Raw genomic sequence first — 366,885 nt, forward strand, 5'->3', positions numbered from 1 at the left:
GCGACGCCGAGCAGTGCGGGCAGCCCCGTGCCGTCGGGCAGTACGTGCCCGAGCGCGTCGGCGAGCCCGTTGTCGACCACCGCGCGCACGACGACGCCGAGCGCCAGCACGAACGCCAGGAAGGACGGCGCCGCGGCCCGCACCACCGCCGACGGGGTCGCCTTCCGCCGCAGCAGCGCCCGTACGGCGAGCACGAGCGCGCCCGCCAGCGCCGCCCACGCCGGCTCGACGCCGAAGGCGGAGGTCACCACGAACCCCGCGAGCGTGCACGCCACGGTGACGAGCGCGAACAGCGGAAGCTCCGGCCGCCCGGCGGTACGGCCCGGGGGCGCCGCGGCCGCCAGGTCGCGGACGAAGAAGCGGCGGAAGACCACGTACTCGGCACCGATCGCGACCAGCCACGGCATCGCCATCAGCGCCGCGAACCGGGTGAAGCTCAGTCCGCTCGCCGCGAACGCCAGCAGGTTGGTCAGATTGGAGACCGGCAGCAGCAGCGACGCCGTGTTCGACAGATGAGTGCAGGCGTACACGTGCGGCTTGGGGCGTACGCCGGTGCGCGCGGCCGTGGCGAACACCACCGGTGTCAGCAGCACGATCGTCGCGTCCAGGCTGAGTACGGCGGTGATCGCCGAGGCCAGTGCGAACACCGCCGTCAGCAGCCGCACCGGGCGGCCCCCCGCCCGGCGGGCCATCCACGCCCCGCACGCCTGGAACAGCCCCTCCACGTCGCAGAAGTGAGCCAGCACCAGGACGGCCGCCAGGAACCCCACCACGGGCCCCAGCCGCTCGGCCTCCTCCCGGGCGTGGTCCAGGGAGATCGCGCCGGTGGCGATCGCGATGCCGGCGGCCGGGACCGCCATGACCGCCTCGGGCAGGCCGAAGGGGCGGACGACGGCCCAGGCGAGCACGGCGACGAGCAGGACGACGGACAGGCTCTCGGCGAGCAGGGTGTTCAGGACTCGGTCCTCCGGACGCGATCAGGTGGTGCGCGCCCATCAAAGCAAACGAGCGGGGGAGAGGCGCCCTCAGGCGCCCGTCCCCGGGCCGAGGGGTGGGAGGTCAGGCGCCCGTCCCCGGGCTGAAGACCGTCAGGAACACCGAGGAGGCGTTGCCGCCCACCGGCACCCGGCCTCCCGTCCAGGTGACGGTGAGATGGTTGCGCTCGTCCGGCGGGGTGACGATCAGCGCGGCGGGCGTCGCCGTCCTCGCGCCGCTGATCTCGGGGTTGGAGAAGCTCAGTCCCGCCCAGGCGCTGCGGCCGGGCTTCAGGGTGACCGTCGTCGGGCTGCCTTCCGAGCGCTTGGGGTCCGGGCCGAGCTGCCGTCCGGAGGCGTCCACGAAGGCGGCCCCGGGGTAGCCGTGCAGGGTGCAGGTCCGGCCGGAGGCGTTGGTGAGGACGATCGGGAAGTTCTCCTGACCGGCGCCCGGGTTGTTGCGGCCCACCGACGCCCGCAGTTCGGAGGTGTGACAGCGGGTGCTCGCGGCGGCGGTGGCCTTGCCGGTGCCGGTGCTCTTTCCCGCGCCCGTCCGGGTGGCGGAAGGGCCGGTGGCGGCGGCGGTGGCCGTCCTGCCCGTGCCGGCGCCGGCGGTCGGCTCGGCGCCGGCAGTCGGTGCCGTGGAGGTCGTGGGGGCACCGGTCGCCGGCGCGGCGGTGCCCGACACCTTCTGCGGAGAGCCCGTCGCGCCGCCGTCGTTGCCGCAGGCGGTCAACAGGCCCAGCGCGGCGGCCGCGCTCGCGAGCAGGGCCACCCGGTGGCGAGTCGGGGACGTGTGCGCCATGTTCCACACTCCTGGAGGTTCGCCGCACGCGTCCGCCGCGTGCGTCCGGCGCCTCGTGCGCCGTCATGAGTGTCCGATGCCGGGACCGAGCGAAAGGTTCGCGGTCCGCCGTGATTTTTCCCGAACATGGCCGGGTTCTCCCGTACGCGGGCGGGTGATCCCGTGGGCGGTCAGGTGACCCGGAGGGAGCGGAGTATGCGGTCGGTCGGGTCGGCGCCGTCGTGCCGGCGGATCTGCACGTACACCTGGGGCCGTGCCGCGCCGCCGGCCGGGACGAGCGCGCCCTCCGTGATCCCGCCCCCGCCGCCGCAGCGGCTCCACCGGCGGACGCGGCCGTGCCAGTGCGCGCCGGCCCAGGCGCGGTCGCCGTCGTAGTGGCAGCCGGGGTGGGACAGCGCGCCGATCCGGGCCGTGACGTCGCCGCTCTGGCTCAGGCCGACGAACACGCCGTCCACGGGAGACCCGGCGTCCTGCCACCGCGCCAGGTCGTCGGCGACGGCGAGCCCCGGCTCGTGTCCGGCGCGCAGCCCGAGCGCCGCCGGATCCCAGCCGGAGTCCCGCAGCTGGCGCGCCCAGGCGCCGGGCACCTGGACCGCGATCCGGCCGGTGGCGTCCCGCACCCGTACGTCGTGCGGTGCCGCGGGCGGCTGGACCGTCAGGGCGAACATGACCACTGCGGCGGCGACCACCGCGAGGGCGGCGGCCACGGCGGCGAGCGCGATCACCGCCTCCCGGCGCCGGCGGGGACCGGCGGCCGCAGGCCCTGACGCGGCCGGCTCGGCCCTCTCGGCCGCCGCCGTCTGGGCCGTCTCCTCCGGCTCCTTCGCCTCCTCAACCCCCGCCGGTCGCTCCGTCGGCTCGGGCAGCTCCGCCAGTTCCTCCAGCCTCTCCGCGAACGCCTGTGCGGTGGGCCAGCGTCGTTCGCGGTCCGGTTCCAGGGCGCGCAGCACGGCCTGCCGGACAGCGGCGTCCAGGCCCGGCCGCAGCCGCTCCGGCCGCTCGACCCTGCCGGGGGCGCCGGGGACCGCGCCGGTGAGTAGCCGGTAGCCGACCGCGCCCAGGCCGTAGACGTCGGCGCGCGCGTCGATGCCGGCGCCCGGCTCGGCCTGCTCCGGCGGACGGTACCCGGCCGAACCCGCGGCCTGGGTCAGACCCGACGCCTGCGCCAGGCTCTTGGCCAGCCCGAGGTCGGCGAGCAGCACCCGCCGGCTGCCGTCCGGGGCCGTGCGCAGCAGGATGTTGCTCGGCTTGACGTCCCGGTGCACGATGCCCGCCTCGTGCAGGGCGTGCGCACAGCGGGCTGCCAGGGCGGTCAGCCGCAGCGCCTCGCGGACGGGGAGGGGTCCGGCGGCCGCCCGTTCGGCGAGGGTGCCGGCGTCGGCGTACTCCATGACGAAGTACGGCCTTCCGTCCGGCAGTTCCCCGATGTCGTAGACCTGCACCACCCGGTCCGAGCCGGCCCTGCGCAGCAACCGCGCCTCGGCCAGGAACCGTTCGCGGATGTCGAGCCGGTGCGCCCAGTTCTCGGCGAGGACCTTGACGGCCACCGGGGCTTCGAGCACATCGTCGTGGGCGAGCCACACCGTGCCGAACGCGCCGGTGCCCAGGCGCCGTTCGAGACGGTAGCGGCCGATCCGCTCGAGGGACTGCATGGCACTATCATGCCCGCCCCGAGATCGACTCCGAGGGAGACCCGTCGTGCTGAACGCGGCGCTGACCGAAGACCTCGCCCGCCGGGCCGCCGCGGGCGACGGGGCCGCGCTGGAGGAGCTGCTGCGGGAGGTGCGCCCCGAAGTGCTGCGGCGCTGCGGGCGCTTCCTGCCCTGCCGCGAGGACGCGGAGGAGGCGGCGCAGGACGTTCTGCTGCGGATCGCGCGGAAGATCACCGGTTTCGAGGGCCGCAGCCGCTTCAGCACCTGGCTCCACACGGTCGTCGCCAACTGCTGCCGGCAGAAGTACCGCGAGCTCAGGCGCCGGGCCGCCGAGCAGCCCGCCGACGTCGAGCCCGCGCAGCAGGCCGACCCGCGCACCACGAGCGTGATCGCCGGGTCCCGGGTCGACCTGCTGGAGGCGCTGGACCGGCTGGAGCGGGAGCATCCGCATCTGGTGGCGCCGCTGGTGTACCGGGACATCTGCCGGCTGGAGTACGCCGAGGCCGCCGAGCGGATCGGCGTTCCGCTGGGCACGTTCAAGTCGCGGCTGCACGAGGCCCGACGCCAGGTCAGGCCCTGGCTGACGGACGCCTCCTGACCGCCCGCCCACAGGAACCTCGTACGGCTCAGCCCTCGTCGAGCAGGGCCAGCTCCGCCCAGATGGTCTTGCCCTCGGTGGTGTGCCTGCTGCCCCAGCGCCGGGTGAGCCGGGCGACCAGCAGCAGACCGCGGCCGCCCTCGTCCCAGGTCTTGGCGCGCCGCAGGTGCGGGGCGGTGTGGCTGGTGTCGGACACCTCGCAGATGATGCGGTCGTCGTCGTGGAGCAGCCGCAGCCGGATCGGCGGGGTGCCGTACCGGATGGCGTTGGTGACCAGCTCGCTCACCACCAGCTCGGTGGTGAACACCGCCTCGCTCGGGTCCCACACGCCGAGCTGCGTGACGGCCTCCCGGCGGATCGGCGCGACCGGGGCGGGGGTCGGCCGGGACCTCCCAGGTCGCCACCTCGGACGCCGCCAGGCCCCTGGTCCGGGCGAGCAGCAGGGCCACGTCGTCCGAGGAGCCGCCCGGCGGCAGCAGCGCGTGCAGCACCCGGTCGCAGGTCTCGTCCAGCGCCGTGCACAGCGCACGCCGGCCCGCCTCGGCGTCCCGGCCGCCGCTCTCGATCAGCCCGTCGGTGCAGAAGGAGAGCAGGGTGCCCTCCCGCAGCTCGAACTCCGCCGACTCGAACGGCAGTCCGCCCAGGCCCAGCGCCGGGCCCTCCGGCCTCCGACACCCCGACGGTGATCACCTTCGATGCGGTGCGCGGCTCGCGCCTCCGGCTCACCCTGACGAGCCGGTACCCGGGCGAGCCGCGGGGCGCGGTCCGCATCAGCCGCCTGGAGGTGCCGGCCGGCTGAGCGCGACGCCGGCGTCCGGGCGCGGCCGACGTCGTGGTCTTCGCTCCGGAGGCGGCGCGGGCCCGGCCCGCGCCGCCTCCGGCCGGGGTCGGACCCCGTGCTCCCGGACCCGGCCGGAGCGGGTTCCAGGCAGGCCCCGGTACCATCCCTCCACGGCTGTGACCTGCTGATATTTACGGCCGAATCCCCTCGCGGTACCTTGAGGCCATGCCAGCCCTGAATGTGGAGTTCAGCGACCGCGAGCTGGAGGATCTGCGGCAGATCGCCAAGGAGCGCGGTACGTCGATGAAGGCGCTCGTGCGCGAGGCGGCGGCGGCCGACATAGCCCGGCACCGGGCCCTGCAGGAGGGCGCCGAGGCCTTTCGTAAGTTCTTCGCGGCCCACGCCGAGGAGTTCGCGGCCGCCTTTCCCGAGGACGAGCAGCCCAGCAGCGGCGAGGGGCGGGCCGCCTGACCGATGACTCCAGTCATCCATATCGACGTGCCCTGGCTGCTCCAGCGCCATGAGGAAGTCCTGCCCGACCAGCCCACGGTGAACGACTTCTCGGCACTGGTGGCCGCAGTGGCCCGCCACCGTGTCGACCCGCCCCGCCTCGGCGTGGACTCCGACCCCGCCTGGCGGGCCGCCGCGCTCCTGCACACCCTCGCTCTGCTCAAGCCGCTTCCCTCGGCCAACGCCCGCTTCGCCTGCGCGACGGCGGTGGCGTACATGTTCGTCAGCGGAGTGGGCATCGATCCGCCCTACGGCGCCCTCGTCGACCTCGCACGCGACCTGATGTCCGGGAAGTCCGACGTCTACGGCGCCGCCGACCGGTTGCGCTCCTGGCAGATCTGACACAGCGTCCCCCGTGGCCGCCGACCGAGGGCGGGAGGAACAAGGTCGGCGGCCTTCGCGCGCGGAAGAGCCGCCGTTCCGCGCCGGGCCTGATCCGAGGGGCCGACTCCAGTGGACTCCTCGGACCGGCGGGCCGGGAGCGTGCGTGACGCGCCGGCGCGTGCGCGGTTTTCACACGGGGCGCACGCCAGAGGCGCGAGCCGGCGCACGGGACAGGGGACACGCTGTGTCCCGACTTTCCGTCAAAGAGGCCGATGCCGCCCCGGGTGCCTTGTTGGCCGTCGTCCCGGTGTGGAAGGGTGAGCCACCTTGTGGGGGGCAACGGCCGTTTCCGCAGAGACAGTTGGGGGATTCGAGCCGATTCGCCGCCGGGCGGAGCCTGCCCCTCGCGCCCACACCTCCTGGTTACGCACCAAAGGAATCCGCTCCGTGCCCACCCCCCACCCCCCGCTTCCTCCCTACCCGCCGCCGGACGAGGTCCCCGAGGAATCCGACGAGTTGCTCGCCGCCCGGCTCAGAGGCAGTACGGACGACGAGGTCGCGCACTGCGTCGCCCTGCTGATCGCACGCCACTGGCAGCCCGTCCACGACTACGCCGTCATCTGCCTCGCCTCCTCCGCGCCCATCGCCGCCATGGTCACCTCCGCCGCCTTCCACCACACCCTCGACCGGCTGACGCTGGGCGAACCGGGCACGGCGCTGCGCCCCCGGCTGCTCCTCTGCGTCCGCGACACCGTGCGGCAGTGGGCCGCCGAGGACCGCGTGTCCGATGTGCTGCCCGCACTGCGCAAACCCGCCGGCGGCCGCGGTATGCGCGCGGCCGTGTCCCTGACGCCGGAGAACCGCCGGCTCGCCCAGCGCTCCTTCGAGAACCTCCCCGCGGTCGCCCGCTGCCTGTTGTGGCACACCGAGGTGGAGGCCGAGCCGCTCTCCGCCCCGGCCGCCCTGCTCGGGATGGACGGCGACACCGCCTCGTTCGCCCTGGAGCAGGCGCGGGAGCAGTTCCGCGAGGGCTGCGTCCGCGCCCACCGGGAACTCGCGCCGACCGACGACTGCCGCTTCTACAACCGCCTGCTGGACGTGCCGATCCGGCGCGGCGGCGCCCTGCTCCCGGACGTCCAGCGGCACTTGGCCGAGTGCCCCTACTGCCGGGACGCGGCGGAACAGCTCGGCCAGGTGGAGCGCGGAACGGGCGCCCTGCTCGCCGAGGCCGTGCTCGGCTGGGGCGCCCGCCGCTATCTGGACTCCCGCCCCGGCCGGACCCCGCACCGGGCGCGGACCAGGGGGGCCGCCAGGCACGGCGCCGGCCGGCCGCCCGGCGCCAGCCGCCACCGGGTGCTGCCCCGCTTCCCGGCCGCCGCGCGGCTCCTGCCCGCCGGTCCGCGGTCGTCCCGGGCGCTGCGCACCGGCGTCGGGCTGGCCTCGGCCGGACTGCTGGCCACCGTGCTCGGCGTCACCCTGTGGTCGCACGGCGACGGCGGCGCCCCGGCCCCGGGGGCGACCGGCGCACGGGGCACGGCACCCGGCCCCGGTTCCCCGACCCCGACCGCCGGTTCCCCGGGGCGGCCCGGCACGGCGGGGCTGCCCACCGCCGCCCGGCAGACGCGGCTGCGCAATGCCGCCGCCGGCCTGTGCCTCGACATCCGGGGCGAGCCGAAGGCCGGGGCGGACGTCCGGCTCGCCACGTGCTCCCCGGCGTGGACCCAGCTGTGGTCGCTGGAGAACGACGGGCTGCTGCGCAGCTTCGCCGATCCCGGCCTGTGCCTGGACTCGCATGCGGACGCGGGTGTCGTCATCCTGGGCACCTGCGCGGACGCGGACGCGCGGCGCGGCCCCGACGTGCGCTACGACCTCACCGTGCGGGGCGAGTTGCTCGCCCGGTGGGACGAGCGGCTCGCGCTCGCCCCCACCACCCGCATACCGGGCGCCGACATCGTCGTCAAGGTCCGCGACGGCTCCGACGACCAGCGCTGGCTGACCGACTCGCCGTCGGCGAGCCCCGGTTCGCTGTCGATCGCGGGTACGGGCGCGCCGCCCGCCCACCCGGTGGAACTCTCCCGCACCACCACATGAACGGCCGTGGCCGCCTCCCGTCTCACAGGAGGCGGCCACGCGGAACCCGGCCGGCGGTCAGACGGCGTCCTCGACCAGGTCGCCGGGGCCCACAGTGGCCGGTCCCGCGTGCCCCGCGAGGGCGAGGGTGAGGTCGAACTCCGCGAGCAGGCAGCGGATCACGTGCTCCACGCCCGCCCGGCCGTCGAGGCCGAGGCCGTACACGTACGGCCGCCCCAGCAGCACGGCGGACGCACCGAGGGCGAGCGCCTTGAAGACGTCGTCGCCGGTGCGGACGCCGCTGTCGAACAGGACGGTCAGCCGGTCGCCGACCGCCCGCGCCACCCGGGGCAGCGCGTCGGCCGCCGCGACCGAACCGGCCACCTGGCGGCCGCCGTGGTTGGAGACGACCACCCCGTCCATCCCGGCGTCGGCGGCGAGACGGGCGTCGTCCGGGTGCAGGATGCCCTTGAGGACAATCGGCCCGTCCCAGTTCTCACGCAGGAACGCCAGGTCGGGCCAGGTCTTGCCGGGGTCGGCGAACATGCCGACGAAGTGCATCACCGCCGCGTTCGGGTCCTCGTGCACCGGCTTGGCCAGACCTGCCTGGAAGGCCGGGTCGGAGAAGTAGTTGGCGGTGCCCACGCCGTGCAGGAACGGCAGGTACGCCTGGTCGAGGTCGCGCGGCCGCCACGCCAGCAGCGGCGTGTCCAGCGTGACGACCAGGACGGAGAAGCCCGAGGCCTTCGCCCGGTTCAGGAAACTCCGCGTCACCTCGCGGTCCTTGGCCCAGTAGAGCTGGAACCACCGCTCGGCGTCGCCCATCGCCTCCGCGACCTGCTCCATCGGCGTGCTGGACGCCGAGGACAGGATGTACGGCACGCCCTGCGCGGCGGCGGCCCGCGCGGCCGCCGGCTCCGCCTCCGGATGCATGATCGACAGCACCCCGACCGGGGCCAGCGCCAGCGGCGCGGGCAGGTCACGTCCCAGCACCCGCACCGACAGGTCGCGTTCGTGTACGTCCCGCAGCATCCGCGGGACGATCCGGCGCCGGTCCAGGGCCGCCCGGTTGGCGCGCGCCGTGCTGCCGCTGCCCGCGCTGCCCGCGACGTAGCCGACCGGACCGGGGCCGAGCCGCTGCTCGGTCAGCTCCTCCAGACGGGTCAGATCGGTGGGCAGCCGCGGTACGGCGCCCGTCATCCCGTTGAGATAGATCTCGTACTGGAAGTCCGCCCAGTGCCGCGCCATCCGTCCGTCCCGCCTCTCGTCGCTGAGCCCGCGTAGCACTCGACGATACTGGCGGGTAAAAGTCGTCCGAAGTCAGCCCCCTGCCGCCGCGAGGAGGATCGCGGCCAGCTCGCGCGGCCGGGAGAACATCGGCCAGTGGCCGGTGTCCAGCTTTGCCAGCTCCCACCGCTCGCCGGTGAGCAGCGCGGCCACGGCGGGCGGCGGTTCGGAGCCGTCCAGCAGGCACTTGACGTAGGTGGCCGGCAGCTCGCCGAGCGGACGGCTCAGCACGGCGGGCTCGGTGAGGGTGCCGCCCGGGTGGGGCGTGCCCTCGGTGACGATGCGGTCGATCTGCGGGCCGGTCAGTTCCTGTCCCGCGTAGTCCTCCGGGGCGAGGGGCGGCCAGACGCCGTCGTGCGCCGCGAGCGCCTGCCGGACGTGCTCGCTCGGGAAGCTCGCGAGGAACGACGTCCCGTCGACCGGGACGTTGGCGTCGACGAACACCACGCGCCGGAGCCGGTCGCCGATCCGCTCGGCCGCCTGGCCCACCGGGATTCCGGAGTAGCTGTGCCCGACCAGCACCACGTCCCGCAGATCGAGGCGCTCGACGTGGTCGACGATGTCCCGCACATGGGTCTGCTGTCCGGCCGGCGCGCCCTTCTTCTCGGCCAGGCCGGTGAGGGTGAGGGGATGCGCGCCGTGCCCCGCCTCGCGCAAGGCGGGGACGACCTCGTCCCACGCCCACCCGCCGAGCCACGCGCCTGCCACCAGTACGAAGTCAGTCATGGCCCCAACGTAGCGGCCGGGTACGACAACGGGGCCCCGCGGCGGACGGGTTGTCCATGGGCGAGTGCTCGGCGGCTGGGCCCCACGGCCGTGCGCGGGTCCGGTATACGGCCGACGACGGTGATCTCCTGGCGCTCCGCCGTCTCGCCCACATGAACACAAGGGGTCGCGAAGCGGTCCGCCGAGAACGCAACCGGAATGTTTCAGGACGATTAACGAACGTAAGGAATCAAGCCATCCGACCTGATTCGGCGATCCAAGGCCCCGCAGATTGGGGGTTGGAACGTTCGGACTCTGTGACTTCACGCCACTGCTTCAACACACAAGGTTACTGAAACCCATGCCTTCGATGTGAGTTTCGGCGGCGGACTCGGCAGACTCCGGGGCGCCGGTCAGGCACCGACCGTGTCGGCTCCGGTATCTCTCATCGAAGAAATCTCGAGCGGAAGGAAGCACACAATGCGGAACACCGCGCGCTGGGCAGCGACTCTCGGCCTGACGGCCACCGCCGTCTGCGGACCCCTCGCCGGGGCCGCGCTCGCCACCCCGTCCAGCGCCCCCGCCTCGCTCTACGCCCCCTCGGCCCTGGTGCTCACCGTGGGCCACGGCGAGAGCGCGGCGGCCGCGACCCCCGAGCGTGCCGTCACCCTGGGCTGCGCCCCCACGTCCTCCGGCACCCATCCGGCGCCGGCCCTGGCCTGCGCGGAACTGCGCGCCGCCGGCGGGGACTTCGACGCCCTGACGGTCAAGCGGGACGTGCTGTGCACCAAGGAGTACAACCCGGTGGTCGTCACGGCCGCCGGCGTCTGGCAGGGCAAGCGCGTCTCCTACGAGCGCACCTTCGCCAACACGTGCGTGAAGGACGCCGCCATGTCGAGCGTCTTCGCGTTCTAGGGACCGGGATCGCGCCGTCCCCGTGAAACAACTGAAGGGTCCCGTAGCTGGGGAGTGCGAGCCCCTGTCGCGGGGACCACGGCGATCTCGCACCAGGGGTCGGCCGGGCGGAGTGGGGCCGCCCGCCGACCCCTGGTATCACCTTCGCTCCGTGTTCCGCCGGTCCGCCGGCCGGACGCGGAGCGTTCTCGTTCCCGCGGGCTCAGGCCCGGTCGCGGTGGCTGGTGTCGCACCACGGGTAGCGGCGGCTGCGGCGGCAGGTGCACAGGGCGACCCGGAAGCGGTCGGAGGAGACGGTGGTGCCGTCCTCCAGTTCGACCTCTACGGGGCCGTCCACGAGGATCGGCCCGCGCCGCCGCATGGTGACCCGGCGGGGCGGGTCCGGACGGGGGCCGTCAGAGGGGGCGTTCGGCACGGATGACCACCAACTCTTCCTTCTCGTCGGCCGCGGAGAGCAGACCGCGCTCCCGCAGCCAGCCCCGCCGGGCCCGCAGGACGGGCCCGAGGGCGATCCACCGGCGGCGCACCACGGAGGCCTTGAGCCCTGCCGCACGCAGCCGGTCCAGGGTGTGGCCGGGCCCGCTCAGCGCGGAATGGACGATCAGCAGGACGCCTCCGGGCCGCAGCAGGGCGGGCGCGTCCCGGCAGAGCCGGTCCAGCACCAGCCGCCCGTCGTGCCCCGCGTCCCAGGCACGGGACCTGCCCCGCGGCTCGCCTCGCGCGGCGGGCGCCGGCACATAGGGCGGGTTGGCGAGGATGACGTCGAAGGATCCGCCGCGCACCGGACCGAAGAGGTTGCCGCGCCGGATGTGGACCGGCAGGCGGGCCAGCCACGCGTTGAGCCGCGCCGTCCACACCGCCCGGCGGGAGACGTCGACGGCGGTCACCTCGGCGCCCCGCCGGGCGGCCTCGAGTGCCAGCGAGCCGCTGCCGGTGCCCACGTCGAGCACCCGCGCGCCGGGCGGGAGGGTTTCGCCGGCCAGCGCCTCGGCCAGCAGGGCGGTGTCGTCCTGAGGGGCGTAGACGCCCGGGAGTACCAGTGGATGCACAGGACACGGGTACCCAGACAATCAGGAGATATGGGTCATGGAGGCCGGGAGTGGGGTGCGCAGCGAGGACCGGCCCGCCCGCCAGTCGGCGAGCAGCCGGGCGGCGAAGCGGCCCTCCAGGTGTTCGGTCGCGTCGATGCCGAAGGCGATGTCGGCCGCCAGATGCGGCTCCTCGGCCAGCAGCCCGCCGATGACGTCGTGGCGAACCACCTGCTCGTGCACCGCGTCCGCCTCGACGTGCTCGTCGTAGAAGAACTCCGCGGCCGGGCCGGCGCCGGTGCGGCGCATCGCCTCGGCCAGCCGCCGCGAGCCGGGGGAGGAGGTGATCTCCACCGCGGCGAAGTGGCCGACCAGGGCGCCCCGCAGCTCCCGGTGCAGCCCGAACAGGGACATCATGTTCACGATGGCCAGCAGTTCCGCCGAGGCCGCGTCCAGGTGGCGGCCGTACGCCGTGTCCAGGTCCAGGTCGGTCATCAGGTCCGCGAACAGGCGGGCGTGCACCCGGTCCGGACGGCCGCCGCCGAACTCGTCGTACTCCACCGCCGCCATCGCCGCCTTGGCCCGTCCCCACAGCCGCGGCAGCACCCAGGCGTGCGGGTCGGCCTCCTTGAGGTGGTACAGGGAGCGCTGGGCCGCGTACTCGCGCAGCTGCCACAGCTCGCCCTCGTCCCGCAGGTAGTGGGAGACGCCCGTGCCCTCGACCGGTTCGACGAGGAGCGCGGCGAGCGCGTCGTCGAGACTGGCGTGCGCGGGCGTGTCGGCGCGCAGGGCGGACAGGAAGCGGTGTTCCAGCGCCGCCCGCACCCGCAGCAGGTCCGGGTCCCATTCGCGCTCCGGGGCGACGCCCGCGAACCCGCGGTAGTGCAGCTCGTAGCAGAGGTACAGGGCGAGCTGCAGGTCGTCACCGTAGGCGTCCGCGCCGCCGGTCTCCTCGGCGCCGGGCAGCGGCCCGCGACCGAGCAGATACGCGATGACGGCGGCGGAGATCGGACCCCGCGCGGGAGGCAGCTCGGGTCCTCGGCGATCGTGGTTCATGGGGCTCGGGTACCCGGGAGGGGCGGGTGACACCCGGGGCTGGGTGAGACGGGGCGTGCGGTGCTTCGGGCATGGGTGCCCGTGGCCGTGCGGGGCGCTGGTGGCGTCGGGGCCGGTCGGGGCCGGTCGGGGCCGGTCGGGGCCGGGGCTCCCCGACCCGGCATGGCGCCGCCCCCCCGGCATGGGGTCGAGCCCCCGGCGCAGGGCGGGTCCCCGGTGTGGGGCCCCCGGAGTGGGTCGAGCGCCCGGCATGGGATCGCCCCCCGGCATGGGATCGAGTCCCCGGCATGGGATCGAGTCCCCGGCATGGGTCCGAGCCCCCCGGCAAGGGGGCGGGTGCCGGTGGCCGTGCGGGGCGCTGGTGGCGTCGGGGACGGTCGAGGCCCGGGTCGGGCCGGTCGGGGCGGGGGCTCCCCGGCGCGTCCCCTCTCAGTTCGTGGCGGTCGCGACGCGCAGGGGGAGCGGGTCGGGCGGGCCGACCTCCTCGCTGCGGCGGGACATCTCCGCCCACCAGGCGGGGCCGTCCTCGATGTGCCGCAGCAGCACCCCCTCGCGGATGGCCCAGGGACAGATGGTGACCGCGGAGATGCCGGTGAGCTTCATCGCCGTGTGCGCGACCACCGCGCCGGCCAGGCTCTGCGCGGCGCGCGGCGCGGAGATGCCCGGGAGCGCGGCGCGGGCGGCGGCGGGCAGGGCGGCCAGCCGGTCGATCGCCTCTTTGAGGTCCGCCCGGCGCAACGGACGCTCCACGAAGGGTCCGTAACGTCCGGGCGCGGCCCCGCACAGCCGCCCGAGCTGCTGGAAGGTGCGCGAGGTCGCCACCGCGGTGCGCGGCCCCTCCCAGCGGATCCGGGCGGCCGCGTCCCGCAGTTGATGCCGGACCTCGCGCCGCAGCGCCTTCAGCCGCTCCGGGGACGGCGGGTCCTCGGGCGTGAGGAACTGATGGGTCAGCCGCCCCGCGCCCAGCGGCAGCGAGGCCACGAAGTCCGGCAACCGGCCACGGCCGAAGGCGACTTCGAGTGAACCGCCGCCGATGTCCAGCAGGGCGAGCGGACCCGACCGCCACCCCATCCAGCGCCGCGCCCCGAGGAACGTGAGCTCGGCCTCGACCTCTCCGGGCAGCGTGCACAGCGCGACCCCGGTCCGCGTCCGGACCGCCCGCAGCACCTCCAGCCGGTTCGGCGCGCCGCGCACCACGGCGGTGGCGAAGGCCAGCGGACCGGACGCGCCCCACCGGGACGCCGTCGCGCTCGCCTCGGCGACCGCCTCGACCAGCCGCTCCACGGCCTCCTCCGGGATGCGCTCCCCGGGTCTGACCTGTTCCGACAGCCGCAGACGCCACTTGGCGGTGTGGACGGGCAACGGCACCCCGCCCTCCGCGTCCGCCACCATCAGCCGGACGGTGTTCGACCCCACATCCACCACGCTTGTCCGCATGGGCCGGTGGGTACCCAGTCCAGCGGTCTCGTACGCCGCTCCGGGGCGGACGAGGCTGTCTTCGCGCCGCCACCCCACCGCGTCGGGCCCAGACCGACGACTCCGGGGCGGCGGGGCGCGTCGGCCGGCGGGTGCCCGCGGCGCCCTGACGCGCGCCGCGGGTGTCGTAGCTCCGGGCGTCGCCGCCCTACAAGCCTGGTGGCAGTGCCGAGTACGGCCGCGGTGGCGCGCTCGTGGCCGGGGGGCCCGGCTGGTACGAGGCGAGCGACCGGCCCATCACACCCTCGAGTTCGCGATGTATGTGCAGGGCCGCGTCACGGACTCGGGCGGGCACGTCGCCGCGCTCGGCGACCAGCCGGTGGTAGATGGGGGCGTCTTGGAACACGTTGCCTGGACCTTCCTGTCTGTGCTGTGTCTGCGTTGTGTCTGCGGTTTTCACGCCGTATGGCAGCGGGTGCCCACTGTAAGGGCAGACGCGGACATCGCCCACCGCGACCGGGAGTTGACGGACCGTCGCCCCTCCGCTCCGTCCTCCTCCCGTCTGGATTCGCCGCGTGACCGAGCCCTCCCACCTCGCCGCCGTCCGGGAGTCCTACGGCACCGTCGCCGTCGACCACGCCCGACACGCCCCCGCCCCGGCCGAACCGGACCCGCTGTCCCGCGCGATGCTGTCCGCGTTCGCCGAACTCGTGCGGGGCCGCCGGCAAGAAGGCGGTCGCGGATCCGGGCCGCGGCCCCGGCAGGGTGACGGCGCAGCCGGCCGGACTCGGGGTGCGGGCCTTCGCCGTCGACGTCACGCTCACGCCAGCTGGCGGCGGACCAGTTCGTGGAGGCGCCCGCCGGTGTCGGCGAGCAGTTCGGCCGGCGCCCCCTGCTGGGCGACCTTGCCGTCCTCCATCACGATGACCCGGTCGGCGTCCAGCACCGTCGACAGGCGGTGCGCGATGACGATCCGCGTCGCGTTGAGCTTGCGGGTGCTCTCGATCACCGTTCGCTGCGTGTCGTTGTCCAGGGCGCTGGTCGCCTCGTCGAAGAAGAGGATCCGCGGGCGCCGCACCAGGGCCTGGGCGATCATCAGGCGCTGCCGCTGCCCGCCGGAGACCGCCCCGCTGCCCGCGACGATGGTGTGCAGCCCCATCGGCATCCGCTTGATGTCCTCGGCGAGCCCCGCCATCTCCGCCGCCGCCATGGCCTCCTCCGGCGTGCACGGCTCGGTGCCCCGGATGACGTCCAGGATCGAGCCGTTGAACGGCTGGGCGTGCTGGAGGACCACCCCGCACTGCCGCCGCACCGCCGACTGGTCGAGGGCCGCGAGGTCCTGACCGTCGTACAGCACACCGCCGGACACCGGACGGTCGAAGCCGATCAGCAGCCGCAGCAGGGTGGACTTGCCGCAGCCGCTCGGGCCGACGATCGCCACGAACTCGCCCGGCCGCACCTCGAACGACACGTCGTCCAGCACCAGCGGCCCGTCGTCGGCGTACCGGAACGACAGCCGGCGCGCCTCGATCGCGCCGGACAGCGGGCCGGGCCGGGTGCTCGCCTCCCGCACCTCCGGCACCGCGTCCAGCACCGGCTTGATCTCCTCGTACAGCGGCAGCGCGGCCACGGCCGAGACGAAGGCTCCGGTCAGCTGGGTGACGGAGGTCAGCAGCATGGTCACCGAGGTGTTGAAGGTGAGGAACGCGGCCGCCGACATCGACCCGCGCGCCGGGCCCGCCAGCAGCATGAACATCAGCAGGGTGCACACCGGCAGGTAGACCGCGCCCATCACCGTGGTGAGGTTCTTGATGCGGCCCACCTTCTGCTGCAGCTCACGGCTGCGCGCGAACTCCGACGCCCAGGCCGCGTACGCGTAGTTCTCGGCCGCCGCCACCCGCAGCTTCGGCAGCCCGCGCAGTGTCTGGAACGCCCGGTTGTTCAGCTTGTTGCCGAGCACCACCAGCCTCCGCTGCCAGCGCACCTGCCACAGCCCGAGGCCCAGGAACACGGCGGCGATGACGACGAGCATGCCGATCGCCGCCAGCGCCATGGACGCGCTGAACCAGAACAGCAGGACCAGGTTCATCACGCCCACGGTCACCGACTGGGCGACGACCGGGCCGACGCCCGCCAGCAGACGGCGGATCGCGCTGATGCCCATGGCCGCGCTCGCCAGCTCGCCCGTGGAGCGCTCGGTGAAGAACTTCGTCGGCAGCCGCAACAGCCGGTCCCAGACCGCCGGTTGCAGGGTGGCCTCGATCCGGCCCTCCAGCCGCAGGATGGTCAGGTTCTCCAGAAGCATGAATGCCGCCGCCACCACGCTGCTGATCATCACCGCCAGGCAGACCTGCACGATGAGCCCCTGCTGGGCCTTCGGCACGTACTGCCCCAGCACCTTTCCGGTGGCCACCGGCACCAGGGCGCCGATGGCGACCGTCACCAGGCCGCTGAGCAGGAGGTTGAGCACGTCGCTGCCGGTGCCGCGCAGGGTGAACCGCAGCAGCCCGGCCGGGCCGAGCCCGCGATCGGGCAGCGGGCGGTAGAACATCACGGCACGCGGTTCGAACTCCTCCGCGTTCGCCTTCTCGATCGGGGTCTCCCGGCCGGTGGCCGGATGCACCGCGACGTACCCGCCGCGCCGCCACAGCAGGGCGACCGGCGCGCCCGACAGCGCCCGGTGTCCCACCAGGGGGCCCACGTTCTCCCGCCACCAGCGGCCGTACAGGCGTACGGCACGGGTGCGCACCCGGGAGGCCAGGGCGACCGTTTCGACGGGATCGAGACGGTCGCTCTCCGTGCCGCTCTGCGCGGGTTCGGCGAGGGTGATCCCGGCCGCGCGCGCGACCAGCTTGCAGGCGGCGTAGGTGGCGTCGGCGTCGGCGGCCGTGGTCCGCTGCGCCGAGGAGCGGCCGATGGACGCCAGCAGGGTCCGGTCGGCCTGCGCGCGGACCGCCTCACCGGCCTTGATGCCCTCCGCCGTGCGGTTCTCGTGGGTGCGCTCCAGCTGCTCGATCCAGCGGTCCAGCGCGGTCAGCAGCCGGTACTGCTGGTCGACCATGCTCTGCCACAGCGCCGGGTCCATCAGCAGGTCCGCGGCCGCCTCGGCGCCGTACAGCGCCCCGTACTGGACACTGCCCGGCGGCACCTGCATCCAGAAGACGTCGTCGTCGGTGGGCGCGGCCGCCCGCTCCTCGGCCATGGGCGCCTGGAACAGGACGGACAGGCTGCGGCCGACGCCGAGCGCGACGGCGTACTCCAGCGGGCTGGTCGCCGGCGGCACGTACTGCGGGTTGCCGTACTCGTCGTACGACCAGGTCTGCGTGTTCGCCGGCTGGTACAGCTCGCGCAGCTCGACGCGGCGCACCACGCAGTCCCGCAGGGGGCGCGCGATGAGCGTGTGCTGCGGGCCGGCGACCGGGCCGAGCAGCAGCGAGCCCGCCTCCAGCCGGCCCAGGTGGTGCCAGTGGCCCTGCTGCACCTCGTCGACCGCGAACAGGTCCACCGCGCCGGCCGCGACCAGCCACAGCACCTGCGGGCCCTCCAGGTCGAGCCGGTTGAACCCGGCGCAGTCGACCGGCGTGCCCAGGGACCCGAGCGCGCCCAGAACCACGTCGCCCTGGTGACCCTCGTGAAGGGACGTCATCTCATCGCTCCCTGACCAGCGCGGCGTACGCTCCGCCGCGCGCCACCAGCTCCTCGTGCCGCCCGCGTTCGACGACCGTGCCGTGCTGGAGCACGACGATCTCGTCGCTGTCGCGCACGGTGCTGAGCCGGTGCGCGATCACCACGCAGGCGCAGCCGCGCCGCCGCAGGTTGTCCATCACCAGCTGCTCGGTCTCGGCGTCCAGGGCGCTGGTCACCTCGTCGAGCACGAGGATGCTCGGCCGGCGCACCAGCGCCCGGGCGATCTCCAGGCGCTGGCGCTGCCCGCCGGAGAAGTTGCGGCCGTCCTGCTCGACCCGGCTGTGGATGCCGCCGGGCCGTCGCACGACCACGTCGTACAGTGCCGCGTCCCTGAGCGCCTCCGTCACCGCGTCGTCCGGGATGGAGGGGTCCCACAGCGCCACGTTGTCGCGGACCGTGCCCTCGAACAGGAACACCTCCTGGTCGACGAAGGACACCGAGGCCGCGAGCGCGCCGCGCGGGATGTCCTCCAGCCGCTGCCCGTCGATGCGGATCACGCCCTCCCAGGGCGAGTACAGGCCCGAGATGAGGCGGGACACCGTGGACTTGCCGCTGCCGGAGCCGCCGACCAGGGCCACCTGCTGCCCCGGCCCCACGATCAGGTCGAAACCGGTGAGCAGCGGCTTGTCCAGGGGGCTGTAACCGAAGGTGATGTTCTCCAGCTCCACATGGCCGTGCAGCCGGCGGGTGGACTCGCCGGTGCCCGCGCGGGCGTAGAGCGGGTCCGCCTGGAAGTTCTCCACGTCCTTGAGCCGGGCCACGTCCGCCGCGAAGTCCTGGATGCGTCCGGCGACGCCGTTGAGGCGGGTGAGGGGCGCGGTGAACCGGGTCACCAGCGCCTGGAAGGCGACCAGCAGACCGACCGAGATGTGGCCCTCGACCGCGCGCATCCCGCCGATCCACAGAATCAGCGCGCTGTTGAGCGTCGCCAGGGTCGGCGCGACCACGCCCAGCCAGGCGCTCGGCACGCCGAGGCGCTGCTGCTCCTCCAACGTGGTGGCGTGCTGCCCCGCCCACTTGCGGAAATAGCCGTCCTCGCCGCCGGTCGCCTTCATCGTCTCGATCAGCTGAAGACCGGTGTAGGCGGTGTTGGTGAGCCGGGCGGTGTCGGCGCGCAGCTTCGCCGTCCGCGTCGCGCGCAGCCGTACGACGACCCGCATCGCCACGACGTTGAGCAGCGCGACGCCGATGCCGACGAACGTCAGCTGCGGGTCGTAGGTGTAGAGCAGGATCGCGTACAGCACCACCACGACCGCGTCCACACCCGCCGCCGCGAGGTCGCGGGCCAGGGTCTCGGCCACCTGGTCGTTGGACTGCAGACGCTGCACCAGGTCGGCGGGGCTGCGCTGGGCGAAGAACGTCACCGGCAGACGCAGCAGATGGCGCAGGAAGCGGGCGCTGGAGAGGGTGGAGGAGATGATCCGGCCATGGAGCAGGTTCGCCTGCTGCAGCCACGTCAGCACCACCGTGAGCAGCACACACGCGCCCATCGACGCGAACAGCACGCCCAGCAGAGAGGTCTGCCCGCCGATCAGGAACATGTCGATGTAGGTGCGGCTGAGCGCGGGCACCGCCGCGCCGACCGCCACCAGCAGCAGGCTCGACAGCACGGCGGCGGGCATCGTGCCCGCGGTGCCGCGCAGCCGGGCCGGCATGGCGCCGAGGACCCCGGGCTTGCGGCCCCCGCGCTCGAAGTCCCGGCCCGGCTCCATCACCAGCACCACGCCGGTGAAGCTGCTGTCGAAGTCCTCCATGGGGACGAAACGGCGGCCCTTGGCGGGGTCGTTGATGTAGACCCCGCGCCGGCCCAGCCGGCGGCCCATGCCGTCGTAGACGACGTAGTGGTTGAACTCCCAGAACAGGACGGCCGGTGCCTTCACCTCGGCGAGGGCGGCGGTGTCCATCTGCATGCCCTTGGCGGTCAGGCCGTAACTGCGGGCCGCCTTGAGCAGGTTGCTGGCGCGCGAGCCGTCCCGCGAGACGCCGCAGGCGATGCGCAGCTCCTCCAGCGGGACATGGCGGCCGTAGTGGCCGAGCACCATCGCGAGCGAGGCGGCGCCGCACTCCACGGCCTCCATCTGGAGCACCGTGGGGGTGCGGACGGTCTTCCCCCGCCCCTTGGGGACCGGGCGGCGCTTGGGCGGGGCGGCCCGCCGGCGGCCGCGGGTTTCCTGGGCGGTGGTCACGGCAGCAGCCAATCGAGCGGACGCTGGTCGGCCAGGCGGATGGAGGCCGTGGCCAGGGTCATGGAGTCCAGCCGGTAAGGGGGGCCGTCCGCGGAGGACCAGCGGTAGCCGCTCTTCGTGGCGGACGACGGATCGAGCCGGACGAGGACGGCGACCGGACGGCCCTCCCTCGTGAACTGCTCGCCCAGCTGGGCGTCGCCGAGGAACGCGGCGATCCGCTGGGCCGACTCGGCGGTGCGGTCGACCGACTTCACATGGCCGCGCAGCACTCCGTACCGCTGTGTCGGCACCGAGGCGACGGTCAGGTCGACGGAGGCGTGGGCGGGGATGGCGGCGGCGTTCTCGGCGGGGACGTACACGGTCGCGTACAGCGGGTCCGAGGCGTGGGCGACCTTCTCGACGGCGGCGATGTTCGCGCCGGTCTGGACGATCTGGCCGATGGTGGCGGCGAGCGCGGTGACCCTGCCCGCGGCGACCGTGCGGACCACCTGGTCGCCCTGGCCCGTACGGACCTTCACCACGGGCGCGCCCGCGGGCAGCCGTTGGCCCTCCTCGGCGAGGACCGCGGTGACCTGGCCGGCGACCGGGCTCTGCAGGAGGTAACTGCCCTGCCCGTGCGTGAGGATGGCCTGCGCGCCGACCGTGGAGGCCACGGATCCCGTCACGGCCCAGACGGAGGCGGCGGCCATGGCGACCAGCGCGACGGACAGCACGAGCCACCCCTGGGGGCGGGCGAGCCGCACCGGAAGGTCGAGTTCCTCCGGCGACTGGAGCTTGGCGAGGGCCTGTTGGCGGAACTGCACGGAACTTCCCTCACCTGTGGGACGTGCGGGACGGATCTTTTACGGCACCCGAGAATCCCGGAACCGGCATACGGCTCCGGGACTCAACGGCAACGAGACGCGATCAGAGACCGGCGACCAGGTTGGCGGCGGGGGCCACGTTCAGGCCGGTGACACCCTGGACGGTGCCGATGGTCGTGTCGGCCAGGCCGGAGACCGGGGCGACGCTGTCCACCACGCCGGTGGCGGTGCCCAGGGCGTTCAGGGCCAGACCGCCGGAGACGTTGTCGAGCTCGGCGTCGGAGATCTCGACGGTCTCGACCTGGGGGGTGGAGTTCATGATGGAACTTCCCTTCGTATGGATATCTCTCACAAGGGGGAGCGGCCCCATCTGGGGACAGACGGACGCCGCCTCCGCGGGTACCGCGGGCCCGTTCCCCGAGCCCGTTGCGATTCCCGCGATGTGAGGGATCAAAGCACGCGGCGACGCGTCGCCTCCAATCAACCAGCCTTCTCACCTGCGGACTTGTTGCCGGGCGGCGGTCATCCGTGAGGGTGTCGGCACGACTTGTCGGCGACTTCTTCACACGCGGCACCGCATCGGCGCGCCCGGATACTTGCGAGTACGGCGGCGAATCCGGCACTCCGCGCCAAAGGACTCGCCGGGGGCGCGCGGTTGTGCAGATCCGACGAGTCCGGTGACTTCGTTGAGTATTCAATGTGCAGATTCGCTGAAGCCGGGATTCCGTGCCCCGTGGACGACGGAGAGAGATCGTTCGGTCGCGGAGCGTGTCAGCCGAGCAGGGCGTACACCGTGCTCGCCCGCGCCGCGAGCGCACCGGCGCCCTCGTCCGTGAGCGTGATGTCCGCGAACGCCATCCGGCGGCCCAGCTTGGTCAGGACCGCTTCGATCAGGACATCCGAGCCGGTCACCGCCCGCTGGAACGACGTCGACTGCTGCACCGTCGTCATCGGCACGTAGCCGCCGCGCGCGGCCGCGACCGCGATCACGGTCGCCGTGTCGGCGGCGGCCATCAGCGCCTGCCCGGAAAGCGCCCCGCCCTCGCGGGCCAGCCGCGCCGACCAGGGCAGTCGCAGGATCGCGCGGTCCGGGCCCAACGTCTCCACGCGCAGGCCGAGTTCGAGGACCCAGGGGGCGAAGTTGTCGTCGAGGATCTTGCCGGCTTCGGCGGTGGTCATCGTCATGAGGGGGATTGTCCCCGGCACCGCAGGGCCAGGCGCGGGAGTTGGCCGATTCGGCCTGCCACGGGAGGGGCCGGCGAGCGGAGTTGAACGCCCCGCGTGCCCCGTGCGTACCAACAGCCATCCAGGCGCCCCCCAGCAGCTGCCGAACGGCGGCACAGACCCCGTCCCTTGGAGGTCGAGAAGTTTGAGTCACAAGCGAATTCCGAAGCGCAAGGCCGCGATAGCGGCAGGCAGCGTGGCGGCGCTCGGAGCGGCGGCTCTGCTGCTCCCCAACGCCAACGCCTCCCAGGACGGCGCGGCGGACAACGCCACCCCCAGGACGCTCAAGGCGGCGGACGCCTCGGACCTCGCCTCGCAGCTCGCCAAAGCGCTCGGCGACTCCATCGCCGGGTCCTACTACGACGCCGGCAAGCAGCAACTCGTCGTCAACGTGGTGAGCGGCGACAAGAACGTGATCGTCCAGGCGAAGAAGGCCGGTGCCGCCGTCCGCCAGGTGCAGAACACCACCGCCGAACTCAAGTCCGCCGCACGGACCCTGAAGGCGAAGGCCACCATCCCCGGTACGGCCTGGGCCGTCGACCCGCGCACGAACAAGGTCGTCGTCACCGCCGACAAGACCGTCACCGGCGCCAAGTGGGACAGACTGCAGTCCACCGTCCAGGGCCTCGGCTCCGGGACGGCGACCCTGAAGAAGTCCGCCGGGGCCTTCAAGACCTTCGTCTCGGGCGGCGACGCCATCTTCGCCCAGACACAGGGCGGCGGGGTCCGCTGCTCGCTCGGCTTCAACGTCACCGCGAGCGACGGCAGTCCCGCGTTCCTGACGGCCGGTCACTGCGGCGTCGCGGCCAAGCAGTGGTCCGACTCCCAGAACGGCCAGCCGATCGCCACGGTGGACCAGGCCACCTTCCCCGGCAGCGACTTCTCCCTCGTCAAGTACGACGACCCCGCCACCCAGGCCCCGAGCGAGGTCAACGTCGGCAACGGGCAGACCGTGCAGATCGCGAAGGCGGCCGACGCCACCGTCGGCCAGCAGGTGTTCCGGATGGGCAGCACCACCGGCCTGCACAACGGCTCGGTCACCGGTCTCGACGCCACCGTCAACTTCCAGAGCGAGACCAACCCGGGCGGCGTCGACACCGTCAACGGGCTGATCCAGACCGACGTCTGCGCCGAGGCCGGCGACAGCGGCGGCTCCCTGTTCACCCAGGACGGCAGCGCGGTCGGCCTCACCTCGGGCGGCAGCGGCGACTGCACCGCGGGTGGCGAGACCTTCTTCCAGCCGGTCACCGCCGCCCTGCAGGCGACGGGAGCGACACTCGGCGCGGGCAACGGCGCGGGCGCGGGCGGCCAGGCCGGTGGAGGCCAGCAGGCGGGCGGAGGCCAGCAGGCCGGTGGAGGCCAGCAGGCCGGTGGAGACCAGTCCGGAACGGCCGCCCCGGGCGACCAGTCGGGCACGGCCAACCCCGGTGACCAGTCGGGCACGGCCGCCCCGGGCGACCAGTCGGGGACGGCCAACCCCGGTGACCAGTCGGGCACGGCCAACCCCGGCGACCAGTCCGGGACGGCGAACCCCGGTGACCAGTCGGGCGCGGTGAACCCGGGCGACCAGTCCGGCGCCGGCGACGGCTCCGGGATCGCCCAGAGCCAGTGACCGGCAGCCCGGCCCGCTGATCGCCGGGCGAGCCGCCCCGGCGCCACGCACCCCCCCACAGGCCACTGACCGGCCTGCCCAGCGGTTCCGGTCGGCCAGTGGACCGGTCCGGCCCTCCGGCGGGAGGGTCGGACCGTTCGCGTGTCACCGCCGTTGCGCGCCGCCCGCCGCCCGCCGCCCGCCGCCCGCCGCCGTCCCGCCCCAGTCGTCGGCCCCAGGCGGTCACCCCGCGCGCGCCCGCAGCAGCAGCAGCGCCACGTCGTCGACCCGCTCCCGCTCCGCCGCGCCGTGCAGGACCAGGAGATCGGCCAGCTCGTCCAGGGGCGCGTCCCCGGCCTCGGCGAGCCGCTGCCCCAGTTCCACGAGCGAGTCCTCGATGTCGGTACCCGGCGACTCGACCAGCCCGTCGGTGTAGAGGGCGAGCACCGAGCCGGGGGCGAAGTCGACCAGCGTCGTCGGATACGTGGCCCACGCGTCGATGCCCAGCAGCGGGCCCACCGCCAGGTCCAGCACGCGCACCCGGCCGTCCGGCCGCCGGATCAGCGGTGGGGGATGTCCCGCGCGGGACATCACGGCGCACCCGTTCGCCGGATCGAGCCGCAGGTACAGGCAGCTGGCGAACAGGTCCACGCCGAGGTCGATCAGCAGCCGGTTGGTGCTGCGCATGACCTCCTGCGGTTCCTGCCCCACCGTCGTGTACGCCCGGACCGCAGTGCGGATCTGCCCCATCAGCCCGGCCGCGGTCACGTTGTGCCCCTGCACGTCCCCGATCACGGCGGCCGCCAGCTGCCGCCTCGGCACCAGGTCGTAGAAGTCGCCGCCGATGTCCATGCCCTGCGTCGCGGGCAGATAGCGCGCGGCCGCCTCGATGCCCGGCAGCCGCGGCAGCGAGTGGGGCAGCAGCGCCTGCTGGAGACCGTGCGCCAGCCGGTGCTTGGCGTCGTACAGCCGGGCCCGCTCCAGCGCCTGCGCGATCAGCCCGCCCAGGCTCGTCAGCACGGCCCGCTCGTCCGCCGGGAACGGATGCGGCTCGGCGTACGCGAGCACACAGGTGCCGACCGGGCGGCCCGAGGCGATGAGCGGCAGGTAGGCCCAGGCCTCGAAGCCGTCCGGCGTCGCGTGCCGCGCCGGATACAGCCGCTCCAACTGCTGCAGGGAGTCGAAGAAGGCGGGCACCCCGGTGCTCAGTACGTGCGCGCCCGGTGTCGGCGCGGTCAGCGGCATGCCGTGGAACCGCTCGACGGTGTGCGGATCCTCGTACCCGCGGTGCCCCAGCACGTGCAGCCGCCCGGACTGCGAACCGAGGATCACCAGGGCCTGGCTGCCGACCGCCGGGGCGATCTCGTCCGCGACCAGCTGGACCACGTCCTGCACCCCGACCGCCTCGGTCAGCGCGCCCGCCAGGCTCAGCACATGCGAGATGGTCACCAGGCTGGAGGGCCCGTCGCCGGGCTCGGGCGTGGACCGGCCCATCTCCGCCACCGCCCGGGCCCGGCTGATCCGCACGCTCAGGCCCGTGGTGCTCGGATACAGGCGGAACGACAGCCAGTCGCCGGGCGGGCGCAGCGCCACGAAGGAGGTGACGTGCTGGCTGATCAGCGCGGCCCGGTAACGGTCCTCGTACATCGGGTCGTTCAGCCACGGCACCGACGTCCACAGCCGGGTGCCGAGCAGTTCCCGGATGGGCAGGCCGAGCAGGTCGGCGGCCGCCGCGTTCAGGTAGGAGATCCGGCCGTGCAGATCGAGCGAGGCGAGACCGTAGGGCAGTCGCGCCACCATGCGCGCCGCCTCCACCGTGCCGAGCGTGCCGGCCACCCCGCCGGCCGGGGGCGCGGCGAGCAGATCGGGCTCCGGGCCCACCGGGCGCCGCTCCGCGGCGGCCCGCTCCAGCCGCAGCGCCAGCCGGTCGCAGGCAGCGGTCAGATGCTCGCGCTCCCAGTCGGACAGCACGGGAGGGTGCGATGCCGGCCAGGTGACGTATGCGGCGCCGTACACGGTGGTCCGCGTGGCCACCGGCAGGGCGGCGAGCGCGAACGGGTAGGGCAGGACCACCGCGATCCGCGGATAGCGCCGGGCCATCTCCTCCTCGCCGCCGACCCAGACCAGCCGCCGCTCGCGCACCGCCTGGGCGACCGGGATCGGGGCGCTCAGCCCCACCCGCTCCCAGGGCGCGGCGAACGCCCGCGGCATTCCCCCCGCCACCGCCATCTCCAGCACCGGCCGGTCCGGTGACAGCAGGTACACGGCACCGGAATGCGCGTGGACCTCGTCCAGCATGGAGGCCAGGGCCAGGGAGAGCAGTGGCCGGTCGACCCCGGGGCCACCGGCCGCCGGTCCCGGTCCGGGCGTCCGACCGTGGGACACGCCGACCACCTCCTCGCACGGCCGCGCGACGGATCCCCGGGTCAAGGCTCCCCCTGTGCGGTGCCCGGCGCACGGCGAGCGGTCCCGCACCGGTTGCGTACCGGACGGACCGGTTCCGACAGGTTGGCGCGCAGGAGTACCGCGGCGCGGTCGAGGCGGCCGGGTACCCCCTCGCCCCCGCCCCATGCCCCCACACTCGAAGCACGGGGCGGGACGCCGGCGCCCCGCGTGCGCCCCCACGCACCCTGATGGCCGGATCTTCGCGCCCGGGGGCGGTGGGAGCCCCCAACAATTGGGCACGCGCTCAACACCATCGAGGAATCCACCACCGAGTAGGACCGCCGACGAGGAAAAGCGCCACCGAGGAAACCGCGTACGGCTAGCTGAGGGGGGCGGCAGTGATCCGGGTACTTCTGGTGCACGACGCGTGTCTGGTGAGATCGGTGCTGGCGGAGTGGCTCCGAAGAGAGCCCGGCCTCGGGGTGTACGACTCCCCGTGGCGCACCGCGCCGGGGCGGGTGCGCACCGTGCGGCCGGACGTCTGCGCGGTCGACCTCGACTGCTCCGATACCTACGGGTTGCCACCGCTGGGCGAGCTGTGCCCGCGCGGACCGGGCGCGCCGCCGCCGAGATTACTCGTGCTGGCGACGGCCGGCCGCCCCGGTCTGCTGAAGCGGGCCATCGAGGCCGGAACCCTCGGCTACGTCGACAAGGCGAGTCCGCCGGACCGGCTGGTACGCGGCATACGGCACGTCGCCGCGGGAGAGCGTTTCGTCGACGACTCCCTGGGCTTCGGCTTCCTCAAGGCCGCCGAGATGCCCCTCACCAGGCGCGAGCTGAGCGTGCTGTCACTGGCCGCCGAGGGCGCCTCCGTCGCGGAGATCGCGGGAAGCCTGCACCTGTCCCACGGGACCGTGCGCAACTACATGGCGGCCATCACCCGCAAGACCGGCGCCCGCAATCGCATCGACGCCATCCGCATCTCGCAGGGCGAGGGGTGGCTGTGACGCCGGACCGGCCCAGCCGCCTGCCAGATCGCGATAGAGCGCGGAGCCGCGCAGCAACTCCTCGTGCGTGCCGTACGCCGTCTCCCGGCCGTCCATGACCAGGATCCGGTCCGCTCGGCGGGCGGAGCTGATGCGGTGCGCCACGACCACCAGGGTGCCGCCGGGCCGTGCGGCGAAGGCGCGCTCCGCGCGGGCCTCCGCGTCAGGGTCCAGATGACAGGTCGCCTCGTCCAGCAGGGCGAGCGGGGCGGGCGACAGGTAGGCGCGGGTCAGCGCGATCAGCTGGCGTTCCCCGGCGGACAGCGCCGCCGGATCCACCGGCGCCCGCGGCCCGCCGAGCGCGCGCAGCAGCGGGGCGAGCCCGACGGCCTCCGCGGCGGCGCGCAGTTCCGGCTCCGGTACGGGGTCGGGGCGCAGGAGGGCGAGATTCTCGGCGAGGGTGCCGGTGACGACGTAGGCCTCCTGCGGAATCAGCACACGCCGCTCCACGGCCCGGCGGTCCCGCGCGGGCAGCCCGCACACCTGGATCTCGCCGCGCGCGGGCACCAGCAACCCGGCCACCAGCGCGGTGAGCGTCGACTTGCCGATCCCGCTCGGCCCGACCACCGCCAGGTGGGCCCCGTGCGGCAGGACGAGGTCGAGATCGCGGAGGACGGGGTCGCTGTGAGGGCCGTAGGCGAAGCTCACGGAGCTGAGAGTCAGAGCGGCCGAGGGGGACGGAGGCGGGGATGGGGGAGGAGAGGGAGAAGGGGCTGGGGAGGGCCGGGGGAACGCCGGTTCCTCACCGGGCGTCTCCGCCTTCGCCGGTTCCTCCCCCGGCTCCTCCGGTGGCGTCAGACGGCGCAGGACCACCGTGAGGCGGGAGCCGCTGGTGCCGAGGCCGTGGACGAGGTTCTGGAGGGCGGGCAGGAGCGCCTGGGTGACGTAGGCGAGGGCGCCGACCAGGGCGCCCGGGCTGACGTCATGGGCCAGGAGCCACGGCGCGGCCGCGAGCAGCAGGACGACCGGCAGGTGGCCACCGAGCGCGAGGGAGGCCACCCGGGCGACGCCCCACCGGGCCAGGGAATCCGCCGCGCGCCGTTCGGCGTCGACGCACTCGCCGACGTCGGCGGCGACCCTGGCCTCCGCACCGGCCGCCGTGACGTCCCGCAGGCCCGGACAGACCGCGCCCAGCCGCTCGGCGAGCGCCTCGTCGGCTGCGAGATACGCCTCCTGGCGCCGCGCCAGCGGCCGCAGGGTCACCGCGAACAGTCCCACCCCGGCGACCAGCGGGGGCACGACCACCAGCAGGAGCAGGGGCGCCAGCGAGAACAGGCCGAGGAGGGCGCCCGCGGCGGTGAACACGAAGGAACGCGAGACCATCACCAGCCCGGCGAAGGTGTCGCGGGCGATCTCCACCTGCTGGGTGAGCCCGGACAGGGCGCCGCTGTCCGCCTCCCGCACCCCGCGCGCGACCACCCGCCGCACCAGCCGGTCCCTGAGCGGCTCCACCAGGGCCGCGACCGCCCGGTACACCCGCCCCGTCCCGTACGCGCCGACCAGCACCCCCACCCCGGCGACCGCCAGCCACCCGAGCCCGGCCCGCGCCCGCCCGGCCAGGAACCCCGCGTCCAGGGCGCGCGCCAGCGCATGGCCGAGCAGAAAGGCCTGCCCCGCCTCCAGCAGCGACCATCCCCCCAGCCGCACGACGTCCCGCCCCCACCCCCGCGGAAACCCCGGCCCCCACCGTCCCGGCGTCACGACACCACCGCCTGCGGCGTGCCACCCGTGCCCGGACGGCCCCCGCCCGGCCCCTCCTCCGCACCGTCCCCGACTCCGAACACCCGCCGGTAGCCGGCGTCCCGCCACAGTTCCGCGTGCGGGGCCACCGCGCGCACCCGCCCCTCGTCCAGCCAGGCCACGGCGTCCGCGTGTGCGGCCGTCGCGGCGCGGTGGGCGATGAGGAGGCGGGTGGTGGCGGTGGTGTCCGTGGTGAGGGCGCGGGTGATGTGGTGCTCCGTGACCGTGTCCAGGCTTGAGAGGGCGTCGTCGAGGACGAGCAGACGGCCGCCATGGGCGAAGGCGCGGGCCAGGCCGAGGCGCTGTGCCTCGCCGCCGGAGCGGGGCGCGTCGGCGCAGGCGGTGGCGTAGCCGTCGGGCAGGCGGCGTACGAAGGCGTCCGCGCAGGCCGTGCGCGCGGCCTGCCGGACGCGCTCGGGGGAGGGCGTGACCAGGCCGAAGCCGATCGCGTCCTCGACGGTCGTGCCCAGCAGGGCGGGCCGTGCGAAGGCGTGACCGACCGCGCGCCGCAGGTCGTCGTGGGTCAGCTCGCGCAGCGGCACCCCGTCGAGCAGCACCTCTCCCGTGTCCGGGTCGGCCAGCCGTCCCGCCACGGCGGCCAGCAGCGACTTGCCGGAGCCGGACCGGCCGACCACGGCGAGCGTGGTGCCGCCGGGCACGACCAGGTCCACGCCGTCGAGGACGGTCCGGCCGCCGCGCCGGGCGGTCACCGCGCGCAGTTCCAGCCGCCCGGTGCCGGGCGGCAGCCGCCGGGTGCCGTGACCGGGCGCGGGCTCGGCCAGCACCTCGCCGAGGCGTCCGGCCGCGGCCCGGGCGCGCACCAGCGACGCGAGCTGCCCGACCAGCACGCCGACGCCGGTCGCGAGCACCGCGTACCGGGACGCGGCGAGCACCTCGCCCACCGTCAGCCGGTGCCGGGTCAGCAGCAGGCCCGCCACGGCGACGACGCCCAGGTGCAGCAGCGGCCCCACGGCGACGGTCTGCGCGGCGGCCCGTCCCTGGGCGCGCCACATGAGGTGACCGGCCCGGGACAGTTCGGGCAGGGGCCGCAGGATCCGCGCCGTCTCCCGGTCCTCCGTGCCCGCCGCCCTGATCGTGCGGGCGCCCCCGACGGCCTCCGCGAGCGCCGACGCGAGGTGCCCCTGGACCTGCTGGTAACGGGCGACGCAGTCCGAGGAGTCGCGGGCGAAGACCCGCAGCACCAGGACGAGGACCGGGGCACCGGCCAGCAGGACGACCGCGAGCAGGGGATCGATCAGGCCGAGCGCGACCACGCCGCCCACCGGGCCGGCGAGGGCGGCGAGGCAGGCGGCGAGCGCCGTCGGCGCCGTCCCGGCCTGGGTGGCACTGCCGACGAGCCGGGCGACCAGCTCGCCGGGGCCGAAACGGGCGGTGGCCCGTGGGCCCAGCGCCAGGACGTGACCGGTGAGCCGCCGGCGCAGCCGGGCGGTGGTACGGGCGTTGGTGGTGCCGTCGAGCACGGTCTCGGTGCCCTCCAGCACGGCGAGCAGCAGGACGAGCCCGGCGGAGCAGAGGATCCAGCGGGCGGCCGGCGCGTGGGCGAGCAGCAGGTCCAGGGTCCGCCCGAGCACGGCCGGCAGCAGCAGCCCGGCGCCGGTCGCGGCGGTACCGGCCACACAGAGGACGGCACAACGCGCCCCACCGCACCGCACCGCCAACCGGAGCACGTCCCGCGCCCGGGACACGACGCCCTCGGCCTCGGTTCGGGCCTCGGTTCCGGCTTCGGTTCCGGCTTCGGTTCGGGCCTCGGGCCCGGCGGCTCCGGCCCCGGCGGTCCCGGCCCCGGCGGTCCCGGCCACCCCCGCGGCGCCGTTCCCGGCGACCCCGGCCCCGGCCCCCCCGCCCTCATCAGCGTCTCCGTCTCCGCCCCGGCCCCCGGAGAAGTCGTCGATCATGCGACTGCGCCCTCGCATCCTGCCGTGATGGCGAGGCCCCGGACGGCCCCTCCCCGTGCAGGGGAGGAAGCCGCCCGGGGCCGTGGACTCGCGGTGTCGGTCAGAGACAGAGCGTGACGCTCGCCGCGCTGAGGCAGGAGAGCAGGCTGAGCGTGCTGGCCCCACCGCCTCCGGTGTGCTCGTCGGACTCCATCGTCTGCAGGTCGAGCAGTGCCATGTCATGTCCTTTTCGTTGATGGGACGGGTCCCTCGTCGGGGACGGGGGTTGGGTCACGGCTCCGTCAGTTCGCGGGGCCGCGTTCGTGGGGCCGCCGGGGCGGCGTGAGGAACGGCAGTCCGGCGGCGCTCTCGCCGTCCAGGGCCGCCGCGAGCGCGAGCAGGCACCCTGCCGTTCCGGTGGCGAGGTCCATGGAAAGCCGCATCATCTGGTGTCCGGGGAAGGCCAGTTGGCCCTCGTACGCCATCGCGTACCAGCCGAGCGCGCCCACCTGTTCGGCGAGCCGCCGCCCGGTCGGGCCCGGCGTGGTCGTCCGGCTGAGGTGCAGGATCATCCCGGCGCGGCCCTGGAACAGGCCGGGCTGCGCGTAGAAGCGGGAGGTGGCGGCGGTGAGGATGTCGGCACGGGCCCGCTCGAACCGCTCGTCGTCCGCGTGCGCGAGGAAGTCGTCGAGGACCAGGCCCACCCCCGCGCTTCCGTCGCCCAGGTAGGGCAGCGTCCGCCAGCCCTCGTCGACCGCCAGGCCGCCGCCGTTGGGCTGGACGACGCAGCGGTCCAGGTCCCGGCGCAGCGCGGCGGCGGCCGCCTCGAGCAGCTCGCGCTCGCCGGTCCGCTCGTACTGCCGCAGCAGGAACAGCGCGGGCCCACTGGCGCCCCGCAGCAGCCCGGCCCGCCGGCGCGGGGTGTCCGTGGCGGGCTCGGCGAGCCGCTCCACCAGGAGGTGCGCGGCCTCGGCGGCCCGTTCCCGCAGCTCCTCCTCGCCGGTCGTGCGGGCCAGCTCGCCGAGGACCAGCCCCACCCCGGCCAGCCCGCCGTGCAGGTCGGAGGAGAGCCGCTGCCAGCGCTCTCGGAGGATCCCGTCGGCCAGGTCGAGCGCGCGCTGCCGGTGCCCGAGCCGGTCGAGGACGTGGGCGACGCCCGCGAGACCGTCGTACAGGCCGAGCGGGGTCCCGACCGGTGGCGGGGCGGTACGGGCGAGGAGCCAGCGTTCGCCCTCCTCGTACCGGTCGGCGCCCGTCTCGGCCAGCGCGTACAGCACCCCGGCCGCGCCGTGCGCGAGCCCCAGTCCGCCGCCGTCGGAGAACTGCGCGATGTCGCCGGGGAAGAGCCGGTCGTCGCGCTCGGGGGTGGCCGAGGCGAGGATCGCCTTGACCATCGAGTCGCGGCTGTAGGGCCAGTCGGCCGGATCGACGAGCGAGGCGGCGGCCGGGACCGGTGCGCCCCCGGCGGTCCCGGCTCCCACCGGCCGCGCCGCCTCGCGCGTGATCTCCGCGACCGCCTCGTCGAGGAAGTCCCGCGGCACGTCGGGGAACTGCCCGGCGATCACGTCCGCCAGATGCGCGGCCTTGCCGCGGTCGACCACGAACAGGGTGGTCACCGGCAGGAACAGGGCGAGCCGCAGACAGGCCAGCGCGTACCGGTCGACGTCGGCGCCGCGGCGGTCCGGCGGAGCGAAGAAGCCGGGGTGGGCCACGACCTGCCTGCCGTCTTCCGAGGCCGGTGCCGCGGCCTCGAAGTCGATCAGGACGACCGACTCCTCGTCGGGCGCGACCATGATGTTGAAGACGTGCAGGTCGTTGAAGACGATCCCGCGGGCGTGCACCGCCTCGACCGCCCGCTCCACCGCCCGGTGGATGCGCAGCGCCCATTCCGTGTAGGCGGCCACCGCCCCCGGCTCGGGGTCCGCGGTGAGCAGCGGGTGCTTTTCGGCGAAGAAGGAGTTCAGCGGGCGTCCCTCGACGAAGTCCATGACCAGGAACCGGTGGTCGCCCAGGGTGAACCAGTCCCGCACCTCCGGTACGACCCGGGTCCCGGCGACCCGCTCCAGCGCCTGCCGCTCCCGCTCCAGCCGGGTGATCGCGTCCGCGCCGTCGGCCGCCAGGCCCGCGTGCGGCCGCCCCTCCTTGAGGACGACCTTGCGCCCGTCGCGGGTGTCGGTGCCCGCGTAGACCCCGCCGCCGTTGGAGAAGTGCAGGGCCTTCTCGATGCGGTACGGCAGCTCGCCGACCGTCGTGGTGTTGCGGGCCGCCAGATGGGGCTCCAGGAAGGACGGCAGGGTCACCCAGTCGGGGACCTGGAAGGACGGCGCCCGCCGGTCCGGCACGGCGCGGCCCGTCCCGTCGCGCACCGCCGGCACCAGCGTGCCGCGCTCGTCGACGACGAAGGCACGGGCGAAGGCGCCGTAGCGGACGTAGAGCGGGCCGGCGCCCCACCGCAGGTCGGTCAGGATGTACGGCCCCTCGAAACCCTCCAGCAGCGCGCCCAGCTCGCGCAGCACGAGATGGAGCTGCTCCTCGTCGGCCGGGTAGACCGTGACGAACTTGCCGCTGGTGTCGCGGGCGGCGTACTTGGTGTTCCGCAGGTGCAGCAGATGCGGTCCGGGGACGAACTTGAAGGGGATGCGACGGGGCACGCAGTAGTCCCAGACGATCGCGGCGATCCGCTCGGCGTTCGCCCGGGTGGCCGAGGCGTGGATCTTCCAGCCCTGCGCCGGCCCCGGTGCCGGCCGTCCGTCGGCGCCGAGCGGGGTCAGGTTCAGCCAGTCGCCGATCCGGGCCGCCTCCCACCCCTCGGGTACCGCGCGCCGGGCCGCGGCGTACGCCGGTGCCGCCTCCGGCGCGCCCGCCGACAGCCGGTCGGGCGCGTCGTAGAAGTGCCGGTCGGTGAGCGCGTACACCTCGTAGCGCTGGTCCATGACGGTCCCCCTCCCTGATCGGCACCGAGCCTTCCAGCCGGGCCGGCCGGGCCGACAGTCACGCCTGTCACGAGACCACCGTGCGGAACGCACGGGTCAAGAAATGTTCGGCCGGTTTCGAGCGGTGTCTCCTCGGCATGTCCACAGAACCGTCACAGGGGCTGCGCGGGCGGCCGATACGCGCTGTAATGGCCAACGTGGTCAGTGAGGGCGCTACGGCACGCAGAACGCGAAGTCCGCGGGTCGAACTTGCCCTTAAAGCGATCACAACCGATCCCGCCTCCCGCGACCGGCTCCGCCGTGTCCTGGAGCAGGCCCTGGTCTTCACCGGCTCCGCGTTCGCCGCCGTCTACGCCTTCGGCGGCGACGAGGGCGAGCTGCTGTGCCTGACCGAGTCCGCCGGCGTGCCGCGGAGCCTGTACGGGCTGCGCGACTCCTATCCACTGGAGGGCCGGTCCCCGGCGGCCGAGGCCCGTCGCACCGGGCGGCCCGTGTGGCTCGGCCCCGAGGAACTCGCCGAGTGCGCCGACGCCCGGCGGATGCCGGCCGGGGACGTCTTCCTGGCGGTGCTGCCCCTGCGCGAGCAGGGCAGCGGCATCCTGCTGGCCGTCACCGAGAGCCCCGGCGGCTTCGACTCCGAGGACCGCGTGTGCCTGGAGCTGATCGCCGAGGCGGTCGCCTGCCCGTCCCCCGTCGAGGCCGCCCGCGCCGGCGAGCTCCCGGCCGGCGCGTTCAGCCTGGCGATGGACTCCGGCCGGGTCGAGGTCGGCGACGACATCCTCGGCCTGTTCGGGCTCGGCCGCACCGACTTCGACGGCAAGGTCGAGACGCTGCTGGCGCTGACCGTGCCCGAGGACCTGCCCTCTCTGATGTCCGTCGTCGAGGCGGACCACATGTCGATCGGCGAGCGGGAGCTGGAGTTCCGCGTCCTGCAGCCCACCGGCCCCCCGAAGTGGCTGCGGCTGCGCGGCCGGCTGCTGGCCGGGGGAGAGGGCCGCCCGGCCCGCCTGGTCGGCACCGTCGCCGACGCCTCCACCCTGCGTCCCGGGGTCACCGATGTCGCCCGCGTCCAGCGGCTCGCCGCCGCCCTGGCCACCGCCGGAACCGTGAAGGACGTCAGCCAGGCCGTGGTCTCCGCGCTGCGCAAGCCGCTGCAGGCCGACCGGATCGCCCTCGCCGAACTGGAGAACGACCGTCTCGTCGTCACCGTCCTCGACCCGCCCGAACCGGAGTCCTGGCCGCAGCTGTGGCGCCTGGAGTGGCGCACCGAGTGGCCCGACGCGCCGGTGCGCGCCATGCCCACCCTCGCCTCAGCCCTGCGGGAGGGCCGCGCCCAGATCTGGCCCGCCGGCACCGAACTGGAGCCCGCCCTCGCCGACGTCGGTCCCGGCGGCCTGGCCGTGCTGCCGCTGCCCGGCGGCAGCCGGATGGTCGGCGCCTGCCTGATCGGCTGGGACGCCCCGCACGAGTTCGGTCCCGACGAGCGGGCCCTGCTGACCGCCTCGGCGACCCTGGCGGGACAGGCCCTGATGCGGGCCCACGCCTTCGACGCCGAGCACGAACTGGTCGGGATGCTGCAGCGCACCCTGCTGCCGCGCCGGCTGCCCAGGCTGCCCGGCGCGGAGGCGGTGGCCCGCTACCTGCCCGCCACGGCCGGCCTGGAGGTCGGCGGCGACTGGTACGACGTCATCCCGCTGGCCGACAACCACGTCGCCCTCGTCATCGGCGACGTGCAGGGCCACAGCACGGGAGCCGCCACGCTGATGGGCCAGATGCGCACCGCGCTGCGCGCCTACGCCGCCGAGGGACATCCCCCGGACGTCGTGGTCTCGCTCGCCAACCGCCTCCTGGTGGAGATGGAGACGGACCTGTTCGCGACCTGCGCCTACGTCGACGTCGACATGGAGGCGGGTTCCGCCTGGTGCGTCCGCGCCGGCCATCTGCCCCCCGTGTTGCGCCACCTCGACGGCAGCGTGGAGGTCGTGGAGTCGGAGGGCGGGCCCCCGCTCGGGGTGCTGACGCAGGCCGACTTCCCGATGACCCCGCTGCGGCTCCAGCCCGGCACCGTGCTCGCGCTGACCACGGACGGTCTGGTGGAGGCCGCCGGTACCGACATCGACGACGGCGTGGACCGCCTCGCCCACGGCCTCGCCGCCTCCGACCCCGCCCACCTCGGACTGATGGCCGACGCCCTGCTCGGGAACGCCGGCCGCAACGACGACATCGCGCTCCTGCTCATGCGCTACGACGGCCTGGCCGTGCACCCGCTGCGGGAGAGCTGGACGGTGTGGCGGGTGCCCGAGGCGGTCCGGCACGCCCGCCGCTTCACCCGGCGTACCCTGCGCGCCTGGGGGGTCACCCAGGAGACCGACGCCGTGCTCCTCGTCGTCTCCGAACTCGTCACCAACGCCCTCGTGCACACCGACGGCCAGGTCCGCATGGACCTCAGCCTGGTCAACCAGCGGCTGCGCGTCGCCGTCGCCGACGGTTCGCCCCGCTCCCCGGTCAAGCCGACCAGCATCGGCTGGGAGGCCACCGGCGGCCGCGGCATCCTCCTCGTCGAGGCCGTCTCGGCGGCCTGGGGGACGCTGCCGGTCAGCGGCGGCAAACAGGTGTGGAGCGAACTCGTGCTGGGGGAGTGAGACGTCCCCCGGGCACGTCCCCCGGGCCGGGGGACGAGAGGGCGGGTGTCCCGCGTCCCGCCACACGGGTGCGCCGCGCACCGGTCCCGGCAGGTCGCAGCCGCCGCCCGCCCCCGGGGTGCTTAGGGTCCTGGGCTGTGTCACACACCTTCGAAGAGCTCGTGGAGAAGCAGCGCGCGGCCGGCCAGGCGCACGCCAGGGTCGTCGAGCTGCGGGAGAACTACGGGCCGCCCGCGCACGCGCGGTGGACCGGGACGCAGACCGAGACCTACGAGACCGCGTGGCGGGCCTGGCGCGACCTGGCCCGCGACCTGCAGGCCGCGGTGAACGAGTTCGCGAGCGTCGAGGGAAGGCCGCGGACCGAGGTCGAGGCGGACGTCGAACGGGCCGCCGGAACCGGCGGGGCCGGACTGCAGCACCCGCCGGACGGCTCGTGACCCGCCCGCGGCACGTTCGCCGGCCGCTGCGGTGCCCGGCCACCGTGCCCGGATTCGACACGCTCGCCCGGGTTTGACATGCCCGATTCCGGTTACGCGGAGAGTTCAGGGCGACGGCGGTTCGACGCAGAACCACCGGACGGTACCCGACACAGACAGAAGGAAGATGAGGCGTCGTGACCGCGCGCACCAGTGACAAGCCCGTCATACCGCACTCCGAGACGGGATGGGCGACCGCCCGCCGGCTGCGGAAGAGGGGCGTGCGCACCTGCATGCCGGCGGTCGAGGACCGTCCCGCCCGGCAGGTGGACCGCAGCCGACCGGAGTGGAACATCGTCCGCGGCGAGGACTGACCCGCACCCTCGGGGGCAGCCGGCCGCGAGGTGCACGGCAGTGCCGGAGCATCGGTCCATGAACATCCTCGTCACCGGCGCCGGCTTCATCGGTTCCGCATACGTCCGTACGCTGCTCGCCACCACCGCCCCCGACGCGCCGCACGTCACCGTGCTGGACAAGCTCACCTGCGCCGGGACGCCGACCAACCTCGAACTCGGCCACCCGAGACTGGAGTTCGTCCACGGCCGCGTGGTCCTCGACGCCTGCGGCGCCGACTGGGACCGGGTCGAGTACGTGGAGGACCGCAAGGGCCACGACCTGCGCTACAGCGTCGACTGGAGCAGGGCCCGCGACGAACTGGGCTACCGTCCGCGCCGCGACTTCACCGCGGGCCTCGCCGAGACCGTCGCCTGGTACCGCGACAACCGGACCTGGTGGGAACCGCTGAAGCGGCGCGCCGGACTGCCCGTGCCGGGCACGGCCTGAGGCGGCCGCCGCCCCCCTTTCACTCCCCGTCAGCCGTGGGTCTTCTCCAGGAGTGCGAGGAGTTCAGCGGTCGTGCCCGTCTCGCCCAGCCGCGGGAAGATCCGCTCCACACTGCCGCGGTGCGCCTCGGCGTCGAGGTCGGTCATGGCGTCGGTGGCCAGGGTGACGTGGTAGCCGTGCTCGTGAGCGGCGCGCGCGGTGGACTCCACGCCGATGCTGGTGGCGACGCCGGTCAGCACGATCTGCGTCACCCCGCGACGGCGGAGCTGCACATCGAGGTCGGTGCCGTGGAACGCGCCCCAGTTGTGCTTGGTGACGGTGATGTCGCCCGCGTGGCCCGCCAGTTCGGGGACGAGCACGTCCCAGCCGGCCGGACGGGACCCGCCGCGGGGCGTCTCGGTGCGGCCCGGCGGGACGTCGCCGAAGTCGGCGGCGAAGGAGACCCGGACCAGGACGACGGGCAGATCGCGGGCGCGGAAGGCGTCGGCGAGCTCCACCGTGCGGGCGACCACCTCGGCGCCCGGCAGGGGAGCGGTGGGCGCGCCGACGATGCCGGCCTGAAGGTCGATCACCACCAGGGCGGTACGCGGGTCGAGGGCGGTCAGTGCCATGGGTCAGGCCTTTCGGGGGGTGAGGGTGCGAAGGGAACGGTCGGGCAGGACGCTCACCAGGAGCAGCACCGACCCGGCGAGCATGAACAGCGCCAGACCGTGCAGCCCGGCCGTGTCGGCGCGGTGCGGGAAGAACGCCGCGGTGGCGGCCGAGGCCCCCAGCGCGCCGAGGTACATGAAGGTACGCAGCAGCCCGGCGGACGAGGCGATGCGCGCCGGATCCGCCTGCCGGTACAGCGCGTTCTGGTTCGCCAGGCCGATCAGCCCCTGCGGGACGCCCATCACGGCCCCGGCGGCGAGCAGCACCGGGACGGGACTGCGGGCGCCGACCAGCAGCAGGGCGAGGCAGGCGGCGATCTGCACGGCCGCGCCGGCGAGCAGCTTGGCCCGCACCGCCTCGCGGCGTCCGGTGAGAGCGGAGACGGTGAGCGCACTCGCCGACAGCGGCAGCAGCACCAGCCCGGCGGTGGACGCGCTCAGCCCGCGCCCCTGCTCCAGCCACTGCGTGTAGCCGTACATGAAGGCGTACGAGGTGGTGTAGCCGAGCAGTTGGCGCACATAGGTGGCCAGCAGCGGCACCCTGCCGCCGAGCACGCGCAGGTCGACGAACGGCTCCGCCGTGCGCAGCTCCCGCGCGGCGAAGGCCCCGGCGGCGACCGCGCAGAGCAGGGGCAGGTACCAGTGCGCCGGCCGCGGCTCCATCAGGAACAGCATCAGCGACACCAGCAGCACCGCGAACAGGGCCATGCCCGGCAGGTCCACCGGGCGGCGCGGGCCCGCCGTGCTCCTCTCCCGCGGCAGCCGCAGCGCGCCGAGGACCAGACAGGCCGCCGACAGCGGCAGGTTCACGGTGAAGACGGCGCGCCAGCCGGCGGCGCCGATCAGCAGCCCGCCGAGCGCCGGCCCCACCACGGCCACCGTCTGGTTGGCGACGGCGAGCGCGGTCAGCACACCGGCCGGGCCGTCCCGCCCGGTCCGCTCGGCCTCGCGCCGGGTGAGCTGCATGGACGCCGGATACGCCGCCGATGTCCCGAACCCGAGCAGCACCCGAGCGCCGATCAGCGCGCCCAGCGACGGAGCGAGCGCGCCCAGCAGTCCCGCCACCCCGACCAGCGCCGTACCGGCGAGGTAGAGCCGGCGGGGACCGTACATGTCCACCAGCCGCCCGGCCACGGGCTGGCCCACGGCGGTGGCCAGGTAGAGCGCCGTCACCAGCCAGACCGTCGTGGCCGGGGGAGCGCCGAAGGCGACGCCGATGGGCACGAGCGCCACGGCGATCATCGAGGAGTTGACCGGGTTCAGGACCGAACCCAGGACCATCGGGGCGATCAGCCGGCGGTCGAACCCGGCCGGCGCGGCGGCCCGCCCGGTGCGCTCGCCGCCGGACACGGTGCCGGTGCGCCTCGGTATCACTGCCGGGTCAGCCGTTCCAGCAGGGCGAACGCCTCGAGGAGCGTCTGCCGCTCGTCCTCGGTGTACCGGTCCGCCAGGGCCCGGGCCAGCCACTCCTCGCGCACCTGCCGGTCGTCCTCGATGCGCTCGCGGCCGGACTCGGTCAGGGCGACGAGCTGGCGCCGCCCGTCGGCGGGGTCGGGGCTGCGCCGGATGAGCCCGTGCTGTTCGAGCGCCGCGAGGATGGTGGCCATCGACTGCGGACGCACGCCCTCGGCGGAGGCCAGGGCGCTGGCCGTGGCGGCGCCGTGCTTGCCGACCAGGGTCAGCGCCGACACCTGCGACGGGGTGAGGTCCTCGTCCCGCGCCACCTCACGGATCCGGCGCCGCAGCCGGCTGAACACGACCCGCAGATCGCGCGCGGCCCGGGCGGCGGAGGCGGAGATGCCGTCGGGCACCTCGGCGAGAGCGGAGTCGGGGTCGCGGTCCATGGCGCCACGCTAGAACCGTCAGTCGAAACTGTCCAGTTTCAACTGAACAGTTCGGACTGGTAATCATGCCGGTGATCGTGGATCCGCCGCGCGGGGGCCCGGCAGTACGCTGCCCCCGTGCGACTGCTCCTGATGTCCGACACCCATCTGCCCCGGCGCTCCGGGGGGGAGCTGCCCGCTCCCCTCCTCGCCGAACTGCCGCGCGCCGACGTGGTGTTCCACGCCGGGGACTGGGTCGATGTCGCCACCCTCGACCTGCTGGAGAGCCGCGGCCGCCGACTGGTCGGCGTGTACGGCAACAACGACGGGCCCGAGCTGCGCGCCCGCCTTCCCGAGGTGGCGTACGCCGAACTGGGCGGTCTGCGGTTCGGCGTGGTCCACGAGACCGGCCCCGCGCAGGGCCGCGAGGCCCGCTGTGCCGCCCGCTTCCCGGACCTCGACGTACTGGTCTTCGGCCACAGCCACATCCCGTGGGACACCACCGCCCCCTCCGGACTGCGCCTGCTCAACCCGGGCTCCCCGACGGACCGCCGCCGCCAGCCGTACTGCACCTATCTGACGGCCACCGTGGCCGACGGCACCCTGGCCGACGTGGAGCTGCACCGGCTGCCGCCGCGCCGGGACAGGTCCTGATCCCGTTTCGGCACTCCGTGCCCCGGGCACCCGGAACGATCGAACAGCCGCGATGCCCCGGCGACCGCGACGGCCTTCCCGACCGCCGGGCCGCCGGCATCGAAGCCGCGAAACCGCTAGGTGGGTGTGAGCCATGCAGCACGACGCATTCATCGGCCAGGTGCAGGCCCGGGCCCGGCTCGACAGCCGAGGCGCGGCCGAACGGGTCACCCGGGCCAGTCTGGAAACCCTCGGGGAGCGGGTGCCGTCCCCCGTCGCCGAGAAGGCCGCGGCCCAGCTCCCGCACGAGATCGGCGAGCATCTGCGCCGGGTGGCCCACGCGCCCGACCACCGGCCGAGCGGCGAGCACATGACCCAGCACGACTTCTTCGCCCGCGTCGCCGAACGCGCCGGCGCCAAGTACCCCAAGGCCATCTTCGAGGCCCGCTGCGTGATCGAGATCGCCAACGAGGCCACGCACGGCGCCTTCGCCCACGACATCCGCCCCTCGCTCGACAGCGACCTCGAACGCATCCTGTTCGAGATCGGCGACCAGCGGAGCTGAGCCTCCAGGCTCGGTGATCGGGGCTTTCGGGGTGCCCACGGTGGGGTGCCCACGGAGGGGGTGCCCACAGAGAAGGGCGGCCCGTTTTGCGGGGCCGCCCCGGGGTCACTCTTCCCTTTCTCGATCTCTCGAGGAGAGCCGAGCCGCTCCGTGCGTGGAAGCGGCCCGGACGCTGCGAGTGTGCGCTGTCACGGACCTCCTTCCAGAGGAGATGAGCTGCACATGTGCTGCGGAGGCCATGCATGCCTCATCCGTTGCTGCCGCGCGTACCCGTCTCCGCGCACTCCACACCGTCCCTTTCGGTAAACCCCTGGCAAAGTCCGCGTTGCGTGGTTCAACGGCGCCGGAGCCGCCGTACGCCCGCGATCGCCAGGACCACCACGGCCACCGCCCCGGCAACCACGGCGGCGCGCTTGGCGACGGGCACCCCGGCCGTGCGCAGCAGGTCGAGCGGTTCCGCCTCCGGCTCCGTCGTCCGCCGCCCGGGCGCCGTCATACCCGGCGCGCCCTCCTCGGCGGCCTCCTCGGCGGTCTCCCCGGCGGGCGCCTCCGGCGTCGCCTCGGTGAGCCTCCGCGACAGGCACTGCGCGAACTGGCCCACCAGCCGGTCACCGACCTCCGCCAGCACCCCGCGCCCGAACTGCGCCGGACGGCCGGTCACCGTCAGATCGGTCCGCACCGACACCGCCGTACCGCCGTCCCTCTCCTCCAGCGTGCTCGTCACGGTGGCCCGGGCGGTGCCCGGCCCACGGGTCTCCCGCCCGTTCGCCAGCAGCACGATGCGGCGGTCCGCCTCGTCCTGCTCCTCGAACACGACGGTCCCCTTGTACGTCACCGTCACCGGGCCGACCTTGACCTTCACCGAGCCGTTCACGGTCTTGCCGTCGTACGACTCCACGGTGGCGCCCGGCAGACACGGGGCGATGCCCTCGATGTCGAGGAGCGCCCGCCAGGCGTCGTCGACCGGCACGGGGACGGTGAACTCGTGGTGCAGCTCCATGTCTTCCTCCTCAGGCGGAACCGGCCGCGTGGATGGCTCCGGAGGTCGCGGTCAGCGGCACCCCGCTGCCGCCCCAGCGCAGCGCTACGATCTCGGCGGCGACGGACACGGCCACCTCCTCCGGGGTACGGGCCCCGAGGTCGAGCCCGAGCGGGGAACGCAGCCGGGACAGTTCGGTCTCGTCGAGACCGGCCTCGACCAGCCGTTTCCTGCGGTCGTCGTGGGTGCGGCGGCTGCCCATCGCCCCGATGTACGCGGCCGGCCGGCGCAGCGCCTCCTCCAGCAGCGGCACGTCGAACTTGGGGTCGTGGGTGAGGACGCAGATCACCGTCCGCTCGTCGGTCTCCGTGCCTCGCAGGTACCGGTGCGGCCAGTCCGCGACCACCTCGACGCCCTCGGGGAACCGCTTCGGCGTGGCGAACACCGGGCGGGCGTCGCAGACCGTGACCCGGTAGCCGAGGAAGGCGCCGATCCGGGCCACCGCGGCCGCGTAGTCGATCGCGCCGAACACCAGCATCCGCGGCGGCGGGGCGAACGAGTGCAGGAACACGCTGACGGAGTCCTCCCGCCGCTCCCCGTGCGGCCCGTAGTGCCGCAGGCCGGTGGCGCCGAGCGCGAGCTCGCCGCGCGCGTCGGCGGTGACCGCCACGTCCAGTCCGGGGTCCCCGAGCGAGCCCGCCACCGCCTCGGGCCACACCGCGAGGGCCGCCCCGCGCCGCGCGGGCCCGTCGACGACCGTGGCCACGGTCACCGGCTCGCCCGCGCCGACCGAGGCCGCGAGCGCGCCGAACGCGGGGTCCGTCTCGGGCGTCACGGGCCGGACCAGCACGGTGATCTCACCGCCGCAGGTGAGCCCGACCGCGAACGCGTCCTCGTCGCTGTAGCCGAAGGTCGCGAGGCGGGCCTCCGACCCGGCCACGACCTCCTGGGCGAGGTCGAAGACCGCCCCCTCCACACAGCCGCCGGACACACTGCCGACGACCTCGTCGTCCGGCCCCACGGCCATGGCCGCCCCGGGTCCGCGCGGCGCGCTGCGGCTGACCGACACGACGGTGGCCAGACCGAACGGCACGCGCGCCGCGTACCAGCGCTCCAGCACCGGAAGAAGATCACGCACGCTCTGCTCCTCTCCTCTCCCACGGCCCCCGGGCCCCGGCTGCCCCGCCGGGCGGGGCTTCGCCGACGGCAGCCCCCGCCTGACTCCCGCCGCCTCTGCCGGGCGGGGCCTCGCTCCCGGTCTCCGCCTGGCTCCCCGTTCCGGCGGTTCCCGTCTGGCTTCCGGCTCCTCTGCCGGGCGGGACCTCGCTGACGGTGATCCCCCTCTCGCTCCCCGCCCTGGCGGCCGTCGTCCCGCTCCCCGCTCCGGTGGTCCCCGCCCAACTCCCCGCTCCGGCGGCCGGGTCGTCGCCGCGCACCACCGCCGCCAGGTGCTCCAGCGCGGCCAGACTGTGGCCCTCCACGAAGGCGTCCACGCTCGGCAGGGCCGCCGCCATCCCGGCGGCGAGCGGTGCGTAACCGGGCCGGGCCTTGCGGGGGTTGGCCCAGATCACCCGGTACGCCAGCCGGTGCAGGCGCCGCATCTGGGCGGCGAGCAGCTCTGGGTCGCCGCGCTCCCAGCCGTCGGACAGCAGCACCACGACCGCGCCGCGCGCCATGCCCCGCTGTCCCCAGCGGTCGAGGAACTCCCGCAGCAGCTCCCCGAGGCGGGTACCCCCGCGCCAGTCCGGCACCGCCTCGGCGACCGCGGCCATCGCCAGGTCCGGGTCACGGTGCGACAGTTCCCGGGTCACCCGGGTGAGCCGCGTGCCGATGGTGAACACCTCCGCCCGGCCGCCCCGGGCGGCCGCGTGCGCGAACCGCAGCAACGCGTCCGCGTACGGTGCCATGGAGCCGCTGATGTCGACGAGCAGCACCACCCGGCGCGGCCGCTCGGCCCGTGCCTGCCGCCGCAGCCGCGCGGGCTCACCGCCGCGCCGCAGCAACTCCCGCACGGTGCGGTGCGGATCGACGTCGCCGCGCCGGGACGGGCGCCGCCGCGCGGTGCGCCGCGGCCGCCCGCGCAGCGCGAACGCGGCGAGCAGCCGCCGTACCTGCGCGCGCTCGGCGTCGTCGAGGCCGGCCACGTCCCGGTGCCGGAGCACCTCCGCGGACCCGGCCAGCGTCGCGGTGGGCGGCCCCTGCCGGGTTCCGTCCGGAGGTCCGGTACGGGCTCCGGCGGGAGCGTCCCGCAACACCGGCCGCAGCCGGGGCGGGGGAGCGGAGCGCGGGGCCCGGGCCGTGGCCTCCCCGGCGCCGAAGTACGCGGCGAACACCCGCTCGTACCGCTCCAGGTCGTCCCGGTCGCCGCAGAGCGTCAGCCGGCCCGCCCAGTACACGTCCGACCGTGCCGAGGGCCCCAGGACGTCCACCGCCCGCAGGAAGGCGTGCGCCCGCTCCGCGCTCGCCGCCACACCGGCCGCCCGCAGCGCCCGCGCGAACCCGAGCAGCGCGGCGTCCGCACCTGGCGGCCCCGCAGTCCCACCGTCCGGCCGGACGCTCCCGGACCCTTGGCCGCCGGGCGGGGCCCCCGCCGGTACGGCGCGTTCGCGGTCGGCGTCCGGCACGGTCGTCACGCTCCCCGGGCCTCGAGGACGGCGGTGAAGTCCAGGGTGCGGGCCCGTTCCGCGTCCTCGCGGTACTTCAGGATCGAGCCGAGGGTGGCGACCGCCAGCTCCGCGTCCACCTCGTCCGCGCCGAGCGCGTCCAGGGCGCGGGCCCAGTCGATCGTCTCGGCCACCCCCGGAGGCTTGACCAGGTCCTCGGCGCGCAGGGCCTGCACCAGGGCCGTCACCTGTTCCGCCAGCCGCGCGGACACCTCCGGCAACCGCCGTCGTACGATGGCCAGTTCGCGGGCGAAGCCGGGGTGGTCGAACCAGTGGTAGAGGCAGCGCCGCTTCAGCGCGTCGTGCACCTCACGGGTCCGGTTCGACGTCAGGACGACCACCGGCGGCACCTCGGCCCGCAGCGTGCCCAGCTCCGGAATGGTCACCTGGAACTCCGACAGCACCTCCAGCAGGAACGCCTCGAACTCGTCGTCCGCGCGGTCGATCTCGTCGACGAGCAGCACCGACGGCTGTGTCTGCAACGCCCGCAGCAGCGGCCGTGCCACCAGGAACCGCCGGTCGTACAGCTCCCGTTCGAGGCGGTCGGCGTCCTTGACCCCGGCAGCCTCGGCGGCCCGCAGATGCAGCAGCTGGCGCGGGAAGTCCCAGTCGTACAGCGCCTGCGAGGCGTCGATGCCCTCGTGGCACTGCAGCCGGATCAGCGGGGCGTGCAGGGCCTCGGCGAGGGCGGAGGCGAGCGCGGTCTTGCCGACGCCCGCGTCGCCCTCGCAGAAGATCGGCCGGTGCAGCCGCAGCGCCAGGAAGCAGGCGATCGCCAGCCCCTCGTCGACGAGGTACCCCGTCTCCTCCAGGCGGGCCCGCACCTGCTCCGGGCTGTCCATGGGCACGATCGGCGCTCACCCCATTCCGGCTGCGGCCAGCACGGCCCGCCTGGTCAGGACCCGCGCCAGATGCGCCCGGTACTCCGGCGAGGCCGAGGCGTCGCGTGACGGCCGGGTGCCCTCGGCCGCGGACTCTGCCGCCCGCGCCACGTCCCCGGGATCGCCGGCACCGGTCAGCGCGTCCTCGGCCGCGGCGGCCCGCAGCGGGGTCGCCCCCATGTTGGTGAGCCCCAGGCGCGCCTCGGCGACCCGCCCGTTCTCGCGCCGCACCAGTGCTGCCACGCCGACGATCGCCCAGGACTGGGCCACCCGGTGGAACTTCTCGTAGTGGAAGCCCCAGCCGTCCGTCTTCGGCACCCGCACCTCCACGAGGAGCTCGTCGGGCGCGAGCGAGGACTGGAGGTAGTCGACGAAGAACTCGCGCGCCGGGATCGTGCGCCGTCCGCCCGGCCCGACGGCGACCAGTTCGCCGTCCAGGGCCAGCAGCACCGCGGGCAGGTCACCGGCGGGATCGGCGTGCGCGAGGGAGCCGCCGAGGGTTCCCCGGTGCCGTACGGCCGGGTCGGCCACCGTCCCGGTCGCCGCCGCCAGCAGCCCCGCGTACCGCCGCACCAGCGGGTCGCGCACCACGTCGTGGTGGGTGGTCAGCGCCCCGACGACGAGCGTGCCGCCCTCTTCGCGGACACCGCGCAGCTCCGGGATCCGCCCGACGTCGACGACGAGTTCCGGGAAGGCCAGCCGCAGCCTGAGCAGCGGCAGCAGGCTCTGCCCGCCGGCCAGCACCTTCGCCTCCTCGCCCGCGCCGGCGAGCGCGCGCACCGCCTCGTCGACGGTCGCCGGCCGGGTGTAGTCGAATGCCGGTGGAATCATGCCGAGGCCTCCTTCCGCGCCGAGCGCACCGCCTCCCACACCCGTTCGGGTGTGCAGGGCATCCGGACGTCGTGGACCCCCAGCGGACGCAGCGCGTCCACCACCGCGTTGACCACGGCCGGCGTCGAGGCGATCGTGCCCGCCTCGCCGACCCCCTTGGCCCCCAGCGGGTTGGAGACGGCGGGCGTCTCCGTCCGGTCCGTCACGAAGTCGGGCAGGTCCGGCGCCCCCGGCACGAGGTAGTCGGCCATCGAGCCGGACACCAGGTTGCCCTCGTCGTCGTACACGGCCTCCTCGTACAGCGCCTGCGCGATGCCCTGCGCGAGCCCGCCGTGCACCTGGCCCTCCACGATCAGCGGGTTGATCACCCGGCCGACGTCGTCGACGCAGACGTAGGACCGGATCCGGGTGAAGCCGGTCTCGGTGTCCACCTCGACCGCGCACAGGTGGGTGCCGTGCGGATAGGAGAAGTTCTCCGGGTCGAGCAGGTACTCGGCGTTGATGGTGGGCTCCATGCCCTCGGGCACGTCGTGCGAGAGGAAGGTCTCGAAGGCGACCTCCTGGATGGTCTTGCGCGCCTCGGGGGATCCCTTGACGGAGAACACGCCGTCAGCGAAGTCCAGATCGCCCTCGCTCGCCTCGAGCAGGTGGGCGGCGACCCTGCGTGCCTTCTCCACCACCTTCTCCGCGGCCCGGTGCACGGCCGCCCCGCCGACGACCAGCGACCGCGAGCCGTAGGTGTCCATGCCCTGGGGCGCGGTCAGCGTGTCGCCGTGCACCACCTCGACGTCGTCGAACGGCACGCCGAGCACGTCGGACGCGATCTGGCTCCAGCAGGTCACATGGCCCTGCCCGTGCGGGCTGGTGCCGGTGACCACCTCGACCTTGCCGGTCGGCAGCATCCGGATGCTCGCCGCCTCCCAGCCGCCCGCCGCGTACCTGAGGTCCCGCAGCACCCGGCTCGGCGCCAGGCCGCACATCTCCGTGAAGGTCGACACGCCGATGCCGAGCCGGACCCGGTCGCCCCGTTCGTTCCGCTTGTGCTGCTCGGCGCGGAGGTCGTCGTAGCCGAACAGGGCGAGGGCCCTGTCGGTCGCGGCCGCGTAGTCGCCGCTGTCGTAGGTGAGGCCCGCGACCGTGGTGTACGGGAACTCCTCGTGCCCGATCCAGTTCCGGCGCCGCAGCTCCACCGGGTCCACACCGAGCTCGGCCGCCAGCTCGTCCATGATCCGTTCGATCGCGAACGTCGCCTCCGGGCGTCCGGCGCCGCGGTAGGCGTCGGTGGGGGTCCGGGTGGTGAACACGCCGGTGCAGGTGAAGTCGTAGGCGTCCATCTTGTAGATCCCCGGGTACATGAACGCGCCCAGGATCGGGATGCCGGGGGTGACCAGCATCAGGTAGGCGCCCATGTCGGCCAGCAGGTCCACCTTCAGGCCGAGGAGCCGGCCGTCCCGGGTGGCGGCCACCTCGACGTCCTGGATCATGCCGCGGCCGTGATGGGTCGCCAGGTAGCCCTCGGAGCGCGACTCGGTCCATTTCACCGGCCGGCCCAGGCGCCGCGCGACGGCGAGGGCGAGGGCCTCCTCGCCGTACACCTGGAGCTTGGAGCCGAAGCCGCCGCCCACGTCCGGGGCGATCACGCGGAGCTTGTGCTCGGGGACGCCGGTGACGGCGGAGAGCATGATCCGCAGGATGTGCGGGATCTGGGTCGACGAGTACACCGTGTACTCGCCCGAGGCGGGGAGCGGGGTGACGACGACCGCACGGGGCTCCATCGCGTTGGGGATCAGGCGCTGCTGGTGGAAGCGGCGCCGGACGACGACGTCGGCGCGCTCCCTCACCGCCGCGTAGTCCTCGCCCGACTTCAGCGGCCAGACGTAGCAGCGGTTGGTGCCCTGGCCGGAGTGGACCAGCGGGGCGTCGTCGGCGAGCGCGGCCTCCAGGTCCAGGACCGGGGGCAGCGGCTCGTAGTCGACCTCGATCGCCTCCAGCGCGTCGGCGGCCGCGTACCGGTCCCGGGCCACCACGACCGCCACCGGGTCACCTGCGTGGCGCACCTCGTCGAGGGCGATCGGCGGGTGGTCCGGCAGCACGATGTCCTCGGTGACGGGCCAACCGCAGGGCAGCGAGGCGAGGCCGTCGGCGAGGTCGCGGCCGCTGAAGGCCGCCACCACGCCGGGGCGTTCGAGCGCCGGGGAGACGTCGACACGCTCGACGCGGGCGTGCGCCATGGGGCTGCGGAGGACGGCGAGGTGCAGCAGCCCGGTGACGGTGATGTTGTCGGTCCAGTTGGTCTGACCGGTGATCAGACGGGCGTCCTCCTTGCGGAGCCGGGACCGGCCCACCTCGCGTCCGACGGCCCGGTCGGTCATGCCGTGACCTCCTCGGACGGCGCGGCGGCGTCCTTCGGGGCGGCACCGTTCTCCGCCGCGGCGGCGAGCACCGCGCGGACGATGTTCTGGTAGCCGGTGCAGCGGCACAGATTGCCCTCGAGGGCCTGGCGCACCTCGTCCGAGGTGGGGTGGGGGTTCTCGCGCAGCAGATCGCGCGCGGCCATGATCATCCCGGGGGTGCAGTACCCGCACTGCAGGGCGTGCCGCTCGTGGAAGGCGCGCTGCAACGGGGTCCACTCGCCGTCCCGGGCCAGCCCCTGGACGGTGGTCACCTCGCCGCCGTCCGCCTGTACGGCCAGCACCGAGCAGCTCTTGACGCTCGCGCCGTCCAGCTCGACGGTGCACGCCCCGCAGCTGGAGGTGTCGCAGCCGATCGGGGTGCCGGTCAGGCCGAGGCGGTCGCGCAGGTAGTGGACCAGGAGGAGGCGGGGTTCCACGTCGTCCTCGTAGGCCGCGCCGTCCACCTTCACCGAGATACGGGTCATGTGCCCTCCCTGAGACCGTGCGGGCAGAAGCGAGGGATATCAGCTACCTTGCGTGATGCAAGTCACTCTATGGCCGCTCCCGAGGGGCGGCGAGTGCTGTGACACGCTTTTGTTGAGCGTTAATCCATTGCCGCCGGCGTCGGGTACACCCCGCCTCTCCGCCCCGCTGGGCACCCCGCGACCGGGTTTCGTCGACGGTCGTCACGCCGCCGGCCGTCCGGATGCCGCCGGCCGCCCGGGACACGGTCCCCGAGCGGCCGCGCAGCGATCTCAGCCCGAGGACGGGCCCGTCCAGTCCGACCGCACGTGCCCCAGCCGCACGCGCTGCGGATGGTCGCCGACCGCGACGGACGTGACCTTCCGCCCGGTCGCGAAGTCCACGGCCGTGACCCGGTCGGCGCCACTCTCGGAGACGACGCAGTCCCTGCCGTCGCCGCTGACCGTGGCCCAGTAGGGCTTGGACGCGGGGACGAGCGGGCCTTCCTGGAGGGTGGCGCGGTCGACCACCGTGGCGTAGTCGTCCATGGTGCCCGCGACACACAGCTTCGTGCCCGCGGGGTTCATCGAGAGGCCGTGGTGGCGCGAGTCGTTGACCCAGGTGGTGCGGTCCTCGCTGGTGGCAGGGTTCTTCGGCAGGGTCTTCAGCCGCGTGATCCGGTCGCCGGCGACGTCGTACTCCAGGAAGCCGTTGAAGAACGAGACCTGGAAGTAGAGCTTGGACTCGTCGGGGGAGAAGACCGCCGGGCGGACCGCGTCGGAGAAGTCCCCGAGGCCGAAGGCGTTCAGCCGCTCCCGCATGTCGATGGTCCTGACCTTCTTGTACGTCGTCGCGTCCACGACCGTGATGTGCCGGTCGCCCTTGGTCCAGTCCCAGGCCGGGTCGTCGAGGGCGGTGTTGACGTCCCCGATGGACATGTTCCAGATGTACTTGCCGTCCCTGGTGAAGATGTTCTCGTGCGGCTTGTCGCCGGTCGCGAACGAGCCGAGCTGCCTGCCGGTACCGATGTCCAGCACGTGCACGGTGTTCGCGGTGGAGGCGGAGACCGCCACGCGGGTGCCGTCGGGGGAGACGGCCATGTGGTCCGCACGGTAACCGGACACCGCGAAACGCCAGTTGATCCGTCCCGTGGCCAGGTCGATCGAGACCACGTCGGCGAAGCTCGGCCGGGAGACCACCACGGACGTCCCGTCCGGAGTGGAGTACATGTCGTCCACGAACTGGTCGTGTCCCTCGCCGACGCTGTCGCGGATGCCCAGGAAGTAGATCCACTTGATCGGGTCGGCGTGGATCTCCGCCATCCGCGCGTCCTTGTCGGGGACGACATCGATCCGGCCGACCTTCGCGAAGTCGCCTGTGGAGCCGATGACGTCCGCCGTGCCGTCCCAGTTGTTGCCGACGAACAGCACCTCGCGCAGGGCGGCGGAGCCGGTCGCGGTGTCGGCGGCGGTCGTGGCGGTGGCGGCGGTCGTGGCGGTGGCGGCGACGGTCAGGGCGAGGGCGGCGGCCACGGAGCAAAGGTGCCTGGGTCCGAAGGCAGGCATGACTGCTCTCTCCTCTGTGAGGGGGGTCCCCGCGCGGGCATCGTGGGGGCAGGCCCGCGCGGGCCGGAAATCTGAACACACGTGCTTTCACAGTGAACTTACTGCAAAGTAAGGAAGGGGGCCGCCTTCTCCACAAGACTGCGTACACGACAAAATTGGCCGTCGGCCGGCGGAGGGAGGGGACGTGACGGGCAGACTGAGAGCGCCGACCGGCCGCTACGGCGGCAGGTCCGCCGCCGAGCGACAGGCCGAGCGGCGGCAGCGCTTCCTCGCCGCCGCGCTGCGGCTGTTCGGGGACACCCCCGGCTTCCGCTCCACGACCGTCGCGGCCCTCAGCGAGGCCGCCGGGCTGTCCACCCGCCAGTTCTACGAGGAGTTCCGCACTCTGGAGGACGTCCTCGCCGCCCTCCACCTCCAGGTCAACGACTGGGCCGAGCAGGCCGTCCTGGACGCGCTCGCCGACGCCGGGGACCTGCCGCTGCCCGAACGGGCCGCCGCCCTATTCCACGCCTACGCCGCGAGCGTCACCGCCGACCCGCGCCGGATCCGCATCACCTTCGTCGAGATCATCGGCGTCAGCCCCCGCCTGGAGGAACAGCGCCTGGCCCGCCGGTCCCGCTGGGTGGACCTCATCTGCGCCGAGGCGCGGGCCGCCGCCGCCCGGGGGGACGCCGCGCCCCGGGACTACCGCCTCGCCGCCACGGCCTTCATCGGCAGCGTCAACGGCCTGCTCCACGACTGGAGCGCCGGGTGGGTGGACGCGACCCTGGACGAGGTCGTCGACGAACTGGTCCGGCAACTGCTGGGCATCCTGAGACCGGCGGACCAGGGCGAGCCCGGGGCGTAGCGGCAGGCCGCCGCCCGCTCGGCCCGGGTCGCCGGACAGGTCCCGGCCCGCGAGCCGGTCGAGCGCCGGGCGGCTCACCTGTGCCGGGCGTGCCGTGTCGGCAGCGGCCGTGGGACGCGTCGTCGCCGAAGGTGCCGGCGCGGCAGTGCCCCGCGGAGCACGGCACTGCGGCGGAGACCAGTCGCCGTGCCGCCGAGGCCCTGCGCCGTCGCCGGAGCGCCGGGCGCGGCCGGCCCAGCGCCGCGCGGGCCGAATAGGTCCAGGTCAGCCGGGAACCGACCTGGACCCTCGCCGCTCTCATCCCTATTCGTCCCATGCCTGGATCATGATCTGCTCGGCGATCTTGCCGTCGCGCAGCGAGATCATGGACTCGGCGAGGACACGGACCCCGTCCGCGTACTCGCAGGACTCCACGTACGCGGCCCGGTCGCCCTGGACGACGCACTGTTCGAGCCTGTGCGTCATGTCCCGGCTGTACACGTCGTCGAGCATCGCCCCGATCTCCTCGCGGCCGTGCAGGATCTTGGGGTGACTGGGCTGGGCGCTGTGGTCCACGATGCGGATCTCCGCGTCGTCCGCGTAGAGCGACAGCAGCGTGGACGCCGTCTGTCCTTCGATGCCCCGGCGCAGTGCCTCGGTGCCGAAGGCGGGGTTTGCCGTGGTTGCCATGCTGACCTCCTACGGGGGCACGGCCCGGCGGGTGGCGGGCCGGGGCGCGCCTCACCTTCGAGGCTCCTCCGCCCCGGCGGGCCCGGCAAGCGCAACCGGGCCGCTCGGCCCGACGGGCGAGCGGCGGCGCGTGTGCCCGGGCGGGCACGCGCCGCCGTCGCGCAGGACATGATCTGCGCTCGACGTGTCGTCGCCGTCGGCCCTCCCGCGCCCCTCCACCCGCTCGGCTCGCTCGGCCCCAGGATTTTCCCGCATCGGGCGGGCACGCCCTCCACACCCCGGCGCGAAACGGACGTACGAACCAGGCGCGCCCACCGAGCCGTTGGCGCCCGACCGCGGGCCCACGCCGGCCGCGCCGACCGCGGGCCCACGCCGGCCGCGCCGGTCCGCTCCCGTTACGTTCCGCCCCGCGCCGGTCCGCGGCCGTTCCGCCCCGCGACCGTTCCGCCGCGCGGCCGTTCCGGGCCGCCCGAGCCCGTATGGCCCGGCCCGACCCAAGCCCGTACGGCCCGGCCCGCCCCGCGCCCGTACCGCTCGGCCCGCCCCGCGCCACACCCCCCGCCCCCGAGGCCTTCCACCCCGTTACGGATCAGTTACGCGTAGGGTCGGAGGGACGGACAACGGTCGACGGAAGGACCAGCACCATGGCGCAGGAAGTGCGCGGCGTGATCGCACCCGGGAAGAACGAGCCCGTGCGGGTCGAGACGATCGTCGTGCCGGACCCGGGACCCGGCGAGGCCGTGGTCCGTGTCCAGGCCTGCGGCGTCTGCCACACCGACCTGCACTACAAGCAGGGGGGCATCAACGACGAGTTCCCCTTCCTGCTCGGCCACGAGGCCGCCGGCGTGGTGGAGTCGGTGGGCGAGGGCGTCGACGAGGTCGCTCCCGGTGACTTCGTGATCCTCAACTGGCGTGCCGTGTGCGGGAAGTGCCGCGCCTGTCTGCGCGGACGGCCCTGGTACTGCTTCGACACCCACAACGCCCGGCAGAAGATGACCCTGACCGACGGCACCGAACTCTCCCCGGCCCTCGGCATCGGCGCCTTCGCCGAGAAGACGCTCGTCGCGGCCGGCCAGTGCACCAAGGTCGACCCGGCGGTCTCCCCGGCCGCGGCCGGGCTGCTCGGCTGCGGAGTGATGGCCGGCCTCGGCGCCGCGATCAACACCGGGAACGTCGGCCGCGGCGACTCGGTCGCCGTCATCGGCTGCGGCGGCGTCGGCGACGCGGCCGTCGCGGGGGCCTACCTGGCCGGTGCCGCGAAGGTCATCGCGGTCGACATCGACGACCGCAAGCTGCAGACCGCCCGCACGATGGGCGCCACCCACACCGTCAACTCCCGCGAGACCGACCCGGTCGAGGCGATCCGCGAGCTGACCGGCGGCTTCGGCGCCGACGTCGTCATCGACGCCGTCGGCCGCCCGGAGACGTACCAGCAGGCGTTCTACGCCCGCGACCTGGCCGGCACGGTCGTCCTGGTCGGCGTGCCCACCCCGGAGATGAAGCTCGAGATGCCCCTGCTGGACATCTTCGGCCGGGGCGGCGCGCTGAAGTCCTCCTGGTACGGCGACTGCCTGCCCTCGCGGGACTTCCCGATGCTGGTCGACCTGCATCTGCAAGGGCGGCTGCCGCTGGACAAGTTCGTCAGCGAGACCATCCAGCTCGACGAGGTGGAGAAGGCCTTCGAGCGGATGCACCACGGAGACGTGCTGCGCTCGGTGGTGGTGTTCTGATGACCGCCCGAATCGAACGCCTCGTCACCTCGGGCCAGTTCACCCTGGACGGCGGCACCTGGGACGTGGACAACAACGTCTGGATCGTCGGCGACGACCACGAGGCGGTCGTCATCGACGCCGCCCACGACGCCGAGGCCATCGCCGCCGCCGTCGGCGACCGGCGGCTGACCGCCATCGTGTGCACCCACGCCCACAACGACCACGTCAACGCCGCCCCCGCGCTCGCGGACCTGACCGGCGCGACGATCTGGCTGCACCCCGACGACCTGGGCCTGTGGAAGATGACCCACCCGGACCGGGACCCCGACGAGCACCTGGCCGACGGCCAGGTGATCGAGGCGGCGGGCGCCGACCTGACCGTCATCCACACCCCCGGCCACGCGCCGGGCGCGGTCTGCCTGTACGACCCGGGGCTCGCCACCGTCTTCACCGGCGACACCCTCTTCCAGGGCGGCCCGGGCGCCACCGGTCGCTCCTACTCCCACTTCCCGACGATCATCGACTCGATCCGCGACCGCCTCCTGACCCTGCCGCCCGAGACGAAGGTCCTCACCGGCCACGGCGACTCGACCACGATCGGCGCGGAGGCCCCGCACCTGGAGGAGTGGATCGCCCGCGGGCACTGACATCCGGGCGGCGCGGCCGACGGCGCCGAGAAGGCGACGAGGATGTCCGGCTTCCACGGCACCCGCGACGACGGCATCGACGCGATGACGACATCGACGGGACGCGCACGTGAGGCCGGACATGTCGGGGCCACTGGAAGGCAAGGTCGCGCTGGTCGCGTGTGCGACACGGGGGCGCGGGGCGGGGGATCGCCGTGGAACCCGGCGCGGCCGGCGCCACCCGCCGGCCGGCCGACGCGACCGGTTGCCGGTGACCCTCACACCGGCGGCGCGGACGGCAGCGGCCACCGCGCCGAGTGGCCCGGCGGCAGCGCCAGATCCGTGCGTACGGCCGTGTAGTAGCCCTCGCGCGCGGCGCGCTGCCGCTCCAGCAGCGTCCGCCAGGCCTCCGGGTCCCGCCGTCCCTCGCGCACGAACCGCTCCATCTCCATGACCGCGACAACCCACTCCCGGGCCTTCTCCACCACCTCCGGACTGCCCAGCATGATCAGGGCCTCCCCGGACGGGTCCCGGGCGACGGCCGCCCCGGCCAGCGACGGCTCCGCCTCCGCGAGGGACAGCGGATGCGGATTCGGGTCGTTGCCCAGGTGGGCGGCGACCCGGTAGGTCAGCGTGACCGACTGCTTCAGCGAGCGCGCGTAGTCGGCGTACACCGCGAGCCGCCGCTCGTCCCAGCGCGCCGCCTGCTCCCGCCGGAACCGGGCCCGGTCGCCCCGCACGACGGCGAGATACGAACCGAGGGCGCCGATCACGACGCCTATGAGCGCGGGGAGTTGCTGGAGGAATGCGGACATGGGCGCACGCTATCCGCCCGGCCGATCGTTCCGGCACCGGGTTTCGGCGGACGGCTCACCGCAGGGTCCGCACCGGCCGGCGCGGTGAGGGCACCTTCACACGGCCGCCGCCGCGTGCCACCGTTCTTGTCACCGTTTCGTCTCAGGGCGGCCGGCCCTACAACCACCGCCGCCCGGCGGTTGTCCAGCAATCGGAGAGCAGTGGGCCGCACGAAGGGGGATCCGGAACATGAGGGGCATGTCCAGGCGGGGAGTCGTCGCGCTCGGCGTCACGGGGCTCGTCGCGCCGCTCGGTCTGGCGCTCGGCGCCGCGCCGGCGCAGGCCGCGAGCTGCACGACGCGGACCGGGCCGTACCAGAAGCAGGTGGAGAAGTTCCTCGGCCGGCCGGTCGACGGCCGTCAGTCGGCCGCGGACTGCAAGGCCATCCAGGCGTTCCAGACCAAGCACGGCATCACGCCGAACATCGGCTACGCCGGGCCCGTCACCTGGGGCGTGATGGACCTGATGAACAAACAGAAGGCGGTCGGCAGCAACCCGAACAAGGACGGCAAGTGCCCGGTCAACAAGGGCCGTATCGCCTGCGTCAACCTCACCCTCCAGCTCAGCTGGATCCAGGACGGCAGCCGGCTCGTGTACGGGCCCGTGCCGGTGCGCACCGGCCGTGACGGGTACGAGACCCGCACCGGTCTGAAGAAGATCTACTGGCGGGACATCGACCACGTGTCGATGATCTACCACGTGCCGATGCCCTACAGCCAGTTCTTCGACGGCGGTCAGGCCTTCCACTCCGTCGGCCTGAGCATGTGGAACCCGCCGGGCTCGCACGGCTGCGTCAACATGACGACGACGGACGCCAAGAAGTACTGGTCGCTGCTGAAGCAGGGCGACGACGTCTTCGTCTACGGCCGCAAGCCGGGCACCTGACGGAAAGCCGGACGTGACGTGTTCCTCACACGCGTCGGGAGGCGAACTCGCGTTTTCTTCCCGGCGGATGGACGTGATGAGGGACACGGTCCGAAATGTCCGTATGGCTAGCACTTATTCACAGCGCCCTCACGTCGATCGGCATATGCTTCACAACATGTCCACCACTGTTGAACCCGTCTCCGAGCGATCGGCCGCGGAGGTCAACGAGGAGATCCGGGCCCTGTGGCTCCGGTCGGGCGGGACACTGACCACCGAGCAGCGCGAGGAGTACCAGCGGCTCGTGCTGGAGTGGGCTGAGGCCGCTCCAGACCCGGTCAGGGCGGCCTGAGCGCCACCGCCGGCAACGGACCACACCCTCCGGGGCACCCGTGAGCGCACGGGTGCCCGTTCCACATCCTCCTCGGCCGCCCGTCCCACGGCGCCCGTCCCGGGGCCCTCGGCCGCCCGCCACGGCGCCGCGTCCCGCGTCCCGCGGCCCTCGGCCGCCCGTCCCGCGGCCCGGCTGTGCGTCCCGCTCAGCCCCAGGTCGCCGAGTAGTACCGCTGGTAGGCCTTGCGGTCCTGTTCCGCGCGGATGTAGCGCGTGGCGACCAGCGCGATCAGACTGCCCGCGATGACCAGCAGCCCCGGGCCGACGTTGCGCGGGTCGGTCAGCCGGGACACCAGCGTGGAGCCGTTCGCGCCGCCCGCCACCGGCGCCGAGGACCCCGGCGAGACGGCACCGGGCGCGATGGCGCTGTGGGTGGCCGACGCGGACGGAGCCGCGGAGGGCGCCGCACCCCCGCCCTGGGGCGCCGACACGATCAGCCGCACACCGAGCGCGGACAGCGCCTTGGTCACCGGCTGGAAGAACGTCGTACCGCCCGTCTTGCAGTCGCCGCTGCCGCCCGAGGTCACCCCCAGCGCGACGCCCTCGGAGAACAGCGGCCCGCCGCTGTCGCCCGGCTCGGCGCACACCGTGGTCTGGATCAGTCCGGTGACGGTGCCCTCCGGGTAGTTCACCGTCGCGTTCAGCCCCGTCACCTGGCCGTCGCGCAGCCCGCTCGTGCTGCCGCTGCGGAACACCCGCTGCCCCACGGCCGGATCGGCCGCGCCGGTGATCCGCACGCCCTTGCCGCCGCCGATCGCCACGACGTCGGCGCCGTCACCGGCGCGGCCGGAGGCGTACTGCACCAGGGAGAAGTCGCTGCCGGGGAAGGAACCGGCGACCGTCCGGCCCAGTTGCTGGTTGCCCTGGTTGTCGGCGAACCAGGTCGACCCGGTGGGCCCGCAGTGCCCTGCCGTCAGGATGAAGTCGCCGCGTCCGTCGGTGACGTTGAATCCCGCCGAGCAGCGGCCGCTGGTCGACAAAATGGGCTGTGCCCCGTTGAGCCGGGTGGTGAACCTGCCCTGGGCGCGCTCCATGTGCACGAAGGTGCCCAGGCGGCCGGCGACGCGGGTGAGCCGGGCCCAGTCGCCGGCGGAGACGGAGCTGTCGCCCTGGACGACGACCCGGTTGGTCCGGTAGTCCAGCGCCCACGCCGTGCCGGCCACCCGGGGCGCGGCCCGCAGGCCGGCCGCCGCCGCCTTCAGCTCGTTCATGCTGTGCCGGACGACCTTCGGCTCGGCCCCCGTCCGCCGCACCTCGGCGGCGGCCCCCTCGTCGGTGACGGCGACGACCGGGCGGCCGTCGGCGCCGATCCAGCTGCCCGCCGTACGTGCGGTGCCGAGCCGTGACGCCAGGCCCGCGCCCATGCCGGCGGCCGACGGCGTGGCGGCCCGGAGCGGGACGGCGGACGTGCCGGGAGCCTCACTGGCCATCGCGGCCTGCGTGACCATCGCTCCTCCCAGAAGCAGTCCCGCGACGGCCGTCAGCCGTGTCACTCGCCGGACGACCCGTCGTCGTGCGTGCCTCATGCGTGGCTCCCGAACCCCGAACACACGGTTGCAACACCGCCGGGACGCTCCGGTCGTTGAGCGCCCTCCTCTCCATACGGGGCGCGGGACACGGGCGTTCAGCACCCCGGCGAGATCCGGAAGAGAGGCCCTAGACTGCGCGTATGAACGACACCGTGGTGGAGCGGCTCGGGGCCGGCAAGTACGTGCTGATCACCAGCTACCGCAAGAACGGCACCCCGGTCGCCACCCCGGTGTGGGTGGTCAGGGACGGCTGCGCGCTCGGCGTGTGGACGGCCGCCGACTCCTGGAAGGTCAAGCGGATCCGCAACCGGCCCGATGTGCTGGTCGGCCCGTGCGACGTGCGCGGCAACCCGACCGGCGACCAGCTCCCGGCGACCGCGGAGATCTGCGACCCGGCGACCAGCGCCCGCTACCGCGGCCTGGTCGCCCGCAAGTACGGCCTGCTCGGCCGGCTCACCCTGCTCGGCAGCCGGTTGCGCCGGGGCGAGCAGGGCTCGGTCGGCATCCGGGTGGTCCCGAAGGCCACCACCTGACGGCACGTCAAGAGCGATCACGTTCGGGCAAGTCGGCCGCGCGGCCCCGCGAGGGAGCCGCGCGGCCTTCCGGTCCGGCCCGCGAGACCGCCACGGCCGAGCGGACCGGCTACGACGCGTCGAGCACCGTGCCGGTCAGTTCCGGCCCTCCGTCCTGCGGCCGGCCCTCGTCGTCGGTCAGCCGGAAGCGGACCGACTCGGCGGGCTCCGTGACCCGGTCCCTCACCGTCGGCACCGTGACCTCCGCGCTGAGCCGGCCCGCCGGGACGGACGCCCACAGGGACAGGCCCTTCACCCGGGACAGGGGCCGCTCCGGGTCGGGTGACGCGCCGGTGCTCTCCCGGAGCCACCGCGGATCGACGTCCTTGGTGGACAACTCCGGCCCCCGCTCAACCGGTTGTACGGCGAACAGCGCGGACATCTCCGTGTCGGCGGCCGCGGACAGGGTCAGCCGCCACTTCAGCGGCTGTCCCTCGGTGACCCGGCCGGCGAGCGGGGTGACCGTGAACGTGGGCCTCGGGTCGTCGTTCCCGACCGTCACCCCGCCCCGGTAGGAGCCGATCACGGAGGTGTGCACCGCCTTCACCAGCACGTCGTGGGACACGTCCTGCCCGAACCGGGTGTTGCCCTCCACCTTCACCGGTACGTCGATGTCGTGGCCGCCCGGCCGCACGGTCACCAGCCGGTCCGTGGTCCCGCCGGTCGCGGGGTCCACGACGTACAGGCGCACCTGCCCGCTGCCGTGCCCGGAGACCCGTACCGGCACCCGGTAGGTGCGCACGCCCGAGTCGCCCTCCTCGACGGTCAGCCGCCCGATGTCGATCCGGGGCAGCACGGCCGCGCGAACCGCGGGGGTGCCGGGGCGCCGGCCCCAGGCGTCGATCAGCCAGGCGCGGCCGGAGCGGGTGCGCGGGGTCAGTTCGAGAGCCGTGACCCGGCGCAGGTCGAGACCGGCGCGGGTGGCGGGGGTGAGCGGGACGCGCACTTCGCGTGCCCAGTAGGACGCGGTCCGCTCGGTGCCGGGCAGTCCGTCGACGCGGACCCGGCCGAGCGTCGCACGGCGTCCGGAGGCGTCGGTGACGGACACGTCCAGCCGGGTGCCGGAGGTGTTCGGCGGCACGATCACGCGCAGCGCCAGGCCCTCGGCGCCGCCGAGGGAGACCGGGGCGGCGGGCCGCACCCGCACCGGGCTCCCGGCGGCGGACCAGCGCAGCGCCACCGCGCGGCGGCCGGTCTCCCGGGCGGTCTCCCACGGCGCGAAGTGGGGGGACACCCCCCTCGCGCCGGGGCCGAGGCAGGCGACGGACGGGCTGGGGTCGACCGCCGAGCACAGCCGGCCGCCGGTCACCGACACCGGGCCGTCCGGCAGGAAGGCGCCGGTGCGGCCGGCGCCGACGGCATGGGTGAGCACCCGGGCCGGGTCCGCGGACGGCGCCCGCACGCCCGAGCCGTCGAGCAGCGGGCGCACCCGGTCGTCACCGGCGACGAACAGCCTGGCCGCGGCGGCGATGTAGGTGGCGCCGGCCCGGTGCTGCCGGTCCGCGGTCAGCCGGGTGCGGGTGCCCGGCGAGCACACCGGGTCGCGGTGGCCGGGGTCGTTCCAGAAGTCGTCGTCGGCGGGCGCCTGCGCCGTGCCAGGAGTCCACTCGGTGTTGAAGAAGTTGTGGTTGGCGCCGACGACGTAGACGGCGCTGTGCAGCGCGGCCCCCCGGCTGACGCCTCGGGTCCCGTCGACGTAGAGCTCGCCCTGCAGGTCGGAGACGTCTCCGTCGCAGCCCGGCAGAATCGTGGCCGACGGCACGTCGGCGACGGGATTCTGGCCGAAGGCCGTCGGTCCGATGAGGACCGTGCCGCGGATGTGCCAGCTGACCGGGCCGTGGTAGCCGTCCTGGCCGGCGGGCGGCGGGTAGAGGCTGTCCATGGCGGCGCGGTTGACGCCCTCGCCGCCGCGGGAGTGCCCGACCAGCAGCACCCGGGAGAGGTCGGCCCGGGGCGCGTCGCGTACGACGTCCGGCGCCGAGGCCGGACGGGCGGCCCAGCCGGCCCAGCGGGCCAGGTGCAGGCGCACCAGCGAGGAGCGGGCCTGCGCCCCGCCGTCCTCCGCCGCCCAGTCCTGGCCGTTGATGCCGTCGGCCGCGATCGACACCGTCACATAGCCCTGCGAGGCCAGCAGCCTCTGGTCCCGCAGATAGCCCCGGTGGCTGGGGATCGGCCTGGTCCCGGACGGGCAGGGCCAGTCGCCGGTGACGGCGCCGTGCGGCTTGTAGCAGGTGGCGTGGCGGCCGTGCAGGAACAGTGCCAGCGGCCGGCGGCCGGTGGCACCCCGGGGAGCGACCACCACGGCCCGCATCTCGACCGGCGCCGGAAGGCCGGGCAGCCGGACGGAGTCGAGGTGGTACTCGCCGGTGGCGGTGCGATAGGGGCCCGGCCTGCCCGGGTCGACGCCGTTCGCCGGGAGGGGCGCGGGAGGGGCGGCCGCGGCCACGGAGTTCCGGCCCGGCGCGGGCGCAGTGGCGCCCGGCCCGTCCAACCGCCTTCCGGACGCGCGTACTTGCAGTCCGCTCAGGCTGCCGGCGCGCGCCCGGTCCAGAGCGAGCCGGAACGTGTGCCCGTCCCGGCCGGGCTGCGGCCGGCCGAGCAGCCGGCCGCCCGCGTAGAACTCGACACGCGCGTCACCCATGGGCACCGAGGTGCCCGACCGCCACACCAACTGCCGGGCGGCTCCCTCGCCGGTGACGCGCCAGCCCGGTGGAAGCCCGCCGTCGCCGTCCCCGTCGGCCGCGACCGCCGACGCCCGCGGGGCTGAGGGCGGTGGAGCGGCCTGCGCCGACACGGGCGCGGCTGAGAGCAGGGCGAGCACCGCCACGGCGGTCACGCCTGTGCGCCGGACACGGATCAATGGTTCCTCCTGGCAACCGATGCGCGGGCGCCCCGGCGGTCCCGGGGGCCTCTCGCGCTCCGGAGGACGGGAGGCGAGGGCGGCGGGTTGCCTGCGTGGAGCGGAGCAGTGAAGCTCAACGGCGCTATCCAGCCGCCGAGTTGGGGCCACTCCCACCCAGGAGCGGCCTGGGCGGCGGGGCCCGTTCCGACGGTCCCCGGCCGGCCTGGCTCTTGGGCCATCGGCCGTGAGGAAAGGCGTGTTGAACGGTCGTCGCCCGCGTGGCAGTGGTCGGGCGCGGGTGCGCGCTCGGCTAGGCTGCGGTTCCCGTGGACATGACGGGGCTGGTGCGGGTGAAAACGATCGGGGCCGGGGGCCGGAGGATCGGCGGGTGGCTCACCGGACATGCCGGCCGGTGCCTGGCCGTCTCGCTGACGGCGCACGTCCTGGCCGTCGTCACGCATCCGACCGAGCCGCTGGACCTGCGCGTCTACCACGGGGCCGCGCCGCACGTGCTCTCCGGCGGCCTGTACGACTTCGCGGTGCACACCGGGCCGCCCATCCCGCTGCTGCCGTTCACCTACCCGCCGTTCGCCGCGCTGGTGTTCCTTCCGCTGTCCCGCCTGCCCTGGACGGCGACGGTCGTGCTCTGGCAGGCGCTCTCGGTCGCCGCTCTGCTGGTGATCGTGGGGTGCGCGTTCCGGCTGCTCCCCGCGCGCCCCGACGGCCGGGGCAGGGCGCGTGTCCTGCTGTGGACCGCCGTGGGGCTGTGGCTGGAACCGGTGCGCCACACCCTGGACCAGGGGCAGGTGAACCTGCTGCTGGGCGCCGTGGTGCTGGCCGGTCTGGCGTCCCCCGAGGGAGCGGGGCGCCGGGGAGCGGGACCCGGGTCGGGAGATGCCGAGGGAGGAGCCTCCGGGGCAGGAGCGGCCGGGGCAGGGGAGTCCACGCGGGGAGCGGTGTGGCGGGGCGCGGCCGTGGGTCTGGCGGCGGCGGTGAAACTGACCCCGGCCGTGGGCGGGTTGTACCTGCTGGCGACCCGGCAGTGGCGGGCGGCGCTGTGGGCCGTCGTCGCCGGCGGCGCGGCCACGGCGGTGGCCTGGGGCGTAGCACCGGAGGAGTCGGCGCGTTACTGGTCGGTGCTCGTGACGCGGACCCAGCGCGTCGGCCCGCTCTGGTCGGTGCGCAACCAGTCCCTGCGCGGGGCGGTCGCCCGGCTGGTCGGCCAGGACGGGGCCGTCGTCGCCCCGGTCTGGTGGACGGCGCTCGCCCTGGCGACCGGGGCGGCCGCCTGGGCGCTGTGGGCGGCGGTGCGGCGAGGCGATCGGCTCGGCATCCTGGTCGCCGTGGAGTTGTACGGGCTGCTGGTCTGCCCCGTCTCCTGGAGCCACCACTGGATCTGGTGCCTGCCCGCCATGATCTGGCTGGCCCACGGTCCGCTCCGGCGGCGCCCGTTCGCCCGGCTCACGCTCGCCGTCTGGGCACTCGCGGCCGGGGCCCGTCTCGTCCCGCTGCTCATCCGGGCGGAGGACCACCTGGCGCACCCCAGCCCCTACCCGGCACTGCTCGCCTGGCCCGGTTGCGTCTACGCCGTGTGCACCCTGCTGACCTTCCTGGCCCTCGCCGTCGGCCCCGCTGGGGGCCAGGCGCGCTCCGGCGCGTCCGGGGCGGGGCGGCCGGGGGAGCGGACGGGACGGCCGGCGGCGGAGGCTCAGCGGGCCGCGTCGTCCCCGCCGGTGAGGTGACGGACCGCGGCAGTCCGTCAGGTCTCCGTCCGTGAGACCCGTCCGTCAGGCTCGTTTCTCAGGTCCAGGCTCGGTACTCGTCCAGCAGCTGGAAGACCGGCTCGCCGCGCACGGGGTCCTTCGCCGTGGACAGCCGGACCCGGTCGCCGCTGTGGATGCCGATGGGCGGGCCCATCACACGCCCCCGGACGACGAAGCCCTCGGCCATCTCGATCAGCGACACATTGCGCGCGGCCGGGGTGTTGCGATGCACCACCGTCGAGTGACGGACGGTGCCGCTGCCCTCGCTGCGCTCCGTGCGCAGTTCGCTGCCCCGGCAGACCGGACACAGCAGCCGGTGGTACATGGCGCTGCCGCACCAGGCGCAGCGCTGGAAGTAGAGGGCCTCCGGCTCGCGGGCCCCGGGGTCGAGAAGGCCCGTGGCGGAGCCGGTTGCCAAATGAGCGACGTTTCCTGATTGGTGGTACACGCTGGTCAGCTCCCTGCGCTCGGCCGGAATCCCGCGTGCCGGGTCGCCCGCGCACGCCTGTGCGCGGCCGCCCGTGCCACCGTGCACGGAGCACAGGGTATGGCACTCAGTGCCACTCGTAAAGGCACTGCGTACCCTCAATCTGCGGAACCGGGGCTCAGCTCCGGCCGAGTGCCGACTCGATCTCCTGCACGACCCGCCACAGCGGCGCCCCCCGCCGCGAGACGACCACGACCACGTCCTCCCCCTCCTCCTCGGCGCGGTGGCCGCCCGCGGGGGCGGCGGGCGCGTCGCCGAAGGCGGACTGCACGTATCCGAGCGCGTGGTCCACGGCGTCGCCTTCGTCGCCCTGCCCGTCGGAACGCAGCCAGGAACGCAGCGCGTTGTTGTGCGCGGCGACCACGGCGGCCGCGATCACGTCCGCCCGCAGCGTCCCGTCGCGCCGTCCGGCGAACCGGGTGCGCAGGTAGTCGGCGAGCGCGCGCTCGTAGCGCCACACCACCGACAGCTCGTACGCCCGCAGCCCGGGCACCTGCTTGGTGAGCCGGTAGCGCTGCACGGAGAACGTCGGGTTCTCGGCGTACATCCGCAGCACCAGCCGGGCGGCGTCGCAGACCCGCTGCACCGGCTCGTCCTCGTCGCCGCCGGCGGCCAGGAACGCCGTCATGTCGGCCAGGCACCGCTCGTGGTCGGGGAAGACCACGTCCTCCTTCGAGGGGAAGTAGCGGAAGAAGGACCGCCGCCCGACCTCGGCGAGCGCCACGATGTCGTCGATGGTGGTCTGCTCGTACCCGCGCTCCAGGAACAGCCGGAACGCCGCCGCCACCAGGGCGTCCCGCATGGGCGGCTTCGCGGCGGCCGCCTCCGTCTTCTCGCCGCGACGGGCGGCCGCGCTGCTGGAGCTCATGGACGGGAACGTAGCATCCGGCCGGGCAGGAATGGCACTCAGTGCGCTCCACGGAGGGAACTGAGTGCTCACACGGGGGTGCCGAGCAGGGGAAGTAACCTTTCTCCGCCCGCCCCCCTGCCCCGCCCCGGACCCCCGCCCGAGCGCAGGCTCGGACCCCCGCCCCAGGAGCCCCGTATGCCGTCCGCCCGACCCCGCCTCCTCTACGTCACCGACCTGGCGTACCCGGCCCGCGGGCGCCGCTACTGCGACGAGGACATCCACCTGACCTCGCGCCTGCGCGAGGACTTCGACCTGGCCCTGTGCCATCCGCGCGAGGCGGCCGCGCTGATGGATGCCTTCGACGCCGTCGTGGTCCGCAACAGCGGGCCCGTCCTGGAGTACCAGGCGGCCCACGAGGACTTCCGGGCGCGGGCGCTGGCCCGGGGGACCCGGGTCTACAACCCGCTCACCGGCAAGGCGGACATGGCGGGCAAGCAGTACCTGCTCGACCTGACCGCCGCGGGATTCCCGGTCATCCCCACCGTCGACCGGCTCGACGACCTGCACCGGCTGCCCGCCGCGGACCGCTACGTGGTCAAGCCGAGGCTGGGCGCCGACTCCATAGGACTCAGGACCGTCCCCGCCGACGTGCTGCCCGGCCTGGTCGACGGCGGCGTCCTCGTCCAGCCGCACATCGACTTCGTCTACGAGGTCTCGTTCTACTTCGTCGACGACGACCTCCAGTACGCCCTGTACGCGCCGGACCCCGCGCGGCGCTGGGACCTGCGGCCGTACCGGCCCACCCGCGAGGACCTGGAGTTCGCCCGCCGCTTCGTCGACTGGAACGCGCTCGGCCACGGCATCCAGCGGGTGGACGCCTGCCGCGCGCCGGGCGGTGGACTGCTCCTGGTGGAGCTGGAGGACCTCAACCCGTACCTGTCCCTGGACGCCCTCGACGACCCGGGCAGGGACGCGTTCGTCACCGCGATGAGGACTTCCCTGCACCGCTTCCTCGCCGCCGCCGGCTGAACCGGCCGGCCGTGTGAACCCGCGGGGCGGCGGCCACGTATCACTCCTCGGGATGGGGTCCGTGCGCAGGGACGGAAGGAGTGCAGTGTGTCGACACCGCGCGGAGACGGGCAGCCGCACGGCGGGCCGCCCCTCGAACCGGTCCGCGTCATACGGCCCCGGCGGACCGACGCCCTCGCGGAGCTCATGCGGGAGTTCCAGGAACGCCGAACCGGGAACCCCGCCGGCGAGGGCGTCCGACCCGGGGGCGGCGGAGGGGAGCACGGCCGGAGCGGAGACGGGAGCGTCGAGGACGCCGCCGTCGTCGTCGAGGACGCCACGGAGGAGCTGCCGCCGGTACCGGCCGACGGACCCGCGCCCCGCGGCGCGCCGCGCACCCGCCCGATCGCCGGGGAGACCGGCTGGTTCACCCGGGACAGCGGCCAAGCCGCCCGGGACTCAGGAGGCCCAGCCGCCCGGGACACAGCCCCGAGCGCCCGCGGCTCCGGCCCGGTCTCTCGTGACACCGGCCCGGGCGCACGGGGCACCAGCCCGGTCACGCCGAAGACGGCGGTCTCCGCCGGGCGGGACGCGGGCCCCGGTGCGCCGGGGCGTGGACTGCGCCGGGCCGCCGTCGTGGTCGCCGTCGCCGCGGCCGCCCTGACCGGCTTCGGTTGCGCCCTGCTGCTGCCCGGCAGGGGCGGGGCCGCCGGTGCCGCAGCGGCACCGGCTCCGCACCCGTCCGCGAGCGCCTCCACCGCCCCCGCTCCCGTCCCCACGGTGGCGACCGGCCCGAACCGTGGGACCGACCCCGACGGGCCCGGGACGCTGCGCGAGGGCGACAGCGGCCCGGAGGTCGCCGAGCTGCAGGAGCGCCTGCTGCGCATCCCGGACGTGTACCGCGACGGCTCCACCGGCGGCACCTACGACGCCGTGCTCAGGGCGGCCGTGGCCCGCTTCCAGCTCTGGTACGGCATCAGCGGCGACGAGACCGGCGTCTACGGCGACGACACCCGCCGGTCGCTGGAGTCCCGTACGGCGCTTGACGACGGGTGAGGAGGGCACACGCCGACGTGAAGAGGTGAGCCGGCGCGCCGCGCGCGGACGTACGGGCGTACGCGGGGCGGCGGCACACGGCGTACGGCGGTACGGAACGGCAGGAGCACGGCGGACATGGCAGGCATGGACACATTCACCCAACGGCTGGACCCCGACATGTACCTGGTCACGGCCGCGGCCGACGGGGAGCGGGCCGGCTGCCTGGTCGGCTTCGCCGCCCAGTGCTCCATCCGGCCCACACGGTTCATGGTGTGGCTCTCCAAGGCCAACCGGACCTTCCGGGTGGCCGAGCGGGCCGACCGTCTCGGCGTGCACCTGCTGACCCGGGAACAGCACGCGCTGGCCGCCCTGTTCGGCGGCCGCACCGCCGACGACGGAGTGGACAAGTTCGCCGAGGCCGACTGGACGCGGGCGGGGAGCGGTGCCGTCGTCCTGCCGGACACGCCGGCGTGGTTCGTCGGCCGGGTGGTGCGCCGCCTCGACGCGGGGGACCACGTGGGGTTCGAGCTCGACCCGGTGGAGTCGGGCGGCCGGGCGGACCTCGGCGGCCCGTCGCTGCGGCTCTCGGACTGCCTCGACATCACTCCGGGCCACCCGGCGGACTGACCCCCGAAGGCCCGAGCGGCCTGCTCGGCGGGCCTGACCGGGCAGACTCGGCCGACCAGGCGGGCTAGGCCGGTTCCGTCGGCACCCGGACGTCCACCACGCAGACGTCGTCGCGCCGCTCGCCCGCCAGCATCGAGCCCAGCAGCGGACCGAGGGAGCCGAACCCGTCCGCGCGGTGCGCGGCGGCCGACCGGGCGAGCCGGTCCAGACCCAGTTCGATGCCCTCGCCGGGTCTTTCGACCAGGCCATCGGTGTAGAACAGCAGCCGGTCGCCGGGCTCCAGGAGGTACTCCGCCTCCTCGTAGACGGGAGACCGGGTGGCTCCCAGCAGCATCCCGCGCGGGCGCTCCAGGAAGCGGGGCTCGCCCCCGCGCAGCAGCAGCGGCGGCGGGTGACCCGCCTGGGCCCACATCAGACGCCGCTCGCGGGGGTCGTAGCGGGCCAGCACCATCGTGGCGGTGCCGTGCTGGTCGCGGGAGTGCAGCAGCAGGGTGTTGAGCCGGGCGAGCGCCCCGGTCAGCGAGGAACCCGTGATGATCATGCCCTTGGCGGTGAAGCGCAGCTGGGCCATGGTGGCCACCGCGTCGAGTCCGTGCCCGGCGACGTCACCGACCACGAACAGGGCGTCCTCGTTGGGAAGTTCGATCGCGCTGAACCAGTCGCCGCCGACTTGGAGCCCGGACTGGGCGGGCAGATAGGCGACGTCCACCAGCAGCCCGGCCAGTTGCACCGGCCGCCGCGGCAGGGGCAGCAGCGCGTGCTGGAGCCGGCCGGCCAGGGTCCGCTCGGCGCGCAGCACCCCGTGCTGGGCCAGGATCGCCCGCTCGCTCTCGACCAGGGCCAGCTCCGCGCTGCGCTGCGCGGTCAGGTCCTGCACGAAGCCGTGGACCTGGACGGGCGTACCCGAGGCGTCCGGCACCGACTCGGCGACGGCCCGCAGATGGCGCACCCCGCTCGCCGTCCTGATCCGGAACGAGACGTCGAACGGCTTGCCCTCGGAGCTGAGCTCGCGCACGGCGCGGGCGAGCACGGGGCCGTCCTCGGGCAGCGCGAGGTCCGGCAGTTCGCCCAGCCGGACCGGTCCGCGCGCCGGGTCGCGGTCGAACAGGGCGAAGACCTGGGACGACCAGGCCGCCTCCTGGGTGACCAGGTTCCAGGTGGTCCAGCCGAGCCGGCCGAGCCGCTGCAGGTCGGCCAGGCGCAGTTCCTGCCGGTCCGAGGAGTCGTGCCGCAGCCAGGTCACCATCAGACCGTGTCCCAGGCGGGCGGCGCGCACCGAGTACGTGGACAACTCCTGGCGGCCCGCCACGAGTTCCTGCTGCGCGAACGGCTCGCCCACATACGGCTCCCCGGTGGCGAGCGTGCTCTGCCAGCCCTGCCACAGCGGCTCCTCGGCCACGGTCGGCCAGCACTCCAGGACCCGCAGGCCGACCAGCTCGCGTCCGCCGCGGCCGATCACGTCGAGGGTGCCGGAGGTGGCCGCGGCGATCCGGTAGTCCTCGACGTCCCCCGAGGCCGACCGCAGCGGGGTCAGCAGTACGGTCATGCCGGGAAGGGCGTCGAACAGGGGCTGCACGGTGTCCTCGGCGCCTTCCTCGCCGCGCTCCGGGCGGCCGTCGAAGGCGCGCAGCCGGCCCGCGCACAGCCGGACGACGCCGCTCAGCAGTTCCCGGGTGCGCGGGGCGAACGGCCCGTCGCGGCCGCGCAGCACACCGATGACCACGTCCGCCGTGCCGCCGCTCAACACGGGCAGCCAGGCGCGCGAGCGCCACCGGTCCGAGGCGTCATCGATCAGGGAGTACCGCTTGCGGTCCTCGGCGACGTCCTCCAGCCAGCGCGCCTCGCGGGCGGTGAGGGCGTCCAGCGCGGCGATCCCGCTCAGCGGGGGAACGCGGCGCCACTGCCGGGCCATCGTGTCGCCGATGCCGGCGTGGCCGATCAGCTCCAGCCCGCCGCCGGTCAGCCGCCGGTAGATCATCACCGCGTCGGCGCCCACGGGCGCGGCGAGCTGCTCCCGCAGGCACCGGGCCAGGTCCTGAGGGGTTTCGACCCGGACCAGGTCCCGGCCGAGACCGGCGAGGACGGCGGCGTCGGCGGCCCGGTCCGCGGTGGTCGTCCGGTCGCGCGCGGGAAGCGGCCCGGCGGACGGCTCCGCGCCGGCGGCAGCGGAATCGGGAACCGCGGAAGCGGCGGCGGAGGGCGGCGGGGCGGTCTCCCCGGGGACGTGGGCCGAGGGGGGAACCAGGGCGCCCAGCGTGAGCCAGCACTCTTCCATCAGCGTGCGGTGCGCCGCCTGGGCCCGTTGGAGCAGCTCCTCGTGCGCGGACTCCGGGGAGCAGCCGGTCAGCGCCATCAGCGCGCCCTTGGCACGCTCCACGACGGCCGAGGTGGCCGCCAGGTTCTGCAGCCGGTCCATCTCGGCCCGCTGCCGGGCCACGACCTTGGCCAACGCCATCATGTCGGGTACGGCGCCGGACTCCCCGGGGCGGGCGGGCTCGCTGCTCACGCGATGAGCATCGCACATGCCACCCGGTCCGATCACAGGGTCGTACGTCCGGATTCTCGCCGGGACCCTCCGTTTCCCCGGTCGGGCCGCCGCGGACGGGCGGCGGCTGTGCGGCCGGGTGCCGCGGGGGCGTCCCGGTCGGCGACCCCGCGATGTCTCAGCGGTGTCCCGGTCTCAGCGGTGGCGGCGGTGTCTCAGCGGGTGGTGCCGCGCTCCACCAGCGCCTCGGTCACCGCCCGCACGCTGCGCGCGATGTGCTGCAACTGCATGACCTCCGCCGCGTACAGCTTGATCGTGTGCTCGATGACCGACTCGGGCATGCCCAGCCGGGGCAGGTCGGCGCGCGCGGTCTGCAGGGCGGTCCGGGCCACCCGTATCTCCTGCTGGACCTGGAGGTGGGCGTGACGGGCGAGCAGCACGGGGTGGCGGATCAGCGCGGGGTAGCTGGCGTAGCGCGCGGGCACCAGTTCGCGCAGCCACTTGGCCGCCGAGCGCTCCCAGTCGTAGGTACCGGGCGTCTTGACCTGGCAGGGCCAGTCCGTGCTGATGCGCGAGGTCGTCAGGGGCATGATCTTCGCTTCCGGGTGTGCGGCGTCGTGAAGGGTGGTCCGACGAGGGTGAGGCGGCCCCGGCCTAGGGGATGACCGGGGCCGCCGCGATGGGCGCTCGCGCAGGCGAGGCCCGATCGAACATCCCGTGCGCCGACGCGGGTAGGAGACGGCGGCGCGGGATGCCCGTGCGGGAGCCCGGGAGGCGGACGGTGCCCGTGCGGGGGGTGGTGCGGGGTGCGCATGGGCGGTCCGTCGGCTTTCTCGGGCGTGCGGGTGGTGAGTCATGGGGTGCGGAACGTGCCCGGAGTGAGCCGGGGAGCGATCCGTGAGCAGTATTTATATATGCCGATCGCTTTGCAAGACGTATGAAAACATTCATGCCTGCTTTGAATGCATGACTCCCGTCCCTGCACTACGGGAGGTACGGACCGGGGAGCGGCCGTGCTCAGTCCTTGAGGAAGAACTGGTGCTGGTCGGCGATCTGCTCGTAGTCCTCCAGGCGGCCCTGGGTCCGCTCGGGGTCGGCGTCGGTCATCGCCTGCAGCAGCGCCGCGCACATCATGTTGGAGGCCGCGTAGGAGTCGAACACCAGGCGGGAGCCGGTGCCGGTGGCGAAGGTGACGTCGGCCTCGTCGGCCACCGGGCCGAGCGCCAGATCGGTGATCAGGGCGACCTTCAGTCCGGCGCTGCGCGCCACCCGGACCGCCGTGAGCGTCTCGTGCGCGTGCCGGGGCATGGAGAACGCCAGCACCCAGGTGCCCCCGGCCTCCCGGGACTGCAGCAGCGCGTCGTAGGCGACGCTGCCGCCGAGCGTCACCAGCCGCACGTCCGGGTGGATGCGCCGGGCGGCGTACGCGAAGTACTCGGCGAGCGACACCGAGATGCGCAGCCCCAGCACCGTCAACGGGGTGGAGGCGGACAGCTTGCGGCCGATGTCGATCACGCGGTCGGGGTCGGCGAAGTCGCGGCGCAGGTTCTCCAGGTTGGCGATCTCGGCGTCCACGGCGGCCTGGAGCTCGTTGCTCCGGTCCTCCTCCGGCGCGCCCGGACCGCCCGCGAGGGTGCGCAGGGCGATGGACTGGAGCTTCTCGCGCAGCGCGGGGTAGCCGGTGAAGCCCATCGCGGCGGCGAAGCGCGTCACCGACGGCTGGCTGACGCCGACCCGTTCCGCGAGGTCCGTGATGGACAGGAACGCCGCCTCGGCGATGTTCTCGATGAGGTACTGGGCGATGCGGCGCTGGCCGGGAGACAGGTGCGGTCCGTCGAAGAGTGCCCTGAGCTGGGACGTCGGCGCGGCCTCCGCCTCGGGAACCGTCTTGCCCGAAGTGATCGCGGATGCCTGTGCACGGGCCTGCTGCGGCGATGACACCGAAGCGCCTCCTTTGTCTCCCACAGGGGTTCAACATAGCTCACTCACCGTTGTGACCAGGGCTTGTACGGGGGCATCGGGCCGACGGCCGGGGGCGCCGCCGGGCGTGCGGAGGCAGACCGCCGGGCGGCCGGAGGGATAGGCGTGTGCCGTGCGGGCACCCGCCCGGTCCGACCCCGACGACTTTCGGCAGGTGGACATCCTCATGAGCACCCTGAGCGCGCTGGAACAGGCCCTGGAGAACCGGTGGGGGGCGCTCTGGGCGCGGATCGCCGGCAAGGAGCCGGTGGAGCTCCTCGACGCGCTGCGCCGCGAGTGCGACGCCCAAGCCGTCGTGTGCAGCGACCAACTGGTCATGGTGCCCAACGCCTTCGACGTCGAGCTCGCCGACACGGTGCACGACGAGCTGATCCGCCGCGGCAGCCGCGTCGGACAGGTGCTCACCGACAGTCTCGCCCGGCACGCCGAACGACGCGGCTACGCGTGGGCCGGCCCGCTGACGGTCCACATCGTCCGCTCCGGGCACGTGCCCAACGGCCGCTACCGGGTGGCCAGCCGGGTCATGCAGCACGTCAGCGCCGCGGGGTTCCAGCAGCAGCCGAACCCGGCCTGAGCGGCGCCCGGCCTGAGCGGCGCCCGGCCGCGGGCCGGGGTCGGCGGGTCAGCGCCGGTACAGCGTGATCGAGTGGCCCACCTCGTCGACCGGCCGGCTGCTGTCGATCAGCGCGGCCAGCCGTCCCGTCGCCTTGGCCGCCGCCGAGTCGGACACCACGAGCAGGCCGCGCACCCGCCGCGGGGGCACCTTGCGCGGGTCGGCCGCGTGGATGCCGTAGTACGCCGGGACGCCGCTGCCCTTGTACACCAGCCAGATCCGCTCGCCCGGATACCGGGTGCGCAGTCGGTCGGCCAGTCGGCCCAGGTCCTGCCCCCAGTCGACGTTGGCGTCGTGCAGCAGCTCGTGGGTCCGGGCCGGACCGCCGAACGCCTCGTTGGCGTACGGCAGGTAGTACGGATACGTCCGCAGGGAACTGACCGCGACGAACGCCACCAGCGCCCCGGCCGCGCCCCGCACCCACCCGCGCCGCACCACGGCCACGCAGGCCGCGGCCACCGCCAGGAACATCGGCAGGAACAGGGCGTACCGGGTGCCGAAGTCCCGGGAGGACTGCATCGCCGCGGCCAGCAGCACGGCCGGGGGCACGAGCACGTACGGCGCCGCCGGCCGCAGCCGCCGCACCGCGACCAGCAGGGCGGCCCCGGCCGCCCACAGGGCGACCATGCCGAGCGGGGTCTTCACCGCCAGCGCCACCGGCAGGTAGTACCAGCGCGCGCCCGTGTACACCTGCCCGAACAGGAAGCCCTGCCACGGACGGCCCTCCAGCCCGAACTGGATCCGCATGCCGTCGCGGTAGGCCTCGGGCAGGGGCAGCAGACCGGTCAGCGTCCCGCGCAGCCCGTGCACGGCGGGCACCGGCTCCCCGGACGTCCAGCGCAGCCGCGGGTCCACGACCAGGTACGCGGCCCAGACGACGGCGATCGCGGCCGCGGCCGTGACGGCGGCCCAGCCGGTGCCCAGCGCGAGCGCCCTGGCCCGCGCGGCGCGGCCGGCCGGGCGCCGGGCCGCCCACACCGACAGCACGGCGAGCGCCCCCACCACCGGTGCCGCGGGCAGCGCGCTCATCTTGGTCGCCAGGGCCGCGCCGAGCGCCGCACCGGCGGGCGGCAGATACAGCCGGGGCCGGCGGCGGCCCCGCCACAGCAGCCACACCGAGGTGAGCACGAAGCCGGCCGCGGGCACGTCCAGCGTGGCCAGGGAGCCGTGCGCGATCAGGTCGGGCGAGAAGGCGTACAGGGCCAGGGCCGCGAGGCCGCCCGCGGTGCCCGCGAGGTCCCGGGCGAACGCGAACGCCACCAGCCCGAAGAGCAGCGTCAGCACGATCACCGGCAGCCGGGCCCACCGCATCAGCCGCCACGGGTCGTTGCCGGACTCGTACAGCAGGTGCCGCCCGAGCCGCCCCTGGTCGCCGGTGAACGACGGATCGACGTGCGGATCGGCGACCGCGACCCCGGCGGCGATCAGCAGCTTGCCCAGCGGCGGGTGTTCGGGGTTGTAGGCCAGGCTGTGCTCGCGCAGGTAGACGGCCGCCGTGCCCACGTACACCGGCTCGTCGATGGTGGGTGTCTGCTCGGCGGCGGCGGTGACCATGGCGGCGGTCATCTGGGCGAGCAGCAGCACCACGACGAGCGGCACCAGCCATCGCCGGTGCCGCCGCAGCCGCCCGCCCCACGGTCCCGCCGCGTCGTGCCCGTTGCTCGGCTCCCCGGCCCGCGACTCGTCGTTCCCCGGCCTTCCGGACGCCTGCTCCCCGGCTCCCGGCTCCCGGGGCACGGTGCCGGGGCCGGGGGTCGGGACCGTGTGCTGTTCGCGCGTCATCATCCGCCCCGCGGCGCCGTCCCGCGGAGGTGAGGCGGCAGCGAGCGGGAGCCCCGTCGTGCCCGCCCCGCCGTCGTTCCGGCTCCCCCGCGCGGGCGGCACCGCTGCACGAGTCGTACCGGCGGACCCTCCGCCGTGCCCAGGGGTACGGCTCGCGGGCGCGGGGAGTTCAGCGACGGCCGGGCGCGGCGGGCGGGTTCGGCACCGGGACGGGCACGACGGTTCCGGGCACGACCAGGTCCGCCCGGTTCCGGGTGGCGGCGATCAGGTCGGCGTTGCGCTGGTCGGTGCCCAGCACCCAGGCGACCGCCTCCTCGTGGCCCTTGCCGAACTCCTCGTGCCGGGCGACGAGACGGCGGATTCGCTCCGGCTCGTCCAGTTCGCAGAACCACACCTCGTCCAGCCGGGCCCGGACCCGCGCCCAGGGGCCGGTGCCCAGCAGCAGGTAGTTGCCCTCGGTCACCACCAGACGGGCCGACGGCGGCACGGGGATCGCGCCCGCCAGCGGCTGCTCCAGGACCCGTTCGAAGCCGGGCGCGTACACCGTCTCGCCGTCGTGCTCCTCCCGCAGACGTCCGAGCAGCGCCGCGTAACCGGCCGCGTCGAAGGTGTCCGGCGCCCCCTTGCGGTCCCGGCGGCCGAGCCGGACCAGCTCGGCGTCGGCGAGGTGGAAACCGTCCATCGGGACGTGCGCCGCCCATGGCTCCCCGGATCCGTTCAGCGCCCGCACCAGATGCGCGGCCAGGGTCGACTTGCCCGCGCCGGGACTGCCCGTGATGCCGAGCAGCGCGCGGTGCCCGCCCCGCGCCAGACGGCGGGCGCGGGCGAGGAGTTCGTCGAAGGTCGGCGGCACACCGGACAGTGTGTCACCCGGGCGGTGGCATCGAATGCTCCCATGTGGCACTCGACACTCTCTCGACACCGCCGCACGGGGAAAGGTGCCTGTATGACAGAGCTCGGTCTGCCCGAAGAAATCGTGGCCTGCCTCTTCGACCTCGACGGGGTCGTCACCAAGACGGCCGTGGTGCACGCGGCTGCCTGGAAGGAGACGTTCGACGCGTTCCTGCGCGAGCGGGACGGCGCGCACTTCACGCCGTTCGACCCGGTCGCCGACTACGACGAGTACGTCGACGGACGGCCGCGCGCCGACGGGGTGCGCACCTTCCTGGCCTCCCGCAGCATCGAACTGCCCGAGGGCTCCCCGGACGACCCGCCGGACGCGGCGACCGTGAACGGCGTCGGCAACCGCAAGAACGAACTGCTGCTGCGCAGGATCCGCACCGAGGGCGTGGAGGCGTACGACGGCACGCTGCGCTACATCGACGCGGTCCGCGCCAAGGGCCTGCGCACGGCGATCGTCTCCTCCAGCGCCAACACCCTCGACGTGCTGCGCTCGATCGACGCCGAGCACCTCTTCGACGTCCGCATCGACGGCGTGGTGGCCCGCGAGCGGAAGCTGCCCGGCAAGCCCCGCCCCGACACCTTCGAGGCCGCCGCCCGGGACCTCGGCGTCGGCGTCGGGCAGGCCGCCGTCTTCGAGGACGCGCTGGCCGGCATGGAGGCGGGCCGCGCGGGCCGCTTCGGATACGTCGTCGGCGTCGACCGCGTCGGCCAGCGCGACGCCCTCTACGCGCACGGCGCGAGCGTCGTCGTGAAGGACCTCGCCGACCTCCTCGACGGCCGGGGAGGCGCCGCGTGATCACCCACCGCTCGTACGCCGTCGAGCCCTGGACCGTGCGCGAGACCGAACTCAGCCTGGACGTCCTGGCCCAGAGCGAGTCCGTCTTCGCCCTGTCCAACGGCCATGTCGGCTGGCGCGGCAACCTCGACGAGGGCGAACCGCACGGCTTGCCCGGCTCCTACCTCAACGGCGTGCACGAGGTGCACCCGCTGCCGTATGCGGAGGCCGGTTACGGCTACCCGGAGTCGGGCCAGACCGTCATCAACGTCACCAACGGCAAGATCCTGCGGCTGCTCGTCGACGACGAGCCCTTCGACCTGCGCTACGGCCGTCTCGTCTCCCACGAGCGCACCCTGGACCTGCGCACCGGCCTCATGGAGCGCGTCTGCGAGTGGGTCTCCCCGGCCGGCTCCACGGTCCGGGTGCGCTCCACCCGGCTGGTCTCGCTCACCCAGCGGGCCGTGGCCGCGGTGGCGTACGAGGTGGAGGCCGTGGGCAGCCAGGCCCGCGTGGTGATCCAGTCGGAGCTGGTCGCCAACGAGCAGCTTCCGGAGGCGGACGGCGACCCGCGGGCGGCGATGGCGCTGCAGGCGTGCCTGGAGCCGGAGGAGGACTTCTCCTCCGGCAACCGGCTGCGCCTGGTCCACCGCACCCGGAACAGCGGTCTGCGGGTGGCGGTGGCCGCCGACCACGTCGTCACCGGCCCCGAGCGCACGACGGCCGGCAGCGAGAGCCACCCGGACATCGCCCGGATGACGGTCACCTCGGTCCTGGAGCCGGGGCAGCGGCTGCGGGTGGAGAAGTTCGTCGCGCACGGCTGGTCCGGCGTCCGCTCCCTGCCCGCGATGAGCGACCAGGTCGACGCGGCGCTCGCGGCCGCCGCGCACAGCGGCTGGACGGGCCTGGTGGACGCGCAGCGGGCGTACCTGGACGACTTCTGGGCGCGCTCCGACGTCGAGGTGGACGGCGACGAGGAGATCCAGCAGGCCGTCCGGTTCGCCCTCTTCCACGTGCTCCAGGGCGGCGCCCGGGCCGAGCAGCGGGCGATCCCCGCCAAGGGGCTGACCGGTTCCGGCTACGACGGGCACGCGTTCTGGGACACCGAGATGTTCGTGCTGCCCGTGCTCACCTACACCTCGCCGGACGCCGTGGCCGAGGCGCTGCGCTGGCGGCAGAGCACCCTGCCGGCCGCCCGGGAGCGCGCGGCCCAGCTCGGGCTGCGCGGCGCCTCGTTCCCCTGGCGGACCATCGAGGGGCAGGAGGGGTCCGCGTACTGGCCCGCCGGCACGGCCGCCTTCCACGTGAACGCCGACATCGCGCACGCGGTGGTGCGGTACGTGGCGGCCACCCGCGACGAGGACTTCGAGCGGGACACGGGACTGGAGCTGCTGGTGGAGACGGCCCGCCTGTGGCGGTCGCTCGGCCACCACGACCATCACGGCGCCTTCCACATCGACGGTGTCACCGGCCCCGACGAGTACAGCGCCGTCGCCGACGACAACACCTACACCAACCTCATGGCCCGGGCGAACCTGCTGGCCGCCGCCGACGTCGTGGAACGCCACCCGAAGCACGCCGAACGGCTCGGCGCCGACGACGAGGAGGCCGCCGCCTGGCGGGACGCCGCCGAGGCCATGCACCTGCCGTACAACGACGAGCTGCGGGTGCACGAGCAGCACGCGGGCTTCACCCGCTACCAGCGCTGGGACTTCGCCGGGACCCGTCCCGACCAGTACCCGCTGCTGCTGCACTTCCCCTACTTCGACCTCTACCGCAAGCAGGTCGTCAAGCAGGCGGACCTGGTGCTGGCGATGTACACCTGCGGGAACGAGTTCGACGAGGAGCACATCGCCCGCAACTTCGCCTACTACGAGCCGCTGACCGTGCGGGACTCCTCGCTGTCGGCCTGCGTCCAGGCGGTCATCGCCGCTCAGGCGGGCCATCTGCGCCTCGCCTACGACTACGCGGCCGAGGCGGCGCTGATGGACCTGGAGGACCTGGAGCACAACACGCGCGACGGGCTGCACATCGCCTCGCTGGCCGGCACCTGGATGGCGCTCGTGGCGGGCTTCGGCGGAACCCGCCGGGCGGGCGACGCGCTGGAGTTCGCGCCCCGGCTGCCGGAGAAGTTCAGCCGCCTGGCCTTCTCGCTGCTCTTCCGCGGCCGGCGGCTGCGCGTGGAGATCGGCCAGGAGAGCGCGACGTACCGCCTGCTCGCGGGACCGGCGCTGACCATCCGGCACCACGGCACTCCGGTCACGGTGCGTCCGGACGCCCCCACGGCATGCCCGGTGCCCCCGCCGCGCCACCTCCCGGCGCCCGAGCAGCCCCCGAACCGCCGCCCGAACGTGCGCTGAGCCGCGCCGCGCCCGCCCCGGCCGTCCTGGTGGGGCGGGCGTCGCGGGCCGGGACTCGTCCGATCGGACCGTCCGCGGGCGACCGGCCGGCAGTCCTTCGCGCGACGACCGCAGCGGTGCGGAGTTGCTCGGCACGTCCGCCCCGGCCTCCGTCGCGTCAACCGACCGATCCGTCGCCATCCGGCGGCGCGTCCGGGCGGCACCGGCGGAGCGCCTTGATACGAACTGACATTTCATGCAAATATTGTCAGCATGTTGGAGGACGAGCGGCTCAAGCTGATCCTGGACGCGGCGTACACGTGCTTCACCCGGCACGGGGTCAGGCGCACGACCATGGACGACATCGCCCGCGAGGCGGGTATGTCCCGCCCCGGGGTCTACCAGTACGTACGCAACAAGGAGGACGCGTTCCGGCGCCTGGCTGCGCGTCTGCTCGCCGACGCGCTGGCCGGGGCCCACGGCGCGGTCGACGCCGGGGGAGACCTGTGCACCCGCCTGACCGCGGTGCTGGAGGCGAAACTGGGGCTGGCGGTACGGCTGTGGCGTGACAGTCCCGCCCACGCGGCCGAGCTGCTGGGCGCCGATACCCGGATCTCGGCCGAGCAGGTAGAGGCGTACAACACCGCCATGCGTGATCTGGTCGCCGCTGCCGTCGCCGCCGACCACCCGGACACGGACGCCACCGAAGTGGCCGAACTCCTGCTGGCCTTCACACGCGGCCTGGAGGCCGACCTCTCCGACCCCGATGTTCCGGCCCGGCGTCTGCGCCACGGAGTGGCACTGATCGTGGCCGGCCTCAACCGCACGAAGAACCACCCTCACACACCCCACAAGGAACCGTCATGACCACCTCCGTACTGATCACCGGAACCTCCTCGGGCATCGGTCGTGCCACCGCCCTGCGCCTGGCCCGCCGCCCGGAGCTGACCGTCTACGCCACCGCCCGCCGCCCCGAGACCCTGGCCGATCTGGCCGCCGCGGGAGCCCGCGTCCTCGAACTGGACGTGACCGACGAGGCGTCCATGGCCCGTGCCGTGGCGGCCGTGGAGGCGGAGCACGGCTCCGTGGGCGTCCTCGTCAACAACGCCGGCTACGGCGAGTACGGCACCATCGAGGAGACCGGCCTGGACGGCGTGCGCCGTCAGTTCGAGACCAACGTCTTCGGCCTCGCCCGGATGACCCAGCTCGTCCTGCCGGGCATGCGCCGCGCGTCCCGGGGGCGGATCGTCAACGTCGGGTCCATGGGCGGGCGGATCGTCTTCCCGGTCGGCGGCTACTACCACGCCAGCAAGTACGCCGTGGAGGCCCTCACCGATGCCCTGCGCTTCGAAGCCGCGCCCTTCGGTGTCAAGGTCAGCCTGATCGAGCCCGGTCTGATCCGCACCTCCTTCGGCGACACAGCGGCCCGCACCCTGTCCGGCTCCGCCGCCCCGGCCGGCCCCTACGCCGCGCTGAACACCGCAGCCGACCAGCAGATGGCGCAGTCCTACCGCTCGACGATCCTTTCCGCGCCGCCCGAGACCGTCGCCAAGGCCATCGAGCACGCCGCCACCGCCGCCCGGCCGAGGACCCGCTACGTGGTCACGCCCGCGGCGAAGGCTCTCGTTCACACCCGGCGCCTGCTGGGCGCCCGCGTCTTCGACGCCCTGCTGCGTGCGCAGTTCAAAGGCGCCGCGTGAACACCAGAGCCTCTCGTTCGGCGGTGCGCACCGAACCCCGCTCGGGCACCTCGGAAGGCACCGTCGCCCGGAGCCGGCCCGATCCGCAAGAAGGGCCCTAGGCGAGGACGTTCGTCAGCAGGCGCAGCAGGTCGTCCGTGGCGTCGGCGGCGCCGAGGGCCGGGAGGAGGCCGAGGGCGAGGACGGCGGCCGCGACGGACCACAGGTGCGGGGGCGGGGCGGACTGGAGGGCAGCGATACGGCGGGTGACGGCCCGGTCGGTGAAGCCCAGCGCGCACGACGGCTTCGCCTGCCCGGCGGTGAGCGCCGCCCGGGCCAGCGCGCGGGCGGTGGCGGTGCGGTCGCCCACCGCGTCCGCGGCCCGCTCGTCCGCCCAGCGCTCGACGAGGAACGCGACCGTGGTGCGTACCGGTGTGAGCAGCGGGTTGGCGCGGGCGGCCAGGGTCGCGGCGGTCATCAGCGGTGCGTGCCGGTGGTTCAGATGGGCGCGCTCGTGGGCGAGCAGAACTCGCCGCTCGACCGGGTCCAGCGCGCCGAGCATCGCGGAGGTGACCAGGATCCGGCCCGGGGTGCCGGGGACGGCGAACGCCTGCGGCACCGGCGAGGCGACGACGATCAGTTCGGTGTCCCCGGGCTGCGCGGCGCACAGCCGGCGCAGCGCCCGGCGGGTGCCGTACTCGGCGCGGACCGCGCGCCACAGCCGGTGGGCCACCACGGCCAGGGCCAGGCAGGCGGCGACGCCGACGGCCTCCGGCACCGGCGCGGCGAGCCGCTGCCCATGCGCCCGGGCGTGCGCGACCACGGGCGGCGCGTCGTCGAGCAGGGTGGCCGCGAGCAGGACGAGGGACCAGACGGTCGCCGCGGCCGTCACCGCCGAGGCGGCGGTCAGCACCCGCGCGGCGAGCGCGGGCGCCACCCGCCGTCCGACCACGGGGCTGATCGCGGCGAGCAGCAGGGACAGCAGCAGCGGGACGTAGACGTCGAGCCTCATGCCGCGCCTCCGTTGAGCAGCTCGCGCAGCGCCCGCTCCTCCTCCGGGCTCAGCCCGGTGACGAACTGCTGGAGGGCGGCGATCGGATCGGGGCCGCGGTCCAGGGCCTCGTGCATCGCCTGGGCGGTCAGCTCCGCCGCGTTCTTCGCCGGCCGGTATGCGCCGCGCCGGCCGTCGACCTCGCGCAGCACCAGGCCCTTGTCGAAGAGCCGCTTCAGGATGGTGTGCACGGTGTTGTAGGCCAGGTTTCCGCCGATTTCCGACTGGATCTCGACCGGTGTCAGCGGCCGGTCGGTGGCCCACAGTGCCGCGAGGACCTCGCTCTCCAGCTCTCCCGAGCTGCGTCGTTCCGTCCTGCCGTGAGGCACCGTGCCAGCCATGCCCTCAACCTTACAGCGCGTAGGGGTGTCAGGCGGGTGGCGGTATCGCGCCTGCGTGCCCGACCGACGCGGGTTACTTTGTCCGTGATCTTTCCGGAAATCCCGCCCGACTCCCGCTCACGGTCCGGCAGACTGTGGCGTCGACAGAACCCTACATCGTGTAGGGGCGAGAGAGGGAGATGACCGACATCAGCCACGTCATACTCACCGGGCCCCGCCGCTCCGGACCCGGAGGCGCGTCGCGCCGGGTCCCGCGACTGCGCGGCGACGGCCTCCTCGCCACGGTCGCGGCGGCCTTCACTCTCGCCCAACTCCTCCTCGTCCGGCCGCCCATGGGCCTCGGCTGGGACGAGACCGTCTACGTCAGCCAGGTCAGCCCGCATGCCCCGGCGGCCTTCTTCAGCGCCCCGCGCGCCCGCGGCGTCTCGCTGCTCGTGGCGCCCGTCGCCGCGTGGTCCACGTCCACCTCGCTGCTGCGCGTCTACCTCGCCCTGCTGTCCGGCCTCGCCCTGTACCTGGCCCTGCGGGTGTGGCGTGACCTGTTCCCCTCGCGCGTCCTCGCCCTCGCCGGGGCCCTGTTCGCCTCCCTGTGGGTGACGCTCTTCTACGGCCCGCAGGCCATGCCCAACTACTGGGTCGCCGTCGGCGCCCTCGTCTGCGCCGGCTGCTTCCTGCGCGCCCGGGCCCGCCCCGGCGACCGCGCCGCGCTGTGGGGCCTGGCCGCGGGGACGGCACTCATGGCGTGGATGCGCCCCATGGACGCGGTGTGGGTGATCCTTCCGCTGCTCGTCCTCGCCGCGGTGCGGCGGCACGGGCGGCCCCTCCTCGCGCTGCTCGCCGGACTGGCCGCCGGGTCCGCCGAGTGGGTGGTCGAGGCCTACGTCTCGTACGGCGGCCTGCTCCAGCGGCTGTCCGACGGCTCGGCCATCCAGGGCGGCCTGGGCTGGCACCTCGCCGTCGCCGACCAGTTACGCAGCCTGGACGGACGGACCCTGTGCCGCCCGTGCACCGGCCCCCTGCCCGAACCCGTGCTCGTCGGCTGGTGGTTCGTCCTGCCGCTCCTCGCCCTCCTGGGCCTCGTGGTCGCCCGGCGCGCCCGGCGGACCGCCCCCACGCTCGTTGCGCTGGCCTGCGCCGCCACGGCCGCCTTCCCGTACCTGTTCCTGATCGGCTACGCGGCCCCCCGCTTCCTGCTGCCCGCCTACGCCCTGCTGGCGATACCGGTCGCCGACGCACTCGTCCACCTCGTCACGGCGCCGGGCCAGGCCTGGCGGCCGGTGGCCGTGACCCTGGTCGCCCTCGCGCTCGCCGGGCATCTGGCCGTCCAGTACGCCGTCCTCGCCCACACCGTGGACCGCACGACCGCCGACCGCCGCGCCTGGGACCGCACCGTCGCCGAACTGCACCGCCTCGGGGTGCGTCCGCCCTGCGCGCTCACCGGCGAGGAGGCCGTGCCCCTCGCCTTCTACGCCGGCTGCTCCTCCGTGGACACCGGGGGCCACAACGCCAACATCACCCGGGACGGCCTCGTGCGCACCGCGCAGCGCATCCCCGTCGCCGTCCTCACGCTCCCGGGCGACCGGCCACCGGCCTACGCCCGCTCCTGGCCCGTCCACCGGTCCGGCGCCCTGCGCCTGTACGTCGCACCGAGTGCGCACCGGGCCGCGGACTCCTGAGCCACCGGTCCCGTCCGCCGTCCCTGGGCCCTGACGGCTCCCGCCGGCCCGGTGGCGACGCGGTGCGTCACGCCCCGGGTGGGCGGCCCGGACCGTCGCCGGGGTCCGGCGGGGTGCCCTCCTCCAGCGGCGCTCCGGACGCCGGCCCCAGGCCGGCCACGAGGCGGGAGGGCAGCCACCGGGCCGCCGCGCCCAGGCACGCGCCGAGCCAGCCGAGGGCGAACAGCCAGCCCCCGGCCACGTCGGTGAACCAGTGCACGCCGAGATACACCCGGGTCAGCCCCACCAGCACGGCCCAGCACCCCGCGACCAGGCAGAGCGCCGTGCGTCCGCGGGGGGCGCGCAGGCAGACCGCCACGATCACCAGCCCGGCGGCCAGCGCCGACGTGGTGGTGTGCCCGGACGGGAACGCCCAGCCCGAGGCGTGCGTGGCCCAGTCCTGCCGCGGCGGCCGGGGACGGGCGGCCAGCTCCATCACGCCGTAGCGCAAGGCCTGGCCCGCGGCGAGGCAGGCGGCACCCAGGCCCGCGGTGAGCACCCGCTGCCGGGGCGTGCGCCCGAGGAGGAGCCCGGCCAGTGCCACGAGCGCGTAGGGGACGACCCCGGTCCCGGTGGCGGTCAGCACCCGGGCCGCGGCCACGGCCACCACCGGGCGGTGGGCCACGGACCAGGACAGCAGCCCGGAGTCCACGGCCGGCGGAGCGCCGGAACCGGCGACGAACAGGCCGAGCACGGTGAACGCCGCCCACGCGCCGAGCCCGACGCTGCCCGCGAGGTCGGCGGTCTCCCTGCGCCTCATCCGGTCACCCTGCGCCTCGTACGGCGGCCTTCCCGGCGACGGGCGCGCCCAGCAGCGGCCGCAGCGGGGTCGCGGCGATCCACCGGGCCGGCGCGTCCGGCCGTCGTCGCAGCGCCCGCATCGCGACGAGGGCCGCGACGGAGCCGAGCAGCAGCCCGGCCAGCACGTCGTGCGGATAGTGCGCGCCGACCCAGACCCGGGACACGGCCATCGCGGCGGCTGCCGCGGCCGCCACGGCGCCGAGCCGGCGGGAGACGAAGAGGAGGGCCACCGCGGCGGCCGCGGCGATCGCCGCGTGGTTGCTGGGGAAGGACCAGTCCGTGCGGGCCGGGCAGGCTTCCAGCGTCACCAGGCGCAGGGTGCGGCAGGGGCGCACCTCCCGCACCCCGAGCTTCACCAGTGAGTTCACCGCGTAGGCGGCGACCACGACGACCGGCACCACCAGCGCCGTCAGCGCGGCCTCGGGGCTCACCCGGCGCGCCCGCCACCAGCCCACGAGCATCAGCACCGCGAACACGGCCAGCCCGTACGCCGACCACGCCGAGACCGTGTCGTCGAGCCAGGCGGGGGAGTGGCGGGCCAGGTCCACCACGTCGGTGTAGGCGGAACCGTCGAGCGAGGCGGCCGTGAGTGCCGGCCTCATCCGCGCGCCTCCCCGGCCTTCGCGGCCCGGCGGGAGCGGAGCACCTCGACGGCCAGCGGGATCAGCGACACGAGCACGATCAGCGCGATCACGGGGAGCAGGTACTTGTCGACGTTCGGGATCGACGAGCCCAGCGCGTATCCCGCGAGGACGAGGCCGACGCTCCAGACGAGACCGCCCACGACCTGCCACAGCGTGAAGGTGCGGGCGGGCACGCCGAGGGCGCCGGCCATCGGGTTGAGCACCGTGCGCACCACCGGCACGAAGCGGGCCAGCACGATCGCCTTGGCGTGTCCGTAGCGGTCCAGCAGCTCCTCGGCGCGCCGCGCCCCCTCGTGAAGGCGCTGCGAGCGGCTGCGGGCGAGCAGCGCGCCGCCCGCCCGGCGGCCCAGCAGATAGCCGCACTGAGAGCCGGCCAGCGCGCCCACCACCGCCGCGACCAGCAGCGGAGCCAGCGCCAGCCGCACCCCCCGGTCGGCCCCGCCGGTGCACAGCAGCCCCGCCGTGAACAGCAGCGAGTCGCCCGGCAGGAAGAAGCCGATCAGCAGCCCGGTCTCGGCGAACATGACCACGCCGACGCCCAGCACGCCGAAGGCGGCCAGCAGGGACTGGGCGTCGAGCACATTGACGGCGAGCTGCGACGACAGGTGCGGGGGTGGGATCATCGGCGCGCCCTTTCGCTGCGGATGTCTACACTTCTGTAGACCGTCTACTGAACTGTAGACGATAGCGGGTCCCGTATCGTTCCCGTGATCGGCGCGGCCGTGCGCGGCGCGTTCGACCCCGCGTCGGCGGAGCGCGCGGACCGGCGCGGACTCGGCCCGCCACCCCGGCGGCTCCGACCGCGTCCGCGTCCCCGCCTCGCGCATGTCCCGCACCGGCCGCCCGTCACGGCCCGAGCCCCGCCTCCCTGCGCACCCGCTCCAGCTGCTTGACCGGATCGCCGGTGTACGACCACGGGGTGCGGCTGGCCCGGCGGCCGAGCAGCCGCAGCACCCCGGTGGTGATGTCGGCGACGCCCGCGTAACAGGCGGCGTGCGCCAGGTAGTTGAGGTCGCGCAGCTCGACGGGGGTCACCGCGGAGTCCCCGCGGCCCAGCACCCAGCGCTCCCAGGTGCGCCGTACGTCGCTGACGGCCCCGTCGTGGTCCCAGTGCTGCCCGGAGCCCACGGCGGAGCGCCGGCCCTTCGCGCAGTCCAGCACGTACCGGAACTCCTCGACCCGCGCGTACTGGACCAGCACCGGCAGCGCACAGCCGGGCGGCGCGGCTCCGGCGGCCTCGCGGGCGAAGTCGTACATCATGCCGTGCGTGCCGTGCCAGCGCGCGGAGTAGTAGTGGAGCACCTGCAGGTGGCCCTCGACGCTGAAGGGGTCGCGCCGGTGCACCTCGTCCCACCAGCGGGCCAGATCCCCCCGCCGGACACCTGCCGGGTGCAGCCGGGCGACGGAGATCAGTGAGATCCACGGCGTGGGGTCCGCCGGGTACGCCTCGGCGGCCTGCAGACAGGCCAGCACCGCGGCGTCGATGCGGCCCCGCTCGATGGGCACGCCCCGGCCCGCCGCGATGGCCAGGTGGAAGGCCCGCGCCGTCTCCGTCGCCGCCCGCAGCACCAGCGCGTCGGCGCCGCGCGGCTCGGCGGCCAGCCAGGACTCCACGGTCGAACTGCTCGCGCACGCCTGCGCCAGCAGCCGGATCCGGTGGCCCCGCAGGGCCCAGTCGGCGCCGGTGTCCCGCAGCAGGTCCCGCACCCCCTGCCAGCGGCCGATGACGATGTCGTGGCGGGCGGAAGTGAGGGGCGCGTCCCCGCAGTCGGGGTCGAAGTCGGGTGCGTGGCGGTCTCGCGCCATCGGGATCTCCCTCAGAAGTCGGTGGGGAGACCCTCGTACAGCCGGACCTGCTCGCCCGGATGCCCGCGGTCGGGGACGTAGTCGAACGTGACGGCGCGGGCGGCGTCCAGCTTGGCCGGGCGGTAGTAGTCGCTGCCCTGCCGCCAGTACCACAGCATCGGCACCAGCCCGGCCGCGAGCCCGCCGAGCCCGATCGCCACGGCGGCCGGGCTCAGCTCGCCCAGCGACTCGACGAAGACCCAGAACATGAAGAGAGCGCCCAGCAGCGGCCACAGACCGCCGAGGACGAAGTGGGCCGCCGACTTGAGCAGCATCCTGCGGTAGGCGACGACGACCGCGAGACCCGCCAGTCCGTAGTACACGGCGATCTGCAGGCCGATGGCCGAGATGGCGGCGGAGAGGATGTCGCCCACCGTGCCCAGCGCGTTGGACGCGATGAACATCGCCAGCGCCACCGCGCCGACCACGGCGATGGCCACCCACGGGGTGTTCCAGGTGCGGTGCACCCGGCCCAGCGCGGACGGCATGGTCCGGTCCCTGCCCATCGCGAACAGCGAGCGCGTGACCTGGATGAGCGTCGTCTCCAGGGTGGCGATGGTGGACAGCATCACGGAGACGGTGAGCAGCTTGCCGCCCCAGCCCGGCCAGACCTCCTCGCCGAGCACGGCCAGCACGTTGGCGTCGTTGCCCTGGATCTGCCGCGACGTCAGGATGACGTTCACCGCGATGGTGAACACCTCGAACAGCAGGAACACGATGCCCACGCCGATCAGTCCGGCGAGCCCGGTCGTACGGCGGCTGTTGCGGGTCTCCTCGCTGAGGTTGCTGGTGACGTCCCAGCCCCAGTAGTAGAACGCGGCGATCAGCGCCCCCGAGGCGAACCCGGCCACCCCGTCGAAGTGGCTGAAGCCCAGCCAGGACCAGTCGAAGGCACGGGCGTTGTCGGTGTGGAAGAGGGCGAGCACGGCGAACAGCGCGAGGAGGACCAGTTCCACGCCGGACATCAGCAGCTGCGCCCGCACGGTGAGCCGGGCGCCGCCGAGCACCACGAGCAGCATCACCAGGAACCAGGCCGCTCCGACGACGGTCGACAGGGCCGTGTCGTCGGCGAGTTCGGGAGCGAAGAGGGCCAGCGTCATCGACCCGGCCGGCAGCGACCCGGCCACCATGAAGATGGTCGCGGAGATCACCAGCGCCCAGCCGCTGACGAAGCCGAGGAAGGGGTGCAGGGTCCGCCCCACCCAGGAGTAGCTGGCGCCCGCGTTGACGTCGATGCGGCTGAGGTAGCTGAAGGCCAGCGCGATGCCCAGCATGGGTATCGCGCAGTACAGCAGTGCCGCCGGACTGGCCAGTCCCACCGCCCCGACCAGGACCGCGCTGGTCGCCGCCAGCGAGTACGCCGGGGCACTGCCCGCCACGGCCATCACCACGGTGTCGAACGTGCCGAGGGCGTCGGCCTGCAACCCTCTGCCGCTGCTCTTGCTCATGGATGCGCTGCTTTCCGTCGTGCACGACGCCAGGGGTGGGGCGCCCGGGCGCCGTAAGGGGGGTGGGGGGTGGCCGGCGCGGGTCCGCCCGGAGGATGGCCCCGGGCCGGGCAGCCGGAGAAACAAGGGGGGTGGCCCGTTCGGCCGCCGCGTCGCCGGACGGTCACACCGTGTGTGGCAGTGATGATAGCCGTGCTGGTTGCCCGTTCAAGATTGACCGGAGGGTAATTCTCCGCTCGCTGTCCGAAGTTCAACCAGTGTCCCTGCCACGCGCTTTGATTGGGACCGGCCCACCGGGAAACGCGGACCACGACGTCCCGCGGGAGCCGCTCGAGCGGAGCCCGCGGAGGCGGGACACGGAGAAGCCGAGGAGAAGGAGAGGCCCGTGAGCACGGATCCGATGGCCGACGACGCCTACCAGCCCACCGGGAGCAACGAGGAGCAGCAGGACGCCGCGCCGCTGGATCTGGAGGACGCGCTCGACGAGCGGTCCTACGACGACCTCCTCGACGAGGGCTACTCCCCGCCCGAGAAGCCGCTCGGCGTCACCAAGTACGGCACGACGGCCGCCGAGCAGCACGCGGGCGAGACGCTCGACCAGCGCCTGGCACAGGAGGTGCCCGACGCCGGGGAGCCGGAGGGCGACGGCGTGGGCGACCTGCCCGGCGGCGAGGGCGAGCCGGTCGACCCGGAGGCGGGGGAAGAGCGCTCCGGCCGCCTGGTGGCCCCGGACGAGGGCGCGCACGCCGACACCGAGGGCGAGGAGATCGCCACCGACGTGGGTATCGACGCGGGCGCGGCCGGGGCCGAGGAGGCCGCCGTCCACATCGTCCGTGACGACATGTTGCCGCTGGACGAGGACCCCCTGCCGCCGGACGTCACCCGGCCCTGACCTGGCGGCCGTCGTCCGGTCGTGACCCCGGCGGACGGCGTCCGGCCGTGAGGCCGGCGGACGTCACCCGGCCGTGGGCCCCGCGGGGGGATCCGCCCGTGGGCCCTGCGGAGGGACCCGGCTTCGGCCCCCGCCGAGCCCGGCCGCCTCAGCCGTCCAGCCGGTCGATCTGGCGGAGCCGGTTCGTGGCGTCCAGGGCGGCGACCTTGTAGGACTCCGCGAGGGTCGGGTAGTTGAACACCGCGTTGACCAGGTAGTCGACGGTGCCGCCGCAGCCCATCACGGTCTGCCCGATGTGGATCAGCTCGGTCGCGCCGGTGCCGAAGCAGTGCACTCCCAGCAGGGTCCGGTCCTCGGGCGAGACCAGCAGCTTCAGCATGCCGTGCGAGTCGCCGATGATCTGCCCGCGGGCCAGTTCGCGGTAGCGGGAGATCCCGACCTCGAACGGGACGCGGTCCTCGGTGAGTTGGTCCTCCGTCCGCCCGACGAAGCTGATCTCCGGAATCGTGTAGATGCCGATCGGCTGGAGCCGGTGCATCCGCCCGACGGGCTCCCCGCAGGCGTGGTAAGCCGCCGCGCGCCCCTGCTCCATCGAGGTCGCCGCCAGCGCGGGGAAGCCGATGACGTCGCCCACCGCGTAGATGTGCGGCACCTCGGTGCGGTAGTGCTCGTCCACCGCGATACGGCCCCGCGCGTCGGCAGTCAACCCGGCCTTGCGCAGGTCCAGTTCGTCGGTGAGCCCCTGCCGGCCCGCCGAGTACATCACGGTGTCGGCGGGTATCTTCTTGCCGCTCTCCAGCACGGTCAGCGTGCCGCCCGGATGGCGCTCGACCGCGGCGACGGTCTCCCCGAACCGGAACGTCACGGCGAGATCCCGCAGGTGGTAGCGGAGCGACTCCACGACCTCGGCGTCGCACATGTCCAGCATCCCCGCGCGCTTCTCGACCACCGTCACCCTGCTGCCGAGCGCGGCGAACATGGAGGCGTACTCCATGCCGATCACCCCGGCGCCGACGATGACCATCGACCGGGGGACTCCTTCGAGGGTGAGCACGTTGTCGGAGTCCATGATGGTCCGCCCGTCGAACTCCACGCTGTCCGGCCGCGCCGGGCGCGTGCCGGTGGCGACGACGATGTGCTCGGCGCTCAACCGCCGCTCGTCGCCGGTCACTTCGCGCAGGGCGACGGTGTGGTCGTCGACGAAGCGGCCGGTTCCGGCGAACAGGGACACATGGTTGCGGGAGAGCTGGCTGCGGATGACGTCGACCTCGCGGCCGACCACGTGCCGGGTGCGCGCGGTCAGGTCGGCGACGGTGATGTCCTCCTTGAGCCGGTAGCTCTGCCCGTACAAGTCGCGCTGGGTGAGCCCGGTGAGGTACAGCACCGCCTCGCGCAGCGTCTTGGACGGGATGGTGCCGGTGTGGATGGAGACCCCGCCGACCATGTCGGGGCGGTCGACGACGGCGACCCGGCGGCCCAGCTTGGCCGCGGCGATGGCGGCCTTCTGGCCGCCCGGTCCGGATCCGATCACGAGCATGTCGAAGTCGGGCACCCTTGGGAGTCTGACAGCACGAGGGCACCCTCGGGAAGGGACCGGAGCAGGACTCCGGCCCCGGATCCGCCCCGGAACGGGACTCCGGTCCGGATCCGCCCCCCGCCCCCGCCCCGGCGGGCGGGGGCACCGCCCCGGTTCCTAAGGCAGCAGCTTGTCGAGGGCCGCCGGTCCTTCCGCCTCCAGCTTGCGCTTGGCCCACTCGAGGTTCTTGGGAGTGATGTCCCGGCCGGTCGCCAGCACCAGGTCCTCCGGTGAGACTTCGGTGCCGGTTCGGGCGTGGAGCAGGTTGTCCGGGGTGGCACGGTCCCCGGGCCGGCGGGATGCATCGGGCTGTGACGTCGACATGTCTCTCCTCCTCGGGCCCGGGTCCTGTCGGGGCCGGACTGCCGCAGTGGCGCCGTGCCGCGGGACCGGGGCTTTCTCCACCATTGCCCGCCCGGCCGCGCCCTGCATCCGGAAGCGGCACGAAGGGCCGCCGTGGTGACCCACCGCACGCGACCGGCTCCACTGCGCGGACCCCGGCCGGGCCTGTGGCAGGGGTACCTCTGCTTCGCTCCCGGAAACCCCCGGACGCCGCCGCCCCACCTAAGCTGGAGACAGCCCGCGGGCGCCAGGCAGCCCGCGCGTTCCCGGACAGGGAGGCCGCCGCCATGGCCGAGACCCCGGACCGACAGGCCGTCCCGGACACCTTCACGAGCACCCCCCGCTACGTGCCGATCGCCGAACACGGTCTGATCGGCGACCTGCGCAGCGTCGCCCTCGTCGGCAGCAACGGCACGATCGACTGGTACTGCTGCCCCTCCTTCGACGACCCCAGCGTCTTCGCCGCGATCCTGGACGCAGAGCGGGGCGGCCGCTTCGAACTCGGCGCCGCCGAAGGAGCGCGGACCAAGCAGTTCTACTTCCCCGACACCAACGTGCTGATCACCCGCTTCTTCACCGAGGACGGCGTCGGCGAGGTGCAGGACTTCATGCCGGTCACCGGGCACCCGGCCGGCTCCGCCGAGTCCGACCGGCACCGGCTCATCCGGCGCGTGCTGTGCGTGCGCGGCACACTGCCGTTCCGGGCCCGGGTGGCCCCCCGCTTCAACTACGGCCTCGACCCGCACACCGTCCGCATGGTCGGCTGCACCGCCCTGTTCGAGTCCGCGGACCGGGCCCTCGCCCTGACCGCCACCGTGCCCGTTGAGGCCCACGGCCCGGACGTGCTGGCCGACTTCAAGCTCGCCGAGGGCGAGTCCGCCGTCTTCGCCCTCGACCAGGTCGGCGGTGAGACCACACCGCGCCGGTGCGCCTGCGCCGAGGCCGAGGAGCAGTTCGCGGCCACGGTCTCCTACTGGCGGAACTGGCTGTCCGCCTCCCGCTACCGCGGCCGCTGGCGGGAGATGGTCCACCGCTCCGCCCTCACCCTGAAGCTGCTCACCTACGCGCCCACCGGCGCCATCGTCGCCGCGCCCACCACCAGCCTGCCCGAGCAGATCGGCGGCGAGCGGAACTGGGACTACCGCTACGTCTGGGTCCGGGACGCCGCCTTCTGCGTCTACGCGCTGCTGCGGCTCGGCTTCTCGGGCGAGGCCGAGGCGTTCATGCGCTTCCTCACCCGGCACATCAGCCCGGGCGACGGCAGGGCGGCGGGACCGCTGCAGATCATGTACGGCATCGACGGCCGCACCGAGCTCCCCGAACGCGAACTGGGCCATCTGGAGGGGCATCAGGGCTCCGCCCCGGTCCGGGTCGGCAACGCCGCCGCCGACCAGCTCCAGCTCGACATCTACGGCGCCCTGGTCGACTCCGTCTACCTCTACGACAAGTGGGCGCAGCCCATCTCCAGCGACCAGTGGGACGACGTGAGCGCGCTGGTGGACTGGGTCTGCGACCACTGGGACCAGCCCGACGAGGGCGTGTGGGAGACCCGCGGCGGCCGCCGCAACTTCCTGTACTCGCGCCTGATGTGCTGGGTGGCCATCGAACGCGCCATCCGGTTGGCCAACCGCCGCGGGCTCCCCGCCGACCTGCCCCGCTGGCGGCAGTGCCGCGACACCATCTACCGCCGCATCATGGACCGCGGCTGGTCCGCCGAGCGGCGCGCCTTCGTCCAGTACGAGGACGGCGACGTGCTGGACGCGGCCGTGCTGATGATGCCGCTGGCGAAGTTCATCGCCCCCACCGACCCGAAGTGGCTCTCCACCCTGGACGCGCTGACCGAGGACCTGGTCTCCGACTCCCTCGTCTACCGCTACGACCCGCAGGCCGGCTCCGACGGGCTGCGCGGCGACGAGGGAACCTTCTCCATCTGCTCCTTCTGGTACGTCGAGGCCCTCACCCGGGCCGGCCGGCTGGACGATGCGCGGCTGGCCTTCGAGAAGATGCTCACCTACGCGAACCATCTCGGCCTGTACGCCGAGGAGATCGGCTGCACCGGCGAGCAACAGGGCAACTTCCCGCAGGCCTTCACCCACCTGTCCCTGATCAGCGCCGCCTACAACCTCGACCGCGCCCTCGGCTGACCGGGCAGGCGCGCGTCAGCCGATGTGGTACCTGTCCCCGTACGCCTGCCGGTCCAGCGGCGGGGGCAGGTCGAGGTCGCGCCGGTTCAGGAAGACCCGCTGTCCGGTGTCGACCCTGCTGGTGTCGCGGTGGGCCGCCTCCTGCTTGATGGCCCGCACCCGCGCGTCCAGGAACGCGTTGAGATACGTCACCTCGCCGCTGCCCCGGGCGGGCGGCCCCGCGGTGCGCAGCGCCCGCGCGCGGATGGCCTGGAAGCCGGTCGGGTCGTCGCCGTCCCCGTGTGTCGCGATCGCGTCGTAGTACGTGAACCGCCCGAGCGCGCGCAGCCCGCCCGCCTTGCCCTGCCGGTCCGTGCCTCAGGGCAGGGGCTGCTCGGACCAGATGACCTTGCCGGTCGCGGTGTAGCGGGTACCCCAGCGCTCGGAGAGCTGCGCGACGAGGAACAGCCCGCGCCCGCCCTCGTCCGTGGTGGCCGCGTAGCGCAGGTGCGGCGAGGTGTCGCTGGAGTCGAAGACCTCGCAGATGAGGGACCGGTCCCGCAGCACGCGGACGCGGAGGGGCGCACTGCCGTAGCGGATCGCGTTGGTGACGAGCTCGCTGAGGATCAGCTCCGTGGCGAACGTGAGCTCGTCCAGGCCCCACTCCGCCAGTCGGCGCGTCACCGCCGCGCGGATCTCGCCGACGGCCGCCGGGTCCGCCGGGACGGGCCATTCGGCCACCCGCTCGGCGCCCAGGGCCCGGGTGCGCGCCACTATCAGCGCGATGTCGTCGCCCGCCCGGGACGGCAGCCGGCCGTCGAGCACCGACCGGCACGTCTCCTCCGGCGACGCACCCGCCGTCTCCAGGGCCGCCCGCAGCTCCTCCAGGCCGGTGTCGACGTCCCGCTCCCGGTCCTCGATCAGCCCGTCCGTGTAGAGCACCAGCCGACTGCCCTCGTCCAGCGCGAGCTCCGCCGTCTCGAACGGCAGACCGCCCAGGCCCAGCGGGGGACCGGCGGGCACCTCGGGGAAGCCGACGCTGCCGTCCGGCCGGATCACGGCCGGCGGCGGATGCCCGGCCCGGGCCAGCACGCACGTCCGGGAGACCGGATCGTAGACCGCGTACAGACAGGTCGCGCCGGTGACCGGGGCGGTGCCGCCGGCCTCGGTCTCGTCCTGGTCGATCCGGGCCACCAGCTCGTCCAGCAGCCCCAGCAGCTCGTCGGGCGGCAGGTCCAGCGCGGAGAAGTTGTGCACCGCCGTCCGCAGCCGCCCCATGGTCGCCGCGGCGTGCAGCCCGTGGCCCACCACGTCCCCGACGACGAGCGCGACCCGCGCGCCCGACAGGGGCAGCACGTCGAACCAGTCCCCGCCCACCCCGGCCTGCGCGGGCAGGTACCGGGAGGCGAGGTCGAGGGCGCTCTGCTCGGGCAGGCTGCGCGGCAGCAGGCTGCGCTGCAGGGTCACGGCCATGCCGTGCTCGCGCGTGTAGCGGCGGGCGTTGTCGATGGAGACGGCGGCCCGGGCGACCAGCTCCTCCGCGAGGGCCAGCTCCTCGGTGTCGAACGGCTCGGCCTTCTCGGAGCGCCAGAAGTCGACCACCCCCAGCACCTGGGCGCCGGCCCGGACGGGCACGGTGATCAGCGAGTGGATGCCGTACGCCACCACCCGCTCGGCCCGCTCCGGGTCCTGGGCCCGCCAGCCCGGGGCGGCCTCCAGCCGGGGCTCCAGGACCGGGCGGCCGGTGCGCAGGCTGTGCGCCTGCGGCGACGAGGCGACGAAGCGGATCTGCTCGCCCCGCGGGAACAGGGGAGCGTCCTCGCGGACCCCGCTGGAGGCGGTCCGGCGCAGCGCGGAGGCCGGATCGGGGTCCTCGCCGTCCAGCACCGGTTCGTACAGGTCCACGGTGGCGTAGTCGGCGAACCGCGGCACGGACACCTCCGCCAGCTCCTCGGCGGTCCGGACCACGTCCAGGGTGGTACCGACGCCCATCCCGGCGTCGTAGAGCAGGGTGAGGCGCTCCCGGGCCTCCTCCGCCCGCCCGGACAGGGCGCGCAGCTCGGTGGAGTCGCGCAGGGTGGCCACGGTGCCCGACGGGCCGCCCTCCAGGTCCGTGGACCGCTGGTTGATCGCCAGCAGCCGGTCGCCGACCAGGTGCACCTCGTCGGTGGCGACCCGCCCGGAGGCCAGCAGGTCCGCGGTCTCCGGGTCGAGGCCGAGATCCAGGACGTGGCGCCGCTCGGCGTCCCGGGGCAGGCCGAGCAGGCGGTGCGCCTCGTCGTTGGCGAGCAGCAGGTCGCCCTCGTCGCTGACGATGATCACCCCCTCCCGGACCGAGTGCAGCACCGCGTCGTGGTGCTCGTACATCCGGGTCATCTCGCGAGGTCCGAGCCCGTGGGTCTGGCGCAGCAGCCGCCTGCTCACCAGTGCCGTGCCCGCCGTGGCCAGCGCGAGACCGGCGGCCGCGGCACCGAGGACGACCGGCAGCTGCCGGTTCGCCACACCGCCGACGTTCGAGGTGGTGATCCCGGCCGACACCAGGCCCACCACCGTGCCGTCGGGCGCCTTGACCGGCACGACGGCCTGCACCAGCCGTCCGATGGTCCCGTCGACCTCCTCGACCACGACGCCGCCCGCCAGCGCGGGCCGGATGGTGCCGACGAACTTCTTGCCGATGCGGTCCGGCTTGGGGTGCGTGTAGCGGATCCCGGCGGTGTTCATCACGACGACGAAGTCGACCCCGGTCGCCCGGCGGACGGCCTCGGCCCGCGGTTGCAGGACGGCCGTCGGATCCGGCGCGGTGAGCGCCGCCCGGGTCCCCGGGGCGTCGGCGAACGCCTGCGCGACGGCGAGGGACCGGTTGCGGGCCTCCTGGGCGCTGTCGTGCCGCACCTGGAGCACCAGTGCGACCACCGCCGCCACGACCAGCAGCAGTACGACGACGACCTGGAGCACGAACACCTGTCCGGCGACGCTCCGCCCGCCCAGGGCGGCCCTCAGTCCGGTGGGCGGGGGCCCGGGCGTCCCGCCCCCGTCCGGCCGCTCCGGCGCTCGCCGAGCGGGGCCGGGCGCCGTACGGGCGCGCCGACCGCCGTGAGGAGGGGCCGACCGCGTGCCGGTGCGACCCGGGAGCCGGACCATGTGCCATGTCTACACTGCCGGGCCGCGCCGGGCGAGGGTCGGGGACAGGGTGGGAAGGGACGGGGGCACGTGCGCGGGCACTTCCGGGGGCACGTCCGGGGGCACGTGCGGAGCGGGCGCCGGGGGGCGCGTCCGGGGCAGGCGCTGGGGGCGCGTCCGGGGCGTCGGGGGCGCTCAGTTCGCCGGCCGGGGAGCGGGGCGGCGCATCGCCAGCAGGAGGGCGATGTCGTCGGGCCGGTCGGCGGTGTGCCGGGCCGTCGCGGTGAGCCGGTCGGCCACGCTCGTCAGGGACTGCCCGTCCACCCGGGCGGCCATCGCCCCGGCCTCCGCCAGCGCCACGCGCAGCGCCTCGACACCGAGGTCGATGTCGAGGCCGAGCCGTTCGACGAGCCCGTCGGTGTACAGGGCCAGGACGGCGCCGCGCTCCACGCGCAGTTCCGTCACGGGGTAGTGGGCGAGCCGGTCCACCCCGAGGAGGACACCGCCCGCCACGTCGCAGACCTCCGTACGCCCGTCGCGATGGCGCAGCAGCGGCAGCGGGTGCCCCGCCCGGGCCACCCGGACCACCCCCGTGGCGGGATCCAGCCGGAGGTAGCAGCAGCTCGCGAACTGGCCCGGGTCGAGATCGATCAGCAGCCGGTTGGTGCCGCTCATCACCTCGTCCGGCGGATGACCCCCGAGCGTGAACGCCCGCACCGCGCTGCGCAGCTGGCCCATGGTGGCCGCCGCCTGCACCCCGTGGCCCTGGACGTCCCCGATGACCAGCGCCAGACCGTCCCCGGTGGCCAGGACGTCGTACCAGTCCCCGCCCACCTCCATGCCCTCGGTGCCCGGCAGATAGCATCCGGCCGTCTCCACCTCCGGGTGCTCCGGCAGGAGCCGGGGCAGCAGCGCCTGCTGGAGTCCGCGGGCCAGGGCGGACTCGGTGTCGTAGCGCTGGGCCTTCTCCATGGCGTGCGCGATCAGCCCGGCGAGCGCGGTGAGGACCGTACGCTCGTCGCCGCTGAAGCAGTGCGGGTGGTCGAAACCGAGGATGCAGGAGCCGACCGGACGGCCCGAGGCGATCAGCGGCAGGAAGGCCCGGGAACCCTCCGCCGCGTCCAGCGGGATGCCCGGGTAGGTGGCCGCGAGCTGTGCCATGGAGTCGAAGAAGAGGGGGCGCCCGTTGGTGAGCGTCTCCACCCCTGGCAGGTGCACGTCCAGGCCCACGCCCTCGAACGGGACCAGGAAGCCCTTCGGGAAGCCCGTTTCCCAGGCCAGATAGAGGTGCCTTTCCTGCAACAGGTAGATGGCGAGCCGGTTCCCGCCGAACGCGGGCAGCAGCTCCTGCATGACCACGGCCGACACCTGACGGGCGGTGACGGCCTCGGACAGCGCGATGGCCAGCACGATCGGGCGGTACAGGTGGGCCGCCGAGTCGGCGCGGGGTGCCGGTGCGCCGGCCGCGGTGGACACGCGGGCCGCCGGGGTGACGGCGGTGGTGTCCGCGATCCGCGGTGGGGTGGGCACGGCGTCGAGCTCGGAGGACGTGCCCGCCACGTGGTCGGCGGGGCGGACGGTGCAGGTGAGCAGGTCGGGGCCCGGGTGCACGGACAGCGCCAGCCAGTGGCTCTCGCGGCGCTCCGGGGACGGTGCCCGGCTGTCGGCGGGGGGGCCGGCGGACGTGGAAGTGCACCGGGTCCGGCGCCAGCAGCGCCGCGCGCAGGTGGTCCTCGCAGATCGGCTGGTCCAGCCAGGGCACGACCTCCCACAGCGGCCGGCCGACGAAGGCGTGGCGCGAGGGGCCCAGAAGCTGCGCGGCGCGCGGATTGGCGTAGACGACGAGGCCCAGCCGGTCCAGGCAGAAGACCCCGTCCGGCAGCAGATCGGCCGCCGCGTCCCCCAGGGGGCCGGGCCCCGGGTCCCGTACGGTGCCGCTGACCTGCCGGACCCCGGGCGGGGCGGCCGCGGGGGAGGACCAGAGCTCGATCAGCCGCAGCGCGCCGTCGCCGGTCCGCACGGGCAGCGGCAGCGCGGGCGGGCGGCCCGCCGCCGTGTCCCACAGCGCGGTCAGCACATGTCGGCCGTCGTCCGCCCTCACGGCGCCGGCCAGGGCGTGACCGGTGGCGGGACACGTGGCGCCGGTCGTGCCCAGCAGCGCGCCGCAGCGGTCGTCGGACGTGACGGCGTCCGTCGCCGGATCCCACGAGAACCGCCCGACCCGCCCTTCGAAGGCGCGCGTCGCCGGGGGGCGCAGGCACAGCGGCTCGGCGTCCCAGGCGACTTCCGCCCCTCGTCGCTCGCGTGCCGCCAGCGCGGCGCCCAGATCGCGGGCAAGTCGTCCGAGCCGGTCCGCGGCGGCCTCCACCGCGGAGGCGTCCGGGGCCGAGGGCCGCAGGACGGTGAGGACGCCGTAGGTCGTCGAGGCGCCGACGACGGGTACGTACAGAGAGCCGAACTGGAACGGCAGTCCGGCGGCGAACTGCGGGTAGCGGCGCATGGTCTCGGTGGCGTTCGGGAGGATCACCGGCACAGCGAGGCGGTAGGCGTCGGTGACGGGGGAGCGCGCGTCCACGTGCAGCCGCCACCAGGGCTGGAAGAGGCGGCCCGGCAGCCCCGCGAGCGTGGCCAGCCGCAGCAGGCCGGGTGTCGCGGACCGCAGGTGGACGCCGCCCACGTGGCCGCCGGCCGCGCCGATCGCCTCCGTCGAGACGCCGGCCAGCAGCGCGGCCAGCCGTACGGCCGTCCGGTCCGCTTCCTCGGCTCTGCCCGTCATCGGTCCTACCCCTGCTCCGCCACGAGGACGACACAGCAAGAATGCGTCAGGAGGCACTCGGAGCGCACCCGGCGTCGAGCCGGAGCGCGTCCCGAAACGCACCCGGAGTACGTCCGAAGCGCGCCCGCGTCACGTCCTGAGCGCGCCCGAAGCGCGCCCGCGTCACGTCCCGTGCGCCCCCGAAGCGCCACGCGGCCGGGGCGACGGCCCCGGTCGCCCCGCGCCCGTCAGGGCTTCTTCGGTGCGTCGCCGCGGATGTTCTGGGCGACGTCGCGCAGCTTGATGTTGTGGTGCTGCGAGATACGGCGCAGCACGGCGAAGGCGTCGTCCTCGCTGAGCCGGTGGCGCTCCCGCAGGATGCCCATGGCCTCGCCGATGGCGTGCCGGGTCTCCAGCGCGTGCTCCAGCTGGTCCACGGTCCGGGCGCCGGCCAGCGCCACGGCGGCGTGCGAGGCGAGCAGCCAGCCGGCCGTCTCGCTGTCCGGGGTGAACACGCCGGGCCGCCGGGAGTAGAGGTCCAGCGCGCCGAAGTCCTCGTCGCGGGTGTAGAGCAGGAACCCCATCATGCTGCCGATGCCCAGGCCCCGGGCGGCGGGCGCGTACCGGGGCCAGCCCGGCGCGTCGCGCATGTCGGCGATACGGAAGGAACGGTCGCCGTTGGTGGTGCGGGCCGCGTCGAAACAGGGCCCCTCGCCCAGCTCTCCCTGGAGCCGGTCGGACTCCTCGACCATGTCCCCGTGCGTGGCGAGCGACACGGCACGTCCCTTGCGCAGGGCCAGGACGCCCGCGGCGTCGCACCCGTCGATCAGCTCCACCGCCGCCGAGACGATCTCGTCCAGCGTCGCCTGCGGCGATTCCTGGGCGAGCAGGCGCCGGGACAGCTCGGCCATCTGCTCGGCGAACCCACGCCAGTCCATCCGCGCCACCCTTCTCCCAGCCGGGCGGACCCACATGGGAGTGCCGCCGCCCGAAGATCCCCTGGATGGGCAGCCTACATACCGCGGGCGCGGGATCGGACACGCCGACGCCCCGGCCGTGGAAGCCGGGGCGTCGGGAAGGCCCGCAGGGCCTGCGGGAGCGGGGGATCAGGCGCCCCACGTGCCCTGGCTGACCGCGCAGTTCCAGCCGGAGCCGTGCAGGGTGAACTTCAGCTTGTAGCTGTGGGTGTTCAGCAGGTGCGTACGGACCTTGAAGCCAAGGCTCGCCTTGCCCTTGAACGTCGAGGTGTAGACCGAGACGGTCTGCGACGTACGGTGGGTGATCTTGCCGCCCTTGGGCGTCGCCGTGCCGAAGCGCAGGTTCTTCACGTTGGTGACCGTGAAGGTGACCTTCTTGAAGCTCTTGTCGGTCTTGCTCTTGATGCCGAAGTACAGGCCCCCGTTGGTCACCCAGCCGTTGTGATCCACGTAGAACCGGGACGGGTAGACGATGTTGATCGGGCAGCCGGAGCTCTGCGGCGCGGCGGTCGCCGCGGAGGCGGCCCCGGCCAGACCGAGCTGGGCGGCGGTGACGACCCCGGCCGCGGCCAGGGCCGCGACGGTCGTGCGGGTGCGGTTCACTGCGGTGATACCTCTTCCCCCTGTGGCCCGTTGGGGCCGGAACGACATGACACGCGGCGCCCCTTGGGGGACGCCGCATGTCTGTGACGCCGTATTTCTTAGCACGCGGACCGACATGGACGGACAACGGCAGGGACGACTGGGTGACTTGGTGACAGAATCGGGACATCCGGCAGGCAACCTGCGTACTCTCGCGCCCCGTTCTCCCCACGACCCGTTCGCGGGGGTGCGCCCACGCGCACGCGCGGCCGAGCGGTGGGCGCGGTACGTTGCCGTCATGTACGCCACGACCGTCGCACGGCGCGTGCAGGCGCCTCCCGCCGCCGTGTACCGGGCGCTCCTCGACCCGGACGCGGTGGCCGCCTGGCGCGTCCCCGCCGGCATGACCGCCCGGGTGCACGAGTTCGACCCGCGCGAGGGCGGCAGGTTCCGGGTGTCCCTCACCTACGACGATCCCGGGCGACCCGGGAAGTCGGGTGCCCGCACGGACACCTACCGGGGTCACTTCGCGCGGCTCGTCCCGGACGAGCTCGTCGTCGAGGTGATCGAGTTCGAGACCGGTGAGGAGGCGCTGGGCGGCGCGATGACGATGACGACGTCCCTCACCGCGGTGGACGGCGGGTCGGACGCCGGGTCGGAGGTCGGGGCCGGCGGCGGGACGGATGTCGTGATCCGGCACGAGGGCGTCCCCGACGCCGTGCCGCGCGAGGACAACGAACGGGGCACACGCATGGCCCTGGACAACCTGGCCCGGCTGGTGGAGAGCACCTAGCGGGGACGGCCCGGGCGGACGGCACGGAGGCGTGACGCGGGCGTACGGCACCGGTGCACGACGGGGTCGTAGGACACCGGGCGGGTGGGACTGGCGGGCGGGACCGGCGAACGGGGACCGCGGGCCGTCCCGGCGGACGACCGGGGGCCGGCCGCCGGGGCGGGCGAAGGGGTCAGGAGGTGGCGCTCCGGGCCGCCGCCACCGCCCGGTCGGCGTAGCCGCGTCCGAACAGCACCGTGTGGACCAGCAGCGGGAAGAGCTGGTGCAGCCCGATCCGGTCCCGCCAGCCGTCGGCGAGCGGCGCCGCGTCCTGGTAGCCGTCCAGCACCTGGTCCAGATGGGGGCAGCCGAACAGGTGGAGCATCGCCAGGTCGGTCTCCCGGTGCCCGCCGTGCGCGGCCGGGTCGATCAGCCAGACCTCTCCGTCGGCGCCCCACAGCACATTGCCGTTCCACAGGTCGCCGTGCAGCCGAGCAGGTGGCTCGGTGGGGCCGGCCAGACCCCGCAGGCGCTCCAGCGCACGCTCGATCACAGCCGCCTCGGCGGGACGCAGGGTGCCGTCGTCCACGGACCGGCGCAGATACGGCAGCACCCGGTGCTCGGCGTACCAGCCCGGCCAGTCGTCACCGGGGGCGTTGCGCAGCGGGGCCAGGCCGATGTACGCCTCCTCGGGTCCGCCGGGCGGCGGCGCCCCGAACGCCGGTGCCCCCGCGGCGTGCAGGGCGGCCAGGTCGCGGCCGAAACGGGTCGCGGCGCCCGCGCTCGGCGGGCCGGTCGGGACCAGGTCGGTCACCAGCCGGAGCCGGTCGTGTCCGTGCACGGCGGGGATCCGGACCGCGCCCGCCTCGGCGAGCCAGTGCAGCCCCGCGGCCTCGGCCCGTACGGCGCCGGGTTCGGGACCGCGTTTGACCATGACCATCCGGCCGTCGTCCAGCGTCACCTCGGTGAGCGCCGCGGACAGCCGCCGCTCACCGGTCACGGGGCGTCCGGTGAGGCGGGCGGCCGCGGGCCCCGGTCCCTCGTCGGCGGCGGCCGCCGGGCCGGCGGTCATGTCGCGAGCCGCCCGCGCACCCAGGTGAGCAGGCCGGGCACCGCGGCCTCGATCATGGCCAGCACCTCCTCGAACCCCTCCGGGCCGCCGTAGTACGGGTCCGGCACGTCGAGGTCGCCGGTCGCGTCCGGGTCGAAGGAGCGCAGCAGGCGCACCCGGGACGGGTCGTCCACCAAGCGGCGCAGGGCCTTGTCGTGCCCCCGGTCCAGGGCCAGGAACAGGTCGGCGTCCAGGTGCTCGGAGCCGACCTGCGCGGCGATGTGCTCGACCGGATAGCCGTGCCGGAGCAGCGCCTCACCGGCCCGCTCGTCGATGGCCTCCCCGGCATGCCAGGGCCCGATCCCGGCGCTGGTGACCCGCACCACCTCGTCCAGGCCGGTACGGCGCAGATGCTCCACGAACACCAGTGCGGCCGACGGGGACCGGCAGATGTTGCCGCTGCAGACGAAACAGATGTGCACGGGCCCCAGGGTACGAGCCCTGCCGGGGTGCTGCGGTGGTGCTCACGCACGGGCCCCGCGCCCGGCCGGGACAGGCCCGTGCCCTGCGCCCCGTCCAGGGCCCCACGCCACGCCACGCCGACCGGCCACGGCCCCGCGCCCGCCCATGCCTTGCGCCCGACCCCACCCAAGGGTGGAGAAACCGGGCCCATGAAATCCACCCGGTTCTCCGCTCAGGGGTTGATCACCGCGGCGGCCGCCGTCCCTAGCCTCGCAACATGAACACGATTCGGACGATCGCCGCGCCCCGCACCACGAACCCCGCCCCGGGCGTCCGCCCCGGCCGCCGCCGATCCGGCCGCACCCGCCCCGGCCGCCTGGGCCTCCTGCTGGACCTGGGCCTGTCGCCCGGCGTCTTCTACGGGGCGCAGGCACTCGGGACGGGAGTCACCGCCTCGCTCCTTGCCGCCACCGCCGCCGCGGGCGCCCGGCTCGCGTGGACCACGGCCCGTACCCGGCGGATCGACGGCCTGAACGCGCTCATGCTCAGCACCTACGCCCTGATGCTGCTCATCGCCCTCGTCGCCCGGGACGAGCGGATCCTGCTCGCCCGCGACCCGGCCGGCAGCGGCCTGGCCGGCCTGGTCTTCCTGGCCAGTTGCGCGACCCCGACCCCCGCACTCGCCCACCTCGCCCGACGGTTCCGTCCGCGCGCCGGAACCGACTGCCACCACGCTCACGCCGTGTTACGCCGGCAGACCGCTGTCTGGGGCATAGCCCTCACCGCCGAGGCGGCCGCCCGGTTCGTCCTGCTCTTCACCCTCCCGACCGAGGTGGTGCCAGGACTGTCGACGGCTCTCGAACTCGCCGTGGTGGCACCGCTGTTCCTCTGGACGACGTGGGATCGCCGTCGCCTTCGCTCAGCGGCGCCGGCCGCGCCCACCGGCGACGCCGCCGAGCCGCCGTCCGACGGCCGGTGGGACCGGTGAGGCCAGTGAGACCTGTGGGACCGTGAGGGTCCGGCCAAGGGGAGGCCCGTTCCCGGCGCTTCCCGGCCGGGACGGGCCGGCGGAACCGGACTCGGCCTCGTTCATGGGCGGGCCGCCGGTCAGGCCGGCGTGCGCAGGGTCCGCTTGGCGAGTTCGTAGGCGGGCAGCATCTGTTCGTGCTCCTCGGTGTCCAGGCCCCCGAGGTGCAGGACGACCGGCCCCTCCGTGGTGGTCACGGCGAGAGCGCGCTCCTTCTTCGTCTCGTCCAGCAGCCGGCTGGTGAAGACGTACTCGACCTCGACGCCGCTCACCCGGGCCGTCCGGAACGGGCGGTACCTCTCCCGGCTCGTGTCACCCTCGGCCGTCACGAAGGCCTTCAGGACCGCGCGGGCGTCCGTGTCGGCCGGTTCGCCGGTCCAGACGCGGAGGAAGCCGATGTTGCCGGCCGGCTTGGCGTCGATCTCGCACACGGCGGTCAGCGGGCCCTGGCGGAGCAGAGCGTCGGCGGCCTCCTCGGAGACCGAGGGGCCGTCCGGGCCGCCGTCGGCCGCGCTTCCCGGCGCGCCTGAGTCGACTGCCTCGGCCTTCCAGTCCTCGGCGATGTCGAAGGTGACCGGAAGCTCGCAGGCCGTGCCCGGGGCGCCGATGGTGCCGCCGGACGCGGCGGCGGCCGTGCCGTGCGCGCCGGGTGCCGTGGTCGCCGACGCGCGTGCCGTCTGCCGTGTGCTCTTCTCCGCCGCACCGGAGCAGCCCGTCAGGGCCCCGCCCAGCACCAGGGCGGGGACCAGTCCCCGCCACATCGTTCCCGTCCCGACCCGCACCGCGTCTCTCCCCTCGCCGCAGGCGGATCACTGTAATGGAGGCCCCTGCCCATGCCGTCGCCCGTGCTGTGCTGTGGCCGAAGCCACATTCTGGAAGAGACCTGGGCCATGCCGCCGCCCTCGGTGGGCGGGCTACCTTTCCAGGCGGCCCCCCTTCCCTGCGACAGTGCGATCGGTCCGGCACGTGCCCGAAGAACTCTCCCCTCTCATCGCGGCGACCGCCCAGTGGCTGACCGGCGCCTACCCGGCGTCCGGCGGAGCCCTGGCCAACGTCCTGTGCGAAATGCAGGCGCGCCAGGCCGTCACGGTCGCGGCGTGGCTGCGCTACCCGACGCCGATGGACGCCGCGCTGGTCGGCATGGCCGGGCCCGGTGGCTCGGGCCGCCTGGACTGGATCACGGGCGCGGACGGCGTCCAGGGCGGCGACCCGGACTCCTCCGCGTGGCGCTCCTGGGTGGACGAGGTGGTGGCCAGTTGGGCCGCCTGTCTGCTCACCGACCGGGAGCTGGCCGGCCGGGCGGTGGCCGCCGTGGTCGCGGGCGAGCACGTCACGGGTGCGCCGGCCGAGTTCCGGCGCCTGGTCACGCCGGACGAGAACGACCGCCGGGCGGCCGCGCTGCTGCGCCACCCCGACCTCGTGGGCCCGGTGGCCGCCCTGCACCGCGCCCAGCTCCGGGACCGCCTGGAGCAGGGCCCGGCCCAGGCCGCCTGACGTTCCACGCGCCCGGCGGCCGCGACGGCCCCGTCCGCCTCCGCCGAAAGACGGGTTCTCCGTCCTCGCCGGTCCCGTCACACGGCCAACTCGCCCATCGCCTCCCGCGCCGCCTTCAGGGCCATGGCCCGGTCGTCCGGGACGAGGCCGATGCGGGTGCGGCGGTCGAGGAGGTCGGCCTCGTCGAGGGCGCCCTCGTGTCGTACGGCCCAGACGAGTTCGGCGCGGGTGACGGGGTGACCCTCCAGGACCGGTTCGCGCAGGTCCGGGTTCTCGGCGCCCAGGGCGTGGACGGCCGGGGCCTCGCCGCCGTAGCGCCGGATCAGGTGCCGGGGGGCGGGGAGCGCGGCGAGGCGGTGCGCGGGCGCGGCGCCGACCAGGGGGACGGAGGCGGTGGGGGAGGGGCCCGCCTCGAGACGATGGGTGGCGACGGCGGAGTCGACGGCGTCCTCGGCCATCCGCCGGTAGGTGGTCAGCTTGCCGCCGACTACGGTCGTCACGCCGTCCGGCGAGGTGAGCACCGCGTGCCTGCGGGAGATGTCGGCGGTCCTGGGCGCGGCGCCGGAGCCCGTCGCCGGCGTGGTGTCCAGGAGCGGACGGAGTCCGGCGAAGGCCCCGACCACGTCGTCGCGGTGGACCGGCACGTCCAGGGCGGTGCCCAGCACGTCGAGCAGGAAGCCGATGTCGGTCTCGGGGACCTCCGGGACGTCGGGGATGTCGCCGTCGACGGGTTCGTCGGTGAGGCCGACGTAGACCCGGCCGTCGCCCTGCGGCAGGACGAGGACGAAGCGGTTCGTCTCCCCGGGGACCGGGACGTGCAGTCCGGCGGGCAACGGGCCGAGCCGCTCGGACCGCAGGACCAGGTGGGTGCCGCGGGAGGGCCGGATCCGGATGCCGTCCACCAGGCCGCCCGCCCACACCCCGGCGGCGTTGATCACGGCACGGGCGCGGATCTCGCCCTCCTCGCCGGTGAGTTCGTCGCGTATCCGGGCGCCGGAGCCGGTGAGTTCCAGGACCCGCACCCGGGTCAGGATCCGTGCGCCGCGCGCCGCGGCGGTCCGGGCGATCGCGGTGACCAGGCGGGCGTCGTCGGTGAGGCGGCCGTCCCAGGACAGCAGGCCCCCGCGGAGCCCGGTCGGCCGCAGCGCGGGAGCCAGGTGGCGGGTCTCCACGGCCGACAGCCTGCGCGGCGCGGGCAGGGTGGCGCGGGCCGTGCGAGCCGCCAGACGCAGCCCGTCCCCGGCGCGGAAGCCGGCCCAGGCCAGGGCGCCCTGACCGCGGGAGACCAGCGGCGTCAGCGGCAGGACGAACGGCTGGGCCCGGACCAGATGCGGAGCCGTGCGCTCCATCAGCACCCCGCGCTCGACCGCGCTCTCGTGGGCGACGTCGAGCTGCGCCGAGGCGAGGTAGCGCAGCCCGCCGTGGACGAGCTTGGAGCTCCAGCGGGAGGTGCCGAAGGCCAGGTCGTGCGCGTCGACGGCGGCGACGGTCAGCCCGCGGGCCGCCGCGTCGAGGGCGACTCCGGCGCCCGTCGCGCCGAGGCCGACGACCAGGACGTCCACGGCCGGGCCACCGACGGTGCGGGCCAGTTCCCGGGCGCGCCGGGCCGCGGTCAGGGAGGAGCCGGGGGCCGGGTCCGCCGCGCCGACCGGGCTGGTGCTGGAGGTCATGGCGTCAGGGTCCTCTCCAGGATGGTGCGCAGTTCCCCGAGGAAGGCCTCGGAGGTCAGGTCGGGGTCGTCCGCCTCCGTCATGGTGCGCAGCGACAGGGTGAAGGACTGGACGACCAGAAGCAGGGCGCGGGCCTGCCGCTCGGCAGGGCCCGGACGGACCGAGCCGTCGGCGTGGCCCTCGCGCAGGGCGTCGGCGAGCAGGCCGAGAAGGGCCTCCTGGCTGGCGCCGCGCCGGTCCAGCACGTAGGGGAGGAGCAGCTCGGGGTCCACGTCGACGATCTTGCGGAAGAGCGGATGGGCGCGGAACGCCTCCACTCCCGCCACGAGGCCGTCGACGATCAGCGTGCGGGTGTCCGTCCCCGGCCGGCGCTCCGGCATGGACCGGGTCGCCACATCGACCCACTCCCGGGTCATCAGGTCCCCGACCAGGGACCGCACGTCGGGCCAGCGCCGGTAGAGCGTCATCCGGGAGACGCCCGCGCGGCGGGCCACGTCGGTCAGCGTGGTGCGGCGGACCCCGACGGCCAGGACGCAGTCGCGCACGGCGTCGAGTACGGGATCGCTGTCCGAACCGTTGTGACGAATAGGCGTCATGTGTCACAGTGTAACGCGCCCCGGGTGCCGCAGGGCAAGGCGCGGCACGCCGGGGCGGAGCACGGCACGACTCGACACGACCGGTGAGGACAACCCCATGGACATGCTGTGGAGCGGCTGGGGCGACCCGGCCAAGGCCGCACCGCTGCCCGACACGGTGATCGGGCTGCTGCGCGACCTGCTCGGGGTCAAGCCCTGCGACGCCCCACCGGCCGGCCTGGAAGACATCGCCGTATCCGAGTCGCCGCTCGACGCCGCCGCGCGCCGGGCCCTGCTCGACGCCGTCGGAGACGAGGCGCACGTCCGTACCGACGCGGAGTCCCGGATCCGGCACACCCGCGGCAAGTCCACCCCCGACCTGCTGCGCATCCGCCGCGGCGACGTCGACGACGTCCCGGCCGCCGTGGTGCTCCCCGCGGGCCACGACGACGTGCTCGCCGTCCTGAAGGCATGCGCCGAACACGGCCTGGCCCTAGTCCCGTTCGGCGGCGGCACCTCCGTGGTCGGCGGACTCGCCCCCGAACGGCGGCGCCCGTTCGTCGCCCTGGACCTGCGCCGGATGGACGGCCTGCTCGCGCTCGACCCCGTCTCCCGCACCGCCACCCTGCAACCCGGCCTGCGCGCCCCGCAGGCCGAGGCACTGCTGGCCGAACACGGCTTCACCCTCGGCCACTTCCCGCAGTCGTACGAGTGGGCGACCATCGGCGGGTTCGCCGCCGCCCGCTCCAGCGGACAGGCGTCCGCCGGATACGGCCGCTTCGACGAGATGGTGCTCGGTCTCACCCTCGCCACCCCCGAGGGCACGCTCGACATCGGCCGCGCCCCCCGCTCGGCGGCCGGCCCCGACCTGCGCCAGCTCGTCCTGGGCTCAGAGGGGGCGTTCGGTGTCATCACGTCGGTGACCGTGCGCCTGCGTCCGCTGCCGCACACCCGGGTCTACGAGGGCTGGCACTTCGCCTCGTTCGAGGAGGGAACCGCCGCTCTGCGCCGCCTCGCCCAGGACGGACCGCGGCCGACCGTGCTGCGCCTGTCCGACGAGACCGAGACGCTGATCGGCCTCGCCCAGCCCGACGCCATCGGCTCCGCGGACGCGCCGCGGACCGCCGGATGCATGGCGATCGCCGGTTACGTGGGCACCGTGGAGGACACCACCCACCGCAGGGAGCACGCCGCGGCCGTCCTGCGCGAGTGCGGCGGCCGGTACGTCGGCGAGGAGCCCGGCGACCGCTGGGCGCACGGCCGTTACTCGGCGCCGTATCTGCGCGACTCGCTCCTCGACGCGGGCGCGTTCGCCGAGACGCTGGAGACCGCGGCCTTCTGGTCCCGGATCCCCGAGCTGTACGCCGCCGTCCGCACCGCGCTCACCACGGCCCTCACCGAGGCCGGCACCCCGCCCCTGGTGATGTGCCACATCTCCCACGTCTACGAGAACGGCGCCTCGCTGTACTTCACCGTCGTCTCGGCCCAGGGCGACGACCCCGTGGCCCACTGGACGCCCGCCAAGCACGCCGCGAACGAGGCGATCCTCGCGGCGGGCGGCACCATCAGCCACCACCACGGCGTGGGCACCGACCACCGCGACTGGTACGTCCGGGAGGCCGGACCGCTCGGCATCGAGGCCCTGCGGGCCGTCAAGCGACGGCTGGACCCAGAGGGCCTGCTCAACCCCGGGGTCCTGCTGCCCCTCGACTGACACGCGCCTGTCACACTGCCGCCACCGTCGGACCGTTTCACGGTTCGACCGCTCGACCGAACACCGAACCGCTCAAGCGCCCGACCGCTGGACCTCTTCATCGCTTCGTCGTTTCATCGACAAGGCGTCGCACCGTCCCCAGCCCGCTGCCCGCCGTCCCCCGGCTCCCGCCACCGACCCGCACCGCCCCGGAGGCCCACCGATGCGACAGTTCACCGCCATCGTCAACCCCACCGCGGGCGGATCCAGTGGCGCCGCGGCGCTGCTGCGAGTGGGACGGCTGCTCCGGGAGGCGGGGGCGGAGCTGGAGACCGAGTACAGCCGCAGCCTCGCCCATGCGCAGGAACTCGCCCGGGAGGCCGGAGCGCGGCAACGTGTGGTCCTCGCCGTGGGCGGCGACGGCATCGCCGGTGGCATCGGCGGCGCGCTCAGCGGCACCGGCGCGCTCCTCGGCCTGGTCCCGGCCGGCCGCGGCAACGACTTCGCCCGCGCCCTCGAACTCCCCGCCGACCCGGCCGCGCTGGCCCGGATCCTGCTCGACGGGTCCCCGCGTCTGGTCGACACCGTCGAGGTGGAGTCGGCGGTCCACCCGCGGACCGTCGTGCTCGGCAGCGTCTACGCGGGCGTCGACGCGCTCGCCAACCTCCACGCGAACCGGGCCCGGCTGCTGCGCGGTGCCGCCTCCTACTACGCGGGCGGGCTGCGGGCCGTCGCGAGCTGGCGGGCGGCGGACTACCGCGTCACCGTCGACGGGGTGGAGCACGATCACCGCGGCTACACCGTGGTGATCGCCAACTCCCCCTACTACGGCTCCGGCCGCATGATCGCCCCCGGTGCCCGGGTCGACGACGGCGTGCTCGACGTGGTCCTCATCCGCGAGGCGCCGCGCCTCCTGTTCTTCGCTCTGATGAACGAACTCAAGACGGGCGCGCACGTAGAGCGGCCCGAGGTGCGGATCCTGCGGGGCAAGGAGATCAGCGTCACGGCCGACCGCGCGGTGCCCTACGGCGCCGACGGCGAGGTCGACGCCGCCCTGCCCGTGACGGCCCGGGTGCTCCCCGGCGCGCTCGCCGTCCTGTGCTGAGCCGGAGCCGCTAGTGTCCGGCCCAGGAGCAGCCCCAGGCCGACATGCCCTGGATCCGGGCCAGCCGCCTGGCGACGTGGATCTGCTCGCGGCGGGTGGCCAGGTCGGCCCGGCGGGCGAACCGCAGGCCGCCGGCCGCCACCCAGCTGGACTGGCGGAACTGCAGCCCGCCGAAGTACCCGTTGCCGGTGTTGGCCCTCCAGTTGCCCCCGGACTCGCACGCCGCGATGGCGTCCCAGTTGGCGCGGAGGCCGGCGGAGGGGAGGGCGGTCGCGGCCGAACCGGAGGCCAGGGCTGCGGCGGTGGTCAGGGAGAGCAGCGCCGCGCGCAGTCCGCGACCCGGTGCAAGGAGGCGCGCGGTCCCGTCGATGTTCTGCTGACTGATCATGCGCAGACTGTTACATCAGATAAACAGAAAGTATCTGAGCGACGCGCCGTCAGTACCCCACGGCCCAGGGGGGCCTGGCGTTTCGCGTGCGGCAAGCCCGGCCGGAACAAGTCCAGATGGAGGAAGTGGCGCGGCGCGGGCAGGCGAAACGCCGTCACGGTCCTTCCCGGTACCGGACGAACCGGCGAACATGCCGCGTCATGGACATCCTGCTCGTCGCCAGCGCGTTCAACAGCCTGTCCCAGCGCCTGTACGCCGAACTGTCGGACCACGGCCACCGGGTGGAGGTCGTGCTCGCCTCGCACGGCGCGGACGCCGTGCGTGCCGCCCTCCGCGAGACGCGCCCGGAACTCGTCGTCGCGCCGATGCTGAGGACGGCGCTGCCCGAGGACGTGTGGCGGCAGCACACCTGTCTCGTGGTGCACCCGGGACCGCCGGGCGACCGCGGCCCGTCCTCGCTGGACTGGGCGATCGCCGAGGAGGCGCCGCGCTGGGGCGTGACGGTCCTGCAGGCCGAGGCGGGCCTGGACGCGGGCGACATCTGGGCGGCGCAGCCCTTCGACATGGCCCCGGCCGGGAAGAGCGACCTGTACCGCAACGAGGTGTCCGACGCCGCCGTCGGCGCCGTACTGCTGGCCGTACGGAGGTACGCCGAGGGCTCCTTCAAGCCGCAGCCGCAGAGCGATCCCGCGATCCGCGTGGTGTGGCGCGACGCGCTGCGCCAGGAGCGGCGGCGCATCGACTGGGACAACGACACCACCGCCACCGTGCTGCGCAAGCTCCGCGGGGCCGACTCCCGGCCCGGGGTCCTCGACGAACTCCTCGGCCGCGAGGTCTTCCTGCACGGCGGCCACCCCGAGGACCGGCTGCGCGGACGCCCCGGCGAACTGCTCGCCACCCGGGCGGGAGCGGTGTGCCGGGCCACGCGCGACGGTGCCGTGTGGATTCCGGAACTCCGGCCGCGCAAGGACTCCGGCGATCCCGCGCCCTTCAAGCGCCCGGCGGTCTCCGTCCTCGGCCCGCTCTCCGTCCCGGAGGCGGCCGTCCCGTTCGAACTGCCCCCCGGGCGGCGCACCTGGACCGACGTCCGCTACCGGCAGCACGGAGACGCCGGCTTCGTCACCTTCACCTTCCCCGGCGGGGCGATGAGCACCGACCAGTGCCACCGGCTGCTCGCCGCCTACCACCACGCCCTCGCCCGCCCCACCAAGGTGCTGGTGCTCGGCGGGACCCGCGACTTCTTCTCCAATGGCATCCACCTGAACGTCATCGAGGCCGCCGCGGACCCGGTCGCGGAGTCGTGGGCCAACCTGAACGCGATGAACGACCTGGTCGAGGCCGTGCTGCGGACCACCGACCGGCTGGTGGTCGCCGCGCTCGGCGGCAATGCGGCCGCGGGCGGCGTCATGCTCGCCCTCGCCGCCGACGAGGTGTGGTGCCGCACGGGCACCGTCCTGAACCCGCACTACCGCAGAATGGGCCTGTACGGCTCGGAGTTCTGGACCTACAGCCTGCCCCGCCGGGCCGGCGCGGGGACGGCCGGGCGGCTGACGGCCGAGGCCCTGCCGGTGAGCGCCACGGCCGCGGCCCGGCTCGGACTGGTGGACCGTCAGGTGCCCACCCCGGCGGCCGGGTTCGCCGCCGAGATCGACCGCATCGCGACCCGGCTCGCCCGGTCCCCGGACCTGGACCGGCGGATCGCGGCCAAGGCGGCGGCACGCGACCGCGACGAGGCGCACCGCCCGCTCGCGGAGTACCGCCGCGCCGAACTCGCCCGTATGCACGAGATCTTCTTCGACCCCGATGCCCCCTATCACGCGCTGCGCTCGGCCTTCGTCCGCAGGACCCCGGGCGGCTCGGCCCGTCCGCTGTCCCCGACCTGCACCGCGTCCGCCGGCACCGCGCCCGCCGGCACCGCGCCCGCCGGCACCGCGCCCGCCGGCACCGCGTCCGCCGGCATCACGCCCACCGGGAACTGCCGATGACCGCCGCGCGCCCCGCCCGCCTGCTGGTGGCGGGCGTCGGCAACATCTTCCTCGCGGACGACGCCTTCGGCCCCGAGGTGATGCGGGCCCTGCGGGAACGCCCGCTGCCAACCGCCGTGCGGGCCCGCGACTTCGGCATCCGGGGCCTGGACCTGGCGTACGAACTGCTGGACGGCTACGACGTCGCCGTCCTCGTCGACACCGCGGCCCGCGGCCACCGGCCCGGCACCCTGACCCTGGTCGAGCCCGAACCACCCGACGGCACGGCGTCCGGGGCCCCGCCGGAGGCGCACGGCATGGACCCGGCCAAGGTGCTGGCGCTGGCCGCGCACCTGGGCGACGGCCCGCTGCCCAGGGTCCTCGTCCTGGCCTGCGAGCCGCAGGTGCTGCCGCGCGACGACGAGGACATCGTGCCCGGGATCAGCGCACCGGTCCGGGAGGCCGTCGGGCGGGCCGTGACGGCGCTGCACACCCTGGTCCCGCTGCTCCTCGCCGACCCGGCGGCCACACCGGCGTTGGGCCGCCCGGAGGAATCGGACCGCCCGCACACGGCTGCGCTGCCGCACCTCGCGGCCGACGGCGCCGAAGATCGGTGACGGACCCGGGTCCGCCCGCCGCGCGGCGGGCGGACCCGGGCCCGTCCCTCCCGAGCCGACCCGAGGAGCAGCGCCCATGTGCCGGTCCGACGTCAAGCAGGCGGTCCTCGCCAAGAACGACGACCTGGCCGCGGCCCTGCGCCGTGACCTGGCCCGGCAGGGCGTCGCCGTGGTCAACCTGCTCTCCAGCCCGGGCAGCGGCAAGACCGAGCTGCTCGGCCGGGTGCTGGCCCGCGCGGTCGAGCGGGGCGTCCCGGTGGCCGCGCTGACCGCGGACCTGGCCACGGAGAACGACGCCGTCCGGCTGGCCCGTTCGGGGGCGCCGGTGCAGCAGCTGCTCACCGACGGGCTGTGCCATCTGGAGGCCCGGCAGGTCCGCCGCCGGCTGGCGGGCTGGCTCCCGGCGGACACGTCGGTGCTGTTCGTGGAGAACGTGGGCAACCTCGTCTGCCCGGCGTCGTACGACCTCGGCGAGACCCTGCGGATCGTGCTGATGGCGGTGACCGAGGGCGAGGACAAGCCGCTGAAGTACCCCACCGCGTTCGGCTCCGCCCACCTGGTCGTCATCACCAAGACGGACCTCGCCGGGGCGGCCGGTTTCGACGAGGGCGCCTTCCGCGCCCATGTGCACCGCGTCAACCCGGGGGTGGAGATCGTGCGGTCGTGCGCCCGCACCGGCGAGGGCGTGGACGTCGTCCTGGAACGGGCGCTCGCCGCCCGCGACGGCGCCCCGCCGCACCGCCCGCCGCTCGCACCCCACCCGCACGGCCACCACCACGGCGGCCACGACGACGCCGACGGCCACGAGCACGGCGGCGACCCCGGCGACGGCCACGGCGAGGGGCACGGCCACAGCCACGCCCACGATCACGCGAGCCCCGGCACCGAGGCCCGGAGCGGCCACCCCGAACACCCCGACCCGGCGTCCACACAGACCTCATGACCGCACCCGCCACCGGGCCGGTACGCCGTCGGCTCACCGTGCGCGGCACGGTGCAGGGTGTCGGCTTCCGGCCCTACGTGCACCGCCTGGCCGCCGACCTCGCACTGGCCGGGTTCGTGAGCAACACCGCGAGCGGGGTGGTGATCGAGGTCGAGGGACCCCCGGACGGCGTCGCACGGTTCTGCGACCGGCTGGCCGCGCAGCCGCCGCCGCTGGCCGCCGTCACCGGCATCGGACTGGAGGACGTACCCGCCACCGGCGCGACCGGCTCCTTCACCATCCGCCCCTCCGAGCACTCCCCGGGGCGGACGCAGCTCCCGCCCGACACCGCCACCTGCGCCGACTGCCTGCGCGAACTGGCCGATCCGGCCGACCGCCGCCACCGGCACCCGTTCATCACCTGCACCCACTGCGGCCCCCGCTTCACCATCGCCACCGCGATGCCGTACGACCGCGCGGTCACCACCATGGCCGGCTTCCCGATGTGCCCCGACTGCGCCCGGGAGTACGGCGATCCCGCCGACCGCCGCTTCCACGCCCAGCCCGTGGCCTGCCCCGACTGCGGGCCCCGGCTGCGCCTGATGACCGCCCGGGACGACGGCGACGGCGGCGGTGCGGGCCGCGCGGCCCGGGACGCGGCCGCCCTGACGGCCGCCCGGGCGCTGCTCGCCGCGGGGCGAATCGTCGCCGTCAAGGGTGTCGGCGGCTACCACCTGGCCTGCGACGCCACCGACCCGCGGGCCGTCGCCACCCTGCGCGGCCGCAAGGAGCGCGGCGGCAAGGCCTTCGCGGTGATGTGCGCCGACCTCGCCACCGCGGAGCGGATCGCGGTCCTGACCGGTGCGGAGCGGGCCGCGCTGACCGGTCCCCGGCGCCCCGTCGTCCTGCTGCGCCGGCGCACCGGCGCGGACTGCCTCCGACTGGCCGACGAGGTGTGCCCGGGCAGCCCGCACGTCGGCGTGATGCTGCCCTACACCCCCGTGCACACCCTGCTGTTCGGGCTGCCCGGCGATCCCCCCGGCCCCCGTGTGCTGGTCATGACCAGCGGCAACCGTTCCGGCGAGCCCATCGTCACGGACGACGGCGAGGCGCTGACCCGGCTGGCCGGACTCGCAGACGCCTGGCTCGCCCACGACCGCCCCATCGCCTCGCCGTGCGACGACTCGCTGCTGCGGGTCCGCCCCGACGGCACCGAGCAGGTGCTGCGCCGCTCCCGCGGGTACGTGCCCCGCCCGCTGCGCCTGGCGGTCCCGGTGCGTGCCGCGCTCGCGATGGGCGGCGACCTGAAGAACGCCCCGTGCGTCGGCGAGGGCGACCACGCCTGGTTCGGGCCGCACATCGGCGACATGGGCGACCTGACCGCGCTTCAGGCCGCTGGGCGAGTCGAGCGGCAGCTGCTGCGGCTGACCGGGATCACCCCCGCGCTGGTCGCCGCCGACCGGCACCCCGGCTACCACTCGTCCCGCCTGGCCCGCCGCCGGGCCGCCGAACTCCGGGCGCCGGAACCCCTGTTCGTGCAGCACCACCACGCGCACATCGCCTCGGCGATGGCCGAGCACGGCCTCGACGGCACCACCCCCGTGATCGGCGTCGCCTTCGACGGCACCGGCTACGGCGACGACGGCACCGTGTGGGGCGGCGAGGTGCTGCTCGCCGACTACGCGGGCTACCGGCGTTTCGCCCGCCTGACCCCGGCCCCGCTGCCGGGCGGGGACGCCGGAGTGGCCAACCCGTGCCGGCTGGCGCTGGCCCGGCTGTGGGCGGCCGGCCTGCCGTGGGAGCCCCACCTGCCCAGCGTCACCGCCTGCTCCCGTGAGGAATTGACCGTTCTGGAACGGCAGTTGAAGCGCCAGGTGGCATGCGTGCCGACCTCCAGCATGGGCCGGCTCTTCGACGCCGTGTCGTCCCTGGCGGGCGTGTGCCACCGCGCGGGGTACGAGGCGCAGGCCGCGCTCGAACTGGAGGCCGCGGCCACCCACGCCTGGGAGCGGGAGAGCGCGGCGTACGCCTTCGGGTTCACCCCCGGGCCCGGCCCCCTGGAGTGCGACCCCGCGCCGCTGCTGCGGGCCCTCCTGACCGATCTGCGGCGCGGCACCCCGGCGCCGGTGCTCGCGGCCCGCTTCCACCGGGGCGTCGCACGGGCCGTCACGGAGATCTGCCGGCGCGCCCGTACGGCCACCGGCCTCGGCACCGTCGCCCTCAGCGGCGGCGTCTTCGCCAACGGCCTGCTGGAGGAGGAGTGCACCGCGCTGCTGGCGGCGGACGGCTTCGCCGTGCTGCGCCACGGCGAGGTCCCGCCGAACGACGGCGGGCTGGCGCTCGGGCAGCTCCTGGTCGCGGCCCACCGGCCACCGGGCCGCCGGCCGCCCCCGCGAGCCGCCCGGTGAGGGGCGACCGCCCCGGCCCCCGCACGAGGAGGCCGGCCGACGACGGGACGGCCGGAGAACCGGCGACCGCACACAGCGACGATACGGAGTGACCCATGTGCTTGGCAGTGCCCGGCAAAGTCGTGGCCATCGACGACAGCGCCGACCCGCTCACCGGTCTGATCGACTTCGGTGGGGTGCAGAAACAGGCGTGTCTGGAGTACCTGCCCGATGTGCGGGTGGGGGAGTACGTCATCGTCCACGTCGGGTTCGCCCTGCAGCGCCTGGACGAGGAGTCGGCGCGGGCGTCCCTGGAGCTGTTCGAGCAACTCGGGCTGCTGGAGGAGGAGTTCGGCGACGCCTGGGAGCAGGCGGCGCAACAGTCCGGGAGCGCCGCCCCGCACGCCCCCGTGGCCGTGGAGAGCGGGGAGAACGGAAGTGAGGTGCGATGAAGTACATCGACGAGTTCAACGACCCCGAACTGGCGGGGCGGTTGTTGGACGAGATCCGCGCGACGGTCACCCGGCCCTGGGCGCTGATGGAGGTCTGCGGCGGTCAGACACACTCGATCATCCGGCACGGCATCGACCAACTGCTGCCCGAAAAGGTGGAGTTGATCCACGGTCCGGGCTGCCCGGTGTGCGTCACCCCGCTGGAGGTCATCGACAAGGCGCTGGAGATCGCCTCCCGTCCCGAGGTGATCTTCTGCTCCTTCGGGGACATGCTGCGGGTGCCGGGCACCGGCCGGGACCTGTTCCGGGTCAAGGGCGAGGGCGGTGACGTACGCGTGGTGTACTCGCCGCTGGACGCCCTCCAGCTCGCGCGCAGGCACCCCGACCGTCAGGTCGTCTTCTTCGCCATCGGCTTCGAGACGACCGCCCCGGCCAACGCCATGGCCGTGCACCAGGCCCGCCGCATGGGCCTGGACAACTTCAGCCTGCTGGTCTCCCACGTCCGGGTGCCCCCGGCGGTCGAGGCCATCATGACGGCGCCCGCCTGCCGGGTGCAGGGCTTCCTCGCCGCCGGGCACGTGTGCAGCGTGATGGGCACCGCCGAGTACCCGGAGCTGGCCGAGCGGCACCGCGTGCCGATCGTGGTGACCGGCTTCGAGCCGCTCGACATCCTCGAGGGCATCCGGCGTGCCGTCCACCAGCTGGAGCGCGGCGAGCACCGGGTGGAGAACGCCTACCCCCGCGCCGTCAGGGAGCAGGGCAACCCTGCCGCGCTGCGCATGATCGAGGAGGTGTTCGAGGTCACCGACCGCAACTGGCGCGGCATCGGACGCATCCCGGGCAGCGGCTGGCGCCTTACCGACGCCTTCCGCGCCCACGACGCCGAGCACCGCTTCGACGTCGGCGGCATCCGCACCGAGGAGCCCGCCGAGTGCCGGGCCGGCGAGGTCCTGCAGGGCCTGATCAAGCCGACCGAGTGCGCCGCGTTCGGCACCACCTGCACCCCGCGCACCCCGCTCGGCGCCACCATGGTCTCCAGCGAGGGCGCCTGCGCGGCCTACTACCTGTACCGGCGGATGAACGGCTCGGCCCCGCAGGGCTCCCGCATCCCGCAGGAGGAGATGAACCCCGTTGGCTGAACTGGCTTCCACGGCGGCCCCGGCTCCCCAAGGCGCCGCCCCCGTCGACCCCGCCCCCGTCGACCCCGCGAACTGGACCTGCCCCGCCCCGCTGCGCGACCAGCCGGTGGTGGTGATGGGGCACGGCGGAGGCGGCGCCCTGTCCGCCGAGCTGATCGAGCAGGTCTTCGCCCCCGCCTACGGCAACCCCGTCCTGGCCGCGCTCGCCGACTCGGCGGTCCTCGACCTCGGCGGCGCCCGGGTCGCGTTCTCCACCGACTCCTACGTCGTCCGGCCGCTGTTCTTCCCCGGCGGCTGTCTCGGCGACCTGGCGGTCAACGGCACCGTCAACGACCTGGCGATGAGCGGCGCCCGGCCCGCCTACCTGTCCGCGGCCTTCGTCCTGGAGGAGGGCGTCGGCCTCGACGTCGTCGAGCGGGTCGCCCGCGCCATGGGCGCGGCGGCCGAGGCGGCGGGCGTCACCGTGGCCACCGGCGACACCAAGGTGGTGGAGTCCGGACACGGCGACGGCGTGTACGTCACCACGGCCGGCGTCGGTCTCGTCCCCGAGGGCGTGGACATCCGCCCGCAGCGGGCCCGGCCGGGCGACGCCGTCATCGTCAGCGGTCCCATCGGCCTGCACGGTGTGGCGATCATGAGCGTACGGGAGGGCCTGGAGTTCGGTGTCGAGGTCGCCAGCGACACCGCGCCCCTGGCGGACCTGGTGGCGGCCATGCTCGCGGTCACCCCGGACATCCATGTGCTGCGCGACCCCACCCGGGGCGGTCTCGCCGCGTCCCTCAACGAGATCGCCCGCGCCTCCGGCACCGGCGTACGCCTGCGGGAGCGCGCGATCCCGGTCCCGGACGCGGTCGTCAACGCCTGCGGATTCCTGGGACTCGACCCCCTCTACGTCGCCAACGAGGGCCGGCTCGTCGCCTTCGTACCGGGGCCGGAGGCGGAGGCCGTCCTCGCGGCGATGCGCGCCCACCCGCGGGGCGGGGGCGCCGCCGTCATCGGCGAGTGCGTCGCCGACCACCCCGGCATGGTCGTGGTCTCCACCGGCCTCGGCGGCACCCGGGTGGTGGACCTGCCGCTCGGTGAGCAACTGCCGCGCATCTGCTGAGCCCGGAGCGCACGGCCCCGACCACGGCGACGACCCCGCCGGAGCCCTGGGCTCCGGCGGGGTCGTCCTGTCGCCCGGCCCGTCAGGCCGGGACCGGCTCGATCCCGGTGATCTCCAGCTCCCGCCCCCTGCGCAGCTCCTGCGACGGGCGGTCGCAGCGCGGACACCAGAAGAACGGGGGCATGCCCACCGGGAACTCCTCTGCGCACGGGGCGCAGTAGGCGTGCGCGGGAACCTGCTCGACGACGAGCCGGGCCGCGGCGAGCGCGGTCCCGTCGCGCGCCACCTCGAAGGCGAAGGTCAGCGCGTCGGGCACGACACCTGCCAGCTCGCCCACCCGGACGGTGACCGCCGCGACGGCGTCCGTCCCGTCCGCGCGGGCGAGGTCACCGGCCTGTTCCACGATCGCGGTCGCGATCGACAACTCGTGCACGACCGGCTCACGGATACCGGTGGCCCGCGCGGAAGCCACCGGTCATGCGCCAGATCCGCACCTCGCGCTTCAGGCTGGGGAACAACCAGGCGAACAGCGCCAGCGCCAGTCCGCCCGTCAGAGCGGCCTGGGCCGCCAGCAGGCGCCGCGCCGTTCCGCCGGCACCCCTGCCCGCGCCCGCCGCGCGCCTCGTTCTCGCTCGTTGGAGCTTCATCACGGCCACTCCCTGCTGTCTGTCATCCAGGTGAGATGTTCGGCATGACCTTCAGGAGCGTGTCATGCCGCTTCCAGTGGATCCCGGTGGAGCGGCGCGCGTCGGCGGTGCCGTCCTTGTGGTGCCCGGTCTGCTCCTCGTAGGGCCCGGTGTTGCCCTGGTGCATACCGGGCACATGCGTGGGCATGTCGGGCCGGGCCTGGGGCCGGCCCACTCGGATGCTGCCCATGGGTGCTCTCCTTCCTCGCCTCCGCCGGTCCCGTCCTCGGGGGCGGTCCGGCGGAGCACGTGCTCACGAACGCTCGGTGAGGTCCGCGAAGAACCGCTCGACGGCGGGCCACACCCGCCCGCCGCCGGACAGGCCCCGCCACTCCCGGCGGACCACGGCCACCATCCGGAAGCAGTCGTCGATCGGCACGATCCAGTGGTGGTCGAGACCGTGCACGGTGTTCACCAGCAGCGCCTCCACCTCGGGTTCCACGGAGGCGAGCTGCGGACACAGGGCGGCCATCCGCTGCCAGGCGGCCGCCTCCACCTCCCACCGCATGGCCCCCGCCGGGCTCGGGCCCTGGGCGGTGACCGTGCCGTCGGCGCGCGGCACGAAGAAGACCAGGCCGACCGGCACGCCCAGCGGCCCGGTGTCCAGGTGCGGCAGCCGGATCCGGCGCCGGGGCACCAGGCGGAAGTGCCCGTCGCCCGCCCCGTCCCCGGCGAACAGCACCGAGCAGGGGCCGCAGACGCAGCGCACCTCGTCCTGGCCGGTGTCGTACAGGTGGGGATGCTCGTCGGCCACCGGGGCCGCGCACAGGTCGCACACCTCGGCCCGCTCCGCCGCCAGGTCGCCCGCTGAGCGGATGACGCGGGCCAGTGCTCCGTCCATGCTCACCCGGCCTCCCGCACCCGCGGCGCGGCCCGGAGCGCCAGCGCGTCCAGTGGGACGAACGCGGGCGCCGGGCGCCGCTCGTTCCCGCCCGGCACCGGCTCCACCGCCGTCAGCTCCGGGGCGGCCGCGAGCACCGCCGCGCGGACCGCGTCGGCGACGTCGTCCGTCCCGCCGCCGCAGCCGGAACCGCATCCGCCGCCGGTGGTCAGACGCACCCGGCCGACCCGGCCGTCCGCCCCGTCCTCCACGCCGGCCCACTCCAGGTCGCCGCCGCGTTCGCGGACGGCGGGCCGCAGCCGTTCCACCGCGCGGGCGGCGCGGTGCTCGGCCGACTCGGGGTGGATCCCGTGCAGCACCAGCAGATGCCCCAGCAGCTCGTCCTCGGCCAGACGGCCGGCCATCCGCCCGTCCGCATGGTCCAGCACGCGGGCCAGCGCCTCGCCGTAGACCTCGGTGAGCAACCGTACGGCCTCGATCGCACCGCGCGCCGTCGGGCCGGGCGCGGACTCCAGCCCCGCCAGCAACTCGTCGAGCCGGGCGAGCCGTGACTCGACAGCCGGGTCGGCGAGCCGTCCGGTGGGGGAGTCCTGCCCCGCCTCAGCCATGGTCGGCCCCGTACGTCGGCGAGTGCACGGTGGTCAGCGTCTTGCCCTTGCCCATGTACATGTGCACCCCGCACGGCAGACAGGGGTCGAAGCTGCGCACCGTGCGCATGATGTCGACGCCCTTGAAGTCGTCCGGCCCGTTCTCCTCGAAGATGGGCTGGCCCTGCACGGCGTCCTCGTACGGTCCGGGAGTGCCGTAGATGTCGCGGGGGCTGGCGTTCCACGGGGTGGGCGGGTACGGGTGGTAGTTCGCGATCTTCTTGTCCTTGATCACCAGGTGGTGGGAGAGGACGCCGCGCACCGCCTCGTGGAAGCCGCAGCCGATCGCCTCGTCCGGCACTTCGAAGTTCTCGAACACCTTGGTGTCGCCGGCCCGGATCAGCCCCATGGCCTCCTCCAGGAACTGCAGTGCCATGGCGGCCGCGTAGGCGACGAAGTACGGCCGGGCGCGGTCCCGTTCGATGGTGTTGCTCCACTGCGGGATCCGCCACTCCAGCGTGGTCTCCGGCAGCGTCTCGCCCTTGGGCAGGGAGATGCGCACGCTGTTGCCGGTCGCCTTGACGTAGGGGGTGTCCACCAGGCCGCTCAGCGCGGTCGACCACAGCCGTGCGAGCGGGCCGCCGCCGGTGTCCAGGGCCAGGTGCTGCCCCGTCTCCGGGTGATACCAGCGCGGGCTCATCACCCAGCTGTACTTGCCCTCGAACTCGCGCTTCTGCGGCACCGGCAGCGTGGTCTGGTTCCACGGGTGCCGCATGTCGACGGGGTTGCCGAGCGGGTCGTGGGTGACGAACGGCTGCTCGTTGACCCAGTCCTCGTAGAAGGAGCTGCCGAGCATGATGCGCAGGCCCAGGTTGATGTCGACCAGGTTGTTGGTGACGAGCTCGCCGTCGACGACGATGCCGGGGGTGACGTACATCGCCTTGCCCCAGGTGTTCATCGTCTCGTAGCGGTAGTCGACGACGTCGGGGTTCTGGAAGGCGCCCCAGCAGCCCAGCAGGATACGGCGCTTGCCGACCTCCTCGTAGCCGGGCAGCGCCTCGTAGAAGAAGTCGAAGACGTCGTCGTTCATCGCCACCGCCTTCTTCACGAAGTCGATGACGCGCATCAGCCGGCTCAGGTAGTCGGTGAAGGTGCTCGGCGTCGGCATCGTGCCGACACCGCCCGGGTACAGCGTGGAGGGGTGGACGTGCCGCCCCTCCATCAGGCAGAACATCTCCCGGGTGACCCGGCTGACCTTCAGGGCCTCCTTGTAGACCTCGCCCTCGAAGGGGTTGAACGCCTTCATGATGTCGGCGACGGTCCGGTAGCCGTGGACGTCGCCCCGGGGCGCGGCGGTGCGCTCGGCGCGGGCGAGCACACCGGGGTTGGTGGCCTTGACCATCGCCTCGCAGAAGTCCACGAACACCAGGTTGTCCTGGAAGATCGTGTGGTCGAACATGTACTCGGCGGCCTCGCCGAGGTTGACGATGTGCTCGGCCAGCCGCGGCGGCTTGACGCCGTAGGCCATCTGCTGGGCGTAGTCGGAGCACGTGGTGTGGTTGTCGCCGCAGATGCCGCAGATGCGCGAGGTGATGAACCCGGCGTCGCGCGGGTCCTTCCCCTTCATGAACACCGAGTAGCCGCGGAACAGCGACGAGGTGCTGTGGCACTCCACGACTTCCTGGTTGGCGAAGTCGATCTTCGTGTAGATGCCCAGGTTGCCGATGATCCGGGTGATCGGATCCCAGGACATGTCCACGATCTGTGCGGGCTTGCGCCCCGTGGGCCGGGCCTCGGTAGTGGTCATCTGCGTTACTGCCCCTCGCTGTCCGTGTTCCTTGGTTCTGGGTGGGTGTGCGGTCCGCGCGGCATCAGGGGCGCCAGTGCGGGTCGTAACCGCTGGTCAGCTTGCGCTTGTTGTGGCGCCACCTGGGCTCGTGGTTCACCATCTCGTTGGTCAGCCCGCGCAGTCGGCGGATGACGGCGCCGTACGGCTTGATGGCGAGCGACGACAGCGTGCCGCCGGGAGGCTCGTCCATGAACGGCATGAACGCGTCGGGGAAGCCGGGCATGGTGCAGCCGATGCAGATGCCGCCGACGTTCGGGCAGCCGCCGATGCCGGCCATCCAGCCGCGCTTGGGCACGTTGCAGTTGACGACCGGGCCCCAGCAGCCCGTCTTCACCAGGCACTTGGGGGAGTTGTAGTCCCTGGCGAAGGTGGCCTGCTCGTAGTACGAGCCCCGGTCGCAGCCCTCGTGCACCGTCTTCCCGAACAGCCACTGCGGGCGCAGCATGTGGTCCAGCGGCGGCGGGGGAGCCGAGCCGGCCGCGTGGTACAGCGTCCAGATCAGCGTCTCCATGAAGTTCTCGGGCTGGATCGGGCAGCCGGGCACGTTGACGACCGGCAGGCCGCCCTGCGACTTGTAGTCCCAGCCCAGGTAGTCCGCGAGGCCCATGCAGCCGGTGGGGTTGCCGGCCATCGCGTGGATGCCGCCGTAGGCGGCGCAGGTTCCGGCGGCCACCACCGCCCAGGCCCTGGGCGCCAGTTGGTCGATCCACCAGTTCAGGGTCTGCGGCTCGCCGGTGTCCGGGTCGTTGCCGAAGGACGTCCAGTAGCCGTCGCCCTTGATGATCTTCTGGTTCGGGATCGACCCCTCGATGACGAGGATGAAGGGGGCCAGGTCGCCGCGGGCCGCCGCCCGGTAGGGGGCGAGGAAGTCCTCGCCGCCCAGACTCGGCGAGAGCACCTTGTTGACCAGGTTCACCTTGGGCAGGCCGGGGATCAGGCCGAGAACCAGGTCCTCCAGGGAGGGCTGGTCGGCGGCCGTCAGCGAGACGGTGTCGCCGTCGCAGCTCATCCCTTCGGAGATCCACAGGATGGTGATCTCGTCGAAGCCCTTCCGCTCCTCGGCCCGGCTGGGTTCTCGGCTGACGTCGGTGGTGCCGCTGTGCGTGGTCATGTGTTCGGCCTCCCCATCAGGGGGTCTCGGAGTCGGTCGGGTGCCGCCGTCACAGGTGCGGCGGGAGCCGCCGCGGGCGGCTCGTCCGGGGTGTGCGTGAGCGGCTCGAGTTCGTCGGGCCGGAAGTAGTGGAAGCGGCCGTACCAGCCGTTGAGTTCGGCGGCGGGGTCGTCGTCGAGGGTGACCGCGAGGTGCGTGCTGCCGTCCACGTCGTGGAAGACGGCGGCGACCTGGGCGGTCCGCCCGAGCAGGAACATGTCCTGCGCGTCGGCGCCCCGGCCCCGCGGGCACAGCCGCACGCGGCTGCCGCGCCCCACGGGCACACCGTCGACGGGCACCGTGTCGGTGGCGGGGGACAGGCCGTCGTCGGCGCCCTCCTGCCACCAGGCGGCGCGCCCGGCGCCGGGGCCCGGGGCCGTGGGCGTCCCGGGTGCCGCGGGATCGGCCGGGGAAAGGGAGCGGATGGCGCCGTGCAGCCGGGCGAAGACCTCCCGGGGCATGGAGTCGACGCGGTCCAGGATCTCGGCCGCCCGTGGGTCGGTGGCGCGTGCCTCGCGCTTCTCCTCGTCGGTCAGGAGCATGGTGCGCAGCGTCAGGATCTCGTCGATCTCCCCGGCGTCGTGCAGATCGCCCGGGCTCTCCGGCGCCACCTGCGGGTGGTCGGGAAGGATGATCGGGGCGGAGAGCAGGGCGGGCCCGGTGTCACCGTCCCGCGGTGCGCCGCCGGGGGCACCGGACGCGAGGTCTTCCGGGGAGCCGCCGCCGAGGACGGGAAACGTGAACGCGTTGCGGCAGTCGCGGACGTGGTCGCCCAGGGCGGCGGGCGGGTCGATGAGCGAGGCGAACTCCAGCCCCTCGCCGCCGACGAGGGTGTGCGTGGCGATCAGGGCGTCGCGCAGCACCTCGTCCCGCGCGGCCCGGGGATCAGCCGCCCGCCCGGTGTGCTCGGTGCGCACCCGGAGCCGGTACACGTCCTCCGCCAGCCGCTCGGCGGCGACCGTGGCGCTCGCCCGGACCTCCCGGCGCCGCCGCACCACACGCCCCGCGCCCGCCGGCAGCGGCTCGGTCTCCTCGCCGGCCGGCGCGCCCACCGAGGCGGTGAACCCGCCCCGCAGCAGGTCGGCCAGCGGGACGACGAGGTCCGTCTCCCGCGGCACCGCCTCTTCGAAGGTCAGATGCGCGGTGCCGTCGGCCGTCCGCAGCGACTCCACAGGACGGTGACCGCCGTCGCCGGTGGCCTCCTCCACCTGCTTGTGCTGCATCTGCAGGTAGCGCACCCGCACCCGTAGGACGGCGTCGGCGCCCCGTGCGCGCAGCACGCACTCGGTCTGCTGGTACCAGGAGTCGGCGGAGCCGGACACGCCGGGCACGACCGGTCCGTCGCGTTCGACCCAGTCGGGGGGCAGCAGGACGCCGAACTGCCAGCGCACCCGGTTCTTGGGCGACGAGCGGCGGTACGGGTAGAGCAGGTAGCCCTCGTACAGGACGGCGTCGGCGACCGCGCTCAACCGTGCGAAGGGATGCCCGCCACGGCTCGTGGACCCGGCTTCGCCGTCCACGGGGGCGGCGCACGGAACGCCACCTTCGACCACGGCCTCCGGCATCACGCCTCCTCGGATTCGCACTTGCACCATCACTTCCACCACCGTCACACCGCTGACGCGGCTTCGCCCCCTGCGGCCCAGTGCGGTTGGGCCGGTCAGGTGAAGGGCGGACGCCGGGCGGGCCGGAAGCCGGAAGACTGACCGGGCCGGTCCGATTCGGCCCGGCCCCTTCGCACGCTCCGGACGGCCTCATGCAGACGTTCCTGCCGTACGCCGACTTCGCCGCGTCCGCGCGGGTGCTCGACCGCCGCCGCCTGGGCAAACAGCGGGTCGAGGCCGTGCAGGTGCTGCGCGGCCTGACGGTCCCCGGCCACGGATGGCGCCGGCATCCGGCCGTGCGCATGTGGGCCGGGTACGAGGAGGCGCTGGTCCGCTACGGCCTTGAGGTCTGCCGGGTCTGGCGGGAGCGGGGCCACCAGGACAGCTGCGCGGCCACCCTCGTCGCCGACCTCGCCGCGGTCCGTCCCGGGGCTCCGGTGCGCGACCAGCGCGACCTGGCGGCCGCCGGGGAACTGCCTCCTTGGCTCGGCGACGAGGCCGTGCACCGCAGCCACCGGTCGGCACTGGTGCGCAAGGACCCGGACGTCTACGCCGCGCTCTTTCCCGGGGTGCCCGACGACCTGCCGTACGTCTGGCCGTCGTCGGACCGCGAGGGGGCGGCGCGGACGCGCCCGCCGGGCGGCGACCGACCGGGTGGGCGGCCACCGGGCGGCGACTGACCGGATGGATCCCCGGGCGGCGACTGGCCAAGTGGGTGGCCGCCGGAGATGCCTCGCGCCGCCCTCGCGTGTTCGAATTTTCGTTCGATAGTGTGGGTCGTGCGAGGTGAGAGACATGACGGCGAACGCGAGGGGGCCCGAGGTGGCGACGGTGATGCATGTGCGCTGCCCCGACCGTCTGCCGGAGGAGACCTACCGGCAGGTACTGGAGCAGCTGGCGGAGCTGTCGCCGGTGGTGCAGGCCCTGCCCCCGGCCGCGGCCCTGGTGGAGCTGAAGGGGGCCCTGCGCTACCACGGCATGGACGCGCGCCGGCTGGGCGAGGTGCTGCGGGTGCGGACGATCTCCCGGCTCGGCGTCGACGTCAGGGTCGGGATCGGCCCCTCGATCACGGTGGCGGCCACCGCGTCCGCCCAGGTGGACGCCCCGGGCGGCGTCCTCGCCGTCGACCCCGGCCAGGTCACGCGGTGGCTCGGGCCGCTGCCGGTCGAGGCCCTCCACGGCATCGGCCCGCGGCAGGCGGAGGCCCTGCGCGACTACGGCATCCACACCGTGGGCCTGCTCGCCGCCACCCCGCCCGCCACGGTGCAGCGGCTGCTCGGGGGCAGGGCCGGGCGGTCGGCCGCCGAACGGGCCCGCGGTGTCGACCCGCGCGCGGTCGTCCCCCGGGCGCTGCCCGCCTCGGCCTCCGTGCGCTGCGCCTTCCCCCGTCACGCCCTGGAGGGCGCCGAGGTGCGGGCCGCCCTGCTGGACCTGGTCGTCCGGCTCGGACGCCTGCTGCGCGGGCGCCACCAGGCCGCCCGGGCGCTGACCCTGGTGCTGCGCTTCGCCGGCGGCACGGCGTGGGACACCACCCGCCGTCTGCCGGAGCCCTCCGCGCACGACGAGGACCTGCGCACCCTGGCGTACCGGCTGATGGACGCCGCCGGACTCCAGCGCGGCCGTCTGACCGGCATGGCCCTGAGGGCCGAGGACCTCCTCGACGCCGACAGGGTGGCCGAGCAGATCAGCCTGGACGGCGCACGCGAGGCCCGTCTGGTCGCGGAGGAGGCCATGGACCGGATCCGGGACAGGTTCGGGCCCGGCGCCGTCGGCCCCGCCGCGGTGTTCCGGCGTGCCGGGTGACCCGGTGGGCCCCGTGCCGCGTGCCGCGTGCCGGGTGACGCGGTGGGGGCCCGTGCCACCGGTGGGGCCGTGGGTGAGCGACGGGGAAACCCGGTTGCGAGGGGCCCGGTGCCCTGGCCGAGGATGATCGTATGAGTCGAGAAACGGACGAGGACGAGGTGGCCGGGGCCGTCGCCGGCGAACTGCGCCTGATGGACCCGGAGGTGCGTGCCTCACGGCCGCTGGCCGACCGGCTGCTGGACCCCGGGTTCGTCGAGGTCGGCGCCTCGGGCCGACGGTGGACCCGCGAGGAGATGCTCGCCGCGCTCCCGGACCTCGGGGGCGGCGCCGCGCACGGCCCCCGCTACGAGCCGTCGGACATCACGGGAGTCGTGCTGGCCCCCGGGCTGGTGCACCTGACCTACGAGACCGTGGCCGGCGGCCGGCGCGCCCGCCGCAGCTCGCTCTGGCGCAGGAGCGACGGGGCGGACGGCTGGCGTATGTACTACCACCAGGCCACCCCCGTACCGCCCGGAACCGACTGAACCACCGTCAGTCGCGGCCGTGAGCCGTGGCGGCCGGCCCGGCCCCGACGGGGGTGAGCCGGCCGCACGGTGTCACTGCACGTCGACGTAGTCGCCGCTCGCCTTGACGGCGGGGGTGGTCGAGGTGCCGGTGAAGTACCAGCGCCAGTAGCCGTCCTCGGCCGCGGTGGCCGTGGTGCTCAGCCCGCCGGTGCTCGAGGTGTACACGGTCTTGACGGTGGAGTAGGTGGTGCTGCCGGCCTTGCGGAACTGGAGCTTGACCGGCTGGTCGGCGTAGCCCCGGTAGTCGAGGCTGTCCCAGTTGGCCCGGGACAGCTTGCCCGTGACCGAGAGGGTCTGGCCCTTGGCGACCGGCTCCGGGCTCGCGTTCACCGTCAGCTTCGACAGGCGCTGCAGCCGCGTGGTGCCGTAGGCCCAGCGGTCGGTCCAGCTGCCGTCGTTGGCCGACGCCTGCACCTCGACCTTCCACGTGCCCGCGTCGGCGTTGGTCTGCCACCAGTCGGGCTCGAAGGTGAACGTCTTCGAGCAGGTGGACGTCGTGGCGCTCGCGGCCACGCAGTCCGCCGGGGTGGTGTCCTGGTCCGTGGCGATGCTGTCGGTGGCGTCGAAGTAGGGGTCGCTCCCGTCCGGGCCCCGCCACAGGGAGAAGTCGGCGTCCCAGATGCCGGAGGGGTCGCTCGCCGTCACGGACACCGTGACCGTGTGGTCGGTGGTGCCGACGACGATGCTCTTGCCGCCGTTGACGACCACGTTGTCGATCTGGATGTCACCGGTCCCGTCGTCCGCGTAGGCGGCCGGAACGGTGATCCCGGCCAGCGCGGTGACGGCGAGCGCGGCGAGTATGGCGCGTCTTCGCACAAGTCTCCTTTGTGAGCACGGAGGATGTCCGCCCGGTAGGCGGCTCCGTGGCGGCGCCCACTATAAGTTGATCTTCGAGGCCGCAGAACCCTTCCGGCACCGCCCGCGGGAAGGGGTGATCTCCGCGGTGATCAGGCGTGTCGCGGTGCCGTCCGTGGGCACTGGGAGACGATGGGGCCGCCCTCGGGACGTTCCGGACAGCGGTCCGCACACGCCGGGAGGCCGGCCCGGAGGGAGACACTTCGTGGAACAGCGGGTCACACCGGAGCGGACCGGGACCGTCGGGACGGCCGCGACCGGTGGCGGCGGACGGGACGCGGGTCCCGCCGACGCGCGGCGGCGGATTCCCCGCACCGACGCCGTCCTCGCCGATCCGCGGCTCGCCGCGGCGGCGGCCCGGCTGGGCCAGGACACGGTCAAGACGGCGGTCCGGCGGGCCCAGGAGCGGGCACGCGACGGCGCCGTCCCGCCGGAGGACGTCGCCGACACCGCGGTCGCCCTGCTGCCCGCCACGTCCGGCGGACTGCGGCCGGTACTCAACGCCACCGGGGTGGTGCTGCACACCAACCTCGGCCGGGCGCCGCTGTCGGCGGCGGCCCGGCAGGCGGTCCAGGACGCCGCCGGGCCCACGGACGTCGAGCTGGACCTGGTGACCGGAGTGCGGGCCCGGCGCGGGCGCAGCGCCCTGCGCGCCCTGTGCGACCGGGTGCCCGCGGCGGCAGCCGCGCACGTCGTCAACAACGGCGCCGCCGCGCTGCTCCTGGCCGCCACCGCGCTGGCCGCCGGCCGGGAGATCGTCATCAGCCGCGGCGAGATGGTGGAGATCGGGGACGGCTTCCGGCTGCCGGACCTGCTGGTGTCCACCGGGGCGCGGCTCCGCGAGGTCGGCACCACCAACCGCACCACGGCCGCCGACTACGCCGCCGCCATCGGCCCGCAGACGGCGTTCGTGCTGAAGGTGCACCCCTCCAACTTCCGTGTCACCGGCTTCACCCGCGCCGCCGAGGCCCGCGAGCTGGCGGGGCTGGGCGTGCCGGTCGTCGTCGACATCGGCTCCGGACTGCTCGCCCCCCATCCGCTGCTCCCGGACGAGCCCGACGCGCAGACCCAGTTGCGGTCCGGCGCCAGTCTCGTCACCGCCAGCGGCGACAAGCTGCTCGGCGGACCCCAGTGCGGACTGCTGCTCGGCGCCGAGGACATCGTGCGGACGCTGGCGCGGCACCCCCTGGCCCGTGCCCTGCGCGTGGACAAGCTGACGCTGGCGGCCCTCGAGGCGACCCTGACCGGCCCGCCCTCCCCGACCGCCACCGCCCTGGCCGCCGACCCCGGCCGGCTCGGGCAGCGGGCGGACCGGCTCGCCGCCGCGCTGGCCGCCGACGGCGTCGACGCACGGGCCGTCGACAGCGCCGCGACGGTGGGCGGAGGCGGCGCACCCGGCGTGACCCTGCCCAGCGCCGCGCTGTCCCTGCCCGAGGCGTACGCCGCCCCGCTGCGCACCGGAGCCGACCCGGTCGTCGGACGGCTGGAGGCCGGGCGCTGCCTGCTCGACCTGCGGACCGTGCCGCCCGAGGACGACGAACGGCTAGCCACGGCCGTACGCCGGGTCGCGGGGAGGTAGCCGCCATGCGGGTGCTGGCCACCGCCGGACACGTCGACCACGGCAAGTCCGCCCTGGTGCGGGCGCTGACCGGGATGGAACCCGACCGCTACGAGGAGGAGCGGCGCAGAGGGCTCACCCTCGACCTCGGCTTCGTGTGGACCCGGCTCGACCCCGACGCGGAACACCCGGACGGCGAGCACCTGGCCTTCGTGGACGTACCCGGCCACGAGAAGTTCGTCGCGACCATGCTGGCCGGGGTCGGGCCCGTACCCGCCGTGCTGTTCGTCGTCGCCGCGGACCAGGGCTGGCAGCAGCAGTCGCAGGAGCACCTGGCGATCCTCGACGCGCTCGGCGTGCGGCACGCGGTCCTCGCGGTGACCCGCAGCGACCTCGCCGACCCCGAACCCGTCCGCGCCGATGCCGTGGAGCGCATGGCCGCGACCTCGCTCGGCGCCGTGCCGTCCGTCGCGGTGAGCGCGGTGACCGGCGCCGGACTGGACGAACTGCGGGCGCTGCTCGGCCGGTTGGCCCGAGCGCTGCCGGTCCCGCCCGCCGACGCGGACGTGCGGCTGTGGCTGGACCGGGCCTTCACCGTGCGCGGCCACGGCACCGTGGTGACCGGCACGCTCGGCGCGGGCACCCTGAGCGTGGGCGACCGGCTGGTCACCGGGGACGGCTCGGCCGAGCTGCGGGTGCGCGGGCTTCAGGCGGCGCACGAGGAACGCCCCGCCGTCAGCGGCGTCGCGCGCGTGGCGGTCAACGTGCACGGCGCGGTGGACGGCGCCCTGCGGCGCGGACAGGTTCTGCTGACCCCCGGCCGCTGGCTGCCCACCACCGTGGCCGACGTCCGGGTCACCGGCGAGCCCGTCGACGAACTGCCCCGCCGCGCCACCCTGCACATCGGCACGGCCGCGGTCCCGGTGACCGTCAGACCGCTGGGCAAGGACACCGCCCGGCTGACCCTGGACCGGGCCCTTCCCCTACGCGTGGGGGACCAGGCGGTGCTGCGCGAACCGGGCGGCGGACGGACGCCCTGCGGCGTGACGGTGCTCGACGTGCGCCCGCCGCGGCTGACCCGGCGCGGCGCCGGACGGGCCCGGGCCGACGAACTCGCCGAGATGACCGGAGCGCCCGACGGGCCCGCGGAGCTGCGGCGCCGCAGGCTGGTGCGGCGCTCGGAGCTGCTCGCCATGGGCGTTGCGCCGCCCGCCGCGCCCGGGGCCGGGGACTGGCTGGCCGACGAGGGCCACTGGACCGGGCTGCGCGCCCGGCTGGCCGCCGAGGTGGAGCGGTACGCGAAGGGCCACCCCCTCGAACCCGGGCTGCCGACCGAGGCGGCCCGCCGCCTGCTCGGCCTGCCCGACCGGGCCCTGGTGGACGCGCTCGCCGCGACGCCGGGCGATCCGCGCCTGACGTGCCGCCAGGGCCGGCTGCACGGGCCCGCGGGCGCGCGGCCCACGCTGCCGCCGCCGCTGCGGGCCGCCGTCGAGGCCGTGCGCCGGGACCTGGAGCGGGCGCCCTTCCGCGCGCCCGAGGCCGACCGCCTCACCGAACTGGGGCTCACCCGCAGGGCGCTGGCCGCCGCGGTCGCCGCGGGCGCGCTGCTGCGGGTCACCGACGGCATCGTGCTGCTCCCCGGCGCGGACGCCCGGGCCGCCGCCGTCCTGCGCGGGCTGCCCCAGCCGTTCACGCTGAGCGAGGCGCGCCGGGCGCTGGACACCACGCGGAGGGTGGCGGTGCCACTGCTGGAACTGCTCGACGCCCGGGGCCTCACGGAACGCGTCGACGACCGGCACCGGCGATGCCGGAGCGGCGCGGAGAGCGGAGGCGGACGGGAATCGAACCCGCCTGCCCGAGATCCTCGGACACCTCGGTTTTGAAGACCGGGAGGGCCACCAGGCACCCACACGCCTCCACCGCCCGGCCAGGCTACCGGAGCCGGCGGCCGCCACCGCACACCGGCCCGGCCACCCGGCACGCCCCCGGCCCGAAGAACCCGCAAACCCCGACCGCTGGAGACGCGGCATGACGACGGTCCCCGAAACACCCGTAAGGCTCACCCAGTTCGCCCACGGCGGCGGGTGCGCCTGCAAGATCCCGCCCGGCGAGCTGGAGGACGTCCTCGGCTCCCTCGCGGCGTCCGCGCCCGTCACGGGCGACACCCCGCTCCTGGTCGGGCTGGCGACCGGCGACGACGCGGCCGTCGTCGCGCTGCCCGGCCAGGGCCCCGGCCCCGCCCGGGCGATGGTGTCCACCGCCGACTTCTTCACCCCGGTCGTGGACGACCCCTACGACTGGGGGCGCATCGCCGCCGCCAACGCCCTGTCCGACGTCTACGCGATGGGCGGCAGCCCGGTGCTCGCGGTCAACCTGCTGGCCTGGCCGCGCGGGGTGCTGCCCTTCGACCTGGCGCGCGAGGTGCTGCGCGGCGGGCTGGACATCGCCACCGAGGCCGGCTGCCACGTCGGTGGCGGGCACAGCGTGGACGACCCGGAGCCCAAGTACGGCATGGCCGTGACCGGACTGGCGGATCCGCAGCGACTGCTGCGCAACGACGCCGGACGTCCCGGTGTGCCGCTTTCGCTGACCAAGCCGCTCGGCCTCGGCGTGCTGAACAACCGGCACAAGGCCACCGGCGAGCGCTTCGAGCAGGCGGTCGCCACCATGGTGGCGCTCAACCGGGACGCGGCCGCGGCCGCCCTGGACGCCGGTGTCCGCTGCGCCACCGACGTCACCGGCTTCGGCTTCCTCGGCCATCTGCACAAGCTGGCCCGGGCGTCCGGCGTGACCGCCGTCGTCGACACCGCCGCCGTGCCCCTGCTGGACGGCGCCCGGGAGGCCGTACGCGAGGGCTACGTCAGTGGCGGCACCCGGCGCAACCTGGACTGGGTCGCCCCCTTCACGGACTTCGGCGGCACCGACGCCGACACCCGGCTGCTTCTGGCCGACGCCCAGACCTCGGGCGGCCTGCTGGTGGCGGGGGAGGTGCCCGGAGCGCCCGTGGTCGGCGAACTCGTGCCCCGCGGGACGCACTCCGTCGTCCTGAAGTGAGCCGGGGCGCCCGGTCGTCGTCCCGCGGCTCGCGGTCCGGTGCCCATGCCGGACCCGGACCGGTAACGGGACCGCGGGGGCCGTTCGTCCTATGGCAGGCAGGGGCGGCCGGGCGCAGGCTGGAGAGCGAACCGGTTCGGGAGGCGAGCTGCCCATGGGTGCCCTCGACATCGTCGTCGTTCTGGTCGCGGCCGCGCTGATCGCCGCGCTGGGCCGCTACTTCTTCGGCCCGCGCCGGGCCGGTGCCGCCCGGCTGGAGGGCGGGGTGCAGCGGGTGGAGGTGACGGTCCGGGGCGGCTACAGCCCCGACCTGATCAAGGTGCGCGAGGGCATTCCCGTGGAGCTGGTCTTCGACCGGCAGGAGGCCGGAGAGTGCACCTCCCGGGTGGTCTTCCCCGACCTGGGGGTCGGCGCGGGCCTGCCCGCCCGCACCCGCACCACCGTACGGCTGAACCCCGACCGGCCGGGCACCTTCCCCTTCGCCTGCGGCATGAACATGATTCACGGCACGCTGCTGGTCGAACCGGCCGAGGGCGGCGCACCGCCCGCGCCCGACGGCCACGGCGGTACGGCCGCACCTCCCGCCGCCGCCCCCGGCGGACCGCCCGCCGGCGCGGAACGGACGGCGGCCGAGGCGGAGGCCGCGGACGCCGCCGAGCGGCAGGCGGAGATCAAGGACCTCACCCGCAGGGTGCTGCTGGGCGCCGTGCTCACCGCCCCGGTGCTGTTCGCGGTGATGGCGCACGAAGTGTTCGGTGCGTCCTGGGTGCCCTCCTGGATGCTGAACCACTGGCTCCAACTGGCCCTGATCACCCCGGTGATGTTCTACACCGGATGGCCGGTCCACCTGACCGGCTGGCTGACCCTGCGCCACCGCGCGGCCGACATGAACTCCCTCATCACCCTGGGCACGAGCGCCGCCTACGGATACAGCCTGCTGGTCACCCTCGCCCCCGGGCTGCTGCCCGAGAACGTGCGCGAGGTCTACTTCGAGGCCGTCGGCGTCATCCTGACCCTGATCCTGCTCGGGCGGCTGCTGGAGGCACGGGCGAAGGCCGGCACCGGCGAGGCCATCCGTGCCCTGCTGGGCCTGCAGGCCCGCACCGCCCGTGTCGTACGGGACGGGACCGAGACCGAGATCCCGGTCGAGGACGTGGTGGTCGGCGACGAACTCGTCATCCGGCCGGGGGAGAAGATCCCCGTCGACGCCGAGGTCCGCTCCGGCTCCTCCGCCGTGGACGAGTCCATGGTCACCGGCGAGCCGATGCCGGTCACGAAGCGCGCCGGGGACACGGTCATCGGCGCCACCGTCAACGGGACCGGATCGCTGCGCGTGCGCGCGGCGAAGGTCGGCGCCGACACGATGCTCGCCCAGATCATCCGCCTGGTGCAGCAGGCCCAGGCGTCGAAGGCCCCCATCCAGCGACTCGCCGACGCCGTGTCCGCGTTCTTCGTGCCCGCGGTCATCGCCGTCGCCGTGGCCACCTTCGCGGTCTGGTTCACCCTGGGCCCGCCCCCGGAGCTGACCCTGGCGCTGGTCTCCGCGGTCGCGGTGCTGATCATCGCCTGCCCGTGCGCGCTCGGGCTGGCCACCCCGCTGTCGGTGATGGTCGGCACCGGCAAGGGCGCCCGGGCCGGCATCCTGATCCGCTCCGCCGAGGCGCTGGAGACCGCGCACAAGCTGGACACCGTCGTGCTGGACAAGACCGGCACCGTCACCGAGGGAAAGCCCGTCCTGACCGACGTCCGCCCCGTCGACGGATTCGACGAGACCCTGCTCCTGCGGCTGGTCGCGGGGGTCGAGGCCGACAGCGAGCACCCGCTCGCGCGGGCCGTCGTCACCGGTGTCCGTGACCGCGGCCTTCGGCCGTCCGCGGCGACGGGCTTCGACTCGGTCACCGGCAAGGGCGTCCAGGCCACCGTCGACGGCCGCGCCGTCCTGGTCGGCACCGCCCGGCTGCTGGGCGACGTCGGCATCGACACCACCGCGCTCACCCCGGTCTCGGCCGCCCTCTCCGCCGAGGGCAAGACCCCCGTCCTCGTCGCGGTCGACGGACGGCCCGCCGGTGTGCTCGCCGTCGCCGACACCGTCAAGGACGACTCCGCCGCCGCCGTCGCGGCCCTGCGACGCCTGGGCATCGAGGTCGTCATGCTGACCGGTGACAACGCCCGCACCGCCGGGGCGATCGCCGCGCAGGTCGGCGTCGCCCGGGTGCTCGCCGAGGTGCTCCCCGAGCACAAGGCCGACGAGGTACGGCGGCTGCAGGGCGAGGGCCGCACGGTCGGCATGGTCGGCGACGGCATCAACGACGCCCCCGCGCTCGCCGCGGCCGATGTCGGCCTGGCCATCGGCACCGGCACGGACGTGGCCATCGAGGCCGCCGACATCACCCTCGTCTCCGGCTCGCTCGGCGGGGTCGTCACGGCGATCCGGCTGTCGCGGGCCACCCTGCGCAACATCCGGCAGAACCTGTTCTTCGCCCTGGTCTACAACGCCGTCGGCGTCCCCCTGGCCGCCGGCGTGCTCTACCCGCTGTGGGGCATCCGCCTCAGCCCCGTCATCGCCGCCGCGGCCATGGCGCTCAGCTCCCTGTCGGTCGTCACCAACGCCTCCCGGCTGCGCCGTTGGCACCCCCAGCCGCTGCCCGACACCCGGCCGGACCGCACCCGCCCCCGCGTCGAGTCCGCCGCCGGCCGCGCCCCGGCGGGCCCCGGCCTGGCAGGCGCTCCGTCGGGCGACGGGGACGCGGTAACGGACCCGGTGTGCGGGATGCGGGTGGAGCGGGCGAGCGCCGCCGAGCAGCGGCAGACCGGCAGTGGCACCTACCACTTCTGCTCCGCGCACTGCGCCGCCGTGTTCGACGCCGACCCCGACCGGTACACCGCCCCCACGACCGGCGGGCCGCGCGGTCACCACCCCCGACGGCCGCGTTCGGGTTCCGGCTGACCCGGACGCAGGCGCCCGCGGGTCCCGGCCGCGGACCCCCGTCGGTCGGGCCGTCGGCCGTGTCACCCTCGCTTCTGGGCCGCCCTCGCTCCCGAACCGCTCGGCTTCCCTGGCCACCGGCCGGGCCACCCTCGGCCCCGGGCCACCCTCGCCTCCAGGCTGTCCTCGGCCCCGGGGCGTCCTCGGCGCCGGGCCGCCGCCCTCGCCCCCGGGCGACCCCACCCCTGGCTACCCCCGCCCGTACAACCGGTCGAGACCGACCAGCACCACCTCTCCCGCGGCCTCCGCGGCGCGCAGCGCGTCGCTGAAGCCGGCCGCGCCGTAACACGCGGGCCGGGCGTGGCCGACGTCCTCGCCGAGGTCGGCGAGCCGGGCCAGCAGGCCGCGCAGATGCTCCAGATGGGGTACGTCCATCACCTCGTCCCAGCGCGCCAGCCCCACCGACAGCAGCACCCCGGCACGGGCGTCGCCCGGCCCGCGCACCACCACGTCCGCCGCCGTCTCCGCGCCGCCGGGGTGCGCCGGGTCGGGCAGCGTGCCCCGGGCGGCCGTGACGGGCCGCGCGCCGAAGACGGCCGGGTCCGCGAAGTCGCGGGCCCACTCCCGGCAGACCTGCGCGAAGTGGACCGGCATCACCACGGAGTCGAAGACCGGGCGGGCGTGCTTCCACACCTCGGCGGGGTCCCGCTGCTCCAGCGTCGGCCGGTGGGCGTGCACGGCCGCGTGCTCGAAGGCCAGCAGCGGCTCCGCGACGCGCAGCCGGGCCACGTGCGGCCGGAAGGCGTCGGGCTCGCTCTCCAGCAGGCCGTTCTCCCGCAGCAGCGTAAGACAGCGTGCCGTGTCGGTGAGCGGGGTGCCGAGGCAGTCGGCGACCTGCCCCTGGGTGGCGCAGCCCGTGGCGACGGCGGAGAGCGCGGAGTGGGACAGCGCGCGATCCCAGTGGTCGGTCTCCTCCTGGAGCAGGTGGTGCGCCTCCTGGTACAGCCGTCGGCGGCGGTTCAGCACGGTCCTGCACACCCAGTCGTCGAAGTCGTCCGGGCCGGCCGGGACGTCGTCCTCGACGTAGTCGTGCCGGTAGGCGGGGGTCCCGCCGACGACGGCGTGGACCAGCAGTGCGAGGCGGGGGTCGTCGATGCCCCAGAACCGCGCGGCCTGCCGGAAGTCCAGCGGACCGACCGTGAGGGACGGTCCGGCCAGTTCGCGCAGCGGTGAGGCCGGCCCGAACAGCCGGTGCATCAGCGGCAGGGAACTGCCGCTCAGCAGCAGGCGCGCCTGACCGGGCCGCCCCGCCTGGCGCCGCCGCCGGCAGGCGTTGTGCAGGACGGAGGGCAGCGCCGGGCTCTGCCGCACCAGGTGCGGGAACTCGTCGAGGACGACCGGCACCGGCCGCTCGTCGCCGAGGGCCAGCAGCGCCTCGACCACCTCCTCCCAGCCGTGCCGGTGGAAGGGGACGGGGGTGCCCGTGTACCGGGCGAGGGCCTCGCCGAGCCGGGTCAGCGACTCGGCCTCGGCCACCTGCTGGGCCCCGAAGTAGAAGCCGCCCGTGACGGCGGTCAGGGTCTCCAGGAGGAACGTCTTGCCCTGCCGCAGCCGCCCGGTCACCACGCCGAGGCGGGCACCGGGCGCGGTGTCCCGCGCGAACGCGACGAGCGCGTCCCACTCGGCCTCACGGTCGAAGACCCACTCCGGCTTCCCGGGCAGGGACAGGTCGGACGACGCCACGGCCATTCCCCTCGTTCGGCGGTGCTCCCGCGCTCGGATCTCTTGCGCCCCCGCTGCTCGCTGCTGCGTTTCGGTCCCGCTCTTCAGTACAACGCGGGAAGCCGGGCCCCGCGACACGCGCCGGGAGGTGCTTGGACCGGCAGGGACCGTTCGGCCCTGTGCCCGGCGTGGGAACCCAGCGCACTCTGGTGTTCGAGCGGCCCGTGGTTCGAGCGAGGGCGACGGAAAGGAGCCGGGGCGATGAGGCACCGCAGCGTGGGCGACCTGATGACCCCCGTCGCCGTGAGCGTTCAGCGCGGCACCACCCTCAAGGAGATCGTGCGGATCCTCGACGAGTACGACATCACCGCGGTCCCCGTCGTCGAGGACGACCGCCCGGTCGGGGTCGTCTCCGAGGCCGACGTGGTGTTCAAGCAGACGCTCGGCGGCACGGCGAGGACCGCCGAGGAGCTGATGACCAGCCCCGCCGTGGTCGCCGGCACGGAGTGGAGCATCGTCCGCGCGGCGCGGACGATGGAGGAGCACCGGATCAAGCGGCTGCCCGTGGTGGACGACGTCGGACGGCTCATCGGCGTGATCAGCCGCAGCGACCTCATCCAGCTGTTCCTGCGCCGGGACCGGGCCATCCAGGAGGAGATCGTCGAGGAGATCATCGCCGGGACGCTCGGCCTGTCGCCCGCCGCCGTGACCGTCGAGGTCGACGACGGGAAGGTCACGCTGAGCGGCACCGTGGCCCGCAAGAGCCTGGTCCCGGTGGTGGTGCGGCTGTGCGAGAGCGTGGACGGCGTCGTCGACGTGGTCGACCGGCTCGGCTACGACGAGGACGACACCTCGGACAGGGCGGCCGGCGGCGACGGGCTGCACTCCGGGCAGGGGGCGGGCCGGTGACGGCACGGGTGGCGGGGGAGGGGGCCGGCGCGTGAAGGTGACCGAGGTGATGAGCGCCCCGGCGGTCTGCGTGCCGCCCGGGACCACTCTGGCGGAGGCGGCCCGGTTGATGGACCGGGAGGGGGTCGGCTCCGTCCTCGTCGTCGAGGACGGGGCGCTGCGCGGCATCGTCACCGACCGGGACCTCGCGCTGCGGGGCCTGGGCGGGGGCGCCGTCCGGGACAGCCGGGTCGAGACGGTGATGTCGCCGCGGGTCGTCGCGGTGGACGCGGCCGACGACGTGCACGCGGCGTACCGCACCTTCCGCAGGTCCGGCGTGCGGCGCCTGCCGGTCCTCGACGGGGACCGGGTGGCCGGGATGCTGACCGTGGACGATCTGCTGCTGGACGTCTTCCAGCGGCTGGCCGACCTGCTCGGGCCGGTGGCCTGGAGCATCCTGGAGGAGCCGCCCGGCCCGCCGTCGGCGGTGGTCCCTCCCGGGGACACGGCGACCGGTGGGTGAACCGCGGGGGAACTCTTGGTCGTCGACGGCCTCCGAAGGCCGTTCGGGTGAACACCTCTGCCTAGCATGAGGTGATCACGTACCGAACGACCCCGGGAGGCCAGGCATGTGGCGGTCCGGCTCCCCGCGCAGGCTGCCCCACCCCTGGGCCGGCGTCGGCCTCGCCGTCCTCCTCGCTCTCGTCGCGGCGGTGGTCTGGGCCGGCGACCGGCAGCGGCACGGCGCACCCGCCGCAGCGGACGGACTGCCGCACACCGCCGTTGAGGTGTCGCCGGGTCACTGCGGGCGCGGCTGGGACCGGCCGCGGTCCGGCGTCCAGGTCTTCGACCTGCGCAACACCTCGGACGAGGCCGCCGAGGTGTACCTCGAGGACCCCGGGAGCCAGGCCGTGTACGGCGAGGTGGAGGGACTCGGCCCGGGCACCGCACGGCCGTTGACCGTCCGGCTCGGCAGAGGCGCGTACGCCTTCAAGTGCGTGCCGGAGGACGCGGACGCGGTCACCGGCCCCACCGTCCGCGTCAGCGACGGGAGGAGCGGCCCGGCGGCGGCTCCGCTCACCGTGCACGACCTCATCCCGCCGGCCATCGCCTACCAGAAGTGGGTCGGGCAAGGACTCGACGACGCCGTCCGGCTGGCCGGCCGGCTGCGCGAAGCCGTCGACCGCGGCGACCTCGCCGGGGCCCGCACCGCCTGGCTGCCGGCCCATCTGAGCTACGAGCGGCTGGGGGCGGCCTACGGCGCCTTCGGCGACGCGGACCGGCGGGTCAACGGCACCGACGCGGGCCTGCCCGGCGGCGTGCACGGCCCCTCCTTCACCGGCTTCCACCGCCTGGAGTACGGCCTTTGGCACGGTGAGTCCGCCCGCAGCCTGCGTGGCCCGGCGGCCTCGCTGACCGAGGCGCTCACGGCGCTGCGCGCCACCTGGTCGCAGACCCGCATGGACCCGGCCCAACTCGGCCTGCGGGCACACGAGATCCTGGAGAACACCGTGCAGTTCGAGCTGACCGGGCGGACCGACTACGGCAGCGGCACCGGCCTCGCCACCGCCCGCGCCAACCTGGACGGCACCAGGGAGGTCCTCTCCCGGCTGCACCCGCTGCTCACCCGGCGGTATCCCGAACTGCCCCTGCTGGAGCGCAAGTTGACGCGTGCGCAGAGCACCCTGGACGCCTTCCGCCACGACGGCGGCTGGACCCCGCCGAACCGGCTGAGCCGCGCGCGGCGGGAGCGGGTCGACGCCCTGTTCGGCGACCTGGTCGAGCGGCTGGCGTCGGTGGCGACCCTGAGCGACCCGCGGCGGACGGCGTGAGCGCCGCCGAGCACCCCCCGGGGGTGGGCCGGCGCCGGTTCCTGCGCGGAGCGGCACTGACGGGCGCCGGCCTCGCCGCGGGCGGTGCGGCCGCCCCGCCGCCCGCGGACCTGCCCGGGCCTGCCCTTGCCCCGGCCGTCCCGTTCCACGGCACACACCAGCGGGCCGTCCTCGCGCCGCCGCGCCGGGCCACGGTGTTCGCCGCCCTGGACGTCACCGCCGCCGACCGCGCCGAACTGGCCGACGTGCTGCGCACGCTCACCGAACGCGCCCGCTTCCTGACCTCCGGCGGCACCCCGCAACCGGTGGGCATCACCGGGCCGCCCGCCGACTCCGGCCTGCTGGGCGGCACCGTGCCCGGCGGCGCGCTCGCCGTCACCGTCGGCGCCGGCGCCTCACTGTTCGACGACCGCTTCGGCCTCGCCGCCCGCGCGCCGCGCCGCCTGAGGACCATGCCGGCCTTCCCGGACGACGACCTGCGGCCCGACTGGTGCCACGGCGACCTCAGCCTGCAACTGCACGCCGACGACCGGGACACCGTCCTGCACGCCCTGCGCGACATCACCCGGCACACCCGCGGCGGCCTCCAGATCCGCTGGCGGATGGACGGCTTCACCAACCCGCCCCGGCCGTCCGGCACCCCGCGCAACCTGCTGGGCTTCAAGGACGGCACCGCCAACCCGGACGCCACCAGCGCCCGCGAGATGGAGCGCCTGGTGTGGGTGGGCCGGGACGCGGGCGAGCCGGACTGGGCGGTCGGTGGCACCTACCAGGTCGTCCGGCTCATCCGCATGCTGGTCGAGTTCTGGGACCGGGTCTCCCTCGGCGAGCAGGAACGCATGATCGGGCGGGCCCGGGAGTCGGGCGCGCCGCTCGACGGCGACGCCGAGCACGACACGCCGGACTACTCCGACGACCCCAAGGGCGACGTCATCCCGCTGGACGCGCACATCCGGCTGGCCGACCCGCGCACCCCCGCCACCGCCGACCGGCGCATCCTGCGCCGCGCCCACAACTACGACCTGGGCATGGACGCCAACGGCAATCTCGACATGGGCCTGCTGTTCTGCTGCTACCAGCAGGACCTCGCCCGGCAGTTCGAGACCGTCCAGCGGCGGCTGGCGGGCGAGCCGCTCACCGACTACGTCACCCCGTTCGGCGGCGGCTACTTCTTCGCCCTGCCCGGCGTACGGGACACGGCGGACTGGTACGGGCGCGCACTGCTGAGCTGAACCTGTCCGGACAAGTCCGGGGTGACACTTGGTCAATACACGGTCAAGAATTGGCCCGGCATCCCTGACCCGGTGTTCACCCGTGCGCAACCATGACTCCGCCGGAGCGCCGTCCGCCCGGCGCAGGATCACCGATCGTACGGCGCAAGAGCGAATTCCGCCCGGAGGGTGAAGCAGCATGGCGATCAGGGGAAGACGAGCAACGATACGCGGGGCGGGGGCGCTTGCCGGAGCCGCAGCGCTCACCGTCCTCGGCACGACGGGACCCGCGCTCGCCGCCGCCGAGGGCGACGGGCAGTCCGCCACCAAGACGCCGGTCAAGCACGTGGTCGTCCTCTTCGACGAGAACGTCTCCTTCGACCACTACTTCGCCACCTATCCGAAGGCCGCCAACACCGACGGCACGAAGTTCACGGCGTCGAAGAACACCCCGAAGGACGTCGACACCCTCGCGCGCGCCGGGCTGCTGACGAAGAACCCCAACCAGTACGCCCCCAAGCGACTCGGCCCCGCACAGGCCATGACGTGCGACCAGAACCACGGCTACGGGCCCGAGCAGTACGCCGCCGACGGCGGCAAGGCCGACAAGTACGTGGAGAACACCGAGGTCGAGAAGTGCAGCGGCGGCCTGTTCGGCGAGCCCGGCCTGGTGATGGACTACTACGACGGCAACACCGTCACCGCGCTGTGGAACTACGCGCAGCACTACTCGATGTCCGACCGCGCCTTCAGCTCGACCTACGGGCCGTCCACGCCCGGCGCGCTGAACCTGGTCTCCGGCCAGACCCACGGCGTCGTCTCCATGGACCCCGCCTCCGGCACGGAGAACCCGAAGCAGACGTCGACGCCCGACCCGTACACCGTGAAGTCGCCCGACGCCAAGGGCGTCGGAACGGTCGTCAACGACCCCGACCCGGCCTACGACGACTGCGCGGGCAAGAACCACACCAGCGCCAACGCCCTCGCGGCCATGCAGGGCCGCAACATCGGTGACGTCCTCAACACCAAGCACGTCTCCTGGGGCTGGTTCCAGGGCGGCTTCCGCCCGTCCACCGCGTGGGACGGGCAGCAGGGCCACTACGCCAAGTGCGAGACCGCGCACACCAACGTCGGCGGGGCGTCGGTCGTCGACTACAGCCCGCACCACTCGCCGTTCGAGTACTACAAGTCGACCTCGAACCCGCACCACCTGCCGCCCCGCAGCGTCGAGGAGATCGGCCACGCGGGCCAGGCCAACCACAACTACGACCTGACCGACTTCGACGCCGTCCTCAAGGCGGGCAAGCTCCCGGCGGTCAGCTTCCTCAAGGCGCCGGAGTTCCAGGACGGCCACGCCGCCTACTCCGACCCGGTCGACGAGCAGCACTTCCTCGTCGACCGGATCAACGCGATCCAGAGCTCGCCGCAGTGGAAGTCCACCGCGATCGTCGTCGCCTACGACGACTCCGACGGCTGGTACGACCACGCCTACGCCGAGCCGCGCAACGGCTCGACGGACACCTCGACCGGCTCCAACGGCAAGGCCACCGACAGCCCCGCCTGCCAGGCGGGACCGGCCCCGTCCGGCGGCTACCAGGACCGCTGCGGCCCGGGCACCCGACAGCCGCTGCTGGTGATCTCCCCCTACAGCAAGGTCAACAAGGTCGACCACACCCTCACCGACCAGGCCTCGATCACCCGCTTCATCGAGGACAACTGGCGCACCGGCCGCGTCGGCGACCACTCCTTCGACGCCACGGCGGGCTCGATGGCGGGGATGTTCGACTTCCGGCACCCCAACGGCAAGCAGGTGCTGCTGAACACGGACGGCTCCGTGAAGTCCGTCGGCCCGATCCGCTCCGTCGACCCGGTGACGACGAGCATCACGCCCGGCCCGGCCATGGAGACCACGGCCGCGAGCGGCGACGCCTCCGCGTTCCCCGCCCTCCCGGTGGGCGTCGCGGCGGGCGCGGCCCTGGCGGCCGGCACCACGGTCACCTGGCTGACCCTGCGCCGCAGGGCACGCGCCGGCGCCTGAGCGCGGTCCACCACGAAACGCCGTGCCCCGGCCCCGCGTCACGCGGGCCGGGGCACGGCCGCGTTCGCCTACCCGGAGTCGGGCGTACCGGGCCCCGCGCCCTGGACCATCGTGATCTCCGCGAGTCCCGAGACGGTCAGGACGGGGATCAGCAGGTCGGTGGCGATCACTTCGAGGCGGTCGGCGCGCGTGAAGAGGACGGCCAGACCGGCGCTGTCGAGGTACTCCACCGCGGTCAGGTCGAGGACCACCTGCCCCGGCGTCGCGTCGAGGGCCTCGGCCAGGCTGTCGCTGTTGCTCATGTCGATTTCGCCCGTGACCGTCAGCACCGCGGTGCCGTCCGGCCGGTGGCCGGGAGTGAGGGTGAGCGGGGTCGTCATGTACCGATCCTCGTGTGCATCTCGACGGTGGTGCCGAAGGGGCCCGGAGTGATGGTGACCTGCTGCATCATGGCGCGCATCATCGCCAGCCCGCGACCGCGATACGGATGCGAGCCGGGCCGGGGCGGCTGCCAGGCGCCGCTGTCGGACACCACCAGGCGCAGGTTGTCGACGTAGGCCTCGGCGCGCAGCCGGACCGTGTCGCCGCGCGTGTGGCGGTGGCCGTGCTCGATCGCGTTGGCGCACGCCTCGCCGGCCGCGACCAGCACGTCCTGCATGGTCTGCCGGGGGAGCCGGCACTGGTCGAGCCAGGTCCGCAGGGCCTTGCGCACCAGGACGAGCTGGGCCGACTCCGCGGGGAAGGACAGGTCCAGTGGCCCCGGGTGACGGTAGAGCAGCAGGGCGACGTCGTCGTCGTAGCCGCCCTGCGGGGCCATCCCGCTCATCAGCCGGGCGGCGAGGTCCTCGACGGAGACGTCCCGGCCCTCCTGCACGGCCGCGCCGACCTGCTGGATGCCCGTGCGCAGGGAGCGCCGGCGGCGTTCGACGAGGCCGTCGGTGTAGAGCAGGAGCGTGGCGCGGGCCGGCACGGTGCACTCGGCCTCGGGGCGGGGCCGGTCCGGACGGACCGCCAGAGGCAGGGAACGCCCCTCCTCCAGCAGCCGGACGGCGCCGCCGGGCTCGGCGACAATGCCCGGCGGATGCCCGGCGCTGGAGTAGGTCAGCCGGCCGCTGCCGGGGTCGAGGACGCCGCAGAAGACGGTGGTGCACATCGCCCCGGGGACACCTGCGGCGAAGCGGTCCAGCGCCGTCAGGGTGCGGGCGGGGCTGGCGTCCTGCAGCAGCAGCGCGCGGCAGGCGCTGCGCAGCTGCCCCATGACGGCGGCAGCCCCCAGCCCGCGCCCGACGCAGTCGCCGACGACGATGCCGATCCGGCCGTCGGGCAGTGTCACCGTGTCGTACCAGTCGCCGCCCACCTCCAGGGGCGGCGTGGCGGGTTCGTAGCGCACCGCGAAGCCGTCCGGCAGCCGGGCGGGACCCAGGATGGCGCGCTGCAGCGCGATCGCGGTCTCGCGCTGCTGGTCGATCTGGTGCGCGCGGGCCAGTCCCTGGGCGAGGTGGCCGGCCAGCAGCGACAGCAGCAGCTGGTCCTCGCCGGTGAAGGGCCGGTTGTCCCCCAGGTCGACCCACAGCGCCAGCGGACCGTCCGGATGCTCCAGCAGGACGCCCGCCCCGGTGGATTCGACGGCGGGGCTCAGCAGGGGCTCCGAACGCAGGCCGGTCAGCGCCCCCCGGCGCTCGGCGGGCAGCTCCTCCCATGTCCACGGCGTGCCCGTCGCGGTCAGGACGGGCACGTCGCCGTGCGCGAAGACGGCGGCGAGCACCTGCCGCGCACGCCAGAGCTCCCTGAGTTCCGTCAGGGCGCCCGACAGCGCGTCGGGCAGGTTCGTCGCCCGGGACAGCCGGGTGCTCAGGGAGGCGAGGGCGCTCTCCCGCTGAATGGCGTAGTGCTCGGCGGTGACGTCGCGGAACGTCCCCACGACCACGCGCCGCCCGGTGTCGGGATCCCGCACCGGGTTGAAGGTCGCGTTGATCCACAGGCGGTGCCCGTCGCGGTGGGTGACCGGCAGCGTGACGCTGCCCTGGCCCTGCTCCAGCAGGGTCGCGAAGGCGTCGGCGACCTGCTGGTGTGCCTCCGGATCGGTGTCGGCGGCGGGCCACCAGGGGTGGACGGGGCGGTAGGGGAGACGGTCGGGGCCGTAGCCGAGCGTCTCGGTGAAGGCGCTGTTGATCTCGATGACGGCGCCCTCCTCGTCGCAGACGAAGAAGGCCTCGTGCAGCGAGTCCACCAGCGCGGCGCGCCAGCGGGCGTGGTGGCCGCGCAGACGGGCCAGTTCGATACTGGCCCGCACCCGCGCCAGCAGTTCCGCGGCGGCGAACGGCTTGACGAGGTAGTCGTCGGCGCCCGCCCGCAGGCCCTCGATGGACGCCTCCTGCCCGGCCCGCGCCGACAGCAGCAGCACGGGCACGGCGGCGGTCCGCTGATCGGCGCGCAGCGCGCCCACCAGTGCCAGACCGCCCAGCCGGGGCATCATCACATCGCTGACGACCAGGTCGGGCGCCCGCGTGCGAATCGCGGCCAGGGCCGCCTCGCCGTCGTCGACGGCGGTGACCTGGTATCCGGCGCCCTCGAGGATGCGGGTGAGGTACTCGCGCATGTCGGCGTTGTCGTCGGCGACGAGCACGCGTGCCGGGGCGGCGGGAGCGGAGGTGCCGGATGACGGCTCCGCCTCCGTGCTCCCCACGGGGGCTTCGGAGCCGTCGCGGGGCAGCCAGCGCAGGGCCTCCTGCACATAGGGATCGGCGAGAGGCGAGCCGGTGCGGCCGGCGGGGGTACCGGCGACGGCCTCCGCGGGCAGATGGGCCGTGCCGAAGGGCAGGCGGACGGTGAAGCAGGTGCCCCGGCCCTCGACGCTGTCGGCCGTGATCGTCCCGCCGTGCAGGCCGACCAGTTCCTTGACCAGGGCCAGTCCGATGCCGCTTCCCTCGTTCGAGCGCGACCGGGTGTCCTCGATGCGGTGGAACCGCTCGAACAGCCGCGGCATCTCCGCCTCGGGCACGCCGACGCCGGTGTCGCGGACGGTGAGGACCGCGTCGTCCGCCTCCGCGCGCAGGGCCACCCGGACGGACCCCTGGAAGGTGAACTTCAGGGCGTTGCTGAGCAGGTTGAAGACCACCTTCTCCCACATGTCGCGGTCGATGTGGACGGTCTGCGGCAGCGGGGGACAGTCCACCTCCAGGGCGAGTCCGGCCTTCTCGTAGGCGGACCGGAAGACACTGGCCAGCTCGGCGGTGACCGCCGCCAGGTCGACCGGCTCGTAGCGCGCCTTCAGCCGGCCGGCCTCGATGCGGGAGAAGTCCAGCAGCGCGTTGACCAGTTTGCCCAGCCGCAGACCGTTGCGCCGGACGACCTCCAGCTCCTCGCGGACGCGCGGATCGGCGTCGCCCAGCTGCGTCCGCAGCTCCTCCACCGGTCCCATGATCAGCGTCAGGGGGGTGCGGAACTCGTGGCTGATGTTGGAGAAGAACGTGGTCTTGGCGCGGTCGAGCGCGGCCAGCTCCTCCGCCCGCCGCTGCTGGGCCTGGTAGCTGCGGGCGCCGGCGACCCCCGCGGCGACGTGCCCGGCGACCAGCTCGACGAATCCCCGGTAGTCCTCGGAGAGCGGCCGGTACCGGTTCAGCGCGGCGACCAGGAAGCCGAGGGAAGCGTCCTGCTGCGCCAGCGGCACGACGAGTGCCTGTCGGGGCGGCTGCGGCCACGGCCCGGTGGGCAGGCCGGTGAACGGCGGGCCGTCGAGGTCCACCGTCGTGGTCTCCCCCCGGGCCGCCGCCCCGGCCGGCCACACGTCGTCCGCCGCGCCGGCGGGAAGGGCCGTCGGAGCGGCCGGATGCCCCCGGTGCAGCCCGGTCGCGCTCGCGAGCCGCGCGCTGCCGTCGCCCTGGAACAGGTAGGTCAGCGTGAACGGCAGATCCGCGGTGTTGTGGGCGAGCTGCCGGGCGGAGAAGTCCAGCATCCCCTGCTCGGTGCGGGCCGCGCTGGGGTCGGAGCCCAGATCGCGCAGCGTCGCCATGCGCCGCTCGCCGATCACCCGTTCGGTTTCTTCGCTGACCACGCACAGCATCCCGACCACGGCACCGGAGTCGTCGCGCAGGGGGCTGTAGGAGAAGGTGTGGTACGTCTCCTCCGAGTAGCCCGAGCGTTCCAGGAACAGCCGCAGCGCCTCGTCCCAGGTCGCCTCCCCGGTGGTCAGCACGCTGGCGATGCGCGGGCCGATGTCGTCCCAGATCTCCGCCCACACCTCGCGGGCCGGCCGGCCCAGCGCCCACGGGTACTTGCGGCCCAGCGTGTCCCGGCGGTAGGCGGCGTTGCAGAAGAAGGTGAGCTCGGGACCCCACGCCATCCACATCGAGAAACGCGACGACAGCAGGATGCTCACCGCGGTCCGCAGACTCTGCGGCCAGCCGGCCGGCGGCCCCAGCGGCGTCGCCGTCCAGTCCACCAGGGCGAGGTCCGCGCCGATCACCGCGTCGGCGGCGAACAGATCGATCCCCGAACCCGCGGCCTCCAGGTTCGAGGAGACCCCGGAGTCTTCAGTAGGCGCCATCCGACACCCTTTCGTTCACCTTCACCGCTCCGTGGTACCCCCGGAACGGCCGATCGCACCTCAGGACCGCTCCCCGCCTCCCGCCGAGACGCCGTGGGTTTGCCCGCGGAACCCCGGAATCCGGTCGGCGGTCGCGGGTACGCGACGTGTTGAGGGCCCCGTCGCGCCTCAAGCCGCCGCACCGTCGCCTGCCCGAGTTCGGCGGTGTGATCCGTAGGATAAGACAGCGGCGCCTCCGGCGGCCGCGCCGGCATCCCAGGGACGGCACCACCCTGCCCCTCAGGTACGTCCCTCCGCTCCACCACCCGACCGCACAGGAGAACCGGTGACCGACCGCACTCTGACCGTCGATGCCCAGACCCACCCCTCCGGTGTCACCGTGCTGACCGTGAGCGGCGAGCTCGACCACCACACCGCACCGAGCCTCACTCAGGCCCTGGAGGACACGCCCTTCGCGCGCGGCAGCCGGACGGTGCTGGACCTGTCGGGGCTGCTCTACTGCGACTCCACCGGCATCACCGTCCTCATCACCGCCTACCACCGTGCCCAGGCCACCGACTCCCGCCTGTACCTGGCCGGAGTCAACCAGGACCTGATGCGCGTCTTCCGCATCGTCGGCCTCGACCAGGTCCTGAGCTTCGAGCCGACCGTGGAGAGCGCGATCGAGGCCCTGCGGTAGCGACCGTCCTACTCGTCCGCCGCCGCCCCGGTGGCGTCCGGGTGGGCCTCGTCGGGCAGGCGGCAGGCGGCAAGGGCGGCGATGTCGTCGCCGAGCCGCGCGTCGCCGAAGGCGAGCAGGTCCTCGTGCAGCCGGTCCAGCAGCTCGCGGGGCGGCAGTCCGGCCCAGGAGCGGACCCGGTCGGCCAGCGGATAGAAGGCGCCCGCGCGGTCGCGGGCCTCCGTCACGCCGTCGGTGTAGAGCAGCAGCCGGTCACCGGGATGGAAGGGCTCCACGTCGAGGTGGTACTGGTCGCCGACCAGCACACCGAGGTTGATCGGCGGTGAAGGGTCGGTCGCGTGCAGCTCGGTGACCCGGCCCTCGCCGAGGAGCAGCGGCGGGGGATGGCCGCAGTTGACGATGCGGACCACGGGTTCGTCGTCGGGGATCTCGGCGAACACCGCGGTGACGAAGCGCTCCGCGACCTCGCTGCCGGGCAGTTGCGCGGCTCTGCGGCTCATGCTCCGCTCCACGCGGTGCGCCAGGCCGACCAGATCGGGCTCGTCGTGCGCGGCCTCGCGGAAGGCGCCGAGCATCGTCGCGGCCGTCTCCACCGCGACCAGCCCCTTGCCCCGGACGTCGCCGATCAGCAGCCGGACCCCGTGCGCCGTGGGCACCGCCTCGTACAGGTCGCCACCGATGCGCGCCTCCGCGGCGGCGGACAGGTAGAGGGTCTCCACACAGATCTGCCCGAGGTGACGGGGCACCGGGCGCAGCAGGACGCGCTGCGCGGTCTCGGCCACGGAACGCACCGTGGCGAGGGTCCGCTCCCGCCGGGTGCGGTGGGCGGCCAGCAGCGTGCCGAGGGCCCCCACCAGGGCCGTGGAGACATAGGCGGCCACGTAGTGGCGGTCCCACAGGTAGCCCACGGAGCGGCCCGCGCAGCAGGGGGTCCCGGCCAGCACGCCCTCGAACACGACGGCGAACAGGGTGACCCCGGCGACGACGGCGGGCCCGTGGGCGAACGCGGCGACCAGCGGCAGCGCGATGAGCAGGAAACTCACCGGCCACTGCACGGGGGTGACCGGCTCGAGCGCCAGGACGCCCGCGACGTACAGGACCGGAAGCCAGCGCATCCAGGCGGGCGGAGCCGGCAGCCGCAGGTCCGCGTCGGGGGAGTCGGTGCCGGCGACGTCCGTACGACGGTCCTCGGGGAAACGGTCAGGCGGCCTGTGCACAACAACTCCCGAAGGGCTTGATCAAGACCACCAGCCTGCGGCGGGACGGCGCCGGGCCCTGACCATTGCTCCAGGTAAGGGCATGTCAGATCGGTGGGGGAACCGGGTCGGTGAAGTGTGCGATCAGGGGCAGACGGGCGGAAGTGATCTTCACGACCAGCCGAGGAGGGGCAGCACCGCCGTGACCACACCCGCACGCCGCATCAGACGGACCGACCGCCGACGCGCCTTCGATCTCCGAGCCACCGCCCTGTGCTTCGGCATCCTCGCCGCCGCGGTGACCATCCTCGGTCTCACCGCACGCACGGCGGCCGCCGCCGTGGAACAGCGCCCGGCCTGGGCCGTCGTCCTGGGCCTCCTCGTCACGGCCGCCGTCCTCGCCGCGCGGCGCCGGCGGCGCGGCTACGCGGTGAAGCGGGCCGCGTACCGGGCCGCCATCGCGCTGGACGAGGCGACGAGGACGGCGCTCGACGCGCTGGAGACGCCTCCCGGCCCCGTCGCGTCCGCCCGGCCGGTACCCCACGCGGCGGACGCGTACGTTCTGGCGCCCCGCGCCGGTGACGCGGACCCGCACGCGGACCCGCACCTCACGCCGTACGCCGATCCGCCCGTCTCTTCGGACACCGGGCCAAAAAGCGCCCCGGGGGCCGGCTTTCAGGAGACCGTCGCCCTCGTGACCACCGAGCTGCCCGCCCGAGGCTCGGAGGCCGGAGGCGTCGACTACGAGGCGCTGGATCCGTACGAGTTCGAGCAGGCGATAGCCGCGCTGTGCGAGCGGGACGGATGCTCCTCCGTCGAGGTCGTCGGCGGAGCCGGAGACCTCGGCGCCGACGTCCTCGCCGTGACCCCGGACGGGCGGCGTGTCGTCATCCAGTGCAAGCGCTACTGCGCCACCAACCGGGTGGGCTCGGAGGAGCTCCAGCGCTTCGGCGGGACCTGCTACACGGTCCACGGGGCGGACGTCGCGGCCCTCGTGACCACCAGCGACTTCACGGCCCCGGCGGTCGAGTACGCCGAGCAGTGCGGGATCGTCTGCGTGGACCGGCAGGCGCTCCAGGCCTGGAGCGACGGTACGGGACCGGAGCCCTGGGCCGCCGTGGACGGGAGCCGGGTTCCCCTCACGGAGCCGTGCCCGGAGTGATCCGGTCCGCATCCGTGTCGGAGGTCGTGTCCGTGTTCGTGTCCGTGTCGGCGGTCGCGGCCGTCGCGGCGAGGGCGTGGTCGAGGAAGCGGCGGTCCGCCGGTGGCAGGGTCCGGCCGGAGAGCCAGGCGATGCCGATGTCCCGGGCGCCGCGCACGTCGGTGATCTCCAGGTAGCGGATCGGGAAGTCGGGCGCCGCCGCGGTGTCGGGCGACGAGGGGATGAGGGAGACGCCCAGACCGGCCGCGACCAGGCCGCGCAGGGTGTGGACCTCTTCACCCTCGAAGCCGACGAGCGGGGTGAACCCGGCCTGGCGGCACAGCGTCTCGGTGATGCCGCGCAGACCGTATCCCGGTTTGAGCAGGATGAAGGGCTCCCCGGCGACCTCGGCCAGGCGCACCCGGGGGCGCAGCGCCAGCGGGTGCCGCGTGGGGACGGCGAGCCACAGCGGCTCGACCAGGAGCCGCCGCCAGGTGATCAGCGGATGGCCCGGGTCGTCGCTGGTGATGATCAGGTCCGCGGTGGCGTCGAGCAGATGCTGGACCAGCCCGTTCTCCTCGTGCTGGTGCAGCTCGAACCGGATCTGCGGATACGCCTCGCGGAACCCGGTCACCAGCTTGGGCACCAGCCAGGTGCCGAGCGTGTGCAGGAACGCCAGTGACACCACACCCGCGTCCGGGTCGACGACCTCGGCGACGGCCCGCCGGCCGCGGTCGTAGCTGTCGAGGACGGCGTCGACGTACTCCTTGAAGACCCGTCCCGCCGGCGTCGGCCGCAGCACGCGGCCGACGCGCTGGAGGAGCTGCGCGCCCACCTCCTCCTCCAGCCGGTTCAGCGCCCGGGACAGGGCGGGCTGGGTGACCCGGGCCTCCGCGGCGGCCTCGGTCACCGTCAGGCCGCCGGCCACCGCCCGGAAGGAGCGCAGTACCTGGAGATCCATCTCCGTCATTCTGTCAGGGCACGCGAGTGGGCGCGGAGTGTCGGGTGGCCGCGTGCGCGGAGGCCGCCGGGGTGGCGGCCAGGGTCCGTGCGGACACCGCGTCGCAGAGCTGCTCGGCCGTGCTGATGGCCGCCTCCCAGTCCGGCAGCCGCCGCCCAGGATGCCCAGGTTCGTCGTGGGCGTGCGTGGCGGCCCGCCGGGCCTGCGCGAGCTGCTGGTAGGCGGCGCGGCGCAGCGCGTGCCGCTGGGAGAGGGTGGCGGTGGGGGCCAGATCGCGGTACCGGTACGCGGCGGACAGCGCGGCCTCGGTCTGCGCGGAGGCGCGCCCGGCCGCCGAGTCGGGCCACAGTGCGAAGTGCGCGACGAGCACGATCGCCGCGGCCAGGGCCGTGTCGAGGATCCGCGCCCCGTACAGCGCCCGGTGGTCGCCGAGCAGATCGACCAGGACGAACACGATCGCGGTCAGGCCCAGCGTGGCCAGCGCGTAGTGGTGGCGCACGCCTACGGCCATCAGGGCGCCGAAGGCGGCCACCGCGCCGATGAGGGCGTACGTGTCCGTGGTGAGCAGGGTCACCGCGCCGATGGCGGCCACCCCGACGACGGTGCCGGCGCAGCGGTGCAGGGCCCGCCGGAACACCGGGCCGAAGTCGGGCTTGTAGACGAACACCACGGTCATCGGGAGCCAGTACCCGCGCGGGCCGTGCAGCAGCAGCGCGCACAGCTGCGCGACGAGCACGCAGGCCGCCAGCAGGACGGCGTACCGCATATGTGCCGCTCGCCCCTCCCACGGGCGGAGCGGCGGATGCAGGGCCACCTCTGGCATTCCCGCCCGGTCGGTCTCCGCGCACAGCTCGGCGAGCGCCCGCAGGCCCGGCGACCCGGCCGGGACGTCGAGCACGGCACCCTCCCGGTCGGACCGGTCGGACCGGGCGGGCGGGGCGGAGCAGTCGGGAGGGGCGGAGCGGTCGGAGTGGCCGGACCAGTCGGCCTCCTCGGACTCGCCGGACGGGACGGGGGCGGCGCCGGAGTCGGTGGCGGGAGTCATGCGGGTGTCCGGCAGCAGTCGCTCCGCCATGGCCAGCGGTAGGCGCGTCGCGGCCGGAGGCAGCGGACGCGCCTCCCACACCAGCGCCGACGTCACCTCGCCCAGCCGCACGGCCGTGTGGAAGGCCCGCAGCAGCGCCCGCCGCTCCGGCTCCGCCCGGTCGCCGCGCGACGAAGGGCGGCGCATCGCCTGCTGGGCGTGGTCCAGCGCGGCGGTCAGCCGGCGCCGCGCGGCTTCGGCGGCGGGGGAGCCGGCCGCCGACAGCGCTTCGGAGGAGGCCCGGTACACGGCGAGCACCGCGGCACGTTCGATGTCGTGCCGGCGCCACAGCCAGGGGGCCGCGGACAGTACGACGACCAGGCCCACCCCGGCGAGCAGCGCGAGGGGCGCCTGCCACCAGGGACCCGGCATCGGGATGCCGCCGCCGATCGTCACGCCGAGCAGGAGGTGCATGCCCGCCACGGAGGCCACCGCACCGCGCAGACTGACCGAACCGGCTGCCAGCGCGGCGACGACCAGGCAGACCGTCACCGCCGTCTGCTGCCCGTTGCGGAGCGCGAGCTCCCCGGCGAGCAGGCCGAGCGCGGCGGCCAGGCCCATGAGACCGAGCCGCCGGACCCGCAGCCGGTACGGGTCGGCACCGTCCTGGCTCACCCCCCACAGGGCCCCGATCGCGGCGAGCACGGACGGGACGACGGCCCCGGTCAGCATGCCGACGAGGAGCGGTACGGCCAGTGCGACGGCACCCCGCGCCGCCGCCGCGAGGGGCAGCGAGCCGAGCCGGACGCCGGCGCGGCGCAGCCTCGACGGCGGGACGTCGCGCGGCGAGCGCCCCGGTCGTTCACGGGCTGCTGAGGTCATACGAGCGCTGTCCTTTCGAATGCCGACTCGGCGGTCGACGGCGTGCGATGTCCGGTCGGCCGACCGGACCGGCGAGTTCACCGACGGGGGCGGAGCCGAGGGGGACCGATGAGAGAGAAGGTGTACGGCGGGGGCGCCCCCACGAGGGCGGGCCGTGGCTCGCCGGGTGGCGGCCGGGCTCGGGTACCCGGGCGGAACCCGCGTACTCGGTGGGGCCCGCGTCGTTGCGGTCGGGCGCCGCCGGTTCCAGGATCGCGTGCGAGGTATCCATGCGTCCAATGCCTGTCGGATCGGTGTTCCATGCGCTTACGGCATACCGAATGCTCAGACCCATCTTCCGGCCGTCCTCGGAGATCACGTCTTCCGTCCGTCCTCGGAGATCAACCGTTCGGCGCAGCCTGAGGTCCGGCCGCCGGGGAACCCGCCCCCGCACCGGGATGTGCTCCTCCTTCCGTGTCCCGGGGAGTGGGAGTGCCGCAGTGCGGAACCCGAGCCGACTGCGGCACTCCCGCTCAAGTGGCGACCAGCGCGGCGGTCGGCAGCAGTCCCGCTGGAAACGGCCCAACCGACCGCGCGTGCGGGTGCGGGCGGACGGCCGTCCCGTGAGTGCCGGGGGTGCACGGCGTTTGCGGCCGGAGGGGGCGCCGGGGGAAGGTGCGTGACGTGCCTACCTTGCTGATCGTGCATCACACGCCCTCGCCGAACTGCCAGACCATGTTCGAGGCCGTGGTCTCCGGCGCCACGAGCCCGGAGATCGAGGGCGTCCGCGTGGTGCGGAAGGCGGCGCTGTCCGCCACGGCCGCCGATGTCCTCGCCGCCGACGCGTACCTGCTCGGCACCCCGGCGAACCTGGGCTACGTCTCCGGCGCCCTGAAGCATTTCTTCGACCAGATCTACTACCCGTGCCTGGACGAGACCCGGGGACGGCCCTTCGGCTACTACGTGCACGGCGGCAACGACGTCACCGGAGCGGTGCGTGCCATCGAGTCGATCACCACGGGCCTCGGCTGGCGCCTCGCGGCCGAGGCGGTGCGCGTGACCGGCGAGCCGGGCAGGGCCGACGTCGAGGCGTGCTGGGAACTGGGCGCGGTGGTGGCCGCCGGACTGACGGACTGACGGACTGAAGGGGCTGCAGGGGCTGAACGAACTGAACGGACCGATGGACTGACCACTCCCTCCGGGCCGCGGTCCGTCCGGGCCCAACCGCCTGTATGCGAGGGCCGGTCGGGGGCATCCGCAGAGCACGACACATGAGAACTCCACTCTGCGAAAGGAAGCCCTCGTGCTGGCCATCGTCTCCGCGGTCCTGTTCTTCATCTCCTTCCTGATCAACGCGGCCGACATCTCGACCAACGGCACCTTCACCTCCACCAACATCATGCTCATCGGTCTCGCCCTGCTGGCCCTGCACGTCGCGGGCATCGGCAGCGGCTGGTCGGTCCGCGGCCGCAGACGCTGAGCGCGCGGCGGGGCGCCGACGGCGCCTTGGTGATCGGCGGCCTGCGGCCGCCGGACTCGCCGAGGCGCCGTCGGCGCCCCGCCGCATGCCCCGCGTCGCCGCCCCCTCCGCCATGCGGACACCGGTGTCCGGCTTCCGCTCTTGACTTCCGGGACGCGACGGCCCTGAACCGCAACGCGGACGCCCTGGCGTACGCCGTGTGGGCGCTGTCGTCCTAGCGCACCGCCGTCCGTCCGGTCGAAGGCACCACTGTGCGGTCCTGTTGACGTTCCTTCAGGAGATGTCGATCAGGTGGTGCAGGGGCGTGCCGTGGGCCCATCGGTGCAGGAGGGCGCCGTCCATGAGACGGGTGCCGCCCTGTCGCCGGGCCCACAGCACGTCCCGGGCGCTGAACGTGCCGCGGTGCACCACCAGGTGCAGCGGCGGCCCGGGCCCCGTCCCGCGGGCGGGCGCGTCCTCGTCCGGCAGCGGCTCGGCCACCGGACGGAAGACGACCTCCAGCCGCTGTCCGCGGCCGCGCCGGGCGGCCCGCACCCGGGGGCGGACGCGTTCCCCGGGCGGGGCCGTGACGTGCCAGCCGTCCCGGCGCAGCATGCGCGCCACGGCCAGGGCGAGGCCGGACGCGTCGAGATCCGCTATCTCCTCGGCGGTGTAGTAGCCGAGGCGCCGCCGGGTGAGCGGACGCCGGTGCCGTACGGCGATGACGACCACCAGGGCCAGACAGCCCAGGCCCGCCAGCGGAGCGTCGGCGCCCACGGCGCGGTACGCCGAGGCCGCGCCCGCGACCGTCAGGCACACGGTCAGGACGAGGTAGCTCAGCGCGGGCAGCACCTCGCGGAACTCGGGCCCGTAGCGGCCCTGGGCGCGCAGCAGGCGCACCGTGCGCCGCCGCCGTTCCCGGCGCGGCTCGCGTCGACCGGATCCGTGCCGCCTCCAAGCCACCAGGGTCGGCTCCCCCTTGCCCTGCGCGTGCGGGCGTTGTGGGGGAGCGATACCCGTCCGTGCGGCGCGGGCCGCGCCGGGAGCGGCTTTCGGCCGGTACTCGCCGCAGAACTGACCGGGATCCGGCCCCGCGCGCGTGTGTCTCGCGGGGCCGGATCCCGGTGGGCGCGGCTCAGGAGGCGGAGGTCAGCCCAGGTTGCCGGTGCGGGCGTCCCGCCACAGGTCGACGCCGCCGTCGGTGGCGTACTTGTCGATCTCGGCCAGTTCCTCGGCGCCGAAGTCGAGGTTGCCGAGCGCGGCGACGTTCTGCTCCAGCTGCTCCACCCGGGAGGCGCCGATGACCAGCGAGGTGACGCGCTCGTCGCGCAGGGCCCAGGCCAGCGCCATCTGGGCCAGGGTCTGGCCGCGGCGGGCGGCGATGTCGTTGAGGGCGCGGAGCCGGTGCAGCATGTCGTCGGACAGCCAGCCGGTGTCGAACGAGGTGCCCTGCGCGGCCCGTGAGTCCCGCGGGACCCCGTCGAGGTAGCGCCCGGTCAGCAGCCCCTGGGCGAGAGCGGTGAAGCCGATGACACCGAACCCCTCCTCCTGGGCGGCGTCCAGCAGGCCCTCCGTCTCGATCCAGCGGTTGACCATGCTGTACGACGGCTGGTGGATGAGCAGCGGGGTCCCGAGGTCGCGCAGGATGGCGACGGCCCGACGGGTCCGCTCGGTGTCGTACGAGGAGATGCCGACGTAGAGGGCCTTGCCCTGGCGGACCGCGGTGTCCAGCGCGCCCATCGTCTCCTCGAGCGGGGTGCTCGCGTCGAGGCGGTGGGAGTAGAAGATGTCCACGTAGTCCAGGCCCATGCGCCGCAGGGACTGGTCGAGCGAGGCCAGCACGTACTTGCGGGAGCCGCCGCCCTGGCCGTAGGGGCCGGGCCACATGTCCCAGCCCGCCTTGGTGGAGATCACCAGCTCGTCCCGGTAGGGCGCGAGGTCCTGCTTCATCAGCCGCCCGAAGTTGATCTCCGCGGAGCCGTAGGGCGGGCCGTAGTTGTTCGCGAGGTCGTGGTGGGTGATCCCGAGGTCGAAGGCGCGCAGCGCGATCTCGCGCTGTGTCTCGAACGGCCGGTCGTCCCCGAAGTTGTGCCAGTAGCCCAGGGACAGGACGGGGAGGTCGAGTCCTGAGCGTCCGGTGCGGCGGTAGCGCATGGTGCCGTTGTAGCGCTCGGGGTCCGCGACGTGGTTCATCGGGTGATCTCCGAAAGTGGTGCAGGGAAGGGTTGTCCCCGCCGGATCAGCGGACACAGGGGGACGTGTTCACCCTGCGCCTCGTTGATCCTGAAGTCCAACCGTTCCTTCGCATCGCATTCAGAAGCACCGCTGATGAATACGGTCGCCGGGCCGTGGTCGCCGGACTGCCGGGCCGCGGCCGCCGGACCGCCGTCGGGGCGGCTTTCCCGGGACGCTCGGTCCGCCGGGAAAGCCGTCCCGCGCGGGGATGTCAGCCGTGGTAGGTGATGTACCCGTTGCCGTCCCGGTCGTCGCGCGAGGCGGTGTACGCGTGCGTGTCCGCGTGGGCGCCGGACGGCTTGTACAGGTAGATGGTGTCCTTGTCGTTGTTCCAGATGAAGTTGCAGTTCTGGCGGTAGGCGACATTGTTCGCGTCGGAGTCGGTGCCGTGACCGCCGCGCAGCTTCACGTAGTCGCCGGGCTGCAGGTAGTGGTTCGCGGGGAACGTGAACCTGTTGCCGGCGGCGTCCTTCACGACGTAACCCCTGAGGTTGACGGTCGCGGTGCCGGAGTAGTTCTTGATCGTCAGGTACTCCGACTTGGTGTTGCCGGTCGAGCAGCTGTTGGAGTCCCGCCCGGGAGCGTCGAACTGGACGCCCTTGATCTTGAGCGCCGACGAGTACTCGGTGGCCTGGGCCGGCCCGGCGGCCAAGACGGCGAACGTACCGGCGGTGGCGGCGACGGCCAGGGCAGAGCGTATGCGCATTGAGGTCCCCCCTCGGTGAAACGGCTGAAGCGCCTGGAGCATATCCGAAGGTGAGAGCAAGGTGTGGGCAAGGTGGAGAAAATGTGAAGGCGCGGAAGGGGGGCGGGCGGCCCACGTGCGCGATCTCGGCCGCCCGCCGTACGGCCTACGGGTTGAGCCTGACCGGAAGTTCGAAGAGGTCGTTCTGCGTCACCACCGGCTTGTTGCGCAGCTCCGACACCGGGACCGCGAGGTCCAGACGCGGGAAACGGGCGTACAGGGCCGGCAGCGCGACGGCCGCCTCCAGCCGGGACAGGGCCGCGCCCGGGCAGACGTGCGGGCCGTGCCCGAAGGAGATGTGACGGTTCCTCGGCTCCCGGGTCACGTCGAAGTCGCCCGCGTCGGGCCCGTACGCCCGCTCGTCACGGCCGAGCGCGCCGTACGACACGATCAGGGCGTCGCCCGCGGGGATCACCTTGTCGCCCACCGGCACGTCCTCGGTCGCGAAGCGGATCAGCACGTGCGAGGTCGGCGTGGACCAGCGCAACCCGCCGTGGAGGTGCCCGCCGTGACCGATGCCGTCCTCGAGGCCGACTTCTCCTCCCCCGCCAGTGGGGTGCGGGCCGGTGCTGGGCCTGTCCGGGAGGCGGACCCGTGAACCCCGACGACGACAAGCTGGACCACCTCGTGCCGGACCCGCCCGCCGCCGCGGCGGCGCGCCACCCGCCGCGACGACGGGCGGCCGAGGGAGGCCGCGCCCGCCCCGCCGTGTCGTCCCCGGTCACCGCCCGGCCATCCGTTAGCCTCCCGTCGTCCGGCGGGTTTCGACGTGCACGGAGGACAGGACGGCGGGCATCGATCGCGAGCGCCTCATCGGAGTGCTGACCTTCTGGCTGCGTCCCGCCTTCGCGCTGCGCGTGATCAACCGGTTCCAGAAGGTCGTGGGCTTCGACCGCGCGATGGCCCTGGCGTCCGGCGCGCTGACGGCGCTGGTCTCGGTCGTGATCCTCACCGGCGCCCTGCTGAACGGACTCGGCGGCGAGGACACCGCCGACCGCATCATCAAGCGCTACGGCCTCACCCAGTCGGGCGCGGAGACCGTCAGGTTCCTCTTCACCCCGGCCGAGGGGGAGAGCACCGGGGTCGGCTTCTTCGGAGCGGTGTTCCTGCTGATCTCCGCGCTCAGCTTCGCCCGGGCCACCCAGCGGCTGTTCGAACAGACCTGGGAACTCAGGCCGCTCGGCGTGCGCAACACGCGCAACGGCCTGTGGTGGATCCTCACCCTCGCCGTCTACGTGGCGGTGACCGGCTGGCTGTACGCCGTCTTCGGCAGGGGGCGGTTCGGCCTGGTCGCCTCCCTGTACGAGGGGCCGGTGACCGCCGTGTTCCTCATGTGGAGCGGCCGGATCCTCTCCGCGAAGCGGATCACCCCGCGAGAGCTGGCCCCCTTCGCGGTGATCGCGGCCGTCCTCTCGGCGCTGTACTCGGTGGGTGCCACCTTCTACCTGCCGCACCTGTTCAACTCCTACGCGGCCCGCTACGGCTCGGTCGGCGTCGTCTTCGCGATGATCTCGGCGCTCTTCGGCGTCATGCTGGTCCTCGTGGCCTCGGCGGCGGTGGGCCGCGAGGTGCGGGACGAACTGGTCCGGATCGGGCAGGGGCGCCGGCCCTCCGCGGACGAGGTCCGCCGGGAGTGGGACACCCTGAGGGCCCAGGCCCGGCTGCGCCGGCGCTCCGCCCGCACCCGCATCTCCCGCCGCCGGGACGGGAACCGCGACCCGGACTCCCGGGGCTGACCGGCGCCCCCGGCGGGCCGAACGGCCCTCGCACCCCTCCCGCCGCCCCTGGTAGTCCGGAAGCAGACGCAGACCCGGGGAGGACACCCAGGGAGGCCACGATGCCCACGCGACGCACACGCCGGCACCGGGCGTACACCCGACCGCGGAACCTTCCGCTCTCCCGCGTCTCCCGGGCCCTCCCCGTCGTCCTGGCCTGCGGGGCACTGGCCGCCTACGCGCGGTGGATCCGGCCCGGGCTGCTGACCTGGGGCGCGACACGCGAGGAGATCACGCGGGTCTACCCGGGCGACGAACTCGTCCCCGACGCCGACGCCACGTCGACCATGGCGACGACCCTGCCGGCACCGCCCGAGACGGTGTGGGCCTGGCTGGTGCAGATGGGATACGACCGCGGGGGCTGGTACAGCTGGGACTGGCTGGACCACTACGGCAGACCGAGCGCCGACCACATCGAGCCCCGGTGGCAGGCGCTGGAGGAGGGCCAGAGCATCGACACGGCGCGTGGCGGCCGGACCTGGTTCTCCGTGGCGCTCCTCGCACCCCACCGCACCCTGGTCCTGCGCTCGGACCTCGACCTGACCCGCGGCCACTCCTTCGACCGTGGCTCGGAGCCGGCGCCCCGGGCCCGCCTCGACGGGATCTGGGGCTTCCACCTGGCACCCGCCCCCGGCGGCGGAACGCGCCTGGTGGTCCGCACCCGCGGACTCGGCCGCCCACGGCCGCTCACCCGGCCGTTGGACCTGCTGCTCGGCGAGCCCGCCCACTTCGTCATGCAGGCCCGTCAGTTCCAGAACCTGCGCACCCGGGTCGCGGCGGCGGCGTGACGGCGCGCGAACGGGAGGACGCCGCGGCCCGCGCCCCGGCCGGCCGCTGGAGTGCCGATGAGAACAGGTGAGGGCGGCGCGGCCGCCGTGCGCGAGGCCGGGGGGACGCCGAAGTTCACCGGGGCGCTCCTGCTCGCCGTGCTCGGGCCCGCGGTGTCGTTCACCGTCACCGCCATCGACCCCCTCATGCTGAGCCTGAACCTGCCCCTGATCGGCCGGACCTTCGGCGTACCGCCCGACGTCCTCGGGTTCCTGGGCGGGGCGGCGACGCTCGTGGTGGCCTCCGCCGTCCTGGCCGTGGGCAATCTGGGCGACGCCCACGGACCCAAGCGGCTCCTGGTCGCGGGCCTGGCCGCCGGGATCGTGGTGAACCTGCTCTCCACGCTCTCGCACAACTACCCGTTCCTGCTGGCGATGCGTCTCCTGGACGGGCTGGCCATGGCCGCGATGCTGGGGCTGTCCCTGGCCCTGCTCACCGTCTCCGTGCCCTCGGGCTCCCGGCCCCTCGCCCTCGGCGTGTTCATGGCCGTCGACATGGGCCTGTACGGGGTGACCCCGCTGGTCGGGGGAGCGGTGGTGGACTGGCTGGGCTGGCGGGGTGTCTTCCTGCCGGCCGCCCTGCTCTCGCTGGTGGCCCTGGTGCTGACCGTCCGTCACGTCGCCGTGCCGCCCGGCCACCGCACCTCCCGGCTCGACGTCGCCGGAGTGACCCTGTTCGGTCTCGCCCTGCTGGCCTTCGTCCACGGCATCGGCGCGGCACAGAACGGGCTGGGACACCCGCAGGCCTGGATCCCGCTGACGGTCAGCGCCCTCACCGCGGCCGCGTTCGTCCGCCACGAGCGCAGGACACCGGAACCGGCCATGCCGCTGGAACTGTTCCGCGGACGGCCCTTCGCGGTCGCCGTGCTGGCAGCCCTGACCCTGAACTTCCTCTCCGCCGGGTTCAGCGTCGTCCTCGGGCAGTTCGGCTCCGGCGTGCTCGCGCTGTCCACACAGGAGGTCGGCCTGCTGTACCTGCCCGGCACCGCGGTGATCGTGGCGGCCGGCATCTACACCGGGCGGATCATGGCGGCGTACTCGCCCAGGCCGGTCATGCTCACCGGCCTGACGGTGCTGATCGCCAGCAGTCTGCTGACGGCGGCCACCGCCGAGGCACGGATGGCCCTGTGGCTGCTCGTCCTGGCCACCTGGAGCTGCAACCTCGGCACCTTGATCACCTCGGCCTCCGCCTCCGAGACGATCCTGTCCCACACGCCCCCCGGCAAGGCCGGCACCACCGCCGCCGTCCAGCCGGCCTTCGGCATGACCGGCTACGCCCTGGGCCCCACGGTCTACCTGCTGTTGCTGGACCTGTTCTTCGAACGCCGGTGGACCGCGGACGCCGAGGCACGCGGGATGTCGCTGAGCCAGGCCGGAGAGGCCGTCGACACGGTCCGGGGCGCCATGGCCACCAGCCCCGGCACGGCCGGGTACGACCCGAACCTGCTCCGGCAGGCGTCCGGACTGGACCTCGCCCTCGACTTCACCAACGGCCTGCGCCTGACGATGCTCACCGTCAGCGCGGCGCCCCTGCTGGTGCTGGTGGCCGCGTACAAGGTGATGCCGCGCCGCTCCGGACGCGCCCCGCGGAGCGAGGGACGCGCCCCGCGCGGCGACGGGCACGCACCGCGGAGCGACCAGTGAGACCCCGGGCGGCGATCGGGGAACGGATCGCCGGACCCGGAGGCGGGCCGAGCTGTGACGGAGTCCGCCTTCGGGTACTGCTAGAACAGGGCCGGCGTCCGTCGCCGGCCGGTGAGGAGACGGTCCGATGACCGCGGGAGACATCGACGTCGGGACGGTGGGAGCGCTCGTCGCGGAGGCGGTCCTCGCCCCGTCCATGCACAACGCGCAGCCCTGGACGTTCCGCTTCCTGACGGACCAGGGTGTCCTCGAACTGCGCGCCGACCTCGCACGGGCCATGCCGCGCACCGACCCCGACAACCGGTCGCTGTACATCGGCTGCGGAGCGGCCCTGTTCAACCTGCGCGTGGCCGCCGCGCACGAGGGGCTCGCGCCCGAGGTCCGGCTGTTGCCCGACCCCGGCGACCCGCACCTGCTGGCCGCGCTGCGCCTCGCACCCGCCGGCCCCGGCGGGGCGCCCGACGACGAGCTGGCGCGGCTGCACCCCGCGCTCCGGCGGCGGCACACCAGCCGGCACCCCTTCACGGACCAGCCGATCCCGCAGCCCGTACGGGAGGACCTGCACGAGGCCGCCGAGCAGGAGGGGGCCTCGCTCGCCTTCGCCCAGCCCTGGCACGGCGACTTCGTCCTGGAACTGGTGCGCGACGCCGAGGCCCGCGACCAGTCGGACCCCGCCGGACGTGAGGAACTGGAGCACTGGACCCGGCTGGGCGCCGAGGCGGAGACGGCCGTCGACGGAGTGCCCGAATACGCCTTCGGGCCGCGCAAGACCGACGGCAAGGCCCCCTGGCGCGACTTCGCCGGCCGACGGACCACGGCCGACCACGGGGCGACCGCCTTCGAACGCAGTCCGCAGCTGGCACTGCTGAGCACCCCGAGCGACAGCCCGGCGGACTGGCTGCGCGCGGGCCAGGCGCTGGAGCGCGTCCTGCTGAGGGCGACCCTGGCCGGTCTGGCCGGCTCGCTGACCTCGCACCTGCTGGAGAGCGGCGACCTGCGCGGGCTGAGCCGGGACCCCGTCGTCGGGGAGGGCCCGGTCCAGATGGTGCTGCGCCTGGGCTACGGCCCCCAGGGCGTCGTGACGCCGCGCCGCCCCGTGTCGGAGGTGCTCACCATCGTGTGACGCCCGTACGGCGTCCATATTTTCCGCATGAGTTTTCTGCACGCGGGTGTGTATGCGTAAGTCGGGGGTATCCGGTGCTCACCGTGGTCAGGCACGGGACCGGCTAGCAGGGGAGGGGCATGATGACGGCGACAGCGACGGCGGCAGCGGCGGTGGAGACGAGGACGGTGCGGCTGCCGGAGGTCGAGGAGCCCTCCAAGGTCGCCCCGAAGGACGCCCGCGAGCTGAGCAAGCTGTTCTTCGACCAGCTCGCGGTCCTGGAGGAGGGCACGCCCGAGCACCAGTACGCCCGGAACACGCTGATCGAGATGAACATGTCCCTGGTGCGGTTCGCCGCCGCGCGGTTCCGCAGCCGCGGGCCGGGCGAGATGGAGGACATCGTCCAGGTCGGAACCATCGGACTGATCAAGGCGATCGACCGGTTCGAACTGGCCCGCGAGGTCGAGTTCACCTCCTTCGCCATCCCTTACGTGGTCGGTGAGATCAAGCGCTTCTTCCGGGACACCTCCTGGGCCGTCCACGTGCCGCGGCGCCTCCAGGAGGCGCGCGTGCAGCTGGCCCGCGCCACCGAGGAACTCAGCAGCCGGCTCGGCCGCACGCCGACGGTGAAGGAACTGTCGCAGCTGATGAGCCTGTCCGAGGAGGAGGTCATCGAGGCCAGGCTGGCCTCGAACGGCTACAACTCCGCCTCCCTGGACGCCGCGATCGGCGGCAGCGAGGACGGCGAGACCGTGCTGGCCGACTTCATCGGCGCGCAGGACGGTGCCCTGGAGCTGGTCGAGGACTTCCACGCGCTGGCGCCGCTCATAGCCCAGCTGGACGAACGAGACCGCCAGATCATCCACATGCGCTTCGTCGAGGAGCGCACCCAGGCGGAGATCGGCGAACGCCTCGGCGTCTCCCAGATGCACGTCTCCCGGCTGCTGTCCCGCCTGCTGGCCCGGCTCCGCGAAGGCATGCTCAGCGCCTCCTGATCAACGCCCCCGCGCCCCGCGCCGTCCGGCCGCCCGCCGGACACCCCGCGCCCAGCCGCCCGTGACGACCGGCCGCCCTGACGCACGGCCGCCCGTCACGGGCGGCTGTCTGCGTCCGCCGAACAGCCGTCCGCGTCCCCCATACGGTTTTCCGCGTCCGCCACACGGTTGCCCGCGGCCGCCTGCCCGCGCCGGGGGCGGCCGCCGGTCACGGACGGGCGCGGCGCGTCACACCAGGCCGGTGACCGTCACGGTGACACGAGCCGGGACCGCATCCACGGAGAGTCCGGCGGCCATGCACTCCCGCGCGGCGCCCCGGACGGCGCGGGCCACGTCGACCGTCCGGGCCCCGGCCAGGGCCACGAGGTGGATGTCCACCTGCCAGGCGCCGCCGTCCCCGGCCCGGCTCATCCGCACGCCGGCCGGCCGGCCTCCGGCCCGCCCGCGGCCGCCCGCGGTGAGATCGGAACGCAGCCGCCCGTAGACGCCCGGCCTGAGGAAGGCCACACCCGGCACGTCCTCCACGGCCCTGGCGATGTCCCGCTCCAGGCCCGCGTGCAGGTCGGAGTCGCTCATCGGGCACGTCCTTCCCCGGTGCCGTCCCGGTCGTCGTTCAGGTCGTCGGCGTCGTCCGGCACGACGCCCGTCCCGTCCACGAGATCGGTGACTCGGATGTCCACCGTCGAGACCCGCAGACCCAGCCGTTCCTCGGCCGCCTCCCACACCCGGCGGCGGACCCGCTCGGCGGTCTCCGGGAGCGGGACGGTGGCCGGCGCGTGCACTTCCAGGCGTACCTCCACGGCCGGGGAGCCGGTGTCGCGCGGGGGAGTGAGACGGCAGGAGCCCGCGCGGACGCCCGTGACGGTCTCCGCGGCGGCCCGCAGGGTCCGGGCGGCGGGCGCCTCCATGATCCACAGATCCTCCGCGAGGTCGCCCAGAGGCAGCGGACGCCCCGGCCGCAACTCCATCCGGACGACGTCCATCACCCGCCGGGTGAGCCCCGACACGTCGTACGCGGACGCGCTCGCCGTCTCCTCGCGCAGCTCTCGCACGGCCGACTCCAGCCGCTCCAGCTCCCGCACCGCCTCCCGGCAGTGCGGGCAGGAGCGCAGGCGCGGGTCGTCGGCGCGCTGCTCCCAGTCCTGCCAGACCTCGAAGAGCACTCGTCCGCAGGCGAGTCGCTCGTCGTCCCCGCCCCCGGGGGGCGGCGGGTCGTGCGGGTCGATGCGGGTGGTCATCGCCAGGCCCCCAGTGCTTGTGTCAGGCAACGGCGTGCGCGGAAGACGCGGGCGCGGACGGCCTCCTGGGTGATGCCGACCGTTTCCGCGATGAACTCGTACGACCGGCCGTCCCATTCCCTCAGCACCCAGCAGGCGCGCTGCTCGGGTGACAGCAGGTCGAGGGCGTCGCGCATCGCCCGCATCGCGTCCCGGGACTCGGCGATCCGGGGCGGGGACACGGAGTGCTCCGGTGCGGGCACGTCCTCCGCCGTGTCCAGGGGACTGACCGGCTTGCGGGCGCGCAGCACATTGAGGCACCGGTTGGTGACGATCCGGTACATCCAGGTGCCGAAGGCCGACCGCCGCTGGAACTCCGGCAGCCTGCGCCACGCGCTGATGAAGGCGTCCTGGACGGCGTCCTCGGCCTCCACCGGGCTGCCGAGCATTCCGGTGGCCAGCCGTACCAGCGCCGGGGCGTGCCGACGCATCAGCAGCGCGAAGGCCTCCTCGTCACCCTCCGCCGCCCGGACGGTCAGCAGATCGTCGGACAGCCGGGCGTCGTCCACCCCGCCGTCCGCCGTCGGGCGTGCGGTGTCTCTGCGGGCCCCCGCCACAGGGCGGCTCCTCTCGTTCGGTCCTGATCGTTGGACACGGCAGCGTGGTGCCCTGTTACGCGGAATTCCGTGATCGGATGCGAAGCGGACGCACGACCGGCAGGAGCGCCGGGGATTTTTCGGGGAATCCGCGTCACAGACGTGGCCCGGCCGGGTCTGACGCAGTGAGAGCAGTTCACCCGCAGCAGAGAGGACACGGCTCATGACCACGCAGACCTCGCCGACCGCCCCCACGGCCTCCGCTCCCCGCGCCGTACGGACCGAGCAGGCCACGACGGCCCTGGCGGGCGGCACCACCGGCGCCGACCAGCCCGCCGCCACGCGCGGCCGGACCTCGATCGCCGACCTCGTCGTGGTGAAGGTGGCGGGCATCGCGGCCCGGGAGATCCCGGGCGTGTACGCCATGGGCGGCAGCCTGTCCCGCACCATCGGCGCCGTGCGCGACCGCGTGCCCGGCGGCCGGCCGAACGTCGGCCGCGGGGTGAAGGTCGAGGTGGGCGAGCGGCAGACGGCCATCGACCTGGACCTGGTGGTCGAGTACGGCGTTCCCATCACCGACGTGGCCCGGGACGTCCGGGAGAACGTCATCGCCGCCGTCGAGCGCGTCACCGGTCTGGACGTCGTCGAGGTGAACGTCACCGTCAATGACGTCCACCTGCCCGGGGACGACGCCGAGGAGACGACGGCCGAGTCCCGCGTGGCCTGAGCCCACCGCCCGAGGTGGGGGGAAGCGGTACACCGGTGAGAGGTGGACGAGGATGAGTACCGCGTTCGTGGGCATGATCGCCGGTATGGCCCTGGCGTTCGCCGGCTGGTTCGGCGGTTTCGGAGCGTTCCTGCTCGTGGCCGCGCTGGGCGCCCTGGGCTGGGCGGCGGGCCGGTGGTTCGAGGGCGGCGGCCGGGTGCGGGACCTGCGGGACCTGGTCGAACGGGGCCGCCGATGACCACCGGGCCGGAACGGGGGACCATGACGGTCTCGGAGCGGGAGAGCACGACGGTTTCGGAACGGGGCACGACCACGGTCTCGGACCGGGCGGTGCGCAAAATCGCCGCGGCGGCGGCCGGGGAGGCCCTGCCGGGCCGCGAGGCAGGAGCCACGAGCAGCTCGGCCACCGTACGCGGACGCCGGGCGAAGGTGGCCCTCGAGGTGACGCTGCCCTACCCCGCCCCGCTGGCCGAACGGGTACGCGCCGTGCAGCGGCACGTCGCCGCGCGTACCCGCCTGCTGACCGGCCTCGACGTCGCCGAGCCGGTCGTCGACGTCACCGCGCTGGTGGCCTCGTCCGCGCCTGCCGAGCCGCCCACCGCCGGACCGCCCGCCGCCGGACCGGCCGACCCCGCCGCCCGCCCGGGCCCGCGTCGGCGCACCCCGCGACGGTGGTGGTCGCGGCGGCGGCTGCCGACGGCCGCACTCACCCTCGCCGCCGCGCTCGCCTGCGGTGCCCTGGCCTTCGACCTGATCCTCGTGCGCACCGGCCACAGACCGCCCGCGGCCTGGCGCACGGGAGCCGCCGACTGGCTGGCGCACCACGGCCCCGGTGACCCGCCCGTCGCGCTGGCCGGCGCCGTGGCCGCCGGGATCGGCCTCTGGCTGCTGGTGCTCGCCGGCACGCCCGGCCGCCGCGCTGTCCTCCCCGTCATCTCCCCGGCACCGGGTACGGACGTCGCCGTGGACCGTTCCGCGGTGGCCGCCCTGGTCCGGGACGCGGTGGCCGGCACGAGCGGGGTCGGGCCCGTGACGGTGCGGGTGCGCCGCCGCCGCGCCACCGTCCGCGCCGCGCTCGCCTTCGGCGGGGCCGCGACCGCCCGGGACCACGTCACCGAGGCCGCGCGCCACGCCCTGGCGGACTGCCGCCTGCGCCGCACACCGCGCCTGCGCGTGGTCGTCACCCCGGGCCCGGTCTGGACACCACCGGTACCCGAACCCGCGCCCGCGACGCCCGAGGCCCCGCCGCCGGCCCCTGTCACGGCACCATCCTCCGAGACCGATACCGGAGCCATGGCCGAGATTGAGACCTGGGCCGGGACCGGGGCCCCGGCCGGGACCGGGGCTGCGCCCGGGACCGGGGCCGCGCCCGAGGCCGGGGCCGCGCCCGAGACCAGCGCCATGCCCGAGACCCGGGCCACGGCCGAGACCGAGGCCGCGCCCGACACCGAGCCGTCCCTGCCTACCGTGCCGCCCCCACCGGCCGCACCGTCACCACCGGCCCGGGCGGGCGCGACCCCGTCCGGTCCGGCCTCCTCCGAAGGGACCAGATGATGCGACGGCTGCACGCGGCCGTGAACCGGACCGTCCTCACGGTCACCGGCCTGGCGCTGGTGCTCACGGGAGGCCTCCTGGCGGTGGCGCACACCCCGCTCGCGTCCCGCCTGCCGGTCACCTGGCTTCCCCCTCGGCCGGGGGGTCCGCTGCTGGACCCGGACCGCCTCGCCGCGCTCCGCGCGGAGGGCTGGTGGACCACGGCCACGACGGCCGCGTCGATCACCGCCACCCTGCTGCTCGCGCTGTGGAGCGTACGCCAGTACGGCGGCCGCGCCCGCCCGCTGCTGCCGCTGCCGGCGCCCGGCGGCGCGCTCAGGAGGCGCGCCCTCGAGGACGCCCTGGCGCGGCGGATGCTCGGGGTCGAGGGCGTGGCCCGCTGCCGGGTCGGCATCGGTGCCCCGGGCCGTCGGCGGCTCCGTGCCGACGTACGGGTGTGGCTCCTGCCGGACACCGCCCCCGCCGCCGTCCTGCCGTCCCTCACCCGCCTTCTGGCGCAGGCCGAGGAGGCGGCGGCCCCCTACACGCTCAACGGCCGGATCCGCCTCAGCGGCCGCTCCCACCGGATGCCGCATGTCCGCTGAATCACGCACCCAGGGCACCGGACGCCTGCCCCGCGCGCTGCCCCGCCCGCCCGCCGCGTGGTGGCCGGCGCTGCGCAGCACTCCGGTGTCCATGTGGCACGACGACGTGTCCGACTACGCGGCCGCGCTCACGTACTACGCCATCCTGGCCGTGCTGCCCGCGCTGCTCGCCACCGTCATCGCCTTCGGGCTGATCAGCCCCGACACCGCGGAGCGGTTCATCGGCCAGGTCACCGCCTACGCCCCCGCGCAGTCGGGCGCGGAACTGCACGACGTCCTGGCGCGTATGCTGCGCGCCGACTCCACCACCTGGACCCTTCTGGTGACCGGCGCCGGCAGCGCCCTGTGGTCGGCCTCCAGCTATCTGGCAGTCTTCCGCCGCGCGTTGCACCGGATGCACCGGGTGGAGGACCACCGCTCGCCCTGGCGCAGGGCGCACCGCATCGTCCTCACCGCCCTGGCCCTCCTCGGGCTGCTCGTCGTCAGCGCCCTCGTCCTGATCCTCACCGGGCCGGTCGCCGAGTCCGTCGGACGGTTCCTCGGTCTCGACGCGACCGTCGCGTGGGTCTGGAGCCTGCTGCGCTGGCCGCTGCTGATGGGTCTCGCGGTGGTCCTGGTCGTCCTGGTGTTCCACACCGGGCCGGTCCAGGCACGCCGGCACGGCCGCACCTTGCCCGGCGGCGTGCTGGCCGTGGCCCTGTGGCTCGTGGTCTCCGCCGCCTTCGCCCTGTACGCCTCCGCGCTCGGCGCCTACAGCAGGCTCTACGGTTCCCTCGCCGGCGTCGTGGTCTTCCTGATCTGGCTCTGGCTGTCCAACCTGGCCCTGCTCACGGGAGCCCAGTTCACCGCCGAACTGGGCAAGAACCCGGCCCGCCACCGCGTCTGACGGCCATGCGGCGCGCGACCGGGCGGGCCGGCCACCCCTTCGGCCGTATCCACGTGTGGGCCGAACGGGTGTTTTCCGTCCGGCGCTGGTCCGTGTCGGTGACAGGCGCCGTCCCATTCCCGGCCGGGAGCGCGACGATGGTGCCGAGTCCTGCGGTGTGCGCGCGGTACTCGTGGTCCCAAATCTCCTAGGAAAGCGTGCGTCGGGCCCCATGACAGATGTTCAGCAGACCGGGCAGCAAACCGTCGGGGCCCGTCGTCCCCTGCGGCCCGGAGCCGTGGTGGTCAAGTGGGCGACCACCACCGACCACAAGACGATCGGCTCGCTGTATCTGATCACGTCGTTCGCGTTCTTCCTGATCGGCGGCGTGATGGCGCTGCTGATGCGCGCCGAGCTGGCCCGCCCGGGCCTGCAGATCGTGTCGAACGAGCAGTTCAACCAGGCGTTCACGATGCACGGCACGGTCATGCTGCTGATGTTCGCGACGCCGCTGTTCGCGGGCTTCACGAACTGGATCATGCCGCTGCAGATCGGCGCCCCCGACGTCGCCTTCCCGCGGCTGAACATGCTGGCCTACTGGCTGTACCTGTTCGGCTCGTCCATCGCGGTCGGCGGCTTCCTCACCCCGCAGGGCGCGGCCGACTTCGGCTGGTTCGCCTACAGCCCGCTGTCCGACGTGGTGCACTCGCCCGGCGTCGGGGGCGACCTGTGGATCATGGGCCTGGCCTTTTCCGGCTTCGGCACCATCCTCGGCTCGGTCAACTTCGTCACCACGATCATCTGCATGCGCGCCCCGGGCATGACCATGTTCCGTATGCCGATCTTCACCTGGAACGTGCTGCTGACCGCGGTGCTGGCCCTGCTGGTCTTCCCGGTGCTGGCGGCGGCGCTGTTCGCGTTGGAGGCGGACCGCAGGTTCGGCGCCCAGGTCTACAACTCGGCCAACGGCGGTGCGCTGCTGTGGCAGCACCTGTTCTGGTTCTTCGGCCATCCCGAGGTGTACATCATCGCGCTGCCGTTCTTCGGCATCGTCAGTGAGGTCATCCCGGTCTTCTCCCGCAAGCCGATCTTCGGCTACATGGGCCTGGTCGGAGCGACCATCGCCATCGCGGGCCTGTCGGCCACGGTGTGGGCGCACCACATGTACGTCACCGGCGGTGTGCTGCTGCCGTTCTTCTCCTTCATGACCTTCCTGATCGCGGTCCCGACCGGTGTGAAGTTCTTCAACTGGATCGGCACCATGTGGAAGGGCTCGCTCTCCTTCGAGACGCCCATGCTGTGGTCGGCCGGCTTCCTGGTCACCTTCCTCTTCGGTGGTCTGACCGGTGTCATCCTGGCCTCGCCGCCGATGGACTTCCACGTCTCCGACAGCTACTTCGTGGTGGCCCACTTCCACTACGTCGTCTTCGGCACCGTCGTCTTCGCGATGTTCGCCGGCTTCCACTTCTGGTGGCCGAAGATGACCGGCAAGATGCTCGACGAGCGCCTCGGCAAGATCACCTTCTGGACCCTGTTCGTCGGCTTCCACACCACCTTCCTGGTGCAGCACTGGCTGGGCGTCGAGGGCATGCCCCGCCGGTACGCCGACTACCTCGCCGCCGACGGCTTCACCGCCCTCAACACGGTGTCCACCATCGGGTCCTTCCTGCTGGGCCTGTCGATGCTGCCCTTCCTCTACAACGTGTGGAAGACGGCCAAGTACGGCAGGACCGTCGCCGTCGACGACCCGTGGGGCTACGGCCGGTCCCTGGAGTGGGCGACCTCCTGCCCGCCGCCGCGGCACAACTTCGTCACCATGCCGGTGATCCGCAGTGAGTCCCCCGCGTTCGACCTGCACCACCCCGAACTCGCCCTGACCGACAGGCGGGAGAACCTGGAAGTCCGCCGGTGACGGACGCGGTGGGCCGCCGCGGAGCCGGCGACGCGGCCCTGGCCGCCGAGACGGTCAACCAGGTCGAGGGGTACCTGCTCTGGCAGGCCCGGGTGGCCGAGGCGGAGCAGCGCGCCCGCGCCTTCACCGAGCAGCTGCACTGGCTCACCGGCGCGCAGCGGGAGGAGGTCGAACGGCACTACGTGCGCGAGTGCCTGTCCCGTGCGCGCGCCGATCTGCAGCGGGTGGCCGACCGGAGCCGGTCGCTGCGCGCCGAGTACGAGCAGCGCTACCGCCAACTGCGCGCCCGCTGCCTGGCCTTGCTGGTCACCACGGTGACCCTGGTGTCCGCGCTCGCCGCGGTCGCCGCGATCGGCGCACGGTGGTGACGGGCGCCCGGCCGGTCACCGCCTGCCCGTGGACGTGCCCGGCCGGCACGGGCGAGCTACGGTCGATCTCGAGCAGGGCGCCGAAGAACCGGTACCCGACGCTGCGTTGGTGGTCCAAGGAAAGACGCTCCGCTTCCTGCGGGGAGATGCAGGTGCAAGGCCTGCCCAGCGCTCGACGAGACCCCGCCCCCGGAATCCGGGGGCGGGGTTCTCTCGTGGCCGAGAGCGGGCGGGCGGTCAGGGCTGTGTGGGCATGGTCCAGCAGTTGGAGGCGGCCGGCCTGCCCGCGAGACGGTCGGTCAGCCAGGATACGGCGGTGCCCTGGTCGCTGAGCAGCGGGGCGAAGTGGTTGGCCAGCGCGCTGCCCACGTCGGGCAGGGCGACGGGCGCGTAGGTGACGGCGGCGCCCTTGCGGCACCAGTCGACGGCGAGCTGCCGGGCCTGCGCGTGGGGCACGAGGTCGTCGCTGGTGCCGGTCGCCACCCGGACGGGTCCGGCCGGCTTCAGCTTTCCGATGCGCTGGCTGTCGAGGAAGGCCTGGAGCGCGGGCGTGGAGCGGATGATGTCGCCGAGGGAGCGCCCGTCGGTCGTCCACCTGGTGCTCTTCGCGTAGCCGTAGGAGAACAGCGCGTCGCCCACGCACATGGTCGACAGATCGGCCAGAGCGGCCTGGCCGGCGGCGTTGAGGTGCTCCTCGGCGATGGGCCGCAGTTCGGGGTCGGACTGCAGGAAGCCGTTGAGGGACCAGCCCAGGGCACCGGTCAGTTCGGTGCCGTCGATGGCCTCGGTGACCTCGGCGAGGTCGGCGGGCGGCGCGCCGGCGTAGGTCCCGGCGAGGGTGACGTCGGGGGCGTAGGCCGGCTGGAGTTCGGCGGCCGCCGCGGTGGCGCCGCCGCCCTGGCTGTAGCCGAACAGGCCCACCCGCGAGGCCGGGGTGACCGACGCGCCGTCCACCGCCCGGGCGGCACGTGCCGCGTCGAGGACCGCGTGCGCCTCGTCGAGGCGGTTGACGTAGGTGTGCAGCCGGTCCGTGGCGCCGAGGCCCACGTAGTCGGTGACCACGACCGCGGTGCCCTCGGCCAGCAGGCGGTAGATCGACAGGTCCTCGTAACCGACGGACATGGTCTGCCCGTTGAACCGCACCGGATGCTCCAGGCCCATGGAGGCCGCGCACTGGTCGCCCTGGCCCATGGTGCCGGGTGCGACGACGACCAGCGGACGCGGTCCCTCGCCCTTCCAGTCGGCCGTCGGCTCGATGTAGGCGCCGGTGACGGCGACCGGAAGGCCGTCGGTGTCGGTCGACTTGTACATCAGGCGGGTGGCCCGGCCCGGCAGCGGACCGGGAATGCCGGGCAGGCTCAGGGCGAGGGGGAGCGGTTCGCTGCGGATCAGGGCGCCGTTGGCGGCGGGCAGCGTCGCGGGCGGTGTGTAGAACGCGGGGATCGTGACGCCCCGGGACACCACGGGGGCCGTCCCCGTGTCGGCGGCGGCGGGCAGGGCCTGGACGGCGACACAGGCAGCGGCGACGGCGGTCGCGGACAGCAGACGTCTGCGCGAGGACATGGGGAACCTCCTGAGATGCGGCCGGCAGGAGAGGCGGTCCTCGCACCGGGCGGCCGTCGGCGGCCGGGCACGAAGAACCGGCAGCGTGGGGCGGCACGGTCGTCCCACCAACCGCCCCACGCTGCGGGGGAGTGGGTTGACGAGACCGTACCGACCAGCTGTTACCGCCGGTAGCGGCAAGGAGGTTACGGTTCAGTAATTTGACTCGGCGTCCAATAGCGGTCCGTGGGCTGTCACGTGCCGCACGCGGTCCGCGGTGTCATGGGGCCGCCTCGGCGTTCTGGGGCGGCCTGAAGCACGCGGTGACCGTCTTGCCGTGCGGGCAGGAACGGGTCTCCCATTCGTCGGCCAGGGCGTCGACCAGGAGCATGCCCCGGCCGCCGAGGCTTTCGGTGCTCGGCGACCGGGGGGAGGGCAGCTCGCTGGAGGCGTCGTGCACGGCGATGTGCAGGCAGCGGTTGTCCCACGTCAGCACCAGCTGTGCGGTGCTGCGGGCATGGGTGTGCGCGTTGGTGACCAGCTCCGAGACGGTCAGCAGAACGGCGTCCACCGTCTCCGGGGCGTTGGTGCTCCACCCCAGGGACTCCAGGTGCTCGCGCGCCCAGTCCCGTGCCGCCTTCACCTCGCGGTCCATGGGCAGCGAGCGCGCCCAGCCCACCGCCCGAAGCGACGTTCGGTCCACAGTGATCCCTTCCTCTCCGTCTGTCCGCACCTGCGCGTCTACCCCTTGGCCGCGTTGCGACGCAGCGGAGAGAAGGGAGCGGGCCGGAGGGACTGGAAGGGGCCCGGTGCCGGATGCCGGGCGCGGCGGGCCCTCACCCCCGCAGCTCGGCTCTGTCCCCCATCACCACCATGGGGTGCTGGGCGGGATCGAGGGTGCGCAGCAGGTAGCGCATCGCCTCCTTGGACTGGGACACGCACGCCGACGTGCCGCCGCCGTGGTCCATGTGCAGCCAGATACCGCCGCCCCTGGCCTGCCCCTGCGGGCGCGTGGGGTCGTTGGGAGCGGTGCCCTTGACGCGGTTGTAGTCGATGGCGATGACGTAGTCGAAGTCGTGCCAGGACGCCTTGTTCCACCAGTGCGGGGCCTGGAAGGACGCCGACCTGGTGTAAGGCAGCCTGGCTCCGGGATCGGCGAGCACGCCGCCGGCGTCGCTGAGGGTGAACACCCCCACCGGGGAGCGCTGGTCGCCCTCGTGATGGTCCGTCGTCCAGCCGTGCCTGCCGTTGTGCGCCGCCCAGGACCGGGTGCGCTCCCAGGTCGAGCCGTGCCGGGTGAAGAGGGCGACGGTCGAGTCGGGGGAGTTCGGGCCTTCGCCGTAGACCACGACCACCTGGCGGGAGCCGGCCGGCACGCGCCGCCACAGCCTGTCCCCGATGCCGGGCACCCGCGTCGGGTCGGATTCGTCCGGCGCCCCGTGCGCTCCCCGCGCGCCGTCTCCCGCCGCGCGCGCACGGCCGGAACCGCCGCACCCCGAGAGGGATATCGCCATCACACCGAAGGCCGCCACCACGGCCGCCGCCCGCCTCGCACCGTTTTTTCGCATGCGCTCCATCGTCGCATCCCGCGGCCCGTACCCGGCCGGGGGTGTCCTGCCGATGGTTCCTCACCAGGCCATGTCGTCCAACAGCGCGGCGGTGGCGGCCGGTTCCGGGGTGCGGCCCAGGGGCTGCTCCGCCCAGATGACCTTCCCGTCGGCCACGTAGCGTGTGCCCCAGCGGTCGGCGAACTGCGAGACCAGGAACAGACCGCGGCCCCCCTCGTCGGTGGCGGCCGCGCGCCGCAGCCGCGGTGAGGTGTTGCTGCCGTCCGACACCTCGCAGACCAGCGACCTGCCCAGCAGCATCCGGACGCGCACGGGCGGGGCGCCGTAGCGGATCGCGTTGGTGAGCAGCTCGCTGAGGACGAGCTCCGTGGCGAACGACTCCGCCTCCAGGCCCCACTCGCCCAGCCGGCGGCTCACCGCCGTGCGGACCCGGGACACCTCCCTGACGTCGAACGGCACCTCCCAGGTGGCGACCCGGGACGGCGCCAGCAGCCGGGTACGTGCCACCAGCAGCGCCACGTCGTCGCTCGGATGCTCCGGCAGCATCGTCTCCATCAGCGCCCGGCACGTCTCCTCCGGCGTCTGCTCCGGGCGCCCGACGGCCGAACGGAGCAGATCCAGGCCCTCGTCGATGTCCCGCCTTCGGTCCTCCACCAGACCGTCGGTGAACAGCACCAGCCGGCTGCCCTCCGGCAGCTCCAGTTCGCTCGCCTCGAACGGATGCTCGCCCACCCCGAGCGGCGGCGACAGCGGCAGCTCCGGGAAGGTCACCCGCCCCAGCGGGTCCACCACGGCCGGCGCGACATGACCGGCGCGGGACAGGGTGCACCGCCCGCCGACGGGATCGTAGATGGCGTACAGGCAGGTGGCACCGGTGACGGGGGCCTGCTCGCCGTCGGCGCCCGCCGTCTGGGTGTCCAGCCGCATCACCATCTCGTCGAGATGGCCGAGCAGTTCGTCCGGAGGCAGGTCCAGCGACGAGAAGTTCAGCACCGCCGTGCGCAGCCGCCCCATCGTCACCGCCGCGTGCAGCCCGTGCCCCACCACGTCGCCGACCACCAGCGCCACCCGGAAGCCGGGCAGCGGCACCACGTCGAACCAGTCGCCGCCCACACCGGACTGCGCCGGCAGATACCGCCACGCCACCTCCAGCGCCTCCTGGTCCGGAAGGTCCCGGGGCAGCAGACTGCGCTGCAGCGTCACCGCCATCGCGTGCTCGCGCGAGTAGCGGCGCGCGTTGTCGATCGCCACGGCGGCCCGCGCCACCAGCTCCTCGGCGACCGCCACGTCCTCCTCCTCGAACCGCGGCGCGTCGGCGCCCCGCCAGAAGTTCACCACCCCCAGCACCACGCCCCGCGCCCGCAGCGGCACCGTGATCAGCGAGTGGATGCCGTACGCCAGCACCTGCCGCGCACCCTCCGGGTCCTGCGCACGCCAGTCCCGGGCGTCGTGCAGGTCGGGCACGCGCACGGCCTTGCCGCGCTGCAACGCCGCCACCGTCGGCGTGTCGGCCACCACGAACTGGATCAGGTCACCCACCGGCTGGAGCGGATGCCCCGTCCGCGACCCGCGCAACGCGGTGCGCCGCATTCTCCGCACGGCGCCCGTGGGCTCCTCGCCCCGCAGCACGGAGTCGAGCAGCTCCACGGTGACGAAGTCCGCCATCCGGGGGACGGCCACGTCGGCGAGTTCCTGCGCCGTGCGGCGCACGTCGAGGGTCGTCCCGATCCGCACCCCGGCCTCGTACAGCAGCGTCAGCCGTTCCCGGGCCACCTCGGCCCGGCCCGAGAGGGCCCGCAGCTCGGTGGTGTCGCGGAAGGTGGCCACCATGCCCGGCGGGCCGCCGTACGGTGCGGTGAGCCGGACGCTGACCGCCAGCAGCCGGTCGCCGGCCGGGAACACCTCGTCGGAGGCGACCTCCCCCGAGATCAGCAGCCGGGTGATGCCCGGCCCCAGGCCCAGCTCCGTGACCTGCCGCAGGTCGGCGTCCGCCGGCAGGTCCAGCAGCCGGCGCGCCTCGTCGTTGGCGAGGAGGACCCGGCCGTCGGCGCCGATGATGAGCACGCCCTCGCGGACCGCGTGCAGCACCGCGTCGTGGTGTTCGTACATCCGGGTCATCTCGGCCGGGCCGAGGCCGTGGGTCTGCCGGCGCAGCCGCCTGCTGACCAGGGCCGTGCCCGCGGTCGCGAGCGCGAGGGCCAGCGCCGCCGAACCGAGCACCACGGGCACCTGCCAGCCGAGCATGTGTCCCACGGTCTCGACCTGGATCCCGGCGCTCACGATGCCGACCACCCGCCGGCTGTGGTCCAGGACCGGCACCACCGACCGGACGGCGTCCGACGGCTTGCCGTGGAAGTCCTCGGTGAAGGCCTCGCCCGCCGCGGCCCGGCCGACCCCCTCCGCCCGGGTGCCGATCAGCCTCGGGTCCGGGTCGGCGACCCGCACGCCGTCCTTGTTCATCACGGACACGAAGTCCACCCCGGAGGCCTGCTGGGTGTTCTCCGCCGCCGTCCGCATCAGCGCGGTCGGGTCCGCCGACTGGAGGGCGAGTGCCGTGCCGGGCGCGTGCGCGAAGGCCTCGGCGGCGGCCATGGAGCGGTTGCGGGCGTTCTGCTCGCCGTCGAGCCGCCCCTGCAGCACCAGGGCGCCGGCCGCCGCCACGACGAGCACCAGCACGACGACGACCTGGAGGAGGAAGACCTGCGTGGAGAGCGTGCGCACGCTGAGCGACGGACGCCGCCCGGGTACGCTCCTGGGCACCGGGCGACGGGACGAATCACTCGAACGCCGGTCGCCGGGCGGCGGAGCCGCTCGCGAACGGGATCGGCGGAAACGTCCGATCATGTCCCCAGTTCTAGCACTGCGGTTCCGTCCGGGGCGACCCGTGTGTCCGGCGGGTGCGGGACCTGGCCCCGGCCCCCGCCCGACGGCCGTCCCGCACGGCGAAACAGCCGTGGGCCGGGCTCGGCGCCGGGCCGGGCCCCGAGCACGGCCCGGAGTGCGAGGCCCCCCTCCGCGTGCTGCAATGAGCGGGTGGTCCGCCCCCGCCGGCCGCGCGGCGAGCGGCGTCCGGGGGCCGGCCCACCGGCTCGCGCCACCCGCGTCCCCGGCCCGCGCCGACCGCGCACCGGCCCCCGTCCCGCTCCCGAGGAATGGCCATGAACGACGTCGAAGACATGGGTCCCGTCGACTACCTCGTCGTCGAGTTCCCCGGCAACCGCATGACGGGTGAGGGATTCCCGCTGCTGGTCGACCTCGTCGACCGCGGCATCATCCGCATCCTCGACCTCGCCTTCGTCCGCAAGGAGGCCGACGGGTCCGTCGCCGCCCTGGAGCTGCGGGACCTCGGCGGCGAGACGGACCTCACCGTCTTCGAGGGCGCCTCGTCCGGACTGCTGGACCAGGACGACATCGACGAGGCCGGCAAGGCGCTGGAAGCCGGCAACTCCGCCGCGGTCCTCGTCTACGAGAACCTGTGGGCCGCGCCCCTGGCCCGTGCGCTGCGCCGGAGCGGGGCGCAGCTCGTGGCGAGCGGCCGGGTCCCCGTCCAGGACCTGCTCGCCTCGCTGGACGCCGCGGAGGGAACCCCGCCGCCCGGCGGGTCCGCGGCCGCCTGAACCCGCCCACCACCTCCGCACCCGGCAAGGGAGACGAGTGATCATGCCCGGACTGATTCGCGGTGTCGCGCGCACCGCCGTGGTAGCCGGAACCGCCACCGCGGTCTCCAACCGCGTGTCACGGCGGCAGGCGGGACGGTGGGCGCAGCAGGACTACGAGCAGCAACAGCAGCAACAGGCCGCCCAGCAGACGGCGGCACCCGTGCCCGCGGCTCCCGCTGCACCACCACTGTCCACCGAGGACGACATGGACAACAAGATCGAGCAGCTGAAGCGGCTGGGCGACCTCAAGGCCCAAGGGGTGCTGACGGACGAGGAGTTCGAGGCCCAGAAGCGCCGGGTGCTCGCCTGACCGCGTGCCGCCACCGAAAGACCCGTGCACCATGAGCGATCACGACGACGGCCCCGACCCCGCCCACCGGCCGCCGCTCGGTGTCTCGGACACCACCGTGGAGGCGCTGGGCGCCCTGTCGAAGGCGCTGGAGACCACCGAACGCGCCCGCGGTCACCTGTACTCCTTCCACCAGCTCACCGGTACCGCCGACTTCGAGCTCGACCGCGCGGTGGAGCTGCTGCGTGCGGCCGGGCACGGCGCCTGGGCCGAGAAGGTGCAGCGCGACATCCTGGGCCGCAACGTGATCCCGGGCCAATGGACCTTCCAGGTCGTCGAGGCCTACGACGCCACCTACTACGAGCCGTTCAAGGCGCTCGAGGCGGCCGCCCGCCAGGAGCTCGCCGGCGGAAGGAACCACCTGTACGAGGCGCGGCTGAAGGAGGAGCGCCGCACCGGCGGCCATCCCGACCACACCGCGCTGCCGGAACCCCCGCCCGCGCCCTGACGTCCCGGACCGGCCGTCACCACACGGGGGGTTCGGCGGCCGTGTAGGCGGGCCCGGGAAGGGGTGTGGCCGCGGCGTCCGGAGTCAGCAGGTGACCGACCACCGACGACGCGGTGCGGTGCCAGTCGCCGAGGCGCCGCAGCATCGCGTGGTCCCCGTTGTCGAGCAGCACCATCGCGGCCCGCGCCCCGGCCCCGCGGGCGCGGCGGACGTACGCGACCGAGCCCGCGGGCGAGGTGACGCGGTCGCGGTTGCCGTGCAGGACGACGACGTGCTTGCCCGCCAGGTGGCCGACCGGTTCGCCGGGCGGGCACCACGGCGCGAGCGCCAGCACGGCCCGCACCCGCGGGTGCCCCGCGGCGCGCAGTGCGGCGCGCCCGCCCATGGAGTGGCCGACCAGGACGACCGGAAGGCCGCCGGTCAGTTCGTCCAGCTCGCGCAGGGCGCGTTCCGTGTCCCGCAGCGGGTCGGCCTGGGCGCCGTTCCAGCCGCGATGGCGGTAGCGCACCTGCGCCAGGAGGACGTCGTCACGCCCGGAGTCCGCCGCCACGGCGCGCACGAAGGGCCGCATCCGCAGGGCGGCGAGGTGCCAGGGCCGGGACAACCGCCGGCTCTCCTCCTGCCCGCCGTGCAGGATCACCACCGCCGCGCGCGCCGGCACCGGGCGATGCCGAACGAGGAGTGCCTTCCCGGCCGGTCGTACCGCGCTGTCCGCAGGCTGCCGCACGTGTGAGCGGTCCTTTCGTGAGGCGCCCGGCGGGGGGCCGGGCGCTGTCCGTCGTGAGTCGGGATGCGGGAATGGGGTGCCGTCATGATGCCTGCCCCGGGCCGGGGACGGGAGCGGCCCCCCTCAGACGGCGACGGCCAGCTCGGCCCACACCGTGTGACCGCCGGCCGTGGGCCGGTCTCCCCAGTCCCGGGACACGGCGTCGACGACGTACAGCCCCCGGCCCTCCTCGCCCAGCGAGAAGGCGGGGTGCCGCCAGTGGGCGCGGACGGCGTCGACGTCGAACGCCGGCCCGCAGTCGGTCACCTCGATGCGCACCGCGAGCGGATCGCCCCGGGCGCAGCGCAGCGTCACCGCCACCCGTACCGGCGGTTCGCCGTGCAGGATGGCGTTGGCGGCCAGCTCGCTGAGGACGAGGGCCGCGTCGTCGGCGAGTTCGCCCATGCCCCAGTGGACGAGCTGCCCGCGGACGGCGGTGCGCAACGCGGTCACCCAGCGGACCGAGCGACAGGCGGAGCGACCGTAGGCGCTGTTCATCTCGGGTCCCTCTCTCGCTCTCCGAAGGTGATACGTCGCGGCGGCGCCGACGGATGGGTGGGAGCGGGGCGGGCCGCCGTCCTAGCCGATCGTTTCCAGGTTTCCGTCCGAGCCCGCACGCACCATGCGCCCTCCCGACGACAGCGCGTCGACGATCGCGTCGACCGCCTGCCCGAGCGGCAGCCCGTCCGGCAGGGGCGGCGCGCTGCCGGTCACGGCCCGCCCGGCGAACCCCGTGGCCAGGTGGGGCAGGCAGATCTCCAGGACGCCGACTCCGGAACGCCGCCGTTCCCGCCGTACCGCGGTCAGCCAGGCGGACAGCGTCGCCTTCGCCGCCGCGTAGTCCGCCATGCCGGCCGGCGACGACTGCGCGACCACGCCGGTGACCGCGGCGAGCACCCCTCCCGACCGCACCAGGGACAGCGCGGCGCGCAGGAAGGCGATGGGCGCGAGGGCGTTCACGGTGACGAGATGCTCGGCCACCGCGTCGCTCACCGACTCCGCCGGACCGAAGGCGGGAACCCCCACGCACACGACCACGGCGTCCAGGCCGCCGAGCCGCTGTGCCGCCCAGGACACCGTGCGCGCGCAGGAGTCGAGGTCGTAGGCGTCGAAGCGGCGGGTCGGGATGCCTCCGCACGCGTCCGACAGCCGGCGCAGCGCGGCCTCGTCCCGTCCCGCGGCCGCCGTGGCGGAGCCGAGCCGGTGCAGTCGCTCCACCAGGGCGCCGCCGAGAGCGCCCGTGGCACCGGGCACGAGGATCCGGGCGGCTCGTACGTCCATGGCCTGCCTCCTGTGGTGAGAGCCGGTCGGTCACTTCCCCGGCCGGCCGGCCGGGGGCACGGACGCGGAGGAGAGCGCACGGGCGCCCCGCGCGGCGGAGACCTCGGGACCCACCTGCGCCCTCCGCACGGCCAGCGCCTCTTGGGCCGCCTCACGGGCGTGGCGCCGGCGCCAGTACGGGTTGTCGTGCGGCAGCTTGCTCGAGACCCGCCCGTACATGCCGAACGTCAGGATCACGAGCCCCATGACGAAGCTGAACATGACGTTGGTCATGCCGAAGTCGAGGACGTTGGCGGGGCGGTCCAGGATGAAGATGTGGGCGAACCCGCTGAGCAGGAACAGCGTGCCGACGGTCATGTTCAGCGTGGAGGCGAAGTTCCCGCCCACGACCGCCCCGCCGATGAGGACGAGGCCGACGACCACGGAGATGAGGCTCAGGACGCCGTTGGTCGACATGCCGGCGACGTGCCGGCCGTTGGTGTTGAAGGGACTGAGCTCGTCGGCGAAACCGAGACAGCCGAAGGTCAGCAGCACCAGGCCGCAGAAGGCGGCGCCGTAGCGGTAGACCGTCGCGAGCCTGTGGTCGACGGGCAACTCGTCACTCAGCTTCATGGCGGTTCCTTTCGGGACGGGGACCGCTCGGTCCCGGTCGGCCGGAGCCGTGCGGCGGGCCCGTGGGGCCGGTCGGCCGTGCCCCTTATTCGGAACAAACCGGGTGAACGGTTGCAGCGGCCCGGCCTGCCGTCCGCGCGGGGCCGCACCGGTCCGTTCGGTTCCTGATCACCGGGAAGCACGTCTGTCCCCGGCTCGACGGGGCATGAGTGCAGGGGCCACACGTACGACATGGAGGTAACGGAACACATGGCACAGGACCTCACCCCCGAGTACACGGTTCCCGGCGTGGAGCTCGACGCCGCCGGCCGGCTCATCGGTCTGCTCCGTATGCGCCTGCACGCGCTGAACGACCTCCACCTCACGCTCAAGCACGTCCACTGGAACGTCGTCGGGCCGCACTTCATCGCGGTGCACGAGATGGTCGACCCGCAGGTCGACCGCGTCCGCGACATGGCCGACGACGTGGCCGAGCGCATCGCGGCGCTCGGCGGCGTGGCGCAGGGCACCCCCGGTGCCCTCGTCGAGGAACGGAAGTGGGAGGACTACTCGATCGGCCGGGCCGACGCCATCGCGCACCTGGGCGCCCTCGACCTCGTCTACACCGGCGTGATCAAGGACGTGCGGGCCGCGATCAAGGAGGCGTCCGAGGCCGACCCCGCGACCGAGGACCTGCTCATCGAACAGCTGCGTGATCTGGAGCAGTTCCAGTGGTTCGTCCGGGCGCACCTGGAGAGCACCGGCGGCAAGCTGGCTACCGCGGGCGCGTCGACCGAGACCGACGCGGCCTCACGCGGCGCGGAGCTGGGCTGACGACCGCGGAGCCGGCCCGCACCGGGCCGGTCGGCGGTCGCCGGACCGCGGTCGCCGGGCCTTCCCTGGAGCCGGTTCCGGCGTCCGGTACGCGCCGGGCGGCGGGGGAGTCGCGGAACATCGGGCGGGAGGTGTCCGGGGCGGGGGAGGGGCGCAGGTCGCCGAGCCCGAACAGCTCCTGCTGCTCCTGGCCGCGGTCCCGGCCGTCATCCCGGTCGTCGTCGCCGTGCATGATCGCTCCGCTCGTGGTCGCCGCGGGCCTGGTGCGCGGTCGGGGCCGGTCCGTGGTCCCTTCAGCAGCGGGCCGCGGTGGCCCCGGTCCCGGTCCGTGGTCGTTTCAGGGCCGGTCGAGGCGCAGGGCCGCGCTGCGGGAGTCGGTCACGGTGAAGTGCTCGAGGGTGCCGCTGACCGTGAGAAGTCTTCGGATCGCCGGGTGCAGGGGGCCGAGCAGGACGAGCTCACGCCCCGCCGCGCTGTGCCGGCGCCGGGCATCCAGCAGGGCGTTGAGCAGCGCGCTGTCGCCGAAGGTGACCGCGGACAGGTCCACCACCGTGACGGGCAGCGCGGTCTCCTCGGCCTCGGCCCAGGCCGCCTGCAGGAGGTCGCACTCGTCGTAGTCGACCTCGCCGCGCACCGCGATCTCGAAGACGCGGGGGTGACGTGTGACGTGCACTGTTGTCCGAGAGTCGTACTGCATGCCGCCATCGTGACACTGACGGCTCCCCGCAGACCAGGCAGGGCGATCACGACGCGCCGTTCGTGATACGCGACACCCTCGGATCGGCGGCGAGGCCGGGGACGCCGGAAACCCGCTGGTGGGAACGCGGCGATGGTGCCGCCGTCACCCGAATGGGCTGCGCCCGTTTCGCCCTTGACGCTTGCGCCGGTTCTCCTGGAGTGAGAAAGGCGTCCACGATTGGGAGGCCGATCATGTACGAGATGTGCGTGGGCCCGGAGAAAACGGGCGCGGCGTTGGTATGGCACGTGGTGGCCAAGCAGGCACATGCCACCTTGTGCGGGCAGCGCTTCGCCGAACGACTCGACGCGTCCCACGGGGAGCGGACAGCTCATTGTTCCCTGTGCATGGCCGCGTTCGCGAAGCTGATGACGGCCGCGCCGAGCTGATCTCCTGAGCAGGGCGGCCCCCGGCCGACCGGAGATGTGCGCGTCGGCCTGTCCGCCGGCCCGTCCGACGGGCGGTGCCGACGGGCGGTTCCGACGGCGGCCCGTCCATCGGGCGGTCCGACGCCGGTCCGGACGCCACCGTACGGCGCGTCACGCGCGGTGCGGTGGCGTCCGGGCGTCCGGGCCGTGGGGACGCCGGGCCGGGTCCGGAGGGCGCGCCGGGATCAGACCGCCGGGGCCGGGTAGGTCGGGTACTCGACGCCCGAGACGTACTGGACTACGCGGACGACCTGGCAGGAGTAGCCGAACTCGTTGTCGTACCAGAGGTAGAGGATCGCGTTGTCGCCCTCCACCTTGGTGGCGACGGCGTCGACGATCGAGGCGTTGCGCGAGCCGATGAAGTCGCTGGAGACCGCGTCGGGGGCGCTGGTGAAGTCGATCTGGCGCTTGAGCGGCGAGGTCAGCGACACGTGGCGCAGGTAGTCGAGGACCTCCTGGCGGTCGGTCTCGCGCGCGAGCTGCAGGTTCAGGATCGCGATGGACACGTCCGGCACCGGAACGCGGATCGAGCTGCCGGTGATCTTCGCCTTCAGGTCGGGCAGCGCCTTGGCGACGGCGGAGGCGGCACCGGTCTCGGTGATGACCATGTTGAGCGGCGCGGAACGGCCGCGGCGGTCCGCCTTGTGGTAGTTGTCCAGCAGGTTCTGGTCGTTGGTGAACGAGTGGACGGTCTCCACGTGGCCGCGCAGCACGCCGAACTCGTCGTCCATCGCCTTCAGCGGCGGGACGATCGCGTTGGTGGTGCAGGACGCGCAGGACAGGATCCGCTCGTCCGGCTTGATCATGTCGTGGTTGACGCCGTGCACGATGTTGGGGACGTCGCCCTTGCCGGGCGCGGTCAGGACGACCTTGTCGACGCCGGGGCGCAGGTGCTTCGACAGGCCCTCGCGGTCGCGCCACTTGCCGGTGTTGTCGATGAGGATGGCGTTCTTGATGCCGTACGCCGTGTAGTCGACCTCGGTCGGGTCGTTGGCGTGGATCACCTTGATCGCGTTGCCGTTGGCGACGATCGTGCTGTTCGCCTCGTCCACGGTGATGGTGCCCTGGAACTGGCCGTGTATGGAGTCGCGGCGCAGCAGCGAGGCACGCTTGACGAGATCCTCGGCGGCCCGGCCGCCGCCCCCGCGCACCACGATGGCGCGCAGCCGCAGCCCGTTGCCGGAGCCGGACTTCTCGATCAGCAGCCGGGCGACGAGGCGGCCGATGCGGCCGAAGCCGTAGAGGACGACGTCCCGTCCCTCGCCGCGCTCGATCTTGTTGGCGCCGGTGGCGCCGGCGACGGCCTCGGCGGTGAACGCCTCCACCGTCATGCCGCGGTCGTCGGTCTTGTACGTCGCGGCGAGCATGCCGAGGTCGATCTGGGACGGGCCGAGGTCGAGCGTGGTGAGAGCCTGCAGGAACGGCAGCGTCTCGGTGACCGTGAGTTCCTCGCCGGCGATCTGCCGGGCGAACCGGTGGGTCTTGAGGATGCTGACCACCGACTTGTTCACCAAGGAGCGGCTGTGCAGCAGGATCGTCACGTCCCGCTCGCGGTGCAGCTTCCCGATGATGGGGATCATGGACTCCGCGATCTCTTCGCGGTGCTTCCAGTTGGTGAACGAGTCGTCGTTGACAGTCACAGGATCATCTTTCGAGCTAGGCAGCGCTCATATGCTAACCCCAGGTTGATTCGATCTTGCCGCGGGTGGCTGCCAAGCCTGTGACCTGTGCGAAGTCCGCGATGTGGGCCGCGACTTCGGTCAGAGCAGTGGGAAGGGCGGCGGACTGCCCTGGCACGGGTGCCGTCGCCCGTCAGGGAGAGCGCGAAGCGTCCGGCCGACCGGAGGGTGAAGGAGGCGGACGCGAGGGTCCGCTCCGGTCCGTGACCAGGGCAGTCGTGGCTCAAGGAGCCATCGTCAGCGTAAGTCGGCCGGTGGCACGCGGCATCTCGGGCGCGTCCGTCCCACTTGCCTTTGATCGCAATTGGGCTTGATCCGGTCTGGTCGGCCCGCTCCCCACCGGCTACGGTCCTGCCGACATCGCGTCACCCGGCCCGGAGCACCCGCCCCGGCCGGCGCACCCGCCCCGGCCGGCCCCGGCCGACCCGGCGGATCCGAGGGGGGCATCGGCATTCCTCCGCGCAGGGCGGTGGCGTGCCGCACACCTGGTGAGATGGGCTTGGGATGAGTGACAGCACGGGGGACTCCGGCCGGAGGTCCGCGGCGCACGGGAGACGGGCGGGCGCGCCGAGGGGGCGGGCCAGACACGCCGGGACTAAGGCGATGCGGCGGCTCAGCGACCGGCTCGTGGCGAACCTGCAGCGATCGGCGTCCGACGAGGCGTCGGTCTTCGCCGCCCTCGGCCACACCCTCAGCCAGGTCCGGGGCCGCCCCGTCCACCTGCGCGGCTTCGCCTTCCCGCCGCACACGGCGAGCGGGCTGTGGGTGGACCGCGCCGAGCACGACCTGATCGCCTACGAGGAGAAGACGGACCCCGACCACCAGCTCGTGATCATCGGCCACGAGGTCTGGCACATGTTCCAGGGGCACTGCGTCAACCGCACCGAGCACGGCCCCGCGGCCTCCCGGGCCCGGCGGGAGGCCGCGGCGGTGGTCGAGGAGCTGGTGCGGCTGGTCTCCGACGACGACGATCTCGCCGCCCTGCCCGCGCGGCACGACGCCGCACTGCACTTCGCCGCCCGCGCGGACGCCGACCACCCCGACGAGCGGGAGGCGGACCGCTTCGGCTTCCGGTTCGCCACCGACGTCCGCACCTTCCTGGAGGATGCCTGCTCCTCGGCCGATCCCGGGGCGCTCTCCTGCCGGATCCGCGCCTCCATGGCGCACCGCGGCATCCCCCGGCCCTGACGGCCCCGGCGGAATCCCGGTGCCGTGGAAAGCGGAGGCCTGAGCCGGTGACGAGCGGATTCTCCTTCTACATCACCGCCGCGCTGTTGCTGTTCGCCTGCGCCCTGAAGATCCCCGCGCTGCTCAGGCGCCCGCACGACGTGCTGCTGCGCCTGGCCTGCCTCATGCTCCTCCTCGGCGCGGGGATCATGTTCTTCGCCGCGCCCGGGACGATCCCCCGGGTCAACCGGCTCACCGGGGTGCCGAACTTCTCGGCGCCCCTGGTGTACTCGGTGATGACGGCGTTCTCCGGCGCCAGCCTGCTCCTGTTCGTCCACTGGCGGCCGGCGCCGCCGGAGCAGACCCGGCGCGCGTCCCGGGTGTGCACCGCGGTGTACGCGGCGGCGATCCTCGCGATCGTCGTGCTCTTCCGGTGCGGCGACGCCCCGGTGGAGCAGACGACCCGGTTCGACATGTACTACGCCACCACGCCGTACATCGGCCAGATGATCGTCACGTATCTGGTCCTGCACGGCGCGGCCTCGGTGGTCACCGGGGTGCTGTCCTGGCGCTGGTCGCGCGAGGTGCGGGGGTCCCTGCGGGGCGGGCTGCTCATGCTGGCCGGCGCCTATCTGATGCACCTGTGCTTCGACACCAGCAAGCTGCTCGGGGTCGCCGCCCGCTGGGCCGGGCGGGACGGGGACGTCCTCAACGACGTGGCGGTGGTGTTCGCGCTGCCCGCCGCCGTCATGGGCATCACGGGATTCGTCCTGCCGCTGGCCGGGCCACGGGTCGCCGAGCAGGTCCGGGCGGCCGCCGACTTGTGGCAACTGGCCCCGCTGTGGCGAGAATTGCGGCGTGTGGCAGGCCCGACGGCCGTGCGTGTCTCGTTCGAGTGGTGGGAGATCGACTTCCCGATGCGGCTGACCGGCCGGAAGACGGCCATCTACGACGCGCTCCTCGCCGTCGCCCCCTACTTCGACCGCGACGTGCGCGGCCGGGCGTACCGCGCCGCCCGGGACCGGGGCGAGGACGGGAACCGGGCCGCGGCGATGGCGGACGCCGCCATGATCGCCGTCGCCGCCGAGCGCAACCGTCGCGCCCACCGGGTGTCCGGGCCGGTACCCGACACCAACGACGTCGAAGTGGCCTGGCGCGGACGGGACTTGATAGCGATCTCGCGCGCGCTGACCGCCCCGGCCGTCGAAGAGTCCCGCCGCCGTCACCGCGCCCCCGCAGAAAGCAGCCCGTCATGAGTGGATCGCCCCGTGTCCCCCGCGTCCCGCGTGTCCTCCGCACGCGCGGCGCCCGCACCGCTCCCACCGCCGGCGGCCGCGCCGACCGTGCCGGGCGCACCGCCGGCACCCGTGCCGTCGTCGTCGGGGGCGGCCTCGCGGGCATGCTCGCCGCGGCCGCGGTCATGGACCACTACGACCACGTCGACATCGTCGAGCCCCACGCCTTCCCGGCCGCCGGGCCCGGTCCGCGCCCCGGTCTCCCGCAGGCCCGGCACGCCCACATCCTGATGTCCGGTGGCGCCGACGCCATCGACGCGCTGCTGCCGGGGACCACCGAGCGCCTGCTGGCCGCCGGCGCGCGCCGCGTCCCGATCACCACCGACATGGTCGTCTACTCCACGGAGGGCTGGTTCCGGCGGTGGCAGCGCGCCACGCAGTACCTGATCGCGTGCAGCCGAGACCTGACCGACTTCGTGGTCCGCGAACAGGTCCTCGCGGACCGGCGCGTCACGGTGCACTCCGGCAGCCGCGTGGTCGGTCTGCTCGGCAGCCGCCACAGTGTCACCGGGGTGCGGGTGCGGACGCGTTCCGACCGCGCCGGCGACCCTGCCGCCGACATGGCGGCCGACCTGGTCGTGGACACCTCCGGGCGGGGCTCCGGCATGCCGCGGTGGCTGGGCGAACTGGGTGTCGGGGGGCTCGCCGAGGACCGTATCGACTCAGGTCTGGCCTACGCCAGCCGTACCTTCCGCGCCCCGGGCGGTGACGCCTTCCCGTGGCCCGTGGTCAGTGTCCAGGCCGGCCCGCGGGTGCCCGGCCCGGGCCGGAGCGCCGTGCTGGTGCCGGTCGAGGGGGGCCGCTGGATGGTGAGCCTGGCCGGCACCCGCGGCGGAAACCCCGGCCACGACCCGGACGCCTTCACGTCCTTCGCCCGCGGCCTGCGCCACCCCGTCATCGGCGATCTGCTCGCGCGCGCCGAACCGCTCACCGACGTCTCGGTCACCCGCAGCACCGCCAACGAGCGCCGCTACTACGAGCGTCTGAAGGTCTGGCCCGAGCAACTGGTCGTCCTCGGCGACGCGGTGGCCGCGTACAACCCCGTGTACGGCCACGGCATGTCCGTCGCCGCGCAGGGGGCGCTCGCCCTGCGCGACACGCTCGGCCGGCACGGCGCGACGGCCGCCGGCATGGCGCGCGGCGCCCAGCGCGCGATCGCCCGTCCGGTCGCGGCCGCCTGGTCGCTCGCCGTGGGGCAGGACATCCACTACCCCACCACGTTCGGCAGGCAACCGGCCCTGGCCGACCGGCTTCTGCAGCGCTACGTCACCCGGCTCTCCCGCGCGGCGACCGGTTCCTTCCACGCGGCGACCGCCCTGACCGAGGTCGTGACCCTCCAGGCCCCGCCCGCCTCACTGCTCAGCCCCGCCGTCCTGGCGTCGGCCCTGGTGGGGCCCCTGCGCCCCCGGCTCTCCGCGCCGCAGTTCACCGCCGCCGAGCGACGGGCGCTGCAGGACGGCCAGGCTGTCGTGCTGTCCGTCGAGTAGGACGTGCACGGCGTACTACAGGACGTGCAGGACGTGTTGGAGGACTCGACGTGCGGTGAGAGCAGCGCTCCCGGCCCCGGCCCGCGCGATCCGTGACCGCCAGGACATCCCCACGCCGTCTGCGTCACGGGAGAGAAAGCCACGTGAGTGCACCGCGCGCAACGGCTGCCGGGCCCCTTCGAGCAGCCCAAGGCCGTCTGGACCGTCGCGTTCGCCCGCGTCGTCCCGTCGGTGCGTGCCCGCCCCGGGCGGAGCCGGAACTCGCGCTCGACCGCGCGTCCGCGAGCCGTCACGCGGAGCCCGACCGGGGCGCCCGCGGGGCCTTTCGCGGCGCTCGGCCATGCGCGCCGGCGGAGCGACACGACGCTCCACCTCCCGCCCGCGGTGGGCTGCGCCGCGCTCGACCCCCCGCCCGCGGTGGGCTGTACGGCGCGCGGTCGGCCATGCGCGCCGGCGGGGCGACACGGCGCTCGCCCTCCCGCCCGCGGTGGGCTGCGCCGCGCTCGACCCTCCGCCCGCGGTGGGCTGCACGGCGCGCGCTCGGCCGTGCGCGCCGGCGGAGCGACACGGCGCTCGACCACGCGCGCCCCACGTTGGGCTACGCGGTGCCCGACCGCGCGCACCCGCCGGGCGTTACGCCACGTTCGATCGTGCCCGCCGCCGGAGCGAGACAGCGCTCGACCCCGCACGCCCGCCAGGCGCCACGCGGCGCCCGACCATGCGCGCCGGCGGAGCGACGCGGGACCGCGCCCCTCCCGGGGAGCGTCACCACCCGCTCGACCACGCGTCCGGCCGGGGCGTCAGTATCGCGGTGGTCACCTCGGCGGAGGAGGCCATGACGTCGGCGACGAAGCGCAGGCGCCCGACACCGAGCCGGGCCAGTGCCCCGCCATGGTCGGCGGCGACGACGAGCGTCACCGCGAGCAGGAGCAGTCGCCACAGGCCCAGCACCGGGCGCCGCAGCGGCCGGGGCAGTTCCGCGAGCGAGGCGTGCAGCCGCGCGCAGTGGAAGGGCACATGGCGCTGCTCGTCGGCCAGGATCCGGCCCGTCACGTCCGACGTCAGGCGGTCGCCGGTGCCGTCACGCAGGGCGCGGTAGTAGCGCAGCGCCACCACCTCCGCGATCATCAGCACCAGCAGCTCCAGCCGCAGGCCCATCAGCCGTCGCAGCCGTACGAAGACCGTGTCGCTCCAGTGGCCGGCCAGGGTCGGCATACCGCCCGCGGCCAGCAGCAGGGCGAGCAGCCGGGCGTGGTTCTGCTCCTCGGCGACGAACAGCCTGACCGCCCGCGCGTAGTCGGGGTCCCCGGCCTCGTCGGCCTTGGCGACCAGATTGGCGCCGTCACCGTCCTCGCCCACCTGGAAGCGCTGGATGCCGGCCCACACCGCCGGATGCAGTGTCGCGCCCCGCTCCCAGCCCGGGTCGCCCAGGGCGCGCCTGCGCTCGCGCTCCTCCTCGAACCGCCGTACCCACTTGGCGAACTCGCCCGCACCCACCCGGTCTCCCCTCCCCCTCGGGCCACGGCAGCCGGGCCCTTGGAGAAGGACGACGCGAGCGGGCAGCGAAACGTTCCCCTCAACCGCCGCGCTTGATCTGCGCCAGGACGGTCTGGTCGGTGATCGCGGTGTCGGCGGCGAGCATGAGGGCCTTGCTGAGGATCAGGAAGAGGCGGTCGTCCTCGAAGGGCAGGAAGACCTTGCCGCCGGTCGGGCGGCGGGCGGGGACGACGCACAGGTAGGTGTCGTCGGGTGCCATGAGGATGTTGGCCGAGCCCAGATGGATGCGGTAGGTGGTGAGGTCGCCCCGGACGACCAGGTAACGGCCGTCGAGGGTGCAGCGGTCGGCGATCCGCAGGCGCGGCAGGATCCGCGCCAGCGCCTCGCGGCGGATCTCCGCGCTCGCCGTCAGCTCGCCGAACATGGCCGTCCGCCAGTAGTCGGTCCAGCGGTGCTCGCCGCGGTCCGCCCACTCGGGATCGGCCGCGATGGACGTCACGGCCACGAACAGATCGACGTCCCGCATCGCCTCGCTGAACACCTGCGGCGGCACCTCGGACAACCGGGCCTCCCGCCAGCGCCGTCCGTCCCGCCGTTCGAACCGGACCTGGTCCGTGGCCGCGTGCTCGGGCGCGTAGCCGTAGTCGTCGCCGGCGGGCTCGTGGTAGAAGCACGCGCGCCACTCGCCGTCGCCGAACTCCGCGCGCGCCCTGCCGTCGTGGCCGCCGTCGTGCGCGCCGAGGAAGTTCGCCGGCCAGCCGCGCTCCTTGAACAGCGCGTACAGCTGCCGGTAGTGCACGATGTGGGCGGCGAAGCGGTTGGAGTAGACGCCGGTCTCCTCCTCCGCCGGAGTGAGCAGGTAGATCTCCCGGAACGCCTGCTTGAACGGCTGCCGCAGCCGGTCGGCGACGATCCGCGCCCGCCACGCCCCGACCTCGCCCGCACGGGCGCGGATCGGGTGCCACAGCCGGACGCGCCCGCACCCGGCGGGCGGCTCGGCCCCGGGCGCCACCGCGTGCCACCCGCCGTCGGCGTCCTGGAACTCCCAGATGAGACCGCGGGTGACCACCCCGGTCACCGGGTGGTCGCGGTAGTGGCGGCACCACTCCTCGTACGGCCACTCGCGCTCGGCCGACATCAGCGACTCCAGGCGTGCCCGCTCGCCCGCCAGCGTGCCCCGCACCTCCTTGGCCAGGGCCTTGAGCTCTCTCAGCTCGTCCGGGAACCCCTCCTTCACCGCCGCCGGCGCCGTGCGGGAGGCCCGTCCACCGGGGGCGGTGAACGTGAGCCGTACCGTCGTCGCGTCCTCGACGGCCAACCGGACCCGGTGGCCGCCCAGTTCGCGTTCCACGGAGCCGTCCGGCGTCAGGCCGTGGGCGGGCACACTGCGCTCGACGAGCTGGCCCGCCGTGATGCCCTGCCGCGCGGCGGCCGTCACCAGCGCGGTGTCGACCTGCTTGCGCAGGGCCCGGTGCCTGATCCTCGCCTGGAGCTGCCACAGGGCCTCCAGCGCGGTCGCGTCGCCCACCTCGGCCAGCGCGTTGAACGCCGCGCCCGCGAGCTTGAGGTCCTCGCTCAGGCCGGGGCCGAGGCCGGCCCGCAGGGCCAGCGCGGCGAGTCCGGGCACCGCCTCCGGCCCGCCGCTCAGCGCGGCCGCCCAGACGACACCGCGCGCCAGGTCTGCGTCGCCCCGCCGGACGACGGAGTTCCAGGGGCGGCCGCCCTCGGGCCCGCCGGTGTCCGCGTTGCCGCCCCCGCCGTACCTCGGATCGTCCTCGGTCAGTGCCCGCAGCAGGCCGGAGACGAGGTCACGCGCCGATGCCGCGTCCACGAGCGTGAGACAGGTCCGCCGCCACCGCTGGGTGGGACGCGGTCCCGTCAGGCTCGCCAGATGACGGACGAGGCCTGCCAGCTCCGCCGTCGGCGTGGTCTGCGCGCGGTCGCGCAGCGGGGCGGCCCAGGGGGCGTGCGGGGGGACCAGTCCCTCGGGGATCCACGCCTCGTCGACGCTCGCGAGCAGTTCACGCAGGCGGCCGGCGAGCCCGATGCGCAGGCGCGTCTCGACATCGGTCCGCATCAGCTTGGCGTGGGCGCGCCGCAGCCAGGGCGCGAGCGCCCGGTGCGCGTCGGCGCCGAGCCGCTCGGCCACGTCCAGCGTCGTCCCCAGCGACGCGGCGAACCAGAAGCCCATGTCGTACTGCGCGGTGCGGTGCAGCATCACCGCGACCTCGTCGGTCGTCCAGCCGTCCACCCGCCGCGCGAGGGCCTTTATCTCGGTGTCGTACTGCCAGAAGCCCCGCCGGTCGAAGCGGGCGGCCAGCATCAGGCACAGCACCGCGGCCCTGCCGTCGTCGTCCGCGCAGGCCGCGAGCCGCCGGTCCATCTCGGCCGAGGTCGCCGCGCACGCCGCCTGCCACCGCTCGTAGGCGTCCGGGCCCTGCCACACGGACGGGTCGAAGCCGGACTCCGACCGCCGGCGTTCCAGCAGGTCGACGAGCCAGCGCACGCGGTCCAGCGCGGCCCATCGCACGTCGTCGAGCGAGTCATGGACACGGGATGCGGCCACCAGGGTGTCGTAGAGCATGTCCGGGATCTTGGCAGGGGGGACTGACAACGCGATCGACCTGCGGATTCGCCGACTCCGTCGCCTCCGCCGCGCGTAGCGCGCCCGGACGGCGGGGACGCGGGGCATCGTGACGGCGGAAGTATTTAGCATGGAGTCGGCATACCGAAGACCGATCGGGTGAAAGGTGCGGTGCGAGTGTTCTCGGTGGAGGTGGCGCGATCCGGTCGCGCCCTGGTGCTCGGCCTGAGCGGCGAGCTGGACCACGAGAGCGTGGTGCAGTTCCACGAGGCCTCGGACACCGCGGTGACCGAAGCCTCCGGCACCGGCGTCACCGGCCCCTCCGGCACCGGACCCGCCGCTGTGGTCACCGCGGCCACCAGCGACGCCGACGCCGACACCACCGGGGCCGGTACCCCGCCCCTCGTCGTGGCCGACTGCTCCCGCCTGCTGTTCTGCGATTCCTCCGGCATCGGCGCCTTCGTCCGGCTGTACCAGCGGCTGCTGCCGCACGGTGTGGCGCTGCGGGTCGCCGCCCCACCGCCCTCGGTGCGGCGGGCGTTCTCCCTGACCGGCCTGGACGGGCCCATCCCCGTGCACCCCACCGTGGACGAGGCGCTGGTCAGGACGGTAGGGCATGATTTGCTGGATGACCTACCGGCCGGGACGCGGCCGCGGACCGCGGGGGAGGGGAGGCGGGGATGACAGCCAAGCCCAAGCGGAGGTTGACGCCCGCTGCCGCGTTCCCGGCCGGCCGCGTCCGCACGGCGCCGGGCGCCGAGGACGACCTGTCGGTGCTCTTCGGCCGGTCGAGGGCGCTGTTCGCGTCCCTGGTCGGACCGGCCCACGTCCTGAAGTCGGCCAACCCCGCCTTCTTCGCCGCCATCGGCGGCGGGGGACGGCAGCGCACCGGCGTGCCCCTCGGGGAGCTGGTGCCGGAGCTGGCAACGCCGGACTTCCTCGCCGCGCTGGACCGCGTGTACCGCACCGGCGAGCGCCATGTGGGCCGGGACGTCCGATTCGTCCTGGGCACGGGAGCCGGGGCCCACGAGATCTTCGTCGACTTCACCTACGAGGCGCGCCGGGACGCGGGCGGCAACGTCGTCGGCGTCCGCATGATCGGCGTGGAGACCACCCAGGCGAAGCACGCCCAGCGGCTGGCCGCCGAGCACCGGGTGCTGCTGGAGCAGATCGCCCGGCAGGCACCGCTGGAGGATGTGCTGGACGGCATGTGCCGGGCGATCGAGGAACTGTCCCCCGGCGTGATCGTCTCGGTGCTGCTCGCCGACGAGGACGGTCGGCACCTGCGGCACGGAGCGGCCCCGAGCCTGCCCGAGTTCTACAACCGCGCCATCGACGGCATCGCCACCGGGGAGGGGGCCGGCTCCTGCGGCACCGCCGCCTTCCGGCGGGAGCGGGTCGTCGTCACCGACATCGCCGCCGACCCGCTGTGGAAGGACTTCCGGGACCTGGCCGCGCGGGCCGGCGTCGCGGCCTGCTGGTCCACGCCCGTCCTGGCCCGCGACGGACGTCTGCTGGGCACCTTCGCGATGTACCACCGGACGCCGCGCGCCCCGCTGGACGTCGACCTCGCCCTGGCCCGCGTCTTCACAGACACCGCTGCCCTGGCCGTCGAACGGCACCGGGTCGAGCAGGCGCGCCGGGCCGCCGACGCCCGCGAGAAGGCGGCCCGCGACGACCTCGCCTTCCTGCTGTCGGCCAGCAACGCCCTCGCGGCCATCCTGGACGAGACGCAGATCCTGCACCGGGCGGCCACCCTGTGCGCCCCGACCCTGGCGCCCCTGGCCGCGGTCGACGTCCTCGACGCCGGCCGTCTGCGGCGCGTAGCGGTGGCGGCACCCACCGCGCAGGACAGTGCCCTCCTGGCCACTCACATACCGGGTCCCGCCGACCAGGACGCCGTGTCCCGCGTGTTCGCGTCCGGCATCACCGAAGTGGCCCGCCGCACGCCCACCGGCCCCGGCCCCTGGGAGGACCTGGGCGTCACCGGCTACCTGTGCATCCCGCTCACCGACCGCGGCCGGCCTTTCGGGGTGCTCACGCTGCTGTCCACCGCCGAGCACTCCTTCGACGGCCACAAGGTCGCGCTGGCGGAGGAGCTGGCGCGCCGCGCCGCCTCCGCCGCCCGCAACGCACGGCAGTACCGGCAGCGCGTCGCCCTCGCCCGGGACCTGCAGACCGGACTGCTCCTGCCCGACCTGCCCGACATCCCCGGCGCCGAGCTGGCCGCCCACTACCACCCCGCGGGCGAGGGCTTGGAGATCGGCGGCGACTTCTACGACCTCTTCCCGCTCGACGACGGATCCTGGACGTTCGTGCTCGGCGACGTCTGCGGGCGGGGCGCGCTCGCCGCCACCACCACCGCCCTGGTCCGGCACACCGCCCGCGCCGTGGCCCCCTTGCTGCCCGGTCCGGTCGACGTCGTCGAGGCCGTGGAGAAGGCGCTCAACGACCGGCCCGCGGGCTACGGCAACGGCTTCGTCACCCTCATCTGCGGCCGGATGACCTCCTCGCCCGAGGGCCTGGCCGTCGACCTCGTGCGCGCCGGCCACACCCTGCCCCTGCTCCTCGACGCCGAGCACAACGTCACCACCGTCGAGGTCGAGGGCGGCCTGCTCGGCATCGGCATCGACGCGACACCACGCGTGCGCAGCCTCCTGCTCCGGCCGCACGAGAGCCTGCTGCTCTACACCGACGGCATCACCGAATGCCATCCCCCGACGAGCCGGGAGCAGTACGGCGACGAGCGGCTCGCCCGCGCGCTGGCCGCCGCCCCGCACCGGCCGAGCGCGCAGGACGTCCTCGAAGCCGTCACCGGCGACGTACGGACGTTCACCGGCGGCGGTGACGTGGACGACGACCAGGCCGCTCTCGTCATCACCGCCAGATGAGCGCGGACGCGGTGACTCCCCCCGCGGGGGCGGGGCCGAGGAAGAGGAACGACACATCGGACGGCAAAGGGGCGAGGCACCGGTTCATGCATCAGGCAGTGGACGAACGCGGCGGTGACGAGCCATGCACGAGGCCCGTACGGGCGGCTGTGGCCTACGACACCTCCCTGAGCTCGGGACTGATCTCCGACTCCCGGGACTTCGTCCGGTCGTTCCTCCTGCACCTGCAGTCGGCGTGCGACGCCACCGTGTCCCGCCAGGCGACGGCCACGGCCCAGATCGTGGTCAGCGAACTGGTGACCAACGCCCTCAAGTACGCGCGGGGCTCCTGCCTGGTGCAGCTCGAAGCGGGCGCCGACTCCCTCGAGGTGGCGGTGTGGGACTCCAGTCCCGTCCTCCCGGTGGTCCGGCAACCGGACCCGGGGCGGGTGGGCCAGCACGGCCTGGAGATCGTCAAGGCCCTGTGCCGGAGTGTGGAGAGCCAGTCGGCCTCGGCGGGCAAGTGGGTGCGGGCCGTCATCGCGCTGACCGACTGACCGACTGACCGGCCCACCGACTGACCGGCCGACCGACTGAGCGACGGGCCGGCCGGCTCCGACCGACCGAGAGACTCGTGTGCGCGGATCCCCCCGTCCGGTGGCCGTCGGCCGTCGGGGGCGCCAGCATGGAAAGGGAGCGTGTCCGCACGAGGGCACCGTCGGGAGGACGGACATGACCGACGACACCCAGGTCCTGGTCGTGGGCGCGGGCCCGGTGGGCCTGACCGCGGCACTCGAACTACGGCGCCGAGGCGTCGACTGCCGCCTCGTCGACCTCTTGCCCGAACGCCTGCCCTACGCCAGGGCCGTGGGCGTCCAGCCGAGAACGCTGGAGATCTGGGACCGCTCCGGAGTGGCGCGGGCGGCGCTGGACGCCGCGGTGCCCGTGCGCGGACAACTCGTGTACGTCAACGGAGCCGAACAGGCGCGGATCGAGCTGACGCTGCCGCCCGAAGTGCCGTACGGCTTCGCGGCGCTGCCGCAGTACGAGACCGAGCGCATCCTGGAGGAGCGCCTCGCCGTTCACGGCACACACGTCGAACGCGGCACCGCGCTCGTCTCCTTCACCCAGGACGCGAAGGGCGTCACCGGCAGGCTGCGCACGGCCGCCGGGGAGGACCGGGAGATCCGGTCGGAGTTCCTCGTCGGATGCGACGGCGCGCACAGCGTCGTACGCAGACAGCTCGGGCTGTCCTTCGAGGGCGGCGCGTTCCCCGCGGAGTACATGCTCGCCGACGTCGAGCTGGACTGGGAACTGCCCGCCGGCTACGGGGTGCGCGCCATGCACCGGGCCGAGGACGGGACCGTCGACGACCTGCTGGTGTGCGTCCCGCTGCCCGGCCGGTCCCGCTACCGGGTGTCGACGACGGTTCCGCCCGAGCTGTCGCACGACCGGCGCCCACCAGCGGCGGAGCCGGGCGAGCCGGCGCACGGGCCGGACAACGGCCAGGCGCCCCGGATCGAGCACATCGAGAAGGTGCTCGAACGACTCTCGCCGGTGCCGTGCACCGCGTCGGCGCTGCGCTGGTCGTCGGTGTTCCGCATCAGCCACCGGATCGTGGACCGCTACGCCGACGGCCGGGTCTTCCTCGCCGGTGACGCCGCGCACATCCACCCGCCCACCGGCGCGCAGGGCATGAACACCGGCATCCAGGACGCGTACAACCTCGCCTGGAAGCTGGCGCTCGCCGTCAAGGGCGTCGCACAGCCCCGGCTCCTGGAGAGCTACGAGACCGAACGCAGACCGGTGGGGGAGGAGGTCGTCGGCCGTACGGTGCGGCACGCCGCCGAGGGTGTGCAGGCCGACCCCGACGACCCCGCCACCGTGATGATGCGCGAGGCCCAACTCCTCGTCTCCTACCCGGGCAGCCCCGTAGTCGAGCGGGACGCGACCGGGGGAGCGGGACCGGGACCGGCCGCCGGCGACCGCGCGCCCGACTGCACGGGACTGCGCGACGCGCTCTGCGCCTTCCCGCTGCGCCTGTTCGACCTGCTGCGGGAGCGCGACCACGTCCTCCTGCTCTACGCCGACTCCGCCGACCGGGCCGCGGACTTCGACGAACTCGCCGACGAGGCGAGGAACGTGGCCCGGGGCGAGCTGACCTGCTACGCACTGCTCGCCGACGGAGTCGAGGCGCCCGGCCTGCTGCTGCCGGTGATCCATGACGGAGCCGGGGAGTTCCGCCGCGCGTACGGCGCCGAGGGATCCACCGCGCTCCTGATCCGCCCGGACGGCCACCTCGGCGTGCGAGCCGCTCCGGTGAGCCGCCTGGACGTACTGGCCGCGCTGGCCCGCGTGTTCACCTGAGGTATACGCATCACCGCGGGCGTCAGGACACTCGACGGTGACCCGGAAGTCCATGGCCGCCGAGCCTGAGGCGTATGCATAGCCGCCCACATCAGGACACTTGACGGTGACTCAGAAGTCTCCTCGGCCGCCGAGAGGGACTCAGTCCTCCTCCACGGCCCGCCGTACGCGCCGGGACGGGGAGAACACGTACAGGTCGAGGATCTCCGGCACTTCGGCGAGCCCCGGCCCGCCCGCGCCGACCCAGGCCGTGACGTCGGCCGTGGCGTCGGGATCGTTGACCAGCCCGAGCCAGACCGGCCGCCCGCCCGCGGCGCGCCCGGTCGCGGACGGTTGCACGACGACGACATTGGCCTGTTCGCAGGCGTCCAGGCAGTTCACCGCCCGCACCTGGGCGATCGATCCCAGCTCCGCCTTCAAAGTGGCGAGTTGGGCCTCGTGGTCCACGCCGGGGATCTTGCCGGTGCCGCAGCAGCATCCCCGGCAGACGGTCACGGTGCACCGGGGCGCGTCCTGCGCGGCCCGTGCGGGCGTCCTGCGCCGGCTCACGCGGCGGCCCGCTTCCAGGCGGCCTCGCGCAGCAGCCGCAGACCGTTCAGGCCGACGATGACGGTCGAGCCCTCGTGCCCGGCGACACCCAGCGGCAGCGGCAGGGTGCCGGCGAGATCCCACACGACCAGGCCGGTGATGAACACCCCGGCGACGACGAGGTTCTGCACGACGAGCCGGCGCGCCCGGCGCGACAGCGCGATCACGGCGGGAACGGTGGCGAGCTCGTCGCGGACGATCACCGCGTCGGCGGTCTCCAGTGCCAGGTCGGACCCGGCCCGGCCCATGGCGACGCCGGTGTGCGCGGCGGCCAGTGCCGGGGCGTCGTTCACGCCGTCGCCCACCACCATCACCCTGCGGCCGGCCGCCTCCAGCTCCCTGACCGCGCCCACCTTCTCCTCCGGCAGCAGCCCGGCGCGCACCTCCTCGATGCCGGCCTCGGCGGCGAGGCGCGCGGCGGCGCGCGGGTTGTCGCCGGTGAGCAGCAGGGGTGCGGTGCCGGTGAGGGAGGTCAGGGCGGAGACCGTCGTGGCGGCGCCCGGGCGCAGCCGGTCGGCGATTCCGAGGACACCCACCGGAGAGCCGTCCACCGTCACCAGGACCGCCGTCCGTCCGCCCTCCTCCAGCTCGGCGGCGAGTACGGCGGCACGCGCCGCGGCGGCGTCCGCCCTTCCGCGCAGCAGCCGCGCCGGGGCGCCGACCGCGACCGCGCGCCCGTCGACGGTGGCGGTCACGCCGACACCGGGCGTGGAGGCGAAGTCCTCCGCCGCCGGGAGGGCGAGCCCCCGCTCGCGGGCCGCGTCCACCACCGCCCGCGCCAGCGGATGCTCGCTCGGGTGCTCCGCGGCGGCCGCGAGCACCAGCAACTCACCGGTCTCCAGTCCGGATCCGGCGAACGGCCGTACGTCGCTCACCCGGGGCGCGCCCTCGGTCAGCGTGCCGGTCTTGTCCAGAGCCACCGCGTCGACCTGCCCCAGCCGCTCCATGACCACGGCCGACTTGACCAGGACGCCGTGCCGGCCGGCGTTGGCGATGGCGGACAGCAGAGGCGGCATCGTGGCCAGGACGACGGCGCAGGGGGAGGCCACGATCATGAAGGTCATGGCCCGCAGCAGCGCGTCGCCGAGCGCCGCGCCGACGGCGAGCGGCACCAGGAACACGGCGAGGGTCGCGGCCACCATGCCCAGCGAGTAGCGCTGTTCGACCTTCTCGATGAACAACTGGGTCGGCGCCTTGGTCTCGGACGCCTCCTCGACCATGCGGACGATCCGCGCGATCACCGTGTCGGAGGCGTCCCGCTCGACGCGCACATGCAGCGCGCCGGTGCCGTTGAGCGTGCCGGCGAAGACCTCGTCGCCCTTCTCCTTGGCCACGGGCAGGGGTTCGCCGGTGATGGTGGCCTGGTCGACCTCACTGGCGCCGTCGAGCACCCGGCCGTCGGCGCCGACCCGCTCGCCGGGCCGGACGAGCACGGTGTCGCCGACGGACAGCTCCGACAGGCGGACGGTCTCCTCGCCGCCGTCGCCGTCCACGCGGGTGGCCGTGGCGGGAGCCAGGTCGAGCAGCCCCCGGACGGAGTCGGCGGTCCGGGCGGTGGCGAGCGCCTCCAGCGCCCCCGAGGTGGCGAAGATGACGATGAGCAGCGCGCCCTCCATCACCTGCCCGATGGCGGCCGCCCCGAGCGCGGCGACGACCATCAGCAGATCGACGTCGAGGGTCCTCTCGCGCAGCGCCCGCAGCCCCGCCCAGCCCGGCTCCCACCCGCCCGAGACGTAGGTCAGCGCGTACAGCGGGCCCCAGGTCCAGGCCGGGGCGCCGGCCAGATGCAGGGGGAGGGCGAGCAGGAAGAGTACGGTGGCCGCGGCCGCCCAGCGGGCCTCGGGCAGCGCGAACACCCGGGTGCGGCGCCGGGGAGCATCGCTCGCGCGGTGGGGCGCGGCCCGGTCGACCGGGGCCGGGGCCAGGGTGGAGGTCATGGGTGCGGGAAGTCCCTTCGCGGGAGTGTGAACGGGATGGTCGGGCAGCCGGACGGGCGGCACCGCTCCCGCCACCGTACAGGAGCGCATGAAGAAGCGTTCATGCGTTCATGGGTGGTTCTCCGTAGGATGAAGGCCATGGGCCACGGAGCTGACGCCAAGACCACCGCCACCGCACGCGAGCGCCTGGAGACCGTGGGCGCCGCCGACGTGGCCGCCACGCTGCAGGCCCTCGCCACACCGTCCCGGCTGCGGATCCTGGCCCGCCTCCAGGAGGGCCCCTGCGCGGCCACGGAACTCGCCGACGCGGTCGGCATGGAGCAGTCCGCCTGCTCCCACCAGCTGCGCCTGCTGCGCAACCTCGGACTGGTCACCGGCGAGCGCCGGGGCCGCTCGGTCATCTACGCGCTGTACGACAACCACGTCGCCGAGCTCCTCGAACAGGCCCTCTACCACGTGGAGCACCTCCGCCTCGGCCTGCGCGACGCCCCCGCCCCGGCCGCCGCGGCCGTGGCCCCCTGAGCCGGGCGCCCGCGACCGGCGCCGGCGACCGGCCGAAGGTGGCACGCGGAGGCGGTATCCGGCGGCCGGCCCTAGATTGGGCAGAGTCGGCGATGACGGCGGGACGGGAAAGACGATGGCACCGCAGGTCGATCATGCCGCGCTGTTCGCGGCCACCCCCAGCCCCTACCTGGTCCTCGGCCCCGACCTGGTGATCGTCGATGTGAACGACGCCTACCTGGAGGTGACCGGGCGGACCCGCGAGGAGCTGATCGGCCAGCACCTCTTCACGGCGTTCCCCGACAACCCCGCCGACCCCGAGGCCGACGGCGTGCGCAACCTCGACGCCTCCCTGCACCGGGTGCTCAGCACCCGCCGTGCGGACACCATGGCGCTGCAGAAGTACGACATCCCGGTGTCCGGCCGGCCCGACATGTTCGAGGAACGCTGGTGGTCCCCGGTGAACACACCCGTCCTCGGCCCCGACGGCCAGGTGGCGTGGATCATCCACCGGGTGGAGGACGTGACCGCGTACATCAAGGCCCACCGGGCCACCCACCCCGGTCTGCGGCTGGGCGTCCACCTGGAAGAAGCCCAGGCGCTGGAGGCCGAACTGTACGCGCGGGCACGGGAGCTGCAGCGGCTGAACGAGGAGCTGCGGCGGGCCCACGCCCGCGAACGCGAGGTCGCGGTCACGCTCCAGGAGGCCATGCTGCACGCCCCCGACCTGGCCCACCACAAGCACGACGTCGCGGTGCGCTACCTGCCCGCCACCGGCTCGCTGAACATCTGCGGCGACTGGTACGACGTCGTCGACATCCCGCCGGACCGGCTCGCCCTGGCCGTCGGCGACGTCATCGGCCACGGTCTCGAGGCCGCCGCCGTCATGGGCATGCTCCGCAGCGCCCTGTCCGCCGCCATCCGGGCGCAGGAGCGCCCCGCGCAGGCGCTGGAGGTGCTCGGCCTGTACGCGCGGTCGGTCGAGGGGGCCCTCGGCACCACCGCGGTCAAGGCGATGGTCGACACCCGCAGCTGTCTGATCACCTACAGCACCGCCGGACATCCGCCGGCCATCCTCGCCCACCCGTACGGCGGCTACGAGCTGCTCGACCAGGCCACCGACCCGCCCCTGGGCACCCGCCCGCAGCACGTCCCGCGCTCCCAGGCCAGCGTCCACTACAAGCGCGGCGACACCCTGGTGCTCTACACCGACGGCCTCATCGAACGCCGCAACGAGGACATCGACGAAGGTCTGCGCCGGCTGGCCGACGCGGTCACCGACTGCGCCCGGCTCGGCACCGAGCAGCTCGCCGACACCCTGCTGGCCCGGCTCGGCGTCGCCAGCGGGGGCCGCGACGACATCGCCCTGATCGTCGTCAGGCTCTGATCGGTCCGCGGGCTCCGGTCTGTCCGCGGGCTCCGATCGGTCGTACGCCCTGATCGGTCCGGGGCTCCGATCGGTCCGCGCGCGCCGATCGCCCCTCCGGGTCAGCCGTAGGGGCACTCCCACACGCCAGGCCCGCCGCCCCGCCACTCGATCCGCCGCGACTGCGTGACGTAGGCCCGGTCGGCCTCCTCGATCCCGGCCCGCCGCAGGAAGTCGACCACGTCCAGCGGCCCGTACGCCATGCCGAAGAAGTGGTCGCCCACCCGGACCCGCCGTCCGCCGTCCTCGGCGGGCGGGTACACGACCACGGGCGGTCCAGGAGGCATGACCCCAGCATGATCCGAGCCGGTCGCGGCTGCATCCGCAGACCGCCGCCGCACCGAAGCAAGGTGTGTGGGTTGCAGATCGGGCCCCCACCCGCCCCCTGGCTCTGCTCCACGGGAAACCAACGCCGGGGGGCGACCTCCGAGCCCCGCGCCCTTCCCGCGCCCGCCCTTCGCCCCTCACCAGGCCTTCCGTGCTCCCAGCGCGCCCAGCGCTCTTCGCCCTCACCAGGCTCCCCGCACTCCCCGCGGGACCCGCCACCGGCCGGGCGGTAGCCTGCTCGTGAGGACAACCATGGCCGATGAGGTACGCATCCGGCTCCTCGGCGGATTCGCGGTGGCGGTCGGGGACCGCCCGGTGGCCGCCGGGGCGTGGCGGCTGCGCAAGGCCCGCGGCCTGCTGAAGCTGCTGTGCCTGGCACCGGGTCACCGGATGCACCGCGAGAAGCTGTACGACCTCCTGTGGCCCGACCTCGACCCGTCGTCCGCGTCGAACAACCTGCATCAGGTGCTGCACGCCGCGCGCCGTGCGCTGGCCTCCGCGGGGACCCCCGGAGACGTCCTGGTCCTCCGGGACGACCTGGTGCTGCTCGGCCCGGACGGCGGGGTGCGCGTCGACCTCGACGAGCTCGACGAGGCGGTCCGGCGGACCGCGGACGACGGCACCGCGGCACGGTACCGGGCCGCGCTCGCCCTGGCCGAACCCGGACTGCTCCCCGAGGACCCGTACGAGCCCTGGACCGACGAGGCGGCCGCCGCGCTCGAGACCCGGCGCACCGCGTTGAGACTGGGCCTGGCCGAGGCGCTGCGGCGCGAGGACCGCCCGGCCGAGGCCGTCGACGTCCTGCGGGTGCTGGTCGCCGAGGACCCCCTGCACGAACCCGCGGGGCGCGCCCTGATGGGGGCCCTGGCCGACGCCGGACGGCGCCGCGACGCGCTGGCCGCCTACGAGCGGCTGCGGGACGCGCTGCGCCGCGACACGGGCGCCGATCCCGATCCCCGGACGCGCAGCCTCTACCGCGCGCTGCTGGCCGACTCCGTCGAGGTGGAGGCGGAGCGGCCCGGCGCCGCCGACACCGGGGAGGAACGGCGGGACGCGCCCCGGCACAACCTGCCGGAGCAGCCGACCGCCCTCATCGGCCGGGAGCGCGAGACGGCCGAGGTGGAGGCGCTGCTCGGGCACCGCGGGCTGCTCACCCTGACCGGGGCGGGCGGATGCGGCAAGACCCGGCTCGCGCTCGCCGTGGCGGCCCGCCGGACAGGTGCCCACCGGGACGGGGTGTGGTTCGTCGACCTCGCCGCACTCACCGAAGCGCACCTCGTACCTGACGCGGTCGCCGCGGTGCTGGGGCTCCAGCTCCCGCACTCCGCCGACGCCCGGGAAGCACTGGTCGCCCAACTCGCCGGCCGGGAGCTGCTGCTGGTGCTGGACAACTGCGAGCACCTGGTCGACGCCTGCGCCGCCCTGGTCTCCGCGATCATCGCCCGCTGCCCGCGGGTCGCCGTGCTCGCGACCAGCCGGGAGCCGCTGCGCAGCTACGGGGAGCGCTGCTTCCGGGTGCCGTCCCTGAGCCTGCCGGACCCCCGCCGGCTGCCGCCCGTGCCGGAACTGGGCCGCTTCGCCTCCGTACGGCTGTTCGTGGAGCGGGCCGCCGACGCCGCCCCCGGATTCCGGCTGAGGCCGGACAACGCCGCCGCCGTGGCGCAGATCTGCTTCCGGCTCGACGGCATGCCGCTGGCCCTGGAACTGGCGGCGGCCCGGGTGCGCCTGCTGGCCCCGCGCCAGATCGCCGAACGGCTCGACGACGCCCTGGCCCTCCTCGGCCGGGGCAGCCGGCACGGCGTCACCCGGCAGGAGACGCTGCTGGCGACCCTGGAATGGAGCCACCGGCTGCTGGACGAGGAGGAGCGGCGCCTGTTCCGCCGGCTCGCCGTCTTCACGGGCGGCTTCTCGCTGGCCGCCGCCGAACAGGTGTGCGCCGACGACACCGCGCGTGCCACGGTCCTCGACCTCCTCGGCCGACTGGCCGACAAGTCCCTGGTGACGGTCGAGCCCCACCCGGACGAGGCCCGCTACCGCCTGCTGGAGACGATCCGGCAGTACGCGGCCGAGCGCCTGCGGGCCGCCGGGGAACTGCCGGCCACCGAGGCGCGCCACCGGCGCTTCTACCTGGAACTGGCCCTGGCCCGCGACCACGAGCCCCCCACCGGGATCTCCGGGGCGCCCTCACTGGAGCTGGAGGCCGACTACGGCAACCTCCGCGCCGCGTTGCGCTCGCTGCTGCGCACCGACCCGGACGGCGCGCTGCGCCTGGCGGTCGCGCTGCGGCTGTTCTGGTCCGAACGCGGGCGTCTGGCGGAGGGGCGGCGCTGGCTGGACGACGCGCTGGCCGCGGCCCCGCGGCCCACGCCGCAGCGCGCCCGGGCGCTGATGGGGCAGGGCGTGCTGGCGATCCGCCTCGGGGACGGGTCCGCCCTGGAGGACATCGGCGCGCAGATCGTCGCGATCCACCAGCGGCGGGACGACCCGGCGGCCCTCGCGTACGCCCACTTCCAGCAGGCCGTCCTGCTGTGGATGCGCGGCGGCTGGGACCGGGCCCGGACGGCGCTCGACCGGGCCCGGAAGCTCGCCCGGGAGGCGGGCGACCCCGCCGTGCTCGCCGTCGTCGCCCACCACGAGGGCGTCTGGGCCGTCTGCCGCGGCGAGGCGGCGGCGGCCCGCGCGGCCTGCGCGGAGAGCCTGCGGCTCCTCGACGGGGCCGGGGAGGGGCGGGCGCCCTTCTTCCCGGTCATGACTCCGGGTTACGTGGTGGAGGAGGACGAGTCGGAGCGGCTCGTGTCGCTGTTCTTCGAGGAGACGGTGCTCGGGGGCCGCACGGTCGGCACGGCCCGGGCCCGTGGTTACGTGCTGTCCACGCTCGCCTGGGCGGCCCGGCTGGACGCCGATCCGGCCGGCGCCCGGGCGGCCGCCGAACGCGGCGCCGACTGCTTCAGAGCGCTCGCCGACCCGCACGGCGAGTCCCTGACCCTGAACGCCCTCGGCAACATCTGCCGCGCCCACGGCGACTTCGGCGCGGCCCGCGAGTACCTCGACGCCGCCCTGGCGCTCCGGCGCCGCCTCGGCGACCGCCGGGAGGAGGGCATCACCCTCGGCTGCCTCGGCCTGCTCCGGCTGGCCGAGGGGGACACCACCGGCGCTCGGTCCGCCGTCGCCCGCGCCCTCGCCGGGTTCGAGGAGACCGACGACATCCCGGGCGCCACCAACAGCCTGCTGCACCTCGGACTGGTGGCCCGGGCGGCGGGAGACGCGGAGGAGGCCCGTGCCCTGCTGACCCGGGCCCGGAGCCTGGAGCAGGTCGCCGGGTCGCCCTGCGCAGCCGGCTGGGTCGCGCTCATGCTGGCGCGGCTGGAGTGGCAGGCGGGGGACCGTGACGCCGCCCGGGTGTCGGCCGCCCGGGCCGAGGACCTCTTCGCCCGCCTCGGCGACTCCCGCGGCCAGGCCGCCCTGAGCCGCGCACTGCCCCGCCCGCAGAAGGCGACGGCCGAGTGAACGCCGGGCTCGGCCGCGCAGAAGCGGCGAGCGAGCGCCGTGCGGGCCCGCAGCGCGCCTGCCGGATGCGCGCCGGGCCATGCTCACGGAGAGCGCCGAGCGCGCGCCGGCCGCGGGCGGGGAACGCCGGGTTGAACCGGATTGTTCGGCCGCGGGCGTGGGAGGGCGGCCGAGCGCGCGCCGGCCGCAGGCGCGAACCGGCGGTCCGGGTCGGGTTCGGCCGCGGGCGTGGGAGGCCGGCCGAGTGGGGTCCTGCCGCGGGCGGAGAAAGGCGGCCGACCCGGGCCCGGCCACGGGCGCGACGCGGTCACCGAGCCGACGCCGGCCCGACCGCCCCGCAAAGCGGCTGCTGAGTGAGTGCTAAGAGACGCTCCCTACGGTCCTTGGTGTCGAAGCGGAACACTCACCACCGAGGAGCCGGCCATGTCGATCGACACCGCGAGGGGCGTCCTGGGGGACGCCACCATCAACGAGCTGGAGGCGGGCCTGCGCGGCACGGTCGTCCGCCCGGGAGACGCCTCCTACGACCAGGCCCGCGCGGTCTGGAACGCGACCCACGACAAGCACCCGGCCCTCGTCGTGCGCTGCGCCGGGACCGCGGACGTGATCCGCGCCGTGGAGTTCGCCCGCAGCCAGGACCTGCCCGTCGCGGTGCGCGGCGGCGCCCACAGCATCGCCGGGTTCTCCACCTGCGACGACGGCGTCGTCATCGACCTCTCGCCGATGAAGGGCGTGGCCGTCGACCCCGTACGGCGCCGGGTGGCCGCCCAGGGCGGCGTGACCTGGGGCGACCTCGACCACGAGACGCAGGTCTTCGGCCTCGCCGTGACCGGTGGCCTGGTGTCGTCGACCGGCATAGCGGGCTTCACGCTCGGCGGCGGGGTGGGCTGGCTGCTGCGCCGCCACGGCCTGGCCAGCGACAACCTGACGGCGGCCGAGGTGGTCACCGCCGACGGCCGCGTGGTGCGCGCCGACGCGCGGGAGCACCCGGACCTGTTCTGGGCCCTGCGGGGCGGCGGCGGCAACTTCGGCGTCGTCACCTCGCTGGAGTACGCGCTGCACCCCGTCGGGCCGCAGATCCTGGGCGGCCTCGTCTTCTACCCCGCCGCGCAGGCCCGGCAGGTCGTCACCCGCTGGCGCGAACTGACCGCGCACGCGCCCGACGACCTGACGACGATGCTGGTCATGACCACCGCGCCCCCGCTGCCGTTCCTCCCGGAGGAGGTCCACGGCACCCGGGTCGTGGTGCTGGCCGGCATGTACGCCGGCACCCCGGCGGACGGCGAGGAGGCCGTGGCCCCGCTGCGGGCCCTGGGCACCCCGATCGCCGACCTGATGGGCCCGATGCCGTACCTGGGCATGCAGACCCTGCTGGACCCGATGTGGACGGCCGGCGCCCACAACTACTTCACCTCGGCGTTCATCGAGCCGTCCGACGCGGCGATCGACGCGGTGCTGCGGCACCACGCGGCCACGCCGACGCCCTTCAGCGAGGTGCACCTGCACCAGCTGGGCGGCGCCTTCGCCCGCGTACCCGCGGAGGCCACGGCGTTCAGCCAGCGCGAGGCGAGCGTGCTGTGCAACGTGATCGCGCGCTCCCCGGACGCGACGGACTTCGACGCGCACGTCGCCTGGGCGCGCGGGGCCCGCGCGGACATCGCCCGCCACGGCCACGGCGCCATGTACGTCAACTTCACCGGGGACGCCGCGCAGGACAAGGTGCGCGCCTCCTACCCCGGCGCGGTGTACGAACGGCTCGTCCGGGTCAAGGACGCCTACGACCCCACGAACCTGTTCCACCTCAACCAGAACATCCGCCCGTCGGCGCCTCACGCAGCAGCGAGCGCAGTGCCAGCCGGGTGAGGTCGGCCTCCAGGACGTCCTGGTCCGGTGCCACCGCGGCACGGAAGGACCGGCCGGCGAGCAGGGAGATCAGCCACCAGGCCGCGGCCTCCGGCTCGATGTCGTCGCGGATGTCGCCCGCCCGCTGGCCGCGCCGCAGCAGCTCGCCGAGCGCGGCGGCGAAGTGCTGGTGGATGTCGCGCGCGGCCTCGTGGAGGGCGGGGTCGTGCGCGAGGGCGGCCGCGTCGGCGAAGAGGAAGCCGTGGGCGCCGGGCCGGTGGAAGTCGTCCATGTGGGCCGGGTCGAGGAACGCCGCCAGGACCTCCGGAACGGGCCGCCCCGCGTCGGCGGCCTCGGTGAGCCGTTCGGTCACCGAGGCCGCCGCGTGGTCGAGGGTCGCCCGGTAGAGCGCGGACTTGGAGCCGAAGTTCTGGAAGACCACCGGTTCGGTGACCCCGACCCTGCGGGCGATGTCGGAGACCTTGCCGCGCTGGTAGCCGGTCTCGGAGAAGACCTCGGTGGCGGCGGCCAGGATCGATGCCCGGCGCTCGGCCGCCGGCATGCGCGTGCGCGGTGTCCTCCGGCTGCCGCCGGCGGTCGCGGGGGTGGGGGCGTCGGACTCGGTCACGCCGACATCGTATGCGGGCCTTGTCTCTTTTCTTAGTCGGGACTAAGTTAGGGCCGCACTTAGTCCCGACTAAGTTAGGGAGTGACGCCTCATGTCTCTCGGACGACTCATGCAGGGCAAGCCCCACGCGGACACCCCGGGCGTGACGATCGGGTCCGCCCGGGCCTACGAGCTGTGCGCCGAGGTCTGCTTCGGCGGCAGGCGGCGGCGTGCCTTCACCGAACTGGCCGCCCTCAGCGGCGCGCGGCCCGGCGACCGGGTCCTGGACGTCGGATGCGGCACCGGATACCTGACCCGGCGCATGGCGGCGCGGACCGGGCCGGAGGGGGAGGTCACCGGCGTCGACCCGTCGCCGACCGTCCTCGCCCACGCCCGCCGCAAGGGCGGTGGCGGACGGGACGCGGCGCCGTGCGTGTACCGGGAGGGCATCGCGGAGGCGCTCGACCTGCCGGACGCCTCCTTCGACACCGTCGTGACCAGCCTCATGCTGCACCACCTGCCGGAGGACCTGCGGCCGAAGGCACTGCGTGAGATGCGTCGCGTGCTGCGGCCCGGCGGACGCCTGCTGGTCGTGGAGTTCCGGCCGCCCCGCAGCGGCGTCGGCCGCCATCTGGTCCTGGCCGGACTCGGGCACGCCATGGCGCACCACCGCGTCGACCTGCTCGAGCGGCTCGTCGAGGATCAGGGCTTCGACGTGCGGGCGAGCGGCGACGTGCACCCCTGGCTCCGCTATGTACAGGCCGGCCGCCCGGAGGCCGGGGAGTAGCGCCCGCCCAGTGGGCAGCCGGGGGCGTCCGGGGGAGGGGAAGGCGGGGGAGCCGCACGCCGGCCCGGCCGCGCCCCCGCGGCGTCACGTCGTACAGCCGTCCGTTTGCCGTATGGTCTGCATGGCATATTCAATCAAGTGTTTGATGGGGTGGACGTGGCGACTGACAGCAACACGAAACTGCTGGTCGAGACACTGACCGCGCAGCGTGACACGTTCCTCGGCCAGTGGACCAGGAACGTCGGCGAGGCGCTGCAGGGCCGGCTGAGCGTCGCCGAGCTGAACCGTGAACTGGGCGAACTGTACGAGGCCGTCCTCCAGGGCCTGCTGGCGGGCGGGCTGACCGGCCGGGGCGACGCCTTCGGCGAGGTGCGCAGCCTGCTGATCGAGCTCTCCCGGAACCGGGCCCGCCAGGGCTTCACCCCCACCGAGACCGCGCGCAGCGTGCTCGCCCTCAAGGAGGTGCTGGAGCCGACCCTCGCGGACGACCACGAGGGCGCCCGGGTGTACCTGCAGTTCGCCCGCCTGCTGGACGACCTGAGCCTGCTCACCACGGAGGCGTACGTCCGGACCCGCGAGGAGATCATCTCCTCGCAGGCCGAGCAGCTCCTGGAGCTCTCCACGCCCGTGGTGAAGCTGTGGGACGGCGTCGTGGGCGTGCCCCTGGTGGGCACGCTGGACTCCGCGCGCACCCAGGTGGTCATGGAGAAGCTGCTGCAGACCCTGGTCGACAGCGACTCGACCCACGCCATCATCGACATCACCGGCGTGCCGACCGTGGACACCCAGGTCGCCCAGCACCTGCTGAAGACCGTCGTCGCCGCTCGCATGATGGGTGCGCAGTGCACCATCTCGGGCATCCGGCCGCAGATCGCCCAGACCATCGTGGCCCTCGGCATCGAGTTCGGTGACATCCCCACCAACGCCTCGCTGTCCGAGGCGCTGCGCCAGGCGCTGAACGAAGTCGCCCGCGACGGCGCCGACGATGTGCGGGGTCTGCTGTGACCAACCGCGTCCCCGTTCTCAAGATCGGCGACATCCTGCTGGTCTCCATCCAGACGGACCTGGAGGACCAGATGGTGATGGACCTCCAGGACGACCTGTCCCGCCGCATCGTCGACACCGGCGCCAAAGGCGTCGTCATCGACATCTCCGCCCTGGAGATCGTCGACTCCTTCGTCGGGCGGATGCTGGCCACCAACGCCTCCATCTCGCGCCTGCTCGGCGCGGAGACGATCGTCGTAGGCATGCGGCCCGCCGTCGCGATGACGCTCGTCGAACTCGGCCTCTCACTGAAGGGCGTCCGCACCGCGCTCAACCTCGAGCGCGGTCTGTGGCTCCTGCGGCGTCTCACCGCGGACACCGCGGGCCGCGCATGAAGGACTACGGCGCGACGAGCACCACAGCGGAAGCGGTGCCCGTCGCCGGCAGCGGCGACGTGGTCACGGCACGGCAGATGGTGCGCACCCTCGCCCAGCGCAGCGGCCTGTCGCTGGTCCACCAGACGAAACTCGTCACGGCCGCCAGCGAACTCGGCCGCAACATGCTGATCTACGGGGGCGGCGGTGTGGTGCGCGCGGCCGTCGTCGACGACGCGGGCCGGCCCGGCATCTTCGTGGAGTTCCAGGACCAGGGGCCGGGTATACCGGACGTCGAGCTGGCGCTCACCGACGGCTGGACGTCCGGCAACGGCATGGGACTCGGTCTCAGCGGCGCCAAGCGGCTCGTCGACGAGTTCCACATCGAGTCGGGACCCGGGGGCACCACGGTGCGCATTGTGAAGTGGGGACGGTGAACGCGACCCTCGTCACCGAGGCCGGCGATGTGCGCTGGCTGCGCTCGGACGTCGCCCTCGCGGCGTCCGCGCGCCGCCAGGCCGGGCAGTTCGCCCGGGGCATCTGCCTGTCCGAGGAGCGCGTCGCCCGGGTCGAACTGTGCGTCACGGAGATGGCGACGAACCTCCTCAAGCACGCCGAGGACGGCGCCATCGTCCTGCGCGTGGTCCGCTCCCGCGACCGTGCCGCCGTGGAGTGTCTGTCCGTCGACAGCGGCCCCGGCATCGACGACATCCACTGCGCCCTGCGCGACGGGACGTCCGGCTCCGGCAGCCTGGGCATCGGCCTCGGCGCCATCGGACGTCTGGCCGACGCCTTCGGCGTGCACTCCCTGCGCGGCCGCGGCACGGTCGTGCTCGCACGCTTCTGGGCCGGCGGCCGGGCACCTGACCCGAACCCGGTGGAGACCGGAGGCCTGACCCGGCCGATCGGCGGCGAGCAGGTGTGCGGCGACACCTGGGCCGTACGCACCGCCGCCGGGGACTCCTCCGACACCCTCCTGCTGCTCATGTGCGACGGTCTCGGCCACGGACCGCTCGCCGCCCGGGTCGGGGACCTGGCCAGGGCCGCGTTCCGCGACAGCCGTGGAACCGAACCCGCCGCCGTGCTGCAGGACATCCACCAGGCGCTGCGCGGGAGCCGCGGCGCGGCCGTGGCGATCGCCCTCGTCGACCTCGTCCGGCACCGCGTGGAGCTGTGCGGCGTCGGCAACATCACCGCGCTGGTCGCCGGCCGGGACGGGCGCAGCGGGCTGCTGTCCATGCCGGGCATCGTCGGCAGCCACCTGCCGCGCCTGCGCACCTTCGACGCGGGCCTCCCGCCCGGCGCCGCGCTGGTCATGCACTCCGACGGCCTCAGCGACCGCTGGAAGCCCGCCGACTTCCCCGGCCTGCTCGCCCAGGACCCTTCACTGGTCGCCGCGCAGATCCTGAACCAGGCCGCCGTACGCCGCGACGACGCGGGCATCGTCGTGGCCGTGCACAGGCAGCCGTGAACGCCGAACCGTCCGCCCGGGAACTGATCACCATCGCACTGCGGGAAGCACGCGACGTGGTCACCCTGCGCCGCTGCTGCCAGTCCGCGTGCCGGGCCGTGGGCCTGACGGGTGCCCCCCTGGTCCGCCTGGCCACCGTGGTCAGCGAGGCCGGGGAACAACTGCTCGGCGCACCCGGGCTGACCGCGCGGCTCTCCCTCGAAGGCACCGACGCCGTGGCGCTCTCCGCCTGCTTCCACTGGCGCGGCCCCCTCCGGCCGCCGTCCACGCTGCTGACCGCGGCCACCCGGCTGCTCGACGACTGCCGCCTGCTCTCCGCGGACGGCCACCGCCACGAACTGGTCCTCGCCCAGCACGCTCCCGCCTCCGGGCCGTCGACCGCCGAACTCGCCGACGCGGTACGCGCCCGACTCGCCGGGGCCGACGGAGCGGCGGACCTGATCGACACCCTGCACACACAGAACCACCAGCTCCTCGTCGCCCTGGAGGAATCGCAGTCCCAGCAGGAGGAACTGCAGCGCCTGAACGCCGAACTGGAGGAGACCAACACGGGCGTGCTGGCGCTGTACTCCGAACTGGCCGCCGAACTGGAGGAGACCAACAGCGGCGTCGTCGCGCTCTACGCGGAACTGGAGGACAAGACACGGCAGCTGGAACTCGCGGGCGAGTACCGGACCCGCTTCTGGGCCAACGTCAGCCACGAACTCCGCTCGCCGGTGAACTCCGTCATCGCGCTGGCCCGGCTGCTGCTCGGTCCCGGCGCGGACCCGCTGACGGCCGAGCAGCGCCGGCAGGTCGCCCTCGTCCAGACCTCGGGCAGCACCCTCCTGGCCCTGGTGGACGAGCTGCTCGACGTCGCCAAGGCCGAGTCCGGCCGGCTGGAGCCGCACCCGGTCGACACCGACCTGCGGACGCTGCTGCACCAGTTGCGGGGCACCCTCCAGGGCACCGCACGACCCGGGGTGACCCTCGACATCCCCGACCACGCCCAGCTGCACCCCCTGTGCACCGACGAGGTCATGCTGACCCGCGTCCTGCGCAACGTCCTGTCCAACGCGCTGAAGTTCACCGCCGAGGGCTCGGTCGCGCTGGACGTCGAGGAGCGGGAGCACGACGACGGCGCCCGCTTCGTCTTCCGGATCCAGGACACCGGAGTGGGCATCCCGGCCGACGACCTGGAGCGCGTCTTCGAGGAGTTCTACCAGGTCCGCGGACCGCATCAGCGCGGCCGGGCCGGCACCGGCCTCGGACTGCCCTACGCCCGCCGGCTGACCGAACTGATCGGCGGCACGCTCACCCTCGACAGCGAGATCGGCCGCGGCACCCGCGTCACCGTCGAGATCCCCGCCCACCTCCCGCAGCCCGCGCCCGACGCCGAGGGCACCGGGCCCGCGCGGACGGAACCGGGGCAGGAGAACCGTCCCCCGGCCCCGCTCTGGCGGTCCGTCGTGGTCGTCGACGACGACGAGGCGTTCCTGGCCGGCCTCCGCCCGCTCCTCGACCGGCTCGCCGGGTCCGTCACCGTCCTCACCGACAGCGGCCGCGCCGTCGCGACCGTCGCGCGGGAGCAGCCCGACGCCGTCCTCCTCGACCTCAACATGCCCGGCCCCGACGGATACGAGGTCCAGCGGCTGCTGGCCGGGGAGCCGGCGACCCACGCCGTTCCCGTCGTGGTCCTCACCGCGCTCGACCCCGCCGACGTGGACCACGCGCGGCTCGCCCACGCCCGGGCGGTCCTGAACAAGTCCCGCCTCACGGCCGCCGGCCTCGCCGCCGCCGTGGACTCCCCGCCGGCACCACCCGTCCGGCAGTCCGACACCGCCCCACCACCCACGCCGCCCAGGCCCGAGGAAAGATGACCCAGCGACCCGACAAGGACCACCGTCCGGCACACATCCTCGTCGTCGACGACGACCCGACCAACCGCTACGTCATGGCGACCACCCTGCGGCGGGCCGGGCACGAGGTCACCGAGGCCGAGGACGGCACGCGCGCGCTCGAACTGCTCGACCGCCCGGACGGGTTGCCCGAGATCGCCATCGTCGACGTACGGCTGCCGGACATGACGGGATTCGAGGTGTGCGAGCACATCAAGGGCAACCCGGCCACCGCCGCCGTCCCGGTGATCAACATCTCCGCGTCGGCCATCACCGTCAACGACCGGGCGCAGGGCCTGTACCGGGGCGCGGACGCCTACCTCGTCGAGCCGACCGCACCCGACGAGCTGCTCGCCACCGTCACCGCGACCCTGCGCTACACCCGGGCCCGCCGCCGCGCCGAACTCCTCGCGGAGCGGCTGCACCTGCTCAACCGCGCCACCCTCGCCCTGTACAGCGCCGCGGACACGCACGAACTGGTGCGGGTGACGGCCCAGGGGGCGGCGGCCATCTTCCGCTGCGAGGTGGCCGCCGTACTCACCACCCCACAGGGCACCACTCTCGTCGCCCACACCTGGCACGACGACGCCACCGCGCACCCCGCCGAGCCGCAGGTCCATCCGATGCCGGCCTGGAATCCGCTGCCCCGGCGCGAGCAGATCGGCGCGCGGGTCGTGCACACCGCCCACCCCCCGCTGCCGTGCCTGCCGCCCGGCCTGGAGGACCCGGCCCGCCGCCGCACCGTCGTCGGCCGGGCCAAGCCCGAGCGGCCGCCGGTCGTCATCGTCACGCCCGCGGACGCCGTCACCACCGCGGACGACGACGAACTGCTCGTCCAGCTCACCCAGGCCGCCGCGCTCGCGCTGGAGGCGCTGCGAAGCTACAGCGAGGAGCACGCCCTCGCGCTCACCCTCCAGCGGAGCTTCCTTCCCGAGAGCCTGCCGGAGACGGCCCGCGCGGACCTAGCCGTCCGCTATCTGCCGGCGAGCGAGCACACCGAGATCGGCGGCGACTTCTACGAGGCGATCAGCACGCCCGCCGGCCTCGTCGTGGCCGTGGGCGACGTCGCGGGGCACTCGCTGGACGCGGCGATGGTGATGGGGCAGGTACGGCACGCGCTGCGGGCGTACGCCGCGGAGGGGCATCCGCCCGAGGTCGTCCTCTCCCGGCTCGACCACCTGCTCACCGCCGTGGAGCCCGGCGCCACCGTGACCCTGTGCGTCATGCTGATCGAGTTCGGCTCGGACACCATCCACGTGGCGAACGCCGGTCACCTCCCGCCCCTCCTGCGCGATCCGGACGGCACGATCTCCTACGTGACCGAGCACGGACCCCTGCTCGGGCTCGGCCTGACCCACCCGCCCGCGCGGCGGATCACCGCGGCACCGGGAACCCTCGTCCTGCTGGTCACGGACGGACTCATCGAACGCCGCCACGAGGACCTCCAGCGGTCCCTGGACTCGCTCGCCGCGGTCGTGGGCGAGACCTCCGGCGACCCCGAGGAGACCTGTGCCGAGCTGCTCGACCGCCTGCCCCCGGACGGACGCGACGACGTGGCCCTGCTGGCGGTACGCCTCAACCCGGTGCTCCCGGCCTGACCGGCCCCGGGCCGCGGCCACTGTCCACACACTGCCCGCACACCGCACCGCCGCGTCGGCCGGCGCCGCTTCGGCTGTCGGGGTGGTTGTCGCCGGCCGGCGGCGCCGCGGCGGCCACGACGGGTGGACGGCCAGCACCATGGGGGTCCCGCGCCACCGTGACCGGCACGGTGGGACGATCTCCAGGAGGGCTCGTGACCGCCCAGCCACCGACCGCCGAGGTCCCGCCCGCGCACTACGACGACCTGCGGGCCCTCGTCTTCAACTGCACGCTCAAGCGGTCGCCCGAGCGCAGCCACACCCAGGGGCTCATCGACCGCTGCACCGGCATCATGGCGGCGGAGGGGGTCCACGTCGACGTGGTGCGCGCGGTGGACGAGGACATCGCCACCGGTGTGTGGCCGGACATGACCGAACACGGCTGGCGGACCGACGCCTGGCCGGACCTGTACGAGAAGGTGCTGGCCGCCGACATCCTGGTGCTGGCCGGGCCGATCTGGCTGGGCGACAACAGCTCGGTGACCAAGCGGGTGATCGAGCGTCTCTACGCCTGTTCCAGCCTGCTCAACGACGCGGGGCAGTACGCCTACTACGGGCGGGTGGGCGGCTGCCTGATCACGGGCAACGAGGACGGCGTCAAGCACTGCGCCATGAACGTGCTCTACAGCCTCCAGCACCTCGGCTACACCATTCCGCCGCAGGCCGACGCGGGGTGGATCGGCGAGGCGGGCCCCGGCCCGTCCTACCTCGACCCGGGCTCGGGCGGCCCGGAGAACGACTTCACCAACCGCAACACCACGTTCATGACGTGGAACCTGCTGCACCTGGCCCGGATGCTCAAGGACGCCGGCGGCATCCCCGCCTACGGAAACCAGCGCAGCGCCTGGGACGCCGGCTGCCGTCACGACTTCGAGAACCCCGAACACCGCTAGCCGGCGGTGTCACGGCCTGTGGGGGCCCGTCGCGGTGCTGGGCCGGGAGCCCAGCACCGGGGGCGGTGACGTCAGACGGTCCCGCTGGCCGCGATGGTGACCTTCGCCTTGGGCGTGCCGCTCTGGCTGCCGAGGCCCTCGATCTTGTCGACGATGTCCTGACCCTCGACGACCTCGCCGAAGACGACGTGCTTGCCGTCGAGCCAGTTCGTCACGACGGTGGTGACGAAGAACTGCGAGCCGTTGGTGTTCCGGCCCGCGTTCGCCATGCTCAGCAGGTACGGACGGTCGTGCTTGAGGTTGAAGTTCTCGTCCGCGAACTTCTCGCCGTAGATGCTCTTGCCGCCGGTACCGTCACCCCGGGTGAAGTCACCGCCCTGCAGCATGAAGCTGGGGATGACCCGGTGGAACGTCGAACCGGCGTAACCGAAGCCGTGCTCGCCGGTGGCCAGCTCACGGAAGTTCTTGGCGGTCTTGGGCACCGCGTCGTCGAAGAGGCGGAACACGATCCGCCCGGCGGGCTCGTCGTTGATGGTGATGTCGAAATACACGTTGTCGCTCATGGTGATCAATCTAGCGCTACTTCGCCCCTCGTCCGGTCATGGGCCGGCGTGAGACATCGCACGAAGAAGTGATCACGTGTTCGAATAATGCGAGAGGGGGTGACTACTCCTCGTCCTCGCCGGCCATGACGTCCAGTACGTCGACGAGGTGGGCGTCCAACGGGTCACCGAGTTCGTCGGTCCGCGCGAAGAGCCGGTTCAGCGCCCCCAGCGGATACAGGAAGTCCCCGTCCCGGAAGTGCGGCCGGCCCAGGTGGGGGGTGTCGCCCACCTCCAGCACGCCCGGCTCGAACATCCGCTCAGGGGCGCGGCCCTCGGAGGTGAACGGGTCGTAGTGCCAGCGCGCGTCCGGGAAGTCGCAGCGGATCACCTCGCCGACGTACCAGACCGTGCCCTGCACGAACTCCCCCGAGCGCGCCGCGGCGATCTCCTCCGGACCGGAGAACCTCTGCCGCACCAAGTCCCCGGCTCGCCCGGGCGGGGCCGAAGCGCGTTCCCACCCGGGACCACCCGCGCCCGACTCACTTAGGCTGCGCACATGGAGCAGCGAGAGAGCATGCAGCGGGTCGTCGGCATCCTCACCGAGGCGCTCGAGATGCGCCGCCAGGTCCGCGAGAATCCCGACGCCACCATCCGGCAGACCGGGGCGGTCGCCTCGCTCCTGGAGGAGATGCTGCCCCGTATCCAGTTGCCCGCCGACGCGAGCGCCCGCGAGGTCGCGGACATCGTCACCCAGGAACTGGGCCCGGCCATCGTGCAGATCGCCTCCTGCTTCGCCTTCGCCTTCGTCCAGCTCGCCGAGGTCCACGACGCCGGACGCACCGACGTCTCCGCCGCCGACGTCCTGCGCTCCATCTCCCTGCACTTCCACCAGCGGGCCGACGGATAGCGCCCGGCCGGTCCCGCGAGGCGCCGCCGGGCGCGTGCGTGCGGCGACGGCGGAGCCGCCGTTCCGTCAGGCGGGCGCCGGGCCGCGCTCACAACGGGCCACGTACCACCGCAGGGCCAGTGAGCAGGCCCGGGCCGACGTCCAAGGCCGCCCCCTCGGCGCAGCGGAACCCGGTGCCGGTGACGGTGAGCCGCGTCCCCGGCGGGCCGGAGTCGGCCGGTAAGGAGAGGCGCGGGTCGGGTCGCGGCGCCCCGACGACCTCGAAGGCGGCGCGGGCGCCGCCTGTGTCCATGGCGGTGCAGCGCGCCGTCATCTCGTACCACCCCGGGGCCGCGTCCTCCGGCACCACGGCGGTGTGCGTGAAGCGTCCGCCGTCGTCGGCCGTGAGGCTCACCGCCTCCTGGCCCCGCACGGAGAACGTCAGCGGCCCCGCAGCCCCCGGTCCCGCACCCCGTCGACAGACCTCATGGCACGCCCCCCTCCGCACCCGCACGGCCCTCTTCCGGTCGTGTCCCCCGGGCTCACCCCGTCCGACGAACCGGCGCGCCCGGTCGTTTCCGGACGCGGGGGGCGCATGGAGGTGAATCTCCGAGTGCGTGGGACACGAAGGCTAAACTTGCATGCCTCGCTTTCTTGTGTCGTTCGTGTTTAGGGAGGTAGGTTCGGCCCCATGACCGAATCCCGGAATCCGACCACCGCAGAAGCCTTGCGCGGGGCCGGCCTGCGGGTGACGGCCGCCCGTGTCGCGCTGCTGGAGACCGTCCGGGCGGGTGACCACCTCGGCGTCGAGGCGATCGCCTCCGGAGTGCGCGACCGTGTGGGCCATGTCTCCCTCCAAGCCGTGTACGAGGCCCTCCACGCGCTCACCGCCGCGGGACTCGTGCGCCGTATCGAGCCGGCCGGCAGCCCGGCCCGGTTCGAGGGGCGTGTGGGGGACAACCACCACCATGTCGTGTGCCGGACGTGCGGCGTCGTCGCCGACGTCGACTGCGCGGTCGACGAGGCGCCCTGCCTGACCGCGTCCGACGACCACGGCTTTTCCATAGACGAGGCCGAGGTCATCTACTGGGGCCTGTGCCCCGCCTGTTCCACCGCGCGCAGTTCCTGAGCTTTGTGATCCGCCCAGTTCGGAAGGATTCCCATGTCTGAGAACCACGATGCAATCGTCACGGACGCGAAGGCGGAGGGCGGAGGTGGCTGCCCGGTCGCGCACGGGCGCGCCCCCCATCCGACGCAGGGCGGCGGCAACCGGCAGTGGTGGCCGGAGCGGCTCAACCTGAAGATCCTTGCGAAGAACCCCGCCGTGGCCAACCCCCTCGGCGAGAAGTTCGACTACGCCGCCGCCTTCCAGTCCCTCGACCTCCCGGCGGTGAAGCGGGACATCGCGGAGGTGCTGACCACCTCGCAGGACTGGTGGCCCGCCGACTTCGGCAACTACGGCCCGCTCATCATCCGGATGGCCTGGCACAGCGCCGGCACCTACCGGATCAGCGACGGCCGCGGCGGCGCCGGCGCCGGCCAGCAGCGCTTCGCCCCGCTCAACAGCTGGCCCGACAACGCCAACCTCGACAAGGCCCGCCGCCTGCTGTGGCCGGTCAAGAAGAAGTACGGCCAGAACATCTCCTGGGCCGACCTGATGGTCCTCGCCGGCAACGTGGCCCTGGAGTCGATGGGCTTCGAGACCTTCGGCTTCGGCGGTGGCCGCGAGGACGTCTGGGAGCCCGAGGAGGACGTGTACTGGGGCCCGGAGACCACCTGGCTCGACGACCAGCGCTACACCGGCGACCGCGAGCTGGAGAACCCGCTCGGCGCGGTCCAGATGGGCCTCATCTACGTCAACCCGGAGGGCCCCAACGGCAACCCGGACCCGATCGCCGCGGCCCGCGACATCCGCGAGACGTTCCGCCGGATGGCCATGAACGACGAGGAGACCGTCGCGCTGATCGCGGGCGGCCACACCTTCGGCAAGACCCACGGAGCGGGCCCCGCGGAGAGCGTCGGCGACGACCCCGAGGCCGCCTCGCTGGAGGAGCAGGGCCTGGGCTGGAGGAGCACGTACGGCACCGGCAAGGGCGGTGACGCCATCACCTCCGGCCTGGAGGTCACCTGGACCAACACGCCCACCCGCTGGGACAACAGCTTCTTCGAGATCCTCTTCGGCTACGAGTGGGAGCTCACCAAGAGCCCGGCCGGCGCCCACCAGTGGAAGCCGAAGGACGGCGCGGGCGAGGGCACCGTACCCGCCGCCCACGACCCGTCGAAGAAGATCGCCCCGGCGATGCTCACCACCGACCTGTCGCTGCGCTTCGACCCGATCTACGAGCCGATCTCCCGCCGCTTCCTGGAGAACCCGGACCAGTTCGCGGACGCGTTCGCGCGGGCCTGGTACAAGCTGACCCACCGCGACATGGGCCCGAAGTCGCTGTACCTCGGCCCCGAGGTCCCGCAGGAGACCCTGCTGTGGCAGGACCCGCTGCCGGAGGCTGCGGGCGAGGTCATCGGCGCCGAGGACGTCGCGGCCCTCAAGGCCAAGCTCCTCGACTCGGGCCTGAGTGTCTCGCAGCTTGTCACCACCGCGTGGGCGTCGGCCTCGACCTTCCGCGGCAGCGACAAGCGGGGCGGCGCCAACGGCGCCCGCATCCGCCTGGAGCCGCAGAGCGGCTGGGAGGTCAACAACCCCGACGAGCTCGCGACGGTGCTGCGCACCCTGGAAGGCGTTCAGCGCGAGTTCAACTCCGGCGCCAGGAAGGTCTCCCTGGCCGACCTGATCGTCCTCGGCGGCGCGGCCGCCGTCGAGAAGGCCGCCAAGGACGCCGGGTACGACGTCGAGGTGCCGTTCACCCCGGGCCGCGTCGACGCGACCGAGGAGCACACCGAGGTGGAGTCGTTCGCCGCGCTGGAGCCGACCGCCGACGGGTTCCGCAACTACCAGGGCAAGAGCAACCGCCTCCCGGCCGAGTACCTGCTGCTCGACAGGGCGAACCTGCTGACCCTCTCCGCCCCCGAGCTGACGGTCCTCGTCGGCGGCCTGCGCGTCCTGGGCGCGACCCACGACCAGTCGAAGCTCGGCGTCCTCACCGACACCCCGGGCCGGCTGACCAACGACTTCTTCGTCAACCTGCTCGACCTGGGCACGACGTGGAAGTCGACGTCCGAGGACCAGAACACCTTCGAGGGCCGCGACGCCGCCACGGGTGAGGTCAAGTGGACCGGCACCCGGGCCGACCTCGTCTTCGGCTCGAACTCCGAGCTGCGCGCCCTCGCCGAGGTCTACGCGAGCGACGACGCGAAGGAGAAGTTCGTGAAGGACTTCGTCGCCGCCTGGGACAAGGTCATGAACCTCGACCGGTTCGACCTCGTCTGATCCGACCGCACGCACCACATCCGGGCCGGCCCCCACGGGCCGGCCCGGACCCGTGTCCGCCCCCGTGCCGGCCCACGGTGTGACCGTCTTCATTGCGGTCGCGGCCCCCTGCGGTGAACCTCTCGCAGAACGAATGTCCGAGGAACTGTTATCCGGGACCCCCTCGGCGGTCTCCCAGGTATCGGACAGCACCGTTCGGCGTCGAGGACAGGGAAGCTTGCATGAGTACACAGGACAGGGCCGAGCTCGCGGCACTGGTGACCGCCGCCCGGGCCGGCGACCCGGAGGCTCAGGACGCCCTGGTGGCCGCGCACCTGCCGCTCGTCTACAACATCGTGGGGCGGGCCCTCAACGGCTCGGTGGACGTGGACGACGTGGTGCAGGACACCATGCTCCGCGCCCTGGACTCGCTCGGTGGCCTGCGTGCTCCCGAGAGCTTCCGCTCCTGGCTCGTGGCGATCGCGATGAACCAGGTCCGGACCCACTGGCAGGACCGGCAGGCCACGCCGGGCGCCGTGGAGGAGGCCGCGGAACTCGCGGACCCGGGCGCCGACTTCGTGGACCTGACCCTGGTCCGGCTCCAGCTGTCCGGCCAGCGCCAGGAGACCGCCCGGGCGACCCGCTGGCTCGAACCCGACGACCGGGGACTGTTGTCCCTGTGGTGGCTGGAGTGCGCCGGTGAACTGACCCGGCCGGAGGTGGCCGAGGCCCTGGAGCTCTCCCCCCAGCACACGGCGGTCCGGGTGCAGCGGATGAAGGCGCAGCTGGAGGCCGCCCGCGTGGTCGTACGGGCGCTCGACGCCCAGCCGCCGTGCGAGGAACTGCGGACCGTGGTGGCGACCTGGGACGGCCGGCCCTCGGCGCTGTGGCGCAAGCGCATAGCCCGGCACGCCCGCGGCTGCGCGCGCTGCTCCGGCCTGTGGAGCGGGCTGATGCCCGCGGAGGGCCTGCTGGCCGGCCTGGCGCTGGTGGCGGCGTCGCCCGCGCTGCTCGCCAAGGTGCGCGCCGCCTCCGGACCGGCCGCGGCCGGCTCGGCCACCCCGCTCGACGCGGCCGGAACGCGCGGCGGGCCGGCGGCGCACGCGTTCACGGCCGCGCGGTCCGCCGGGCGCGGCGCGGCCCGCCGGCGCCGGCGCGTGCGGCGCCGCGCCATCGGGGGCGCCCTGGTCGCGGCCTGCGTGGCCGGCGGCGGCCTGTGGTACTTCGGCATGCAGCCCGACGGCGAGAGCGGGCGGGCGACGCGGACCGCCGACGCCTCCGTCGCCGACCTCTCCGCGACCGGCACCCCGAGCGCGAGCGCGCCGTCGGCCTCACCGTCCCCGTCTCCCTCACCGTCCAAGTCGAAGAAGCCGAAGGCCTCCCGCAGCCCCCGCCCGAGCACGAGCAGACCGGCCCCGAGGGCATCGGTCCGGCCGAGCCGTACGCCGTCCACCGCACCGCGTACGCAGGCGGCCCCTTCCGGCACGGCCGCGCAGGTGATCGCGCTGGTCAACAAGGAGCGAGCGGCCGCCGGCTGCGGCCCGCTGGCGGAGGACCCGCAACTGCGCGACGCCGCTCAGGCCCACTCCGACGACATGGCCGCCCGCGGCTTCTTCGACCACACCAACCCGGACGGCGCCGGGCCCGGCGAACGCATCACCGCCGCCGGTTACCGCTGGTCCACCTACGGGGAGAACATCGCCCAGGGCCAGCAGACCCCGGAGTCGGTGATGAACTCCTGGATGAACAGCCCCGGCCATCGGGCCAACATCCTCAACTGCGCCTTCAAGGACATCGGCGTGGGCATCCACAAGGGGTCCGGCGGGCCGTGGTGGACCCAGGACTTCGGCGCCAAGCAGTAACGGTCCGGCGCCGGGTGTCGAGGCGCCCGCCGTGTCGACGCGGCCCCGTGGGTGAGCTGCCGGCCGAACTCGACGTCGACGTGACCGGACCCGGCTGCCGTCCGTGAACGGCAGCGTCCAGGTGCGCGACCCGTCCCCCCCGGACGGCGCCACGCCGGTCGCCGTGGCTACGGAACGCTCATCGCCGGGGCTTCGGGCCGCGTGCCCGAGGGGACCGCGTCGGTTCCGGGAACGGTGTCGGCGGCGGGAACGGTGTCGGGCGCGGTGCCGGTGCGGGCGGCACGGTCCGGGGCGGGCGTGTCCCGCGGCAGCATCTCCTCCAGGACCTGGATCGCCCCGCTGACCCGCAGCAGCCCCTCCCGGGTGGCCGCCTCCTCCCGCAGGATGTTCTGCAACTGCCGCCGGCCACGCTCGTAGTCCCGCCTCAGCTCATCGAGGCGTTCCCGCATCCGGCCCGGCATCTCCGGCGTCGGCTGATGGCTCATCGCTCATACTCCTCGTCACTGAGGGCGGCGACACCTCCGCCGCCCCCCGCCTTCGCGGCGCACGCGACTGTCGGCCCCCCGCGCGCCTGCTGCACGGTGTGCGCCAGCTCGTGCGCCACCAGGGAAGCGCCCTCCGGCTCACCGGGCCGGTACTGCCCGGAGCCGAAGGCCACGTCCTGCCCGACCGTGACGGCCCGCGCCCCCAGCCGGTCGGCCGCGACCGCGGCCTCGGGCCCGGTGTGCACGCGCACCGCACCGAGATCGGCCCCGAGCCGCTCCTCCATCTCGCGCCGCACGGACGCCTCCAGCGGCCGCCCCGCCCCGGGACGCGCTTCTCGCGGGGCGCTGTCGAACATCGGGGCACCCCTGTCCATGTTCGAAAAGTCCACTTGCGCCTCTTTCGGGCTAGTACGGTCTGCGGGCGCGTGGCACACCGAGAGAAAACCCGGCATTCCACGAGGAATCCGCCGTCGCGGCTTTCCGGCGGTGGGCGCGCCGGGCGCGCCCACCGTGCGCCGCCTGCGCCGCCGGTGAACCCGGCCTCGACCTGTCGGTCCACGTTATGGAGATCGGGTGACGGTTGTGCGGTCGTCGGGCGTGAACTTGCGTCAGGTGAATCGGGAGGTCAGGGTGGGCGGATGCCGATGCGCCGGACGCGCAGGGGCTTGCGACGAATTCCCGGAGCAGTAGATAGTTGGATCATGAATTTGTTCAACCGTGTAGCGCCCTCACGCCGTTCGGCGGCTTCCCCCGCGCCCGAATTCGGGGATGCCCGGCCGAATTCCACCGGTACGGTCCTCGCCGATCCGGCGCTGGCCGCGCTGACCGGAGAGTGGATGATCGACCCGGCCCACAGCGCGATCGGTTTCTCGGTCCGTCACGCGATGGTGAGTACGGTCCGCGGGTATTTCGCCGAATACCGGAGCAGCCTCTTCTTCGACGGCCGTAATCCGGCCCGATCGCGGGCGGAGATCGTGATCTCCACGGCCAGCGTGCGCACCGGTGTGGAGCAGCGCGACGTCCACTTGATGGGCCGTGACTTCCTGGACGTCAGGGCCTACCCGCAGATGCGCTTCACCAGTACGGCCGTCCAGCTCGCGGAGGCCGACGTCTACCGCATGACCGGCGACCTCACCATCAAGAAGGTCACCCGGCCCGTCGTGCTGGACCTCACCTACATCGGGCACGTGACCGACCCCTTCGGCTACGAGCGGGTCGGCTTCGACGGCACGACCACCGTCAACCGCACCGAATGGGGCCTGACGTACGACAGCAGGCTGGCCGAGGGCGGCGCCATGGTCAGTGAGAAGGTGCGCCTGCAGTTCGACATCGCCGCCATCCGCGCCGACCCCTCGGCCTGACCTCGGGCTCGGCGCGGCGGGGGCAGAACGGCAGGCACCGGACGGCTGCCCCCAGTCCCGGCACACCGGCGTGAGCCGCGCCCCCAGCACCCCGCCATTCCCAGGACCGGGGGACGCGGGTTATTGTCGCGCTCTGCGAGATCTTGTACGGAGGTGCCCGGGATGGACAACAGCGCGCCCGCACGCCGGGGCCGCCCACCGGGCCCCCGCCCTGCCGACGGCGGGCTCACCAGCCGCCAGCGGGACATCGTGGACTTCATCACCACGACGGTCGAGCGACAGGGCTACCCACCCTCGATGCGGGAGATCGGCGAGGCGGTACGGCTCGCCAGCACCTCCTCCGTCGCCCATCAGCTGATGGCGCTGGAACGCAAGGGCGTCCTCTACCGCGACCCGCACCGCCCCCGCGCCTACCGAGTGCGGCACGCCGGGGCGCCCGTCCCGGGGCAGACGGGCGAGCCGCCCGTCCAGGTACCGCTGCTGGGCCGTATCGCCGCCGGCGCGCCCCTGCTGGCCCAGGAGATGATCGAGGACGTCTACTGCATGCCGCGGCAGATCGTGGGGGAGGGCGACCTGTTCGCCCTGACGGTCACCGGCGACAGCATGGCCGACGCGGCGATCCGCGACGGCGACATCGTGACCGTGCGGCGCCAGGACAGCGCCGACCACGGCGACATCGTCGCCGCGCTCCTGGAGGACGAGGCCACCGTCAAGCAACTCCGCCGCCAGGACGGAGAGGTGTGGCTCATGCCGCGCAACCCCGCCTACGAGCCGATCCCCGGTGACCAGGCGCAGATCCTCGGCAAGGTCGTGGGCGTCCTGCGCGTGCTGTGAGGACGGCCCGCGTCAGTCGACCGGCCAGGTGTGCACCGGGGCGTTGAGGTGCATGTAGTCGATGTAGACCTGGGTCATCCGCCGCAGGGCCTCGTGCCGGCCGGCACGAGTGGCGGCGTCGATGTGATGGAACATCTCCTTCTGCCAGACCGCTCCGTTGCGGCCGGTGACGCACCGCTGCTCGATGACGCCGAGCAGCGGTTCCCGCCAGGCGTCGTCCATGCCGGACAGCTCCAGCCCCCGGTGGGCCAGCGGCAGCAGCCGCCGCAGGACGAGTTCGGGCACCGGCACCTCACCCATCCCGGGCCAGTACAGCCGGGACTCGATGCCGTGCCGTGCCGCAGTGTGCAGGTTGTCCTCGGCGGCCGAGAAGGACATCCGGGACCACACCGGCCGGTCCTCCTCGACCAGGGCGCGGGTCAGCCCGTAGTAGAAGGCGCCGTTGGCGAGGGTGTCGGCGACGGTCGGGCCGGCGGGCAGCACCCGGTTCTCCACGCGCACGTGCGGTCTGTCGTTGGCGACGGCGTAGACCGGGCGGTTCCAGCGGTAGATCGTGCCGTTGTGAAGGGTGAGCTCGCCCAGTTCGGGGATGTCGCCGTTGTCCAGCGTCTCCGCCGGGTTCTGCTCGTCGCACAGGGGCAGCAGCGCCGGGAAGTAGCGCAGGTTCTCCTCGAAGAGGTCGAACACGCTGTTGATCCACCGCTCCCCGAACCACACCCGGGGCCGCACCCCCTGCACCTTGATCTCCTGCGGCCGGGTGTCGGTGGCCTGCTCGAAGAGCGGGATGCGGGTCTCGTGCCACAGTTCCTTGCCGAACAGGAACGGCGAGTTGGCCGCCAGCGCGACCTGCACCCCGGCGATCGCCTGCGCCGCGTTCCAGTAGCCGGCGAAGTCCTCCGGGGAGACCTGGAGGTGGAACTGGGTACTGGTGCAAGCAGCCTCCGGCGTGATCGTGTCCGCCCAGGTCCGCAGCCGGTCCGTGCCGTCGACCTCGATGCGCAGGTCCTCGCCCCGGGCGGCGAAGACCTGGTCGTTGAGCAGCCGGTAGCGCGCGTTCTCCGACAGCGCCCCCTCGCCGACGTCCTCCTGCCGCAGCGTGGGAAGGATGCCGATCATGATCAGACGCGTGCCGACGGTGCCGGCGCGCTGCTCGGCGTGGTTCAGCGCGGCGCGGATCTCGGACTCCCACGCGTCGGGGCCGCCCGCCGTCAGCCGCCTGGGCGGGATGTTGATCTCGAGATTGAACCGGCCGAGCTCGGTGGACCAGGCGGGGTCCGCGATCGCTTCCAGTACGGCGTTGTTGCGCATCGCGGGCTCCGCGTCGCCGCCGACGAGGTTGAGCTCGATCTCCAGCCCCACCTGGGGCCGCTCCGACTCGAACCGTGCCTCGCGGAGCATCAGCGCGAACGCGTCGAGGCACTCCTGCATCTTGATCCGGTACCGGCGGCGGTCCTCGCGGGTGAAGACCAGCGCCGGGACGTCCCGTCCCATCGGCCCTCCACGGTGCCGCTCCGGTCGCCTCTCCACCCCAGCGTCGCATCATCGAGCGACCCCGACCAGACGGGACACGAGCGACCTCGGAGCGACGGGAAGCGGGCGATTCCGCCCCCGTGGGACGCGGAGGATGCCGGGCCGGCGGGACGCGGACGATGCCGGACCGGCGGGACGCGAGCGCCGGCGGCGCTCAGCGGCCCGGGGAATCCGGTTCGGGGCGGCTGCCGGTGAGCTCCGGCTCCAGGCCCTCGCTCACCGGCGCCCGGCCCCGGCCCACGTCCGCCCGCCACGCCTCGAAGGCCCAGGCGGTGAGCGCCACGACGGCCAGCCCCAGCAGCCAGCCCCCCACGACGTCGCTGACCCAGTGCACGCCGAGGGCGACGCGGGTGAAGCCGACCCCGAGCACCGAGAGCACCGACACGCACCAGAACGGTATCCGCGCGGCCCGCGGCACCATCGGCAGCAGCACCAGCAGGAACACCGCGAAGGAGGTGGTGGCGGTCATCGCGTGGCCAGACGGGAAGGAGTAACCCGGTGCGTGCGCCACCGGGTCCTCCAGCGCGGGCCTGGCCCGCTCCACCACGGTCTTCACCAGCAGCCCGATCAGGCCGCCCGCCACGGCCGTCACCGCGGCCCAGGCGGCCAGCCGCCACGCCCTGCGGTACAGCAGCCACACGGTCAGCACCGCGACGGCCGCGCGCAGGGTGACCGGGTCCCACACCCGGTCGGACAGTACGTGCAGGGCGCTCGTCCACGCCGGGTCGTTCACCGCGACCTCGTGCAGCCGTCGTGCGGCGTCCATGTCGAGGCGGCCCAGCGGCCGCCACTGGCCCACGACGAGGATCAGCAGCAGCCCGAAGGGCACCGAGGCGACGGCCGCGACCGCGACCGAGGCGAGCAGCCGTGCGCCGAACCGGCGGTCGGCCTCCCGGCGGCGACGGTCACGAAGAAGCGAGAGGGCGTTGCGGACCACCGTTCAGACTCCTGGATCGGGCTGGATCGGACCGGGCCGCCTGCCGCGCGCGGCCTCCAGTTGCGCGGCGAACGACAGCCCGAGGAAGAGGGCGACGGAGGTCAGGTAGGCCCACAGCAGCAGCGACATGAAGGCGCTGAGCGGCCCGTAGACCGTGTCGAAGGAGCCGCTGAGGTCGAGATACAGGCTCAGCAGCCAGGTGAGGGTCATCCACAGCACCAGGTACACCGCGGCCCCGAAGGCCAGCCAGGTGTAGCCGGGCTGCTTGCGGCGGGGAGAGCGGCGGAAGACGGCGCTCGCCGAGATGAGCGCGAGCAGCAGCCCGAACGGCCAGCGCAGGATGTCCCAGGCGGCCTGGGCGCTGCCGTCGAGCCGGTAGACCGACACCGCCGCCGAGGCGAGGTCGTCGCCGGCGACCATCGCGATGAACCCGAGGCCGAGCGGGAGCCCGGCGCTGAGGGACATCACCAGACCGCGCAGGTACTTCCGGTGGAAGGGGCGGTCGCGCTCGTTGCCGTAGATCCGGTTGGCTCCGCGCTCGATCTGGCACATCGCGGTGGTGACGTTCATCAGGGAGAAGCCCGCGCCGAGCCAGAGGGCGACCTGCGCGCCGTCGCCGGCCGAGCGCCGGCCGCGGTCGAGCGCGTCGGCGACGACCTTGGCGCTGGGGCCCTCGGCGATCTTGTGGATGGTCAGTTCGGCCAGTCTGCCGATGTTCTCCGTGTGCAGGGTGCCGGACAGGCCGACGAACGCGATGGCCAGCGGGATCACCGCCAGCACCGTCTGCAGGGCGAGGGCACGGGAGTGGCTGAAGCCGTCGGCGTAGCGGAACCGCAGGAAGGCGTCGCGCAGCAGGTGCCAGCCGCCGTAGCGGCGCAGCGAGGCCCACGCCTCGTCGGCGGAGAGCTCCTCGCCGCTCATGTCGCGGGTCTCGGGGACGGTGGTGGCGGTACCCATCACTTCCCCCGCTCGGGCAGCAGCACGGTCAGCGCGCCCGGCCAGGCCTGCGCGGTGAGCCGGCGGCCGGGGGCGACGGGATCCCCGTCGAGCTCGCGCGGCTGCGGGGAGTCGAAGGTGAACTCGGCCCGGCGGAAGGCGAAGAACTCCACCGGCACGCCGTCGCCGTCCCCGTCGCGCTCCTCCGCGGTGAGGCGGTCCGCGGTCTTCGGCGGTGTCTTCGTCCCGCCCCGGAGCAGGGTAGCCACGGCGCGCAGCCAGTCGCCGGGGCCGCGCGGGTCGAGGATCAGCAGGTCGAGCAGTCCGTCGTCGGGACGGGCGTCCGGCAGGAGCGTGATGCCGCCCTGCACGGTGCCTATGTTGCCGACGAGCACCATACGGGCCGCACGGCGCAACGTCGGCCCGTCGTCGAGGCGGACGGTCAGCTCCATCCGGGGGGTGCGCAGGGAGCCGAAGACGGCCAGCACGTAGGAGAGCCAGCCCAGGACGGCCTTGGCCCGGTCGTGGTCGTTGGCGCGCTGCATGACGGCGGCGTCGAGTCCGGCGCCGGACATCGCGGCGAAGTGGGTGGCCGCCAGGCCGTCGCCCTCGATGCGTCCGAGGTCGATGTGCCGGGCCGTGCCGCGCAGCGCGGCGTCCAGCGCGTCGGCGGGTGCCAGGGGCAGGCCGAGGTTGCGGGCCAGCAGGTTGCCGGTGCCGCAGGGCACCATGGCGAGCGGGACGTCGCTGCCCGCGAGGGCGTCGGCGGCCGCACGGAGGGTGCCGTCCCCGCCGCAGACCACCACGAGCGACGCACCGTCGCGCACCGCCTCGGCGGACTGGCCGCCGCCCGGATCCTCGGCGGTGGTCTCGATGAACACCGGTGCGTGGTGCCCGTGTTGCTCCAGCACCCGGCGCAGCGCGTCGCGGCCGGCCTGGTCGGTGACCGTGGGATTGAAGACCACGGCGGTACGGCCGCCGGGCCGTTCCGGATGGCCGGAGGCGGGGGCCGGGAGGGGCTGCGCGGCGGCCGCGGGGGCCGGAATGCGCCGAGCGGTGGCCGGGGCAGCGGCCACGGATCCGTCCACGAGCAGGGCACGTCCGACGATCAGCAGGGACAGGCTGCCGTTGACGAGCCCGCCCGCTACGTCGGTGGGATGGTGCATGCCCCGGTAGAGACGGGCGACGGCCACCAGCAGCGGCAGCAGGAACAGCACTCCGGCCACGACTCTCCGCCACGGCCCGCGCATCCGGGACAGGACCAGCACCGCCAGCCCGGCGTAGACGGCGGTGGCCGCGCCGGTGTGGCCGGAGGTGTAACTGGACGTCGGCGGAGAGGCGTCGAGACGGTCCACGTCCGGCCGGTGCCGCTCGACGGCCACGGTGATGCCGAGGAAGACCAGTGACTGGAGCGCCACGGCGAGGGCCAGGAACAGCGCCTGCCGCCACATCGGAAGCCGGGGGAGCAGGATCAACCCCAGGCAGCTCAGCAGGGTGACGGTGATCACCGTGAGCGTGTTACCGGCCTCCGAGGCGACCGACGACAGGGCCGTCAGCGTGCCCGTCCGGATCCGCTCGAAGCCCTCGTTGACGTGGTCCTCGACCGTCATCGGCCACAGACCACGGGCGGGCCCGGTGATCAACAACCCGATGCCCACCATCAGCGCCGCCTGACACACGGTCAGCGCACCGATCCGGGCGGCGGCCCGGCCGGTGCCGCGGGGCACGGAGATCCCGTGGGCGGCTCCGGTGGCTCGGGGTCGTGCGCCGGGTCTTTCCCCGGGCAGTCCGGCGGCACTCTCCGGCACGGCGGTAGGCATCGGCACTCCCATCGTCAGCGCCTCGCGGCGACGTTCGGCCGGGGTCTTCTCAGTCCCGGCCATCGCCATATGCCCCCTCTGCCCGGGTGCAGACAGGCTTTTCTCGCTCAGAACGGGAGACGGTTCCGGGCCCGACGGCCCGCGCCGCCGCTGCGCCCGACGGCGCGGGAGCTGGAGCTGAAGGGCTTGCTCAGCAGACGCCCCAGCGGGCCGGGCGCCTTCGACCCGGCCCGGGAGCCGGCGCCCAGGGTGCGCTGCGCGCCGTTCTGCGGGTGCCGGGACAGGCGCGGGACGAGGAAGGCGAGGATCGCGAGGAACACGCAGAAGACGAGGACACCAACGATGATCACTACGGACTCCAGGACTGTGCGGTCGACATTCGGGTCAGGTCTCGACCGCGTGCCCCCGCACGCCGGAATCACGCCGGAGTCGTCCGCCGGAGTCGTCCGCCGGAATCACGCCGGGGCCGTCCGCGTGGACGGCCCCGGCGATGCCTCGGGTGCGCTCGGCGCGGGTGCACCGCCCGCACCTCACCACCTGTGGGCGACGTCCACCACGATGCGGTCCGGCAGCCTGAGCACCCGGAACGGCAGGCGTGCCCGCACACCGAGCCCGACCTGCGTGACGCCCTCGAAACTGGCGCCGAACTTCGCGTCCCGGAAGGTGCGGTAGCCCGTCAGGTCGACACCGGGCAGCTTCTTGCCGGCCCGCCCCGGGTAGGTCGGGGTGCCGGTCTCCGGGTCGTACGACGGCGCGTGGATCCGGATCTCCAGGATCGCCCCGCCGGACACCGGGATCACGGCGCCGGACGCGTCCTGGCGGAAGGTCTTGACGTAGGCGACGTCGTAGCCGGGCGCCTTGCTGCTCGCGCCGGGAACGTCGAACACCATCCGGTCGTAGCAGTCGTGCCGCCCGGTGCGGATGCCGGTCAGCGACCGCTGCACCTGCGAGCCGTCCGCCCCGTGCTTGGACAGACTGCCCCAGCCGGTCGGACAGCCGAGCGCGGCCGCGCGGGCCGTTCCCTGACCGACGGCGGAGGCCGCCGGAACCGCCGCCCCCAGCGTTCCCGTCGCCATCACGACGACCGCCGCGGCGGCAGTCGTCCATCGTCCCTTGCGCATGATGTCCCCCTTCGGCGTCATGACTTTTCCGTCTCGTCTGCATACATGACATTCGGGGGGCTCGTATGGTTGCGCTCCGGGTCGGAGCTTCCGCGGATGCGTCCGGATGATTGCCGGACGGGACGCGGCGGCGGGGGCCATACTCGGAGACACGCCACGGCACATGCGTAGAGGGGCGGATGTACCGACTTCACGGAGTCGGTCCGGGGGCAAGCACGCGACGGCGCGACGGCGCAACGGGGGTGACGCACACTCATGACGAGTCCGACATCGTCTACGACGGCCGTGCCCGCAAGCGCGTGGAGACTCGGCGGGGACCGTCGTCGACTGGCCCGGGCGGTGGCCAGGGAGGTGGTCAACGAGGTGGCCGCCGGCGAGCTCCCGCTCTTCGAGCAGCGCGCCCGGAGCCACTTCCGCCCCCGGCTGTGGAAGCGCCGGCCCCTGTCCGTCGACGTCCTCGGGCTGGCGGCCGATGTGGTGACCCCGGCGGCGCTGTCGGCGGCGGCCGGGGTGATCGGGGTGATGTCCGCCGAGCTGGTGAGCCGGCTGACCTCGCGCGTCGTGGGACGTGTGACGCGCCGCTGGCGGCGTCCGGAGCTCGCACCCGCCGCGTCGGCGGACCCCTTGCCCGCCCCCACCGCCACGGAACTGGCCCGCTGGCACGCCGCCGCGCTGTCGGGCGCCCGCCGTCACCTCTCCGAGCCGCGCGCCGAGCAGGTCGCCGACTCCGTTCTGGCGGAACTCGTACGGATGCTGGCGGCGGACGCGACACCGCGGTGCCCCACGCAGCCCACGGCCGCGGACGGCGGCACGCCCGTCGGCGGAGGCCCGGCCACGGAGGGCGGCGCGGACGCGGGCGGAGGCGCCGGCGGTGGCGCCGGCGCGGACGGAGATTCGGGCGCAGACACAGGCACAGACGGTTCAGCGGCGACCAGGCCCTAGCGTGCTCGTACGCGCCGTCCTCTTCTGCGTCACGCTGATGGCCGCGGCCGTCACGGTCGCCTTCCCGGCCACCACCGAGCGACGCGACCGAGCCGCGGAACCCTACCCCCAGTGCTGGCTCCAGGCGGTCAGGGACTTCCAACTCTCCCTGCCGATGGACCCGGTGGAAGCCGAGATCCTCCGTCAGGCGCCGCTCTGGCCGCCGCGACGGGTGCCGGACGCGTACGCGCCGGCCCTGAAGCGGTATCTCGACCGGCGTTGTGCACCACCGCCGCCGAACCGGCGCGCGTCACGCGCCGGACTCGCGCTGGGTGCGCTCGGAGCCGGCGGCATCACCCTGTACTGGCTCAGCCCCTACCAGCAGATCCTCCTCCGCGGCCTGCGCCGCCTGCACCCCACACGGCGTTCCGGAACGCCCCGCGGCTACCGGCCCGACCTGGCCGACGCCGTCCAACGGCTGGCGGACGACACCGGCGTGACCGTCCACGGAGTGTGGCTCAACGCCTCCGACTACACCAGGAACGCGGTGGCGTTCGGCCACTGGCGCCGCCGGCACATCGAACTCGCCAGCGGTATGGAGGCACTGTTCGACGAGGATCCCGGCACCTTCGAGGTCGTCGTCCGCCACGAGCTGGGCCACATCCGCCACCGGGACCTCGACCTCACCTACGGTGTCACCGCGTTGTGGGCGGCCTTCAACCTCCTCCTCGTCGCCACGTTCGGCTTCGCCGTGTCCGGATACGCCGGCGAGGGCGCGTACCTGATCCGGCTGTCCTTCCACTTCGTGCTGCTCGCCCTCCTGCTTCACGCGGCCCGCAACACCTTCCTGCAGTCCCGCGAACTGCACGCCGACGCGTTCGCCGTGAGCGGTCCGCAGGCAGCGGACACGGGTGAGGAAGACAGGGCGGAGGAAGGCACGGCGGAGGAACGCCGAAGGAAACTGGACGAGTTCTTCACGGCCCTGTCCGCGCAGCGCCCGCACAACAACCGCGCGTCACGCACCTTCGTCCTCGGCGGCAGGGCCCCCACGGCACGGAAGACGGCACAAAGCCGCCGCTTTCATTGGCCGTTCGCCACGCACCCCGCCCTCCACCGCCGCCGTGCGGCCCTCCGCAACCCCGCTCTGGCGGGTGAACTCGGCGTCTGGGAGGCGGCCTTGACCGGATGCGTCGCCATGTTCGCCGTCAACCTGCTGCTGGGGAACAGCTTCGACCTCATGATGACCGGGCTGGGACTGGGCTTCGTGGACGTCGACACGCTCCGCCCCCTCTACTCCTGGCTCGCGATCCCCCTGCTCCTGCCCACCGGAGCCGTACTGGGTACGGGCATCCGGCACACGGTCGCCGCGTGGGACGGCATCCGAGGGGGCCGCAGGCTGGCCGGGCGGCTCACCCTGCTCGCCGTGGGCCTGTGGGCGGGGCTGTACGCAGGATGCGTCCTGCACCCGGCAATGACCTTCGGCTCCGGCACCTCGACGCAGCTCGGCACGATGTGGTGGCACGGGGTCACCGGCGTGATCGGCCTCGGCCTGGCACTGACCGCCGCACTGTCCGTCCTGGCCCTCACCCTGCTGGCCCTGGCCTGCGACGCCCTCTGCGCACCCCGTGCACCCCGTGCCCCCCTTGTACTGTGCGCCCCGCGGGCACCACGGGCAGCATTCTGGTGCGTCGGCACCTATGGCGTACTCACCGCCGCCGCCTGGTTCCCCTCGGCCCTTCCCGGCGGGATCGCCCCGTACCTCCTGACCACGGTTACCGTCGTCGCACTCCTGAGCGGCTTGGCCGTGGTTTTCCTCCGCCGCGTGCCCGGAGGGCCCGCTCCCGCGCCACCCACCCCGCAGCGCGAAGGCCAGAGCTCCTGAACGGCCGTCGATCCGCCCGGAATTGCCGATTCTCCCTCTCCTGGTCCCGAGAACATGCTTATGTGGCTGTACGAGGGGGGAACGGCATGAGCGAGCCATCCGCGCAGAATGATCAGCCCGTCAAACTTCTGGTGGTTCCCGAACGGACCGCGACGCGCGACGACGAGGTCACCGAACTCGACGTGGTCCTCGAGGTCAGGTGCCGGATCGCCGAGGAGGCGACGGGGCGCACCGGCGGAGCGATGAACCTCTGCCTGGTCATCGATCGCAGCGGCAGCATGAGCGGCCAGAAGCTGGAGACCGCCAAGCGGAGTTGCGTCGAGATCTTCCGCCGGATCACCGGCAACAGTCTGCTCACCGTGGTCGTGTTCGACGACGAGGCCGAAGTGGTGATCAATCCGCAGACGCCCCGGGACAAGGTCGAGGAGAAGCTCGGCGCCATCGGGACCGGCGGCATGACCAACCTCTCCATGGGCTGGTACCAGGGACTGCTGGAACTTCAGACGCACATGACGGACCAGCACTACAACCGGCTGGTGCTCCTCTCCGACGGCATGGCGAACAGGGGCGAGACGAAGAAGGCCACGCTGGCCTCCATGGCCTCCCGGGCTCGTGACGTGGGCATCACCACCTCGACCGTCGGCATCGGCACCGACTTCCAGGAGGACCTGCTCGAGGCCATCTCCACCGCCTCCGGAGGCCGGTTCTGGTACATCGGGGACTCCGCGATCGAGAGCATCCTGGAGGAGGAGTTCCTCGGCGCCCTCACCGTCGCCTACGACCGGCCCCGCGTACGACTGGACCTGCCCGCCGGCGTGAAAATCAGCGAGGAGCTGCACTCGCTGCGCAGCAGCCCGCGCGGCGGTTACGGTCTGCGGTCCCTGAAGGGGCAGGACGTCTTCAACTTCGCGGTCCGTCTGGAGATCGATCCGGAGCGGGTGGACGGCGAGTCGTTCCGCATCGGGGCGACGCTGTACAACGACCGCGAGGAGGTGGCGGCCGCGGAGGAGACCGTCACCCTGGCGCCTCAGCCCCAGGTCGCCGCCACACCGGTGCATCCCCTCGTGACCAGCGTGGTGGCGCAGCACCGCGCGGCGTCCACCGACGAGAAACTCATGGCGGGGCTGGAGTCCGGGGACCTCAGCAGTATGCGCACCGAGTTGATGGCCGAGGTCGAGCGGATGCGCGCGGTCGAGGCGGACATCAAGAAGCGGCGGTCCATGTGGGGCGACGACGCCCGCTATCAGGGTGAGATGGGCAACGTCGGCGTCTACATGGGCAACAACGCCGTATCTCTCGCGCTCACCGAACTCCTCGCTCCGTACGGTCAGTCGCCGGTGGTGCAGCTCTTCCTGAGCCGGTGGCGCAAGGTCGTCAAACGCGGGTGGGCCCGCAACGACTACCGTGACATGGCAGCGTACGGCGTCGACTCGGACAACCAGGCCGGTCTGCTGCTGGAGGCGATCCGGCTCATCGACCGGCTGATCCTCGAGTTCCCACAGGACAGGGCCACACTGGAAGAACACCGCGAGAGAATCCGTGACCAGCTGGCACAGCTTTGACAACGAGGACTGGACCTACAACGCGGGGTCGAAGACTCTCTTCGGACACGGCGGCGGCATCGGCGACTTCGCCACCTCCTACGCGGTCGACACGTCGCTCGGCACGATGCTCAACGGCCGTGTCTCCGCGGAGATCCGTCTGACGAGTCCCACCGGGACGGGCGCCGGGCTGGTCTGCCGGGCCGATCTGGGCTGGACGTTCGTCGCGTTCCACACGGTGTCGCCCAACCCGGTCGACCACACGGCCGTGGCACGGTTCAGCGTCCTGCAGGAAGGAGTGCTGGTCCCCATCGCCCAACTGCCGGAGCCCATCACCCTCTCCCAGGGGTTCAACCGCTTCTCGCTGGAGTTCTACTCCGGCCGGATGCGGGGCGAGATCCGAACCGGCAAGCACGAGTACGAGTTGCTGGCCACCTGCCCGCACGTCCCGTTCCCCGGCCATGTGGGGCTGGTGAAGTTCTACGGTGCCGCGATGATGGCAAAGTCCGTCACGGCGGAGCGCACCCTGATGCCCTTCGTCACCCCGACCGTGCTCGAGCGGACGCGAAAGGGCCAGGACTTCTCGCACGACGTGTTCCTCTGTCACGCGTCGCCGGACAAGCCGGAGGTGGAGTCCCTGGCCGAGCGGCTGCGCGAGCGGGGCATCCGGTGCTGGCTGGACAGCGGGGAGATCCGGTTCGGCGACCGGCTCACCCAGAGGATCCAGGAAGGCCTGCGCGGAAGCCGGTACGTCCTTCCCTGCATCAGCCCGAACTTCCCCAAGTCCATCTGGGCGCAGTCGGAGTACGGATTCGTCCTCAACGCCGAACTCAGCGGAGACTCCTCCCGGACCGTGGTCCCCCTGATGCTGGACGACGCCGAACCGCAGCAGATCCCGGAACTCCTCCGGGACGTGCGGCGGGTGAACACCAGTAACCAGGTCGAGTTCGAGGAGTTCATCGCCTTCCTGCTCAGCCACTAGCCCGAGGACCGGGGAGGGACAAGTGGCAGGCCCCGGCGGGCGCTGTCCACACGCCGAACAGGGCGCCCACCGCCCGTACGAGCTCAGACACAGTGGGAGCACAGGTCAGGGCACATGCCGGAGCACGACGAGAGGGGCCGACAGCGTCAGCCGTCGGCCCCTCGGATGTCACAGCGGGGGAGGTCAGCCCGTGAGGCCGTCCTTGGACCGCTCCTTGGTGTCGCGGGCCTTGCCCCGGGCCTCCAGTGCGGCTCCCTTGGCAGCGGTGGTCTCGTTGCCGAGCGCGTGGGCCGCCTTGCGCACGGCCTTCCCGACCACCTGCTCGGTCTTGGCCTTGGCCTTCTCTGCGGCGCTCATGTCAGTCCTTTCGTAGACACTCACTCACCCGCGTGCCCCCGACCCGACGACGAAAACGGCCCGCTCCGGCACCGCTGAAGCCGCTCCGGCACCGGTGAGGCGCACCAGCCCCGCTGGAGCCGCTCGGCCTCGGCCAAGGGTGCATCCACCTGGACGAGGGAGAAGCCGCCCCGGCCCCGCGACGGCGCCTACCGCATCCGGGCTCCGGCCGTGCGCAGCATCTCCTGCCAGGCACGCATCCGTCCCGCCGCACCCTCGTTCAGCAACTGGTCCACCGCGCCGCTGGTCACGGCGGGAGTCTGGGCGGCCGGGGGCGCCTGCTGAGCCTCGCGCCGGGCGAAGTCGGCCAGAGCCTGCTCCTGCTCGGCGCTCGGGTCGGGGGACATGGAACCGCCCCTGCCCACGAGGTCGTACCGTCGTCCGTCCACGGTCAGCAGGAGGGTGCCCAGGCGGGTCAACCGGCCGGTGACGGTGCGCGGGTCCGCCTGGAAGACCACCGCGGAGGCGCGATCACGGGCCCGCAGGGCGCCGGCGCCCAGGGTGACCAGGAGGGGCTCGCACCGCGCGCCGTTCCACAGGCTGCGCCGCCAGTAGACGATCCCGGTGTGTTCGGCCTCAGTGCTCATGGAGCAGATAATGGCATGAACGCGCCCGACCAGCGGCCGGAGGACCCGTGCGGCGGCCGGCGGGGTCGCTTCGGAGCCGCCCTGGAAGCCGCCTCGGAATCGCTTCGGATCTGCTTCGGGTCCGCGTCGAGGGCGAACGGCCCCCGCTGACAGGAGACCGAACACGGCGGAGGGGGAACGGAGGACACGGGTGACACGCGTGGTTCCCGATGCCGGTGGCTGATGATAGACACGGCGGGGTCACAGTTCCTGTCCGCCAGCAGGAAGGCTGCCCCATGTCAGAATCCAGGTCCGACGCCGCGCCCGAGACCGGCGGGTCGGCGACGCGACGTCAGGTACTGGCCCGATCCGGCGCCGTGGGATTGGGTATCGCCTTCACCGGAGCACTGTCGGAGCTGTTCGCGGGTACCGCGAGTGCGCTGGGCCGCTCCGGCTACGGCCCCCTCGTCCCCGATCCGAACGGCCTGCTCGACCTGCCGGAAGGTTTCCGCTACAAGGTGCTCTCCCGCGAGGGCGATCGACTCCGCTCCGGGGAAGGGCGTGTCCCCAGCAACCATGACGGCATGTCCGCCTTCGCTGGCAGACACGGCCGGGTGCACCTGGTGCGCAACCACGAGAACCGTCCCACCGCGGCGGTCCCCGTCCCGGCCGTCGCGGGCATCACCTACGACCCCGCCGGCAAGGGCGGCTGCACGACACTCACGCTGGGCAGCCGAGGCGACGTCCTGTCCGAGCGGGTCGCGATCGCCGGTACGGCCGTCAACTGCGCGGGCGGGCACACCCCTTGGGGAACCTGGCTGACCTGTGAGGAGACCGAGGACAGAGCCGGCACGAACGGCTACACCAAGGACCACGGCTTCATCTTCGAGGTGGACCCGGTCGATCCGCACCGCACGGGGGCCGTACCGCTCACCGCCATGGGCCGCTTCCAGCACGAGGCGATCGCGATCGACCCCGGACGGGGTGTCGTCTACGAGACCGAGGACGCCTTCCTCAAACCCTTCGGACTCTTCTACCGGTTCCTGCCCGAGCGGCCGCGCGGCGGCCTCGGCTCGCTGCGCGCGGGCGGCCGGCTGCAGGCCATGCGCGTTCCCGGCGTGCCGGACCTGTCCTCCATCCAGGAGACGGGAGCCTCCTTCGACGGCATCGAATGGGTGGACGTCCCCGACCCGCTCGCCACCCAAACCCCCATCCGCCTGCAGGACTTCGGGCCGAAGGGCATCACCCACGCCCAGAAGCTGGAAGGCTGCTACTGGGGCGGAAGCTGCGTCTACTTCGTGTCCTCCTTCGCCCGCAGCGCGGACGGCTCCGCAGCGGACCACTTCGGGCAGATCTGGCGCTACGACCCCGCCCTGCGCCGCCTCACGCTCGTCGTCGTCTTCGGCCCGGACACGGACGTGCGACTGCCCGGCGAGTCACCGGACAACATCTGTCTCGCCCCCAGCGGCGGTCTCATGGTCTGCGAGGACGGCAACGGCGCCCAGCACGTCTTCGGCGTGACCCGCCGCGGCGAGGTGTACGCCATGGCCCGCAACCGCCAGAACATCGGCACGCCCGAGGCCCCGGAGTGGGGCGAGTTCGCCGGCGTCACCTTCGCCCCGGACGGCAGGACGATGTACGTCAACTGCTACACCCCCGGCACGACGTTCGCCGTGACAGGGCCGTTCCGGCGGTAGTCCCGGGCCGGCGTTCCCGCTGATCGCCGGTGGGCCGGTTCCGGCTCACCGGCCAGATCGCGGCGGCCCGGTCGCAGGGGACAGGGCAAGCCGGCGGACGGACCTCGGTGCGCCCTCCCCTCGGCCTCGGATGCCGCGGCTCCTGGAGATCAGCCTGCGGGCAGGCCCTACTCCATCCCGGCCGGCACTCGCGTGGCCTGGTGGTGGTACATCCGCCAGCCCGCGTCGCCGTCACCCTTGCGCCAGATCGAGCTGTGCCTGGTCCTGCGCTCGCCGAGCCTGGTCTCGAAGGTCAGATGCACCAGTCCCGGGGCGAGCCGCACGCCCGAGAGATCCGAGGGCTCGTAGCGGGGACCGTCCGGCGAACTGCCCGGATGACCGGGCAGTTCGCCGAGCATGACCTCGTACGTCGACCGACGTCCGGACCCGCCGACCTCCACGAACTCCGGGTCGAGGAGCCGCCCGGCAAACTCCCGTGACGCGCGGATCCGCGGATCCATCAGCGCCAACTCGCCCGCGATCGCCTGCCGCACATCGTCCGTCGCCTCGTCCATGACCGTATCCCTACCGAGCCCACCGGCCCCGCGGCAACCGAATTGATCATCCGCACGGGTTGTTCGTCCCGCCGCGGCATCGACCGAGGGCTGATCTCCGCCACCGCCCTCGTGCGGACGTCATCATGCGGACGTCATTCGGAATGCTCCGCGGCGGCCCGGGCGGCCCGGATCAGTTCGTCGGAGAGCGGGTGCGGGGCTCGGGCCGGAAGGACGAGGACGAGGGGTACGGGAGGCGCGTCGGCCAGGCCGATGTAGCGCACGCCGGGGTGCGGGTGCTGCCGTGCGAAGTCGGGCAGGACACCGAAGCCCCGGCCGAGGGCGACCATCTCCATCCAGGCGTCGTAGGTGGCGCTCTCCACCGCGACCGAGGGCCGCTGCCCCGGCGGCCACAGCTCGGGGCGGACGGTGCCGCTGGCGGAGTTGACGACGAGCGGCAGTCCGGCGAGTTCCGCCCACTGCAGGCGACGGCGCCGGGCGAGCAGATGGTCGCGGGCGACAACGGCGATCCGCGGCTCGGAACGGAGCCGGATCGAGGTCAGGGCGGGATCGTCCACGTCACCGTGCAGCAGGGCCGCGTCGACCGCGCCCACGTCCACACCGGCGAGACGGTCGTCGCGGCGGACGAGCTCGACGGGCACTCCGGTGGACTCCTCGAAGTCCGTGAGGATGCGGCGGGCGAGGCCGCTCGGCAGCAGCCAGGTGAAGCCGAGACGCAACTGCCCCTCGGCGCGGACACGCGCGAATGCGGCGTCCATGCGGGGCAGCAGCTCTTCCAGTTCGGCCCGCAGGCGGCGGCCCGCGTCCGTGAGCGCCACGCTGCGCGTGGTGCGCCGCACCAGCCGCACGCCGAGAGAGCGCTCGAGCGCGGCGAGGGCGCGGGTGAGCGTGGGCTGGCTGATCCGGCACCGCGCGGCCGCGCGGGAGAAGTGCTCCTCTTCCGCCAGCACGACGAAGTACCGGAGATGTCGCATCTCCGTATTCATGCGACACGAGTATAAATACGGGTGGTGGCGCATTTCTCTTCGGCCATCGGCCCGCCTAGCGTCGGGAGTGCTCAGACGGCCGGACCGTCCCCGGCGTGAGGGGGTCCGACCCGGTACGGACATCGCGCCACGGAAACGGACTGCTCGGCATGCGCAGCGAAGACATCCTCCGCGCTCCCTCGACCCCTCTGGACGGACCGGCCTTCCCGGCGGGCCCGTACCGCTTCTCCCGGCGCGAGTACCTGACGATCACGTACCGCACGGACCCGGACGCGATGCGCGCCGTCGTCCCGGAGCCGCTGGAGGTCGACGAGCCCCTCGTGCGCTTCGAGGTCATCCGGATGCCGGACAGCACGGGCCTCGGCGACTACACCGAGTCGGGACAGGTGCTGCGGGTGCGCCACGGCGGCGAGGAGGCCGAGTACATCCACTCGATGTACCTGGACAACGCGCCCGCCATCGCCCTGGGCCGGGAGGGGAGCGGCTACCCGAAGAAGCTGGGCGCACCGCGCCTGTACACCGACTCCGACACCCTGGTCGGCACCCTCGACTACGGCAGCCTGCGGGTGGCGACCGCGACCATGGGGTTCAAGTACGCGCCGATGGACCCCGAGGCCGCCCGCGCCGAGCTGGCCGTCCCCACGTACATGCTCAAGAAGATCCCCGGATACGACGGGTCGCCGCGCATCTGCGAACTGCTGCGCATCGAGATATCGGACCTGACCGTTCTCGGCGCCTGGACCGGCCCGGCCCGGCTGCAGCTGTTCGCGCACGCGCTGGCGCCCATGGCGGACCTGCCGGTGCTGGAGGTCGTCGGCGCGTCCCACATCCTCACCGACCTGACGCTGCCGACGCCGTCCGTCGCACACGACTACCTCGCGGCCTGACCACCCGCCGCCCGTTGCTCGACGCCCGCCGATCGACGCGCGGCCCCGCCCCCTACGACCACTCGCGACACCGACGAAGGAATGGCTCGTGTCCACCTCATCCTCGCCTCTCTCACCGTCCCCGGCGCCCTCCGTCCTCCCCGATCTGACCGGGCGGACAGCCCTCGTCACCGGCGCCGGCAGCGGCATCGGCCGGGCCATCGCGCTGCGCCTGGCCGCGTCGGGCGCGGCGGTACGCGCCCTGGACCTGGACGCGGACGGCGTCCGCGCCGTCGCTCGGGCCACCGGGGGTGAGGCCCTCGTCGTCGACCTGTCCGACCTGGACGCGGTGGACGCGCTCGACCTGGACGACGTCGACATCCTGGTCAACTGCGCGGGCATCCAGAACGTCTCGCCGATCGAGAACTTCCCGCCGGAGAAGTTCTCGCTGATGCTCCGGATCATGCTGGAGGCCCCGTTCCGCCTGGTGCGCGGAGCGCTGCCGGGCATGTACCGCCGGGGCTGGGGCCGCGTCGTCAACGTCTCCTCCGTGCACGGTCTGCGCGCTTCCGCCTACAAGAGCGCCTACGTCGCCGCCAAGCACGGCCTGGAGGGCCTGTCGAAGGTGATCGCGATGGAGGGCGCCGCGCACGGGGTCACGTCCAACTGCCTCAACCCGGGTTACGTGCGCACCCCCCTGGTCGAGCGGCAGATCGCCGACCAGGCCGAGGTCCACGGCATCTCCGAAGCGGAGGTCGTCGGACAGGTCATGCTGGAGAGCGCGGCCGTGAAGCGACTGGTGGAGCCGGAGGAGATCGCGGAGGCGGCCGCGTTCCTCTGCGCTCCGCACACGTCGGCGATGACCGGGACCTCGCTCGTCATCGACGGAGGCTGGACCGCCCACTGAGGGCCGGTACGGGAGCTCCTGCGGGACGGCGCGGCCACTGGGCCGGGCCGTCCCGCGCCGCGTACGGACGGTCAGCCGGCCCGCTGCCTCTGCTCCGGGGCCGCCCGCAACCGCCGTACTTCGGCGCTCGAGCGCGGCACGTCTTGGCGCGCGGCGGCGATGAACCCGACGTTCGCATCCGACCCGGCGGAAGGTGACGAGAACCGGTGGGTCCTCACCGAGCTGACGGGCCATTCGCACCGTCTCCCCGGCCGTCGGCAGGCGGTCGAACAGATCGGCAGGCTACACACGGACTCAGCGCTGCGGGCCGAACGTTCAGTTGAGTTCGCGTCAGTTCGGCGCATCCGTCGACCGCGTGTGGCGGCTGTGGTGAGGTCGGGTCATGACTGATCTATGGCGGACGGACCGGATCGGGGCTGCTCTGCGGGGCGAGAACCCGACTGTGCTGCGGCGGCTCGAGGCGGGCTTCGCGGTGATCGGGGACGTTCAGTTCCTGCCGGGGTACTCGGTGCTTCTCGTGGATGAACCAGGTGTTCGACGACTGTCCGACCTGCCGAGGGCCAGGCGGATGTCGTTCCTGTCCGACATGGATCAGCTCGGCGAAGCGGTCGAGCTGGCTTGTCAGCGTCTGGACCCGGAATTCCGCCGGGTCAATCTGGAGATCCTGGGCAACAGTGATCCGTTCCTGCACGCCCACGTGTGGCCTCGATTCGATTGGGAGCCGGTCGAGTTGAGGGGTGGACCGGTGTGGCTGTACCCGCGTGATCGATGGAGAGACGAGCGGTTCAGGCTCGGTCCGCGGCACGATGTGCTGCGAGACGCCATCGGCGCCGAACTGGACCGGCTGCGCTGAAGCGTTCGAGGGCGGTGCTGAGCGGCAGGCGCCTTGGAGCGCGATGCCCCGGCACCGCCGGCCCCGCCCGCTGTGACTGCGCGGGTCGAGGCAGGGGCTCTCCCCGTGCCGCGGGTCCCCGCTAGCGTGTCGCGGTCTGCCGGGTCTGTAGCGACACGCTGTCTTTGAGGGTGAGCAGGCGTCAGGAGATCACCCGAAAGGACCAATGGTGTGTCAATCTGCTTATATCTATGGGGGTTTGTGGCCCCCTCCGTCGCGGGGGAAGCGGCGTGAAGGCCCCATAAATACCCCGTTCGGAGTCTCGGAGCCCGCTCTCCGATATGCCCGATATGACAGGTCTGGGGGTGGTCGTTACGTTCAATCATGTGCCGGCTGTGGAGCCGGTGTCCCTGAGAAGGAGAAGCACATGAACACCACCCGTTCCACCGTTGTCACGGCCGCCTTCGCGGCCGGCGCGGCTCTGGTCGCGACGGGCATCACCTACGCGTCGGCCGCCTCGGCCCCGGAGGCCCCCCAGGCCGCCCAGGCCGCGCCGGCCGCTGTCGCCGCCGCCCCCCTCGGTGGCAGCACCGGCGGCAAGGGCGGGGAGGTCTACGAGGAGGGCCGGATCTTCATCAACGAGCGCTCGTACTCCTCCCACGCCGGTGACTGCATCACCGTGATCAGCGGCCTGGGCGCCAAGACCCTCAACATCCGCAACGACAGCCGCAAGACCGTCGAGGTCTTCCGCGGGGTGGTCTGCGACAACGGCGCTCCCATCGCCACCGTCGGCCCGCACAGCTCCAGCGACGGCGTGCACGTGCGCTGGACCAAGGGTGTCAAGGTCAAGCACGGTGTCGTGGGCAGCTTCCGCGTGGTCGACCACGACTACAAGGACTGATCCCGCACCGACTGAGTGAATGGGGAACCCCGGCCCGCCGGAATCGGGCCGGGGCTCCACAGCAGGGCCAAACGACACTCCCGGCACTGCGCGTCCACCCCCGTTGAACTGCCCGGTGATCGGGCACTCTCTGAGGGTGGACGCGCACCGGCAGCCGGAGAAGACTCCCGACGGACACTTCGTCGTCGTCAACGGGCGGAAATGGCGGGCGGCGGATCCCTCGCTCCCCGAAGAAGTCGCCGGCCGTCTTCGTCACCACCTCATGGCCGCTCGCCGCGCGGTGCGCTCCGCGACAACCGCCGGCGTCCCCGAGGCCGAACGCTCGGCCCGCGCTCGCGTGAACCGCGCGAAGATCGCGTCGGGGGAGCGCGGCACACCGTGGTGGGAACAGTCCGAGGAGCAGCGCCGCCGGAGGTGGGAACGCGGCCTCGCGCGACTCGACGCGGACGCGCCGGAGTGAGGCGCCCGCCGCCGCCCCCTTCATCACAGCTCTGCGGCGACCACTGCTGCGGCGAACGGCAGGCCGCACCGTCGGGCAGTCACAGCCACCGCCCCAGGGCCCACAGGCCCCGCCTGCCACGGACACCCGCGCGACCATCACCTGATCATCGACATGAGCAGCCCGTGGGTCTCGGCATCGGCGGCGACGACGAGTCCGCGACCGCGCCCCGCCCGCTCGATCGGGACGCCGTCGATCCCGGTGACCACGCAGCCGGCGGCCCGGCACACGGCGATACCGGCTGCGAAGTGCACGCTCCCGGACAGGTCGCCGCCGTCGGTGACGTACGCGGCGCGCTTCCCGGCGGCGACCCACGCCAGTGCCAGCGTCGTGGACACGACCCGCGGCCGGAACCGCTCGGCGAACCCGGGACGCGCCAGCAGGTCCACGGCCCGGAATCCGGGTGCGCCGGGGAAGGGTGGATCCAGATTGACTTCCACCAAGCGGGTGTCGGCCGAGGGCACGAGCTCCGCGTCGACCCCGTCGCGCCGCACCCGGGCGGTCTCGCCGTCGGTGAAGGACACCTCGCCACTGAACGGGTCGGCCACGGCCGCCGCCCCGCCCCGCAGCGCGACGTTGACGGCCACGAGCATGCTGCCCACGGCGTAGTTCAGCGTGCCGCACAGGGGATCCACCAACCACTGGCGCTCAGCCTCGGCGGCACCCTGCCGGCCGCCCTCCTCGCCCAGCACGGCGTCCTCGGGACGGGCGGCACGGATGACCTCGAGGATCCTCTTCTCGGCCTCGACGTCGGCGGCGGTGGCGAAGTCTCCGGCACCCTTGTCGATGCGGGCGAGCCGCCGGCCGTACAGGGTGCGCACCACGTCCGCACCGGCACGTGCCGCGGCTACAGCGACCTCGGCGTCGTCAGAGCCCGTACGGGAGTCGATCATGACGTGTACTATAGAGGCGGCAGACACGTCCTGACTCGTCCCTCCGCTCACCCCTTGGCGAAGCCCGCTCACCCCTTGACGACTCCGAGCGGCACCAGGCGCGCGACCAGCCGGGCGAGCCCCGCGCCCTCGGTCGCGAGGGCCACGGCGTCCACGTCCTTGTAGGCATCGGGGGTCTCCTCGGCGAGCGCGCGCCAGGAGGCCGGCCGGACGGCGATGCCATGGGATTCCAGCTCGTCGCGAAGTTGCTCGCCGCGGACCCGGCGCAGGGCCTGGTGGCGGCTCCAGACGCGTCCCGCGCCGTGGGCGGAGGACCAGAAGGCCTCGTTCCCGACGGTGCCGGCCATCACGTAGGAGGCCGTGCCCATCGTGCCGGGAACCAGCACGGGCTGCCCGGACTCGGCGAGGTCGTCCGGCAGGTCCGGGTGGCCCGGGGGCAGGGCCCGGGTGGCGCCCTTGCGGTGGACGCACAGCCGGCGGGGTACGCCGTCCACCTCGTGGGTCTCGATCTTCGCCATGTTGTGGGAGACGTCGTAGACCAGCTCCAGGCCCACCCCGGCGGCGGTGGCGAAGGCGTGGCGCGCGGCCTGGGTGAGCAACTGCCTGTTGGCGCGGCCGTAGTTGGCCGCGGCCGCCATCGCCCCGAGATAGTCGCGGCCCGACGTGGAGACGGCGGGCGCGCAGGCCAGCTGCCGGTCCGGCAGGTGGATGCCCCAGGCGCGCAGGGACTGGTCCATGACGCGGACGTGGTCGGTGCACACCTGGTGTCCCAGGCCGCGGGAACCGCAGTGGATCATGACGCACACCTGGCCGGAGTGCAGGCCGAAGGCGGCCGCGGTGCGGGCGTCGTACACCTGGTCCACGGCCTGTACCTCCAGGAAGTGGTTGCCTGATCCCAGGCTGCCGACCTGCTGGAGCCCCCGGTCCACGGCCCGCTGGCCGACCTGCGACGGATCGGCCCCCGGCAGCACTCCGCGGTCCTCGCAGCGCTCCAGGTCGCGCGGTACGCCATGACCGTGCGCGACCGCGTACTCGGCCCCGGCAGCCAGCAGCTGCTCCAACTGCGGGCGGCCGGACAGCTTCCACAGCCCGCCGCGCCCCAGTCCGCGCGGGACGGTGTCGCCGAGGATGTCCATCAGCCGCCGCATCCTGGACGCCAGGGGCTCGCGGTCGATGTCGCCGGCGAGCAGCCGGACGCCGCAGGAGATGTCGAATCCGACGCCGCCGGGCGAGATCACCCCGCCGGCGTCGATGTCCGTGGCGGCCACCCCGCCGATCGGGAAGCCGTACCCCCAGTGCACGTCGGGCATGGCGTACGAGGCGCGGACGATGCCGGGCAGGGTCGCCACGTTCGCGACCTGCTCCAGCGCCTTGTCCCCGGCCGCCTGCGGCAGAAGATCTCGTGTCGCGAAGACGAGCCCGGGCACGCGCATCGGGTCCTGCCGCTCGATGCGGAACCGGAACGGGGTCTCCTCCACCAGCGTGATGTCCATGCGCGTCACCCGACCCTGGCCGTAACGGACGTGACGCTTCCCCTCGAGGTCTGAGCGGTCGCTGTGTCGAAGCGGGTGCGCGGCCGCCGGGAGAATTTCGTCTCGCGCGCGGACTGTCCCGATCCCAGCCCTGTGGCCTCCATGCTATTGCGGAGGGCGGCCCCCGGCAGCCGCACCGCCGCGTGAGGCTCCGCCTAGGTCAGGCCGAGATGCACCGCAGAATGGACCGCCCGAAAATGGTCTGAGCACACGATTCGGGCCCCGGACGCACCGTCCGGCGCGCCCCCAAGGTCCCCCAAGGTCCTCCAAGGTCCCTCAAGAGCCACACACCATCGGCCCGGTCCGGCCCAACGCAACCCGGCCCGGTCCGGTGCGGGAAGGCGGTGGCGTCCGATGACGTACGTCGCGGTGAGTGCGCTGAGCCATCCGGGGCTGATCCGCGAACGGAACGAGGACAGCCTGGTCGCCGGGCCGTGGACCCTGTGCGCCACCGTGACCGAGACCCCGCAGACGCTGATGTTCCCGCTCGGCACGCCGCTCGTCGTCGCCGTCGCCGACGGGATCGGTGGCCAGCCCGGCGGCGAGGTGGCCAGTGGCCTGGTCGTCCGCCGGCTCGCGGCGGCCGGGCCCGCCCTGGCCGACGAGGACCACGTCCGCGAGGCACTGCACGCCTGCAACCGCGAGGTGTACGAGGCCGCGGGCGACGACCGCGACGGACTGGCGACCATGGGCACGACCGTCGCGGGCGCCGTCGTACTGCCCGGGTCGTTGCTGGCGTTCAACGTGGGCGACAGCAGGGTCTTCGCCGCGCCCCGGGACGGGCTGCTCCAGGTCAGCGTGGACGACAACCCACCGCCCGAGCCGGGTCAGCGCACCGTCTCTCTGCTCACCCAGGCCCTCGGGGGCACCTGGAAGTACCGGCCCATCACCCCGCATGTGAAGGCCACACCCGCCGCCCCCGGCGACAGGTACCTGATCTGCACCGACGGCCTGACCGACCCGGTGCCGAACGACGTCCTCGACGACCTGCTGGAGGAGTACGACGACGGCCGGGCCGCCTTCGAACTGTGGAAGGCCGCCATCGCCGCCGGCGGACCCGACAACATCACGCTCGCCGTGGTGCGGATCGCGGACGGATGACCGCCGGCCGGCCCCGCCCCGGAGAAGGAGTCAGGAGGAGAAGCCGTACCGCCCTTGCAGGCGGACGAAGTACGCGAGCGTGAGGACCCGTTGCCGCTCCAGCCCGGTCGGGGTACGCAGGTAGGACACGACCTGCTCCCGGCCGCCCGGCCCGATGGGCTGCACGAGGCGACCGCCGACCCGCAACTGCTCGGCCAGGGGCGCGGGAACCTCCGGGAACGCGGCGGAGACGACGACCGCGTCGTACGGTGCGCGGTCCGGCACACCCCCGCTGCCGTCCCCGACACGCAGCTCGACCTCGCGAACGCCCTGCCGGTCGAGGTTGCGCCGCGCCTGATCCGCGATGTCCGGGTACATCTCGACGGTCACGACATCGGCGGCCAGGCGGGCGAGCAGCGCGGTCTGGAAACCGAGGCCGGTGCCGATCTCCAGCACGTGCTCGTCCCCGCCCAGTTCGAGACCCTCGATCATCGTCGCCGAGAGCGAGGGCTGCGTGGTCACCTGCCCGTGCCCGATCGGAAGCGGGACGTCACGGTAGGCGCGCGTCTGCTGGTCGGCAGGCACGAATGCCGCCCGGGGCGTGGCACGTACGGCCTCCAGCAGGCGCTCGTCGCCGATCCCGGCCGCTCGCACGGCCCGTACGAGATCCTCGGGAGAGGGGGCGGCTTCGGTCATGTTCGCTGCTTTCCGTGCTCATACGTCGAGCGTCACCGAGCAGGTCCAGCCCTCCGGCCCCCGGGTGAAGGCCAGCTCGTGCAGCGTGACCGCCTTCGGCGCGGCCCCCGTCACCGGAAGCGACCCGGCATCGGCCATCCGCAGACCGCCCCGCACGCCGCCGGTGACCGGCGTCAGTTCCACCTCCACGGGGATCTCGTTCTCGGTGTCGAGCCAGTACACGACCTCTTCCAGCAGCGCCACCAGCACATCCTCGTCCCTGTCGGCCCGCACCACGACGTCCCGCCGGCGGACTTCGGCTGCCCCGGTCAGGTCCAGGAACGACTCACAGACCCCCCGCACCGCCTGCGCCAGGCACTCCTCGCGCGTGGGGGCCCATGCCTCCACGCGCAGGTCCGCGGTGTGCGGAACACTGCGATGCCCGGCGTGCCGCGCGGACGTCTCCGGCTTCATCCCACCGCTGCTTTCCCCTCACGGATCCCTGTGAACGGTCCGATCAGTCCGTGCCTCCATCGTCACCCCGCCGCGACGGTCACGCGCGACGGGCCTCGCCGGGTTTCCTCAGGTGCGGGGGTGGGCGGCCGAGGCGAGAATGAAGGGTGCGGTCCGTCGCCGGCAAGCGGCGACGGGGCGCCGCGGACGGCCCGGGGCGTCCACCGCGCCTGTCCGTTCGCCCTTCCGAAGGCAGGGACCGACGTGCAGATCCGGTACCTGATGAACACCCCGCCCGCCAGCGTGCCCCGCACGAGCTCGCTGGAGGATGCGGCGCGGCACATGGCCCGTGCGGGCGTCGGGGCCCTGCCCGTCGTCGACGACGACCGGGTGGTCGGCATCGTCACCGACCGCGATCTGGTCGTGCGGGCGATGGCCCGCGGTCTGTCGCCGCAGGGCGGGGTGGAGACGGTGATGTCCGCCGCCCCGGTTGACTGGTCAACAATGCCGGCGCGGGCCACACGGCACCCTGGAGCAGGAAAGCCTCGAGGATGTGCGTGCCGTCATGGAAGTCAACTTCTTCGGCGTGCTGAGCGTCACGAAGGCGGCCCTGCCCCTGCTACGGGCGAGCGAGGGCCGTCTCTTGACTGTGACCAGCGTCGGCGGGGTGATCGGCCAGCCCTTCAACGAGGCGTACTGTGCCGCCAAGTTCGCGGTCGAGGGTTTCATGGAATCCCTGGCGCCGGTCGCGGCCACGGCCGGCGTGCACGTCAGCGTGGTCGAGCCGGGTGCGGTGGCCAGCGAGTTCGTCAACAACGTGAAGCTCGACGACGACGTGCTGAAGAAGGCCGGGCCGTACGCGCCGGCCCTGTCGGCCTACCTGGACCGTACCCGCGAGGCCTTTGCCGACGCGCAGACGCCACGGGACGTGGCAGCGCAGGTGGTTGCTCTGCTTGCAGCCGAGAGGCCTGCGTTCCGGGTGCTCACCTCCGACGCGGCGCGCGCATTCGCCGGGACGAAGCTCAAGGACCTCGACGGCTCGGCCGTGCAGACGCTGACCAACGGGTGGGTCGCTTGGACCAACGGGGGGGCGCTCAGCGCACCGGTCTGCCGGCACGCCGAACACGTCCACCGCCGCCATGCCTCCACTATCCGCCGGAAAGTTCCGGCGTGTCGACTTTCTCCGGCGTACGACCCGCGGACCTGCTGTGGGGATGGTGTCGCGTGGGCGCCGGGGCGAACGTGACGGGCAGGTGTTCGGGGCCCCGCAGGCCGCCCGCCCGCCAGCTCAGTTCACCGGGCGGCACGGCCAGCCGGAGGCCGGGTAGGCGGCGCAGGGCGGTTCCGATGGCGATCTGGCCCTCCAGCCGGGCCAGCGGCGCCCCCAGGCAGTAGTGGACGCCGTGCCCGAAGGCGAGGTGCGCGTTGCTCTCCCGGGTGATGTCCAGGCGGTCGGGATCGGGGAACTGCGCCGGGTCCCGGTCGGCGATGGCGGAGGCGACCAGCACGGTCGCTCCTCGCGGGATGGTCACTCCGCCGATGGTCACGTCCTCGCGCGCGAACCGGGCGATGCCGGGGTTGACCGGGCCGTCGTAGCGCAGGAACTCCTCGACCGCACCGGGCAGCAGCCCCGGATCGTCCCGCAGCCGTCGCAACTGGTCGGGGTGGGCGAGCAGCGCCACGAGGGCGTTCCCGATGAGGTTGACCGTGGTGACGTATCCGGCCACCAGCAGCAGGAAGGACATGGCTATCAGCTCCTCCTCGTCCAGCCGGTGCTCCTCGTCCCGAGCGGTGATCAGGGCGCTGAGCAGGTCGTCCTGCGGCCGGCCACGCTTCGTGCCGAGCAGCGCGGTCAGGTACGAGCGCATCTGCCGCCAGGCATGCTCGATCCGGGCCGGGTCCGGTGGCTCCGCTCCCTGGACGAGCATCTCGGTGGTCCACCGGTGGAACGCGTGCCGGTCGGCGACGGGCACGCCGAGCAGTTCGCCGATCACGGTGACGGGCAGCTGCAGCGCGAAGCTCTCGACGAGGTCGGCCCGGCCGGCGGGCAGGATCGCGTCGAGCAGCCCGTCCGTGATCTCCTGGATGCGCGGTCGCAGCTCGCCCACCCTGCGCGCGGTGAACGCCTTGGACACCAGGCGGCGCAGGCGGGTGTGGTCGGGCGGGTCGCAGCGGAGCATGGTGCGCATCATCGACTCGCGGTCCGTGGCGGGGAGCCGCTCCAGGAGCCGGGTGTCCGACGCCTCGCGGACGTCACTGCTCAGCCTCGGATCGGAAAGGGCCGCGAGATTGTCCTCGTACCGGGTGACCAGCCACGCTTCGAGGCCGCCCGCGATCACCGCGCGCCGAACCGGGCCCTCCTCGCGCAGCTGCCGGTAGAACGGGAACGGATCCGCCAGGAAGGCCGGGTCGGCGTAGGGCAGGAGGATCGGCTGCCGGTTCATCGTGCCTCCCGGGAGCGTCGTGGGCACGGACGCGAGCTGTCCACTTTGAGGGTATATGGCGCAGGAGTGCGGGGCGCGGACGGAACGACGGGAACGGATGGAACCGGCGGAACGGACGGAAGGGCTGCGATGGAACGGACAGTGGGGCCGGCCACGGAACCGACGGCGGAACGGACGACGTGCTGCGTGGTGGGCGGCGGGCCGGCCGGGATGGTCCTCGGTCTGCTGCTCGCGCGGGCCGGCGTGGAGGTCACGGTCCTGGAGAAGCACGGTGACTTCCTGCGCGACTTCCGCGGCGACACGGTGCATCCCTCGACCCTGACCCTGCTGGACGACCTCGGTCTGGCCGAGCGCTTCGCGCGTCTGCCGCAGCGCAGGGTGACCACCGTGCGGCTGCCGCTCGGCCCGGACGGTTCGCTGATCACCGTCTCCGACATCAGCGCGCTGCCCGGCCCGTACAACTACGTGGCGATGGTGCCGCAGTGGGACCTGCTGGACCTCCTCGCCGACGAGGCCCGGAAGGAGCCGTCCTTCTCCCTGCGGATGGGCACCGAGGCGACATCGTTCCTGGTGGAACGCGCAAGGGTCACCGGCGTGCGCTACCGCACGGCGGACGGCCGTACCGGCGAACTGCGGGCCACCCTCACCGTGGCCTGCGACGGACGCTGGTCGCTGGCCCGCTCGCGGCCCGAGCTGCGGCTGCGGCGGTTCGCGTGCCCCATGGACGCCTGGTGGTTCCGGCTCCCGCGGCGGGCGGGCGACCCGCACGGGCTGGTGGGAGGGACCGGCGACCGGATCGTCACCGCCATGATCGACCGCGGGGACTACTGGCAGTGCGCCGCGCTGATCCCCAAGGGCACGGACGCCGAGCGCCGTGCCGCCGGCCTCGAACGGTTCATGGCCGACTTCTCGGCCGCCGCCCCCTGGCTGGCGGACCGGGCGCACGCACTGCGCTCCTGGGACGAGGTGAAGATGCTCGACGTACGGCTCGACCGCCTCCGGCGCTGGCATCGCCCGGGGCTGCTGTGCATCGGCGACGCGGCACACGCGATGTCGCCGGTGTTCGGCATCGGCATCAACCTCGCCGTCGAGGACGCCGTGGCGGCCGCCCGGTATCTCGTCGAACCGCTGCGCAGGGGCGAGGTCGGCCTGCGGGACGTACGCCGCGTCGAGCGGCGCCGGTGGCCGACGGCGGCGCTGACGCAGGCCTTGCAGCGCATCGCCCACGCGCGGGTCATCGCGCCCGTGCTCGCCGGCCGCCCGGCCTTCGGCGACACCGGGCGGGCGCAGCACGTGAGCGAACTGCTCACCACCGCACCCTGGCTCAAGCTGGTGCCGGCGTACTTCATCGGTTACGGCGCGCGGCGCGAGCGCCCACCTGCCCAGTCGTTGCGGTGAGTTGGACGTGCGGGCCCGAACCGGTCCGCCCCGGGCGCGGCACGACGTACGGCCGCCTTGGCACGGTGACCGTCGGGTGCTGGGGCCGGTCTCAGGCCGCGGTGGTGAGGACGGGCAGATAGCCGTGGGACTGCCCGAGGGGTGTCGGGTGGTAGGACTCGTTGGGGGCGAGCAGGTTGACGCTGCGCATCCAGGGACTGCCGGAGCAGATCTCGTGGTCGCTGAAGGCGCCCCTGACATCGGCGAAGGTGAAGCCGTGACGGGCGGCGCGCCGGTGGATGACGCTGTCGAGATGGTCGACGGCGTCGTCGATGGCGGCCCGGTCCGAGTCCGCGAGGCCCGCCGTGCAGATGCCGTTGAGCTTGTACAGGTACGGGTAGCCGAGGACCACCACGTGGGCGGCCGGGGCCCTGTCCGCGATGGCTGTGTAGAGGCTGTCCAGGTCGCGAGGGAGGGTCTCGTCCATGTAGGCGTTCGCGTCGGCGACGGCCGTCCGGCAGGCACCGGCGCCCAGGAGCACGCAGGTCGTCATGACACGGCCGAAGCCGGCGTCGCTGCCGCCGACGGTGAGGGTGACCAGCGCGGTACCGGCGCCGAGCGGCCCGAGCTGGTCGGTGAGGACGTCACTGGCGCGAGCGCCGTCGCAGGCGGTGAAGCCGAACGACGAGGGCGCGTGCTCCGCGGCCCACAGCGCGGGATACGAGTGGCTGCTGCGCAGGCAGTTCCCGCTGGAGTTGAGGTAGCCGCCGGCGCCCACCCCGGCGGAGTAGGAGTCGCCCAGCGCCACGTACCCGGCGCCCTCGGCGCGCGGCATGGCCTGCGCCGGCGCGGCACCGGTGAGGCCTCCGGAGACGAGGAGGGCCGCAGCGGCCCATGAAGCGATTCGGGACTGTCTCATACCTTTCCCTTAGCACGGTCCGTGCCGCCCGACCGCGCGGCCGTCCGCCGCGCGCGCGGCCGTCTTGCGCCGCGCCGGGAGACCTGGCCGTCCCGGACGGCAAGGGGCGCAGCAGGGGTTGGTCGGGACACCGATGCCGCGGGCCGCTCCTTTTCTCTCCGGCGGACGTCCCCCGGACGGCCGTCACTCGAACGGCGGTGCGCGTCCGGTCACGGCCGGGGTCTTCGGCAGCGCCCGCAGAGGAGCCCCTGGCCGGTCACGACACCGTCCAGGGGCTCCGCGAGGCAGGCGGCCTGCATCAGCCGTCGGACTCCGACGACGGGAGGTAGGCGCCCGGCACGTCCGCCGGCGCGAAGATCTTGTTCTCGCCGGGGTACGGCTTCCTCCACCCGTGCGTCTCGTACCACGTGAAGTGGTTCATCTGCGCGGGGTTCGCGAAGTCGGGCACGGCGCCCGGCCCGGTCAGCCGCTGCTTGGACTTCCACCGCTCCCACGTCGCCGCGAGCGGCTTCATGTCCGCCGGCACCGTCGCCGACGGCGCGGCCGCGGCGTGGGGGTCCTGGGGCGCGGGGTCGTCCAGGCCGCAGGACGGCGGGGTCTTCAGACCGTCGGTCAGCGAGGTCCGGTTGGGCAGCGCCTCGAACGGTGTGTAGTCCGGGTGCCGGGTGAACGCCGCCCGCATCGGGCTGGCCGCGCTGTCCTTCTGGTTCATCGGGTGGATCCCGAGGATCTGTTCGATGGTCCGGATCACCGTGATCTGGGTGTAGTAGTGGCTGTCGACGACGCCGTGCCGGGCCCAGGGGCTGATGATCTGGATCGGGGCACGGTGGCCGTCGACGTGGTCGAGACCCGCCTGGGAGTCGTCCTCGACGACGAAGACGGCCGAGTCCTTCCAGTACTTGCTGTGCGAGATCCTGTCGATGATCCTGCCGGTCGCGAGGTCGTTGTCCGCGACCTGGGCGGCCGCGTTCGCAGGGCCGCCGGTGTGGTCGCTGGAGAGCCAGAACATGTTCAGGTTCGCCGGCCCGTTCTTCTCGAAGTCGCGCTTCCAGATCTCGTACCGGTAGACGTCCGGGACGCTGGTGTCGAACTTCGCGAAGCCGTGCACCGACACGTCGTTGAGGGACGGGATCGGCGAGGACGAGTTCAGGGTGTAGGCGGTGTCCTGTCCGGTGGCGTCCATGTTCTTGGCGTCGCAGTACAGGTTCTGCCAGCTCGCGTCCGACGGCTTGGTCAGGAACTGCTGGAACTCGCCGAAGTTCCGTGCGGACTTGCCGGCCGCCTGAGCGCCGGTCCAGATGAAGCCGGTCCGCTGGTGGCCGAGGGCGTCGTCCTCCGTGTCGTAACTGCGCGCGTACTCACCGGCCGACGACTCCGTGTACTCCGGATTGTCCGCCTGCATCAGCCAGTTGTGGCCCTCGGCCGAGTTCGTGCCGATGTCGTACGTGTTGTCGTACAGCCCGAACTGCCTCGCCAGGGCGTGCTGGTTCGGCGTCACGTTCTCGCCGAACTGTGCCAGCGACGGGTCGCCGTTGCCTTCCGGAACGTCACCGAGGACCTGGTCGTAGGTCCGGTTCTCCTTGACGATCATGAAGACGTGCTTGATCGTCGAGGAGTCCCCGAGCCGCAGCGGGACCGGCGCGGGCCTCGTGTCGCCCTTGCCCTGGGCCGTCGTGACGGAGCCGCCGTTCCAGCCGTTCTGCCGGAAGACCTTGGCCGTCTGGGACCTGATGACCTGGTCGTCCGGCAGCTTGAACCGCTGCACGCTCGACGTCGTGTCGTGGGTGCCGTGCCCGGCGCTGCTGGTGGGGCGACGGGCGTCGACGCCCCGGGTGTTGGAGACCACGACCTCGTCGCCGACGGTGGTGACCTCCGCGGGGAAGTAGTCCGTCGGAAGCAGGCCGACGTAGCTGACCGGCTCCTGCGGGCCGGTGTACCGGTAGACCGCGACCGCGTTGGCGCGGCCGAGCGTGACCAGCAGACGGCCGTCGTCGGTGAGCGCCACCGCGTCGGGCTCGTAGCCCACGGACGCCTCCGGCCACGGCTGGGTGGCGATGGTCTGCACGACCTTGTCACGGTGGGTGTCGATCACCGAGACGTCGTTGGTGGCGGTGTTGGTGACGAACAGCGCGCCGTTCCTGGCGTACAGGGCGGTCGGGTGCAGACCGACGTCGATGCCGGCGGGGGCGGCATCGGGGTGCGCCAGGTCGATCACGCTGACCGTGCCGGTGGTGGTGGCCGCGGTCCTCGGGTCGGCCGGCACCTGGGTGCCGTAGGAGTTGAGGGTGGTGTCGCCGGGCTTCGCCGGACGCCCGCCCTCGTTGCTGACGTAGAGCTTGGTGCCGACCTCGACCATGTCACGCGGGGCGTTGCCCACGGCCCAGCTCCGCTCGACGGCCCCGCTGGCGGCGTCGATGGCGACCACCCGGTTCTGGCCGTTGACCGCGGAGTACACGGTGGAGCCGTCGGGGGAGAACACCGGTTCGCCCACCAGCGCGTGCCGGGGGCCGTCGGCCGGGATCCGGATGAACGCCGGGTCGGCGACGCTGCCGTCGGCCTGCACGGTGAACCTGGTGTAGCCGTCGGTCTGGCCCAGCCACAGCTGCGAACCGTCCGGGGAGTACGTCGGGCCCTCCTGGCCCACGCTGTTGCCGCTGATGCGCGGGCTGGACGCCGCGGAGGCGCCGACGAGCTGCTGCACCTTCCAGTTCTTCAGGTCGACGACGGCCAGGGCGCTCCCGCCGTCGGTCAGCGAGGCGGCGAGATGGGTGCCGTCCGGGCTGACCGAGGACGACATGATCTTGCCGTTGTCGACGACGAGGCGGTCGCCGTACGGGGCGATGTACTGGTCGCTGGAGACGACCTGGCCCTGATCGGTGATCTGGCCGACCTGGTCGGTGCCGAACTGGTGCGTCTGGGCGAAGGCGGCGCCTGCGGCGACGACGCCGAGAGCGGTGATGCCCGCCGTCACCAGGGGTATCCGGCGGCCGATGCGTCTGCCGAGGAAGCGGAGGTGGCCCTCCTCGGCACGTCGTCGGCGGCGTGTTACCTGCATGGAGTCATCCCTTCGGGGTGGGGAGCAGGTCGACGTTGCCGTCGAACTGCCAGAGCGGGTTCGGTGCGTCGCCTGCCGGGGTGCGCACCAGGAAGTAGCCGTTCACTTCCTTCGGTCCGTCGCCGTCGGCCACGAACCGCCCGTCCGCGGTGACGTCGAGCTGGTAGACGGCCGTCCCCGTGGCCTCGACGCCGGGGAGATGCCAGGAGACGACACAGCGCCAGTCGTTGCCGGGCCCGTCGGGGGAGAGCCGGCCGGCGCCCTTGGTGCAGGCCGCAGTCGCCCGCAGGCGCGCCTCGGTGACGTCGGGGCGGTTGAGCTGCTTCGTCTGCAGGCGGTAGAGGTGGGCGAACGCCGTGGCGACCGACCGCTGCACCTTGTCCTGGCGGATGCCGGAGTCCATGGACGGGGTCGCCATGGCGACGACCGTGACCGTGAGGGCGAGCAGCACGGCCGGCGGGAGGAGCCCGACGGCGATCGCGCGGCGCCCCGCGCCGTCGTGGGCCGGGTTGGTGAAGTCGCGCCGCAGAAAGAGCAGATGAGCGAGGGCGGTCGCGAGCACGGCCCACACCAGGCTGACAACGATGCCGATGAGCAGCGGACCGGCCTGGACGGGGTCGGTGAAGAGGCCGTTCCAGGCGATGAAGGCGTAGCCGGGCAGGGCGAGGCGAACAGCGACGGGCAGCGGCAGCATCTGGGCGATCTGCATCGCGAGCGCGACGAGTGCCGGCAGCAGCAGCCCCATGGGGGACCGGCCGAGCGCGACCGATCCGAGGAGCCCGATCGCGGCGAGGGCGAGGGTCGGGGCGAGCACACAGACCCAGGCCGTCAGGACCTTCACGGCGGCGTCCCCGGGCGACAGCAGGTGGCCGTCGAGTCCGGCCAGCGGCCGGGCGCCGACCGTCAGGAGCCCGCCGACCGTGCTGGAACAGCCCAGCCCGGCCACGAGCAGCAGGATGACGGTGAGACCGGCGAGCGCCTTCGCCGCGAAGATCCGCCGCGACGAGCGGACCGCCACCAGCAGGTGACGCCAGGTGCCGAGCCGGTCCTCGGACGCGAACACGTCGCCGGCGACGATCGAGGTGAGCAGCGGGAGCGCCCAGGTGCCGGCGAAACCGAGCAGCACCAGCGGTCCGGCCCACCCGGTGGCGTGCATCCAGCGGCCGAAGAGGGTGTCGGTGGGGAGCGTGCTCTGCCGGCTCACCGCGGCGACGAAGAGCCCCGGCGCGGTCCAGCAGGCAAGGACCAGCAGGCGGATCCGCCACTGCGAGACCAGCTTGACCAGCTCGAAGCGGTAGGCGCGCGACACCGGCACGCGAACACGGTGGGATCCGGCGGCAACAGCCCGGTCGTCGACGCTGGTCGTCGCGGTCATCGGCCGGTCTCCTGGGACTCGGTGAGGGCGAGGAACGCGGCCTCCAGCGGCGACACCACGGGGGCGAGCTCGCGCACCGCGATGCCCGCGTGCACGAGCCGCACCACCAGTTCGTCGAGAGCGGCCACCGGCGCCCGCACCACCAGCCCCTCGCCGTCGTGCCGCGGGGCGGCGTCGTCGACGACACGGATCCCGGCCGTGTCGAGAGCCGTCCAGCGGGCGGCCCGCGCGTCGGAGGTGACCAGCCGGTAGTCGAGTTCACGGTTCTCGGCGGCCAGCTTGCTCAGCGGGCCGGAGAAGACGGCCCGTCCGGTGGCGATGACGGTGACTTCCGCGCAGAGTGCCGCGAGGTCGTCCATGCGGTGACTCGAGAGCACCACGGCGGCCCCGTCCGCCGCGAGCCGGGTGAGGACCCCGTGCACATGTCTCTTGCCCGCCGGATCCAGGCCGTTGGAAGGTTCGTCGAGCACGAGCAGCCGGGGCCTGGTGAGCAGGGCGGCGGCGAGCCCGAGTCGCTGCCTCATGCCCAGGGAGAAGCCGCGGACCCGGTCGTCGGCGACATCGGTGAGCCCGACCTCGCCGAGTACGTCGTCGATGTCGGCCGTCCGCGGGTCGTGGCCGCGGAGAGCGGCCAGCGCCGCCAGGTTCTGCCGGGCGGTGAGCGAGGGGTACAGGCCGGGCCCGTCCACGAAGCCGGCGACCCCGTCGGGGGCGGCGGGGGCCCGCCCGACCGGCGTCCCCAGGATCTCCAGGCGGCCGCCGTCGGCGACGGCCAGCCCCAGCAGGAGACCCAGCAGCGTCGTCTTGCCGGCGCCGTTCGGCCCGACCAGGCCGTGGATCTGCCCCTGCGTCACCTCCAGATCGATGCCGTCGAGTGCGACGACCTCGCCGAAACACTTCGTGATCCCGCGCGCCCGGAGTGCTGGGAGTGCGTCCATGAGCCCCTTCTTTCGCAACCTCAGCGACCTTAGGGACGGCACACGACGCGGCCGGGGGCGGTTGGTTGAACACCCGTGAAACGACAGGCGACCGCATCCGCCGCGCCGCGAGCCGGAACACGAAAGGCCGCGGCCTGTCCTCATCTGTACTCAACTGCGCACGAAAAGGCAGTAGTTGTGTGCACACCAGCGAAATCGTCGAAGGTCCGCGGCGGGGGCGGCGACCGGCCTTGCCGCGGCCCCAGAGCCGACGCGCGCGGCAGGCACAGGGCCCTGCGGTGGGGAGAAGGAGGCGGCGTGTGGCTCGGCCAGGCTCTGGTAGTGGCTCGTGGCGGCGGGGATGTGGAGCGACACGCTGGGGGCGAGAGGGTGAGGGTGTGTCAGGAGTCCACCCGTAGGGGCTAATGGTATGTCAATCAGTCTGCATTTACTGTGGTTTGCCGTCCGCTCTGCCATCGGCGAGGCGTTCCATGGGTGCGATAAATACCCCGTTCGGCGCTCAATGGGACGATTATCGGCTTTGCCTTAAATGACATGAGTGGCGGAGATGGTTACGTTCATCTTGTGCCGGCTGAGGAGTCGGCATTCCTGAGACAGGAGAAACGAGATGAAGACCTCCCGTTCCACTGTTGTCACCGCCGCTGTCGCGAGTGCCGCCGCTCTGGTCGCGTCGGGCATCACCTACGCGTCGGCTGCCTCGGTTCCGGCGGTCCAGGTCCAGGCGGCTCCGGCCGCTCCCGTGGCGGCTCCGCTCGACGGCGGCGCCCCGAACAAGGGCAACGACGACTACGACGAGGGCCGCATCCACATCAACGAGCGCTCGTACTCCTCCCACTCGGGTGACTGCATCACCGTGATCAGCGGCCTCGGTGCCAAGACCCTGAACATCTGGAACGACAGCCGCAGGACCGTCGAGGTCTTCCGCGGGGTGGTCTGCGACAACGGCGCTCCCGTCGCCACCGTCGGCCCGCACAGCTCCAGCGACGGCGTGCGCGTCTGGCACACCAAGGGCGTCTGGGTCAAGAACGGCGTCGTCGGCAGCTTCCGCGTGGTCGACCACGACTGGAAGGACTGACCTCGCACCGGCCAGGTGACGAGGAAGCCCCGGCCCGCCGGAATCGGGCCGGGGCTTCTGCCTGCACTGTCGTCCGGCACTCCCCACGCACGGCCGCCGAGGGCGATCAGTCACCGGTGACGGGGAACATGGCGGCATACGGGTCGGGTTCGCCGGTGAGCGGGTCCAGTCCGGCCACACGTCGACGGAGCTTGTGCGGACCGACACCGCTGATCTTCCTGATCGCGTCGCGCGGGAAGGGGTGCGCCCGCTGGTCACCGACCTGACCGGTCCTCTCCGTCGCGCTGATCGTCGAGGCGGGCAGTCAGATCCGGCCAGTGCTCGGACCACCGCGCCACATCGTCCGCGGTCAACGACCACCGCGAACGCAGGGCTTCGTCCGGCAGGAAGTGGACGCAGGTCCCCGTGGTCCCGTCGGCCTCGACGGGCTGCAGATCGGACACCGGGACGCCGTGCTCATAGCGCTGGCTCCAGGATCCGTTGAGACGGCGGTTGGCATGCATCAGCCACTCGCTGAGCGCTGCGACGACGGACATGCCGCGACGCGGATGTCCGTCCGGAAGCCGCTCCGCCTCCGGGAGGTCGAAGAAGCGAAGATCCTTCGTGGCCATGACCGGCTTCTTCACCACCCGGCCATGCTCGTCGACCCGGGTGTCGGTGCCCCGTCCGTCATCCTTCACCGACACCGAGCCGTCGGTGTGCAACGTGACCACACACCGTCCCCCGCCCCGGCTCGCTGCCTCGTCAGCGGCGTAGGCGACGATCTCAAGAACAAGGTGTTCCGGCCCGCCCGGAGCGAACTCTGCGGATCCCTGGCGGATCCGAGCGAGATGGCCCGCGTCCACGATGCCGGCCCAATCGTGCGTGGTGTTGACCCAGGAGGCCCTCGATCCATCCATCCGACAAGTATCCGCCGGGCTCTCGTCGATGAACCGCGCTGCGGTCAAGGACGGGCCGGCCGCCCCCCGGAGACCGTCGTCCGGCCGTCGCCCCGCCTGCACGCACGCGGGGTGACCGAGTCGCACCGACGCTACGAGCCAGGCGTCGTCCCCCGTTGCGCCTCGTCGATCAGAGCGGCGAAGGCGCTGAGGACGCAGCGCAGGCCGAAGGTGTAGGCGTGGTCGGGGTCGTAGGCACTGCCGTGTGCGGCGCCGGCCGCTGCGCCGACGCGGACAGCGGTGGGATAGGAGTCCGCGTCCAGGACGCGTGCCAGCAGGGGGGCGTTCAGGTCCCACCACTGCTGGTCGTTCATGGCGCTGTCGTCCTGGGCGGCGCGCGCGTCCGCGGCGGCGCGGGCGCATGCCTGCACGAAGGTGAGCAGATGGGTCAGGCAGGCGTCCATCTCGAGGTCGCTCAGGCCGAGGCCGTCGAGCGCGCGAAGTTCGTGCTCGTACTTCGCCATCTGCCCCGGCCCGAGCGGGGGTCTGGAGGTGGAGACGGTGGCGGCCCACGGGTGGCGTTCGAAGAGGGCCCTGTTCTCGTCGGCGACGGCGATGACGCGCTCGCGCCAGGGCCGGCCGCCGGTGTCGGTGCGGGGCATCCGGGCGTAGGCGGCGTCGAGCATGAGGTCGAGGAGTTCGGCCTTGCCGGGGACGTAGGTGTACAGGGTCATCGGCACCACGCCGAGTTCCTTGGCGACCTGGCGCATGGTCAGCGCGTCCAGGCCCTCGGCGTCGGCGATGGCGCCGGCGGTTTCGACCACCGCGTCGATGCTCAGCGCGCGTCGCGGTCCGCGGCGGCGGTCGGGGGAGGAGCCGCGCCACAGCAGGTGCAGGGTCCGGGCCGGGTCGCCCGCGCTCGTTCGTTCGGTCGGCACAAGCCAATCCTCTCGCACCGCATCTCTGTACTCTGTACAATGTACGTCGTACAGAGAAAAGGGAACCCATCGGTGCAGGGCAGAGGAGCCTCCGTGAAGATCACCAGTAGTGCCGTGTCACTGAACGTCGACGACGTCCCCGCGTCCTCCGCCTTCCTCGTCGGGCACTTCGGCTTCAGCGAGGTGATGGCCGCCGACGGCTTCGCGTCCCTGACGCGCGACGACGCCGGCATGAACGTCGTCTTCCTGCGGCGCGGGCTGGAGACACTCCCGGCGGACCAGTGCGAGGAGCACGCCGCGGGTCTGATCCTCGCCTTCGTGGTCGAGGACCTGGAAGGCGAGCTGGCCCGCCTGCGCTCCGAAGGCGTGGCGATCACCATGCCCCTGACCGACGAGGACTGGGGCGAGCGGGCCTTCCAGGTGCGCGACCCCAACGGTGTGATCGTGCAACTGGTCGACTGGAACGCGCCCAGCAGCGGCTGAGACCCCCCGGCGCTCCGGTGCCGTCCCGCCCCCTCGGCTGCACACCGGTACTGCGCTTCGCAAACGCCCCCGACGGCGGCCCGACCCCCGGCGGCGCCCTCACCCGTCCCGCGCACCCTCCGCGGCGGCTGCGCGGCCTCGACCCGGCGGCCCGCTACCGGGACGACGACACCGGCGCCGAATGGTCCGGGGCCACCCTGACCGGCTACGGCCTGCCGGTTGCGGCCCTGCCGGACGGCGACTGCGCGAGCGCCCTGGTCGGACTGCGCCGGGTGGCTCGACTCGGCTCCGCACGCGCACAACCTGGCCGCCATACGCATTGGTGCCTTCACCTCCGAGCATGCGTGTCGGCCGGATTACACCGGCCTTCCCGGGAGATCCTGAGAAGCATGAAGGCCATCACGCTCGACAAGTACGGTTCACCCGACGACCTGCGACTCACCGACGGGCCCGACCCGAAGGTCGCGCCCGCGGAGGTGCTGATCCGGGTGAAGGCGGCCGGGGTCAACCCGGTCGACTGGAAGCTCGCCGCCGGATATCTCGACCCGATCATGGAGGTCCGTTTCCCCCTGATCTCCGGCTGGGACGTCGCGGGCGTGGTCGAACGCGTGGGACTCGACGCCGGCGAGTTCGCCGTGGGGGACGAGGTCTTCGGCTACGTACGCAAGGACTGGGCACAGAACGGAACGTACGCGGAACTCGTCTCGGCTCCCGTCCGCACCCTGGCCAGGAAACCCGCGGCCCTGACCTGGGAGCAGTCCGCCGGGGTACCGCTCGCCGGGCTCACCGCCCACCAGACCATCAAGAGGGTCGGCCTCCGCGCGGGGGAGACGCTCCTCGTGCACGCCGCCGCGGGCGGTGTCGGCTCCCTGGCCGTGCAGATCGCCGTCGCGCTCGGGGCCCGCGTGATCGGCACCGCGAGCGAACGCAACCACGCGTTCCTCCGCGAGCTCGGCGCTGAACCGGTCACCTACGGCGACGGCCTGGCCGACCGGGTCCGGCAACTGGCGCCCGAGGGTGTCGACGCGGCCCTCGACTTCGTCGGTGAAGGCGCGGTGGACGTGTCACAACAGCTGCTCAAGAACCGCGAGCGGGTCGCGTCGATCACCGAGGCGGAGGTCGAGGAGAAGGGAGGACACTTCGTGTGGGTCCGCCCGAACGCGGCCGACCTCGCGGACCTCGCCGAGCTGGCCGACGCGCGGAAACTCACGGTGCATGTCGAACACGCCCTGCCGCTGGCGGAGGCGGCCGAGGCATGGCGTCTGAGCCAGGCGGGCCACACCCGCGGGAAGATCGTCCTGACGATCTGAGCCGAGTATGCCGCGCGCCGGGGCGGAGCGGGCTGTATCCGGCCGGCCGTGGGCAGCAGGACACGGCCCGCCGTACCGGCCTGGTACGAGCACCACTCGAGGTGCACCGTCTCCCCCTTCAGTCGAGGGTGGACCCGCAGCTCGGGTTGACCACGATCCCCGTGACGGCGGTCTTGTTCTCCAGCAGCGTGCGTCAGCCTCCAGGCTCATGGTCGATCGCGATCACACGCGCGAGCGCACCCTACGAGCAGGCACTGACACCGAGGCATTCCTCACCGTCCTCAAGTGGCCCAAGGGACCACATGGTTAGAGTTGGACCGTGCCCGAGCTGAAGCGGCTGCAGGCCGGCCATGCCCCGGCGGTCCTGGCGTTCGAGCTGGCGAACCGTGCTTATTTCGCCGCCTCGGTGCCCGACCGCGGCGACGACTTCTTCGACCGGTTCACCGACCGGTACAGCGCCCTGCTGGCTGAGCAGGAGGCCGGCATCTGTGCCTTCCATGCGCTCGTTGACGACGACGGCTCGGTACTGGGCAGGTTCAACCTGGTGAACATCGAGGAGGACACCGCGGAGCTCGGCTACCGGGTGGCGCAGCATGTCACCGGCCGCGGCGTGGCGAGCGCGACCGTCCGCGAGCTGTGCCGGCTGTCGGCGCAGCGGTACGGGCTGCGCACGCTCAAGGCGGCCGCCGCCCGCGAGAATGCCGCGTCCCAGAGGGTGCTGACCAAGGCCGGGTTCGTCCTGATCGGCCCGGCGGACCCTGCTGACCTCGGCGGCAAGCCCGGCGACTGGTATCGGCGCGATCTGGTGACCGGTCGCCGGCGTTCGAGCTGACGGGTCCACGCGCAACCCCGCACCGCACCGGGCCACTTCGGCGTCACGCTGCAGCGTATCGGTGGCCGAACGGGGTTGATACCGGGGGATCACTCGGGTTTCCTGTTCCGATGCCTGATCTTCGTATCCAGCAGCCGGGCGACGACGCCGCGCTCAGGGGCTGGCGACACGTCCACAACGTGATCATTTCCACCCACCCTCTTTCCCTGGACGAGGTGCGGGACCGTGCCGCGCGCAACCACCTCGAAGTTGCCTACCTCGGCGACGTGCTCGTGGGCTGCAGCACGGTGCGCCCGCCGGCTGACGACACCTTGACGGCCACAGTGATCGCCCGTGTGCTCCCGCCTCACCGTGGACGGGGCTTCGGTGAGGAGCTCTATGCACGAGGGCTGCACCGGGCGCGACAGCTCGACGCCAAGGTGATCGAGACGGTGGTCCTGTCCTCCAACGACGACGGACTGCGATTCGCGCTGAAGCACGGATTCGTCGAATCCGAGAGATACCTGTTGCCCGGTGACACCGTCCCCTGGATCGACCTGCGGCTTTCCTGACGCAGACCCACCCTCGGGCTCGGTGCCTACGCGGCCGACCAGCCACGTCGCCCACGGCGGCACCAAGGCCGGCCCGATGCCACGGCCGGTGCCGAGGCGCGACGCCTCTGGACGGCCGGGAGCCCTTGTGATCGTATTCCGGGCATGACTTCCTTGATCCGTCATCTCACCGTCGACACCGACAATCCCTATGCGTTGGCGGGGTTTTGGGCCCAGGTCCTGGACGGCTCACTCTCCGATGACGACTTTCCGGGGGATCCGGAAGCCATGGTCACGGCCGCTGCGGCCGTCTTACTGTTCGTGAAGGTGCTCGACCGCAAGACGGTGAAGAACCGCGTGCATTTCGATCTCCAGCCGCAGGACCGCACCCGGGACGAGGAGGTCGAGCGTCTGCTGTCGCTCGGTGCCACACTTCAGGGCGACCACCGAAGGCCTGACGGCACCGGGTGGGTCACGCTGCACGACCCCGAGGGCAACGAGTTCTGCGTGGAACGCAGCGCGGCGGAGCGGGCGAACACGTGATGCCCTGCCGCTCGGTCGTGCCGATCATCCATGGAGCACCTAGTACTCCAGCCAAAGGCGTGAGCACGTGGGCGTCAATGCGACGGTCGCGTCAGATCAGTGGCCTGACCCAGCGACTCCATTCCTCATCGGCGTGGTAACCGGCAGCGCGCCAGGCATGCTGGCCGAGTTCGTTGTGGTCCAGGACCATCGCATCGGCCCGGCGGCCGCCGAGCGCCACGAAACGTTCGTGCGCGCTGGCGAGCAGGGCGGCCGCGATCCCCTGGCGGCGCTGGTCCGGGTCGACGGCCAGCCGGTACAGATGGCAGCGCCAGCCGTCGTAGCCGGCGATGACCGTACCGACGATCGCTCCGTCCCGTTCGGCTACCAGCACGGCCTCCGGGTCACGGTCGAGCAGTCGGGTGACGCCGTCCTCGTCGTCGGTGATGCTGGTGCCCTCGGCCGACCGGGCCCAGAAGGCGAGCAGGGCGGGAGCCTCGGCGTCGCTCGCGGTACGTATCTTGATCTGGCTCATCGCGACTGTCTACCAAGAGCGGCACCATCGGAGCGGTCAATTTCGGGTGCCGGACGCCGAGTCGGCCGGCGCGACGACCGCCCAGCAGCGGTGGCAGGCCGTGGATGCGCCACGCCTCCTCGCCCTCGTCCGCGCCGGATCCCGCTTCGAACGAGGACACCTCGTCGAACGCCCCGAAGCTCACGCGGCCTGACACACCTCCACCGTTCCTGTGTCCGTGCCAACGGTTAGGGTTCGGCAACATGCGCGAGTCCGGAGGGGCAGTCATGGCCGAGGATGCGGTCGACCTGATCCGCCTGGAGGGGGACGGCAATGACTGTGCGTGGTCTGACGACGCACACCAACGCCCGGACTTGGTCCGGGAGACCTGGCCCATGACCGAAGACTGAACCGTAGCCAGTGATCAGGTTCGTCAGCCTCGTTGGGTCGGGGGCTCGCCACGAGCGATCATGCAGTAGTGGTGTCCAGAGCGGGTGGGGGCTGTGAGCGGCATATCGAAGGTTTCTGTACGGCGGCGCAGACGCGTCGGCATGGTGTGGCTGGTCGTCTCCGCCGCGCTGGTGGGCGTGGTCGCGACGCTGGGCGCGGTGGCCGGGAACACCGAGCGGGTCACCGGGATGTGGGTCAGCGCCGTGATCGACAAGGACGGCAGTGCCCGTATCACCGAGGTGATCGACTACGACTTCGGGGTCGGCGTCAACGCACGGCACGGTATCTACCGTGACATCCCCGGGCTCGGCTACGAGGACGAATCCAGGCCCCGCGTCACCATGGACGGCGGCACGGTGCCGTACGAGGTCACCATCCCCGACGACCGCGACCTGTGGACCGAGGACATCCTGAGCTTGCGCGTGGGCGACCCCCACGACACGGTCACCGGCGTCCACCGATACTCCGTCCAGTACACGCTCCAGAACGTCGCCCGCGGTGGCAAGCTCGCCTGGGACGCTATCGGCACGGGCTGGAACGTCGATGTCGCCAACGTCCGGGTTCACGTAGTGACGCCGTACGATCTCGCCGGCGCGCGCTGTGTCCAGGGCACCAGGCGTTCCCGGCAGCGCTGCGCGCTCACGGAGCCCGAGCCGGGCCACCTCGTCGTCGACCTCGGCGAGCTCGACGCGGGCAAGGGCGCCACCCTGTACGCGACCCGCACCGGCGGCACGCTCACCGACAAGGCGGCCACCCCCGTACCGCCCTCGGGCCCGGCGACCGGCAACGACGTGGGCGTCGGCACGCTGGTGCCCGGCCTGCTGGCCGCCGGAATCGCCCTGCTCGCCGCGTTGGTGACAGGACGGGTGATGCGCTTCATGGGGCGCGAACGGGGCACGGCGGACGGCGGGGATGGCAGGGGCAAGCGCGTCGACGTCGAGAAGCTCGGGCGGTCCCTGACGCCGGTCTCGGCCCCTCCGGCCGAACTCACCCCGGCGCAGGGCGGCATCCTGCTCGCCGAATCCGTCCTCCCCCAGCACCAGGTGGCCTGGCTGATGACCACCACCCTCGACGGCCACCTCGACATCGACGACAATCAGCACCACCCGACGCTGACCCGCCGTACACCCGCCGACGGCGGGGAAGTCGACCCGACGGTCAAGGACGTACTCGACCACGTGTTTCCTGGCCGCGACAGCGTGACGCTGGGCTTGTACGACCCGTGGTTCCAGGAGGGCTGGAACACTCTTCAGAGTCGCTTGGAGGCCTGGCGGCGCGGATCCGGACTGTGGGATCCGGCCGGCACCGAGCGCTGCTTTTGGGCGCAAGTGGGCGGGTGCGTCGCCGCGCTGGTGGGTGTGATCGCCGTCGTCGTCGGGGCCGTACTGAGCGACAACGACGTCGGCCCCGCGTGGTGGATGGTCCTGGTGCCCGGCGCGGTCGCTGCGGGTGGCGGCCTGGCAGGTGCGGTCCGCGGCTGGGAGCTGGAGATCCGCTCCCCTCGCGGTACGGCCCTGTGGACCCAGGTGGAGGCGTTCCGGCGCTACCTGTCCGACTCCGCTCCCCATCAGGTGGACGAGGCCGCCGATGTCGGAAGGCTGGACCTGTACACGGCGTGGGCGGTGGCCCTCGGCGTGAACGACCGCTGGTCGCAGGCGATGTCCGACTCGACGGCCACCCCGACCGCCGGCCGCTCCGCCCGCCGCATGTCCCTCTTCGGCCCGGCCATCGCCGTCGCCCTGGTCAGCTCAGCGGCGGCGTCCGCGACCTCCCCCTCCTCCGGCGGTGGCAGTTCCGGCGGCGGCAACTCCGGTGGCGGTGGAGTCGGCGGCGGCGCGGGAGGCGGTGGCGGCGGCTCGTGGTGAGCGCCGGGCCGCGGTCCGATGAGCGATGGGCGGGTCCGGGCCGACTCCGGCGTCCACGAACAGGCGAGCACGTCGGTGCTCAACGACGAGGAGCACGCGCGGCGCCACGCGGACCGCAAGATCAAGGATCGGCTCCGCCAAGGCTTCACCGAGGCCGACCCGCCCCGCCACCCGGCGGAAGACGACGGCGAGACACCGGTCCTGGACGTCCTCACCACGGCCAGAGGCCCCTGTGCCCCCGAACCCCGGTACTTGCCGGTCGAAGGCTTCGACCAGGCCTATCGCCGTGGTCCTTCGGTCCGCCGACCTCGAGGCGCTCATGGAGGCGCTGCCGCAGGCGTCTCCGCGGAGCTGGGTGGGGTGGAGGTGCGGAACTTCAGGGGCGACGTCGAACGCCTCGAACCCGGCACGTCCCAACCTTCGCCGAGGTGCTGTCCTTCCTGGTCGACTGACACACCAGAGGATCTCGCGTCGGACGAAGCCGGGGGAGGGGCTACGCGTTGTCCGCGCGCTTTGCCGGTCCCTCCGGCGGCCGCCGGAAAACTCGGCTGCGGGTGACACCGGCGCGCTCGTAAGCTTTCCGTTCGCGGGGCCGGCGGGGCGCCCTGTGGCAGTGATCAGTCAGCTGATCGGAGATGCACAGGGACATGACTTCTCGACTTTTCGCGCTGTGCTTCGATGCGAGTCAACCGCGGCGGCTCGCGCAGTTCTGGTCCGGGGTCCTGGGGTGGGAGACGGTCGACGATCCGCACGACGGCGTCACACTCCTGCCCAGCGACGACACCGGATTCCGTATCCGTTTCTCTCCGACCCGGGAACCGAAGGCCGGCCCGAACCGGATGCACTTCGATCTGACGAGTACGTCTCCGGAGGACCAGCAGCAGACGGTGGCCAGGGCGCTGCGGCTCGGCGCACGGCACATCGACATCGGCCAACGCCCTGAAGAGGGGCACGTGGTGCTCGCCGACCCCGAGGGCGACGAGTTCTGCGTCATCGAGCCGGGCAACAACTTCCTTGCCGACTGCGGCTTCATCGGAGCGCTGGCCTGCGACGGTTCGCAGGAAGTCGGGTACTTCTGGAGCAAGGCGCTGGGGTGGCCCCTGGTCTGGGACCAGGACCAGGAGACCGCGATCCGCTCGCCGCACGGCGGTCCTAAGATCACATGGGGTGGTCCGCCGGTGGCGCCCAAGACGGGCAAGAACCGGCTGCACTTCGACCTCGCTCCGCCCGCCCCCGGTGAACGGCAGGCAGAGATCGAGCGCCTGCTCTCCCTCGGAGCGACCCGAATCGACGCCGGGCAGGACAACGCCGGCCAGGACCCGGCCGGCCGGGTCGCGATGGCCGACCCCGACGGCAACGAGTTCTGTCTGCTGACGCCCGCGTAGCGCGGCAACAGGCCCCCGGTGGTCGGCCGGGGGCGTGTCGCAGGATCAGCCGGTGGCTGGTCAGTGGCTCGCCGCCGGTTCGCCGCTGAGTTTGCCGTGGAGCCGGGCGCTGGGGTCGTTGAGGCCGGTGATCTCGACGGTCTTGCCGCGCTGGGCGTACTTGGTCGCGCCCGCCTGGAGCGGTGCGCTAGCCGCCGGGGCGGGTGGTGGACCGGTAGGAGTTCCAGTCGGCGCGGCCGCCGGCGCCCAGGACGGCGACGTCGGCTGCCAGTTCGCCGCGCGCGTGGGTTCTCAGTTCGCGTCGGGCGGTGTGGGCGACGAGGGTGGGGAAGAGGGGCCGCAGCGGCTGGCACCAGCGCAGCCAGGGGGGTGCGTAGATGTGGTGGGCGCGGTGGACGATGCCCCGGGTGAGCCAGTCGGCGACCTGGGCGGGGGAGTGGACGCGCCGCGCGAAGCGGGGCTGGTTGCGGCGCAGGGCCCTGAGGACCGGGTGGTCGTCGATGCCGGCGACCATGTCGGTGCCGGTCCAGTGGAGGTAGGCGATGCCGACGGTGACCCCGTCGGGTGCGACCTCGCCGCGCAGCGCCTGGGCGAAGGATTCGGCGCCGGCTTTGGAGGCGCAGTAGGCGCTCATCATGGGGGCGGAGCCGAAGGCGGCGGTAGAGGCGATCTGGAGGAAGTAGCCGCGGGTGCGGGCCAGTTGCGGGAGGAAGGCTCTGGCGGTGTTGGCGGATCCGGTGAGGTTGACGTCGATGACGCGCTGCCACAGGTCGGCCGGGGTGTGGGTGAAGGGGCCGCCGGCGGCGATGCCCGCATTGGCCACGACCACGCTCGCCGGGCCCAGTTCTTCCTCGACCTGGCGGGCGGCGCTCTCCAGCGCTTGACGGTCGGTGACGTCGGCCTCGACGCAGACGCTCCGGTTCGGCAGCAGGGCGGCCGCCCGGCAGAGGGTCTCCTCCTCCCGCCCGAGCAGTGCGACGAGCAGGCCCGCATCGGACAGGCGCCGCGCCAGGCCTTCACCGACTCCGCGCGCGGCGCCGGTGACGACCGCGACCCGGCCGCTCAGCGGCGCGCCGGGAGCGGAGCGGTGTGCGCCGGTTCTGGGGATGTCACGCATGTCCGTCCTCACTGCTCACCGGCCGCCGACGACGACCCAGCGTCCGTTATGTCCGGAAACAAGGTTATGTCCGGGCTGCCTGGTCCGCTCCGGAGGGCGAGGGACAGGAATGCCGGAGGAGGACGCGAGGGGGTCGCGGACCCGGCACCTCAAGCGGCTACCGCGCCCGCCTGTCAGCACTCCTGCTCGGACGGCTTCGCCACGGCGTGCGTGACGGTCATGTCGAGCAGGAGCACGGCGTCGTGGTCGGGGGTGCCGGGCTCCGCGGTGTAGACGCCCATCCGGTGGCCGGGGGTGCCTTCGAGGGCCATGCCCTGGAAGCCGAGGGTGAGCCTGCCGACGTGCGGGTGCTGAAAGGTCTTGGTGGCGACCTTGCGGCCCGTGACCTCGTAGCGCTCCCACAGTCCGGCGAAGTCGGGGCTCTTGAGGAGCAGCTCGCCGACGAGATGGGTGAGGTCGGGGGCGTCGGGGTCGGTGCCGGCCAGGGCGCGCAGGCGGGCGACGCAGCCGCGGATCTGGTTGTCCCAGTCGGGGAAGATCTCGCGGGCGGCGGGGTGGAGGAAGAGGTAGCGGGCGAGGTTGCGCTGCTTGGCCGGCCAGTCGCCGATGCCCGTGTAGAGGGCGAGGCCGCCGGGGTTGTGGGCGAGGACGTCCATGCCTCGGCTGACGATGTAGGCCGGGTACGGGCGCACGCTCTCCAGCAGCAGCTTCAGGTGGGGGCGCACGGTACGGCTGGGGGCCTGGACGGGCTGGGGCGCATAGCGCGCGGCGCGGACTGCCAGGTCGCGCAGGTGCTGGTGTTCGGCGTCGTCGAGCCGCAGGGCGCGGGCGAGGGCGTCGACCACGGCGGGACTGGGCCGGGTCTCCTTGCCCCGCTCCAGACGGGTGTAGTAGTCGATGCTGACCCCGGCCAGGGTGGCCAGCTCCTCGCGGCGCAGGCCGGGAGTGCGGCGCACGCCGGGCCCGGGGGTGAGGCCGACGGTTCGGGGACTGGTCTGGGTACGGCGGGCCCGCAGGAAGCGTCCCAGTTCCTCGCCACTGTGCTGCTCGGGTGCCATGGGGCCAGTGTCCCTCCGCTGTCACCGTGACACGCCCGATGAGGGGGGCCCTGCCACACCCCCGCTCGCCACTCCCCGGCAGACCTCGGCCTGCCTGTCACGCTCGCCGGGGGGCAGGCTGGATCGTGTAGCCCGGACCGGAGGTACGGGCGTCGGACCACCCTCGTCGCGCATGCCCTGACCGACTGGGGCCGCACCTCCGCCTTCCGTCTTCCGCCTGGAGCCGCGTCGAATCCCCCCGCCGGGCATCCGGCCCGCCAGGCGCCGCCACCCGTTCCCCCGAAGGAGCTGAGCCCATGCGCGCCACCCTGCTGTACGCGGCCGATGACGTACGCGTCGAGAACGTCGCCGACCCGAAGATCCAGAATCCCGCCGACGCCGTCGTGCGGATCGTGCTGTCCTGCATCTGCGGCAGTGACCTGTGGCCCTACAAGTCGCTGCCGCCCACCGACACCCCGCGCCACATGGGCCACGAATTCCTGGGTGTCGTCGAGGAGACCGGCTCCGAGGTACGGACCCTCAAGCCCGGCGACGTCGTGGTGGCGCCGTTCGTCTACAGCGACAACACCTGCGGCTACTGCCGTGAGGGCCTGCAGACCTCGTGCGTGCACGGCGGACAGTGGGGCGTCAACGGGGTCGACGGCGGCCAGGGTCAGGCGGCACGCGTCCCCTACGCCGACGGCACACTGGTGAAGCTGCCGGTCGGCGAGGACTCCGAGCTGCTGCCGGACCTGCTGACGCTGTCCGACGTCCTGTGCACGGGCTACCACGCCGCCCGCACCGCCGGCGTCCGGCGCGGCGACAGCGTCACCGTCGTCGGGGACGGTGCCGTGGGCCTGGCCGCGGTGATCTCCGCCCGGCTGCTCGGCGCCGAGCAGATCATCCTCATGGGCCGCCACAGCGAGCGGACCGACCTGGGCCGAGACTTCGGCGCCACCGACGTGGTCGCCGAGCGCGGCGAGGAGGGCATCGCCCGCGTACGCGAACTGACCGGGGGAGAGGGCACCCGCAAGGTCCTGGAATGCGTCGGACTGAGGGACGCGATCGTGCAGAGCTTCGGCGTGGCCCGCGACGGCGGCACGATCAGCCGCGTCGGCGCCCCCCAGTTCACCGAGGTGCCCTTCGGGTTCGGTGACTTCATGCGCAACATCACCCTCACCGGCGGCGTCGCCCCGGCCCGCGCCTACATCGAAGAGCTCATGCCGCACATCCTCGACGGCTCCGTCAGGCCCGGCCGCGTCTTCGACCGGACGCTCGGCCTGGAGGACATCGCCGACGGCTACCGGGCCATGAACGACCGCGAGGCACTGAAGGTCCTCATCCGGCCCTGACCCAGCCCCCGCCCACCCGCGAAGGAAGAAGCATGACCACCCGCACCTGGCTCATCACCGGTGTCAGCAGCGGCCTCGGCCACGCCCTGACCACCCAGCTCCTCGAACGCGGAGACCGCGTGGTCGGCACCGTCCGCGCCCTCGACAAGGTCGCCGACCTGCGCGAGAAGTACCCCGACACCTTCCGGGCCCGGATCCTGGACGTCACCGACACCGGCGCCGTACGCAAGGCGGTGGACGAGGCGTTCACCGGCGGCCGCATCGACGTGGTCGTCTCCAACGCCGGCTACGGCCTGTTCGGCGCCGCGGAGGAACTCACCGACGCGCAGGTCGACCACATCATCGCCACCAACCTCACCGGCTCCCTCACCCTGATCCGCGCGGCCCTTCCCCATCTGCGGGCCCAGGGCGGCGGCCGCGTCCTCCAGATCTCCTCCTACGGCGGACAGGTCGCCTTCGCCGGCAACTCGCTCTACCACGCCACCAAGTGGGGCATCGAGGGCTTCGTCGAATCCGTCGCGCAGGAGGTCACCGGCTTCGGCATCGGCATGACCCTCGTGGAGCCGGGCGGGGCCCGCACCGAGTTCCGCTACGGCAGCGCCCGGGTCGCCGACCCGATGGACGTCTACGACGACACGCCCGCGCACGCCTTCAAGGCCATGCTCGACCCGGCGAACGGGCTCGCGCCCGGGGACCCGCAGCGGATGGCCGCGCGCATCATCGAATCCGTCGACGTGGAGCCCGCGCCCCTGCGGATGGTCCTCGGCTCCCAGGCCCTGGACTCCACCCTCGACGTCCTCCGCAAGCGGATCGACGACTTCGGGACCCAGCGTGAGGCGGCCAAGGCCACCGACCACCCGGCCGGAGAGTGAGTCCCCGGCCCGGCAGGCACGTGCCGCAGCGAGCCCGGCCGCCGGCGACACCCCACCGAGGCCGGCCTGCGCCCGCTCGAACACCGACCCGCCCGCGACCCGCGCCCGCCCCTCTCCCCCCTACGACCAGCACCACACCAAGGAGTACCCGTGAAGTTCGTCAAGCCGCGGCCCACCGGCAAGGGCCCTGAGGACTGGTTCAACGGCGATGTCTGGTTCGACGTCATCCACGCAGGCACCGAGCCCTCCCGCCTGCGCGCGAACATGGTGCGCTTCGCCCCCGGCGCCCGCACCGCCTGGCACCACCACGCCGTCGGCCAGACCCTCCACGTCGTCGCCGGGATCGCCCTCATCGGCACCCGCGACGGCACCGTCCTCGAAGCACACCCCGGTGAAACGGTGACCTGCCCGCCCGGCGAAGAACACTGGCACGGAGCAACCGCGGACCGTTTCATGGAACACCTGGCCCTGTGGGAAGGCACCGCGCCCGACGACGGCCAGCCGGAGACCACCTGGCTCGAACACGTCACCGACGAGCAGTACGACAGCCCCCGCACCCGAAACCACTGAAGGCTCCGGCAGCCGCCGGGCGGCGGAGAGGCCAACCGGACCTCCGGTGCCGGCGCTGCGCCCGTTCACCACGCCGGGCATCGTGCCGTGCTGTGGAGTCGTCCGGGCGTGACCGGTCAGCGACACCCGCGGGCGTTGAGCCGGGCGGCCTGGCGCGTCAGGTGGTCGCGTTCGGCGAGGTTGGGCGCCTTCCGGGCGGCCTCGGCGTACAGGCGTGCCGCCGTCACCAGGTCGCCGTCGCGCTCGTGGAGGTACGCGGCCGCCGCGGTGTGGCGGGGCAGCGAGGGGTCCAGCGATGCGAGCGCCGCCAGCCCGGCACGCGGTCCGTCGGCCTCGCCGACGGCGACCGCGCGGTTGAGCCGGACGACCGGGCTGTCGGTCAGGCTCGCGAGTTCGTCGTACCACTCGACGATCTGGACCCAGTCGGTCTCCTCGGCGGTGGGTGCGTCGGCGTGGAGTGCCGCGATGGCGGCCTGGGCCTGGAACTCGCCGAGCCGGTCCCGGGCGAGGGCCGCCTGCAGGATCGCGATGCCCTCGGCGATCGCCTCCGTGTCCCACCGGCCGCGGTCCTGCTCGGCGAGCGGTACCAGGCTGCCGTCCGGCGCGGTACGGGCCGCTCGCCGGGCGTGGTGGAGCAGCATGAGCGCGAGCAGCCCCGCCACCTCGGGGTGGTCGATCACGGCCGCCAGCTGCCGGGTGAGCCGGATGGCCTCGGCGGCGAGGTCGACGTCGCCCGAGTAGCCCTCGTTGAAGACCAGGTAGAGGACGCGCAGCACGGTGGCGACGTCGCCGGGCTGGTCGAACCGAACCTTGGAGACGGTGCGCTTGGCCCGGCTGATGCGCTGTGCCATGGTCGCCTCGGGCACCAGGTAGGCCTGGGCGATCTGGCGGGTGGTCAGCCCGCCGACGGCGCGCAGCGTCAGCGCGACCGCGGACGACGGCGTCAGCGACGGGTGGGCGCACAGGAAGTAGAGGTGGAGCGTGTCGTCCACCGTGGGCGCGGGCCCGGGCTCAGGCTCCTGGTCGACGAGGTCCTCACGCCGGCGGCGGGCGGCCTCCGCCCGGGTCGCGTCGAGGAAGCGGCGCCAGGCGACGGTGACCAGCCAGCCCTTCGCATCCCGCGGGGGATCGGCCGGCCAGACGCGGACCGCTTCGACGAGCGCGTCCTGCACGGCGTCCTCGGCCGCCGCGAAGTCGGCTCCGCGGCGGACGAGGACGGCGAGCACGCTGGGCGTGAGGCTCCTCAGCAGGGCCTCGTTCACTGGTGGGGGCACTCCGAGATGGTGGGCGGCGCGGCGAGGAAGGGGCGCAGCTCGAGCCACTCGTGGATCGGCTTGCCGCCCGCCCCCGGTGCGGCCGACAGCTCCCCGGCCAGCTCGACGGCCCGCTCGTAGCTGTCGACGTCGATCACCATCCAGCCGGCGATGAGGTCCTTGGTCTCGGCGAACGGACCGTCGGTGACGGGCGGCCGCCCCTCACCGTCGTACCGGACGAACGTCCCCTCGGGGGCGAGCGCCTGGCCGTCGACGAACTCGCCGGTCTTCTCGAGCCGCGCCGCGAAGTCGTTCATGTACCGCATGTGCGCCGAGATCTCCTGCGGCGTCCACTGGTCCATCGGCACGTCGTTGACCGCCGCCGGAGCGCCGCGGTAGTGCTTGAGCAGCAGGTATTTCGCCATCGTGCTTCTCCTCGGTGCTGGTGCGACCCATTGTGGCCGCCTTCACCCCAGGGACGGAGCCGGCCACGGGTTCTCGACATCGCCGCCCGATTTTTTTCCGGACGCCCGTGATTTTTCCGGACGCCCGTGGAGAAGCGTGGTGAGTCCGTCTCGGGGTGTCGGCCCGCGGCGTGGGGCCGGGGTGGAACGGCACGGGACCTCCAGGGCCCGGGGTGATGCGCGAGCGCCGTGTGAGGCCGTAGCCGGAGCGGCGCTCTCCGCGCCAGCCGATCGGGTGTCCCGGCCCTGCCGCGGGAGTGTTTCGCGGCGGCGGAGTACTCGCCACGCGCCTGCCGGGGCAAGGCATGGGGAGGACACGGCAGCACGCTGTCAGGAGGAGGGCGTTCCGTGAGTCCTGAGCCACACCACCCCGCGCGGTCCGAGGGACGCGCGCACCACGCCGCGGACATGACGTGAGGGGACGGCGTCGGCCCCGGGCCACGGGACCGGCCGAGGGCCGCCGTCCCGGTGAGCGGCTCGCGGACGCGGCCGACGCCCGGCTGCCCGTCCACGACGGGGCAGGCCGGCTGCTGCGCAAGTCCTTTCCGGATCACTGGTCGTTCCTGCTGGGCGAACTCGCTCTGTACAGCCTGATCGTGCTGGTGCTCACCGGCGTGTGGCTGACGTTCTTCTTCAAGCCCGAGATGCGGGAACTGGTCTACGAGGGCTCCTACGGCCCGCTGCGCGGGACGCTCGTGTCGGGCGCCTTCGACTCGACCCTCCGCATCAGCTTCGACGTACGCGGCGGCCTGCTGATCCGGCAGACCCACCACTGGGCCGCCCTGGTCTTCGTCTCGGCGATCGGCCTGCACCTGCTGCGGATCTTCTTCACCGGCGCCTTCCGCAGGCCGCGGGAGATGAACTGGGTCATCGGCGTCACGCTCTTCGTGATCGCCCTGGCCGAGGGCTTCGCCGGCTACTCCCTGCCGGACGACCTGCTCTCCGGCACCGGCCTGCGGATCGCCCAGGGCGTCATGCTGTCGATCCCGGTGATGGGGACGTACGTGAGCATGTTCGTGTTCGGCTCCCAGTTTCCCGGCGAGGACATCGTGCCCCGGCTGTACAGCCTGCACATCCTGCTGCTGCCGGGCGCGCTGATCGTCCTGGTCACCGTGCACCTGATTCTGGTCTTCCATCTGAAGCACACCCAGTGGCGCGGTCCGGGCCGTACGAACGCCAACGTCGTCGGCAAGCCCCTGTACCCGCGGTTCACGGCTTCCTCCATCGGCCTGTCCTTCACCGTCTCCGGGCTGCTGGTGCTGCTCGCCGGGCTCGCGCAGATCAACCCGGTATGGACGTACGGCCCCTACCGGCCGGATCAGGTGTCCACCGGCTCCCAGCCGGACTGGTACGTCGGTTTCCTGGAAGGAGCGCTGCGGCTCGTCCCACCCTGGGAGACGAACCTCGCCGGGCACACCCTCATGTGGAACGTCCTGCTGCCCGCCGCCGTCCTGCCCGCGCTGCTCTTCGCCGTTCTGTACGCCTACCCCTTCGTCGAGCAGCGGCTGACCGGGGAGTGGCGGCAGGAGCAGCACTTCTGCGACCGGCCCCGCGAACGGCCGGTGCGTACCGGCCTCGGCGCCGCGGGCGTCACCTTCTTCGGAGTGCTGCTGCTGGCCGGCGGGAACGACATCGTGGCCATGACCTTCCGGATCTCGGTGAACGCCTTGACCTGGATCTTCCGGGTCGCACTGATCGTGGCCCCCGTCCTCGCCTTCTTCGTCACCCGCGCGCTGTGTCGTGCCCTGCTGCACGTGGAACAGCAGCGGCTGGTCGAGGGCGAGGAGACCGGCGAGGTACGGCAGACCCTCACCGGGGGCTACGAGAGCGGCCACCGGCCGGTGACGTCGTTCCGGCCGGGCGCCCCGCGCGCTCCGCTCAGTCCTCCTGACCGGCCCCCCGGCTCGCGTACTGGAACACCATCCCGGCCACACCACGAGCCAGAACGCCGAAGCCGATGAGGAACAGCCACAGCCCGAACACCACGCCCGCCGCCGCGAGGGCGAACCCGAAAGCGGTGACCACCGGCCAGGGGCTGTGCGCCGGGAAGAACTCCAGCGGGCCGGCGGAGTCCGCCACCTCGGCCTCTGTACGGTCCTGGGGGCGGGGGCCGCGGCGTACGTACTGGGTCGCACAGAAGAACGACACCAGCGCCGCCATCCCGAACGCGACGATCAGCGCGGCCGTGCCGGCGGGCTCGGCATCCGACCACACACCGTAGAGCGCCGCGGCGGCGCCGAAGAAGACGGCCACGCCGCCGAAGAGCAGTGCCTCCACCTTCACCGTTGCGCCTCCTTCTCCGGCCGCCGCCCGATCTCCGGATGGTGCAGGTCGAACGCCGGGGACTCCGACCGCACCCGGGGCAGCGCCACGAAGTTGTGCCGCGGCGGCGGGCAGGCGGTGGCCCACTCCAGGCCGCGCCCGTACCCCCAGGGGTCGTCCTGCTCGACCCGCCGCCCCTTGTGGGCCGTACGCCACACGTTGTAGAGGAACGGCAACGTGGAGACGCCGAGCAGGAGAGCGCCCGCCGAGGAGAGGGTGTTGAGCAAGGTGAAACCGTCGTTGGGCAGGTAGTCGGCGTAGCGGCGGGGCATCCCCGCCTCACCGAGCCAGTGCTGGACGAGGAACGTCAGCTGGAAGCCCGGGAAGAGCAGCCAGAAGTGCAGCTTGCCGAGACGCTCGTCGAGCATCTTCCCGGTGAACTTGGGCCACCAGAAGTAGAACCCGGCGAACATGGCGAAGACCACGGTGCCGAACAGCACGTAGTGCAGGTGTGCCACGATGAAGTACGAGTCGGTGAGATGGAAGTCGAGCGGCGGCGACGCGATCAGAACCCCGCTCAGCCCGCCCAGCAGGAACGACACCAGGAAGCCGATCGACCACAGCATCGGGGTCTCGAACGAGAGCGAGCCCCGGTGCATCGTCCCGATCCACGCGAAGAACTTGATCCCGGTCGGCACCGCGATCAGGAACGACATGAGGGAGAAGAACGGAAGCAGCACCGCCCCCGTCGCGAACATGTGGTGCGCCCATACGACCGCGGACAGCATGGTGATGCTGGTCGTGGCCCCGATCATCGGCAGATAGCCGAACAGCGGCTTGCGGGAGAACACCGGGAGGATCTCGGTGACGATGCCGAAGAACGGCAACGCGACGATGTACACCTCGGGATGCCCGAAGAACCAGAACAGGTGCTGCCAGAGCAGGGCGCCGCCGTTGTGTGCGTCGAAGACGTGCGAACCGAACTTCCGATCGCACTCCAGTGCGAGGAGCGCTGCCGTGAGCACCGGGAACGCGGGCAGCACCAGGATGGACGTGAACAGCACGTTCCACGTGAACATCGGCATCCGGAACATGGTCATGCCCGGGGCGCGCAGGCACAGGATCGTCGCGATGAAGTTGACCGCGCCCAGCGTCGTCGACACACCGGTGACCACCAACCCCATGACCCACAGGTCACCGCCCGCGCCGGGGGAGTAGTACGCGCTGTTGAGCGGCGCGTAGGCGAACCAGCCGAAGGCGGCGGCGCCGCCCGGGACCAGGAAGCCGGAGACCACCATGAGGCCGCCGAGGAGATACATCCAGTACGACAGCGCGTTCAGCCTGGGGAACGCCACGTCCGGGGCGCCGATCTGCAAGGGCATCACGGCGTTCGCGAACCCGGCGAACATCGGGGTCGCGAACAGCAGCATCATGATCGTGCCGTGGATGGTGACGAACTGGTTGTAGGTGTGCGCGTTCATGAACTGCAGCCCCGGACGGGCCAGTTCGGCGCGCATGCCCAGAGCCAGCAGCCCCGCGAGGAGGAAGAAGCAGAACGCCGTCACCATGTACAGCCGGCCGATCACCTTGTGGTCGGTGGTGGTGGACCAGGCCAGCAGTCTGCGCCCCAGCGGCGTCGCAGCGGCGGGAGGCGCGGGCTCGTCGAGGCGCTCCGACAGTTCGCTCATGATCCTCCTCAGCCGTGCCGAGTGCGGGGAGCGCCTCGCGGTGCCCTGGTCGGCGCAGGGGGAAACCGCCGGCTCCCGCCGGCGGACGGCGCCCACCGAGACGACGGAAACCGGCACGACGACAGGTGCGTTCACTCTGTGGCGACGCTACCGGTGATGCGGCGGATGCCACGTCCGCCACGCCTCTCCGCCCGAGCGTCCGGCGCCGAGTGGCGGGCACTCGGGCGCAAGCGCGACCTGCCCGGGCACCGCCGCGGCGCCCACCCGGCCTGCTCACGACCGTGCTCGGAGTTTGCGAGGACAGGAAGCACGCGTGAGGAGTCCTCGGTGGGTACCCATACGCGAGGCGGACCGCCACGCGAAGCCGCCACACCACCTCGGGCCTTCGAGAGAGGAGACGACATGCCAGGCGATGAGGACCGCAAGGGCGAGACCGCGCTCGACGAGGTGTTCCGGGAGATCTCAGAGGCCGACGAACGCGATGCCGCCAGGAAGCCCCGGGAGGACGGACATGAGGGCGAGGCCGCGGACGCGATCACCCCCAACGCCGGAGCCCAGCGGGAATCCGAGGGCGGCTGATAACGAGGATGAAGGAGTCGAAGCGGTTTTCGATTCTTATGAGGAGGCTGTGCCATGCCGGCGGGATCGAGCAAGAAGAGGGAACGTCAGTACGAGCACGTCAAGGAAAGTGCTCGAAGCCGCGGTGAGTCGACGAAGCGGGCCGAGGAGATCGCCGCGCGGACGGTGAACAAGGAGCGGGCACGTTCCGGGGAAGCGCGGCAGAAGAGCAGCGTTTCCACGGGCGACAAGAAGTCCGCCTCCCAGCGAGGCGGCGAGCGTTCACATTCGGGCGCACAGGGACCTACGCGCGATCAGCTGTATGCCGAGGCCCGGAAGAAGAACGTGCGGGGACGTTCGTCCATGTCGAAGCAGCAGCTCAAGGAAGCGCTGGGCCGCTGACAGGCCGATCACGACGAGGTTCCGCCCGAGCGGTGGCTGCCCTGGCGGCTCGGTGTCGGGTGGTGCGGAACGCCCGAGCGGGCGCAGCGGTGTCGGCCGGAGCGGGCCCGAAGACGCGGCACGGCTCACTGCTTCACCCGATCCGGCGCTGATCGCCGAACTCACCGGCCTGGTGTTTGCGGCCTACGGCCCAGGGGCAGTCGGGAGTTCGTGCTTCGGACTGGAGGCGCGCGCCCAGCGGGAACCCCCGACTGCCGGCTCCCTCCAGTGGTCCGGGCACGCTCTCCGTTGCGGTGATCTGTGACAGGGCCTTTCGGCCCGAAGCGCCGTGAGACCCCCGGCGCCGCCCGAACGCGAGGAGACCGCCCGATGCTGATGCCCCCGCCCACCACCCTGCGCCGGCTGGTCAAGGAATACGAGACGCTCTCCGTCGAGGAGAGCCTCACCGGACCCGGCGCACCGAGCGCCCGCCTGCGGGACCTCGCCTACACCCTGTGCGTGTCCACCGGCACCCGCGAGATCACCGACGCTCTGAAGGCCGCCCGCGCGTACCTCGACCGCACAGCGTCCGGTGTGGCGGCCCGGTCCGGACAGGCCGGGCTCGTCGCGGAACGGTCGGCACCCCCCTGCGCCCCGCCCGTCGCCTGATCCCCGGCGCAGTCCCCGGCGCAGTCCGTTCGGGCGCGGATGGGCGCGGATCGGCAGCGGTTGCCGTGTGATCGCCGATCCGCGCCGGGCTTCCCGGGTGGCGCCGTCAGTCCTCCAACCGGACCTCGACGACGCCTTGTTCGATCCGTACCTCGAAGGCAGGCTGCGGCGCGGTCGCCGGGCCCTGCACGTTCCACCCGTCGGTGAGCCGGAAGACGCTGCCGTGCCAGGGGCAGCGTATGCAGCCGTCGGTGAGGTCTCCCTCCGAAAGGGGGCCGCCCAGATGGCTGCACCGCTCGGCCAGGACGTGCACGCGGTCCTCGTTCTCGCGCACGATCACCACGGGTACGTCGTCCACGTGGTGGCGTATCGGCTTCCCGACCGGAATGTCGGCCAGATCCGCGAGCCGGTGCCATCCGGACGCCACCGCTTGGGGCACGTATTCGGCATGGTTGGCGCCGGCCGCCTGTCGGTAGGCCAGGTGACCGCCGAGTGCGCCGCCGAGCCCCACCGCCGCGAGTCCGGCGAAGCCGAGGGCCTTGCCCGCCCCCTCCCGGCCGCGAAGGCGGGTGACGAGGGAGGCGGTGAACAGGGAGACGGCCGCGTTGTTGGCCAGGGCATGGACCAAGCCGACGCGCTGCTGCCGGCTGTGAAGCTCGGCCCAGTCGACCCAGCCCGACACCGCGGCGGGAAGCGCGGCGGCGAGCCCGACCCCGATGAGTACACGTGGTCCCCGGCGCGCCCCCGGCAGCAGATCGAGCACGCCCGCGGACAACCACGTACCGACGGGCACCTGCACCAGCAGCGGATGCAGGGGGTGCCCGAGCCATCGCCCGTGCAGCGCGTCGCGCCCGGCACCCAGCGGCACGGACCGCACCGCGCTGCGCAGGGCGTCGATCACACGGTCGGCCCCACTCCACCGCTCCAGGCGATCCACCGCCGACAGGACAGCTTCGGAACCTGGCTGCTTCATCCGGTCCTCCCGGGTCGTCTCACGCCGAGCAGGAGACGAGTAGCCCTGCCCACCCTCCGGAAACTACGGAAGGCGATGCGGCTGCTGGATCACAGACCGTTTGGAGTGCCTCCCAGGGGCACTCGGAGACCACGGTCATGAAGGTCATGAATCGAAGAGCACGGTCATGAGAGGTCGGCCGCCTGGACCTGCGGAGGCGGCCGACCTGCCGCGTCCGAACGGCGAGAGCCGGGGAGATTCGCCGGAACGCCGATCGAGACCTGCACGAGCCGCTCCCTTACGCGGCGCAGGCCGCGTCGCCCGCGAAGGGCGCATCGCCCCGGACTCACCGAAGGAGGAGACATGCGTCTGTCATTTCTGCAACAGCTTTTTGATCGCGACGGCCCCTGGGCAACCGTGTACTTCCATGCAGCGCACGAGGACGAAGCAGGTGCCAAGCGGCACGAGCTGTCCGTCGGAGAGGCCTGCCGGACGCTGGAGGAGGAGGGCGCCGACGCTGCGACCGTGCGGGCGGTACGGGAGACACTGATGGAGGCGTCTCCCGCCGAAGACCCCGCGGGCCGCGTCTACTTCGCCACGGACGGCGAGGTGGTCCTGAGCCACGCCCTCTCGCGGCCGCCGGAACGCCCGATCTCCGTCTGGGCCCCGTTGCCGCGGCTGACACCGCTGCTGGAACTGTCCGGCCGGGACCCGCTGTGCCTCGTGGCGTACATCGACCGCACCGGTGCCGACTTCGAGCTGCGCTCCGAGGCCGTGTCCCACCACGCCGGCCAGGTCGCCGGGCGGCGGCATCCCGTGCACCGCACGGCGTCCGACCAGTTGAGCGAGCGGCACTTCCAGCTCAAGGTCGAGAACACCTGGCAGCACAACGCCGGTGCCGTCGCGGAAGCACTCGCCTCGGCCTGCGAGGAGAGCGGCGCCGATCTGGTGGTGCTGGTGGGCGACGCACGTGAACGACGCGCCGTGCACGAAAAGCTCCCCGATCCGGTCCGCCGTGTCGCGGTCGAGACCGCCCACGGCGGTCGCGCCCCCGGCTCGTCCTCCGCCGCGCTGGAGGAGGACATCGCCGAGGCCCGGCAGCAGTACGTGCACCGCCGTGCCCAGGAGGCGCTCGACCGCTTCCGCACCGGCCGGAGCGGCGGCCAGTCGCCCGTCGGCGCGGTGGAAGGCGTGCCGGCCCTGGTCGAAGCCGCCCGGGAACACCGCATCGACACTCTGCTGATCCGACCCGACGGGCCGGATCTGGCAAGTGAGACCTGGATCGGAGGCCGGCCGGACCAGTTGGCCGTGCGCCGTACCAACGCCAGGACCCTGGGCGAGAGCGACCCCTGGCCCGCACGCGCGGACGACGCGCTCCTGAGGTCCGCCGCCACCACAGGGGCCGACGTCATGGTCGTCGCCCCCGACGAGGCGGACGACCACCACCTGCCGACAGGGGGCCTCGGAGCCCTGCTCCGGTGGACCTACGAGCCGAGCGCGGTCTGACGAACCGCACGCACCCCCACAAGAGAGACACCTCATGAGCGAGCATCCGACGCACAAGCACCCCCAGCCGGACTTCCCGGCCCAGGAGCAGGAGCACCCCGGCTGGACCGGCCCCATGGACCCTCCACCCGACCACGGTGAAGAGACGTACGAGGGCAGCGGGCTGCTCGACGACCGCAAGGCGGTGGTGACCGGTGGCGACTCCGGCATCGGCCGCGCCGTGTGCCTCGCCTTCGCCCGCGAGGGCGCCGACGTCCTGTTCACCCACCTTCCGGAGGAGGGCGAGGACGCCCAGGCGACCGCGCGGCTCGTCGAGGAGGCGGGCCGCAAGGCGGTCGCCGTCCCCTGCGACATCCGCGAGGAAGAACAGTGCAAACGGCTGGTCGAACGCGCCGTTGCCGAGTTCGGGCGGATCGACGTCCTCGTCAACAACGCCGCCTACCAGATGGCGCAGCCCGACGGCATCCAGGCGATCACCACGGAACAGTTCGACCGGGTCGTCCGGACCAACCTCTACGGCATGTTCTGGCTGTGCAAGAAGGCCCTGCCGCACATCCCGGCCGGCGGATCGATCATCAACACCACGTCCGTGCAGGCGTACAAGCCCAGTCCCCATCTCCTCGACTACGCCACCACCAAAGGCGCGATCGTCACCTTCACCCAGGGGCTGGCCCAGATGGTGGCGCCCGACGGGATCCGGGTCAACGCGGTGGCTCCCGGGCCCGTGTGGACTCCGCTCATCCCGGCGACGCTGCCGGACACCCAGCAGTTCGGCAAGCAGGCCCCCCTGGCCCGGCCCGCCCAGCCCGCCGAAATGGCACCCGCCTACGTCTTCCTCGCCTCGGAGCGGGCCAGTTTCATCACCGCGGAGATCCTGAACGCCACCGGCGGCACCCCGCTGCCCTGACCGCTCGCGGCCGGGGCGGCCCACCGCGCACCGTCAGACACGGCGGCAGGCGGCGCGGCGGCAGGCGGCGCGGCGGCACGGCGTGCGTCGTTGGCGTGCGTCGTCTGCCGAGCCGCTGGTGCCGTTCCGCGCATGGACACGGGGCCGCTCCGCACGGCGGCCGCCCGCACCGCCGCGCCCTTGCCTTGGCAGGGCACCAGGGCTGTGAAAGGCTCGCTCCATGGCATGTCTGTCTCCCGTCTGCACACCGATCTCGAACGTGTGAGCCCGGCTGCCTGCTGGGGAGTTTCTCGGACTCCAGGCTCCCGTTCGGGAGTGAGGACCAGCCATGACGACCACCGAGCGCGCTCTCCACCGCGACGAACCCAGTGACCCCACCCTGTACCGCACCCCGGCGGACGCCGTTGCCGCGCCCCCGGAGAGCCTCGCCTATGTAGTCGGTTTCGACCCCACCGCACAGCGCCCGGACGCGCTGTTCACCGTCGGCACGGACCCCGAATCCCCCACATACGGCCGTGTGATCTCCCACGCGGACCTGCCCGACCCGGGCAACGAACTGCACCACTTCGGCTGGAACGCCTGCTCGAGCGCGCTGGCCCACGCCGGCCACCATCACGCCGCACGGCGCTACCTCATCGTCCCGGGACTGCGCTCCTCCCGGCTGCACGTCTTCGACACCAGCCCCGACCCCGCCCGCCCCCACCTGATCAAGGTGATCCAGCCGGAGGAGCTGGCCGCCAAGGCCGGATACTCGCGTCCCCACACACTCCACTGCGGCCCGGACGGGATGTTCCTGTCCTGTCTGGGCGGCGCGGACGGTGAGGAGGGGCCGGGCGGCGTGGCCCTGCTGGACCACGAGAGCTTCGACGTCCTGCGACCTTGGGAGAGCGACCACGGACCGCAGCGGCTGTCCTACGACGTCTGGTGGCATCTGCGGCAGAACATCGCCGTCACCAGCGAGTGGGGGACCCCCTCGATGATCGAGGACGGACTGGTCCCCGAGCTGCTGCTGGGGCGCCAGTACGGCCACGCACTGCACTTCTGGGAGCTGGACTCCGGCCGGCACCTGCAGCGCGTCGATCTGGGGGACGAGAACCAGATGGTGCTGGAACTGCGCCCCGCACACGACCCCGAGGCGACGTGGGGCTTCACGAACACCGTGGTCAGTGTCGAGGACCTGTCGGCGTCGGTGTGGCTGTGGAACCGGGAGGGCGAGGACTTCGTCGTCCGCAAGGTGATCACCGTCCCCGCCGAGCCCGCGCAGGCGGAGGACCTGCCCCCGGCGCTGCGGCCGTTCGGCGCCGTGCCTCCCTTGATCACCGACATCGATCTGACGGTGGACGACCAGTGGCTGTACGTGTCCGCGTGGGGGACCGGGGACCTGCTCCAGTACGACGTGAGCGACCCGTTCCATCCCCGGCAGACCGCCTCCGTGCGTCTCGGCGGCATCGTCAGCCGGCAGCCGCACCCCGCCGAGCCGGACGTCCCGCTGACGGGCGGAGCGCAGATGGTCGAGCTCAGCCGCGACGGCCGGCGCGTCTACCTGACGAACTCGTTGTACGCCGCCTGGGACGCGCAGTTCTATCCCGAGGGCATCGACCCGTGGATGGTCAAACTCGACGCCGACACCACGCACGGCGGGCTCGAGGTCGACAGCCGCTTCTTCCCGCACGGCCCGGACTTCCTCGGCCTGCGCGTGCACCAGACGCGCCTGCAGGGCGGCGACGCCTCCTCGGACTCGTACTGCTACCGCCGCTGACGCAGCCGGCGCGCCCCGGTAACCGCACACCGGCCCGCCACCCTCGCAGGGAGGGGACATGCTCTCCGTGCTCCCCACAGCAGGAACGCACACTCCCGGGGCGGGGTGGCAGGTGCCCTCCACCCAGACGCTGGTGGCCGTGGTCCTGGTGGCCGCGGCCACGGCGGTGGGCGCCTGGCTGGCGCGGCGCGGATCCGGCCGGTCGGCGCTGCTGCCGGCCGCCGCGTCGGGGATCTTGCTGCTCACCGCGGTTCTCGATCTTCTGCCCGACGCGTGGGAGGAGGCTCAAGAGGCGGGCGTGCCGCAGTGGGCGGTGCCCCTCACCGCGCTCCTCTCGTACGGGGCGATGGGCGCCGTCGTCCGGGCCGGCTGCCCGTGCGCACCGGGTCGCGCGGGCGGCATCGGTGCGGTGTCGGCGCTTGCCGCGCACCGCTTTCTGGAGGGGGCGACCCTCGCGCTGACCGCCTCGGTCGCCGTGGTGACGGCACTCCTGGTGCACGCGGCGGGCGAGGGTCTGGCGCTGACCGCTCTGCTGGCGGTGCGACCGAGGCGGCGCGTCGCTCCCTGGATCGGGCTGGCCTGCCTGAGCCCGGTCGCGGGAGCCCTCGTGACGGGCGCGCTGTCCATTCCGGACACACTCATGCCGCTGCTGCTCGCCTGCGTCGGCGGCGTCCTCGCGCAGGCGGCGTGGGTGGCGCTCCGACTCGCCCACCGGCTACGGCCCGCGGACCACGGCGCCTCGTGGCGGCCCCGGCAGCCACGGCCGTGACTCTCGCGGCCGTCCTCGTCACCCCGCCTTTCTGGCCCGGCCGGTCGACCGATGCCGCGCGCAGCGGTGGCGAGTTGAGCCTGTAGCTCGCCCTGGTCCTCCCAACGGCGGTGACAGCACTCCCTGTTGTGAAGACCCAGTGAACTATGTGAATGTAGTACGCACACTTCGTGGCGGACCTGCGGCACGAGCATGGCTGCCGCGCTCAGGGCGGAGCCCTTCTCGGCCGACGCCCCGGTCCGCGCTGCCACCATGCCCTGGGGGGACACATGAGCAACCCGTACACGATGCCGCCGCAGCCGTCCCGGCCCGCTCCCAGATGGGCGCGGAAGCGTTACGTCCTGCCGGCGATGGGACTCGCCTTCTTCCTCGGGATCGGCGCCGGCGCCGGCGACCAGGGGGACGGGACCCATGCGAAAGCGGTGGCCGACAAGGTCCGGCCGGCCGCCACGGTCACCGCTACAGCCACGGCAACGGCAACGGCGACCGCGACGCCCGCGCCCGCGCCGACGGTGACGGCCACCAAGACGGTCAAGGTGAAGGTGACCGTCACCGCGAGGGCCGCCGCCGCGGGCTCGGGGAGCAGCGGCGGGTCCTCGGGGAGCACCGGCACCGGCAGCGGCGGCTCCAGCTCCTCCGGAGGGTCCGACGGCGCCGCGAGCGGCGCCACCGCGCGGTGCAACGACGGCACCTACTCCTACGCGGCCCACCACCAGGGCGCCTGCTCGCACCACGGAGGCGTGGCCGTCTTCTACCGGTAGGCCCACCGCGTCAGAAGCCGGCGGTCATCGCTCGGTCCACAGCTGCGCGGTACGGCTGGACCGCTTGATCAACCGGTTCTCCTCCGCGGGCGCCTGCCGGACCTGGATCAGCAGGGCCTCGGTCGGGTCGCCGTCCTCACGCGGATCGCCGTCGTCCCGGTTGCGGGCCGACACCCGAATCCGGTAGCCGCCGGGGACGGGCAGCACCAGCTGCTGCGCGAGGTCCTCCCGTCCCCGGTCGTGCCGAAGTCCAGCATCGGGGAACGCCAGTCGACGGACACTTCGGCGATGTCCTGCCAGGCTTCCGGACCGGTGAGCGGGGGAGGTCCGTCCCACAGTTGGGCGGTGACATGGATGGCGGCGACCTCCTGCCCGCAGACGATGCGAACCGCCTCCCCGGAGGGGTCGGCGGCGAGCAGGCCGCCGACCCATTGTGCGGGCTGGTGGTCGGTGCACAGGTCGGCGCCCAGGAGGTCCACGGTGGCGGCGTCGATGTGGACCTGGCTGGACGTCTCGCGTACGAGGCCGGTCATGCGCTGCTTCCTCTCGTCACACGGGTGCGTGCCCGGCCTCCATGATGGGAGGCCGGGGTGTGGCGCGGGTGGAGCGTTATGGTCTGGCTGGGGTGTGTGGGGGGCGAGGAGTGCTTGGGGGCGGAATGACGGGTCTCGGACGGCGGGGAGTGCTCTCGCTCGGCGCAGCGGTGGTGCTCGCGGCGTGCACGTCGACGACGAAAGGCGCGGACAGCGGCGGCGAGGTCCGCACGGATGTGAAGCCTTTGGAGCGTCGGTTTCCCGCGCTCGGCCCCCTGTCCCGCGCGCACTGGCTCGGCACCGCGCTGGGCACGGATTCCAGAGGGTCCGTTCCGGGACCCACCGACGTCCGGGTCGTGGGAACCGCCCGGCTGCGAGCCGGTGCCGTGGCCGCCCTCACGGCCGCACCGCACCGGAGTTTTCAGCCGGGGACGCCGAGCCGGGTTCCCGACGAACTCGTCGAGTTCATGCCCGCCGGCGCCAGGTGGGTGTGCAGCGACACCTTCGACCGTGACATGACGGGCGAGAGGTACTCGGGTGCGTTCCTTCTCGACCCGGGCACGGACACGGTCTACTTCGACACGACCAATCCACGCGTGTCCGCCGGTTCAGGACCTTGATCGGGGTGCGCGACCTGTCCGCGGAGCCAGGGCGGCGTCCGGAGCCGTCACGGGGCTCCTGAGGGAGGGGAGGGGCGTATCGGGACAGGTGCGGGTATAGGTGTTCTCGTGAAGGTGATCAGTGGGTATGCGCGGCCCGGCAGGCGCGGTGCGTGGACGGTCGGTGCGGCTGCCGCCGTCGCGGCGACCGCCGTGGCGGGGGCTCGGGCCGTCGACGCCGACAGCGGCTGGTGCCGGACCTTGGACAAGCCGGCGTGGCAGCCGCCGTCCTGGGCGTTCGGCGTCGTGTGGACGCCGCTGTACGCGACGATCGCCTGGTCCGCCGGGCGGGCGCTGAGCCGGGCCCGCGGCCGCGAACGAACGGCACTGGCGGCAGGCCTGGCGGTCAACCTGGGGCTGAACGCCGCCTGGAACCATCTCTTCTTCGGCCGCCGCAGCCCGAGGGCAGGCCTGCTCGGCACCGTCGCGCTGGACCTGAGCAACGCTCAGCTGGTGCGGCAGGTGGCCCGCACCGACCGTCCGGCCGCCGCGGCACTGGCCCCCTACACCGCCTGGTGTCTGTTCGCCACCGCCCTGAACGGCTCGCTGGTCCGGCGCAATCGGGGTCGCCGCCGCGGGCCGTCCCGCTGAGGGGCGGGCCGTAGGACGGCTGCCCGTCAGCGATCCGAATCCGGCTCGGCGGTGTGGTCCGAGGTTGTTCCGGGTTTCGTGTGGAGGATTTCGCGGGCCTGGTCCGCCGCTCGGGCGAGGCTCTCGGAGACGAAGTCGAGGAAGCGGGCGGTGTTCTCGAGGCGGGTGCCGGCCGGGGTGGCGGCGCCGAGGACGCCGACGCCCTGCCGTGCGGTTTCGGCGACCTGGGCGGTGGACCGGGCGCTGGCCATCATCGCCTGGTACATGACCTCGGCGTCGACGACGTAGCGCTCGCGGCGGCGTTCGTCGCGTTCCCGGCGAACGAGGTCCTGGCTCTCCAGGAACGTGATGGCCTTGGAGACGGACGCCGGGCTGACCTGGAGGCGCTGGACGAGTTCGGACGCGGTGAGGCTGCCCGCGTCGCTGATGGTGAGGCAGGCCATGACCCGCGCCATCATCTGGGGCGTTCCCGACTGCATGAAGACGGTGGTGAGCGTCTCTTCGTACGCGCGCACGGCCTCGGGATCGCGACCGTAGGCCTGCGGGGGTGCCTGCGGTCCCCGGGGCGCGGTCTGCCTGCGCCGGTGGGCGCGGCGTTCGGTGGCGCGGTGCGCGAGGTCGGAGCGGTAGGCGGTGGGGCCGCCGTTGCGCATGACTTCGCGGGTGATGGTCGAGGTCGGACGGTCGAGGCGTCTGGCGATCTCCGCGTAGGCGAGGCCGTCGGCCAGTCCCAGCGCGATCTGCTGGCGCTCCTGCTGGGTGAGTCTGCCTCCCGGCATCGCGGCCTCCTTCATGTTCCGTGGTGCTTCCCAGAATAGCGTTCACCGCCATCTCATTGCAATGATCAAGATCTGGGTTGTTGCGTTATCTTTCAATTCATTGCAACGATTTAAGGCAATCTGCCTGGGGCGATGGGGAGCATATGCAACGAGTTGGTTGTCAGATATGTAAACGCAACGTAGCGTTTCCGTCGTAAGAAAAAACAGTACGAAGGAGTGCACGATGCAGAGGTTCGACACCCCCGTCCCCGTCGCCGCTGTCATCCACATCCCCGCCGGACGCATCCAGCTCATCGCCGCCGACCGGGCCAACATCACGGTCGAGGTCCTGCCCGCAGACGCCTCCAAGAGCCGCGACGTGAAGGCGGCGGAGCAGGTCGAGGTCGCCTACGGCGACGGCGTCGTGCGGATCGAGGCCCCGGAGGCGAAGAGCCAGCTCTTCGGCCCCTCCGGATCCGTCGAGGTGACCGTCCAACTGCCCGCCGGCTCCCGCGTCGAGGCGAAGGCAGCCGGCTCCGAGCTCCGCGCCGTCGGCCGCCTCGGCGACGTCACCTTCGACGGTGCTTACCGTCAGATCAAGATCGACGAAGCCGCCGGCCTCCACCTCACCGCCATCGACGGCGACGTCGAGATCGGCCGACTGGGCGGCCCCTCGGAGATCAGCACCGCACGGGGCGACATCCGCATCGCCGAGGCCGGGCGCGGCACGGTCGTGCTGCGCACCCAGTCCGGCGACATCTCGGTCGGTGCCGCCCCGGGGGTCTCCGCCTCCCTGGACGCCGGCACCGGCCACGGCCGCATCAGCAACGCCCTCAAGAACGACGGCAAGGCCGAACTCGACATCCGCGCCACCACCTCACACGGCGACATCACCGCCCGCAGCCTGTAGATCCGCAGTCGGTAAGAAGGGGCACTTCTCATGACCAACCTCGCCATCGCGGCGAACGGGTTGCGCAAGTCCTACGGCGACAAGGTCGTGCTCGACGGCGTCGACCTGGCCGTCGAGGAAGGAACGGTCTTCTCCCTGCTCGGCCCGAACGGCGCCGGCAAGACCACCGCCGTCAAGATCCTCTCCACCCTCATCAGCCCCGACCCCGACAGCGGCCGGATCCGCGTCGGCGGCCACGACCCCGCCACCGACGCGCAGGCCGTGCGCGCCGCGATCGGCGTCACCGGACAGTTCTCCGCCGTCGACGGCCTGATCACCGGCGAGGAGAACATGCTCCTCATGGCGGACCTGCACCACCTCTCCAAGCGAGAGGGGCGGCAGGTCACCGCCGGGCTGCTGGAGCGCTTCGACCTCACCGAGGCCGCGAAGAAGCCCGCCTCCACCTACTCCGGCGGCCTGAAGCGCCGCCTCGACATCGCCATGACCCTGGTCGGAGACCCGCGCATCATCTTCCTGGACGAGCCGACCACCGGCCTCGACCCCCGCTCCCGCCACACCATGTGGCAGATCATCCGCGAGCTCGTCACCGACGGCGTCACCGTCTTCCTCACCACCCAGTACCTGGAGGAGGCCGACGAGCTCGCCGACCGTATCGCCGTACTCGACGACGGCAGGATCGCCGCCCAGGGCACCGCCGAGGAGCTGAAGCGGCTCGTCCCCGGCGGGCACATCCGGCTGCGCTTCACCGACCCGGCCGCGTACCGCAGCGCCGTCTCGGCCCTGGGCGAGGCCACCCGGGACGACGAAGCCCTCGCGCTGCGGATCCCGAGCGACGGCCGCCAGCACGAGCTGCGCTCCCTCCTCGACCGGCTGGACTCGGCTGGTATCGAGGCGGACGCGCTGACCGTGCACACCCCTGACCTCGACGACGTCTTCTTCGCCCTGACCGGCGGCGCCGGCGTCCCCCACCAGCCCGAGGAGACCCTGCGATGAGCACCCCTCTTGCTCCCACCCGCCCGGCCCGGATCTCCCTCGCCGTACGCGACTCGTCCACGATGCTGCGCCGCAATCTCCTGCACGCCAGGCGCTACCCGTCGCTCACGCTGAACCTGCTGCTCACCCCGATCATGCTGTTGCTGCTCTTCGTCTACATCTTCGGCGACACCATGAGTGCGGGCATCGGCGGCGGGGGCCCGGACCGCGCCAAGTACATCGCCTACATCGTCCCGGGACTGTTGCTGATGACCATCGGCAGCACCACGGTCGGCACCGCGGTCTCCGTCTCCAACGACATGACCGTGGGCATCATCGCCCGCTTCCGCACCATGGCGATCCACCGCGGCTCCGTGATCGTCGGACACGTCGTCGGCAGCGTGCTGCAGTCGATCATCAGTGTGGTCCTCGTCGGCGCCGTCGCCGTGGCCATCGGCTTCCGCTCCACCGACGCCACCGTCCTGGAGTGGCTCGCGGCGTTCGGACTGCTCGTACTGTTCGCCACGGCGCTCACCTGGATCGCGGTCGGCATGGGCCTCGTCAGCCCGAACGCCGAGGCTGCCGGCAACAACGCCATGCCGTTGATCCTGCTGCCACTGCTCTCCAGTGCCTTCGTCCCGCTGCACTCCATGCCCGGCTGGTTCCAGCCCATCGCCCAGTACCAGCCCTTCACCCCCGCCATCGAGACGCTGCGCGGTCTGCTGCTCGGCACCGGGATCGGCGACAACGGCTGGCTCGCCGTCGCCTGGTGCCTGGGCCTCGCGGTGCTCGGCCACTTCTGGTCGACCGCGAAGTTCAACGAAGACCCGAAGTAACCGGGTGACAAACGCGGGCCACCCCCGCAGCGCGTCCCACCCGAGGGCGGCGTACACCGACACCCCGTCGAAGTACGCCGCCCCGTTCGTGCGCGAAGAGCGTGCAAGGAGGCCGCGCCACCATCAGGCCCTGGTCACCCTCGCCCTGCTACGACTGTGGCTGTCCGGGCGGGGCGTGTCAGGGGGTGGGCTTGCTGAGGTTCTGGGTCCCGAGCACGGTGAGGAGGGCGAGACGTTCGGCGTCGTCCGTGCCTGGTTCGGCGGTGTAGACCATGATCCGCAGGTCGCTGCCGGCCACGGTGAGGATGTCGCAGTCCAGCGTCACCGCCCCGACCTGGGGGTGGTCGATGGTCTTCGGCGAGGCCTCGTGGCGGCCGGCGGTGCTCGTGTCCCAGAGCTCGGCGAACCGTCCGCTGCCCGCGTGCAGTTCGGCGATCAGCCGTTGCAACCGCCGGTCGGCGGGGTAGCGTTCGGCGGCCGCGCGCAGGTCCGCGACGAGCGCGGCCTCGTGATCGCGCTGCGCCTGTGGCGTGCGCCGGGCCCCGGTTCCCGGGCCGAGGAAATGGCGCCACACACCGTTGCGTTCGTTGCCGCGCCGACCGGACGGATCGCCCATCAGGGCCGCGTAGGGAGCGTTCGCCATGAGCAGGGTCCAGGAGGCGTCGAAGACCGCCACGGGCGTCCCCGTCAGCCGGTCCAGCAGCCGCTGGACGCTCGGGGTGATGTACGCCGGCACCGTCTCCGGGCCCGGCGGCGCGAGCCCGGCCAGCCGGAACAGGTGTGCGCGCTCCTCCTGCGACAGCCGCAGCGCCCGGGCCAGCGCCTCGACGACCTGGCTCGAGGGGCTGGTGGCACGGCCCTGCTCGAGCCGGGTGACGTAGTCGACGGAGATCCCGGCCAGCAGGGCCAGCTCCTCGCGGCGCAGCCCGGCCGCGCGCCGCTGCCCGCCCGCCGGCAGACCTGCCGCCTCGGGCGTGACCCGGTCGCGCCACCGGCGCACCGCCTTGCCGAACTCCGCCGTCGCCATGCGACCAGTGTGTCCCGCCCGCCGCGTGTCTGCCTGGTACCGCTGGTCCCAGGAAGACGGGACGCCTGGCTGCCGGGGCGTGCGGGACGGATCGTGGAGGCATGACGAACACACTCATCACCGGAGCGAACAAGGGCCTCGGCCACGAGACCGCCCGCCGCCTGATCGCCGCGGGCCACACCGTCTACATCGGCAGCAGGGACGCGGACCGGGGCCGCCGCGCGGCCGAACAACTGGGCAGCAGGGCGCGGGCCGTGCAGCTCGACGTCACCGACGACGCGTCCGTCGCGGCCGCGGTGAAGGTGATCGAGGCCGACGGCGGCCTCGATGTACTGATCAACAACGCCGGCATCGAAGCGCGCGGCCCGAACAACGAGGTGATCGGCGCGGCCGACGTCACCGCCGCCATGATGCGGGAGGTCTTCGAGACCAACGTCTTCGGCACGGTACGCGTCACCCACGCGTTCCTGCCGCTGCTGCGGCGATCCGCGTCGCCGGTCGTGGTCAACGTCAGCAGCGGCCTGGCCTCGCTCGCGCACATGGCCGACCCGGACCACCCGGCCGCCGCCTATCCGGGAGTCGCCTACCCGGCCTCGAAGACCGCGGTCAACATGATCACCATGCAGTACGCGAAGGCGTTCCCGGCCATGCGCGTCAACGCGGTGGAACCCGGCTTCACCAAGACGGACCTGAACGGCAACACCGGGGTCCAGACGGTGGAGGAGGGCGCCGAGATCATCGTCCGCATGGCAGAGCTGGGCCCGGACGGCCCCAGTGGCGGGTACTTCGACGTGACGGGGCCGTTGCCTTGGTGAGCGTCAGAACTGTCGGTGTCCAGCCACTGTGACTCGGCACTTGACGTGGCGTCACCGCAACGCGATGGCCGGCTTCCCGAAGGCACGCGATTCGTGCCGGAGAGAGGCGCTGTCCAGGACGTTCCGGCTCCCTGATCACACCAGGCACACCGTGACCACTATTCGGCAGGCAGCGCTTCCCGCATCGCCTGTGCGGTGGCGACCGGGTCGTAGTCGTCGGGGACGCCCGGGACCAGGATGATGTCGCCTTCGATGTGCCGTGAGCGCAGCGGTGCGATTGCCTGGTAGGCGGGGGACTCCCACCAGGCCCGTGCCTCGGCGATCCCCGGGAAGGAGATCACCACGACGTGCCCGGGCCAGCTGCCTTCCTTGACCTCGTGCTGCGCGGCGTGCACGAGGAAACGGCCGCCGTACGGCTCGAAGGTGGCGGTGATGCGCTCGATGTACTCGGCGATCTCCGGGTGCGGAGCGGCCTCCTGCAGATGCGCGATGGCGTAGGCGGGCATGGTGTCCTCTCGGCCGACGGGGCTGCGTACGCCTGCGATCGTGGCAGGCGGCCGTGCCGCGGTCGATGACCTGACAGGTAAGCGCCCCTCCGGAACCCGTGTTGCCTGACGTGGCCGTATCGACTCCTGACCCGGCGGCACAGCGCGCGCATACGCCCATCGACTGCAAAACAAGGGAACATACGGGCTATCAGCCCCAGGCCCCGGAGCACCTGATCCTACGATGTCCGTAATATGCCGCCCCTTCGGATATGGACCTTCATGGATGAGGAGAACCGCCCCCCGGATCCAGCCTCCGCGAGTCGGCGCGGGCCGGACAGCGAACGCTGGGAAGCAACGGCTGCCGTCGTCGCGGGCGGCGGAGCGCTGACGGTCTGGGAGCCGGCTTTCACGCTCGGCGCCTACCACGTCGTCTTCTACTACCAGGTGCTCACCCTCTGGGCGGTGTCGACCGGTGTGCTGATCAGCGCCTTGCTGCTCCGTGAACGCCTGCCGCGGCACGGATGGGCGTACCTGGCCTGTCTGGCGATGCCCAGCGGCTGGCTGGCCCTCGCCGCCATCGTGCCCCGCGACGGCGGGCTGTCGCGAGAGGTGCTCTTCCTGGCCGGCGGCATCCTCAGCATCATCGGCGCACCGCTGCTGACCTGGTTACTCCTCCAGATCCTGCTGTTCGGGGGATCCGAGCTCTCCGCGCAGCAGCAGCGAAGAGTCGTCGGTGCGATCGTGGCCGTCGGAGTACTCGCCTTCACGCTCGGCAGACTGAACCACGTCTTCCTGACCTGCGGGGATTTCAACATCAGTGGCAACAGCGTCCCCGATGGATGCAGGCCGGGAAGCGCCTCCCCGTTCGGCTGAGGCCGTGGTCCGCCTCCAGCCGGCTGACGGGCTCGGACCATCCGCCTGCTCTCCCCGCCCCGCTGATCGTCGTCTCGCACGGCATCAGGGGTTCGGGCAGCAGTATGGGGTGGTTGGTCTTCACGCCGGACCCGTTCTGGCACAGTGCGACGAAGCAGGAAGCCGCGGAAGCCCGCCCGATGCCCGTGCCGCGTAGCGGCACAGCACCGAGCGAGCAGGCCGGAATCTCCCAGCTTCACCACGGAGAGCAAGTCAAGAGTTCCATGACCTGAACACAGCCCCGCTGCGGCAGATCACCGAGCGACGGCCCGTGCCAGACGCAGCCGGACCTGAGGAGAGCAGCCCATGAAGATCCATCTGACCAGCGTCTTCGTCGACGACCAGGCCAAGGCCGAGCACTTCTACACCGAGATCCTCGGCTTCGTGAAGAAGCACGATGTCCCGCTGGGTGAGGAGGCTCGATGGCTGACCGTCGTCTCACCCGACGAGCCCGACGGCACCGAACTCCTCCTGGAACCCGCCGGCCACCCGGCCGTCAAGCCTTACCGTGACGCGCTCGTGCGGGACGGCATCCCGCTCGCCCAGTTCGCCGTCGACGACGTGAAGGCGGAGTACGAGCGTCTGAGCGGCCTCGGCGTCCGCTTCACTCAGGAGCCCGTGGAGATGGGCCCCGTCACCACCGCGGTGTTCGAGGACACCTGCGGCAACCTCATCCAGATCGCGACCAAGCCGCGGTAAGCCGTTGCCCGCGTGCGCAGCCCGGCCGCTGCGGCGACTGGGTCCACGCCCTGCTCAGGAACATCCGACTCTCGGCCGTATGGCGCGGGTTCGGGCCCGACGGTCACGCCGACATGGCCCGCTCGCCGCCTTCGCCGCCTCCGGCGTCTTCCGCGCAGGCGGCGGCGAGGTCGTCGAGGGACAGGTGCAGCGCGTGGGCCAGGGCTGCCACGGTGAAGAAGGCCGGGGTCGGGGCCCGGCCGGTTTCGATCTTGCGGAGAGTTTCGGCGGACACCCCGGCGGCTGCCGCCACGTCGACCATGCTTCGGTCACCGCGGGCCCGGCGGAGCAGGACCCCGAAGCGCTCTCCGCGCTGCCGCTCTTGCGGAGTCAAAGGAACTCTGACCATACCCGTGATACTAATACCGGTATAAGTATTGGGCGGCGTCGCATGGCAGGGAGTCACGACACATGGTGGAGATCAAGACCGACACGGCACTGGAGGCGATGCGAGAAGCCGGACGTGTCGTGGCCCACGCACTCGCAGCCGCCCGGGCAGCGGCATCCGTGGGAGTACGTCTGCGCGAGCTCGACGAAGCCGCCCGCACCGTCCTGACGAAGGCCGGAGCGCGTTCTCCGTTCCTGGGTTACCAGCCCGCCTTCGCCCCGATCCCCTTCCCCGCCGTGATCTGCGCCTCCGTGAACGACGCCGTCGTGCATGGCATCCCCGGCGACTACCGCCTGCGCGACGGCGACCTCGTCAGCATCGACTGCGGAGCCGAACTCGACGGCTGGACCGGCGACGCCGCGATCAGCTTCACCGTCGGCACCCCTCGCCGCGCCGACCTGGAACTCATCACGGCCACCCAGCAGGCCCTGGACGCCGGCATCGCCGCCGCCACCGTCGGCCATCGCATCGGCGACATCGCCCATGCCATCAGCACGGTCGCCCGCAAGGCCGACTGCGGCATGCCGGCCGACTTCGGCGGCCACGGCATCGGCCGCAGGATGCACGAAGATCCCCACGTCCCCAACCACGGACGACCCGGCCGCGGCTTCCCCCTGCGTCACGGCCTCGCCCTCGCCATCGAACCCATGCTCATGGCCGGAGGCCGCAACGAGTACCGCACCGACCCCGACGGATGGACCCTGCGCACGATCGACGGCAGCCGAGCCGCCCACATCGAACACACCATCGCCATCACCGAGGACGGCCCCCGCATCCTCACCCTGCCCTGACCTCGAATCGAAGGGGCAGATCGCCGATTCCGTCGCACCCTGCCGCTCGCGCCACCGCGACTCCCGATCGACAACTTGGTATAAATGTCCACCGCTTGGAGAGTCATGGGAGCGCTCACATGGCAGCGCTCAACGGAGAGGGGCCGGGCGACGATGCAGGCATCAGATGTCCCGCGTGCGATGGCCGCGGCCCTGTCGACCGCCTCATCACTTGGCCTGACAGCCAACGACGCGATCGTTCTTCATGACTCGAACAAGCTCACTCTGCGTCTGCTGCCTTGCGACGTCCTGGCCCGGGTGGCACCTGAAGCGCATCAGGTCGCACAGTTCGAAGTCGAGCTTGCTCAGCGGCTCGCCGAATCCGGGTGCCCTGTGGCCGCTCTCGACCCTCGGGTGGAGCCACGCGTCCATGAGCGTGACGGCTTCGTGGTCACGCTATGGACCTACTACGAACCCGTGACACCTCGAGAGATCTCACCAGCCGACTACGCCAATGCGCTCGAGCGGCTGCATGCCGGTATGCGCGAGCTCGACGTCCCGACGCCGCGATTCACGGATCGAGTCGAGCAGGCCCAACGACTCGTGGCGAACCGCGACCGCACTCCGGCCCTCGCCGACGCGGACCGGGAACTGCTCGGCGACACGTTACGAAGCCTGAGACGGGTGATCGGCGAGCGCGGCGGCGCCGAGCAGCCGCTGCACGGCGAGCCGCACCCGGGCAACGTGCTCACCACGAAGAACGGGCTGCTGTTCATAGACTTCGAGACGTGCTGCCGTGGGCCCGTCGAATTCGACATCGCCCATGCCCCCGAAGAAGTCGGCGAGCACTATCCGGGTGTCAATCAGGACTTGCTGCGCGAGTGCCGGATCCTCGTGCTGACGATGATCACAACGTGGCGCTGGGATCGAGACGACCAACTCCCCAACGGGCGCCGGCTGGGCACAGAGTGGCTCGGCCGGATCCGAGCAGTACTCGATCGCAAGGGCTTCGACACCCGTGGCTCATCTGGCTGATCGCGGACCTTCGAGGTCGTAGCCGGAGACTGGTGGAGTGATCGGCCGTCGGCAGGCGGACGGGCTTGAGTCTCCCGCAGGGGGAGACGCCAAGGTGGGGAGCATGGACGGCGACACGCTCTACTCGATCGGCGAACTGGCCCGGCGGACCGGTCTGACGGTCAAGACCATTCGGTTCTACTCCGATCGCGGGATCGTGGCGCCGACGGACCGCAGCCCGGCCGGCTACCGCCTCTACAACATCGACGCCGTCGCGCGCCTGGACCTTGTGCGAACCCTGCGGGACCTGGGGCTGGACCTGTCCACGATCCGCAGGGTCGTGGACAGGGAGCTCTCGCTTCCTGAGATCGCTGCCACGCACGCCGAGGCCCTGGTCGTGCAGATCCGCGTCCTGCGCCTGCGGCACGCGGTGCTGACGGCGGTAGCCGAGCGCGGGCTCACTGCTGAGGAGACGGATCAAGTGCACAAGCTGGCCCGGCTCTCTGAGGACGAACGCCGAAGTCTGATCGGCGATTTCCTCGATGCCGCCTTCGGCGGTCTCGGCGCCGACCCGGTGTTCGCGGGGGTCAGGCGCTCGATGACACCCGAGATACCCGACTACGCCGAGGTGGAGCAGGTCCGGGCATGGGTGGAGTGGGCCGAACTGGCCATGGACCCGGATTTCCGCGTGAGCGTACGGCGGATGATCGAGGACTACGCGGCCGAACAGGCCCAAGGCGACACGGTGGGGCTGCGCCGCGACTTCGCTGCGGCCGTCCGTGACCAGGCCGGCCCCGCCTTGGCGGCGGGCATCGCCCCGGCCTCGCGCCAAGCCGATCGGATCGTTGCGGCGCTGGCGGCGAACTATGCCCAGGTCCTCGGCCGCCTCGACGACGCCGAGCTGCGCCGCCTGCTGCTGGCCCGGCTGGAAAGGGTGAGCGACCCACGCCGGGATCGGCACTTCCAGCTGCTCGCAGTGATCAACGGCTGGCCCGCCCCGCAGAGCCTGGCGCCGGCGTTCAACTGGGCCGTCCAGGCCGTCCGCGTCCGAATGGAACCGTAGTGGGCCGGGATCGCCGGCAGTGGGGGACGAACACTGCCGCATACCATCGGACGGTGAACGACACCGTCCTCTTGCACGCGGGCGCGACGCCGTCCGCTCCCGCCCTCGTCCTTCGCCCTTGGTGCAGGGGAGACATTGCCGCACTCGTCGACGCGTTCCGAGACCCCACACTGCGCCACTGGACCAGCTCGGTGGTGGAGAACGAAGCCGATGCGATGCAATGGGTGCAAGGCCAGGAGCGGGGCTGGGCAGCATGGGATCGGTTCGGTTTCGCGGTTCTCGAAGCGCAACCCGATCCGGCCCACGGGCAATTGGTGGGCCATGTGGTCCTCAAGGAAGTAGCGTTCGGTAAACCGTCGGCCGAGGTGGGCTATTGGACCGCGGCGCGTGCCCGCGGGCGGGGTGTGGCGCCGCGCGCTTTGGAGACTCTCACCGGCTGGGCCTTCGACACGCTGGGGGCCGACGGGCTGGAGCGTTTGGAGCTCCTGCACCAAGTGGACAACCCGGCCTCGTGCCGCGTGGCGTACAAGAGCCGGTACGACCTCGACACGGTCCTGGCCGCGGCGCCGCCCTCGTTTCCCCGCGAGGGTCATCTGCACGTACGGCGCAGGCATACCTAAGATGCCCTGGAGCCGGGTAAGGCCGCTCATGCCGCGGGGCTTCGGGGCGTTCGGCAAGGTGGCCGTTCTCGAAGCGGGCGCCGGCGCGGGCCAGGGCCACGAGGTGGGGTGCGATGATCGCGCGCCAGCGTGCCTGAGCGGAGTCTGCGAGTATGAACACCATCGCGAGTGCGGCGCCCGGGCTGCCCGCTCCGCGGGTGATCCTGGTCCGCATGGAGCGCCGTCTGGTGGTCCGCAATGGCCACCACCGACCGACTGCGCACTGTCACCAGCAGTCCGACACCGAGGGGCGACATGCGATTTGCCAAGGGTCCCAGCGTGCACTGTGATGTGCGCATAGAGGCAGACCCGCCGCGGGTCTGGGAGCTGGTGACCGACATTCGCCTGCCCGCCCGGCTCAGCCCGGAGCTGCAGCGCGTGGCGTGGCTCGACGGCGCGGACCGTCCCCTGCCGGGTGCGCGTTTCGAGGGCTTCAACCATCACCAGCAGCTCGGCGAGTGGCGCACGGTCTCCCATGTGGTCGAGCTGGACGAGCAACGGGTCTTCGCCTGGGCGGTGACGGATGCGGACGGCCGGTACGGCGAACCGACGCTGGATCCGGCGAAGTCCCTGGCGTCCTGGCGCTACGAACTCCAGGCCGAGGGCGGGGGTACGCGGTTGCGGCAGTCGGCCCTCGTGGGGCCGGGCCGCAGCGGGGTCACTCTGGCCATCGAGCGCTGGCCGGACCGGGAGGAGGAGATCATCGCCTTCCGAATGAAGGAACTGCGCGCGGGGATCGAGGCCACTCTTCGCGGCATCAAGGCGCTTGCGGAGCGCGGCCGCGAATGACCTGCCGCGGGGGCGCCCCGGCCACTCGGTGACCGCCGCTACAAAGAGCCTCTGAGCTGCTCCACGCCGTGGCGGTGCTCCGGCCCCGAGACGTACGAAAACATGTTGGCCGACCGCTGCCGAGCTGCGACGATGCCCTTGTTCCCCAGCGGAGGGCAGTTGTTCGTTTTCGTGTGTGCGGGGTGCGGCGCCAGGCTGACCACCCCGCTGTCCCAGGTTGCCCTGCCGGCCCACGCCCATCAGAAGTACGGGAATGGGATTCAGCTCCCGGTCCTCATGGAGTCGGGCACGTTCGCGGTGGACCCGGAGCCTTGGGGACCGCCGTGGCGCAGGTGGGAGGAGATCGGTCCGGACGATGTGGCGGACCGCGGCATCTACGCACCGGTCTACGCCCTGTCCGATGGCGCGCCCGGCGCGATCGTGATCTCACCCGGAGATGCCCGCGGCACCCTGCTGATCCCGGAAAAGGCCGGCGGTTACTGCTGCGGCCTCGATGGGGCCGACGGCCCCAACATGGCCTGCGAGGCGTGCGGCCTGGCCGTGGCCAGCCGGATCGACGACTGCTCGCTCTGGCAGGCTGTGTGGCTCGCCCCGAACGCCGTGCGCCGCCTCCGCATCGACGCGGCCGACGCCGCACCGCTCTCCTGGCAGCAGTTGATGTCGGAGGGGAAGGGCACGCCACCGTTCGAGCCGATCACTGCCTGGGGATCGCGGCTGGGGTCGCGCCACTTGTGGTCATGGAGCCCACAGTGGGAGGCGGCGGCCGGCCGGGCGCTGGCCCACCTGCTGGCGGCCTCGGAGGGCCGGCCGGTGACCGTCCCGGACGGCCTGAGCAGGGAGGTGTTTCAACGCGCCCTTGACACCTTGCTGCCCGTGGGTCGGCAAGCGAGACGGGCGATCCTTGCCGGACCCGGACGGCCCGCCCCCGACGCTGACGCCGACATCATCCTCGTACCGGCCCATCCGCAGACGGGGGAGTCCTGGGCTCCGGCCGGTCCGGCCACTTCGGCATACCCAGTGCCATTGCCCTTCGGAATATGGCTATGGCTGGCCGCACCCGAGCCGTACCTGCCCACCCTCGCGTCGGGCGTCATCCCCGACGGCGTCCTCCGCGACGATCCGCCCGCACCGCGCCCCCCTCACCTGTTCCGGGCTGACCCGGGAGCGTTCCAGCACACCCTGGTACGGCTACCGGCCGTCGGCAGCCCCTGGCTGCGTGAGATCCTCGAGAACCTCACGCGGCACAAGCACGCCCGCCTCTTCTAGGGCCTGTATCGGGTCCCGATCAATCTGCCCTGCCTACCTGCCTGCCTGCATGGTTACGCTGACGGCATGTTGCGAACGCCTCCATCCCTGATCACCGAGGAAGCGGCCCTGTCTGTTGCTGGAGCTGGCCTCCTTCGGTACGCAATGGGGCCGGCCTTGATCGGGGCGGGAGCTGACGCAACCGTCGTCATCGTCGAGTCTGGGGACAATCCGAAGGTCAGCGGCGTCCAGGACTCCGTCTGGGTGCTTCTGCGAGGGGATCGGATTCCAGAGCTCCACTCTCGGTTCGAGTTCCGGGGTGCCTTGCCCATTCACGTCTTCGCGCGACTGGAAGAGGGCTGCCTCCCGCTCGGCATCGCCCAGTGCAGGGCGATGCCGTCGGCGCCGGCCAACTTCAACCGCGCCGAACTGAGGCTCATCCAGCCGCTGACCCGCGAGACGCTGGATGCGGTCCGGCCAGTCCCCTCACCCGGGCCGGTGCCAGGCGTGGACTGGATCGACCTCGTGGAATCAGATCCCATCCGGGCCTTGGAGTCGTTCGTCCTCGGCTGGTTTCCCGAAGCGCAGTCGGCTGCCGACGAGACCACGGCAAACGAACTGGACAACCTGCCAGAAGCATTGGCCGCCTTCCACCGCTTGGCCCGCCTCCGCCCGGCCATTCACAGATTCATCGACCCAGTGCTGAAGAAGCCCAGGCGTGCTTCCGGGCCACTGGGCGACCGGCTGGTCTTCGCCATGTGGAACGGGGCCGGAAAGGACTGGTCCATCCCCTGGCCGCTCAATATGCCCGACGGGGCCGATCCACGTGTGTGGTTCACCGAAGACCCCGACGATCCGAACCCGGAGACGACCCTTGAAGAGGAACCGCTGAGTCGCTTCCTCTTGCAGTTCACCCTCAACGGAGCCATGAGTGGGGCCCCCTACGGCGCTCGCACCTACTGCATGCCGACCGCGCGCCTTGACGCGCTGTGGAACCTGCTGCGCCCCGTACCTCTGAGTCCATTCATGCCAACCGGAGCGGCCGAGCGGTTCTTCGCGGCGCCGGGACTGCTCGCCCAGGTCAGCGGGGACGAGGACGAGGCAATCGTGGGGTTCAGCGCTCTTCACCGCGGGACCCTGACACCGCTGCTCGAACACGGGTTCCGGTGGTCCGGGTTCGACGGGTGAGGCATCAGCCCCCGATGGGGTCGCTTGTCTGCCCGTGGGCGGGGGCCGTTTCGTGTGAGGTCCTTGGCCCAGATCATCGACGCTCGGAGGTGGAGTCCAGCGATATAGCTCTCGGGCGTTTTGTCATACCGGGTCGCGATGCCTCGCCAGGCCTTAAGCTTGTTGATTAGGCGTTCAACCGTGTTCCTCTCCTTGTAGAGGTTGGCGTCGTGGGCGACGGGCCGGCCGCCTCGGGCGCCCTTCTTCTTCCGGTTGACTGCCTGATCCGCCTTCTCTGGGATGACGGCCTTGATATGGCGTTTGCGCAGGTGGGCGCGATTTCCACGGGACGAGTAGGCCTTGTCCCCGGCGACCGCGTCGGGCCGGGTGCGGGGACGCCCGACGGGTCCACGAACCCGGATCTTCCTCAGAACGGGGATGAACTGCGGACTGTCAGCCGCCTGTCCGGCGGTCAGGATGAACGTCAGCGGGCGGCACTTGCGGTCGGCGGCGAGGTGGACCTTGCTGGTCTGCCCGCCCCGCGAGCGCCCCAGGAGGGCAGCCTTCAGCCGGAGCTTGCGGCGATGGCGGAGGCGTCGTCGCTCCTCCCGCTCGGTGGGTCCGCGTGCAGGAGACGTGCCAAGGCAGCCGGCAGGAGTGCGCCCGTACCGGACGCCGTTTCGAGTGATGCCCACTCCGTTTTGTTCAGGATCTCTTCAGGGTGGGGTAGTTCGGCGACGCGAGATTCGCCCATCTGGCGGGGGCTGTTGGCCACGCGCGGAGGCTATAGCGTCTTGGAGCGAGCACTGCCTGGGGAGTGCTGTCCGGGTTGCGTGAAGTTCTGCCCGGCAGGGACCTGCGGTGAGCGGCTGTGGGGTCCGCGGTCCCTGCCAGGTGCTCGGCCAGGTCAGCTGTTGATCATGTCGCGGGTCTGTGCGTACACCGTCGCGTCGGTGAGCAGGGCGGTGTGGCTGAGGCAGGCGGTCTTGGTGTTGGACGCCCCGGACAGGGACACGGAACTGTCCGGATTGATCACCGTGTCGCACGGCGACCACCAGGTCGCGTAACGGGGCGTGCCGGGGGTTTCGTCGTTCGCGTTGAGGGCGTTCAGGAAATCGGATCCGATGCGCATTTCGGTGCAGGAGGTGTCGAAGCAGGTGTTCGCGCTGTCGGTCCCGTGGTTCGGGCCGCCCAGCGACACCCAGGCGTCGACCTTGGACGTCCCGCCGAGGTTCTTCAGGTAGTAGCGCGAGGAGAGCCCGCCCATGGAGTGGCTGACGATGTCCACCTTGGAGGCGCCGGTGGCGGTGAGGAGCTTGTCGACCTCTGAGGCGAGTTGCTGGGCGGTGGTGGCGTTCGACTGGTGCCAGTCGTACGTCCATTGGTCCAGGTAGGAGGACGGCCAGCCGTCGGTCTTGAAGCGGCCGGCCATGGTGTTCCAGTTGCTGCCGTCACCGGTGTAGCCGTGCACGAACAGGATGGGGTTGCTGGAAGAGCTGAAGGTGGAGGCGCTTGACGCCTCGGCGGGGATCGCAGCCTGCACGGCGAGGAGGGCACCGGCCGCGGCGACGGCCGAGATCACGACGGATCTCTTCATGGGGAGTCTCCCAGGGTGGGGTTCGGAACGTACTCGGGGTGCGTCGGACGGGGAGGGGAGGGGACCGCGCTGGGCGTTCCCGGTTCAGTTCGCGGCAGCGATATCTGCAGGCGGGCGGGGGCGTGCCGTAGGGACGGCTCGCCCCTTCTTGGGGAGGGCACCGGTGTCGTTCGAGGGGTGGCGTGATCGTACTGACCGGTAGGTATGGGTCGTCAAGACACGTGCGAGGAGTATTTGTTCGTCGGTTTCCATGTCATCTGCCGGGCACAGCGGCGCCGGTGGTGACGTCCGGTGCCGGTCGGTCACCGGCCCAGCCGAGAAAGCCGAGTGCGCCCTCGGAGAGTTGTCGCCGTCCGCGGATATGCCTCATCCGCCGCCCTGCGCGACATGACAGGAACAGAAGCGGCGGATGCGCGTGGTTCGGGACGGAGGCCCGCCGGCAGTCCCCGGGAGACGCCCCCGACGAACCGACGCGCGGCACGAGGTGCCAGGCCGTCCGGCCGTTACCGATCGGGCCGGGGCGGGGTCACTGGTCGCGGGTGCCCCCTCGGGCACTGGCGACCGGGAGCGCCGGTTACCGGAGCGAGTCGGCCGCCGGCCGTGTCGACCATTGCGCCCCGGAGGTACTACGTGATGGGCCGTCAGGCCCTCTTCCCTGCGGGCGGCTTGATCTCCCGCTTGAGTATCTTTCCCGTGGGCCCCTTGGGCAGCGCGTCGACGATCCACACCTGGCGGGGGTACTTGTACGCGGCGACCTGCGTCCTGACGAATTCCTTCAGTCCCTCCGGCTCCGCCTCGGCGCCGGGCTTGAGCGCGACGACGGCGACGACCTCCTCGCCGTGGGTCGGATGCGGCACTCCGATCACCGCCGCTTCGGCGACGGCGGGGTGCTCGTACAGCACCTCTTCGATCTCGCGCGGGTAGACGTTGAAGCCCCCGCGGATGATCATCTCCTTCTTGCGGTCCACGATCCGGAAGTGGCCGTCGGGATCCTTCACTCCAATGTCGCCGGTGCGCAGCCAGCCGTCGACGACGGCCTCGGCGGTGGCGTCGGGGCGGCGCCAGTAGCCCTTCATGACGTTGTGGCCGCGGACCGCGACCTCTCCCGGCTCGCCGTCCGGCAGATCGGTGCCGTCCCTGTCGATGACGCGCATCTCGACGCCGTCGATCGGCGTGCCGATGGTGCCGGGCCGGCGCGGGCGGCCGGGGTGGTTGAAGCAGGCCACCGGGGAGGTCTCGGACAGTCCGTAGCCTTCCAGGATCACGCAGCCGAAGGCCTTTTCGAAGTCGCGCAGCACCTCCACCGGGAGGGCGGCGCCACCGGAGACGCATATCCGGAGTGAGCCGACGTCGTGGTTCTCGCGTTCGGGGGCCGCCAGCAGCGTGGCGTACATGGTGGGCACGCCCACGAAGACGGTGACCCGGTCCCGTTCGATGATCTCCAGTGCCCTGGCCGGGGTGAAACGGGGCAGCAGAGTCAGGCAGGCCCCGGCTGCCACCGCGCAGTTCAGGCCCACCAGTTGGCCGAAGGTGTGGAACAACGGGAGCCCGCCGAAGACCACGTCCTGCTCGGTCGATTCCAGCAGGGTGCGTCGGGTGGTGTCGGTGTTGGCCCTCAGGTTGGCGTGGGTGAGTTCGGCACCCTTGGGACGGCCGGTGGTGCCCGAGGTGTAGAGGATGACGGCCGTGTCCGAGGGCTCGCGAGACACCACGCCCGGGAGCGGCTCGCCGGCCACCAGCAGCCGGCCCATGCCCTCGGCGGGGACCTCGATGCACGGCGTGCCCGCGGCCAGTGCGCCCTTGACCGCCTCCTGGGCCGTGGCGGCTTCGGCCAGCAGCAGTGAGGCTTCGCTGTCGGCGAGGTAGTACTCCACCTCGCGCGCCTTGAGCAGCGGGTTCATCGGCACCACGACCGCGCCGGCCCGCAGGATGCCGTAGTAGAGCACGGCGAAAGCGGGCGTGTTGGGCAGCATCAGCCCGACCCGGTCTCCCGCCCGCACGCCCGCTCCGTGGAGCAGACGCGCCGCGCGTGCGCTCATCTCCTCCAGGTCGGCGTAGTCGAGCACCGCGTCGTCGAGGCGGACCGCCGGACGCCTCGGGAAGCGGACGGCAGAGCCCGCCAGGAGTGTTGCCAGGTTGGCGTTGGGGCTGGTCACGCACGTCTCCTTCGACGCTGCCCGGGCGAGAGCGGCAGGGGGACCGACCACCCGAAAGATTTCCAACCAATCGATTGGTTGCTTTCGTGCTGTTCCGCAGTACCATCGGCCCTCAGCGCCACGGTGTCAACCAATCGATTGGTTGCCGTCGCGTCGCCGGTGTCATGGCGCGAGGAGGAACCTGTGGACGTGCCGGTCTGGGAGCCGCGGCGGGTGGCCGTCGTGGACATCGTCCTGCCCCAGGGGGTCACCCCTGCCGGCACGCGCGGGCGGATCCTGCGCGAGGCACTCGGGCTGTACGCGGAGTCGGGGTTCCACGGCACCTCGATCCGCAAGATCGCCGACAGGGTCGGCATCAACTCCGCCACGCTGTACGCGCACTACCCGTCCAAGGGGCACGTGCTGGCGGAACTGGTGCGCATCGGCCACGAGGAGTTGCACACCCGCCTGTCCGAAGCCGTCGCTTCCGTGCCCGCCGCACAGGGAGCGGCCGCCCGGCTCACCGCCCTGGTCCGAGCCCATGTGCTCGTGCACACCGACTTCCCGCTCCTGGCAGTCGTGACGAACTCCGAACTGCACGCGCTATCAGCAGAGTTGGCTGCCCCGTCTCTGGAACTGCGCCGTATCTGCCGTCGATTGCTTCTCGACATTCTCGAACGCGGCACCAAGGACGGTGACTTCCACGTCCCTGATCTTCCGCTCGCCGCAACCGCGATCGGAAGCATGGGCATGCAGGTCGCCCACTGGTTCGGCCCCGACCAGCCCTACCCCCGCGAGCAGGTGGCCGACTCGTACGCGCGGTTCGCCCTGCGCCTCGCGGGCGCGACCGCCCCCTGACCCCCGCCCTGCCCGGGCCACGCCCGCACCGGCGCGTCGCCCAACCCGCCCGCCGTCCTTGCCCCGCCGACAAAGGAGCACGCCCTTGCACCCCGTCGTCCACACCCGCCTGGGATCGGTTCGCGGCCGGCGAGACGAAGGCGGCATCGCCTCCTTCAAAGGCATCCCCTATGCCGCGCCCCCCGTCGGACCTCTGCGCTTTCGGCCGCCGCAGCCCGCCACGCCATGGAACGGCATACGTGACGCCGGCGGCTACGGCCCCACCGCGCCCAAGGCCCCCTACGCCGCGCCGTTCGACCAGCTCATCCCGGAAGTCGACAACCCCGGCGACGACTACCTGAACCTGAACATCTGGACCCCGGACCCCACCGGGTCCCGGCCGGTCATGGTCTTCATCCACGGCGGAGCCTTCGCCAACGGCTCCGGCTCGGTCCCCGGCTACGACGGCACCCGCTTCGCACGCGACGGCGTCGTCCTGGTCACCCTCAACTACCGGCTCGGCGCGGACGGCTTCCTGTACCTGGGCGACGGCGTCTCCAACCTGGGCCTGCTGGACCAGATCTCCGCCCTGGAGTGGGTCCGCGACAACATCGCCGCCTTCGGTGGCGACCCCGGCACGGTCACCGTCTTCGGCGAGTCCGCGGGCGCGATGAGCATCGGCGCGCTCCTGGCCGCCCCGCGCGCCGCCGGCCTCTTCCGCCGCGCCATCCTGCAGAGCGGCGCCGCCCACCACACCCTGGCCCCCGCCACCGCACAGCTCATCGGCAAGCGGCTGGCCGAGGTGCTCGACCTCCCGCCCACCCGAGCGGCCATCGCCGAGGCGCCTGCACAGGCGCTGGTCCAGGCCCAGCAGCAGCTGCGCGCCGCGATCTCCGCCGACCCCGACCCGGCCCGCTGGGGTGAGGCCGCCCTCAACCTGATGCCCTTCGAACCCGTGGTCGACGGGGACATCATCCCCAGCCCGCCCATCGACGCGATCACCGCCGGGGCGGGAGCCGACGTGGATGTGCTCATCGGCACCAACACCGACGAGTTCCGGCTCTTCCTCGTCCCCACCGGCGCACTCGACCTGATCCCGGAACAGGCACTGCACGCTGCCGCGGCGGCCTACGGCCTCGAACCGGACAGCCACGCCCTCCTCTCCGTCTACCGCACTCAACACCCCGACGCCGGTCCCGGCGACCTCCTGGCAGCGATCGCCACCGACTGGTTCTACCGCATCCCGGCCATCCGCCTCGCCGAGGCCCACGCCCGCCACGCGGCCGGGGCGACGCACCTCTACGAGTTCGTCTGGCAGCCGCCCACCTATAACGGCCGGCTCGGCGCCTGCCACGCCATCGAGCTCCCCTTCGTCTTCGACAACCTCGACAACCTCCACGGCCAGGGCTTCGCCGGCCTCATGGGCACCGAGCCCCCGCAGCAGTTGGCCGACTCGATGCACGCCGCCTGGACCGCCTTCGCCACCACCGGCGACCCCGGCTGGCCCGGGTACGAACCCCAGCACCGCACGACCATGCACTTCGACACCACGTCCCAGGTCGTCCACGACCCGCACAGCGAACGGCGCGAACTCTGGCAGGGCCGTCGCTGAACATCGTCGCCGCTCACCAACCTGCGACGAGCTCCTCCGCTCCGTGATCGGAACAGAGTGGCCCTGCACCAATTGGTCAGCCCGGTTGCGGTCGAAGCGTGTCCTACGCTGCCCTCGTGATCGCCAAGCTGCAGTGTGTGGTGTTGGATTGTGCCGACGTCGTCGAGCTGTCCCAGTTCTACCGGTCGCTTCTCGGCGGCGTGGTGAACGAGCCGGATCCGCGGTGGTCGCTCGGCGACGGCTGGGCCACGCTCCACACGGACGATGGCTTCGTGATGTGTTTTCAGCGGGTGGAAGACCATCAGCCACCGCGGTGGCCGGATCCCGCTCGGCCCCAGCAGTTCCATCTGGACCTGGGGGTCAACGACCTGGACCAGGCCCAGGAAGACGTCCTTGAGCTGGGCGCCACCCTGTTGGATGCGGGTGACGGAAGGCGGAGTTGGCGTATCCTCGCGGATCCGGCAGGACACCCGTTCTGTCTGGTCCGGGACTGACGTGCAACACCCGAGGGGACGCCTGTGACCGCTTGTGCTTGTTTTGCACAGGACGGGCCTGCCGTAGGGGGCAACTCAGGTACCGGTTGGGGACGGAGCCGACCAGGTCCGAGTCGTTGCCCGTGATCACGTCGTCGGCGCCATAGCGGGATAGCCGCGTTAGCCGACTTCTGGCCGCTCTACTCGTGGCCCGCCTCACAAAGGCAGCCAGCTGGGCCACCCCACGGGCGTGCCGCCCGGTTCGCACATGCTGTCCGGGTGGCCGGGCGACACGTACCACACTGCCAGCTCCGGCCAGAGCAGCATCGCACTGGCAAGGATCGTCAACACCAGCGGCAGCAAGAGGCGTCGGCCACCCGTCATCTTGCGCATCACAGCCCACAGCACGGTGGACACGGTCGCCACGCCGGTCGACGCGACCACCCAAGCAACGAGCTGGTAGGAGCCGTTGGTGCCGATGTCGCAGTTCGCCCAGGTACTGATCAACAGTAACGAAGCCACATACCCGGAACCCAGGAAGACCACCCACCCGATCAGCCAGGCGGCCGTGCTGTACTCCACGTTCTTTCCCACGGAGGAGCGCCGCTCCGTTGTCTCCACGCATTTGCCTTCCGCCGGGAATGGCGCGCCATAGGGACGGCCGACCATCAGCCGCCCCGTGCATGCGGCGCGTGATGCTACAACGCGCGCTGGCCACGAGAGAGATGATCTCGTGCGGCTGGTGTGATCACCGGCGTGGAGCCCTCTCGAATAACCCCGTCCACCGGGGTGAGCGCGCTCTGTCAGTCGCGGATGGAGACCGTCCAGGGCCTTGAGCGGCGGCTGCGTGCTCTGCGGCCGAGTGGGGGTGCGCTGTATGCCGGATGCGGGCTGATCGCCGCCGGTCACGCGCTCGCCTGTCTGAGGCTTGGGTGTTTTCGCGAGGTACAGGAGTCCATCAACCCGGCTTGATGGCCAAGTGAGGGTGCTGTCACTGTACGTAACGGTGTGACAGATCTGATGCGCCATCCGATGTGTGACTTGTGGGGAAGGTGAGCACAGTGATGCAGGTGATGCGAATCATGCGGCGGACATGTGACGACCTGTCCCTGATGCAACAGAAGAGCGAGCGTTCCTTACGTAGGGGCGCATGAGTACCGCGTACAGCCCAACTGCACCCGTGGAGGTTCCGAGTGCGACCGTTCACCCTCAACTACGCCTTGCCGAAAGCGTTTCCGACCTTGGTGACGCCGTATCGTTTCGACGAGTCGCGTCAGTTGAACGTGCTTCCCGATGGCCGCCCGGCGGTCAGTGACCCGGACCTGCTGCTGGCTGTCGGCACGACCACGTCCACCGCCGGTTCCCAGACGCACTTCGACGACTGACGCTCCGTAATCGAATGACCGTACTGATCCTCACGTCCGAGGAGGACGTGACCGCCGACATGGTGGTGGCCGAGCTGCACCGGATGGGGACGCCCGTCATGCGGCTGGACCCGGCCGACCTGCCCGACAAGGTAGTGCTGTCCGCTCACTACGCCCACGGCGACTTCGACGGGCACCTGTCTGTGAACGGACATGTGCTCAGCATGGGAGGCCTGCGCTCCGTATGGGTGCGCAGGCCCGGCGAACCGGCGGCGCACGCGACGCACCCCTCGCCGTGGCTGACCGCCGAGGCCCGTCAGGCCCTGTTCGGAATGCTCTTCTCCACCGCCACGCGGTGGATGAACCATCCGCGCAATGCCGACCGGGCCCGCCTGAAGCCCTGGCAGTTGAAGATTGCTCACCTCAGTGGCTTCGCGGTTCCGCCGACCGTCTTCACCACGGCGCCACGCCTGGCACGGCAGTTCGCGGAGGAGCACCAGGACGTGGTGGTGAAATCCGCCTCCGGGCCGCCTCCCGGTGACCCCGGCGTGGTCCTGCCCACCACCCTGATAGGCCCCGACGCGGACTTCTCGGCCGTCGCGGCCGGCCCCGCGTTGCTGCAGCGATACATACCCAAGCGCGCCGACATCCGTCTGACCTGTGTCGGCAACCGGCTGTTCGCCGCGCGGAAGACGGCCGAGCCGGGCCAGATCGACGGGCGCTACGGCGACACCGCGCACACCTGGGAGGCGATCCCGGTACCCGAACGCATCGGCCGGTCGGTGCACGAGTACCTCGCCCGCGCCGGACTGGCTTACGCCGCCTTCGACTTCGCCGTGGACGAGGAGGGCGCCTGGTGGTTCCTGGAGTGCAATCAGGGTGGCCAGTTCGGCTTCGTCGAGCTGGAGACCGGGCAGCCGGTGTCGGAGGCGGTCGCCCTCTGGCTGTCACAGCGCACAGCGGCCAGCCGTAGACCAGAGATCCAACTGTGAGGCGACCACGGCATGAGTGCAGCCACGACTCCACGCCGGGCGGCGTCCGGTCCCCGGCACTCCCGCGGAGGCGTACTCCTCCCGCCGCAAACGTCGCTACCTGCGACGACGCCAGATCAATCACACGATCCCCGAACGATCAACTCATCGAAGAACTCCCGGGCCGTGGCGACGAGGTTCCAGAAACGCGCCTGCACCTTCCACGGCACCGTCACCCTCGCCTCGATCAGACTCTGGCTCCGCCTCTGATCCGCCAGGCCGGCCTTAGTTGTCGAACCAGACCACCAGACGGACGTTCTCCGCCCCGTGCCGCTTGGCGAGTACGCCCATTACCGACCAGACGTCACCCCAGTCCTCACCCCAGTCCTCGTGACGCACGACCTGGCGTCGGGTGAGCGGCCTTCAGACGCGGACGAACCCGAAACCGACTCCATGCCGGCCCAGTCAGCCTCCTCCAATTCGGCCCAGCTGATCCACGACGGGCTGTGCGAGTCCTCCCGTTCCCACTCCGCCTGCCGCCTGTCATTGCCGTGCCGGCCTTGGTGCTGCTCGCACCAGGATTTTTCTGCTTTCGCCCGACCTGCCGCCTGCCGGAGCAAGCCCGTCGCGATCGACCATCCCGGGCCGTTCCGCCGACCGGGCCGGGACCCGACATGGCCATCGGGTGGGGGTTGATCAATAAGGTGATGTTTCCGCTTGTCGCATCGTGAATACTGTCCGGACTGCCGTCACGCTGGGGGGAACATGACCGTCACCAAGTTTCTGCGACCCGTCATCCACGCCGTGCTCCTGACCTCTGTCACGGCCTGCGCGGCGCCGTCCGTCCGGGACGTTTCGGCGAGCACCGCGACCAGCCCAGAGGCCGCGGAGACGCGTCGTTCGGCAGACCGTGAGCCGGTCGCCGCCGTCATGCCCGACGTCATCGGCGGCAACGCCGGGCGCGCGTACGAGCAGATGAGCTCCGAAATCGACCTGGTCTTCAAGGATGCGAGCGGACAGCGCCGTCCGGTGGACGACCCGGATGCGTGGAAGATCTGCAACTCACAGCCGGGCCCGAACCAGCAGATCACCGATTTCCCGGTGGTCTTCGAGGTGGTGAGAGTGTCGGAGAGCTGTAAGGACGCCATCTCCAGATGATGTGTCGGCGAACTCCAGTGATCCAGCGCGGTCTTGGGCGCCGCGGCGCATCGCAAGCCCGGTGGGTAGTGCGCTGCAAGGCGCTGAACGAACCCGCAACAAAGGCGCACGGCATCTGGGCTGGTCAGGACCGCCAGCCTCTTCAGTCGTGCTGATCAACACCCCGGCTGACCAGCAGACAGACAACTTTCCGCCGTGCGCGTCAGGGGATGCTGTAGGTGACGACGGCTCGGGCCGGGAAGCGGAAGCCGTCGTCGACCGTGGGCGAGCGCTCGACCATGACGTTGACGCTGGACCCGGTGACGCTTGTGGAGTGGTAGGTCCAGACGGGACCCCGTAGGGAAGAGCCGCACAGACCATCCGGGAGCTCGATCTCGTCCTCGGCGACCCCTTTGGTGCCGTACTCCTCGTCGAACAGTTGCTTTCCCTCCGGGAGGATTCCCGCACGGTTGAGGAAATCCGGGATCTGACCGCTTACGAAGGTGACTTCAGCGCTGCCGGTGCGAGTGAAGTAGCGGACGTCGGAGGCGCCGGCGGGTATCGGCGCACCGTCGACACGAATCACTCCCGGCAACTGCACTTCGCTTCCCGCGCATGCCCGTTCGTCGCCGAACGGGTCAAAGAAGTCGTCCCGGAACAGCCAAACGACCCCACCGGCCAACACTGCCAGGACGAGTGCAACGAGACCCAGGCACGACACCCTCCGCCGCAGCCCGGCCCCGCTGTCAGGCGTGCCGCTCACGTCGTCCGGAAACGGCGTCCCTCCCGGCTCCTCTGCCGTCCGGTCCCCGCGCCCCGTCTCCGAACCGGCTCTCCAGGAATCATGCATGAACGCCCCCTCCATCAGCCCTGCTTACGGGCTCGCAGAGCATATGCCAGTGATCAACCGCACTGGCAGCGAAATATGGACTTCATCGAGGAGACACCGTGCCATGTCGTGCTCGAAGGAACTGTCCTCGGCTTTGAACGGCGCCGGCACCGATAGCCTCGGCCGCGTGATCGACGTGGAGGGGCCATTTGCTGGCCAGGGCGCATGCGGACAATCCCTTCCCCGCGCAGCTTCCTAAGCGCTGTCGTAAATGATCTACGACATACTGGTTGACCAGCGGTGCTTCACGATCATCCGGCGAGGGTGAGGTTGTGGAGGCGGGCGATGCCGGGCATGGCGTGGTGTACGCCTTCGCCTTTCAGGCGGCAGTCGCGGAGGATCTTCCAGGTCTTCATGCAGGCGAAGGCGTGTTCGACGCGGGCGCGGACTTTGCGGTGGGAGGCGTTGTGTTCCTCTTTCCACGCTGGTAGTTCGCTCTGGCCTTTCTCCCGGCGGTGCGGGATGACCAGGCCGGTGCCCCGGTAGCCGCCGTCAGCGATGACGATGGTCGTACCGACGGCGGCTTTCGCCCCGGGCAGTTCCCATGCCTTGCAGTCGTTGCGGTTGCCGGGCAGGGGCCGGCCGACGGTGACGACCAGGCGGGTGTCGGCGTCGATGACGACCTGGTGGTTGGTGGAGTACCGGTAGTTTTTCGACCGCTCGGCGATGGTGTGATCGCGAGTGGGCACCAGGGTTCCGTCCACGATCAGCACGGCGTCCTTGCGGAACCGCGTGCGCTGTTGGAGTGCGAGCGACGACCCGAGATGGTCGATGATGCGGTCCGCCGCCGACTTCGATACCCCGAACAGCGGTGCCAGCTGACGCAGCGTGAGGTTGGTGCGCCAGTATGCGGCGACCAGCAGGACCCGATCCTCCAGCGGCAGGCTCCACGGCCGGCCCTTGCGAACCGGGTCCGCGCCTTCGCGCCGCAACGCCGTGATCAGCTTGCCGAACTGTCGCGGGCTCAGTCCGCTGAACGGGGCTGTCCAGGAAGGCTCCGACGCCGTGATCGCACCGGTCACCGCATGATCATCCCGGTGCTGCCCGGTGCTGCCCGGTGCTGCCCGGTGCTGCCCGGTGCCGGCGGACTGGCTCAGACTGCGGCGCTCCCGTCAGGATTGGACGCGAAGGCCAGGATGTGAGGAACTGCCTCGCGAAGACTGACGAAGTGGCGATGCACGCCCTCCACCGCGACAGCGGCGTTCACACCCCACACCGTCATCCCGGCTCGCAGCCCGGACCGCACTCCGGACGGGGCGTCCTCGATGACCAGGCAGTCCCCCGGACTGGCACCGAGCTGCTCAGCTGCCCGCAGATAGGGAACGGGAGAGGGCTTGCCCTTCTCAACCGCGGCCGCGTCCACGATCACGCCCGGCACCGGCAAACCAGCCCATACCGCTCCGTCCAGGTTCCCCAGACCCGACGCTGGTTGCTCACCGCGTCGATCAGCGTGCCATCGACGTCGAACAGCACGTACTTCATGCGGCCCTGCCGCCCAGGTTCACTGGTCACGCGTCGATCATGCCAGGCAGCGGACAGGCCATTGCGGGACAGCTCTTAGAGGGCACGGCAGTCCGCCTGTCGCCGACAGCCGCCGCCGGCACGACCGTCCCGGGCGCCGGCGAACTCGCCCGCGTCATCGAGGACGTGCGCGCCGAGCAGCCGCCGTACGCCGTCGGCCGCGAGCGGGTACGCACCCGGATCGCACGCCGCCTCCAGGAGCAGGCCGAGCGGCGGTCGGGGCCGCGGCCGAACACCTGGACGCGGCGGATCGAGCGGGCGCGGGCGCTCACCGACCGGCTCGACACCGTATGGCCCACGGCCCGGCCCGAGGAAGTGCTCATCGTCCACCGCGGCGCGATGGACGCCGTGCTTCCCACGGCTCAGGCCCTGGCCCGCTGGATCGACGGCAATGGATACCGGTCCGCCGGATACCCGAGGGAGATCAACCTGGAGTGCCCGGACGACCGTGACGAGTGGGTGACCGAACTGCAGGCCCCGGTGGCCAAACCCTGATGCTTCAGGACATCTGCCCGGACGGGGCTCTCGCGGCCTGAGCGTCACGGTCGGGCAGATGACATCCAGATCAGTGCGACCATGCCGGTGACGATGACGGCGCAGATCTCCGCCTCAACGTCCGCCCACGTATGCGAGTTGCCCTTCCGCGGGTTCTGGCCCATGACACCGATCACGGCCTCGGCGCCTGTCCCGCCGGAGCAGCGTAGGCCGCGCCTGTCGGCTGCCTGCCATGAAGCCGCCGGGGGGCGAATCCGATTGCCCCCTTCACGGCAGGCAGGTCATCCTGCCGGGATGCGCTGCTCCGTCAACATCCCCAACTTCGGCGACTTCGCCGACCCCCGTAACGTCGCGACCGTAGCGGCTGCCGCCGAACTGGCAGGCTGGGACGGGCTCTTCGTCTGGGACCACGTACTGCACCGACGGCACCAGGGGCGCCCCTTCGGGGACCCCTGGATGCTGCTGACCGCCGCCGCGCTGGCGACCTCCCGGATCCGACTGGGCACCCTACTGACGCCGGTCCCTCGTTACCGCCCTCAGCAACTCGCCCGGCAAGTGGCCACCTTGGACCACCTCAGCGGGGGCCGGGTGATCTTCGCCGCGGGCCTGGGCGGGCCGGTCGAGGACGAATACCGCAGCTTCGGCGACACGGCCGAGCCGCCCATCCTCGCCGAGCGGCTGGACGAGGGACTGGAGCTGCTGGGGCGCTTCTGGTCCGGCGAGCCGGTGGACCACCACGGCCGGCACTACGAGGTCCGAGACGTGACGCTGGTGCCCGCCACCGTGCAGCGGCCCGGTCCGCCGGTGTGGATCGGTGGGTTCTGGCCGCGTCGTGCGCCCATGCGGCGGGCAGCGCGGTGGGACGGCGCGGTGCCGCTGTTCGAGACGGCCCGGCACGGCCATGTGCCGGATGCGGCGGAGGTCCGGGACCTGGTCGGGTACGTGCGCAAGCAGCGTGCGGCCGAGGCCGAGCGCCCCTTCGAGTTCGTGCTGGGCGGTGCCACGCCCCTGAACAAGGCCGAGGCCAAGGACGTGATCGGTCCGCTGCACGACGCCGGTGCCACCTGGTGGGACGAGCGGCAGATCCAGACCGGCCCCGACCTGGATCGTCTGGCCCCGGTGCTCCGCCGCATCGAGGCGGGCCCGCCGGTCATCTGATCAGCCGTACGCACCAGCCCCCCGGCGGCCTGCGCGCCGCCGCCCCGTGACGACCGGGCCGTGGCGACTGGGCCGGTGCCGGCTGCGGACACCCCGTCGGAGCCGCAGGCGGAGGCCCCGGCCGGGGGGAACCCCGGCCGGGAAGGGCGGGCCTTGTCCGGCCACCTTCACGAGGCGGCAGCGGTCAGGTACGTCAAGTACACCCCCTCCTCGCAGTCGGGCATCTTCCGCAGGGTCCAGCGGCCCTCGACGGTCGCGGAGGAGAAGTTCGACTCGGCGTCGTCCTCCTCCACTTCGCCGTCCTTCGGGGCGTATCCGGCTTTGGGGAGCCGCCTTTGCAGGAACGCCAGGGTGGCGTCGAAGCCGCCGCGTACGACGGTGGCGACGACGAGCCGGTCGCCGGTGCGGTGCTCCACCGAGGTCACGACCGCCCCGGAAGGCACCGGCAGGTTCGCCGGAAAGTCCTTGGGGAGCGGCAGGGAGGCGGCGGTGGGACATGTCCCGGGTGCGGCGTCCGCCGGTTGCCCGGCCGACGGAGGTGTTGCGCGCGGGGCCGTGAGCGGTGAGGCGCCCGCCGGCTCGGCGTGCCGCGGCGTCGGCGAGCATCCGGTGGCGGCGGCCACGCTGAGGACGGCGCCGATCAGTACGGCGGTCAGGGGCGAAGGCTTCACCTACCGGACTCCTCGGGGCTGGCTGCGAGTGCCGCCGACCACGGCGTCGTACGCGCCGTACAGCGTGTTGCCGGAGGACTGGCGGGCGATGGAGGCCAGCGCGTCGTAGCTCTGGGCGCCGCCGGTGGCGCAGGTGCCGGTGCAGCCGTCGGCGTAGGCGGCGAGCACGCGGCCCCGGGCGTCGACGGTGACGTCGTTGAAGTCGAGGAGATTGCGGTCCTTGCCGCAGGTCGTGCCGCCCGTACAGATCGATCCCTTCTGCACCGGGTCGGTGGGGGTGGCATCCACGGTGACCCAGGACTGGCCGCCGTCGTAGGTCGTGGCCACGTACAGGTGCCAGATGCCGTCGAAGGTGGCGGAGTCCTGGTAGTTGCCGCCCGTGGTGGTGCCCAGGAAGGCGAACGCGGCGCGATTGTCGTCGCCCGCCGTCACGGCCGGGAAGACGATGTTCTTCAGTCCGAGGGCGGCGCCGACGTTCTGGTCGTACAGCCACGTCTTGCCCTTGTCGTGGCTGACTGCGACACGCGCCGTGCCGTCGCTGTTCTGGTAGCCCATGTAGACGGTTCCGCCGGCCCCGACTCCCACGCTCGGATCGGAGTCACCGGGGGTGCTGGAGGGGTTGTCACGAACGGTCCACGTCAGCCCGTTGTCCTCGGAGACGGCCACGGCCTGATGTCCGCCGCAGCCCTTGTTGGGCACGTACACCGTGCCGTCGGGAGCGGCCTTCACGTGCCCGTGCAGGCCGCCGCAGTCCAGCAGCGAGTACATCGAGACGGCGGGCCCGTACGTCAGGCCGCCGTCCCGGCTGACCGCGCAGGAGGCGTCGGCGATGTCCTGCGAGCAGTAGTAGACGGCGTTCGGGTACGAGGTGATCGGGCCCGGCCCGCCTGAGGCGAAGGGGCCGCCCCCGATGGTCTGGTGGTCCACACCGGAGTTGATGCCCGAGCCGCCCGTCGGCGTCCACGTCTCGCCGTCGTCGTCCGTGTAGCAGGTCAGGGCGCTCTTGCCGGCGAGCTGCGACTCGAAGGTGCGGTGGGTGGCCGGGTCGGTGAACAGGATCGGGTCGAGACTGGTGGTGCTGCCCTGGGGACAGCCGTTGGCCGCGCGTGCGCTCTTGTCCTGCCAGGTGGCGGAGCCTGCGCTGTCGTAGGTGACCTTGAGCGTCGAGGTGTACGCCTGGAACATCGCGGCGCCACTGGCGCGGTCGACACCGATCGAGGGTTCACCGGCGTTGTGCGCGTCCGCGATGGAGTCGGGGGCCGAGGAGTTCCCGTACGTCGGCGGTACGGCCGTACTCGGCGGTGGGTCGGCCGGGTTGGCGACGAGGCTCGCGGTGCCGGTGAAGCTGTCGCCGAGCGGCGCGAACGGCACCACGCGCACGGTGTACGAAGCCGTCACCGCCGGAAGCAGCACGGTCTCGGGGTCGCTCGAGGAAGCCGAGGCGGCCACCTCCCGGCCGCCGGCGTCGAGGACGTACAGGTCGAAGTCGGCCGCGGAATTGGGCCACTTGACGTTGAGGCGCAGGCTGTGGCCGGCGTCGTAGCCCGCCGGCACGGACACGTCGAGGGCGTAGTCGTCGCACGCCTGCGGAGTTGAGCAGTTCACGGTCCCGGCGGTGCCGGTGGTGTTCGGGACGGTGAAGGGACCGGCGCTCCACGTGGTCGTGGGCGCGGTGTCGCTGACCGATCCGGAGGACGGAGTGGCGGCGTCGGCCGACACACTCGGCAGGCTGCCGACGACGAGCGTCAGCAACCCGACTACGACACGTCCCCGCGACCGCGGGTGGCGGCGGAGACGGAGTGCGAAGTGGAGAGCCACAGATACCTCGTGGGTTCGCGAGTCGGACGAAGGGCGGTGGTGCGTGGCGGAACGGGTGGTGTCTTCGTCTGCTCTACGGGGAGGCCGGCGACATCCGTCGCGACAAACGGAAGCTTTTTTCCAGCCGGGCCGGACGGCGCACACGGGACCGGCCGCGCTGAAGGTCCCGAAGTGGTGGTCAGCGGGGGACGTCACAGGGAAGGATGGCCGTCATGACGGATGAAGGCGTCTCCATCGACCCCACCAAGCCCAGCATCGCCCGCGTCTACGACTACCTGCTCGGCGGCAAGGACAACTACGCCGTCGACCGGGAGATCGGCGACGTGTTCAAACGTGACCTTCCCGGTTCGGTGGCCATCGCCTTCGCCAACCGCGCGGCCCTGACCCGGGCGGTCAGGGAGATCGTGACGACCACTGACGTACGGCAGTTCATCGATCTGGGAAGCGGTCTTCCCACCTCCGACAACGTCCACCAGGTCGCGCAGCGGCACGCTCCGGAGTCCCGGGTCGTGTACGTCGACATCGACCCCCAGGTGCTGGTCCACGGCCGTGCCCTGTTGGAGGAGAACGAGCGGACCCGGGTCGTCCCGGCCGACGTACGCAACCCCGAAGACGTGCGTAGTCACCCCGACACCCTGGAACTGATCGACTTCGATCGCCCCGTCGCCGTAATTTTCAGCGCCATCCTGCACCACGTGAACGACGAGGAAGACCCAGCCGGCATCGTCCGCTACTGGCGCGACCGCGTGCCCTCCGGGAGCTACTTCTTCGTCAGCCACTTCCGTTCCGGCCACAACCCGGAGACGACGGAGGCCGAGGCGGTCCTCCAGCAGACTTTCGGCCGCGGCCGCTGGCGCACCGACAAGGAGATCGAATCCCTGCTGGACGGCCTGGAGATCCTCGACCCCGGGGTCGTCCCCGCGTCCCTGTGGCGTCCTGACGCAGTCGACAACCCGTTCAACAGAAACGGCGAACGCGAGCTCACCGTCTGGGAGCGTCTCATCGCCGCCGGGCTGGCCCGGAAAGCCTAGAAGTCCCCCTAGGGGGTGGGGAGTTATCGGGTGAGGGCCGGGAAGTGGTGAGCCTCTGCACATCCCAGTGCCGGCTGGTGCCGGGGTTGCAGCGGGAAACGTGTGCCCAGGTGTGCGGGTGAACGGGCCCACACACGGAACGCTGCATCACGTCGAGCTGTGGGTGCCCAACCTCCACCGCGCGCTCGCTTCGCTCGGCTGGTTGCTTGAGACGTTGGGTTACGCCGTCCACCAGAGCTGGGACGGCGGCCGCAGTTGGCGGCTCGGGTCGACCTACCTGGTCGTCGAGCAGTCCCCGGCCCTCACTGCCGAACGGCACGACCGCTGTCGCCCGGGTCTGAACCACCTGGCTTTCCACGTCGAGGACTCGACCATGGTGGAGGAGCTGGCTGCCGACGCTGCTGAGCATGGCTGGCAGCTGATGTTCCCCGAGCAGCATCCCCACGCCGGCGGCAGACAGCACTACGCCGCCTACCTGGAGAACGATGACGGCTTCGAGGTCGAACTCGTCGCGATCCAGCCCGGATGAGTCAGCCCTTGGGAACGGATCGTGGCCGTGAGGCGGTCCCGGCGCGCGCAGGCTCTCGCGCGCCGGGAGCGCCTCACGGCCGAGGCCCCCGGACCTTGATCGGTGCGGGGGCCTCAGTCGTCCAACGTGCTGTGATGCCGGGTGTGGGTGGGGTGTTACGGGGTGGGTGTTTTCCAGATGCCTCGGCCGTGCGTGGCGACGTACACCTGGCTGCCGTCCGGGCTCGGCGAGAGGTAGACCGCCGGGGAGGTGGGCAGGTTGGTGCCCAGGCGCGCCCAGTGGCCTTCCGAGGTGCTGATGAACACGCCCAGGTCGGTGGCGACCACGAGGGTGCCGCCCTTGGTGACGAGCGCCGAGTTGGCCGGGGCGTCCGGGAAGGAGTCCGCGGCTGCCCGGTCGCCGCTGACGTCGGTCCAGGTCTTACCGCCGTCCGTGGTCTTCCAGACGTGGCCGTAGCCGGCGCCGGGCCCCTCGTTCCAGTGCCGTGAGAAGCCGTTGATCACCGCGTAGACCGTTGCGCCGGAGGCGTCGGACGGGTCGATGGTCAGGCTGGAGATGTAGCGGTTGGGGAAGGCGGCGGGAAGGTTCACCTGGTGCCAGGTGCCGCCGTAGTTGGTGGCGACGCCGCGCCCGAAGGTCTCGTTGACCGCGCCGCAGGGGCCGCACCAGGCCGCCCAGGTCACGTGGTTGCGGCTGGTGACCGCCGAGGCGGAGTGGCCGGCGCCCAGGTCGTACAGCTTGGTCCAGTCGGCTCCGGAGGTGCTCTTCCAGGTCTTGGTGTTGCCCCAGACGTACTGGCCGCCCGCGACCCACAGGCCGTTCTGGTCGGTCTCGTCCGCGCTGAACGGGGCGATGAAGCGTGCCCCGGGATCGCCGGGCGCGATGTCGGTGATCACGTCCTCGGAACCGTCGTCGCTCGCGGTGTAGCCACAGTTGTTCGTGATCTGCAGCGCCAGGTCCACGTACTCGCCGACCGTCTGGCAGCCGTTGGCCGGGTTGACCAGCTGGTCGCCGCCGTCACCGCCGAACGGGGAGACCATCTCGTCGTTCGGGTTGAGCTGCTGTCCCTGGTAGGTGGCACCCGTGGGGGCGAGCAGCGAGACGCCGTTGTCCTGCAGGCCGCCCCAGACCGCCTCGCCGCTTCCGTCGGTCATCCGGCCCGCGCGCACCGAGTAGTACTGGAGGTTGCGCAGCGTGCCCGATTCGTTGAGGTTGCGCCAGCCGGTGGTGGTCTGTGTGGTGGGGCGGGCATAGGCGCCGCCGTCGTTGCCGACGAACAGCTCCGGCGTACTGCCCTTCCACTGCGAGAAGGCGAGGGCGTGCTGGTCGGAGTGCATCACGTCGCCGTCGCAGGAGTTCGCGTCCGGGTCGTAGGAGAAGCAGGGCATCCCGAAGTCCCAGTAGCGGCCGATCGCCTTCCAGTTGGCGCCGCCGTTCCGGGACTCGAACATCTCCTCGAGGCCCAGGTACACGTGGTCCGGGTCGCTTGGATCGACCGCGATGACCTGGTCGTACCAGGCCTGGGAGCCGGGCTGGTAGCCGGTGCCGATCTCGTTGACCTTCATCGCCGAGCCGCTGGTCGACAGCGACGAGGAGGTCGCGATCTGCTTGAACGAGCCGTCGGCGTTGCCGCTCGGGCTGACGTACACACCGGCGAGGACCGAGTACACCCCGGCCCCCGAGGACTTGGTGAGGAGTTTGGGGGACTCCATCGAGACGTACAGCTTGCTGCCGTCGGCCGCGTAGGCGAAGGCGGCGTTGCCGATCTCGGCGGGGTTGATCGCACCGGTGGGGTTGGCGCGCTTCCAGGTGGTGCCGGCGTCGTCGGAGTAGTAGAAGCCGTTGTAGTCGGCGCCGCTGCGCCAGGCCACGTTGGCCAGCAGTTTGGTGCCGTCGCTCCCGGGCTGTACGGCGATGTCGTTGGCGATGTCCGCGTAGTGGCTGTCCACCCCGCAGCCGACGCCGCTGATGCCGACGCCCGCACACGGGGCGAGCACCTTGGTCCAGGCGGTGGACTGACCGGCCGACAGCGGGCGCCGGAAGACGCCGTGCGAGGAGGCCGCGAAGACGTACCCGGCGGCCTTGTCGAAGGTCACGGTGTGGATGGAGGCCGAGTCCAGCTCCGCACCGCCCACCTTGTCGCTCTGACTGAAGGTGCCGGTGACCGGGGTGGCGAGTCGGTAGACGCCGCTGCCCAGGTAGTTGTCGGAAGCCGTGGTCGCCTCGCCGGTGGCCAGCCACAGCGAGCCGTCGGGGGCGACGGAGAGGGCGCCCACGGACAGGGCGGGCAGCCGGTCGGCGATCGGCGTCCACGTTCTGCCGTTGTCGGTGGAGCGGAACACACCGCCGCCGGCGGCGCCCGCGTAGACCACGCCCTGGTGCGTCGGGTCGGTGGCGAGGGCGGCGATACGGCCCGCCGAGTGACCCGCACCGCCACCGGAGTTGGAGGCGGACCGGTCGCGGTAGTGCAGCGCGTCCTCGTTGTACGGCGAGGTGGTGACTTCGTTCCAACTGCCCGCCTTCACGGGCATGTTCTGGATGTGGGCCCAGGCGTCCGCGTAAGCGCCCGGCGCGATCTGGCCGCTGGGGGAGAGCCTCGGTTCGTTGAACGTGTCCAGGGACTCCATCAGCTCCTGGGACTCCTCGCCCGCCACCTCGTGGCGGCTGGCTCCCGTGTCGCTGACCGTCCCGTATGCGGAAAGGGATCCCGTCCCCGCTATCAGGAGTGCGGCGGCCGCGGCGGCGAGTGCCGCCCGCCCGCTGCTCGCCGCTCTGCGGCGCGGTCTGCGCTGTGCGGAATACACACGCATGCACTGTCTCCGGCTTCTTCGGCACAGGTCGTGGCCGCCCCTACGGCCGCACTGGATCTCCCACTGCCGAGCGCCGGAACCGTACTCCTGTACCACCCCTCAACCCCAGGGGTTTACAAACCCTTTAAAGCCTGACGAACGTAACAATTGTGAATAAGAGCCTCGTTCGCTGCTCCGTCTCCCGAAGTGACGGCATGCCTCATTACTGGAAGCGCAGCCAACCAGTTTTCTGTCACTCTGCGCCTGAGCGACCGCAGGCGGCGGCCGTCATGGTGTCGGCCGCCGCCTGGCGCAGGGGATTCAGGTTCAGATGTGTGGAGAGTGGCGTGGCGTCAGCTGATCGCGCTCCCCGCGACCCACTCGTTCCACGGCATGTTCCAGTCGCTGAGGCCGTTGTCCGCGGCCAGCTGGGTCTTGTCGTCGGAGTTCTTGACGATCACGACGTCACCGATCATCGAGTGGTCGAAGAACCACGCCGCGGGCAGCTTGCCGTTGCCGCCGCCCTTGACGTCCTTCAGGCCCACGCAGCCGTGGCTGGCGTTGACCTTGCCGAAGAACGAGTTGGGAGACCAGTAGTTGCCGTGGATGAACGTGCCCGAGTCGGACAGGCGCATGGCGTGCGGTACGGCCTTGATGTCGTACTCGGGCTTGCCGTTTTTCTTCGTGAGGCCGACGGACGCACCGGTCATGTGGATCTGCCGGAACTTCTCGGAGATGACCATCCGACCGTTGTACGTCGGGTGCTCGGGGCTGCCGGACGAGATCGGGATGGTCTTGATCGTCTTGCCGTTCCGCACGACGGTCATCAGCTTCGTCTTGGCGTCGACCGTGCTGATCTGACTCCGGCCGATCTTGAACGTGACCGTCTTGTGGGTGCCGTGGAGGTTGAGCTTGACGGTGACGGTGGAGCCGGGCTTCCAGTAGTTCTTGGGCCGGAAGTCCAGACGGTCGTTGTTGAACCAGTGACCGACCACCTGCTGGCCGCTGCTGGAGCTGACCTGGATCTTCGACTCCATGGCGGCCTTGTTGCCGATCGCATTGTCGAAGGTGACCGTGACCGGCATGCCGACGCCGACGGTCGAGCCGCTCTGGGGGGAGAGGTGCCCGATGAAGTCGTTGGCGGGGGAGACCGTGGTGATCGTGGCGTTCTGGGTGACGGAGCGGCCCTTGGCGTCCTCGGCCTCCGCGGCGACCTGATACTTGGTGGCCCGCTGCAGCTTGCCGTGCGACTTCCAGGACGTGCCGTGTGCGGACAGGGTGCCCGGAACCTCGGCACCGGTCGCGACGGCGGTCATGGTCACCTTGGTGAGCTTGCCATTACTGGCGGTCACCTTGACGGGGGCGTTGACCCCGACGTTGTAGGCGCCTTGCCTGGGCGTGATCTTGATTCGGGCGTCGGAAACGTCCGGGGTGGCCGCCCGGTCCGCCCGCGCCTGCGATTTCAGGTGAGCGCCGGCGCTGTTGTCGCTGGTGGCGGCGTTGCTGGTACCGGCGAGGGCCGTGAGTGCGAGCGCACCGCCGAGTGCGCCGGCCGTAGCCACCATGCCGGTGCGTCGTTTACGTGCCGTAATCAAACGTTTCTCCCATGCGACTGATCGTTGAATCCCTGGAGCTGATTGCCGAGAGGGCAGTCAGTCTCAAGAACCACTTATACGCACTAATCTGTCCCGATATGAACAAATTGTGGTGAAGGCCACGTGCGGGCGAGCGCGCCGCCGAGACTCACTCGACGGCCTGACAAGATCGCCTCGGCTGCGTATACACGGAACGGGAGTCGTTCGATGCGTTCGGTAGTCCCTCTACGGCTTCAGGTGGACGTTGTCGGTGCCGGTGATGACGTGCCGACCAGGCAGGGCTTGCGGCCGGTGGGCGGGAGAGGGCCTGCGCCTCGTCATGCTCTTGCCATGGAGACGTGAGCCGTCGCATGGGCGCGGCGGCAGCTGGTCGAGCGGGACGCCGTCGAGTTCGATCACGGGTGGGGCGCCGCCGAGGAACCGGTCGGCCGTGCGCCGTCACCCCAGGTCGCATCGCTGATCGACTGTACGACCGCAGGTCAGAGACCCGGCCCAGGCTCGGCCCGCTCTACGAGGGCTCGCAGAGGGCAAGATGGTCGGCGTGGCCGTGCTGGCCGAGGTATCCCTCGCCGACCGTAGTCATGGTGCCCGGCGTGAGGGTGGAGCACAGGCCCGTCGCGCCGTCTCGGTAGACGATCATCACGGTCATGGTGTCAGCGCAGTCGTTGGAAGCAGTGACGTACCGCCAACTCTCGTACAGCGCTACACAGGGAGGGGCCGGCACTGAGACTTGCGGTGCAGCCGAGGCCGACTCCGTGAGAATCAGCGGAAGGCTCAAAAGCGTGACGGCACTTGCAGTCGCGATGGCCCGTTTGGTCATCTTACGCATGGATCAGCTCCGCATTCGTGTCTTGGACAGCTTCGAGGAATGTGAACATGAGCCCCGAATGGCGTCTTGGTGCGTTCAAGAACCGAAAGTGTCAGTGGCAGAGCGTCGACCGCAATATCCGGTGCCTGTTCAGGACAGGCCGGCCCATTCAGCCCGCACACGCGGCTGCCTGCGTGGAAGTGTCCCCGGCCTCCTCGACTGCCGAGGTGCCGCTTCAACTATTTCAAGGGTGCGCCGCGAAGTTACTTCTCTTGAGCCAGGCAGCCGGGCTGGAGCACCGGTGCCGCGCTGCGGCCGCTGCAAACGAAATCGAAGCCATGTTGTCCTTCCGCAGACCACGCCGAGCCCAGAAGGCCCAGCCAGATCCGCACTTCCTCGTCGCCACGGCCAGGTCCGCGAACGGCTGCGCACCTTCTACACCGCCGAGCTGGTCACCACCTGTTCCGCTCCTGGCCCGGCTTGGCCACCCGCGACACCGGCTGCGCGGTCAGGAACGCCCTGCGCACGGGGCGTCGGCCGAGAACTGTCCGCGCGAGCGTTGAGGTGGCCCCCAGCCGGTTGCCGCGTGACCCTATGGACGCAGACGTCCGGGCCGGTCACATCACCATCTCCGGGGAAGAGTGCAAGCCCCATCCTGTCCTCCTTGCTGGCCGGGTGCCCAAGATCGGTCGTGGGAAGGAGCATCGGCAACTGAAATGATCTGCCGCATGGCTGGTGTGATCACGGCGTTGGATTCGTCCTGGATCGTTCGCCGGACTGAGCCCGCCTTCGACACCCCGAACAGCGGGGCCAATTGCCGCAGGGGCAGGTTGGTCCGCCAGTACGCCGCGACCAGCAGAGCCCGGTCCTCCAGGCGCCGGCTCCACGGCCGACCCTTGCGAGATCCTTCGCGACTGCCGCCTGAAGGGCGATGGCGTGCACCACGCCATGCTCGGCATCGCACGTCTGCACAACCTCGCCCTCGTCGGATGACGGAGAAACCAGCAGGTCACCAGCAGCGCCAAAGATCATTCACGGGACAACCCTCAGGCGCTGCTCAATCCCACGAAGAGGGCCACGGCTCCGACAAGCTCAGATGCCGCGTTCGGCGTCGGGGACGGTTGGCTTCGGGTGCCCTCGCGAGGACGCCGTCGCCCTTGAGGCGACTGCCCTGGCTGATCACTGCGAGGTGTGCGGCAGGGCGAGGAAGATGATCACTAGATCGAGTGGTCGCCTGCGTGGTCCGGCCCCTTTCAGGAGGCCCTTGCCCATGCTGAGGGGGCCGCGAGACAAGATCACGAAGGGTGCAGACCATGACCATGACGGCACAGGACGTCATCACCATCAAGCTTGAGCGCGCGTTCGACACCATGGACGCCAACCACGACGGCTACGTGGACTGGACGGACTACCAGAAGCTCGGCGACCGCTACATCCAGGCCTACCGGCTCGACAAGGGCGACCGCAGGGCCAGGGCGATCCAGAGCTTCTGCCAGATCTACTTCCTGGAGTTGCTGCGTCACGCGGGAGCGGAGGGGGACCGGCTCACGAAGGATCAGTTCGTCACGGCCAACCGCCTCGCGGTCATCGACACCAGCCGCCTCAACGTGACCGAGGGCGGCGGCCACGCGATCTTCGACGTCATCGACGTCGACGGCGACAACGAGATCAGCAAGGACGAGTTCGCCCGCTTCCTGAGGGACGTGTGGAGGAGCGACGCGGCGGACGCGATGGACGCGTTCGCCAAGCTGGACACCGACGGGGACGGTGCGATCTCGCGCCATGAGTTCATCCGCGCGGTGCGTGAGCACTTCCTCTCGAACGACCCGGACGCACCCGGCAGCCTGTTCTTCGGGCACGTCTGACCTACCCGGCAGGCAATCACCGGTTTCGACCGAAAGCCTCCTGCGGCCGCCCCCGGAGTCCCGATGGGCGGCCGCCGCCGTGCGTACGTCGCCACTTGCCGCTCCGCCGGGTTGAGAGGCAGTCGGAGCAAGCGCCTCCCGCGAAGCCGCCCCGGCGTTCGACTCGGCTTTGCCGGGTGCGTTCGAGGTGGTAGGTGGCGTATACGGCGTTGAAGCCCCCGCGACAGAAGATGAGCCCGAGCCCGACGCCCCTCACCAGCGGCATGATTACAGCAACGGCTCGACCAGAGCCGTCAGTTCGGAGCGGCTGATCTGGCCCACACGGGTCGCCGCGATCCTGCCCTGCCGGTCGATGACGAGCGTGTAGGGGTAGGCCTGCGGATTGACGAGGCCTTTCGGAATGCGCAGAAGCTGGAGGGACTTCGGGTCGTGGAGGCTGCGGTAGGTGAGGTGGTGCTGGTGGGCGAAGGATGCGCCGGCCTTTCGGGAGGCGTCGGTGTCGACGCCCATGACGCGCATGCCGCGTGTGTGGAAGGTGGCGTGGACCGCGGAGACGTCGGGGGCTTCGGCGCGGCAGGGGCCGCACCAGGAGGCCCACGCGTTGATGACGAGCACGTTGCCTCGGTAGTCGTGTACGGCGATCGGGCGGCCGTCGATCGCCGTACCCGTCAGGTCGGGCATCGTCTTGCGGTGGGCAGGGGCGAACGTCTCCTGCAGGCGGGGAGCTTGGCCGTCGTCGAGAGGGGCGCTCGCGCATCCTGAAGCCATCAGGAGCGCCAGGACGAGGCTTGTGGCTTTGGCTGTCTTCATGGGTGGGTGAGGATGTGACGCTTCCTGGTCGCTGAGGAGAAGGGGATGGTGAGCCTGTCTGCTCGACCGCGGGTGTGCGCCGGCAGGGCCCGAACCTGATCGACGTGGGAACGGGGGATGTCCGCAGGGCGGCGCGGTCATAGGGTCGGCGTTCACCTGGTCGGGGTCGCCTGCTCTTCGTCGTCGATCGTGTAGCGCTTCTTCAGAACGGCGTCGAGCTTTCCTGAGCGCCAGGCGGACAGGCACCAGGCGGTGGGCAGCTGGAGCGTGAACAGGCCGAAGAACGAGTACAGGGCTGCGGCGTCCAGGAGTTCTCCCGGGCTGACGCTTCGGTAGGGGACGGCGTTGGCAATGCCGAGGGCCAGCATGTAAAGGGCGCCGTCGATGAGGACGGTTCTCCAGCGCGGCAGCGGGGAGAGCAGGCGGCGGCCCAGGGCGAGCAGCGTGGTGCAGGTGACCAGGAAGACGGCCTGGTCCCTGCACCATGCGAGCGGCTCGGGGCCGGTGGGCCCGAGGTTGTCTCCGAAAGCGAGCGAGGCTGCGGTCAGCACTACGGTGCCGGCGAGCCATGAGATCAGAGTGACCCAGACGGCGTAGACGAGGGCACTACGCCACGGAGTGAACATCATGGCGCTCCTTTCAGGCCCGTGGTCGGGGCCGGCGGCAGGACTCATCATCCCATTTCGCTGCGAGCGGCTGACGTCGGGGCACCGGCCCGGGAGGACCGCTAGTAGCCGCCGTTGTTGGATATGGTGCTGGGTTCGCAGGCGCGGGCGAAGAGGCACTCCAGGCCGCTGAACTTCTTGGTGCTCATCTTGTGTTGGTAGACCGTCTTGGCGGAGTGCTTGTTGCCACTGGTGTAGCCGAAGAGGTACATCTCGTGGTCCGGGGCGGGGCGGGCCTTACCGGACACGTAGAAGTCGCCGTTGCGGGCGAGGCGGGCGTCGTAGTAGACGCCGATGCCGGCGCGGCGGATGCCGGACTTGGGGCAGAACGGGTCGGTGGCCTCGATCTGCCCGTGGACTGCGCGGGTCTTGCCGTCGAACCGGGTCTTGGTACGGAAGTCGATCTTCTTGGTCGACGCCTTCCGCTTGTCGATCAACTTCCCCTTCTTGTTGTAGACCTTGGTCCAGCCGGTCTCGGGGAAGAGGTCGTAGGAAGACTTCGTCCAGTAGACGACGCCGCGGACACCGGCGCGGAAGGAGGTGCCGGAGACGGCCTTGGAGAAGCCGCGGCCGTCGCCCTTGTACTTGTAGGCGCTGCCGTACTTGCAGCCGGCGACCTTGCTGATGTAGCTGGGTACGGTCACCCAGCGCTGCCGGATGAAGGACCGCCAGGTCACCACCGTCTTGGTGTATTTCTTGGCCTTGGCCTCGACCTTCCGGGCGGTCTGGGCGAGCGCGGTGGAGGTGTCGCCGGTGGGGACGGTGACGTTCAGGCCCCAGGTGTGGCCGAGGCCCTTTGCGTCACCGCTGATCTGGTAGGAGGGCTCCGAGCCGGGAGCGATCGCGGCGTCGCGGAGACTGTGTCCGGAGGTCCTGGCGATCACCTTGCCGTCACGGATGACGGTGTAGGTCTTGGCGCCGAGGTCGGGCCACGACAGGTCGACGAATTTGGACGAGGCCGCCCAGGCGGCGCGCTCGGCCTGGTTGGGGGAGTGGGCGAGGGTGACGTCGGCGATGACGTGCTGGGAGCCGGCGGCGAGGATCTGGCTGTCGGTGGCCTGACCGGTGTAGGTCTTCACGGTGTGGACGGCGCTGGAGGCGACAGCGGCCTTGCCAGTGGTGAACGTGCCGGTCGTGGCGTTGAGGACGAACTCGGCCTCTTGTGGCGCAGGGGAGGCTGCGGCGGTGGTTCCGTTGTTGGCCACCGTGGTGGCGAGAAGGGCGACGGGGAGCGCAGCTGCCGCGCACCAGCGTCCCACTGTGCGGTTGACGTTCAAGAACGACTCCTTGGATCAAGCAGTGGCTTCAACGTGCCTGCCTGTAGGGGGTGTTCAGGGCTTTTGCAGCGCGCCGGGGGCGGCTTCCGCGCAGTACGCAGGGCGGTGACACCCTGGAAGCCGCCCCCGGGCGGGGTCAGGACAGGCCCCACTCCTGGCGTCCGCGGGCCGGGTTCGAGCCTCCGGACTTCTCCAGGTAGGGATGCGAGCCGGCCTTCGTGGAGTTCGACGCGATGACCTTGCCGTTGCGGGCCTGGCTCCAGATCTTTGAGCCGCCCAGCATCCAGCGCTGCGCCTTCCAGCTGGAGTGGCAGGTGTACTGGACGATGCGGCTCTTCTTGTCGACGTTCAGGCACTTGCCCGACTTGTCGTTCTTGATGGTGAACAGCGACTGGTTCTTGTAGAGCCGGTGGAGGGTCCAGCGCTGCGTCTTGTCGGTCCTGGAGCACTTGCCGACGGTGACTCGAGCGTTGTTCTTGGTGCTGCCTCCCATCGAGAGGCAGATGTGGCCAGGCGCCCAGACGCGTTCCAGGCGGGTGTGGGCGTAGGGGTCCTTGGCCTGGGGCGCGGCATTGGCCGCCGGTACGGCGAGCCCGGTCACCGTACCGGCGGCAACGGCGGCGAGCAGCAGTGAGCCGGCTGTCTTACGCATGGGTTCCTCCCCGTTTGATCAACATGGCGCGTCTCGAACGTAGGCGCGAACTGAGATGCCCGCTACGTCTGTTGGGGAGGTGTCCAATGGGGCATCACCCAAGAGGGAGGTGCCCCGTACCCGGTGTGCGATCGTCTGATCCGGTGGCCTACGGTGGCCCTCGCACTGGTCTCACTCACGGGAAGACGACTCTCGCTCATGACGCGTTTGCGCCGTCTCGCATGGGTTGCCGTCTGCGGCATCGTCGTTCTGACCGTGGGGGGTGCGGTGACGACTCATCTGCTGGACGGTCCGGAGCGGGGTCTGACGGCTGCCAGGGGTGCGGGGGACACACACTGCCGGGAGGTCACTCAGAAGGCGCCGGGCGTGCTGGCAGGCAAAGAGCGCCGGTCGGTGAGTCTTGAGGGTGTAGTGGTGTGGGGTGACCAGGACGTGATCCTGCGCTGCGGTGTCAACTCACCGTTGGCTACGAAGGATCCGTGTTTCGAGGCGGACGGGGTGGACTGGGTGATCGATGTTCGGCAGTCGACGCCGGAGCGGAAGGTCATCGTGACGTTCGGCCGTACGCCCGCGACTCAGGTTGCGATCCTCACTCGTGAGGCACGGACTGACGAGGCGATCGTCGGGCTGTCGCACCTGGTGGCTGGCATACCGGCGTCTGGCCGGTGCCTGAACGCGCAGTGACCGGCGCCGGGCCCGCCCCTTGGAAGAGGGCGGGCCCGACCGCCTACGCGAGGGTGGGCTCGCGCCACTGGCCTACGACCTTGCCGAGATGCCGTGAACACGAAGGGTCGGTGCACAGCGCATTGTGGGCCAGGGCCGAGATGATCGCGGCCTGCGTCCGCGTCTGCTGTCCCAGCTTTGCCACGATGTTCGCGATGTGCGCCTTCACCGTGCGTTCAGCGATCCCCAGTTCCCTGGACAGCTCGCGGTTGCCCAGACCCGTCCCCAGTAGCAGCAGAACTTCTCTTTCCCGGTCGGTCAGCGCCCTCAGCCGCCAGACGCCGGGTTCCGGGTTCTGGCCAGTTCGCCGGTAGGGGCAGGCTGTGTCGGCTACGTCGGACCGTGTGGTCATTCCGGTCCCTTTCTGGACGCCGCGTTTCCCGGCAGACCCCCGTGGCCTGGTTGCTGCGGCGAACCATCATCCAACCTACCTGCTCATCGATTGCATGTTCACGCCATTCTGAGGCCCCGGACGCGCCACCTCGTCGGCCCGGCACGGGACGCCGGCCTCGGCGAGAGCGTGCACACGAAGCACGGATGGGGGCGAGGGAACCTTGGTCGTGAACCCGTCTGGTCGACTCGCAATTCTCCTGCGGGGCGGCAAGCCGGTTCGGGGCCGGCGGTGCGATCACCGTGGCACCACCGGCCCGAACAGGCGTGTCGGCGGGATACTTTCTCAGAGAGGTCGGCTGTTCACCGCCTCACGCGACAGACGGCGTCCGCCGCTGGCCCCATACCTGGCCCAGGTGCCGCGAACACATCGGGTCGGTGCACAGTGAGCCGTGGGTCAGGGCGGAGACAATCGCGGCCTGTGTCCGCGTCTGCTGTCCCAGCTTTGCCACGATGTTCGCGATGTGCGCCTTCACCGTGCGTTCCGCGATCCCCAGTTCCTGTGCCAGCTCACGGTTACCCTGTCCTGTTCCCAGCAGCAGCAGAACTTCTCTCTCTCTTTGGGTGAGGCTCTCCAGCCGCCGTACGCCAGGGTTGGGGCTGTATCCGGTGCGCCGGTAGGGGCAGGCCGTGTCTCCGGCGTCGGACCGTTGGGTCATTCCGGCCCTTCCTGATCGCAGCTTCTCCAGCAGACCCCCGTGGCCTGGTTGCGGCTGCGACCGAACCCCAATCTACCCATCGTTAACAAAGCGCTCACGCCATTAAGGCACGTCAACTTACCATGGCCGAAAATGCGTTGTCCGTTTTGCCTATTGCCCATCGGTGGGGATCCTCTTCGGGCGTTGCCCGAAGAGGCAATATCCGTCAAGTTTTCAAATTGCTCTCGCTGTAGGTCGTGATCTTCATCTCGGCCAGGCACCATCACGAGCCCGTCACTATCGGCGACAGGGCGGGGCAATCCGTCCACGGGCGCCGCTCGGTCTTCTGGGACGGAGGCCGCTCTCCTCGGAGGTGGGGAGAGCGGCCCCCACAGCGTGGGTGCTACTTCTGGTTGACGAGCCGGCCGATGAAGGCGCTCCTGGTGGAGTGGAGGGTGACCCGCTTGACGACCTTCTTCCCGAAGGTCTTCACCCGCGGGAGGGCGGTGATACGGCCGCTGGCGTCGTTGCCTTTGACGCTGCTGGTGGCGTCGATGCGGATCGCGGCGTTGATGTTGAACACGTCGGTGCTGGCCTTGGTGGTGCCGGGGAGCTTGCCGACGGTCGGGTAGACGAGGGTGGCGCCCTCGGTGGTGACGGGGATGTTGAAGATCTTCTCCGTCACGGAGAACGCCGCAGTGGTGGTGCGGGCCTTGTCCTTGGCGGTCTTGAAGGACGCCTTGGTGACGAAGGTGACGTTCTTGTTGTAGCGGTCGACACTGGTGACGTTGCGGATCTTGCCCCAGGCCTTGCCGGTGAGGGCCTTGTAGACCTTCTGGTCCTGGAGGGTCTTGACGAAGACCTGCTTCTGATGCTTGCTCAGCTTGGCGAACTGCGCGGCGCTCTTCTTTGCGGCTGAGGTGCTCTGCTGCTTCAGGTACTTCTCGTAGGCCGGGACGGTCAGCTTGGCAGCCGGCTTCGCCGGGTCGCTCTCGGCGGCGTGGGCGGCCGGGACGAGGACGGTGAGCCCGGCAATGGTAGCGATGGCGGCAGAGGTGAGACGGCCGGTCGTGGACGTGAGCATGCGCGACTCCCGTGTCATATGAGCTTCTGTGTGAACGTCAACGACTTTACGGACGGAACGGCTTGACCGAAATTGTCACTTAAGGCATGGCACGGTAGGGCACTGCCTTAAGGTGCAATGCCCTTTCGGGCGACCGTCTCCGCCAGTCACCAAGTTGTAAATGATCACGCCACTCGGCTCAGAAACAGACCGTTAACGGGAATTGCTCTTTCGCGTTGCACGTTTGAAGGAATCCGGGATCTTGCGCGCCGGAGCGGGGTCGCGGAACGCACGCATGAGTTGGCAGTGCTGTGGGGGCACACACCATGTGGTGTGTGCCCCCACAGCACTGCCGGTAGCACTGTCAGTAGTGCTCTTCCCGGTAGACGCCGTCGGCGTCGACGCCCCGGCCCCAGTCACCGAAGCTCGTGTTCGCGAGCTCCATGTTGACGACGAAGGAACCGGCCGCCGTGAGGGTGATCCTGAACGGAGCGTCGTCCTCGTCGGGCAGGTTGTTCACGGCCAGCAAAGGGAACTCCGCGGAGGCCAGCGCCTGCTCGTCGGCGATGAGAACGAGAGTACTGTCCGGCCAGTCCTCGTCATCGCGCCCGATCCGCGCCTGAATCTGATCCGCCGTGAAGCCCGCGTAGGTGCGATTGTCGATGACGGTGATCGACTCGTACTGCTCCGAGCCTCCCTCGAGGGCGTGGACCATGCGTGTCCACTCACCTGGCTGCCCGAAGGACGTCCGTACCAGGAGCGGACCGGCGGACTCCTCGATCGTGGAGGAGGGCGGCTCAGGCTCGGCCCCCGTACGCTCGCCCGGGATGACCTGGATGAGGAAGCGGGGCTTCTTGCCGTCCGACGACCGGTCACTGGCATGGACGCGGATCAGGTAGGGGCCGACTCCGGCGGTGGCGAGATTCTCTTTGCGCAGCGGCTCGTACCCGCTGTCGCACAGGGCGAGGAAGCCGGTCGTGGAGATCACGGTGATCTCCTCGACCTCGTCCCAGCCGCTTTCCGCGCCCGGGTCATCCCCGGCGTAGAGGGTGACGATGGGGTTCTCCAGGGCACTTCCGGCGTCAATGTGCAGCCAGTCCTTCTCGGCCGCCAGAAACCCGTGTCCGCGCGGCGGCTTGCCGGCGTCGGGATCCATGACGGCCAGGTCGCCCCACTCCTTCATCTTGAGCGGCCGGGTGCGGCCGTCAAGGAGCGGCCAGTTGGAACGCTGCATGGAGAACCCCCATCGTGCCTGCTGTGCCTGCCGGTTACGTGCTGGAAGGTTAGACCGCACCTGTGGCAGGCGCGTTGCGCGCCTTACTTGATGCGGACGTAGTAGCCGTCGCCGTTGAGGACGCGCTGGGCCTTGTAGAAGCCGCCGAGACGGGCGCCGGCGCTGCGGTTGTCACCGGCGGAGATGATGCGGGTGCTGCCGCGGGCCGGGTTGCCGCCCTCCTTGCTGGCGGCGAAAGGGTACTCGTCGCAGTCGTACTTCTTGGGGTTGGGGTTGTGCACCCTCGCGCACATGGCCTTGCGGTGGGCGTTGATGGTCTTCTCGTCGGTGATGCGGTGCAGCGGGGTGGAGGCGCCCGGGTGGCCGGCGATCTTGCGCTGGGCGTCGAGGATGTGGTTGGCGGATTCCTTCACCTTCGCGTCGCTGCGGGAGAGGGTGAAGACGGGAGGCGCGGACGGGAAGACGCAGCCGGGGTTCTTGGTGCGCTTCTTGGGGCCCCAGAACGTGTCGTCACAGCGGTACTTGGCGGATTTGTAGGTGAAGCCGCCTGCTGTGTAGCCGGGCTTGGTGAAGGTGAACCGGTAGGAGGCCGGGCTGGTGAGCTGCTTCTTCTTTCCGACGCCGGCGGCGTAGCCGACGGTCCCCTTGTGGGCTGGGCCGAGGGTGGACCCTTGCGGGAATTTGACGGCGGTCTTGACGCCCTTGCCGCCGCCCACGGACACGGCGACGTGGATGCCGCCGGCGTTGACGAGCCTGGCCTTGCCGACGGTGAAGCTCTCAGCCCACTTCAGCTTGTTGGTCTTCAGCGTCATGGAGTGCTTGATGTCGAAGGAGGCGGAGCCGACCGGCTTGCCGTTCTTGAGCAGGTCGACGCGGGCGCCGACATCCATGCACATGCTGGTGCGGGTGATGGTGATGGTGTTGAGCCTGCAACTCGCGGCGGCGTCCGTATTGGCGTAGACGGTCTTGACGGCCTGGGCCTGGGCGGAGGTGATGCTGTACGTCGCCGGTGCGGCCTGCGCGGTTGCGGCGCTGACGCCGGTGAGGAGGAGGGTGCCGAGACCGGCGGATATGACGGCCTTTCTGGGCGCGCTGATGCGCATGGGTGTGTGTCCCCTCGTTTGATGGAGGGACGGCCCCGCGTCGGGGCTGCCGTCCGTGAGGCGAGCACGTTATGCGCTTCAGTGGTCGTGAAACTATTGGTCTTTGGGGCACTGCCTGTTAAGACAAGTCGGGTTTCGGTCAGCAGCGGTGATGGTGGGGGCCGCGACGGCGGAGCCCGTTCGGTACCGCGTTCTCGGCTACCGCTGATTTCCCTTCCAATGTTCTACGGCCGCCAATTGCATGGGATGAAACGAGACGTGCATCTGTGCCATTGGCATGAGCGGTGAGCCTGCCGCCGAGGCCTGATACTGCCTGAAAGGGATGTGCACAAAGAGACAATGGAGAGTAGTGCTGCCACTTCCGTACGGTGATCCTCCCCCTTGTCCAGGGGGACGATCACGGGGAGGACAGCATGCAGAAGATACGCATGGCGGGCGTCGGCGCCGTGGCGGCCGGTCTGCTCGCCGGTGCCGCGCCGGCGAACGCGGTGCAGAATCAGGCCCCGCAGCAGACGCAGTCGGCGCAGGCCAAGGCCTTCACGAAGCTGAAGGTGCTCAAGGAGTTCGACTACTCCCACAGCAAGCAGCACCAACTGCCACTGCGCCTGGGCGAGTACTACCGCAACAAGAAGGGCAAGATGGTCGGCTTCGGCTGGACCAAGATCAAGAAGAAGCACAACATCACCAAGTACGGCATCGTCGGTTGGCTGGCCAAGTCGCCCAACATCGACCACCTGAAGGGCCCCCGCTACAACCTGACCGGCTGGGCCCACCACGTCAAATGCTCCGGCAGCCGCTGCAAGATCGTCGACCGGCGCAAGATGCTCCTGGCCACCGACGAGACGATGACCCCCACCGGCGGGCGCGGCCGGTTCGCCTTCTTCGGCGCGGTCACCGCTTTCTGCGTGGGCACCGAGAAGTGCCCGACCTGGGTGAACACCAAGTTCAAGCCGCGTATGACGGCCCTGAACACCGCCCCGGGCGACCAGTACGTGTTCTCCTACGAGCCGTTGAAGGTCAGCAAGGGCAGCCTCATCCAGACTGCCTGAGCATCCGTCAGGAGGTCGGTAGCATGGATGCCGCCCCGGAAGACCAGCCGGGGCGGCATCCGCACGAGACCGAGGGGAAGCATCATGGCGGCCCGCGGAAAGAGGCGCCGGACGCGCACGGTGACGGTCGGCTCCTACGAACCGCCCTCCGCGAGCAAACCGAGCGAACGGCCCGTCGCCGACGACGCGACGGCGGCTTTTCTTCTCAGCGTCTCCGACCTCGTCTTCCGCGCCGGGACACAAGGGATCGAGCTGCGCCGCATGGACGTGGCCACGCGCACCTTCGAGTTCTGCGACACTCAGACCTCCCGTCCGCGCGGCGCCACCAGCGACGGCCGCGCCATCCCCGGCGAGGGGACCGAGCGCGTCGGCCAGTACTGGATGCCGGACGCCGCATCCCCGGGTTGGGCCCACCTGGCATGGCTCATCCAGGACCTCGCCTCGCTGCCGACCCACCGCGACTACGGTCCCGAGGGCGGCCCAGAACTGGTCGGCCTCCAGGCCTTCGGGCCGGACTGGGTCGATGTGCTCCTCGAGCACGGTGACGGCCAGTGGAGGGTACGGATCCGGCTGGAGGGACGCGACGAACCCCTGCGGTTCCCGGCCATGGCCCTCGGGGAGCTGTTCGGCGAAGGCGGCCACCGGCACGACGCGGAGCCGGATGAACCCGATCTCATCCGCGACATCCTCTGAAAAGTGGCTCGCCGGATGCCGACGCCTGCACCGCCGCTACGAACGCAAGTTCGCGCCAGCTATGGCTAACCCGCTGATCCCTCGTCCTCTTCGGCGGTGTCGCCGATGGCCACACGCAGGTCATGCATGCCCTGCATGATGTCGATGAGGGCTTCCTCCGCCCCGCCCAGAGCCCGGCGGGTCCCCTCGATATCACCTCGGTCGGCGTGCAGCTGGGCACTGAAGGTGTACAACGCCGTCATCGCCGCCGCGAAGGACGCCTCCCGTCCTGGAGGGGGTTCCTCCGCTTCGGATTCCGAGACCTGCATGGCAGTGCGCTGCAGTCTGTTCGTCAAGACGTTGACCGCAAGGCCGGGATCCGGGCCCAGTTGATCTGCCCACCCGAGCAGCGTGTCGAGGACATCCTCGATCTCCCCCTCCTCGGACAGACGCGTCGCGGTGGTGATCTCCAGCTCTGTCTTGGCCAGTAGATTGCCCAGCAGCCGCAGACGGTCGCCTTCCTGTGATCCCTCGGTGCCCGCTTCCTGATCGGTCACCGGTTCAGCCCCTAGAGCGCTCAACGCTGCACTGATCTGTTCGGCACTCACCGGACGCTCGTTCCTGATGCTCATACCCTCAGCTTCGCTGCACGGAGGCGTAATCGCCTGCTCACACACCGGCGGGGACACGGCGGGAACACGGCTGGTCCAAACCCAGATGGGTGCGGGCCGTCTGCAGCGCCGTGCCCGGTAATGCGCTTCCAACCCGGCGAAAGCGCCCAGCGATGCGGCCTGTCAGGGCCTCGTACGGGTTCTGCCGGCGGCAGGACCTATGCCGTGACTTGCGGGCACCGCCTCATCAGACGCACCCCAATCGTGCCGAGTGGCGAAGATCCAGGTGTCATGGTATGAAAAGAAAGACTTGCCTATGCGAGCAAAGTACGTGATTCTGATGATAATTCGAATCATGCGAACCTTCGCACTCGGGACCATCTCCGCCGCACTGGCAGCCGGTATCGCATGCGCCGCCGCTGAGTCGGCTTCAGCTGCTCCGTCGAAGGACTGCTACACGTTTACGTGGATCGACACCAACGGTCAATTGCAGCAAGGGCAATACTGCAATTACAACCCGTACCCGCTCTACTGATAGCAGCCGCAATCAGTCGCCCTCAACGTTGCAAGTGGGGTACACCTTGCGCGGGCTGCTGCTCTAAGGGGCGCTGAACTTCGGTTTGTCGTACGGGTATTGGCTGCTCGATCGGGCACGCCCGCAGCCTGCGGGCGTGCCCGACCAGGTCCGGGATGTGCCAGTCGGCGCGGCAGATGTCGCCCCGGACCCGCTCGACCTCGGCACCTGACGCGGCCAGCCGGCGGCAGACCGACGGAGATCGGCACGTCCCGGCGGAATGCGGAGACACCCAGCCGGCATGAGCAGCTGTGCCGGCTTCAGTGGCCGCGCAGCGGGTTGGCGCGGGCGATCGCCATCAGGTACCAGGCGGTGGCGCCGGTGTGCCGGTAGGGGTAGTAGCCGAAGCCGAAACCGGTGTCCAGCGGGCTGCTGGCCGACACCACGCCCGACCCCTCGGGCAGGGCCCTGCCTCCCACGGTCTGCCCCTGACCGAGCCGGTCCTGGGCCTGCTCCAGGGAGTCGAGGAGACGGGCCGCGCGCCGCGCGTCGCCGGGCTGGGCACGCTCGCGCAGGGCCAGGGCGAGGTGGGCGGTGCCCTCGAACCATACGCCGTTGCGGTCGGGCCTGGGCTGATACGGCGCGATGGGCGCGCTCTCGTCCGCCACCAGGGAGGCCGAGCTGAAGGTGACGCCCTCGTAGGACTGACCGGCGGGCACGGTGCTGTTGGGACGGTCCGCGGTGTCCGTCACCCTCAGATGTGCGCAAGCCCAGTCGAGCGACCCGGCGTGGCGGCGCTCGCGCAGGGTGAGGTAGCTCCAGGTCTGGGTGTCCTCCGGCACGGGGGAGGTGTTGACGGTGACACCGTCGTTGGTGCCGGTGTAGAAGAAGCCGCCGGTGGCGTCCCACATCCGGTGGACGAACGCTTCGGCGCGGGCGCGCCGCTCCAGCCAGACCCGTTCGCCGGTCAGCCGGGCGAGCCGCCCGAACAGGGCCGTCAGGTCGATGTTGTGCTCGGTGGCGCTGTACGGGAGCTTCGCGCCGGACCCGTCGACGCCGAACTTGTAGCCCCCGAGGGGCTGGTCGGTGCGGGCGTTCGCCTCCACCCACTCGCCGATCCGGACGGCGCTGGACAGGAAACGGTCCGCTCCAGTGCGGTCGGCCAGCGCGGCCAGAGCGATGCCTGCCCACGCCATGTCCCCGACGGCCGTACCGGTGAAGCCGAACTGGGTGCCGATGTTCACCGTGCCGTCCGCGCGTACGAACCCGTCCGGCTGCGGCGAGCCGTCGTAGTAGACGTACGGGCCCACGTTGTACGCCTGACGCAGTCGGCCGTCGTCGTGCTGCGGGTCATGGGTCTGCGCGTACAGCAGCGCGTCCCCGAGCGCCATGGCTCTGGCCCGCGCGGCGTGGCCGGGCTGCGCGAGGTAGGCCAGCACGGCAAGGGCGTTGTCGTAGGTGAAGGCGGTGCTGAACAGGCCCGCCTGGTCGGTGTAGCTCTGGGCCAGACGCGTCGTGCCGTGCTCCGGGTAGGCGTCCATGGCCGCGTCGAGGAAGACGTAGCCGCGTGCCCGGGCGCCGGCCCGAACGGCGGCTTTCGGGGTTCGGCCGGCTGCGACGGCCGAACCGGCGCCGACCACGGACAGCACCGCGGTGGCCGTCCCGGCGCCGAGGAGCGCCCTCCGAGTGAGGTGTTGACGTGCCGTGCCGGACATGGGCCCCTCCAGGATGCTGTGACTCTCATTTTGAGAGCGCTCTCAAGCGTGCACATTCTGTTGGCCGGCGTTCGGTCGGTCAAGGAGTGGCGATGGTCGGGCTGTAGGTCTTCCGCGCTTTCCGTGCTCCGGTGAGCACAGTGGCGTGCGTGGCTGCGGTGCAGACGCCGTACCGACCGGGACGCGGACTCGTCGGCGTCGGCTGGAGGTGAAGCCTGTCTCGTCGACCTTCGTCCCAGGAGTGGCGACGTTGGGGCGGTCGACGCGCTGGCGGAGAGTGCTGGGCCGGTCTCGCCGGATGCGGACCGCTCTGCCCTTGCCGTCGTGCGTGGCGAAGAGTGGCCGTATCCCCCGTGCGCCCCGCGGCCTGCCAGGTCGTCTGGCAGGCCGGGGCTGCGCGGGTGCCGTCACGGCCTGGTTTTATGGGCCCGTGGTCTCACCGGCGGCGGGGGTGGTGCGCTCGGCGGGGGAGTGGGCGATCCCGGTGGGTGCTCATTTTTGTGTACGTCCCTCCTGGCGGGCTTGCTGGAAGGCTTCGGAGATCGTTTGTGCCGCCCCTGAGAGCGCTCCCTTGGTCATGCCGCGGGCGCCCTCTTCCTTCATCTTGCTCGGCAGTTCGGTCAGTCCGACCGGCTTGCGGGGGCCCGACTCCAGGTCGAGGCGGTTGCAGGCTTCGGCGAAGCGGAGGTAGGTGTCGACACTGGCGACCACGACCCGTACGTCGATCTTGAGGATCTCGATACCGACGAGGGAGACCCGTATGAACGCGTCGATCACCAGTCCCCGGTCGAGGATGAGCTCCAGGACGTCGTAGAGGCCGCTGGAACCTCCGCCTCCGCCCTGTTGCGCTGCCATTGTCATCACGATCAACCCCTTGTCCTTTTGGGTTCCGCTCTTTATCAGGGTTCTTCCCCCGCGACCGACGACCATGGCATCGGGGGCTTCCGGGCTGCCAGGGCGCGGCGATTTCCGGGCGCACCTACCGCCGGTCGGCGGGGCAGGAGCGACCGTGCGGCGTCCTGAACGGCCGAGTTCTCGCCCACCGATCAGCCAGGGGCCGAACCGGTCCCCGTCCGGGGCAGAGGCCATCTCGCCCGCCTGAAGCCGGCCTGCTCGACGCTTCTGGCCGGCCACTGCGGCGCAGGGGAGCCGTCTGCGCAGCCGCGGATGATCCAGTGCTGTCATTCCTGGTCCTGCCCGCTTGCCGGCAGGCTCACCGGCCGAAACGCGGCAGTCGACCACCGAACGGCAGACGCGCGACGCCCAGCCCCTGCGATGACCGCGACGGCCATGCGTGGCGGCGGAGGTGGGAGTACGTACCGGCCGGGGCCGCTCGTCAATGCCTCGTGGAACGAGGCGAGTTCGGGTCGGACGGTCCCTGGAGAGGCGACTCCGGGCGCTCGGGGCTTCAAGATCATCCCGTGGCCCCTTCCGGGCTCATCCCGGCGATCCTCCTGGAGGGCGGTGATCTCCGCTCCGTCCGCGCAGCGGGTCGGCGCGGGCGATCGCTGTTGCGTCATCGAACCGCCTGCATCCGCAGAGCCGTGACGGACCGGTCGGTCACCGGGGCGAGGCGTTTCTGCACTGGCCGGCCGTTGATCAGTGCGACTGGCGACGTGATGCTCGATCCGGCCGTCGACCCTACGGTGGTGGCATGGTGCTGATCAGCGACGAGAGGCGGCAAGCGGCGACCCGGATTCGTGTGACGGACGGGCTGGGCCTGGCTGTCCTCTTCCTGCTGTCCGTGGTGGCTGCCTCGATCGAACCGCACGAGCACCGGTTCTCATTACGCTGGACTGCCCTGGTACTGGCGGGCGTCGGCTGCTCCGCACTGATCTGGCGGCGCCGCCACCCGATCGGCGTACTGGCCGTCGCACTCGGCTGCGGGGTGGGCTTCCTGGTCCTCGGGTTCCGGGAGAGCCCGCTCGTGATCAGCCCGGTTCTGGTGTCCGTCTACACCGTGGCCCTCTTGACCGACCGGCGGACCGCCTGGACCACCGCCTGCGCCTCGGCCGCCGTCTTGGTGGGCTCCGCCATCCTGTATGCCCCTCGCTCATGGCTGAACCCCGACAACGCGGCATTGCTGGCCTGGACGGCGCTGCCCGCCGCCATCGGCGACGGCCTACGCTCGCGCCGCGCCTATGTGGCGGCCGTGGAGGAACGGGCGGAGCACGCCGAACGCACGCGTGAGCAGGAGGCGCAGCAGCGAGTGGCGGCCGAACGGGTGCGTATCGCACGCGAGTTGCACGACATCGTCGCGCACCACATCGCACTGATCAACGCCCAGGCCGGCGTGGCCGCCCATCTCGCAGAGCAGCAACCCGAACAAGTGCTGACCGCCCTGGAGGACATCAGGGAGACCAGCCGGTCGGCGCTCGACGAGCTACGGGTGACCGTGGGGCTGCTGCGGCAGTCCGGCGATCCGGTCGCGCCTCGCAACCCCATGCCGGGCCTGGCTGACATTCCGGTGCTTCTGGCGTCCTTCGAACGCGTCGGCCTCGGCGTCAGCCACACCCGGCACGGCACCGCCGCCCCCCTGGCGCCGGCGGTCGATCTGGCCGCGTACCGCATCGTTCAGGAGGCCCTGACCAACGTGCGCAAGCACGCCGGGGCCGACCACGCCCGCCTGATCCTGCACCATCACCCCGAACGGTTGACGATCACTGTTGAGGATGACGGGGGGACCCCGCAGCATCGTCCGCCGCCTGCGGGTACCGGGCACGGGTTGATAGGGATGCGTGAGCGGGTGGCCACGGTCGGGGGCCGACTGCACGCGGGACCGCGCCCTGAGGGCGGCTTCAGCGTGACGGCCGACCTGCCGCTGCGCCCCGGCCTGCTGATCGGTGAGACACCTAGGAGGGACGGGCATGACGATTCGCGTACTGCTTGCCGATGACCAGGCCCTGCTGCGAGGCACCTTCAGGATGCTGTTCGACTCCACCAGCGACATGGAGACGGTCGGCGAGGCGTCCAACGGTCACGAGGCAGTGGAGCTGGCGCGGACCCAGCACCCGGACGTGGTGCTGATGGACATCCGCATGCCGGAGATGGACGGCCTCGACGCCACCCGGCTGATCAGCGAGTCCGTGGATCTCGCAGCGGTGAGGGTGCTCATCCTGACCACCTTCGAGGACGACGAGCACGTGGCCGAAGCGCTGCGCGCCGGAGCGAGCGGCTTCCTGGGCAAGGGCGCGCGCCCCGAGGAACTGGTCGAGGCCGTCCGCACGGTCGCCGCCGGGGAGGCACTGCTGTCACCCGCGGCCACAGGGGCGCTGATCAGACGCTTCCTTGCGCAGCCGAACCCCCGCCCAGGAGAGGTGCACGAGCGGCTGAAGTGCCTGACGCCACGGGAACGCGATGTCCTGGGGCTGGTGGCCCTGGGTCTGTCGAACGACGAGATTGCCGAACGCCTGTTCGTCAGCCCGCTGACCGCCAAGACCCACGTCAACCGGGCCATGACCAAGCTGGCGGCCCGCGACCGGGCCCAGCTCGTGGTCATCGCCTACCAGTGCGGCCTGGCCAGCGCGGCGCCGGCACCGGTGCGTTCAGAAGTGCCCACGTAGGCCACCGCATGTCTGCCGCGGCTGTAGGCAGGCGTCCCGGATACTGCGGCCGTGGTACCCAGGATTCACTGCGCGAGGACGACGCGCGAGGGGTCCTCGCTGGGCGAAGGTGAGATAGCGAACGGAGGTCTCACCATGATCGGAATCCCCAGCCGGACCAGCGACCACGACCGGACAACGACGGCCCGCCAGGCGGACGACTGCCTTGCAGCGGTGGCGCCGCACCTGACCCTCCTACGAGATTTCCTGGCCTGCGACACTCACCGCGACCAGCACCGATACCACGACGGCCGATCCGAGCGCGGCCACGTGCCACCCCGTCGTCGCACACCCGCTCCCTCGGCCGGACGGCTCACGCTGCCGCAGTGGGTCAGCAAGACCAAGAACATCAGCACGCCGGCCTTGACGGCGGACGAGGGCCGTGACGCTCGCCGACAGTCTTCCCCTCGCCTTGCGGAGGCCGACTCCCCGGTTCGGACGGTTTCCCCCGACGCCCCTCCCAGACCGCCCCGGTCCCGCGCAGCGTGAGGCTACTGAACTTGCTTGAGTGATGTCGGGACCGGCCGCCCGGCATGAGTCGGGTGACTACTCCCAGGGTCTGCCCCTGGACATCGGCCCGCGCCTTTGGCCGCCTCGTCGTCACCGCTCGCGCGATCGACCTCGGGCCGCCGTTCACCTGGGGTCGCCGGTCGAGCCGGTCAGGGCTTCCACGTGCGGAGCCTCGCAGCGATTCTCGCGGCGGTGCAGCGGGGGTTGTTCAGCTCGTGGGCGAGCGCGTTGAGTTGCTCGCGGGTGGGGCTGACGGGGATGTTGCAGGCATGGGGGAGGGGTGACAGAACATGCAGACCCCTGCCCTTGCCGCGGAGTGGGCGCGACCGCGCGGCCGTTGTCAGATGGCCTGCTCCCTTGCTGCGTGCAAGGAACGTAATGTCTGCGAGCACATCCTCCGCGGCCTGGCTCAGCGTCTCGTCATCGGTGAGCATCTGCACCCGGAACAATGCCTCTTGGGCGTTGGAGCGCAGGTCGTAGGCACGGATCCGCACCGTGTCGGGGTCCTCCGGTGGTGGCTGTTCGAGCTCGCGCATCACCGCGACGCTGCTGCACGGTGCGTCTGCCTGACCGTCGCCCAAGAACGCCTGGTTCCGGGCCCTGGCCGACTGGTCACTTGAACTCGGCAGAGCGCCCGCCCGCGCCTGCTCTGCGACGCGCCCGGCTGGGGCGGTGGCGATCGGCCTGTCGAGGTCGCGCCGTAAGCTGCGCCGGGATCTGGATATATGGGAGGCGTATGTGGGGCGGGACATGGTCCTCAGTGGCCGGTACGAGCTGGCCGAGAAGCTCGGGCAGGGCGGCATGGGAACGGTCCATCGGGGGGTGGACCGGCAGCTGCGCCGTACCGTCGCGGTCAAGCTGCTCTCCTCGGAGTTGGCCCACGATCCGCAATCGCGAGCCCGCTTCCGGCGTGAGGCGCATGCGGCCGCCGCGCTGAATCATCCAGCGGTGGCCACCATCCACGACGTCGGCGAGGAGCCGCACCCGGACGGACCCCGGCCCTACCTGGTCATGGAGTACGTGCAAGGCGCCACCCTCGCCGAGGTCCTCCGAGAGGGCCCACTGCCTGTCGCCGACGCCATCAGGACGGCCTGCGCGGTTCTGGACGCGCTGCGGCACAGCCACGAACGCGGCATCGTGCACAGGGACATCAAACCCTCGAACATCATGCTCACCGGACCCGACGCCGTGAAGGTCCTCGACTTCGGCATCGCCAAGGCGTTCACCGAGGCCGCCACCCGTATCACCGGCAGCGGTGCGGCCATAGGCACCCCCGCTTACCTCTCGCCCGAGCAGATCAGCGGCGCGGAGGTCGACCATCGGGCCGATCTGTACGCGATGGGGTGCCTCCTGCACGAACTGCTCACCGGACAGCCCCCGTTCCGCGGCGACTCGCCCTTCGCCGTCATGCATCAGCACCTGTACGCCGAACCCGAGCCGGCCGCCCGGTTCCGGCCCCAGATACCGCCGGCGGTGGAGGCGGTGATCCAGAGCGCACTGCGCAAGGACCCGGCGGAACGATTCGCCGATGCTGGAGAGATGCGCGCGTCCCTCGCCGACGCCCTCACACAGAGCTCCATGCCGACGGCCAAGGCCACCGCTCTTCCACCGCCGCCCCGAGCGACGCGGCCCGGCGGCCGAACCGCTCCCCGCGACAGGTTCCGTACCTCACTGCGCCCTTCCGCCGACAGCGCTCTGGCTCTGCTCGGATGTCTGCTTTCGCTGCTGTGCGCACACGGCCACCTGGTGGACACCGCTCACTTCGGCCAGGTCGCCGTTGCGGCCGGAGTGTTGGGAATGGCGACGCTGCCATGGTCGACACGCCTGGCATGCGCGGTGGGCTGGGGACCGGCGGCCGAGGCGGTGGCGGTCAACTCCGAACTCCGGCGCGCCGAGGCTGGCTGGGCCGGCTCCTACGTCGCCATCGCCGCCCTGCTGGCACTGGCCGCCGCCTGCTGCCTCGTCGGCGCGGTACGCAGCCAGGAGCGTGGCGCCGGCTCACTGGTCGCCTTCTGGTTCAGTGCCACCGCATCGATCTGGTACTTCCTCGACGACCTGCACAAACTGATTGTCTTCTACCTGCTCCTGGCGCTGGTGGCCGTTGCCGCCGTGTCGTGGGAGACCGTCGAACTCGTGCGGCGCCGGTCCGGGCGCAGGGAGGCAGCGCTGGCAAGCTCGTCCGGCAGCGTGACGCCGCCTGGCTGCGGGACCGCGGCCTAGTCTGCAAGGCTGCTGAAAATCCCGTTCTGGCCCCCGCGACGACGACTGCCCGGGAAGTCGGCGGGAGCCGACGCTGATTGCGACGGCGGAGGCGGCCGGACCATACCCGGGGCTGCTACGGGTGCGGTCTCGCCGCCTTCCGAGCCGTCGAGGCGGATGACCGCGTGGAAGTGGACGGCGCCCCGCTTCTGGGCGACGGCCGAGCTGCTGACCGACGCTATCCGCGCGGCCGCCGCTGCAGACCTCCGCCGTGGCTCCCCGCGCGACCTGGCACGCGGCTGGCACGACCTCTTCGTCCCGGACTCGATCAGGCGCACCGAACCCGGGGCCCTGGGATACATGGCCCGTCGGCCGTCCCGATCGATGGACACGGTCATCTGCAGCTTACGGTTGTGGCCGACGTCGCGCCGATGACAGGCCGCACGTCGCCCGGCCCGGACAACCCGACGACACGCTGAACGCCGTGCCGGTAACTCGCTGTGCACGCGCCATAGCATCCAGTAAGGGGGTGCCCGACTCCCCGGGCTGCAGAAGGCGAGTGAAATGATCGCACGAAGAGACGTGCTCGTAGCCGGGGCCGTCGGTGGGGCGGCCCTGGCCCTTCCAGGACCTAACGGGGCGGTGGCACGCCCGAACGGGACCGCGGTGGCCCTGCGGGCCGGGTCTGCGGCCAGATTCCCAGTCTCCACCCTGGACCCTACGACCATCCCGAAATATGTCACCGACCTGGTGATTCCGCCGGTGATGCCGAAGGCTCCCCATTCGCAGCGGCACGGCATCGACAGGTACGTCATCGGTGTCCGGCAGTTCAACCAGCAGGTGCTGCCGCCGACTCTGCCGTCCACCACTCTGTGGGGGTACGGCTCGCTCAGGGACGACGACACGTTTAACTACCCGTCGTTCACCATCGAGGCGAGGGTCGACCGGCCAGTCCGGGTCACCTGGGTGAATGATCTCGTCGACAGCCAGGGCCGTTTCCTCCCGCACTTGCTGCCGGTCGACCCCACTCTGCATTGGGCGAACCCGCCGGGAGGCAAGGCCGGGCGCGATTGCCGACAGGTCTTCACCTCGACGCCGGGTCCGTATACCGGCCCCGTGCCGATCGTCACGCACCTGCACGGTGGGTATTCCGCCGAGGAGAGCGACGGCTACCCCGAAGCGTGGTACCTGCCACGCGCGAACGACATCCCTGCCGGGTTCGCCACCGTGGGCTCGTTCTACGACGAGTTCCGTCGGAAGTTCGCCGATGTACATGGCCTGAAGTGGGAGCCGGGTACCGCGACCTTCCAGTACGCCAACGACCAGCGGGCGACGACCCTCTGGTTTCACGATCACGCCCTGGGTCTGACCCGGCTCAACGTCTACGCCGGGCCCGTCGGGTTCTATCTGCTGCGCGGCGGCGAGTGCGACCTGCCCAAGGGGGCTCTTCCCGGACCGGCGCCCGCCCTCGGTGATCCGCCGGGCACCCGGTACTACGAGATCCCCCTGGCCATCCAGGACCGCTCGTTCAACTCGGACGGCTCGCTGTTCTATCCCACGAGCCGGGAATTCTTCGACGAGTACGCGGGCCCGTACATTCCCACCACGGATGTGTCCCCGATCTGGAACCCGGAATTCTTCGCCAACTCCATGGTGGTCAACGGCCGGACATGGCCGAAGCTCGAGGTCGAACCGCGCCGCTACAGGCTGCGCTTCCTCAACGGATGCAACGCCCGGTTCCTCATCCTGAAGATCGCGGACAGTCCGACCGCCCGGCCGGCCCGCTCGGCCCTGCCGTTGTGGCAGATCGGCAACGACGGCGGGTTCCTGCCTGAATCGGTGCGGCTGGAGCGGCTGTTGCTGGCCAACGCGGAGCGGGCCGACGTCATTGTCGACTTCACCGGGATCCCGGAAGGCACCGAGCTGTACCTCATCAATGAGGGCGCGGACGAGCCCTTCGGCCGGGGCGAACCAGGCGTGGACTTCCTCGTGGCGGATCCGGCCACCACCGGGCAGGTGATGAAGTTCGTGGTCGGTCCGCCGGCGAGCAAGGACACCAGCGTCCCGCCGGATCGGCTCAGGCTGCCCAGGATCAGGCCACTCGGCTCGTCGAGCGTCACCCGTCGTCTCTCCCTCAACGAGATGGACTCCAGCAGTCCCCTGGTGCCACCGGATACACCGGTCGAGGCCATGTTCGGGACGCTCGATTCTGCCGGCAATCCGGTGCTGCTCCACTGGGCCGATCCGGTCACGGAGAACCCGCGGCTGCACGCGATCGAAACATGGGAGCTGCACAACTTCACGGACGACGCCCACCCGATCCACCTCCACGCGGTGGCGTTCGAGGTGGTGAACCGGCAACCGTTCAACGGGTCACCCATTCCGCCGGAGAGCCGGGAGCGTGGCTTCAAGGACACCGTGATCGCCTATCCGGGGGAAATCACCCGGGTGAAGGCCCGGTTCGACCACCCTGGCCGCTTCGTCTGGCACTGCCACATCCTCGAGCACGAGGACAACGAGATGATGCGGCCGTACCAAATCGGAGGCAGGCGCAAGAAGGACCACTGACAGGCCGGCGTCCGTGGTCGGTCGCAGCAGTCGGGGCACCACGGAGCCGGTCAACGGCGAAAAACGGTTCCGGTCCGAGGCCGGTACTCCAACCGTAGATCGTGATCACGGGCGTAGTGGCTTGGCGTTGCGGCTGTGACCGCCGTCGGCCTCGTCCGGGCCCGCCGGCACGCCCCCGCGTGGGGACGGCCGGCCGGGCCCGCACGGCCGCGGGTGTTGGGCTCAGTGCGCGTCCGAGTCGCCGTGGCTGCGCACGATCTCCTTCATCTTGGCCACTGCGAAGCCCCAGCCCTGTTCGACGGTCGGCTTGGCGGGGACGGCGATCTCGTCCGGGTTGGTGAGCACGTCGAGGAGGACAGGCCCGGGGGTGCTCAAGGCGCGGCGCACGGACTCCTCCAGTCGGGCCGGATCGGTCACGCGGATGCCGGTGATGCCCATGGCCGTGGCGACGGCGGCGAAGTCGGGGTTGTCCAGCACGGTGCCGAACTCCGGCAGGCCGGCCTGCTCCTGCTCCAGCTTCACCATGCCCAACCGGCGGTTGTCGAAGACGACGAGCTTGACGGGGAGCCCGCTGGTCTTGAGGGTCATGAGGTCGCCCAGGAGCATGCTCAGCCCGCCATCGCCGCAGAAGGCCACGACCTGGCGCGACCGGTCCAGGCACTGTGCGCCGAGCGCCTGCGGCATGGCGTTGGCCATCGAGCCGAGGTTGTAGGAGCCGAGAAGCCGCCGCTCGCCGCGCATTTCGACGAAGCGCGAGAGCCACACCGTGGCCATGCCGGTGTCCGAGGTGAAGATCGCGTCGTCGTCCGCGAGCCGGTCGACGACGGCGGCCAGTGCCTCCGGGCGGATGTCGTGGTCGCGGTTGTCCAGCGCGGTCCGGATCCGCCCGGCCAGACCCTTGTCGTGCGCCGGGTCGGCGAGCCTGGCCTGGCCCGCGCGCCACTGCTCGAAGCTCTTGCGCGCGCCCTCCAGGTGGGAGCGGTCGCGGGCGCCCTCGGAACCGGGAGCCGCGGCGGTCAGGTGGCCCAGCAGGTCCCGGACGGTCGCGCCCGTGTCGCCGACGAGGCCGACCTCGACGGGAACCCGGCGTCCGATGTGGGTGGCCTCGGTGTCCACCTGGATGACCGTCCGGCCCTCCGGCAGCCAGTCCCGGTAGGGGAAGTCGGTGCCCAGCAGCAGGAGGGTGTCCGCGTCCTCCAGTGCCGAGGCCGCCGCTGGGTTGCCGATCAGTCCGGTCTGACCGACCTGGAAGGGATTGGTCTCGCCCTCGAAGCCCTCCTTGGCCTTCAGGGTGAGCACCATCGGCGCGGCCAGGCGGTCGGCCAGGGCCAGTACGTCCTCGCGTGCGGCGCGGGCGCCCCGGCCCACGAGCAGCGTGACGCGCTCCGCACGGTCGAGCAGCTCCGCGGCGCGGCGCACCGCGGACTCCTCCGGCCTGGTCACAGGCGGGTTCAGAGAGAAGCGGGCCGGCCGGTCGGCGGTCAGCTCCCGGTCGCCCAGGTCACCCGGCACGGTGAGCACGGCGACGCCCTTGCGGCCCAGCGCGTTGCGCACCGCCGACTCCAGCATCTGCGGCAGCTGGTCGGGGGAGGTGACCGTCGCCCGGAACACCGCCACGTCGCTGAAGAGCGCGTCGTTGTCGACCTCCTGGAAGTAGTCGCTGCCGACTTCGGCGAGCGGCACCTGACCGGCGATCGCCAGGACCGGCGTATGGCTCTTGGCCGCGTCGTAGAGGCCGTTGAGCAGGTGGACGGAGCCGGGTCCGACGGTGCCCATGCACACGCCGAGGGTGCCGCTGAGCTGTGACTGGGCGCTCGCGGCGAACGCCGCCGCCTCCTCGTGCCGGCAGCCCACCCACTCCACGTCCTCGGTGGTGCGGATGGCGTCGGTCAGCGGATTGAGGGCGTCACCGACGACGCCGAAGACCTGGCGCACGCCGAGTTCGCTCAGCGCGTCCACGATCACGCGGGCAACGGTTCGGGCCAAGGGATCCTCCAGATCACACGGTGAAACGGTCGGGGTCGGCGGCGTGCCAGTCGGCAGCCCAGGACGCGGGGGGCTCGGCGAGCAACTGCCCCGGGGCCAGCCATTCGTAGAGCTCCTCGTACGAGCGCTCCGTGATGGGGTCGATGCGCCGGCGCAGCATGTGCGGACGCAGTTGCGAGGGGTCGGTGACGCCCATGGAGGCCATGATCTGCAGTGCGCTGGCCACGGTGGCCTCCTGCAGGCGCTGGACGCGCTGCGTCTTGTCGCCGACGTCGAGGGCGCGGGCGCGCCAGGGGTCCTGCGTGGTCACCCCGGTGGGGCAGGTGTTGGTGTGGCACCGCTGCGCCTGGATGCAGCCGACGGCGAACATCATCGCCCGCGCCGCGTTGCCGTAGTCGGCGCCCTGCACCAGGCGCTTGACCAGGTCCGTACCGGTGGCGATCTTGCCGCTCGCCCCGATCCTTATGCGGTCGCGCAGGCCCGCGCCGACGAGCGCGTTGTGCACGGTGAGCAGTCCCTCGGTGAGCGGGGTGCCGACGTGGTCGGCGAACTCCAGTGGCGCCGCGCCGGTGCCGCCCTCGGCTCCGTCCACGATGATGAAGTCCGGTGCCGTGCCCTCCTGGAGCATCGCCTTGCACACGGCGAGGAACTGCCGGCGTGACCCGGGGCAGAGTTTGAAGCCGGTCGGCTTCCCGCCGGAGAGCTCCCGCATATGGGCGATGAAGCGGACGAGTTCGCGCGGGGTGGAGAACACCCGGTGGTAGGGCGGCGAGATCACCGTCCGCCCCTCTGGTACGTCCCGCACCCGCGCGATCTCGGCGTTGACCTTCGCTCCGGGCAGGACTCCGCCGATGCCGGGCTTGGCGCCCTGGGAGAGCTTGAGGGACACGCACTTGACGTGGTCGTGCGCGGCCTTGTCGGCGAACTCCTTGGGATCGAAGTCGCCGTCGTCGGTCCGGCAGCCGAAGTAGCCTGTGCCGATCTCCCAGACGAGGTCGCCGCCCGGCCGCAGGTGGTACTCCGACAGGCCGCCCTCACCGGTGTCGTGAGCGAAGCCGCCCGCCGCGGCACCACCGTTGAGGGCGAGCACGGCGTTCGACGACAGGGAGCCGAAGCTCATCGCCGACACGTTCAGCAGCGCCATGTCGTACGGGCGGTCGCAGTCGGGGCCGCCGATCCGCACCCTGGGCGGTGTCTTCGGGACCGGGCGGGGCGCCATGGAGGGGACCAGGAACTCGTAGCCGGGCTGGTAGACGTCCCGCTCGGTGCCGTACGGCTGCTCGGCGTCGGTTCCCTTCGCCCGCTCGTAGACGATGCTGCGCACATCCCGGTCGAAGGGGCGGCCGTCGAAGTTCCGCTCGACGAAGTACTGCTGGAGTTCGGGCCGGATCCCCTCCAGGAGGAAGCGGGCGTGTCCGAGGACGGGGTAGTTGCGCAGCACCGCATGCCGGCGCTGCAGCAGGTCCCACGCGCCCAGCAGGCCCAGCAGGGCGAGTGGGACGGCGGCGAGCCACCACCACGGCGAGATCCAGCCGGCGGCGGCGATCGCCGCGAGTCCCGCGGCCAGGGTGAGGACGACCAATCCTATGCGTGTCACTCCCCGCTCGTTTCCCGGGAACCGCGCACCATGTCCCGCGCGGTTGCCAAGAGACCGTCAAGGACCTGCGCGGACGTGACGAGGGGAGGGCGGCAGCCGTAAGGGCGGGCCACGAGCACGCTGCGTGCGGCGGGCCGGAAGGGGTCGAGCGGCGTGCATACGGTTTCTGTGGAGCGGAAAATCGGCATGCCCGTGCCCGAAGGGCGTGCGCGCCGGCTTCGTCGACGTCATCGACGTGACGCACGTTCCCGATCAGGCCCGTCACCCTGCCGGGCCCAGCCCGTGACTGCCACGCCGCCCCCGTTGACGACCGGGACCCTCCAGGAGACGGCGTGATTCTGCTCGGTCCCGGCGTCCTCAGCCGGATCCGCCCCGGCAAGCATCAGGCCGAGAACATCGTCCGCGGCGGCTGACGCCCGAATCGCGTCCCGCGTGATCCACCATGTAGAGTGGCATCACCGACGCGGGGTGGAGCAGCTCGGTAGCTCGCTGGGCTCATAACCCAGAGGTCGCAGGTTCAAATCCTGTCCCCGCTACCAGAAGAAGGGGCCCGCAAGCGCGGGCCCCTTCTGCGTTGCCCTCGCGGAACGAGCAGCCGACCAGGCGGCCCGCAGCGAGCAGGCACCATGGCGACCTGGTGCGCGAAGGCAGGCGGCCTCAGGAGGTTCTACGACCATGTGGCGATCGTCTCGGCCATGGTGCGGGGGCACACCAGGAACTGTTCAGGGCGGGCGGTCGGCGAAGTTCGACCAGACCGACTACGGCGAACGCCACGCCGTCGAGTCCGGGATCCATCACCCCAAGCATCACCGGGGGTGGCCACGACATACGACAAGCTCGCCGTCCGCTACGAAGCAACTGTGCTGGTCGCAGTCCTCAACGAGTGGCTGACGGATCCATGGGGTGGCAGTGCGACCGTGCTCGGCCTCCGGCCAGTCCAGCTTCCAGTCGCCCTGCACGGCATACATCTCAGCGATGCTCGCCGGATCGCCCTCGCCGATCCGGCGCAACAGCTCGTCCACGACGGCGCGAGTGGCCGCGGGTGCGGCTATGGACATGGCTCATCACTCCGATCCGACATCCGCATCCGACTGACGCGGCGAGGTCGGCATTCTTGCCAGTGCCGACCGATCGGCGCCATTACCTCCCAGGTACACGAAGCGCCGAGATTTTTCGCAACAGGCCCTGGTCCAGCATGCCCATGGAGGGCGTTCCTGCGGGTGATGGCCGCCTGGTGCAATCCCGCTGTCGGAGTCTTGTGGCTTGCCTGGCAGGTCCAACATGGCTGTCTTCCTGCGGCACGAGCCCCCGACGAGCCGGAGTGTCAGTTCGCCCCGGTGGACCGGCATGAACTGCGACCGGCTGGAGCCCGTCGGGGTAGGGCGGTTGATCGGCTGCTCGCCTCTCGTATAGCAATGCTCTGTGATACGTGGTGAAAAGATCGGGTTGCGGGCCCGGCATGAGAGCGATGTCCCGGTTCTCCACTCCGAGCTGTACGACGACGTGGCTACGCGGTCCCGTGCCGACTCCCGCCCGTGGCGGCCCATCTCGCCGGGTTCGGGGCAGTCGCCCTACGCGGTGGCTGAGCCCTCCAACGCGGCGGCCTGCTTCTCCGTGGTGGAGCTGGGGTCGCAGGAGCTGGCCGGCGAGGCCCTGCTGTGGGGCATCGACCTGCACAGTAGGACGGCTCATATCGGGGTCTCCCTGCGGCCCGCGTTCCGCGGTCGCGGGCTCGGCGTGGATGTTCTCAAGGCGTTGTGTGAATACGGATTCGCCGTACGTGGACTGCAGCGCCTGCAACTGGAGACCCTCACGGACAACACGCCGATGATCGCAGCGGCAGCCAGGGCGGGGTTCTTGCGAGAGGGAACGCTGCGGCACTCCGCCTGGGTGTACGGCGCGTACGCGGACGAGGCCATCTTCGGCCTCCTTGCGAACGATTGGACGCCTCGGGCGTGAGCAGCAGGAGCCCGGGGTCGCGGTAGAGCAGAAACGGACAGCTGCGGACTGCGGCGAGGCTGTCGTCCGTAGGGCCGAAGCGGCGTACGACCTGTACGGCTTCCGGGACTTCAAGCTCAAGGGCGGAGTCCTGCCGGACACCGACGACATCCCCGGAGCCGGCGAGGCCGAGGACTCAGTCGGCACCACCGTGGCCGTCGGCGACATCAACAAGGACGGCAAACCGGAACTCTTCATCAGCGCCGCGGAGGAGAACAACGCGGCGCGGTCTGGGTCCTTCCGGGCGGCACCGGCGGCCCCACCGCCAAGGGCAGCCGCGTGATCACCGCCCCGTCCGTCGGCTTCTCGCAGAAGGACAGAACCCTGCTCGGCGGCAACGGGCTCCTCGGAGTCATCTGAACGGGACGCGTTCACTGGAGTCGGCCGCCCGACCTGCGCACCAGGTTCCTTCCGTCGTCAGCCACATTCCGTCGCCAAGGTCCGCGGAGCGGGGCAGGTCACACCCGCAGCCCGGGACCACAGCCAGGGGGTGGTTGCACAGCGAACTCCGCCGCTGCCCCGACTTCCCGCTGTGGCCTGCCTGATCGCGGCCTTCCGCCACCCTGTAGGCATGCTGCTTCAGGAAGCGTCGGCGGTGCCGAGGATGTTGACACCGGCGGTGGTGTTGGCCGGGAATTGGTAGACACGCTTTTCCGTGCCGCCGGTCACCGGGAGGGTGTAGAGGGACTGCTCGCCCTTGTCGTCTCCCGCGACGAACATGATGGTGCTGCCGACCAGCAGAGCATCGCCCAGGTAGTGCCCTGGAGCGCTGAGGATCTTCTTCGCGGCGATCTTGTGCCCGGACAGGGCGAGGTCGTAGAGGGCCTCTTGTGTGGACGCGAGCAGGTGGTGGCCGTCGTACACATGGAACGGCGCCAAGATGTCATCGACACCCGCGACCTTGTAGAACGTCCCCCTGCCGGCTTCGAGCTACGACTGGGTGCCGAAGTTCAGACCGTCCTGTGTGCCTTCGAAACCGTAAGCGCCACCCTTGACGTATACAGCGTGACCGCTCACGTCACCGGTCGTGCTGATGGACGGCTTGGTGGCGTTGGGCGGAAAGAACACGGTGCCGCCCTCCTCGAGGGCGCGCACCGGCTTCGCCGGGGTATTGGGGTCGGCCGCCATGAGCTGGAACGTCGCATCGGAGCCGGTCTCGCCGTCCACCTCACGCGTGAAGTACACCTTCTTGTCCGGTCCGACGGCACCAGGTGTGTCGAGCACTTTCATGAGTGAGTCTGCCGGAATGCCCGTCAGATCGAAAAAGTTGTTCGGCGTAGGGTCCGCCGCGCCTCCGTCGCTCGTCTCGGGGACGCTGCTGACGGAGTACTCGAAGCCGGCGTGCCGACTGCCGTTGTCCGTCTTGGTGGTGACGATGGTGTCGTAGTCCGCCGTGAAGACGCTGCGCAATTCGGCGCCACTCAGGCTGTGCATGCAGCCGGCCTGAGTGGCACTCGTCATGGCATCGACCGGCGTGACGTTGAAGTAGACCGGACTGCCGACTCTTGAGCCGTCCAGGGTGAATTTCTGCTGGGCACGGTAGCCCGCGTTCAGCGTGTCGCACCAGGTGATGACGACGAGCTGCTGCTCGGACTGTCTCCGCTTGGATGCAGATGCCGAAGGCGTGGTGCTGCTCGCCCGCACGTTCTTGCTCCGGGAGCCGCTGTGGCCCGACGCGCACGCGGTGGAGAAGGCTAGGCCAGTGACCAGAGCGAGGCCCAGGAATGTCCGCTTGCCGTTCATGAATTGCCCCCCGGCTGCTCGTCAGCTACCCCAGCAGCGCCGACCTGATGACCAGTACCCACACGCTAGGTGTCTGTGGTCGGCGGTGCTTGTCCAAGAATCGCTCAATCGAGGCCGCCCTGCCCGTACTTGAGTCAAATGGGCCAGGGCCGTGTGCTTTTCTGCGAGGATGCCTGGCACCTTCCGGACGGGGCCATCCTCCGCCTGGACCAGACCAGCGATGACCGCCACCGCGGGACCGTTCTGGCCGCAGCGAGGTCGTCTGGCTCCCTCACCTGCCCGACCTCCACATCGACAAGACGCCGCCGCCACTGGCCAAGATCGCTGGAGGCGCCGTCGACGAGATCCGCACCGCGCAACCCACGCCTCGTGGCCGCCGTGGCCTCGCGTGAGCAACGCTACGTCCTCCGGTGCCAGGACAGCATTCGGGAGCGCGGTTGAAGAGTTCAGGGTTTGTCGGAACCCATCGCCTTGGCCACGTCGCTCAGATCGTTGTTCAGTTGGTGATCACGCCCGGGCAGTCGGTGCACCTGTGCCTGCGGGATCACGCGGGCATAGAGATCGGCATGCGACGGTGGGGCGATCCCGTCCTCGAGTCCGTGGAACACATGCACCCGCGCGTCGTGCGGCAGCCTCGCGCCGAGATCGCCGGGCAGCTCGAACTCGTTGCCCGGCCAGCCGCCCTGGCCGACGAATGGGGCGGCGATCAGCACGATCGCCGCAAGCCTGCGCTCCGGCGGCTGCTCGGCGAGCGCATGCATGAGGATCGTGCCGCCCACTGAATGGCCGGCCACGACCGCGCCGTCCTCCAGGCCCGCCATCTCGCGCCGGATCGCCGGGCTCCACCGGACGTAACTCGGGTCGCCTTCGTCGGGCATACGCGGGTAGCGGACCTCGTACTCGTCCCCGAGCTCGCGGCTCAGGCTGTCGACCATCTTGTCGTCCCATTCATCGTGCGCGCCCACGCCGCCGCCCTGGATGAACAAGATCTGCTGAGTCCCTGTCATGACGATCGTCCTTTGCCCTCGTAGGGAGCCGGTCTGGTACCTGCTGCTGGCCGGTGTCAACCCCGGCGGGCGAGGGTACGGCTGGTGCAGCGCTACGACGACCTCGCCATGCCGGCCAGCACCTGGCTCTCCGTCCTCCACCGGTCGAACCTGGAACAGGCCCGAGGGCGGTAGGGCCCGGGGGCTCTCGCGGGTCTACCGGATCGACACCCTGGCCAAGCTGGTCGGCTCGACGGCGGTCCCGCCGGGAGACCTCCTCGACGGCATCTACTGGGTGCCTGCAGTGTGCAACAGGGCCAGTCGGGTCGTTCACCTTCGGCTCTCGGTCCGGACTGAGAGTGGTCGGCTCTCAGGCAGGCGGATATCGCGTCAGGTTGTACGTCCCGGGGTGACCTGCCGTCGGATCGCGGCCGTCCGTCGCTGTCGAGGGCGCCGCGCCTCGCCGGCCCGCGCATTCGGCGCGGACGGTCACCGGCCGGGTCGAAGGGGGGCCCACGGCCGAGCTCCGGCGGCCGTGCCGGTCCCGACAGCCATCTTCCGTCCCGGGTTCCACGCGCGTAGCTTATTGTCAGAGACACATCAAACGCATGTGCGCCACCTCTCACACCACCGCACACCGCACCGACATGACGACTCGGCCTCTCGCGCGCCGTCATGCCGCGCGCCGGTCTGCGTACCGCACTCGCATCCGTCCGCCGCAGTCCCACCTTCTGCGGACGCCGGCCTGAACTCGGGGGAAAAGCATGCTCGCAGCAGTCCTGTCGCGGTTCGAATCCGAGACGGCAGGCAGGTGCCGGTTCCGTCTGCCGGCCCTCGCGACCGTACTGACGGCCGTGGCCCTGGCCGTCACACTCGCCCTGCCCGCCACCGCCTCGGCAACGCCCACCGGCGGGGGAGCGGCGCCCGTCCGCATGACACACCCTCAGGACGACCACGCCGGATCCGGACTCCAGCGCCTCGGCAGCGGCTCCCGCTCCACCACACTCGCGGCCGCCGCGAGCACCGGCCCGGCCGGTCTGGACGTCAGCGGCTATCAGGGCTCCGTCGACTGGGCCGCCGTCAGCAGCGCCGGTGCCGCCTTCGCCTACGTCAAGGCGACCGAGGGCACCACCTACACCAGCCCTTCGTTCTCCCAGCAGTACAACGGCGCTGCGAACGCCGGCCTGATCCGGGGTGCCTACCACTTCGCGCTGCCAGGAAACTCCAGCGGGACCGCGCAGGCCGATTGGTTCGTCGGCCACGGCGGCGGCTGGAGCGCCGACGGCAAGACGCTGCCGCCCGCGCTGGACATCGAGTACAACCCCTATGGGGCCACCTGCTACGGGCTCAGCCAGAGCGCGATGGTCTCCTGGATCCGGGACTTCAGCAACGAGGTGCGCACCCGGACCGGCCGCTACCCCACGATCTACACCACCACCGACTGGTGGACCACGTGCACCGGCAACTACGGCGGATTCGGCGCCACCAACCCGCTGTGGATCGCCCGTTACGCCAGTAGCCCGGGCTCCCTGCCCGCGGGCTGGTCGGCCCAGACGCTGTGGCAGTACGCCGACTCCGGTACCTTCCCCGGCGACCAGGACACCTTCAACGGCACGCTGTCGGACCTCCAGGCCTTCGCCAAGGGCAGCACCTACAACCCGCCGCCGACGACGAGTTGGCCCACCGTGCAGCAGGGGGACACCGGTGAGCGCGTCAAGACGGTGCAGTACCTGCTCGTCGCGCACGGCGCGTCGCTGACCGTCGACGGCTCCTTCGGGCCGGCCACCGACAGCGCGGTGCGCTCCTTCCAGTCCGCGCACTCCCTCACCGTCGACGGCATCGTCGGTCCCGCCACCTGGCAGGCGCTCATCGTCACCGTGCAGCAGGGTTCGTCCGGGCCCGCGGTCAGGGCCGTGCAGAGTCAACTCGTCGCGCACGGCGCGTCGCTGACCGTCGACGGCTCCTTCGGGCCGGCCACCGACAGCGCGGTGCGCTCCTTCCAGTCCGCGCACTCCCTCACC

The 366,885-nt window shown here is 72.6% G+C and carries 330 protein-coding genes, 2 tRNA genes and 16 pseudogenes (1 of these 348 cut by a window edge); 176 read left to right on the forward strand and 172 right to left on the reverse strand.

Going from position 1 to position 366,885, the window contains the following annotated elements; genetic code table 11:
• The 3 genes from ACIQ9G_RS06990 to ACIQ9G_RS07000 form a co-directional block, all read right to left on the reverse strand.
• Positions 1-956, reverse strand: partial view of an SLC13 family permease gene (locus ACIQ9G_RS06990; protein ID WP_403607918.1) — the 5' portion only. Its footprint begins 295 nt before the window's first position; 956 of the gene's 1,251 nt are visible here — the first part of the coding sequence; it begins with the start codon at positions 954-956; the stop codon falls past the left edge of the window.
• Positions 957-1,059: 103 nt separating this feature from the next.
• Positions 1,060-1,779 carry a DUF4232 domain-containing protein gene (locus ACIQ9G_RS06995; RefSeq protein ID WP_403607289.1) on the reverse strand — a complete coding sequence of 240 codons (720 nt, stop codon included), beginning with the start codon at positions 1,777-1,779 and terminating at the stop codon, positions 1,060-1,062.
• Positions 1,780-1,949: 170 nt separating this feature from the next.
• Complete coding sequence (locus tag ACIQ9G_RS07000; protein ID WP_403607290.1) at positions 1,950-3,431, reverse strand: serine/threonine-protein kinase; 1,482 nt, start codon at positions 3,429-3,431, stop codon at positions 1,950-1,952.
• Here ACIQ9G_RS07000 and ACIQ9G_RS07005 point away from each other — a divergent pair.
• Entirely contained in the window at positions 3,430-4,029 is a 600-nt protein-coding gene (locus ACIQ9G_RS07005; protein WP_403607291.1) for an RNA polymerase sigma factor, read from the forward strand. The genes ACIQ9G_RS07000 and ACIQ9G_RS07005 overlap by 2 nt on opposite strands.
• A 28-nt stretch (positions 4,030-4,057) precedes the next feature.
• On the opposite strand, the pseudogene ACIQ9G_RS07010 reads toward ACIQ9G_RS07005, so the two are convergent.
• Positions 4,058-4,694, reverse strand: a pseudogene (locus ACIQ9G_RS07010) (ATP-binding protein); the annotation flags it as partial.
• A gap of 341 nt (positions 4,695-5,035) precedes the next feature.
• Here ACIQ9G_RS07010 and ACIQ9G_RS07015 point away from each other — a divergent pair.
• The 3 genes from ACIQ9G_RS07015 (at position 5,036) to ACIQ9G_RS07025 (ending at position 7,735) form a co-directional block, all read left to right on the forward strand.
• Entirely contained in the window at positions 5,036-5,281 is a 246-nt protein-coding gene (locus ACIQ9G_RS07015; protein ID WP_403607292.1) for a hypothetical protein, read from the forward strand.
• Positions 5,282-5,284: 3 nt separating this feature from the next.
• Positions 5,285-5,662 (forward strand): toxin Doc, encoded by a 378-nt coding sequence (locus tag ACIQ9G_RS07020; RefSeq protein ID WP_402431034.1) that lies wholly within the window; start codon positions 5,285-5,287, stop codon positions 5,660-5,662.
• Positions 5,663-6,091: 429 nt separating this feature from the next.
• Positions 6,092-7,735, forward strand: a complete 1,644-nt coding sequence (locus ACIQ9G_RS07025; protein ID WP_403607293.1) for a ricin-type beta-trefoil lectin domain protein — start codon at positions 6,092-6,094, stop codon at positions 7,733-7,735.
• A gap of 57 nt (positions 7,736-7,792) precedes the next feature.
• Here the strand turns inward: ACIQ9G_RS07025 and ACIQ9G_RS07030 are convergent, their stop codons facing one another.
• Positions 7,793-8,962 carry a lactate 2-monooxygenase gene (locus tag ACIQ9G_RS07030; RefSeq protein ID WP_403607294.1) on the reverse strand — a complete coding sequence of 390 codons (1,170 nt, stop codon included), beginning with the start codon at positions 8,960-8,962 and terminating at the stop codon, positions 7,793-7,795.
• A gap of 72 nt (positions 8,963-9,034) precedes the next feature.
• The gene (locus ACIQ9G_RS07035; RefSeq protein ID WP_403607295.1) at positions 9,035-9,727 is read right to left on the reverse strand and encodes an alpha/beta fold hydrolase; all 693 of its coding nucleotides are present in this window, start codon (positions 9,725-9,727) and stop codon (positions 9,035-9,037) included.
• A gap of 459 nt (positions 9,728-10,186) precedes the next feature.
• Here ACIQ9G_RS07035 and ACIQ9G_RS07040 point away from each other — a divergent pair, with 459 nt between their 5' ends.
• Positions 10,187-10,621 (forward strand): protease inhibitor, encoded by a 435-nt coding sequence (locus ACIQ9G_RS07040; protein WP_403607296.1) that lies wholly within the window; start codon positions 10,187-10,189, stop codon positions 10,619-10,621.
• Positions 10,622-10,823: 202 nt separating this feature from the next.
• Here ACIQ9G_RS07040 and ACIQ9G_RS07045 read toward each other — a convergent pair whose 3' ends face one another.
• From ACIQ9G_RS07045 to ACIQ9G_RS07085, 9 genes are all read right to left on the reverse strand, one after another.
• A complete protein-coding gene (locus ACIQ9G_RS07045) occupies positions 10,824-11,036 on the reverse strand; it encodes a CDGSH iron-sulfur domain-containing protein (RefSeq protein WP_403607297.1) in 213 nt (70 codons plus the stop codon).
• A complete protein-coding gene (locus ACIQ9G_RS07050; RefSeq protein WP_403607298.1) occupies positions 11,017-11,670 on the reverse strand; it encodes a HemK2/MTQ2 family protein methyltransferase in 654 nt (217 codons plus the stop codon). The genes ACIQ9G_RS07045 and ACIQ9G_RS07050 overlap by 20 nt, the downstream gene beginning before the upstream one ends.
• A gap of 21 nt (positions 11,671-11,691) precedes the next feature.
• Positions 11,692-12,705, reverse strand: a complete 1,014-nt coding sequence (locus ACIQ9G_RS07055; protein WP_403607299.1) for an iron-containing redox enzyme family protein — start codon at positions 12,703-12,705, stop codon at positions 11,692-11,694.
• Between the two features lie 429 nt (positions 12,706-13,134).
• Complete coding sequence (locus tag ACIQ9G_RS07060; RefSeq protein WP_403607300.1) at positions 13,135-14,142, reverse strand: Ppx/GppA family phosphatase; 1,008 nt, start codon at positions 14,140-14,142, stop codon at positions 13,135-13,137.
• A gap of 799 nt (positions 14,143-14,941) precedes the next feature.
• The gene (locus ACIQ9G_RS07065) at positions 14,942-17,767 is read right to left on the reverse strand and encodes an NHLP bacteriocin export ABC transporter permease/ATPase subunit (RefSeq protein WP_403607301.1); all 2,826 of its coding nucleotides are present in this window, start codon (positions 17,765-17,767) and stop codon (positions 14,942-14,944) included.
• 1 nt (position 17,768) lies between these two features.
• Complete coding sequence (locus ACIQ9G_RS07070; RefSeq protein ID WP_403607302.1) at positions 17,769-19,994, reverse strand: NHLP family bacteriocin export ABC transporter peptidase/permease/ATPase subunit; 2,226 nt, start codon at positions 19,992-19,994, stop codon at positions 17,769-17,771.
• Positions 19,991-20,797, reverse strand: a complete 807-nt coding sequence (locus tag ACIQ9G_RS07075; protein ID WP_403607303.1) for an HlyD family efflux transporter periplasmic adaptor subunit — start codon at positions 20,795-20,797, stop codon at positions 19,991-19,993. The genes ACIQ9G_RS07070 and ACIQ9G_RS07075 overlap by 4 nt, the downstream gene beginning before the upstream one ends.
• Before the next feature lie 103 nt (positions 20,798-20,900).
• Positions 20,901-21,116 carry a type A2 lantipeptide gene (locus ACIQ9G_RS07080; RefSeq protein WP_403607304.1) on the reverse strand — a complete coding sequence of 72 codons (216 nt, stop codon included), beginning with the start codon at positions 21,114-21,116 and terminating at the stop codon, positions 20,901-20,903.
• A gap of 452 nt (positions 21,117-21,568) precedes the next feature.
• The gene (locus ACIQ9G_RS07085) at positions 21,569-21,982 is read right to left on the reverse strand and encodes a PaaI family thioesterase (protein WP_403607305.1); all 414 of its coding nucleotides are present in this window, start codon (positions 21,980-21,982) and stop codon (positions 21,569-21,571) included.
• 184 nt (positions 21,983-22,166) lie between these two features.
• On the opposite strand from ACIQ9G_RS07085, the gene ACIQ9G_RS07090 reads away from it, so the two are divergent.
• A complete protein-coding gene (locus tag ACIQ9G_RS07090; protein ID WP_403607306.1) occupies positions 22,167-23,633 on the forward strand; it encodes a S1 family peptidase in 1,467 nt (488 codons plus the stop codon).
• 222 nt (positions 23,634-23,855) lie between these two features.
• On the opposite strand, the gene ACIQ9G_RS07095 is transcribed toward ACIQ9G_RS07090, so the two are convergent.
• A complete protein-coding gene (locus ACIQ9G_RS07095) occupies positions 23,856-26,006 on the reverse strand; it encodes a SpoIIE family protein phosphatase (protein WP_403607919.1) in 2,151 nt (716 codons plus the stop codon).
• A gap of 389 nt (positions 26,007-26,395) precedes the next feature.
• Here ACIQ9G_RS07095 and ACIQ9G_RS07100 point away from each other — a divergent pair, with 389 nt between their 5' ends.
• Complete coding sequence (locus ACIQ9G_RS07100) at positions 26,396-27,004, forward strand: LuxR C-terminal-related transcriptional regulator (RefSeq protein ID WP_403607307.1); 609 nt, start codon at positions 26,396-26,398, stop codon at positions 27,002-27,004.
• Between the two features lie 231 nt (positions 27,005-27,235).
• On the opposite strand, the pseudogene ACIQ9G_RS07105 reads toward ACIQ9G_RS07100, so the two are convergent.
• The 4 genes and pseudogenes from ACIQ9G_RS07105 to lanKC form a co-directional block, all read right to left on the reverse strand.
• A pseudogene (locus ACIQ9G_RS07105) lies at positions 27,236-28,366 on the reverse strand (ATP-binding cassette domain-containing protein); the annotation flags it as partial.
• Between the two features lie 374 nt (positions 28,367-28,740).
• Entirely contained in the window at positions 28,741-30,420 is a 1,680-nt protein-coding gene (locus ACIQ9G_RS07110; RefSeq protein ID WP_403607308.1) for an ABC transporter ATP-binding protein, read from the reverse strand.
• Between the two features lie 379 nt (positions 30,421-30,799).
• Positions 30,800-30,916: a SapB/AmfS family lanthipeptide gene (locus ACIQ9G_RS07115; protein WP_392191776.1), complete on the reverse strand. Its 117-nt coding sequence runs from the start codon at positions 30,914-30,916 to the stop codon at positions 30,800-30,802.
• A gap of 64 nt (positions 30,917-30,980) precedes the next feature.
• Positions 30,981-33,611: a class III lanthionine synthetase LanKC gene (gene lanKC / locus ACIQ9G_RS07120; protein ID WP_403607309.1), complete on the reverse strand. Its 2,631-nt coding sequence runs from the start codon at positions 33,609-33,611 to the stop codon at positions 30,981-30,983.
• 188 nt (positions 33,612-33,799) lie between these two features.
• Between lanKC and ACIQ9G_RS07125 the strand changes: the two genes are divergently transcribed.
• From ACIQ9G_RS07125 to ACIQ9G_RS07140, 4 genes are all read left to right on the forward strand, one after another.
• Positions 33,800-36,253 (forward strand): SpoIIE family protein phosphatase, encoded by a 2,454-nt coding sequence (locus ACIQ9G_RS07125; protein WP_403607310.1) that lies wholly within the window; start codon positions 33,800-33,802, stop codon positions 36,251-36,253.
• A 137-nt stretch (positions 36,254-36,390) separates the two neighbouring features.
• Entirely contained in the window at positions 36,391-36,690 is a 300-nt protein-coding gene (locus tag ACIQ9G_RS07130) for a hypothetical protein (protein ID WP_403607311.1), read from the forward strand.
• 176 nt (positions 36,691-36,866) lie between these two features.
• Positions 36,867-37,043, forward strand: coding sequence for a hypothetical protein (locus ACIQ9G_RS07135; protein WP_392191780.1), 177 nt, complete (start codon positions 36,867-36,869; stop codon positions 37,041-37,043).
• Between the two features lie 58 nt (positions 37,044-37,101).
• Entirely contained in the window at positions 37,102-37,512 is a 411-nt protein-coding gene (locus tag ACIQ9G_RS07140) for a hypothetical protein (RefSeq protein WP_403607312.1), read from the forward strand.
• A 29-nt stretch (positions 37,513-37,541) separates the two neighbouring features.
• On the opposite strand, the gene ACIQ9G_RS07145 is transcribed toward ACIQ9G_RS07140, so the two are convergent.
• From ACIQ9G_RS07145 to ACIQ9G_RS07155, 3 genes are read right to left on the reverse strand one after another with little or no spacing between them, the layout of a single operon-like run.
• On the reverse strand, positions 37,542-38,123 hold the full coding sequence (locus ACIQ9G_RS07145) for an isochorismatase family protein (RefSeq protein ID WP_403607313.1): 582 nt from the start codon (positions 38,121-38,123) through the stop codon (positions 37,542-37,544).
• 3 nt (positions 38,124-38,126) lie between these two features.
• Positions 38,127-39,512: an MFS transporter gene (locus ACIQ9G_RS07150; RefSeq protein ID WP_403607314.1), complete on the reverse strand. Its 1,386-nt coding sequence runs from the start codon at positions 39,510-39,512 to the stop codon at positions 38,127-38,129.
• Positions 39,513-39,532: 20 nt separating this feature from the next.
• Entirely contained in the window at positions 39,533-40,006 is a 474-nt protein-coding gene (locus tag ACIQ9G_RS07155; protein WP_403607315.1) for a MarR family winged helix-turn-helix transcriptional regulator, read from the reverse strand.
• Between the two features lie 117 nt (positions 40,007-40,123).
• On the opposite strand from ACIQ9G_RS07155, the gene ACIQ9G_RS07160 reads away from it, so the two are divergent.
• Entirely contained in the window at positions 40,124-40,639 is a 516-nt protein-coding gene (locus ACIQ9G_RS07160; protein ID WP_403607316.1) for a metallophosphoesterase family protein, read from the forward strand.
• A gap of 133 nt (positions 40,640-40,772) precedes the next feature.
• Positions 40,773-41,183, forward strand: coding sequence for a DUF2267 domain-containing protein (locus ACIQ9G_RS07165; RefSeq protein WP_403607317.1), 411 nt, complete (start codon positions 40,773-40,775; stop codon positions 41,181-41,183).
• A gap of 334 nt (positions 41,184-41,517) precedes the next feature.
• Here the strand turns inward: ACIQ9G_RS07165 and ACIQ9G_RS07170 are convergent, their stop codons facing one another.
• The 8 genes from ACIQ9G_RS07170 to ACIQ9G_RS07205 all read right to left on the reverse strand — a co-directional run bounded on the left by ACIQ9G_RS07170 (position 41,518) and on the right by ACIQ9G_RS07205 (position 50,957).
• Positions 41,518-42,183 (reverse strand): SRPBCC family protein, encoded by a 666-nt coding sequence (locus tag ACIQ9G_RS07170; RefSeq protein ID WP_403607318.1) that lies wholly within the window; start codon positions 42,181-42,183, stop codon positions 41,518-41,520.
• 10 nt (positions 42,184-42,193) lie between these two features.
• Complete coding sequence (locus tag ACIQ9G_RS07175; protein ID WP_403607319.1) at positions 42,194-43,300, reverse strand: XdhC family protein; 1,107 nt, start codon at positions 43,298-43,300, stop codon at positions 42,194-42,196.
• Positions 43,293-44,795 carry a VWA domain-containing protein gene (locus ACIQ9G_RS07180; RefSeq protein WP_403607320.1) on the reverse strand — a complete coding sequence of 501 codons (1,503 nt, stop codon included), beginning with the start codon at positions 44,793-44,795 and terminating at the stop codon, positions 43,293-43,295. Before ACIQ9G_RS07180 ends, ACIQ9G_RS07175 begins: the two co-directional genes overlap by 8 nt.
• Entirely contained in the window at positions 44,792-45,667 is an 876-nt protein-coding gene (locus tag ACIQ9G_RS07185) for an AAA family ATPase (RefSeq protein ID WP_403607921.1), read from the reverse strand. The genes ACIQ9G_RS07180 and ACIQ9G_RS07185 overlap by 4 nt, the downstream gene beginning before the upstream one ends.
• Positions 45,668-45,682: 15 nt before the next feature.
• Entirely contained in the window at positions 45,683-46,537 is an 855-nt protein-coding gene (locus tag ACIQ9G_RS07190; protein ID WP_403607321.1) for an FAD binding domain-containing protein, read from the reverse strand.
• Positions 46,534-48,909, reverse strand: coding sequence for a xanthine dehydrogenase family protein molybdopterin-binding subunit (locus tag ACIQ9G_RS07195; RefSeq protein WP_403607322.1), 2,376 nt, complete (start codon positions 48,907-48,909; stop codon positions 46,534-46,536). Before ACIQ9G_RS07195 ends, ACIQ9G_RS07190 begins: the two co-directional genes overlap by 4 nt.
• Positions 48,906-49,415, reverse strand: coding sequence for a (2Fe-2S)-binding protein (locus ACIQ9G_RS07200; protein ID WP_403607323.1), 510 nt, complete (start codon positions 49,413-49,415; stop codon positions 48,906-48,908). The genes ACIQ9G_RS07195 and ACIQ9G_RS07200 overlap by 4 nt, the downstream gene beginning before the upstream one ends.
• Positions 49,416-49,685: 270 nt before the next feature.
• Positions 49,686-50,957, reverse strand: a complete 1,272-nt coding sequence (locus ACIQ9G_RS07205; RefSeq protein ID WP_403607324.1) for a YncE family protein — start codon at positions 50,955-50,957, stop codon at positions 49,686-49,688.
• Between the two features lie 184 nt (positions 50,958-51,141).
• Here ACIQ9G_RS07205 and ACIQ9G_RS07210 point away from each other — a divergent pair, with 184 nt between their 5' ends.
• Complete coding sequence (locus ACIQ9G_RS07210) at positions 51,142-51,804, forward strand: TetR/AcrR family transcriptional regulator (protein WP_403607325.1); 663 nt, start codon at positions 51,142-51,144, stop codon at positions 51,802-51,804.
• A 303-nt stretch (positions 51,805-52,107) separates the two neighbouring features.
• On the opposite strand, the gene ACIQ9G_RS07215 is transcribed toward ACIQ9G_RS07210, so the two are convergent.
• A complete protein-coding gene (locus tag ACIQ9G_RS07215; RefSeq protein WP_403607326.1) occupies positions 52,108-52,473 on the reverse strand; it encodes a nuclear transport factor 2 family protein in 366 nt (121 codons plus the stop codon).
• A 644-nt stretch (positions 52,474-53,117) separates the two neighbouring features.
• On the opposite strand from ACIQ9G_RS07215, the gene ACIQ9G_RS07220 reads away from it, so the two are divergent.
• Positions 53,118-54,203 (forward strand): S-(hydroxymethyl)mycothiol dehydrogenase, encoded by a 1,086-nt coding sequence (locus ACIQ9G_RS07220; RefSeq protein ID WP_403607327.1) that lies wholly within the window; start codon positions 53,118-53,120, stop codon positions 54,201-54,203.
• Positions 54,203-54,832, forward strand: coding sequence for an MBL fold metallo-hydrolase (locus tag ACIQ9G_RS07225; protein ID WP_356195533.1), 630 nt, complete (start codon positions 54,203-54,205; stop codon positions 54,830-54,832). The genes ACIQ9G_RS07220 and ACIQ9G_RS07225 overlap by 1 nt, the downstream gene beginning before the upstream one ends.
• 257 nt (positions 54,833-55,089) lie before the next feature.
• On the opposite strand, the gene ACIQ9G_RS07230 is transcribed toward ACIQ9G_RS07225, so the two are convergent.
• Positions 55,090-55,626 carry a hypothetical protein gene (locus tag ACIQ9G_RS07230; protein WP_403607328.1) on the reverse strand — a complete coding sequence of 179 codons (537 nt, stop codon included), beginning with the start codon at positions 55,624-55,626 and terminating at the stop codon, positions 55,090-55,092.
• A gap of 229 nt (positions 55,627-55,855) precedes the next feature.
• Here ACIQ9G_RS07230 and ACIQ9G_RS07235 point away from each other — a divergent pair, with 229 nt between their 5' ends.
• Complete coding sequence (locus ACIQ9G_RS07235; RefSeq protein WP_403607329.1) at positions 55,856-56,551, forward strand: L,D-transpeptidase family protein; 696 nt, start codon at positions 55,856-55,858, stop codon at positions 56,549-56,551.
• Between the two features lie 145 nt (positions 56,552-56,696).
• On the forward strand, positions 56,697-56,882 hold the full coding sequence (locus ACIQ9G_RS07240) for a hypothetical protein (protein WP_356195540.1): 186 nt from the start codon (positions 56,697-56,699) through the stop codon (positions 56,880-56,882).
• Positions 56,883-57,069: 187 nt separating this feature from the next.
• Here the strand turns inward: ACIQ9G_RS07240 and ACIQ9G_RS07245 are convergent, their stop codons facing one another.
• Positions 57,070-58,449 (reverse strand): S1 family peptidase, encoded by a 1,380-nt coding sequence (locus tag ACIQ9G_RS07245; protein WP_403607330.1) that lies wholly within the window; start codon positions 58,447-58,449, stop codon positions 57,070-57,072.
• 143 nt (positions 58,450-58,592) lie between these two features.
• Between ACIQ9G_RS07245 and ACIQ9G_RS07250 the strand changes: the two genes are divergently transcribed.
• Positions 58,593-58,985: a PPOX class F420-dependent oxidoreductase gene (locus ACIQ9G_RS07250; protein WP_403607331.1), complete on the forward strand. Its 393-nt coding sequence runs from the start codon at positions 58,593-58,595 to the stop codon at positions 58,983-58,985.
• Positions 58,986-59,094: 109 nt separating this feature from the next.
• Here ACIQ9G_RS07250 and ACIQ9G_RS07255 read toward each other — a convergent pair whose 3' ends face one another.
• On the reverse strand, positions 59,095-61,884 hold the full coding sequence (locus ACIQ9G_RS07255; RefSeq protein ID WP_403607332.1) for a hypothetical protein: 2,790 nt from the start codon (positions 61,882-61,884) through the stop codon (positions 59,095-59,097).
• A gap of 314 nt (positions 61,885-62,198) precedes the next feature.
• Here ACIQ9G_RS07255 and ACIQ9G_RS07260 point away from each other — a divergent pair, with 314 nt between their 5' ends.
• Complete coding sequence (locus ACIQ9G_RS07260) at positions 62,199-63,608, forward strand: glycosyltransferase 87 family protein (protein ID WP_403607923.1); 1,410 nt, start codon at positions 62,199-62,201, stop codon at positions 63,606-63,608.
• Between the two features lie 58 nt (positions 63,609-63,666).
• Here the strand turns inward: ACIQ9G_RS07260 and ACIQ9G_RS07265 are convergent, their stop codons facing one another.
• Together ACIQ9G_RS07265 and ACIQ9G_RS07270 are read right to left on the reverse strand one after the other, a co-directional pair.
• Positions 63,667-64,077, reverse strand: a complete 411-nt coding sequence (locus ACIQ9G_RS07265) for a Zn-ribbon domain-containing OB-fold protein (protein ID WP_403607925.1) — start codon at positions 64,075-64,077, stop codon at positions 63,667-63,669.
• A gap of 157 nt (positions 64,078-64,234) precedes the next feature.
• Complete coding sequence (locus ACIQ9G_RS07270) at positions 64,235-64,984, reverse strand: TetR family transcriptional regulator (RefSeq protein WP_403607333.1); 750 nt, start codon at positions 64,982-64,984, stop codon at positions 64,235-64,237.
• 177 nt (positions 64,985-65,161) lie between these two features.
• Here ACIQ9G_RS07270 and ACIQ9G_RS07275 point away from each other — a divergent pair, with 177 nt between their 5' ends.
• The 3 genes from ACIQ9G_RS07275 to ACIQ9G_RS07285 all read left to right on the forward strand — a co-directional run bounded on the left by ACIQ9G_RS07275 (position 65,162) and on the right by ACIQ9G_RS07285 (position 67,639).
• Positions 65,162-65,995, forward strand: coding sequence for a hypothetical protein (locus tag ACIQ9G_RS07275; protein WP_403607334.1), 834 nt, complete (start codon positions 65,162-65,164; stop codon positions 65,993-65,995).
• 87 nt (positions 65,996-66,082) lie between these two features.
• Entirely contained in the window at positions 66,083-67,030 is a 948-nt protein-coding gene (locus tag ACIQ9G_RS07280; protein ID WP_403607335.1) for a peptidoglycan-binding protein, read from the forward strand.
• A 117-nt stretch (positions 67,031-67,147) separates the two neighbouring features.
• Positions 67,148-67,639 (forward strand): flavin reductase family protein, encoded by a 492-nt coding sequence (locus tag ACIQ9G_RS07285; RefSeq protein ID WP_403607336.1) that lies wholly within the window; start codon positions 67,148-67,150, stop codon positions 67,637-67,639.
• Between the two features lie 64 nt (positions 67,640-67,703).
• Here ACIQ9G_RS07285 and ACIQ9G_RS07290 read toward each other — a convergent pair whose 3' ends face one another.
• From ACIQ9G_RS07290 to ACIQ9G_RS07300, 3 genes are all read right to left on the reverse strand, one after another.
• The gene (locus ACIQ9G_RS07290; protein ID WP_403607927.1) at positions 67,704-70,097 is read right to left on the reverse strand and encodes a SpoIIE family protein phosphatase; all 2,394 of its coding nucleotides are present in this window, start codon (positions 70,095-70,097) and stop codon (positions 67,704-67,706) included.
• A gap of 242 nt (positions 70,098-70,339) precedes the next feature.
• A complete protein-coding gene (locus tag ACIQ9G_RS07295; protein ID WP_403607337.1) occupies positions 70,340-70,714 on the reverse strand; it encodes a hypothetical protein in 375 nt (124 codons plus the stop codon).
• Positions 70,715-71,141: 427 nt separating this feature from the next.
• Positions 71,142-72,065, reverse strand: coding sequence for a MurR/RpiR family transcriptional regulator (locus tag ACIQ9G_RS07300; RefSeq protein ID WP_403607338.1), 924 nt, complete (start codon positions 72,063-72,065; stop codon positions 71,142-71,144).
• Between the two features lie 205 nt (positions 72,066-72,270).
• Here ACIQ9G_RS07300 and ACIQ9G_RS07305 point away from each other — a divergent pair, with 205 nt between their 5' ends.
• Entirely contained in the window at positions 72,271-72,678 is a 408-nt protein-coding gene (locus ACIQ9G_RS07305) for a DUF3662 domain-containing protein (RefSeq protein WP_403607339.1), read from the forward strand.
• Positions 72,679-72,726: 48 nt separating this feature from the next.
• Here ACIQ9G_RS07305 and ACIQ9G_RS07310 read toward each other — a convergent pair whose 3' ends face one another.
• Both ACIQ9G_RS07310 and ACIQ9G_RS07315 read right to left on the reverse strand, forming a co-directional pair.
• Entirely contained in the window at positions 72,727-74,502 is a 1,776-nt protein-coding gene (locus tag ACIQ9G_RS07310) for a phospholipid carrier-dependent glycosyltransferase (protein ID WP_403607340.1), read from the reverse strand.
• A 166-nt stretch (positions 74,503-74,668) separates the two neighbouring features.
• Positions 74,669-75,352 carry a nucleoside/nucleotide kinase family protein gene (locus tag ACIQ9G_RS07315; RefSeq protein WP_403607341.1) on the reverse strand — a complete coding sequence of 228 codons (684 nt, stop codon included), beginning with the start codon at positions 75,350-75,352 and terminating at the stop codon, positions 74,669-74,671.
• A gap of 93 nt (positions 75,353-75,445) precedes the next feature.
• Between ACIQ9G_RS07315 and ACIQ9G_RS07320 the strand changes: the two genes are divergently transcribed.
• The 4 genes from ACIQ9G_RS07320 to ACIQ9G_RS07335 all read left to right on the forward strand — a co-directional run bounded on the left by ACIQ9G_RS07320 (position 75,446) and on the right by ACIQ9G_RS07335 (position 80,216).
• Entirely contained in the window at positions 75,446-76,198 is a 753-nt protein-coding gene (locus ACIQ9G_RS07320) for an HAD family hydrolase (protein WP_403607342.1), read from the forward strand.
• Positions 76,195-78,537: a glycoside hydrolase family 65 protein gene (locus ACIQ9G_RS07325; protein WP_403607343.1), complete on the forward strand. Its 2,343-nt coding sequence runs from the start codon at positions 76,195-76,197 to the stop codon at positions 78,535-78,537. Before ACIQ9G_RS07320 ends, ACIQ9G_RS07325 begins: the two co-directional genes overlap by 4 nt.
• Positions 78,538-78,789: 252 nt before the next feature.
• On the forward strand, positions 78,790-79,383 hold the full coding sequence (locus ACIQ9G_RS07330; protein WP_403607344.1) for a TetR/AcrR family transcriptional regulator: 594 nt from the start codon (positions 78,790-78,792) through the stop codon (positions 79,381-79,383).
• Positions 79,380-80,216 carry an oxidoreductase gene (locus ACIQ9G_RS07335; RefSeq protein ID WP_403607345.1) on the forward strand — a complete coding sequence of 279 codons (837 nt, stop codon included), beginning with the start codon at positions 79,380-79,382 and terminating at the stop codon, positions 80,214-80,216. The genes ACIQ9G_RS07330 and ACIQ9G_RS07335 overlap by 4 nt, the downstream gene beginning before the upstream one ends.
• A 97-nt stretch (positions 80,217-80,313) precedes the next feature.
• On the opposite strand, the gene ACIQ9G_RS07340 is transcribed toward ACIQ9G_RS07335, so the two are convergent.
• Both ACIQ9G_RS07340 and ACIQ9G_RS07345 read right to left on the reverse strand, forming a co-directional pair.
• Entirely contained in the window at positions 80,314-81,207 is an 894-nt protein-coding gene (locus ACIQ9G_RS07340) for a M56 family metallopeptidase (protein WP_403607346.1), read from the reverse strand.
• A complete protein-coding gene (locus ACIQ9G_RS07345) occupies positions 81,204-81,587 on the reverse strand; it encodes a BlaI/MecI/CopY family transcriptional regulator (protein ID WP_403607347.1) in 384 nt (127 codons plus the stop codon). The genes ACIQ9G_RS07340 and ACIQ9G_RS07345 overlap by 4 nt, the downstream gene beginning before the upstream one ends.
• Positions 81,588-81,766: 179 nt before the next feature.
• Here ACIQ9G_RS07345 and ACIQ9G_RS07350 point away from each other — a divergent pair, with 179 nt between their 5' ends.
• Complete coding sequence (locus ACIQ9G_RS07350; protein WP_403607348.1) at positions 81,767-83,263, forward strand: hypothetical protein; 1,497 nt, start codon at positions 81,767-81,769, stop codon at positions 83,261-83,263.
• 67 nt (positions 83,264-83,330) lie between these two features.
• Here the strand turns inward: ACIQ9G_RS07350 and ACIQ9G_RS07355 are convergent, their stop codons facing one another.
• The 5 genes from ACIQ9G_RS07355 to ACIQ9G_RS07375 form a co-directional block, all read right to left on the reverse strand.
• Complete coding sequence (locus ACIQ9G_RS07355; RefSeq protein ID WP_403607349.1) at positions 83,331-84,062, reverse strand: phosphatase PAP2 family protein; 732 nt, start codon at positions 84,060-84,062, stop codon at positions 83,331-83,333.
• A gap of 4 nt (positions 84,063-84,066) precedes the next feature.
• On the reverse strand, positions 84,067-84,705 hold the full coding sequence (locus tag ACIQ9G_RS07360; RefSeq protein ID WP_403607350.1) for a phosphatase PAP2 family protein: 639 nt from the start codon (positions 84,703-84,705) through the stop codon (positions 84,067-84,069).
• Positions 84,702-85,370, reverse strand: coding sequence for a DedA family protein (locus ACIQ9G_RS07365; protein ID WP_403607351.1), 669 nt, complete (start codon positions 85,368-85,370; stop codon positions 84,702-84,704). The genes ACIQ9G_RS07360 and ACIQ9G_RS07365 overlap by 4 nt, the downstream gene beginning before the upstream one ends.
• 223 nt (positions 85,371-85,593) lie before the next feature.
• On the reverse strand, positions 85,594-86,553 hold the full coding sequence (locus ACIQ9G_RS07370; protein ID WP_403607352.1) for a hypothetical protein: 960 nt from the start codon (positions 86,551-86,553) through the stop codon (positions 85,594-85,596).
• Positions 86,554-86,564: 11 nt separating this feature from the next.
• The gene (locus ACIQ9G_RS07375; RefSeq protein WP_403607353.1) at positions 86,565-88,040 is read right to left on the reverse strand and encodes an APC family permease; all 1,476 of its coding nucleotides are present in this window, start codon (positions 88,038-88,040) and stop codon (positions 86,565-86,567) included.
• Between the two features lie 385 nt (positions 88,041-88,425).
• Here ACIQ9G_RS07375 and ACIQ9G_RS07380 point away from each other — a divergent pair, with 385 nt between their 5' ends.
• Positions 88,426-88,932, forward strand: coding sequence for a DUF5709 domain-containing protein (locus ACIQ9G_RS07380; RefSeq protein WP_403607354.1), 507 nt, complete (start codon positions 88,426-88,428; stop codon positions 88,930-88,932).
• A gap of 148 nt (positions 88,933-89,080) precedes the next feature.
• Here the strand turns inward: ACIQ9G_RS07380 and sthA are convergent, their stop codons facing one another.
• Both sthA and ACIQ9G_RS07390 read right to left on the reverse strand, forming a co-directional pair.
• A complete protein-coding gene (sthA, locus tag ACIQ9G_RS07385) occupies positions 89,081-90,484 on the reverse strand; it encodes a Si-specific NAD(P)(+) transhydrogenase (protein WP_403607355.1) in 1,404 nt (467 codons plus the stop codon).
• A gap of 141 nt (positions 90,485-90,625) precedes the next feature.
• Positions 90,626-90,832 (reverse strand): hypothetical protein, encoded by a 207-nt coding sequence (locus ACIQ9G_RS07390; RefSeq protein WP_403607356.1) that lies wholly within the window; start codon positions 90,830-90,832, stop codon positions 90,626-90,628.
• Between the two features lie 305 nt (positions 90,833-91,137).
• Here ACIQ9G_RS07390 and ACIQ9G_RS07395 point away from each other — a divergent pair, with 305 nt between their 5' ends.
• A complete protein-coding gene (locus tag ACIQ9G_RS07395) occupies positions 91,138-92,994 on the forward strand; it encodes a glycoside hydrolase family 15 protein (RefSeq protein WP_403607357.1) in 1,857 nt (618 codons plus the stop codon).
• Positions 92,995-93,009: 15 nt separating this feature from the next.
• On the opposite strand, the pseudogene ACIQ9G_RS07400 reads toward ACIQ9G_RS07395, so the two are convergent.
• From ACIQ9G_RS07400 to ACIQ9G_RS07420, 5 genes and pseudogenes are all read right to left on the reverse strand, one after another.
• Positions 93,010-93,342 (reverse strand): annotated as a pseudogene (locus ACIQ9G_RS07400) (chitosanase); the annotation flags it as partial.
• 9 nt (positions 93,343-93,351) lie between these two features.
• Positions 93,352-96,114 carry a SpoIIE family protein phosphatase gene (locus ACIQ9G_RS07405; RefSeq protein ID WP_403607358.1) on the reverse strand — a complete coding sequence of 921 codons (2,763 nt, stop codon included), beginning with the start codon at positions 96,112-96,114 and terminating at the stop codon, positions 93,352-93,354.
• Positions 96,115-96,288: 174 nt separating this feature from the next.
• Positions 96,289-98,869: pseudogene (locus ACIQ9G_RS07410) on the reverse strand (SpoIIE family protein phosphatase).
• Positions 98,870-99,096: 227 nt separating this feature from the next.
• Positions 99,097-99,786, reverse strand: a complete 690-nt coding sequence (locus ACIQ9G_RS07415; protein WP_403607359.1) for a GAF and ANTAR domain-containing protein — start codon at positions 99,784-99,786, stop codon at positions 99,097-99,099.
• Between the two features lie 168 nt (positions 99,787-99,954).
• Positions 99,955-100,428, reverse strand: a complete 474-nt coding sequence (locus tag ACIQ9G_RS07420; RefSeq protein WP_403607360.1) for a hypothetical protein — start codon at positions 100,426-100,428, stop codon at positions 99,955-99,957.
• Positions 100,429-100,705: 277 nt separating this feature from the next.
• Between ACIQ9G_RS07420 and ACIQ9G_RS07425 the strand changes: the two genes are divergently transcribed.
• A complete protein-coding gene (locus tag ACIQ9G_RS07425) occupies positions 100,706-101,200 on the forward strand; it encodes an SRPBCC domain-containing protein (protein WP_403607361.1) in 495 nt (164 codons plus the stop codon).
• Between the two features lie 172 nt (positions 101,201-101,372).
• Here ACIQ9G_RS07425 and ACIQ9G_RS07430 read toward each other — a convergent pair whose 3' ends face one another.
• Positions 101,373-102,251: a fructosamine kinase family protein gene (locus ACIQ9G_RS07430; protein ID WP_403607362.1), complete on the reverse strand. Its 879-nt coding sequence runs from the start codon at positions 102,249-102,251 to the stop codon at positions 101,373-101,375.
• The gene (locus ACIQ9G_RS07435; protein WP_403607363.1) at positions 102,248-102,712 is read right to left on the reverse strand and encodes a low molecular weight protein-tyrosine-phosphatase; all 465 of its coding nucleotides are present in this window, start codon (positions 102,710-102,712) and stop codon (positions 102,248-102,250) included. Before ACIQ9G_RS07435 ends, ACIQ9G_RS07430 begins: the two co-directional genes overlap by 4 nt.
• A 257-nt stretch (positions 102,713-102,969) precedes the next feature.
• On the opposite strand from ACIQ9G_RS07435, the gene ACIQ9G_RS07440 reads away from it, so the two are divergent.
• On the forward strand, positions 102,970-103,680 hold the full coding sequence (locus ACIQ9G_RS07440) for a VC0807 family protein (protein ID WP_403607364.1): 711 nt from the start codon (positions 102,970-102,972) through the stop codon (positions 103,678-103,680).
• A 119-nt stretch (positions 103,681-103,799) separates the two neighbouring features.
• On the opposite strand, the gene ACIQ9G_RS07445 is transcribed toward ACIQ9G_RS07440, so the two are convergent.
• Entirely contained in the window at positions 103,800-104,480 is a 681-nt protein-coding gene (locus ACIQ9G_RS07445) for a lipoprotein (protein ID WP_403607365.1), read from the reverse strand.
• A gap of 205 nt (positions 104,481-104,685) precedes the next feature.
• Between ACIQ9G_RS07445 and ACIQ9G_RS07450 the strand changes: the two genes are divergently transcribed.
• Positions 104,686-105,213 (forward strand): hypothetical protein, encoded by a 528-nt coding sequence (locus ACIQ9G_RS07450; RefSeq protein WP_403607366.1) that lies wholly within the window; start codon positions 104,686-104,688, stop codon positions 105,211-105,213.
• 77 nt (positions 105,214-105,290) lie between these two features.
• On the opposite strand, the gene ACIQ9G_RS07455 is transcribed toward ACIQ9G_RS07450, so the two are convergent.
• Entirely contained in the window at positions 105,291-106,883 is a 1,593-nt protein-coding gene (locus ACIQ9G_RS07455) for a glycerol-3-phosphate dehydrogenase/oxidase (RefSeq protein ID WP_403607367.1), read from the reverse strand.
• Positions 106,880-107,479: a TetR/AcrR family transcriptional regulator gene (locus ACIQ9G_RS07460; protein WP_403607368.1), complete on the reverse strand. Its 600-nt coding sequence runs from the start codon at positions 107,477-107,479 to the stop codon at positions 106,880-106,882. The genes ACIQ9G_RS07455 and ACIQ9G_RS07460 overlap by 4 nt, the downstream gene beginning before the upstream one ends.
• Before the next feature lie 97 nt (positions 107,480-107,576).
• Here ACIQ9G_RS07460 and ACIQ9G_RS07465 point away from each other — a divergent pair, with 97 nt between their 5' ends.
• Together ACIQ9G_RS07465 and ACIQ9G_RS07470 are read left to right on the forward strand one after the other, a co-directional pair.
• Entirely contained in the window at positions 107,577-109,172 is a 1,596-nt protein-coding gene (locus ACIQ9G_RS07465) for an FAD-binding oxidoreductase (protein ID WP_403607369.1), read from the forward strand.
• A gap of 202 nt (positions 109,173-109,374) precedes the next feature.
• Positions 109,375-110,256 carry a YegS/Rv2252/BmrU family lipid kinase gene (locus tag ACIQ9G_RS07470; RefSeq protein WP_403607370.1) on the forward strand — a complete coding sequence of 294 codons (882 nt, stop codon included), beginning with the start codon at positions 109,375-109,377 and terminating at the stop codon, positions 110,254-110,256.
• 10 nt (positions 110,257-110,266) lie between these two features.
• Here ACIQ9G_RS07470 and ACIQ9G_RS07475 read toward each other — a convergent pair whose 3' ends face one another.
• A complete protein-coding gene (locus tag ACIQ9G_RS07475) occupies positions 110,267-110,644 on the reverse strand; it encodes a transglycosylase family protein (protein WP_403607371.1) in 378 nt (125 codons plus the stop codon).
• Positions 110,645-110,844: 200 nt separating this feature from the next.
• On the opposite strand from ACIQ9G_RS07475, the gene ACIQ9G_RS07480 reads away from it, so the two are divergent.
• The 7 genes from ACIQ9G_RS07480 to hypE all read left to right on the forward strand — a co-directional run bounded on the left by ACIQ9G_RS07480 (position 110,845) and on the right by hypE (position 119,230).
• A complete protein-coding gene (locus ACIQ9G_RS07480) occupies positions 110,845-112,629 on the forward strand; it encodes a hydrogenase maturation protein (RefSeq protein WP_403607372.1) in 1,785 nt (594 codons plus the stop codon).
• A complete protein-coding gene (locus tag ACIQ9G_RS07485; protein ID WP_403607373.1) occupies positions 112,626-113,225 on the forward strand; it encodes a hydrogenase maturation protease in 600 nt (199 codons plus the stop codon). The genes ACIQ9G_RS07480 and ACIQ9G_RS07485 overlap by 4 nt, the downstream gene beginning before the upstream one ends.
• A gap of 76 nt (positions 113,226-113,301) precedes the next feature.
• Complete coding sequence (gene hypB / locus ACIQ9G_RS07490; RefSeq protein ID WP_403607374.1) at positions 113,302-114,168, forward strand: hydrogenase nickel incorporation protein HypB; 867 nt, start codon at positions 113,302-113,304, stop codon at positions 114,166-114,168.
• Positions 114,165-116,555 (forward strand): carbamoyltransferase HypF, encoded by a 2,391-nt coding sequence (gene hypF / locus ACIQ9G_RS07495; RefSeq protein WP_403607375.1) that lies wholly within the window; start codon positions 114,165-114,167, stop codon positions 116,553-116,555. The genes hypB and hypF overlap by 4 nt, the downstream gene beginning before the upstream one ends.
• A 95-nt stretch (positions 116,556-116,650) precedes the next feature.
• Positions 116,651-116,986: a HypC/HybG/HupF family hydrogenase formation chaperone gene (gene hypC, locus ACIQ9G_RS07500; protein WP_392191847.1), complete on the forward strand. Its 336-nt coding sequence runs from the start codon at positions 116,651-116,653 to the stop codon at positions 116,984-116,986.
• Positions 116,983-118,125, forward strand: a complete 1,143-nt coding sequence (gene hypD, locus ACIQ9G_RS07505) for a hydrogenase formation protein HypD (RefSeq protein ID WP_403607376.1) — start codon at positions 116,983-116,985, stop codon at positions 118,123-118,125. The genes hypC and hypD overlap by 4 nt, the downstream gene beginning before the upstream one ends.
• Positions 118,118-119,230: a hydrogenase expression/formation protein HypE gene (gene hypE / locus ACIQ9G_RS07510; RefSeq protein WP_403607377.1), complete on the forward strand. Its 1,113-nt coding sequence runs from the start codon at positions 118,118-118,120 to the stop codon at positions 119,228-119,230. Before hypD ends, hypE begins: the two co-directional genes overlap by 8 nt.
• Positions 119,231-119,312: 82 nt before the next feature.
• Here hypE and hypA read toward each other — a convergent pair whose 3' ends face one another.
• From hypA to ACIQ9G_RS07550, 8 genes are all read right to left on the reverse strand, one after another.
• The gene (gene hypA, locus ACIQ9G_RS07515; RefSeq protein ID WP_356190867.1) at positions 119,313-119,663 is read right to left on the reverse strand and encodes a hydrogenase maturation nickel metallochaperone HypA; all 351 of its coding nucleotides are present in this window, start codon (positions 119,661-119,663) and stop codon (positions 119,313-119,315) included.
• A gap of 7 nt (positions 119,664-119,670) precedes the next feature.
• A complete protein-coding gene (locus ACIQ9G_RS07520) occupies positions 119,671-119,877 on the reverse strand; it encodes a hypothetical protein (protein WP_403607378.1) in 207 nt (68 codons plus the stop codon).
• Positions 119,878-119,899: 22 nt separating this feature from the next.
• Complete coding sequence (locus ACIQ9G_RS07525; protein WP_392191852.1) at positions 119,900-120,106, reverse strand: hypothetical protein; 207 nt, start codon at positions 120,104-120,106, stop codon at positions 119,900-119,902.
• A gap of 63 nt (positions 120,107-120,169) precedes the next feature.
• Positions 120,170-120,763: a DUF5947 family protein gene (locus tag ACIQ9G_RS07530; RefSeq protein WP_403607379.1), complete on the reverse strand. Its 594-nt coding sequence runs from the start codon at positions 120,761-120,763 to the stop codon at positions 120,170-120,172.
• Positions 120,760-121,365: a NifU family protein gene (locus tag ACIQ9G_RS07535; protein WP_403607380.1), complete on the reverse strand. Its 606-nt coding sequence runs from the start codon at positions 121,363-121,365 to the stop codon at positions 120,760-120,762. The genes ACIQ9G_RS07530 and ACIQ9G_RS07535 overlap by 4 nt, the downstream gene beginning before the upstream one ends.
• On the reverse strand, positions 121,358-123,151 hold the full coding sequence (locus ACIQ9G_RS07540; RefSeq protein ID WP_403607381.1) for a nickel-dependent hydrogenase large subunit: 1,794 nt from the start codon (positions 123,149-123,151) through the stop codon (positions 121,358-121,360). Before ACIQ9G_RS07540 ends, ACIQ9G_RS07535 begins: the two co-directional genes overlap by 8 nt.
• 64 nt (positions 123,152-123,215) lie before the next feature.
• Entirely contained in the window at positions 123,216-124,304 is a 1,089-nt protein-coding gene (locus ACIQ9G_RS07545; RefSeq protein ID WP_403607382.1) for a hydrogenase expression protein HypE, read from the reverse strand.
• Positions 124,301-125,908 carry a hypothetical protein gene (locus ACIQ9G_RS07550; RefSeq protein WP_403607383.1) on the reverse strand — a complete coding sequence of 536 codons (1,608 nt, stop codon included), beginning with the start codon at positions 125,906-125,908 and terminating at the stop codon, positions 124,301-124,303. The genes ACIQ9G_RS07545 and ACIQ9G_RS07550 overlap by 4 nt, the downstream gene beginning before the upstream one ends.
• 191 nt (positions 125,909-126,099) lie before the next feature.
• Here ACIQ9G_RS07550 and ACIQ9G_RS07555 point away from each other — a divergent pair, with 191 nt between their 5' ends.
• From ACIQ9G_RS07555 to ACIQ9G_RS07565, 3 genes are all read left to right on the forward strand, one after another.
• Complete coding sequence (locus tag ACIQ9G_RS07555) at positions 126,100-126,627, forward strand: MSMEG_6728 family protein (RefSeq protein ID WP_403607384.1); 528 nt, start codon at positions 126,100-126,102, stop codon at positions 126,625-126,627.
• 115 nt (positions 126,628-126,742) lie between these two features.
• Positions 126,743-127,750: a hypothetical protein gene (locus tag ACIQ9G_RS07560; protein ID WP_403607385.1), complete on the forward strand. Its 1,008-nt coding sequence runs from the start codon at positions 126,743-126,745 to the stop codon at positions 127,748-127,750.
• A 131-nt stretch (positions 127,751-127,881) separates the two neighbouring features.
• On the forward strand, positions 127,882-128,274 hold the full coding sequence (locus ACIQ9G_RS07565; RefSeq protein ID WP_403607386.1) for a DUF4440 domain-containing protein: 393 nt from the start codon (positions 127,882-127,884) through the stop codon (positions 128,272-128,274).
• A 72-nt stretch (positions 128,275-128,346) separates the two neighbouring features.
• Here ACIQ9G_RS07565 and ACIQ9G_RS07570 read toward each other — a convergent pair whose 3' ends face one another.
• Complete coding sequence (locus tag ACIQ9G_RS07570; RefSeq protein WP_403607387.1) at positions 128,347-129,132, reverse strand: calcium-binding protein; 786 nt, start codon at positions 129,130-129,132, stop codon at positions 128,347-128,349.
• A gap of 244 nt (positions 129,133-129,376) precedes the next feature.
• Between ACIQ9G_RS07570 and selA the strand changes: the two genes are divergently transcribed.
• On the forward strand, positions 129,377-130,750 hold the full coding sequence (selA, locus tag ACIQ9G_RS07575) for an L-seryl-tRNA(Sec) selenium transferase (protein WP_403607388.1): 1,374 nt from the start codon (positions 129,377-129,379) through the stop codon (positions 130,748-130,750).
• Between the two features lie 5 nt (positions 130,751-130,755).
• Positions 130,756-132,471: pseudogene (locus ACIQ9G_RS07580) on the forward strand (GTP-binding protein); the annotation flags it as partial.
• A gap of 83 nt (positions 132,472-132,554) precedes the next feature.
• Here the strand turns inward: ACIQ9G_RS07580 and ACIQ9G_RS07585 are convergent.
• A tRNA-Sec gene (locus ACIQ9G_RS07585) sits at positions 132,555-132,647 on the reverse strand.
• 110 nt (positions 132,648-132,757) lie between these two features.
• Here ACIQ9G_RS07585 and selD point away from each other — a divergent pair.
• Complete coding sequence (selD, locus tag ACIQ9G_RS07590) at positions 132,758-133,783, forward strand: selenide, water dikinase SelD (protein ID WP_403607389.1); 1,026 nt, start codon at positions 132,758-132,760, stop codon at positions 133,781-133,783.
• A gap of 154 nt (positions 133,784-133,937) precedes the next feature.
• Positions 133,938-136,730 carry a heavy metal translocating P-type ATPase gene (locus tag ACIQ9G_RS07595; protein ID WP_403607390.1) on the forward strand — a complete coding sequence of 931 codons (2,793 nt, stop codon included), beginning with the start codon at positions 133,938-133,940 and terminating at the stop codon, positions 136,728-136,730.
• Between the two features lie 228 nt (positions 136,731-136,958).
• Here ACIQ9G_RS07595 and ACIQ9G_RS07600 read toward each other — a convergent pair whose 3' ends face one another.
• A complete protein-coding gene (locus ACIQ9G_RS07600; protein WP_403607391.1) occupies positions 136,959-138,452 on the reverse strand; it encodes an ATP-binding protein in 1,494 nt (497 codons plus the stop codon).
• Between the two features lie 240 nt (positions 138,453-138,692).
• Here ACIQ9G_RS07600 and ACIQ9G_RS07605 point away from each other — a divergent pair, with 240 nt between their 5' ends.
• The 5 genes from ACIQ9G_RS07605 to ACIQ9G_RS07625 all read left to right on the forward strand — a co-directional run bounded on the left by ACIQ9G_RS07605 (position 138,693) and on the right by ACIQ9G_RS07625 (position 144,400).
• Positions 138,693-139,340 (forward strand): CBS domain-containing protein, encoded by a 648-nt coding sequence (locus tag ACIQ9G_RS07605; protein WP_403607392.1) that lies wholly within the window; start codon positions 138,693-138,695, stop codon positions 139,338-139,340.
• A gap of 31 nt (positions 139,341-139,371) precedes the next feature.
• Complete coding sequence (locus ACIQ9G_RS07610; protein ID WP_403607393.1) at positions 139,372-139,842, forward strand: CBS domain-containing protein; 471 nt, start codon at positions 139,372-139,374, stop codon at positions 139,840-139,842.
• Positions 139,843-139,948: 106 nt separating this feature from the next.
• Positions 139,949-141,151 (forward strand): EfeM/EfeO family lipoprotein, encoded by a 1,203-nt coding sequence (locus ACIQ9G_RS07615; protein WP_403607394.1) that lies wholly within the window; start codon positions 139,949-139,951, stop codon positions 141,149-141,151.
• Positions 141,148-142,383, forward strand: a complete 1,236-nt coding sequence (gene efeB, locus ACIQ9G_RS07620; RefSeq protein WP_403607395.1) for an iron uptake transporter deferrochelatase/peroxidase subunit — start codon at positions 141,148-141,150, stop codon at positions 142,381-142,383. Before ACIQ9G_RS07615 ends, efeB begins: the two co-directional genes overlap by 4 nt.
• A 178-nt stretch (positions 142,384-142,561) precedes the next feature.
• Positions 142,562-144,400: a phospholipase C gene (locus tag ACIQ9G_RS07625; RefSeq protein WP_403607396.1), complete on the forward strand. Its 1,839-nt coding sequence runs from the start codon at positions 142,562-142,564 to the stop codon at positions 144,398-144,400.
• Between the two features lie 68 nt (positions 144,401-144,468).
• Here ACIQ9G_RS07625 and ACIQ9G_RS07630 read toward each other — a convergent pair whose 3' ends face one another.
• On the reverse strand, positions 144,469-144,780 hold the full coding sequence (locus ACIQ9G_RS07630; RefSeq protein ID WP_403607397.1) for an STAS domain-containing protein: 312 nt from the start codon (positions 144,778-144,780) through the stop codon (positions 144,469-144,471).
• Positions 144,777-148,946 (reverse strand): SpoIIE family protein phosphatase, encoded by a 4,170-nt coding sequence (locus tag ACIQ9G_RS07635; protein WP_403607398.1) that lies wholly within the window; start codon positions 148,944-148,946, stop codon positions 144,777-144,779. Before ACIQ9G_RS07635 ends, ACIQ9G_RS07630 begins: the two co-directional genes overlap by 4 nt.
• Positions 148,947-149,271: 325 nt before the next feature.
• Between ACIQ9G_RS07635 and ACIQ9G_RS07640 the strand changes: the two genes are divergently transcribed.
• Entirely contained in the window at positions 149,272-149,625 is a 354-nt protein-coding gene (locus ACIQ9G_RS07640) for an STAS domain-containing protein (RefSeq protein ID WP_356183150.1), read from the forward strand.
• 8 nt (positions 149,626-149,633) lie between these two features.
• Here the strand turns inward: ACIQ9G_RS07640 and ACIQ9G_RS07645 are convergent, their stop codons facing one another.
• Complete coding sequence (locus ACIQ9G_RS07645; protein ID WP_403607399.1) at positions 149,634-150,842, reverse strand: PP2C family protein-serine/threonine phosphatase; 1,209 nt, start codon at positions 150,840-150,842, stop codon at positions 149,634-149,636.
• Between the two features lie 181 nt (positions 150,843-151,023).
• On the opposite strand from ACIQ9G_RS07645, the gene ACIQ9G_RS07650 reads away from it, so the two are divergent.
• Complete coding sequence (locus ACIQ9G_RS07650; RefSeq protein ID WP_403607400.1) at positions 151,024-151,983, forward strand: restriction endonuclease; 960 nt, start codon at positions 151,024-151,026, stop codon at positions 151,981-151,983.
• Here the strand turns inward: ACIQ9G_RS07650 and ACIQ9G_RS07655 are convergent.
• Together ACIQ9G_RS07655 and ACIQ9G_RS07660 are read right to left on the reverse strand one after the other, a co-directional pair.
• Complete coding sequence (locus tag ACIQ9G_RS07655) at positions 151,961-152,923, reverse strand: LysR family transcriptional regulator (protein ID WP_403607401.1); 963 nt, start codon at positions 152,921-152,923, stop codon at positions 151,961-151,963. The genes ACIQ9G_RS07650 and ACIQ9G_RS07655 overlap by 23 nt on opposite strands.
• Positions 152,924-152,936: 13 nt before the next feature.
• A complete protein-coding gene (locus tag ACIQ9G_RS07660; protein ID WP_403607402.1) occupies positions 152,937-154,829 on the reverse strand; it encodes an FUSC family protein in 1,893 nt (630 codons plus the stop codon).
• A 663-nt stretch (positions 154,830-155,492) separates the two neighbouring features.
• On the opposite strand from ACIQ9G_RS07660, the gene ACIQ9G_RS07665 reads away from it, so the two are divergent.
• Together ACIQ9G_RS07665 and ACIQ9G_RS07670 are read left to right on the forward strand one after the other, a co-directional pair.
• Positions 155,493-155,945, forward strand: coding sequence for a flavodoxin family protein (locus tag ACIQ9G_RS07665; RefSeq protein ID WP_403607403.1), 453 nt, complete (start codon positions 155,493-155,495; stop codon positions 155,943-155,945).
• Positions 155,946-156,111: 166 nt separating this feature from the next.
• Positions 156,112-156,288 (forward strand): hypothetical protein, encoded by a 177-nt coding sequence (locus ACIQ9G_RS07670; protein ID WP_402438692.1) that lies wholly within the window; start codon positions 156,112-156,114, stop codon positions 156,286-156,288.
• A 273-nt stretch (positions 156,289-156,561) separates the two neighbouring features.
• Here the strand turns inward: ACIQ9G_RS07670 and ACIQ9G_RS07675 are convergent, their stop codons facing one another.
• The 4 genes and pseudogenes from ACIQ9G_RS07675 to ACIQ9G_RS07690 all read right to left on the reverse strand — a co-directional run.
• Positions 156,562-157,230 carry a hypothetical protein gene (locus ACIQ9G_RS07675; RefSeq protein ID WP_403607404.1) on the reverse strand — a complete coding sequence of 223 codons (669 nt, stop codon included), beginning with the start codon at positions 157,228-157,230 and terminating at the stop codon, positions 156,562-156,564.
• A gap of 186 nt (positions 157,231-157,416) precedes the next feature.
• Entirely contained in the window at positions 157,417-158,460 is a 1,044-nt protein-coding gene (mgrA, locus tag ACIQ9G_RS07680; RefSeq protein ID WP_403607405.1) for an L-glyceraldehyde 3-phosphate reductase, read from the reverse strand.
• Between the two features lie 253 nt (positions 158,461-158,713).
• The gene (locus ACIQ9G_RS07685; RefSeq protein ID WP_403607406.1) at positions 158,714-159,208 is read right to left on the reverse strand and encodes a lamin tail domain-containing protein; all 495 of its coding nucleotides are present in this window, start codon (positions 159,206-159,208) and stop codon (positions 158,714-158,716) included.
• Between the two features lie 145 nt (positions 159,209-159,353).
• Positions 159,354-159,734, reverse strand: a pseudogene (locus ACIQ9G_RS07690) (cytochrome P450); the annotation flags it as partial.
• 331 nt (positions 159,735-160,065) lie between these two features.
• On the opposite strand from ACIQ9G_RS07690, the gene ACIQ9G_RS07695 reads away from it, so the two are divergent.
• From ACIQ9G_RS07695 to ACIQ9G_RS07715, 5 genes are all read left to right on the forward strand, one after another.
• Entirely contained in the window at positions 160,066-160,983 is a 918-nt protein-coding gene (locus ACIQ9G_RS07695; protein WP_403607407.1) for a YhjD/YihY/BrkB family envelope integrity protein, read from the forward strand.
• Positions 160,984-161,084: 101 nt separating this feature from the next.
• Positions 161,085-161,810, forward strand: a complete 726-nt coding sequence (locus tag ACIQ9G_RS07700; RefSeq protein ID WP_403607408.1) for a hypothetical protein — start codon at positions 161,085-161,087, stop codon at positions 161,808-161,810.
• Positions 161,811-161,867: 57 nt separating this feature from the next.
• A complete protein-coding gene (locus ACIQ9G_RS07705; RefSeq protein WP_403607409.1) occupies positions 161,868-163,493 on the forward strand; it encodes an MFS transporter in 1,626 nt (541 codons plus the stop codon).
• Between the two features lie 127 nt (positions 163,494-163,620).
• Complete coding sequence (locus ACIQ9G_RS07710; protein ID WP_403607410.1) at positions 163,621-164,616, forward strand: Acg family FMN-binding oxidoreductase; 996 nt, start codon at positions 163,621-163,623, stop codon at positions 164,614-164,616.
• A gap of 119 nt (positions 164,617-164,735) precedes the next feature.
• Positions 164,736-165,590: a SigB/SigF/SigG family RNA polymerase sigma factor gene (locus ACIQ9G_RS07715; RefSeq protein ID WP_403607411.1), complete on the forward strand. Its 855-nt coding sequence runs from the start codon at positions 164,736-164,738 to the stop codon at positions 165,588-165,590.
• 228 nt (positions 165,591-165,818) lie between these two features.
• Here the strand turns inward: ACIQ9G_RS07715 and ACIQ9G_RS07720 are convergent, their stop codons facing one another.
• From ACIQ9G_RS07720 to ACIQ9G_RS07730, 3 genes are read right to left on the reverse strand one after another with little or no spacing between them, the layout of a single operon-like run.
• Complete coding sequence (locus tag ACIQ9G_RS07720; RefSeq protein ID WP_403607412.1) at positions 165,819-166,166, reverse strand: hypothetical protein; 348 nt, start codon at positions 166,164-166,166, stop codon at positions 165,819-165,821.
• Entirely contained in the window at positions 166,163-166,828 is a 666-nt protein-coding gene (locus ACIQ9G_RS07725) for an Asp23/Gls24 family envelope stress response protein (protein WP_403607413.1), read from the reverse strand. The genes ACIQ9G_RS07720 and ACIQ9G_RS07725 overlap by 4 nt, the downstream gene beginning before the upstream one ends.
• A complete protein-coding gene (locus ACIQ9G_RS07730; protein WP_403607414.1) occupies positions 166,825-167,424 on the reverse strand; it encodes an RNA polymerase sigma factor in 600 nt (199 codons plus the stop codon). Before ACIQ9G_RS07730 ends, ACIQ9G_RS07725 begins: the two co-directional genes overlap by 4 nt.
• 202 nt (positions 167,425-167,626) lie before the next feature.
• On the opposite strand from ACIQ9G_RS07730, the gene ACIQ9G_RS07735 reads away from it, so the two are divergent.
• From ACIQ9G_RS07735 to ACIQ9G_RS07765, 7 genes are all read left to right on the forward strand, one after another.
• Entirely contained in the window at positions 167,627-168,130 is a 504-nt protein-coding gene (locus ACIQ9G_RS07735) for an Asp23/Gls24 family envelope stress response protein (RefSeq protein WP_403607415.1), read from the forward strand.
• Positions 168,131-168,182: 52 nt separating this feature from the next.
• Entirely contained in the window at positions 168,183-168,368 is a 186-nt protein-coding gene (locus ACIQ9G_RS07740) for a hypothetical protein (RefSeq protein ID WP_356183213.1), read from the forward strand.
• Positions 168,365-169,684 (forward strand): DUF6286 domain-containing Asp23/Gls24 family envelope stress response protein, encoded by a 1,320-nt coding sequence (locus ACIQ9G_RS07745; RefSeq protein ID WP_403607416.1) that lies wholly within the window; start codon positions 168,365-168,367, stop codon positions 169,682-169,684. Before ACIQ9G_RS07740 ends, ACIQ9G_RS07745 begins: the two co-directional genes overlap by 4 nt.
• The gene (locus tag ACIQ9G_RS07750) at positions 169,681-170,268 is read left to right on the forward strand and encodes a hypothetical protein (RefSeq protein WP_403607417.1); all 588 of its coding nucleotides are present in this window, start codon (positions 169,681-169,683) and stop codon (positions 170,266-170,268) included. Before ACIQ9G_RS07745 ends, ACIQ9G_RS07750 begins: the two co-directional genes overlap by 4 nt.
• Positions 170,258-171,154 (forward strand): YihY/virulence factor BrkB family protein, encoded by an 897-nt coding sequence (locus ACIQ9G_RS07755; RefSeq protein WP_403607418.1) that lies wholly within the window; start codon positions 170,258-170,260, stop codon positions 171,152-171,154. The genes ACIQ9G_RS07750 and ACIQ9G_RS07755 overlap by 11 nt, the downstream gene beginning before the upstream one ends.
• Before the next feature lie 211 nt (positions 171,155-171,365).
• Positions 171,366-173,045 carry a cytochrome c oxidase subunit I gene (gene ctaD, locus ACIQ9G_RS07760; protein WP_403607419.1) on the forward strand — a complete coding sequence of 560 codons (1,680 nt, stop codon included), beginning with the start codon at positions 171,366-171,368 and terminating at the stop codon, positions 173,043-173,045.
• Positions 173,042-173,413 (forward strand): cytochrome C oxidase subunit I, encoded by a 372-nt coding sequence (locus ACIQ9G_RS07765; protein ID WP_403607420.1) that lies wholly within the window; start codon positions 173,042-173,044, stop codon positions 173,411-173,413. The genes ctaD (ACIQ9G_RS07760) and ACIQ9G_RS07765 overlap by 4 nt, the downstream gene beginning before the upstream one ends.
• A 237-nt stretch (positions 173,414-173,650) precedes the next feature.
• On the opposite strand, the gene ACIQ9G_RS07770 is transcribed toward ACIQ9G_RS07765, so the two are convergent.
• The 4 genes from ACIQ9G_RS07770 to ACIQ9G_RS07785 all read right to left on the reverse strand — a co-directional run bounded on the left by ACIQ9G_RS07770 (position 173,651) and on the right by ACIQ9G_RS07785 (position 179,367).
• Positions 173,651-174,976 carry a lipase family protein gene (locus ACIQ9G_RS07770; RefSeq protein WP_403607421.1) on the reverse strand — a complete coding sequence of 442 codons (1,326 nt, stop codon included), beginning with the start codon at positions 174,974-174,976 and terminating at the stop codon, positions 173,651-173,653.
• A gap of 259 nt (positions 174,977-175,235) precedes the next feature.
• On the reverse strand, positions 175,236-175,658 hold the full coding sequence (locus ACIQ9G_RS07775; RefSeq protein ID WP_403607422.1) for an ATP-binding protein: 423 nt from the start codon (positions 175,656-175,658) through the stop codon (positions 175,236-175,238).
• A 133-nt stretch (positions 175,659-175,791) separates the two neighbouring features.
• Positions 175,792-176,523, reverse strand: coding sequence for a hypothetical protein (locus ACIQ9G_RS07780; protein WP_403607423.1), 732 nt, complete (start codon positions 176,521-176,523; stop codon positions 175,792-175,794).
• A 60-nt stretch (positions 176,524-176,583) separates the two neighbouring features.
• On the reverse strand, positions 176,584-179,367 hold the full coding sequence (locus ACIQ9G_RS07785; protein ID WP_403607424.1) for a SpoIIE family protein phosphatase: 2,784 nt from the start codon (positions 179,365-179,367) through the stop codon (positions 176,584-176,586).
• 314 nt (positions 179,368-179,681) lie between these two features.
• On the opposite strand from ACIQ9G_RS07785, the gene ACIQ9G_RS07790 reads away from it, so the two are divergent.
• The 3 genes from ACIQ9G_RS07790 to ACIQ9G_RS07800 are packed head-to-tail and all read left to right on the forward strand — an operon-like array spanning position 179,682 to position 180,979.
• On the forward strand, positions 179,682-180,140 hold the full coding sequence (locus ACIQ9G_RS07790) for a DUF6325 family protein (protein ID WP_403607425.1): 459 nt from the start codon (positions 179,682-179,684) through the stop codon (positions 180,138-180,140).
• Positions 180,141-180,183: 43 nt separating this feature from the next.
• Positions 180,184-180,492: an SHOCT domain-containing protein gene (locus ACIQ9G_RS07795; protein WP_403607426.1), complete on the forward strand. Its 309-nt coding sequence runs from the start codon at positions 180,184-180,186 to the stop codon at positions 180,490-180,492.
• A 31-nt stretch (positions 180,493-180,523) separates the two neighbouring features.
• Positions 180,524-180,979 (forward strand): hypothetical protein, encoded by a 456-nt coding sequence (locus ACIQ9G_RS07800; protein WP_403607427.1) that lies wholly within the window; start codon positions 180,524-180,526, stop codon positions 180,977-180,979.
• Positions 180,980-180,995: 16 nt separating this feature from the next.
• Here ACIQ9G_RS07800 and ACIQ9G_RS07805 read toward each other — a convergent pair whose 3' ends face one another.
• From ACIQ9G_RS07805 to ACIQ9G_RS07820, 4 genes are all read right to left on the reverse strand, one after another.
• Complete coding sequence (locus ACIQ9G_RS07805) at positions 180,996-181,640, reverse strand: alpha/beta hydrolase (RefSeq protein ID WP_403607428.1); 645 nt, start codon at positions 181,638-181,640, stop codon at positions 180,996-180,998.
• Positions 181,641-181,829: 189 nt separating this feature from the next.
• The gene (locus tag ACIQ9G_RS07810; RefSeq protein WP_403607429.1) at positions 181,830-182,243 is read right to left on the reverse strand and encodes an ATP-binding protein; all 414 of its coding nucleotides are present in this window, start codon (positions 182,241-182,243) and stop codon (positions 181,830-181,832) included.
• An 81-nt stretch (positions 182,244-182,324) separates the two neighbouring features.
• Positions 182,325-183,026: an SDR family NAD(P)-dependent oxidoreductase gene (locus ACIQ9G_RS07815; protein WP_403607430.1), complete on the reverse strand. Its 702-nt coding sequence runs from the start codon at positions 183,024-183,026 to the stop codon at positions 182,325-182,327.
• Positions 183,027-183,056: 30 nt separating this feature from the next.
• Positions 183,057-183,638 (reverse strand): DUF4383 domain-containing protein, encoded by a 582-nt coding sequence (locus ACIQ9G_RS07820; RefSeq protein ID WP_403607431.1) that lies wholly within the window; start codon positions 183,636-183,638, stop codon positions 183,057-183,059.
• Between the two features lie 249 nt (positions 183,639-183,887).
• Between ACIQ9G_RS07820 and dps the strand changes: the two genes are divergently transcribed.
• Positions 183,888-184,451 carry a DNA starvation/stationary phase protection protein Dps gene (gene dps / locus ACIQ9G_RS07825; protein ID WP_403607432.1) on the forward strand — a complete coding sequence of 188 codons (564 nt, stop codon included), beginning with the start codon at positions 183,888-183,890 and terminating at the stop codon, positions 184,449-184,451.
• A 337-nt stretch (positions 184,452-184,788) separates the two neighbouring features.
• On the opposite strand, the gene ACIQ9G_RS07830 is transcribed toward dps, so the two are convergent.
• Positions 184,789-185,148: an STAS domain-containing protein gene (locus tag ACIQ9G_RS07830; protein WP_403607433.1), complete on the reverse strand. Its 360-nt coding sequence runs from the start codon at positions 185,146-185,148 to the stop codon at positions 184,789-184,791.
• A 233-nt stretch (positions 185,149-185,381) separates the two neighbouring features.
• Between ACIQ9G_RS07830 and ACIQ9G_RS07835 the strand changes: the two genes are divergently transcribed.
• Positions 185,382-185,576: a hypothetical protein gene (locus ACIQ9G_RS07835; RefSeq protein ID WP_392191905.1), complete on the forward strand. Its 195-nt coding sequence runs from the start codon at positions 185,382-185,384 to the stop codon at positions 185,574-185,576.
• A gap of 224 nt (positions 185,577-185,800) precedes the next feature.
• Here the strand turns inward: ACIQ9G_RS07835 and ACIQ9G_RS07840 are convergent, their stop codons facing one another.
• Complete coding sequence (locus ACIQ9G_RS07840; protein WP_403607434.1) at positions 185,801-187,255, reverse strand: glyceraldehyde-3-phosphate dehydrogenase; 1,455 nt, start codon at positions 187,253-187,255, stop codon at positions 185,801-185,803.
• A gap of 642 nt (positions 187,256-187,897) precedes the next feature.
• On the opposite strand from ACIQ9G_RS07840, the gene ACIQ9G_RS07845 reads away from it, so the two are divergent.
• The 3 genes from ACIQ9G_RS07845 to ACIQ9G_RS07855 are packed head-to-tail and all read left to right on the forward strand — an operon-like array spanning position 187,898 to position 191,243.
• Entirely contained in the window at positions 187,898-188,482 is a 585-nt protein-coding gene (locus ACIQ9G_RS07845; protein WP_403607435.1) for a toxin-antitoxin system, toxin component, read from the forward strand.
• A gap of 47 nt (positions 188,483-188,529) precedes the next feature.
• Positions 188,530-189,717, forward strand: a complete 1,188-nt coding sequence (locus ACIQ9G_RS07850; RefSeq protein WP_403607436.1) for an MAB_1171c family putative transporter — start codon at positions 188,530-188,532, stop codon at positions 189,715-189,717.
• Positions 189,714-191,243 (forward strand): pyridine nucleotide-disulfide oxidoreductase, encoded by a 1,530-nt coding sequence (locus tag ACIQ9G_RS07855; protein ID WP_403607437.1) that lies wholly within the window; start codon positions 189,714-189,716, stop codon positions 191,241-191,243. The genes ACIQ9G_RS07850 and ACIQ9G_RS07855 overlap by 4 nt, the downstream gene beginning before the upstream one ends.
• Positions 191,244-192,008: 765 nt before the next feature.
• On the opposite strand, the gene ACIQ9G_RS07860 is transcribed toward ACIQ9G_RS07855, so the two are convergent.
• Together ACIQ9G_RS07860 and ACIQ9G_RS07865 are read right to left on the reverse strand one after the other, a co-directional pair.
• A complete protein-coding gene (locus ACIQ9G_RS07860) occupies positions 192,009-192,740 on the reverse strand; it encodes a ferritin-like domain-containing protein (RefSeq protein ID WP_403607438.1) in 732 nt (243 codons plus the stop codon).
• Between the two features lie 79 nt (positions 192,741-192,819).
• Positions 192,820-195,324, reverse strand: a complete 2,505-nt coding sequence (locus ACIQ9G_RS07865; protein ID WP_403607439.1) for a DUF4132 domain-containing protein — start codon at positions 195,322-195,324, stop codon at positions 192,820-192,822.
• 171 nt (positions 195,325-195,495) lie between these two features.
• Here ACIQ9G_RS07865 and ACIQ9G_RS07870 point away from each other — a divergent pair, with 171 nt between their 5' ends.
• From ACIQ9G_RS07870 to ACIQ9G_RS07885, 4 genes are all read left to right on the forward strand, one after another.
• Complete coding sequence (locus tag ACIQ9G_RS07870) at positions 195,496-196,008, forward strand: STAS domain-containing protein (RefSeq protein WP_403607440.1); 513 nt, start codon at positions 195,496-195,498, stop codon at positions 196,006-196,008.
• Complete coding sequence (locus ACIQ9G_RS07875) at positions 196,005-198,215, forward strand: SpoIIE family protein phosphatase (RefSeq protein WP_403607441.1); 2,211 nt, start codon at positions 196,005-196,007, stop codon at positions 198,213-198,215. Before ACIQ9G_RS07870 ends, ACIQ9G_RS07875 begins: the two co-directional genes overlap by 4 nt.
• A gap of 86 nt (positions 198,216-198,301) precedes the next feature.
• Entirely contained in the window at positions 198,302-198,751 is a 450-nt protein-coding gene (locus ACIQ9G_RS07880) for an ATP-binding protein (RefSeq protein ID WP_403607442.1), read from the forward strand.
• A gap of 175 nt (positions 198,752-198,926) precedes the next feature.
• Positions 198,927-200,561 (forward strand): FAD-dependent monooxygenase, encoded by a 1,635-nt coding sequence (locus tag ACIQ9G_RS07885; protein ID WP_403607443.1) that lies wholly within the window; start codon positions 198,927-198,929, stop codon positions 200,559-200,561.
• Between the two features lie 141 nt (positions 200,562-200,702).
• On the opposite strand, the gene ACIQ9G_RS07890 is transcribed toward ACIQ9G_RS07885, so the two are convergent.
• Both ACIQ9G_RS07890 and ACIQ9G_RS07895 read right to left on the reverse strand, forming a co-directional pair.
• Positions 200,703-201,110, reverse strand: coding sequence for a (2Fe-2S) ferredoxin domain-containing protein (locus ACIQ9G_RS07890; RefSeq protein WP_403607444.1), 408 nt, complete (start codon positions 201,108-201,110; stop codon positions 200,703-200,705).
• Positions 201,107-203,086, reverse strand: a complete 1,980-nt coding sequence (locus ACIQ9G_RS07895) for a heavy metal translocating P-type ATPase (RefSeq protein WP_403607445.1) — start codon at positions 203,084-203,086, stop codon at positions 201,107-201,109. The genes ACIQ9G_RS07890 and ACIQ9G_RS07895 overlap by 4 nt, the downstream gene beginning before the upstream one ends.
• Before the next feature lie 138 nt (positions 203,087-203,224).
• On the opposite strand from ACIQ9G_RS07895, the gene ACIQ9G_RS07900 reads away from it, so the two are divergent.
• On the forward strand, positions 203,225-203,608 hold the full coding sequence (locus ACIQ9G_RS07900; RefSeq protein ID WP_403607446.1) for an ArsR/SmtB family transcription factor: 384 nt from the start codon (positions 203,225-203,227) through the stop codon (positions 203,606-203,608).
• Between the two features lie 115 nt (positions 203,609-203,723).
• Positions 203,724-204,974, forward strand: coding sequence for a PP2C family protein-serine/threonine phosphatase (locus tag ACIQ9G_RS07905; RefSeq protein ID WP_403607447.1), 1,251 nt, complete (start codon positions 203,724-203,726; stop codon positions 204,972-204,974).
• A 101-nt stretch (positions 204,975-205,075) separates the two neighbouring features.
• On the opposite strand, the gene ACIQ9G_RS07910 is transcribed toward ACIQ9G_RS07905, so the two are convergent.
• The gene (locus ACIQ9G_RS07910; protein WP_403607448.1) at positions 205,076-205,300 is read right to left on the reverse strand and encodes a hypothetical protein; all 225 of its coding nucleotides are present in this window, start codon (positions 205,298-205,300) and stop codon (positions 205,076-205,078) included.
• Positions 205,301-205,592: 292 nt separating this feature from the next.
• Here ACIQ9G_RS07910 and ACIQ9G_RS07915 point away from each other — a divergent pair, with 292 nt between their 5' ends.
• Both ACIQ9G_RS07915 and ACIQ9G_RS07920 read left to right on the forward strand, forming a co-directional pair.
• The gene (locus ACIQ9G_RS07915) at positions 205,593-208,847 is read left to right on the forward strand and encodes an AfsR/SARP family transcriptional regulator (RefSeq protein WP_403607449.1); all 3,255 of its coding nucleotides are present in this window, start codon (positions 205,593-205,595) and stop codon (positions 208,845-208,847) included.
• Between the two features lie 423 nt (positions 208,848-209,270).
• Positions 209,271-210,710 carry an FAD-binding oxidoreductase gene (locus tag ACIQ9G_RS07920; RefSeq protein ID WP_403607450.1) on the forward strand — a complete coding sequence of 480 codons (1,440 nt, stop codon included), beginning with the start codon at positions 209,271-209,273 and terminating at the stop codon, positions 210,708-210,710.
• On the opposite strand, the gene ACIQ9G_RS07925 is transcribed toward ACIQ9G_RS07920, so the two are convergent.
• On the reverse strand, positions 210,649-211,317 hold the full coding sequence (locus ACIQ9G_RS07925; RefSeq protein WP_403607451.1) for a TetR/AcrR family transcriptional regulator: 669 nt from the start codon (positions 211,315-211,317) through the stop codon (positions 210,649-210,651). The two genes, ACIQ9G_RS07920 and ACIQ9G_RS07925, sit on opposite strands and share 62 nt — an antisense overlap.
• 91 nt (positions 211,318-211,408) lie before the next feature.
• Between ACIQ9G_RS07925 and ACIQ9G_RS07930 the strand changes: the two genes are divergently transcribed.
• The 8 genes from ACIQ9G_RS07930 (at position 211,409) to ACIQ9G_RS07965 (ending at position 219,319) form a co-directional block, all read left to right on the forward strand.
• The gene (locus tag ACIQ9G_RS07930; RefSeq protein ID WP_403607452.1) at positions 211,409-212,083 is read left to right on the forward strand and encodes a class I SAM-dependent methyltransferase; all 675 of its coding nucleotides are present in this window, start codon (positions 211,409-211,411) and stop codon (positions 212,081-212,083) included.
• Positions 212,084-212,239: 156 nt separating this feature from the next.
• Complete coding sequence (locus ACIQ9G_RS07935) at positions 212,240-213,088, forward strand: STAS domain-containing protein (RefSeq protein ID WP_403607453.1); 849 nt, start codon at positions 212,240-212,242, stop codon at positions 213,086-213,088.
• The gene (locus ACIQ9G_RS07940) at positions 213,085-213,462 is read left to right on the forward strand and encodes an STAS domain-containing protein (RefSeq protein WP_403607454.1); all 378 of its coding nucleotides are present in this window, start codon (positions 213,085-213,087) and stop codon (positions 213,460-213,462) included. The genes ACIQ9G_RS07935 and ACIQ9G_RS07940 overlap by 4 nt, the downstream gene beginning before the upstream one ends.
• A complete protein-coding gene (locus ACIQ9G_RS07945) occupies positions 213,459-213,878 on the forward strand; it encodes an anti-sigma regulatory factor (protein ID WP_403607455.1) in 420 nt (139 codons plus the stop codon). The genes ACIQ9G_RS07940 and ACIQ9G_RS07945 overlap by 4 nt, the downstream gene beginning before the upstream one ends.
• Positions 213,875-214,912, forward strand: coding sequence for an ATP-binding protein (locus tag ACIQ9G_RS07950; RefSeq protein WP_403607456.1), 1,038 nt, complete (start codon positions 213,875-213,877; stop codon positions 214,910-214,912). The genes ACIQ9G_RS07945 and ACIQ9G_RS07950 overlap by 4 nt, the downstream gene beginning before the upstream one ends.
• Positions 214,909-216,771 (forward strand): ATP-binding protein, encoded by a 1,863-nt coding sequence (locus ACIQ9G_RS07955; protein ID WP_403607457.1) that lies wholly within the window; start codon positions 214,909-214,911, stop codon positions 216,769-216,771. Before ACIQ9G_RS07950 ends, ACIQ9G_RS07955 begins: the two co-directional genes overlap by 4 nt.
• A complete protein-coding gene (locus ACIQ9G_RS07960) occupies positions 216,768-218,387 on the forward strand; it encodes a SpoIIE family protein phosphatase (protein ID WP_403607458.1) in 1,620 nt (539 codons plus the stop codon). The genes ACIQ9G_RS07955 and ACIQ9G_RS07960 overlap by 4 nt, the downstream gene beginning before the upstream one ends.
• 194 nt (positions 218,388-218,581) lie before the next feature.
• On the forward strand, positions 218,582-219,319 hold the full coding sequence (locus ACIQ9G_RS07965; RefSeq protein WP_403607459.1) for a flavodoxin family protein: 738 nt from the start codon (positions 218,582-218,584) through the stop codon (positions 219,317-219,319).
• Between the two features lie 71 nt (positions 219,320-219,390).
• On the opposite strand, the gene ACIQ9G_RS07970 is transcribed toward ACIQ9G_RS07965, so the two are convergent.
• The gene (locus ACIQ9G_RS07970) at positions 219,391-219,882 is read right to left on the reverse strand and encodes a peptidylprolyl isomerase (RefSeq protein WP_403607460.1); all 492 of its coding nucleotides are present in this window, start codon (positions 219,880-219,882) and stop codon (positions 219,391-219,393) included.
• A gap of 103 nt (positions 219,883-219,985) precedes the next feature.
• Positions 219,986-220,342 carry a hypothetical protein gene (locus ACIQ9G_RS07975; protein WP_403607461.1) on the reverse strand — a complete coding sequence of 119 codons (357 nt, stop codon included), beginning with the start codon at positions 220,340-220,342 and terminating at the stop codon, positions 219,986-219,988.
• 78 nt (positions 220,343-220,420) lie between these two features.
• Between ACIQ9G_RS07975 and ACIQ9G_RS07980 the strand changes: the two genes are divergently transcribed.
• Positions 220,421-220,771 (forward strand): hypothetical protein, encoded by a 351-nt coding sequence (locus ACIQ9G_RS07980; RefSeq protein WP_403607462.1) that lies wholly within the window; start codon positions 220,421-220,423, stop codon positions 220,769-220,771.
• An 88-nt stretch (positions 220,772-220,859) separates the two neighbouring features.
• Here ACIQ9G_RS07980 and ACIQ9G_RS07985 read toward each other — a convergent pair whose 3' ends face one another.
• On the reverse strand, positions 220,860-221,165 hold the full coding sequence (locus ACIQ9G_RS07985; protein WP_403607463.1) for a hypothetical protein: 306 nt from the start codon (positions 221,163-221,165) through the stop codon (positions 220,860-220,862).
• Between the two features lie 276 nt (positions 221,166-221,441).
• On the opposite strand from ACIQ9G_RS07985, the gene ACIQ9G_RS07990 reads away from it, so the two are divergent.
• The 3 genes from ACIQ9G_RS07990 to ACIQ9G_RS08000 all read left to right on the forward strand — a co-directional run bounded on the left by ACIQ9G_RS07990 (position 221,442) and on the right by ACIQ9G_RS08000 (position 225,976).
• A complete protein-coding gene (locus ACIQ9G_RS07990; RefSeq protein WP_403607464.1) occupies positions 221,442-221,879 on the forward strand; it encodes a Fur family transcriptional regulator in 438 nt (145 codons plus the stop codon).
• 33 nt (positions 221,880-221,912) lie between these two features.
• On the forward strand, positions 221,913-224,135 hold the full coding sequence (gene katG, locus ACIQ9G_RS07995; RefSeq protein WP_403607465.1) for a catalase/peroxidase HPI: 2,223 nt from the start codon (positions 221,913-221,915) through the stop codon (positions 224,133-224,135).
• A 221-nt stretch (positions 224,136-224,356) separates the two neighbouring features.
• On the forward strand, positions 224,357-225,976 hold the full coding sequence (locus ACIQ9G_RS08000) for a sigma-70 family RNA polymerase sigma factor (protein WP_403607466.1): 1,620 nt from the start codon (positions 224,357-224,359) through the stop codon (positions 225,974-225,976).
• Positions 225,977-226,143: 167 nt separating this feature from the next.
• Here the strand turns inward: ACIQ9G_RS08000 and ACIQ9G_RS08005 are convergent, their stop codons facing one another.
• Together ACIQ9G_RS08005 and ACIQ9G_RS08010 are read right to left on the reverse strand one after the other, a co-directional pair.
• A complete protein-coding gene (locus tag ACIQ9G_RS08005) occupies positions 226,144-226,461 on the reverse strand; it encodes a hypothetical protein (RefSeq protein ID WP_403607467.1) in 318 nt (105 codons plus the stop codon).
• Positions 226,458-226,835 carry a DUF4157 domain-containing protein gene (locus tag ACIQ9G_RS08010; RefSeq protein WP_403607468.1) on the reverse strand — a complete coding sequence of 126 codons (378 nt, stop codon included), beginning with the start codon at positions 226,833-226,835 and terminating at the stop codon, positions 226,458-226,460. Before ACIQ9G_RS08010 ends, ACIQ9G_RS08005 begins: the two co-directional genes overlap by 4 nt.
• 327 nt (positions 226,836-227,162) lie before the next feature.
• Between ACIQ9G_RS08010 and ACIQ9G_RS08015 the strand changes: the two genes are divergently transcribed.
• Both ACIQ9G_RS08015 and lexA read left to right on the forward strand, forming a co-directional pair.
• Complete coding sequence (locus ACIQ9G_RS08015; RefSeq protein WP_403607469.1) at positions 227,163-227,822, forward strand: YceI family protein; 660 nt, start codon at positions 227,163-227,165, stop codon at positions 227,820-227,822.
• A 162-nt stretch (positions 227,823-227,984) separates the two neighbouring features.
• Positions 227,985-228,656: a transcriptional repressor LexA gene (gene lexA, locus ACIQ9G_RS08020; RefSeq protein WP_403607470.1), complete on the forward strand. Its 672-nt coding sequence runs from the start codon at positions 227,985-227,987 to the stop codon at positions 228,654-228,656.
• 12 nt (positions 228,657-228,668) lie between these two features.
• Here lexA and ACIQ9G_RS08025 read toward each other — a convergent pair whose 3' ends face one another.
• The 6 genes from ACIQ9G_RS08025 to ACIQ9G_RS08050 form a co-directional block, all read right to left on the reverse strand.
• On the reverse strand, positions 228,669-230,147 hold the full coding sequence (locus ACIQ9G_RS08025; protein ID WP_403607471.1) for a glutamate--cysteine ligase: 1,479 nt from the start codon (positions 230,145-230,147) through the stop codon (positions 228,669-228,671).
• Between the two features lie 193 nt (positions 230,148-230,340).
• Positions 230,341-231,123: a phosphatase PAP2 family protein gene (locus ACIQ9G_RS08030; protein ID WP_403607472.1), complete on the reverse strand. Its 783-nt coding sequence runs from the start codon at positions 231,121-231,123 to the stop codon at positions 230,341-230,343.
• A 3-nt stretch (positions 231,124-231,126) separates the two neighbouring features.
• Positions 231,127-232,080: a YihY/virulence factor BrkB family protein gene (locus ACIQ9G_RS08035; protein ID WP_403607473.1), complete on the reverse strand. Its 954-nt coding sequence runs from the start codon at positions 232,078-232,080 to the stop codon at positions 231,127-231,129.
• Positions 232,080-233,879, reverse strand: coding sequence for a diacylglycerol kinase family protein (locus ACIQ9G_RS08040; protein WP_403607929.1), 1,800 nt, complete (start codon positions 233,877-233,879; stop codon positions 232,080-232,082). Before ACIQ9G_RS08040 ends, ACIQ9G_RS08035 begins: the two co-directional genes overlap by 1 nt.
• A 107-nt stretch (positions 233,880-233,986) precedes the next feature.
• On the reverse strand, positions 233,987-234,229 hold the full coding sequence (locus ACIQ9G_RS08045) for a DUF6411 family protein (RefSeq protein ID WP_402438569.1): 243 nt from the start codon (positions 234,227-234,229) through the stop codon (positions 233,987-233,989).
• A 180-nt stretch (positions 234,230-234,409) separates the two neighbouring features.
• Entirely contained in the window at positions 234,410-235,000 is a 591-nt protein-coding gene (locus ACIQ9G_RS08050) for a hypothetical protein (RefSeq protein ID WP_403607474.1), read from the reverse strand.
• A 339-nt stretch (positions 235,001-235,339) separates the two neighbouring features.
• Here ACIQ9G_RS08050 and ACIQ9G_RS08055 point away from each other — a divergent pair, with 339 nt between their 5' ends.
• The 4 genes from ACIQ9G_RS08055 (at position 235,340) to ACIQ9G_RS08070 (ending at position 240,326) form a co-directional block, all read left to right on the forward strand.
• Positions 235,340-235,942, forward strand: a complete 603-nt coding sequence (locus ACIQ9G_RS08055; protein WP_403607475.1) for a hypothetical protein — start codon at positions 235,340-235,342, stop codon at positions 235,940-235,942.
• A gap of 1 nt (position 235,943) precedes the next feature.
• Positions 235,944-237,803, forward strand: a complete 1,860-nt coding sequence (locus ACIQ9G_RS08060; protein ID WP_403607476.1) for a M48 family metalloprotease — start codon at positions 235,944-235,946, stop codon at positions 237,801-237,803.
• Positions 237,804-237,889: 86 nt separating this feature from the next.
• The gene (locus ACIQ9G_RS08065; protein WP_403607477.1) at positions 237,890-239,365 is read left to right on the forward strand and encodes a VWA domain-containing protein; all 1,476 of its coding nucleotides are present in this window, start codon (positions 237,890-237,892) and stop codon (positions 239,363-239,365) included.
• Positions 239,343-240,326 (forward strand): toll/interleukin-1 receptor domain-containing protein, encoded by a 984-nt coding sequence (locus ACIQ9G_RS08070; protein ID WP_403607478.1) that lies wholly within the window; start codon positions 239,343-239,345, stop codon positions 240,324-240,326. Before ACIQ9G_RS08065 ends, ACIQ9G_RS08070 begins: the two co-directional genes overlap by 23 nt.
• A gap of 183 nt (positions 240,327-240,509) precedes the next feature.
• Here ACIQ9G_RS08070 and ACIQ9G_RS08075 read toward each other — a convergent pair whose 3' ends face one another.
• Both ACIQ9G_RS08075 and ACIQ9G_RS08080 read right to left on the reverse strand, forming a co-directional pair.
• Positions 240,510-240,683 (reverse strand): hypothetical protein, encoded by a 174-nt coding sequence (locus ACIQ9G_RS08075; protein WP_403607479.1) that lies wholly within the window; start codon positions 240,681-240,683, stop codon positions 240,510-240,512.
• A gap of 188 nt (positions 240,684-240,871) precedes the next feature.
• Positions 240,872-241,309, reverse strand: coding sequence for a hypothetical protein (locus ACIQ9G_RS08080; RefSeq protein WP_403607480.1), 438 nt, complete (start codon positions 241,307-241,309; stop codon positions 240,872-240,874).
• 275 nt (positions 241,310-241,584) lie between these two features.
• Here ACIQ9G_RS08080 and ACIQ9G_RS08085 point away from each other — a divergent pair, with 275 nt between their 5' ends.
• Positions 241,585-242,985: a PhoX family protein gene (locus tag ACIQ9G_RS08085; protein WP_403607481.1), complete on the forward strand. Its 1,401-nt coding sequence runs from the start codon at positions 241,585-241,587 to the stop codon at positions 242,983-242,985.
• A gap of 167 nt (positions 242,986-243,152) precedes the next feature.
• Here the strand turns inward: ACIQ9G_RS08085 and ACIQ9G_RS08090 are convergent, their stop codons facing one another.
• On the reverse strand, positions 243,153-243,539 hold the full coding sequence (locus ACIQ9G_RS08090) for a DUF4440 domain-containing protein (protein WP_403607482.1): 387 nt from the start codon (positions 243,537-243,539) through the stop codon (positions 243,153-243,155).
• 134 nt (positions 243,540-243,673) lie between these two features.
• A complete protein-coding gene (locus ACIQ9G_RS08095) occupies positions 243,674-244,525 on the reverse strand; it encodes a LysR family transcriptional regulator (protein ID WP_403607483.1) in 852 nt (283 codons plus the stop codon).
• 149 nt (positions 244,526-244,674) lie between these two features.
• Here ACIQ9G_RS08095 and ACIQ9G_RS08100 point away from each other — a divergent pair, with 149 nt between their 5' ends.
• The 5 genes from ACIQ9G_RS08100 (at position 244,675) to ACIQ9G_RS08120 (ending at position 248,491) form a co-directional block, all read left to right on the forward strand.
• Positions 244,675-245,412: an acetoacetate decarboxylase gene (locus ACIQ9G_RS08100; protein ID WP_402438556.1), complete on the forward strand. Its 738-nt coding sequence runs from the start codon at positions 244,675-244,677 to the stop codon at positions 245,410-245,412.
• Between the two features lie 88 nt (positions 245,413-245,500).
• Positions 245,501-246,298: a 3-hydroxybutyrate dehydrogenase gene (locus ACIQ9G_RS08105; protein ID WP_403607484.1), complete on the forward strand. Its 798-nt coding sequence runs from the start codon at positions 245,501-245,503 to the stop codon at positions 246,296-246,298.
• A 382-nt stretch (positions 246,299-246,680) separates the two neighbouring features.
• Entirely contained in the window at positions 246,681-247,151 is a 471-nt protein-coding gene (locus ACIQ9G_RS08110; RefSeq protein ID WP_403607485.1) for an HIT family protein, read from the forward strand.
• 406 nt (positions 247,152-247,557) lie between these two features.
• The gene (locus ACIQ9G_RS08115; RefSeq protein ID WP_403607486.1) at positions 247,558-248,031 is read left to right on the forward strand and encodes a hypothetical protein; all 474 of its coding nucleotides are present in this window, start codon (positions 247,558-247,560) and stop codon (positions 248,029-248,031) included.
• 136 nt (positions 248,032-248,167) lie between these two features.
• On the forward strand, positions 248,168-248,491 hold the full coding sequence (locus ACIQ9G_RS08120) for a hypothetical protein (RefSeq protein WP_403607487.1): 324 nt from the start codon (positions 248,168-248,170) through the stop codon (positions 248,489-248,491).
• Between the two features lie 137 nt (positions 248,492-248,628).
• Here the strand turns inward: ACIQ9G_RS08120 and ACIQ9G_RS08125 are convergent, their stop codons facing one another.
• Positions 248,629-249,423, reverse strand: a complete 795-nt coding sequence (locus ACIQ9G_RS08125) for an inositol monophosphatase family protein (protein ID WP_403607488.1) — start codon at positions 249,421-249,423, stop codon at positions 248,629-248,631.
• A 68-nt stretch (positions 249,424-249,491) separates the two neighbouring features.
• Positions 249,492-250,916, reverse strand: coding sequence for an RtcB family protein (locus tag ACIQ9G_RS08130; RefSeq protein WP_403607489.1), 1,425 nt, complete (start codon positions 250,914-250,916; stop codon positions 249,492-249,494).
• 393 nt (positions 250,917-251,309) lie between these two features.
• On the opposite strand from ACIQ9G_RS08130, the gene ACIQ9G_RS08135 reads away from it, so the two are divergent.
• Positions 251,310-252,056, forward strand: a complete 747-nt coding sequence (locus ACIQ9G_RS08135; RefSeq protein ID WP_403607490.1) for a PP2C family protein-serine/threonine phosphatase — start codon at positions 251,310-251,312, stop codon at positions 252,054-252,056.
• Between the two features lie 30 nt (positions 252,057-252,086).
• Here ACIQ9G_RS08135 and ACIQ9G_RS08140 read toward each other — a convergent pair whose 3' ends face one another.
• Both ACIQ9G_RS08140 and ACIQ9G_RS08145 read right to left on the reverse strand, forming a co-directional pair.
• Complete coding sequence (locus ACIQ9G_RS08140; RefSeq protein WP_403607491.1) at positions 252,087-252,731, reverse strand: protein-L-isoaspartate(D-aspartate) O-methyltransferase; 645 nt, start codon at positions 252,729-252,731, stop codon at positions 252,087-252,089.
• An 18-nt stretch (positions 252,732-252,749) separates the two neighbouring features.
• Positions 252,750-253,184 (reverse strand): archease, encoded by a 435-nt coding sequence (locus tag ACIQ9G_RS08145; RefSeq protein WP_403607492.1) that lies wholly within the window; start codon positions 253,182-253,184, stop codon positions 252,750-252,752.
• A gap of 261 nt (positions 253,185-253,445) precedes the next feature.
• Here ACIQ9G_RS08145 and ACIQ9G_RS08150 point away from each other — a divergent pair.
• Positions 253,446-253,574, forward strand: a pseudogene (locus tag ACIQ9G_RS08150) (CBS domain-containing protein); the annotation flags it as partial.
• An 83-nt stretch (positions 253,575-253,657) separates the two neighbouring features.
• A pseudogene (locus ACIQ9G_RS08155) lies at positions 253,658-254,235 on the forward strand (SDR family NAD(P)-dependent oxidoreductase); the annotation flags it as partial.
• Between the two features lie 76 nt (positions 254,236-254,311).
• On the opposite strand, the gene ACIQ9G_RS08160 reads toward ACIQ9G_RS08155, so the two are convergent.
• Positions 254,312-255,607, reverse strand: coding sequence for a cytochrome P450 (locus ACIQ9G_RS08160; protein ID WP_403607493.1), 1,296 nt, complete (start codon positions 255,605-255,607; stop codon positions 254,312-254,314).
• A 129-nt stretch (positions 255,608-255,736) separates the two neighbouring features.
• On the opposite strand from ACIQ9G_RS08160, the gene ACIQ9G_RS08165 reads away from it, so the two are divergent.
• On the forward strand, positions 255,737-257,005 hold the full coding sequence (locus ACIQ9G_RS08165) for an FAD-dependent oxidoreductase (RefSeq protein WP_403607494.1): 1,269 nt from the start codon (positions 255,737-255,739) through the stop codon (positions 257,003-257,005).
• A gap of 91 nt (positions 257,006-257,096) precedes the next feature.
• Here ACIQ9G_RS08165 and ACIQ9G_RS08170 read toward each other — a convergent pair whose 3' ends face one another.
• From ACIQ9G_RS08170 to ACIQ9G_RS08185, 4 genes are all read right to left on the reverse strand, one after another.
• Positions 257,097-257,903 carry an SGNH/GDSL hydrolase family protein gene (locus tag ACIQ9G_RS08170; protein ID WP_403607495.1) on the reverse strand — a complete coding sequence of 269 codons (807 nt, stop codon included), beginning with the start codon at positions 257,901-257,903 and terminating at the stop codon, positions 257,097-257,099.
• A gap of 298 nt (positions 257,904-258,201) precedes the next feature.
• On the reverse strand, positions 258,202-260,958 hold the full coding sequence (locus ACIQ9G_RS08175) for an alkaline phosphatase family protein (protein WP_403607496.1): 2,757 nt from the start codon (positions 260,956-260,958) through the stop codon (positions 258,202-258,204).
• A gap of 4 nt (positions 260,959-260,962) precedes the next feature.
• Positions 260,963-262,333 (reverse strand): ABC transporter permease, encoded by a 1,371-nt coding sequence (locus tag ACIQ9G_RS08180; protein WP_403607497.1) that lies wholly within the window; start codon positions 262,331-262,333, stop codon positions 260,963-260,965.
• Positions 262,330-263,271, reverse strand: a complete 942-nt coding sequence (locus ACIQ9G_RS08185) for an ABC transporter ATP-binding protein (protein ID WP_403607498.1) — start codon at positions 263,269-263,271, stop codon at positions 262,330-262,332. The genes ACIQ9G_RS08180 and ACIQ9G_RS08185 overlap by 4 nt, the downstream gene beginning before the upstream one ends.
• A 607-nt stretch (positions 263,272-263,878) precedes the next feature.
• Between ACIQ9G_RS08185 and ACIQ9G_RS08190 the strand changes: the two genes are divergently transcribed.
• Positions 263,879-264,346: a hypothetical protein gene (locus tag ACIQ9G_RS08190; RefSeq protein ID WP_403607499.1), complete on the forward strand. Its 468-nt coding sequence runs from the start codon at positions 263,879-263,881 to the stop codon at positions 264,344-264,346.
• Between the two features lie 254 nt (positions 264,347-264,600).
• Here the strand turns inward: ACIQ9G_RS08190 and ACIQ9G_RS08195 are convergent, their stop codons facing one another.
• Both ACIQ9G_RS08195 and ACIQ9G_RS08200 read right to left on the reverse strand, forming a co-directional pair.
• The gene (locus tag ACIQ9G_RS08195) at positions 264,601-265,245 is read right to left on the reverse strand and encodes an ATP-binding protein (protein WP_403607500.1); all 645 of its coding nucleotides are present in this window, start codon (positions 265,243-265,245) and stop codon (positions 264,601-264,603) included.
• A 131-nt stretch (positions 265,246-265,376) separates the two neighbouring features.
• Positions 265,377-266,162, reverse strand: a complete 786-nt coding sequence (locus tag ACIQ9G_RS08200; RefSeq protein WP_403607501.1) for a TetR/AcrR family transcriptional regulator — start codon at positions 266,160-266,162, stop codon at positions 265,377-265,379.
• A gap of 93 nt (positions 266,163-266,255) precedes the next feature.
• On the opposite strand from ACIQ9G_RS08200, the gene ACIQ9G_RS08205 reads away from it, so the two are divergent.
• The 6 genes and pseudogenes from ACIQ9G_RS08205 (at position 266,256) to ACIQ9G_RS08230 (ending at position 269,860) form a co-directional block, all read left to right on the forward strand.
• The gene (locus tag ACIQ9G_RS08205; RefSeq protein ID WP_403607502.1) at positions 266,256-266,645 is read left to right on the forward strand and encodes a VOC family protein; all 390 of its coding nucleotides are present in this window, start codon (positions 266,256-266,258) and stop codon (positions 266,643-266,645) included.
• Between the two features lie 17 nt (positions 266,646-266,662).
• Positions 266,663-266,893: pseudogene (locus ACIQ9G_RS08210) on the forward strand (GH36 C-terminal domain-containing protein); the annotation flags it as partial.
• Between the two features lie 141 nt (positions 266,894-267,034).
• Positions 267,035-267,955, forward strand: a complete 921-nt coding sequence (locus ACIQ9G_RS08215) for an NADP-dependent oxidoreductase (RefSeq protein ID WP_403607931.1) — start codon at positions 267,035-267,037, stop codon at positions 267,953-267,955.
• Between the two features lie 319 nt (positions 267,956-268,274).
• A complete protein-coding gene (locus ACIQ9G_RS08220; RefSeq protein WP_403607503.1) occupies positions 268,275-268,787 on the forward strand; it encodes a GNAT family N-acetyltransferase in 513 nt (170 codons plus the stop codon).
• A 110-nt stretch (positions 268,788-268,897) separates the two neighbouring features.
• Positions 268,898-269,338, forward strand: coding sequence for a GNAT family N-acetyltransferase (locus ACIQ9G_RS08225; protein WP_403607504.1), 441 nt, complete (start codon positions 268,898-268,900; stop codon positions 269,336-269,338).
• A gap of 144 nt (positions 269,339-269,482) precedes the next feature.
• Positions 269,483-269,860 (forward strand): VOC family protein, encoded by a 378-nt coding sequence (locus ACIQ9G_RS08230; RefSeq protein ID WP_403607505.1) that lies wholly within the window; start codon positions 269,483-269,485, stop codon positions 269,858-269,860.
• A gap of 91 nt (positions 269,861-269,951) precedes the next feature.
• On the opposite strand, the gene ACIQ9G_RS08235 is transcribed toward ACIQ9G_RS08230, so the two are convergent.
• Positions 269,952-270,374: a GNAT family N-acetyltransferase gene (locus ACIQ9G_RS08235; RefSeq protein WP_403607506.1), complete on the reverse strand. Its 423-nt coding sequence runs from the start codon at positions 270,372-270,374 to the stop codon at positions 269,952-269,954.
• Between the two features lie 530 nt (positions 270,375-270,904).
• On the opposite strand from ACIQ9G_RS08235, the gene ACIQ9G_RS08240 reads away from it, so the two are divergent.
• Both ACIQ9G_RS08240 and ACIQ9G_RS08245 read left to right on the forward strand, forming a co-directional pair.
• A complete protein-coding gene (locus ACIQ9G_RS08240) occupies positions 270,905-272,668 on the forward strand; it encodes a DUF2207 domain-containing protein (protein ID WP_403607507.1) in 1,764 nt (587 codons plus the stop codon).
• 647 nt (positions 272,669-273,315) lie between these two features.
• Positions 273,316-274,053: a VOC family protein gene (locus ACIQ9G_RS08245; RefSeq protein WP_403607508.1), complete on the forward strand. Its 738-nt coding sequence runs from the start codon at positions 273,316-273,318 to the stop codon at positions 274,051-274,053.
• Between the two features lie 187 nt (positions 274,054-274,240).
• On the opposite strand, the gene ACIQ9G_RS08250 is transcribed toward ACIQ9G_RS08245, so the two are convergent.
• Together ACIQ9G_RS08250 and ACIQ9G_RS08255 are read right to left on the reverse strand one after the other, a co-directional pair.
• The gene (locus tag ACIQ9G_RS08250; protein WP_403607509.1) at positions 274,241-275,170 is read right to left on the reverse strand and encodes an SDR family oxidoreductase; all 930 of its coding nucleotides are present in this window, start codon (positions 275,168-275,170) and stop codon (positions 274,241-274,243) included.
• A gap of 173 nt (positions 275,171-275,343) precedes the next feature.
• Complete coding sequence (locus ACIQ9G_RS08255) at positions 275,344-276,228, reverse strand: helix-turn-helix transcriptional regulator (RefSeq protein ID WP_403607510.1); 885 nt, start codon at positions 276,226-276,228, stop codon at positions 275,344-275,346.
• 296 nt (positions 276,229-276,524) lie between these two features.
• Here ACIQ9G_RS08255 and ACIQ9G_RS08260 point away from each other — a divergent pair, with 296 nt between their 5' ends.
• The 3 genes from ACIQ9G_RS08260 to ACIQ9G_RS08270 all read left to right on the forward strand — a co-directional run bounded on the left by ACIQ9G_RS08260 (position 276,525) and on the right by ACIQ9G_RS08270 (position 279,001).
• On the forward strand, positions 276,525-277,559 hold the full coding sequence (locus tag ACIQ9G_RS08260) for a zinc-dependent alcohol dehydrogenase family protein (RefSeq protein WP_403607511.1): 1,035 nt from the start codon (positions 276,525-276,527) through the stop codon (positions 277,557-277,559).
• 32 nt (positions 277,560-277,591) lie between these two features.
• Positions 277,592-278,431: an SDR family oxidoreductase gene (locus tag ACIQ9G_RS08265; protein ID WP_403607512.1), complete on the forward strand. Its 840-nt coding sequence runs from the start codon at positions 277,592-277,594 to the stop codon at positions 278,429-278,431.
• A 150-nt stretch (positions 278,432-278,581) separates the two neighbouring features.
• The gene (locus tag ACIQ9G_RS08270; RefSeq protein ID WP_403607513.1) at positions 278,582-279,001 is read left to right on the forward strand and encodes a cupin domain-containing protein; all 420 of its coding nucleotides are present in this window, start codon (positions 278,582-278,584) and stop codon (positions 278,999-279,001) included.
• 116 nt (positions 279,002-279,117) lie between these two features.
• Here the strand turns inward: ACIQ9G_RS08270 and ACIQ9G_RS08275 are convergent, their stop codons facing one another.
• Both ACIQ9G_RS08275 and ACIQ9G_RS08280 read right to left on the reverse strand, forming a co-directional pair.
• Positions 279,118-280,263, reverse strand: coding sequence for an RNA polymerase sigma factor (locus ACIQ9G_RS08275; RefSeq protein WP_403607933.1), 1,146 nt, complete (start codon positions 280,261-280,263; stop codon positions 279,118-279,120).
• The gene (locus tag ACIQ9G_RS08280; protein ID WP_403607514.1) at positions 280,260-280,679 is read right to left on the reverse strand and encodes a YciI family protein; all 420 of its coding nucleotides are present in this window, start codon (positions 280,677-280,679) and stop codon (positions 280,260-280,262) included. Before ACIQ9G_RS08280 ends, ACIQ9G_RS08275 begins: the two co-directional genes overlap by 4 nt.
• A gap of 452 nt (positions 280,680-281,131) precedes the next feature.
• On the opposite strand from ACIQ9G_RS08280, the gene ACIQ9G_RS08285 reads away from it, so the two are divergent.
• Positions 281,132-282,679, forward strand: a complete 1,548-nt coding sequence (locus ACIQ9G_RS08285) for a cytochrome bc complex cytochrome b subunit (protein WP_403607515.1) — start codon at positions 281,132-281,134, stop codon at positions 282,677-282,679.
• Here the strand turns inward: ACIQ9G_RS08285 and ACIQ9G_RS08290 are convergent.
• Complete coding sequence (locus ACIQ9G_RS08290) at positions 282,597-283,001, reverse strand: cytochrome c oxidase subunit 4 (RefSeq protein ID WP_403607516.1); 405 nt, start codon at positions 282,999-283,001, stop codon at positions 282,597-282,599. The two genes, ACIQ9G_RS08285 and ACIQ9G_RS08290, sit on opposite strands and share 83 nt — an antisense overlap.
• Complete coding sequence (gene ctaD / locus ACIQ9G_RS08295; RefSeq protein ID WP_403607517.1) at positions 282,998-284,668, reverse strand: cytochrome c oxidase subunit I; 1,671 nt, start codon at positions 284,666-284,668, stop codon at positions 282,998-283,000. The genes ACIQ9G_RS08290 and ctaD (ACIQ9G_RS08295) overlap by 4 nt, the downstream gene beginning before the upstream one ends.
• Positions 284,669-285,070: 402 nt before the next feature.
• Here ctaD (ACIQ9G_RS08295) and ACIQ9G_RS08300 point away from each other — a divergent pair, with 402 nt between their 5' ends.
• From ACIQ9G_RS08300 to ACIQ9G_RS08310, 3 genes are all read left to right on the forward strand, one after another.
• Complete coding sequence (locus ACIQ9G_RS08300) at positions 285,071-285,247, forward strand: hypothetical protein (RefSeq protein WP_403607518.1); 177 nt, start codon at positions 285,071-285,073, stop codon at positions 285,245-285,247.
• 54 nt (positions 285,248-285,301) lie between these two features.
• A complete protein-coding gene (locus tag ACIQ9G_RS08305) occupies positions 285,302-285,628 on the forward strand; it encodes a plasmid stabilization protein (RefSeq protein WP_403607519.1) in 327 nt (108 codons plus the stop codon).
• A gap of 369 nt (positions 285,629-285,997) precedes the next feature.
• A complete protein-coding gene (locus ACIQ9G_RS08310; RefSeq protein WP_403607520.1) occupies positions 285,998-286,276 on the forward strand; it encodes a DUF5133 domain-containing protein in 279 nt (92 codons plus the stop codon).
• Positions 286,277-286,382: 106 nt separating this feature from the next.
• Here ACIQ9G_RS08310 and ACIQ9G_RS08315 read toward each other — a convergent pair whose 3' ends face one another.
• Positions 286,383-287,249, reverse strand: a complete 867-nt coding sequence (locus tag ACIQ9G_RS08315; RefSeq protein ID WP_403607521.1) for a Rieske 2Fe-2S domain-containing protein — start codon at positions 287,247-287,249, stop codon at positions 286,383-286,385.
• A gap of 342 nt (positions 287,250-287,591) precedes the next feature.
• Between ACIQ9G_RS08315 and ACIQ9G_RS08320 the strand changes: the two genes are divergently transcribed.
• The 5 genes from ACIQ9G_RS08320 to ACIQ9G_RS08340 all read left to right on the forward strand — a co-directional run bounded on the left by ACIQ9G_RS08320 (position 287,592) and on the right by ACIQ9G_RS08340 (position 292,930).
• A complete protein-coding gene (locus ACIQ9G_RS08320; RefSeq protein WP_403607522.1) occupies positions 287,592-288,734 on the forward strand; it encodes a Vms1/Ankzf1 family peptidyl-tRNA hydrolase in 1,143 nt (380 codons plus the stop codon).
• Between the two features lie 34 nt (positions 288,735-288,768).
• Complete coding sequence (locus tag ACIQ9G_RS08325) at positions 288,769-289,641, forward strand: SDR family oxidoreductase (RefSeq protein WP_403607523.1); 873 nt, start codon at positions 288,769-288,771, stop codon at positions 289,639-289,641.
• Positions 289,642-289,969: 328 nt separating this feature from the next.
• Positions 289,970-291,400: a selenium-binding protein SBP56-related protein gene (locus ACIQ9G_RS08330; protein ID WP_403607524.1), complete on the forward strand. Its 1,431-nt coding sequence runs from the start codon at positions 289,970-289,972 to the stop codon at positions 291,398-291,400.
• Between the two features lie 58 nt (positions 291,401-291,458).
• Positions 291,459-292,169, forward strand: coding sequence for a hypothetical protein (locus ACIQ9G_RS08335; RefSeq protein ID WP_403607525.1), 711 nt, complete (start codon positions 291,459-291,461; stop codon positions 292,167-292,169).
• Between the two features lie 269 nt (positions 292,170-292,438).
• On the forward strand, positions 292,439-292,930 hold the full coding sequence (locus ACIQ9G_RS08340; protein ID WP_403607526.1) for a DUF3761 domain-containing protein: 492 nt from the start codon (positions 292,439-292,441) through the stop codon (positions 292,928-292,930).
• A 107-nt stretch (positions 292,931-293,037) separates the two neighbouring features.
• Here the strand turns inward: ACIQ9G_RS08340 and ACIQ9G_RS08345 are convergent, their stop codons facing one another.
• Positions 293,038-293,463 carry a hypothetical protein gene (locus ACIQ9G_RS08345; RefSeq protein WP_403607527.1) on the reverse strand — a complete coding sequence of 142 codons (426 nt, stop codon included), beginning with the start codon at positions 293,461-293,463 and terminating at the stop codon, positions 293,038-293,040.
• 125 nt (positions 293,464-293,588) lie between these two features.
• Between ACIQ9G_RS08345 and ACIQ9G_RS08350 the strand changes: the two genes are divergently transcribed.
• Both ACIQ9G_RS08350 and ACIQ9G_RS08355 read left to right on the forward strand, forming a co-directional pair.
• Entirely contained in the window at positions 293,589-294,083 is a 495-nt protein-coding gene (locus ACIQ9G_RS08350) for a hypothetical protein (protein WP_403607528.1), read from the forward strand.
• A gap of 108 nt (positions 294,084-294,191) precedes the next feature.
• Entirely contained in the window at positions 294,192-294,713 is a 522-nt protein-coding gene (locus tag ACIQ9G_RS08355; protein WP_403607529.1) for a TspO/MBR family protein, read from the forward strand.
• A gap of 26 nt (positions 294,714-294,739) precedes the next feature.
• On the opposite strand, the gene ACIQ9G_RS08360 is transcribed toward ACIQ9G_RS08355, so the two are convergent.
• Positions 294,740-295,492, reverse strand: a complete 753-nt coding sequence (locus tag ACIQ9G_RS08360) for a helix-turn-helix domain-containing protein (RefSeq protein ID WP_403607530.1) — start codon at positions 295,490-295,492, stop codon at positions 294,740-294,742.
• Between the two features lie 223 nt (positions 295,493-295,715).
• Here ACIQ9G_RS08360 and ACIQ9G_RS08365 point away from each other — a divergent pair, with 223 nt between their 5' ends.
• The 3 genes from ACIQ9G_RS08365 to ACIQ9G_RS08375 are packed head-to-tail and all read left to right on the forward strand — an operon-like array spanning position 295,716 to position 298,189.
• Positions 295,716-296,381: a DUF4097 family beta strand repeat-containing protein gene (locus ACIQ9G_RS08365; protein WP_403607531.1), complete on the forward strand. Its 666-nt coding sequence runs from the start codon at positions 295,716-295,718 to the stop codon at positions 296,379-296,381.
• A gap of 30 nt (positions 296,382-296,411) precedes the next feature.
• On the forward strand, positions 296,412-297,374 hold the full coding sequence (locus ACIQ9G_RS08370) for an ATP-binding cassette domain-containing protein (protein ID WP_403607532.1): 963 nt from the start codon (positions 296,412-296,414) through the stop codon (positions 297,372-297,374).
• Positions 297,371-298,189, forward strand: a complete 819-nt coding sequence (locus tag ACIQ9G_RS08375; protein WP_403607533.1) for an ABC transporter permease — start codon at positions 297,371-297,373, stop codon at positions 298,187-298,189. The genes ACIQ9G_RS08370 and ACIQ9G_RS08375 overlap by 4 nt, the downstream gene beginning before the upstream one ends.
• A gap of 178 nt (positions 298,190-298,367) precedes the next feature.
• Here the strand turns inward: ACIQ9G_RS08375 and ACIQ9G_RS08380 are convergent, their stop codons facing one another.
• Entirely contained in the window at positions 298,368-299,216 is an 849-nt protein-coding gene (locus ACIQ9G_RS08380; protein ID WP_403607534.1) for a helix-turn-helix transcriptional regulator, read from the reverse strand.
• Positions 299,217-299,317: 101 nt separating this feature from the next.
• On the opposite strand from ACIQ9G_RS08380, the gene ACIQ9G_RS08385 reads away from it, so the two are divergent.
• A complete protein-coding gene (locus tag ACIQ9G_RS08385) occupies positions 299,318-300,031 on the forward strand; it encodes an SDR family NAD(P)-dependent oxidoreductase (protein ID WP_403607535.1) in 714 nt (237 codons plus the stop codon).
• Positions 300,032-300,189: 158 nt separating this feature from the next.
• On the opposite strand, the gene ACIQ9G_RS08390 is transcribed toward ACIQ9G_RS08385, so the two are convergent.
• Positions 300,190-300,537 carry a DUF1330 domain-containing protein gene (locus tag ACIQ9G_RS08390; protein WP_403607536.1) on the reverse strand — a complete coding sequence of 116 codons (348 nt, stop codon included), beginning with the start codon at positions 300,535-300,537 and terminating at the stop codon, positions 300,190-300,192.
• A 261-nt stretch (positions 300,538-300,798) separates the two neighbouring features.
• Here ACIQ9G_RS08390 and ACIQ9G_RS08395 point away from each other — a divergent pair, with 261 nt between their 5' ends.
• Positions 300,799-301,392, forward strand: a complete 594-nt coding sequence (locus tag ACIQ9G_RS08395; protein WP_403607537.1) for a hypothetical protein — start codon at positions 300,799-300,801, stop codon at positions 301,390-301,392.
• A 345-nt stretch (positions 301,393-301,737) separates the two neighbouring features.
• Positions 301,738-302,130 carry a VOC family protein gene (locus ACIQ9G_RS08400; protein WP_403607538.1) on the forward strand — a complete coding sequence of 131 codons (393 nt, stop codon included), beginning with the start codon at positions 301,738-301,740 and terminating at the stop codon, positions 302,128-302,130.
• A gap of 103 nt (positions 302,131-302,233) precedes the next feature.
• Here ACIQ9G_RS08400 and ACIQ9G_RS08405 read toward each other — a convergent pair whose 3' ends face one another.
• Positions 302,234-302,518, reverse strand: coding sequence for a helix-turn-helix domain-containing protein (locus tag ACIQ9G_RS08405; RefSeq protein ID WP_403607539.1), 285 nt, complete (start codon positions 302,516-302,518; stop codon positions 302,234-302,236).
• A gap of 62 nt (positions 302,519-302,580) precedes the next feature.
• On the opposite strand from ACIQ9G_RS08405, the gene map reads away from it, so the two are divergent.
• The 7 genes from map to ACIQ9G_RS08440 all read left to right on the forward strand — a co-directional run bounded on the left by map (position 302,581) and on the right by ACIQ9G_RS08440 (position 309,285).
• Positions 302,581-303,348 carry a type I methionyl aminopeptidase gene (map, locus tag ACIQ9G_RS08410; RefSeq protein ID WP_403607540.1) on the forward strand — a complete coding sequence of 256 codons (768 nt, stop codon included), beginning with the start codon at positions 302,581-302,583 and terminating at the stop codon, positions 303,346-303,348.
• Positions 303,349-303,501: 153 nt separating this feature from the next.
• Positions 303,502-304,362 (forward strand): phosphotransferase enzyme family protein, encoded by an 861-nt coding sequence (locus ACIQ9G_RS08415; RefSeq protein ID WP_403607541.1) that lies wholly within the window; start codon positions 303,502-303,504, stop codon positions 304,360-304,362.
• Positions 304,363-304,465: 103 nt separating this feature from the next.
• Positions 304,466-305,404: a MerR family transcriptional regulator gene (locus tag ACIQ9G_RS08420; protein WP_403607542.1), complete on the forward strand. Its 939-nt coding sequence runs from the start codon at positions 304,466-304,468 to the stop codon at positions 305,402-305,404.
• A gap of 53 nt (positions 305,405-305,457) precedes the next feature.
• Positions 305,458-306,024, forward strand: coding sequence for a GNAT family N-acetyltransferase (locus tag ACIQ9G_RS08425; RefSeq protein WP_403607543.1), 567 nt, complete (start codon positions 305,458-305,460; stop codon positions 306,022-306,024).
• A gap of 294 nt (positions 306,025-306,318) precedes the next feature.
• Entirely contained in the window at positions 306,319-306,852 is a 534-nt protein-coding gene (locus tag ACIQ9G_RS08430) for an SRPBCC family protein (protein ID WP_403607544.1), read from the forward strand.
• A gap of 159 nt (positions 306,853-307,011) precedes the next feature.
• Positions 307,012-308,118, forward strand: a complete 1,107-nt coding sequence (locus ACIQ9G_RS08435) for a hypothetical protein (protein ID WP_403607545.1) — start codon at positions 307,012-307,014, stop codon at positions 308,116-308,118.
• 66 nt (positions 308,119-308,184) lie between these two features.
• Positions 308,185-309,285, forward strand: a complete 1,101-nt coding sequence (locus ACIQ9G_RS08440; RefSeq protein ID WP_403607546.1) for a hypothetical protein — start codon at positions 308,185-308,187, stop codon at positions 309,283-309,285.
• A 50-nt stretch (positions 309,286-309,335) separates the two neighbouring features.
• On the opposite strand, the pseudogene ACIQ9G_RS08445 reads toward ACIQ9G_RS08440, so the two are convergent.
• The 3 genes and pseudogenes from ACIQ9G_RS08445 to ACIQ9G_RS08455 all read right to left on the reverse strand — a co-directional run.
• A pseudogene (locus ACIQ9G_RS08445) lies at positions 309,336-309,869 on the reverse strand (IS5 family transposase); the annotation flags it as partial.
• Positions 309,870-310,171: 302 nt separating this feature from the next.
• A complete protein-coding gene (locus ACIQ9G_RS08450) occupies positions 310,172-310,861 on the reverse strand; it encodes an esterase/lipase family protein (RefSeq protein WP_403607547.1) in 690 nt (229 codons plus the stop codon).
• Positions 310,862-311,502: 641 nt separating this feature from the next.
• A complete protein-coding gene (locus tag ACIQ9G_RS08455) occupies positions 311,503-313,017 on the reverse strand; it encodes a long-chain fatty acid--CoA ligase (RefSeq protein WP_403607548.1) in 1,515 nt (504 codons plus the stop codon).
• Between the two features lie 183 nt (positions 313,018-313,200).
• Here ACIQ9G_RS08455 and ACIQ9G_RS08460 point away from each other — a divergent pair, with 183 nt between their 5' ends.
• From ACIQ9G_RS08460 to ACIQ9G_RS08470, 3 genes are all read left to right on the forward strand, one after another.
• Positions 313,201-313,854, forward strand: a complete 654-nt coding sequence (locus tag ACIQ9G_RS08460) for a TetR/AcrR family transcriptional regulator (protein ID WP_403607549.1) — start codon at positions 313,201-313,203, stop codon at positions 313,852-313,854.
• Positions 313,855-313,939: 85 nt separating this feature from the next.
• The gene (locus tag ACIQ9G_RS08465) at positions 313,940-315,445 is read left to right on the forward strand and encodes a carboxylesterase/lipase family protein (RefSeq protein ID WP_403607550.1); all 1,506 of its coding nucleotides are present in this window, start codon (positions 313,940-313,942) and stop codon (positions 315,443-315,445) included.
• A 116-nt stretch (positions 315,446-315,561) separates the two neighbouring features.
• Positions 315,562-315,939, forward strand: coding sequence for a VOC family protein (locus ACIQ9G_RS08470; protein ID WP_403607551.1), 378 nt, complete (start codon positions 315,562-315,564; stop codon positions 315,937-315,939).
• Positions 315,940-316,134: 195 nt separating this feature from the next.
• Here ACIQ9G_RS08470 and ACIQ9G_RS08475 read toward each other — a convergent pair whose 3' ends face one another.
• Positions 316,135-316,500 carry a hypothetical protein gene (locus ACIQ9G_RS08475; RefSeq protein ID WP_403607552.1) on the reverse strand — a complete coding sequence of 122 codons (366 nt, stop codon included), beginning with the start codon at positions 316,498-316,500 and terminating at the stop codon, positions 316,135-316,137.
• A gap of 611 nt (positions 316,501-317,111) precedes the next feature.
• Between ACIQ9G_RS08475 and tgmA the strand changes: the two genes are divergently transcribed.
• The 4 genes and pseudogenes from tgmA to ACIQ9G_RS08495 all read left to right on the forward strand — a co-directional run bounded on the left by tgmA (position 317,112) and on the right by ACIQ9G_RS08495 (position 319,411).
• The gene (gene tgmA, locus ACIQ9G_RS08480) at positions 317,112-317,303 is read left to right on the forward strand and encodes a putative ATP-grasp-modified RiPP (protein ID WP_403607553.1); all 192 of its coding nucleotides are present in this window, start codon (positions 317,112-317,114) and stop codon (positions 317,301-317,303) included.
• A gap of 14 nt (positions 317,304-317,317) precedes the next feature.
• Positions 317,318-318,274: an ATP-grasp ribosomal peptide maturase gene (gene tgmB, locus ACIQ9G_RS08485; protein ID WP_403607554.1), complete on the forward strand. Its 957-nt coding sequence runs from the start codon at positions 317,318-317,320 to the stop codon at positions 318,272-318,274.
• 22 nt (positions 318,275-318,296) lie between these two features.
• Positions 318,297-318,523, forward strand: a pseudogene (locus ACIQ9G_RS08490) (IS5/IS1182 family transposase); the annotation flags it as partial.
• A 495-nt stretch (positions 318,524-319,018) separates the two neighbouring features.
• Positions 319,019-319,411, forward strand: a complete 393-nt coding sequence (locus ACIQ9G_RS08495) for a hypothetical protein (protein WP_403607555.1) — start codon at positions 319,019-319,021, stop codon at positions 319,409-319,411.
• A 202-nt stretch (positions 319,412-319,613) separates the two neighbouring features.
• Here the strand turns inward: ACIQ9G_RS08495 and ACIQ9G_RS08500 are convergent, their stop codons facing one another.
• From ACIQ9G_RS08500 to ACIQ9G_RS08510, 3 genes and pseudogenes are all read right to left on the reverse strand, one after another.
• Positions 319,614-320,255: a hypothetical protein gene (locus tag ACIQ9G_RS08500; protein WP_403607556.1), complete on the reverse strand. Its 642-nt coding sequence runs from the start codon at positions 320,253-320,255 to the stop codon at positions 319,614-319,616.
• Between the two features lie 275 nt (positions 320,256-320,530).
• A complete protein-coding gene (locus ACIQ9G_RS08505; RefSeq protein WP_403607557.1) occupies positions 320,531-321,301 on the reverse strand; it encodes a transposase in 771 nt (256 codons plus the stop codon).
• A gap of 71 nt (positions 321,302-321,372) precedes the next feature.
• Positions 321,373-321,791, reverse strand: a pseudogene (locus ACIQ9G_RS08510) (HAD family hydrolase).
• 330 nt (positions 321,792-322,121) lie between these two features.
• Between ACIQ9G_RS08510 and ACIQ9G_RS08515 the strand changes: the two are divergent.
• Positions 322,122-322,295 (forward strand): annotated as a pseudogene (locus ACIQ9G_RS08515) (MerR family transcriptional regulator); the annotation flags it as partial.
• Positions 322,296-322,589: 294 nt separating this feature from the next.
• Entirely contained in the window at positions 322,590-323,453 is an 864-nt protein-coding gene (locus ACIQ9G_RS08520) for an LLM class flavin-dependent oxidoreductase (protein WP_403607558.1), read from the forward strand.
• 167 nt (positions 323,454-323,620) lie between these two features.
• On the opposite strand, the gene ACIQ9G_RS08525 is transcribed toward ACIQ9G_RS08520, so the two are convergent.
• Complete coding sequence (locus ACIQ9G_RS08525) at positions 323,621-324,124, reverse strand: hypothetical protein (RefSeq protein WP_403607559.1); 504 nt, start codon at positions 324,122-324,124, stop codon at positions 323,621-323,623.
• Positions 324,125-325,876, reverse strand: a complete 1,752-nt coding sequence (locus ACIQ9G_RS08530) for a hypothetical protein (protein ID WP_403607560.1) — start codon at positions 325,874-325,876, stop codon at positions 324,125-324,127.
• A 278-nt stretch (positions 325,877-326,154) separates the two neighbouring features.
• Between ACIQ9G_RS08530 and ACIQ9G_RS08535 the strand changes: the two genes are divergently transcribed.
• A complete protein-coding gene (locus ACIQ9G_RS08535; RefSeq protein WP_403607561.1) occupies positions 326,155-326,973 on the forward strand; it encodes an SAM-dependent methyltransferase in 819 nt (272 codons plus the stop codon).
• 118 nt (positions 326,974-327,091) lie between these two features.
• Positions 327,092-327,502, forward strand: a complete 411-nt coding sequence (locus tag ACIQ9G_RS08540) for a VOC family protein (RefSeq protein WP_403607562.1) — start codon at positions 327,092-327,094, stop codon at positions 327,500-327,502.
• A gap of 155 nt (positions 327,503-327,657) precedes the next feature.
• Here ACIQ9G_RS08540 and ACIQ9G_RS08545 read toward each other — a convergent pair whose 3' ends face one another.
• The 4 genes and pseudogenes from ACIQ9G_RS08545 to ACIQ9G_RS08560 form a co-directional block, all read right to left on the reverse strand.
• Positions 327,658-330,312, reverse strand: a complete 2,655-nt coding sequence (locus ACIQ9G_RS08545; protein ID WP_403607563.1) for a WD40/YVTN/BNR-like repeat-containing protein — start codon at positions 330,310-330,312, stop codon at positions 327,658-327,660.
• 332 nt (positions 330,313-330,644) lie between these two features.
• Positions 330,645-331,856: an Ig-like domain-containing protein gene (locus ACIQ9G_RS08550; RefSeq protein ID WP_403607564.1), complete on the reverse strand. Its 1,212-nt coding sequence runs from the start codon at positions 331,854-331,856 to the stop codon at positions 330,645-330,647.
• Between the two features lie 538 nt (positions 331,857-332,394).
• Positions 332,395-332,715 carry a hypothetical protein gene (locus tag ACIQ9G_RS08555; protein WP_403607565.1) on the reverse strand — a complete coding sequence of 107 codons (321 nt, stop codon included), beginning with the start codon at positions 332,713-332,715 and terminating at the stop codon, positions 332,395-332,397.
• A gap of 751 nt (positions 332,716-333,466) precedes the next feature.
• A pseudogene (locus tag ACIQ9G_RS08560) lies at positions 333,467-333,595 on the reverse strand (transposase family protein); the annotation flags it as partial.
• Here ACIQ9G_RS08560 and ACIQ9G_RS08565 point away from each other — a divergent pair.
• A pseudogene (locus tag ACIQ9G_RS08565) lies at positions 333,595-333,687 on the forward strand (IS5/IS1182 family transposase); the annotation flags it as partial. The pseudogenes ACIQ9G_RS08560 and ACIQ9G_RS08565 sit on opposite strands and share 1 nt — an antisense overlap.
• Before the next feature lie 320 nt (positions 333,688-334,007).
• Positions 334,008-334,559: an EF-hand domain-containing protein gene (locus tag ACIQ9G_RS08570; protein WP_403607566.1), complete on the forward strand. Its 552-nt coding sequence runs from the start codon at positions 334,008-334,010 to the stop codon at positions 334,557-334,559.
• A gap of 267 nt (positions 334,560-334,826) precedes the next feature.
• Here ACIQ9G_RS08570 and ACIQ9G_RS08575 read toward each other — a convergent pair whose 3' ends face one another.
• From ACIQ9G_RS08575 to ACIQ9G_RS08590, 4 genes are all read right to left on the reverse strand, one after another.
• Positions 334,827-335,369, reverse strand: coding sequence for a TlpA family protein disulfide reductase (locus ACIQ9G_RS08575; RefSeq protein ID WP_403607567.1), 543 nt, complete (start codon positions 335,367-335,369; stop codon positions 334,827-334,829).
• A gap of 152 nt (positions 335,370-335,521) precedes the next feature.
• Complete coding sequence (locus tag ACIQ9G_RS08580; protein WP_403607568.1) at positions 335,522-335,998, reverse strand: hypothetical protein; 477 nt, start codon at positions 335,996-335,998, stop codon at positions 335,522-335,524.
• Positions 335,999-336,096: 98 nt separating this feature from the next.
• Complete coding sequence (locus tag ACIQ9G_RS08585; protein WP_403607569.1) at positions 336,097-337,311, reverse strand: hypothetical protein; 1,215 nt, start codon at positions 337,309-337,311, stop codon at positions 336,097-336,099.
• Positions 337,312-337,447: 136 nt separating this feature from the next.
• Positions 337,448-337,963 carry an RICIN domain-containing protein gene (locus ACIQ9G_RS08590; RefSeq protein ID WP_403607570.1) on the reverse strand — a complete coding sequence of 172 codons (516 nt, stop codon included), beginning with the start codon at positions 337,961-337,963 and terminating at the stop codon, positions 337,448-337,450.
• A gap of 198 nt (positions 337,964-338,161) precedes the next feature.
• Here ACIQ9G_RS08590 and ACIQ9G_RS08595 point away from each other — a divergent pair, with 198 nt between their 5' ends.
• On the forward strand, positions 338,162-338,647 hold the full coding sequence (locus ACIQ9G_RS08595; protein ID WP_403607571.1) for a DUF3515 family protein: 486 nt from the start codon (positions 338,162-338,164) through the stop codon (positions 338,645-338,647).
• Between the two features lie 43 nt (positions 338,648-338,690).
• Here ACIQ9G_RS08595 and ACIQ9G_RS08600 read toward each other — a convergent pair whose 3' ends face one another.
• From ACIQ9G_RS08600 to ACIQ9G_RS08620, 5 genes are all read right to left on the reverse strand, one after another.
• The gene (locus ACIQ9G_RS08600) at positions 338,691-339,038 is read right to left on the reverse strand and encodes a LuxR C-terminal-related transcriptional regulator (RefSeq protein WP_403607572.1); all 348 of its coding nucleotides are present in this window, start codon (positions 339,036-339,038) and stop codon (positions 338,691-338,693) included.
• A 349-nt stretch (positions 339,039-339,387) separates the two neighbouring features.
• Positions 339,388-339,735 carry a response regulator transcription factor gene (locus ACIQ9G_RS08605; RefSeq protein WP_403607573.1) on the reverse strand — a complete coding sequence of 116 codons (348 nt, stop codon included), beginning with the start codon at positions 339,733-339,735 and terminating at the stop codon, positions 339,388-339,390.
• A 382-nt stretch (positions 339,736-340,117) separates the two neighbouring features.
• The gene (locus ACIQ9G_RS08610; protein WP_403607574.1) at positions 340,118-340,798 is read right to left on the reverse strand and encodes a hypothetical protein; all 681 of its coding nucleotides are present in this window, start codon (positions 340,796-340,798) and stop codon (positions 340,118-340,120) included.
• A gap of 343 nt (positions 340,799-341,141) precedes the next feature.
• Positions 341,142-342,011, reverse strand: a complete 870-nt coding sequence (locus ACIQ9G_RS08615; RefSeq protein ID WP_403607575.1) for a DUF6924 domain-containing protein — start codon at positions 342,009-342,011, stop codon at positions 341,142-341,144.
• Between the two features lie 83 nt (positions 342,012-342,094).
• On the reverse strand, positions 342,095-343,114 hold the full coding sequence (locus ACIQ9G_RS08620; protein ID WP_403607576.1) for a NucA/NucB deoxyribonuclease domain-containing protein: 1,020 nt from the start codon (positions 343,112-343,114) through the stop codon (positions 342,095-342,097).
• A gap of 413 nt (positions 343,115-343,527) precedes the next feature.
• Here ACIQ9G_RS08620 and ACIQ9G_RS08625 point away from each other — a divergent pair, with 413 nt between their 5' ends.
• The gene (locus tag ACIQ9G_RS08625) at positions 343,528-344,163 is read left to right on the forward strand and encodes a hypothetical protein (RefSeq protein WP_403607577.1); all 636 of its coding nucleotides are present in this window, start codon (positions 343,528-343,530) and stop codon (positions 344,161-344,163) included.
• An 84-nt stretch (positions 344,164-344,247) separates the two neighbouring features.
• Positions 344,248-344,856, forward strand: coding sequence for a hypothetical protein (locus ACIQ9G_RS08630; RefSeq protein ID WP_403607578.1), 609 nt, complete (start codon positions 344,248-344,250; stop codon positions 344,854-344,856).
• Positions 344,857-344,921: 65 nt separating this feature from the next.
• Here ACIQ9G_RS08630 and ACIQ9G_RS08635 read toward each other — a convergent pair whose 3' ends face one another.
• Complete coding sequence (locus tag ACIQ9G_RS08635; protein WP_403607579.1) at positions 344,922-345,467, reverse strand: hypothetical protein; 546 nt, start codon at positions 345,465-345,467, stop codon at positions 344,922-344,924.
• Between the two features lie 334 nt (positions 345,468-345,801).
• Here ACIQ9G_RS08635 and ACIQ9G_RS08640 point away from each other — a divergent pair, with 334 nt between their 5' ends.
• Positions 345,802-345,981: a hypothetical protein gene (locus tag ACIQ9G_RS08640; RefSeq protein WP_403607580.1), complete on the forward strand. Its 180-nt coding sequence runs from the start codon at positions 345,802-345,804 to the stop codon at positions 345,979-345,981.
• Positions 345,982-346,280: 299 nt separating this feature from the next.
• On the opposite strand, the gene ACIQ9G_RS08645 is transcribed toward ACIQ9G_RS08640, so the two are convergent.
• Both ACIQ9G_RS08645 and gvpJ read right to left on the reverse strand, forming a co-directional pair.
• Positions 346,281-347,675 (reverse strand): Tat pathway signal sequence domain protein, encoded by a 1,395-nt coding sequence (locus ACIQ9G_RS08645; protein ID WP_403607581.1) that lies wholly within the window; start codon positions 347,673-347,675, stop codon positions 346,281-346,283.
• Positions 347,676-348,167: 492 nt separating this feature from the next.
• The gene (gene gvpJ / locus ACIQ9G_RS08650) at positions 348,168-348,536 is read right to left on the reverse strand and encodes a gas vesicle protein GvpJ (protein ID WP_403607582.1); all 369 of its coding nucleotides are present in this window, start codon (positions 348,534-348,536) and stop codon (positions 348,168-348,170) included.
• A gap of 793 nt (positions 348,537-349,329) precedes the next feature.
• Between gvpJ and ACIQ9G_RS08655 the strand changes: the two genes are divergently transcribed.
• Together ACIQ9G_RS08655 and ACIQ9G_RS08660 are read left to right on the forward strand one after the other, a co-directional pair.
• On the forward strand, positions 349,330-350,571 hold the full coding sequence (locus ACIQ9G_RS08655) for a sensor histidine kinase (protein ID WP_403607583.1): 1,242 nt from the start codon (positions 349,330-349,332) through the stop codon (positions 350,569-350,571).
• Positions 350,543-351,238: a response regulator gene (locus ACIQ9G_RS08660; protein WP_403607584.1), complete on the forward strand. Its 696-nt coding sequence runs from the start codon at positions 350,543-350,545 to the stop codon at positions 351,236-351,238. The genes ACIQ9G_RS08655 and ACIQ9G_RS08660 overlap by 29 nt, the downstream gene beginning before the upstream one ends.
• A gap of 698 nt (positions 351,239-351,936) precedes the next feature.
• Here ACIQ9G_RS08660 and ACIQ9G_RS08665 read toward each other — a convergent pair.
• On the reverse strand, positions 351,937-352,323 hold the full coding sequence (locus ACIQ9G_RS08665) for a hypothetical protein (RefSeq protein ID WP_403607585.1): 387 nt from the start codon (positions 352,321-352,323) through the stop codon (positions 351,937-351,939).
• 136 nt (positions 352,324-352,459) lie between these two features.
• Here ACIQ9G_RS08665 and ACIQ9G_RS08670 point away from each other — a divergent pair, with 136 nt between their 5' ends.
• Positions 352,460-354,007, forward strand: coding sequence for a protein kinase (locus tag ACIQ9G_RS08670; protein ID WP_403607586.1), 1,548 nt, complete (start codon positions 352,460-352,462; stop codon positions 354,005-354,007).
• A 621-nt stretch (positions 354,008-354,628) separates the two neighbouring features.
• Positions 354,629-356,554 carry a multicopper oxidase family protein gene (locus ACIQ9G_RS08675; RefSeq protein ID WP_403607587.1) on the forward strand — a complete coding sequence of 642 codons (1,926 nt, stop codon included), beginning with the start codon at positions 354,629-354,631 and terminating at the stop codon, positions 356,552-356,554.
• A 222-nt stretch (positions 356,555-356,776) separates the two neighbouring features.
• Here the strand turns inward: ACIQ9G_RS08675 and ACIQ9G_RS08680 are convergent, their stop codons facing one another.
• Positions 356,777-358,540 (reverse strand): thiamine pyrophosphate-dependent enzyme, encoded by a 1,764-nt coding sequence (locus ACIQ9G_RS08680; RefSeq protein WP_403607588.1) that lies wholly within the window; start codon positions 358,538-358,540, stop codon positions 356,777-356,779.
• Positions 358,541-358,553: 13 nt separating this feature from the next.
• Complete coding sequence (locus ACIQ9G_RS08685) at positions 358,554-360,137, reverse strand: FMN-binding glutamate synthase family protein (protein ID WP_403607589.1); 1,584 nt, start codon at positions 360,135-360,137, stop codon at positions 358,554-358,556.
• Positions 360,138-360,599: 462 nt separating this feature from the next.
• Here ACIQ9G_RS08685 and ACIQ9G_RS08690 point away from each other — a divergent pair.
• Positions 360,600-360,676 (forward strand) — tRNA-Met (locus tag ACIQ9G_RS08690).
• A 351-nt stretch (positions 360,677-361,027) separates the two neighbouring features.
• On the opposite strand, the pseudogene ACIQ9G_RS08695 reads toward ACIQ9G_RS08690, so the two are convergent.
• Positions 361,028-361,195, reverse strand: a pseudogene (locus ACIQ9G_RS08695) (ketosteroid isomerase); the annotation flags it as partial.
• 364 nt (positions 361,196-361,559) lie between these two features.
• On the opposite strand from ACIQ9G_RS08695, the gene ACIQ9G_RS08700 reads away from it, so the two are divergent.
• Positions 361,560-362,096, forward strand: a complete 537-nt coding sequence (locus ACIQ9G_RS08700; protein ID WP_403607590.1) for a GNAT family N-acetyltransferase — start codon at positions 361,560-361,562, stop codon at positions 362,094-362,096.
• Positions 362,068-362,418, forward strand: coding sequence for a hypothetical protein (locus tag ACIQ9G_RS08705; RefSeq protein ID WP_403607591.1), 351 nt, complete (start codon positions 362,068-362,070; stop codon positions 362,416-362,418). Before ACIQ9G_RS08700 ends, ACIQ9G_RS08705 begins: the two co-directional genes overlap by 29 nt.
• A 296-nt stretch (positions 362,419-362,714) precedes the next feature.
• On the opposite strand, the gene ACIQ9G_RS08710 is transcribed toward ACIQ9G_RS08705, so the two are convergent.
• The 3 genes from ACIQ9G_RS08710 to ACIQ9G_RS08720 form a co-directional block, all read right to left on the reverse strand.
• Positions 362,715-363,014 (reverse strand): hypothetical protein, encoded by a 300-nt coding sequence (locus ACIQ9G_RS08710; protein WP_403607592.1) that lies wholly within the window; start codon positions 363,012-363,014, stop codon positions 362,715-362,717.
• A gap of 51 nt (positions 363,015-363,065) precedes the next feature.
• On the reverse strand, positions 363,066-363,878 hold the full coding sequence (locus ACIQ9G_RS08715; RefSeq protein WP_403607593.1) for a hypothetical protein: 813 nt from the start codon (positions 363,876-363,878) through the stop codon (positions 363,066-363,068).
• Between the two features lie 446 nt (positions 363,879-364,324).
• Positions 364,325-364,885 (reverse strand): alpha/beta fold hydrolase, encoded by a 561-nt coding sequence (locus ACIQ9G_RS08720; protein WP_403607594.1) that lies wholly within the window; start codon positions 364,883-364,885, stop codon positions 364,325-364,327.
• A 911-nt stretch (positions 364,886-365,796) separates the two neighbouring features.
• On the opposite strand from ACIQ9G_RS08720, the gene ACIQ9G_RS08725 reads away from it, so the two are divergent.
• Positions 365,797-366,885 (forward strand): GH25 family lysozyme (locus tag ACIQ9G_RS08725; protein ID WP_403607595.1); only part of this gene is annotated, 1,089 nt, incomplete at its 3' end.

Origin of the sequence: Streptomyces sp. NPDC096152 (assembly GCF_044763235.1) — a bacterium.
In the GTDB taxonomy this organism is placed as follows: Bacteria; Actinomycetota; Actinomycetes; order Streptomycetales; family Streptomycetaceae; genus Streptomyces.

Excerpts from the sequence above, each read along its gene's own strand:
- ACIQ9G_RS07720 (WP_403607412.1), bottom strand. The coding sequence starts at position 166,166 with ATGAGCGACTCCGACCTGCACGCGGGCCTGGAGCGGGACATCGCCAGG.
- ACIQ9G_RS08130 (WP_403607489.1), bottom strand. The coding sequence starts at position 250,916 with ATGGACATCACGCTGGTGGAGGAGACCCCGTTCCGGTTCCGCATCGAG.
- map (WP_403607540.1), top strand. The coding sequence starts at position 302,581 with ATGGTGGAGATCAAGACCGACACGGCACTGGAGGCGATGCGAGAAGCC.
- ACIQ9G_RS08240 (WP_403607507.1), top strand. The coding sequence starts at position 270,905 with ATGGTGTGGCTGGTCGTCTCCGCCGCGCTGGTGGGCGTGGTCGCGACG.
- ACIQ9G_RS08655 (WP_403607583.1), top strand. The coding sequence starts at position 349,330 with ATGGTGCTGATCAGCGACGAGAGGCGGCAAGCGGCGACCCGGATTCGT.
- ACIQ9G_RS07275 (WP_403607334.1), top strand. The coding sequence starts at position 65,162 with ATGCCGTCCGCCCGACCCCGCCTCCTCTACGTCACCGACCTGGCGTAC.
- ACIQ9G_RS07465 (WP_403607369.1), top strand. The coding sequence starts at position 107,577 with ATGGACATGCTGTGGAGCGGCTGGGGCGACCCGGCCAAGGCCGCACCG.
- ACIQ9G_RS07365 (WP_403607351.1), bottom strand. The coding sequence starts at position 85,370 with ATGATCCCACCCCCGCACCTGTCGTCGCAGCTCGCCGTCAATGTGCTC.
- ACIQ9G_RS08385 (WP_403607535.1), top strand. The coding sequence starts at position 299,318 with ATGACGAACACACTCATCACCGGAGCGAACAAGGGCCTCGGCCACGAG.
- ACIQ9G_RS07220 (WP_403607327.1), top strand. The coding sequence starts at position 53,118 with ATGGCGCAGGAAGTGCGCGGCGTGATCGCACCCGGGAAGAACGAGCCC.
- ACIQ9G_RS07430 (WP_403607362.1), bottom strand. The coding sequence starts at position 102,251 with ATGACCGCCGGCCCGGCGGCCGCCGCCGACGAGGGACCGGGGCCCGCG.
- ACIQ9G_RS07085 (WP_403607305.1), bottom strand. The coding sequence starts at position 21,982 with ATGACGATGACCACCGCCGAAGCCGGCAAGATCCTCGACGACAACTTC.
- ACIQ9G_RS07980 (WP_403607462.1), top strand. The coding sequence starts at position 220,421 with ATGGAGCAGCGAGAGAGCATGCAGCGGGTCGTCGGCATCCTCACCGAG.
- ACIQ9G_RS07930 (WP_403607452.1), top strand. The coding sequence starts at position 211,409 with ATGTCTCTCGGACGACTCATGCAGGGCAAGCCCCACGCGGACACCCCG.
- ACIQ9G_RS07475 (WP_403607371.1), bottom strand. The coding sequence starts at position 110,644 with ATGATCAGTCAGCAGAACATCGACGGGACCGCGCGCCTCCTTGCACCG.
- ACIQ9G_RS07060 (WP_403607300.1), bottom strand. The coding sequence starts at position 14,142 with ATGCGGACAAGCGTGGTGGATGTGGGGTCGAACACCGTCCGGCTGATG.
- ACIQ9G_RS08390 (WP_403607536.1), bottom strand. The coding sequence starts at position 300,537 with ATGCCCGCCTACGCCATCGCGCATCTGCAGGAGGCCGCTCCGCACCCG.
- ACIQ9G_RS07885 (WP_403607443.1), top strand. The coding sequence starts at position 198,927 with ATGACCGACGACACCCAGGTCCTGGTCGTGGGCGCGGGCCCGGTGGGC.
- ACIQ9G_RS07285 (WP_403607336.1), top strand. The coding sequence starts at position 67,148 with ATGGCAGGCATGGACACATTCACCCAACGGCTGGACCCCGACATGTAC.
- ACIQ9G_RS07960 (WP_403607458.1), top strand. The coding sequence starts at position 216,768 with ATGACCCAGCGACCCGACAAGGACCACCGTCCGGCACACATCCTCGTC.
- ACIQ9G_RS07155 (WP_403607315.1), bottom strand. The coding sequence starts at position 40,006 with ATGGACCGCGACCCCGACTCCGCTCTCGCCGAGGTGCCCGACGGCATC.
- ACIQ9G_RS08350 (WP_403607528.1), top strand. The coding sequence starts at position 293,589 with ATGACGGGTCTCGGACGGCGGGGAGTGCTCTCGCTCGGCGCAGCGGTG.
- ACIQ9G_RS07895 (WP_403607445.1), bottom strand. The coding sequence starts at position 203,086 with ATGACCTCCACCCTGGCCCCGGCCCCGGTCGACCGGGCCGCGCCCCAC.
- ACIQ9G_RS08615 (WP_403607575.1), bottom strand. The coding sequence starts at position 342,011 with ATGCAGCGTTCCAACTGGCCGCTCCTTGACGGCCGCACCCGGCCGCTC.
- ACIQ9G_RS07810 (WP_403607429.1), bottom strand. The coding sequence starts at position 182,243 with ATGAACAGCGCCTACGGTCGCTCCGCCTGTCGCTCGGTCCGCTGGGTG.
- ACIQ9G_RS07795 (WP_403607426.1), top strand. The coding sequence starts at position 180,184 with ATGCCCGGACTGATTCGCGGTGTCGCGCGCACCGCCGTGGTAGCCGGA.
- ACIQ9G_RS07710 (WP_403607410.1), top strand. The coding sequence starts at position 163,621 with ATGACCGCGGGAGACATCGACGTCGGGACGGTGGGAGCGCTCGTCGCG.
- ACIQ9G_RS08085 (WP_403607481.1), top strand. The coding sequence starts at position 241,585 with ATGTCAGAATCCAGGTCCGACGCCGCGCCCGAGACCGGCGGGTCGGCG.
- ACIQ9G_RS07240 (WP_356195540.1), top strand. The coding sequence starts at position 56,697 with ATGCTTCACAACATGTCCACCACTGTTGAACCCGTCTCCGAGCGATCG.
- ACIQ9G_RS08215 (WP_403607931.1), top strand. The coding sequence starts at position 267,035 with ATGAAGGCCATCACGCTCGACAAGTACGGTTCACCCGACGACCTGCGA.
- ACIQ9G_RS08005 (WP_403607467.1), bottom strand. The coding sequence starts at position 226,461 with ATGAGCCATCAGCCGACGCCGGAGATGCCGGGCCGGATGCGGGAACGC.
- ACIQ9G_RS08415 (WP_403607541.1), top strand. The coding sequence starts at position 303,502 with ATGCAGGCATCAGATGTCCCGCGTGCGATGGCCGCGGCCCTGTCGACC.
- ACIQ9G_RS07555 (WP_403607384.1), top strand. The coding sequence starts at position 126,100 with ATGCAGACGTTCCTGCCGTACGCCGACTTCGCCGCGTCCGCGCGGGTG.
- ACIQ9G_RS07375 (WP_403607353.1), bottom strand. The coding sequence starts at position 88,040 with ATGAGCAAGAGCAGCGGCAGAGGGTTGCAGGCCGACGCCCTCGGCACG.
- ACIQ9G_RS08125 (WP_403607488.1), bottom strand. The coding sequence starts at position 249,423 with ATGATCGACTCCCGTACGGGCTCTGACGACGCCGAGGTCGCTGTAGCC.
- ACIQ9G_RS08345 (WP_403607527.1), bottom strand. The coding sequence starts at position 293,463 with ATGACCGGCCTCGTACGCGAGACGTCCAGCCAGGTCCACATCGACGCC.
- ACIQ9G_RS08635 (WP_403607579.1), bottom strand. The coding sequence starts at position 345,467 with ATGAGCATCAGGAACGAGCGTCCGGTGAGTGCCGAACAGATCAGTGCA.
- ACIQ9G_RS07595 (WP_403607390.1), top strand. The coding sequence starts at position 133,938 with ATGGGTGCCCTCGACATCGTCGTCGTTCTGGTCGCGGCCGCGCTGATC.
- ACIQ9G_RS07080 (WP_403607304.1), bottom strand. The coding sequence starts at position 21,116 with ATGAACTCCACCCCCCAGGTCGAGACCGTCGAGATCTCCGACGCCGAG.
- ACIQ9G_RS08520 (WP_403607558.1), top strand. The coding sequence starts at position 322,590 with ATGCGCTGCTCCGTCAACATCCCCAACTTCGGCGACTTCGCCGACCCC.
- ACIQ9G_RS08330 (WP_403607524.1), top strand. The coding sequence starts at position 289,970 with ATGACGACCACCGAGCGCGCTCTCCACCGCGACGAACCCAGTGACCCC.
- ACIQ9G_RS07305 (WP_403607339.1), top strand. The coding sequence starts at position 72,271 with ATGAGCACCCTGAGCGCGCTGGAACAGGCCCTGGAGAACCGGTGGGGG.
- ACIQ9G_RS08015 (WP_403607469.1), top strand. The coding sequence starts at position 227,163 with ATGAATTTGTTCAACCGTGTAGCGCCCTCACGCCGTTCGGCGGCTTCC.
- ACIQ9G_RS07835 (WP_392191905.1), top strand. The coding sequence starts at position 185,382 with ATGTACGAGATGTGCGTGGGCCCGGAGAAAACGGGCGCGGCGTTGGTA.
- selD (WP_403607389.1), top strand. The coding sequence starts at position 132,758 with ATGACGACGGTCCCCGAAACACCCGTAAGGCTCACCCAGTTCGCCCAC.
- ACIQ9G_RS07815 (WP_403607430.1), bottom strand. The coding sequence starts at position 183,026 with ATGGACGTACGAGCCGCCCGGATCCTCGTGCCCGGTGCCACGGGCGCT.
- ACIQ9G_RS08090 (WP_403607482.1), bottom strand. The coding sequence starts at position 243,539 with ATGGACGAGGCGACGGACGATGTGCGGCAGGCGATCGCGGGCGAGTTG.
- ACIQ9G_RS08325 (WP_403607523.1), top strand. The coding sequence starts at position 288,769 with ATGAGCGAGCATCCGACGCACAAGCACCCCCAGCCGGACTTCCCGGCC.
- ACIQ9G_RS07545 (WP_403607382.1), bottom strand. The coding sequence starts at position 124,304 with ATGACCACGCACAGCGGCACCACCGACGTCAGCCGAGAACCCAGCCGG.
- ACIQ9G_RS08255 (WP_403607510.1), bottom strand. The coding sequence starts at position 276,228 with ATGGCACCCGAGCAGCACAGTGGCGAGGAACTGGGACGCTTCCTGCGG.
- ACIQ9G_RS08195 (WP_403607500.1), bottom strand. The coding sequence starts at position 265,245 with ATGGATGGATCGAGGGCCTCCTGGGTCAACACCACGCACGATTGGGCC.
- ACIQ9G_RS07140 (WP_403607312.1), top strand. The coding sequence starts at position 37,102 with ATGAACATCCTCGTCACCGGCGCCGGCTTCATCGGTTCCGCATACGTC.
- ACIQ9G_RS07565 (WP_403607386.1), top strand. The coding sequence starts at position 127,882 with ATGAGTCGAGAAACGGACGAGGACGAGGTGGCCGGGGCCGTCGCCGGC.
- ACIQ9G_RS07830 (WP_403607433.1), bottom strand. The coding sequence starts at position 185,148 with ATGCAGTACGACTCTCGGACAACAGTGCACGTCACACGTCACCCCCGC.
- ACIQ9G_RS07245 (WP_403607330.1), bottom strand. The coding sequence starts at position 58,449 with ATGAGGCACGCACGACGACGGGTCGTCCGGCGAGTGACACGGCTGACG.
- ACIQ9G_RS08245 (WP_403607508.1), top strand. The coding sequence starts at position 273,316 with ATGACTTCTCGACTTTTCGCGCTGTGCTTCGATGCGAGTCAACCGCGG.
- ACIQ9G_RS08405 (WP_403607539.1), bottom strand. The coding sequence starts at position 302,518 with ATGGTCAGAGTTCCTTTGACTCCGCAAGAGCGGCAGCGCGGAGAGCGC.
- ACIQ9G_RS08630 (WP_403607578.1), top strand. The coding sequence starts at position 344,248 with ATGGCGGCCCGCGGAAAGAGGCGCCGGACGCGCACGGTGACGGTCGGC.
- ACIQ9G_RS08430 (WP_403607544.1), top strand. The coding sequence starts at position 306,319 with ATGCGATTTGCCAAGGGTCCCAGCGTGCACTGTGATGTGCGCATAGAG.
- gvpJ (WP_403607582.1), bottom strand. The coding sequence starts at position 348,536 with ATGACAATGGCAGCGCAACAGGGCGGAGGCGGAGGTTCCAGCGGCCTC.
- ACIQ9G_RS08305 (WP_403607519.1), top strand. The coding sequence starts at position 285,302 with ATGCCGGCGGGATCGAGCAAGAAGAGGGAACGTCAGTACGAGCACGTC.
- ACIQ9G_RS07335 (WP_403607345.1), top strand. The coding sequence starts at position 79,380 with ATGACCACCTCCGTACTGATCACCGGAACCTCCTCGGGCATCGGTCGT.
- ACIQ9G_RS08590 (WP_403607570.1), bottom strand. The coding sequence starts at position 337,963 with ATGCGTAAGACAGCCGGCTCACTGCTGCTCGCCGCCGTTGCCGCCGGT.
- ACIQ9G_RS07355 (WP_403607349.1), bottom strand. The coding sequence starts at position 84,062 with ATGAGGCGCAGGGAGACCGCCGACCTCGCGGGCAGCGTCGGGCTCGGC.
- ACIQ9G_RS07440 (WP_403607364.1), top strand. The coding sequence starts at position 102,970 with ATGAACACGATTCGGACGATCGCCGCGCCCCGCACCACGAACCCCGCC.
- ACIQ9G_RS07470 (WP_403607370.1), top strand. The coding sequence starts at position 109,375 with ATGCGACAGTTCACCGCCATCGTCAACCCCACCGCGGGCGGATCCAGT.
- ACIQ9G_RS07660 (WP_403607402.1), bottom strand. The coding sequence starts at position 154,829 with ATGACCTCAGCAGCCCGTGAACGACCGGGGCGCTCGCCGCGCGACGTC.
- ACIQ9G_RS08450 (WP_403607547.1), bottom strand. The coding sequence starts at position 310,861 with ATGAAGAGATCCGTCGTGATCTCGGCCGTCGCCGCGGCCGGTGCCCTC.
- ACIQ9G_RS08065 (WP_403607477.1), top strand. The coding sequence starts at position 237,890 with ATGAGCGAGCCATCCGCGCAGAATGATCAGCCCGTCAAACTTCTGGTG.
- hypF (WP_403607375.1), top strand. The coding sequence starts at position 114,165 with ATGACCGCACCCGCCACCGGGCCGGTACGCCGTCGGCTCACCGTGCGC.
- ACIQ9G_RS08380 (WP_403607534.1), bottom strand. The coding sequence starts at position 299,216 with ATGGCGACGGCGGAGTTCGGCAAGGCGGTGCGCCGGTGGCGCGACCGG.
- dps (WP_403607432.1), top strand. The coding sequence starts at position 183,888 with ATGGCACAGGACCTCACCCCCGAGTACACGGTTCCCGGCGTGGAGCTC.
- ACIQ9G_RS07560 (WP_403607385.1), top strand. The coding sequence starts at position 126,743 with ATGACGGCGAACGCGAGGGGGCCCGAGGTGGCGACGGTGATGCATGTG.
- ACIQ9G_RS07250 (WP_403607331.1), top strand. The coding sequence starts at position 58,593 with ATGAACGACACCGTGGTGGAGCGGCTCGGGGCCGGCAAGTACGTGCTG.
- ACIQ9G_RS08110 (WP_403607485.1), top strand. The coding sequence starts at position 246,681 with ATGACTGATCTATGGCGGACGGACCGGATCGGGGCTGCTCTGCGGGGC.
- ACIQ9G_RS07340 (WP_403607346.1), bottom strand. The coding sequence starts at position 81,207 with ATGAGGCTCGACGTCTACGTCCCGCTGCTGCTGTCCCTGCTGCTCGCC.
- ACIQ9G_RS07415 (WP_403607359.1), bottom strand. The coding sequence starts at position 99,786 with ATGGACTGGCGTGGGTTCGCCGAGCAGATGGCCGAGCTGTCCCGGCGC.
- ACIQ9G_RS07445 (WP_403607365.1), bottom strand. The coding sequence starts at position 104,480 with ATGTGGCGGGGACTGGTCCCCGCCCTGGTGCTGGGCGGGGCCCTGACG.
- ACIQ9G_RS08075 (WP_403607479.1), bottom strand. The coding sequence starts at position 240,683 with ATGAGCGCCGCAGAGAAGGCCAAGGCCAAGACCGAGCAGGTGGTCGGG.
- ACIQ9G_RS08440 (WP_403607546.1), top strand. The coding sequence starts at position 308,185 with ATGTTGCGAACGCCTCCATCCCTGATCACCGAGGAAGCGGCCCTGTCT.
- ACIQ9G_RS08645 (WP_403607581.1), bottom strand. The coding sequence starts at position 347,675 with ATGTCCGGCACGGCACGTCAACACCTCACTCGGAGGGCGCTCCTCGGC.
- ACIQ9G_RS08555 (WP_403607565.1), bottom strand. The coding sequence starts at position 332,715 with ATGCGTAAGATGACCAAACGGGCCATCGCGACTGCAAGTGCCGTCACG.
- ACIQ9G_RS07755 (WP_403607418.1), top strand. The coding sequence starts at position 170,258 with ATGTCCGCTGAATCACGCACCCAGGGCACCGGACGCCTGCCCCGCGCG.
- ACIQ9G_RS08235 (WP_403607506.1), bottom strand. The coding sequence starts at position 270,374 with ATGAGCCAGATCAAGATACGTACCGCGAGCGACGCCGAGGCTCCCGCC.
- ACIQ9G_RS07970 (WP_403607460.1), bottom strand. The coding sequence starts at position 219,882 with ATGAGCGACAACGTGTATTTCGACATCACCATCAACGACGAGCCCGCC.
- ACIQ9G_RS07370 (WP_403607352.1), bottom strand. The coding sequence starts at position 86,553 with ATGGCGCGAGACCGCCACGCACCCGACTTCGACCCCGACTGCGGGGAC.
- ACIQ9G_RS08360 (WP_403607530.1), bottom strand. The coding sequence starts at position 295,492 with ATGCCGGGAGGCAGACTCACCCAGCAGGAGCGCCAGCAGATCGCGCTG.
- ACIQ9G_RS07790 (WP_403607425.1), top strand. The coding sequence starts at position 179,682 with ATGAACGACGTCGAAGACATGGGTCCCGTCGACTACCTCGTCGTCGAG.
- ACIQ9G_RS07260 (WP_403607923.1), top strand. The coding sequence starts at position 62,199 with ATGACGGGGCTGGTGCGGGTGAAAACGATCGGGGCCGGGGGCCGGAGG.
- ACIQ9G_RS08185 (WP_403607498.1), bottom strand. The coding sequence starts at position 263,271 with ATGGACGCACTCCCAGCACTCCGGGCGCGCGGGATCACGAAGTGTTTC.
- ACIQ9G_RS07750 (WP_403607417.1), top strand. The coding sequence starts at position 169,681 with ATGATGCGACGGCTGCACGCGGCCGTGAACCGGACCGTCCTCACGGTC.
- ACIQ9G_RS08715 (WP_403607593.1), bottom strand. The coding sequence starts at position 363,878 with ATGAACGGCAAGCGGACATTCCTGGGCCTCGCTCTGGTCACTGGCCTA.
- ACIQ9G_RS07115 (WP_392191776.1), bottom strand. The coding sequence starts at position 30,916 with ATGGCACTGCTCGACCTGCAGACGATGGAGTCCGACGAGCACACCGGA.
- ACIQ9G_RS08535 (WP_403607561.1), top strand. The coding sequence starts at position 326,155 with ATGACGGATGAAGGCGTCTCCATCGACCCCACCAAGCCCAGCATCGCC.
- ctaD (WP_403607419.1), top strand. The coding sequence starts at position 171,366 with ATGACAGATGTTCAGCAGACCGGGCAGCAAACCGTCGGGGCCCGTCGT.
- ACIQ9G_RS07915 (WP_403607449.1), top strand. The coding sequence starts at position 205,593 with ATGGCCGATGAGGTACGCATCCGGCTCCTCGGCGGATTCGCGGTGGCG.
- ACIQ9G_RS08160 (WP_403607493.1), bottom strand. The coding sequence starts at position 255,607 with ATGAACCGGCAGCCGATCCTCCTGCCCTACGCCGACCCGGCCTTCCTG.
- ACIQ9G_RS07785 (WP_403607424.1), bottom strand. The coding sequence starts at position 179,367 with ATGATCGGACGTTTCCGCCGATCCCGTTCGCGAGCGGCTCCGCCGCCC.
- ACIQ9G_RS08620 (WP_403607576.1), bottom strand. The coding sequence starts at position 343,114 with ATGCGCATCAGCGCGCCCAGAAAGGCCGTCATATCCGCCGGTCTCGGC.
- ACIQ9G_RS07920 (WP_403607450.1), top strand. The coding sequence starts at position 209,271 with ATGTCGATCGACACCGCGAGGGGCGTCCTGGGGGACGCCACCATCAAC.
- ACIQ9G_RS07390 (WP_403607356.1), bottom strand. The coding sequence starts at position 90,832 with ATGTCGACGTCACAGCCCGATGCATCCCGCCGGCCCGGGGACCGTGCC.
- ACIQ9G_RS08550 (WP_403607564.1), bottom strand. The coding sequence starts at position 331,856 with ATGGTGGCTACGGCCGGCGCACTCGGCGGTGCGCTCGCACTCACGGCC.
- ACIQ9G_RS07700 (WP_403607408.1), top strand. The coding sequence starts at position 161,085 with ATGCCCACGCGACGCACACGCCGGCACCGGGCGTACACCCGACCGCGG.
- ACIQ9G_RS08320 (WP_403607522.1), top strand. The coding sequence starts at position 287,592 with ATGCGTCTGTCATTTCTGCAACAGCTTTTTGATCGCGACGGCCCCTGG.
- ACIQ9G_RS07290 (WP_403607927.1), bottom strand. The coding sequence starts at position 70,097 with ATGATGGCGTTGGCCAAGGTCGTGGCCCGGCAGCGGGCCGAGATGGAC.
- ACIQ9G_RS07185 (WP_403607921.1), bottom strand. The coding sequence starts at position 45,667 with ATGGACAGCCCGGAGCAGGTGCGGGCCCGCCTGGAGGAGACGGGGTAC.
- lanKC (WP_403607309.1), bottom strand. The coding sequence starts at position 33,611 with ATGGACCAGCGCTACGAGGTGTACGCGCTCACCGACCGGCACTTCTAC.
- ACIQ9G_RS07820 (WP_403607431.1), bottom strand. The coding sequence starts at position 183,638 with ATGAAGCTGAGTGACGAGTTGCCCGTCGACCACAGGCTCGCGACGGTC.
- ACIQ9G_RS08040 (WP_403607929.1), bottom strand. The coding sequence starts at position 233,879 with ATGCCTACCGCCGTGCCGGAGAGTGCCGCCGGACTGCCCGGGGAAAGA.
- ACIQ9G_RS08545 (WP_403607563.1), bottom strand. The coding sequence starts at position 330,312 with ATGCGTGTGTATTCCGCACAGCGCAGACCGCGCCGCAGAGCGGCGAGC.
- ACIQ9G_RS07780 (WP_403607423.1), bottom strand. The coding sequence starts at position 176,523 with ATGCGAAAAAACGGTGCGAGGCGGGCGGCGGCCGTGGTGGCGGCCTTC.
- ACIQ9G_RS07540 (WP_403607381.1), bottom strand. The coding sequence starts at position 123,151 with ATGACCACTACCGAGGCCCGGCCCACGGGGCGCAAGCCCGCACAGATC.
- ACIQ9G_RS07605 (WP_403607392.1), top strand. The coding sequence starts at position 138,693 with ATGAGGCACCGCAGCGTGGGCGACCTGATGACCCCCGTCGCCGTGAGC.
- ACIQ9G_RS08140 (WP_403607491.1), bottom strand. The coding sequence starts at position 252,731 with ATGACCGAAGCCGCCCCCTCTCCCGAGGATCTCGTACGGGCCGTGCGA.
- ACIQ9G_RS07395 (WP_403607357.1), top strand. The coding sequence starts at position 91,138 with ATGGCCGAGACCCCGGACCGACAGGCCGTCCCGGACACCTTCACGAGC.
- ACIQ9G_RS07310 (WP_403607340.1), bottom strand. The coding sequence starts at position 74,502 with ATGATGACGCGCGAACAGCACACGGTCCCGACCCCCGGCCCCGGCACC.
- ACIQ9G_RS07745 (WP_403607416.1), top strand. The coding sequence starts at position 168,365 with ATGACCACCGGGCCGGAACGGGGGACCATGACGGTCTCGGAGCGGGAG.
- ACIQ9G_RS07165 (WP_403607317.1), top strand. The coding sequence starts at position 40,773 with ATGCAGCACGACGCATTCATCGGCCAGGTGCAGGCCCGGGCCCGGCTC.
- ACIQ9G_RS07525 (WP_392191852.1), bottom strand. The coding sequence starts at position 120,106 with ATGGGCAGCATCCGAGTGGGCCGGCCCCAGGCCCGGCCCGACATGCCC.
- ACIQ9G_RS08180 (WP_403607497.1), bottom strand. The coding sequence starts at position 262,333 with ATGACCGCGACGACCAGCGTCGACGACCGGGCTGTTGCCGCCGGATCC.
- ACIQ9G_RS07015 (WP_403607292.1), top strand. The coding sequence starts at position 5,036 with ATGCCAGCCCTGAATGTGGAGTTCAGCGACCGCGAGCTGGAGGATCTG.
- ACIQ9G_RS08135 (WP_403607490.1), top strand. The coding sequence starts at position 251,310 with ATGACGTACGTCGCGGTGAGTGCGCTGAGCCATCCGGGGCTGATCCGC.
- ACIQ9G_RS08165 (WP_403607494.1), top strand. The coding sequence starts at position 255,737 with ATGGAACGGACAGTGGGGCCGGCCACGGAACCGACGGCGGAACGGACG.
- ACIQ9G_RS07945 (WP_403607455.1), top strand. The coding sequence starts at position 213,459 with ATGAAGGACTACGGCGCGACGAGCACCACAGCGGAAGCGGTGCCCGTC.
- ACIQ9G_RS08340 (WP_403607526.1), top strand. The coding sequence starts at position 292,439 with ATGAGCAACCCGTACACGATGCCGCCGCAGCCGTCCCGGCCCGCTCCC.
- ACIQ9G_RS07345 (WP_403607347.1), bottom strand. The coding sequence starts at position 81,587 with ATGGCTGGCACGGTGCCTCACGGCAGGACGGAACGACGCAGCTCGGGA.
- ACIQ9G_RS08000 (WP_403607466.1), top strand. The coding sequence starts at position 224,357 with ATGAGTACACAGGACAGGGCCGAGCTCGCGGCACTGGTGACCGCCGCC.
- ACIQ9G_RS08095 (WP_403607483.1), bottom strand. The coding sequence starts at position 244,525 with ATGAATACGGAGATGCGACATCTCCGGTACTTCGTCGTGCTGGCGGAA.
- tgmB (WP_403607554.1), top strand. The coding sequence starts at position 317,318 with ATGACCGTACTGATCCTCACGTCCGAGGAGGACGTGACCGCCGACATG.
- ACIQ9G_RS07625 (WP_403607396.1), top strand. The coding sequence starts at position 142,562 with ATGGCGATCAGGGGAAGACGAGCAACGATACGCGGGGCGGGGGCGCTT.
- ACIQ9G_RS07460 (WP_403607368.1), bottom strand. The coding sequence starts at position 107,479 with ATGACGCCTATTCGTCACAACGGTTCGGACAGCGATCCCGTACTCGAC.
- ACIQ9G_RS07330 (WP_403607344.1), top strand. The coding sequence starts at position 78,790 with ATGTTGGAGGACGAGCGGCTCAAGCTGATCCTGGACGCGGCGTACACG.
- ACIQ9G_RS07550 (WP_403607383.1), bottom strand. The coding sequence starts at position 125,908 with ATGCCGGAGGCCGTGGTCGAAGGTGGCGTTCCGTGCGCCGCCCCCGTG.
- ACIQ9G_RS06995 (WP_403607289.1), bottom strand. The coding sequence starts at position 1,779 with ATGGCGCACACGTCCCCGACTCGCCACCGGGTGGCCCTGCTCGCGAGC.
- ACIQ9G_RS08625 (WP_403607577.1), top strand. The coding sequence starts at position 343,528 with ATGCAGAAGATACGCATGGCGGGCGTCGGCGCCGTGGCGGCCGGTCTG.
- ACIQ9G_RS08375 (WP_403607533.1), top strand. The coding sequence starts at position 297,371 with ATGAGCACCCCTCTTGCTCCCACCCGCCCGGCCCGGATCTCCCTCGCC.
- ctaD (WP_403607517.1), bottom strand. The coding sequence starts at position 284,668 with ATGAGCGAACTGTCGGAGCGCCTCGACGAGCCCGCGCCTCCCGCCGCT.
- ACIQ9G_RS07235 (WP_403607329.1), top strand. The coding sequence starts at position 55,856 with ATGAGGGGCATGTCCAGGCGGGGAGTCGTCGCGCTCGGCGTCACGGGG.
- ACIQ9G_RS08600 (WP_403607572.1), bottom strand. The coding sequence starts at position 339,038 with ATGACCACACGGTCCGACGTAGCCGACACAGCCTGCCCCTACCGGCGA.
- ACIQ9G_RS07800 (WP_403607427.1), top strand. The coding sequence starts at position 180,524 with ATGAGCGATCACGACGACGGCCCCGACCCCGCCCACCGGCCGCCGCTC.
- ACIQ9G_RS08395 (WP_403607537.1), top strand. The coding sequence starts at position 300,799 with ATGGATGAGGAGAACCGCCCCCCGGATCCAGCCTCCGCGAGTCGGCGC.
- ACIQ9G_RS07875 (WP_403607441.1), top strand. The coding sequence starts at position 196,005 with ATGACAGCCAAGCCCAAGCGGAGGTTGACGCCCGCTGCCGCGTTCCCG.
- ACIQ9G_RS08500 (WP_403607556.1), bottom strand. The coding sequence starts at position 320,255 with ATGGAGGGGGCGTTCATGCATGATTCCTGGAGAGCCGGTTCGGAGACG.
- ACIQ9G_RS08370 (WP_403607532.1), top strand. The coding sequence starts at position 296,412 with ATGACCAACCTCGCCATCGCGGCGAACGGGTTGCGCAAGTCCTACGGC.
- ACIQ9G_RS08300 (WP_403607518.1), top strand. The coding sequence starts at position 285,071 with ATGCCAGGCGATGAGGACCGCAAGGGCGAGACCGCGCTCGACGAGGTG.
- ACIQ9G_RS08580 (WP_403607568.1), bottom strand. The coding sequence starts at position 335,998 with ATGATGTTCACTCCGTGGCGTAGTGCCCTCGTCTACGCCGTCTGGGTC.
- ACIQ9G_RS08100 (WP_402438556.1), top strand. The coding sequence starts at position 244,675 with ATGCGCAGCGAAGACATCCTCCGCGCTCCCTCGACCCCTCTGGACGGA.
- ACIQ9G_RS07145 (WP_403607313.1), bottom strand. The coding sequence starts at position 38,123 with ATGGCACTGACCGCCCTCGACCCGCGTACCGCCCTGGTGGTGATCGAC.
- ACIQ9G_RS07520 (WP_403607378.1), bottom strand. The coding sequence starts at position 119,877 with ATGAAGCTCCAACGAGCGAGAACGAGGCGCGCGGCGGGCGCGGGCAGG.
- ACIQ9G_RS07295 (WP_403607337.1), bottom strand. The coding sequence starts at position 70,714 with ATGCCCCTGACGACCTCGCGCATCAGCACGGACTGGCCCTGCCAGGTC.
- hypD (WP_403607376.1), top strand. The coding sequence starts at position 116,983 with ATGAAGTACATCGACGAGTTCAACGACCCCGAACTGGCGGGGCGGTTG.
- ACIQ9G_RS07910 (WP_403607448.1), bottom strand. The coding sequence starts at position 205,300 with ATGCCTCCTGGACCGCCCGTGGTCGTGTACCCGCCCGCCGAGGACGGC.
- ACIQ9G_RS07000 (WP_403607290.1), bottom strand. The coding sequence starts at position 3,431 with ATGCAGTCCCTCGAGCGGATCGGCCGCTACCGTCTCGAACGGCGCCTG.
- ACIQ9G_RS08660 (WP_403607584.1), top strand. The coding sequence starts at position 350,543 with ATGACGATTCGCGTACTGCTTGCCGATGACCAGGCCCTGCTGCGAGGC.
- ACIQ9G_RS08315 (WP_403607521.1), bottom strand. The coding sequence starts at position 287,249 with ATGAAGCAGCCAGGTTCCGAAGCTGTCCTGTCGGCGGTGGATCGCCTG.
- ACIQ9G_RS07725 (WP_403607413.1), bottom strand. The coding sequence starts at position 166,828 with ATGACCACCCGCATCGACCCGCACGACCCGCCGCCCCCCGGGGGCGGG.
- ACIQ9G_RS07715 (WP_403607411.1), top strand. The coding sequence starts at position 164,736 with ATGATGACGGCGACAGCGACGGCGGCAGCGGCGGTGGAGACGAGGACG.
- ACIQ9G_RS07740 (WP_356183213.1), top strand. The coding sequence starts at position 168,183 with ATGAGTACCGCGTTCGTGGGCATGATCGCCGGTATGGCCCTGGCGTTC.
- ACIQ9G_RS07055 (WP_403607299.1), bottom strand. The coding sequence starts at position 12,705 with ATGAACCACGATCGCCGAGGACCCGAGCTGCCTCCCGCGCGGGGTCCG.
- ACIQ9G_RS07615 (WP_403607394.1), top strand. The coding sequence starts at position 139,949 with ATGTGGCGGTCCGGCTCCCCGCGCAGGCTGCCCCACCCCTGGGCCGGC.
- ACIQ9G_RS07350 (WP_403607348.1), top strand. The coding sequence starts at position 81,767 with ATGACCGACATCAGCCACGTCATACTCACCGGGCCCCGCCGCTCCGGA.
- katG (WP_403607465.1), top strand. The coding sequence starts at position 221,913 with ATGTCTGAGAACCACGATGCAATCGTCACGGACGCGAAGGCGGAGGGC.
- ACIQ9G_RS07125 (WP_403607310.1), top strand. The coding sequence starts at position 33,800 with ATGGCCAACGTGGTCAGTGAGGGCGCTACGGCACGCAGAACGCGAAGT.
- hypC (WP_392191847.1), top strand. The coding sequence starts at position 116,651 with ATGTGCTTGGCAGTGCCCGGCAAAGTCGTGGCCATCGACGACAGCGCC.
- ACIQ9G_RS07215 (WP_403607326.1), bottom strand. The coding sequence starts at position 52,473 with ATGGCAACCACGGCAAACCCCGCCTTCGGCACCGAGGCACTGCGCCGG.
- ACIQ9G_RS07630 (WP_403607397.1), bottom strand. The coding sequence starts at position 144,780 with ATGACGACCCCGCTCACCCTCACTCCCGGCCACCGGCCGGACGGCACC.
- ACIQ9G_RS08080 (WP_403607480.1), bottom strand. The coding sequence starts at position 241,309 with ATGAGCACTGAGGCCGAACACACCGGGATCGTCTACTGGCGGCGCAGC.
- ACIQ9G_RS07845 (WP_403607435.1), top strand. The coding sequence starts at position 187,898 with ATGCGGCGGCTCAGCGACCGGCTCGTGGCGAACCTGCAGCGATCGGCG.
- ACIQ9G_RS07990 (WP_403607464.1), top strand. The coding sequence starts at position 221,442 with ATGACCGAATCCCGGAATCCGACCACCGCAGAAGCCTTGCGCGGGGCC.
- ACIQ9G_RS07735 (WP_403607415.1), top strand. The coding sequence starts at position 167,627 with ATGACCACGCAGACCTCGCCGACCGCCCCCACGGCCTCCGCTCCCCGC.
- ACIQ9G_RS07205 (WP_403607324.1), bottom strand. The coding sequence starts at position 50,957 with ATGCCTGCCTTCGGACCCAGGCACCTTTGCTCCGTGGCCGCCGCCCTC.
- ACIQ9G_RS07480 (WP_403607372.1), top strand. The coding sequence starts at position 110,845 with ATGGACATCCTGCTCGTCGCCAGCGCGTTCAACAGCCTGTCCCAGCGC.
- ACIQ9G_RS07170 (WP_403607318.1), bottom strand. The coding sequence starts at position 42,183 with ATGGAGCTGCACCACGAGTTCACCGTCCCCGTGCCGGTCGACGACGCC.
- ACIQ9G_RS08280 (WP_403607514.1), bottom strand. The coding sequence starts at position 280,679 with ATGGCGAAATACCTGCTGCTCAAGCACTACCGCGGCGCTCCGGCGGCG.
- ACIQ9G_RS08170 (WP_403607495.1), bottom strand. The coding sequence starts at position 257,903 with ATGAGACAGTCCCGAATCGCTTCATGGGCCGCTGCGGCCCTCCTCGTC.
- ACIQ9G_RS08640 (WP_403607580.1), top strand. The coding sequence starts at position 345,802 with ATGCGAACCTTCGCACTCGGGACCATCTCCGCCGCACTGGCAGCCGGT.
- ACIQ9G_RS07320 (WP_403607342.1), top strand. The coding sequence starts at position 75,446 with ATGACAGAGCTCGGTCTGCCCGAAGAAATCGTGGCCTGCCTCTTCGAC.
- ACIQ9G_RS08260 (WP_403607511.1), top strand. The coding sequence starts at position 276,525 with ATGCGCGCCACCCTGCTGTACGCGGCCGATGACGTACGCGTCGAGAAC.
- ACIQ9G_RS07455 (WP_403607367.1), bottom strand. The coding sequence starts at position 106,883 with ATGACCTCCAGCACCAGCCCGGTCGGCGCGGCGGACCCGGCCCCCGGC.
- ACIQ9G_RS07535 (WP_403607380.1), bottom strand. The coding sequence starts at position 121,365 with ATGGCTGAGGCGGGGCAGGACTCCCCCACCGGACGGCTCGCCGACCCG.
- ACIQ9G_RS07040 (WP_403607296.1), top strand. The coding sequence starts at position 10,187 with ATGCGGAACACCGCGCGCTGGGCAGCGACTCTCGGCCTGACGGCCACC.
- ACIQ9G_RS07405 (WP_403607358.1), bottom strand. The coding sequence starts at position 96,114 with ATGGTCCGGCTCCCGGGTCGCACCGGCACGCGGTCGGCCCCTCCTCAC.
- ACIQ9G_RS08400 (WP_403607538.1), top strand. The coding sequence starts at position 301,738 with ATGAAGATCCATCTGACCAGCGTCTTCGTCGACGACCAGGCCAAGGCC.
- ACIQ9G_RS08310 (WP_403607520.1), top strand. The coding sequence starts at position 285,998 with ATGCTGATGCCCCCGCCCACCACCCTGCGCCGGCTGGTCAAGGAATAC.
- ACIQ9G_RS07900 (WP_403607446.1), top strand. The coding sequence starts at position 203,225 with ATGGGCCACGGAGCTGACGCCAAGACCACCGCCACCGCACGCGAGCGC.
- ACIQ9G_RS08035 (WP_403607473.1), bottom strand. The coding sequence starts at position 232,080 with ATGGGTACCGCCACCACCGTCCCCGAGACCCGCGACATGAGCGGCGAG.
- ACIQ9G_RS07230 (WP_403607328.1), bottom strand. The coding sequence starts at position 55,626 with ATGTCCGCATTCCTCCAGCAACTCCCCGCGCTCATAGGCGTCGTGATC.
- ACIQ9G_RS07770 (WP_403607421.1), bottom strand. The coding sequence starts at position 174,976 with ATGTCCTCGCGCAGACGTCTGCTGTCCGCGACCGCCGTCGCCGCTGCC.
- ACIQ9G_RS07880 (WP_403607442.1), top strand. The coding sequence starts at position 198,302 with ATGCATCAGGCAGTGGACGAACGCGGCGGTGACGAGCCATGCACGAGG.
- ACIQ9G_RS08230 (WP_403607505.1), top strand. The coding sequence starts at position 269,483 with ATGACTTCCTTGATCCGTCATCTCACCGTCGACACCGACAATCCCTAT.
- ACIQ9G_RS08720 (WP_403607594.1), bottom strand. The coding sequence starts at position 364,885 with ATGACAGGGACTCAGCAGATCTTGTTCATCCAGGGCGGCGGCGTGGGC.
- ACIQ9G_RS08335 (WP_403607525.1), top strand. The coding sequence starts at position 291,459 with ATGCTCTCCGTGCTCCCCACAGCAGGAACGCACACTCCCGGGGCGGGG.
- ACIQ9G_RS07200 (WP_403607323.1), bottom strand. The coding sequence starts at position 49,415 with ATGACCCGTATCTCGGTGAAGGTGGACGGCGCGGCCTACGAGGACGAC.
- ACIQ9G_RS07855 (WP_403607437.1), top strand. The coding sequence starts at position 189,714 with ATGAGTGGATCGCCCCGTGTCCCCCGCGTCCCGCGTGTCCTCCGCACG.
- ACIQ9G_RS08115 (WP_403607486.1), top strand. The coding sequence starts at position 247,558 with ATGAACACCACCCGTTCCACCGTTGTCACGGCCGCCTTCGCGGCCGGC.
- ACIQ9G_RS07865 (WP_403607439.1), bottom strand. The coding sequence starts at position 195,324 with ATGCTCTACGACACCCTGGTGGCCGCATCCCGTGTCCATGACTCGCTC.
- ACIQ9G_RS07035 (WP_403607295.1), bottom strand. The coding sequence starts at position 9,727 with ATGACTGACTTCGTACTGGTGGCAGGCGCGTGGCTCGGCGGGTGGGCG.
- ACIQ9G_RS08605 (WP_403607573.1), bottom strand. The coding sequence starts at position 339,735 with ATGACCCAACGGTCCGACGCCGGAGACACGGCCTGCCCCTACCGGCGC.
- hypB (WP_403607374.1), top strand. The coding sequence starts at position 113,302 with ATGTGCCGGTCCGACGTCAAGCAGGCGGTCCTCGCCAAGAACGACGAC.
- ACIQ9G_RS07635 (WP_403607398.1), bottom strand. The coding sequence starts at position 148,946 with ATGGCGCCTACTGAAGACTCCGGGGTCTCCTCGAACCTGGAGGCCGCG.
- ACIQ9G_RS08025 (WP_403607471.1), bottom strand. The coding sequence starts at position 230,147 with ATGGGACGGGACGTCCCGGCGCTGGTCTTCACCCGCGAGGACCGCCGC.
- ACIQ9G_RS08225 (WP_403607504.1), top strand. The coding sequence starts at position 268,898 with ATGCCTGATCTTCGTATCCAGCAGCCGGGCGACGACGCCGCGCTCAGG.
- ACIQ9G_RS08250 (WP_403607509.1), bottom strand. The coding sequence starts at position 275,170 with ATGCGTGACATCCCCAGAACCGGCGCACACCGCTCCGCTCCCGGCGCG.
- ACIQ9G_RS08420 (WP_403607542.1), top strand. The coding sequence starts at position 304,466 with ATGGACGGCGACACGCTCTACTCGATCGGCGAACTGGCCCGGCGGACC.
- ACIQ9G_RS08050 (WP_403607474.1), bottom strand. The coding sequence starts at position 235,000 with ATGCGCAAGGGACGATGGACGACTGCCGCCGCGGCGGTCGTCGTGATG.
- ACIQ9G_RS08495 (WP_403607555.1), top strand. The coding sequence starts at position 319,019 with ATGACCGTCACCAAGTTTCTGCGACCCGTCATCCACGCCGTGCTCCTG.
- ACIQ9G_RS08365 (WP_403607531.1), top strand. The coding sequence starts at position 295,716 with ATGCAGAGGTTCGACACCCCCGTCCCCGTCGCCGCTGTCATCCACATC.
- ACIQ9G_RS08265 (WP_403607512.1), top strand. The coding sequence starts at position 277,592 with ATGACCACCCGCACCTGGCTCATCACCGGTGTCAGCAGCGGCCTCGGC.
- ACIQ9G_RS07020 (WP_402431034.1), top strand. The coding sequence starts at position 5,285 with ATGACTCCAGTCATCCATATCGACGTGCCCTGGCTGCTCCAGCGCCAT.
- ACIQ9G_RS07190 (WP_403607321.1), bottom strand. The coding sequence starts at position 46,537 with ATGATTCCACCGGCATTCGACTACACCCGGCCGGCGACCGTCGACGAG.
- ACIQ9G_RS08575 (WP_403607567.1), bottom strand. The coding sequence starts at position 335,369 with ATGAAGACAGCCAAAGCCACAAGCCTCGTCCTGGCGCTCCTGATGGCT.
- ACIQ9G_RS07195 (WP_403607322.1), bottom strand. The coding sequence starts at position 48,909 with ATGACCGACCGGGCCGTCGGACGCGAGGTGGGCCGGTCCCGGCTCCGC.
- ACIQ9G_RS08570 (WP_403607566.1), top strand. The coding sequence starts at position 334,008 with ATGACCATGACGGCACAGGACGTCATCACCATCAAGCTTGAGCGCGCG.
- mgrA (WP_403607405.1), bottom strand. The coding sequence starts at position 158,460 with ATGAACCACGTCGCGGACCCCGAGCGCTACAACGGCACCATGCGCTAC.
- ACIQ9G_RS08175 (WP_403607496.1), bottom strand. The coding sequence starts at position 260,958 with ATGCAGGTAACACGCCGCCGACGACGTGCCGAGGAGGGCCACCTCCGC.
- ACIQ9G_RS08595 (WP_403607571.1), top strand. The coding sequence starts at position 338,162 with ATGACGCGTTTGCGCCGTCTCGCATGGGTTGCCGTCTGCGGCATCGTC.
- ACIQ9G_RS07065 (WP_403607301.1), bottom strand. The coding sequence starts at position 17,767 with ATGACGTCCCTTCACGAGGGTCACCAGGGCGACGTGGTTCTGGGCGCG.
- ACIQ9G_RS07270 (WP_403607333.1), bottom strand. The coding sequence starts at position 64,984 with ATGAGCTCCAGCAGCGCGGCCGCCCGTCGCGGCGAGAAGACGGAGGCG.
- ACIQ9G_RS07030 (WP_403607294.1), bottom strand. The coding sequence starts at position 8,962 with ATGGCGCGGCACTGGGCGGACTTCCAGTACGAGATCTATCTCAACGGG.
- ACIQ9G_RS08665 (WP_403607585.1), bottom strand. The coding sequence starts at position 352,323 with ATGCGCGAGCTCGAACAGCCACCACCGGAGGACCCCGACACGGTGCGG.
- ACIQ9G_RS07685 (WP_403607406.1), bottom strand. The coding sequence starts at position 159,208 with ATGCGCATACGCTCTGCCCTGGCCGTCGCCGCCACCGCCGGTACGTTC.
- ACIQ9G_RS07425 (WP_403607361.1), top strand. The coding sequence starts at position 100,706 with ATGTACGCCACGACCGTCGCACGGCGCGTGCAGGCGCCTCCCGCCGCC.
- ACIQ9G_RS08610 (WP_403607574.1), bottom strand. The coding sequence starts at position 340,798 with ATGCTCACGTCCACGACCGGCCGTCTCACCTCTGCCGCCATCGCTACC.
- ACIQ9G_RS07485 (WP_403607373.1), top strand. The coding sequence starts at position 112,626 with ATGACCGCCGCGCGCCCCGCCCGCCTGCTGGTGGCGGGCGTCGGCAAC.
- ACIQ9G_RS07705 (WP_403607409.1), top strand. The coding sequence starts at position 161,868 with ATGAGAACAGGTGAGGGCGGCGCGGCCGCCGTGCGCGAGGCCGGGGGG.
- ACIQ9G_RS07905 (WP_403607447.1), top strand. The coding sequence starts at position 203,724 with ATGGCACCGCAGGTCGATCATGCCGCGCTGTTCGCGGCCACCCCCAGC.
- ACIQ9G_RS07655 (WP_403607401.1), bottom strand. The coding sequence starts at position 152,923 with ATGGATCTCCAGGTACTGCGCTCCTTCCGGGCGGTGGCCGGCGGCCTG.
- ACIQ9G_RS07225 (WP_356195533.1), top strand. The coding sequence starts at position 54,203 with ATGACCGCCCGAATCGAACGCCTCGTCACCTCGGGCCAGTTCACCCTG.
- lexA (WP_403607470.1), top strand. The coding sequence starts at position 227,985 with ATGGACAACAGCGCGCCCGCACGCCGGGGCCGCCCACCGGGCCCCCGC.
- ACIQ9G_RS08010 (WP_403607468.1), bottom strand. The coding sequence starts at position 226,835 with ATGGACAGGGGTGCCCCGATGTTCGACAGCGCCCCGCGAGAAGCGCGT.
- ACIQ9G_RS08145 (WP_403607492.1), bottom strand. The coding sequence starts at position 253,184 with ATGAAGCCGGAGACGTCCGCGCGGCACGCCGGGCATCGCAGTGTTCCG.
- ACIQ9G_RS07360 (WP_403607350.1), bottom strand. The coding sequence starts at position 84,705 with ATGAGGCCGGCACTCACGGCCGCCTCGCTCGACGGTTCCGCCTACACC.
- ACIQ9G_RS07005 (WP_403607291.1), top strand. The coding sequence starts at position 3,430 with ATGGCACTATCATGCCCGCCCCGAGATCGACTCCGAGGGAGACCCGTC.
- ACIQ9G_RS08190 (WP_403607499.1), top strand. The coding sequence starts at position 263,879 with ATGAAGACCTCCCGTTCCACTGTTGTCACCGCCGCTGTCGCGAGTGCC.